Genomic DNA, 461373 nt, shown 5'->3' with positions numbered 1-461373 from the left:
ATCAAGGCGCGTGAGGACCCGGGCCCTGAACCTGAGCCGTTCAAGGACCCCGGCAAGGCCGACGTCAAGGCGGCCGCCGAGAAGCTCGCCGAGGCCCGTAAACAGCGCAACACGGCCGCCTCCGCGGCGCAGGGCAAGGTGAAGGCGGCCCTCGCGCACGCTCCCGCCGAACCACCGCCCCTGGAGCGACTGGGCAAGGACTTCTCGGACGGTTACCAGGCCGCCAACACCGAACTCACGCATGTCGTCGGCGGCGCACTCAAGGGCACGGCCGGACTGCTCAACTTCGTCCGCGGCCTCAACCCCACCGACCCGTACAACATCACCCACCCGGCCGCCTACCTCCAGAACGTCAACATGACGCTGGCCGGCCTCGTCTCCACTGCCTCGCATCCTGAACGGGTTGTCCAGGCAGCCGTCGACGGCTTCAAAAAGGACCCATCCGAGTTCATCGGCCGCCTAATCCCCGAACTCATCGGCACCAAAGGCGCCGGACTCGCCCGCGGCGGACTGCGCATGGCGACCAAGGAGGGCTTGGAATCGGCGGCGCAACGCGGAGTGCGGGAGGGCCTCGAACGTCAAACCGCCAGAGGTTCCGGGGACCCCATGCCCGAACGCGCCGACGTCATGCAGGCGCTGCGCGACTCCAACCCGCAAATCGTGAACAAGAAGTGGCCGGACACTGATGGCCGGTACTATGCGGATCGGGTGCTTTCCGGTGGCCGCCCAGATGGAGAGAAAAGTCTTCGCAGGCCATGGCTACATTGAATCCGGAGCCGGTGAGACCGTGGTTCCGGAGGGCACCTCGATTTCTTTCTACGTGCAACACGGCGACCAGCTTCCCGGCCTCAACGGCCTGACCGTCGAGCGCGGCGTGTACCCAGGAGGATATTCGGAGACATTCCATGCGGGCGACCGAGTTCCAAATTACACATTGGCGCCTCCCGTTTCATCGGGTGGTGGCGGTTTCAGTGTGTTCGAGGATTCGACGACCGTGGGTCAGAGGGCGCAGCTGGGAGAGCTGCTGAAGCCCGGCATGGGAAATGTTCACTGGGCAGCCTGTCGTGAGATCAAGTAGGATGACTTGAACCTTTGAGGAGTTAGGTATGACTGTGATCGAGAAGCGCCACTGGGTGTTGACAGAGGTGTCGCTTGTCATCAAGGGAAGAGATCTCCGCCACGAAGAGATCACGTCGTTCCTTGATATCGAGCCCACAGGTGTGCGCGATCCGGGGCCCGGCAAATGGGACCGCCCGGGCGAGATCGATGGGCAGTGGAGGATCAGTTGCGACGAGCGCACCAGTCGTGGCTTCCACGAACAGTTGGACAATATCCTTACCATCGCGGAACGGAAGCGGGTTGAACTCAGGCAGCTCGCGGAACAGGGATATGAAGTGACCGTCAACCTGTTCGGATTCTCCGGGAACGATTCCACCCTTGCCCTCCGTTCGGAAGACATCAAACGAATCGCCCTTCTGGGCTTCCCGCTCAGGGTCGCAGCCAATATGAACGAACGCTGAGAGGGGGATCACGGAATGGAGTCTGCTGCGATAGTGAAGTCCTGGAATGACCTAAGCGTGTCCTTGGTCGTATCGGGTCAGGAAGCGAACTCTGTCTCCTGGCTTATCGAGTCTCAACTCGTCGACAGCGAAGTAATCTCCTCTTCTGAGGGCGTGGGCATCTACTCAGGTCCCGGTTGGGCCACGCTCACCGTCGACGAGCGGCACTCGGAAGGCGCCGACGGGCAGGCCGCGGAACTTGTGAGAATCCTCAGCCCCCGCAAGCCGGCGCTGGACGCCCTCAGGGAGGCGGGAAAAGCGGTGAAGGTCGACGTAGCAGGCGTTACCGAGTCAGGCTCGGGGCTTTACATCTCGCCAGACGTTCTCGCAGGTCTTGCTGAGCTGGGAGTCCCTGTCACCTTTACGACGGTCCGGGAATCCGGAGAGGACGAGGAAGACCCACTCGCCTGGCTCGGCTGACGAACCTCTGGGAAGGCCGACTAGGTTCTGTCTCTTTGGTCAGCGTAGTGTCCAGATGAGGATGGCGGCTAGGTGGAGTGCGGCCTGGTAGGCGATGGCGAGTTTGTCGCATCGTGTGGCCAGGCCGTGCCACTGTTTGAGGCGGTTGATGCACCGCTCGACGGTGTTGCGCTGCTTGTAGGCGTCCGCGTCGAAGCCGGGCGGGCGCCCGCCTTGGCTGCCCCGTCGCAGACGGTGGCCGGTCTGGTCCGAAGGCTGCGGGATGACCGCGCGGATCTGTCGGCGGCGCAGGTGAGCGCGGATCGCGCGGGATGAGTAGGCGCGGTCGGCCAGGACCATGGTGGGGCGGGTCCGGGGCCGGCCGGGGCCGGTTCTCGGCACCCGGATGCGGGCCATGACCGTCTCGAAGGTGGGCGCGTCGCCGGCCTGGCCGGCTGTGACGGCCAGAGCTAAGGGCGCCGCGCGTGGCTGTCCGCGGCGAGGTGAACCTTGGTGCTCAGCCCGCCGCGGGAGCACCCGAGTGCGTGGTCGGCCGGCTCGTCGCGGCCTTCGGACCCTTTTTGAGTGCTCCGGCGGCGTGCTGGTGGGCCCGGACGGCGGTGGAGTCCACCGACACGGTCCAGCCGATGTCGTCGACGGCGTCCGCTGCCGCGAGGACGGCGGTGAGGATCTTCTCCCAGGTGCCGTCGTCGGCCCACCTGATCAGCCGTTTGTGGGCGGTCTGGAACGAGCCCAGCTCGTCGGGCAGGTCCCGCCAGGGGGAGTTGGTGCGGTACTTCCACGCGATGGCCTCGAGCGTGCGGCGGTGGTCGGCCCACCGCCGTCCGCGAACCGGATCGGCCGGCATCAGCGGCTCGATCCGGTCCCACATCGCATCAGTGATCACTGATCGGACAGGTACATCCGATCAACTGATGAGCCCACCATAGAGACACGCTCTAGGTCGGCGTGAACCCGAAGCTGAACCCGGCGTGCGTGCCGAGGTGTCCGTAACCTAGCGTTCACGCCCGTTCGCCCGTTCGCCCGTTCGCCCGTTCAGCCGGGCAGCCCGTCGGGTCCCGACTGAACGCCGACGGTCCGGCTGAACGAGACGGAAACTGAGACGGACGGTCGTTGCCCGACCAGGCAGTACGCACTGGCCGCAGACATGTCCGGCCGCCGCCGGGCCTTCCGCGGCTCCTCGCTGAGTCCGTGGACCCGCACCTTCTCCAGGAAGCGTCGTTCTCCTACCACCGGATCGCGATGCAGGTCCTTCGCCGGGTCGCTGTACTCCACTGCTGTACGCATGACAGAGGCCCATTCACGATCACGTGAATGGGCCTCTGACCAGCGTCGGGGTGGCGGGATTTGAACCCACGACCTCTTCGTCCCGAACGAAGCGCGCTGCCAAGCTGCGCTACACCCCGATGTCGCTGCTCTCGCGGCGACGACGTTTACTTTAGCCCACCGGTGGCTGTAGGCGAAATCCGGTTCAGCAGCGGTGGCGGACCGGGGTGGGGCGGGTGTGGTCCAGGGCCACGAGGAGGGCGGCCAGGGTGTAGATCGCGAGGCCCAGGAGGAGGGCGTTGGCCAGGGTGCTGCGGTAGCCGTGGGCGGCTGCGTCCAGGAAGGGGTAGAGGTAGCGGGCCGGGTGGGAGGGTGGGAGGGACGCCGCTCGGATGAAGGAGAAGACCAGGTAGGCCAGGGGGTAGAGGAGCCAGGACGCGGTCTGGCGCAGGTGCAGGCGGGCCGCGGGGGTGAGCAGGAGCCAGTCCAGCAGGACTGCCGCCGGGATCACCGTGTGGAGGACCTGTAGTACCGCCCACTGGGCGTGCCAGCGTTCCGGGGCCGTCGTCGCGCCGGTCATGGAGAACGGGGGCGTCGTGTGGGCCAGGAGCAGGTGGTGGACCAGCGCCGCGGTCAGGATGTAGAGGAGCGCGGCGCCTGTTACCGCGGAGGGCAGCGGGGCGGCGGCCCCGCCAGGCTCTGCGCGCCGACAGGAGCATCACCACGGCCAGCAGGACGTTGGCCTGGACGCTGAAGTAGCTCAGGCTGTGGGCCGGGGTGCTCAGCAGGGCTTCCAGCGCGACACCGCCGGCCGCCGCCACGGCGATGACGAGGCGGAACACCGCGACCTGGGGGCGGCGGACCGGGGCCACCACCGCCGTGGCCGGGACCGGGGCGGGCAGTAGCAGGGGCGGGCCCGGGATCGCGGGCAGGTCCGGGATGTCCCTGGGTATCGGGGCGGTCATGCCCTCACGCTAGGAGCGGGGGAGGGGAACGGCGAGGCGGACTGGGCCGGGTGGGTTACGGCCGCTGTCGCCTTCCCCGGCGTTGCCGATTCCCGCCGGACGCGCGAGGCGCGTCCTGCCGTGCGACCGCCTGGAGGGACGCGCGAGGTGCGTACCTCCAGGCGGGCCCATGGCGTCGATGCCTCCGCCCGGTGCCGCAAGGGGCTCGCCCGGTGGGCTACGGCCGCCTCTCCGCCCGGTGCGTCCTACTCCCTGCCCACCAGCGTCAGCAGTGTCGCCTCCGGGGGGCAGGCGAAGCGGACCGGGGTGTAGCGGTTGGTGCCGCAGCCTGCTGAGACGTGGAGGTAGGACGTGCGGCCCTCGGCCGTGTGGGTGGAGAGGCCCTTCACGCGGTCCGTGTCCAGGTCGCAGTTGGTGACCAGGGCGCCGTAGAAGGGGATGCAGAGCTGGCCGCCGTGGGTGTGGCCGGCCAGGACCAGGGGGTAGGCGTCCGCCGTGAACGCGTCCAGGACCCGCAGGTACGGGGCGTGGACCACGCCGAGGGCGAAGTCGTACGTCCCCGACGGGCCGCCCGCCACCCGGGCGTACCGGTCGCGCTTGATGTGGGGGTCGTCCAGGCCGGTCAGCTCGATGGAGACGCCCTCGATCTTCAGGACGCCCCGCGTGTTCGTCAGGTTGAGCCAGCCCGCCTCGTCGAAACCGTCCCGCAGGTCCTCCCAGGGGTTGTGGATGACGCCCACCGCAGGCGCGTTGCCGTTCAGCCCGTGGCGTCCGTTGGTCTTCTCCAGCAGGTAGCGGGCGGGGTTGCGCAGCTTGGGGCCGTAGTAGTCGTTGGACCCGAAGACGTACGCGCCCGGGAACTCCATCAGGGGGCCCAGCGCGTCCAGGACCTCGGGGACGCCCTCGGGATCCGACAGGTTGTCGCCCGTGTTGATCACGAAGTCGGGGCGCAGGCCGGCCAGTGACCGCAGCCAGCGCTGCTTCTTGCGCTGGCCGCCGACCATGTGGATGTCGGAGACCTGGAGGACGCGCAGGGGGCGCATGCCCGGGGGCAGGACCGGGACGGTGACCCGTCGCAGGCGGAAGGACCGGGCCTCGAAGCCCGCCGCATACAGCAGACCGGCGGAGCCGGCCGCCACGATGCCCAGGGGGATTCCGTATCGCGCGCGCATGTCCCCATCGTGTCAGACCGGTTGGCCGGGGCGAGACCGGCCACCGGATAAATGAGCGGGCGTACCGGGCCGGGCACCTGCGACAATCGGGCCCATGACCACCACGCTCAAGTCGAAGCTGCACGACGACCTCAACGCCGCGATCAAGGGGCGCGACGAGCTGCGCTCCTCGACGCTCCGGCTGACGCTCACCGCGATCACCAAGGAGGAGGTCGCGGGCGAGGAGAAGCGCGAGCTTTCGGACGACGAGGTGCTCAAGGTGATCGCCCGTGAGGCGAAGAAGCGCCGTGAGGCCGCGGAGGCCTTCGCGCAGGGCGGCCGTGCCGAGCAGGCCGAGCGGGAGAAGGCGGAGGGCGAGGTGCTCGCCGGGTATCTGCCCAAGCAGCTGTCCGACGACGAGCTGGACACCATCGTCGCCCACGCCGTGGAGGAGGCGAAGGCGGCCGGCGCCGAGGGGCCGCGGGCCATGGGCGCCGTCATGAAGATCGTGAACCCGAAGGTGGCCGGTCTGGCCGAGGGCGGCCGGGTCGCCGCCGCGGTGAAGCGCCGGCTCCAGGGCTGAGCCATGAGCTATGGGGCGCGGCTGCCCCTGGGCTGAGTCGCGGGAAATCGTTGTCGAGGGCGGAGTCGCGGGAAATCGCTGCCCCAGGGTCGAGTCGCAAGGGATGGTTGAGCCGCGAGAGATGGCTGTCCCAGGGCCGAGCCGCTGCCGCGCTGCCCGACCCCCGACCCTTCGACTTCACGACCGCGAGGCCGCACCCGGGGACACCGGTGCGGCCTCGCGGTCGTGAAGCGCTCGTTTCGGGCGCTCGTGTCGCGGTCGTGTCGCGCGCCGCGGCTAGCCCCGGCGGCCGCCGTTTCCGTTGCCGTGGCCGTTGTTGCCGCCGTTCGTCTGGCCCTCGAAGAAGTTGCCGGGGAGGGAGAACGTCGGTGTCGGCAGGGTGCCGCCGATGCCGCCGGTGCTCTGGTCACCCGTCGTGCCCCCGGCGGTCGTGCCCCCGTCCGTCAGACCGCCGATCAGCCCGCCGGTCACCTGCCCCGTCGCGGTCCCGTTGTCCCCGTTGTTGCCGTCGTCCGTCCTCCCGTCCCCTTTTCCCTGATCACCCCCGTTGTGGGTGTCGTCGGGGATGTCGATCAGATGGAAGTCCGGTGCGGGCTTGCCGTCCAGGGCGCCGGACATCATGTCGCGCCAGATCGGGCCGGGCACCTCACCGCCGTAGACCTTGGCGTGCGGGACACCGCCGATGGTGATGTCGACCATCCGGCGCTTGTGCTGCGGGTCGCCGACCCAGACCGCGCCGGCCATGTTCGGGGTGTAGCCGACGAACCAGGCCGCGTAGCGCTCGTCCGTCGTACCCGTCTTGCCCGCGCTCGGGCGGCTGCCGAGACCGGCCTCCTGGCCCGTGCCGTCCTCGACCACGCCCTTGAGGAGCGTGCTCACCGTGTCGGCGGTGTTCTCCGACATCGCCCGCGAGCAGGTCGACCTCGGCACCTCCAGGGACTTCTGCTCGCTGCCCACCTTCTGGGTGATCGAGTCGATGGCGACCGGCGTGCAGTACATCCCGCGCGCGGCGAAGGTGGCGTACGCGTTCGCCATCGTCAGCGGGGACATCTCCTGGGTGCCGAGCGCGATGGAGGGCGCCTGCTGGACCTTGCGGCCGTCCGCGCGCTGCACGCCCATCCTGTGGGCCATATTGATCACCGGGCAGATGCCGATGTCGCTGATCAACTGCACGTAGTAGGTGTTGACCGACTTGGCGGTCGCCTCCTTCATGCCGTACGGGCCGTGCTCCGACTCGTTCTCGTTGGTCAGCTTCGTGGGCCGGCTCGGGTCGTCGTGCCAAGTTTTGCCGTCGCACGCGGACACCGGGCTGGGGTACGCCATCTCGTACGGCGACGAGTACTCCTGCGTCGGGGGCTTCCCGCCCTCGATGGCCGCCGCGGCGACGATCGGCTTGAACGTGGAACCGGGCTGGTAGCCGGCGCCGCCGCCCATGCCCTGGTTCACGGAGAGGTTGATCGTCGTCTCGTGGTTCTTGGTGTTGACGCCGTACGGACGGGACTGGCCCATCGCGAGGATCTTGCCGGTGCCGGGCTCCACGACGGTCGCGGCGGTGGCCACGGAGTCGCTCTCGTAGACGTGGTCCTTGAGGGACGCCTGCACGGAGCGCTGGGCCTGCGGGTCGAGCGTCGTACGGATCGTCAGGCCGCCCCGGTTCCAGAGCTTCGACCGCGCTTCCCTCGTCCTGCCGAAGGACTTGTCGGTGAGGAGGATCTGACGGACGTAGTCACAGAAGAAACCGGCGCCCTTCACGGCGGTGATGCAGCCGTTCTTGGGGTGACTGGGGTCCAGCTCGACCGGCTTCTCCTTGGCCTCGTCGGCCTCCTTCTGGGAGATGTCGCCGACCTCCGCCATCCGCTGGAGCACGGTGTTGCGGCGCTTGGCGGCCTCGGCCTCGTCGTTCACCGGGTCGTAGCGGCTCGGTGACTGCACGATGCCGGCCAGGAGGGCCGACTCCTGGAGGTTCAGGTTCTTGGCGTGCTTGGAGAAGTAGCGCTGGGCGGCGGCCTCGACGCCGTAGGCCTGCTCGCCGAAGAAGGTGATGTTCAGGTAGTTCTCGAGGATCTTCTTCTTGCCGAGCTTGTCCTCGATCTGGATGGCGTACTTCAGCTCGCGGATCTTGCGGCCCAGGGTCTGCTGGGTGGCCTCGGCGACCTTCGTCGGGTCGTCACCGGCCTCCTCGATGAAGTAGTTCTTCACCAGCTGCTGGGTGAGCGTGGAGGCACCCTGGGCGACCCCGCCGCTCTGCGCGTTCTTGTTCATGGCGCGCAGCACACCCTTGAGGTCGACCGCGCCGTGCTGGTAGAAGCGCGAGTCCTCGATCGCGACGATCGCCTTCTGCATGTACGGCGAGATGTCCTTGAGGTCGACCACCGTACGGTCGCGGGAGTAGACGGTCGCGATCTGTTTGCCCCGGTTGTCCAGGATGGTCGTGCGCTGACTTAGCTGGGGACTCTTGAGGTTGGCCGGGATCTCGTCGAAGCTCTGCACCGATCCCTTGGCCGCGAGGCCCAGCGCGCCGGCCGCGGGCAGCGCGATGCCCGCCAGCACGGCTCCGGCGAGCACACTGACACCGAGGAACTTGGCGGCCTGCTGCGTTGGCGACAGACCGCCACCCGAGCGCTTCTTTGGCATGGGGGCAGCCTAATCCGTACTGTTGAGCGTTCCTAAGGAGCGACCGTGTCGGCACGGCGAAGCGGGATGTACGCGTTCCCGTTCGCCGGACACGCATGCAGGCGTTGGCCTAAGCTGCTCTCGACTGTCACAGCGATGCGGTCACGTACGTACTACGTCCGGCGACCCCGAATCGTTCCGGTCGTAGCCCGGAACAACCGGGGCGCGTGCCCGTTTTCCGGGCCTTGCGCGCCCGAATCCGCCTCCTGTGTCACCTGGTGCCCGATGTGGCGCACCGCAGCCGTCCCGGTTTGCCGGGATGGTCGCGCTTGTCGCCAGCTCACTCCCGCGGGTGATCTGCCGCTTACCCATAGTCCGTTCGGGCCATCCAAGATTGGGCCCGAAGGGGGTGTTGCGCTGTGTCGACCTTCCGTAACGTCCTCAACTGGCGGCGGTGAATATGCCGCTGCCGCCGTGGGGGAGCCTCGATTCGGGAGAGGACGGCGCCGGTATGGGCTGGGTAACCGACTGGAGTGCGCAGGCTGCCTGCCGCACTACTGATCCGGATGAACTGTTCGTTCAGGGAGCAGCGCAGAACAGGGCCAAGGCGGTGTGCACCGGGTGCCCGGTGCGCACGGAGTGCTTGGCGGACGCGCTGGACAACCGTGTGGAGTTCGGCGTGTGGGGAGGCATGACGGAGCGGGAGCGCCGCGCACTGCTGCGCCGGCGGCCCACTGTGACATCCTGGCGCAGGCTGCTGGAGACCGCCCGCTCGGAGTACGAGCGAGGCGTCGGGATCGTGTCCCTCGACAGCGACGAGATCTACGAGAACTATGCGGCGGTGAGCTGACGGCATCCCCCGGGCACACCATTCGGAGCGCACCGTTCTGGCAGGCCCCTCCCGGCGAACCATCCGTGCGCCCGCGTGCGCCGCACACCTGTGCGTCGACGCCCGTCGCGCAGGGACTGACGTCCGCCGCGTACGGCGCCTGCGACCGTCGCACTTGCGCCGGTGCCCTCGCATTTGTGCCGGTGCCCCTCGCCGGTGAAAACCGCTGCTCGTGCGCCGGGCCGGCGGGGTGCCGGTGACCGCCGCTCACATGCGCCTGCCATGCCATGCCATGCGTGCCGTGGGCGCGGCGTGCGTGCCTACGGGTGTCCCGGCCGCCCGTTCGCCAGCCGGTCGCCGATGGCCCTCAGGCCCGTGAGGTCGTGGACGTCGCCGGGCAGTGCGGGCACTTCCACCACCGCCACCTCGGGGTGGCGGGCGGCGAAACGGTCCCTCGTGCGCTGCTCGCGCGAGAGTAGCTGGATGCGCTCGGCGTGCAGCCTCAGCAGGGCCGCGGTGAGTTGGTCTACGGAGCATTCCGCGTCGGCGGGGGAGCCTTCCTCGGCGGCAGCGGCCGGGACGGCGGCTGCGGTCTCGGATGCGGGAGATGGTGAACTGCCGTACGGGTCGGGAGAGTTACGAAGTCCAGCTTTCCCGTCCCCCTGATCCACAATGCGGGCGTCCTCAAGATTTTCCGCGGCGGCCAGCGCCCGCTCGGCCGACAGGCCGCCGGCCCCGCTGCCGTGGACCCGGTTGAGCACCAGGCCGACCAGGGGCATGTGCTCCGCGGCCAGCCGCTCCACGAAGTACGCGGCCTCGCGCAGCGCGTCCCGCTCCGGGGCCGCCACCACCAGGAACGCCGTGCCAGGTGCCTGGAGCAGCTTGTAGGTGGCGTCCGCGCGCGTACGGAACCCGCCGAAGGTGGTGTCCATCGCGGCCACGAAGGTCTGGACGTCCTTCAGTAGCTGGCCGCCCAGCAGCTTGCCCAGTGTGCCGGTCATCATCGACATGCCGACGTTCAGGAACTTCATGCCCGCGCGCCCGCCCAGCTTGGCGGGCGCGGTCAGCAGGCGGATGAGACGGCCGTCCAGGAAGGAACCCAGCCGCTTGGGCGCGTCCAGGAAGTCCAGCGCCGAACGGGACGGCGGGGTGTCCACGACGATCAGGTCCCACTCGTCCTTCGCCCGTAGCTGGCCCAGCTTCTCCATCGCCATGTACTCCTGCGTGCCCGCGAAGCCCGCCGAGAGCGACTGGTAGAAGGGATTCGCGAGAATCGCGGCGGCCCGCTCGGAGTCGGCGTGCGCCTCCACGACCTCGTCGAAGGTGCGCTTCATGTCGAGCATCATGGCGTGCAGCTCGCCGTCGCCCTCCGTGCCCTTCACCCGGCGCGGCACGTTGTCGAGCGAGTCGATGCCCATCGACTGGGCCAGCCGTCTGGCCGGGTCGATGGTCAGGACGACCACCTTGCGGCCCCGCTCGGCGGCCCGCAGTCCGAGGGCCGCCGCGGTCGTCGTCTTGCCCACACCGCCCGAGCCGCAGCACACCACGATCCGGGTCTTCGGGTCGTCCAGCAACGGATCGACGTGGAGCACGCGCGCGGGGGAGAGAGGGCGGCCGGTGTCCACCGCCTCGGCGGCCCCCCGTGCCTCGGCCGGATCCGGACTCATGACAACCCCTGCTTCCGCAGCTCGGTGGCGAGTTCGTACAGGCCCGCCAGGTCCATGCCCTCGGCGAGCAGCGGCAGTTCGTCCAGCGGCAGACCCAGCTCGCCGAGGGCCGCGCGCTGCTCCTGCTCCAGCGCGTACCGCTCGGCGTACTCCGCGGCCTGGGCCAGCAGCGGGCCCACCAGCCTCTCGGCGTTCCCGCCCCGCCGGGCCCCGCCCAGACCGGCGGCAGAGAGCGCCCGCGCAACCGATGAACGCTCCACGTCCCGTACGAGTTCCAGGTCGTTCGCGTCCAACACCTGCGGCCGGACCATGTTCACGATGACCCGGCCCACCGGCAACCGTGCCGCGCGCAGTTCGGCGATGCCGTCGGCGGTCTCCTGGACCGGCATCTCCTCCAGCAGCGTCACCAGGTGCACCGCCGTCTCCGGCGACTTCAGCACCCTCATGACCGCCTGTGCCTGATTGTGTATCGGGCCGATCTTGGCGAGACCCGCCACCTCGTCGTTGACGTTCAAGAAGCGGGTGATGCGGCCGGTCGGCGGGGCGTCCATGACGACGTAGTCGTAGACGAACCGTCCGCTCTTGTCCTTGCGGCGCACCGCCTCGCACGCCTTGCCGGTCAGCAGGACGTCCCTGATGCCGGGGGCGATGGTGGTGGCGAAGTCGATGGCGCCGAGCTTCTTCAGGGCTCTGCCGGCCCCGCCCAGCTTGTAGAACATCTGGAGGTAGTCCAGAAGGGCCAGTTCCGGGTCCATGGCGAGGGCGTACACCTCCCCGCCACCCGGAGCGACCGCGATCTTGCGCTCCTCATACGGCAACGCCTCCGTCTCGAAGAGCTGTGCGATGCCCTGCCGGCCCTCGACCTCCACGAGAAGCGTCCGCTTCCCCTCGGTCGCGAGGGCCAGCGCGAGGGCTGCGGCGACCGTCGTCTTTCCGGTCCCGCCCTTGCCGCTGACGACCTGGAGCCTGCTCACGTCCTCGAGCCTAACCAGTCCGGTCGACGAGCACGCGGGAGGCTGTGGATAACGGAGGTCCGGCCCCTCCCGGCACAGCGGCTACAGTCGGCCCCATGACCAAGTGGGAATACGCAACCGTGCCGCTGCTCGTCCATGCCACGAAGCAGATTCTGGACACCTGGGGCGAGGACGGCTGGGAGCTCGTCCAGGTCGTGCCCGGGCCGAACAATCCGGAACAGCTCGTGGCCTACCTGAAGCGGGAGAAGCAGGCGTGAGCGCGGTCGAGGCCAGGCTGGCCGAACTGGGACTGACCCTGCCGGACGTCGTACCGCCGCTGGCCGCGTACCAGCCGGCCGTGCAGTCCGGTGTGTACGTGTACACCTCCGGCCAGCTTCCGATGGTCCAGGGCAAACTGCCGGTCACCGGCAAGGTGGGCGCCGAGGTCACGCCGGAGGAGGCCAAGGAGCTGGCCCGTACGTGTGCGCTGAACGCCCTGGCCGCCGTGAAGTCCGTCGCAGGCGACCTGGACCGCATCGCGCGCGTGGTGAAGGTCGTCGGCTTCGTCGCCTCGGCGTCCGACTTCACCGGGCAGCCCGGTGTCGTCAACGGTGCCAGCGAGCTGCTCGGCGAGGTCCTCGGTGACAAGGGCGTGCACGCCCGCAGCGCCGTCGGGGTCGCGGTGTTGCCGCTGGACGCGCCGGTCGAGGTCGAGATCCAGGTCGAGCTGGCCCAGTGATCCCGCCGAGGCGTCGCTGACCTCGGTACCTCTCGAACATTCGCCCTGCACGGGATAGCCTCCGGCCATGGCGAACGGTCAGTGGTACCCCCCGGAGTGGCCGGACCGCATCCGCGCCCTCGCGGACGGCACTCTCACCCCGGTGTCCCCCCGGCGCGCGGCCACGGTGCTGCTCCTGCGGGACACCGTCGCCGGTCCGGCCGTCCACATGCTGCGCAGACGCGCCTCCATGGCCTTCGCCGGAGGCGCGTACGCGTATCCCGGCGGCGGTGTCGACCCGCGCGACGACGACCGCCGGGTCCGCTGGGCGGGACCCACGCGCGCGTGGTGGGCGGAACGGCTCGGCATCGACGAGGCGGGCGCCCAGGCCGTCGTGTGCGCGGCTGTCCGCGAGACCTACGAGGAGGCCGGCGTGCTCCTCGCCGGGCCCGGCCCGGACTCGGTCGTCGGCGACACCACCGGCGACGACTGGGAGGCCGACCGCGCGGCCCTGGTCGCGCGTGAGCTGTCCTTCGCCGAGTTCCTCGACCGGCGCGGCCTGGTGCTGCGCTCGGACCTGCTGGGTGCCTGGACCCGCTGGATCACCCCGGAGTTCGAGGCCCGCCGCTACGACACGTGGTTCTTCGTGGCCGTCCTCCCCGAGGGGCAGCGCACCCGGAACGCCTCCACGGAGGCCGACCGCACGGTGTGGATCCGCCCGGAGGAGGCCGCCGCCGGGTACGACAGGGGCGAGCTGCTGATGATGCCGCCCACCATCGCCACCCTGCGCCAGCTGCTGCCGTACGCCACCGCCGCCGAGGCGCTCGCCGCCGCTCCCGCGCGCGACATGACCCCGGTCCTGGCCCGGGCCCGCCTGCGAGACGGCGAGATCGTCCTCTCCTGGCCCGGGCACGACGAGTTCACCAAACACGTCCCGACCGCCGCGACGACGGCTGGGACGCCCGCTGAGGCGGCCCTCAGGACGACGAGTGAGACGTTCGCCGAGAAGACCGCCATGACCGCTGCCGAGACGCCGTCCGCAGAGAAGAGCGCTGCGACGGATTCCGAGGCGCCGTCCGCTGAGAAGACCGCTGCGACGGCCACCGAGACGGTGACCGCTGAGAAGACCGGTGGAGGCCCCGCATGACCGACGCAGCCGCCCTGCCGGGCCAGCCCCGCGGCGGGGTCCTCTCCGGCCCCGCCACCGAACGGGCCGTCAACGTCCTCGCGCCCAACGCCTCTGCGATGACCCTGGACGGCACCAACACCTGGATCGTCGCCGAGCCCGACTCCGACCTCGCCGTGGTGATCGACCCGGGCCCGCTGGACGACGGCCATCTGCGCAACGTCTTGGACACCGCCGAGAAGGCCGGCAAGCGCATAGCCCTGACCCTGCTCACCCACGGCCACCCCGACCACGCCGAGGGCGCCGTCCGTTTCGCCGAGCTGACCGGTACGCGCGTGCGTGCCCTGGATCCGGCGCTGCGGCTCGGCGACGAGGGCCTGGCCGCCGGCGACGTGGTCACCACCGGGGGCCTGGAGCTGCGCGTCGTACCGACCCCCGGGCACACCGCGGACTCGCTGTCCTTCCATCTACCGGCCGACCGGGCCGTGCTGACGGGCGACACCGTCCTCGGCCGCGGTACGACGCTCGTGGCACACCCCGACGGACGGCTCGGCGACTACCTGGACTCCCTGCGGCGGCTGCGGGCCCTGACGGTGGACGACGGCGTGCGCACCGTCCTGCCGGGCCACGGGCCGGTCCTGGACGACGCCCAGGGCGCCGTCGAGTTCTACCTGGCCCACCGCGCCCACCGGCTCGCGCAGGTGGAGACAGCGGTCGAGAACGGCCACCGCGCCCCGGCCGAGGTCGTCGCCCACGTGTACGCCGACGTGGACCGCTCGCTGTGGCCGGCGGCGGAGCTGTCGGTGCGGGCCCAGCTGGACTACCTCAGCGAGCACGGGCTGATCTAGTCAGGCCGCGGGGCCCGGCTGCGCGTGCAGCCGGGCCCCGGGCCGTGGTGCAACCGGCGTCAGCGGGACCTCTTGGCCAGCCGCTCGACGTCCAGCAGGATGACGGCCCGCGCCTCCAGGCGCAGCCACCCGCGCTGGGCGAAGTCGGCCAGGGCCTTGTTCACGGTCTCGCGGGAGGCGCCGACCAGCTGGGCCAGCTCCTCCTGGGTCAGGTCGTGGACGACGTGGATGCCCTCCTCGGACTGCACGCCGAAGCGGCGGGAGAGGTCCAGCAGGGCCCGCGCCACGCGGCCGGGCACGTCCGAGAAGACCAGGTCGGACATCGCGTCGTTGGTCTTGCGCAGCCGGCGGGCGACGGCGCGCAGCAGGGCGCCGGCCACCTCCGGGCGGGCGTTCAGCCAGGGCTGGAGGTCACCGTGCCCGAGGCCGAGCAGCTTGACCTCGGTCAGCGCGGTCGCCGTTGCCGTACGGGGGCCGGGGTCGAAGAGCGACAGTTCGCCGATCAGCTCACCGGGTCCGACGACGGCGAGCATGTTCTCGCGGCCGTCGGGGGAGGTGCGGTGCAGCTTCACCTTGCCCTCGGTGACCACGTACAGCCGGTCTCCGGGGTCGCCCTCGTGGAACAGCGAGTCGCCGCGAGCGAGGGTCACCTCACTCATGGAGGCGCGAAGCTCCGCGGCCTGCTCGTCGTCGAGTGCCGCGAAGAGCGGGTTGCGCCGCAGAACGTCGTCCACGAGTTTCTCCTTGTCGACCTGCTCAGGGGATGGTGCTCCCCGCGTGCCAGGGGACCGTGTTCCCCGTTTTGCCGGACGGTCCAAACAGTGTGATCTGTCACAAGGATGCCGCACACGTGTCCCGGGGTAAGCGTCAGGGGTCCAATCGGGGGCCGGTACGCCGGGTCCGGAGCGGATCATGATGCCGGGCTCTAGGCTGGCCGGGTATCCAAATTGCCGGTGAGAGCACAGGCCGAGGGGGCTGGGCGGGTGGTTGTACGTCGGGATTCCGCCGTGGGCGAACAGGTCCCCGAAGAAAGTAATAAAACAGACAAATCGACTAAAAAGGTTGTCGACGTCGTGGAGAAGGCCGCGCCCGCCAAGAAGACCGCGAAGAAGGTCGCCAAGAAGGCCGCCAAGAAGGCGACGAGCGGGAAGAAGCCCGTCGAGAATGCGGTGAGCGGGAAGAAGCCCGCCCAGAAGGCGGCCGTGGAGAGGACCGTCCCCGCCGGAGGGCCACCGGCCGGTGGCGAGTCCCGTACCGCCCTGGTCCGCCGCGCCCGCCGCATCAACCGCGAGCTGGCCGAGGTGTACCCGTACGCCCACCCGGAGCTGGACTTCGAGAGTCCCTTCCAGTTGCTCGTCGCCACCGTGCTGTCGGCCCAGACCACCGACCTGCGGGTCAACCAGACGACCCCGGCGCTCTTCGCGAAGTACCCCACCCCGGAGGACCTCGCCGCCGCCAACCCGGAGGAGGTCGAGGAGATCCTGCGCCCCTGCGGTTTCTTCCGGGCCAAGACCAGGTCGGTGATAGGGCTCTCCAAGGCCCTCGCCGAGGACTTCGGCGGTGAGGTGCCCGGCAGGCTGGAGGACCTGGTCAAGCTGCCGGGAGTGGGCCGCAAGACGGCCTTCGTCGTCCTCGGCAACGCGTTCGGCCGGCCCGGGATCACCGTGGACACGCATTTCCAGCGGCTGGTCCGGCGCTGGCGGTGGACCGACGAGACCGATCCCGACAAGATCGAGGCCGCCATCGGCGCGCTCTTCCCGAAGTCCGACTGGACCGACCTGTCCCACCACGTCATCTGGCACGGCCGCCGCATCTGCCACGCCCGCAAGCCCGCCTGCGGTGCCTGCCCCGTCGCGCCGCTCTGCCCGGGCCTACGGTGAGGGCGAGACCGATCCCGAGAAGGCGACGAAGCTGCTGAAGTACGAGAAGGGCGGCTTCCCCGGCCAGCGGCTCAAGCCCCCGCAGGCCTACCTGGACGCGGGCGGCAGGCCGGCGCCGCCGCTGGGGGCCGCGTGACGGAACGATCCCGGGCCCCTCGGGCGTTGGAGGGGGCAGAGCGACGGGGGGTGGCGATGAAGGCCAGTGACACGCAGGGCGGTGCGGTGGCGCTCAGCGAGGAGGGGCTGCCGGACTGGCTGGATCCCGTGGCGCGTGCCGCCGAGACGGTCCGGCCGCTCCAGCTGAGCCGCTTCCTGCCGCCGGAGAACGGCTCGGGACGGCAGTCGGCCGTGCTGATCCTGTTCGGCGAGGGCGAGCGCGGCCCCGAGCTGCTGCTCATGGAGCGCGCGGGCTCGCTGCGCTCGCACGCCGGCCAGCCGTCCTTCCCGGGCGGCGCGCTGGACCCGCAGGACGGCGACCCGCACGGCGAGGGACCCCTGCGGGCCGCGCTGCGCGAGGCCGAGGAGGAGACCGGGCTCGACCCGTCCGGTGTGCAGCTCTTCGGCGTGCTGCCCCGGCTGTACATCCCGGTCAGCGGCTTCGTCGTCGCCCCGGTGCTCGGCTGGTGGCGCGAGCCCAGCCCGGTCGGCGTGGTCGACCCGAACGAGACCGCGCGGGTCTTCACCGTGCCCGTGGCGGATCTCACGGACCCCGTCAACCGTGCCACCGCGGTGCACCCCAGCGGCCACCGCGGTCCGGCATTCCTGGTCGAATCGGCCCTCGTCTGGGGCTTCACGGCCGGAGTGATCGACCGCCTGCTGCACTACGCGGGCTGGGAGCGCCCCTGGGACCGGGAGAAGCAGGTCCCGCTCGACTGGCGCGCATGACAGGGTGATCCCGTGCTGTGTCTTCCGGGGACGCCGTGTCCCTCAGCCACTGCGCGGCGTGCCGGACCCCCGGCCGGGCCGCGGGGACCGGAGTGAGTAGGCGAGGCCTGAAGCGGTGAACGTGCTGGACATCCTGTTGCTGGTCGCGGCCGTGTGGTTCGCGGTGGTGGGCTACCGTCAGGGCTTCGTCGTCGGCGTCCTGTCGGTGATCGGCTTCCTGGGCGGTGGCCTCGTCGCCGTGTACTCGCTGCCCCTCATCTGGGACGCCGTGACGGAGAAGAGGGACGTCGGCACGACCGCCGCCGTCGTCGCCGTGGTCGTCGTCATCGTCTGCGCCTCCGTCGGCCAGGCGCTGACCACCCACCTCGGCAACAAGCTGCGCCGGCAGATCACCTGGTCACCGGCGCGCGCCCTGGACGCCACCGGTGGAGCGCTGGTCAACGTCGTCGCGATGCTGCTGGTCGCCTGGCTGATCGGCTCCGCGCTCGCCGGGACGACCCTGCCGACGCTCGGCAAGGAGGTCCGAGGCTCCAAGGTGCTCCTCGGCGTGTCCCGGGCGCTGCCGACGCAGGCCGACACCTGGTTCGCGGACTTCTCCTCCGTGCTCGCCCAGAACGGCTTCCCGCAGGTCTTCAGCCCGTTCGCCAACGAGCCGATCAAGGACGTACAGCCGCCGGACCCGGCCCTCGCGCGCAGCCCGGTCGCCTCCGAGGCCCAGCGTTCCATCGTCAAGGTCACCGGCACGGCCCAGAGCTGCGGCAAGGTCCTGGAGGGCACCGGCTTCGTGTTCGCCGACCGCCGGGTGATGACCAACGCGCACGTCGTCGGGGGCGTGGACGCGCCGAGCGTGCAGATAGGCGGTGAGGGCCGCTCCTACGACGCGAAGGTCGTCCTGTACGACTGGAAGCGCGACATCGCCGTCCTCGACGTCCCGAACCTGAGGACGGCCGCGCTGAAGTTCTCCGCGCGGGACGCGTCCGGCGGTGACGGCGCGATCGTCGCGGGCTTCCCGGAGAACGGCGCCTACGACGTGCGCGCCGCGCGCGTGCGCGGGCGCATCACGGCCAACGGCCCGGACATCTACCACCGCGGCACGGTCCGCCGCGACGTCTACTCGCTGTACGCGACCGTCCGCCAGGGCAACTCCGGCGGCCCGCTGCTGACGCCGGACGGCAAGGTGTACGGCGTGGTGTTCGCCAAGTCCCTCGACGACGCGGACACCGGCTACGCGCTCACGGCGGACGAGATCCGGGCCGACATCAGACAGGGGCGTACCGCGAACGAGCAGGTCGGCACGGATAGCTGCGCCCTGTAGGCGGGCGGCGTGCGCTCAGCCGCGCGGATGACGCAGCCGCACCGAGACCCAGCGGGCCCGACGGCGCAGGATGCGCGGAATGCCCACTCGGAGGTCCGCTTCCGCGACCTGCGCGGTGCCTCGCCGGGGCGTGCTCAGGCGGGTGGCCGAGCGGCGGGTGCGGGGTGCGTCACTGTAGTCCTGCGTCCAGCCCATACCCCGACGTGTGCCCCCGCCCCAAGGTCCATAACCGCCTGGGCGCCGCCCAATTGGCCTATGCGGCGGGCATGAGCCGTACGGGTGACAAGTGTTCAGGAAACCGGATACTCAGTGCATCGTTTCTTCACCGCGCGGTCACCGGCCGGACGCCGGCTCCTCAGCGGTCGGGTTCGGGGTCCTTCAGCCAGTTGACCAGCTCGGTGGAGAAGGCCGCCGGGTCCTCCTCGTGCGGGAAGTGGCCGAGCCCGTCGAACAGCCGCCAGCGGTAGGGGGCTTCGACGTACTCACCGGAGCCGGCCGCGCTGCGCGTCCGGGCGACCGGGTCCAGCGAGCCGTGCAGATGCAGGGTCGGCACCCGCACCGGCCGCTTCATCCGGCGGTAGAACTGCACGCCGTCCGGGCGGGCCAGCGAGCGCATCAGCCAGCGGTACGGCTCGATCGCGCAGTGCGCGGTGGACGGGATGCACATGGCCCGCTGGTACGTCTCCACGGCCGCGTCGTCCGGCAGCCGCGGCCCGGACCACTCCCGGATCAGCCGGCCCGTCAGGGCGCCCGCGTCGGCGGTGAGTTGACGTTCGGGGATCCACGGCCGCTGGAACCCCCAGATGTAGGAGCCGGCGGCCGTCTGCCGGGCGTCCCGGAGCATCGCCGCGCGCCAGCGCCGCGGGTGCGGCATCGACACCACGGCGAGGCGCCGGACCAGCTTGGGCCGCATGGCCGCCGCCGTCCACGCCAGATATCCGCCGAGGTCGTGGCCGACCAGCGCGGCGTCCGGCTCGCCCAGCGAGCGGATGACGCCGGTGACGTCGAGGGCCAGGTTGGCGGGGTCGTACCCGCGGGGCGTGCGGTCGCTGCCGCCGACGCCCCGCAGGTCCATCGCCACCGCCCGGTAGCCCGCGTCGGCGAGCGCGGTGAGCTGGTGCCGCCACGTCCACCAGAACTGCGGGAAGCCGTGCAGGAGCAGCACCAGGGGGCCGTCGCCGAGTTCGGCGATGTGGAAGCGCGCGCCGTTCGCGGCGACGTCCCTGTGCGTCCAGGGACCTTCGATCCGTACGGCGGAGGGGGCGGCGGGGTCCGTCATGACGACGAGCGTGCCACAGCCTCGATGGCCGCGGGCGCCCGGTCCTCGGGCAGCTCGGGGCGCGGGTGCGGCTTGGCGTTCTGGAGGACGCCGGCCGTCTCCTTCATCGAGGCGGCCGCCTTCTGCGGGCCCTGGCCCTTCTTGGCCTTCTTCGCGAACACCACGCCGATCAGCGCGAGGAGGCCGGCGACCAGCACGTTGGCCGCGAAGGACAGCACGAAGCAGATCGCCAGGTTCCAGTGGCTCCAGGTGCGGATGCCGTACGCGAGGGCGAAGTTGAGCATCGGCAGGGAGAACAGCAGTACCGCGCCCGCCATCGAGAAGGCGCCGCCGCTCACCGCGCCACGTTTCACGTCCTGCTTCAACTGGGCCTTGGCCAGTGCGATCTCGTCGTGCACCAGCGCGGACAATTCGGTCGTCGCCGAGGCGAATAGCTGGCCGATGCTGCGTTCGGCGCCGACCGGGCTGCCGTCGGGTGCGCTCATCGCGTTCTCCCTTAGAGGTCTCTCGTGCCGCAAGTGTGCTGTGTCGTTTGGCCGTCGTGTTCGTACGGCCGGGTGCGGCCGTACGTGTCCGGGTGGCCGGCCGGCCGCCGTGCTCGGGGCCGTCTTGATTTGTACCGTCTCGTCAGATCATGCCGGACGGTCGCCCTCCTCGCCTGCCCCACCCGGTACTTCCGCAAGCCCGTGGCGCGCCTCGGCCGCCCGCTCGGCGGCCAGGCGTCGGTGCTCGGCGGCCTTGTGCTCGTGGATCCGGGCCATCCGCAGGTGGTACGCCGGGTCGTCCTGCTCGTAGATGTCCGGGATGCCGTCGAGGTCGTCGTCGCGGTCCTCCTCCTCGCACAGCCGGCGGTAGCGGGCGTTGCGTATCTTCAGCAGCACCGTCGCCCACGCCGCCGCGATCAGCGATCCGGTGAGGACGGCCGCCTTCGCCTCGGCCGTCAGCCCCGCGTCGCCGTCGAAGGCCAGCTCGCCGATGAGCAGCGAGACGGTGAAGCCGATGCCGGCGAGGGACGCCACCGCGAAAACGTCGGCCCATCGGAGGTCCTCGCCGAGCCGGGCCCGGGTGAAGCGGACGGTCAGCCAGGTGCCCCCGAAGATGCCGACCGTCTTGCCGACGACCAGACCGAGTACGATCCCGAGCGTCTCCGGTCGGGTGAACACGTCCCGCAGGGCCCCGCCGGACACCGGCACGCCGGCGCTGAACAGCGCGAACAACGGGACGGCGAGTCCGGCCGACAGCGGTCGCACCAGGTGCTCGATGCGCTGGCCCGGCGAGTGCCGCTCACCCTCGCGGGTGGTGCAGCGCAGCATCAGGCCCATCGCCACGCCGGCGACGGTGGCGTGCACGCCGCTGTTGTACATCAGCGCCCAGATGACGAGCGCGAGCGGTACGTACACGTACCAGCCGCGTGCCCCCTTGCGCAGCAGCAGCCAGAAGACCACGAGGCCGGCGGCGGCCCCGCCGAGCGCGGCGAAGTTCAGCCGGTCGGTGAAGAAGACCGCGATGATCAGGATCGCGCACAGGTCGTCGACGACCGCGAGGGTGAGCAGGAAGGCGCGCAGGGCACTGGGCAGCGAGGTGCCGATGACCGCGAGCACGGCGAGCGCGAAGGCGATGTCGGTGGCGGTGGGCACCGCCCAGCCCTGGGTGGTGCCGCCGCCGCTGAGGCTGGTCAGGGTGTAGACGAGCGCGGGTACGGCCATCCCGCACAGCGCGGCCACGACGGGCAGCACGGCCGCCCGGGGATCGCGCAGGTCGCCGGCGACCAGCTCGCGCTTGAGTTCGATGCCGGCGACGAAGAAGAACACCGCGAGCAGGCCGTCGGCGGCCCAATGGGCGACGGAGAGGTGCAGGCCGAGGGCGCCGGGGCCGAAGGGGAAGTCGCTCACGGTGTCGTAGCTGTGGCGCAGGGCGGGGATGTTCGCCCAGGCCAGCGCCGCGACCGCGGCGAGCAGCAGCAGGACACCGCCGGTGGTCTCGGTGCGCAGCGCCTCCGCCACGAAGTTCCGCTCGGGCAGGGACAGGCGTCCGAGCGCCTTGCGGGGTGGGTTCGGGGGGCGGGACGGCGCGGTCACGGCAGACCTCCGAGTCGGTACGACGAAGTTCCGGCCGTCGCGGGGATCGCCGACGGCCCTGCCGACCAGACTTCCCGGCACGCCCGAGCTGCCATTTTACCCGGCTATGACATCGATGGCCCGTGGGACGGACGAGCCGTGGGCCCGTGGGACGGACGAGGAGGGGGCGCCCGGTGACCGCACCGGACGCCCCCTCCCCCTGCTGTGGCGCCGTACGGCCTAGTCCTCGTTCGACGCGGCCGGCAGCTTGGCCTGGATGAAATCCATGACCGTGGAGTCCGTGGACCCTGTGCTCTTGCGTCCCCAAGTTCTCCATTTGCTACACCATCGGTCTGACCACCGGAAGCACCGCTCGGAGCGGCACCCACAGCACCCGTGATCCGCATGGGCGGGAGGGAGAACTGCGGTGCAGCCGGCACCTTGCGGTACGGGGCCAGAACCTTCAGCGCCTGCCGGTACTCGCCGCTCTCATCCCACCGCCGGACCGTCCGCCCCGCGCACGTCCTTCCACTTCTGCTTGTAGGACAGGATCGAGGAGACCTTCTCCCACAGCTCGTCGCTCAGCTCGGCCGGCACCTCCGTGCCGGTGTCCCAGTGCCACTTCAAGATCGGGTCCATGTTGCCCGCGCGGTGCACCTTCGCCGTCCCCTCGACCTGGACCTGGATGTCCAGCATCTCGATGAGGTCGGCCTGCTCCCGCTTGGACAGCTTGCCCACCTTGCTGCGCAGCTTGTCCGCGGCGGCCAGCACCCGCAGGGCCACCTCTTCCTCGCCCTCGCAGTCAGCGATCCAGGACTCGACCCGCTCACGCTCCTGGAGAAGGGTGCCCTCCTCCTCCTCCTTGTAGCGGCCTTTCAGCTCCTCGATCTCCTGACGCATCTCCTCGGCGAAGTCGTCGTCGTCCTCGTCGTCGACATCCATCGCCGCGACGAGCCGGGCGATGGACTTCTTCCTGGTCTTGCGCTTCTTCGCCAGCGTCTCGTCGATCTCTGCCAGCCGGCGCCGGTAGGAGTCGAGCCGGTTCGGGGTGGTGCCGAGGGCTTCCTCGATCAGCTCGTGCAGCCGGTCCGGGTCGCTGATCAGGTCGGTCACCTGGGCCATGACTGCCTGCTCGACGTCGTCTGCGTACAGGGGCTGGCACTCGTGCTGGTACTCGACTCCCTCGCGAACCTTCTGGCACCGGTAGTCCTCGGCCACGTCAACCTCGACGCCTTCGCCCCCAAGGTGAGGGGCGCACGAATCGACCGCGCGGGACTGGAGCGGGCGCACCAGCTCATGACGCGCTTCCTGATCCGGGCCACCTACGGCGACATGACCGACGACCAGCAGCGCCACGTCATGCACACCGAGCGCCGCATCGGCGTCGGCCACCTCGGCGTGCAAGGGTTCCTCGCCAAGCAGGGCATCCGCTACTCCGACGCCCCGTACCGGTACGACGTCCGCAACCTGCTGAACGACCTGTATGACGTCGTGCGCGAGGAGGCCCGCGAGTACGCCTTCCAGCTCCGCGTGCCCGAGCCGGTGAAGGTGACGACCGAGGCGCCGACCGGCTCGATCGCGAAGATGCCGGGCGTGACCGAGGGCATCCACCCGATCTACGCCCGCCACTTCAAGCGGCGCGTGCGGTTCTCGATGCCCGACCCGGCGCAGGCCAAGACCGTCGAGGACGCCGTGCTCGCCGGCTTCGAGGTCGAGAAGTGCATCTACGACCAGTCCGGCAACACGATGGTGGTCACCTACCCCACCAAGGACAAGCTGGTCGCCGAGGCCGCCGCGATCATCCAGTCGTGGCTCCCGGACCTGAAGGGCACGACCCTGATGCCGGACGGCACTCGCGCTCAAGCTCCGTACGAGCGGATCACCGAAGAGGAGTTCGCTCAGTACGCAGTGACTTCGGTCGAGGACGTCACCGACGAGGAGTGCTCGACCGGCGCCTGCCCCGTCCGCTGATCACTTCGCCGAATGCTCCTTCTCCTGCTCCGCGGGAGGGGGAGCATTGTCGTCGTTGAAGTCGAAGGGGCCGATCACCTTCACGGCGACGCCCATGATGCCCAGGAAGCCGGCGGCAAACGCCCCGGCGATCGTAAGTCCGGGGGCCTTGAGCGCGACGACCACGGCCGCGCAGGCACCCCCGATGATGATCGCAATACAAAAAGCAAACCCGTACGAGACGAGCCTCTTCTGGTTGGCGGTCACCGAGCTCCCTTCCGCGAGGGGATGCCGGCGCCGAACCGGGGTCCGGTCATTGTGATGACCTTTCGGTGAGAGGGGGACAGAAGCTACCGCGATGTACTCGCGTGTCCTTCTCCCGCCGATCATGGGGCCCCCGCCCCAGGCGGTATCCAATCTGTAGCACGCGGAGGGGGGCCATCAGCACCTCGGACCGAATGTTTTTTCGAGGCACAAAGGCCCTGCCCCAGCGACTCGGGGGGATGCGCTGGGGCAGGGTGCTTTCAGTACACCGCCGGCAACAGGTCGCCGCCAGCGCAGTCCGGGCACGGCACCTGAGTCTGCATGTGACAGGCGGAGCACCCGTCGAACCCCAGGCAGCACGGACACCAGACCAACCGATGGCCGTAGCACGTGCCGCAGATGTCCGAGATGGAGTGCAACCACTCCATGAAGGACGGCGGCCCGTCGTCGTACCCCCTGCGCCCGGCCCGAGGCTTGTCGGCCGGCGGGGCGGTCACTCGCCGGCCTTCAGCCCCTCGTCGTCCATCTCCTCAGCGTCGTCGTCAGGGGTGGGGTCGACGATCCCGAGGCGGATGCCGCGGGACTCGGCCACTCGAAGCGCGTCGGACAGACCCTCGGCCGGACGGGAGGCGATGAACCTCAGCTCGTGGACGCCGAGCTTGTCGGACGCCTCGAGCAGACCGCGAGCCTGGGCCAGCACCTCGCGGCCGTCGCGCATCTGCTCGGCTTCCATCGCGTCCGCCATGCTGGACAACATGCCGCCCTCGCTGGCGGCTGACAGCCAGCACGTCTTGCCGTCGTGAGTCCAGGGCAGCAGTCTCGGCGATCCCACCTTGCCGCTCGCGTCTTCGTGCACTGTTTCGTTCGCCACGCATCCGACGCTACGGAGCTCGCTGACCTGCGTCGATGGCACTTTGGCGGGGCGTCAGACGGAAGTGCCACACAGTGTCACACCGGCAAGTGCACCAGGTCCGCGAGCTCGCGCATGTCGGGCGTGAGGGTGCGCCGCTTGCTCACGATGCGGCCGAGGACGTCGCGGGCGTAGCGCTGGTTCGGCAGCCACTGCGGGGAGCCGGCCCGGATCTTCTGGAAGGTGTCGACGGCCTCGGCGTACTGCCGTAGCTGTGTCTGTGCGCTCGCGACGTCGAGCAGGTGCCTGTTCCGGTTGTTCGAGGTGGGCTTCAGGCTGTCCGCAGGGATGCGCGAGGCCAGGGTGAGCACCTTGTCGGGCTGACCGGCCACCATCGCGTTCTCTGTGCGCTTCAGGGCCACGGTGACGGGCCCGAAGGTGCGCAGGAAGTCTTCCTCGGGGGTGCACTCCCGCCCCAGGGCCACCGTGGCGGAGTGCGCCAGGCGCAGGGCGTCCTCGGCCTCGCCCGGACGGTTGTCGCGGATGGCGGCGGCCGACATGCGGAGCAGGAGCCAGCCCCAGGTGCTCAGTTCGGCCGGTGTGGCTCGGGACATGCGAGGTTCGACCTCGTCGGCCCACTCGACGGCCAGCTCGCGTGCCTCGGCGAGCCTTCCGCGGCGCAGCAGGAGCCAGCACTGGACGCTGACGGTCGAGGCGCCCTGTACTCGGTCGGTGGCGTCGTCCAGAGCCCGCTCCAGGGCCATTTCGGCGGCGTCGAACTGTCGGGTCTGGGTCATCAGCCACCCGGTGAGTTCCAGCAGGCGTGCGTGGAGGGGTCGGGCGCGGCTGTCGGTCTCGACCAGGAGTTCGGCATCCCGGAGGAGGGGAGGGAGGGCTGTTCCGAGCTCGGCGAAGCGGTCGTGGGAGAACAGGGGCACGGCGGCTGTGAGCGCGTCTCGTACGCCGTCGTAGGTGGGTGGTTCGTCCAGTCCATCGGGCTCGGGAGAGGCCGCGAGAGCGGCGTGTACGGGCGCCCAGCGATCAACGACGGTGGAGTCCGCGGAGGCCTCTGCGTGCTCGGCTACGAGCCGGGTGGTGGGCACCTTCAGTGCGTGGGCCAGTTGCCGGGCCGTCTCCAGGCGTGTCTCGTTGCGCTCGCCCTGCTCCAGCTTCCGGATGAGGGAGAGGGACACGCCGGAAAGGTCGGCGAGCTCGCGTTGGCTCAGTCCCCTGTGCTTCCGGATTCCCCGGAGCCGTTCACCCAGGTTGGCGCTCATGATTCGAGAGTACGGCCCCCGGTAGTAGCGGGTCAGACAAAGCGAAAGGGCCAGGACCGGTGATCCGGTCCTGGCCCTTCAGCGTGGACTCCTACTCGTCTTCCTGGGCTGACGACGTCGGCTTCAAACTGTCAACGATGCGACGCAAGCTATCGGTATCCGTCAGCGTGGTGACATCGCCGAGCTGGCGGTTCTCGGCCACATCGCGCAGCAGTCGGCGCATGATCTTGCCCGAGCGGGTCTTCGGCAGCTCCGCCACCGGCAGGATGCGCTTCGGCTTGGCGATCGGGCCGAGCGTGACGCCGACGTGGTCGCGCAGCGCGCCGACGAGCGCCTCGTCCTCCGACGCCGTACCGCGCAGGATCACGAAGGCGACGATCGCCTGGCCGGTGGTCTCGTCCGCGGCACCGACGACGGCCGCCTCGGCGACCGACGGGTGCGAGACCAGCGCCGACTCCACCTCGGTGGTGGAGATGTTGTGCCCCGACACGAGCATGACGTCGTCCACCCGGCCCAGCAGCCAGATGTCCCCGTCGTCGTCCTTCTTCGCGCCGTCCCCGGCGAAGTACCTGCCCTCGAAGCGGGACCAGTAGGTGTCGATGAACCGCTGGTCGTCACCCCAGATGGTGCGGAGCATCGACGGCCACGGCTCGGTCAGCACCAGGTAGCCACCGCCGCCGTCGGGCACCTCGTTCGCCTCGTCGTCCACGACCGTGGCGCTGATGCCGGGCAGCGCGCGCTGCGCGGAACCGGGCTTGGCCTCGGTGACGCCCGGCAGCGGCGAGATCATCATCGCGCCGGTCTCGGTCTGCCACCAGGTGTCCACCACGGGCGTCCGGTCGGCACCGATGTGCTTGCGGTACCAGATCCAGGCCTCGGGGTTGATGGGCTCGCCGACCGAGCCCAGGACGCGCAGGGAGGACAGGTCGAACTTGGCGGGGATGTCGTCTCCCCACTTCATGAACGTCCGGATCGCGGTCGGTGCCGTGTAGAGGATCGTGACCCCGTACTTCTGCACGATCTCCCAGAACCGGCCCTGGTGCGGGGTGTCCGGCGTGCCCTCGTACATCACCTGCGTCGCGCCGTTGGCCAGCGGGCCGTAGACGATGTACGAGTGCCCGGTGACCCAGCCGACGTCGGCCGTGCACCAGTACACGTCCGTCTCCGGCTTGAGGTCGAACACGGCCCAGTGGGTGTACGCCGCCTGGGTGAGGTAGCCGCCGGAGGTGTGCAGGATGCCCTTCGGCCTCCCCGTCGTACCGGAGGTGTAGAGGATGAACAGCGGGTGCTCCGCCTCGAACCCCTCCGGGGTGTGCTGGTCGGACTGCCGTCCGACCAGCTCGTGCCACCACACGTCCCGCTCGGCGTTCCAGGCCACGTCCTGCCCGGTACGGCGGACCACGAGCACATGCTCGACGTTCCCCGCCTTCTGGACCGCCTCGTCCACGGCCGGCTTGAGCGCGGACGGCTTGCCGCGCCGGTAGCCGCCGTCGGAGGTGATGACGACCTTGGCGTCCGCGTCCTGGATCCGGGTGGCGAGCGCGTCCGCCGAGAAGCCGCCGAAGACGACCGAGTGGGCGGCGCCGATCCGGGCCGAGGCCAGCATCGCGATCGCGGTCTCGGGGATCATCGGCATGTAGATCGCTACCCGGTCGCCCTTGCGGACGCCCAGCTCCAGCAAGGCGTTGGCGGCCCTGGAGACCTCGTCCTTCAGCTCCGCGTAGGTGATCGCCCGGCTGTCGCCGGGCTCGCCCTCGAAGTGGATCGCGACGCGGTCCCCGTGTCCGGCCTCCACATGCCGGTCCACGCAGTTGTACGCGACGTTCAGCTCGCCGTCCTTGAACCACTTGGCGAACGGCGGGTTCGACCAGTCCAGCGTCTCGGTCGGCTCCTTGGCCCAGGTCAGCCGGCGGGCCTGCTCGGCCCAGAAGCCGAGCCTGTCAGCCTTGGCCTGTTCGTACGCCTCCGCGGTGACGTTGGCTCGCGCTGCCAGGTCTGCGGGTGGCGCGAACCTGCGTTCTTCCCTGAGCAGGTTGGCCAGGCTCTCGTTGCTCACGACATCTCCCTTTCGAAGGGTGTCCGTTGTGTCCCAGACCACAGCTCATCAGACGCGAGGGGCGGATGACAAGGGTCGACGGCCAAATTGGTTTAGACCTATCCGGAGCTCGTCGCCCACACCGGCCCGCGCACCGCCCACCTCCCTCGATTCCGTCCGCGACCTCCTCGAACACCGCTCGCCCCTCCGCCTCCGCGAGCAGGTACGCCTGCGCCTCGCCCACGTGGAAGTACATCCCGGGCAGTTCCAGCGCGCCCGTGGCCAGCGCCCGGGCGACCGGCTCGTGCGCCCGCAGGTGCGCCAGCCGCTGGACCACGTTGGCCAGGCACAGCCGCTCCACCGCGTCCGCGGGGACGCGGCCGGCCGGACCCGGCCGGCCGCTGGAGTCCCCGGCCATCCGCGCGAGACTCGGCAGCCCGTGCCGCAGCCACCGGTGCAGCGGGGTGGGCCCGGGCCGGCGCCGGCGGACAGCAGTGCCCGCATCGTCCCGCACCCGGAGTGCCCGCACACCGTGATGGAGCGCACCCCGAGCACATCCATCGCGTACTCGATGGCGGCGGCCACCGAGTCGTCCCCGTGTCCCTCGCCGGGCGGTGGCACCAGATTGCCGACGTTGCGGACCACGAACAGACCACCGGGACCACTGGCGGCGATCATCGACGTGACGAGCCGTGAGTCGGCACAGGTCAGGAACGACTGGGAAGGCCGCTGGCCCTCCCGGGCGAGCCGCGCCAGCTCCTCGCGCACCAGCGGCGCGGTGTTCCGCTGCAACGAGCTGATGCCACGGGCCAGTTCCCCGCCGCCCCGGCCGGCCCCCGGTCCCGCCGGGTTGGCGGGGGCCTCGGTGGAGCAGGACCGGTGGTTGCGCCAGGGCGTCCACGGGTGGCGCCGGCACTCGGCCGCCGGGGCCCGCCCGGCGGTCCGGATCCCGCCGCGCCGGCCCGTCAGCTCGGCCGTACCGCCCCGGGCGGTGTGGGTACTGCGCCAGTCCTGCAGTGACTCGTACGCCGCGTGGTCCATGAACGAACCGTCCAGCTCCACGACGGTGTGGGCGCCCTGGGGGACGAGGTGCAGGGCTCTGCTGAGCCGTGGCACCGCGAGAAAGGTCAACTGGCCCCGAACTCGTACGTGATGGACTCCTTCCTTCTCCTCGTGGGTGATGCGGTTGCGGGCGAGGCGGTGGAGGGCGACGGCGACCGCCACGGCGACCCCGAGGAACACGCCCTCCAGGACGCCGAGGACCACCACGCCGGGTGTGGTCGCGGCGTAGACCGGCACTTCGCGGTGGCGCGTCACCGTGCGGATGTGGTGCAGGGACACCGTCTGGATGCCGACGGCCATCACCAGGGCGGCGAGGGAGGCGAGCGGGATCTCCTCCAGGACCGGGACCATCAGCAGCGCGGCGACCACTACGAGAACGCCCTGCAGCATCGTGGAGTTCCGCCTGACGGCACCCGCTTTCACATTCGCGGTGCTGCGCACCGCCACCCCCGCGACCGGCAGTCCGCCGAGTGCTCCGGAGAGCAGGTTGGCGGCCCCCTGGCCCAGCAGCTCCCGGTCCAGGTCGGAACGGCCGGGCCGGGAGTGCGGGCCGGGGCGGGCGGCGGCCAGCTTGTCCACGGCCACCGCGCCGAGCAGCGACTGCACGCTGCACACCAGGGTGGTGGTGAGCACGGCGGCGGCGATGCCGGACACCGGTCCCTCGGGCAGCCCGGCCAGGGCGTGGCTGTGCCGGGACGGCAGGTCGACCCGGGGCAGGGACAGGCCGGTGAGGGCGGCGGTCGCGCCGGCACCGGCGACGGCTACCAGGGCGGCCGGCACCGTACGCAGCAGACGGCCGATCCGGCCGGGCAGGCGGGGCCAGGTCAGCAGCAGGCCCAGGGTGAGCACGCTCATCGCCACGGCGGCCGGGTGCAGACCGGACAACTGGGCGGGAAGCGTTCGCAGGTTGGCGAGGACGGAGCTGTCCGGGGTTCCGCCGAGCACGATGTGCAGCTAGGTGACGGCGATGGTGATGCCGATGCCGGCGAGCATGCCGTGCACCACGGCCGGGCTGACCGCGAGCCCGCCGCGGGCCACCCGCAGGCAGCCGAGGCCGAGTTGGGTGACTCCGGCGAGGACCGTGATCCCGCAGGTCGCCCGCCATCCGTAACGGTGGATCAGGTCGGCGGTGACCACGGTGAGTCCGGCGGCGGGACCGCTCACCTGGAGCGGGCAGCCGCCGAGCCGTCCGGCGACGACTCCGCCGACCGCGGCGGCGACGAGGCCGGCCTGGAGCGGGGCGCCGGCGGCGAGGGCGATGCCGAGGGAGAGGGGCAGGGCGATCAGGAGACCGCGACGGCCGCGGACAGGTCGGCGCCCTCAACGGGGAACCGGGGGCGCTTCGTTGTGGGGCTGTGCGGTGGGCGAGGGTGCTGGATGTGAGGGGGTGGGCGGGCTGGCATGTTCCCGTCTCCTCCGGGGCGGCGCGGTCGCGGACTGGACGGAGCCCCGCGGTGATGAGCGGGGCGCGGTCGCGGCCGTGGGGCACGGCGTGCGGTGGCGGGATGGATCACTGTCGGTAAAAGAATCGTGATGCCACGTAAAGGCAAGGCATAACTTTCCGGGGCAAATGGCGTAATGCATCGCGCGTCGGAGTGAAGTGAGCATTTCATCGGCTTGTCGTATTAATTCCTTCTCGGCCCCGTGGGACCTTGACGGCGCTGTCGGTACAACCCGGCACATCACCGCAAAAGGACCTCGTCAGTGATTGCCTGAGAGAAGGAAGAAGGTGGGCGGAACATGGCCGCCACCCAGAGGATCGCCGTCGGCGCCATGGCCGCCGCGGCCTGTGCGGCGTCGCTCGCCGGTTGTGCGACCGGCTCCGACGGCACGAAGCAAGGGGCGTCCGGCCCGCAGAAGGGGGCGCCCGCGCCCAACAGTGTGCTCCGGCTGATCGGCGACGGTTCCACCGCGTACACCGGCGCCCAGCCGTATCTGCCCAGCCCCGAACGGCTGAAGCCCGGCCAGAAGCCGCCGCAGTTCGTCGTGTTCTCCTGGGACGGGGCGGGCGAGGACAGTCAAAGGCTGTTCTCGCACTTCCGTAAGGTCGCCAAGGAGAACCACGCGACCATGACGTACTTCCTCAGTGGCGTGTACATGCTGCCGGAGGGGAAGCGTGACCTGTACAAGCCGCCGCAGCACGCGCCCGGCCGCTCCGACATCGGCTTCAACGACGAGCAGGGCATCACCGACACCCTCAGACAGGTACGCCTCGCCTGGCTGGAGGGCAACGAGATCGGGACCCACTTCAACGGTCACTTCTGCGGCCCCGACGGCGGCGTCGGCACCTGGTCGGTGGAGGAGTGGAAGAGCGAGATCGCCCAGGCCAAGGATTTCGTGAAGTCCTGGAAGACCAACACCGGCATGGAGCGGGCGGCCCCGCTCCCCTTCGACTACGACAAGGAGCTGATCGGCGCCCGCACCCCTTGCCTGGAGGGGCAGAAGAACTTCATGACGGCCGCCCGCCAGTTGGGCTTCCGCTACGACTCCAGCGGGGTCGACAACCAGATCTGGCCCAAGAGGAGTCAGGGCCTGTGGGATCTGTCGATGCAGCTCGTGCCCTTCCCGGGCCACACCTACGAGCAGTTGACCATGGACTACAACTTCATGGTCAACCAGTCCGGCACCAAGACCCAGGGCGACCCCGACAAGTTCGACTACTGGGGCGACCAGATGCGCGACGGCCTTCTCAAGGGCTTCTACCGGGCCTATGACGGCAACCGCGCGCCCCTGATCATCGGCAACCACTTCGAGTCCTGGAACGGCGGCACCTATATGCGCGCCGTCGAGGACGTGGTGAAGGAGACCTGCAACAAGCCCGAGGTGCGCTGTGTCTCCTTCCATCAGCTTGCCGACTGGCTGGACGCCCAGGACCCGCAGACCCTCATGCGGCTGCGCTCCCTGAAGGTGGGGGAGACGCCCCGGCAGGGCTGGGCGTCCTTCCTGTCCGGCCGCCCCGCCCCGGCGCCCAAAGGCGTGCCCGGGGCGCCGGCGGGCAGGCCGTAGCCTCAGACGGGCGCCGCCACCCCTTCGCCGAGCACGAACCCGGGGTCGACCTGTGCCGCCAGGTCGGCCCCGGTGCGCTCGTTGCCCCAGGACTCGGCGTTCTTCAGATGGAAGTGCACCATCTGCCGGGTGTAGCGCTCCCAGTCGCGATGCTCGTAGGTGGCGTCCGCGGTGGCCCGCAGGGTGTGCAGGGCACGGGCGTTGGCCTCCTCCAGGAGATCGAAGCGGGGCGGACGGCCCTTCTCCATGGCGCGCACCCAGTCCGAGCGTCCGACGGTCACGAGCAGATCGTCGCCGACCTCCGCGCGCAGGAAGTCGGTGTCGTCCTGTTCCTGGATCTTGTTGCCGACGACCTTCAGGGCCACGCCGAAGTCGCGGGCGTACTCCTTGTACTGGCGGTAGACGGAGACTCCCTTCCGGGTCGGCTCGGCGACGAGGAACGTCATGTCGAAGCGGGTGAACATGCCGGAGGCGAAGGAGTCCGAGCCGGCCGTCATGTCGACCACCACGTACTCGTCGGGGCCGTCGACGAGGTGGTTCAGATACAGCTCCACCGCTCCGGTCTTGGAGTGGTAGCAGGCGACCCCCAGGTCGGCGTCCGTGAAGGGGCCCGTGACCATCAAACGGACGGCACCGCCGTCGAGTTCCACCGGACGCGCACAGGCGTCGTAGACCGGGTTCGGATCCGCGACCCGCACCAGCCGCGAACCCTCGCCGGGCGGTGTCGTCTTGATCATCGTCGCGGCGGAGGCGATGCGCGGGTTGGTGCCGCGCAGGTAGTCCTTGATCAGCGACAGCCGCTCGCCCATGGCGGGCAGCGCCGCCGCCTCCTGCTCCTCCAGCCCGAGTGCGGGGCCGAGGTGCTGGTTGATGTCCGCGTCGATGGCGACCACCGGAGCACCGGCGGCCACGAGGTGGCGGACGAAGAGGGAGGAGAGAGTGGTCTTGCCGCTCCCGCCCTTCCCGACGAAAGCAATTTTCATGTTCACCAAGGGTAGTCGTGCATTAGCTGTCCGTGTCACGCGGACGTGAAGAAGACCACTCCTTCGTGGGGTCCGCCGGTGGGGTGCGTAGTGTCGTACTCATGAGTACGACAGGCGCGACCGCCGATCCGCTCGCGGCCCTGGGCGCACTGCCCGGCGTGGCCGAGTCCGTGGAGTCCGTGCGCAGAGCCGTGGACCGGGTCTACGGGCACCGGGTCATGCGGCGCCGCAGCAACGAGATCACCTCCGAGGCAGCCCTGCGTGGTTCGCGCGGCTCGGCGGCGCTGTCCGGCGCCGACTGGGCCCTGGAGGAGGTGCGGCGGCGTACCGACTTCAGCGGCGACGCCGAGGCCCGTGTCGTGGGAGCGGCCTTGCGGCTCACCGCCGAGGCGGGACAGCTGCTGTCCGTCTGGCGCCAGTCGCCGCTGCGGGTGCTGGCCCGGCTGCACCTGGTGGCCGCCGCGAGTGGTGACGACGAGGTCGGCCGGCCGCGTCAGGCCGGCGAGCCGGTGGAAGAGCCGCTTCTCGAGCTGCCGCTGCCGGACGCCGCCGAGGTGTCGGGCCGGCTGGAGGGGCTGGCGGAACTGATCATCGCCGGCAGCTCCGCGCCCGCCCTGGTGACGGCCGCCGTGGTGCACGGCGAACTGCTCGCGCTGCGTCCCTTCGTGTCCCACAACGGCCTGGTCGCGCGCGCGGCCGAGCGGATCGTGCTGATCGGCAGCGGTCTGGACCCCAAGGCGGTCTGCCCGGCCGAGGTCGGCCACGCCGAACTGGGCCGCGCCTCCTACCTGGCCGCCCTGGACGGGTACGTGTCCGGCACCCCCGAGGGCATGGCGGCCTGGATCGCCCACTGCGGCCGGGCGGTCGGGCTGGGCGTCCGGGAGTCGACGGCGGTGTGCGAGGCGCTGCAGCGCGGCGCGGCCTGAGGAAACTCCCCGGGACAAGGGTTGCGGCGGTACGAGTTCTCGTACCGCCGCTGGCATGTTCACCGGGTTACCAAGCGTCCTCGATATATGCCCATCAGGCCGGGGACTTTGCCCGTCACCTGGTGCGGCTGGCCCGTAATCGACGGGTCGACGTCGCGTGGGTGCGCGGTGTCCATGCGAGGTCCGTGGGGCCACGTGCGTAGTGGTAGGGGATCCTCTCGGATGTCCTCTGGTCTCGCGGGCCGTTGAGTCCTTTGTACTGCAAGCCGGGACAGAGTGAAACCCCTGCCCTCATTTCTTTACATTTGGTATCAAAGGGGGGATTGACGGGCGTCGGTCAGGCCGTGCGACGGCGCTTGCTGGCGTACCAGACGAGGCCCGCGGTCGCCCCTGCCGCCGCTACGGCCGCCGCCGCGACCAGCGCCGGGCGCGGCGGGACGGACAGTGCCGGCAGCCGCTTCTTGAGCGGGACCGGGCGGCGGAACTCCAGGACCGGCCATCCGTGTGCGAGTGCCTCACGGCGCAGCGCGCGGTCCGGGTTCACGGCGTGCGGGTGTCCGACCGTGCGGAGCATCGGCAGGTCGGTCACCGAGTCGCTGTAGGCGTAGCAGCGGTCGAGGTCGTAGCCCTCGGAAGCGGCCAGCTCCTTGATGGCCTCGGCCTTGGTCGGGCCGTAGGCGTAGTACTCCACCTCCCCGGTGAAGCAGCCGTCCTCGCCGACGACCATGCGGGTGGCGACCACACGGTCCGCACCCAGCAGTTCGCCGATCGGCTCGACCACCTCGGCACCCGAGGTGGACACGATCACCACGTCGCGGCCGGCCGTGTGGTGCTCCTCGATGAGGGAGGCGGCCTCGTCATAGATGATCGGGTCGATCAGCTCGTGCAGGGTCTCGGCGACGATCTCGCGTACCTGCTGGACGTTCCAGCCGCGGCACAGTGCGGACAGGTACTCGCGCATCCGCTCCATCTGATCGTGGTCCAGGCCGCCGGCCAGGAAGACGAACTGGGCATATGCGGTACGCAGGGCGGCCCTGCGGCTGATCAGCCCGCCTTGGTAGAAGGACTTGCTGAAGGTGAGCGTGCTCGACTTCGCAATGACCGTCTTGTCCAGGTCAAAGAAGGCTGCTGCGCGAGGCAAGGAGTGGTTTTCCACGCCACTGAGCATAGGCGCCCACCATTCGGCGTAAGAGTGGGGCGCGTGGGTTTGCCTGAGAAGGCTCTCGGGTACACCATGGAAGTCACGGATCGTTCGCGACCGTGCTAACCCGGTCCGACTCCTCCCCCCCCGAGTCGGCCGTGGGGACGACCCCCGCTCTCCCCCCCGGCGGGGGTCGTCGCATGTCCGGACGCATTTTCCCCTCCTTCCCTTTCTCCCCGCGGTCGTACGGCCTGCTGGGCGCCGCCGTGTCCGCGGGTTGTGTATGCCCATGATCGCTCACCCAGGGTAATCGTCGCGCTGCGCTGTGGAAACCGCACGCGGATCAGCGCAGGCGTCGCCGGTATGGGTGACGAAGATATTCACAGGGTCCGCGTTGTCCACAGTTTTGGACCAAGATCCACATCATTTCGCGGATCGCTGCACCGTGATTGCAGCGCGCTCCGGCCGCGGCGAGTTCATGGCCGGTTCCGATTGCCCGAGCGCGTGCGGCCGGTTCCTATCGGCCGTTCATATGGGGACCGCTTGCCGGTTCTTCACACCTTTGGGAATCGCGTGGCCGCGGGGGCCGTGCGGCCCGCGCAGCGAAGGGGGAAACACCGTGACCGGAACCGTCACCCACGACCCGCCGTCCGGCACCGGAGAACGGCCCGGGCGACCGCTCATCATCACCGAGGACGCCGCCCTGCTGGACGATCTGCTGCGCCTGTGCGCGGCGGCAGGGGCCACACCCGAGGTCCACCACGGCGTACCGGAATCCGGTGACGACTGGGGATCGGCACCGCTCGTGCTGGTCGGTGACGACGCCGCCCGCCGGGTGCGCGGGGCCGCCCGACGGCCCGGAGTGGTGCTCGTCGGCCGCGACCAGGACGACTCGGGGGTATGGAAACGAGCCGTACAGATCGGCGCCGACCACGTCCTGATGCTTCCCGACGGCGAGCAGTGGCTGGTCGACCGCATCGCCGACGTCGCCGAGGGCATCGGCCGCCCGGCCCTCACCGTCGGGGTCATCGGCGGCCGGGGCGGCGCCGGAGCCTCCACCCTCGCCTGCGCGCTCGCCGTCACCTCCGCGCGCGAGGGACTGCGCACCCTCCTCGTGGACGCCGATCCGCTCGGCGGCGGACTCGACGTGCTCCTCGGCGGCGAGAGCGCGGAAGGGCTGCGCTGGCCCGCCTTCGCCGCCTCCCGGGGCCGCGTCGGCGGCGGCGCCCTTGAGGAGTCGCTGCCCGAACTGCACTCCCTGCGGGTGCTCAGCTGGGACCGCGGTGACTGCGTCGCGGTGCCGCCCCAGGCGGTGCGCGCGGTGCTGGCCGCCGCCCGTCGGCGCGGCGGCACCGTGGTGGTCGACCTCCCCCGCCGCCTGGACGACGGAGTCGCCGAGGCCCTGGCCCAGCTCGATGTCGGCCTGCTCGTCGTCCCCGCCGAACTGCGCGCGGTCGCAGCCGCCGGCCGGGTCGCCTCTGCCGTCGGGATGGTCGTACGGGACCTGCGGGTGGCCGTCCGCGGGCCGTACGCACCCGGTCTGGACGACCAGGAGGTGGCCCGGCTCCTCGGCCTGCCGCTGGCCGGTGAGGTACCCGTCGAACCGGCGCTGCTGCGCCCGCAGGGCGGCGCGAAACCCCCGGGTGCCACCGGACGCGGCCCGCTCGCCCGGTTCTGTGCGCACTTCTGGGAGCGCGCGCTGGTCGAGGCGGGAGGCACCCGATGAGCCTGCCCGGGCTCGACCGGGCCGACGGCGCGGCCCTCCTCGACGGCGTCCGTCGCCGGCTCGCCGAGACCGGCGCCGAACCCACCCCCGCGCGCGTGGCCCAGGCCCTGCGCGAACAGGGCCGGGTGCTCGGCGACGCGGAAGTCCTCGGCGCGGCCGAGCAGTTGAGGTCCGAACTCGTGGGCACCGGACCCCTGGAGCCACTGCTCGCCGACCCCGACGTCACCGACGTCCTGGTGTCCGCCCCGGACCGGGTGTGGGTGGACCGCGGTGGCGGCCTGGAACTGACCCGGGTGGCCTTCCCCGACGCGGCGGCGGTACGACGCCTCGCGCAGCGGCTGGCAGCCGTGGCCGGACGCCGGCTGGACGACGCCCGGCCGTGGGCGGACGCCCGGCTGCCCGACGGGACCCGGTTGCACGCGGTGCTGCCTCCGGTCGCCGTCGGCTGCACCTGCCTGGCCCTGCGGGTGGTACGCCCGCGGGCCTTCACCGTGGAGGAACTCGTCGCGGCCGGTACGGTGCCGCCCGGCGGCGACCGGATCCTCAGGGCGCTGCTCGCGGCCCGGCTGTCCTTCCTCGTCAGCGGTGGCACCGGAAGCGGCAAGACGACCCTGCTCAGTGCCCTGCTCGGCCTGGTCGGACCGGGCGAGCGGATCGTGCTCGCCGAGGACTCGGCCGAGCTGAGACCGGACCACCCGCACGTCGTCCGGCTGGAGACCCGGCCCGCCAACCAGGAGGGCGCCGGTTAGGGAAAGTGTCTGTAGTTGTCTCAACAGTCCTTATGGGGCAGTCGAGTTCACTGAGAAAGTTGTTAGGTTCGGTGATCTGTACTTGTCTCAGGGGGAGTTGGGATGGATCACTTCTTTGTCTCGCCGAGCAAGGTGCGCCGGTTCTACGAAGCACCTGCAGGTGTCGACCCGGACTTCGACGCAGAGGCGTACGTACGACGGCCGGGAGCGGTGAAGGAGGGCACGCCGTTCTACCTCGATTCGGACATGCGCCCGTTGGAGCCGCTGTGCTCGTTCTTCCTGGAGCTGTCGAAGACGCTAAAGGCGAAGTCCCTTCAGGACTACGGCTACGACGCCATGGACGTGGTGGAGTTCCTGGCCGAGCTTGATCCGCCCGCTGACCTGCTGTCGGCCACCGAAGAGGATCTGGTGGCCTACCGGGAGGACTGCACGGAGTACCGCGAGAAGCCAGATGAACCGGCCACATGGAAGCGGCGCCGGGCCACGATCAACAGGTTCTACGACTGGGCGACGGACCCGAGGACGAAGCTGCTGGAGGAGCGCCCCTACTACCGGCGCCCCAACGGACGGGACGTGCTGTCCTGGGGCGCGGTGAGCGAGCTGGACGTGCGCCACCTGACCTATCGGCAGTGGCGCTTCCTCAAACAGGTGGGCCTACGCGGGTACTTGCCCGATGGCCGGCTCGACCCGGCATTCCGGTGCAGGACACCGCTGCGCAACAGCGTGGCGCCGGAGCTGGCGATCACGACGGGGATGCGGTCGCGGGAGTTCAGCTCGCTGCTCGACATTGAGGTCGGGCCGCCCCGCCGGGACGCATCACCGGCCGAGGTGGCGCTGAGGGCGACCGCGAAGCGCGGATGGCCACGCACAGCGGCGGTTCAGGATCCGACGCTGCGTGAGCTGGACCTCTACCGCCGTACGGAGCGAGCCGCGATGGTGCGGGCGTCAGCGAAGTCCCTCTACAAGGCCCGCGCCGAGCTGTTCGTCGTCGATGACATCGACCTGCGGAAGATGGAGCTGAAGGGGGTGCTGCACGGCCGCCGCCGCACCTTCAAGGTCGCAGGGATGCCGGCGGAGATCCGGCGCATCGCTGTCACAGAAGGCGACCGGGGACTCGAGGCGATGGCCCTGTTCCTAGGCCGGGGCGGCCGGATGCTGTCCAAGCAGCGGTGGGGGCAGATCTTTGACGAGGCCCACCTGCGGGCTCTGCGGCTGAGCGAGGAGTACAAGTCCGAGGTCGTGATGCCCGCCCGGCTTCGGATCCACGACACGCGCCACACGTTCGCGATCTACATGTTGCACGTGCTCACCCACCTCCTCCTGCGCGAGGAGGCCGAGCGCTACCTGGCGGGCGACCACTCGGCTTTCTTCACGGATCACCTGTCGAGGAACCCGTTGCTGATCCTCCAGCGAATCCTGGGACATCAGAGCCCGAAGACCACTTTGCGCTACCTCACCTACATCCGGGACACGAACGCGCTGGTCACCAAGGCCATCGCCGAGTGGAACGACCGGGAGTCGACCTACGCGGACTACGCGAGTGCCCTGGCGGACAGGGAGGTCGCGTAATGCCCAGACGAGGCGAGCGCAAGACGCGCGTCCGCAGCAAGGGCCCGGCCAAGGCCCAGGTGACGCCGGGACGTATCGGAGTGCGGGTGTTCCTGGAACATCGCCGAGGCCGCACCACCCGGCATGCCATCGACCCGTCCGGCTACCAGTGCACGACACTGGCCGCCCAACTGGCGGACGAGTGGCTGAAGATGACACGCCACGCGGCGCTGAGCGGAGGCGGATCCGAGTATTCCAGTGCGGTGCGGAGCTTCGCCAAGTTCACGGACAAGCACCTGTCCGAGGCGGGCGTGGACCCGGCGGAGGCCCGGCTGGACGGTCACGCCGTCGATCTGGTGGAAGTCCTCTATGCGTGGGAGGGAGACCTGCGGCAAAGGTACGGGCCGAAGTCCAAGCAGCCTTACCGCCGGGCGCGGGCGCTGCTGGCCCTGATCGACCAGCGGGCCACCGCCACCCCGGGGATTCCCGAGCGTCTGCGGCAGCGGGCCAAGGCGCCAGCGTCCTATGGCAAGCCGACGCCACAGCCGCTGGATGAGTTCTCCAACGCGGAGCGGATTGCCCTGCGGGACGCGGCCCGCGCGGCAGTGCGGGCTACAGAGGCGAGGCTGGCCCGGGGGCGTGAACTACTGGCCGCGGGCGCCGATCCACGGGGCGGTGGCTGGCGCGATCTTCCCAACCTCGTCTGGGCCACCCGGATGCGGATGGTGAACTCCCAGACGCTGCAGACGCACCTGCCGGCCAAGACGCGGTGGTGGCCGCCGGAGGTCGTTGACCTGCTGCCGGCCCCGGAAGGCGCGTCGAGAGGCCCGGGCGTTCGAGCGCTGGGGCTGGAACTGGGGCGCCTGCTGTTCCCCGATGAGTTCGATCTGCAGGCGTTTCGCGTCCTGCTCCTGCTGGGGATGGCGGACACCACCCCAGAGGAACTGCATGACCTGCGGATGGACGACATCGAGTTCACCGACGGCGGCCTGCGGCTGGTGCAGACGAAGATGCGGGCCTCGCGGATCCGTGCGGATCTCCACCCGGAAGTCGACCTGGAGGGCGGGGATGAGGACGGCGAGGGCGAGGAATTTACGGGCGGTGGAGCTTGGGACGTGCCGGGCCTGATGCGGCGCCTGCTGGCGGCCACGGCCCTGGTCCGGGAGGCATTCGATCCGGAGCCCTACCTGTTCGTGGCAGTGCGGCAAGTGGCTTCCAATGGTGAACACGCCGGTGAGGTCGCACAGTTCAAATCGCGCCGCTATCGCTTCGGTTTCTGGATCGCGTCCCAGCGAGACGCGCAGGGGCATCCTCTGAAGATCTCTGAACCGCACGAAGTGCGCCGACTGCGCAAGACCACCAAGGTCGTGCGCGCGGTCGCCCTGGGCGGCACGGTCTCGGACCTGGCGGGCGATGATCACCACGTCGAGGTCTACAGGGGGCACTACGGCCACGGCACCACCGCCCACATCATGGCCGGTCGGGCCATCAACCGGTCCCAGGAGTGGGTATTCCAGAAAGTCGTACCCAAGCCGGTGCTGGTCGACGAGGCGGCCGAGCAGAGGCTGGAGGAGCCGGAGGTCGCCGAGGAGCTCGGCATGGACATCGAGGTCGCCAAGGCCATGCGGGCCGGGGAGCTGGACATGGGCCTGACGAACTGTCGCAATCCCTACGACTCCCCGCAGCGAAAGGACAACAAGCTCTGCCACGTCGCGCCGGCAATGTGCATGCTCTGCCGTAATGCCGTCATCTTCTACTCGCAGCTGCCGCGGCTGCTTCTCCTGTCCGACCGCATCGAACGGATGCGGACCGCGTTGCCGCCGCCGAGGTGGCACGCCATCTACGGGCAGCAACGTGCTGCCTTGGACGAGGTCTTTGCGGAGTGTGTCGACCGGCTGCCCGCCGCCCGGCAGCAGATCGCCGAGCTGGGCTTACGTCTGGACCTGCCCCTTGGCCAGCGAACGGAGTTCGACCGATGATGGGCCGCCCCTCCCCCGAACCGCTGTCGTCGGCCAGCTTCCGCGACGACGAGCCGGTCTTCGGCGACGGGCATCAGGTCCGTGACGGCTTCACCGTTCCGGTGTTCGGGGATGTGGGCCGCTGGTCCGGGGAGTGCATCGGCCGTCCCGCCAACCGGCAGCCCGCCGGCTGGGAGGTGGCCTTTCCGGAGGAAGATCCGCTGGTCAACCTGCAGTTGCGGGAGGTGGCCTTCGCCTGGCTGAACCCCACTCACTCGGTGCTTCGACGGGCCGGTGTCTTCCTCGCGGCCGAGCCCATGGCGTTCGGCACGGTCAAGGCGCACTGCTTCAAACTCCAGGCCCTCGCCCGCCGCGGCGGTGAACTGGGCCTGGGCCGAGGGCTCGGCGGATGGGACAAGGAGGATTGGAAGCTGATCGTCGCAGACCAGGGCGCCGAACTCGACCCGAGCACCGTCGCGACCTATGTCAGCGGGGTGCGAGCTCTGCGCAGAGTGGCGGCTGTCGTCTCGGGCATCGACCCGTTCGACGATCCGTGGGATGGCCTTGCGGCCACCAAGGTCGCCTTGCAGGAGCATTCGGACGAGAGCGCCGAGACCGATGGCCTGTCCACACCCGACATCCCGCCAAGCGCCTGGTGGCCACTGCTGCGGGCGGCCTGGACCTACATCCATGTCCTGGCCCCGGACATCTTCAGCTGGCGCGGAGACTTCGAGCGCCGCACAGCCGCTCTGCCCGAGCCGAAGCCGCGGGCCGAGCGCGTCGAGTCGCTCAAACCGGCTGACCTGGATGCCCTGTTGAACACGTGGCTGGCCGATCCGGATCACCCCGTCCCGCTGCTGGCCCAGGAATGGAAGGGCTCACCGGCCGGGACACCGATCTGGAAGACGCTCAGCCGGATCGTCACCAACGGGCGGAACCAGGACCTGTTCACCGCCCGCCGGGACCGGCTGACCAAGCGCGTCACGGCACGCCGGGCAGCCGTGCTCCAGGCGGTCGCAGCGGGCCGCTGCGTGACGGTTCACGGACCGACCGCCTGGAGCACGCTCGGAACCCCGGCCTACCAGCCGCAGGGACGCCGTCCGGTTCCCGGGGCCCAGCTGGATGAGGACGTGAAGCGCTGGCTGGCTGATCCGGACAACCACATCCCGGTGCGGGCCGTCGATGATCTCCACGACAAGGCCGGAACCCCGATCTGGGCCACGCTCGCCCGCCAGATCTGGGGACCACGGGACGCGGCCCGGTCCCACCCCTGCCTGAAGACGAACCGGGCCCGCTCCGCGATGATCATGAGGGCGATCGAGACCGGGCAGGTCGTACTGGTGGACAGTGCCGAGCGGTCCCGCGCGGGGTGGCGTTCGCTGCCGATGCCCTGCCCCCAGGCAACCGTGGTCACCCGCAGCGACGGCACTTCGGGCCCCTGGCGCACCCAGATCACCCAAGGAGAACTGGACGACGAACTGCGGATGCTGCGGGCAGCCTGCTACATCTTCATCGCCGCCCTGAGCATGATGCGGGACTCGGAAGTCCAAGAAATCGAGCGGAATCCGCTGGTGACCTACTTCGGGTCGCCGGCGATCACGTCCCGCAAGACGAAGCTCGATCCGGCCCGGCCGGAACTGTTCTGGTGGATCTCCGAGCCGGTGGCGGAGGCCGTCGCGGTGGCCGAGGCCTTGTCCTGGCATCCCACCCACTTGTTCGCCACGCTGGAGCCGCCGCGGCAAAGCACGCGGCCACGGCGGAGCGACGGCAGGCCGCGGAAGGTCGGTCGCAACGGCATCACGCCCGGCGATGAGATCGACTTCTTCATTGAGCGGATCAACACCACCCACGGCCGCCTGGGGGTGGAGGAGATTCCTGCCGCCCATGTCCGCCCGCACATGTTCCGCAAGACGATGTCGGCCATCGCGGCCCGTGAGCCGGACTCCGAGATCGCGGTGGGGCTGCAGCTCAAGCATGCCGCCCGCCGGGCCATGGCCAACCGCACCTCCCAGGCCTACGGGAAGATGGCCCCCGAATGGGCCAAGGAATTTGACCAGGAACTCGAGCAGGCCGCTGCCCTGAAGCTGGTTGGTCTCCTCAGTGCCCGCCGCGACGGCGAGGCCGTGGCGGTCGGCCCCGGCGCCGCCCGCCTGCATGCCGGGCTCGACAAGGTCATCGAGACGATGGACAGCGATCCGCAGCTGCGGGCACAGATCGCCGATGAGCGGGTCGAGGCGGCCCTGCTGGTGTCTGAGTTCCCCGAACTACACCTGGGCACCGTCAACCACTGCATGTTCGATGCGCCGCAGGCGGAGTGCCAGGACCAGCTGCCCGAAGATCAGCGCGGGCAGGCGCCCCTGCTTGGCGCCTGTGAGCCGTCCCGCTGCCGCAACTCGGTGGTCACACGCTCGCATGCACCGATCTGGATCTCCGAGGAGGACGACCTCATGGTGATGGCGAAGGACCGGCGGATGGCGCCGCCGAGGCGGGAGTCCGTGCTGATCCGGCTGGCCGATGTTCGGCGCATCACCGATGCCCTGAAGGATGAGATGGGAGACAACCTCTGATGCCGGTGTCCGCCGTGACCGAGACCAAGCTGCGGGAGGCCATGGCCCGCCTTCTGGCCGGAGAGCCCCTGCACACCGAGGGGGCTCTGACCAAGGAGAACCTTGCCCGGGAAGCCCAGGTCAGCCACGCGACCGTCCACCGGGCCGAGGGCATTCTGGCCGAGTGGGACGCCAAGGTCGCCCGGCCGGTGCTTCGCACCCCCGGCGAAGTGCAGCGGGATGAGACGATCGCCGATCTCCGCAAACAGCTGAGGGAGGCGAAATCCCAGGTCACCGAAGCGAACGGCAAGCTCGACGCGCTCGCGGCGGTCACCGCGAACCTCTACCACGAGAACCTCGCGCTGAAGAAGAAGCTCGGCAGCAGCCGGCGTCTGGCCTCTCTCCCGGCCCCCGCTGCGGAGCCTGGCCACGCTCGAACAGACGGCTGAGTACGGACATCCGTACGTGATGGTGCACGAAGAAGTCGTACGCGACTGGGGACGTTCGCCGGTACTTTCCCCCCTCGAGGAGGGGGGAAAGTCGTCTCAGGCGGCGATTCCGAGCTCGGTGCGGGTGCGGTGGATGAACTCGCGGACGGCCGGCTCGCGCCGCCAGGGGCCGAGGGCGGTGTTGAACTCGCGGACGTAGTCCTTGGCCCGGGAGGACTGGACGCGGGCGAGGATGTCAACGGACCGGTTCCCCAGCTCCAGGCCGTGGTCGAGGTCGCGGGCCTGAAGGTGGGCGGTTCCGACGATCGCCAGCCGCATCCCGACCGAGCGGGTGAACACCCCGGACGGCATCGCGGCGGCCCGCTGGTTCCACGCCAGGGCCGCCTTGGGGTTCTTCAGGTCCCGGAAGACCTCGGCGGCGTCCGCGGAGAGCCGGGCATGGTGATAGAAGTCGATCCAGGCGGGCTCTGAGTCGCTGGCAGCATCAGCCTGACCCAAGAGGTCCTCGGACGCTGCAAGGGCCCGTGAGGCGGCCCTGGCATCCCTCTCACGGGCATGAGCACGGGCTTCGATCAGCTTGGTGAATGCCAGGACACGCGGGGCGGCCTGGCCCTTCGCGCGTTCGAAGGCGCCCTGGGCCATATCGACGGCCTCGGAGCCGAAGCCCCGCAGCAGCGACTGCATCGCCATGGTGGTCAGGACATAGCAGCCGAGCTGGACGTCTCCGCCCGCGCGGGCCAGGCGGAGGGCCTGGATGAAGTGCCGCTGGGCGACGTCGTGCTGCCCGACGTCGAAGGCCGTCCACCCGGCCAGGCGGGACAGCTCGGAGGTCACGGAGAACAGGTCACGGCCGACCGCGTCGGTGAAGGAGCCCCGCAGCAGAGGGGCGGCCCGTTCCTGGAGGCAGACGGTGACGGAGTTCGCCTTCCAGTTCCCGCCGCCGTATTTGGAGTCCCAGCGGCGGGCCTCGTCGGCCGCGTCGCGGAGTTCTTCCAGGTCGGCCCGGCCGACCTGCTTCTTGCCGCCGGCGAGGTCGGCGGCCTCGTCGGCGGGGGTGACCAGCCAGCGGGTCACGGGGGTGGTGAACGCGGACACGGCGAAGCCGGATCCGGTTAAGAAGTCGCGGCGGTTCACGAAACTCCAGAACGACGTGGCCACTCGGACCGCGTCAGCACGGTCCCGCGGGAAATCCAACCCCACATCCGCGTCCGGTGTCTCGGCCTCGCCCATACCGATTTCGCCAAGCGCCACCGGACGGCCGAGCCGTTCGGCGATCGCCTGCGCGAGGAACGTGGGCACCGGCCACTTGGGGATCATGCCCCGCTGGCACCAGTTCGCGATGGAGGTATGCGAGTAGTCCGTCTCCAGCCCGGCCTGCTGGGCGAGCTGGTTGACTCGCAGGGCCAGAGACTTGTGGCTCGCGCCGCAGGTCTCGATGAGCCGGTCCAGGTCCGCGTTGGGCGGACGCTTCCGGCGGCTGGTCGACGCCACCCGAATCCCCTTTTCCACCAGGTCAGCAACATGTGCTGACGAGGAAACGCCACGGGGCCGGCATGCGTCGACATGGCATTTTCAGTCGTACGCATTCCGGCTGGGCACGGGAAGCCGCACGCTCTTCCCGCGTCTTGAGGCACTGAGGGTATTGCCCTGCGGACCCTGGGTGAACCTGCTTTGCGAGTTGTGAGCCCCCCTGCGAGCCCTCCCTGGCATGAGCCGCCGACGGGTGTGATGAGGAGGCAGGCCACCGCCGGGACGCCAGGAAGGGCTCCCGGTGGTGGCCGCCGCCAAGGCACCACGACTTCACGCTCGGGGGTGAACCAGATGTGCGGAATTGCAGGACTGGCCGGAGGCGACGCCGTCCGGCACGAGAAGACCGTCGCCGCGATGGGTGCCTCACAGCACTACCGCGGTCCGGACGGCACCATGCACGCCGCCAGCAGTGACCGCCGGGCGGTGCTGGCCATGAACACGCTGCTGATCGTCGACCCGCAGGCCATGCCCGGCCCCTACCTCGACCGGACCACGGGGGTGCTGCTGGCCTTCAACGGCGAGATCTACAACTGGCGGCAGCAGGCCGCCGCCTGGGGCATCGAGGTCCACGACCGGGAGTCGGACGCCCACTTCCTGCTGCGGGCCTGGGCCAAGATCGGCCCGTCCTGCCTGGACGGCCTGGACGGCATGTTCGCCCTCGCCGTCTATGACCCCAGGGTCGCGAAGCTGTTCCTGGCCCGCGACCGGCTCGGGGAGAAGCCGCTCTACTGGCGCCTGGACGGCGGCCGGCTCGCGTTCGCCTCCGAAGTGACCTCCCTGACCGGCTACGGGGCGGCGCCGGTGGTCTTACGGCCGGAGGTCACCGCGATCGAGACCCCGACCGGGGTCGACACTCCGTTCCAGGGGATCCAGCTGCTGGGGCCGGCCACGCTGCTGTCCTTCGACGTCACCACCGGCTCGATCGACCAGATGACCTGGTGGCACCTGGAGGACCGGTCCCCGTTCACCGGTACCTACGACGAGGCCCTGGCCAGGTTCTCCACGATCCTGGCCGACCAGATCCCGCTCAGGTCCCCGGCCTGCGACTTCGCCCTCCTCCTCTCCGGCGGGCTGGACTCGGCGGTGCTGGCCTACCTGATGCGGCCGCCGGTCTGCGTCACGGTCCGCTACCCGGGCCAGGACCGGCTGGACGAGTCGTCGACGGCGGCCGTGATCGCCCGGGACATCAAGGCCGAGCTGGTGGTGGTCGAGCCGGACCACGTCGACTTCACCACCGCTCTGCCGCACATGATGCGGGCCCTGGACTACCCGATGGGGAACGCGTCCACGTTCTCCGAGCACATGGCCTATCGGAAGATCTCCGACCTGGGCCTGCGGGTCGTGATCGGCGGCCTCGGGCCGGACGAGTTCCTGATGGGCTATGTCCGCCAGGCCCTGGTCCTCTTCGGCCCCGACGCTGTCCTGAACGCCGGCCTGGCGGCTTACCGGCCGCTGGCCGCCAAGCTCATGCACGCCGCCGACGAGCCCCTGGACCCGGCGGAGGCGGTCACCCGGCTGATCCTTCGGGGCCCGGACCCGGACGGCCGTCTTCGCGATCTCGTCGCGGACGCGATGGCCCGCGCGGGCGGGGATCTGGCCCGCGGCCTGACCCTGGCGGATCTGGCGACGGCCTGGAGGCCGCTGGTGATGACCAGCGACAAGCTCGCCTCCGCCTACGCGCTCGAACGCCGGTCCCCCTACCTCGCCCGCGACCTGATCGAGTTCTCCTACCGGCTGCCCGTCGACCACAAGATCGCTGACCCGGCCCAGGGCAAGCGGATCCTGCGGGACGCCGCCAAAGCCCTCGGCCTGCCGAAGGAGGTCTGGGCCAGCCGGGACAAGCTCGGCTTCGCCTCCCCGGTCCCCTCCTGGCTCAACGACCAGCTCGCGGCCTGGGCCGACACCCAGATCCGCATGGCCCTCACCGACGCCCCGCACTCGTTCCGCCCCCTCCTCGAGGGGGGTTTGGAGCCCGGCGGACGGTTCGACCGGACCCGCATGCAGGCCCTCATGGCAGCCGCCTGGTTTTCTGACCAGACGGTGAGGGCTGCCGCATGATCCCCAACACCGTTACTACGGTGAGGGGATGCACTCCGAGACCACCGCCACCGAGGAGCCGACCGCCGCCCGCGGAGCCGTCGCGATCATCACCAACCGCCGCGGCGAACTCCTCCTCCACCTCCGCGACGACCTCCCGGAGATCGCCTGGCCCGCCCACTGGTCCGTCTTGGGCGGCGGCTGCGACCCCGGGGAATCCCCCGCCGACGCCATCGTCCGCGAGCTCGACGAGGAAGCGGGTCTGACCGTCGAGAACCTGACCGAGCTGTTCGAGATCACCGACCACCGCGGCTCCGGTCAGATCATCACCTTCTTCTCCGGCTTCTGGGACGGCGACGAGGCGGACCTGCTTCTCGCGGAGGGCGTCAAGCTCCAGTTCTTCGCCCCCGACTACCTCGACATCCTCACGATCCCACCGTTCATCCGGGAAGGGATCTACCGCTGCCTGGCCGCCAAGCCCTCCTGACGCCCCGCCCTTCCGGGCGGGGCGAGGGTGGGGCCGCCCACGGCAGCCCCACCCGAAGGGACACCCCGCTCATGAAGCTGACCGTCATCGGATGCGGCTACCTTGGCGCCACCCATGCCGCCTGCATGGCCGAACTCGGCCATGAGGTCCTGGGCATGGACTCCGACATCGACAAGGTCCACACCCTCAACTCCGGTCGGGCCCCGTTCTTCGAACGCGACCTGGACGGGCTCCTCGCCAAGCACACCGCGTCAGGCCGGCTCCGCTTCACCGCCTCCTATGGCGAGGCCGCCGACTTCGCCGACCTGCACTTCATCGGCGTCGGCACCCCAAACCAGCCCGGCACCGACGCCTACGACCTCACCCACCTCTTCGACGCCGTCCGCCGCCTGGCCCCCGGCCTGACGACCCCGGCCGTCGTCGCGGTCAAGTCCACCGTCCCCGTCGGCACCGCACCCCGCGTCGCCGACATCCTGCGCGAGTACGCCCCCGCCGGGGACCTCGTGGAGGTCGCCTGGAACCCCGAGTTCCTCCGCGAGTCCTTCGCGGTCGACGACACCCTCCGCCCCGACCGGCTCGTCCTCGGCTTCAACACCACCCACTCCTGGGCCGAGGCCCTCCTGCGGCAGGCGTTCGAGAAGATCATCGAGTCGGGGACTCCCACGATCGTCACCGACTGGGCCACCGCCGAGCTCGCCAAGGGCGCCGCGAACTCCTTCCTCGGCACCAAGATCTCCTTCATCAACGCGATGGCCGAGGTCTGCGAAGCCTCCGGCGCCAACGTCGCCGAGCTCGCCGACATCCTTGGCCATGACCACCGCATCGGCCGCCACGGCATGCGGCCCGGCCTCGGCTTCGGCGGCGGCTGCCTGCCCAAGGACCTCGCCGGCTTCATCACCCGCGCCGACGAACTCGACGCCGGCCAGGCCGTCGGCATCCTCCGCGAAGCCGCCGCCGTCAACGCCCGCCGGCGCCAGCGCGTCGTCGACCTCGCCCACGAAGAACTCGAAGGCGACCTGCGCGGCAAGCGGATCACCGTCTGGGGCGCCGCCTTCAAACCCGAGACCGACGACATCCGCGACTCGCCCGCCCTCGCCGTCGCCCAGGCCCTACACGACCTCGGCGCCACCGTCACCGTCACCGACCCCAAGGCCCTCGACAACGCCCGCAAGCTCCACCCCGAACTCGACTACGTCGAAGACCCCATCGCCGCCGTCGACGACGCGGACCTCCTCCTCCACCTCACCGAGTGGCACCACTTCACCACCATCGACCCCGAGCGACTCGCCACCCGCACCACCACTCCCAAGGTCATCGATGCCCGCGGCACCCTCGACACCGACCAGTGGCGCGAAGCCGGCTGGATGCCCCGAACGCTCGGCCGCCCCTGAGCCCCTCACCACCATGGGGCCGTGACCAGGCATTCGCGCTGGTCACGGCCCAGTGTTCGTCATTCGCCGCAGGCCGACAGGGGCGGAAGGGGCTGAATTCCAGGCAAAGCCGAGAAACCGGCGCGGCAAGGACCGAGAAGGTGCCCGCCTACGGCATCTCAGGCAACTCGCAGACAAGACGTCCCCTACCGACTGGCCGGGTGCCCCAAGCCCTCGGCCACCCCTGAACTTGACCATGCCCTGGTCAGACCCCCTCTGGCTCGCTGCTAACGCATGGACGCGGGGAAGAAGCCCGCTCTGCCGCCGCTTGCCGTTCCAGTGAAGTGGTAGGTGACGGCTTCGGAGAGCACCTTTGTGGGAGGGTCGCCGTTTTCCATGATGATGGCCTGGCCGGGGAAGGACAGCATGTCCTTGTAGAACCGGTCCACGACGGTGGAGGTCAGCTCCACATCGTCGATGTCGTCGGGTTCCGGGTCGCGGAAGGTGACCACAGGTGAGTCCAAGACGACGAAGCCGAGATGGTGCAAGTCCCGGTCCATGCAGAAGCGAGCCAGCGCGGTGGTGAACGCCGAGTGCAGGACCGAGCGCATCCCCTTGCCGCGTTCTATCCGCTTGCGGCCGCCCGCACGGATCTCGGCGTAGTACTGGTCGTATTCGGCGTGGTCAGCCGCCGGTACCTGCCAGGCGTTGAGGGTCTGCTGGAGGATGGAGTCGAAGGCTCCCACGGTCGCGGTCGGGATGTGCTGGGTCGGGCGTGTGGTGACAACGGCCCCCTCACCGACCAGGCGGGATTTCTTGTCGTCGAGCTCCGCGATGCGAGTCTGCAGCTCCAGTTCCCGCTCGACGACGGAGCGCTCCTCGACCAGCTCTTCGACATTGGAGCGCAGCGCGGCGATGCCGCCTTCCAGGTCGGCGATGATCTGGTCCCACACGCCGATGTCGGACTGCGCCTCCACCCGGCGGCTGATCAGAGCTGTCTGCTCGCCGTCAAGGTCGGCGATGGTGGGCAGTAGGTCGGCAAGCAGCGCGGTCGTCTTAGCTGCCTCTGCCTGGACGGCGATGTGAAGCTGGGTGGTTTCCTCCACCCGGTGGTTGGCCTGCTGGTGCTCGCGTTCGGCGCCGCAGAACGGGCAAGCGCCGACCTTGAAGTATCCGAGGATGCTGCCGGCTTCGTTGACCATGGCCAGCCGTTCCAGGTCCGAGCGGTACTGGGCCTCCAACAGCTTGAAGCGGCCCAGCAGGTCACTGACCTCGGTCAGCCGCTCATCTAGGGCAGCCAGTTCCCGGGCGGTTTCCATGCGGGAGTCGACCGCTTCGCGGTGGGATTCGTTGACCTGGCGCAGTGGTGCGGACTGCTCGTCCAGCGCGGTGCGGATCCGGATGAGCCGGTCGCGGAGCTGGCGCTCGTTCTCCTGCGTAACGAGCTTGGCCGACAGGTCGAGGACAAGCTGATCCAACAGTTGTACCTGGCCCTTGTGGACACGGCGTTGCCCGGCATTGAGGCCGGCGTCCACGGCTGGGTCGCCTTCTCCGGTGACCAGGAATCGCATGACGGACAGCTCCGCGGTCCGCGTGCTGGCGGTCCCGGTACGTAGCACCGGCGGGACATCACCGATCATGCGCTTCTCGGTGACTAGCGACAGGTGCAGCAAATCGGACAGCGCGAGGGGGCGGGTACCGCCAGCTTCATTCTTGCGGATCAGGACCTCGTCCAAGCCGAGCGCGCGCAGAAGATGGATGGAGAGGCTGTTGCGGCTGCGAGCGTTGTGGACCGCTGTAACCGACGCATCCGGCGTGGCCATCACAAGATCACGCAGATCCGCGCGGTAGAGGAAAATGCTGTTGCTGTCAGGGGCTCGCAGTAGCGTCAGCGGGCTGCCATCCGGCATGAGCAGACCCAAAAGGATCTGTGTGTAGCCGTCGCCTTCGGGGACCATCGCCAGGTCGGCGCCGCCCAGCATGTATTCGATCGATTTCACGATGAACGACTTGCCGGTGTCGGAGGTGCCATAGATGACGGTCAGCTCCGGGCCGAAGACGATCTGCGCCGGGGGGAGGTTGGGTCCGCAGTAGGTGAGATGGGTCAGCTGCAGTTCACTCACGGCGGCCCTCGAATGTCGCGGATGCGGACAGGGAGCCACTGATGAGTTCCGCAGTGGCCTGTCTTACGTCGGTGTCGGGAGCCCAGTGGTGCACGACCCACTCGGCGCGCTCGCGCAGCCGCCCCACGTAGGGGGCCTCAAGGATGTCGACGAAAGCGGGCCCGCGTTCGGTGGCTCGGTACACCAGTCCCGTCTCGTCGGCCTCGACGCCGGCGAGCCCGGCACGAATGAGGACCAGCAGCGCTTGTTCCAGCACGGTGCGCTTCATGCCCAGCTCACCGGAGTGCCCGGGCAAGGAAGGGTGCAGGGAGGGAGGGCCGTCGAGGTCGCCGCTGTGGAGGACGGCGTGGTCAAGGAGGGCCAGCTGTGCCAGGTCGAGGGGCTCGGGGTGGATCTCTGCCAGGAGCACCAGGGCTCGCACGCTGATCTCCAGCGGGCTATTGAGCGGGTTCATGCGGCTCCTCCTTCCTCACACCAGTTCAGTCGGCCTTCGTTCGCCAGGTGATGGCATACCCCCTTGCGGTCCAGGGGCCTCACGTACCGGGCGAGAACTGTCTCCGTCAGCGCCATGACACCGGCGGCCTCCAGGACCGCCTGCAGGCGGTCCCAGCCGAGTTCGAAGCGCTTGTCGCCCACCTCTACCGCAATCGTGTGGACGTCGTCCATGACCGCATTGAAGTGTCCGTCGGGGTACGCATCCCGGGCGAAGCGGCGCAACGACTCGGCGCTGTAGAACGCCTCGCGCTGTCGACGCATGTGATCGCCGGCCGTGGGGTGCTGTGCGATCAGCTCCAGAGAGTCGGCGTCGGCCTTCCACCGCTCGGCGTAGACCCGCACAAGCTGCTGAACGTAGCGGGCCTCCTCGGGACCATGGTCGTCCGGAGGCAGCATGACGGCGGGGCGCTCGCGCTGTACGTCAGGGAACCGCGTAACCCAATGCGGGGTGGTCTTGTGCTGCTCAAGCATCTGATCCATGTCGACAGGCACGAACATCGCGAAGTCTGTCTGCTCGGCCAGCTGGGCCACTTCACGCTGCTGATCGGCCGTGAGCCGGGTGATGATCTCATCATTCGTGTTGGTCAGTTCCGTAAGGAATTTCGCACGAGTCTGAGCGGGCTTCGCCAGGGCATCGCGCAGACCGCGGGCGAACGCCGGCGCGACGAAGACGTACTGGGTGGGCAGGACGAAATGCCCAAGCACCACACCGGCGAACATCTTGCGGATCTCACCTGCGGCTGTGCTCCAGTTCAAGGCGTTCTTGTAGCGCTTGCACTGGTAGTTGTCCCACGGCCCCTCCAGACCCTGCGTGCTGCGGAACGCGGCCACGTCGATGCCGTGGTCTCCGCTGCCGCCCTGACGCTCCACCCGCACGTACACGGATTGAAGAGCCGGGACCCACTCCTTGACGAACTCCTCGAACTCGTTCGGGTCGTACCCGAAGACGAGCGCCTTGGGGCTGGGCATGTACGGAAACTGCATCCCCGGACCCTTTGAGCATCAGCGGCGGTTCGGCGGGACCGCTTCGTGGCGCCAGGGTTTGATCCGACACGTTCCCCCCTCGTGCAGCCCGGTCGGTCGCCGTTGTAGCGGCTGCGACTAGGGATATCACTGATCGATCGCTCACAAAAGAGCCACCGTCGAGATACCGACGGTGACGATGTAGCGGCCCCACCGCACAGGCAAACCGCCGAGTAGGCCAAGACGTGGCGTTCATCGCCGCCACGACCGACGGGCCGTCCTTAGAGATCACGTCAGAGCGTTGGGTGAGCCCCCTGGGCGCCATCAAATCTCAACACGCTGACTTGACAGGGAAGCCAGGGGCGCCGCGAACTCCTTCCTCGGCACCAAGCTCTCCTTCATCAACGCGATGGCCGAGGTCTGCGAAGCCTCCGGCGCCAACGTCGCCGGGCTCGCCGACGTCCTCGGCCACGACCACCGCATCGGCCGCCACGGCATGCGGCCCGGCCTCGGCTTCGGCGGCGGCTGCCTGCCCAAGGACCTCGCCGGGTTCATCGACCGCGCCGACGAACCCGCCCTCGCCGTCGCCCAAGCCCTCCACGACCTCGGCGCCACCGTCACCGTCACCGACCCCAAGGCCCTCGACAACGCCCGCAAGCTTCACCCCGACCTCGACTACGTCGAAGACCCCATCGCCGCCGTCGACGACGCCGACCTCCTCCTCCACCTCACCGAGTGGCACCACTTCACCACCATCGACCCCAAGCGGCTCGCCACCCGCACCACCACCCCCAAGGTCATCGACGCCCGCAGCACCCTCAACACCGACCAGTGGCGCGAAGCCGGCTGGATGACCCGCGCCCTCGGCCGCCCCTGAGCTCACCTGCGCCTTTGGCTGACTTGCCCCATCACCTCGGCCCCGGTCGATGGCCGGGGCCGAGGAGTGCGGTCGACGCTTTCGTTTCCTGTTACCGCACCAGGCGGATCGATGGCGGGGATACTGAAAAATCCATGATCAAACCCAAGGACTGAGAACTGAAAACGTCCTGACCGATCAGTCGCTGACTTGTTAGCAACACGTCACCGACGTGCTTGATAGTCTGCGTCGCCCCGCTTGATTTGTCCTCGACGTCAAACTCAATCTGGCCACCTCCCAGCAGCAGGAGCTGGCTCGGCGTCGTGGATACGCCCTGAACCCCCACCATGGCGACCAGTTGCATGCCTCTGGCGTTATCCATATCGATGCAGGATCTCGTGGCTCCAGTATCGATCAAGAACTCCAGTGTCGTTGGAGAAAATCCCCCGGATGCCTCCCAATCCACTTGGATACGCATGCGATTATCGGCGCCGAAATAGGGAGATCCGGACACCACTGCCTCCCGGAGGCTTCAGTTAGCGTGAGATTGCCATCAAGTCCATGGCCTTCAGCATGGCACTGCTGGCAGCCTCGGGTGCTGTCGTGGCGACGATATAGACAGGCCGCGCTTCGAGGTTCGCTGAAGTCCATTCGAAGGCTTCATCAAACGTCCCTGCAAAGACGACTGTTTCGTGGCCGATGACCACAGCCTGTCCCGGGTACTTGCTTACGATGTCGTCCTTGTTGTTGTCGAAGTACGAAACCTGCCGCAGGAGCCTCACCACATCGGCCTCCTGAACGGTCTTCCCACCCAGAAGTGCATACAGGTCGCCCACCAGGTGGGGATCCAGGTCGGCGGTGACCGACTCTTTATCGAGCGTCAGAGTTACCCTCATGGCTTCGTCCCATACTTCACCGCAACGTCCAACTCAAGAGTCAGTAGCCCTGACAAGAGCTTGACGACTCCTGTCACATCCATAGATGCAAGTGATGGCGCAGTTTTAACTACCGAGGTGACTGTCACTTCCGATGCGGCAAAGGTCACCTTGTCGGTATCTGTTCCGACCTGAAACGGCCGGCAGATTGCCCCCTCAACGAGGGTGGAGGTTATCCGCCGCTGGAGGCGGGTGATCAAGTGCTCTGTTGTTACACCCAGTCGCTTGGCCGTGGATACGATCTGCTCTGCGATCGCGGCCAGTTTATCCTTAGCTGAGCGAAAGACGTTCTTTCGCCACTCGGTGAACTCCCTATGCAATTCCGCGACTTTGTTCTTGAGTTCGGCTATAACGGCGACCTCTTCCCCAGCCTTAATGCCCGCCCCCAGCGTTGGTGCCAGGCTCGGCTCAGCCCCCACGAAAAGCTCGTCGGTCAGTGTTGCGACTGCCTCCATTGCCCGCGCAGCGGGCTGGAATGGGAGTTGCTGTTCGATGGCGACATCAGAGGCCGCGAACTCAAGCTCAGCGGCTACGTCCTCCAGGCTCACCACAAGATCCAGCACATCAGCCTCCAGGCCCTGCCGAGTTGATCAAGAGTTCAGGACCGGACTCTGATTCCACTCTGGTCCAGGCCACGCGCAGGCGCATCTTCGACCTACATCAGCTCGGCGTCGGCCCCACAGTCACGGTCTGATAACGCTGCTGAGACACCGGTGGGGCTCACACTCTGTCCTCCCAGCCGGACGGGCGACCGGCACCACTGAGACAGACAGCCGAATGAGACAGCCGGACTATTCCTAACAAGGGCCTCGTCACTCTGGAGGACCTCGTGCGGCAGGCGCTGCGGATGCGGCCGGACCGGCTGGTCGTCGGCGAGGTGCGCGGACCCGAGGTCGTGCATCTGCTCGCGGCCCTCAACACGGGACATGACGGTGGCTGCACGGTCCACGCCAACACCGCGGCGGACGTGCCGGCCCGGCTGGAGGCGCTGGCCACGGCCGCCGGCCTGGACCGGGCCGCACTGCACAGCCAGTTGGCGGCGGCCCTCTCCGTGGTGGTGCACCTCGCACGGGACCGGTCCGGGCGGCGCCGTGTCGCCGAGGTCCATGTGCTGGACCGGGACACCACCGGGCTGGTCCGGACGGTGCCCGCCCTGCGGTGGGGCGAGCGGGCCTTCGTGCGGGAGCGGGGGTGGGAGCGGTTGCGGCAACTGCTCGGCGTGGCGGACGACTTCGGGAACGAGCGAGAGAGGTGACCGGGATGACCGAGGTGACCGGTGGGATGACGGCGGGCGCGCTGCTCTGTCTCGGCGCCATGGCCCGGCTGCTGGGCGGACGGCACCACGGGTTGCGGCGGGCACGACTGCTGCTCGCCGGCGGCGGGGTGGTGGCGACCGGGCCGCCCGCCTGGGAGCAGGCCCTCGCGGAACTCCGGCGGGTGCGGGCGCGGTGGGGGCCCGAATGGTGGGTGCTCCTCGCCGGGCTGGTGATCGGCCTGCTGGGGGCCTCGGTCCTGCCGGTCGTCGCGGGGGCGGCCGGGGTACCGGTGCTGCGCCGGCTGCGGCTGGCCCGGCAGGCCCGGCGTACCAGGGAACGGCGGGCGGAGGCGGTGATCGCCCTGTGCGGAGCGCTCGCCGGCGAGGTGCGGGCGGGACGGCAGCCGGGCGAGGCGCTGCTGCGGGCCGCGCGGGACTTCCCCGGACTCGGCGACGCGCGGGCGGCCGTTGTCGCGGCGGCCCGGTTCGGCGGGGACGTGCCCGGCGCGCTCACCGCGGCGGCCCGGCAACCGGGCGCCGAGGGCCTGCTCGGACTCGCGGCGTGCTGGCGGGTGGCCGTGGACCAGGGCGCCGGCCTCGCCGGCGGCCTGGATCGGCTGGACGGCGCCCTGCGCGCCGAGCGCGACCAACAAGCCGATCTGCGAGCCCAGTTGGCAGGCGCCCGGGCCACCGCCGTGTTGCTCGCCGTCCTGCCCGCCCTCGGCCTGCTGCTCGGCGCGGCCATGGGCGCGGACCCGCTCCGGGTCCTGCTGCACAGCGGCGCCGGCCTCGGCTGTCTGGTGGTGGGGTCGGTCTTCGAGGCGGCTGGCATGTGGTGGGCGACGCGGATCGTGCGGGGCGCTGAGGCGCGGTGAGGGGGCTGGGCGCGTGCGGGAGGCCGAGTGGAACCGATGCGGGGGCGGGTCCCGGGAGGGGGCCGATGGCCGGGTGGGCCGATGGGCGGCCTTGGCGGCGGTGGGGGTCGTGGCGGCGGTGGGGGTCGTGGCAGTGGGCCGGGCGACGGGCGGGGCGGTGTGCGAGGTGGTCGTGACGAAGGGCGCCGTGCGAATGACGGGGAAAGGGCGGGCGGTATGAGCGGGGAAGTCGTCCACAGGCTGGGGATGGCCATGGCCGGGGTGCTGGTCCTCGGCTGGGGTGCCCGGAGACTCGAGGCGGCACGGCGGAGGCGCCTGGCACGGCGCCGGGTGGTCGAGTTGCTGGATTTCGAAGCGCCCGCTGCCGGAGCACCGTTCGCGATCCCGCTGGCCGCAAGCCGGTGGCTGCCCCCGGCCGGTGCGGCGTGCGGGGCGTGGGTGCTGGTCGGCGGAGTCACCGGGGTACTGCTGGGGCTCGGTCTGGGCGTGGTCCTGTGGCGGTGGCGGGACCGGCAGGCGGCAACCGGGCGGGACGAGGTGGTCGACACCGCCGGGGCCGCGCGCCGGCTTCCGCTCGCCGCCGACCTGCTGGCCGCCTGTATCGCGGCCGGCGCCGGTCCGGTGATCGCCGCCCAGGCGGTCGGCGAGGCCCTCGGCGGCCCCGTCGGGCAGGCACTGGCGCGGGGCGCGGCGGAGGTCCGGCTCGGTGGTGAGCCGGCGGACGCCTGGCGCAGCCTGGCCGCGCTCCCCGGTGCCGGTGCCCTGGCGCGGTTGCTGGAACGGGCCGACGAGAGCGGGCTCCCGGCGGCCGGCCCGGTCGCCCGCCTCGCCTCGGACGCGCGGGCGGACTGGGGCCGCATCGCGACGGCCCGGGCGCGCCGGGCCGCCGTACTGATCTCCGCGCCGGTCGGCCTGTGTTTCCTGCCCGCGTTCATCGCCGTCGGCGTGCTGCCCGTCGTGATCGGACTGGCGGGCGGGGTGGTGGGAGGGAGGTGAGGCGCACGCGAGCGGACTGAGCACCCACATGTCAGGTAAGTGCCGGGAACGGCGACAGACGGACCAGAACCTTCACGGGGGTCGAGATGAACAGGAAGATCAGGAAAGCAGCGGTCCGGGTGCGCAGGGCGTGCCGGCAGGACACCGGAATGGTGACGTCGGAGTACGCGATGGGCATCATCGCGGCCGTCGGGTTCGCGTTGCTGCTGTACGAGGTCGTCACCAGCGGCCAGGTCCGGGCCGAGCTACAGGGCATCGTGAAGAAGGCCCTCAGTGCGCGGATGTGAGCGGGGCGGGGACCGGGGGTTCGTGACCGCGGAAGCGGCCGTGGTGCTGTCCGTGCTGGTGGCGTTCACGATGGCATTGGTCTGGGGGCTGCTCGTCGTGGCGGCCCAGATCCAGTGCGTGGACGCCGCCCGCACGGGCGCCCGGGCCGCCGCCCGGCAGGATCCGGCCGACGGGGTGGTGACGGTGACCCGGGAGGCGGCGCCGCGGGGAGCACGGGTGACCGTGACACGCGAGGGCGAACGGGTCCGCGTGACGGTGGTGGCGGAGCCACCGGGGCTGCACGGGCTGCCGTTCGAGGTACGGGAGGAGGCCGTGGCACTCGTCGAGGACACGGTGGGAGCGGGGGAGGCGGGGCCGTGAGACGCCGACGCGAGCTGAACGGCAGGCAGGGTTGCGCCGACGGCCGACGGCACACCGGCGGCAAGGGTCGGGAGGAGGCTCGGGGCGGCGCTTGTGAGGAGGCGCGGGGCAGGAGTCGCGAGGAGGCGCGGGGCAGGAGTCGCGAGGAGGCGCGGGGCAGGAGTCGCGAGGAGGCGCGGGGCAGGAGTCGCGAGGAGGCGCGGGGCAGGAGTCGCGAGGAGGCGCGGGGCAGGCGGTGGGACGAGGCGCCGGGCAGGCGACGGGCGGAAGCGCGGGCCAGGGGGCGGGGCGAGGAGGGGGGTCGGCGGCGGGGCGAGGAGCGGCGGAAGGCGCCAGGGCGGAGGCATCTTGAGAAGGCGTGGCGCGGCGGGCTCGGGGGCCCGGACCGGTGCCGGGAGTCCGACCGGGGGTCTGCCACCGTCTGGAGCCTGGGCGCGATCGCCGTGCTGTTGGCGGTGTTCGGTGGGGTGCTCGCTCTCGGGCATGCCGTCGTCGTCCGGCACCGGGCGGCCGGCGGCGCGGACCTGGCGGCGCTCGCGGCGGCGGACCACTGGGCCGAGGGAGGCACGGCGGCCTGCGCCCGGGCCGAACGGGTGACGGCGGCCCAGGGCGTGCGGCTGGTGCGGTGCGTGATCCTGGGCGAGACGTCGGACGTGTCGGTGGCCTCCGGGAGCGGGCCGTTCACAGCGGAGATCAGAGCGAGAGCGGGGCCGGTGGGTCCGGCGGGACCAGAGGGACCGGGGTCTGAGGGGTCTGAGGGGTCTGAGGGGCCTGAGGGGCCTGAGGGGCCAGTGGGACCGGAGCCGTCCGCCGTGCCGATGCCGATGCCGGATGCACCCCAGCTCATGGCACCTGCCGTCCGGGCCGCCGTCCGGGCCGCGCGGCAGGCCTCGCCAGCCGGCGCCCCGGTCGGGCCGCACGTCTCGGCGTCGGGCCGTGCGGAGCGGTCCGGTCACTGAGCCACTGGTGCCCGGCGGCCGTGGGTGGGAACCACATCACCCGTCGGTTCTCCGCCCGGCCGGCCTCGGGTGTGCTGTCGGTGGGAGTGGTCCGCGTGTCTCCCGTCGGTTCTCCGCCCGGCCGGCCCCGGATGCCCTGTCGGTCGGAGCGGTCAGCGTGTCCCCGTCGGCTCTCCGCTCAGGCAACCCGATCCCCCCGACGTCGGCTCAGCCGGACTCTTCGCTCAGGAGGACTGTTCCGGCTGCTCCTCCGGCGCCCCCCGCAGGAGCGCCGTGAGCAGGCGTATCGCGCCCCTCTTGTGCAGGGGGTCGTTGCCGTTGCCGCACTTGGGGGACTGGATGCAGGACGGGCAGCCGGCCTCGCACTCGCAGGAGGCGATGGCCTCACGGGTGGCGGTGAGCCAGGCGCGCGCGGTGTGGAAGGCTCGCTCGGCGAAGCCCGCGCCGCCGGGATGGCCGTCGTAGACGAAGACCGTCGGGAGGAGCGTGTCGGGGTGCAGAGGGACCGAGACGCCGCCGATGTCCCAGCGGTCGCAGGTCGCGAAGAGGGGCAGCATGCCGATCGAGGCGTGTTCGGCGGCGTGCAGGGAGCCGCCGAGGATCTCCGGGATGATCCGGGCCTCGTCCAGTTGGTCCTCGGTGACCGTCCACCACACCGCGCGGGTGCGCAGCGTACGAGGAGGGAGGTCGAGTTTGGTCTCGCCGAGCACCTCACCGGTGATGAGGCGTCTGCGGAGGTAGGAGACGACCTGGTTGGTGACCTCGACGGAACCGAAGCACAGGCGGCCGGTGCCCCACGGGACCTCGGTGTCCGTCTCCAGGATGGAGATCGACGTGGTGTCGCGGGCGACCGTCGAGTACGGCGGGTCGGCCTGCTCGACCAGGGCGACGGAGTCCTCCAGGTCGAGGGAGCGGACCAGATAGGTGCGGCCCTGGTGCAGGTGGGCGGCGCCCTCGTGGACCGTGGAGTGCGCGGCGCTCGCGTCGACCGTGCCCAGCAGACGGCCCGTACCGGCCTCGACGACCTGCACCGGACGGCCGCCGGTGCCGCGGATGTCGGTCAGGTCGGCGGCCCGCTCCCGGCGCGTCCAGTGCCAGGCACTGGTACGCCGGCGGAGCAGCTTCGCGGCCTCCAGCTGCGGGAGCACGTCCGCGCAGGCGGGGCCGAACAGCTCCAGGTCCTCCTCGGTCAACGGCAGTTCCGCGGCGGCGGCGCACAGGTGCGGGGCGAGGACATAGGGGTTGTCGGGGTCGAGGACGGTGGATTCCACCGGTTGGTCGAACAGGGCCTCGGGATGGTGGACGAGGAACGTGTCCAGCGGGTCGTCGCGCGCGACGAGGACCGCGAGGGCGCCCTGACCGGAGCGGCCCGCACGGCCCGCCTGCTGCCACAGGGACGCACGGGTCCCCGGGTAGCCGGCGATCACGACCGCGTCCAGGCCGGAGACGTCCACACCCAGCTCCAGGGCCGTCGTGGCGGCGAGGCCGAGGAGTTCACCGGAGTGCAGGGCGCGCTCCAGTGCACGGCGCTCCTCGGGCAGGTAACCACCGCGGTAGGCCGCGACACGCCGGACCAGGGAACGATCGACCTCGGCCAGTTTCTGTTGGGCGATCACCGCGATCAGCTCGGCGCCGCGCCGGGACCGTACGAAGGCGACCGAGCGCACGCCCTGGACCGTGAGGTCGGTCAGCAGGTCGGCGGTCTCGGCGGTGGCGGTACGCCGTACGGGTGCACCCTTCTCGCCGTGCAGCTCGGTGAGCGGGGGCTCCCAGAGGGCGAAGACCAGCTCGCCGCGCGGGGAGGCGTCGTCGGCGACCTCCACCACCGGCAGGCCGGTCAGCCGGCGGGCGGCGACGGCGGGTTCGGCGGAGGTCGCCGAGGCCAGCAGGAACACGGGGGAGGAGCCGTAGCGGGCGCACAGGCGGCGCAGCCGGCGCAGCACCTGGGCGACGTGCGAGCCGAAGACGCCCCGGTAGGTGTGGCACTCGTCGATGACGACGTATCTGAGCGACTTCAGGAAGGAGGACCAGCGCGAGTGGGACGGGAGTATCCCGCGGTGCAGCATGTCCGGGTTGGTGAGGACGTAGTTGCCGTACTGGCGGATCCACTCGCGTTCCTCGAACGGTGTGTCGCCGTCGTACACGGCCGGGCGTACGGCCGTGCCGAGAGGTTGTGAAAGTTCCTTCACCGAGCGGCACTGGTCGGCCGCGAGCGCCTTGGTGGGGGCCAGGTACAGCGCGGTGGCGCCGCGGCCGTTCGGGGCTTCGGCGCCGTCCAGGAGGGTGGACAGGACCGGGACGAGGTAGGCGAGGGACTTGCCGGAGGCGGTGCCGGTGGCGACGACCACCGAGTCGCCGTCCAGGGCGTGCTCGGCGGCCAGCGCCTGGTGCGCCCAGGGATGCTCGATGCCGCACGCCTGGACGGCCGCGATCACCTCGGAGCGAATCCGGTCAGGCCAGACGGCATGGCGGCCCGCACGCGGGGGCAAGTGCTCCGTATGAGTGATGCGCGCAGATCGGCTCGGCCCGGACGCGAGCCGGTCCAGGACCGTGCCCGGAGACAGGCGGGAAGCCGTGGTCGCCGGGGACTGATCGGATCGGTGATTCTTGGCCATCGGCACCGAGTGTGTCACTGGAGTGACGGACAATGGAGCCAAGGCGTCGTGCACGCCTGCCGGTAAGTGATTGAATGCCATCGCGGCTGGCGAAACGTCCCGGGGGCCGCAAGCCGAGGTGCCCGAGGGGCGAGCGCTCGATAGCAAGGTGCTGGAGGATCCGTGGACCTGTCCCTGTCGACCCGTACCGTCGGCGATCGTACGGTCGTCGAGGTCGGTGGCGAAATCGACGTATATACCGCGCCCAAGCTGCGCGAGCAGCTGGTCGAGCTGGTGAACGACGGGAATTTCCACCTCGTCGTCGACATGGAGGGCGTGGACTTCCTCGACTCCACCGGACTCGGCGTGCTGGTCGGCGGCCTGAAGCGGGTAAGGGCCCATGAGGGCTCGCTGCGCCTGGTCTGCAACCAGGAGCGCATTCTGAAGATCTTCCGTATCACCGGCCTCACCAAGGTGTTCCCGATCCACACCTCGGTCGATGAAGCGGTATCGGCCACCGACTGAAGTCGGACCGGCCGTCGGCGCCGGGCCCCTGCCGGGGTCTGCCGCCGGCCGGTCCCGTCCGGGCCGTGACCTGTCCGAGGCCGGCCGGTGAGCGGTCCCGCTCCGGGCCGTGACCGGTCCCGTCTGTCGGTCATGACCCGGTCCGGGCCGCGTACTGCGAACCGGCCCGGTCCGCGGGTGGTGACCCGTCCGGGTCGGCGTCGTGGCTCCGGTCGGCCCGGGCCGTGACCCGGAGGCTCCGGGCTGTGCCGCGTCCCGTGACACGCCCGGTTCCGGTTCGTGAGCCGTCCGGGTCCGGGCCGGTGAAACGGTCCGGCACACAGAAGTACACCAGGGGGTGCGGGCCCCAGGCGGTCCCGCCCCCGACCGCACGCCCGTAGTCGCGAGGGGGATGTATGGCCACCGTCGAACTCCGCTTCAGCGCGCTGCCCGAGCATGTCCGGACCGCCCGGCTGGTGGCGGCAGCGGTGGCGCGCAGGGCCGGGGTGGACGAGGCCGTCCTGGACGAGGTACGGCTCGCCGTGGGCGAGGCGTGCTCCCGCGCCGTCGGACTGCACCAGAACAGCGGCGTCACGGCACCGGTGAAGGTGGCGCTGATCGAGGACGAGAAACAGTTCTCCATCGAGGTCGGCGACGAAGCCCCGCACGCCGTGCCGGGCGGCGACACGCCCGGCGACACGCCGGACGGCGACACGGAGATCGAAGAGGACGAGATGGGCCTCGCGGTCATCAGCGGTCTCGTCGACGACGTGGAGGTCTCCACCGGCCACAACGGCGGCCTGATCCGGATGACCTGGCCGACCGCACCGCCGGCCACAGTGCTCCTCTGAGCCGTTCCGAGCCGTCGCACACTCCTCGCAAGGGCCCTGCCGAGCAGGGCCCTTGCGCGTTTTTCGGCACCGCACGGGAATTCGTGAAGGAATTCACGATCAATGGCCGGATGGCTTGATCAATAGGCCATAGGGCCGACAATGCTTTCGGGGCATTACCTCTTTCGGACCAGCACGACGTGCCATCGGCCGTCGACTCGATCATTGTGGACGGTACAAGGCGGCCGATTCCGTTTACCGTCCCCTGTCTAGTTCACTCGGGGGTACCTACAATCCGTCCACATCTTGAGCTCAGCCCAAGCGTCAAGGAGGACGAATGGCGGGGCTTTCCACCTCACGACAGTTGGGTCACCCGACATCCCTCGCGGCTGCGGTCCTGACCGACGACAACCGGATCCTCGTGGCCGTCATCGCGGCGGTCGCCCTGGCCGCGCTGGCGGTCGCCGGGGTCCTGGTGCGCCAGGTGCTGGCGGCCGGCGAGGGCACCGAGGGCATGAAACGGATCGCCGAGGCGGTCCAGGAAGGCGCCAAGGCGTATCTCGCCCGGCAGTTGCGCACACTCGGCGCATTCGCCGTCGTCGTCTTCTTCCTGCTCATGCTGCTGCCCGCGGACGACTGGAATCAGCGTGCCGGACGCTCGGTGTTCTTCTTGATCGGAGCGGTTTTCTCGGCGACCACCGGCTATATCGGCATGTGGCTCGCCGTGCGCAGCAATGTGCGGGTCGCCGCGGCGGCCCGGGAAGCCACCCCGGCGGAAGGCGAACCGGAAAAGGATCTCACCACCGTCTCGCACACCGCGATGAAGATCGCGTTTCGCACGGGCGGCGTCGTCGGCATGTTCACGGTGGGACTCGGCCTGCTGGGCGCGTCCTGTGTGGTGCTGGTGTACGCGGCCGACGCGCCGAAGGTGCTGGAGGGCTTCGGCCTCGGCGCCGCCCTGATCGCGATGTTCATGCGGGTGGGCGGCGGCATCTTCACCAAGGCCGCCGACGTCGGCGCCGACCTGGTCGGCAAGGTCGAGCAGGGCATTCCGGAGGACGACCCGCGCAATGCCGCGACGATCGCCGACAACGTGGGCGACAACGTCGGCGACTGCGCGGGCATGGCGGCCGACCTGTTCGAGTCGTACGCCGTCACCCTGGTGGCCGCGCTGATCCTCGGCAAGGCCGCCTTCGGCGACTCCGGGCTGGCCTTCCCGCTGCTGGTGCCCGCCATCGGCGTGCTCACCGCGATGGCCGGCATCTTCGCGGTCGCCCCGCGGCGCGCCGACCGCAGCGGCATGACGGCGATCAACCGCGGCTTCTTCGTCTCCGCGGCGATCTCCCTCGTGCTGGTCGCGGTCGCCGTCTTCGTCTACCTGCCGGGGCGGTACGCCGACCTGGACGGCGTCACCGACGCGGCGATCAGGGGCAAGAGCGGCGATCCGCGGATCCTCGCGCTGGTCGCGGTGGCCATCGGCATCCTGCTCGCCGCCGTCATCCAGCAACTGACCGGCTACTTCACCGAGACCAACCGCCGCCCGGTGCGGGACGTCGGCAAGACCTCCCTCACCGGTCCGGCCACCGTCGTCCTCGCCGGTATCTCGCTGGGCCTGGAATCGGCCGTCTACACCGCGCTGCTCATCGGCCTCGGCGTGTACGGCGCGTTCCTGCTCGGCGGTACGTCGATCATGCTGGCGTTGTTCGCGGTGGCGCTGGCCGGCACCGGACTGCTCACCACGGTCGGCGTGATCGTCGCCATGGACACGTTCGGGCCGGTCTCCGACAACGCGCAGGGCATCGCCGAGATGTCCGGCGACGTCCAGGGTGCGGGCGCCCAGGTGCTCACCAACCTGGACGCGGTCGGCAACACCACCAAGGCCATCACCAAGGGCATCGCCATCGCCACCGCCGTCCTCGCCGCGTCGGCGCTGTTCGGGTCGTACCGCGACGCGATCACCACCAACGTGCGGGACGTCGGCGCGACGCTCAGCGGGCCGGGCTCGCCGCTGACCCTGTCGATGGACATCTCGCAGCCCAACAACCTCGTCGGGCTCATCGCGGGCGCCGCGGTCGTCTTCCTCTTCTCGGGACTGGCCATCAACGCGGTGTCGCGGTCGGCGGGGTCGGTGGTGTTCGAGGTGCGGCGGCAGTTCCGCGAGCACCCCGGGATCATGGACTACACCGAGAAGCCCGAGTACGGACGGGTCGTCGACATCTGTACCAAGGACGCGCTGCGGGAGCTGGCCACCCCCGGTCTGCTCGCCGTCATGGCGCCGATCTTCATCGGGTTCACGCTCGGTGTCGGCGCGCTCGGCGCCTACCTCGCCGGCGCGATCGGCGCGGGCACGCTGATGGCGGTGTTCCTCGCCAACTCCGGCGGCGCCTGGGACAACGCCAAGAAGCTGGTGGAGGACGGTCACCACGGCGGCAAGGGCAGCGACGCCCACGCGGCCACGGTGATCGGCGACACGGTCGGTGACCCCTTCAAGGACACCGCCGGTCCGGCGATCAATCCCCTGCTGAAGGTCATGAACCTGGTGTCGTTGCTCATCGCGCCGGCGGTGATCAGGTTCTCCTACGGCGACGACCGGAACCTCGGTGTGCGGATCGCGGTCGCGGTCCTCGCCCTGCTGGTGATCGTCGTCGCGGTCTACATCTCCAAGCGGCGCGGGATCGCCGTCGGCGACGAGGAGGACACCGGGCGGGCCGCCAACTCACCGGACGCGGCCGTGGTTTCGTAGACCGCCGGGAAAGCCTGGTCAACGGGCGGGCGGGTGACGCGTCCTGACGCGCCGCCCGCCCGCTTCGTGTGCGCCCGCGTACGCGTCGCCGGGCGGCTTCCTCCCGTCCGCCCGCGTACGCCGTGAGCCTTCTCTCCCACGGTGCGAATAGTCACAAAAGCCTGTGCAGGGTCCGTCCGGTTGAGGGAGGGCCGCCGTCCGCCGTGTAGATTCCGGGGGCCGAGAGCCATGGAAGGGACCGATCCGGTGAACAAGAAGCTCGCGGCCGCACTGTCCGGCGGTGCGGTACTGGTAGTGGCACTGTCGGGTTGCAGCAGCAGCGGCGACGACAAGGGGCCCGATCCGAAGCTGGTCGCCTGGGCCAAGAAGGTGTGCGACGCGGTACCCGCGCAGGATGCCAAGATCAGGTCGGCCAACGCGTCGATCGCGTCCATCGCCACGGACAGCAACCTCCCGCCGAAGAGCGCCCAGAAGACTTACGCACAGGCCTTCCAGGACCTGGCCGACGGCTACAAGGCCCTCGCCGACGCTCTCGGTCACGCCGGAGCGCCCCCCGGGATCGACGACGGCGCCAAGCGGCAGCAGGACGCCGCCAAGACCCTGGACGGCCTGTCCTCGTCGTACGTCGACCTGAAGAAGAAGGTCGACGGGCTCGACACCAAGGACCAGGGCAAGTTCGCCAAGGGCCTCAAGGACGTCGCCGCCGCCCAGGCCGAAGACGTCGGCAAGCAGAGCAACAGCGGTACCCAGGCGCTGAAGCGGCTGGAGCAGGGCGATGTCAAGGCGGCGATGGCCGAGCAGCCTAGCTGCAAGGTCCCGGCGGCGTCCGGGAAGGCCGGGGCGACGCCGCGGGGGACGGCCGGCTGACGCCGGCGGCCGGTCCGCGCGGCAACTGGCCGGGCAGCCGCCCCGGGCCACAATGGGGACGTGACTGACTCCGGACTCGCTCCCCTGCCCGCTTCCGACCGGCCCGACATCGCCGCGCGCCTGCGGGACGCCCTGCTGGCCGCCTCCTTCACCGCCGACGGGCTGCTCGACCTGCTCGGCGCCCCCGCCTACGCGGCGCTGGCCCGCAGCGAGACCGTGCCCGCCCTCAGGGCGACCCGCGGCGACACGCCGCTGGAAACGCTCGTACGGCTGTTCCTGCTCCAGCAGCCGGTGCCCCACGCGCGCGTGGCGGCGATCCTGCCGGCCGGGGAGGCGCTGGCAGCCGGGTGGCTCACGCGCGTGGGCGGCGACGAGGTGGCGGCCACCGTGGACGTACGGCCGTACGGCGGCCCCGGCGGCGAGGACTGGTTCATCGTCTCCGACCTGGGGTGCGCGGTCGGCGGCGCGGGTGGCATCGGGCAGCGCGACGAGGGGGTCGTCCTGGGCGTCGGCGGCGCCTCCACGACCCTCGCCGGTATCACCGTCCGCACGCCCGTCGCCTCCGCCCTGGATCTCGGCACCGGCTCCGGTATCCAGGCGCTGCACGCCGCCCAGCACGCCACGCGCGTGACGGCGACCGATCTCAACCCGCGCGCGCTGCACATCACGGCGCTCACGCTGGCGCTCTCCGGGGCGCCCGCCGCCGACCTCCGCGAGGGTTCGCTGTTCGCACCGGTCCGGGACGACGAGACGTTCGACCTGATCGTGTCCAACCCGCCGTTCGTGATCTCCCCCGGCGCCCGGCTGACCTACCGGGACGGCGGCATGGGCGGGGACGATCTGTGCCGCTCGCTCGTTCAGCAGGCGGGGGAACGGCTGACCGAGGGCGGGTTCGCGCAGTTCCTCGCGAACTGGCAGCACGTGGCGGGGGAGGACTGGCAGGACAGGCTCAGGTCGTGGGTGCCGCGCGGGTGCGACGCCTGGATCGTGCAGCGCGAGGTGCAGGACATCACGCAGTACGCCGAGCTGTGGCTGCGGGACGCCGGTGACCACCGCGCGGACCCGGCGGAGTACCAGACGCGGTACGACGCATGGCTCGACGAGTTCGAGGCGCGCAAGGTCAGGGCGGTCGGCTTCGGCTGGATCACTCTGCGCCGCACCGGGGCCGCCGAGCCGTCCGTCACCGTGGAGGAGTGGCCGCACCCGGTCGAGCAGCCCCTCGGTGAGGCGATCCGGGCGCACTTCGAGCGCCTCGACTATCTCCGGGCGCACGATGACGCGGCGCTGTTGGACAGCCACTTCCGGCTCGCCGTCGAGGTGGTCCAGGAGCAGGTCGGGCTGCCCGGTGCCGAGGACCCGGAGCATGTGGTGCTGCGTCAGCACCGCGGGATGCGCCGGGCGACCAAGGTGGACACGGTCGGTGCCGGGTTCGCGGGCGTGTGCGACGGCACGCTGAGCGCCGGCCGCATCCTGGACGCCATCGCGCAGCTCGTCGGCGATGACCCGGTGGTGCTCCGCGACCGGACGCCGGCGCAGATCAGGTTGCTGGTGGAGCAGGGCTTCCTGGAGCCGGTGCGCTGAGCGGGCGCACGCGGGGAGCGAGTCCGACCGGGGCGCGCGCGGGCAGGTGAGCAGGCGCGCGCCAGGCGGGGCGAGCGGGCCCCGGCGAGCCGGCGCCGGGCAGGTGCCGTACGCCCGTGCCCGCGCTGCCGTGGGCACGGGCGGGCCGTGTCCCGAGCGGGCGCGCGCGGCGTCGTATGCCGGTGGCACGGGCCACGTGGAGGTGCCGCCGGGAGGCCGGCCGGACCGTGAGGGAAAAAGGGCCGGAAAAATACGGGTGCCGGATTCCGGGGCGACGTGTCCGAACGCACATCCGGTGGCTCGTCGGTCTTCCGTTCACCCCGGTGTCGCCTGTCCGTCTCCCGCGCGTGCCACCCTCCCGGCGCTGGGCAGGGCCGGGCGGCGCGGAAGAGGTGGGCGGGGCATGGAGAGCGGGCCGGCGATCTTCGCCGCAATGGTGTTCGCCCTGTTCGGAGCCGGTCTGCTGGCCTGGACCGGGACCCGTCTGCGGCGCCGGGAACCGGTGGCCGACGGTGTGAGCCGGGTCGCATCGGCCACCCTCGCGAGCGTGGCCGGGACGGTGGCGCTGGCCCTCGGCGTGTACTGCCTGACCCGCCTCTGACACAGGGCGGCGCCGTGTCCACCGGGTGAGGGGAGCATCACGCTCCGGACAGGGGGCGGGATCTGCCAGGCGGTCCGGGCGGCAGGAATGGCGGTAGTCGGGTTACCGTTCGAGTGGCCGTTGTGAGCTTTTCCCGTTTGACACGGGGGCGGGATGTAGCGTCACACTCCGCAGCGTCACACGACCAGCAGTACGCCGTGCCCCCGGGACGAACGCCTGGGGAGGCCCCAGCGTCGACCGGAGAGAAGAGCGAAGTTGTCCCCGACCAGCGAGACCGCACAGGGCGGCCGCCGACTCGTCATCGTCGAGTCGCCTGCCAAGGCGAAGACGATCAAGGGCTACCTCGGCCCCGGCTACGTCGTCGAAGCGAGCGTCGGGCACATCCGCGACCTCCCCAACGGCGCCGCCGAGGTGCCCGAGAAGTACACCGGTGAGGTCCGCCGCCTCGGTGTGGACGTCGACCATGACTTCCAGCCGATCTATGTGGTCAACGCCGACAAGAAGGCGCAGGTCAAGAAGCTCAAGGACCTGCTGAAGGACTCCGACGAGCTGTTCCTCGCCACCGATGAGGACCGGGAGGGCGAGGCGATCGCCTGGCACCTCCAGGAGGTCCTCAAGCCCAAGATCCCCGTCAAGCGGATGGTCTTCCACGAGATCACCAAGGAAGCGATCCGCGAGGCCGTCGCCAACCCGCGCCAGCTCAACCAGAAGCTGGTCGACGCCCAGGAGACCCGCCGCATCCTCGACCGCCTCTACGGCTACGAGGTCTCGCCGGTCCTGTGGAAGAAGGTCATGCCGCGGCTGTCGGCCGGCCGCGTCCAGTCCGTCGCGACCCGCCTCGTGGTGGAGCGGGAACGCGAGCGCATCGCGTTCCGTTCCGCCGAGTACTGGGACCTGACGGGCACCTTCGGCACCGGCCGCGCGGGCGATCCGTCGGACCCGGCGACGCTGGTCGCCCGCCTCCAGACCGTCGACGGCAGGCGGGTCGCGCAGGGGCGCGACTTCGACTCCCTGGGACAGATCAAGAGCGCGAACACCCTCCACCTCGACGAGGCGAACGCCCGCGCCCTCGCCGTCGCCCTGGAGAACACCCGTTTCTCCGTGCGGTCCGTCGAGTCCAAGCCGTACCGCCGCTCGCCGTACGCCCCGTTCCGTACGACGACGCTCCAGCAGGAGGCGAGCCGCAAGCTCGGTTTCGGCGCGAAGGCGACGATGCAGATCGCGCAGAAGCTGTACGAGAACGGCTACATCACGTACATGCGTACGGACTCCACGACGCTGAGCGACACGGCGGTCAAAGCCGCCCGCGCGCAGGTCACCCAGTTGTACGGCGCCGACTACCTCCCCCCGCAGCCGCGCACCTACGCCGCGAAGGTGAAGAACGCGCAGGAGGCGCACGAGGCGATCCGTCCGTCGGGTGATCGTTTCCGCACGCCCGCGGAGGCCGGCCTCACCGGCGACCAGTTCCGGCTCTACGAGCTGATCTGGAAGCGGACCGTCGCCTCCCAGATGAAGGACGCGACCGGCAACAGCGTGACCGTCAAGATCGGCGGCACCGCCGCCGACGGCCGGGACGTCGAGTTCAACGCCTCCGGCAAGACGATCACCTTCCACGGCTTCCTGAAGGCCTATGTCGAGGGTGCCGACGACCCGAACGCCGAGCTGGACGACCGCGAGCGCCGGCTGCCGCAGGTCACCGAGGGCGACGCGCTGTCCGCCGAGGAGATCACGGTCGACGGGCACGCCACCAAGGCCCCGGCCCGCTACACCGAGGCCTCCCTGGTCAAGGAGCTGGAAGAGCGCGAGATCGGCCGCCCGTCGACGTACGCGTCGATCATCGGCACGATCCTCGACCGCGGCTACGTCTTCAAGAAGGGCACGGCCCTCGTGCCGTCCTTCCTGTCCTTCGCCGTGGTCAACCTCCTGGAGAAGCACTTCGGCCGCCTCGTCGACTACGACTTCACCGCCAGGATGGAGGACGACCTCGACCGCATCGCGCGCGGCGAGGCCCAGGCCGTGCCGTGGCTCAAGCGCTTCTACTTCGGCGAGGGCAACGTCACGGCCGTCGCCGCGGACGCCGGCAACGGCGACGGCGACCACCTCGGCGGCCTCAAGGAACTGGTGACCGACCTGGGCGCGATCGACGCCCGCGAGGTGTCGTCGTTCCCGGTGGGCAACGACATCGTGCTCCGCGTCGGCCGCTACGGCCCCTACATCGAGCGCGGCGAGAAGGACACCGAGCAGCACCAGCGCGCCGACATCCAGGACGACCTGGCGCCGGACGAGCTGACCGTCGAACTGGCCGAGGAACTGCTGGCCAAGCCCAGCGGCGACTTCGAACTGGGCACCGACCCGGCCACCGGCCACACGATCGTCGCCAAGGACGGCCGCTACGGCCCGTACGTCACGGAGGTCCTCCCCGAGGGCACCCCGAAGACCGGCAAGAACGCGGTCAAGCCGCGCACGGCGTCCCTCTTCAAGTCCATGGCGCTCGACACGGTGACGCTCGATGACGCGCTGCGGCTGATGTCCCTGCCGCGGGTCGTCGGCACCGACGCCGACGGCGTGGAGATCACCGCGCAGAACGGACGCTACGGCCCGTACCTGAAGAAGGGCACGGACTCGCGCTCGCTCCAGACCGAGGACCAGTTGTTCACGATCACGCTGGAAGAGGCGCAGGCGATCTACGCCCAGCCCAAGCAGCGCGGCCGGGCCGCGGCCAAGCCGCCGCTGAAGGAGCTGGGCGAGGACCCGGTCTCCGGCAAGCCGGTCGTGGTCAAGGACGGCCGCTTCGGTCCGTACGTCACCGACGGCGAGACCAACGCGACCCTCCGCTCCGACGACAGCGTCGAGGCCATCACCCCTGAGCGTGGTTTCGAGCTGCTCGCCGAGAAGCGCGCGAAGGCCCCCGCCAAGAAGACCGCGAAGAAGGCGACGGCCAAGAAGACGGCCCCGGCGAAGAAGACCGCGGCCAAGAAGACGGCCGCGAAGAAGACGACGGCGGCCACGAAGAAGACGACCGCCAAGAAGACCACCGCCAAGAAGGCGACGGTCTCCGGGGCGGCGGCTCCCGGCACGGACGGCTGACGCCCGGACCCGACCGGAAACGTCCACTTCGGCCTCGCGACATGAACGCCCCGGCATCACTTTGATGTCGGGGCGTGCGCGTGCCGGGACGGGCGAGGTGTGGTGTCGGTGGCTGCGGATAGGCTGAACGCATGACGCGAGCCGAGCAGCCAACGGCCCACCCCACAGCACCGGACGACGCCCTGGTCGCGGACTCCCGCGAACGCGCCGTCCGCTCCCTGCTGCGCCGACCGCAGCTGAGGCGCCTGTGGAGCGCGCAACTGGTGAGCGGGGTCGGCGACACCCTCGCCCTTCTCGTGCTGGTCGTCCTGGTCCTCCAGGCGGCGATCACCGAGGGCGCCTTCGGCGGCGGTTACCGCGGGGTGGCCTTCGCGGTCGCGACGGTCTTCGCGGCGCGCATCCTCGCCACGCTCGTCTTCGGTGCCGTCCTCCTCGGCCCGCTGACCGCGCTCACCGCCCAGGAGGGCCCCCTCGACCGGCGCTGGACCATGGTCGGCGCCGACGGTGTGCGCGCCGCGCTGCTGATCGTCGCGCCCCTGTGGATCGACTGGACCCCGGACGACGCGCTCGCCGTCCTGCTGGTCACCGCCTTCGTCACCGGCGTCTGTGAGCGGCTGTGGACGGTGTGCCGGGAGAGTGCCGCCCCCGCCCTGCTGCCGGCCCCGCCGCCGGAGGGCGCCACGGTACGGCCGCTCCCGGACCACCTGGACGCCCTGCGCCGCCTGGCGCTGCGCACGACCTTCCTGGCGGTCCCGCTGGCCGCCGCCGCACTGGTCGTCGCCGGCCTGCTGAACAACCTGCTGGGCACCGGCGTGGCCTGGTTCGACCAGCACCAGGTGGCCCTCGGGTCGTACGTGGCGGCCGGCCTGTTCGCCGCCTCCCTGTCCGTGCTGACCTCCCTGGAGCTGCCCGGCACCCGCACCCCGCGCGCGCGGTCCCCGCTGGAGGGCCTGCGCCGCCCGCGCACCGGCACCGGCGTCGACAAGGGCCGTACGGGCGCGGTGCCCCTGCTCGTCCCGGCCTGTGCGTCGGTCGCCGGCGCGATCGCGGCGGCCGTCGCGGTGTGCGTGCTGCACGCCAAGGACCTGGGCGGCGGCCCGGTGCTCTACGGCCTGCTGGTGCTGGGCCTGACCGGCGGTGTCGGCGTCGGCATCCGCACCGCCCCCGCGGTGCTGCCCTCGCTGTCCCGCCGTCGCCTGCTGGCCCTCGCCATCGCCGTCACCGGCATCGCCCTGCTGGCCGGCGGCCTGGTCCCGGACGTCACGACGGTGCTGCTGCTCGTCATGCTGGCCGGTGCCGGCGCGGGCGTGGCCGCCAACACCGGGCACACCCTGCTGGACCAGGAGACCGAGGACTACCGCCGGGCGCGCACCACCGAGCACCTGCACGCCGTGGTCCGGGTCTTCATAGCGCTCGGCGCCCTGATCGCACCCCTGGTCGCCGCGCTGATCGGCCCGCACCGGCTGGAGAACGGCAGGTTCGTCTTCGCGCACGGCGGGGCCGCCTTCACCCTGATGCTGGTCGGCGCGCTGCTGCTGCCGGTGGCCGCGCTGGTGCTCGCCAAGGTCGACGACCGGTCCGGTGTACCGCTGCGCCAGGACCTCAAGGACGCGCTGCTGGGCGGCGACGACCCCGTCACCGCGCCGGCGGCGAAGGGCTTCTTCATCGCCCTGGAGGGCGGCGACGGCGCCGGCAAGTCCACCCAGGCCGAGTCTCTCGCCGAGTGGATCCGCGCCAAGGGCCACGAGGTCGTGCTCACCCGTGAGCCCGGCGCCACCCCGGTCGGCAAGCGGCTGCGTTCGATCCTGCTGGACGTGTCCTCGGCGGGCCTGTCCCACCGCGCGGAGGCCCTGCTATACGCCGCCGACCGCGCGGAGCACGTCGACACGGTCGTCCGCCCGGCGCTGGAACGCGGCGCGGTGGTCATCTCCGACCGCTACATCGACTCCTCCGTCGCCTACCAGGGCGCCGGCCGCGACCTGTCCCCGACCGAGATCGCCCGCATCAACCGCTGGGCCACCGACGGGCTCGTCCCGCACCTCACCGTCCTGCTGGACGTCTCCCCGGAGACCGCCCGCGAGCGGTTCACCGAGGCGCCGGACCGGCTGGAGTCGGAACCGGCGGAGTTCCACGCGCGCGTGCGGTCCGGTTTCCTGACGCTGGCCGCCTCCGACCCCGGCCGCTACCTGGTCGTGGACGCCGGGCAGGAGCCCGAGGCCGTCACCACCGTGATCCGGCACCGGCTGGACATCGTGCTGCCCCTTTCCGAGGCCGAGATCAAGGCCCGGGAGGAGGCGCGCAGGAAGGCCGAGGAGGAGGCCCGCCGCAAGGCCGAGGAAGAGGCCGCGCGCAAGGCCGAGGAGGAGCGCCTGGAGCGCGAGCGCCAGGAACAGCTCGCCAGGCTGCGTGCCGAGGAGGAGGAGCGCAAGCGGCGCGAGCTGGAGGAGGCGCAGCGGCGCGAGGCCGAACGGCAGGCGGAGGAGGCCCGGCAGCGGGCCGAGGAAGCCGCCCGGCGAGCGGAGGAGGAGCGTCAGCGGCTCCTCGCCGAGGAGAAGGCGCGCGCCGAGGCGGAGGCCCGCCGCAGGGCCGAGGAGGAGCGGCGGCGCAAGCAGGCCGAGGAGGAGGCCCGGCGGCGCGCCGAGGAGGAGGCCCGTCAGGCCCGGTTGCGCGCCGAGGAGGAGGCCCGCCGTCTGGAGGCGCAGCGCAAGGCCGAGGAGGCGTTGCTGCGGGCCGAGGAGGCCCGTCGGCAGGCCGCCGAGGCCGCGGTGGCGGCCGACGCGGCGGCCCGCAGGCCCAGCGCACCTCTGCCGGCCGCCCCGACGGCGCCGACCGCGCGGGACACGGCGGACGAAGCGGTCACGGCCCCCACGCCGGTGGTCCCGCCGGGCGCGGACGGACGGCGTGGCGACGGGTGGGACTCCGCCGGGGCGCGTACGGACGCGCGGGCCATGGACGACACCACGGTGCTGCGGCCGGTGCGCGAGGAACGGGGCGGCCCCGCCGACGACGCGCGGCGCTCCCACACCGACGCCGAGGTGACCGCCGAGCTGCCGCAGCCGCCGGTGACACCGGGCGCGGCGGACGAGACGGCCGTACTGCCGCCGGTGTCCGTGGAGGACACGGCCAAGCTGCCGCCGGTGGTGGATCACGGTGCGGCCGACGAGACCGCTGTGCTGCCGCCCGTACGGGACGGCGACCCGGCGGGCCGGGTACCGCCCGGCTTCTTCCGGGACGAGCGGCCGGGTGCCCGGCGGCCGGGCACGGGCCCCGACGGCTCCGAGGCACACACGCGCGAGATGCCTCAGATCGACGCCGACGGCACACCGCGCCGCCGCCCGCGCTCCGACTGGGCCGAGGAAACGCCGCTGGACGACCTGCCGAGCCTGGCGGACGAGCTGCTGGGTTCCTACGACGGACAGCCGCACGGTGACCAGGGCGACACCGGTGAGGAGCGCAAGCGCGGGGGTCGCGGCCGGGGCCGCCGCGGCTGAGGACGGCAGCGGCCGGCCGCCGACCCTGGCGCTCCGCTGCCGCACCCCGTGGCCCGTGGCCCGGGCCCTCGCGCCTTCAACGGGTCCTGCCCCGCTCGCCCACCCCGTCCCCGCTCCGCCCGGCACCACCGCCGGCCCCCGATGTCAGACCTCACCCGCACAATGGAGTCCGGACCGTGGAGTCCGGAACGTGGTGTGTGACGGAAGGACGGCGTGACCCATGACCGTGTGGGACGACCTCGTCGGGCAGGAGAAGGTGAGCGCGGTGCTGGACGCCGCCGCACGGGACGCCGATGCCCTCGTCACGGCCGCCGCGGCGGACGAGCCGCCGCCGGAGGCGTCGAAGATGACGCACGCCTGGCTGTTCACCGGCCCGCCCGGCGCGGGACGGAACCAGGCGGCGCGGGCCTTCGCCGCCGCTCTCCAGTGCGTGAGCCCCGACCGCGCTCTCGGCGGGACCCCCGGCTGCGGATTCTGCGACGGCTGCCACACCGCGCTGCTCGGCACGCACGCGGACGTCACGACGGTCGCCGCGGTCGGCTCGGAGATCCTGGTCAGGGACATGCGGGACACGGTCCGCAAGTCGTTCACCGCCCCGGCGACCGGCCGCTGGCAGATCATTCTGGTCGAGGACGCCGAGCGGCTGAACGAGAAGTCGGCCAACGCGGTCCTCAAGGCCGTGGAGGAGCCGGCCCCCCGTACCGTCTGGCTGCTGTGCGCCCCGTCCGTCGAGGACGTCCTGCCCACCATCCGCTCCCGCTGCCGGCACCTGAACCTGCGCACGCCGACGGTCGACGCGGTCGCCGACATGCTCGTACGCCGCGACGGCATCGACCCGGAGGTCGCCCTCGCCGCCGCCCGCGCCACCCAGGGCCACGTCGACCGGGCCCGCCGCCTCGCCACCGACCCGGCGGCCCGTCAGCGCCGCGCGGCCGTGCTGAAGCTGCCGCTGCGCCTCGACGAGGTCGGCGCGTGCCTCAGGGCCGCGCAGGAACTGGTCGATGCGGCGGCCGAGGACTCCAAGCAGCTCGCCGAGGAGATGGACGGCAAGGAGACCGAGGAGATGAAGGCGGCGCTGGGCGCGCCCCAGGGCGGCCGGCTGCCGCGTGGCACGGCGGGCGTGATGAAGGACCTCGAGGACATGCAGAAGCGCCGCAGAACGCGTACGCAGCGCGACAGCCTCGACGTCGCCCTCGGTGACCTCACCGCCTTCTACCGTGACGTCCTCGCCCTCCAGCTCGGCACCCGCGTGGCGATCGCCAACGCGGACGCCGGGGACGCCCTGGAACGGCTGGCCCGCGCCGGCGCACCGGAGTCCACCCTCCGCCGTATCGAGGCGATCGCCGCGTGCAGAGAGGCCCTGGACCGCAACGTGTCGCCGCTGCTGGCCGTGGAGGCGATGACCATGGCCCTGCGGGCGGGGTGACGGTTCGGTCCGGCCGACCGCGGGGACACGGCGGAGGGTGTCCCTCGTACGAGCCACAGTTCGCACAGAACGCACCGGGCCGGTCGCGCACCGTTACGCTCGCCTGATGCACACCAGGCCATCCCCTCACCGGACCCGTGGCATCCGCACCCGGACGACGGCCCGTCTCACGGCCACCTTCGTCACGGCCGCCGCCCTGCTCATGTCCGCCTGCTCGCCGGGGAGTTCCGGTACGGCGCGAGGTGCGACGGTGGACGCGGCGCTGGCCGCGCTGCCGCGTGCGACGCCGTCGGCGCTGACGTCGTACTACGGCCAGCGGCTGCGATGGCGCGACTGCGGAGTGCCCGGCTTCCAGTGCGCCACGATGAAGGCCCCGCTGGACTACGCCGACCCCGGCGCGGGCTCCGTCCGGCTCGCCGTCGCGCGCAAGAAGGCCACCGGGAAGGGCAAGCCGCTCGGTTCGCTGCTGGTCAACCCGGGCGGTCCGGGCGGCTCGGCGGTCGGCTACCTCCAGGAGTACGCGGGCATCGGCTACCCGGCGCAGGTCCGGGCCCGTTACGACATGGTCGCGGTGGACCCCCGGGGCGTCGCCCGCAGCGAGCCCGTCCACTGCCTCGACGGGCGGCGGATGGACGCGTACACGCAGACCGACATGACCCCCGACGACCAGCGGGAGCGGAACACCCTGGTCGCGGCGGACCGGAAGTTCGCCGAGAGCTGCGGGGCCCACTCGGCGAAGCTGCTGCGGCACGTCTCCACCGTCGAGACGGCCCGCGACATGGACATCCTGCGGGCGGTGCTCGGCGACCGGAGGCTGAACTACGTGGGGGCGTCGTACGGCACGTTCCTCGGGGCGACGTACGCCGGACTGTTCCCGGCGCGGGTCGGCCGGATGGTGCTCGACGGCGCGATGGACCCGTCCCTGGACGCCCGCAGGCTGAACCTGGACCAGACGGCGGGCTTCGAGACGGCGTTCCGGGCGTTCGCGAAGGACTGCGTACGGCGCTCGGACTGCCCGCTCGGCGGGAAGGGGACGACGCCCGCACAGGCCGGCGACCACCTGCGGGCGTTCTTCCGCAAGCTGGACACCCACCCCCTGCCCGCGGGCGACGCGGACGGCCGCAGGCTGGGGGAGGCGCTGGCCACCACCGGGGTGATCGCGTCGATGTACGACGAGGGGTCCTGGGAGCGGCTGCGCGAGGCGCTGACCTCGGCGATGCGGCACAACGACGGCGCGGCCCTGCTGGCCCTCTCCGACAGCTACTACGAGCGGGACGCGAGCGGCCATTACAGCAACCTGATGATGGCCAACGCCGCCGTGAACTGCCTGGACCTGCCGCCGGCCTTCACCGGCCCGGAGCAGGCGGAGAAGGCGCTGCCCGCGTTCGAGAAGGCGTCCCCGGTCTTCGGGCCCGGCCTGGCCTGGGCGTCGCTGAACTGCACGTACTGGCCGGTGAGGGCGACGGGTGAGCCGCACCGCATCGAGGCGAGGGGAGCGGCCCCGATCCTGGTGGTCGGCACGGTCCGCGACCCGGCGACACCGTACCGCTGGGCGCAGTCCCTGGCCCGTCAGCTCTCCTCCGGCCGCCTCCTCACCTACGTCGGCGACGGCCACACCGCCTACGGCCGCGGCAGCGCCTGCATCGACTCGGCGATCAACACCTACCTCCTCCGCGGCACCCCGCCGCCCCCCGGCAAACGTTGCACCTAGCCCGCACCGCCCGCCCCGGAGCCACCCGCTCCGCGGCGGGTACGAAGCACCCCGGGAAACTGTGTAGACTTACCGACGTTGCTGATCGCACCATGGTGCGGACAGCGCGCCGCTTTAGCTCAGATGGCCAGAGCAACGCACTCGTAATGCGTAGGTCTCGGGTTCGAATCCCGAAAGCGGCTCCGAGAAACCCCAGGTCAGATAGTCGCTGACCTGGGGTTTTGTGTTGCTCGGGGCGTGACGCGTCACATGGCCGGGGCGCCGTGGGATGGCTTGCGTGAGCGATGCGTGAGCGGAGGGGGCTAGGCCCTACTTCTTGGGCTTCTTCCGCTGGGCCTTCTTCTCGCCCTCGGCCTGGGCCTTCTTGGCGCGCTTGGCCTTCTTCCGGGCCTTCTCCGCCTTGCGTGCGGCTTCCTCCGCCTCCGCCTTCCGCTGGAGCGGGACCAGCTTGGCAGTGGCCTCGGCGGCGCTCTTGCCGACGTGGGGGAGGACGCTTAATGGTGACGTCGGGTATTGGAACCGTCCGAATACCTCTGTGATCAGAGGGGTGCGAGGATCATGAGGACCTCGTCGCGGGTGTCGTGGGGGGCAAGTCGGAGAGCTTCGGGCCAGCGTCCGATCTCGCGCCATCCGAGCCGCCCGTAGAAGTCCTCCAGGCCCTCGCCGCCGCGGGCTGCCAGATGCAGCTGTTCAAGACCGAGCTCGTCGCGGGCGATCTTCCGGAGCTCGTGGACGAGGGCGGACCCGATTCCGCGGCCGCGGAAGGCGGGGTGAGTCTGGAGGTGGTGGACGGTGCCCCAGTGCCCGACGAGTCGGTAGGGATCGCGGTTGAGGATGACCCATCCGGCAAGGACGCCGTCGATCTGGGCGATGAGGAGCCGACTCTGCTGCGGGTCGAGACGGCTGAGGAGATTGTCCGCGACCGGCGTGACATCGTCGCGTCTGACGGGAGGGAACGGGAACCCCGCGGCGCCGCCGGTGTTGGTAACCGCGATCCAGCAGTCGATCAGCTCTTGCCGGAGTTCGGCGGTGACGTCGTGCGGGTTGGTTATCTGGACAAGGTGGTGGGCGGCATCGTTCGGCATGAGGCGGAGGATGCCAGAGGGGTCTGACATCCTCCCCGGAGTCAGGGGCTCGTGGTGCGTCGGCTGACTTCGGCAGCGTAGTTGGCCCAGTCCCCGGCGGAGAGTCGCTGCCAGGCGACAGCGACGTCGGTGTGGATGCCCAGGGTGCGGGCGAGGATCGCGGCGGGAATCTCGGTGGCAAGCTGGAAGAGCGCGGTGCTGCGTGCCTGGTTGGGCCGGATCCCGAGCTGATTCAGGCGCTGGGTCAGCTGTGTGGTGCTGATTGGGCGTCCGGGCTGGCCACCAGGGAAGAGCCATGGCGACGGTGTCAGGGCGCCGATAGTCGCGTGCCCCTTGCGGTTCGCGGCGACAGTGCGGGCCAGCTGGGCGACGGGATCGGGCAGCTGAACGGGTGCATCACCGAGGTGGAGACGTACCTCCTGAGCGTCGACCTCGACGTCCTCGACGGTCAGTCGGTGGATCGCCGAGGGCCCCTGCGCGTAGAGGAGGAGAAGCAGTCCTGCGAGGCGGTCTTCGGGCTTGAGGGTGTCATCGTGCAGGAGCCGGCGTGCGACGTTCCACCGGTGCTCGTCATCGAGTGGCTGGGTGGGACCGTTCCAGCGGACAGCGGGGACGTGGACGGTGGTGAGCTTGTTGGTGCGAGCCCACCGGACGAAGTGCCCGGCTGTGTGGCGGTAAGTCGCGGCGTCGTCGGTGAGCCACCGGTCGAGGTCGGCCTGTCGGCACGTCTCCAAGACGAGGTCATGAGCCTGAAGCCAGGTAAGGAAGGCGACGGCCGCATAGGTGCGTTGACGCGCGGAAGCGAACTGCTGCGGGGTCAGACGGCGGCCGTTGCTGCGTCGGCGTAGTCGACGGACCAGGTGCCATATCGCGTACTGGTGCAGGACTTTGCGCTGTTCGGGGTCTTGCTGAGATGCGAGAAGGCCGGTGAGGAAACGTTCGAGGCGGACCATGTACTCGTCCCGCTCGGGCAGGGCACCGACGCCGACGAGGACTTGGCGGAGGTGGGCGAGGGGCGGGCTGTCGGGCAGCTCGTCGAGGGCCTCGTGAGTCAGAGCTCGTCTGCCGGCCGCGAGGTCGGCCAGGACCGGAGACACGGACGGCTTGTTCAGCCACCGATTGGCGGTGAGTGGATGCTCGGTGTTGGCGATGTTGTTCCGCAGGGCTTCGAGACCGGGGTGGAGGGCATCGGACGGAGGGCCCAGGAGCTCGTTGAGGCGCCGATTGATGAGACAACGACCGCACTGACCGGGGTGCGGGTAATCGGGCTCGCTGCAGGTGAGGCAGGTGTGCCAGACCTCAGGCGCGGTGCAGCCCAGGCAAAGGGGCTGGTCGAGAGTGCCGGAGACGACCGCCGCGACGTCGCCGCAGGCCGAGCACGGCGCGGAGTGACGCTGGCAGTCCAGGCACCATGGACGACCCGTAGCCCGGGAGGTGCCGCAGGGTTTCTCCGCGTCGCAGATACTGCAAGTCGCGGTGGGCAAGGAGGGGCAGCCTTGGCAGAGCGGGCCGTCCGGTGTGCGGGTGTTCACGACCCTTCGTCGGCCGCAGTTGATGCAGGTTTCCAGGTTCGCCGGGTCGCTGACCAGGCAGTTCGGACATACTGGCCGGCCTTGGTCGTCGCGGGTGGCGGGCTCTCGGCGGGCTCCGCATCCCGAGCACTCCTCGATGCGGGAGTGGGAGATGCACATGCGGCAGACCCGCTTTCCGTCCAGAGGCTTGTCGATGCGTACGGCTCTGTGGCAGCCGGGGCAGGACGGCCGGACGATCCCGGCGATGCCGGCCTCGTGCAGCAGGTCGATCAGCTTGAGGATCGCGGGGTGGGGTGCGAGGTGACCGTCGCCGGTCAGCAGAGCTGGGTGGGATTCCAGGGCCCAGGCAAGTTTCCGCTGGTAGGAGGGACGAGGTGCCGATCGACGGACCGCCTCGGAGACCGTCTCCCGTTCGGCCTGCGGATCCAGTTCAGCGATCAGGGCGCCGATCACTGCGATGGGGTCGCGTCCGTCGTCGTCCGGGCACTTGGCGCATCGTGGCTGCCCGGTCCGGTCGCGTGAAGTGACCCGGCGGGTGTTTCCGCAGGCAGCACACGGCTCGGGCTGTGGCCGCCCGCAGTTCCAGCAGTACCAGTCCTGGCCGCGGCGCTGGAGCGTTCGTATCTGCCTGCCGCATGCGGCGCAGCACGGCGGCGAGACCGTCTGTGCCCCGGCCTCACGCAGGGCGATGAGCAGGTCGCCGACGGCCCTGGGTGCCGGCGAGCGACCGTCGTTCAGCACGTGAGGATGCTTAGTGAGGTGTGCCGCGAGGAGACGTGACTTCGAGCGTCCGCCCGCGACGCTGGCGACCACGGCACGGATCCGGTCCGGCTCCAGCTGATGTTCGATGGCCGCGACCAGGTCCGCGATGAGCCCGATCGGGTCGGAGACGGCCCGCTCGGGGTGCCCGGGTGCGGTCACGGCCGCTCGATACCGCTGATGCGGGCTCGCTTAGGTCGCAGGTCACCGACGCCCGCCTCGGCACCGACAGCCTTCTTTGTTCGGGTAGCGGTTTCGGCACCAGCCGCGGCGGTCGGCTCGATGAGTTCGTCCATGGTGCAGTTGAGGATGTCGAGCAGGGCCATGAGGATCTTCAGGCTCAGCCGCTCGGGGCGCTCGACGACGAGCCGGTAGACCTGGCTGGACGACAGGGAGATGCCCCGCTTGTCCAGTAGCGGGATGAGGTCGGTGGTGGAGAACAGCCCTCGGTCGGCCATGACCTTCCGCAAGTGCCAGTGGTAGTCGAGCTTCGCGGCCATCAGCGGTCCTTGTTTGCGGGGAACGGGGCAAGCGCGGGCGCAAGTGCCCTGTGGAGCATGGTGTTCATGAAGTCGTCGCTGACGTGGGTGTAAATAGCGGTGGAGCTGTCATTCTCGTGACCGACTTGCTGCTGCAGAAACCGCCGGTCAACCCCGTCCTCCGTGAGGTGGGTGACGTAAGAATGGCGAGCGGAGTGGACCGTCAGCGCCTTCGGGAGCTTCAGCGCGTCGCGGTAGGCGACGAACCGGGCGTTGATCTCGGCCGGCTTGACCCGGCCGCCCCGCTCGGTCACCCACAAGGCCGGGTGATCCTCGCAGCCGAACCGCGGCCGTACGTTCTCCACGTAGTCGGCGACCGCATCCACCGCCCAGTCCATCACCGACAACACGTTCCGACGACGCGGCGGCTGCCCCTTCTTCGCTTTGCCGTAGCGGACGTTAAGTGTGCCGTACCGGCCGAACTGCGGAGCCTTCGCGTTCCGCCCGAAGTCCACCACATCCAGCTTCGACGCCTCGGTCCGGCGAAGCCCCCATCCGTAGATGACCTTGAAGAGGGTGGCGTCGCGGTAGGCGGCGAGGGCTCCCTTGCGTTTGGCTCGGACTGCCCGTTCGACCTGGTCGTCGGCGTAGTCGAGGAGGCGCTGGATCTCCTCGCGGGTGAACGGCCTCGCCTCGGGACGCCCCTCGTAGTCGTTGAGGTGGGCGATGGTGTTCCACTCGTGGCAGATGGCCACCGGGTGAGTGCCGAAGGCGTCCTCGCAAGCCACCGACCACCCGTAACGGCCGTCGATCAAGAACTCGCTGAACAGCCGCAGGCTGCCCTGATAGCTGCGGATCGTGGACGGCGCAAGGTGCTTCTCGCTGGTCAGCCACAGTGACCACTCGTCCACATGGCCAGGAGTCCAAGACCACGGGTACTCGTTGGTGTACTCCAGAAACCGGCGTACGAGTCGTTCCCGGGCGGTGACGGTGTCCTCGCGGAGCCCGCGAGCGGCTTGTTGGGCCCTCCAGCCCCGCACCATCGCTTCGACCATCGCGTCCTGCGGACGCAGCTGGGCCACCCCGGACACCAGTTCCAGGTGAGCTGCCCCCGCCAGGTCAGGGCGTCGCTGTAGACCCACTTTCACCCTCCCCTTCAGAGGGCAAATCCTGCATCAGATGGGATCTGATCGCCAAATTCCCAGCTCAAGCAGCTAAGTTGCAGGAGGGTGGAGTCCTCGTCAGGCCCCGCCCTGACCTCGCGACCTGCAATTTCTCGCCCGCCTGATGCAATTCCTGAGAGTTCTGGTAGATGTCCCGCGTGATCCGGGTGTCGCTGTGCCCGAGGGTGTCCGACACGATCTTCACGTCGATGCCGGCGGCGAGCATGAGCGTGGCCGCGCCGTGGCGGAGGTCGTGCAGCCGGATCGGCGGGAGGCCGGAGGCCGCGACGAGCCGCTCGAAGAGATCGGTGACCTTCCCCGGGTGCAGCCAGGAGCCGTCTTCCTGGGTGAAGACGAGGCCGGTCTCGACCCAAGCCGTTCCCCATTCCTCGCGGTCCGCCTCCTGCTGCTTGCGGTGCCGTTCAAGGACGCCGACGGTGTCGTCGTCCAAGGCCACGACTCGGAAGCCGCTGTCGGTCTTCGGCTCGGATGCCTCGACTTCCCACCCGTCCTGGACGAGCTGGCCGGTGACGGTGAGGGAGTGCCGGTCGAGGTTGGTCTCGGACCAGGGCTGGCCGCATGCCTCACCGCGACGCAGGCCGCGAAAGGCGATCAGGTGCCACATGGCGTACAGCCGGTCATCGGCCACGAAGTCGAGGAAGGCGCCGGTCTGCTCCGGCGTCCAGACCATGACGGGGGAGGGCTTCTCGTCGGTCTGCTCCCACCGGGCGACTCGCTCGTCCGTCCACACCAGGGCCTTCGGTTTACGGACGGGGTCGATCTCGACGTGGGCCGCCGGGTTGAACGTGATGACCCGCTGGCCGATCGCGTCGTTCAGGGCAGCGCGGAGCGTGGCCTTGATGTGCTGGCGCGTGGAGGGTCCCGTGACGCGGCGGAAGGGCGGCATGGCGTCGATGGCCGCCTTCATGGCCTTGCGGCGGGCCCGGTTCTCCGCGCCCTTCCAGGGCACGGCCGCCAACTCCTCCACTGCCGCATGCCGCTGGGCGTTCTGCTCCAGGATCTCGGCGTTGGCGTCGGTGATGGCGGTGAGCATCTCGCTGAGATGGCTCACGCGCAACCGGTCGAGCCGCCGGTGCCCCAGGTGGGGCTTGAGGTGCACGCGGATGTCGGTCTCGTAGCGGCTGATGCCCGACTTCCGGATGCGCTTGCCCGCGAGCCAACGGTCCAGCCACTCGCCCACGGTGAGGCTGCCGACGAGGTCCTGGCCGGCGTTGAGGCGCCGCCTCGTCTCCTCCACGTCGGGGAGGGGCAGCTTGTCGCGGCTGACCTCGGACAGCATCTCGGCGATCAGCTGGGTGCCTTCGGGGTCGTCCGACTCGGCGAGCCCGAGGAGGGCGCGAACGTGGTCGAGGTCGGCCTGGGCCGCCTTGAGGCTGGCGTACCCGCCGCGGGCGAAGGAGCGTCGGCTGCCGTCCTCGCGGGGCGGCAGTTCCTGGCGTATGGAGTAGGTGCAGTGGTTCCTGCTGTTGCGCTTCGGGCAGGAAGAGCCGAGTTCCTTGCCGGTCTTCGGGTCGCGGCAGGAGCAGCGGCGGTAGGTGGAGCCCTTCAAAGGCTTTCCTCCGGGGTGGTGTCGGTATCAGCTTCGGGCAAGTCAACGTCGCCCAGGGCGGACGGCAGATGGGGCGGGGTGGCCCCGTCCTCGCGGAGGTCGCGGCGCAGGTAGCGGAGCCTGTACTTGGCGGAGATGGCCTGGTCGGCGTACTTGGCCTGCTGGCGTTCGGCCTCTTCCTTCTCGGCGCGGCTGGTGGCCGTCTTGGCCGCGAACCGGGCCTGTTCTTCCTCTTCGAGCGCGGCGAGAGCGGTACGGACGAGGCTGGCGTGAAGTTCGAAGTCGGGGACCAGGCCCGCGTCGTAGCCGGGCACGTCCTCCTCGCCGGTGAAGCGCCGTAGGGCGTCCCAGGTGGGCACGAGGTGCTGGAACGGCAGTTCCTGGGTCTTCTCGACGTAGCCGACCGGGAAGATCAGGCAGACCGGGTACGTCTCCAGGGCGGCGGCCAGGACCATCACGTCCACGAGGGGAAGGTTGGCCCGGCGGCCGGACTCCATGTTGGCGATCACGTTGCGCGGGATGGCAAACCCGAGCTCCTCGCACCGGTCGGCCAGATCCTGCGCGCTCCATCCCATCTCCTTCCTTCTGCGCCGCACTTCGCCGGCGACGTTGGCCTTGATGCGGTCCGCCCACTCAGGGACGTCGTCCTCGTCACTTCCATCATCGAAACCGTGTTGTGTCATGAAGACACATTAGCTTCGTCATCCTGGTTTGTAGACGCCTGGAGCCGGATGCGATGACCGCGTTCGCCGAGGGCTGCATGGGAAGGGGCGCGCTGCATGCGCGACGACACGAAAGCCGAGCACTCGAAGGGCTCGAAGGGGATGAGTCGGGAAGAGCTGCTCGCCCTGCCTGTGGCCGTTGACCTGGATACAGGTAACCGCGCGCTGGGCCTCGGTCGGAGCAAGGGCTATGAGCTGGCGAAGCGGGGCGAGTACCCGTGCAAGGTACTGCGGCTGGGCAACGCCTACCGGGTGGTGACCGCGGATCTGCTGGAGTTGCTGGGTCTGGCGGCGTGAAAGGGCGGCAGCGTAGCAGGCATTTCTGCGCTGAGCTGACACAGAATCGCTGGACTGTTGCCGGAGCCGGACGTACTGTCCGTGTTCCCGCGGGGAACCGAGCGAGTGTCCCGACTCGGGACACAGCGCGTGTTCAGTCTCTGAACGCAGCGAGCCTCCGGCGAGGCAACGCCGGAGGCTCGGGAATCCCCGTCGCCCGCATCCAACGAACGATCCGCGCCGCTGGGCCTGCATGCCCGGCGCCGCAGAAGAGGAGCCACCTGGTGCAACTTGAGCACCCCGCGCCCTATTCCGCCCCCGCACCTGCTGCTTGCCCGTCGGTCGCGGTACCGGGCAAGCCCGACCAGGGCGAACCCGAGCCGACTGCGCCTGTCGAGACTCCGGCACCGGATCCGGAGCCGACCGTCGGCTCGGCGCTGCTGGACGAACTACGTGCGCAGATAGCGAAGTTCGTGATCCTGCCCTCGCCGGAGGCGCTAGATGCGGTGACGCTGTGGGTGGCGGCGACGCATCTGCAGCCGGCCTGGCAGCACGCGCCGCGGCTGGCGGTGGTGGGGCCGGCGAAGCGGTGCGGTAAGTCGCGGCTGCTGGACGTACTGACCGAGACAGTCCACGAGCCGATGCTCACCATCAACACCACACCGGCTGCGGTGTTCCGGTCGATCACCGAGGAGCCGCCCACGCTCCTGGTGGACGAGGCGGACACCATCTTCGGCACGCCGAAGATGGCGGAGAAGAACGAGGAGATGCGCGGCCTGCTCAACGCCGGCCACCAGCGCAACCGCTACGTCACACGGGTGGTCGGCAACGACCACACCCCGCACCGGTTCGCCACCTTCGCCATGGCCGCCCTCGCCGGGATCGGTGACCTGCCCGACACGATCATGGACCGGTCGGTGGTCATCCGTATGCGCCGCCGGGCGGAGGGCGAGCGCGTCAAGCCCTTCCGCTCCCGCCGCGACACTCCGGCCCTGCACGACGTACGCGACCGGATCGCCGCCTGGGCCCGCCCGCTGCTGGACGAAGCGGCGGACCTGGAGCCGGAGATGCCGGTGGAGGACCGGGCCGCCGACACCTGGGAGCCACTGGTCATCGTCGCCGACCTCGCCGCCGGGCCCTGGCCCCGTCGCGCCCGCGAGGCGTGCGCGCGGATGGTCACTTCAGAGGTCGAGGTCGAGGAGGAGCAGCCCGGCGGGGCACGGATCCTCGCCGACATCCGCCGGATCTTCTTCGCCCAACGGGAGGTCGACAGCCTCTCCACGGAGGAGCTGCTGCACCATCTGCTGCAGAACACCGAGAGCCCGTGGGCGGAATGGGGACGCCACGGGCTGACGTCCCGCAACCTGTCGGACATGCTGCGGCCGTTCGACATCAGGCCAGGCAACGTCCGCCTCGCCGACGGAACCCAGCGCAAGGGCTACATGCGCAACAAGTTCCTCGATGCCTGGCGGCGCTACTGCCCCACTGTCCACCCCGTGGACGCCGAGCCTGTCGCCCCCGCCGCAGACTGAGCCCCGCACCCCCGGTGGGCGTCCCTGCCGTCCCTGCCGTGATCCCGCAGGTCAAACGGCATGCAGGCAAGACGGCAACCGGGGACAAGACGGCAACTCGATCATCGTGATCGCTGCTGCCGTGAGGACGCCGCCCGGATCCGTCTTGTGCCGTCCCACGCGTCCTCGCCGTATCACCGCAGGTCAAAGCTCCGCCGGTCAGGACGGCACCACGTAGCAGTGCCGTCCTGACCGGCAGGGGCACGCCGAGAAGCGCTCGGCCGATCGCCCGCCGTCAGGCCGCCTCCGCGCACGCGGGAAGAGCCCGAACGCCGCCGGTACGGCACATCCACGCCCCTGCCGTACCGGCCCTGACCTGCGCTTGCAACGGCCAAGACGGCAAGACGGATCACACCGCCAAACCCCAGGAGCACCCCGCTTGACCCTCCCCACCCCCACCCCCACCCCCACACCCACCCGTCGGGGGCACCACCCCGACGGAGGACGGCTGTCGATGACCAAGCAGGACATCGAGCGGTACACGCTCAGTGCGGCCGGAGTCGTCATCGTCGCCCTCACCATCAGCGGATTCTGGCTGTCGTACGCACACCTCGCCGAGGTCGCCGGACAGCACGGGCTGCGCAGCTCTCCCACCCGCCGCTGGGCCTGGCCGGCGACCCTGGACGCCTTCATCGTCGCGGGCGAACTGCTCATGCTCCGCGCGGGCCTGCGCCGGGTGACCGACAGGTGGGCGATCGCCCTGACAGCCACCGGATCGGTCGGCTCCATCGCGCTCAACGTTGCCGGAGTCAACGGCACCGGCAGCGCGGGCACCGTGCCACTGCTCGACTACGTGGTCGCCGCGGTCCCCCCGACCGCAGCCCTGCTGGCCTTCGGCGTCCTGATGCGGCAGATCCACCAGGTCGTCGACCAGCCCGCGGGCCATCCGGAACCCGCGCAGGTCCAGGCGCCGGAACCACCGGTCACCGCACCCACCACGCTCGCCGAGCCAGCGGCCGAGCCCGCCCAGCCCATGCCGCCGACCGCCGTGCCCGTACAGCCGACGGAACCACCGTCCGGGATTGCGGAGAGCAGGCCGCGCGGTGGCCGTCCGCCCGGCGCCACGCTTGAGGAACTCGTGGAGATCGGCCGGATTGCCCTCGCCGAGCACGGCACGCTCACCCGGTCACTGCTCCGAAAGGCCGTCAAGGCCAAGGGGCTGACGATCAGCAGTGAGCGGCAGACCGACGTGATGACCGCCCTCCGGCCCGAGATCGAAGCCGCCGCCGAGACCGGTCCGGACAGCGGCTGACCGGAATCCCTACGGGGTGACCGGAACTCTTCCGGTCACCCCGGCCAGTCGGCCACCCGTCTCACTCGCCGCCCGCTTATCCACATCTGTGGACGACGCGGTGACCGCCCCCACTCGGCTGCCCCCTCCTGCGGAACTGCCCGCCTTCCCCACCTCTCCTGGAGCACCGCCCGTGACGCACGACCCGCACCGCCCCAAAGACACTCACGACGTGCCGATACCGCTGACGAAGTCCCCTACGCTGATGAACCGTCTGCGGCGTGCGTTCGGACGGGTGGCCCCTGGCGGAGCCAGTAGTACCCCGAGTCCGACTCAGGGCCGGACTCCGGGGGTCTCCGCCCCGGGGGTGGCGGAGACGGTCCAGCGCCAGGGGGCGCCCGGCCAGGAGGTCGGGACCGAGGGCGGCCCCGACCCGGACGAGCTCCACGCCGTCCAGCAGCAGATCCTCCGCCCCGCACCCGCCGCCGAGCCGACGGCCGGCGAGCAAGCGATGCAGAGCGTCCAGCCGACGATCCGCCGTTTCACCGGCACCAAGCGGACCGTACGCGTCGGCCCGCTGCGGTTCACCGGCGACGAGCACGCCGACCTCCAGGAGGCTGCCGCCGAGCACGGCTACAAGGGTGAATCCGGCTTCGCCGCCGACATCGTCCTCGCCTTCGTATCCGGTCGGTTCACTGCCAACCTGCCGCTGTCCGAGGACCGCCGCCGCATCCACATGTTCCGCGCCCAGGTGCTGCGCGAGCTCAACCGCATCGGCGTCAACGTCAACCAGATCGCCCGCGCCCTCAACAGCGACCTCACCCCGCCCGACCTCCGCCGGCGCCTCAACGAGCTGCACGGCCTGCTGGAGCTGATCGCCGAGGTCCTGCGCGAACCGGCAGACTCTCCGAAGGACCAGGCCGCGTGATCGCCGCCATCAAACCGGCTGGGTCCAACACCCGTGGCCTGCTTGCCTACCTCTACGGCCCCGGCAGGCGCGACGAGCACACCGACCCGCACATCGTCGCCGGCTTCGCCATGCTCGGCATGCCCGACCCCGGCCGCGACCAGGACACCACCCTCACCCAACTCGCCCGCCACCTCGACGCGCCCGTTCAGCTTCGGAACAGCGAATTCGGCAGGCAGGTCACCGAGCACGTCTGGCACTGCCCTGTCCGCACGGCTCCCGAGGATCGCTACCTCTCCGACGCCGAGTGGGCCGAGATCGCCGAACGCATCGTCGAAGCCGCCGGCATCGCCCCGCATGAAGACGACCTGGCCTGCCGCTGGATCGCCGTACGCCACGCCGACGACCACATCCACATCCTCGCCACCACCGTCCGTGAAGACGGCCGCCGCCCAAAGCTCCACGACAGCGGCATCCGCGTCGGCGACGCCTGCCGCCAGATCGAGAAGGACTACGGCCTGCGCCAGCTGAAGAAGGGCGACCGCACTGCCGGACGCCGCCCCACCCAGGCCGAGATGCACAAGGCCCAGCGCCTCGGCTGGGAACAGACCAGCCGCGCATGGCTCCAGGACCGCATCCGCGCCGCCATCCCCCACGCCAGCAGCGCCGAGGAACTCCTCGCCTATCTCCAGGCCGACGGCATCGCGGTCAAAGCGCGCCGCGGACCGTCCGGAGACCTCCTCGGCTATGCCGTCGGCCGCCCCGGCGACCTCAACAAGGACGGCGAACAGATCTTCCACCCCGGCGGAAAGATCGCCCCCGACCTCACCCTCCCCAAGCTCAAGGCCCGCCTCGAATCCACCGCGCCGGAGGAACACCCCACCGCCCGCCGCGACCAACCTGCCACCCCCTGGCACCAGGCCACCGACGTCCTCGACACCCTCCACACCGGCATGACCGACGACACCCACGCCCAGGCCCACATCACCGCGCTCGGCGAACTCATCGAAGCCACCGCCCAGAAAGCCCCTGCCGACTTCCACGCCGAACTACGAGCAGCATCACGAGCGTTCGCCCGCGCCCAGCGCTCCCAGATCCGCGCCGAGAACCAGGCCGCCCACACCCTGCGCAAAGCGGCCCGCGACATCGCTCACACCGCCACCGGCCCCGACGGCAGCGCCCTGGCCGCCCTGCTCTCCGCCCTCGTCTGGGCCACGATCGTCGCCGCCCGCTGGCACGAGGCGAAGGGCCACGCACACCAGCTCGAAGCCGCCCGCCAGACCCTTTACCACCTCAGGGCTGCGGCCGACCACGCCCTCGTGCCAGTCCTCGGCAGCCTCGCTGTCCGTCAGCCGAGCGACCAGGCCCGCAGGACCCTCGCCCACGACGTCCGCGCCGCCATTCCCGACCACGCTGACCGCGTCCTCACCGACCCCGCCTGGCCGGCCCTTGCCACCGTCCTGGCCGACGCCGAGGCCGGCGGCCACAAACCCCACCAGCTCCTTAAGGAGGCCGCCGCCCAGCGCGAACTCACCACCGCCCGCCAACCCGCCCGCGTGCTGATCACCCGCATCCAGCACACCAGCCGCAACCCCGCACCCAACCCCCGCGCTGAAGCTGCCCGGCGACGCACCACCACGCGGGCATATGCGATTGGCCTCGGGGCGTACGCGACACAGCCCACCGCGACTCCTGTAACCGCGAATCCGATCAACCGTCCACGGCTGTAAGGAGGCTGGCCCCCCGAGGCCGGTACACAAACTTCTCCCGGCGGTCACGCATGAGCTTCTCCTGCCATCTCGTCTCAGAAACCGCAAGATCGTGGACCAAGACCGTTCTCCTCCACGGCCGCGTGGTACGCCGTTACTACGCTGCCCGTCATGCGCGAAGTCGAATACCGAAGCAGCGGAGTTCCGTTGGAGGAATACGCACTCACCCGCAGGGACCACCGCCGTCAGAAGCAGAGCGAGGAGACCAGCGAGTCGGTTCGGCTTCAGGTCGAGGAGGACAACGCCAAATGCCGGGCAGACCCGGCGAGGGCAGAGCGCCGCCGCCAGGCGTTCGAGGAAGTCGCCAAACTGATGCAGTCCTTTAAAAAGGCCGACCACGAGATCATGCGATGGCGTGTCCGGCTGTATTGCGGCCACATCATCGAGATTGAGGCGCACTACACGTACACCGACCCCGTCTCCGCTGGGGCATACAGCAAGCGATGCCCTGAGTGCGGGGAAGACCAGCAAACGATCGTGGCCTTCGAACCCATTGGACTGCGCGCCGAGCCACCGGAACCAACAGAACCCACGCCTCCGCCGCCCCCAAAGAAGCCGACACGAGCCGAGCTCGAACGACGCGTTAAGGCCCTGGAAGAGGAGAACGAACGTCTTCGCGCGAAGCTCACCGGTTGAAGTGGACCCGTTCCGAGATCAACTGGTTCGTGGCGACCCATGGCGCTCTTCGCCATATCCCAGGACAGCGATACGGGCATGGCCCCTGGTCCCCATGGCCAGTCAGGAGATGAGGGCCGCGTCCAGGTACTCCTGTACCGGCTCGAACAGCCCGTACGGCACGTACTGCGGGATCTCGCCGTGGGCGACCCAAGCCAGTTCGGCCAGCTCCTCGGTGTCCGCGACGTGCGCCGTACCGCCCAACACTTCGCAAGCGGTGTACGACATCAGCCGACCCGTCTTCGGGTGGACGCGCTCGCCGAGCAGCTTCACGGCCGTCACAGTCAGCCCGGTCTCCTCCCGGGTCTCCCGCACGGCGGCGTCCTCGCGGGCCTCGCCGGGCTCGACCTCTCCGGCCGGGAACTGCCAGGAGAGCTGTCCCTCGCTGACCCGGCGGCGCACCATCAGCACACGCCCCTCGTTCACGACGATGGCAGCGGCGATGCCCGGCCGCTCGTCCGTGTTCTGCTGCGTCACGTCTGCTCCTCCAGGACGGCCAGGATGGGTGGAAAGATCGTATCGACGGGGATGAAACGGGGCACCGAGTTTCTGGGGACCCACATGACGTCGATGTTCTCGACTGCGTCGCTGTTGGTGGCCTCGCCGGCCAGGTACTCGCACAGGAAGTACTCGCACAGCACACCGGTCACCGGGTGGAGCCGGTTCCCGAGCTGCTGTCGGACCGCGCAGTGAATACCCGTCTCGTCCAAAGTCTCCCGCACGGTGGTGATCTCCGCCTTGCCACCTGGCTTGATGACCCCCGCCGGGAACTGCCACCTGATTCCGGCAGCGTCGTCATCCCGCCGACACACCAGCAGGACATCGCTGTCGCGGACGACCACCGCGATGGCCACCCGCAGCGCCTGCGCACCCGGCGGGGTCGAGTCCGCCGGGGCCCGTTCCTTCGCCAGCAGGAGCGCGAAGCGCTGTCGCGCAGCCTCAGGGGCCTGCTCATGGGCCGTGTCAAGGAGCTGCTGCATCTCTCTGCGGGGCACGACGGACGCGTCGGAGTGCCAGGCGGCCACGGTCCTCACGGCGATACCCAAGTGCGCGGCGAATTGTTCGTTGCCGAGCCGTAGGGCGGACTGCAGTAGGCAGGCGTAACGGCCGCTCCAGCGCTCGATCACGTCCACAAGACTGCCCCCCTCGTCGCCGCTCCGGTGCAGGAACCCGCGCGCCGAAAGTGCACTCCCACTGCACCGGCACTTCATGGTCGCGCGAGAAGAGCCCCGGAAGAATCGGAGTCACCAGGGGCCAAGGAATCACCCGCCGAGGGCTCAGTCCCTGGGAGGCGCGTAAGGAGCGCGAAAGCGCCAGACGACCACAAGGAGATTCTAGGTGCGTACCCCCAGCGGATAGCAGAGACAGGGAAGTTGGCCGAATCGGGCCTCTCGATCGGCTGGTCTGCGGCACCTTGGTTGGCGTTCGTCCGTCCAGGGCGTTGCCCGCATGCCCGAACCGCCCTGCCAGCGCCGGTAACCTCAGCAGATGACGGCTGATTATCCGTCATGTTCGGTTCCTAGCAAGGCGAAAGGGAGTCAATGGCCGAGGTTCAGGCACACACTGTCGAGCGCACGCTCGTCCTGCTCAAGCCCGATGCGCTGGCGCGTGGCCTGGCAGGAAGGATCATCGCTCGATTCGAGGACGCCGCACTGAAGATCGTCGGCACCAAGATGAGGTGGATGGACGAGGAGTTCACCCGCCGGCACTACTTCGACCTGGAGGAGCGGCTGGGGTCGGAGGTCTACAACCTCACGGCGACGTTCATGCAGCAGGGGCCGGTCATCGCCCTGGTGCTGGAGGGCTTCGACGCCATCGCCACGGTGCGCAAGATCGTCGGCAGCACCTACCCGAACCAGGCCCCGGCCGGCACCGTGCGGGGGGACTTCTCGCACTACAGTGCCGCGGCCAGCATCGCCTCGGGCAAGGCAGTCGCGAACCTCGTGCACGCCTCCGGCAACGCGGAGGAGGCCAAGCAGGAGGTGGAGCTGTGGTTCGACAAGGACGAGCTGCAGGACTACAAGACGCTGGCCGAGATCTACACGTACTAGCAGCGGGTCACGGCGTCACCGCGGGGACGCCGGAGCGTTGATCACCACTGGGGCACGACCGTCTGATCCGAGAGGGCACCATGACCAACCCGACCCGCCTGGCCTCCACCGACGAACTGGAGTCGATCTTCCAGCGCGAGCTGGCGACCGACCGGTGGGCGGCCACCGAGACCGCGTACGCCCTGGCAGTGCGCCACCGCGACCTGGGCGACTGGCGCGCGTCGCGTGAGTGGGCCCAGCAGTGCCTGCGTCTGCTGGAGGGCTTCCCCAGCGAGACGGAGGAGCAGGTCGCCACCGGCCGCACGTCGGTGGGAGGCGTCCAGCTGCCGACCTACCTGCACTCGGGAGTCGTCCAGGAGCGCTTCGGCACCCTCGACTGACACCCACAAATCCACGTGGGTGATGCGGCTGGCACCCGCATCGGCCGCATCACCCCGCGCTCGATCACCAATCCCCATAGCGATCGCCCAACCGGACAGGCCCCCGCACGGCAGGGTCCGGCTGGCTTCGCCATGCCTGAAACGAGGAGGCAGCAGCCCCGTGGCCGTCGAGATCGAAATGCGTGCCCGCTTCGCCAAGGAGGTCCACGACCAGCTCGTCACCCGCCTGAAGGCGGACGGGGAGGATCTGGGCCCCGATGACAAGCACATCTACTTCTACGTGCTCTCCGACCAGCTCCTGAAGGTCACCGACAACACCGCTGCCGGCACTGCCAAGATCACCCTCAAGGGGAGCAAGATCGGGCAGGGCGCCGCCTTCGCGGAGACCGAGTTCGCCATCGCCCCCGCCGACGTTCCTGCCGCGGTGAAGGTGTTCAACGCCCTCGGGTTCGAGACAGCGATGCACGAGGCGTTCAACTTCCGTCACAACTTCCGCTTCGACGGCGTCGAGATCGCGGTCAAGTGGAGTGAGGCGTGGGGCTACCACGCCGAGTTCGAGGTCCTGCTGGAGGACCGCGCCTCGGACGCCGCCCGCGCCGAGGCGGAGGCCAGGATCACGGACATCGCCATGCGGCTGGGCGTGACCCTGATGACGGAGCAGGAGCTGGCCGAGTTCACCGCAGCCTTCGAGGCCGCCGAGAAGGCGCGCAAGGAGCGCGAGCAGCAGGCCGCGCCGATCCGGTAAGGGACATCACCGCGGAGACCACCAAGGGGGTGGGCACGAATGAGCACGACCCCGTTGACCGCAAGTCTGATCGACCTGGCTGCCCGAGGGCAGCTTCCGCTCCACCAGCACATGGACCACGCCACCATCGCGTGGATCAGTGACAACAGGCCCAGCCTCCCACCGACGCCACAGCCGGCCTTGCGCCCGCAGTCGAAGGAGCTGCTCGCGCAGGGCGGGCTGCCCACCCGATGGTGGGCCGACCCCCGCCTGCACACCTCGCTCCACGGCGTCAGGCACGCCATGAGGGCGGCGGCGCTCGCCGCCGTCCTCGCCGAGGCGAACGGCTTGGACGACGGCGACACCGCCACGGCGATCCTCGCCGCCGCCATCCACGACTGCCAGCGGCGCCATGACAAGGATGACCACGGACACGGCGCCCGCGCGGCCCTCTGGCTCGCCGCGAACGCCGACACCGTCTGGGGCCACTTCGGCCTCACCGCCACTCCACGGCGGATCGTGCAGGCGGCCACCGCCGTCCGCCTGCATGACGTCCCGTACGAGGCGTTCACCGCGGACGACAGGATCGACCACGCCCGGGCCGAGCGCATCACCGACGTGGTCAAGGCCGCCGATGCCCTGGACCGCTACCGCCTGCCGAAGCTGAAGTGGTGGCCGGACGCCCGGTACGTCCGCGAGCCCGCCTTCGACCAACTGCGCGGCCTCGCCTTCGACCTGGTCCTGGTCTCAGAGCGTGCCCACCTCGCCGGGGCCAGCGGCACCGAGGCCGTCCGCTACGCGCTCGCCGAAAAGGGCCTGGTCTGACGATGGACTTCCTCGACGCGTACCACCTGTGGGCCGATGCCCACGCCTTCTTCGACTCCACCCTCATCCCCAGCCCCGCCGACCACACCGACCCGCTCGCCACCCAGGCCGCGGGCTGGAACCGACGGCTCGCCGAGGACACCCCGAACGGCCACCTGCTGCGGCGGAACGCCCTCTTCGAGGCACTGAGCGGAAACGGCAAGCTGCACCTGCTGCACGTCACCCATGCCCTGGAGGAGATCAGCCAGCAGGGAGTGCTCTACCCGTCGGGCGGCTGCCTCGTCGGAAGCATCTACTGCGCGCCGCTCACCGCGACCGACCGGGGCTTCCGCATGCACAACCTCGGCGCCTACGTCCTGACCAAGGAAGCGCCGACCTTCCTGGCCAAGCTCGGCGTCACCGACCGAGTCCCCACCCCGCTGATCTTCGAGATCGACACCCCGCCGCAGGCGTATCGCGGTCTCGCCGGCGTGGACTACCTGCGGCTGGGCCTCATCCACCTGCAGATCTACAGCCACCTCGAATACCTGCTGAGCAAGAGCGAACGGCACCAGCTGCGCGAGTCCGTCGTCAGCCGGGTCAAGAACTCGGCCGCGTTCCTCGCCACCGCTGCCGCTGTCGCCTACCAGGGCACCCGGGTCGACGCCGAGCCGTTCCTCAAGCTGCTCGACGAGACGATCCCCCGCCTGCCGATCCTGGGCTACCTGTACTTCGAAGCGGTCGCCGAGTACCTGATGCTCCACTCGGCGTCTCACCACACCCGACGCCTGGCCGAGCTCGGCGAGCTGAACAACTGGCTGTACAAGGAGATGCTGTTCGCCTCCTTCCCCGCCATGGCCGGCAAGTTCGACCTGGCGAGGTTCCGTCCCCGTCCGAAGCAGCTTGCCGCGCTCATCCACCGAGTGGATCCGACCATCGACACCAGCCACGCGAGTGCGTACCTGGTCGAGCGGATCAGCTACCTCGTCGCCGCCCGCCTCTTCGCGCCTGGCGACGCCCCCGAAGCCTGGCACCACACGCGCTGGGAGTTCGACTCCCTGGCCACCCAGCTCGGACCGCTGCTGGGCCACCTGATCCACCGGGAACTGCGCACCTTCGGCCGCTATCCGGACTTCTACTTCTACTTCGACCAGCACAAGGCGCTGCAAGCCTGGAACTACTGGAACCACATGGACATCGTTGCCCCGTTCAACGGCACGATGCCCAAGGGCGAGATCGGCATCAACCCGGCCTACCCCAACCTCGACTACCGCGCCTGGCGCGCCGAGCAAGACGATGCCGGCCACCTCCACCCGGCCGAGGAGCTCTCGCTGACCATCGCCCCGCGGCTGGTGGACATCAAGTACACCCTCATGCGCAACAACCAGTGGACCGCCCCCGCGCCCAGCGCCGCCTGATCACCGCCGCCACCATCCGCGGCCCACCTCACCCCGAGCAACCTCACACGCAGGAGATCCGTGATGAGTCCCTCCGGCATGCCCTCCGTCGACCTCCTCGGCGAGCAGATCGCCTCCGTCCTCGCCGACCCCGCCACCAGCCACGGCCTCGCCCGCGCCCTCCGGGCCGCCGCCAAGGAGATCGAGCTCCACCGCTACCACCACGCCAGCCGCCGCGCCTGGCCCAACGGCCGGATCGACGACAAGCCCGCCAAGGTCCAGATCGGCGGCGGGGCCCACCGCATCGACGGCTTCTTCAACATCGACCTCGTCCCGCCGGCCGACCTCCTCTGGGACATCCGCGAGGGCGTCCCTCTCCAGGACGCCAGCACCGACGAGATCTTCTCCGAGCACTTCCTGGAGCACATCGACTACCCGCGCTCGGCCAAGCACTACGTACGCGAAGCCCACCGCGTCCTCGTGCCGGGCGGCCGGATCATCACCGGCGTCCCCGACGCCGCCTTTGCCCTGAACCAGTACCCTGGCCCCCTGGATGCGTCCGACGAGATGATCGAACGCTGGTACGCCAAGCGCGACTGCCGTGGGCACATCAACACCTGCCTCGACCTCATCAACCTCGTCTTCCGGGACCAGGACGACGACCCCACGTACACCCCGCACTTGTGGGCCTACGACCACGAGAAGCTCATCCAGCTCTTCACTGAGGCTGGCTTCACCACCGTCGAGCCCTGGACCTTCGACCCCGCCATGGCCAACCCGAAGCGCCGCTGGGGCAGCGTCTACGTCGTCGCCACCAAGTAGCACCACCACCCCAGAGCTGCCCGCGAGTCCGGGCGCCCCTCCCCTACCGCCCGGGCTTGCGGGCCCAACTGCGCCACGACACCCCGGACCCGCCCGGCCACACCGCCGAGGGAGCCCCCGCATGAACCAGGTGCCACCGTCCATCAGTGAACTGACCCTCGCCGCCACCCCCAACGCCGTCGCCTGGGCCCGCCGCCACACCGTCGACGTCCTGCAGCGCTGGCGCTTCCCCGCCGAGGGCATCGAAGTCGCCAGACTCCTCGTCTCGGAGCTGGCCACCAACGCGATCCTCCACGCACGCCGGGCCGAGAGCTCTGGCTCCAGCGGCACGGGATCCGCCGGCCCCGGTGTGATCACCCTTAGGCTCTGGCCCACTGAGCATGGCGTAGTGCTCTTGGTCGGTGACGCCGACCCCAGACCACCGGTACTCCGCGCTGGCGGTCTCGGCGCAACCGGCGGCCGTGGGCTTCTCTTGACCCAGACCATGGCCAGCTGCTGGGGCTACTACCACCCTGGACACCATCCGGGGAAGATCGTCTGGGCACACGTGCCTACTCGGCCCAACGCCTCGCTCAATGAGCCAGGCGGCGCCAGCGGCCAGTTGGCGCCCCCGCTGCTGATCGGGCGAATCTTGACGGGGCTGCGGGAGTTATAACTCCACGGTTTCCCTCCAGGGGTTGCGGAGCGAACCAGAACGGCAGCCACCTGCTCAACTGCCACCGTGGGTTACCTCCGCGGGCGCGGAGCGAGCGAGAACCGGTAGGCGTACCGGCCGGGCGGCTACGGGTTACCTCCGCGAGTGCAGAGGGAACACCCTCCAGATCACGCCGGGCGCGGGTGAGGCCGGGTTACCTCCGCGATTGCGAAGCGAACCCGCAGACCACCGTGGAGCCCGCCGGCGGACCGGGGATACCTCGCGGGTGCGGAGCGAACGACGGCAACCATGACGAGCGACCTCGGAAGTACGGGCTACCTCCGCGGGCGCGGAGCGAAGGTGCGCGTACCGCCTGCTAGGTCGACGACGCTCGGGGTACCTCGGTGGTCGCGGAGCGGAGCCGCGGCCCACGTGATGCAGTTTCGCCGACGAGGTCGAGCCCGGAACACCTCCCCACGTACGGAACGAGCGTTCCTGTAACGCCTCCCGCCGCGATCATGTACGGGGCACCTCCGCAGGCGCGGAGCGAACGACCGGCATCTGTGGGACGCAATGCGCCAGGGCGGATGACCTCCGCGGGTGCGGAGCGAACTACGACATGCACGGCGCCGACTGCGTGGACAACGGGTGACCTCCGCGGGTGCGAAGCGAACTCCGAGCTCGAGCAGCTGACCCGCTGGGACGACGGGTGACCTCCGCGGGTGCGGAGCGAACTCCCCCGAGCGCACGAGCAGCAGCCGGGAGGAAGGGTGACCTCCGCGGGCGCGGAGCGAACCGGCCACGCGTCGGCGAGTCCAGCGCTGACCACGGGTGACCTCCGCGGGTGCGGAGCGAACCCGTTCACTGGCTACTGGAAGCCGGGCAAAAACGGGTGACCTCCGCGGGTGCGGAGCGAACAGGATGGAGAACGCGCCGGGCTCGGTGATGTCCGGGCGACCTCCGCGGGTGCGGAGCGCACCTCGGTTCGTACCGGACGCCGGTCTCCCACCCCGGGCGACCTCCGCGGGTGCGGAGCGCACACTTCGTGACCTGCAAGAACACGGCGGCTTTGCCATTCCTTGGTGTAGTGCAGGCGTTGAACGTCAGCGATCGCAGATAGCTGCCCTGCGCCAAGCGGTGGGTTGATTTCGCGCCACTCGGCGGAGGGGGTGGATTGCTGTGATCTCTGCTGACGCAGAGCGGGGTGTTTCGCGGCGATTTCTTCCCATGTGCCCGTGGCCTACCTCCGCTCGTCCGGAGCGTTCCACGGGGACTGTATCGGGTGGCTCTGACAGTTACTTCGAGTCTCCCGGTTCCGGTTGCGGTACTTCCATGGGCCCGCTTAACGTCGCTCTCCGCATGGGGTCAACGACGGAGTGTCAACCTGCGTTTGCCAGGTGTCCATGACGTTCCTAACCGCGTGAGGAGGGGGGGATCTTGCGTGCCTTCAATGTGGCTGAGCAGCCGTGCATCACGGCTGTGTTCCGCCGAGATGCAGATTCCAAAGAGTTAGCGTCCCTGGTCCCCGGGGCTGAGCCTGGTGGCCGCCGCGAGGTTGGTCTACGGAAGGTGCTGGCAGCCGCTCATCTCGTGGCGGATGTTGAGGTGACGAATCCGGCGGTGGAGTCGATGCTGCGGCGTCTGCTGACGGCGCTTGCGGTTCGCGCTGGTGGTCTCGATGTGCCGGACCTCGATGCGTGGGAGGACCGCTTCGACGCCCTACTGGTGGCGGGCCGGTTCGATGCGGATGCGGTGCACGCCTACTTCGACAAGTGGCGGCATCGGTTTGACCTTTACGACGGGCAGTGGCCGTTTCTGCAGGATCCGCGTCTGGCGACGGAGTGTTCGCGTCAGGCGCCGCCCGGGAAGCTGGTGATGCCGAGGCCGTCGGGGTCGAACCAGCCGTGGCTGGACCGGACGCCTCAGCAGGTGCCGGTGCCGTCCGGTGAGGCCCTGGGCTGGCTTCTTGCCTGGCGCGGCTACGGGCCGTCGGGCACTGGTGCCCAGCGCCAGCACGGCGGTGTGAACTCCAAGAACATGAAGGCCGGGCCGCTGCGTTCGCTGGTGTCCTTCCACCCGCTGGGCGAGAGTCTGTTCACCTCTCTGGTTCTGTCGTGCCCGCCACCGGCCGGAGGAGAGGATCCGGCGCAGGATCTCGCGCCGTGGGAGCGTGAGGAGCCGGAAGATCCGCTGCTGCCGTCTCCTGCCCGCGGCCCGGTCTCGCTCCTGATCGGACGGACTGCCCACCATGTGTTGCTGTCCCCGGACGAGACGGGGGCGGAGGCGAGTGGCTGTTGGGTCGCCTGGGGTACGAGGGCGGACCTTCCCCCGGCCCGGGATCCGTTCGTCATCGACCGTGCCAAGGGCGGACCTGTTCGCGCGAGCTGGCGTCGCTCCCTGCTGCGGGACTTCGACGCCTTCATCCACGCGAAGGACCCCGCCGCGGCGGGCACCAAGGGACAGATTCTCCCGGCATGGCTGTCAGTGTTCGCCGACCTTCCCGAGGAGGTGCTCGACGGGCTTGGGTCGGTGCGGGTGCGGGCGCTGGGCTGTCACCAGGAGAAGCAGGAGAAGGACGAGCACTGGTACGCCGTGACGACCCCCGCGAGCATCGCCGCGTTCCTCCCTCTCGGCACCCACAACGGGCCGCTCGCGTGGCCGACACCCGCAAAGCGGCGGAGGGTACGGCGGCCGACCTGGCCAAGGCGTTGCGCACTGCGTGGAAACACATGGCGCCCGGCGAGAAGACATGCCCATGGGCTGATGAGGCCACCGCAGCGTACTGGGACCGGGCCGAGTCGCTGTTCTGGCCGGCGATCAACAGGGATGACTCAGAGACGCCGCGGTTCCGCAGCCTCGCCCTGGAGATCTACGACGCCACCACCCGGTCGGCCGCGACCACCTCGCAAGGGCTGCACCCGGTGGCCCAGGCCCGTACCACGCTCACTCATCCCCGGATTTCTGGAAGGAGGGCAAAGGCCGCGTGACCACCGAGTCCCCGCCCACCCCATCGCTGAGGAAGAACCCGCTGGAGCCGTTCGAACGGTTCATGCGCACCGTTCGCACTGCATGCGCCACACCGGGCGGCCGGGCCGCCTTGCGTAACGGCCTGGCCGAGGAGCTGACCTCTCCGTGGCAGCTGTACATGCACCTGCTGCCTGCGGGAGGGATCCCGGCCTACGCGCCCAATCGCGAGGCCGAATTCCCCTATCTGCTGGTGGCCTGCCTGTATGCGGTCCACGACGCTCCCAACCCCCGCACGGCGAAGACGAACCCGCCATCCGCGGTTAAGCCGGCGGAGATGTGGCAGAACCTGGGCTGGTCCTACGCCCTTGCCGCCCGCGTGGGTGCGATGCGCCGGGAGAACGCCGCCGATGCGCTTTCGCACCTCGCCGAGCTCGGCAGCGACGATCTGCACCGGGAGCTTCCCGGTGCGATCTCGCTGCTGCGCTCGCAGCAGATCCCCGTGAAGTGGCCGGTGCTTCTGCGGGACCTGACCCGCTGGCCGAAGTGGGCGGATGACGTCCGCATCGAATGGGCCCGCGCCTTCCACGTCCCCACTAACCGCACCGCTGAGGAGACCGCACAATGACCAACTTCGGCCCGGGAAGCTTGTACGTCGATGTCCATCTGATCCAGTCGTACCCATACTCCAACCTGAACAGGGACCGGCAGGGGGCCCCGAAAACGGCGAAGTACGGCGGGGCAATGCGCGCGCGTCACTCCTCACAGAACGGCAAGCGGCACAACCGCACGGCCGTGGAGAAGGCCATCGGGGTCCGCGCGGTGCGTACTCGCGGTGTCCCGCACGCTGTTGCGAAGCGACTGACCGCCCGCGGCTGGCAGCCGGAACTCGCCCTGGCTGCTGGGCAGATGCTGATTCTGGCGGCCGGGGTGAAGGGTCTGGGCATCGCCGACTCCGGTGGCACCAACGCCCTGCTGTTCTTGCCGGAGAGCGCTCTGGACGAACTGGCGGAGCTCGCCGACGGCCACCGTGGCGACATCACCCAGGCTGTCTACGACATCGAGGCCGAGCAGGCGAAAGCGGCGAAGAAGAGCACCCGCAAGAAGGCGGACGCCGACCTGGAACCGGCCGCGGACGACGAGGAAGAGCCCGCCGTTGGTGAGGGCAGCGCGCTGGCCAGGTACGCGACCAAGATCCTGCCGAAGGCGGCGGTGCTCACGATCCTTCAGTCGAGGAACGCCTCGGTCGCCGCCTTTGGCCGCATGCTCGCCAACGAGGCCGGCTCCATCGTGGACGGCGCCGTGCAGATGGCGCACGGACTGAGCACCCACGCAGCCAGCACCCAGCTGGACTACTTCACTGCCGTCGACGACATCCTCGATGAGGAGGGTACCGAGCGTGGCGCCGGGCACATGGGGGACCAGCGCTACACCTCCGCCACCTTCTACCGCTACACCTCCATGAACGTCACCGAACTCGTGAGCAACCTCGACGGCGACACGCAGACCGCCCAGGCCGTGCTGGCGGAGTTCGTGCGCGCCTTCGTGACCACGGTGTTGCCCGCTAAAGCCTCCGGCACCGCCCCGTTCACCGTGCCGCACCTGACCTACATCGCACTGCGATCGGACCGCCCGGTCAGCCTGGTCGGCGCATACGAGACCCCGGTGCCCGACAGCATTGAGGGCTACCTGCCCCGCTCCATGCAGCGGCTGAACGACCACGCCAGGGCCCACCACCGGTTCCTGGGCACCGCGGGGCTGATCACTCACGCCCACAGCGGCCTGACCGACGATGCCTTCGACGCGCTGGGCGACCGTCTCGACGGCCTGGACGAGCTGATCGCCCGCGTGAGCGACACCGTCGCCAAGGGGCTGGCGTGAGCGGCGGCCTCCTGCTGCATCTGTCCGGGCCCCTGCAGTCCTGGGGCTCGGACGCGGACTTCGAAGTGCGCACCACCCACCGCTGGCCCACCCGCTCCGGCCTCGCAGGGCTTTTGGCCTGCTGCCTGGGCCGCCCACGCGACACCGACAACACCGACCTCGCCGAACTGTCGTACACGATCCGGGTGGACCGGCCGGGGCAACGGGAGATGGACTTTCACACCGTCGGCGGCGGCTACCCCCGTCACCTCACCCCGCCGACTGCCGACGGCAAGTTCCGCAAGCTGGGGGAGGGCACCATCCTCACCCAGCGCTGGTACCTGACGGACGCCGCCTTCACCATCGCCGTGACCGGCCCCGCACCCACGCTCGCCCGGTGCGCCGAGGCACTCCAGCGTCCCCGCTTTGCCCCGTATCTGGGGCGGCGCTCCTGTGTCCCGGACACCCCGATCCTGATCCTCGACGCTGTCACCGACCCGGTGGCCGAACTCGACCGCGTGCCGTTGCACCGCACCCCCGCGCGCTTCGGCCACCGCGATCCGGTGACCTTCCTCTACGACACCGCGCCCGAACCCGGAGCACCACCGGACACCGAAATCCGCGACCAGCCCGGCCCGCGCCGCCGCTTTGCCGACCGCCCCGTGTGGGAGCGGCAGCGCCAGCTCCCCGATGCGGAGGACGCCGGCCGCGGCACCGATTGGCTCACCGCACTGCTCGCCTACCGAGAGGCAGCCGCCGCATGACCACCTCCACGGCCTCCACCCAGACGGTGCACCTGGCCCGGCTCCACCTGCAGGCCCGAAGCCGCGACGTCCACCGTGACCTCAAGGACGCCTCCCGCCTGCACACCACCATCCAGGCCCTGTTCCCAGACGCCCTCGGGGCTGCGCCTAGGACGGCCACGAACACCCTCTACCGGATCGAGCGCGAGCAGACCGGCGCACAGCTGTTGATCCAGTCCACGCTGCCCATCAACCGCAACGCCCTTCCCTCCGGCTACACCAGCCAGGTCGAGTACCGCGATCTGACCCCGCTGCTGAACTGGGTGGCTGGGGGGCGCGTGGTGCGGTTCCGGATCGATGGCAACCCGATCAAGAGCGTGCCGGTGCCTGGTGGTGGGCGAGGCAGGCGCGTCCCCGTGTCCGGGGAGGAAGCGCTGGCCTGGTGGGAGCGCCAGGCTGCCCGGGCAGGTCTGACAAATGAACTCGTGCTGGACCTCCCGCAGCCCGACGTGCTCGGCTCGCGCAGTGAGGCCAAACGCATCCGGCTGCGGGCGATCCGCTTCGAGGGTGTCGCCACGGTCACCGACCCCGAAGCCCTGCGGGCCGCGATCATCACTGGTATCGGGCAGGGTCGCGCCTACGGCCTGGGCCTTCTGTCCATCGCCCCTTACCGCACCTGACCCTGCTGCTCCTCCCGGCCCCGGCAGCAGCCGGGGCCGCCCGCCTGCCCGTACGAAAGGAACCAGGGCCCGTGTCCGCTCCGTTCGAGCCCCGGCTGTGGGGCAAGGAACGCGGTCTCATCCACCCCTACCCGCTGGGTTGCCATGCCATCGACGCCGCCGTCATGGCCGGGGCCCTGTGGGACCGCTACCTCACCCCGCGCCAGCGCACCGTCATCGCCTGGCGGATGGGGCCTGACTGAGGCCGAGGCCCGCACCTTCATCATCTGCCTTGCCGCCCTCCACGACCTCGGCAAGATCACACCCGGCTTCCAGGGCTGCGTGCCAGGCGCCGACCAGCTCTCCGGACAACCCGGCTACGAACCCGCACCCGCCACCGCCAGAAGCCCAAGCCACCCGCGGGCCACCCATCTCGCCCTACCGGAACTCCTGCACCGCCAGCACGGCCTGCCGCTCACCGGCCGCCCCACCCGCAACACCGCCCACCAGATAGGCCAACTGCTCGGCGGCCACCACGGCACCTACCCGCTCGCCCTCTCCCACCAAGGAGACGAACTCACCTGCCCGCTCGCCGCCGCACCCGGCCTGGGGGAGAAGGCATGGGACGAACAGCGCGAACACCTCATCCCACCTGATCCACGACCTCTTCGGCAGCCCCGTCTGGCCCACCCAACCGGCCACTGGCCCCGCTGCCGTGGTCACCACCGGCCTGGTGATCCTGGCCGACTGGCTCGTCTCCCAACTGCCGTGGATCCGCGACCGCCAGCGCCGCTGGGACCGTGACCCCACCCGCGACTGGCACGCTCACGTCCGCCGGGCTCGCCGCGCCGCCCCGAAGACCTTGCGCGAGGCCCAACTCGTCCCGCCCACCTGGCGGCGCACCCGCAGCTTCCACAACCTCTTCCCCCACCTGCACGGCAAGCCCCTGCACCCCCTCCAGACCAGTCTCGCTCAGTCCTTGCGTCCCCTGGTGGCCAACGGCCCCGGCCTGCTGCTGATCACGGCACCGCCCGGCGAAGGCAAGACCGAATCCGCCCTTTTCGCCGAACGCATCATGGGCCCAGCCGCAGGCACCAAGAGCCTGGCCTTCCTGCTGCCCACGATGGCCACCACGGATGCCATGTGGGCCCGGGTACGCGCCTACGCCCGCGCCAACTGCCGCACCCCACCGCCAGTCACCCTGTTGCACGCCATGGCCTGGCTGGATGCCGAGTACACCCCGGACCAGCTCACCACCGTCACCAGCAGTCCGGACGTCGTGGCCGAATGGCTGCGTGGCCGCCACCGCGGCTTCCTAGCCGGCATCGCTGTCGGGACCTGGGACCAAGCCGCCCTCGCCGTCCTCCCCCACCGCTTCATGGCGCTGCGCTGGCTCGGCCTGTCCGGCAAAACCGTCATCATCGACGAGGTGCACGCCTACGACGCCCACGGCCACGCACTGACTCTGCGCCTGCTCGAATGGCTCGGCGCCCTCGGCGTCCCCGTCGTCCTGCTGTCCGCCACCGTCACCGGCGACACCGCCGCCGCCCTCGTCCACGCCTACCGACGCGGCGCCGGACACCACGACACCCCACCGATCAACCCCAGCTACCCCGGCTGGACCTACACCGACCACGCCACCGGAACCATCACCACTTCACCCACCCTCGGCTCCAACCGAGCCCACACCCTCACCGTCGACACCATCACCTGCACCCACACCCACAACCCCGACCATGCACGAGGCCGCGCCCGCGCCATCCTCGATCTGCTCACCCCCCTCCAACAGATCGGTGCTGGCGCTGCATTGGTCATCTGCAACACCGTCGCCGACGCCCAGGCCACCCGCGACCTCCTCGACACCGCCTGGGCAAGCCACACCGATCGTGCGCTCGTACGGATCCTGCACGCTCGGATGCCCGCCCGACAGCGCGCTGCGATCACACGCCGCCTCCAACGGTGGACCGGCCCGCACGGCAAACGCCCCCACCAGCCGTTCGTCGTGGTCACCACACAGGTCGCAGAACAGTCCCTGGACGTCGACTTCGACCTCGTCATCAGCGACCTCGCCCCCTTCGCCCTGCTCCTCCAACGAGCCGGCCGAGGCCACCGCCACCCCCGCTCAGACCGCCCCGTCTGGGCGAAAACGCCCCGACTGGCCGTCCTCATCCCCGTCGGCCAACTCCCACCCCCCGCCTGGGGAGACGTCTACCCCGCCTCCGTCCTACGCCGTACCCGCGACCTCCTCACCACCCTCAACGACCAACCCATCAACGTCCCCGGAGACGTCCAACGCCTCGTCGACCAGGTCTACGGCCCCGAATTCGCCGGCGCCGATGACACCGCCCGCCTCGCCGACGATGCGCAACGCACAGCCACCGCCCACCTCACCGCCATCGGTGCGCCAGCGACCGTCCGAGACCTGCACCCCCTCACCAACACCGCTGAACACCCGGACCAGATCACCACCCGTCTCGGCGCTGACAGCGTCCGTGTCCTGCCCACCTACCTCACTCCAGACGGCCACCACTGGCTTCACCCCACCCACTACACCCCACGCACCGCCCTGCCCGATCGCATCAACCCCGAAGACCGTGGCACCATTCGGCGACTGATGCAGGCGACCATCCCCATCAACAGCCAATGGCTCACAGGCCGCGACCCCACCACCCACATCCCCGAAACCTGGTCCAACATCCCCGGCCTACGCGACCTCATCCTGCTGCCCCACTACGTCACCCGCACCGCCATCGGCCCCTACCGGGCAGCGGGAAAGGCCATCAGCCTCGACCCCCAAAACGGCCTCGTGCGCCGGTAACGCTCGTTAGTCACCACTTGGTCGTGAGCCTCAGAACATTGACAAAAGAATGGCGAAGCCAATCTGCCGGTGCAGGTCAGCAAGAGTCCGCTCCGTGCTGGCGGAGGTCACCCGAAGGCCCTGAAGATCAAGAGCCCGTCGCAGGTGTCCGCTCCGTGCCTGCGGAGGTCACCCGATGAACGTCCCGACCATCGGGGGGTACTACGTGTCCGCTCCGCGCCTGTGGAGGTCACCCGTCGTCCAGTCACTGGAGGACAAACACACCATCGTCCGCTCCGCGCCTGCTGAGGTTCCTGGAGTCCACCCAGGGCATCTGGGTGGTCCCAGGCCCGCTTCCCGAGCGCGGAGGTCACGGACCTGGGCGAACATGAGGTGCTGGTGGTCAGCTCCGCCCCGCGGAGGTCGCTCGGCGCAGACTACGGGCATCCTCACCAGGACCGGATCTACTCCGCGTCAGCGGAGGTCGCCCGCTGCTGGCGATGACGCGGACGGCCCAGAGCCTGTCTGATCCGCGCCCATGCGGAGGTCACCCGTGGTTCTCTTCGCGGGCGCTCCTGAGCCGCTGGTCCGCTCCGCACATGCGGAGGTAACCCGGCACCCACCGCCAACCTAGGGCGGAACGGTGCGTCCGCTCCGCGTCCCGCGGAGGTCACCCGTATCCGCCGTTCTTTGTCCCTTCATCTGACTTGTCTGCTCCGTTTTCTGTGGAGGTCGCCCTTCCGCGACGCATCAAGGAGTGGCTACGTATGTCTCTGCTCCACAGCCGCGGAGGGCGCTGGCAGCTCGCGAGGCTGGCTTCGCCGCAGACAGCGGAGGTCACCCGGCGCTCGGCATCCACTCGCCCTCACGGGTAATGACTGCTCTGCGAGTGCGGAGGTCACCCGTGTGGGATGTGGATGACATCGCCCCCTGCATTTCACTCCAAGCGTCGGAGGTACCCCGAACCTCGCGCCGAACTCCTCGGCGGCCAGACCATCCGCACCGCGCCCGCGGAGGTCACCCGACGGTAGTGGTGCCGGTGAACCCGGACTCGAACTCTGCTCCGCGCCTCCGGAGGTCGCCTGCAGACTTGCCACTCACGCGCGCAGATCGAAAGGTCTGCTCCGCACTTGCGGAGGTTGCCCGCTCGTGGACGTGGGCTCGAAGAACCCGGGCTCCCTGCTTTGTACCTTCAGAGGTCGACCGAGATCCACCTCCGTCTCCGGCAACTCCAGGAGGTCTGCTCCGCGCCAGTGGAGGTCGCCCGAATCGCGCGCCGAATTCCTCGGCGGCCAGTCCGTCTGCTCCGCCCGCGGAGGCCACGCGACGGAACTCGGGACCGCCCGCGGACTCATGCCTGCTCCGCGCTCGCGGAGGTAACCCGGCTGCTTGGTGCATCTACAGTGCTTGGCCAACGTTGGCTTCGCACCTGCGTAGGTAATCCGCGGCCGGTCAACCCCACGGCCTCCGGCGATTTGTTCGCACTGGTGCAGGTCCCCCTCCGTGCGCGAGAGATGCTCCACTTTGCTGGAGCGTCTGCTCTGCACATCGCGGAGGTCCCCCGGACGCATTCGGCAACCCGCTGATTGTCGGCCCGTCTGCTTCGTACCTGGCGGAGGTCACCCGAAGTGCAGCTTGGGTGTCGGGTCACCACCGGCGTTCGAGTCCGCTCTGCGCTCAGGAGGTAACCCGGCGGCGATCAACTACGTCGACGTTGTGCAGCGGGCTGTTCCGCATCCGCGGAGGTCACCCAATCTGCGCGACGACCGCACGGAAGTTGCATCCGTCTGCACCACACTTGTGGAGGTCACCCGGTGACGTACGCCTGCTCGCTCTGGTGGCCAGAATCGACTCCACGCCTGCGGAGGTCGCCGCTGCTTGACGAAAGAGGCGTACATCTTCACGACCTCTGCTCCGCCCTAGCGGAGGTCACTCGGCGGTCGCCAACGCGGGCACGATCCAAGCGCAGTCTGCTCTGTTCCAGCAGAGGTCGTCCGAATACGGAACTTGGGGTTCAGCCCAGGCGTCGTCTGCTCCGCGCTCGCGGAGGTCACCCGGAGGCACTCCTGGAGATAGAGCTGGAGGTTGTTCCGGAATCGCGAGGTCGCCTGAGGCCGACGACGACCATCTGGCCCGCGGTAGTCTGCTCCGCACTCGCGGAAGCCGGCCATGGATGGGCAGCTGGGTCGTGATGATTCTCCTGTCTGCTCCGCGCCCGTGGAGGTAGCCCGATGACAGTCGGGTCCAGATGGAAAGGGACGGCAGCTGCTCCGCACCCGCAGAGGTTCCCCGAAGCGGCTCAACCTGGTGATCGCCGCGTACACGTCTCCTCCCCGCTCACGGAGGCCGCCCAGGCAGTGAAGTGGATGCTCCCCGACGGGCGGTCGGTTCCGGTGCCTGTGGAGGTCACCTCTTGAGGTCGAGGTCCGCTCCTGTTTCCGCAGGTCTCTTCCGCACCTGCGGAGGTCACCCGACGCCGACCCTCTACCGAGGGGTGTGCTTCAAGTCTGCTCCGCACGTGCGGAGGTTACTCGCAGATCAACTACGACCCGACGCGTGCCGACGAGTCTCCTCCGCACTCGCGGAGGTCGTCCTCAAGCCGTACTGGCGCTGCGACAGGAGCACCGGGATGCTCGGTCTGCGGAGGTCGGCCGTTGGAGGACGCGGACATGGTGCGGAACCAGCCCTATGCTCCGCCCCGGCGGAGGTCGCCCGCCGTCGACCTGGTTGCGGGCCGAACCCCAGACGTCCGCTCCGCACCCGCGGAGGTTACCCGCCGGACCAGGCGATCGTGGCGACTAGCTCGTTGTCTGCTCCGCACCCGCGGAGGTCACGCGGTCGCGGCCACGGTGCTGCCCGGCCCTGGAGAGTCTGCTTTGCGCCTGTGGAGGTCACCCGGTCCGTCCCACACACGTCGCCGCACACGGCCATTCTGCTCCGAATCTGCGGAGGTCACTCTCCGAGAGGCGCGCGGTCGAAATCGAGGACGCTGACTGCTCCGTACCCACGAAGGTCATCCGGGTGAGCGTTCCGGTATCTGGTTCAACGTTGTGTCTGCTCTGCTCCCGCGGAGGTCACCCGACGTAGATGTACTCGCCAGAGAAGCGCATGGCGTTCGCTCCGCGCCTGCGGAGCTCCTCCGGCGCCGGACCGGTTCTTCTGCGAGCTCGCCACGTCTGTTCCGCATCCGCGGAGGTCACCCATCGGCGAGGTCGTCCATGGTCGGGATCCACGGGTCCGCTCCGCGCCTGCGGAGGTCACCCGTCCCAGCCTTCATGCGCCAGGGTGATTTGCTTCTGGCTTGCTCCGCACCCACGGAGGTCGCCCGGTCGCAAGTCAATGAGGGAACACGACATCACCATCCGCTCTGTACCCGCGGAGGCCACCCGCCAGTGCAGATGTTGATGGCCAGCATGGGCTTGTCTGCTCCGCAGTCGCGGAGGTCATCCGTCGTACAGCGTCTCGGACGGCGCGCACCAGCCGTCTGCTCCGCACCCGCGGAGATCATCCGACCTGTAGGTATGCCTGGGCTCCGAAGGCGGCGTTTACTCTGCACTCGCGGAGGTTGTCCGACCATGACCAGCTGGATGAACCCGACCAGCAGGTTCGCTCCGCACACGCGGAGGTCGCCCGTATCCGTCGGGGTAGTGGGTGGCTGGGGTGAAGTCTGCTCTGAGCCCACGGAGGTCCCTGTAGTTCTCTTCGCGGCGCTTCTGAGCCGCTGACCCGCTCCGTGCAATGCGGAGGTAGCCAGACACCCACCGCCAACCTAGCGAGGAACGGTGCGTCCGCTCTGCGTCCCGCGGAGGTCACCCGGTCTTGTCGTACGCGGTCTGTACCGCGTTCGAGTTGGTTCCGCTCCTGCGGAAGTCATCCGCGGGAGCGCATCCGCCAGAACGGCAACTCCGTTTCCGCTCCGCCCCCGGAGGTCACCCGTTTTAGTCGGTGCCATGGCAGGGGTAGTGGTCGTCCGCTCCGCGCCTGCGGAGGTCACCCGCAGAAGCCGGGATCGTAGGTGGTGATCCGTGGGTCCGCTCCGCACTCGCGGAGGTCGACGGCGGCCTCCGCTGGGTGGCACGCTTGATGCGGCCTTGAGGCTGCTCGGAAAGCGGAGCTACGCCCGAGAGAACGAACGCACTAGTCAGCAGCCTCCTTTGCGTGAGCGATGCGTGAGCGATGCGTGAGCGGATGATGCGGCACGAGCCGTCACGAGCCGCACCGCGCATCACGTCGCACGCACTCTGACCAGGTGGTTCCGGACCCCGAAGTACCGCCCGGAACCACACGGCAAGCTTTGGCCAGGACTTTTAATCCACTGGTTGTAAGTTCGAGTCCCACAGGGCCTACTGGAGGTAGGCGAGGGTACGACCCCCGACCTGCTCAACAGCGCCCGAGCGGCTTCGGTCGGCTCGGGCGCTATTTCGTTCGGTCTCCGTGCGCTCCCCGGTCTGGCCGGGGTAGGTGTTTGCCTACCTCAGAAGTGGGTTTCGGCCCATGGTGCTTGCTGGTCCCGCGCAGCAGCATGATCTCCAGGCCACAGCGCGTGGCCCGGATGACGAGACGGGGGGCGGATATGTGGCCGTTTCCGGTGCACGGGGCTGCGCCTTGGCCGGCGGCCGTGCTAGTGACGTTTACCGCGGTCTGCGCTGTGCTGGCCTTCAGGGCTGAGCAGGCGCGTGACCGGCCGGGGCGTATCGTGCGACCGGCCGGGCGGATTGGCTGGCCCGTCGTGGCAGGGCTGGTGGGTACGGCCGCGTACGGCAGTGTGCCGGCTCTGCTGCTCGCCCTGCACAACTCCACCGGAGGGGCCGGCTACGTCGTCACCGTGCCGGAACTGGAACCCGGCGGGCTGCTCCCGGCGGCACTGCTGATGGCCGGCCTGCTGGCCACCGTGCTGCTCCGCTCGGCGCGCGCCCCCAGGCGGTGGGTGCTGCCCGTGGTCGCGGCGGTGACCGGGGAACTGCTGGAGTGGACGTACTGGCTCACGCATTCCTCTGCTGGCTATGGGCCGACATTGCTGAACGTCCTGGTGGGCTGTGTGAGCGTCCCGGTACTCGCCGCCTTCGCTGGTGCGGCTTTGCGCTGGCTGGCGAGCGGCAGGCCCGCGCGTCTGGCCGCAGCCGACGCGTCGAGGTCCGCGCGCTGGGCCCTGCTGCTGCCCGCCGTCGTGGTGATGACCGGTGACCTGCTCGGCCTCGATCTGTGGCAGTCCGCGTCGCCGGGCACCGGGATCGGGCCGTCAGTGCTGGGTTACCTAGTGGGGCTGGCGCTGTTGGCTGCCGTCGTGGGCGGGCTGGTGCGGTGGCCGAGGGCGGCGGCGGATCTGGCGACCCTGGGGCTGGTGGGGATCGGGGTGTACGACGTCGCTCAGAGCGGGTTCGGGCAATCCCTGGTCGTGGTGCAGAAGTTCGGCTCCCCGCGCGGGCCGGCGCCGTTGCTCCCCGTGGAGACGGCCCACCATGCGTCGGTCCTCGGCGGGATCCAGGGGGCAGTGCTGCTGGCCCTCGGGCTCTGGCTGCTGCCGCTGACCGTGTTGCCGGATGCCAGGCGGCTGTTGGGGCGGGGTCCGGATCCGGCGCTGACCCGGCGGGTACGGGAGCTGACGGAGACGCGGGCCGATGCGGTCAGCTCCGCGGCCGCGGAGCTGCGCAGGATCGAGCGGGACCTGCACGACGGCGCGCAGGGGCGGCTGGTCACCATCGGGATGAACCTCAGGGTCGCCGAGGAGATGATCCACAGCGATCCGCACGAAGCCGCCGCACTGGTCGTGGAGGCCCGCGTCGCCTCGGCGGCGGCACTGGAGGAACTGCGCGGCCTGATCAGAGGGATGCACCCGCCGATGCTGGCCGACCGGGGCCTGGGCGAGGCGGTCCGGGCACTCGCACTGGACCTGCCCCTGCCGTGCGATACCGAGATCGATCTGCCCGAACGGCTCGCCGCACCGCTGGAGTCGGCCTGCTACTTCGCCGTCGCCGAGGTGGTCACCAATGCCGTCCGGCACGCCTCGGCGCACGGCCTCCAGATCCGCATGACCCACACGGACGGGCTGCTGCGCATCGAGGTGGTCGACGACGGGGTGGGCGGCGCGGATCCCGCGCGGGGCACCGGGCTGGCCGGGGTGGAGCGACGGCTGGCGGCCTTCGACGGCATCCTGGCGGTCAGCAGTCCGCCCGGGGGGCCGACGATCGTGGTCATGGAGGTGCCGTGCGTGTAGTCGTCGCGGAGGATCTCTTCCTGCTCCGGGAGGGGCTGGTCAGGCTCCTCAAGGCACGTGGGTTCGAGATCGTGGCGGCCACCGACAGCGCGCCGGGCCTGCTCGGCGCGCTGCTGGAGTTCCGGCCGGACCTCGCGATCGTGGACATCAGGCTGCCGCCCACCCACACCGACGACGGACTGCGTGCGGCGCTGACCGCCCGGGAACGGATCCCCGGGCTGCCGATCCTGCTGCTCTCGCAATACGTCGAGCAGATCTACGCCCAGGAGCTGCTCGCCGACCAGGCCGGAGGGGTCGGCTACCTGCTCAAGGACCGGGTCTTCAGCGACGACCAGTTCGTCGACGTGATCCGTACGGTCGCCGCGGGCGGCACGGTCATGGACCCCGAAGTGGTCACCAAACTGCTCGGCCGCCGCAGCCGTGGCGAACGCGAAACCCTCTCCAGGCTTACCGAGCGGGAACGCCAAGTGCTTGAACTCATGGCCGAAGGACGCTCCAACAGCGCCATCGCGAACCGGCTCTTCATCAGTGAGAAAGCCGTGTCCAAGCACAGCACCAGCATCTTCGCCAAGCTGGAGCTCGCCCCCTCCGACGACGACAACCGCCGCGTGCTGGCCGTGCTCGCCTACCTCATGTCCGCGCCGCGTGAAGGCCGCCTTCCGCCAGGTCACTGAGCTGATCCAGACCGAAACATTGCCGGCACGGGCCTCCGTCCCAAGCGCCGGGCGTAGCCCAGTGCTGCCCAGAAACCCCAGGGAGGGACCATGACAATCACGCCGTTCATGACCCAAGAAGGAATGACACGCCGCCGCATGCTCGGAGCCGCGCTGGCAGTCGGGGCCGCCGTGCCGATGGGCGTCGCACGCCCGGTGTGGGCGGCTTCGACCGCCCCGGGCCCAGTGCAGCTCACCCTGCCTGTGCCCACCGGACCGTACCCGGTGGGCACGGTGCCCCTGCACCTCGTCGACGCTTCCCGTCCGGATCCCGTGGCCGGCCCGGGGCATCACCGTGAGTTGATGGCCAGCCTCTGGTACCCCGCGCGCAGGGCGGAGGACCTGCCGCGTGCCCCCTGGATGGCTGAGGGCGCGTTGCGGGCGCTCCTGACGGACGCCGACTTCACCCTCGACCCCGCCCTCGGCCCGCTCACCGCCGGGCGCGTGGGCGCGCCCGTGCACCGTACGGGCCAGCGCCTGCCCGTCATCGTGTACTCGCACGGCTCGGGCAGCCACCGCGGCGACCACACCATCATGGTCCAGGAACTCGCCAGCCACGGCTACGCCGTGGTCACCGTCGACCACACCCACGACACGTTCACCCAGTTCCCCGACGGCCGGGTGGTCACCCCGGGCGACGTCCCGATGTTTCCGAGGGACTTCGCCGCGGACCTCCGGTTCCTGCTCGACTGCGTGGAGAGGCTCGCCGCCGGGCGCAACCCCGACGTCGACGGCAAGCCACTGCCCCAGGGCTTGCTCGGCGCCCTCGACCCGCGGTGCATCGGCGCGTTCGGCTGGTCAAAGGGCGGCACCGCCACCGCGCTCACCATGCTCGCCGACCGGCGCGTCCGCGCCGGGCTCAGCGTCGACGGCCCGATGCAGCCGACCATCACCGCCGACCTGGACCGGCCGTTCATGATGATGACCGCCGTGTTCACCCGGGCCGCCATGCCGGACGTCGCCGAATTCTGGACGCACCTTCGCGGCTGGCGGCTCGACATCCAGGCCGACGGGGCCATCCACAACTCATACGGCGACAACGCGACGCTGATCCCGCAAGCGGGCAAGATCCTAGGGATGACCACCCAGCAGATCCAGGACTGGATCGGTACCCTCGACCCGGCCCGGGCCGTACGGATCCAGCAGGCGTACCCGCTCGCCTTCTTCGACCTGAACCTGCGGCACCGGGGACAGGGACACCTGCTCGACGGCCCGTGCCCGGCCTTCCCGGAGGTGAAGTTCCTCCCATGAAGCGACGGCCGCGTCACTCCCGGTCGGCTCGCCACCATGACAACCACCATCTCCTGTTGTCACGGACTCCGCCTCGGTATTCGTGCGTGGTCGGTTCCTGCTTTGGGGCGGGCATGTGTACTGGTCGAACCCACGGGCTGCGTGAGCGATGCGTGAGCGGATGGTGCGGCACGAGCCGTCACGAGCCGCACCGCGCATCACAGCGCACATACTCTGACCAGGCAAAACCGGATCGATCGTGATCACGGATCACCACCCGTCACGATCTTGCAGGCCCTCGTAATGCGTAGGTCTCGGGTTCGAATCCCGAAAGCGGCTCTATTGGTGAACCCCAGGTCAGAATCTCTGACTTGGGGTTTTCCTCTTTCACGATGGCCGGCCGGCGGGAGCCGGCGCGTACGCCTTGTCGGTTCTGGCGGACAGGTCGGCGGCGGTCAGCTCGTACTCCTGGGTGCCCACCGATTCGAGGATGACCGTCGCCAGCGTGCACCCGAGCCGGGCGGCCCGCTCGGGGGTGTGGCCCCAGGCGACGCCGGCGAGGAAGCCGGAGCGGAAGGCGTCACCGGCTCCGGTCGGGTCCAGCGGGCGGCTGGTCGCGACGGCGGGGACCCGCAGGGTCGGCTCGCCGGCGCGGGCTATGGCCGCGCCGTCCGGACCGAGGGTGGTCACCCAGGTTCCGACCCGGTCCAGGATCTGCGCTGGGCTCCAGCCGGTGCGCTGTTGGAGCAGGGCCGCCTCGTACTCGTTGGTGAACAGCAGCCGGGCGCCGTCCACCAGTCGGCGGGTCTCGCCCGCGTCCAGCCGCGCGAGCTGCTGCGAGGGATCGGCCGCGAAGGGGATGCCCAGGCTCTGGCACTCGTCGGTGTGGCGCAGCATCGCCTCCGGGTCGTCGGGCGCGATCACCACCAGGTCCACCCCCCGCGCGTCGCGGACCACCGCGGCCAGGTCGATGTCTCGCGCCTCGGCCATGGCGCCCGCGTAGAAGGTGGCGATCTGGTTCTGGTCGGCGTCCGTCGTGCACACGAAGCGGGCCGTGTGCGCCGAGGCGCTGACGCGCACCGGGCCGGTGTCCACGCCGGCTCGTTCCAGCCGTTCGCGGTGGTCGGTGAAGTCGGCTCCCGCCGCCCCGACCAGCAGCGGACGCAGGCCGAGCCGGCCGAGGCCGAAGGCGATGTTCGCCGCGACGCCGCCCCGGCGGATCTCCAGGGTGTCGGCCAGGAACGACAGGGAGACCCGGTCGAGTCGCCCGGCGACCAGTTGGTCGGCGAACCGGCCCGGGTAGGACATCAAATGGTCGGTGGCGATGGAACCGGTGACGGTGATACGCACGGCGTGCTCTCCTTCGACCTGTGGTCGGGTCGGGCGGGACGGGTCTGATGCCGGCGGCGTCGCGCAGCGCCCCGGCGCGGTCGGTGCGCTCCCAGGCGAAGTCGGGCAGGACGCGGCCGAAATGCCCGTAGGCGGCGGTCTGCGCGTGGACGGGCCGCAGCAGGTCCAGCGTCGGATCACGCCGTGGGCTGACAGCGAGGGGCGGCGGTGTCGCGGCCGCGCCGCGCGGTTCAGCGCGAGGGTTCGGAGGCTTCCATGCCGGCGTGCGAGGCGGCGGGCACGCCGATCGCGACGGCGACGACCACGCCCTTCTTGTGCGTGACGGACACGCTGATACCGGCGATGCCACGATCGCGGGCATGCCGGGCCGCCGCGCCGGAGAGGCGGACCTGCGGGGCCCCGCCATGGGCCCGCAGGATGGCCACCTGGCGGGGGGTCACGCCCGCCCCCACGCCGGTGCCGATGACCTTCAGCACCGCTTCCTTGCCCGCGAAGCGCCCGGTCAGGAACTCATGGGCTCGCTCCGCGCCGAAGGAGGCGGCGGTCTGGAGTTCCTCCGGGGCGTACGTGTAGTCACGGAACCACGGACGGGCGAGCAGGGCCGCCAGCTCGTTCTCGTGCGTGACGTCGACACCGATCCACACCGTGTGTTCTCCCTGCTCCTCCGCGGTGTCCCGCTAGTTGAGAAACGTCCTCTTGAGCACGCCCTGGAAGACGGCCAGCCGCTGGATGTGACCGGTTCCCTCCATGAATTCGAAGGCCCGCGCGTCCCGGTACAGCTTGTTCAGCAGCGGGTCCTCCAGGAGCGCGCCGGGGCCCATCAGGTCCGCGGCGGCCAGCGTGCAGCGTTCGGCCAGCTCCGCGGCGCGCGTCTTGACCCCGGCGACGCGGTCGGCGCGCACCCGGCCGGCGTCGATGGCCGCGGCGACCTCGTAGTTCTGCCGGCGTACGGCGGTGAGCCGGTCCTCCAGGTCCTCCAGCCGGGCCCGGGCGCCACCCGCCAGGGCGGGGCGCTGCTCGCGTACGTGGTCCAGCACCGCGCGGCACAGCCCCACGATGGTGCCGGCCAGCACCGGACGGAACCGCTGGAGGGTGCGGATGGCGCCGATCAGCCCGCGCCGGCTGGGCTTGAGGCTGTCGTAGCCGAGGATGTGCTCACGCTCCACGCGTACGCCGTCGAGCCTGATGGCGGAGATCCGCGCCCCGCGCATGCCGACGGTGGGGATCGGCTCGGCGTGGAATCCGGGAGCTTGCGTGTCCACCAGGACCGCCTCGATGCCCAGCGGCCCGGGCGCCCGGCGGCAGAACACCACGCCCAGCCGGGCGTACGCGGCGTTGCCCACGTACCGCTTCTCGCCGGTGAGGCGGAAGCCGTCGCCCTCTGGGACGAGCGTGGTCTCCAGCTCGGTGGCGGCCGATCCCTTGGCCGGTTCGGTGAGCCCGAAGAACGTCCAGACGGGTTCCGGTCCGGCCATGCGCTCGTAGTAGTGGTGGCGCTGCTTGTCGTCGCCCAGGGCGCTCACCGCCACCCCCGACATGAGGGGACCGGGGCAGGCGAGCATGGATCCCGTGTCGCCGTAGCTCAGTTCCTCGATGGTCACCGTGTGTTCGAGGCAGGAGCTCATGTCGTAGGTGTACGCGCCGACGCGCAGCGGGGAGTCAAGGTACTCCGCCGGTATGGTGCAGCCGCGCATGATGTCCACGGCGGGCAGTCCCAGCCAGCGGTCGATCGCCTCCGGGTCGCGGTCGATCTCCAGGCCGATCGCGCGCAGTTCCCGGCCGGCCTCCCGTACGTAGGAGCGCAGTGCGGCGATCCGCTCGCCGGTGGGCTCAGTCATCTCCGGCCTCCGGTCCCGGCTGCTCCGGGCGCAGGTAGGTGTTGCCGAGAACCTCGGTCAGGTACAGGACGGTCCCCGGTCCCCCGGCGACGAAGCCGCCGGCGCCGTACAGCTTGAGGGCGGTGCGGCCCGCGTTCACCAGGTCCCGGTGGATCCGCCAGCGCCGCCACGGGGTGCTCATGGGCAGCTCGCGCAGGTCGTCCGCCTCCGACAGGGCAAGGGCCACATCGGCCACCGCGCCCTGGACGAGCTGGCGGTTGAGCAGGTTGGCGCCCTCCGAGACGCGCCTGTCGAGCCGGGCGACCGCGCCGTCCAGCACCTCGCGCAGGGTCTGCCGGTGCAGCCCGATCAGCTCGTCGGCGAACGCCTCCTGCCGGCGGTCGCCGGCCGGTGTCCCGCCGCGCTCCGCCATCAGCGCTCCCGAGCTGCCCGGCACCTGCGCCCCGGCGGTCACCCGCGCCGGCGAGGCGACGGCCCAGCCGCCGCGGGAGACCACCAGGCCGCCCGAGGCCGCCCTGTCGTGGCAGGCGTCCAGCGCGGTGGCGAAGTCCCGCAGGCCCGCCGCGGCCGGGGAGGTCGTCGTGGCGGTGTCCACCGGCGTCACCGTCCCTCACCCCCCGCCGCGCCCGGGAGCGGGCCGTGGCCGTCCGACCGCAGCACGGCCAGATGGCTGTCCCCGGAGCGCGGGTCGGTGTCGCACAGCACCACCGTCGGGTACTCCTGCTGCCAGGAGCGCCAGTGCCGGGCGAGCGCCAGCCACACGCTGGTGCAGTACGTGCCGCGGCCGGCCTGGTAGTGGTGGCGGACGCCGTCGAGCGTGGCCACGTCCAGCCACGGCCCGGCCACCACCAGGGTGCCGTCCGGCTCCTTGTCCGCCACCTCGCCGATCCGGGCGGCCACCGGCTCGGTGGCGGGGACCGCCTCGACTTCGGTCACCCGGGGCCCACCGTCCCGGCCGAACCGGAGCATGACCCCGGAGTCCACCAGGTGGTTGTCGTGGACCAGCGGGAACCGGGTGGGCAGAGTGGTCTGCTCCAGGACGGCGAGCACCGCATCGAGGCTGCGGCCGGCGCGCTGGAAGGCGGAGATGATGCGCAGCGCCGTGAACGGCGCCGCCAGGCCCTGCTGGTGGATGCCGAAGTTGGTGGCACGGCCGCCGAGAAGCCGGTCGAGATAGGGCGAGATCGCGGTGAACGGGGTGACGTCCGGCAACGCCTGCGTCACGATCACCAGATCGGGCGCGCTGTCACCGATGTCACCCGCCGTCACCAGCCGGTCGATGAGGTCCCGGTGGCCGACGTTCGGCCCGGCGCGCAGCAGGTCCTCCTCCACCTCCAGCCCGAACGGCTCGACCAGGTCGCGGTAGTAGGAGAGGAGAGACGGGTCGTCGTCGTAGGGCCTGCGCGGTGGGGACACCACGGCGCAGGCGGCACGCAGAGTGGGCATCGCCGTCGCCTCATCCCTCGCCGGTGGTCTGCGCGGCCTGGGACAGGACGTAGTCGGTGAGCGATCCGACCGACGTGAAGTCGTCCATGTCCAGGTCCTCGGGGTCCACCGATATGTCCACGGCGTCCTCCAGTGCCATCAGCAGTTCCAGGACGGACGTGGAGTCCAGGTGCAGGTCCTCGAAGAGGCGTACCTCCTCGGTGAGACCGGTGACGGGGCGCTCCAGTACCTCGCTGAGGGACTTCTCCACCGCCGAGATCACGCTGTCGCGTTCCATTGCCAGTTCGCTCCTGTGTCAGTCGAAGTCGATGAGGCGCTGCTTGGTGAGCAGTTCCTCCTTGCGGTCCCGTTCCCGCACCAGGTGCGCGGTCCCGTTGTGGACCAGCACCTCGGCCGGGAAGCCGTGGCCGAGGAACAGGCCCGGTGAGGCGGTCGGTCCGTACGCTCCCGAGCGCTCGACCCCCAGCAGGTCACCGGCCTGGACCGGGGGCAGGACGACCTTCTTGCCGATGACGTCGTTGGGGGTGCACAGCGGCCCGGTGACGGTGTAGGTGCCGGTCGGCTCGTCGTCGTACCGGGTCAGCGAGCGGATCGGGAAGTTGCGCTTGACGAAGCTGCCGACTCCGACCGCCGCCATGTGGTGGTTGGTGCCGCCGTCGGCGACGACGAACCGCTCGCCCATCGACTCCTTGACGTACCGCGCCCGCACCACGTACGTGCCGCACGTCGCGGTCAGGTACCGCCCGAGTTCGTTGATCAGCCGGCACCGGGGGTGCGCGGCGGCGAACGGCTCGACCACCTCGTTGATCCCGGCGACCGTGGCCCGGAGGTCGAGGTCCTTCTCGTTGTCGAAGTAGGCGACGCCGAAGCCGCCGCCGAAGTCGACGGTCTCCAGTTCGATCCCGAGGGCCTGCGCGAGTTCGTCGGCCAGGGCGAGGATCTGGCGGGTGTTGTGCGCCAGGTCCTCGGCGCCCAGGAAGCGGGTGCCCATGTAGGCGTGGAAGCCGCGCACCCGCACTCTGCGCAGGCGGTCGAGAAGGCCCCGGGAGCGGCGCAGGATGTCGGCGTCGATGCCGAACTGGCGTGGCTTGCCGCCCATCGTCAGGCCGGAGCCCTTGGTGTGGAAGTCCGGGTTGACGCGGAGCAGCACAGGGACCTCGTCGCGGCCCGTGGCGGCGGCGATCTCCTCGATCTCGGCGACCTCGTCCAGCGACTCGCACACGATGGCGTACACACCGGCGGCGACGCAGGCCTCCAGCTCGGCGCGCGTCTTGCCCGGTCCCAGGAAGATGATGTCGTCCGGTGCGATGCCCGCTCGCGTCACGGTCATCAGCTCGACCATGGAGGAGATCTCCGCGCCGGCGCCGAGCGAGCCCAGCCGGGAGGTGATGCTGATGTTCGGGTTGGCCTTCAGGGAGAAGAAGACGTCCACCGCCGGGTGCAGCCGGTCGCGCAGCGACTGGTAGACGGAGCGCAGCTCCTCGGCGTCGTAGACGAACACAGGGGTGCCGAACTCCTCGGCGATGTGCGAGATCGGCACACCCTGCACATGGAATTCCGTGCCGCTCGTGCCGTTGGTGCTGCTGGCGGCTTCCTTCCGGCTGCTCATGGCTTCCTCTCGGTGGTGCCGAATCGTGTGAGCGAGCGGGCCACCCGCTGGTCGAGGGCGGCGAGTTCCTCGCGTCGCGCGGCGAAGAGCAGGGTGTAGAGCCGGCCGTCGAACGGGACGGAGCCGCCGCTTTGCGCGTTGACGGTGCCGAACGACGTGATGACCGCTCCGGTACCCGCCGACGGCGGTTCGGCCAGGGCGCCGAGGGCCTCGGCCACCTCGTCGAAGGAGACCGGCGTGGTGAGCCGCAGCGGGTAGTGCCTGGCCAGTGCCGTGCCTCCGGGGGCCAGGAACCGTTCGGTGACGCGCCCCTGGTAGCTGGACATGTTCAGCCGGGCGTTGATCTCCAGGACCGGATGGACCAGGTCGTCGGCGCCCACGAGGGCGTCCACGCCCACGATGCCGAAGAACCCGTCCTTGTGCAGTCGTGCGCCCAGCGCCTCGGCGGCCTCGGTGAGCGTCTCGTGCTGGGCCGGGGTGAGGCCGGCCGGCATGACGTGGCCGAGGTGCACCCCGCCGGAGGTGAGCGCCTCCTTGACGAAGTCGAGCCGGACCCCTCCGGCGCGGTCGATGGTGAACTGGTAGTTGAGGTCGAACCGCTTGGGCAGGAACCGCTCCACCACCACATGGATCGCGTCGTCGCCGGTGTTGTGCGCCCGGCGCTCGACCATGCGCAGCAGCCGGTCGGCCTTCTTGCGGCTGTCCAGTACGAGCAGGCCCTTGCCGGAGACGCCGTAGGCGTCCTTGACGATCAGCGGCCCGCCGTCGCTCAGCCCCTGGTCGAGTGCGTGGCGCAGTTGCGGGACCGTCTCGCAGCAGAATCCGGGGATCTCGCGCAGCCCCAACTCCCCGGCGAGGCGGCGGCTGTAGATCTTGCTGTTGACCCGCTCGTAGGTGGCCGCGTTCGGCACCGCGGCGCGCAACCCCGTCTCCTGGGAGATCCGCTGCTCCAGGGGCGAGTTGCCCATGGGCATCAGATACGCGCCCTCCCGCGCGAGTTGCCGCAGCCGGTCCATCAACTCCGGTGAGTCGAGCACGGCCTTGCTGGTGCCGCCGGCGCCGGCCGGTTCCCGCGTGACCAGCTCGATGGGGGCGCCCAGGCCGGTCTTCTCGACGTAGCGGCGGTAGCCGTCGTCCAGCGGCCGGTCCAGCAGCAGGCAGTCGGCGGGTTCGGCCAGCAGGACGCCGAGTTCCTCCATGCGCTGCACGGTCGCGCTGGTGGCCGACACGCGCGCCGCCGGCAGACCGACGTAGTCGCGCGCCCACTGGTTCTCCACCTCGAAGTTGCACAGCCACACGAACCGGGCGTCGCGGTCGCCGGTGAGCGCCTCCTTGAGATCCGCCGTGTAGGCGGTGGCGTTCATCGCGCTCACCGCTTCCGGTGGGTGATCACCATGGCGCCGAAGGTGGCGCCCAGACCGACGGAGCACAGGACGTAGTGGCGGCCGTCGACGAGCCGGTCGCTGTCGCGCAGCGTGGTGTAGTTGACGAAGACATCCGAGGCGTAGCAGTGGCTGTAGCGCTCGATGTTCTCCAGGAAGAACCGGCCCGGGTCGGCGCCCATCTCCTTGATCGTCTGCCGCCAGGAGACCATGTTCACGTTGTGCGGGACAACGAGGTCGATGTCGCCGAAGGTCAGCCCCGCCTTCCGTACGGCCTCCAGGATGACCTCGCCGAGCACCGTGCCGTAGGCCCGGCCGAAGCCCTGCGTCTCCTCCTTGGTCATCTCCAGTCCGGCCGCGTACTCGCCGAGGGTGCGCGTGACGTGGGAGCGCACCTCGTCACCCCGGCCGCCCACGGTCACCAGGCAGGCAGCCGCGGCGTCGGCCATGATGGCGCTGTTGGGGATCAGCTGGACCTTGGGCGAGTAGGCCCGCTCGCCGGTCACCATCAGCGCGTGGGCGCCCTCCGGCGCCTCGGCCCGCAGCAGTTCGCCCACCAGGTCGATGGCCCCGAGGCTGCTGACGCACGCCTGCTGGGTGAGCGCGAACGCCTCGGCGTCGTGCAGCCCCAGATCGTCACGGATCACCTGGGCGGCGTCGATGTGCGGCGGGGTGAGGGTCTGCATGGTGTGGGCGTAGATGACGTACCTGATCCCGTGCCCTTCCGGGAGTGCCTTCAACGCCTGCCGTGCCGCGGGGAGGACCAGGTCGAACAGGCCCGTGTCCGGGTCGAACCTGAGCCGGTCCAAGCCGTAGATCTTCCGGAACACGCCCACCTCGGCCCGCCTGAGGCCAAGGCTGCCGGCGACTTCGTCGATCTTCACGCTGCGCTCGGGGAGGAACGACTCGATCCTCTCCAGGGTCGTCGCGTCGCTCATGTGCTCTCCTCTCAGCGGCCCGCGAACTCCGCGCGGACCAGCCAGCTTCGGGGCGCGCCCCGTCGGTCGCGGGGCTGCACCTCGTACGGCCACCGGCCCTGTCCCGCGCCGGGCTCGCCCGGCTCCTTCAGCTCCCGCACCTTCCACCCGGTGCCGGCCAGGAACTCCTCGGGCTCGTCGGTGCCGAACAGCCAGGGTGTGCCGTCCTCGCGCAGGCCCTCGAGGAAGGCGCGGGAGAACGGGCTGCGCAACAGGGCCTTGCTGACGAAGTCGACGGCCAGCCAACTGCCGGCGGGCGAGGCGGATCCCAGGACGGCGAGAAGCTCGGACGCCTGCTCCTGGGTGAGGAAGAACATCAGCCCTTCCGCGACCCACAGGGTGGGCTGGTCCCGGTCGAACCCGGCGTCGTACAGCGCGGGCAGCCACCGCCCGGCCAGGTCGGCGGCGACCTCGCGGCGTTCGGTCGCCGGCCGCGCGCCCAGCTCGGCGAGGCGCCTGCGCTTCTCCGCGACCAGGGCCTCGTGATCGACCTCGTAGACCGTCACGCCGGGCGGCCAGGCCAGCCGGAAGGCCCGGGTGTCCATGCCGGCGGCGATGAAGACGATCTGCCGGATGCCGCTGTCCCGCAGGATCGCCTGGATGCTGTCGTCCAGGTACTTCGTGCGGATGGCGATGAACGGCAGCAGGCCGCCCCCGCCGTACTTCTCCAGCAGTTCGAAGCCGCGCGGAGCCGCCAGCTCGCGGGCGAACGGGTCCTCGAACATTGCCTCGTCGCCGCGTTCGGACTCGACCGCCCGGGCCGCGGCCGTCCACTGGGCCGTGTACGAGACAGCTTCCATGATGCTTGTCCCCCTCCGGGAGTCAGACCGTGACGAAGAACGCCTTCTCGATCGCCGAGAGCGTCTGGAAGTCCTGGATGTCGATGGCTTCGAAGTCGATTTCCACGCCGCTCGCGCTCTCGATGGCGTAGACCAGCTCAACGAACGAGAGCGAGTCCACGAGCCGGCTCTCGATGAGGTTCTCGTTGGATTCGACGGACTCCCGTTCCGGGTGCCGTTCGAGGATCCACGCGCGTACTTCGTCGATTCCTGCCGATGCCATTTCCCACTCCTCAAACCGTTGTCAGGCGGATGTCAGCCGACTGGTGTCCGCCTCCGGCGCACCGGCGCAGAAGGCGACCGCCACGGCACATGGTTCGTCGTGCGTGATGCTCACTTCGATGTGCTCGAAGCCGGCGTCCCGTGCCAGGTCGGCGGCGCGTCCGCTGAGTCGTACGACGGGCCAGCCGCCGTCGCCTTTCAGGATTTCGATGCCGAGCCACGGCAACGTCTGCCCCGGAACGCGGAAGAGTTTGAACACCGCCTCTTTGGCGGCCAGCCGCCCGGCGATACCCGCGATGTCCGGCCCGCCCGCCGTACGGGACAGTCTCATTTCCTCTTCCGAGAGCATCCGGGCCAGCGCGGCCCCGTGGTCGCGTCCCGCCATCTCGCGGACCCGGCCGAACGGGACCAGGTCGATTCCGACCCGTCCGTAGCTCATGTCAGGCAACCTGCCGGGCGGCGGCCCTGACGGATTCCAGCGCCTGCCGCGCGTCGCCGCCGTGCAGATCGAGCAGAACGGACAGCCACCGTTCCAGTCCGAAGGCCACGCAGCTCGTGTAGGCGTGTCCGTCGCCGGACGCGAGGCGGATGTCACAGCGTTCGCCGAAGAAATTGCGGTGCGTGTTCACCGACGAGATCGCCAGTCCGTCCGCGGCCTGGAACTCGAACTTGACCGGGCTGAGCTTCGCCATGAGGGCGCGGGCGCCGTCGTTCTCGAAGAACGGGTCGGACGCGACCGCCCGCTCCAGTCCGAGATTCAGCCCCTCGGCGAACGCGGTGATGCGCTCCGTGAAGGCGGATGCTCGCCAGTCTCATCCGGACCTTCGCGGTCCGGCCGGAGACACCGCCGTCCGAATCCGCGAGTGAATGGGAAGCGGCGCTGGGGCTGTCGCGTGTCCTATGACGTGACGACGACCGGGGTGTGGGTCGAGAGCGTCGGTACGTCGGTCATGTGGCTCGCTCTGCTGTTACGGGCGCCTTCTGCCATTCGGTCACCGCAGCAGCGCGGCCTGTGGATCGCGGTCGCGGCGGCGGCCGTCACCATGACGCTGAAGCGGGATTTCCTGGCCGAGCTGGTGGGCCGTGACTTTCACGTCTACCAGGCGTATGTGCTGGCAACCCACCTGTGCGGAGTTCTTTCGGCCATCATCGTCATGGACTTCGTCCTGGTCACGACGGACCGGCCGCAGCGGGAATGGCTTCACCTTGGTTCAGGCCTTGCCATCGTCTGCCTGATCATCCTCGGTGCGCGGTGGAACCCGGGCATGAACGTCCGTCAGTCGCTCGGCACCGGAAGCGATGTTTTCTGGCTGATAGTGATCGGCATACATCAGGCCGGAAACATTCTGTGCATCGCGGTGTGCCTGCGACACTGGAACGAAGGCGAGAAATCGCCGCTCAGGACCACCATGGGCCTATTCGGACTGGGTAGCTGCCTGGCAGCTCTTTCCTGGGTGGGATGTCTGATCCAGCTCATCTCAGACGTTTCCTGGGTGGCGCCGATCCTCCCCTTCATCATGGGCGTGTTCTGCTTCTGCAGGGCGGCCGTCATCGCCGCGCCGGCGTTTTCGACCATCCGCCGCGCGCACCGGGACGCGAGGGACTTCTGGCGTCTGTGGAGACTCTGGCGCGACCTCGTGTCCGCGGTGCCCTGGGTGGCCCTCGCGCCGCCCCGGCCGCGCCTGCTGGAGCTGCTGCTGCCGCGCGGGCCCTGGAGCCTGCTGGTGTACCGCCAGGTCATCGAGATCCGTGACGCCATCCTGGTACTGCGCGACTACGCCTCGCCTGATCCGCCGTTCCCCGATCCCGGTCCGATGGCGGCCCCCGACCTCTCCGCCGCGTACGCGGCGGAGATGGCGCGCTGGCTGGCAGCGGCCCGCCGCGCCAAGAACCGGGGTCAGGGGCCGCGTGCGCGGGTCGTGGGCCTGTCCGCGCTGGGCGGTCACGATCTCGTCCACGAGACCGCCTTCCTCATCCGGGTCGCCGACGCCTACTCCCGCCGTGCGCCGGGCGGCGCCGCCGACCGCCCGGCGCACCGGTTCCCCACCGTGATCCGCTGATCGCCGCCCACTCACCCGGGTCACTTCACGGCCGACGCCCCGACGTCACCGGTCGTCGTGTCCGCCGCGGCGCCGGTGGCCCGCTCGTCCGCCTGGCGCTCCGGCCGGGCGGACAGCCAGGTCAGCAGCGCCGCCGCGAGGACGCAGACCACCGCGATGGGCAGCAGCGAGGCGGCGCTTCCGAACGAGTTCAGGCCGATCGCGCCGATCACGCTGGACAGGGAGATCGCCAGGTACATCACGGCCGCGTTGAGCGAGACCCCCAGCGCTTCGGCCCCCGGCTGGGAGAGCGCCATGACGCGGTGCTGCTGGGGGGCGGTCACCGACCACGACCCCACTCCGCTGAGAGCCACCACGACGACCGCGGCGGCGAACGACTTCTGGCTGGGCAGCATGGCGAGGAACACCGCGGCCAGAGCGAGGGTGGCGCAGATGACCACGTTCCGGGGCCCGTGCCGGTCGGCCAGGCGGCCGGCCATCAGGTTCCCCGCCGTACCGGCCAGTCCGAACACCAGGAGCAGCAAAGCCACTCGGCCGCCGTCGTCGCCGGTGGCCTCTGCGAAGACCGAGCTGATGTACGTGTACGGCAGGTAGATCCCGACGAAGGCCAGCAGTGTGACGGTGAGGACGCTGGCCACCCTGCGGTCGGTGAGCGGCGAGAGCCGCTGGCGCAGGCCCACCTTGGAGCCGAGCCTGATGTCCGGCAGCCGCAGCGCGATCACCGGCGCTATCACGACGGCGAGCGCCGTGACGAACCACATGGTCGCCCTCCACCCGAACGCGTTCCCGATGGCGGTGCCCAGCGGCGCGCCGAGGGCGAGCGAGGACGTCAGGCCGACGGTCACGATCGCGATCGCCCGCCCGCGCCGCTCATCGCCGGCGATGGCGGCGGCGGTGGCCCCCGCGTTGGGCGTGAACATCGCGGCTCCCGCCGCGGCCACCACCCGGGAGGCCAGGACCAGCGGGTAGCCGGGGGCGAGTGCGGTGACGACGTTGCCCACCGCGAAGACGGCGAGCGCCGTGACCAGCACCCGGCGCCGGGACCACTTGCCGGTCAGGGCCGCCAGGACGGGCGACAGCAGCGCGTAGGCGATGGCGAAGACGCTGACCAGCTGACCCGCGGCGGCGATGTCGACGTGCAGCGAACGGCTGATGTCGGGGAGCAGGCCGGCGATCACGAAGGCGTCGGTTCCCACGGCAAAGGTGCCCAGGGCCAGAACCATCGCATGAGGGCGCCAGCGCTCGCCGTGATCGGCTTGCGCGGTGTCGGTCATCGGGTGCTCCTGTTCCGATAGATGCCGTCCCTTACGATGGGCATCGTAGTACATGTCGATCTCGATCGTAACTACCGACACACATCGACTCTTCTGCGGGACGGCGGACAGATGCGATGTGTATCGTCAGAGGCGATCACCATGGAGGCCGCGATGCGCGACACGAAGGACACCTGGCTACCGGAGCCCGACCTCGACGAGGTCGACATCGGTACGGTCCTGCAGGCCCTGGCCGACCCGGTACGCCTGCAGATCGTCCGGCTGCTCGACAGCGCCGGCGAGGGTTCCTGCACCACCCTCGACGTCCCCGTCAAGCGTTCGACCGTCTCCCACCACCTGCGCACGTTGCGGGAGAGCGGCGTCGTCGCGACCCGGCTGGTGGGCAACTCCCGGCTCAGCAAGCTGCGCAGGGACGAACTCGAACACCGCTTCCCCGGCCTGCTGACGTCGATCCTGACGGCCTCCACACCGCAGGAGCGGCGACAGCACGCCGGATGACCCGGCGGGGGGACAGGACCACCCCGCGACGAGCGACGCAGAGCGGACAGCCGCCAACGAGCCGAGCCCAGGAGGTCGCATGGGTCGCTACGCCCACCTGGCGTACACCGATTCGGTGCGCCAGGTGCAAAGTGAACAGGGAAGCGCGGCGGCAGCCGGTCGCCGGCTCATGGAGGGAGACGCCCCCGAACCGCTGACGGCGGGCGAGGCCGACTTCATCGAGTCCCGCGACGGCTTCTACCTCGCCAGCGTCAGCGAGACCGGCTGGCCGTACGTCCAGTTCAGGGGAGGCGCGCCCGGCTTCCTCCATGTCCTGGACGAGCGGACGATCGGCTACGCCGACGTGCGCGGCAACCGCCAGTACATCACCACGGGGAACGTCCGAGCGGACGGGCGCGTGGCGCTGTTCCTCATGGACTACCCGCAGCAGCGCCGGCTGAAGATCTTCGGCCGGGCCTCCGTCCAGCCCCTGGAGGAGGACCCGGTCCTCACCGAGCGACTCTCCGCCAGGCGCACCCCCGGCCACCTGGAACGCCTGATGGTCATCCGTGTCGAGGGGTTCAACTGGAACTGCCACCAGCACATCACGCCCCGCTACTCGGAAGCCGAGCTCAGTGCCGCACTCGATCCGGTACGCACCCGGCTCGCCGCCCTGGAGGAGGAGAACCGCCGCCTCAGGGCCCGCCTCGGCGACGACGCCTGACGCGTACGCTCCCCCGCGCCCCGGGTACGCGTGTCGGCGGTCGACGACGGCCTGTCGCAGCGGCCCGTATCTCGGAGCGGCGCGAGCCGACGGGGGTACCGTCAGCCTGTGTCCTTCCCCTCGTGGCCCGGAGACCCTGACGATGCGTGCATCGACGGCGACACGGTCGCCGAGATCATCCGGCGTCGGGTCGACGGCCTGCCCTGACTGCTCGCCGACACCGTCGACAAGAACGGCAGGCCGCTGCCGTTCGACCGCGGCCGCACATTCGCCTGCGCCGGCGTAAGCACCTCGTCGACCGCTCCGGCCGTCCGGCGCCCACTTCGTCCGCGACCGCGACCGCGACCGCGTACGGGGCAGGGTCGGTCGCCGTGCCGTTCGGCGGTTGCGCGGCGAGTCCCGACCCGCTCAACGCCTTCTGAGATGTTGCTCGACCCCGCGATGCACCCGGCGGAGTCGGGGCGGGGCATCGGCGCAGGGTCACACGCCGTATCCCAGGACGCAGGTGGTGAGGGGCCGCGGGGGCCGGCCGGAAGGCGGGACGGGGCCCCGGTCGTTCACCTCCGACGGCCGGGGCCCTGTTCGTCCCCGGACCCGGCCTGCGGCGACACTCCCCCGAGTTACGCGACATACGCGCGCGCCGTCGGGCCGGACCCGATGGAATGATCACATCAGGATTCGCCAACGGATCGCTAACATGTGGCCAACGGTTCGTCGGTGGGTGGCGAGCCGGCTGGCCGGAAGTCGCCCGGCGGCGACGGACGCGGCCCGGTTCCACGGGCGTTCCGGAACCGGGCGGGCGGACGGAAGGTGGCGGGAAACCGCTGTGGACAGGGCGGAAATCCGCCAGGCAACGGCGGGCACAGCCCCGCCGCGGTGCACGGTCGGCCCCGACCGCGCGGAAAGGCAGTGAAGCGGCGTGATGCGGCGGTGCGAGCTGCGCTTCGGACTGCTGGGGCCGCCGGTCCTCTACGACCGACCGCCGTACGGGATGCCGGACGACACCTCCCCGGGGTCCCGGGAATCCGGCCCGGACGCGCACACGCACCCGGTGTCCCACGACGACGCAGCCGACCACGGTCTCCGCGCCATCGGCAGCCCCAAAATCCGAGCCCTGCTCGCCGCGTTGCTGCTGGAGCCCGGGCGGGTCGTCTCGGTCGAGTCGCTGAAGGACGCGCTGTGGGGCGGCGCGCCGCCCGTCTCCGCGAAGGCCTCCCTGCACAACCACGTCACCCGGCTGCGCCGCCTCCTGGACGACCCCGAGCGGCTCAGGGCCGTACCGCCGGGATACCTGCTGCGCGTCGACCACGGCGAGCTGGACGTGCACGTCTTCGACGCCCGGGTCGCCGAGGCGCGGGCCGCGCACGCCCGGCGTGACTGGCCGGGCGTCGTCCGTGCCTGCACCACCGGGCTCGCGCTGTGGCGCGGCACCCCGCTCAGCGGGCTCCCCGCCGACCTCGGCGGCTACGCCCTCGTGCAGCGCCTCGAAGAAGCCCGGCTGTTCCTGCTGGAGTGGCGGTACGACGCCGAACTCACCGTCGGCGGAGCGCGGTTGGCGGCCCTCGTGCCGGAGCTGGCGGCTCTGGTCGCCGAGCATCCGCTGCGCGAGGCGTACCACCGTCAACTGATGCTCGCCCTGCACCGCACCGGCCGGCGGGCCGAGGCCCTCGCCGTCCACCGTGACCTGCGCACCCGCCTGGTGGAGGAACTCGGTGTCGAACCCGGTCAGGCGGTCCGCGAGGCGCATGTCGAGGTGCTGCGGGGGAGTGACGAGGGGCAGCGGCGGGAGGGCGGTGAGCACGGCGGTCCCGGGCCGGCCGGCGGCGACGGGCGGCAGCCTTGTGGCGACGGCCGGGTGAGCGCTGCCGGCCATGACGACGCGGCCCCCTCGGCCCCGGCCGGAGCGTGCGACGGTGACGGGCCGGATCCACGGCAGACCCCGCGTCCGGCCCAGCTCCCGGCGCCTCCGGCGCACTTCACCGGGCGTGCCGAGGTGTGCCGCGCGTTGCGCCACGCGCTGACCGAACCGCCCGCCCCGGCACCCGCCGTGGCCGTGATCAGCGGTATGGCGGGCGTCGGCAAGAGCGCGCTGGCGCTCCATGTCGCCCATGAGTTGAGGGAACGTTTCGCCGACGGTCAGCTCTACGTCAACCTGCACGGCGCCACCCCCGGGGTGACCCCGCTGACCGCCGCGCAGGCGCTCGCCGCGCTGCTGCGGGACCTCGGCGCCGAGCCGCGGAACATCCCCGAACACCCGGACGCCGCGGCTGCCCTGCTCCGCTCGCTGCTCGCACCGGCGCACCTCCTGCTGGTACTGGACGACGCGGCCAACGCGGCCCAGGTACGCCCCCTCCTCCCGGCCGGACCCGGCTGTGCGGTGATCGTCACCAGCCGCTCGCCGCTGACCGCGCTCGACGGCGCCCGGCGCTTCCCGCTCACCCCGCTGACCGGCGAGGACAGTGCGGCCCTGCTGCGCGCGGTGAGCGGACGGGCGGGACTGGACGCCGGGCACGCCCTGGTCGAGCTGACCGGCCGCCTACCGCTGGCGCTGCGCGTGGTCGCGGCCCGGCTCGCCGCCCGGCGTGCCCTCACCCCCGACGTCCTGGCGAGCCAACTGGCCGACACAGGTGGGAGGTTGCGCCATCTGGAGTACGACGACCTGAGCGTCCGGCGCTCCCTGGCCGTCGCCCACGACGCGCTCGCCGCCGCCGAGCGCGAGGCCGACCGGGACGCGGCCCTCGCCCTGCGCCACATCGGTGCCCTCGACCTGCCCACCTACGGCGCCCCGCTCGTCGCCCGTCTCACCGGCACCGACGAGCGCCGCGCCGAGGCCGCCCTGGACCGCCTGGTCGACGTCGCCCTCCTGGAGGAGACGGCGTACGGCCGCTACACCCCCCACGACCTGGTCCGCGACTTCGCCCGCGAACTCGCCGACGCGGCCCCGCCCTCGGGCCGTACTCCGCCCTCGAGCCACACCTCACCCTCAAGCCACACCCCGCCCCCGGCCGCGCCTCCTGCCGAGATTCCGGACGCGGCCGAGAACTCCGCACAGGCCGCAGGCGCCGACGCGCCCGAAGGCCCCGCTCCCGCCGCGGACGCCACGTCGCCCACGGGTACCGACGCTGTCCCCGCCACCGGGCCGCGCGCGAGTACGCGCCCCGCACCCGCCGTGACCGCCTCCCAGGACACCGCCGGCCCCGATCGCACCGCACTGCGGTGGTACGCCGCCGCGGCGGAGCGGGTGCTCACGGCCGTCGTGGAACCGGGGCTCGACCAGGACGACCGGCGGCGGCCGACCAGTGCGCAGCCGGTGGAGCACGCGGCGGACGTGGCGGCGCTGGCGTCCTTCGAGTCGGCCGAGCAGGCCTTCGCCTGGGGCGAGACGGAGCTGGAGAACATCGTCGCGCTGGTGGAGCGGAACGCCGGCACCGAGGACACGGGCACGATCGCCGCGCTCTCGGTGCTCGCACGGCTGCTCTTCCCCTACGTGCAGCGCAGCGGCCGGGTCGCCGAGATGGAGGTGCTGGGACGAGCGGCCCTCGCCGCCGCGCGGCGGCTCGCGGACCCGGCGGCCGAGGCGTACGCGCTCGGCGACCTCGCGGGCCTGCACTTCCTGACCGGCCGGCAGAACGACGCCCTCACCCTCACCGACCAGGCCCTGGAGATCTGGCGGCGGCTCGGCACGGCCTCCCGCATCCGGCGCTGCCTCAACAACCGCGGGCTGCTGCTGGAGGGGCTCGGCCGGTTCGAGGAGTCGGGGGAGGCGCTGCGGCAGAGCCTCGCGTACTCCCGGCTGCTGAACGACTCCTACGGGGAGGCCGTCACCCACAGCCACCTGGGCAACCTCTACGAGCACACCGACCCGCGCGCCGCGATCGAGCAGCACCGTCGCTCGCTGGCCATCGGGGACGCGATCGGCGCGGTCATCGTGCAGCACTCGGCGCACTGCAACATCGGCTACGCCCATCTCACTCTCGGCGAACCGTCCGCCGCCGCCCGGCACTTCGAGGAGAGTCTGCGCCTCCTGGGCGGCCACGGCGACTGGCACGGGGAGTCCCAGACCCGGCTCGGCCTGGTCCGGGCGCTGCGGCAGCTTGGCGAGACCGGGCGGGCGGCCGGTGAGTGCGCCGAGCTGCTGCGCCGCGCCGACGCCCGCGCCGACCGCTACATGGGCGGCCTGGCCCTGCACCAGCACGGACTGCTGCTGTGCGGGGAAGGGCGGCGGCCGGAGGCGTACGACGCCTGGCGCGCGGCACTCGACGCGCTGGACGGCACGGACGAGCATGCGGTCCTGGCCGAGCTGACGGACCTGCTGGACGACGGCCCGCCCGTCCCGCAGTGACACCCTGCCCGCCGCGCGGTCCCGTCTATTCGGCGTCGGCGTAGCACTCCACCACCGCCGTCGTGAACGGGAACCGCACCGGCGTCTCGCCGAACGTCAGCCGGCCGGCGAGGTCGGCGGCGGCGCGGACGGCCTGGACGACGGTGTCGGCCTCCTCGGCGGGGCAGTGCACGATCACCTCGTCGTGCTGGAAGAAGACCAGCTCGGCCCGGAGCGGCGCGCAGGCGCGGCGCAGCGCGGCGAGCAGCAGCAACGCCCAGTCGGCGGCGCTGCCCTGGACGACGAAGTTGCGTGCGAAGCGGCCCCGCGCGCGTGCGCTGCCGGAGGCGTGACCGGGAGCCCAGCCGGTACGGTCGTCCGGCTGCGCCTCGGTGTCGTCCTCGCCGGCCGGGATGCCCGCCTCCTCCGCCGCGTCCTCGCCCGACCCGGCGGCCGGCGGGCAGGTGCGGCCCAGCCAGGTGCGCACCAGCCGGCCCTCCTCGCCCGCGCGGGCGGCCCCGTCGACGTAGGCGACGGCCTTCGGGAAGCGGCGGCGCAACGCGGCCAGGTTCTTCAGTCCGTCGCCGGAGGTCTGGCCGTAGATCGCGCCGAGGACGGCGAGCTTGGCCTGGTTCCGGTCGCCGGAGAAGGCGCGTTCGGAGACGGCCTGATAGAGGTCGCTCGCGCGGCCGGCCACCTCCATCAGGCCGGGGTCGCGGGAGATCGCGGCGAGCACGCGCGGCTCCATCTGGTCGGCGTCGGCCACCACCAGCCGCCAGCCGGGCTCGGCGACCACGGCCCGGCGGATCACCTTGGGGATCTGGAGGGCGCCCCCGCCGTTGGTCACCCAGCGTCCGGTGACCGTGCCGCCGGCGAGGAACCCGGGACGGAAGCGGCCGTCGCGCACCCAGTCCTGGAGCCAGGACCAGCCGTGGGCCACCCAGATGCGATACAGCTTCTTGTACTCCAGCAGTGGTTCGACGGCCGGGTGGTCGATGGACCGGATCTCCCAGCGGCGGGTGGACCTCACTTTGATCCCGGCCTGCGCGAAGGCCTTGACCACGTCGTTGGGCAGGTCCGGCCGCACCCGGCGGCCGAAGGCCGCGGACACCTGGTCGGCCAGTTCGGCGAGGCGGCGCGGTTCGCCGCCGCCCGCGTACCGCTCGCCGAGCAGGGAGTGCAGCAGCTCCCGGTGGACGTCGGCGCTCCAGGGCAGGCCCGCGTGGTTCATCTCGGCGGCCACCAGCATCCCGGCCGACTCGGCGGCGGTCAGCAGGAGCATCCGGTCGGGGTGGGCCGTCCGGCCGTGCCGCCGGAGCTGCTCGGCGTGGACGGCGAGCAGCTCCGGCAGGGGCAGGCGGGTGCCGGCGGCCTCGAACAGGGGGGACTGGGCGCCCGGCGCGGCCGCGCGCTGCGGCGGGTCGGGCGGTACGGGGCCGCCGCGGAGGCGGGCCAGGGCGGCGGCGGCCGAGCGTGGCTCGCCCGACCGGCCCTCGTGGCCCAACAGGAGTGTCTCGGCGTCCTCGATGTCGTAGCACCGCTCCACTCGCACCCCCGTGGCGAGCAGACGCGGGTAGACCTCGGCGGTCGACCGCCACACCCAGCGCGTCACCTCCGGGCGGCTCCGCACCGCCCCGGCGAGATCGCTCTCCCGCCGCACCGGCCCGGCGGGCAGCCCGTCCGGGCCGAGGGGGGCGACGTCCACGCCACCGTCCTCGGCCGGTGCGAGCGCCCACCGGTCGGTCATGACTTCGAGTCTCGCAGGAGGGTCTGACAACGCCCCTGACCTGCGGTTCAACCCCCACAGCCCCGCCGGGCCCCCGCTCTCGGGCCGGCCGTCGCGTCGAAGTGAGCCGAGCGGGACGCCACGCGACACCGCACCGCGCGCGTGGCGGGATCCAGCGGAGTGGGACGCGGGCCCGGTCGCTCTGGCCGCCACCTCGGCCCCGACCTCCCGGGCCGGTTCGCGCGGGCGGTTGTCCACAGGGTGTGGACGGCCGGCCCCGGCCGTCGGTGCCGCATGGCACGATCGACAGTGTGACCAGCACCGCCAGCACCGTCGAACGGGCCTTCCGCGCCGCCCTCTACGACGACACCGACACCGGGCTCGACACGGCCGCCTCCCTGCTCGCCGCCGACCCCGCCGCGGACGCCGAACTCGCGCGCCGGGGCGAGGAGTTCACGGCGGCGGCCTGGCAGCGCGGCTGGCAGCCCGCCGACATCGTACGGCTGGTGCGGCGCGAGCTGGACGACGTACATGTGCGCCTGGCCGCGACGCTGATACGGGACCAGGCCGGGCGGGACCGGCCGCGCGGGCGCCGCTGGGCCGCCCAGCTCGCGGCTCTGCCCGAGGGTCCCGCGCCGGGCGCCGACCGGTTCTCGCAGGCCACCGCCGTCCTGGAGCTGTACCGCCTGCTGCTGCGTCTGCCCTCGCTGGAGCCCTTGGAGGACGAGTCCCGCCGGGCCCCCGGTCCGGGCGCCTCCCGCATGCTGAGCCGCATCCGCGCGCTGCTCGCCAAGGCCGAGGCGACCGGCTATCCGCAGGAGGCGGAGGCGCTCAGCGCCAAGGCGCAGGAGCTGATGGCCCGGCACAGCGTCGACGAGGCGCTGCTGGCCGCCGAGGCGCCCGCCCCGGACGCACCCGGTGCCTGCCGCATCGGCGTCGACCCGCCGTACGAGCAGGCCAAGGCGGTCCTGCTGGACGCGGTGGCCACCGCGAACCACTGCCGCGCGGTGTGGAACGAACCGCTCGGCTTCTCCACGGTCGTCGGCTTCGAGGCGGACCTGGAGGCGGTCGAGCTGCTCTACACCTCGCTGCTGGTGCAGGCCACGCATGCCATGACCGAGGCCGAGGCGGTGCAGCGGGCCGGCGGCCGCAAGCGGACCAAGACGTTCCGGCAGTCGTTCCTCGCGGCCTACGCGCACCGCGTGGGCGACCGGCTCGCGGCCGCGGCCGAGTCCCAGGTGACCCGGGACCTGCTGCCGGTGCTGGCCACGCGCGCGACAGCCGTCACCGGCCGGCTGGAGCGCATGTTCCCGGAGACCACGACCACCCGGCTGCGCGGGGTGAGCGACGCGGCGGGCTGGACCGAGGGCGCCCGCGCGGCGGACCGGGCACAGGTCCGAGCCCGCCGCCGGCTCGGCTGACCCTCAGTCGCCGACCTGCTGGAAGGCGCTGACGGAGGCGTCCGGGCCGCCGCCGTCGCCCCGGCCGGCCACAGGGCCGTACGACCACGGGAAGGACCGGGTGGTGCCGGATCCGGGCAGGCTGATCCGTACCGTCCTGGCCGCCAGGGTGTTCTTGTCGCCGTCCTTGCCGCGCACGTAACCGATCGTGAAGGACGCGGAGTCGCCCTTGGCGAGCTTCAGCTTCTGCGCCTTCGCGCCCTTGAGCGCGGGCACGGTGGCCTGCGCGGTGGCGGTCTTCAGCACGGCACCCGGGAAGTGGTCCAGCGTGCAGGGGGCGCTGTGGTTGGTGATGCTGACGGGGACCTCGCCGCTGTCTCCCGCCGCCGGGGCCACGCTCGCCGACCCGATCTGCACGGAGACCCCGCCGATCGTGCAGGCCGAGCCGGCGCTGCCCCGGCTGTCGCTCCCGCCGCCGTCGCAGGCGGTCAGCAGGAGGGTGGCGGTGAGGGCGGTGACGGTGAGCGGAATGACGCGCATGAGCAGGTCCCTTGTCCACGTGGTGGTGACGGTGCCTCTGCATCATGGCCCCTGTGCGCGGACCCGGTTCGCGCGCCCCTCCGCAACCCCCGGGGATCTGGGCCGGCACCCCGCCCGTCGGACCGTCACCTGAACCCTGGAACAGTAAGGGCTCGCTACGCGTCTCTTCCTAGTGCACGGGGGTTCGATGCGGCCGGTACGGCCCGGAGGACGGCGCGCGCGATCATGGGCGGGCCGGGCCCGGACACGCGGCCTGCCTGGTCCGGGGCAGGTGGCGGACCGGCTTCGGTAAAGCAGGCGTCAAGACCGTAATCGCGGCACCACTCCCCGTGCACGTGCATCTGCTCATGCGTGTGCACGTGAACAGAGTTATGATCCGGGTCAGTTGACCACAGCATCTATGGCCACATCAGCCAGTGCACCACCGGGGAGCGACCTGTGGACCGCGACGTTGACAACGTGTACGGGGGGTACGACGTGTACAACGGCATGGCTGCCACGCAGCTAGACGGAGTGGCCTGGCAGAAGAGCAGGCACAGCAATTCGCAGGGTTCCTGCGTGGAGTTCGCGAGACTGCCGGGCGGCGAGGTCGCCGTCCGCAACTCGCGCTTCCCGGACGGACCGGCGCTCGTCTACACACGGGCGGAGATCGAGGCGATGCTCCTCGGCGTCAAGGACGGCGAGTTCGACCATCTGGTGGGCAGTTGACGCCGGCTGCCGGCGGGACGGCCCGTTGGCAACGATGTCGGAGGCGCAGGCGCGTGCACGCGGCGCGCTGACGCGCGTAGACAGCGGGCGTCCGTCGGCGCCGTACCGGATCAGCCGGCCGCCTTGAGCCGGAACATCGCCCAGACCACTTTGCCGTCGAGGGTGCCCGCGAGCGGGTGCCAGCCCCAACTGTCGGCGAAGGAGTCGACCAGGAACAGCCCGCGGCCCGACTCGGCGGAGAAGTCCTCCGAGTCGCGCGGGGCCGGCGTCTCGTGGCTGGGGTCGCGCACCGCGCACACCAGTCGCTCCGTCCAGCGCAGCAGGTGCAGCCGCACGGACGGACCGCACCCGTCACCGCGGCGCTGGTCGGCCGGCAGTGCGTGGCGCAGGGCGTTGGTGACGAGTTCGGAGACGACGAGGCAGATGTCGTCGAAGCGGTCGCCGACGTCCCACTGGTCGAGGGTGTCGCGGGTGAAGCGCCGGGCCTCGCGCACCGCCTCGTACCGGGCGGGCAGGGAGCAGCAGGCGGCATCGGACACGGCTGCGGGGTCCAACGGCGGAAGGCCCTGCCGTAACGGCTTGAGCATGGTCGATCCATTCGTCCCCATGCGAGGCACTCCCGGTTGTTCGCGGTCGTTGCGATGCAGCGGTGGCGCGGCACCCATGGTTTCGGATGCGTAGAGCAGATGCAAGGGCAGATGCACGTGCACGTGACCGAAATGAGGCTGCCCGTACCACTTCTTGGCCATTTTTTCTGCCATCTACTCGACGGTTCCCCACGGTTTCCGCCAGAGGTCCCGACCTCTCCTGCTCCGGACCCCGCCACGACGGCCGAGGTCTTTCCGTTTCCGTAACCGGACGAGTACTGCTCGAAGTGTTTTAGTGGCAGACTTCGGCCCCTGGAGACGGTTGGGGAGGCTGGCGAACGTGAGCGCGGGAGAGCCCGGATCGGTGGTGCGGCGGATGCTGCTCGGCTCGCAACTCAGGCGACTGCGTGAAGCACGGGGAATCACGCGTGAGGCGGCGGGTTACTCGATCCGTGCCTCCGAGTCGAAGATCAGCCGGATGGAGCTGGGCCGGGTGAGCTTCAAGACCAGGGACGTGGAGGACCTGCTGACGCTCTACGGCATCACGGACGAGTCGGAGCGCGAGTCGCTGCTCTCCCTCGCCCGGGAGGCCAACGTGGCGGGCTGGTGGCACAGTTACACCGACGTCCTGCCGACCTGGTTCCCCACCTACGTGGGCCTGGAGGGCGCCGCCTCGCTGATCCGCGTCTACGAGGTGCAGTTCGTGCACGGCCTGCTCCAGACCGAGGAGTACGCCCGCGCCGTGGTCCGGCGCGGCATGAAGGGCGCGAGCGCCGCCGATGTGGAGCGGCGGGTCGCCCTGCGCCTGGAGCGGCAGAAGTACCTGCTCTCCGACGCCGCCCCCGAGTTCCACATCGTCCTGGACGAGGCCGCCCTGCGCCGCCCCTACGGCGACCGCGAGGTGATGCGCGGCCAGCTCCAGCACCTGATCGACATCTCCGCCCGCCCCAACGTGCGGCTCCAGGTCATGCCGTTCGGCTTCGGCGGCCACTCGGGCGAGAGCGGGGCCTTCACCATCCTCAGCTTCCCCGACGCGGACCTGTCCGACGTGGTGTACCTGGAGCAGTTGACCAGCGCTCTCTATCTGGACAAGCGTGAGGACGTCGCCCAGTACGAGCAGGCCCTGAAGGAACTGCAGCAGGACAGCCCCGGCCCGGACGAGAGCCGGGACCTGCTCCGCGGCCTCCTGCAGCTCTCCTGACGCGCCCCAACTCCCTTGTGTCGCCAGTACGATGACGTCCGATCAGACGTGGCGTAGATCTGGTGCCCGCTAGCGATTGAGGGATCACATGTCGTCCTGCTTCACCGACCTGGCCCAGCAGTACATCGGCGGCGAGTGGCGCCCGGGTACCGGCTCCTGGGACGTCATCGACTTCAACCCCTACGACGACGAGAAGCTGGCCTCGATCACCGTGGCCACGGTGGACGAGGTGGACGAGGCCTACCGGGCCGCCGCCCGCGCCCAGCAGGAGTGGGCCGCGACCAACCCCTACACCCGGCGCTCGGTGTTCGAGCGGGCGCTGAGGCTGATCGAGGACCGCGAGCAGGAGATAGCCGACCTGATCATCGCGGAACTGGGCGGCACCCGCGTGAAGGCCGGTTTCGAGCTGCACCTCGCCAAGGAGTTCCTGCGCGAGTCGGTCCACCTCGCGCTGCGCCCGGAGGGCAGGATCCTGCCCTCGCCGACCGACGGCAAGGAGAACCGCGTCTACCGCGTGCCGGTCGGGGTCGTCGGCGTGATCAGCCCGTTCAACTTCCCCTTCCTGCTGTCGCTGAAGTCGGTCGCCCCGGCCCTCGCGCTCGGCAACGGCGTGGTGCTCAAGCCGCACCAGAACACCCCCATCGCCGGCGGCACGCTGATCGCGAAGATCTTCGAGGAGGCCGGGCTGCCCGGCGGTCTGCTCAACGTGGTCGTCACCGACATCGCCGAGATCGGGGACGCGTTCATCGAGCACCCGGTCCCGAAGGTGATCTCCTTCACCGGCTCGGACAAGGTCGGCCGGCACGTCGCCACCGTCTGTGCCGCGAACTTCAAGCGCTCCGTCCTCGAACTGGGCGGCAACAGCGCGCTGGTGGTGCTGGACGACGCCGACGTCGACTACGCGGTGGACGCGGCGGTCTTCAGCCGCTTCGTGCACCAGGGCCAGGTCTGCATGGCCGCCAACCGGGTCCTGGTGGACCATGCCGTCGCCGACGAGTTCACCGAGAAGTTCGTCGCCAAGGTCAGGACCCTGAAGGTCGGTGACCCCCGCGACCCGCGGACCGTCATCGGCCCGGTGATCAACTCCGCGCAGGCGGGCGCGATCTCGGGCACCGTCGAGCAGGCGCTCGCCGAGGGCGCCACCGCCCTGGTGCACGGCACCACGACCGGCAACCTCGTCGAACCCAGCGTCCTCACCGGCGTCCCCGCCGACTCCGCGCTGCTGCGGCAGGAGGTCTTCGGCCCGGTCGTCTTCCTCATCCCCTTCGACGGCGAGGAGGAGGCGGTGCGGATCGTCAACGACACCCCGTACGGCCTCAGCGGCGCCGTGCACACCGGTGACATCGAACGGGGTGTGGCCTTCGCCAAGCGGATCGACACCGGCATGTTCCACGTGAACGACGGGACCGTCCACGACGAACCGCTCGTGCCCTTCGGTGGTGAGAAGCACTCCGGCATCGGCCGCCTCAACGGCGAGACGACGCTGGAGGCGTTCACCACCGTCAAGTGGATCTCGGTGCAGCACGGGCGCAGCGGCTTCCCGTTCTAGGGCACTCACGTGGGGACGGGCCATTGCGGACAGCGGCTGACCGCATTGGCTCGTAGCGTCGTCGGTGTCAGACGGAAGAACCCGACGAGAGGCGGCCGGTCATGGTCACGCACGTGGCGGCGGAGGCGAAGGGCGACGAGCGCGGGGCACTGCTCGCGTTCCTCGAGGAGCAGCGCGGCGGCATCCGCCGGGCTCTGCTGGGGCTGACCGAGGAGCAGGCACGCTCCCGCCCCAGTGCCAGCGAGCTGTCCCTCGGCGGCCTGCTGAAGCACGTCGCCGAGGTCGAGCAGGGCTGGATCGCCCGGGCCCGGCAGGAACCACCGGCGGTGCGGCGCGACGCGTCGGACTGGCCCGAGACGTTCCGGCTGACCGGGGACGAGACGGTCGCCTCGGAGCTGGCGTACTGGGAGCGGGTCGCCGCCGGGACGGAGGCGTTCATCCGCTCGGCGCCGAGCCTGGACGACACCTTCCCGCTGCCGCCCGATCCCTGGTTCCCGCCCCAGGGCCGCGTCTCGCTGCGCTGGCTGTGCCTGCACCTGATCCGGGAGACGGCCCGGCACGCCGGTCACGCCGACATCATCCGCGAGTCGCTGGACGGGATGACCGCGTTCGAGCTGGTGGCCCTGGAGCGGGCCTGACGGTCGCGGCCCGGGGAGGGGCGGGCGGCCGTACGGCCATAACCTGGACCGCATGTCAGCGATCCGTCTTCTCGTGCTGGGCGCGGTCCGCCAGCACGGGCGGGCCCACGGTTACCAGGTCCGCAACGACCTGGAGTACTGGGGCGCGCACGAGTGGTCCAACGCCAAGCCGGGCTCGATCTACCACGCCCTGAAGCAGATGGCCAAGCAGTCACTGCTGCACGCGCACGAGGTCGCGCCGTCCACGGCGGGGGGTCCGCCGCGTACGGAGTACGAGATCACGGACCGGGGCGAGGACGAGTTCTTCCGGCTGCTGCGCGAGTCCCTGGTCTCCTACGACCAGAAGACGGACATGCAGTCGGCGGCCATCGGCTTCCTGGTCGAGCTGCCCCGGTCCGAGGCGCTGGAGCTGCTCAGGGAGCGGATCCGCCGGATCGGGGCGTGGCGGACGTCGGTCACGGTGGAACCCGCTGTCCCGGACGGCGACGGCGGTACGGCACCTGCTGGGCGGCCAGGGCGGCGACCCGGGACACGTCTGGGCCGCCGTCGCCTGGCCGCTCGCGCTGCTCGCGCTGTTCCTCCCGCTGGCCGTGCGGAAGTTCACCCGATCGGGCCGCTAGGAAGGACCGGGCGATCTAGTGGTGGAACCCGGTGGCCGCCCCCTTGTCCCGGGTGAAGGGGCCCTGCTGCCGGCGCAGTTCCGGCAGCAGGCGGGTCAGGTCGGCCATGAACAGGTCGGCCAGGTCGTGGGAGAAGCCGTTGCGGCACACGATCCGCAGCACGGACAGGTCCTCCCGGTTGGCCGGGAAGGTGTACGCGGGCACCAGCCAGCCGCCCTCGCGCAGCCGCCGGGAGACGTCGAAGACGTCGTACCCCGTGACGCCGTCGGCCGTGGTGAAAGCGAACACCGGCAGCTCGTCCCCGCGCGTGAGCAGCCGGAAGTCGCCCAGTGCCTCGATCCGCCCGGCCAGCGAGCCCGCCACGTCCCGCGTCGACTGCTGCACCGCGCGGTAGCCCTCGCGGCCCAGCCGCAGGAACGTGTAGTACTGCGCGGCCACCTGGGCGCCGGGCCGGGAGAAGTTCAGCGCGAAGGTGGGCATCTCGCCGCCCAGGTAGTTCACCCGGAAGACCAGCTCCTCGGGCAGCGCCTCCTTGTCCCGCCACAGCGCCCAGCCGACGCCGGGGTACACCAGCCCGTACTTGTGACCCGAGGTGTTGATCGAGGCCACGCGCGGGAGGCGGAAGTCCCACACCAGGTCCTCGTCCAGGAAGGGCGCCACCATGGCACCGGAGGCCCCGTCCACATGCACCGGCACGTCAAGCCCGGTGCGCTCCTGGAGGGCGTCCAGGGCCGCGCACAGCTCCGCGATCGGCTCGTAGGAACCGTCGAAGGTCGAGCCGAGGACGCCGACCACGCCGATGGTGTTCTCGTCGCACAGCTCCGCGGCGGCCTGCGGGTCCAGGTGGAACCGGTCGCCCTCCATGGGCACCTGCCGGGCCTCCACCTCCCAGAAGGCGCAGAACTTGTCCCAGCACACCTGGACGTTGACGCCCATCACCAGATTGGGCCGCGCGCCCGGATACCGGTCGGCGTTCCGCTTCAGCCAGCGCCGCTTCAGTGCCATCCCGGCGAGCATGCACGCCTCGCTCGAACCGGTCGTCGAACAGCCCACGACGGCCGCCGGGTCCGGCGCGTGCCACAGGTCGGCGAGCATCGCCACGCAGCGCCGCTCCAGCTCGGCCGTGCGCGGATACTCGTCCTTGTCGATCATGTTCTTGTCCCGGCACTCCGCCATCAGCACCCCGGCCTGCGGCTCCATCCAGGTGGTGACGAAGGTCGCCAGGTTCAGCCGGGAGTTGCCGTCCAGCATCAGCTCGTCGTGCACGAGCTGGTACGCCGTCGTCGGCGACAGCGGGGCGTCCGGGAGCCGGTGCGTGGGCGGGGCCTCGGTCATGCCGCCGACCGGGTTCGCCTCCCCGAAGAACGGGTTGACCGACATCGGCCGTTCCTCGTGCCGCTCGGGACCTTTGTGCAGGGCCATGGGTGTGCCTCCGGAGGATGGGAGAAGGATGGGAGTCAGCGGACCGGGGCGCCGTCCTCGCGTAGCTGCATCTGCGGGCGGCCCGTCACCAGCAGCCAGGCCGGCAGCGAGGCGATGGTCAGCAGGGCGATGATCGTGGGCGAGGCGACCAGGACGGCGGCGGTGAACAGGCTCACCCAGCCCTGCCGGGTGACGGCCAGCAGCATGCCCAGGACACCGGTCGCCACGCCCAGCGAGGGATGCACGGCCGGAACGAGCGCATGGGCGCACAGGCCGAGGGCGGTGCCCACGAACACCGCGGGGAAGATACGGCCGCCCCGGAAGCCGCAGGACGCGGCGACCAGCAGCGCTGCCAGCTTGACCACGGTCATCGTCGCGAACTGCCCGGCCGACCAGCCCTCGGGGTCACGGGCGAGCTGCCCGACCTCCGACAGCCCCTTGAAGAGCGTCAGACGGCCGCCCACGGCCGCCAGCGCCCCGAGCACGGCCCCGCCGGCCGGGAGCATCAGCATCGGGTGCCGCAGCCGCCGGAAACCCGCGTGGACGTACGGGAAGGCGTACACGGCACACATGCCGAGCACCGCGGACACGGGGGCGACGACGAGAGCCGCCAGCAGGTCCCCGGCGTGCGGGTGGCCGATGGGCGGCAGCCCGAGATCAAAGGTCGGATGGGCCACCAGGGTGGTCGTCATGGCCCCGCACGCGCCGGCCGTCAGCGGCGCGAACAGGTTGTCCCACAGCCGTCCCCGCATCGGCCTGCCCGCCAGCGCCTCCGAGATCACCAGCGCCGCCGCCACGGGCGTGCCGAACAGCGCGCCGATCGTCGCCGACTCCGCCAGCACCGGCCACAGGGCGTCCGGCGCCCGGGGCAGCACGCGCCCGCCGAGCCAGGCCGCGAGGCCCACGTTCACGGCGATGATCGGGTTCTCCGGACCGAGGCTGGGGCCACCGGCCAGCATCAGCGCGGTCACCAGCACCAGCCCGGGCAGCACCCCCGGCCGCAGGACCGGGGCGTCGAGACCGAGCGTGGCCGGGTCGGGTCCGGCGTGCCCAGGTACCTTCCAGACCACCAGTCCGACGGCGACACCGGTCGCCACGAGCATGACGAACATCCACAGCACCGAGTAGCGGCCCACGCCGAGCGCGTCCGGCAGGGGACCCCACAGCACGTGCTGGAGCTTCTCCGCCGCCGTGCTCACCCCGACGAAGACCAGACTCGCGGCCACGCCCACGGCGACGGCGGGCAGGATGAACGGCAGCAGGGCCCGTGCCGGGGCCGTGGGGGCGCTCGCGGGCGCCTGCTGCGTCGTCTCCTGGGCCACGCGCTCACCATAAGCGGACGAATCGCACCCAACATCCCGAACGTCGTCCGGCTTGCACCTCACGCGGCGTGAGGCCTCAGCGTGGAGACGTACCGACGACAAGGAGCGGAAAGTGAGCTACTCCGTGGGACAGGTCGCGGGGTTCGCCGGGGTCACGGTGCGCACTCTGCACCACTACGACGAGATCGGTCTGCTCGTACCCGGTGACCGGACGTACGCCGGCCACCGGCGCTACGACGACACCGACCTCGACCGGCTCCAGCAGATCCTGTTCTACCGGGAGCTGGGCTTCCCGCTCGACGAGGTCGCGGCCCTGCTCGACGACCCGGACCCGGACCCGCGCGCGCACCTGCGCCGCCAGCACGAACTGCTGACCGCCCGGATCGAGAAGTTGCAGAAGATGGCCGCGGCCGTGGAGCACGCCATGGAGGCACGCAGTATGGGCATCAACCTGACGCCGGAGGAGAAGTTCGAGGTGTTCGGGAACAACGACCCCGAGCAGTACGCGGAGGAGGTGGAGGCCCGCTGGGGCGACACGGAGGCCTACGCCGAGTCGCAGCGCCGGGCCGCCTCCTACACCAAGGAGGACTGGAAGCGGCTGCAGGCCGAGAGCGACGAGTGGAGCCGGCGGTACGTCGCCCTGTTGGCCGACGCCGAGCCGCCGGCCGGTGAGCGGGCCATGGACCTCGCGGAGGAGCACCGGCGGCACATCAGCACCTGGTTCTACGAGTGCGGGTACGAGATGCACGAGTGCCTGGGCGACATGTACGTCCGCGACGAACGCTTCAGGGCCTTCTACGACGCCATGCGTCCGGGCCTGGCCGAACACCTGCGTGACGCCATCCGGGGGAACACGGCCCGGCACCGGGCGTGACGCACGCGCAGCCGGCGGTCCGGGACCGACGGGTGGGCGCCGAAAACACGCCGAGTAAAGGGTTTTGGGCGTCTTGACGACGGGAATCGTGCAGCACGGCCTTCCTTCCGGTGCGTGCGCATTCGCCGTGACCGTCGGCAAAGCGGGGGGGAGCGCTCATGGCGATTCACGTGAAAGACGCGAGCCCGGGAGCCGGGGCCACGAACGGCGCGGGGTCGGTCGCGAGTGTCGCCGGAAAGCAGGCGATATTCTCACCCGCGCGGTCACCGATACCTCACTCGTGAAGATCGCCCTCTCGCAGCTCATCCGGCGCTTCTCTACGTTTTGGACGAGAACGGCAAGCGCGCGGAGCTGACCGGGAAGACCCCCGCGGCCGGCGCCCCCGTGGCGGCATCCGCCGCGTAGCACGCGCACGGCACGACGGGTGACGTCCAGGGCGTACGAGCGGGTGGGGCGAGCCGGATTCCCCCCGGGTGCCAGCCGGTGGGGCTCCGGCCGCCACCGGGGAGATTCCGGTCACCCCTTGTGCTCGGGCGCCGGGAGCGGACCGTGAGGCCGGACACCTCGCCGATGACCTGCTGGACGGGCCGGGCGGCGGCCGGCGCATCCCGAGGTGGCCCGTGGAACCTGGGCAGGACACCGCGCGTTGATAGCTTTGGACGGGCGCTACCTGCCGCCGCACCTCGCCATCCCCTCAGGAGCCCGGAACCGTGACGACGCTTGCCCTCGGCCCGAGCTGGCTGGATCCGAACCACCTCCTCTCCACGTTCGGCATCTGGGGCCTGCTCCTCGTCATCTTTGCCGAGTCCGGCCTGCTCATCGGCTTCTTCCTGCCGGGTGACTCCCTGCTGTTCACCTGCGGCCTGCTGATCACGTCGCACAAGCTGGACTTCCCGCTGTGGGCCGCGATCGGCCTGATCTGCCTCGCCGCGATCCTCGGCGACCAGGCGGGCTACATGTTCGGCAAGAAGGTCGGTCCGTCCCTGTTCAACCGACCGGACTCCCGCCTGTTCAAGCAGGAGAACGTCGCCAAGGCGCACGATTTCTTCGAGAAGTACGGCCCCAAGTCCCTGGTGCTGGCCCGCTTCGTGCCGATCGTGCGGACGTTCACGCCGATCATCGCGGGCGTCAGCGGCATGCGCTACCGCTCGTTCCTGACCTTCAACGTCATCGGCGGCCTCCTGTGGGGCGCGGGCGTCACCCTGCTCGGTTCCTGGCTCGGCAACATCGGTGTCGTCAAGAACAACATCGAGGCCATCCTCATCCTGATCGTCCTGGTCTCGGTGGTCCCGGTCGCGATCGAGTTCCTCCGCGCGCGCGGCAAGAGCAAGAAGGCGGCCGGCCGGACCGAGCCGGAGGCCCCGCAGCAGCCCGCGTACCAGCAGCAGCCGCAGCCGTACCGGCAGCCGCCGGTCATGGACGACGCGACGACCCGTCTGCGCCGCATCGACCCCGAACCGTCGTACGAGCAGCCGTACCAGCAGCAGCCGTACCACCAGCAGGAACAGCCGTACGAGCAGCCGCAGCAGCCCCAGCAGCACTGGAACCAGGGCGGCTACGACCACCAGCACCACGACCAGCAGCAGTACCCGCAGCAGCAGTACCCGCAGGACCAGTACGACCCGAACCAGTACCCCCACGACTACCGCCGGCAGTAGGCCGGCGGGCGCCGGGCGCTCAGAAGCCCCTGGTCCGTTTCGCGGCCCGGCGCTTGCCGGCGGAGCCGACGCGCAGGAACAGCCGCGAGATCTCCGACCCCAGGTTGACCCCGATGGCGATGGCCATCGCCAGTGACGCGGCCTTGGCCAGCGACACCAGTCCCTTGTCCAGATTGTTCTGGGCCATGGACAGCAGCCCGAAGTAGGTCGCCGAACCGGGCAGCAGCGGTCCGATCGCCGCGGTCGTGTACGGCAGCGCCGAGGCGAACCGGTACCGGGACAGAAGCTGCCCGAACAGCCCGACGAGTCCCGCCGCCACGGCCGTGGAGGCCACCGGCGAGATGCCGCCCGCGTAGTGCATCGCACCGTACACCGACCAGGCGACGCCCCCGTTGAGGGTCACCCAGAGCACGGTGGACCGTTCCTGCTGGAGCAGCACCGCGAAGGTCAGCGACAGCAGCATGGAGGCCACGATCTGGAGCAGCGGGCGCTCGGAGATGCCCAGCGCCGCGTCCGGGTTCAGCTCACCGCCGATCTTGACGCCGAAGTACAGGATCACCAGGACCCCGACGACGATGCCGACGAAGAAGTACATGACCTCCAGCAGGCGCGCCGACGCCGTGATGTAGAAGCCCGTCAGCCCGTCCTGCACGCCGGCCACCAGCGCCCGCCCGGGCAGCAGCGCGAACAGCCCACCGGTGATCACGGCGGACGCCTTCACGTCCACGTGCGCCAGCGTCAGCGCCACGCCTATCGCCGCGGGCGGCATCGCGGCCACCGTGAACTGGTAGAACTCCGGCAGCCCGCGCCCCGCGCACAGCCATGCGAGCCGGTCGCCGAGCATCGCGCCGACGGCCGCCGCGAGGAACACGATCGGGTCACCGCCGACCAGGATGGAGGCCGCACCGGCCAGCAGTCCGCTCGCGAGGGTCAGCGCCCAGCCGGGATACGGGTGCCGGTTGCGGCGGATCTCCGCCAGGCGCCGGTAGGCCTCCTCCAGGGAGACGTGCGTCTCCGGGTCCGTCAGGTCGTCCACGAGCCGGAAGACGGCCGCCAGACGCGTGTAGTCGGTGCCCCGCCGCCGCACCGTCCGGGACGCCGTCACGGGGTCCTCCACCAGGGACGGCTGGTGGGAGATCGACAGCAGCGTGAAGGTGACGTTCGGCTCGCACCGGTCCAGGCCGTAGGACCGGCACACCGCGAACATCGCGGCCTCCACGTCCTCCGCGCCCTCGCCGCCCGCCAGCAGCAGCTCCCCGATACGCAGGGTCAGGTCCAGCACGCGCGGGACGGCCGGACCGCCCTCCTCCACGCGCTGCACCGGCTCCGGCGCCGGCCGCTCGGTCACCGGCATGCGCAGCATCGTGCGCATGCGGTCCTGCCAGGGCGCGTCCTTGACCAGGCTGACCAGCGGCATTCCGGCGGCCGGCGTGAACGAGGCCGGGGGGCTCGTCGCGTCGTAGGTGCTGGGCGTGCTGAACGCGGACCCCTCCGGTTCGGCACTGGGCGGATGCGGTGTCTGGAGGCCGTCGGGCACCGCGAACTCGGACGTCGTCTCCGCCTCACCACCGCCCCTGGGAACGTCGAGACCCCGGGGAATGGCGAACTCGGAGGTGATCTCCGGGTCGTACCGCGCCTCGTCGGACCGCGGCTTCCGGTCCTGCGTCTCCGTCACCTCGAACCGCTCCCTGAACGACACATTCCGTAAGCCTCAGTATGCGCACACGTACCCGGACGGGCCGCACACCTGCCTGCATGCGAAACGGGCCGCACGCATGCGCGTGCGGCCCGTTTCAGCGGAGTGCGGGCTCAGTGGCCGCCCTGCTCCTTGAAGCGCTTGTACGACCGCTCGATCTCGATCTCGGCGTCGGTACGGCCCACCCAGTTGGCACCCTCGACCGACTTGCCGGGCTCCAGGTCCTTGTACACCTCGAAGAAGTGCTGGATCTCCAGGCGGTCGAACTCCGACACGTGGTGGATGTCACGCAGGTGCTCCACACGCGGGTCGGTGGCCGGGACGCACAGCAGCTTGTCGTCGCCGCCCGCCTCGTCCGTCATACGGAACATGCCGATCGCGCGGCACCGGATGAGGCAGCCCGGGAAGGTCGGCTCGTCCAGGATGACCAGCGCGTCCAGCGGGTCGCCGTCCTCGCCGAGGGTGTTCTCGACGAAGCCGTAGTCGGTCGGATAGGCGGTCGAGGTGAAGAGGCGACGGTCCAGGCGGATCCGACCGGTCTCGTGGTCCACCTCGTACTTGTTCCGCGAACCCTTCGGGATCTCGATCGTGACGTCGAACTCCACCGGTGGCTCCTCCATGATCAGCACATAGTTCTGGTGGTTAAGTGTCCCTCACGCAGGTGTGTGATCGCGAAAGGGGCTGGTGGTCGTGCCAGTACTGAGGCCTTGGCGGGCCGCGAGACCGCAGGTGGCGCGGATCGCGAACGCCGTACGACCCCGTCTGGCGCGCGCCGCGACGGCCGCCGGGCCGCGGATCGCGCGGCTGACGAAGGCCGTGCGGGTCGGGCCTGCGCACCTCTCCCGTCCGCGGACCGTCAGAACCTGGCAGTACACCGCGGGCGCCGCCACCGCCGGCCTGGTGCTGGCCGCCGGCGTGGTGACCGTGGCCGGTCCCTGGGACGCCAACGGTCAGCGTACGGCCGAGGAGGACCGCGCCGCCGCCCTGGAGGGATCAGGTGGCGCAGATCACGGTCGCTCCGGTACGGCGGCGGGGGCGGCGCCCCGGCCCGCGCCGAGCGCCGCGCCCGTCCTGACGGGCCTGGGCGGCACCGGGGGCGCCGTCGGCACCCGGAAGGCCCCCTCGGGCGGCAAAGCCCTCCCGGACGTCCTGGAACCGCTCATGGCCGCCCCCGCGCTCGGCGACGACCGCGCGGCGGCCGTCGTCGACGTCGCGACCGGCACCCGCCTGTACGGCACCGGCGTGGGCAAGGCCCTCACCCCCGCCTCCACCACCAAGATCGCCACCGCCGTCGCCGCCCTGTCCGCCCTCGGCCCCGACCACCGCCTCACCACCCGCGCCGCCTTCGAACCGGACACCCGGGAACTCGTCCTCGTCGGCGGCGGCGACCCCACCCTGACCGCACACCCGAAGGCCGGCGGCGAATGGGCCGACCTGCGCACGCTGGCCGCCGACACCGCGAAGGCCCTGGGCCGGCGCGGCATCCACGAGATCACCCTCTCGTACGACACCACCCTCTACACCGGCCCCGCCCTGCACCCCATCGGCGTCAACGACAACCTCGCCCCGGTCAGCGCCCTGGCCGCCGACGAGGGCCGCGCGGACGGCTCCGACAGCGGGCCGGCGCCCCGCGTGAGCGACCCGGCGGCGGACGCGGCGGCGAAGTTCGCGGGCTTCCTCAAGGACGCCGGCATCACCACCACGTCCCCCGGCCCGTCCAAGGCCAGCACGCGCGCGCAGACCCTCGCCACCGTCTCCTCGCCCCCGCTGTCCGCCCTGGTCGAGCGCATGCTCACCAACAGCGACAACGACATCGCCGAGGCCCTGGCCCGCCGGACCGCCCTCGCCGGCGGCGACCCCGCGAGCTTCGCCGGCGGCGCCCGGGCGGTCGCCACCCAGCTCCGCAAGCTCGGCCTGCCCATGTCCGGGGCCGCCTTCCACGACGGCAGCGGCCTCGACCGCGCCGACCGGCTGACGGCGGACCTCCTCACGGCGCTCCTGGTAAAGGCGGGCGACCCGGCCCGGCCCGGCCTCCGCCCCGTCCTCACCGGCCTGCCCGTCGCCGGCTTCACCGGCACCCTGAGCACCCGCTACACCGACGGCGCGGCCGGAGTCGTACGCGCCAAGACCGGCACCCTGACCGGCGTGAACACCCTCGCCGGCACGGTCGTCGACAAGGACGGCCGCCTCCTAGCCTTCGCCTTCCTGGCCTCGCACACGGCCGACCCGCCGCAGGCCCAGTCGGCCCTGGACGCCGCGGCGACGGCACTCGCGGGCTGCGGCTGCGGGTAGGGCCCGTCGTCGGCTGCGGGCAGGGCCCGTCGTCCGGGTCCTGCCGGGGTCGCGGGGCACGCGCGCACCTCCGCGGCGTCGCTCCACCGCGTTGTCGTCACGGCACGCGCGGGCCGGCCGTACGGTTCCGCCGCGGCTCCGCGCCCGCCCGTGGTCCCGCCGGCCGCCACGGCCTGCCCCAACGGGGGCCGCTCACGTACGGTTGACGCATGACTGGCTTCGGTGGCACCGCATCTCCCGGGATGGTCGACTGGAACCTCGCGGTGGCGACCGCGACACGGCTCGTACGACCGGGCCCCGACGTCAGCCGCGACGAGGCCCGGTCGGTCGTCGCGGAGCTGCGCCGGCACGCGAAGGCCTCGGAGGAGCACGTCCGGGGCTTCACCCGGATGGGCACCGGGGAGATCCACGACACCCCCGTCCTCGTGGTGGACCGCCCCGGCTGGGTCCGCGCCAACGTCGCCGGCTTCCGGGAGATCCTCAAACCGCTCCTGGAGAAGATGCAGGAACGGCGTGGCGGCCTCCCGGGCGGCGCGGTCCTCGGCACCGTCGGCGGCAAGGTCACCGGCGTGGAACTCGGCATGCTCCTGTCGTTCCTGTCCTCCCGCGTCCTCGGCCAGTACGAGACCTTCGCCCCCGCCGCCCAGGACCTCCCGGCGGGCGCGAACGGCGGCGGCCGGCTGCTGCTCGTCGCGCCCAACATCGTCCACGTGGAGCGCGAACTCGACGTGGAGCCGCACGACTTCCGGCTGTGGGTGTGCCTGCACGAGGAGACCCACCGCACGCAGTTCACGGCCGTGCCCTGGCTCCGTGACCACCTGGAGGGCGAAATCCAGTCGTTCTTGGCGGAGACCGACGTGGACCCGATGACCTTCCTGGAGCGCATCCGGGAAGCCGCCCAGTCCCTGGTCGGCGGCCGTCCCGAGGCCGAGGAGGAGGACGGCGGACGCTCCTTCGTGGAACTGGTGCAGACTCCCGCCCAGCGGGAGATCCTCGGCCGCCTGACCGCCGTGATGTCCTTGCTGGAGGGCCACGCCGACTACGTCATGGACGGCGTCGGACCCAGCGTCGTACCGACCGTCTCCGAGATCCGCGAGAAGTTCCAGCAGCGCCGCGCGAAGGGCGCCTCGCGGCTGGACCTCGCCCTGCGCAAGCTGCTGGGTCTGGATGCCAAACTCAAGCAGTACCGGGACGGCGAACGGTTCGTCCGGGCCGTGGTCGACCAGGTCGGCGTCGACGGCTTCAACCGCGTGTGGACCTCGCCCAACACCCTGCCCACCAAGGCCGAGATCGCCCGGCCCGCCGACTGGGTCACCCGGGTGCACCGCTAGGCCGAGTCGTGATCCGCGCCCGGGCGTCGTGAGACGAATCCGGCCGACGGCAGGGGATCGCCCCTTCAATCACCCGTCCGAGGGACCGTGGGCCATGCGTAGGCGTGCAATGCTCAGGGAACGACCCGCTTCTGTCACCATCTACACACTCTGTGTGACGGCTCGGGCTCACCCCCGGAAAACTTCATGAAGGGAACCGGACATGGGTCCCCATCCTGCGGTCGCGGCGATACGCCTGGCGGTTCGCCGCGTCCTCCACGACATCCTGAACGACCACCAGACCTCCGGCGCGCACTCCGGCCGGCAGGCCCCCGGCGAGCGCGAGCGGACCGGCCGGACGGCCGAGCGGCCCCCCTCCCCGCTCGTCCTCGTCGCGTGCTCCGGCGGCGCCGACTCCATGGCACTCGCCTCCGCCCTCGCCTTCGAGGCGCCCAGACTCGGCATCCGCGCCGGCGGGGTCACCGTGGACCACGGCCTCCAGCCCGGATCGGGACTGCGCGCCGACGAGGTCGCCCTGCGCCTGCGCGGGCTGGGCCTCGGCCCGGTCGACCGCGTCGCCGTGACCGTCGGCCGTGAGGGCGGGCCCGAAGCCGCCGCCCGCGACGCCCGCTACGCCGCCCTCGACGCCGCCGCCGAACGCCACGGCGCCACCGCGGTCCTGCTCGGCCACACCCGCGACGACCAGGCCGAGACCGTCCTGCTGGGCCTCGCCCGCGGTTCCGGCATCCGCTCCCTGTCCGGGATGGCCGCGGTCTCGGGGGCCGGCGGCCGTTACCGGCGGCCCTTCCTGCACCTCGACCGGCAGACCGCCCGCAAGGCCTGCATGGTCCAGTCCCTCCCCGTCTGGGACGACCCGCACAACGCCGACCCCGCCTACACCCGCTCCCGGCTCCGGCACGAAGGCCTGCCCGCCCTGGAGAAGGCCCTCGGCAAAGGGGTCGTGGAGGCGCTCGCCCGCACCGCCCAACTGTCCCGCGACGACGCCGACGCCCTCGACGCCTGGGCCGGCCAGGCCGAGGCCGCCGTGCGGGACGCGGCGGGACTGCTGGAGTGCGCCAAGCTCTACGCCCTCCCGCCCGCCGTACGCCGCCGGATCCTGCGCCGCGCGGCCATCGAGGCCGGCGCCCCGGCCGGTTCGCTGTTCGCCCGCCACATCGAGGAAGTCGACCGCCTGATCACCGGCTGGCGCGGCCAGGGGGCCATCAATCTCCCGGGCAGAGTCGTCGCCCAGCGCCAGGGTGGCAGACTGGTGATTCGGCAAGGCTGAAACCGGCCTCTCCCGGAGCGATCCTCCGGCGGGCCGGCCAGCCGGTGGCCGTGCATGCGGCCGTAAGTGCGGGACGACCGAAAGTGATGCGGGTGGACGCGAAAGACATGGGTGCCGACCTTCAGCAGGTGCTCATCACCAAAGAAGAGATCGACGCGAAGCTGGGCGAACTGGCCGCGAAGATCGACGCGGAGTACGCGGGCAAAGACCTGCTGATCGTGGGCGTCCTCAAGGGCGCGGTGATGGTCATGGCCGACCTCGCCCGAGCGCTGTCCACCCCCGTCACCATGGACTGGATGGCCGTGTCCTCCTACGGGGCGGGCACCCAGTCCTCCGGTGTCGTCCGCATCCTCAAGGACCTCGACACCGACATCAAGGGCCGGCACGTCCTGATCGTCGAGGACATCATCGACTCCGGCCTGACCCTGTCCTGGCTGATCAACAACCTGGGATCCCGCGAGCCCGCCTCGCTGAAGGTGTGCACGCTGCTGCGCAAGCCGGACGCCGCCAAGGTCGCCATCGACGTGGAGTGGGCCGGCTTCGACATCCCGAACGAGTTCGTCGTCGGCTACGGCCTCGACTACGCCGAGAAGTACCGCAACCTGCCGTTCGTCGGCACGCTCGCGCCCCACGTCTACGGCGGCTGAGCCAGTCGGCCCAAGCCCGGCGGGATGATCGGGAACCCCAGCGGGTCCTGCGCCGTTGAAGCTTGCAGAGACGGGTTTTCCCGGCCGTCGAAGCGGCTCCGTGCGGCTTCGGGCAACAATGCTGGGGTACCGTCAGAAGAACTGTCTTATCAAACTCACTATGGCAGGAGGGACGGGGCGGCACCGCTCCGTATGGATGGACGTGAAGCGATACTTCCGTGGGCCGGTCATGTGGATCGTGCTGGCCGTCCTTGCCGTGGTCGTGTTGATGCAGGTCGTCGGCTCGTCCGGCGGCTACAAGACGGTGGACACCGGCCAGGTCGTGGCGGCGATCAACGCAAACAAGGTCGAGTCGGCCAAGCTCACCACCGGTGACGAGCAGAGCATCAAGGTCACCCTCAAGGACGGCTACAAGGTCCAGGGCAGCTCGAAGATCCAGGCGAGCTACATCGGCGACCAGGGCGTGGCCATCGCCGGCACGCTCCAGACCAAGTACCAGGACAAGCAGATCACGGACGGCTACACCGTCTCGCCGTCCAAGCAGAACCCGTTCGTCGGGATCCTGAGATCTCCTTCATGCTCCCCCTGGTCCTCATCGCGATCATCTTCCTGTTCCTGATGAATCAGATGCAGGGTGGCGGCTCGCGGGTCATGAACTTCGGCAAGTCCAAGGCGAAACTCGTCACCAAGGACACCCCGAAGACGACCTTCTCCGACGTCGCCGGCTGTGACGAGGCCGTCGAGGAGCTCCAGGAGATCAAGGAGTTCCTCCAGGAGCCGGCCAAGTTCCAGGCCGTGGGCGCCAAGATCCCCAAGGGTGTGCTGCTGTACGGCCGCCCCCGGGTACCGGCAAGACCCTGCTCGCGCGCGCCGTCGCCGGCGAGGCGGGCGTCCCCTTCTACTCGATCTCCGGTTCCGACTTCGTCGAGATGTTCGTCGGTGTCGGTGCCTCCCGTGTGCGTGACCTGTTCGAGCAGGCCAAGGCGAACGCTCCGGCGATCGTCTTCGTCGACGAGATCGACGCGGTCGGCCGTCACCGCGGCGCCGGCCTCGGCGGCGGTCACGACGAGCGCGAGCAGACCCTGAACCAGTTGCTGGTCGAGATGGACGGCTTCGACGTCAAGGGCGGCGTCATCCTGATCGCCGCCACCAACCGTCCGGACATCCTCGACCCGGCCCTCCTGCGCCCCGGCCGCTTCGACCGCCAGATCGCGGTCGACCCGCCGGACCTCCAGGGCCGTCTGGAGATCCTCAAGGTCCACCAGAAGGGCAAGCCGGTCGCGCCCGACGTCGACCTGGCCGCGGTCGCCCGCCGTACGCCGGGCATGACCGGTGCCGACCTCGCCAACGTGCTGAACGAGGCCGCGCTGCTCACCGCCCGCGGTGACCAGAAGCTGGTCGACAACGCGGCGCTGGACGAGGCCATCGACCGCGTGGTCGCGGGCCCGCAGAAGCGGACCCGGATCATGTCGGACAAGGAGAAGAAGATCACCGCGTACCACGAGGGCGGTCACGCCCTGGTCGCGGCGGCTTCGCCGAACTCCGACCCGGTCCACAAGATCACGATCTTGTCCCGCGGCCGTGCCCTCGGCTACACGATGGTCCTGCCGGACGAGGACAGGTACTCGACCACCCGCAACGAGATGCTCGACCAGCTCGCCTACATGCTGGGCGGCCGCGCGGCCGAGGAACTGGTCTTCCACGACCCGACCACCGGCGCCGCGAACGACATCGAGAAGGCCACCAACCTGGCCCGCGCGATGGTCACGCAGTACGGCATGACCGAGCGGCTCGGCGCGATCAAGTTCGGCGGCGACAACAGCGAGCCCTTCCTCGGCCGTGAGATGGCGCACCAGCGCGACTACTCGGAAGAGGTCGCCGCGCTCGTCGACGAAGAGGTCAAGAAGCTCATCGAGACCGCGCACAACGAGGCCTGGGAGATCCTGGTCGAGAACCGCGACGTGCTCGACAACCTCGTTCTCCAGCTACTGGAGAAGGAGACCCTGGGCAAGGAGGAGATCGCCGAGATCTTCGCCACCATCGTCAGGCGCCCGCCGCGGCCCGCCTGGACGGGCTCCTCCCGCCGCACCCCGTCCACCCGTCCGCCGGTGCTCTCCCCCAAGGAGCTGGCGCTGACGAACGGTGCGAACGGCGCGACGGCGTCGATCAGCACGGTCAAGTCCACCGCCACGGAGCCCGCCCCGGTCACGGAGCAGGCCCCGGAGGACCGTTCCGAGAGCTGATCGTTCCGGCCGGCAGGCCCGGAATGCATGCCGCGCCCCCCAGGTTCTAGCCTGGGGGGCGCGGCGTTTGCGTATGTCCGCAGAGAGAACGCGTGCCCGACGCGCGTGCAAGGCACAGGAACGAGGAACCCAGATGACCGACCCGGTGACGCTGGACGGCCAGGGGCCCATCGGTGAGTTCGACGAGAAGCGGGCCGAGAACGCCGTACGGGAACTGCTGATCGCGGTCGGTGAGGACCCGGATCGCGAGGGCCTGCGGGAGACGCCGACACGGGTGGCGCGGGCGTACAAGGAGATCTTCGCCGGTCTGTGGCAGCAGCCCGAGGACGTCCTGACGACGACCTTCGACCTGGGACACGACGAGATGGTCCTGGTGAAGGACATCGAGGTGTACTCGACGTGCGAGCACCACCTGGTGCCGTTCCGGGGTGTCGCCCACGTCGGCTACATCCCGTCGGAGACCGGCAAGATCACGGGGCTGTCGAAGCTGGCCCGCCTGGTGGACGTCTACGCCCGCCGGCCGCAGGTGCAGGAACGGCTCACCACGCAGATCGCCGACTCCCTGATGACCATCCTGGAGCCGCGGGGCGTCATCGTGGTCATCCAGTGCGAGCACATGTGCATGTCCATGCGTGGCATCCGCAAGCCGGGCGCGAAGACCATAACGTCCGCCGTGCGCGGCCAGCTACGGGACGCGGCGACCCGGAACGAGGCGATGAGCCTCATCATGGCGCGCTGAACACGCCGGTGGGCGGGGCCCGGCGTCAGGCCGCCGGTTCCGCTCCCGGGGGGTTCTGGTCGTCGTCCTCGGGGAGCTTGCAGACCCGCTCCAGGAACAGGGCCGCCGCTATCACGCCGAGGCCTGCCAGGAGCGAGAACCCGGCGTAGAGCGCCTGGTCGCGGCGGGCCGGGATGTCCAGCAGCTCCAGCAGGAAGACGCCCGTGCCGCTGTACATCCCGGCGATGAGTGCGGCCACCAGGGCGCTGGCCTGGCCGAAGACGACCGCCCGTGCCGCCATCAGCGGGTCGACGCCCTTGGCGCCGGGCCGGCGCTCTCGCTGGGCCCTGAGGCGGGCGCGCAGCGAGAGCGCCGTGGAGAGCAGCGCCACCGCGATCAGCGCGAGCACGATGGGGGCGGCCACGGGGACGCTGGGCAGGGTCCCGACCGAGTTCCAGAGGCGGGCGCCCGCCCAGGACAGGATCGCGGCCACGGCGAACACGCCGACCAGCACCCTGATACGCAGCTCTCTCACGGTGTCCCTTCAGTTCCCCCGGACCGTCCCGGTGTGTGGTCGTGGTGGTCTCGGTCCTGACCCGTCTCGACCTTAACGACTACTCGGGCAGGCGGAGTTCCAGGTCCCCCCGCGGTTCCACACCCTCACGGGTGACGGCGGACAGCAGATCGGCGACCGGGCCGCGGCCGGCGAGCCGTGCCTGTGGGTCCACGTCGTGCCAGGGCGCGAGCACGAAGGCACGCTCGTGGGCGCGTGGGTGGGGCAGGGTGAGCTGGGGGTCGTCGGAGGTCACGTCCGCGTAGGCCACGATGTCGACGTCCAGCGTGCGCGGGCCCCAGCGCTCGTCCCGGACGCGGTGGAAGGCCTCCTCGACGGCGTGCGCCCGCTCCAGCAGGGAGGCCGGCGGCAGGGTCGTCCTCAGGAGCACGACGGCGTTGAAGTACGACGGCTGGCTGCCGGGCGCCACTCCCCACGGCTCCGTCTCGTACACCGGGGAGACGGCCTTCACGCGGACGCCCGGGGTGTCCTCCAGGGCGTCCACGGCCCCCTGGAGGGTCTCCAGGCGGTTGCCGAGATTGGAGCCGATGGAGACGACGGCCCACTGCGGGTTGTGCAGCGTCGTGTCGGCGGCGTCCACCTGCTCGACGACCGAGGCGGGCACCGGCTGGACGGTGGGGTCGCTCTGACCCTGGCGGAAAGGTCGGGTCATACTCGGCTCCGGGTGATGGTGACGGTCACGTCGTCGAAGGGGACGGTGATCGGCGCGTCGGGCTTGTGGACGCAGACCTCGACCTCCAGGACGCCCTCGTGCTCCAGGCAGGTCCGGGCGATCCGCTCGGCGAGCGTCTCGATGAGGTTCACCGGCTCGCCCTCGACCACGGCCACGACCTCCTCGGCGACGATGCCGTAGTGCACGGTCTTCGCCAGGTCGTCGTCGGCCGCCGCCGGCCGGGTGTCCAGGCCGAGGACCAGGTCCACGATGAAGGTCTGGCCCTCCTCGCGCTCCCGGGGGAACACACCGTGGTGCCCGCGGGCCTTCAGGCCGCGCAGCGCGACACGATCCACGCGAATCACTCCTGCAATCGTCGGGAACGGCCGGTCCGTACCGCGTGCGGGCGGTGCACCGGCCTGGGACGAATCTACCCGCGGGCACCGACAGAGCCGGGCCGCGGGGCACGGGTCCGGGCCGCGGCGCGGAGGGTTCACCGGATGTTCCCCCGGGGGAACCCGGCCGTGCCGACGGCTGGTAGCCGCTCCTACCCCCGGCGGACGCTTCCAATCACTCTCCGTCCCCGCTCCGCTCTCCTGCGTGCCGCGGTCGGGGCGCCGCGTGCCCCCGCCGGCTCAGGCGAGCGGCTCGTCGCCCGGGTCCACGCCGTTCACGCTCTCGTCGTCGTCGGTGTCGTCGTCGGTCTCGGCCAGGACGGGGGAGGCGTGGTGGGACCAGAGCTTCCAGCCGGAGGGCGTGCGCCGGAACACGTTCGTGGCGACCACGAGCTGGCCGACCAGCGGCCCGAGTTCCGCGCCCTCCTCCGGGGCGGGGCCGCCGCTGAGGATGTTCTCCGTGCAGGTCACGAGCGCGGTGTCACCGGTGACGGAGACGTGCACGTCGGTGAGGAAGAACTGGATGTAGTCGGTGTTCGCCATGATCAGGGCGTACGACCTGAGGACCTCGCCGCGGCCGGTGAGCACCGGCCAGCCGGGGTGCACGCAGGAGACGACGCCGGTGTCCGCGGGGTCGTGGTACGTCTCGTCCACGCCCAGGTCGACGGGGGCGAGCCAGAGCGAGGAGACCTCTTCGAAGTCGCCGCGTTCCAGCGCCTCGTAGAAGGCGGTGTTGGCGGCCTCGACCTGCTCGACATCGGTATGGGGGGCGCTCACCGGTCTCCTTCCGCCCCGCGCTCGCCTTCGGCGCCCGGCGCGTACGCCGTACCCGGCGGCGCCCCGCGCTCACCCGTGACGCCCGGCGCCGTCCCCGCCGTACGCGCTCCCTCCACGGCCCGTGCCACCCGTACGGCGTCCGCGGTGGCGCGTACCTCGTGCACGCGCACCGCCCACGCGCCCGCCTGGGCGGCGAGGGCGGACACGGCGGCCGTGGCGGCGTCGCGCTCCCGGGCCGGCGGGGGCGCGCCCTCGGGGCCGGCGAGGACCCGGCCGAGGAACCGCTTGCGGGAGGCGGCGACCAGCAGGGGGTGGCCGAGAGCGCGCAGGCGGTCGAGGTGGGCGAGGAGGGCCAGGTCGTGGCCGGCCTCCTTGGAGAAGCCGAGGCCGGGGTCTACGACGACGCGGTCGGGGGCGATGCCGCCCGCCAGCACGGCCTCCACGCGCGCGTGCAGCTCGTCCACGACTTCGGTGACGACGTCCTCGTAGACGCCGTCGGTGTTGCCGCCCCGGAGGAAGCCGCGCCAGTGCATGACGACGAAGGGGGCGCCCGCGTCGGCGACCACCGGGATCATCGCGGGATCGGCCAGGCCGCCGCTGACGTCGTTGACGAGGGCGGCGCCGGCCGCGAGGGACCGTTCGGCGACGGAGGCGCGCATGGTGTCCACCGAGACGGCGACGCCCTCGGAGGCGAGGCCCCGCACCACGGGGATGACCCGCCGCAGTTCCTCCGCCTCGTCCACGCGCGTGGCGCCCGGCCGGGTGGACTCGCCGCCGACGTCGACGAGGTCCGCGCCCTCGGTGACCAGGTCGAGGCCGTGTTTGACGGCGACGGTCGTGTCGAACCAGCGGCCGCCGTCGGAGAAGGAGTCGGGGGTCACGTTCACGACCCCCATGACCGCGCACCGGTCCCATGCCGGAAGGCCGGCCACTCGGCCGCGCCCGCTGAGGTTGTTCATACGTTCAGCGTAGGCCCAGCAGGGGGCCGTGAACGCGCGGCGGCCCGGGCGGAAGCCCTCGTGCCGGAGGGGGTGGGGCTTCCGCCCGGGCCGGTCGTGGTGCCGCACCGTTCGTCCGGTCCGGGCTCAGGCCGCTCGGACGTCCCGTTCGCCCATCGCGTGGGCGCACGGGCGCTGGGCGGCCGTCCTGCGCCGGCGCAGGAAGCGCGGCAGCGGCAGGGCGAGGTCGACGAAGCCCTCCGCCTGCATGGCGGCGAAGCCGATGCGGGGCAGGTCTCCGGAGGCCCGGTAGACCACGAACCGCGGCTCCCAGCGCGGCTGGAACTTGGCGTTGAACTTGTACAGCGACTCGATCTGGAACCAGCGCGAGAGGAACACCAGCAGCCCGCGCCAGGCGCGCAGCACCGGACCGGCGCCGATCTTCTCCCCGCGCGCGAGGGCGGAGCGGAACATCGCGAAGTTCAGCGAGACCCGGGCGATGCCGAGCTTCGGGGCGGCCTGGAGAGCGGCGACGATCAGCAGTTCGTTCATGCCCGGGTCGGCGCTGCGGTCACGGCGCATCAGGTCCAGCGAGACGCCGTCCCGGCCCCAGGGCACGAAGTGCAGGATCGCCTTCAGATCGCCGTACTCGCCCGGCGCGTCGTCGGCCTTGTGCGCGGTGGCGATCAGGCAGTCGCCGTCGGACGGGTCGCCGATGCGGCCGAGCGCCATGGAGAAGCCGCGCTCGTTGTCGGTGCCCCGCCAGTCCTCCGCGGCGCGGCGGAGCCGTTCCAGTTCGGCGTCGCCGACGTCACGGATGCGCCGTACGCGGGTTTCGTAGCCGGCTCGCTCGATGCGCTTGACCATCTGGCGCACGTTGCGCATCGCGCGTCCGGCGAGCGAGAAATCCGCCACGTCCACCACCGCCTCGTCGCCCAGCTCCAGGGCGTCCAGGCCGGTCTCGCGGGTCCACACCTCGCCGCCCGTCTCCGAGCAGCCCATCACGGCGGGGGTCCAGGAGTGGGCCCTGGCCTCGTCCATGAAGCGTTCGATGGCGCCGGGCCAGGCCTCGACGTCACCGATGGGGTCGCCGCTGGCGAGCATCACGCCGGAGACGACCCGGTAGGTGACCGCGGCCTTGCCGCTCGGCGAGAACACGACGGCCTTGTCGCGGCGCAGCGCGAAGTGGCCGAGCGAGTCGCGCCGGCCGTGCTTCTCCAGCAGTGCGCGCAGCCTGCCCTCGTCCTCCTCGGTGAGGCGTGCGGCCGGGTGTTCGGGACGGAAGGCCAGGTAGACGGTGGTGACAGCGGTGATCCAGCCGAGCGCGCCGAGGGAGAAGGCGACGGTCCAGGAGGTGTTGCCCTGGTAGTCGACCGGGCCCTCGAAGCCGAACAGCCCGTAGATGACGTGCGTCAGCCGATCGGCCAGGCTCGGGTCGCCGATCGTCCGATCCGGGTGGACGCTGACGATGACCAGTCCGAGAGCGAGGGAACCGGCGCTCATCAGGACGAAGTTGGCGACCGCTCGCCACCTGCTGCGCGGGTCCGGGAGGGCCGCGAACTGGCTCCGGTGGCGCAGCAGCGGCACCAGCAGCACGACCGCGATGAGCATGCCGACGACCGAGTGCCGGTACGCGAACTGGGCCACCGCTCCCGCCGGCAGCAGCGCGACCGCCGCGCGCCACGCCCGGCGCTTGCGCCGCTTGAGGCCGTGCGCGAGCAGCAGCAACAGCACGCCCGCGCTCAGCGAGAGCGCCGCCGCGAACGGCCCGAACGAGCCTGGCAGCACCTCGGCGAGGGCGTGCATACGGCTGTGACGGAAACGCGGGAACACGCCCCCGGCAATGTCCAGGAGGCCCACCAGCGCGGCGGCCCTGCCGACCAGAGCGGGGACGGCCTCGGGGCGCGGGGCGCGCAGGATTCGCCGCGCCCGGCTTGATCGACTCGGAACCTCGCCCGACATTTCCCCATCTATCCTGACAGACATCGCATCCCGTAGTTCTGCGAGAGACCTTGAACCCGGGCCCGATCGGGCATCCGGCGACATTGCGCCCTCTAGGACGGTGTCTCGGCAAGAGAGGTTCACTCCTCACCGGAAAGTCCGGTCAAAGGCCAAGGAAAGCCCCGGGCAAGCCTTCGCTAAGAAGCGTGGGTACGGTACGGGCGGAAAGCGCAGGCAGGAAACAGCTCATGGGTCTCACGAGCAACAAAGTGCTGGTGCTGGCGATCGTGATCGCCGCCGGGCTGTTCGTCGGCACGGTGTGGCTGTGGCCGCGCCTCGCCCGCCGGAGCTGGCGGGCCGTCGGCGGCCGGGTCGGCCTGATGCTGGCCACCCAGGTGGCGCTCTTCACGTCCGTCGGGCTCGCCGCCAACCAGGCCTTCGGCTTCTACGCCAGTTGGGCGGACCTGTTCGGCAAGGAGACCGAGCAGGGGATCGTCATCGACCACTCGGCCAACGGCAGCACCGGCGGCCCCCTCCAGGTGGTCTCCACCTCCGACGTGCCGGGGGTGCGCGCCGCGCGGCCCGAGACCGGGGGACAGGTCCAGAAGGTCGACATCATCGGCCGTACGACCCACATCGCCACCCCGGCGTACGTGTACCTGCCGCCGGAGTACTTCCAGCCGCAGTACCGCACGCGTACGTTCCCGGCCGCCGTGGTGCTGACCGGTTACCCCGGCACGGCGCGGTCGCTGGTGGACAAGCTGAACTACCCCAGGACTGCGCAGCAGATGGCCAAAGACGGGCGGGTGCAGCCGATGATCCTGATCATGCTGCGGCCCACCGTGGCACCGCCGCGGGACACCGAGTGCGTGGACGTCCCGGGCGGCCCGCAAGCGGAAACGTTTTTTGCGAAGGATCTCCCGGAGGCCGTCCTCACGCACTACCGGGCCGGTAAGCGCCCGGGTAGCTGGGGCGTCATCGGGGACTCCACGGGAGGTTACTGCGCGCTCAAGCTCGCCATGCACCACCCCGACGTGTACGCGGCCGGCGCCGGCCTCTCGCCGTACTACAGGGCGCCGATCGACCCCACGACCGGTGACCTCTTCCACGGCGACGCGCGACTGCGCAACCGGGCCGACCTCTCGTGGCTCCTCCAGCACGAGTCCGCGCCGGACACCTCGCTGCTCGTGACCAGCAGCAGGGTCGGTGAGCACAACTACAACGCCACGATGCGGTTCATCGCGCGCGTGCAGGCCACGAACCTGACCCGGATCTCGTCGATCATCCTCGACAGCGGCGGCCACAACTTCAACACCTGGCGGCGCGAGATCCCGCCGTCGCTCCAGTGGCTCAGCGGGCGGCTCACCGACCGCTGAGCCCGTGACGCCCCTGACACCCCGTTAAGCACGCGGTATGGCTGTGTTTTTACGGGGCGGGGGCCCATGATTCGCCTACGGGCGGTAAGTTTCTGGCCATGCCACGTGGACGCCACCGCCATTCCCCGCCTCTGCACCGGCTGTTGCCTCCCTCGGCGCTCGCCGGTGTGTCCGTCATCTGCGCGCTGGGCCCCTGGGTGTTCGCCGGGGCCGCGGCGGTGCGTGTGCTGGCCGCCGCGGCCGCCGCGACCGCGGTCGCCGGCGCGGTCGTCATGCGCCGCTGGGACACCCAGGCGGGCAAGCAGGTCGCCGAACTCACGCGCGCGCGTGCCGGTGACGAATGGCGGTACGAGGAACGGGTCGCCGAACTGGAGACCGACCTCGAAGAGTCCCGCGAACTGCGCGTGAAGCTGGAGCAGCGGCTCAGGGCCAAGCGCGCCGAACTGGCGGGCCTGCGCAACGAGCACGCGGCCCTGCTGCGCCGGTACGCCACGGCGGAGACCGAGCGCGCGAGCGCCCTGGAGGGGCGCCGCCTGCTGGAGATCGAGGCGGTCGTGCCCGAGCCGGCGCCCTCCTCCTCACCCGCCCTGCCGCCCGGCCGCGGCGCCCGCCCGGAGGCGCCCGGGACGGAGTCGGACGCCGTGGAGGCCAGCGCGGGCGAGGCGACGCCGTACCCGGTGTTCTCGCCCGAGGGCGCCCGGCTGTACCGGCGGGCCCTGACCGCCCTGGCCCGGTTCGACCGGGAGGCATCGGCGAGGCCCGACGCCGAGGCCGGACCGGGTCCAGGAGCCGCGCCGGAGGCGAAGCCCGAGCCCGAGCCCGAGCCGGAGCCGGAGCCGGAGGCCGCGACGACGCCCGCGGCGCGGGTGGCGGGCATGGACGGCGCGGAGGGTGTGGAAGGTGAAGCCGGCACCGTGGGTGACGCGCCGCGGGCTCCCGTGGGCGAGGTCGCTCCCGCGGGGGAGGTGACGTCCGTGGGCGAACCGGCCGAGGCGGTCGCCAAAGGGGCAGACACCAGGGCCGCAGTGACGGATGCCGATCTCAATGCCGACGCCGACGCCGACGCCGCGCCGGTGGCCGAGGCCGTCCGTCCCGCGGCACAGCCGCCCGCCGGGCACTTCACGGTGCCCACCGCCGTGGCCGTCGCCCCGGCCGCGCCCGCGCGGCGCCCGGCGGTCGAGGGCGGCTTCGACTTCTTCGGCACCCTGAAGGACGCGCCGAAGGCCGCGCTGGACTCCGTGCAGAACGAGGACCTGGCCGACGTCGTCGGCCAGGAGGCGCTCGCCGTGCACAAGGCCGAGACCGAGGCCGGGTTCAAGGCCGCTGACGCCCGGTCCCGGGGTGCCGGCCAGGTCATCGACCTGACGGCGCACGACGAGACCGAGCAGATCGACGTCCAGAGGCTGCGCGGCGCGGCGGCCTCCTGAGCGTCCGTCAGCCGTACGAACGCACCGGGCGCACCGGGCCCGAGGCGTCGTCCGGCGAAGCCGGCGACCGACCGCCAGCGGTCAGGCTGCCGTCGGCTGTCAACCCGCGCTCAGCGGTCGGCCGTCAGCCGTCCGCCGACCCGACGTCGGCCGTCAGCCCGCCGTCAGCCGGTGGTCATCCAGCGATCCGGTAGGGCGTCCCGGCGGCCCGTGCGGGACCGCTCCGCCTGCTCCGCCAGGAGCCGCGTGGCCTCCTCGGCGCTCCTCAGCCGGGCCGTGACGGTCTTGTCGGCCCCCGTGTCCACATGGATGTCCGCGAGTCCCCAGCGGCGCTCCCAGGGCCCCTGGGTGAGCCGTACGCTCTGCACCTTGGCGTGCGGGACCAGCGAGAGCCGGCGGCGCAGCAGGCCGCTCCGGGCGGCGAAGACCGTGCCGGTGACCGCGAGCCGGTGTCCGCGCCACCAGAGCGGGAGGCACCACCGGGCCCGGCGCGGCACCCGTGCCGGCTCCCGTGGCACCGTCACGCCGGGCAGCACGCGCGCGATGACGGACTCGGCGACCGCGCGCGGGGCGACGGGTATCAGCACCGAATTGGCGGATCCGGCCACGTCCAGTTCCACCCGCACCCAGCCGGGCCGGCGCCACAGCAGCGGTTCCACGATCCGTACGGTCTGCACACGGCCCGGCGGCACCGTCTCGTGCGCGCGGTCGAGCAGCCCGCGGTCGATGCGCAGCCCGTCCGGCGACTCGCTCACCGTCCAGTCGAACTCGGTGACGAAGCGGCCCGCGCTGCGCGCGCCGGCCGCGCCGAACAGGGGCAGGGCGGTGGCGAGGACCGTCCACACGTTGTGGGTGACGAGCCACAGCACGGCGGGTACGACGAGCGCGGCGCCCAGCGAGGCCCAGGTGGCTCCCGTCAGCACCAGGGAGCGCGCCAGCGCCCACGGGGGCACGTGCAGCAGCGCGTGTGCCGGCGCCTCTCCGACGCCGGCCGCCGTCTCGGGGGCGAAACCCGCCGCGCGCGCGAGCAGCTCCGCACGCAGGGCGCGCGCCTCCCGCTCGCCGAGGAAGGCCAGTTCGTCCTTGTCGTCGGCGCCGACGACGTCGATCCGCAGCTTCGCGACGCCCGCCACGCGCGCGAGGAGCGGACGGGAGACGTCCACGGCCTGGATGCGCTCCAGCCGGATGTGCGCGGTGCGCCGGAACAGCAGGCCCGTACGGATGCGCAGTTCTGTCCCGGTGACCGCGAAGTGCGTGAACCACCAGGACAGGAAGCCGTAGAGCCCGGCCACCGGCACCACGACGACGGCCCCCAGCAGCAGCATGGTGCCGGTCAGCCGCGTGAGCTGCTCCTGCGCGCCGCCCGGATCGTGCGCCGCCCAGCCGGCCAGTACGGCGAGCGGCGCCCACGCCCGGCGGAAGGGCGTCACCGGATGCAGCCGGCGCTCGACGACGGGCGGCTGCTCCGGTATGCCCCCGTCCGCGCCGCCGCCGTCCGGGCCGCTGTACGTGCCGCCGCCGTCCGGGCCGTCGGCGCGGCCCCGGGGTGTCACAGGCCCGCCGATCGTGCCTCGCCCAGCCGGGTGAGCCGGTCGCGCAGGCGTTCCGCCTCGGCCGGGTCCAGGCCGGGGATGGTCGCGTCGGTCGCGGCGGCGGCCGTGTGCAACTGCACGGTGGCCAGCCCGAAGCGCCGTTCCACGGGCCCGGAGGTCACCTCCACGAGCTGCATCCGCCCGTACGGCACGACCGTCTCCTCGCGCCACAGGACACCGCGGCAGATCAGCAGGTCGTCGGCGCGCTCGGCGTACCGCCACGAGCGCCAGTTGCGCTCCAGCAGCCGCCGGCCCCAGGCGGCGATCACCAGGGGCAGCAGCGCCCAGGCCGCCCACGCGGGCCCCACGAGGAGCCCCAGCGGCAGCCCCGTGGCGACCGCCAGCACCCCCGCCCACACCATCAGCAGCATCCGGCGCACGCGCAGCAGGCCGGGCCGCAGCCCCCGCCACACCGGCTCGTCCGCCGTTGTTCCCGCGCCTTCCAGGCTCCCCGTCTCCATGGGGCCAGCGTACGTAGGGGAAACTGGGGCCATGACTCCTACGGCGGAGACCACGGTCGGGATCGGCGGCGCGGCGGAGAGCACCGACATGGTGCTCAACATCGGGCCCCAGCACCCGTCCACGCACGGTGTGCTGCGGCTCAGGCTCGTGCTGGACGGGGAGCGCATCGTGCGCGCGGAGCCGGTGATCGGCTACATGCACCGCGGCGCCGAGAAACTCTTCGAGGCCCGCGACTACCGGCAGATCATCATGCTCGCCAACCGCCACGACTGGCTGTCGGCGTTCTCCAACGAGCTGGGCGTGGTCCTCGCCGTGGAGCGGATGCTCGGCATGGAGGTCCCCGAGCGGGCGGTGTGGGCGCGCACCCTGCTCGCCGAGCTGAACCGGGTGCTGAACCACCTGATGTTCCTCGGCTCCTACCCGCTGGAGCTGGGCGGGATCACCCCGGTGTTCTACGCGTTCCGGGAGCGCGAGGTGCTCCAGAACGTGATGGAGGAGGTCTCCGGCGGGCGCGTGCACTACATGTTCAACCGCGTCGGTGGCCTCAAGGAGGACCTGCCCGCCGGATGGGCCGCACGCGCGCGTGCGGCCGTCGCCGCCGTCCGCTCGCGCATGGACGTCTACGACGACCTGGTGCTCGGCAACGAGATCTTCCGGGGGCGCACGCGCGGGGTCGGGGCGCTGGCGCCCGAGACGGTGCACGCCTACGGCGTGAGCGGGCCGGTCGCGCGCGGCTCGGGCGTCGATTTCGACCTGCGCCGTGACGAGCCGTACCTGGCCTACGGCGACCTCCAGGACGTCCTCAGGGTCGTCACCCGTGGCGAGGGCGACTGTCTCGCCCGCTTCGAGGTCCTGCTGGAGCAGACCCACAACGCGCTCGACCTCGCCGACGCCTGTCTGGACCGGCTCGCGGAGCTGCCGCCGGGACCGGTCAACCAGCGGCTGCCGAAGGTGCTGAAGGCACCCGAGGGACACACCTACGCGTGGACCGAGAACCCGCTCGGCCTCAACGGCTACTACCTCGTCAGCAAGGGCGAGAAGACCCCGTACCGGCTCAAGCTGCGCTCGGCGTCGTACAACAACATCCAGGTGCTGACCGAGCTGCTGCCGGGGACGCTGGTGGCGGACATGGTGGCGATCCTGGGGTCGATGTTCTTCGTGGTCGGCGACATCGACAAGTAGACGGCCGGGGGCCGCCGGTCAGCGGGGCGCGCCCGGCGGCTCGGGCGCTCCCGGGTCCGGTGAGTCCGGGTCGAGCGGACCTGGCGCGAGGGGGTCCGGATCCAGGGGGGCCGGATCCAGGGGGTCCGGGATGCCGACCGGCTGGAGCAGCCATCCGAAGTCGCCGAGGCCGCCGGGGGCGGTCAGCTCGGCGGCCTCGCCGGCGCCCGCGAGGGCGCGCACGTAGGCGGCGGGGTCCGTGGAGGCCAGCGTGAGCGGGGGGCGTGCGCCGGTGATGTCCAGGGCGCGCAGAGCAGCGCGTTGCGTGAGCAGGCGTGCGGCGGCCGGCCCGCGCGCCGTACCTCCGGTCCCCCGCGCCGTGCGGGCGAGCGCCCGCGCCCGCCCGGCGGACCCGGGCGCCGCCGCGCACGCGTCCAGGGCGACGTGCGCCGTGATGTCGCAGGACCCGTCCGGCACGGGCGTCGTCCCGAGCCCCTCCCGGAAACCGGTGAGCGTGCCGAACGGGGGGCGCGTCCGGGCGGTGTGCGCGTAGTCCACGGCCACCGCGAGCCCGCCGGCCACCCGGTCCACGGCCGACGCCCAGGCCCGGTCCCGGGGCAGCCCGATCTCCGCCCGCAGTCCCTCCTCGGCCGGCAGCGGCCACCAGCGTGCGAGCCAGTCGGCGTCCGGGCCCGTCACGGGCTCACCGAGCCGCTCGGAGCCGTCCGCCGCGACCAGCACCAGCCGGGGCACACCGGCGTGGTCCACCTCGGCGACGTCCACGGGTACGTTGTCCAGCCACTCGTTGGCGAACAGCAGCCCGGTGACCGCCTCGGGGAGGTCGTGCCGCCAGGTGACACGGGGGTCCAGGCCGGCCGGGCGGGCGGCGATCTCGACGGCGTACGCACGCGTGCGTGCCGCCACCCCGGGCGGCAGCGCGGCGAACACCCCGGTGACCAGTTCCCCCCGCCCGGCGCCCAGGTCGACGAAGTCCAGCACCGGGGGCCGCCCCAGGGCCTCGTCGACCCGGCACAGCAGCCGGGCCACGGCGCGCGCGAACAGCGGGGAGGCGTGCACGGACGTACGGAAGTGGCCGGCCGGACCCTCCGGTCGCCGGTAGAACCCCGCGGGCCCGTACAGGGCCGCCTCGGCCGCCGCGCGCCAGCCGCGCGGGCCACGATCCCCGCGCGGCTCCTGCGCCGTCGTCTCGTCCGCCACCGGTACAGAGTAGGCACACAGATGATCAGGTTCTCCACCTTGCGGAGTACACGCGCCGGGCCCGGATCGGCCCTCCGGTTGACCCCTGCGCACATCCGGTTTACCTACTCTGGGTTACGTGCAGCGCCTCTATGACTTCCTCCGCCGCCACCCGAGCTGGGTCGACGCCTTCTGGGCCGTCGCCCTGTTCGGGCTGTCCGGCCTGAGCGGCGTCAATCCCGACGGGGTGAACGGTCACCACGGAAGACTCGTCGCGGGGACGGCCGTCTCCGCCGTGTTGTGTGCCGTCGTGGCGCTGCGCCGCCGTTTCCCGGAGCCGATGCTGCTGGTCGCCCTGGTGACCGGGCTGGCCCAGCTTGTGCTGGACGTCGAGACGACCGTCGCCGACTTCGCCATGCTGGTGATCACCTACACGGTGGCGGCGGTCGGCGAGCGCTGGGCCTCCCGGCTCGCGCTCGTCGGCAGCCTCTGCGCGGCGGCCCTCGCCCAGATCCGCTGGCCGGCCGAGCAGACCGGCTTCCTCGGGCAGATCGCCATAGTGGTCTTCCAGACGGTGCCCTTCGCCCTGGCCTGGGTGCTCGGCGACTCCATGCGCACCCGGCGCGCGTACTTCGCCCAGTTGGAGGAGCGCGCTTCGCGGCTGGACAAGGAGCGCGAGGCGCAGTCCAAGGTCGCGGTCGCCGCCGAGCGCGCCCGGATCGCGCGCGAGCTGCACGACGTCGTCGCCCACAACGTCTCGGTGATGGTGGTGCAGGCCGACGGCGCCGCCTACGTCATGGACGCCGCGCCCGACCAGGCCAGGAAGGCACTGGAGACGATCTCGTCCACCGGCCGCCAGGCCTTAGCCGAGATGCGCCGCCTGCTGGGCGTGCTGCGCACCGGGGAGCACCAGGAGGGCGGCGAGTACGTCCCGCAGCCCGACGTCGAGCAGATCGACGACCTGGTCGAGCAGTGCCGCAGCTCCGGCCTGCCCGTCGACTTCCGGGTGGAGGGGACCCCGCGCCCGCTGCCCAGCGGGGTGGAGCTGACCGCGTACCGGATCGTGCAGGAGGCGCTCACCAACACCCGCAAGCACGGCGGGCCCCACGCGGGCGCGAGCGTCCGGCTGGTCTACTTCGACGACGGTCTCGGCCTGCTGGTCGAGGACGACGGCAAGGGCGCTCCGCACGAGCTGTACGAGGAGGGCGGCGCGGACGGGCAGGGCCACGGCCTGATCGGCATGCGCGAGCGGGTCGGCATGGTCGGTGGCACGCTGGACGCCGGCCCGCGCCCGGGCGGAGGATTCCGGATCAGCGCTCTGCTGCCACTGAAACCGGCGCACTGACTCCACCGCGCGCCCCCTGCTGACACCCGCGCTCCTGCTGACACCCGCACCCCTTGCTGACACCCGCACCCCTCTGCCGACGGCAGCCGGAGACGGCACCGGACGGCGGGGACGGCAACCGAAGACACGGAAGAGGACCCGATGACGATCCGCGTGATGCTCGTCGACGACCAGGTGCTGCTGCGCACCGGGTTCCGGATGGTGCTCGCCGCCCAGCCGGACATGGAGGTCGTCGCGGAGGCGGGCGACGGCGTGGAGGCCATCCAGGTGCTGCGGTCCGCCGCCGTCGACGTCGTCCTGATGGACGTCCGCATGCCGAAGCTGGACGGCGTGGAGGCCACCCGGCGGATCTGCGCGGAGCCGGACGCGCCGAAGGTGCTCATCCTGACCACGTTCGACCTGGACGAGTACGCGTTCTCGGGGCTGAAGGCGGGCGCCTCCGGCTTCATGCTCAAGGACGTGCCGCCCGGCGACCTGCTGGCGGCCATCCGCGCCGTGCACAGCGGTGACGCGGTCGTGGCGCCCTCCACCACCCGGCGCCTGCTCGACCGGTTCGCGCCGATGCTGCCCTCCGCCGGCAAGAACTCCCAGCACAAGGAGCTGGAGCGGCTCACCGAGCGGGAACGCGAGGTGATGATGCTGGTCGCGCAGGGCCTGTCCAACGGTGAGATCGCGGCCCGGCTGGTGCTGAGCGAGGCGACGGTGAAGACCCATGTGGGCCGCATCCTGACCAAGCTCGGTCTGCGCGACCGCGTGCAGGTGGTCGTCCTGGCGTACGAGACCGGGCTGGTGCGCGCGGGCGGCCACGGCTGACACCGCCCCGCCCCGCGCCCCTCAGCGCAGGACGCCCTCGATGAAGTCGCTGCCCAGCCGCGCCACCGCGGACAGGTCAAGCTGGTGCTGGACGTACCGGCCGCGGCGGCAGCCGCTGATCAGGCCCGCCTTCTTCAGCACCGTCAGGTGCCGGGATATCTCGGGCGCCGACATGCCGTGCGCGTCGGCCAGCTCGCTCGTGGTGTGCGGGGCCCGCGCGAGATGCCGGCACAGCCGCATCCGCACCGGATGGGCCAGCGCCTCCATGCGGCGGGTGAGCTGCTCCACGGAGGGGGCCTGCGCACGCGTGCCGCTCGCCGGGTAGGTGATCGAGGGCTGCCAGCCGTACCGGTGCAGGACCATCACGTGCGGCCAGCCGAGGCTGGTCGGCACCAGCACCAGGCGCCCCTCGCCCGTGGCGGCATGGCCCACCAGCAGCTTGTCGACGGTGATGATGCCGGCCTCCTCGTCCAGCGAGATCGCCCCGGACAGGGATGTCAGGGCCTCACCGAGTCCCTTGCGGCGCAGCAGGTCCGTCCTGTGCCGGGCGTCCGCGGCGAGCTGGGGATGGACGCGGGCCCACGCCTCGGCGAAGAAGGCCTCGTCGCAGTCGAGCATCAACTGCCGGAACCAGGCCCGGACGGCCGGGGGGTCCGTCAGCAGGCGGCGCGTGAACCGCTCCTGGACGGAACCGCGCGCGGCGGCCAGCTCCAGCGAGCGCCGGCGCAGCTCCGGGTCGTCCAGCGGACCCGGCTCCTTCAGGTCGTAGCGGAGCTGGCAGGTGAACTCCAGGGCGGCGTTGACGAACTGCTCGTCCGTCAGCGTGTCGAGCTGGTCCAGTTCCTCGGCGAGCGTCGCCCCGGGGAGCGCCTGGCCGCCGGGGATGCCGGCGAAGGGCGCGAAGACGTCCGAGAACGTCGTACGCCACAGGAAGTCCGCCTCGCACAGCCGGTCCGCCAGGCACGGGTCCAGCCGGGAGGAGACGGCGGTCGCCCAGCCCCGCAGGTCCGGGTGGTGGCCGGGTTCGCTGAGCGCGTGCAGCGCCATCCCCAGCTCGGCGAGGGGAGAGGGCACGACGGAGACCCTCGCCCACCTCTCGGCCGTGTTCGGGCCGGAGGCGTCGCCGTCGGTGGCCAGCCCGGTGATGTCGATGGTCACGCTCATGCCCCCATCGTGCACCGCGCCACTGACAGTGACCCTCGTGGATTGACGGCAGCCGTCAATCCACGGGACATCGGTCCGCGCCCGGAGCAGTCTGAGGGCACCGGGGCAGCCGCGGAGCCCGATCGGTCACCGAGCAGTCGGTGACCAGCCGGCGATCAGTCAGTGACCAGTCGGTGCCTGCCCGTACCCACGCATCCCGAGAAGGCGGTCCGCCATGAGCATCACCCAGCAGTACCTCCTCGACAGCTACCGCGCCCGACTGCACGGCGAGCCCGAACCGCCCGCGCCGGGCCGCGGCGACCTCGGTCTGATCCGGGAACTGCGCGACCACCGGCGCTTCCGCGCGGTCGTCGCCGAGCGTCCGGCGCACGGACGGCTGCGCAGCGCCCTGGACCGCTGGCTGCGCCCCCGCGCGCTGTGACGCACGCACCGCACGGGCTTCGCCCCGGCACCCGCCACGGCAGCGGGAGAAGGCGCTGACCGGCGCCGGGCGCCAAGGGCTTCCCCCGCGCACCCGTCACGGCAGCCGCGCCACGAACTCCGTGACCGCCGCCCGCACGTCCGTCGCCGTCCACTCCAGCCCGGCCTCGTCGACGGTGACCTCCGTGAACGCGAGCCCGGGGCCGGCCGGATCCCAGCCGTTGGCGAACAGCAGCACCGAGGTCTCCTCGGCCTGACGCACCGCCGCCTCCGCCAGCACGTCCGCGTCGTACGGCAGCCAGACCTGGAACTGGTGGATGTGCGGCTCCCCCGGGTGGACGCGCGACCAGGCGAGCCCGGCGGCCGTGAAGCCCTCGCGCAGCGCGGCGGCGACCACGCGCGCGTGCCGTACGTACTCCGGCAGCCGCGGCAGTTGCCGGTCGAGGCCGGCGAGCGCCGACAGCACGGTCGGGAACTGCTGCACGATCAACCCGCCGTACCGGTGCCGCCAGGCCCTGGCCTCCTCGATCAGCGTCCTGGGGCCGGCGACGGCGGCACCGCCGAACCCGCCGAGGGACTTGTAGAACGACACGTAGACCGTGTCGGCGAGGCCGGCGATCTCCTCCAGCGGGCGGCCGAAGTGGACAGTGGACTCCCACAGGCGGGCGCCGTCGAAGTGCACCACCGCGTCGCGCTCCCGCGCCGCCTCGACGACCTCCGTCAGCTCCTCCCAGGTGGGCAGCACGAAACCGGCATCCCTGAGGGGCAGTTCCAGCATGAGTGTGCCGAAGGGCTCCTCGAAGTCACGCACCTCGTCGGCCGTGGGCAGCCGGGGCTCGGTGGTCACCTGGACCGGACGCAGGCCGCTGACCTCGCGGAAGGCGTTCCGTTCATGCCGTTCCGGATGGGCGAGCGGATGCAGGGCGACCGTGGGCGAACCGGTGCGGGCGGCCCAGCAGCGCAGGGCGACCTGCTGGGCCATCGTGCCGGTCGGGAAGAACGCGGCGGCCTCCGTGCCGAGCAGGGCGGCGACCCGCTCCTCCAGGTGCACGACGATCCGGTCGCCGTACACGTCGGCCGGCTCGTCCAGGTCGTACACCTCGGGAGCCGTCTCCGTCAGGTACGCCAGCCGTTAGCCGATCGTGTCCCGCAGGCCGGAACGCGACAGCACCCGGGCCTGCCGGTGGACGGCCGCCCGCCGCTGCCGCACCGAACGCCCGTCGCCCTGCTCCACCGCATCGTCCATGCGCGCGATGATGCCGTGCCGCCCGCGCGCGGGCACCCCGTTTTCGCCGCCGCCCGGCGGGTGCGGCGGCGCGCGGATACCCACAGCCTGTGGACAACCGGCCGCCGTCCGCCGGATAGCGTTAACATGACGAGAAATCGTCCGGTACCCAGAGCGGACTGGAACGGGAAGGCCGCCGTCGCGTGAGTACAGTCCACCAGCCAGATCTCAGGGACCGCCCCGCGCGGCTCACCGTCGGCGTCGTCGGCGCCGGCCGCGTGGGCCCCGTGCTGGCCGCGTCCCTCCAGCTCGCCGGGCACCGCCCGGTGGCCGTCTCCGGGGTCTCCGACGCGTCCCGCAGGCGCGCCGGGGCCCTGCTCCCCGACGTGCCCCTCGTGCCGCCCGCCGAGGTCCTGCGGCGCGCCGACCTGGTGCTGCTCACGGTCCCCGACGACGCCCTGCCCGGCCTGGTCGCGGGCCTGGCCGAGACCGGCGCGGTACGGCCGGGCCAGCTACTCGTGCACACCTCCGGGCGGTACGGCGCGAGGGTCCTCGACCCGGCCCTGCGCGCGGGCGCCCTGCCGCTGGCCCTGCACCCGGCGATGACCTTCACCGGCACGCCCGTGGACGTCCAGCGCCTCGCGGGCTGCTCCTTCGGGGTCACCGCCCCCGAGGAGCTGCGGCTGGCCGCCGAGGCCCTGGTGATCGAGATGGGCGGCGAGCCGGAGTGGATCAGCGAGGAGAACCGCCCGCTGTACCACGCCGCCCTGGCCCTGGGCGCCAATCACCTGGTGACCCTGGTCGCGCAGTCCATGGAGTTGCTGCGCACGGCCGGCGTGACGGCGCCCGACCGGATGCTCGGCCCGCTGCTCGGCGCCGCCCTGGACAACGCCCTGCGCTCCGGTGACGCGGCCCTGACCGGGCCCGTCGCACGCGGGGACGCCGGCACGGTCGCCGCGCACGTCACCGAGCTGCGCAAACACGCCCCGCAGGCGGTGGCGGGCTACCTGGCGATGGCTCGTGCGACGGCCGACCGGGCCCTCGCACACGGTCTGCTGAAGCCGGAACTGGCCGAGGACCTCCTCGGGGTACTCGCCGACGGAAGCCCAGGAAGCCCAGAAAGCCCCGGACACGGCGGCACCGGCGGCACCGGCGGACCGGACGGCACCGGAGGCATGAACGGCACCGACGGCCCGGACGGCACCGATGGCACCGACGGCTCGACCGGCATCGAGGGGAACGACCGATGACCACCGCCCTGCTGAGCACCGCCGAAGAGCTGCACGCGCGGGTGCGCCACGGCCGTCGCGCCGTCGTGATGACGATGGGCGCCCTGCACGAGGGCCACGCGACCCTGATCCGCACCGCCCGCGAGATCGCCGGCCCGGACGGCGAGGTCGTCGTCACGGTGTTCGTGAACCCGTTGCAGTTCGGCGCGGGCGAGGACCTCGACCGCTATCCGCGCACCCTCGACGCCGACCTCGCGCTGGCCGGGCGGTCCGGCGCCGACGCCGTGTTCGCGCCCTCCGTGGACGAGGTCTACCCGGGCGGCGAACCCCAGGTGCGCGTCTCCGCGGGCCCCATGGGCGAGCGCCTGGAAGGCGGTTCGCGGCCCGGCCACTTCGACGGCATGCTCACCGTCGTCGCCAAGCTGCTGCACCTCACCCGCCCCGACGTCGCCCTGTTCGGGCAGAAGGACGCCCAGCAGCTAGCCCTGATCCGGCGCATGGTGCGGGACCTGAACTTCGGCGTCGACGTCGTCGCCGTACCGACCGTGCGCGAGGAGGACGGGCTCGCCCTGTCCAGCCGTAACCGCTACCTCTCGCCGCCGGAGCGGCGTACCGCGCTCGCGCTGTCCCGCGCGCTGTTCGCCGGCCGGGACCGGCACGCGGCGCAGGAGGCGCTGTGCGCGCGGGCCCGGGAAGTGCCCTCCACGCACGCGCGTGCCGAGGCGCTGAGCGCCTTGGGCGAGTCGCGTGCGGCGGCCGACGCGCACGCGGTGGCCACGGCCGCGCCCGGCGGCCCGGCGGCCGTCCGTGCCGCCGCCCGCCAGGTCCTGGACGACGCCGCCCGCCTCGAACCGCCGCTCCGGCTGGACTACCTCGCGCTGGTCGATCCCGCCGACTTCACGGAGATCGGTGACGACTTCACCGGCGGGGCCGTCCTCGCCGTCGCCGCCCGGGTCGGCACGACCCGGCTGATCGACAACCTCCCCCTCACCTTCGGAGCCGCCTCGTGACCAGCACAGGCATACGACTGCACGCACCCGCGCCCGGCTGGGCCGTCTCCGCGGACGTGGTCGTCGTCGGCTCCGGAGTGGCCGGCCTGACCGCGGCGCTGCGCTGTGAGGCCGCCGGGCTCAGCACGGTCGTCGTCACCAAGGCGCGCCTGGACGACGGCTCCACCCGCTGGGCGCAGGGCGGCATCGCCGCCGCCCTCGGCGAGGGCGACACCCCCGAGCAGCACCTTGAGGACACCCTGGTGGCGGGCGCGGGCCTGTGCGACGAGGAGGCCGTACGGATCCTCGTCACCGAGGGCCCCGACGCGGTGCGGCGGCTCATCGACACCGGCGCCCACTTCGACGAGTCCTCCGCGGGAGAGCTGGAACTCACCCGCGAGGGCGGTCACCACCGCCGCCGCATCGCGCACGCGGGCGGCGACGCGACCGGCGCGGAGATCTCCCGGGCGCTCGTGGAGGCCGTCCGCGCGCGCGGGCTGCGCACCGTGGAGAACGCGCTGGTACTGGACCTGCTCACGGACGCCGAAGGCCGCACGGCCGGTGTCACCCTGCACGTGATGGGCGAGGGCCAGCACGACGGCGTGGGCGCCGTGCACGCCCCCGCGGTGGTCCTCGCGACCGGCGGCATGGGCCAGGTGTTCTCCGCGACCACCAACCCGTCGGTGTCGACCGGTGACGGCGTGGCGCTGGCGCTGCGCGCGGGCGCGGAGGTCAGCGACCTGGAGTTCGTGCAGTTCCACCCGACCGTGCTGTTCCTCGGCACGGACGCCGAGGGCCAGCAGCCGCTGGTCTCCGAGGCGGTGCGCGGCGAGGGCGCCCACCTGGTCGACGGCGACGGAGTGCGCTTCATGGTGGGGCAGCACGAACTGGCCGAACTGGCCCCGCGGGACATCGTCGCCAAGGGCATCATGCGGCGCATGCAGGAGCAGGACGCCGAACACATGTTCCTCGACGCCCGGCACTTCGGCGCCGAGATGTGGGAGCACCGCTTCCCGACCATCCTGGCCGCCTGCCGGGCCAACGGCATCGACCCGGTCACCGAGCCCATCCCGATCGCCCCGGCCGCCCACTACGCCTCCGGTGGCGTCCGCACCGACGCCCACGGCCGGACGACCGTGCCCGGCCTGTACGCGTGCGGCGAGGTCGCGTGCACCGGCGTGCACGGCGCCAACCGGCTCGCCTCCAACTCGCTCCTCGAAGGGCTCGTGTACGCCGAGCGGATCGCCGCCGACATCGCCGCCGCACACGCGGACGACGGCCTGCGCGCGCGCGTGCCCGCACCGGTCCCGCACCCCGGCAGGCCCGCGCACCCGCTGCTCGCCCCGGAGAGCCGGTTCGCGATCCAGCGGATCATGACCGGCGGCGCCGGGCGTGCTGCGCTCGGAGAAGTCCCTGGCCAGGGCCGCGGACCAGCTCCAGGACCTGCACAGCGAGGCCCGGGACGCGCTGGAGGAGAACGGCAAGACCGCCGAACCCGGCGTGGACACCCTGGGAGGCGACGAACCTCCTGTGCGTGGCCCGGGTCCTGGTCGCCGCGGCCCTGCTGCGCGAGGAGACCCGCGGCTGCCACTGGCGCGAGGACCGTGCCGAGCGCGACGACACCACCTGGCGGCGCCACATCGTCGTACGGCTCAATCCTGACCGGTCGCTGGCCGTACGCACCACCGCCACCGCAGACTTCCCCCCGATCCGGCCCGACCAGCGTCCACAGGAGCAGTGACAGACGTGAGCACCGACGACCTTCCCCTCGCCCCGACCGGCGGCTGCGGTGACGGCTGCGCCTGCGGCGCCGAGAACGACGATGAGGCCGCGGAGGCCGCAGAGTACGCGGAGTGCGGGCTCGACCCCGCGCTCGCCGAGCTGCTGGCCGCCGCCGGGCTCGACCCCATCGAGGTCGAGGACATCGCCAACGTCGCCGTCCAGGAGGACCTGGACGGCGGCGTGGACGTGACGACCGTCGCGACCATCCCCGAGGAGGCGGTGGCCACCGCCGACTTCACCGCGCGTGAGGCCGGTGTCGTGGCCGGCCTGCGGGTCGCCGAGGCCGTGCTCTCCGTGGTCTGCACGGACGAGTTCGAGGTCGAGCGGCACGTGGAGGACGGCGACCGGATCGAGGCCGGGCAGAAACTGCTGTCGGTCACCACGCGCACGCGTGACCTCCTCACCGGTGAGCGGAGCGCGCTGAACATCCTGTGCCGGCTGTCCGGCATCGCGACCGCCACGCGCGCGTGGGCGGACGCGCTGGAGGGCACCCGGGCGCGCGTGCGGGACACCCGCAAGACGACCCCGGGCCTGCGCTCGCTGGAGAAGTTCGCCGTCCGCTGCGGCGGGGGCGTCAACCACCGCATGTCGCTCTCGGACGCGGCCCTGGTGAAGGACAACCACGTGGTCGCCGCCGGTGGCGTCGCGCAGGCCTTCGAGGCCGTGCGGGAGACGTTCCCGGAGGTGCCCATCGAGGTCGAGGTCGACACCCTGCACCAGTTGCGCGAGGTCGTCGACGCGGGCGCCGACCTCATCCTGCTGGACAACTTCACGCCCGGCGAGTGCGAGGAGGCCGTCGCCATCGCCGGCGGCCGGGCGCTGCTGGAGGCCTCCGGCCGGCTGACGCTCGCCAACGCGCGCGCGTACGCCGAGACCGGCGTGGACTTCCTGGCCGTCGGCGCGCTCACCCACTCCTCGCCGATCCTGGACATCGGCCTGGACCTGCGCGAGGCGGAGTAACGGCCATGCTGCTCACGATCGACGTCGGCAACACGCACACCGTCCTCGGCCTGTTCGACGGCGAGGACATCGTCGAGCACTGGCGCATCTCCACGGACGCGCGCCGCACGGCGGACGAGCTGGCGGTGCTGCTCCAGGGCCTGATGGGGATGCACCCGCTGCTCGGCGACGAGCTGGGCGACGGCATCGACGGCATCGCGATCTGCGCCACCGTCCCGTCGGTGCTGCACGAGCTGCGTGAGGTGACCCGGCGGTACTACGGCGACGTCCCCGCCGTGCTGGTCGAGCCGGGCGTGAAGACGGGCGTGCCGATCCTCACCGACAACCCCAAGGAGGTCGGCGCGGACCGGATCATCAACGCGGTCGCGGCCGTCGAGCTGTACGGCGGCCCGGCGATCGTCGTCGACTTCGGTACGGCGACCACGTTCGACGCGGTCTCCGCGCGCGGGGAGTACGTCGGCGGCGTCATCGCGCCCGGCATCGAGATCTCCGTGGAGGCGCTCGGCGTCAAGGGCGCGCAGCTACGCAAGATCGAGGTGGCCCGGCCGCGCAGCGTGATCGGCAAGAACACGGTCGAGGCCATGCAGGCGGGCATCGTGTACGGGTTCGCCGGGCAGGTCGACGGAGTGGTCGGCCGGATGGCCCGGGAGCTGGCCGGCGACCCGGACGACGTCACGGTGATCGCCACGGGCGGGCTCGCGCCGATGGTGCTGGGGGAGTCCTCGGTGATCGACGAGCACCAGCCGTGGCTGACGCTGATCGGGCTGCGGCTGGTGTACGAGCGGAACGTCTCGCGGCTGTGAGGTGCGGCCGGCGCCCTCGGTGGTGCCGGCCCCGCCCGTGGCACCGGACGGGGGAAACCGGAAGCGACACGCGCCGGGACAAGCGTTCCGATCCGTCACCTTTGTCCGATTAGCGATAGCGTCGCCGCATGCCCACGCCATACGGATCCCGCGGCGGCATGGCGTTCGGCGTGGAGGAGCTGCGTGTGCTCCGTCGCGCCCTCGCCCTCGCCCTCCACCCCGGCCACGCCTCCGCCGAGGACGTGCAGGACTGCTTCCGCCTCGCCGAGTCCCTCGACGAGGCGATGTGCGAGGGGGCCAGACTCCGCGCCTTCCTGGTGGCCGACCTGGGCCGGTACCGGGCCGCGCTGCCGGGCACCGCCGCCGGCTACCTCGCCCTCCTGGAGGAGGTCCTGGGAGCCGGGTACCGGCCCGCGCCGGACGACCTCGCCGCGCTGCGGGCACTGCGCGGGAACCCGGTGGCGGCGACGCTGCTGGAGCGCTGCCGCACGCTCGCCGAGCAGGACGTACGGGCCCGGTTCGCCCAGGGCGCGCGCAAGGTGCCGGCGCCCGCGGTGCCGTCCGCGCGGACGCGCCTGCTGGCCCTGGCGGGCGGCGCGGGGGAGCCGGGTGCGGCGGAGCGGGCCGAGGAGCCCGCCAAGCCCGAGCCGGAACCCGCGCCGGAACCCGCGCCGACCCCCGGGGAGCGGCCCGCGCCGGACGCGCCGAAGCGGCCCGTCCCCACGCCGGGAGAGGTCTTCCCACGCCGCAAGCCGGCGGAACCCCGGCAGCTCGCCGCGGGCTGACACGACCACGCGGCCCCCGCCCGCCCGGGCCTGCGGCGGCCGGCCGTGGTCTGGCCGCACCACGCGGCCCCTGCCTGTGCCGGGCCTCCGGCGGCCGGCCGTGGACTGAACCACCACGCGGCCCCCGCCCCGTGGCGGGCCTCCGGCGGCCGGCCGTGGTCTGGCGCCACTGCCCGGCCTGCCCGTGGCGGGCCCCCGGCAGCTCCCAGCGGGCCGGCACTGCCCGGCCCCCGCCCGTGCCGAACCCCGGCGGCTCGCCGGGGGGCTGGCACCAGCCCCCCGGCCCTCGGCCCCCGGCCCGTGCCGCGGCGCGGCGAGGGGCCCACCCCGCGCCGGTCCGGACGGGATCCGTGGCTACCCTGGTGGCATGGACTACGTCTCCGCGCTCGTGCCCCCGGTCGTCATGGCCGCGTTCTTCGTCGGTGTGGTCAGGGTGATCGTGAAGACCCAGGGCGGGGCCGCCAAGGCCAAGGAGGACGCGGCCGTCGACGCCGCCCTCGCACGCGTGGAGGGTGCGCGTCAGGCCCCCGCCGCCGGCGACGCCTGAGCAGCACACCCCTCCCCACCAGCGGCGCACCCCCTACCGGCGGCAGCCGCGGCCGTCGCGCGTCCTGCCGTACGCCGCCGAGCGCGCCCGGCACACGCCGGGTACGCGCCCGCCCGGACGTACGGCATCCCGGCACCCCGCGGAGCCTTCCGAGCCATAGGCCCTTTTTGTGCGTGTTTGCAGGCCTAGCGCACGTCCGGCACGCCATTGCCGGGATCTCCCACTATTGTTCTGAGCTGTGCCTCGCCCATTGGGAGAACTCGAAGACGCGGTGATGACGCGGGTGTGGAAGTGGAACCGCCCGGTGACCGTTCGGGAAGTCCTGGAAGACCTGCAGCAGGAACGGTCGATCGCGTACACCACCGTGATGACCGTTCTGGACAATCTCCATCAGAAGGGCTGGGTCCGCCGCGAGGCGGAAGGGCGGGCCTATCGATATGAGGCCGTGTCGACACGAGCCGCCTACGCGGCCGCCCTCATGAACGACGCCTGGTCGCAGAGCGACAACCCGGCCGCCGCTCTCGTCGCCTTCTTCGGGATGATGAGCGACGAACAGCGTCAGGCCCTCAGGGACGCCGTACGCATCGTCCAGGGACCGGAAGAAACCCGGCGGGCCCAGGAAGACCGCCGGGACGAGAACCCCGGCTCGGCAGAGGGGGCGGACGGGCGATAGCGTCCGTTCATGCCAGCAGAGCGTCCCGAAGTCCCCGCAAAAGCCCTGACCGTCCGACGGGCCCGGACCAGCGATGTCCCCGCCCTGCGCCACCTCCTCGACGCCTACGTCCGTGACCGCATCCTGCTCGACAAAGCCATGGTCACCCTTTACGAGGACATCCAGGAGTTCTGGGTCGCCGAACGCGACGACAACGCCGAGGTGGTCGGCTGCGGAGCACTGCACGTCATGTGGGAGGACCTCGCCGAAGTCCGCACTCTGGCGGTGAAGCCCGGACTGAGGGGTTCCGGCGTCGGTCACCGGCTGCTGGAGAAGTTGCTCCAGACAGCACGCTGGCTCGGCGTTCGCCGGGTTTTCTGCCTGACCTTCGAAGTGGACTTCTTCGGGAAGCACGGCTTCGTCGAGATCGGGGAGACGCCGGTCGACACCGATGTCTACGCCGAGCTGTTGCGCTCCTATGACGAGGGCGTCGCGGAGTTCCTCGGTCTCGAACGAGTGAAACCGAACACCCTGGGCAACAGCCGGATGCTTCTGCATCTGTGATCGTCATTGCCCGGGTGGCCTATGTCCGAAACGCGCATGTTTCCGGGCGGTGGTGGCCCGCTGAGTCACTCCCGGGGGTTTGTGTTTTTCCGGCAAAAGCGGTTTGCTTTCCGACGTAACGCAGTACTGCATATAACAGGGGCGGCGAAACGGCGGACGCCGCACACCCCTGGTCCTCAACGTTATCGATGAAAGGAAATGCGGTGGCACAGAAGGTTCAGGTCCTTCTTGTCGACGACCTCGACGGCGGCGAGGCGGACGAGACCGTGACGTTCGCGCTGGACGGCAAGACGTACGAGATCGATCTCACGACTGCCAATGCGGACAAGCTGCGCGGTCTTCTCGACCCCTATGTCAAGGGTGGTCGTCGTACCGGGGGCCGTGCTTCCGGTGGACGTGGAAAGGCGCGCGCCGCTTCCGGCGGCAACCAGGACACCGCGGCGATCCGCGCCTGGGCGAAGGAGAACGGTTACGAGGTCAACGACCGCGGCCGGGTTCCGGCATCCATCCGCGAGGCCTACGAGAAGGCCAACGGCTGATTCCGCCCGGAAACGGCCGGCCCGGCGCACGAGCGCCGCAGCCGGACACGGTGACACTGAGCTGCCACCGTGTCCAGCAGTCGTACGAGATCGGGGGCGCTACCCCCGCGCCCCACGGCCGGCATGGCCGGCAGCAAGGCCTCGACCCCGCGTCCCGGCCCAGGGGGCCGCAGCCACACGGCGGCCCCCTGCACGGCTCCCGCCCGTCCTGACATGACGGCTCCCGCGGGCGGCGGCGGGGCCTCCACCGTGTCGCCCGCGCCCAGCAGCCGCAGATCCAGCGTCACGGCGCCCCACTCCAGCCAGTCCAGCACCCCGGGCACCTCCTCCGCGCTGCCCGCCGCCAGCAGAAGCTCCATCCGGTCGCCGCGAAGGGCCACCGGGGAGCCCGGTGCGAGCCGCCGGAGCGCCTCGGTGCCCGCCTCGGCCGGCACGTCCAGCACGTCGAACCGCACCCCCGTACGCAGCCGCAGCGGCTGTCCGGGCACTGTCGGCCAGTCCAGATCGTTCTCGTACCAGTGCCGGGCCCGGGTGCCCGGTGCGTCCGGATCGAGGGGCCGACGGGGAAGGGGGACCGCGGAGGTGGTGAGGACCGAGCCAGCCATACCCGTGCAACCGCCTGGGGAGCCCCCGGGTTACGCTGGGTGCCCACTCGGCTGCGCCGGGTGCTGGATAACGAGGCGCATGGGGGTCCGGGGAGGCGCGAGGTTGTTCGCCCATAGCGGAGCGAACCGGTGCCCGCGGCATGGACTGTCAGTGCCTGCGGGTAAGACATGCCTAGTGGGAGGGGGCGACTTGCAGGAAGGGCCGTCTCACGTTCGCCATCGGCGTACTGGCGACTGGGGTAACTGCCTGGCCTGCGGGAACATCGTCTCGCACCATCGGGTTGGAGCAGATGTCGGCGTTCGGGGTCAGGAGGCCATCGACGGTGTCGGCAGTTGGAATGAGCGGTCCCCGCTTGCGGGACTAAGCTGCGGAAGGACAGGGAGGGGAAGTTCCCCCCACTGCCTGACCGCTCTGAGGAGCGATTAACGATGTTCGAGAGGTTCACCGACCGCGCGCGGCGGGTTGTCGTCCTGGCTCAGGAAGAAGCCCGGATGCTCAACCACAACTACATCGGCACCGAGCACATCCTCCTGGGTCTCATCCACGAGGGCGAAGGTGTCGCCGCTAAGGCCCTGGAGAGCCTCGGCATTTCGCTTGAGGCGGTCCGCCAGCAGGTGGAGGAGATCATCGGGCAGGGTCAGCAGGCCCCGTCCGGGCACATCCCCTTCACTCCCCGTGCCAAGAAGGTCCTGGAGCTGTCGCTCCGCGAGGCTCTTCAACTGGGTCACAACTACATCGGCACGGAGCACATCCTGCTCGGCCTGATCCGCGAGGGCGAGGGCGTCGCCGCCCAGGTCCTGGTCAAGCTGGGCGCTGACCTCAACCGGGTGCGGCAGCAGGTCATCCAGTTGCTCTCCGGTTACCAGGGCAAGGAGACCGCCACCGCCGGTGGCCCGGCCGAGGGCACCCCCTCGACCTCCCTCGTCCTGGACCAGTTCGGCCGGAACCTCACCCAGGCCGCCCGTGAGTCCAAGCTCGACCCGGTCATCGGGCGCGAGAAGGAGATCGAGCGGGTCATGCAGGTGCTGTCCCGCCGCACCAAGAACAACCCGGTGCTGATCGGTGAGCCCGGCGTCGGCAAGACCGCCGTCGTCGAGGGCCTCGCCCAGGCCATCGTCAAGGGCGAGGTGCCCGAGACCCTCAAGGACAAGCACCTCTACACCCTGGACCTCGGCGCCCTGGTCGCGGGCTCCCGCTACCGCGGTGACTTCGAGGAGCGCCTGAAGAAGGTCCTCAAGGAGATCCGCACCCGCGGCGACATCATCCTGTTCATCGACGAGCTGCACACGCTGGTCGGTGCGGGTGCCGCCGAGGGCGCCATCGACGCCGCCTCCATCCTGAAGCCGATGCTGGCCCGCGGTGAGCTGCAGACCATCGGTGCGACCACCCTGGACGAGTACCGCAAGCACCTGGAGAAGGACGCCGCCCTCGAGCGCCGCTTCCAGCCCATCCAGGTCGCCGAGCCGTCCCTGCCGCACACGATCGAGATCCTCAAGGGCCTGCGCGACCGGTACGAGGCGCATCACCGCGTCTCCATCACGGACGAGGCCCTGGTCCAGGCCGCCACCCTGGCCGACCGGTACATCTCGGACCGCTTCCTGCCCGACAAGGCGATCGACCTGATCGACGAGGCCGGCTCGAGGATGCGCATCCGCCGGATGACCGCGCCGCCGGACCTGCGCGAGTTCGACGAGAAGATCGCCGGCGTCCGCCGGGACAAGGAGTCCGCGATCGACTCGCAGGACTTCGAGAAGGCCGCCTCCCTGCGCGACAAGGAGAAGCAGCTCCTCGCCGCCAAGGCCAAGCGGGAGAAGGAGTGGAAGGCCGGCGACATGGACGTCGTCGCCGAGGTCGACGGCGAGCTGATCGCCGAGGTCCTCGCCACGGCCACCGGCATCCCGGTCTTCAAGCTGACCGAGGAGGAGTCCAGCCGCCTGCTCCGCATGGAGGACGAGCTCCACAAGCGGGTCATCGGCCAGATCGACGCCGTCAAGGCGCTGTCGAAGGCGATCCGCCGTACGCGTGCCGGTCTGAAGGACCCGAAGCGTCCGGGTGGCTCGTTCATCTTCGCCGGTCCGTCCGGTGTCGGTAAGACCGAGCTGTCCAAGGCGCTCGCCGAGTTCCTCTTCGGTGACGAGGATGCGTTGATCTCCCTCGACATGTCGGAGTTCAGCGAGAAGCACACGGTGTCGCGTCTCTTCGGTTCGCCCCCCGGCTACGTGGGCTACGAAGAGGGCGGCCAGCTCACCGAGAAGGTCCGCCGCAAGCCGTTCTCCGTCGTCCTCTTCGACGAGGTCGAGAAGGCCCACCCGGACATCTTCAACTCGCTGCTGCAGATCCTGGAGGACGGTCGCCTGACCGACTCCCAGGGCCGGGTCGTGGACTTCAAGAACACGGTCATCATCATGACGACCAACCTCGGCACCCGGGACATCTCCAAGGGCTTCAACCTCGGCTTCGCGGCCTCGGGTGACACGAAGACCAACTACGAGCGCATGAAGAACAAGGTCTCGGACGAGCTGAAGCAGCACTTCCGGCCCGAGTTCCTCAACCGTGTGGACGACGTCGTCGTCTTCCCGCAGCTCACGCAGGCCGACATCCTGCGGATCGTCGACCTGATGGTCGGCAAGGTCGACGAGCGCCTGAAGGACCGGGACATGGGCATCGAGCTCTCCCAGTCCGCCAAGGAGCTGCTGGCCAAGAAGGGCTACGACCCGGTGCTGGGCGCGCGTCCGCTGCGACGTACGATCCAGCGCGAGATCGAGGACACGCTGTCGGAGAAGATCCTCTTCGGCGAGCTGCGTCCCGGTCACATCGTGGTGGTGGACACCGAGGGCGAGGGCGACACCCACACCTTCACCTTCCGGGGTGAGGAGAAGTCGGCGCTGCCCGACGTCCCGCCGATCGAGCAGGCGGCCGGCGGTGCCGGACCGAACCTGAGCAAGGACGCGTAAGCGTCCGGCGGACAGGCCGAGCGAAGAAGGGGCCGGTGCCTACGGGCACCGGCCCCTTCCGCGTGCTCGGAGCCGCTCCCCCGGGACGTCCGCCCGGGGGAACAGGGCGGGCGACCGGCGCCGCGGCGGCACGTTCACGGGGCCGCGCGGGGGCGACGGCCGGCGTCATGCGGATGACGCCCCCCGCGTCGCGTACGGCTGCGCAGGCGCGGACGGGCGGGTCAGGACAACTGACCGTCGTAGTCGGGGAGCTTGAAGGTCTTCTCGGCGTGGCCGCCGGAGAGGTCGGTGGGGCTGTTGCCGATGTTCGCGATGATCGTGTAGCCGTCGTTCTCGATGCCGGCGCGCTGGGCTGTCTTGTAGGCGGCGACGTCCTTGAAGAGGTCCACGAGGCCGCGGACGTGGAGGCCGGCGACGTGGTAGCCGTCGTGTTCGAGGTTGTACTCGGTGGGCCAGTACAGGATGCCGGGGCGGGCGGTGACGAAGAAGAGGGAGACGCCGTGGTCCTGGGCGTACCGGGCGACGTCCAGGACGGGCGTGTTGGCCGGCTGGGGGTAGCTGAAGCCGAAGTCGGTCTCGAGCGCGGTGTTGTCGATGTCGAGGACGACGGCCTGCTTCTCGCCGGGCCGGGCGGCGGCGATGCGCTGCTTCAGGTACGGCAGGGCCTGGTCCATGACCTGCCGGCAGTCCTTCTGCCAGGTGGCGTGGTCGACCGCCGCGGCAGCGGTGGCGGAGCCGGCCGTGGGCTGTGTGCGGCCGGCCGCCTGGGCCGGGGCGGCCAGCGCCGCCAGGGAGGCCAGGGAGGCGGCGGTCAGGGAGACGGGGCGCGCCCAGGGGCGTCGGGTCATCGGTGGGGGTTCCTCTCACGTCCGTACGCGTGTCCGTACGCGTCCTGAATGTCAGGTGCATGATCTGAGATGAGGATGGCGCGAGGGGAACCGTAGGGTTACCGCACGGTAGGTGCCTAGAGGCCTGCGTCACTTTTCCGTGCCGGCCGGCCGGGGTGCCCGGTGATAAGCCGCACAGGCCATATGGGCCCTACTAAGTGTGCTAGTGCACCCAAATAAGAGGATAAAGCGGACATTTACGCCTAGGGTCGCCGACGGGAAAAGGCGTCGTCAGCGGGGGTGGCCAGGATCGGTGGGGTCTGTCAAGAAGTAGATGATTCTGCGGTCATCTACTACTTGTCGCCGTAGTGGGGCGTTTTGTCGGCTGCCGGGGCGCTCGGTTACCAAGGGATGGCTGCCCGGTCGGACGTCTGTACGCCGGGTGGGTCAATCGCTCCCGACTCCACGAGGTATCGATGTTCCAGCGCGCCACGTCCCGCTCTTCCCGTACGTCCTCGCTCCGCACCCGCGTGGCCGTCCTGGCTGCCGGCATCGGCGCCACGGCCGTGCTGGGTACCGGGGTCGCGTCCGCCGCCACGGCGTCCGCCGCCTCCTGGGTCGACCCGGTGAAGTCGTACACGCTGTCCGCGGGCTTCGACCAGGCCGGCAGCCACTGGGTCGCCAAGCACAGCGGTCAGGACTTCGCCGTGCCGACCGGCACCGGCGTCATGGCCGCGCACGGCGGCACCGTGGTCAAGGCCGGCCCCAACGGCGCCGGTGACGGTCCGGCGTACGGCAACGCCATCGTGATCAAGCACGGCAACGGCACGTACTCGCAGTACGCGCACCTGTCCCGGATCGACGTCAGGATCGGCCAGGTCGTCGCGACCGGCCAGCACATAGCCCTCTCGGGCTCCACCGGCAACTCCACCGGGCCGCACCTGCACTTCGAGATCCGTACGACCCCGAACTACGGCTCCGCCGTCGACCCGGTCTCCTTCCTGCACGCCAAGGGCGTGTCCGTCTGAGCTACTCCGTCCCGTGGGCGCCCCGGTGCGCCTGCGTGACCAGATCCAGGGCGACTTCGAGAACGGCCTCGCGCTTCTTCCCGGGGTCGCCTTCCAGGTCCTGCATCACGAACATCCCCGCGTGCAGCGTGAACATCGCGCTGACGCAGCGGACCTGCTCCACGAGCGGCGCCTCGGGGTCGATGATGATGTCCCTGAGGCCGCGCAGCCGGTCCTTGAAGGTGTCGCCGATGCGCAGTTCGCGCACGGTCGCCTGGTTCTCCTGCATGAAGCGGAAGAGCGGTTCCGCGCCCGCCAGAGCCTCGCTGTAGCGCCGTACGATCTCCTGCTTGGTCTCCAGGGTGTGCGGCTGCTGCCTGCCCCACTCGATGAGGGCCTCGATCGGCTGCGTCAGATCCTCGAAGAGGCTGACGGTGATCTCTTCCTTCGTCTTGAAGTGGTAGTACAGAGCCGCCTTGGTGACGTCGAGGCGCTCGGCGATCTCGCGCAGGGAGGTCTTCTCGTATCCCTGCTCCGCGAAGAGTTCGAGCGCCACGTCCTGGATGCGCTGGCGGGTGTTGCCGCGGCGCTGCTGCTTGGTGCCGTCCATGGTGACGCCCATCCTCGTACTCCTCGCGCTCCCGCGGAAACTTACTTGACGACCGGCTAGTGACAGGTCTACTTTTCCAGTGTACTGAACTAGCCGGGCGGCAAGTAAGTAGCTTGCCGCAGGGGGAGTGGGACGAGGATGGCGGAAGCGGTCGGAACTGTCACAGAGGGCAAACAGCCCAAGAGCGTGCGAGTGGTGCTGCTCGCACTGATGATCGCGATGATGCTCGCGATGCTCGACAACATGATCGTCGGTACGGCGATGCCGACGATCGTGGGTGATCTCGGCGGCCTGGAGCACCTGTCCTGGGTCGTCACCGGATACACCCTGGCCACCGCGGCCTCCACCCCGGTCTGGGGCAAGATCGGCGACATGTACGGCCGCAAGGGCGCGTTCCTCAGCTCGATCGTGATCTTCCTGATCGGCTCGGCGCTGAGCGGCATGGCCCAGGACATGGGCCAGTTGATCGGGTTCCGGGCCGTCCAGGGCCTCGGCGCCGGCGGCCTGATGGTCGGTGTCATGGCGATCATCGGCGACCTCGTGCCGCCGCGGGAGCGCGGCAAGTACCAGGGCATGATGGCCGGCATCATGGCGCTCGCCATGATCGGCGGACCGCTCGTCGGCGGCACCATCACCGACAACTGGGGCTGGCGCTGGGCCTTCTACATCAACCTGCCGCTCGGTGCGGTCGCCCTCGCACTGGTCACCGCCGTGCTGCACCTGCCCAGGAAGCGGTCCAAGGCGGGCATCGACTACCTCGGCGTCGTCCTGCTCACCGTGGGCATCACCTCCATCGTGCTGGTCACCACCTGGGGCGGGAGCGAGTACGCCTGGACCTCCGCGCGGATCATGGAGCTGATCGGCATCGGGGTGGCCACCCTGGTCGGGTTCGTGTTCTGGCAGACCAGGGCCGCCGAACCGGTACTGCCGCTGCACATCTTCCGGAGCCGCAACTTCACCCTGATGTCGCTGATCGGCTTCATCACCGGCTTCGTGATGTTCGGCGCCACCCTGTTCCTGCCGCTGTACCAGCAGGCGGTGCAGGGCGCCTCCGCGACCAACTCGGGCCTGCTGCTCCTGCCCATGCTCGGCGCGATGCTGGTGACCTCGATGGTCGCCGGACGGATCACCACCGGCAGCGGCCGGTACAAGATCTTCCCGATCGCCGGCGGCGCGCTGATGATCGTCGGGCTGTATCTGCTGTCACTGATGGACACGGGCACCACCCGCCTCACCTCCGGCCTCTACATGGCGGTGCTGGGTGCCGGCATGGGCTGCCTGATGCAGATCACCATGCTGGTCGCGCAGAACAGCGTGCAGATGAAGGACATGGGCGTGGCGTCCTCGTCCGCCACCCTGTTCCGCACCCTGGGCTCCTCCTTCGGCGTCGCCATCATGGGCGCGCTGTTCAACCATCGGGTCCAGGACGTCATGTCCGAGCGGGCCGGTGCGGTGGGTTCGAAGCTCACGGAGAAGTCGGCGCAGTTGGACGCGGCGAGCCTGGCCAAGCTGCCCAAGGCGGCCCGGGAGGCCTACCAGCACGCGGTGTCCGAGGGGACGCACTCCGCGTTCCTGCTCGGCGCCGTGATCGCGGTGCTGGTGCTGGTCGCGGCGCTGTTCGTCAAGGAGGTCCCGCTCAAGGGCGGACCGCAGAAGCCCGCCGCCGACGGCGGGGACGCGGTGCCGGCGCCCATGGCCGAGATCGTCTGACATCCGCACGCACACGAAGGCCCCGGGGCGACCGCCTCCGGGGCCTTCGTCGTGTACGCGCACCGCCCGGTGACGGTCCGGTCCGGCGGCCGGCCGGGTGGTCACTTGCCGAGGGGGCGCGGCAGCATCGGATAGCTTCCCGTGCTGGTGGGGGCGTGTTCGGGGAGCCAGAGGACGGCGACCGCGCCCTCCGAGGGAAGGCGGGCGGGCGCGCCCGCGGGCCGTACGTTGCGGAACGTCAGCCGGGCTCCGAGCACCCGCGCCTGGCCGGCCGCGATGGTCAGCCCCAGCCCCGTGCCCCTGCGCGCGGTCCTCGCTGCCGGTGCGGAACCGGCTCGGCCCCTCGGCGAGCAGCTCCTCGGGGAACCCGGGACCGTGGTCGCGGACCCGGATGACCCGGCCCTCCACGGTGACCTCTATGGGCGGGCGGCCGTGCCGGGCGGCGTTGGCGAGCAGGTTGAACAGCACCCGCTCCAGCCGCCGCGGGTCGGTGGTGACCTCCGACTCGTGCACCACCCGTACGGTGATGTCCGGGTCCTTGGCGGCCACCCGGCGGGCGACGAACTCGCCCAGCATGAGGTCCTGCAGCTCCGCCCGCTCCGAGGCCCCGTCCAGGCGGGCCACCTCCAGGACGTCCTCCACCAGCGTGCGCATCGCCTTCGCCCGGTCCAGCACCAGTTCCGTGAGCCGGCCGGGCGGTAGCAGTTCGGCGGCCGTGAGCAGGCCGGTGACGGGGGGTGCGCAGCTCGTGGGCGATGTCGGCGGTGACGCGCCGCTCGGCCTCCAGGCGCTGCTGGAGCGCGTCCGCCATGGCGTCCACCGCGCGGGCGAGGTCGTCGGTCTCGTCCCGTACGACGCCGCCGATGGCCTCCCGGACCCGGACGTCGGTCTCCCCCTTGGCGACCCGGTTCGCGGCGGCGGCCGCCTTGCGCAGCCGGCGGGAGAGCTGGCCGCCGATCAGCACGCCCAGCGCGCTGCCGCCGACCACGACCGCGACCGAGCCGATCACCAGGGCCTGGTCCAGGTCCTTCATGACGTTGCTGCTGCGGTCGGGCAGATGCAGGTGCACGGACAGCACGTGCCCGTTCTTCACCGGTACGGCCGCCCAGATGTCCGGCGCCCCGCCGTGTTCGGAAACGTCGCTGGCCCGGCGGCCCTGCTCGACCTTCTCGCGCAGCGCCACCGGCAGCTCCGGGTCGTCGGTCTTGACGTGGGGGAAGATCGGCCCCCGGTTCAGCTCGTAGTTGCGCTGGGCCAGCAGGAGGCGCTCGTTGGCCAGCTCGCGCGCGTTGTCCAGCATCGAGACGCGGGCCGCGTTGTGCACGACCAGGCTCAGCACGATCGCCACCAGGCCGGCCACCAGCGCGATCGCCGCGCTCAGCTTCCATCTGAGCCCGGTGCGCAGGCCCGCGCGCTCCATGCGCCGGACCGGGTACCGAAGAATCCCCCGCATACCGTCGCTCCGCTCAGGCCTTCAGCTTGTAACCGAAGCCGCGGACCGTCTCGATGCGGTCCTGGCCGATCTTCTGCCGCAGCCGTTGCACATGCACGTCGACGACCCGGGTGTCCCCGCCCCAGCCGTACTCCCACACGCGTTCCAGCAGCTTGTCCCGGGAGAGCACGGAGCCGGGCGCGGAGGAGAACTCCAGCAGCAGCCGCATCTCGGTCGGGGTCAGCGCCACCGGCTGCCCGGCCCGGCGCACCTCCATGCCGTCGGTGTCGATGTACAGGTCCCCGAAGGCCAGCGTGCCGCCGGCGACGGCGGACGCGGCATCCCCGGCCTGCGCGGAGCCGCCGGCGTGCCCGAAGCGGCGCAGTACCGCACGGATCCGGGCGACCAGGACGGCACCGTCGAACGGCTTGGTCACGTAGTCGTCGGCGCCCGCCTCCAGGCCGAGGACGACGTCGATGGAGTCGGCACGCGCCGACAGCATGATGACCGGCACCGTCGACTCGTCGCGGATACGGCGGCACAGGCTGACGCCGTCCAGCCCCGGGACCATGACGTCCAGCAGCGCGATGTCGGGCCGGTCCGCCCGGAACGCGGCCAGGCCCGACAGGCCGTCGGGCATGGCGGTGACCGCGAAGCCGTCCCGCTCCAGGGCGAGTTGTGTGGCCTCGCGGATGACGTCGTCGTCCTCGACGAACAGGACGTGGGTCTGGTCTGCCATCCCGGTGCTCTCAGTCCTCGTGGTGTGCGTGTGGGCGGTCAGTTGTCCGGCACGGGCGTCGGGCCCCCGCCTGCGGACTTGCTGTACTCGTTGCGGGTGGGCTTGCCCTGGACGAACCGTCCCGTCCGCCACGTGTAGGGGGTCACGATCTCACCGGACGGGCTGGAGATCGGGTCGCCCTGCTCGTAGTACTGCCGGGTCACCGACAGGACGCCCTGGTCGATCTCCGCGTAGACCGGGGACTCCTCGCTCTTGAAGACGTTCGTGAACGCGCCGCCGTCCTTCCGGTACACGTACGAGCCGACACCGACCGCGTCGGCGCAGGTCAGCACGTTGACGACGACATCGTCCACCGGGCCGCCGGTCAGGTTGCCGTAGGAGACGTCGACCGGGTACTCGTCGCCGTCGCAGGGTTTCAGCTCCCGCTTGACCGCCCCCGACACCTCGGGATCGTGCATGAGCAGCGCCACGGGATCCACCCGCCGGTACGTCCCGGACGGGCTGGGGGCGGGGGAGGCGACGGCTCCCGCCATTGCCGAGGCGTGCGCCGGGCCCTCGTCCCGCGCACCCGTGCCCCCGCTGCCGCACGCGGCGACGAAAAGGGCGAGGGCGGCGAGCGCGGCCCCCACCGCGATCACCGCCTGTGTACTGCCTAGGACCCGGTCGGGTCCGGCCCCGGTCAGGCCGCGCAACGCTCCCGCTCCTCACGCTCCAGCGCGCGTGCGTCCAGATCGCGGGCCTCCAGCTCCTCACGGAGCCGGGCGAGCGCCCGGTGCAGCGTGCTCTTGACCGTTCCGGCCGACATGCCGAGGGCAGCGGCCGTCTCCTCCGTGGACATCTGCTCCCAGTGTCGCAGCACCACGACACTGCGCTGCTTCGGAGCGAGCACCTTCATGACGTCCATCAGCAGGGCGCGGTCGGCGTGCTGCTCGGTGGAGTCGTCCACACGGGCGTCCGGGAGCTGCTCGGTGGGGACCTCTTCCAGCTTGCGGGCACGCCACCACTCGGTCCGCGTGTTGATCATGACCCGCCGCAGATAGGCGTCGGCGAGCCGCTTGTCGGCGATGCCCTCCCAGCGGCCGTACGTCCGTACCAGCGCGGTCTGGAGCAGGTCCTGGGCGTCGACGGGGTCCGGCACCAGTCGCCGCGCACTGCGCAGCAGTGCGTCCTGCCGGGTACGGACGTACTCCTCGAATTCGAGCACCTCGCCCTGCGCCATGATCAACCGCCTCCGTTCCCCGTTGTCCTCCGGGCCGCTGCCCGAAGTCCTGCCGTTCCCGTGACCGGTGGTCCGCCGGGCACGAAGAAGAAGCTACGGAGCGGTTGTCACGGGGCTGTGCGGACCAGACGGCGGCTGGCAATCGGCTATCCGTCGGTTGTGTAACGAAAGCCGGAACGGGGTAGAGGGGGCAGCCCACTTGACCGAGTTGCCAGTATTTGTCCGGATCAGAGTGTCGTAACCGACACCCGTGGGCTGTGGCATGCCTGTGCGTCAGCCCAGCGGCAGCCGATACAGCCCCCCCGGCAACGGCTCCACCAGACCGTCCGCGACCAGCCCGTCGAGCGCGCGGGCCCGCTGCACCGGCTCGTGCCACACCCGGTCGAGCGCCGCCTGCGGCACCGGCGTGTGCGCCTCCCGCAGCACGGCCAGCAGCTTGCCGCGCACCTGCCGGTCGGTACCGGCGTACGTCTGCCCGCGGCGCGGCGGCCCCGTGTGCTCCGGTTTGCCCGCGAGGCGCCAGGCGCACCGCTCGGCGATCGGACACCGCTGGCACCCCTCATTCTTCGCCGTGCACACCAGCGCGCCCAGCTCCATGGAGGCGGCGGCCCACCGGGCGGCGGTCCGCTCGTCCTCCGGCAGCAGCTCCCGGGCCAGCCGCCGCTCGGCGGCCGTCGTGGCGTTCGGCGGGTACCGCACGCCCGTCACCGCCCGCGCCAGAACCCGGCGCACATTGGTGTCCAGCACCGCGTGCCGCTGCCCGTACGCGAACGACGCCACCGCGGCGGCCGTGTACTCGCCGATGCCGGGCAGCGCGAGCAACTGTGCGTGGTCCGTCGGCACGTCCCCGCCGTGCCGTTCCGTTATGGCGACCGCGGCACCGTGCAGGCGCAGGGCGCGGCGCGGGTAGCCGAGCCGGCCCCAGGCGCGCACCGCCTCGCCCGGCGCCTCCTCGGCGAGGTCGGCGGGGCGCGGCCAGCGGGTCAGCCATGCCTCGTAGACGGGCAGCACCCGGTTCACCGGCGTCTGCTGGAGCATGAACTCGCTGACCATCACGCCCCACGGGCCCGCCTCCGGGCGGCGCCAGGGGAGGTCGCGGGCATGGGCGTCGAACCAGGTGATCACGGGGGCGTGGAGCATCTCAGTCATGGCCTTCCGATCCTGCCACGGCTGGGCGGACATGGTGGGTGACGGCGCGGTGACCGAGCGTGGCACGCCGGGAAGAACCGTGCCGGTGACGGCAGTTACCGGAATGATGATCCGGAAAAGTTCTTGGGCGCGCGGCGGGTGACGCGAGCGAGCGCGGTGATCTCTCGTACAGTTTGCGCCGTGGGATCTCTGCGCAATCCGGTCGGGCCGCTTCCCTCCTCCATCTACTGGCGTCGGAGGGCCGTACTGCTGTCCGTGATCGCCCTGTTGGTGCTGGTGGTCACGTTGATCGTCGCGCTCGGCGGCGGGGGCGGCAAGAAGGACACCGGCGGGTCCGACGGCAAGAATCCCGCGCACACGATCACGCCCGGACCGTCCGACTCCGAGTCCGGGCCCGCGTACAGCCAACACCCGGGCGGGCGCGACGAGTCGGGAGGCGGCGGCTCCGGCGGCACCGGTCCGGGTTCCGGGTCCGGTTCCGGTGACGGTTCCGGCGGGGAGGGCGGCTCGGACGGGTCGGACGGGTCGGGTGACGGCTCCGCCGGGTCCGGCGGCGGCTCGGGTCCCGGCTCGGCCGGCGGTCACGTCGGTACGGGTGACGCCCTCCCGGCGTCCTCCTCGCTGCCCGACTGCACGGCTCAGGCGGTGCGGTTGAGCCTGCGCAGTGTGCGCAACTCCTACTCGCCCGACCAGACACCGACGTTCGAACTCGCCGCCAGGAACAGCTCGTCCGCCGACTGCAAGACCGATCTCGGCCCGAAGAACGCGGTGTTGACGATCACCCCGGCCGACAAGGACGACGCCTACTGGTCGTCGGCCGACTGCCCCGACGGCGCGGGACACCTGACGTTCCGGGTGCCCGCGGGCAAGAGCGTGACGTACACCGTGAAGTGGGACCGCAAGCCGAGCACCCCGCACTGCGCGACGCCCTCCGCGGGCTCCGCCAAGGCGGGCACGTACCTGCTGGAGGCGAAGGCCCCGGGGTTCGCCAAGGCACAGGCCTCGTTCGTGCTGTCCGCCGACTAGGCACCGCGGGCGGGGCTCCGCCGGGGAGGACCGGGGAACGGCCGGAGGCCGGTCACGGCCGCCTCGACCGGACCCGGGGAACCGTGCGGGCGCCGACGGCGGGCCCGCGGGCGGCGCAGGAGCGGAGGGCGGCAGACAGGCCGACGCAGGACCGTGCGGCGGCGGACCGGCTGACGGCGGACCGTGCGGCGGCGGATCTCAGACGTACCGCTCGAGGATCGAGGACTCCGCCAGACGGGACAGACCCTCCCGCACGCTCCGCGCCCGGGCCTCACCGACGCCGTCGACCGTCTGCAGGTCGTCGACGCTCGCGGCCAGCAGCTTCTGGAGACCACCGAAGTGCTCCACCAGGCGGTCGATGATCGCGCCGGGCAGGCGTGGAACCTTTGCCAGGAGCCGGAAGCCGCGCGGCGACACCGCGGAGTCCAGCGTCTCGGGGGAGCCGGTGTAGCCCAAAGCCCGCGCCACGGTGCCCAGTTCGAGCAGTTCCGCGTGGCTGAGGGCGTCCAGCTCGGCCAGTGCCTCCGCGACCGTACGGGACCGCTTCGGCGTCGGCTCGGGCACGTAGTCCCGGACGACCAGCTCACGGTCGGGCTCCACCCCGGCGATCAACTCCTCGAGCTGGAGCGAGAGAAGACGGCCGTCCGTGCCCAGCTCGACCACGTACTCGGCGATCTCGGTGGCGATGCGGCGGACCATCTCCAGGCGCTGCGCGACGGCCGACACGTCCCGGACCGTCACCAGATCCTCGATCTCCAGCGCCGACAGCGTGCCCGCGACCTCGTCCAGCCGGAGCTTGTACCGCTCCAGCGTGGCGAGCGCCTGGTTGGCGCGGGAGAGGATCGCCGCCGAGTCCTCCAGGACGCGCCGCTGACCGTCCACGTACAGGGCGATCAGCCGCATCGACTGGGAGACGGAGACCACGGGGAAACCGACCTGCTTGCTCACCCGGTCCGCCGTACGGTGCCGGGTGCCCGTCTCCTCCGTGGGGATCGTCGGATCCGGCAGTAGCTGGACGCCCGCGCGCAGGATCTTCGACAGGTCCGAGGAGAGCACGATGCCACCGTCGAGCTTGCACAGCTCACGCAGCCGGGTCGCGGTGAACTCGACGTCCAGCACGAACCCGCCCGTGCACATCGCCTCGACCGTCTTGTCGGAACCGAGCAGGATGAGCCCGCCCGTGTTGCCGCGCAGGACGCGCTCGAGGCCGTCCCGCAAGGGGGTGCCGGGTGCCACGGCGCTCAACGAGGCGCGCATCAGGCCGTCGGAACCGGCACTCCCACCGGACTTGCCGGGAGCTGCTGCCCGGTCGTTGGCTGCCACTGCACTCCTCCGGTCGCGGGTTCTGAGGCGCTCCCGTCCCGGCACGCGGTTCGTACGGACGGGCGAGACCTGCGCAAAGTCTACCGGCGCTCCTCCGCCTCCCGTGGGGCCTCTCGGCGACGCGAGCGCGGCAGCACCCGCAGCGCGTCTCCCATGTCGGCCACCTCCACGACCTTCATGCCCTCCGGGACCTTGCCGGGATCGGTCGGTACGAGCGCGTGCGTGAAGCCCAGCCGGTGCGCCTCGGAGAGCCTGCGCTGCACGCCCGTGACCCTTCTGACCTCACCCGCGAGCCCGACCTCGCCGATGGCGACCAGGTTCTTCGGCAGCGGGGTGTCACTGGCGGCGGAGGCGAGGGCGAGCGCGATGGCGAGGTCGGCGGCCGGCTCCGACAGCTTCACGCCGCCGACCGTCGCCGAGTAGATGTCCCGCTTGCCGAGGGCGCTGATCCGGCCGCGCTGTTCCAGGACGGCCAGCATCATCGACACCCGCGAGGTCTCCAGGCCGGACGTCGTCCGGCGCGGGGAGGGGATCTGTGAGTCGACGGTCAGCGCCTGCACCTCGGCCACCAGCGGGCGCCGGCCCTCCAGGGTGACAGTCAGGCAGGTGCCCGGGACCGGCTCGGCCCGGCGGGTCAGGAACAGGCCGCTCGGGTCGGTGAGGCCCGTGATGCCCTCGTCGTGCAGCTCGAAGCAGCCCACCTCGTCCGTCGCTCCGTAGCGGTTCTTCACCCCGCGGACCAGGCGCAGGCGCGCGTGCCGGTCGCCCTCGAAGTGCAGGACGACGTCCACCAGGTGTTCGAGGAGGCGGGGGCCGGCGATGGCGCCGTCCTTGGTGACGTGTCCCACGAGCAGGGTGGACATACCGCGCTCCTTGGAGGCCCGGATCAGGGCACCGGCGACCTCCCGGACCTGGGCCATGCCGCCGGGCGCTCCCTCGATCTCCGGGGAGGCGACCGTCTGCACCGAGTCGAGGACGAGCAGGGACGGCTTCAGCTCGTCCAGATGGCCGAGGACGGCGGACAGGTCGGTCTCCGCGGTCAGATACAGGTGGTCGTCGAGCGCACCGATGCGGTCGGCACGCAGCCGCACCTGGCTCGCCGACTCCTCACCGGTCACATAGAGGGTGCGGTGCTCGGCGCTCGCGGCCTTGGCGGCCACGTCCAGCAGCAGGGTGGACTTGCCGACGCCCGGCTCGCCGGCGAGCAGCACGACCGCGCCGGGGACGAGGCCGCCGCCGAGCACCCGGTCCAGCTCGGGCACACCGCTCGAGCGGGCGGTGGCCTGCCGGCCGTCGACCTGGCCGATGGGCAGCGCGGAGGTGGTGACCCGGCCCGGCGCGGTCGTCCGGACCGCGGGCGCGCCGTACTCCTCGACCGTGCCCCACGTCTGGCACTCGGGGCAGCGGCCGAGCCACTTGGCCGTCTGCCAGCCGCACTCGGTGCAGCGGTAGGACGGGCGGTCCTTGGTGGTCTTGGTACGGGCAGCCATGCGGAAACCGTAGCCCGCGGCACTGACAACGGGGCACGGACCGGGGCACGCACCGGATCACGGAGGGGATCACGGAGGGCGGACGAGCGCGGAAGAGGACCCGGGGACGGCGGTCGGTGGGCCGGTCCCGGCCGGCGCCCAGGGCGGTCGAGCCGCGGAACGAAGGGTCCCTGTCCCCTTTTGAGGGATCGTTTCACCCGTACGAAGTAAAAGTGCTCAAGGTTCCGGAAGGGGCGCTCCGACGGCGCCTACGGTCGCACGGGTGATGAGCAGCAGTCCGGAGACCACCACCCGCACGGCCGGCGCGCACCGGGCGCAGCGAGAGTCGCGTGAGTCACGTGACTCGCATGAGGCGCGGGGAGCGCGACGCGAGGCGCGGGAGGCACGAGAGGCGCGTGACCGCGCCGCGGCGCGCGCCCTCGCGCAGCGCACGCCGGCGTGTCACGAGCCGTATCTGGACGGTCTGTTCACCTACTGCCTGTCCGTCCTGTGCGACCACGACGCGGCCACCGCCGCCCTCGGCGACGTCCTCGCCCTGGCCGAGCGGCGCGCGCACCGGGTCCCCGAGGCCGCCGGCGACCACAGGGCCTGGCTGTACGCGCTGGCCCGCTGGGCGTGCCTGCGCAAGCTGGCCGAGGCCAAGCAGAGACGTCAGGCCACGCACGCGGCGGGCCGCGCCGGGGGCGGGAGGGGAACCGGGAACGGCGGCACCGAACCGGCCGTCGCGCCGGAGGACCAGGAGCGGCGGCGCCGCGAGCTGGCCCTGCTGGCCTGGCCGGAGGCGGCCGGCACCACCCCCGAGCAGCGCGAGGCACTGGAACTCGCCGTCCGTCACCACCTCGCCGCCGCCGAGGTGGCCGCCGTCCTCGGCATGGAACCGGCCGCCGCGCGCGAGCTGCTCGCCTCCGCGGCCTGCGAGGTCGAGCGCACCGGCGCGGCCCTGGCCGTGGTCCAGGCCGGCGGCTGCCCGAGCGTGGCCCACCTCACCGGCGACAGCCAGATGGTGCTCAGCGCGGCCGTACGGCGCGAGCTGGTCCGGCACGTCGACGACTGTCCGCGCTGCCGCCGCACCGCCGAGCGCACCGCCCCCGGCCGCTGGCCCGGCGCCACGGTCACCCCGGCCGAGCTGCCCGTCCTGGAGGCCCCGCGCGCGGATCTCCGCACGGCCCTCGCGCACCACCCACGCGCGCGGGGCGCGGCCGTACCGCGTTTCGACCGGCGCGGCTTCCCCATGGACCCCAAGGACCGCGCGGCCCGCCGCGACCGCCTCCGCGCGCGTGCCGTCACCACGACGGTGGTCGCCACGGTCGTGGCCGCGCCCGTCCTCGCCCTCTGGGCCGCCTACCGGGGCGGGGCCGTCGGGGACGACGACGGCCGCTCCGCGACCGCGCACGAGGCCCAGGGACCCGACGTGCTCGGCAACGACCCGGCCGGCGGCTACCAGAACGCGGGCAACGCCAGCGGTAAGCCGGGCGCCCGGCACGGCAAGGGCGGCAAGGCGGACGTCTCCGTGGAGGTCGTCAGCGTCGGCGGGGCGGACGGCGAGGGCGCCGGCCGGCTCTCGGTCGGCGCCGCCAACGACGGCGACACGACCCTGATCACCCTCACAGCCTCCGGCGCCTCCGAGGTCCGCTGGTCGGTGTCCACGCCGGCCGCCTGGCTCTACTTCAGCCGGTCCTCGGGAACCCTCCGGCCGGGCCAGACGTTCACGATCAAGGTGTACGTCGACCAACTGCGCGAGCCGTCCGGCCACTGGCACGCGCAGGTGGCGGTGGCCCCGGCGGGCGCGGTGGTCTCCATCGACGGCTACGGCTCGGCACCGAGCCGTCCGGCACCCCGGCCGTCCGCCACGCCCCCCTCGGCCCCGCCGAGCACACCTCCCACCGAGCCGCCCACGACCCAGTCCCCACCCCCCCACGGACCCGACCCCCACCCCGACCACCCCACCCCCCACCGACCCCACGCCCCCGACTCCCACCCCGACCGACACGGACCCCCCGAGCCCGACGGACACGTAGACCCCGGGGGACGACGGAGCCGTCCGGGGGACGCGTGGAACCGCGGCCAGGGTGGTCCGAGGCGGAGCGGGGCAGAGCGGTCGGAGAGGGAGCCGGGCAGAGGCGGCCCGGGGCACCCGAGGCGGCCCGGGGCCCGAGGCGGACCGTGGCCCCGGGCCGGGCCATGGCACGTGTGGGCCGCGGTCGCTACCGGGGGTGGGTCGGCCGGGTGGGGAGCCAGGAGGGGAAGTTGCGACGCCAGTCGCTGTTCGCACAGCTCGACCAGGCGGTCGTAGCCGGCCTTGCCCATCAGCTCGGTCAGTTCGGCCCGGTAGGAGACGTACACCGGATCCCCCGCCCCGTGGGCCGAGGTCGCCGAGGTGCACCACCAGTGCAGGTCATGGCCGCCCGGACCCCAGCCCCGGCGGTCGTACTCACCGATGGACACCTGGAGCACGCGCGTGTCGTCCGGCCGGTCGATCCAGTCGTACGTCCGCCGGATCGGTAGCTGCCAGCACACGTCCGGTTTGGTCTCCAGCGGCTCCCGGCCCTCCTTCAGCGCGAGGATGTGCAGCGAGCACCCCATGCCGCCCGCGAACCCGGGCCGGTTCTGGAAGATGCACGAGCCCTGGAAGGGCCGCGTCTGCCGGGACCCCTCCTCGTCCTCGGAGATCCAGCCGCCGCTGAGGCCCTCGGCGTGGTGCTGCCAGATGTCCGGGGTGAGCCGGGCCACATGCTCGGCGACCCGCTTCTCGTCGTCCTCGTCGGAGAAGTGCGCCCCCAGCGAGCAGCAGCCGTCGTCCGCGCGGCCCGCCTGGATGCCCTGGCAGCCGCTGCCGAAGATGCAGTTCCAGCGAGAGGTCAGCCAGGTCAGGTCGCAGCGGAAGACCTGCTCCTCGTCCGCGGGGTCGGGGAACTCCACCCACGCGCGCGCGAAGTCGAGCCCCTTCTCGTCGCTCACCTTCGCCCCCTTGGGAGTCTTGTCGGCCTTGCGAACCTTGTCCGTCTTTTTCGGCTTTGCGGACTTCGCCTTGTTCGTCTTTGGCACCTGTCCAGGGTAAGTGGCCCGGGCCCGCTTGGGGGACCGAGGACCGGCGTTGTGGCAGTAGCGTTTCCGTCCATGAGACTCGGTGTCCTGGACGTGGGTTCGAACACGGTGCATCTGCTGGTGGTGGACGCCCACCCCGGCGCGCGCCCGCTGCCCGCGCATTCGCACAAGGCCGACCTCCGGCTCGCCCAGCTCCTCGACGACAGCGGTGCCGTCGGCGACGAGGGCGTCGACAGGCTGATCGCCGTCGTACGGGACGCGCTCCAGGCCGCCGAGGACAAGGGCGTCGAGGACCTGCTGCCGTTCGCGACCTCCGCCGTCCGTGAGGCCACCAACGCCGACGACGTCCTCACGCGCGTGGCCGACGAGACCGGCGTACGCCTCCAGGTCCTCGCCGGCGCGGAGGAGGCCCGGCTCACCTTCCTCGCCGTACGCCGCTGGTTCGGCTGGTCCGCCGGAAAGCTGCTGGTCCTGGACATCGGCGGCGGTTCCCTGGAGATCGCCTACGGCATGGACGAGGAGCCGGACACGGCCGTCTCCCTGCCGCTGGGCGCCGGTCGTCTCACCGCCGGCTGGCTGCCCGGTGACCCGCCCGCTCCGGAGGAGGTCCGCGCCCTGCGCCGGCACGTCCGCACGGAGATCGCCCGCCACGTCGGTGAGTTCAGGCGCTTCGGCGCCCCCGACCACGTGGTCGCCACGTCCAAGACCTTCAAGCAGTTGGCCCGCATCGCCGGTGCCGCCCGCAGCGCCGAGGGCCTCTACGTCCAGCGTGAACTCAAGCGCGAGTCCCTGGAGGCCTGGGTCCCCCGCCTCGCCGGCATGACGACCGACCAGCGGGCGGAACTCCCCGGTGTCTCGGAGGGCAGGGCGGGCCAGCTCGTCGCGGGCGCCCTGGTGGCCGAGGCCGTGATGGACCTGTTCGGCGTGGAGAGCCTGGAGGTCTGCCCGTGGGCCCTGCGCGAGGGCGTGATCCTGCGGCGTCTGGACCACATGGGATCCGCGTAGCGGCCCGGGCGGCGCGGGCCCCGGGGGTGAGCACCAGGCCGCCGAGTCCGCCCGCATGGCATACCTCACAACGGCGAACCGGCACCCGGCACCCGGGCCGCCCCACGCCGTAAGGTGACGGACGTGGGTGAACCAACGGACGTGCGCATCGCGCTGTCGACCGCCTCCGTCTACCCGGAGTCGACGGCGACGGCCTTCGAGATCGCCGCACGCCTCGGCTACGACGGTGTCGAGGTCATGGTGTGGACCGATCCGGTCAGTCAGGACATCGAGGCGCTGCGCCGCCTGTCGGACTACCACGGCATCCCGGTCCTGGCGGTCCACGCCCCCTGCCTGCTGATCACCCAGCGGGTCTGGTCGACCGACCCATGGACCAAGCTCCAGCGGGCCCAGGCGGCGGCGGAGAAGCTGGGGGCGTCCACCGTCGTCGTGCACCCGCCGTTCCGCTGGCAGCGGCAGTACGCCCGGGACTTCGTCGACGGGATCTGGCGGATGGCGAACGAGACGGACGTACGGTTCGCCGTCGAGAACATGTACCCGTGGCGCTACCGCGACCGCGAGATGCTCGCGTACGCCCCCGACTGGGACGTCACCAACGACGACTACCGGCACTTCACGATCGACCTCAGCCACACGGCGACGGCCCGTACCGACGCCCTGGACATGGTCGGCCGCATGGGAGACCGGCTCGGGCACGTGCACCTCGCCGACGGCCGCGGCTCCGCCAAGGACGAGCACCTGGTGCCCGGCCGCGGCACCCAGCCCTGCGCCGAGCTGCTGGAGCGCCTCGCGCTCACCGGCTTCGACGGGCACGTCGTGATCGAGGTCAACACCCGGCGGGCGATGTCCGGCGCCGAGCGCGAGGCCGACCTCGCCGAGGCCCTGGAGTTCACGCGCAAGCACCTGGCCTCGGCGGCCGTACGGGTGCCCCGGGGATGAACGGGACCACCCCCCGCCGCCGTGGCCGCCCTCCGCGCACCGAGGCCGCCGGCACCCGCGACCGCATCCTGACAGCCGCCCGCGAGGAGTTCTCCGCGCGCGGCTACGAGAAGACGTCCGTCCGCGGCATCGCCAAGGCGGCCGGTGTGGACCCGGCGCTCGTCCACCACTACTTCGGCAGCAAGGAGCAGGTCTTCGAGGCGGCCGTGGAGGTGGCCTTCGCCCCCGCCCTGAACGCGTCGGACGCGGTGGCCGACGGCCCGCCGGACGGCGTCGGGGAACGGCTGACCCGCTTCGTCCTCGGTGTGTGGGAGAACCCCGCGACCCGTACCCCGCTGCTGGCGATCGTGCGCTCGGCCGTCAACAACGACACCGCCGCCGCCGTCTTCCGCCGCCTGATCGCCGCCCAGTTGATGCGCCGCATCGCCGCCCCGCTGGACCTGCCGGACGCCGAGCTGCGCGCCGAGCTGGCGGCGGCGCAGTTGGTGGGGACCGCGATGCTGCGGTACGTGATCAGGCTGGAGCCCCTGGCCTCCGCGGACCTGGAGCAGCTCGTCGCGCGGCTGGCACCGGTCGTACAGCACCACCTGACGGCCGCCTGAACCCCCGTGCGGGCGGTACGGCATCCCGTGCGGGCCGTGCCGCGCCGGAATCCCCATCCCGCATTCCGGACACTTGTGTCCACGGTTCGGAGGGGCGGCGTACGCTCGAAGAGAGTCAGAACTCTCTGGTCTCTTCTCCAGAAGGTCTTCGAAGGAGCGAGCGACGATGCCCGAGCTGAGGTCCCGCACAGTCACCCACGGACGCAACATGGCGGGCGCCCGCGCCCTTATGCGCGCTTCGGGTGTACCCGGTGCGGACATCGGCCGGAAGCCGATCATCGCCGTGGCCAACTCCTTCACCGAGTTCGTGCCGGGCCACACCCACCTCCAGCCGGTCGGCCGGATCGTCAGCGAGGCGATCACAAAGGCCGGCGGCATCCCGCGCGAGTTCAACACGATCGCCGTGGACGACGGCATCGCCATGGGCCACGGCGGCATGCTCTACTCGCTGCCCTCCCGCGACCTGATCGCCGACTCCGTCGAGTACATGGTCGAGGCCCACTGCGCCGACGCCCTGGTCTGCATCTCCAACTGCGACAAGATCACCCCGGGCATGCTCATGGCGGCGCTGCGCCTGAACATCCCGACGGTCTTCGTCTCCGGCGGCCCGATGGAGTCCGGCCGCGCCACCCTCGTGGACGGCACGGTCCGCACGCTCGACCTGGTCGACGCGATCTCCGACGCCGTCAACGACAAGATCTCCGACGAGGACATCCTCCGGATCGAGGAGAACGCCTGCCCGACCTGCGGCAGTTGTTCCGGCATGTTCACCGCCAACTCGATGAACTGCCTCACCGAGGCCATCGGCCTCTCCCTCCCCGGCAACGGCTCGGTCCTGGCCACCCACACCGCGCGCAAGCGGCTCTACGTCGACGCGGCCCGCACGGTCATGGACATCACCCGCCGCTACTACGAGCAGGACGACGACACGGTCCTGCCCCGTAACGTCGCCACCTTCCAGGCCTTCGAGAACGCCATGGCCCTGGATATCGCGATGGGCGGCTCCACCAACACGATCCTGCACCTGCTGGCCGCCGCCCAGGAGGCGGGCGTCCCCTTCGGCCTGGAGGAGATCGACGCCGTCTCGCGCCGCGTCCCCTGCCTGGCGAAGGTCGCCCCGAACGTCGCGAAGAACCGCACGTACTACATGGAGGACGTGCACCGCGCCGGCGGCATCCCCGCCCTGCTCGGCGAACTGCACCGCGCCGGCCAGCTCAACGAGGACGTCCACGCCGTCCACAGCCCGTCCCTCGCCGACTGGCTGAAGACCTGGGACGTCCGCGCCGGCTCCCCGTCCACCGAGGCGGTCGAGCTGTGGCACGCGGCCCCCGGCTGCGTCCGCTCCGCCGAGGCCTTCTCCCAGTCGGAGCGCTGGGAGGCCCTGGACGACGACGCCGAGAACGGCTGCATCCGCTCCGCCGAGCACGCGTACTCCAAGGACGGCGGCCTCGCGGTCCTGCGGGGCAACCTCGCCGTCGACGGCTGCGTGGTCAAGACCGCCGGCGTCGACGAGTCGATCTGGACCTTCGAGGGCCCGGCGGTCGTCTGCGAGTCCCAGGAGGAGGCCGTCCAGCGGATCCTCACCCAGGAGGTCAAGGACGGCGACGTCGTCGTCATCCGCTACGAGGGCCCCAAGGGCGGCCCCGGCATGCAGGAGATGCTCTATCCGACCTCGTACCTGAAGGGCCGCGGCCTCGGTAAGACCTGCGCCCTGATCACCGACGGCCGGTTCTCCGGCGGCACCTCCGGCCTGTCCATCGGCCACGCCTCCCCCGAGGCGGCCTCCGGCGGCACGATCGCCCTCGTCCAGGACGGCGACCGCATCCGCATCGACATCCCGGGCCGCACCATCGAACTGCTGGTGGACGAGGCGGAGCTGGCCCGCCGCGAGCAGGCGCTGAACGGCGTGTACGCCCCGAGGAACCGCGACCGCAAGGTCTCCGCCGCCCTGCGCGCCTACGCCGCGATGGCGACGAGCGCGGACAGGGGCGCGGTGCGGGACGTGTCCCGGCTGGGCTGACCGGACGGGACGGGCATGACAGGGGCCGCACCCCGGCGGGAGCGGCCCTTCGCCTTGCCCACCGGGCTCGTGCCCAGCCGTGTCACCAGGTCATCGGGCCTGTGCCCGGGAGTCACCAGGTCCCGGGGGAGCGGCCGTCCACGGTGAAGACGGTGCCGTCGGGCGCGGTGGCGCAGACCCGCCCGTCCCGGCCGACGCTCACCGGAGCGGGCGGCGTGCTCATGACCTCGGCGGAGTGCGAGCCCAGCCGGGCGGGCGTCTGCCCGGTCAGCGCGCCCGTGCGGGCGTCGACCGCGAGCAGCCGGCCGTCGCTCCCGGTGACGTACACGGTCCCGCCCCGGGCGACGGGCACCGAACCGCGGCTCACCGACGTCTCCAGATGCCACAGGTGCCGGCCCGACCCCATGTCCACGGCGTCGAGGGAACCACCGGTGGCCAGCACATGGACCACGTCCCCCCGGACACTCGCGTGCGCGCCGGCGAGCACGGTGGGGAGCGCCACGCGCCGCGTCGACCGGTTCCCGGGGGTGTAGCAGACGATCGCCCGGGCGCCGTAACCGCTGTCGACATCCAGGAAGAACACGGAGCCGTCGGCCTGGGCCGCGAACGGTTTCAGCCACCCCTTCAGCCGGACGTCCCACCGCACCCGCCCCGTGTCCGGGTCCACGGCGGTCACCTGCGTCCTCGTGCCGTCGGCGGACGTCCGCGTCGCGTACGCCGGCCCGCTTCCCGCACCGGATCCGCCGGGGAAGGTCACGAAGGACGGCACACCCCGGCCGGGAACCGCACCGTGCCAGCGCGTGGCGCCGGTCGCGCCGTCCACGCCGGTGACCGCGCCGTCGGCACCGGTGAGCAGGGCGGTGTCACCGGCGTACCGCACCGTCGTGCCCGCGGGCAGGTGCCGCTGCCAGACGTCCCTGCCCGTGGCCGGATCGAGCCCGGCGAGCCGCGAGCCGCCGTCGGTGTACGGCTGCACCAGGCCACCGGAGACGACCGGCGGCCCGCTCGTGGACCGGGTGTCGACGGAGCGCCGCCACAGCAGCCTGCCGTCGTCCGGGGAGAGCGCGAAGACGACACCCGGCCGCGCGCACAGCAACTTCCCCGCCCCGTACGCGCACTGCGGCATGCCTTCTCCCGCGGGCACCGGCCGGACCGTCCAGGCGCGGGAGCCGGCCGCCCGGGCCGACGCACCGCCGACCCTCGGCGTCCCGTCATCCCCGCTGGATCCCCACGCCGCGGCGAGGCCACCCACCAGCACCAACGCCGCAGCGCCGGCCCCCAGCACCACCCGTCGGCCTGCTCGTCGGCCCGGTCGCCGCAGCGTGCGCCGCAGCGGTCGCCGTGCCGGTCGCCGTTCGGCCGGCTCGGGACGTTCAGGCGCCACCGGAGCGGGCCCGTCCTCGCCCGTGCGCTGCCCCGGTATGAACGCCTGTGTGTCGTACGAGGCCGCCACCGAGCGCAGCTCCCGCATCAGCTCATCCGGCGTGGGCCGGTCCGCGGGCTCCTTGGCGAGGCAACGCAGCACCAACGGCGCCAGACTGTCCGGTACGCCCGTCAGGTCCGGCTCGTCATGGACCACCTGGTAGGCGACGACGTACGGACTGTCCGAGTCGAACGGCCCCTGCCCGGTGGCCGCGTGCACCAGGACCGATCCGAGCGCGAAGACGTCGGCCGCCGGCCCCACCTCCCGCGGACGCCGGAACTGCTCGGGCGCCATGAACGGTGGCGTGCCGATCAACTTCCCCGTCTCGGTGCGCAGTTCGCTGTCGGCCGGCCGGGAGATGCCGAAGTCGATGACCTTCGGCCCGTCCTCCGCGAGCAGCACGTTGCTGGGCTTCAGGTCCCGGTGCACGACCCCCACCCGGTGGATGTCCCGCAGCGCCTCGGCGAGCCCGGCCATCAGCCGGCGCAACTGCGGCGCGGTCATCGGACCCTTCCGCTTCACCTGTTCGGACAGGGTCGGCCCCGGAATGAACAGCGTGGCCATCCACGGCCGCGCGGCCTGTGGATCCGCGTCCACGACGGGCGCGGTGAAGGCACCGCTGACCTTCCGCGCGGCGGCCACCTCCTGCCGGAAACGGCCCCTGAACTCGGGATCCCGTGCTAACTCGGCGTGTACGACCTTCACCGCGAGCTTCATGCCCGAGGTGCTGCGGGCCAGGTGCACCACGCCCATGCCGCCGGAGCCCAGACGGGACTCCAGACGGTAGTGACCGGCGTATTCGGGAAGTTCCGCTTCCGCGCTCGCCCCGATGTTGCGCTGTGGCGCCATGGACCACCCCCGTGCTCTTCGTCCGCGCGCGCGACGCACGGAGCCTAGTCGATGGTTCGTACGAGACAGAGGCGGCTTGCTAGCGTCTGCGTGCGCGTCGCGCAGACGCGTCTCGCGCCGACTTCTCGGCTCGACGACACAGGAACAGCAACGGGGGAGGAGCACGAACATGTCAGTCGACCGTGCGCAGGGGACCGAGGGCATCGACGGAGGACCGGCGGTCGAGCGGGCGGCGGTCGAGGGGGCGGCGGCGATCCGCACCTACGCCGTCGCTCCCGGCGTCCGGCTGAACGTCCGCAGCGGCCCCGGTACCGGTTACAACCTCGTGCGCATCCTGCCCGAGGGTGTCCGGGTCCCGATCTACTGCCAGACACCCGGTACGACCGTGTCGGGCCCTTACGGCACGACGAACGTCTGGGACCTCATCGACAGCGGTGAGTACGTCTCGGACGCGTACGTACACACAGGCAGCGACGGCTACATCGCCGCCCGCTGCGGCTGACCCCCGACCCCGACGGACTCCGCCCCGACAGGACAGCCGACCCTGACGGGCGAGGCCGACCCCAGCGGGAAAGCCGGGGCCGGCGGGTGAGCCGACCTCGGTGGGGGGCGGGGTCCCAGGCCGGCAGCGGGGCTGGATCCGGTAGCCGACCTCGGTGGGGTTGGGGCCCCAGCCCGGGAGCGGGCCCAGGTCCGGTAGCCGGCCTGAGCGGGGAAGCGGGCCGCAGCTCGGTGGATGATCCGGCCGGAAGCCCCACCGACGGAGCCGCCCCCCGCCGCGAGCCCGTCGGGGTACGGAGCCATAATCGTCCCGTGAGTGACGAAACCGGCAGCACGGACACCTCGGCGGGCCCCACCGGCGGCGCACCCCGGGGTGACGGCGTGGCTCCGGACCGCGGGCCCCGCCCCGAGCCCCTGCGCTTCTTCGGCACCTCCTGGGTGCACCACGACAACGGCTACGCGGTCCGCCGCGCCGGTGTCGCCGTCGGCTCCCTCGCCGCTGCCGCCGTCTCCTGCCTGGTGCTGCGCTTCGCGTACGACGGCATCCGCATCGCCGGCACCGGTTCCTTCGTGACCATGCTGGTCATCGCCATGTTCGCGATCTGTACCGCGCTCGCCTTCCGGAACACCCGGGACGGCTTCGGCGTACGGCACGATCCGCAGCGCCAGGCCTCTCTGCGCGGTCTGCTCGCCATCGGCTTCGTCGGCTCCCTCTTCGCCTACTTCGTCCGCTCCCTCACCGAGGCCCCGGGCGAGAAGCTGCACCGGGAGGAGTACGAGAAGGCCCGCGAGGAGCACGCACGCCGCACCACCCGCCGCACCGGCGACCCGTCGAGAAAGAAGCGGCGCGGCTAGAACACCGCCGGCCCCACGGCCCGCACCGCCGCGAGGCCCACACTGGGGTCCGTCCGTGCGCGGCCCGTACCGCCGCCCGACCACGCACCGCCGCACCGCGCCCGACCGGACACCCGCGCCCAGCCACACCCCACTTCTACTCCTAACTCCTCCCGCACCCGCGCCCGCGCCCGCGCCCGCGCGGAGGCTGCCCGGTGTACGGCGCCACCCCGCCGGAAACCGCTGTACCCCCCGCCCCATCCCGCCCACCATGACTCCATGGCAATCCCCGAGTCACCCACCACCCCGCACGCCTCCGCCGTCGCCGCCCGGGCCCACTCCTTCAACTCCGCCGCCGCCCAGTACGCCGCGAACCGCCCTTCCTACCCAGCCGCCCTCCTCGACACCGTCGAGGAACTGGCCGGCCGTTCCCTGTCCGGCGCCAGGACCGTGGACGTCGGCGCCGGCACCGGTATCGCGACCGCTCTGCTGCACGCGCGCGGCGCCGACGTCCTCGCCGTCGAACCCGGTGAGGGCATGGCCGCCGAGTTCCGCCGCGCGCTGCCGCACATCCCGCTCGTCCGGGGTGACGGCAACGCGCTTCCCGTCGCCGACGCCCACGCCGACTTCCTCACCTACGCCCAGGCCTGGCACTGGACCGACCCGGCCCGCTCGGTGCCGGAGGCCCTCCGCGTGCTGCGGCCCGGCGGTGCGCTGGCGCTCTGGTGGAACACGGAGGCGCTGGACGTCGAGTGGATCGCCGAGGCAGCCCGCCGCACGAGCCGTTTCCTCGGCCTGGACTTCACCGCCGCCGAGCAACGCCGGGCCATCGAGCGCACCGAGCGGGCCGACCCGAGCGGACGCCTGGACCTCGCCCGCCGGACGGTCCGCTGGTGCCGACGCGTCCCGGTCGACGTCCACCTCGCCAACCTCGGCAGTCACTCGGCCCTCCTCGTCGAGTCCGAGGAGCGCACGGCCGCGTTCATGGAGGAGGAGCGTGCCCACCTGCTCAAGGCCTTCCCGGACGGCACCGTGGAGGAGACCTACGACGTCCGCATCCTGGTCGCCCTCACACCCTGACCCCGCCCCGGTTCGTCCCTCGGCTCATCCCCCGCTCCTTCCCCATCCGCGGCGGCCGGCCCACCCCGGCCGCCGCTCTCGCGTCCGCGCCCCTCTCACCGGCCGTGAACACGCACACCCGACCTCCCCCGGACGCCCCCGCACCCCCTTGACGCCGCACCCCCGCGGGCGGACTATTCATCACGTGATGAATTATGAGGCGGGCGGCCCTCCGCCCCGCTCCGCCACCCCCGCCGTCCGCGCCGAAGACCTCACCGTCGTCCGCGGCTCCCGCACCGTCCTGCACGACCTCCGCTTCACCGTCCCCCGCGGCAAAATCACCGGTCTGCTGGGCCCCTCCGGCTGCGGCAAGTCCACCCTCATGCGCGCGATCGTCGGCACCCAGGCCGGGATCACCGGCACCCTCGACGTCCTCGGCCACCCCGCCGGCCATCCCACCCTGCGCAGCCGCATCGGCTACGTCACCCAGGCCCCCTCCGTCTACGACGACCTCACCGTCCGCCAGAACCTCGACTACTTCGCCGCGATACTCGACCCTGGCCGTGCCGCCGCCGAACGACGCCGTCACCACGTCACCCGGGCCATCACCGACGTCGACCTCATCCACCACGCCGACGCCCTCGCCGGCAACCTCTCCGGCGGCCAGCGCAACCGCGTCTCCCTGGCCGTCGCCCTCCTGGGCACCCCCGAACTGCTCGTCCTGGACGAACCCACCGTCGGCCTCGACCCCGTCCTCCGCCGCGACCTGTGGAACCTCTTCCACGACCTCGCCGCCACCCGCGGCGCCACCCTCCTCGTCTCCTCCCACGTCATGGACGAGGCCGAACGCTGCCACCGCCTCCTCCTCATGCGCGAGGGCGCGATCCTCGCCGACGAGACCCCGGACGCCCTGCGCACCCGCACCGCCACCGACACCGTGGAGGCCGCCTTCCTCGACCTCGTCGACGCGGCAGCCGCCACCGACCACGCGAAGGAGAGCACCCGATGAGCCGCACCGGCCCCACCCGCCCCACCAGCCTCGCGACTACCACGGGTACGACGGGTACGGCGGCCCCCGCGCCGGCCGCCCGCGCGCTCAACGCCTCCCGCGCCACCGCCACCGCCGCCCGGGTCCTGCGCCAGCTCCGCCACGACCCACGGACCATCGCGCTGATGATCCTCGTCCCGTGCCTGATGCTGGTCCTGCTGCGCTACGTCTTCGACGCCAGCCCCCGCACCTTCGACAACATCGGCGCCTCACTGCTCGGCGTCTTCCCGCTGATCACGATGTTCCTGGTCACCTCCATCGCCACCCTGCGCGAACGCACCTCCGGCACTCTGGAACGCCTCCTCGCCCTGCCCCTCGGCAAGGGCGACCTCATCGCCGGCTATGCCCTGGCCTTCGGCGCCCTCGCCGTCGTCCAGTCCGCCCTCGCCACCGGACTCGCCGTCTGGCTCCTCGGCCTCGACGTCACCGGCTCCCCCTGGCTGCTCCTTCTCGTCGCCCTCCTCGACGCCCTGCTCGGCACCGCCCTCGGCCTGTTCGTCTCGGCCTTCGCCGCCTCGGAGTTCCAGGCGGTCCAGTTCATGCCCGCGGTGATCTTTCCCCAGCTCCTCCTCTGCGGCCTGTTCACACCCCGCTCCGACATGCACCCCGCCCTGGAGGCCGTCTCCGACGCCCTGCCGATGTCGTACGCCGTCGACGCCATGAACGAGGTCGTCCGCCACACCGACACGACGACGGTCTTCGTCCGCGACGCGCTGATCGTGGCCGGCTGTGCCCTGCTGGTCCTCGGCCTGGGAGCGGCGACCCTGCGCCGGCGGACCGTCTGAACCACCTCCGCCGCGGCGGACGTCCGCCCACCGGACACCCCACCCGCACCCCTCCTCACCGGTGCGAAACTGAACCGCATGAGCCAGAAAGTCGCAGTCCTCGGCACCGGCAAGATCGGCGAAGCCCTGCTCAGCGGAATGCTCCGGGCCGGCTGGGCCCCCGCCGACCTGCTGGTCACCGCCCGCCGCCCGGAACGCGCCGAAGAACTCCGCAGCCGCTACGGAGTCAACCCGGTCGGCAACACCGAGGCCGCCAAGACCGCCGACACCCTGATCCTCACGGTCAAGCCGCAGGACATGGGCGCCCTCCTGGACGAACTGGCCCCGCACATCCCCGCCGACCGCCTCGTCATCAGCGGAGCCGCCGGTATCCCCACCTCCTTCTTCGAGGAGCGCCTGGCCGCGGGCACCCCCGTCGTCCGGGTCATGACCAACACCCCCGCCCTCGTCGTCGACGAGGCCATGTCGGTCATCTCCGCCGGCAGCCACGCCACCGAACAGCACCTGGCGCACGCCGAGGAGATCTTCGGCGGTGTCGGCAAGACCCTCCGCGTCCCCGAGAGCCAGCAGGACGCCTGCACCGCCCTGTCCGGGTCCGGCCCGGCGTACTTCTTCTACCTCGTCGAGGCCATGACCGACGCCGGCATCCTGCTCGGCCTGCCCCGCGACAAGGCCCACGACCTCATCGTCCAGTCGGCGATCGGCGCTGCCGTGATGCTCCGCGACAGCGGCGAGCATCCCGTCAAGCTGCGCGAGAACGTCACCTCCCCCGCAGGCACGACGATCAACGCCATCCGCGAACTGGAGAACCACGGCGTACGGGCCGCCCTCATCGCCGCCCTGGAAGCCGCCCGCGACCGCAGTCGCGAACTCGCCTCCGGCAAGAAGGACTGACCACACGCGGGGCCGACCACAGGGCCGACCACACGCGGGGCAGGCCCACCGCCTGTGCGGGCGGCGGCCACGCGCCGCCCGCACGTCGCCGCCCGGTTACCGCGCGGCGTTCAGTGAGGGCTCCGCCACGGGCGGCAGCAGCCCGATCGCCCGGTAGGCCGTATCAACGGTCGGACGAGCCAACGCCCTGGCCTTCTCCGCACCATCTCGCAGCACCCCCTCCACATAGGCCGGATCGGCACACAGCTCCCGGTGCCGGGCCTGCACCGGCCGCAACACCTCCACCACCGCCTCCGCGGTGTCCTTCTTCAAAGAGCCGTACGAGTCATGAACGTCCGCCAGTGACTCAGGGTTCCCGCCCGTGCACGCTGCGAGAATCTCCAGCAGGTTCGCGACTCCCGGCCGCTCCACCGGGTCGTACCCGACCTCCTGGCCGCTGTCGGTCACCGCCCGCATGATCTTCTTGCGCACCGCGTCCGGCTCGTCCAGCAGATACACGACCCCCTGCCCCGAGTCCGACTTCCCCATCTTCGACGTCGGGTCCTGGAGGTTCATCACCCGGGCCGCCACACCCGGAAGCGTCGCCTCAGGCACCACGAACGTGTGCCCGTACCGCTGGTTGAACCGCACCGCGAGATCCCGCGCCAGCTCCACGTGCTGCACCTGGTCGTCCCCGACCGGCACCTCGTCCGTGCCGTAGGCCAGGATGTCCGCCGCCATCAGCACCGGATACGTCAGCAGCGACAGCCGTACGCTCCCGCCGCGCTCCCGCTGCCGCGCGGACTTCTCCTTGTACTGGATCATCCGCCGCATCTCGCCGTCGCTCGCCACGCACTCCAGCAGGTACGACAGCCTGGTGTGCTCGTCGACATGGCTCTGCACGTAGAGGGTGCACAGCTCGGGATCGAGCCCGGCCGCCAGCAGGAGCGTCGCGGCCTGCCGGCTGAGCCTGCGCACCCGCGCCGGATCGTGGTCCACGGTCAGCGCGTGCAGATCCACGATGCAGAACAGCGCGTCCGCCCGGTGCTGATCGACCTCGGCCCAGCGCCGCATGGCTCCCAGGTAGTTCCCCAGGGTCACGTGCCCGGTCGGCTGGATCCCGCTGAAGACCCGCTTCATCTCACTCCGCCTTCGGTCCGGGCCGCCGCTCCCGCGGCCGGCCCCCGGCAGATCCGGAGGGAGATACACGAACGGCCGCCGAAGCGGCGGCCGTTGAGTGCATACGTGCGTTCGGCCGCCGTCAGGCGGCCCACCAGAGCTGGGTACACGTACGCGTGGTCACGTCCTCCACCGTACGCCTCCGGGCGGGCCTGAGAGCCGGAGTTGACACCTCCCGCGTCCGTCCGTAAGGTACTCCGAGTTGTCCGACGTGAGCGCCGACCCCGGTCGGTCCCCGGACAGCCATTCCGTAAGCATCACCCAATCGATCGGCGCCTCGGCGACGACTGTATTGGCGTGCGTATTTGCGAAATGAGGAATCCGCGTTCGAAAGGACGCCGGGCCGCCGATTAGCTCGGGGGCCAGGAATCCGCTAAAGTCTCACTCGTCGGAACGGCCCAACAGCCGGGAAGGCAAGCCCCCTCTGACTGGGAGTCAGACGCCGAAAGGGTCTGGTAGAGTCGGAACCGCCGGAAAGGGAAACGCGGAAGCGGGAACCTGGAAAGCACCGAGGAAATCGGGTCGAGAAAAGATCTGATAGAGTCGGAAACGCAAGACCGAAGGGAAGCGCCCGGAGGAAAGCCCGAGAGGGTGAGTACAAAGGAAGCGACCGTTCCTTGAGAACTCAACAGCGTGCCAAAAGTCAACGCCAGATATGTTGATACCCCGTTCCTCTCGGTTACGAGGGGGCGAGGTTCCTTTGAAATAACACAGCGAGGACGCTGTGTGCGAGAGGATCATTCCTCCTCTCGCACCGCTCTCGTGGTGTCATCCCGATTACGGGAAAACATTCACGGAGAGTTTGATCCTGGCTCAGGACGAACGCTGGCGGCGTGCTTAACACATGCAAGTCGAACGATGAACCACTTCGGTGGGGATTAGTGGCGAACGGGTGAGTAACACGTGGGCAATCTGCCCTTCACTCTGGGACAAGCCCTGGAAACGGGGTCTAATACCGGATATGACCATCTTGGGCATCCTTGATGGTGTAAAGCTCCGGCGGTGAAGGATGAGCCCGCGGCCTATCAGCTTGTTGGTGAGGTAATGGCTCACCAAGGCGACGACGGGTAGCCGGCCTGAGAGGGCGACCGGCCACACTGGGACTGAGACACGGCCCAGACTCCTACGGGAGGCAGCAGTGGGGAATATTGCACAATGGGCGAAAGCCTGATGCAGCGACGCCGCGTGAGGGATGACGGCCTTCGGGTTGTAAACCTCTTTCAGCAGGGAAGAAGCGAAAGTGACGGTACCTGCAGAAGAAGCGCCGGCTAACTACGTGCCAGCAGCCGCGGTAATACGTAGGGCGCAAGCGTTGTCCGGAATTATTGGGCGTAAAGAGCTCGTAGGCGGCTTGTCACGTCGGGTGTGAAAGCCCGGGGCTTAACCCCGGGTCTGCATTCGATACGGGCTAGCTAGAGTGTGGTAGGGGAGATCGGAATTCCTGGTGTAGCGGTGAAATGCGCAGATATCAGGAGGAACACCGGTGGCGAAGGCGGATCTCTGGGCCATTACTGACGCTGAGGAGCGAAAGCGTGGGGAGCGAACAGGATTAGATACCCTGGTAGTCCACGCCGTAAACGGTGGGAACTAGGTGTTGGCGACATTCCACGTCGTCGGTGCCGCAGCTAACGCATTAAGTTCCCCGCCTGGGGAGTACGGCCGCAAGGCTAAAACTCAAAGGAATTGACGGGGGCCCGCACAAGCAGCGGAGCATGTGGCTTAATTCGACGCAACGCGAAGAACCTTACCAAGGCTTGACATACACCGGAAAGCATTAGAGATAGTGCCCCCCTTGTGGTCGGTGTACAGGTGGTGCATGGCTGTCGTCAGCTCGTGTCGTGAGATGTTGGGTTAAGTCCCGCAACGAGCGCAACCCTTGTCCTGTGTTGCCAGCATGCCCTTCGGGGTGATGGGGACTCACAGGAGACCGCCGGGGTCAACTCGGAGGAAGGTGGGGACGACGTCAAGTCATCATGCCCCTTATGTCTTGGGCTGCACACGTGCTACAATGGCCGGTACAATGAGCTGCGATACCGTGAGGTGGAGCGAATCTCAAAAAGCCGGTCTCAGTTCGGATTGGGGTCTGCAACTCGACCCCATGAAGTCGGAGTTGCTAGTAATCGCAGATCAGCATTGCTGCGGTGAATACGTTCCCGGGCCTTGTACACACCGCCCGTCACGTCACGAAAGTTGGTAACACCCGAAGCCGGTGGCCCAACCCCTTGTGGGAGGGAGCTGTCGAAGGTGGGACTAGCGATTGGGACGAAGTCGTAACAAGGTAGCCGTACCGGAAGGTGCGGCTGGATCACCTCCTTTCTAAGGAGCACTTCTCACCAGCTTCGGTTGGTCAGAGGCCAGTACATCGGCGAATGTCTGATGCTGGTTGCTCATGGGTGGAACGTTGACTATTCGGCACACTCGGCCTGCTTCAGGTCACTAGTACTGCTTCGGCGTGGAACGTGAGTTGGGTGGGGTGAGGGTGTCGGGCACGCTGTTGGGTGTCTGAGGGAATGGATTTTTCCTCAGTCGCCGGCCCCAGTGCACTCGGACTTCTGGTTCGGGTGATGGGTGGCTGGTCGTTGTTTGAGAACTGCACAGTGAACGCGAGCATCTGTGGCCAAGTTTTTAAGGGCGCACGGTGGATGCCTTGGCACCAGGAACCGATGAAGGACGTGGGAGGCCACGATAGTCCCCGGGGAGTCGTCAACCAGGCTTTGATCCGGGGGTTTCCGAATGGGGAAACCCGGCAGTCTTCATGGGCTGTCACCCTTGCCTGAACACATAGGGCAAGTGGAGGGAACGCGGGGAAGTGAAACATCTCAGTACCCGCAGGAAGAGAAAACAACCGTGATTCCGGGAGTAGTGGCGAGCGAAACCGGATGAGGCCAAACCGTATGCGTGTGAGACCCGGCAGGGGTTGCGTATACGGGGTTGCGGGATCTTTCTTTTACGGTCTGCCGGCCGTGAGACGAGTCAGAAACCGTTGATGTAGGCGAAGGGCATGCGAAAGGCCCGGCGTAGAGGGTAAGACCCCCGTAGTCGAAACGTCAACGGCTCGTTTGAAAGACACCCAAGTAGCACGGGGCCCGAGAAATCCCGTGTGAATCTGGCGGGACCACCCGCTAAGCCTAAATATTCCCTGGTGACCGATAGCGGATAGTACCGTGAGGGAATGGTGAAAAGTACCGCGGGAGCGGAGTGAAATAGTACCTGAAACCGTGTGCCTACAAGCCGTGGGAGCGTCGGAACGAGGCTTGCCTTGTTCTCGTGACTGCGTGCCTTTTGAAGAATGAGCCTGCGAGTTTGCGGTGTGTTGCGAGGTTAACCCGAGTGGGGAAGCCGTAGCGAAAGCGAGTCCGAATAGGGCGTTTCAGTAGCACGCTCAAGACCCGAAGCGGAGTGATCTAGCCATGGGCAGGTTGAAGCGGAGGTAAGACTTCGTGGAGGACCGAACCCACCAGGGTTGAAAACCTGGGGGATGACCTGTGGTTAGGGGTGAAAGGCCAATCAAACTCCGTGATAGCTGGTTCTCCCCGAAATGCATTTAGGTGCAGCGTCGTGTGTTTCTTGCCGGAGGTAGAGCACTGGATAGGCGATGGGCCCTACCGGGTTACTGACCTTAGCCAAACTCCGAATGCCGGTAAGTGAGAGCGCGGCAGTGAGACTGTGGGGGATAAGCTCCATGGTCGAGAGGGAAACAGCCCAGAGCATCGACTAAGGCCCCCAAGCGTACGCTAAGTGGGAAAGGATGTGGAGTCGCACAGACAACCAGGAGGTTGGCTTAGAAGCAGCCACCCTTGAAAGAGTGCGTATAGCTCACTGGTCTAGTGATTCCGCGCCGACAATGTAGCGGGGCTCAAGCGTACCGCCGAAGTCGTGTCATTCATACAATAGGGCCAACGCCTGTATGGATGGGTAGGGGAGCGTCGTGTGCCGGGTGAAGCAGCCGCGGAAGCGAGTTGTGGACGGTTCACGAGTGAGAATGCAGGCATGAGTAGCGATACAAACGTGAGAAACGTTTGCGCCGATTGACTAAGGGTTCCTGGGTCAAGCTGATCTGCCCAGGGTAAGTCGGGACCTAAGGCGAGGCCGACAGGCGTAGTCGATGGATAACCGGTTGATATTCCGGTACCCGCTGTGAAGCGTCAAACATCGAGCATCGTGATGCTAAGGCCGTGAAGCCGTTCCGGACCCTTCGGGGAAAGGAAAGTGGTGGAGCCGCCGGACCAAGCGGTTAGTAGGTGAGTGATGGGGTGACGCAGGAAGGTAGTCCATCCCGGGCGGTGGTTGTCCCGGGGTAAGGGTGTAGCCCGAGTGGTAGGTAAATCCGTCACTCATGCAGGGTGAGACCTGATGCCGAGCCGATTGTGGTGAAGTGGATGATCCTATGCTGTCGAGAAAAGCCTCTAGCGAGTTTCATGGCGGCCCGTACCCTAAACCGACTCAGGTGGTCAGGTAGAGAATACCGAGGCGTTCGGGTGAACTATGGTTAAGGAACTCGGCAAAATGCCCCCGTAACTTCGGGAGAAGGGGGGCCATGTCCGGTGATGAGCTTTACGCTCTGAGCTGGGGGTGGCCGCAGAGACCAGCGAGAAGCGACTGTTTACTAAAAACACAGGTCCGTGCGAAGCCGTAAGGCGATGTATACGGACTGACGCCTGCCCGGTGCTGGAACGTTAAGGGGACCGGTTAGCTCACTTTCGGGTGGGCGAAGCTGAGAACTTAAGCGCCAGTAAACGGCGGTGGTAACTATAACCATCCTAAGGTAGCGAAATTCCTTGTCGGGTAAGTTCCGACCTGCACGAATGGCGTAACGACTTCTCGACTGTCTCAACCATAGGCCCGGTGAAATTGCACTACGAGTAAAGATGCTCGTTTCGCGCAGCAGGACGGAAAGACCCCGGGACCTTTACTACAGTTTGATATTGGTGTTCGGTTCGGCTTGTGTAGGATAGCTGGGAGACTTTGAAGCAGCCACGCCAGTGGTTGTGGAGTCGTCGTTGAAATACCAGTCTGGTCGTGCTGGATGTCTAACCTGGGTCCGTGATCCGGATCAGGGACAGTGTCTGATGGGTAGTTTAACTGGGGCGGTTGCCTCCTAAAGAGTAACGGAGGCGCCCAAAGGTTCCCTCAGCCTGGTTGGCAATCAGGTGTTGAGTGTAAGTGCACAAGGGAGCTTGACTGTGAGACCGACGGGTCGAGCAGGGACGAAAGTCGGGACTAGTGATCCGGCGGTGGCTTGTGGAAGCGCCGTCGCTCAACGGATAAAAGGTACCCCGGGGATAACAGGCTGATCTTCCCCAAGAGCCATATCGACGGGATGGTTTGGCACCTCGATGTCGGCTCGTCGCATCTGGGGCTGGAGTCGGTCCCAAGGGTTGGGCTGTTCGCCCATTAAAGCGGTACGCGAGCTGGGTTTAGAACGTCGTGAGACAGTTCGGTCCCTATCCGCTGTGCGCGCAGGAGTCTTGAGAAGGGCTGTCCCTAGTACGAGGGACCGGGACGGACGAACCTCTGGTGTGCCAGTTGTCCTGCCAAGGGCATGGCTGGTTGGCTACGTTCGGGAGGGATAACCGCTGAAAGCATCTAAGCGGGAAGCCTGCTTCGAGATGAGGACTCCCACCCACTTGATGGGGTAAGGCTCCCAGTAGACGACTGGGTTGATAGGCCGGATCTGGAAGCACGGTAACGTGTGGAGGTGACCGGTACTAATAGGCCGAGGGCTTGTCCATTGATGCTCGCGTTCACTGTGTTGGTTCTGAAACCACGACCACGTCACCCCGTATGTGTGGGGTGTTTCGGTTGAAGTGTTTCATAGTGTTTCGGTGGTCATAGCGTGAGGGAAACGCCCGGTTACATATCGAACCCGGAAGCTAAGCCTTACAGCGCCGATGGTACTGCAGGGGGGACCCTGTGGGAGAGTAGGACGCCGCCGAACAATCTTTGGGAAAACCCCCGCATCTTCGATGCGGGGGTTTTCTGCGTTGTGGGTCCTTTAGTGTCGGTGGCATGCGCTACGAACTCGTCATCTTCGACAACGACGGTGTCCTCGTCGACAGCGAGCCGATATCCAACCGGCACCTGGCCGCCTATCTGACCGAGCTGGGCCATCCCACCTCGTACGAGGACTCCGTCCAGGACTACCTGGGTTCGGCGATGCACCGGATCCATGAGCTGGTCCTGGAGCGGACGGGACAGCGGCTGCCGGACGACTTCGACGACGTCTTCCACGCCCGCGTCTTCGCCGCGTTCGAGCGGGAGCTCCAGCCCGTGGCCGGGGTGGCCGGCGTGTTGGAGAAGCTGGCCGCGGACGGGGTGCCGTACTGCGTGGCCTCCTCCGGCAGCCATGCGCGGATCCGGGTGGGGCACCGGGCGACCGGGCTCGACCGGTGGTTCGAGGAGGACAGGATCTTCAGCTCGCAGGACGTGGGGCGCGGGAAGCCGGCGCCCGACCTCTTCCTGTACGCGGCCGAGCGGATGGGTGTGGCCCCCGGGCGGTGTGTGGTCGTGGAGGACTCCCCGCTGGGCGTCCAGGCGGCCGTGGCGGCCGGGATGGACGTGTACGGGTTCACCGCGATGACGCCGGCGGAGCGGCTCGTGGGCGCCCAGCGGCTCTTCACCGACATGGGTGAGCTGGTTGACCTGCTGATATGACCTCCGCCATCGACCTGCACCTGACATCTGTCATGCGGACCACCGGACGATCGTTTCTACTGCCGGACCCCTCACGGGGGCGAAGCTGAGGGCATGACGAAGAAGACGGGGACCCAGGCTCAGAACCCGAGCGCGCTGGACAACTTCAAGCCGCTGCTCATCGATGTGGCGGTGCCACTCGGCTCGTACTACGTTTTCAAGGACGCCTTCGGGATGAGCACGTTCGCGGCGCTGGCCTGGAGCAGTGTGGTGCCGGCGGTGCGGACCGGGTGGAGCCTGGCGAGGGACCGCAAGGTCAACGGCCTGGCGGGTCTCATCCTCGTCGTGAACGTCGTCTCGCTGCTGCTGAGCTTCGTCTCGGGTGATCCGCGGCTGATGCTGGCCAAGGACAGCGGGGTCAGCAGCACGGTCGCCATCGGCATCCTGGTCTCGGTCGTGCTCGGGAAGCCCATGATCACCGCCGGTATGAAGCCGTTCCTCGTCAAGGGCGACGCGGCCAAGGAGGCGGCCTGGGAGCGGCTGGCGTCCGGTGCGGCGGCCGGGTCCGCGGCCTTCCGCCGCAAGGAGAACGTGTTCTCGGGCATCTGGGGCGTGGTGCTGCTCGCCGAGTGCGTCGCACGGTTCGTGGGCGCCTACACCATCCCGGTGGACACCATGGTGTGGCTCGGCGGCGTCTTCATGATCGTCGCCATGGTGATCGGCTTCCTGGTCAGCGGTGGTCTGGCGGCGGAGCCGATGGAGCGGATGCTCGCCGCCGAGGTGGAGGCGGCACGCGCCGAGCGCGCCGCGATGGCCGTCGTCGCCTGACCTGACCACCGGCCGCCCGTCCGTCGGCTTCGCCCGTCCACCAGCCGGTGGACGGGCGAAGCTGAGGGAAACTCATCTTCGGCTGGATCTACCCACGGGTAGCCCGGGGCCCTACGCTCGCCGCCATGACTGAAGTGCTGCGGCGCGGCAGGGCCTCGCTGGCGTTCGGGTTCTTCGCCCAGGGCATCGCCTTCGCCCTGCTCGTGACGCGCATCCCGGCCGTCCAGGACCGGTACGGCGTCTCCGACGCGCTGCTGCCGGTGTTCCTGGCCGCCGTGCCGGTGCTCGCCGGGGCAGGCAGCGTGACGACCGAGCGGCTGGTGAAGCGGGTGCCGCCCAGCCGGCTGCTGCGCTGGTCCCAGCCGGTGGTGCTGTTGGGGCTGCTCGGCGTCGGGGCGGGCGGTGCGGGGCAGTTGGCCGCGCTGGCGGTGGCGCTGGGCGTCTTCGGCCTGGCGGTAGGGGTGCTGGACGCCTCCATGAACATGCTCGGAGTCAGCCTCCAGCGGTCGTACGGCCGCAGCATCATGCTCAGCTTCCACGCGGCGTACAGCCTGGGCGGGATCATCGGGGCGTCGCTGGCGTGGGCGGGGGCGCACTGGCATCTCGCCCTGTGGGTGTCGTACCTGCCGGTGGTGGCCGTTCTGCTGCCGGCGGTGCTGGTGGCCGGCCGCTGGTACGTCGACGCGGGCGAGGGTGGCGGACAGCCGAGCGGGAGCGGGACTCTCGTGTTCCGGCTGCTGCTGCCGCTGTGCCTGGTGATGACCTTCGCCTATATCGGTGACTCGACGGTCTCCAACTGGAGCGCGAAGTACCTGAAGGACGTGCTGGGCAGCTCCGAGCAGCTTGCCACGGTCCCGTACAACGTGTACATGGTGACGACGCTGCTGGGGCGGACCATCGGGGACCTCGGGGTACGGCGGTTCGGGGCCGTGGCGGTCGTACGGGTCGGGGCGGTGGTCGCGGCCGGCGGGTTCGCGGTGGTGGCCTCGGCGTCGGGGGCGTGGGCCGGGATGCTCGGGTTCACCCTGCTGGGGCTCGGTCTGTGTGTCCTCGTACCGCAGACGTTCGCGGCGGCCGGGCGGTTGTTCCCGGGGGCTTCGGACGCGGCGGTCGCGCGGCTGAACATCTTCAACTACGTGGGCTTCCTGGTGGGTTCGCCGCTGGTGGGTGCCCTCGGGGACGCGTGGAGCTACCGGGGAGCCATGCTCGTGCCGATGGTGTTGGTGCTGGTGACGCTCGGGTACGCCAGGTCGTTCGCGGCTCAACCGGACCGATACGGTGGCGGGCATGAGCGGCCGCGCACAGCTGATGTGGGACGAGGCAGTAACGGGCTATGACTTCGGCCCCGGCCATCCGATGGATCCGGTCCGGCTGGCGCTGACCCGGAAACTGGTCGGTGCCTTCGGGCTCGACCGGGAGCTGGAGATCGTCGCGGCGAAGCCGGCCGGCGAGTCGACGCTCCGCCTGGTCCACCGGGAGGACTACATCGACGCCGTGAAGGCCGTGTCCGCGGATCCGGCGGGGGCCGACGGGTCGTACGGGCTCGGTACTCCCGACGATCCCGCGTTCGCCGGGATGCACGAGGTGTCCGCGCTGATCGCCGGGCAGTCGGTCGGGGCGGCGGAGGCGGTGTGGCGGGGCGACGCCGACCATGCCGTGAACTTCGCGGGCGGGCTGCACCACGCGATGCCGGGCGGCGCGTCCGGGTTCTGCGTCTACAACGACGCGTCGCTGGCGATCGCGCGGCTGCTGGAACTGGGCGCCGAGCGGGTCGCCTACGTGGACGTCGACGTGCATCACGGGGACGGGGTGCAGGCCGCGTTCTGGGAGGACCCGCGGGTGCTGACCATCTCGCTGCACGAGCATCCCCGGACGCTGTTCCCGCAGACCGGGTGGCCGGAGGAGACCGGCGCGGGCGCGGGGGAGGGGGCCGCGGTGAACGTGGCCCTGCCGGCCGGGACCGGGGACGCGGGGTGGGTGCGCGCGTTCCACGCGGTGGTGCCGGAGCTGGTGGCCGGGTTCCGGCCGCAGGTGATCGTCTCCCAGCACGGGGCCGACACGCACTTCGAGGATCCGCTGGCACACCTCGCCGTCTCGCTGGACGCCCAGCGGGCCGTGCAGATGGCGTGTCACGAGCTGGCGCACGCGCACGCGGACGGCAAGTGGGTGGCGCTCGGCGGGGGCGGGTACGCGGTGGTGGAGGTCGTGCCGCGGTCGTGGACGCATCTGGTGGGGATCGCCGCCGGGAAGCCGGTGGATCCCGAGGCGATGATCCCCGAGGGATGGCGGCAGGACGTGTTCGCGCGGACGCGGCAGCCGGCACCGCGTCGCATGACGGACGGGCTGTGGCCGGTGGGGTACGGCGAGTGGGAGGCGGGCTACGACCCCGCCGACCGGGTCGACCAGGCGGTACTGGCGACCCGGCGATCCGTGTTCCCGCTGCGAGGCCTGCTGCCCTGACCGCTCCGCCTCGCCCACCTTGGCTCCGGGAGGGCACCGCAGGATCGCCTGGTCGCCGCTGAGGGGAGGGCATCGCAGGGTCGCCAGGTCGGCGTCCCGGCCGGAGATGGCGCCGCGGGGGTTCGTTCCGTCGGCGTCCACGGACAAGGCGCCGGAGTCGTCCAAGGGCTTGGGCCGGCCGGGCCGAGTTCGGTGGTTCCCGTCCCCGCCCCGCCCCGGATGCGTCACCATCGCACCCGTGTCGACCTCCGCCCGCCTCCGCGCGCATCTGCTCGCCGTCCGGCTGGCCGGGGTCGTGGCCACCTCGCGGGAGGACAGTCTGCGCAGTTACCGGCTGTTCGCCGCCGGGGACCCGAGGGTGCTGATCGGGCTCGTTCCCGAGGGGACCTGGGGGCAGCGGGACGTGCTCGCGCTGATGGCGCGGAAGTGCGGGGTGTGCGCCGACCCCCGGCACACGTCCGGGCCGGACGTGATCGACCCGGAGCGGACGCTCGCCGCGCTGGACGCCTTCGCGGACCGGATCGGGGAGGCGGCCGGGCGGGGCTCGCCCGTGCTGTTCGGCACCGGGCACCCGCAGCGGCTGCTCGGTTTCTACGCCGCCCTGGCGGACGCTCTCTCGGCGGCGGGGTGTGAGGTGCTCACCCCGGCGCAGGGTCGCTGTGTCGACATATTGACCCGGTTCGGTCTACGCACCCATCGCCTCGACTACGTACGAGGGGTTGCCCTGGTGCGGGAACCGGCGGGCGAGCGCCCCGGTGGTGAGCCGGGCGCCCACAGCCATTCCCCGCTCCCGGTTAGGGTCGCGCTGGAGGCCGCCGCGGAGGCCGGCGGGCCACTGCCCGAGCTGGTCGTCGGGGACCACGGATGGGTCTGCGGTGCTGGTCAGTTGGGGTTCGAGGCCATTGGGCTGGCCGACACCGACGATCCCGCGCTGTTCGTGGGGGAGGCGGAGGGACGGGTGTCCGTCGCCGTTCCGGTTGATGACGCCGTACGGTCTGCTCACTACCGGCCGCTGGCCCGCTACGTACTCAATCGAGCATGTCTGTCACAGTAGCCGCCGATGGGTGCACCTCTTCCCCACTCGCATCACCCGCCCCTAGTCTGGGGAGTGAGCACGCAGCGACGAAGAGTCACCGGAAGGGGAAGCCGGTGGCCGTCGAGTGCGGAAGGTGCAGGTGTGTGTCATGGCCGCAGCCGGCGAGAGGCCTCTGAACGAGGTCCAGTTCCTTACCGTGGCGGAGGTCGCCTCGGTGATGCGAGTGTCGAAGATGACCGTGTACCGTCTGGTGCACAGTGGTCATCTGCCCGCGATCCGGGTGGGGCGGTCCTTCCGCGTCCCGGAACAAGCGGTACACGAGTACCTCCGCGACAGCTACGTGGGGGTGGAGACGGCCTGACGGCGACGCCCGGGTGAGACGCCCGGGAACCCTCGATTACGACCTTGGCGCTCGGTTGGGTAGGCTGGCCCCTCGTAGGTCGTGTGGGCCCATGGCGCCCAAACAACCGAGTCATGAGAAGTGAGCGAGGGTAGTCGTGGGCTCTGTTATCAAGAAGCGGCGTAAGCGGATGGCCAAGAAGAAGCACCGCAAGCTGCTGAAGCGCACGCGCGTGCAGCGTCGTAACAAGAAGTAGGCGACGCGCGAGAGCGTGACTCTGTGGCCCCCCATCAGTACTGGTGGGGGGCCACAGGCGTCTGCGGACGGGGGAAAATCCGCCACCTCACGCATCGGGGGTCGTCACAGCGCGCCGATGACCCGCTAGGTTGGCCGGAGGGGAACGCGGGATACCGGTACGCGGAAGGAAGGCGCTGATCTTGGGGAAGGTCGTGCTCGTCACCGGAGTCGCCCGGCAACTGGGCGGCCGGTTCGTGCGGCGCGTCCAGCGGGACCCGGAGGTCGACCGGGTGATCGCCGTGGACGCGGTGCCGCCGGCGCACCATCTGGGCGGAGCCGACTTCATCCAGGCCGACATCCGGCACCCGACGATCGCCCGCGTGCTCGCCGAGACGGGCGCCGACACGGTCGTCCACATGGACGTGACCGGTACGGCCCTGGGCGGCGGCAACCGGGCCACGGTCAAGGAGACCAACGTCATCGGCACCATGCAGTTGCTCGGCGCCTGCCAGAAGTCGCCGACCGTGCGGCGGCTGGTGGTGAAGTCCAGTACGAACGTGTACGGGTCCGCGCCGCGCGACCCGGCCGTGTTCACCGAGACGACCCCGCCCAAGTCGCTGCCCAGCGGCGGCTTCGCCAAGGACGCCGTCGAGGTCGAGGGGTATGTGCGCGGGTTCGCCCGGCGGCGGCCGGACGTCGCCGTGTGCGTGCTGCGGTTCGCCAACATCCTCGGGCCGGCCGCGGACACCCCGCTCGCCTCGTACTTCGCGCTGCCCGTCCTGCCGACCGTGTTCGGCTACGACCCGCGGCTCCAGTTCGTGCACGAGGACGACGTCATCGAGGTGCTGCGGATCGCCTCCCACGAGCCGCGCCGGGGCACCCTCAACAGCGGCACCTTCAACATCGCCGGGGACGGGGTGCTGCTGCTCTCGCAGTGTTCGCGGCGGCTCGGGCGGCCCACCGTGCCGCTGCTGCTGCCCGCGGTCACCTGGGCCGGCTCCCTCGTCCGTACGCTGGGTATGACGGACTTCTCGCCGGAGCAGATCCGGCTGCTCACCCACGGGCGGGTCGTCGACACCGCCCAGATGCGCGAGACGCTGGGCTACACGCCCCGGTACACGACGGCGGAGACGTTCACGGACTTCGCGCGCGGCCGGGGCCCCGGGCTGCTGCCGCCGGAGGCCCTCGCGGGCACCGTCGACCGGATCGCCGCGCTGACCGCGAGGGCGGGCGGCCACCCCCAGACGCACAGCGCCAACTGAGGAGCGCAGCAACGATGGCGGACGCCAAGGTCATTCCGTTCGACGACGACCGGTCCCGCGGGAGCGCCGCGCAGCGCCCGGCGCGGCGCCGCAGCGGGGCCGGCCGGCGCGGCACGCTCGGCGAGGCGGGCGAGATGGGTGAGGTCCAGTCGCTGCCGGGGCGGACACGGACGCGGGGCGACGGGCCTGTGAGCCCCGCGGAGGAGCCGCCCGAGCCGTCGGTGGCCGGCGGCCCCGATGGCGGGCTGGAGCGGCGTGTGGCGGCCGGACTGGCCTTCCTGCGGCGCCGGCTGACCGGGGACTACGAGGTCGACGACTTCGGTTACGACGAGGAGCTGACCGACCAGGTCCTGATGTCGCTGCTGCGGCCGGTGTACGACAAGTACTTCCGGGTCGAGGTGAAGGGCATCGAGAACATCCCGGCCGAGGGCGGGGCGCTGATCGTCGCCAACCACTCCGGGACGCTGCCGCTCGACGGGCTGATGATGCAGGTCGCCGTGCACGACCACCACCCGGCCGACCGTCATCTGCGGCTCCTCGCCGCCGACCTGGTCTTCGTGCTGCCGGTGGTCAACGAGCTGGCCCGCAAGCTGGGGCACACGCTCGCCTGCGCGGAGGACGCGGAGCGCCTGCTGGCACAGGGCGAGCTGGTCGGGGTGATGCCGGAGGGCTTCAAGGGCATCGGCAAGCCGTTCAGCGAGCGGTACAAGCTCCAGCGGTTCGGCCGTGGTGGCTTCGTCTCCACCGCTCTGCGCCGGGGCGCGCCGATCATTCCCTGCTCGATCGTCGGGGCCGAGGAGATCTACCCGATGATCGGCAACGCCAGGACAATGGCCCGGCTGCTGGGCTTCCCGTACTTCCCGCTGACGCCGACGTTCCCCTGGCTTGGCCCGCTGGGCGCGGTGCCGCTCCCCACCAAGTGGACGATCCAGTTCGGCGAGCCGATCCCGACGGACGGCTATCCGCCGGAGGCCGCCGAGGACCCGATGCTGATGTTCAACCTGACCGACCAGGTCCGCGAACAGATCCAGCACACGCTGTACAAGCTGCTGGTGCAGAGACGGTCGGTCTTCTTCTGATGTGTGGGGGGCCGCGGGGGCGGGGGCGTCCCGCTCGGGAGGGGCGTCTTCGCCCCCGCGGCCGGGGGAGTGGCTAGTCGGCGTCGTCACCGTCGATGCCCAGGTCGGGCAGGAGGCCCGGCAGGAGCGGGGGGATGGTGACGTCGGGGGCGCTGGTCGGTGGGGTCGGGCTGGGCGGGGTGGTGCCGCCGGTCCCGGTCCGCGGCGGGTCGAGCAATCCGCCCGTGCCGCCGCCGATGAGGCCGTCGCCGCTGCTGCTGGCGGAGCCGCTCGGGGTGCCGGTGCGGGCGTGCTTGCCGGTGGACGGGGTGGTGCCGCTGGAGCTGGGCGCCGTCGACCGGTGGCTGCCGGAGGAGCCGGTGGCTGCCGGGCCGGAGCCGTCCCGCCGCTTGCCGGCGCCGGGCTCGGCGGACGGTTGCGGGAGGAGCGACTGGAGCGGGGCGACTTCCTGGTCTATGGCATCGAAGACCGACGAGACCTCCTGTTTGACGTCGCCGAGCTGCACGGGCAGCTTGTCGCTGAGCGCGGTCCAGGCCTCGCGGTGGGACCGGGAGAACGTGGACAGTGCCTGGATGGGGCCCAGGGACCCGGGATCGGCCTCGTACGCCGCGTGGAGCAGACGGTGCCCCTCGGTGACGTCGTGCTGCATCCCGGACAGGGTGCGGCGGATCTCGCCGATGGACTCGTGGTCGAGATGGCCGCCCCGCCCGCGCTCCAGCAGCCGTCTGGCTTCGCTGAGCCGCGTGGAGGCCTGGTCGAGGTAGATCTGGCCGCGCTGGTCGTTGCCGTCGGTCAGATAGTTGAGCTTGAAGTCCTCGATGCCGCGTTTCAGGCCGTACAGCGAGTCGCCGGGCAGGGCGTCGGAGCTGGCGGCGGCGACGCCGCCGAAGGCTCCGGCGGCCACGCCGACGCTCAGTCCGCCCGCCGCGAGGCCCTTGGTCAGTCTCGTACGCGGTCGGAGCTTGCCCAGTGGGCTCGCCCGGTGCGCGCCCTTGGCCCGGTGGGAGTGCTGTTCCGGTACCGACGCAGCCGCCGCCCCGGTTCCTTCTTGGAGCATGGCCTCCATCGCGGCCACCAGCCGGGCCCGTTGGACGACCTTGACCTCGGGGTCGAGCTGTGGCTTGGGCAGCGCGCCGAGACCCGCCGCCAGGGCCAGCAGCCGGCCCTGGTCGGTCTGTTCCTCGGTGGCCGGCGGTGACTCCGCCGGTGCTACGGACTGCTCGGCCGCCGGGTCCCGGTCGGACTGCTCCTCCAGGGCCTGGGCGAAGGCGTTCGTCCGCCGGTGCGCCGATACGTTCGCGATCACTGGCGGCACCTCCTCTCGTCATGACGGTCGACTCCCCAGGGGGTCCTGAGGGTGCACGTCCGCGACCACTCTCACGCGATCGAGCGATCAGGTGGACCAGGACGTGACCACAGGGAGCCTGTATCCCGCACAACGACTGGCGCGGCACTTGGGTTACGGACGGCGGATGATCGGATCAGAAAGGCAACGCTCCTTCACGGAAGGTGAGTTGAGCGTCGCCCGGCGTGGCACGGCTCAGCGGGCGTCGTCCGGCAGCAGCCGGGCGAGGGTGCGGACGGCGCGGTACTGGAGGGTCTTGATGGCGCCCTCGTTCTTGCCCATGACCCGGGCGGTCTCGGCGACCGAGAGGCCCTGGAGGAAACGGAGCGTGACGCACTCCTGCTGCTGGGGGTTGAGCCGTCGTACGGCGTCGAGCAGGGCGGCGTTGGACAGGGACTCCAGGACGGAGTCCTCCGGGGAGCGCTCGACCTCGTTGGCGTCGAGCATCTCGCCGGTGGTGATCTCCAGCCGGAAGCGGCTGGACTTGAAGTGGTCGGCGACGAGGTTCCGCGCGATCGTGACCAGCCAGGCGCCGAAGTCGCGCCCCTGCCAGGTGAACGTGCCGATCCTGCGCAGCGCCCGCAGAAAGGTCTCACTGGTGAGGTCCTCCGCGGTCGCCCGGCTGCCGACGCGGTAGTAGATGTACCGGTAGACGGTGTCGCTGTACTGGTCGTAGAGCCGCCCGAAGGCCTCGGCCTCCCCGGCCTGGGCACGTTCGACCAGGTCCATCATCCGGGCGCTGTCGCTGTCGGCGGCAGGGCGGCGGGCGGTGGCCGCGCCGGTGGCACGCCCTCGTCTGCCGACGGCGGCGCCGCCGTCGGCCAGTGCGTAGCACGGGCCCAGGGGCGCGGCGGCGGCGAAGGCGGGGACGGCGTACGCGGTGGGGACATGGCCGCGCAGCGTTTCTTTGACCGTCGCGATCGTTGCGCGCAGCGTAGCCAGGCCCGAGGCGTCAACCCCGACGTGTGGGTACACGGGACTCCCAGAGGCAGAGCTTCCATCACGTGCAGTGCGGGACCGTTCACCCGTCGTGGCGACGGAAGGGGTACCGGTTTGCGTCTGAGGAGAATAACGCTTCGTACAGGCCCTGCTACACCGAGTTGCTCAAACTATCGATTGCGACGCTTCCGTAACCGATTGAGGCCCTATCGGATGCCACAGAGTGATCGGTTCGTGAACGGTTCGGGGCTGGTTCCGGTGAAGTACCGGACGACTTGAAGTGGCCGCGGCATGATCCGGGGCGCGCGGGACCGACGCCCGGGGGCCTTGGAGGGGGCGGGAAACGGGTGACCGGCCTGGTGGGGGCCGCGGCCGGGGCGGGCCGCGGTGCCGTTGCGGTGCCGCGCGCCCCGCCGGGGCGTGATTATCGGCGCCGTCGGCTCAGAGCGATCGCGGCCGCGGTGCCGCCGGCGACCGCGCCGACCCCGGCCGCCGCCGGGATGCCGACCTTGGCCGCCTTGCGGCCCGTGCGGTAGTCGCGCAGGCGCCAGTCCTGCTCGCGGGCGTGCCTGCGGAGCTTGGCGTCCGGGTTGATGGCGTAGGGGTGACCCACCAGGGACAGCATGGGGATGTCGTTGTGGCTGTCGCTGTAGGCGGCGCAGCGGGTGAGGTCCAGTCGCTCCGCCGAGGCCAGGGCGCGCACCGCCTCCGCCTTGGCCGGGCCGTGCAGCGGCTCGCCGACCAGCCTGCCGGTGTAGACGCCGTCGACCGACTCCGCGACCGTGCCGAGCGCGCCGGTCAGGCCCAGGCGGCGGGCGATGACCTGGGCGATCTCGACGGGGGCCGCCGTGACCAGCCACACCTTCTGGCCGGCGTCCAGGTGGGCCTGGGCGAGGGCGCGGGTGCCGGGCCAGATGCGGTCGGCCATGTACTCGTCGTAGATCTCCTCGCCGATCGTCTCCAGCTCGGCGACCCGGTGGCCCTTGACGATGGACAGGGCCGAGTCGCGGGCCTCCTGCATGTGCTCGGGGTCCTCGACGCCGGCCAGCCGGAACCACGCCTGCTGCCAGGCGAACCTGGCCAGGTCGCGGGTCTCGAAGAACTTCCGCTTGTACAGCCCCCGGCCGAAGTGGAACAGGGCGGCGCCCTGCATCACCGTGTTGTCGAGGTCGAAGAAGGCGGCGGCCTTGTCGTCGCCGATGACCGGGAACACCGGTTCCTCCGGCGCGGCCCGCGGGATTCCCTGGGCTTCCTGCGTGGACTTGCGGGCAGCCTCCGCCGAGGCCTCGCCTGCCAACACGCTCCGCGCCGTGGCGGAGCGCCTACGGGAAGTGAGCCATCCGAGAGCGGCCATGACGTGAGCATAGCCAGTCCGTTCGGCGGTTCCGGAGCGGAGCGGGTGGGGGCGGGTGAACTCTGCGCGTCCGGGTCGTGCGACGAAGCGATCCGGAACGGGCGCGGAGCGCGCGAGAATGGTCGGCATGAGTGCGTTCTTCCGGCGTAATACAGAACCCCGTGAGCGGCGGGTGACCCTCGTCCGCAAGCCCGGCTGTCATCTGTGCGACGACGCGCAGCTCGTGGTGGAGAAGGTGTGCGGCGAGCTGGGCGTGGTGTGGGAGCCCAGGGACATCACCGAGGACCCGGACCTGCACGACCGGTACTGGGAGCAGATCCCGGTCGTCCTGATCGACGGTGAACAGCACACCTTCTGGCGCGTGAACGAGGAGCGGCTGCGCCGGGCACTGACCGGTTAGTACAAACTGGCCGGAAAGTTCGCTTAGGATCGACGGCGGTCTGGTCTCGGGGGCGGGATTCGTGAGGAGAGTGTGCGGTTTTGCCCCCAGTAACGAAGGAACGTCGGTGCGTGTGCGCCGGTTCCCGCAGAGGGCGCGAAGGGCGCGTGACCCCGGTCACTTCTGCCGGGCAAATCGGACACCATCTTTGTGCACGCGTTCACAAAGACATAGCCTGCTGTCGACGGGGCGGTCTGGTGACGTATGACCGCCTACAGCCCCGCTCTACCCGCAGGAGCACCGTGGCAACTGGCCGAACACACCGACCGGCGACCCGTAGCCGAGGGATTCCCGAGGCCACCGTCGCCCGGCTTCCGCTGTACCTCCGAGCGCTGACCGCACTGTCGGAGCGCTCGGTCCCCACGGTCTCCTCCGAGGAGCTGGCCGCGGCGGCGGGGGTCAACTCCGCCAAGCTGCGCAAGGACTTCTCGTACCTGGGCTCCTACGGGACGCGCGGGGTCGGTTACGACGTGGAGTATCTCGTCTACCAGATCTCCCGCGAACTCGGCCTGACCCAGGACTGGCCGGTTGTCATCGTCGGCATCGGCAACCTCGGCGCCGCCCTCGCCAACTACGGCGGCTTCGCCTCCCGCGGCTTCCGGGTGGCCGCGCTCATCGACGCCGACCCGGCGATGGCCGGAAAGCCGGTGGCGGGCATCCCGGTGCAGCACACCGACGAGCTCGAGAAGATCATCGAGGACAACGGGGTCTCCATCGGCGTCATCGCCACCCCGGCCGGTGCCGCCCAGCAGGTCTGCGACCGGCTCGTGGCCGGCGGGGTCACGTCCATCCTGAACTTCGCGCCGACCGTGCTGTCCGTCCCGGACGGCGTCGACGTGCGCAAGGTCGACCTCTCCATCGAACTCCAGATCCTCGCCTTCCACGAGCAGCGCAAGGCCGGCGAGGAGACCGCCGCCGGTGACGGCGCCCGGCCCGCCGCCACCACCCGTGACGCTTCCGCCGACCAGGGGCCCGACGGGGACGTACCCGCCGTGATGCCGGCATGAGTCTGCTCGTCGTCGGGCTGAGCCACCGCAGCGCCCCGGTCAGCGTCCTCGAACGGGCCGCGCTGAGCGCGGACGCCCAGGGGAAGCTCCTGCAGGACACGGTCGCCGCCGAGCCGGCCACCGAGGCCGCGGTGCTCGCCACCTGCAACCGCATCGAGCTGTACGCCGACGTGGACAAGTTCCACGCCGGTGTCGCCGAGCTGTCCACGCTGCTCGCCCAGCACAGCGGCGTCGGCCTGGACGAACTGACCCCCCACCTCTACGTGCACTACGAGGACCGGGCCGTCCACCACCTGTTCTCGGTGGCCTGCGGCCTGGACTCCATGGTCGTCGGCGAGGGACAGATCCTCGGCCAGATCAAGGACTCCCTGGCCCGCGCCCAGGACCTGCACACCGCCGGCAAGCTGCTGAACGACCTGTTCCAGCAGGCCCTGCGGGTCGGCAAGCGCGCCCACTCCGAGACCGGCATCGACCGCGCCGGCCAGTCCCTGGTCACCTTCGGCCTGGAGCAGCTTGCCGCGGGCGGTGCCGTGCAGGACTGGGCGGCGGGCCGCAGGGCGCTGGTCATCGGCGCCGGGTCGATGTCCTCGCTGGCCGCCGCCACGCTCGCGCGCGCCGGAGTCGCCGAGATCGTCGTCGCCAACCGCACCCTCGAACGCGCCGAGCGGCTCGCACTCCTGCTCGCGGAGCATCACGGACAGCGCCCCACCGGCGGCGACGCGTCCGTGACCGTGCGCGCGGTGCCCATGGACGCGGTGCGGGACGAGCTGACACGTGCCGACGTCGTCGTCTCCTGTACCGGGGCGACGGGTCTGGTGCTCACGGCGGAGACGGTCGCGCAGGCGGTCGAGGGACGCACCGGGCAACCGGCCGTCGCCCACACCGCCCACCCGGCCGGCAAGCCCGGCAACGCCAGGGTCTCGCCGTCCACCGGCGCCGACGACAACTGCCCGCTCGACCAGGCCGCCGTACAGCCCGGCTTCTCCGTCATGGGGGAGGCCGCCGTGGCCGGTCTGGACGCGGCCACCCTGGAGCAGCACGCGGCCTGGGTGGACAACGGGGTTTTGGACCGCCGCGAGCGCCGTACGCCCGAGGCGGACGCCGAGCTGATCACCGCGCTCGCCGCGACCGTCGCCACGGGCGCCCGGATCCCCGAGCGGCGCAGGCCCGAGCCGCCCGCCGAGCGGCCGGCCCCCTTCCTCTTCCTCCTCGACCTGGCCATGCCCCGCGACATCGACGCGGCCGTGCACCGGCTGGCCGGGGTGCGGCTGGTGGACATCGAGTCGCTGGCGGAGGCGTCGGTCGACGCGCCGATGGCGGCCGACGTCGACCAGGTCCGGCGTATCGTTTCCGACGAGGTGGCGGCCTTCGGGGCGGCCCAGCGGGCGGCGCACATCACGCCGACCGTGGTGGCGCTGCGCACCATGGCCGCCGACGTCGTCGCCGGGGAGATCGCGCGGCTCGACGGCCGCCTGCCCGACCTGGACGAACGCCAGCGCGGGGAGATCCGGCAGGCCGTGCACCGGGTCGTCGACAAGCTGCTCCACGCGCCGACCGTACGGGTCAAGCAGCTCGCGGCCGAGCCCGGCGGCGCCGGGTACGCGGACGCGCTGCGCACCCTGTTCGACCTCGACCCCGAGACGGTCGCCGCCGTCTCCCGGGCCGGGGACAGCACAGACACGAAGGGCCGACCGGCATGACTGAGAAGGCTTTGAGGCTGGGGACGAGGCGGAGCAAGCTCGCCATGGCCCAGTCCGGGCAGGTGGCTCAGGCCGTCCGCCGGGTGACCGGGCGCCCCGTCGAACTGATCGAGATCACCACGTACGGCGACACCTCCCGCGAGCACCTGGCGCAGATCGGCGGCACCGGCGTCTTCGTGACGGCGCTGCGCGACGCGCTGCTGCGGGGCGAGGTCGACTTCGCGGTGCACTCGCTCAAGGACCTGCCGACCACGCAGCCCGAGGAGCTGGTCCTGGCCGCCGTACCGGTGCGCGAGGACCCCCGGGACGTGATCGTCGCGCGGGACGCCCTGAAGTTCACCGACCTCCCGCGCGGTGCGCGCATCGGCACCGGTGCGCCGCGCCGCATGGCGCAGCTCAACGCGTACGCCCGCGCCCACGGCCTGGACATCGAGACCGTCCCGATCCGCGGCAACGTCGACACGCGGATCGGCTACGTCCACGCCGGTGAGCTGGACGCGGTCGTGCTGGCCGCCGCCGGACTGAACCGGATCGGCCGGATCGACGAGGTGACCGACTTCCTGTCGGTCGACACGGTTTTGCCCGCCCCCGGCCAGGGGGCCCTGGCGATCGAGTGCCGGGCGGGGAACACCGCCCACGACGCCGCACTCGTCGCCGCGCTCGGCGAACTGGACGACCCGTTCACGCGGGCCGCCGTCACCGCCGAACGGTCACTGCTCGCCGCCCTGGAGGCCGGCTGCAGCGCCCCTGTGGGCGCGCTGGCCGACCTTCCCCCACTCTCGGCTCCGCTCGAGCGGGGGGACCCCCAGGCCGACGGGCAGATTGTCAACGAAATGCGCCTGCGCGCTGTGGTCGGCACGACCGACGGCACGCGCATGGTGCAGCTGTCCACCACCGGTCCCGTGCCCCAGACGCACGACCGGGCGACGGCACTCGGTCGCGAACTCGCCACCGAGATGCTCGCCCAGGGCGCGGCCGGTCTGATGGGGGAGCGAGCACGATGAGCCCCACCGCCCTTACCGCCGGCCTGGAACACGGTCACGTCACCTTCCTCGGTGCCGGACCCGGGGATCCGGGACTGCTGACTCTGCGCGCCGTGGAGGCGCTGTCGCACGCGGACGTCCTGGTCGCCGAGCCCGAGGTGCTCGACGTGATCCGGACGCACGCGCGGCAAAGTGTCTCGGTCGTGGAAACGAACGCGGAACCCTCCTCGGTCTCACCGCCGGGCACGGGCACGCCGCAGCTCACGGTCGTTGACGGCACGTCAACAGCGACTGCGGTCCCGTCTCCTGCCCGGGATGCCGTCCATCTTGTCATGGAGGCCGCACGGGGCGGCAGGCGGGTCGTCCGTGCGGTGCCCGGGGACCCGGGACTTGATACGTACGCCGCGGAGGAAATGCTCGCCTGCGCCGCCGCCGGGGTGCCCTTCGAGGTCGTCCCCGGTGTCGCGGCCGTCGTCGGCGTGCCCGCGTACGCCGGCGTGCCGCTGCGGGACGCCCAGGGCGCGGACGTCCGGTTCGTGGACGCCCGGACCGCCTCCGACCGCTGCTGGACGGAGGTGGGCGCCTCGGACGGCACGGTGGTCGTCTCCACGACCCTGGACTCCGTGGCCGTGGCGGCCGGCGAGCTGGTCGCGGCGGGCCGCAAGCCGGACACCCCGCTGACGGTGACGATCGCCGGTACGACGACCCGGCAGCGGACGTGGACGGCGACGCTCGGCACGATCGCGCAGACGCTGAAGCAGGCGAAGGTGCTGCCGTCGCCGGACGGCGGCCGGCCGGTGATAGCCGTGGTCGGTGAGCGTTCCGCCGCCGCCCGGCGCGACCAACTGTCCTGGTTCGAGTCCAAGCCGCTGTTCGGCTGGAAGGTGCTCGTGCCGCGGACGAAGGAGCAGGCGGCGTCGCTCTCCGACCAGCTCCGGTCCTACGGCGCCGTGCCGCACGAGGTGCCGACGATCGCCGTCGAGCCCCCGCGCACGCCTCAGCAGATGGAACGTGCCGTCAAGGGTCTGGTGACCGGACGGTACGAGTGGATCGCCTTCACGAGCGTGAACGCCGTCAAGGCCGTCCGGGAGAAGTTCGAGGAGTACGGGCTCGACGCGCGGGCCTTCGCGGGCATCAAGGTGGCCGCCGTGGGCGAGCAGACCGCCAAGGCGCTGGTCGCCTTCGGCGTGAAGCCGGACCTGGTGCCGAGCGGTGAGCAGTCGGCGGCGGGTCTGCTGGAGGACTGGCCGCCGTACGACCCGGTGTTCGACCCGATCGACCGGGTGTTCCTGCCGCGGGCGGACATCGCCACGGAGACGCTGGTGGCCGGGCTGATCGAGCTGGGCTGGGAGGTCGACGACGTCACGGCCTACCGGACCGTGCGGGCGTCGCCGCCGCCGGCGGAGACCCGCGAGGCGATCAAGGGCGGTGGCTTCGACGCGGTGCTGTTCACGTCGTCGTCCACCGTGCGGAACCTGGTGGGCATCGCCGGCAAGCCGCACAACGTCACCGTGATCGCGTGCATCGGTCCGGCCACGGCCAAGACCGCCGAGGAGCACGGGCTGCGGGTGGACGTGATGGCTCCGGAGCCGTCGGTCCACAAGCTGGCCGAGGCGCTGGCGGAGTTCGGGATGCGCCGTCGCGCGGCGGCCCTGGAGGCCGGCGACCCGGTCACCCGGCCCAGCGAGCGGCGACCGGGAGCGCGCAGGCGTCGTACGACGACGTGACCTTCGGCTGACACGGTCCTCAGGGGTGCCCGGGCTTGTCCCGGGCACCCCTGAGGTGTCGGTGCCCGGCGGCGTACGGGAGGAAGGCCGCGCGTACTCGTCCGTCTGCAACCACCCATGCGGTCGAGAGCGGTGCGGCGGACAGAGGTGCGGCACATGTACCGCTCGGAGCGGCCCGTCGCCTGATTCGGGCGCTGAACGGACAGCGGCCGCTGGCGAGGCGGCGGCCGACTGCCCCGGGACTGCCGCAGGGCTCCGAGCCGTCCCTCGCGGGCCGACAGCACGTCGGCAAAGATGCTCCTGGGGCGGGCGTAGCGTAGAAGTCATGTCGAAGTACGGATCGTTCCCCGGTACCCGTCCCCGGAGGCTGCGGACCTCGCCCGTCATGCGGCGGATGGTCGCCGAGACGCGGCTGCACCCCGCCGACTTCATCCTTCCGGCGTTCGTCCGGGAGGGCGTCAGTGAGCCGGTGCCCATCGCGGCGATGCCAGGGGTCGTGCAGCACACCCGGGACAGCCTGAAGAAGGCCGCGCTGGAGGCCGTGGAGGCCGGGATCTCCGGGATCATGCTGTTCGGCGTGCCGGAGGAGGGCAAGAAGGACGCCCTGGGCACGGTCGGGACCGACCCGGACGGGATCCTCCAGGTGGCGCTGCGCGACGTGCGGGCCGAGGTCGGCGACGACCTGCTCGTGATGGCGGACCTGTGCCTGGACGAGTTCACCGACCACGGGCACTGCGGGGTGCTGGACGCCGAGGGGCGGGTCGACAACGACGCCACCCTGGAACGGTACGCCGAGATGGCACAGGTGCAGGCCGACGCCGGCGCCCATGTCGTGGGCCCCAGCGGGATGATGGATGGCCAGATCGGCGTCATCCGCGACGCGCTCGACCAGATCGGCCGCGAGGACGTCGCCGTCCTCGCCTACACCGCCAAGTACTCCTCGGCGTTCTACGGCCCCTTCCGCGAGGCCGTCGCGTCCTCGCTCCAGGGTGACCGCAAGACCTACCAGCAGGACCCGGCCAACTGGCGCGAGTCCCTGCGGGAGCTGGAACTGGACCTGGCCGAGGGCGCCGACATGGTGATGGTCAAGCCGGCCGGCCCCTACCTCGACATCCTCGCCCGGGTCGCGGACGCCGTCGACGTACCCGTCGTCGCGTATCAGATCTCCGGCGAGTACGCGATGATCGAGGCCGCCGCCGAGAAGGGCTGGATCGACCGCGACCGCGCCGTCTTCGAGACCCTCACCGGAATCAAGCGGGCCGGGGCGCGCAACATCCTCACCTACTGGGCCACCGAGGTGGCCCGGAAGCTGCGCTAGCGCCCGCGCTCACCGGCGGAGGCGGCGGGTCACCGGCGCCGTCGGGTCAGTCCCACCAGAACGACCAGCCGGTGGCGCCGACCAGCTCCCTGGCGTACGCGCCGACGCTCCCCGGTCCGCTCCGGGCCACGATGTCCGGGCACAGCGCGTAGTGCTCGGCGGCCAGGGCCTCGGCGTCCTCCGTCCCGGTGGGCGGCGCCGCGACCGACACGACCAGCGTGTCCCGGCCGAGGGCGACGACCCGGGCGCCGAACCGGTCCTCCCACGACCGCAGCACTGCGCAGACCCGGGCCACGTCCTGGTCGTAGTTGAGCGGGCCGGTCCAGCCGATCGCCGCCGGTATGTCGGCGGACCGGCGCGCCGGGACGAGCGCGAGGTGCGGTTCCTCGATCCACTCGCTCCACGTGCCCCGGTCGCTGTGCAGCGCGTCCGCCACCTGGGCGGCACGGGTCTCCGGGTCGGCTGCGAGGACACCGGCGGACGCGAGCCCCGGCCAGCGGGCCCCGAACGGCTCGGTCTCGTCGCTCACCTGACCGTCCGTCTCCTGCGACCAGTACTCCCCGAGGACCTCCTCGGCGTCGTGGTCCCCCGGGTAGGACGCCTCCGCCGGCAGCAGCGGCCAGTCCTCTGTGCCGGCCCGGCAGCCGGCCAGGTCCACCAGCACCGGCAGCAGCCCCACCCGGGCCGCCGGCGCGCCCAGCGCCTTCCAGGTGCCGGGCGCGGATCCCTTCTCGGCGTGCCACAGCAGCGGTTCGTGCCAGGGGCCGTCGCCTGTCGCGTCCACGAGTCTGCCGGGCGGGAGTTGGAGCCCCAGAGAACGCCCGCTGGGGTCGGTGGCCAGCCTGGGCAGCGGGTTGGGAAGAGTCGCCATGCCGGTGACTGTAGGGGCAGCCACTGACAACGGCCGGTCGGCCGGGTCAGACCAGGGTCGTGATGCAGAACGGGTGCCCGGCGGGGTCGAGCAGCACCCGCCAGCGGTCCGGCTGCGGCTGGGTCTCCGGCTTGGTCGCGCCCAGCGTCAGCAGGTGCGCCTCGGCCGCTTCCAGGTCGTCCACGCCCACCTCGATGTGGGCCTGCTTCTGCTCGGCCGGGTCCGGCCAGGTGGGGCGGCGGTGGTCGGGGACCCGGCTGAAGCCCAGGCCCGGCCCGCCGTCCTTGCCGCCGAGGAAGACGAAGTCGTCGGAGGAGTAGGCGACGGGCAGGCCGAACATCTCGGCGTAGAAGCGCGAGAGTTCGGCGGGGTCGGCGCAGTCGAGGGTGACGGCGGCGTAGCGGAAGGCGGGTGCGGAAGCGGTGTCCGTGGTCATGGTGAGGACGGTAGGACACGACCAGGACAGGTTCGGTCCTGGTCGTGTGAGACTTCCGGACGTGATCAGCGCCTCCGCCCGTCTGCTGCGCCTGCTGTCCCTGCTGTCCTCCCGGCCGTCCTGGACCTGCGCCGAACTGGCCGAGCGCATGGAGGTCACCGACCGCACGGTGCGGCGGGACATCGCCAAGCTGCGGGACCTCGGTTACTCCGTCGACTCCGACGCCGGCCCCTGGGGCGGCTACCGTCTCCGTGCCGGCTCCCGCGTGCCGCCGCTGATCCTCGACGACGAGGAAGCGCTCGCCGTGGCGGTCGGGCTGCGCGAGGCGGCGCTGAGCGGCGCCCTCGGAGGCGATCAGGCCGCACTGTCCGCACTGCTGAAACTCCGTCAGGTGCTGCCGCGGCGGATCGCGGACCGGCTCGGCGAGATGGACGACGCCTTCGTACGCCTCCCCGGACCCGACGCGCCGCGGATCAGACCCGGCATGCTGCTGGACCTGGCCGACGCCTGCCGCCGCGGCGAGCGGGCCCGGCTGTCGTACACCGACGGGCAGGGGAGCGCCACGGTCCGGGACATCGACCCCTACCGTCTCGTGCACACGGGACGGCGCTGGTACTTCGTCGCGCGGGACGTGGCCCAGGGGCAGTGGCGGACGTTCCGGGCCGACCGGGTCGACCGCCTCCAGCCCACCGGGCAGCCGGCGGACCTCACCGACCCGCCCGACCCGGCGCGGCTCGTCTCCCGCAACATCGCCAACGGTCCCTACCCGCTGGCCGCGACCATCCGCCTGCCGCTCCCCCTGGACCAGGCGCTACGGCTCATTCCGGCCACGGTCGGCACCCATCGCCCCGACGGTCCGGACGCCACCCTCGTGGACATCGGCGGCCCCGACGCGGACGGCCTGGCCCGGTACCTCCTCGGGTTGGCGACACCCCTGCGGGTCCTCGCCCCCGAGGCGGTACGGCAGTCCCTGCTGAGGCTCACCCGGGACCTCCTCGAAGCGCACACGTCCCCCGGACCGCCCGCGGAGTGAGAGCGGGCCGCGGGGCGCCGTGGTTCCCGGGGAGGCCCGTGTCACCAGAGGCCGTGCTCCAGTTCCTCGAGCGCCAGGTTCCACTGCGATTCCTCATCGGCGAACGGTGTGGGATCGAAGGCACCGACCACACGCCTGAAGCGTTCGGCGAGTTCCTCAGGATCGACATCGTTCTCGTGATCGGCCTCGATCTTACGGAACTCGACGAGGCTGAATTGCAGCGACTCGATATCGCGATGGAGCAGGATGTACTCTTCTTCGCTCTCCGGAAAGGCGTACACTTTTCCGGAGAGGGGATCCAGGGCGATCAGTGAAGTGAAGAGGTAGCCCAGCAGCCACCAGCTCCGGCTCTCCTCCGGGCAGGACAGTCCGTAATGGTCGAAGCGACTGCCGAGGATCAGCGGATCGAACCCGGACCCGTACGCATCCTCCGGGTTCTCTTTCGATATGAAGGCGTCGGAATGGGGAAGTCCCACGGAACTCAGGAGAGCCGACGCGCGCGACTCGACGGACTCGCCGGTCGAGAACCGTGGGAAATAGACCACGTTCGTGAGTCCGTAGGCTTCGATCATGGCGGCGGGGGTCACTGCGAGATTCACAGGCGCATCCTAGCGTGACGCTACAGGCCGAGGCTCTTCTTCAGGCCGTTCAGGTACTGGGTGTGCTCTTTGTTCGTGGTTTTCATGTTCTGGTCATAATAATCGGCGACGTGTGTCACCTTGAGGTCCGAGCCGAAATGGTAGTCCAACCAGCGGGCGCACACCGGATTCTTCTGACAGGGCTCGCGTTCTGTGAAGATCTCCCGGAGCCTGTCCTTCTGTCCCGAATGCAGGATCGGGAACCCTATCATGCGCTCGGAATGGCCCTTCTTGTTGCTGTAGCCGACGAGGACCGATTCCCTTCCGCCCGCGTCGATGTAGCGACCTGCGGCATAGTTCGTTCCCCCGCCGTCACCGCGCGCGACACGTGCCGCCTGCGTGGCCTGGGCCAGATCGCTGGTGGATGGGTCGATCTTCGCCGACTTCGCCCTGCCGGGATGCTTGCTCTCGGCGTGGAATTCAGCCTTCGCTCTGGGTGTGTCAGGGATATAGAAACGGCCGTCGTCGCCGACGATTCCGTGCAGACGCTTCTTGTCGTGGCCGTCGAGGTCCCCGGTGCCGCCGTCGGCGTGCAGTCGCTGCACGGCACCGTCGGCGTGCAGCAGGTACGTACGCGTTTCACCGTCCTCACCCGCCTTCCCCGTCTTGATCCGCTTGACCCGGTCGCCGATGTCCAGGTCGTTGTCCTTGTGGAGGCGGGACGTGGCCTTCACGCGGTTCGGGACGGTGTCGGTGAGGTGTTCGCCGACCTTGGCGAGCGCCTTCTCGCAGCCCTTCAGACCGCCGTGCAGCATCGATTCGAAGACCTGCGTGAACGGGTCACGGCCCTTCGTGCGGCCGAAGGCGCCCTTGGCCCGGCCGAGCGGGGCGGAGCTGGCCAGGTGGAGTTCACTGCCGTGCGAGAAGAGTTTGCCCGCCCCGAACTCGAACTCGTCATGGTCGATGAAGAGGTCGGCTCCCGACCCCGGCCCCGAGCCGCCGGACGCGGAGGCCAGTTCCAGGCCGCCGGCGCCGCCCGCGGAGGCCAGTTGCATGCCGCCGTGCCCGTGTCCGTGTCCGCCGCCGCCTCCTTCGGGGGACGGCGGGAGGGAGAAGGCGCTGTCGACCAGGTTCAGGACCGCGTCCTCGACCATCGCCTCCAGCTTGGCGTTGACCGGTTCGGTGACCCGGGCGATCAGCTCATCCACGATCCGGTCGGCGGCCTCGTCGATGATGCGTTTCACCAGTTGCCGCATGGCCGCGGTCTCGGCCGCGCCGAGCACGGCGGACAGGCCGCCGGTGACGAACGCCAGCCCGACCGAGAGGCCCACCGAGCCCGCCATGACGGCGAGTTCGGCCTCGGCCTTGGTCTTCATGCCGAAGATGATGTCGGCGACGACGTCGCAGGCCTCCCCGAACAACCGGGCCAGTTCCGGGATCTTGTCCAGGTGGCCGGCCTTGACCTGGGACCAGTGCTTCTCCATCGCATCGACGGCCCACCCCTGGGAGGAGGACAGGACGCGCTCCACGGCCTTGTGCGCGTCCGCGCCGTGCCCCTCGAACTTGTCGGCGAACTCCCGCATGGCGTCGGCCATCTCGCGGTAATCGTCCTCGTCGACGTTCGGGAAGTTGATGCCTATGAAGTCCAGGACCTCGTCCAGCCAGCCGGGCAGCGTGTAGCCCATCCCCCGTGACGCCCCCTCGTTCTCATGATCATCCTAGGAACAGGGAGACCCTAACGGGAGGCGGCCGTGCGGGCGCAAGGGCCGCACGCGTTCCATGGCGTGGCTGTGACAACCCGCACCCGGCAGGCACCGGACGAGTGCGGGGAGTTCAGGATGGGCGCAGGCACACCAAGGTCTCGTCCGTGCCGACCAGGAGAAGACCGGAGGACGTCACGGCGAGCGAACGCACCGGAGGACCGGGGCGAAAGACGCGGACCGCGCCGTCGTCCAGGGAGTGGCACTCGACCAGCCCGTCCGCCCACCCGACGGCGAGCACCGGGCCGGCGTCCGAGGCCGCGGCGGCCAAGGCCGTCACCGGGCATGACCGCGCCCGGACAGGAGAAGCCGGCGGCTCGGCCCCGGGGCTCCAGGCCCGCACCGTCCCGTCGGCACCACCGCTGTAGATCAGGGGGACGCTCGCGTCGTCGGACACGGCGAGGTCCAGCGCGGCCAGAGCGGTGACGTCTCCTTCGTGCAACCGGACCGTATGCGCCGGTGGACCGTCACCGTTCCCGTCCGTCGGGAAGGCGTGTACCCGCCCCGTGTCGTCCGCCACGGCGAGCAGTGCCTCGGCGACCGCCAACGCCTCGGCCGGCCGCCCCAGCCGGGTCGCCGCGGCCTGGACCAGGCGTTCGTGAGGCGTGGGGCCGTCGGCCAGCAGCGCCGAGAGACCCGTGGCTCTCGACGTGGCGGGACCGCGCCGGGTGTGCGGCAGCCCCTGTGCGTCCGTCGAGGAGGAACACCGTCCCGTCGGACCCGGCGGCCACGGTGCGCGCCCGCCGCACGGGCCGCGGCAGTCGGCCGACCGGACCGGCGTCCTTCTCGTCCACCAGGCGGACCGTTCCCTGGTGGTCGGCCACGAGTACGATCCCGGCGAGTTCCCCGCGCCCGGCCGAGAGCGCGTGTGCCGGCCCCGGCCACGGCGGCCGGACGTCCCCGCGCACCCTGCGCCAGACGACCTGCCACGCGGCGCCCCCGGCCAGGTCCGCGAGCCTCCGCGGGAGTCGCGGATCGACGTCGTCACCCGATGCGGCCAGCAGGACCAGGGCCCGTTCCGCGGAGTCCCGTGCACGGGTCAGGGACGCTCCCGCCCGCAACCACGCCGTCCGCAGACCGCCGTGGTCGTGCCCGGAGCGCTCGTACAGGCGCGTCACCTGCCACGGGTCCGCGGCACAGACCGCCGCGGGATCATCCAGGTCGGCAGGGGGAAGCGGTGTTCCGGTTCCCGCGTCGGCCGGCCGGGCGGCGGAGCCGCCGGCCGCGGCCCACAGCGCGTACCGCTCCGGGTCGGTCCACCGTGCCTCGTCGAGGTCCATCACCGCGGCACGCCCGGCCAGGAGGCCATGGACCGGGCAACCGCCGCCGCGCAGTTCCACGATCAGCCGGACGTGCCGCGACTCCAGCAGCCGCAGGACGAGTTCCGCGACCGTCGCCGGGTCGTCGGCCGCGTGCAGCTCCGGCAGCACCAGCACCGTGGGGCGTTTGTCCGCGGCCAACGCGCTCACCAGCTCGCCCGGGGTGCGCGCGGACACGAGTAGCTGCTGAGCCAGTGTCCACGTGGCCGTGAGCACGCTTTCACCGGCCAGCGGGACGAAGCCGTGCACCCGGCGTTCCGCGCGCACTCCCGGCCGCGTGCCGTGTCCCACCAGCCAGGCCAGCAGCGTCGACTTGCCACAGCCCGCGCTCCCGGTCACCAGACACAGCCGGGGCGCGTCCGCGTCGGCCAGCCAGGCCAGCAGGGCCGCGGCGGCAGGCTCGCGTCCCGCCGCCGGGCGCCCCCACTTCTCCTCGGCCACGGGCGGTTGCCCCTCTCCCGACGCCGTCCCTCCCGGCGGTGTCACCCGCGGTCCGCCTGCTCCGCCGCGTACGTGATCAACTCCTTGAGTCCCTCCTCACGGGACCCGGCGGTGGAGCCGTAGTCGAAGCTGTGAGTGAACTCCGCGTGGGGGAAGGTGGTTTGCAGCCATGCGGCGCAGTAGTGGCCCGGCATCATGCAGGGTTCCAGCTCGCAGTAGACGCGCCGCACCTGCTCGGGAGCGACGCCTTCCGCCCGCAGCCGGTGCCAGACCAGCTCCTCGGGGTGCGGGCGTCCCGGGCCCGTCGCGTCGGTGACGATTCGCTTGTCGCCCGCCGCGTCGACGTACTCGAACGCCGACGAGAACGGGAAGTTGAGGGTGTGCCGCACGTCGTCCAGGACCTTCGGCCACCAGCTCTCGCGCTCCGCGAAGGCGTCGGCGTCGATCTGCCGCAGTTCGGCGTTCAGCTCGCGGAACGCCGCCGCGGCCACCGGCAGGCTGGTCGAGGCGGCGATCACCGGGAGCCGTCGGTCCAGCGCCGCCAGCGCGGCGTTGAACTCCGGGACGCCGGAGCTGACGAACATGTCGTCCTCCTCCAGCCCCACGAACACCGCCTGCACCGCGCCGTCCGGCCGCACGCACAGATGCGCCAGCGGGTCCGTGCCGATCCGCAGCCAGTCCTCCCGCCCGGCGGGCGCCCGCACTCCGCGGTGCCCGGCGGTCATGCCCAGGGTGGGCCCGTCGGTGTCACCGGCCGCCGTGAAGTACGGCGTCACGTGCAGGGGAACACCGGTGGCCGCCAGGACCTCACGGGCCGTGTCGGGCAGCCGTATCCCGTACGAGCCGGGCACCGTGAACCGGCGCATGCCGTCCGCGCCGAAGTGGGCCACGGTCGGATCGGGGACGGGCTCGGGCATCGGGTCGCCTTTCGGTCTGTGGAGAGGGTCTCCACAGACTCTAAGGGCTGCGGATCAGAGCTTCTCGGGGGTCCGGATGCCCAGCAGGGCCATGCCCCGGTGCAGGGTGCGGGCCGTCACGTCGCACAGGAAGAGGCGGTTCTGCACCTGCTCCGGCGTCTCGGCCCGCAGGACCGGGCACTTGTCGTAGAACGTCGTGAACAGGGACGCAAGCTGGTAGAGGTACGCCGCCAGCTTGTGCGGGGCGTACTCCCTGGCCGCCTCCGCCACGGCCTCCGCGAAGGAGTCCAGGTGCAGGCCGAGGGCGCGCTCGGCGTCGGCCAGGGCCAGCTCCGGGCGGGCCGCCGGGCGGACCTCGCCGGCCTTGCGCAGGATCGACCGGATACGGGCGTAGGCGTACTGGAGGTAGACGGACGTGTCGCCGTGCAGCGAGACCATCTGGTCCAGGTCGAACTTGTAGTCCCGGTTCGCCGACGTCGACAGGTCGGCGTACTTCACCGCGCCGATGCCCACCTGGGCGCCCCGCTCGGCGATCTCCTCCTCGGAGAGGTCCTGGGCCTTCTCGCGGACCACGGCCGACGCGCGCTCGATCGCCTCGTCGAGCAGGTCGACCAGGCGGACCGTCTCGCCCTCACGCGTCTTGAACGGCTTGCCGTCCTTGCCGAGGACCGTGCCGAAGGCGAGCTGGACCGCGGTGACGTCGTCGTTCAGCCAGCCGGCCCGGCGGGCGGTCTCGAAGACCATCCGGAAGTGCAGCGCCTGGCGGGCGTCGACGACGTAGAGCAGGGTGCTCGCCTTCAGGTTGAAGACGCGGTCACGGATCGCGGACAGGTCGGTGGCCGCGTAGCCGTAGCCGCCGTCCGACTTCTGCACGATCAGCGGGACCGGGTCGCCGTCCGGGCCCTTGATGTCCTCGAAGAAGACGCAGAGGGCGCCCTCGGAGCGGACGGCCACGCCCGACTCCTCCAGCAGGCGGCAGGTCTCGGCCAGCATGTCGTTGTAGCCGGACTCGCCGACGATGTCGGCGTCCCGGACCTCCATGTCCAGCTTCTCGAAGACGGAGAAGAAGTAGATCTTCGACTCGTCCACGAACCGCTGCCACACGGCGAGCGTGTGCGGGTCGCCGGCCTGGAGGTCGACCACCCGGCGGCGGGCCCGCGTCTTGAACGCCTCGTCGGAGTCGAACAGCCTGCGCGCGGCCTTGTAGAGGCGGTCGAGGTTCGACATCGCCTCCTCGCCCGAGATCTGGGCGTCCTTGTGGTCCAGCTCGTGCGGGTGCTCGTCCAGGTACTGGATGAGCATGCCGAACTGGGTGCCCCAGTCGCCGATGTGGTGCCGCCGGACCACGTTCTCGCCGGTGAACTCCAGCAGCTCCACCACCGAGTCGCCGATCACCGCGCTCCGCAGGTGGCCGACGTGCATCTCCTTCGCCACGTTCGGCTGGGCGTAGTCGATCACCGTCGTACCGGGCGTGGCGGCGTACGGCACGCCGAGGCGGCCGGTCTCGTCCGCGTAGCGCTCCGCCAGCGTGGTGGTGATGGCGCTGTCGCCGATGGTGATGTTCAGGAAGCCGGGGCCCGAGACCTCGATGTCCTTGATCAGGTCGCCGGACTCGACGCGGGCGACGACCTGGGCGGCCAGCTCCCGCGGGTTGGCCTTGGTCTTCTTGGCGAGCGCGAGGATGCCGTTGGCCTGGTAGTCCGCCCGGTCGCTTCGTCGCAGCAGCGGGTCGGCGTCGGCGGCCTCCGGCAGGGTGGCCGAGAGGGCGGACGCGAGGCGCTGCTGGACGGAATCGGTGAGGGACGTGACCGAGGCCATAGGAAGGGGTGCCGTTCTCCTCGTCGGATGGATAGACCCGGCCAGTATCCCATGGGGGGCAAAGTGATTTTCCTGGTCGCGAGCGGGTCTGTGACAATGGGGTGTCACCCGTTCAGAAAGAAGGACGTGCCGATCGTGGCTCAGAGCACCGAGACCACCGACTGGGTCTCCCGTTTCGCGGATGAGGTCATCGAGGAGTCGGAGCGCCGTGCCCCCGGCAAAGTGACGCCGGACCCCGAGGCCGCGGCGATCGTCGTCGCGTCCGGCCTTTCCCCCTCCGGCCCGATCCACCTCGGAAACCTGCGGGAGGTCATGACCCCGCACCTGGTCGCCGACGAGATCCGCCGCCGCGGTCACCGGGTGCGGCACCTGATCTCCTGGGACGACTACGACCGCTACCGCAAGGTGCCGGCCGGCGTCGCGGGCGTCGACGAGTCCTGGGCCGAGCACCTCGGCAAGCCGCTGACCTCGGTCCCGGCGCCGAAGGGCTCCCCGCACCCGAACTGGGCCGAGCACTTCAAGGCGGCGATGACCGAGTCGCTGGCCGAGCTGGGCGTCGAGTTCGACGGGATCAGCCAGACCGCGCAGTACACCTCGGGCGCCTACCGCGAGCAGATCCTGCACGCCATGAAGCACCGCGGTGACATCGACGCGATCCTCGACCAGTACCGCACGAAGAAGGCCCCGGCCAAGAAGCAGCAGCAGAAGCCGCTGGACGAGGCCGAGCTGGAGGCCGCGGAGGGCTCCGGCGCCGCGGCCGAGGACGACGGCAGCTCCGGCTCCGCCGGGTACTTCCCGTACAAGCCGTACTGCGGCAACTGCGAGAAGGACCTGACGACGGTCACCTCCTACGACGACGACAGCACCGAGCTGTCGTACACGTGCACCGTGTGCGGTTTCTCGGAGACCGTGCGGCTCAGCGAGTTCGACCGCGGCAAGCTGGTCTGGAAGGTCGACTGGCCGATGCGGTGGGCGTACGAGGGCGTCGTCTTCGAGCCCAGCGGCGTCGACCACTCCTCCCCGGGGTCGTCCTTCCAGGTCGGCGGGCAGATCGTCGGCATCTTCGGCGGCAAGCAGCCGATCGGGCCCATGTACGCCTTCGTCGGCATCAGCGGCATGGCCAAGATGTCGTCCTCGCGCGGCGGGGTGCCGACCCCGGCGGACGCGCTGAAGATCATGGAGCCGCAGCTTCTGCGCTGGCTGTACGCCCGGCGCCGGCCCAACCAGTCCTTCAAGATCGCTTTCGACCAGGAGATCCAGCGGCTGTACGACGAGTGGGACAAGCTGGCGGGCAAGGTCGCCGACGGCTCCGCCCTGCCCGCGGACGTCGCCGCCCACGCGCGGGCCGTCGGCACCGCCGCCGGTGACCTGCCGCGGACGCCGCGTCCGCTGCCGTACCGCACGCTCGCGTCCGTCGCCGACATCACCGCCGGGCACGAGGACCAGGCGCTGCGGATCCTGTCCGAGCTGGACCCGGAGCAGCCGCTGGCCTCGCTGGACGAGGTCCGCCCGCGATTCGACCGGGCCGAGGCGTGGATCAACACCCAGGTGCCCGCCGACCAGCGGACCGTCGTCCGGGCCGAGCCGGACGCCGAGCTGCTGAAGTCCCTCGACGACGCCTCCCGTGAGTCGCTGCGGCTGCTGCTCGACGGGCTCGCCGCGAACTGGTCGCTCGACGGGCTGACCCACCTCGTGTACGGCGTGCCGAAGGTGCAGGCCGGCTTCTCCGCCGACGCCACGCCCAAGGAGCTGCCGGCTGAGATCAAGACGGCCCAGCGGGCGTTCTTCGCCCTGCTGTACCACCTGCTGGTCGGGCGGGACACCGGCCCCCGGCTGCCCACGCTGCTGCTCGCCGTGGGGCAGGAGCGGGTGCGGGAGCTGCTCGGGGAGTGACGGCGCGTCAGTGAGCGCGTGAGTCACGGCGCGTGAGTCACGGCGCATGAGGAAGGGGCCCTCCGCGGAGGGCCCCTTCCTCATGCCGTCATGCCGTCGTCTCTCAGGCGATGTGGTCGTCCTGGAGCTGCGCCGTGTGCCGGTTGGTGAAACGGTTCACCATGCGGGTGGCCTCCTGGAGGGGCAGCGCGATGCCGAAGGTCGCCTCCACGTCGTCCCGGAACTGGGCGGCCGTGGGATAGCTGCCGTCGATCGACTTGCGGAAGACCTGGTAGTAGTCCTCCTCGGTCGGCTCCGGCTCCGGGATGCCGCCGCCCTCGCCCAGTTCACGGGTGCGGTGCGGGCCCACCGGGATGGGGAAGCTGCCGGTCTCCTCCGGGGAGGGCTGCTGGAACTGCTCCGGGGGCTGCTCGTCGTACCAGTCCTCGTACTGTTCCTCGGGTTCGTACTGCGGCTCGGGGGGCGGCTCGTAGGCCGGGTCGTAGCCGCCGTGGTACTCGATCTCCCGCGGCGCCTGGAACCAGGGGCTCTCCTCGTCCACGGGCGGCTCGGGGCGCTGCTCGCCGGACGGCTCCGCCCGCTGCGGGGCGGGCGCCGCCCCGGCTCCGCCCGCGAGGGCGGCCGGACCGGCCGCCCTCGCCGGCTGCGCCGGTCGCGGGGCCGACGGCAGGAGCGCCGGGTCGATGCCCGCCGCCGCCAGGCCCGCCGGGGCCGTCTCCGCCAGGGGAACGCCGTAGCGGGCCAGGCGCAGGGGCATCAGGGACTCCACCGGGGCCTTGCGGCGCCAGGCCCGGCCGAACCGGGAACGCAGGCGGGCCTGGTAGACGAGACGTTCCTGCTCCAGCTTGATGACCTGCTCGTAGGAGCGCAGCTCCCACAGCTTCATGCGGCGCCACAGCAGGAACGTGGGGAGCGGGGAGAGGAGCCAGCGGGTGAGGCGGACTCCCTCCATGTGCTTGTCCGCCGTGATGTCGGCGATGCGGCCGACCGCGTGGCGGGCGGCTTCCACGGACACGACGAACAGGATGGGGATCACCGCGTGCATGCCCACGCCCAGCGGGTCCGGCCAGGCGGCGGCGCCGTTGAAGGCGATCGTCGCCGCCGTCAGGAGCCACGCCGTCTGGCGCAGGAGCGGGAACGGGATGCGGATCCAGGTCAGCAGCAGGTCGAGGGAGAGCAGGACACAGATGCCCGCGTCGATACCCACCGGGAACACATAGGAGAAGTTCCCGAAGCCCTTCTTGACGGCCAGCTCACGGACGGCCGCGTACGAGCCGGCGAAGCCGATCCCGGCGATGATCAAAGCGCCGGTCACGACCACGCCGATGAGTACGCGGTGCATCCGAGTGAGCTGCGGCAGTGGCGCGGCCACTCGTACTCCCCTCCCCTTGCGTGTTGTTGCGCGCAACAGAGTGGCACACGTGTGCGGCGAACGCGCTGTCGGTAGGCCGCCACGGCCCTCCGGTCAGCTCTTCGCGACGGCCGCCTTGGCCGCGGACGCCCTCGCCGAGGGCGACTTCGACGGCGCCTCGGAGGCGGACTTCGACGGCGCCCCGGACGGTGAGTGCGACGCCGTCCTGGACGCCGACGCCGACGCGGACGGCGACGCGGGCGGCGTCGTCGCCGAATTCTGCGCGGAACCCTCACCGTTGGCCGCGGAGACGGACGCGACCGCCTCCTTCAGGGCCTTCTCCGCGGCCTTCGTCAGGTCGTCGGCGGACGGGGTCTTCTCACCCGCGAGACCGGCGCCGTTGTAGTCCACGGTGACGACGACGTTCTCGACCCGGGCGACGGCCGTCTGCTGCCGGAAGAGGCCTTCCTTCTTCTTCAGGTCGTAGCGCACCGCGGTGGCCTCCGCGCCCGTGCCGCTCAGCGGGACGACCTTGACGTTCTTGGCGCCGTCCACGGCCTTCGCGTCCTCGGACTGCCGGCCGAAGTACGTGTGGGCCTGGTCGTCGCCGGAGCCGCGCGTGGCGTCCGAGTCGAAGCGCAGCAGGGAGACGTGCAGCCAGCGGAACTGGGAGCCCTTGACGCCGTTGTTGTCCAGGCTGTCCCAGGAGCAGGAGGAGCGTGCCGACGGGTCGTCCGAGCTGCCGTCCTTGCCCGACTTCGCACCCTTGGGCACCAGTTCGGTCAGGGTCTTCTTCGACAGCGCACCGCAGGGCTCGGGAAGCTTGTGATAGGCGGCGGGCCGCACGGTCGGGGACGCGCTCGCCGAGGGCGTGGTGCTGCCGGCCGTGGACTGCGGTGTGCCCTCGCTGCCGGCCTTGGCCTTGGAGTCCCCGGAGTCGGAGGAGCACGCGGCCGTGATCAGCAGCGCCGGGACGGCGGCCGCGCAGACAAGGGCGCGGCGCAGGCGCCTGGCCCGCCGGTCGCTCCCCGACTGCCTAGACGGCGTGGGAGGTACCTCCGGGGCACGGTCGTCTCGCTGGGCTGCTCGCTGCATGGTTCCTTCACTCATGACGCTCGGTGTTCGTGCGGGTTCCTGCGGGGCCACGGTACGCGGTGAAGGAGCTGTGCGGTTCGCGTCCGACTCCTTTGCGGGCGGGCGGAGGTGAGGCCGTGACGGCCGTCAACCGGTGAACGCGTCGGCCAGTTGAGAGGCCAGCTCACCGGCCCTGTCCTGCATTTCCTTGCTGTCCGGGACCGTTCCGGTGGCCGTCGGCTGCTCCTCGTACTGGAGGGTGACGACGACGTTGGACGTGCGGAACACCACAGTCACCGTCCGCTGTTCGGCCGTCGAGACGGACGTGCTGAGCTGGTCGTCCAGATACGCCTCGTCACCGAGGTCGGTCAGGGCGCGCGGCTGGAGGTCGGCGGGCGGGGCGCCGGCGGGTGACGCCGAGGACGCCGAGGCCGCCGGGGAGGACCGCGTCGCGGACGGGGAGCTGTCCTCGCCCGCGGAGGGGTCCGTGGAGTCCGCCGTGGAGGGGGTGGCCGCCGGCACGGCGGCCGTCGCCGCGGCGCCGCTCGGCTCGGGGAGGTCGGCGGCCGTCTCCTTCTCCTGGAACAGCTTCTGCGCCTGGTCGTCGTCGCTGACCGCGTTGTCGTACGACACGACGCGCTCGAAGTCGACCGACAGGCGGTCCGTGGCGCCGGCCGACTCGACCTTCCAGCGGCAGCCGACCTTGCGGTCGGTGTCGTACGTGAGGGTGGCCTCGCCCTGGTAGGCCTTGTCCCGCTGGTCGGGGTCGGTGATCTGCTGGATGCCGGGCAGCAGCGCGGCCAGGTTGTCGTGGCCGACCGCGCCGCAGGGCTCGGGCAGCGTGCGGTACTTGCCGGGCTGGGCGGCGACCGCGGTCGTGCCGGCGTCGCCCGGATTGGCGTTGTCCGCCGGATCGGCGTCCCCGGAGCCGCTCGTGCAGCCGGCCAGCAGCGCCGCGAGGAGGGCGGCGGTGCCGGGTACGTACGCCTTCCGCTGCACGGTCGGGCTCCTCTCGACGGTCTGTGATCGCTGGTGCTCCAGTGTCCCCGCCGGTTATTCGCTTGCCGCGGCGGGGCGTCCACTGGAGACAATGTGTATCGCACGCACTGCCTCGGACGCCGGTCCCCTGTCCCATTTCATCGACCTCGGCGCCGCTTTTGCGTTCTGCTGCTTATGGCCTTTTAGCCTTTTTTGTCGGTTCCGGGGGAATGAGGAACGTATGTCGTACGTGGAGATACCGGGTGCTAGGACGCCGATCCGGATGTGGACGGACCCGGCGGCGGTCGAGGACGTGGCCCTGCGCCAGCTCCAGAACGTGGCGACCCTGCCGTGGATCAAGGGTCTGGCCGTGATGCCGGACGTGCACTACGGCAAGGGCGCGACGGTCGGGTCGGTCATCGCGATGCAGGACGCGGTGTGCCCGGCGGCGGTCGGCGTGGACATCGGCTGCGGCATGTCCGCGGTGCGGACGTCGCTCACCGCGGGCGACCTCCCCGGGGACCTGTCGCGGCTGCGGTCGAAGATCGAGCAGGCCATCCCGGTCGGACGCGGGATGCACGAGGACCCGGTCGAGCCGGGCGGCTTCCACGGGCTGGCCACGTCCGGGTGGGAGGACTTCTGGGGCCGGTTCGACGGGGTCGCGGACGCGGTGCACTTCCGCAGGAGCCGGGCGGTCGCGCAGATGGGGACGCTCGGTTCGGGCAACCACTTCGTCGAGGTCTGCGTGAGTGACGACGACTCCGTCTGGCTCATGCTCCACTCCGGCTCCCGCAACATCGGCAAGGAACTCGCCGAGCACCACATCGGCGTCGCCCGGCAACTCCCGCACAACCAGGGCCTCGTCGACCGCGACCTCGCCATCTTCGTGGCGGACACCCCGCAGATGGCGGCCTACCGCAACGACCTCTTCTGGGCCCAGGAGTACGCCAAGTACAACCGCACGCTCATGATGGCGCTCCTGAAGGACGTGGTCCGCAAGGAGTTCAAGAAGGCCCGGCCGGTCTTCGAGCCGGAGATCTCCTGCCACCACAACTACGTGTCGGAGGAGCGCTACGACGGCATGGACCTGCTCGTGACCCGTAAGGGCGCGATCCGGGCCGGCTCCGGCGAGTACGGGATCATCCCCGGCTCGATGGGCACGGGGTCGTACATCGTGCGGGGCCTCGGCAACGAGCTGGCCTTCAACTCCGCGTCCCACGGCGCGGGCCGGCGCATGAGCCGCAACGCGGCCAAGCGGCGCTTCTCGGCGCAGGACCTGGAGGAGCAGACCCGGGGCGTGGAGTGCCGCAAGGACTCCGGCGTCGTGGACGAGATCCCGGCCGCCTACAAGCCGATCGAGCAGGTCATCGACCAGCAGCGGGATCTGGTCCAGGTCGTGGCGAAGCTGAAGCAGGTCGTCTGCGTGAAGGGCTGATCACCGCGCGCCGGGGCCGTCGGGTCCGTCCGGCCCCCCGAGGGCGTCCAGCCAGCGCAGCAGCCGGGCGCCCTCGCGGGTCATGACCGTCGGGTCGCGCAGGGCGTTGGCCAGCAGGGACATGCCCTGGTAGGCCGAGACCAGGGTGAGGGCGAGGTCGTCCGGTGCGGGCAGGGCCAGTGCGCGGAACTGCGCGGCGGCCCAGTCCAGCAGGTGCCGGATCACCGCGCCGGCCTCCGCGTCCAGGGTGCCGTCGGCGCGTTTGCCGAGTTCGACGGCCAGGGTGCCGGTGGGGCAGCCGTGGCGGGCGGCGGTCTCGCGCTGGTCGACCCAGGCCTTGACCAGGCCCTTGAGGCGGTCGCGCGGGTCCGCCGACTCCTCCAGCGCGGCGGTGAGTTCGTCCAGGTGGGCGCGGTGCTCCGAGAGTGCGGCCCGGACCAGCTCGTCCTTGGTCTTGAAGTAGTAGTAGACGTTCCCGGCCGGGACGCCGGCCTCGCGCGCGATGTCGGCGAGGGTGGTGCGCTCCACACCCTGCCCGTGCAGGACCCGGGCCGCCGCCGCCGTGAGCCGCCGCCGCTTCTGGGACGCCCGTACCCGCCGGTCCACTGAGTTCGTCACCTGACTGACTATAGAGTGACGTCTCAGTCAGTCAGCCGACTGGCTGACTGTCAGGGGGCATCACAGTTCCCGGTGCACCTTGGTGTTCGACGCCTGGGCGCGCGGGCGCAGGACCAGCAGGTCGACGTTGACGTGACTGGGCCGGGTCACCGCCCAGGCGATCGTCTCGGCCACGTCGTCCGCGGTGAGGGGCTCGGCGACGCCCTCGTACACCTTCGCCGCCTTCTCCGCGTCCCCGCCGAAGCGGGTCAGGGCGAACTCGTCCGTCCGGACCATGCCGGGCGCGATCTCGACGACCCGGACCGGCAGCCCGACGATCTCCAGGCGGAGCGTCTCGGCGAGGACGTGGGCGCCGTGCTTGGCGGCCACGTAGCCACCGCCGCCCTCGTAGGTGCCGTGGCCCGCGGTGGAGGACACGACCACCACCACGCCGTCGCCGCTCGCCACCAGCTTGGGCAGCAGGGCCTGGGTGAGGTTCAGGGTGCCGATGACGTTCGTCTCGTACATCGTGCGCCAGTCGGCGGGGGCGCTGGTGGCCACCGGGTCCGCGCCCAGCGCGCCGCCCGCGTTGTTGACGAGGACGCCGATCGACCGGAACGCCGTGGCGAACTCGTCCACGGCCTCACGGTCCGTGACGTCGAGCTGGTACGCCACCGCCGAGTGGCCCGCCGCCGTCAGTTCCTCGGCCAGCGCCTCGATCCGGTCCTTGCGGCGGGCGGTGAGGACGACGCGGTAACCGGCCGCGGCGAGCTGTCGGGCGGTGGCGGCGCCGATCCCGCTGCTCGCACCGGTGACGACGGCGATGCGGGAGGCGGCGGACGGGGCGGCGGGGGCCATGGCTGCTCCTGGGACTGCGTCGGGGTCGGTCGCGTCCAGCGTAAGTGAGGTCTCAGCCGCCGTTCCGGGGCGCCCACATGATGACCGCGGTCCCGGCGAGGCAGATCAGGGCCCCGGTGATGTCCCAGCGGTCGGGGCGGTAGCCGTCCGCGACGACGCCCCACAGCAGCGAGCCGGCCACGAAGATCCCGCCGTAGGCGGCGAGGACGCGGCCGAAGTGGGCGTCGGGCTGGAAGGCGGCGACGAAGCCGTACGCCCCGAGGGCGAGCACACCGCCGGTGATCCACAGCCGGCCGCGGTGTTCCCGCAGCCCCTGCCAGACCAGCCAGGCGCCGCCGATCTCGAGCAGCGCGGCGACGGCGAACAGGGCGGCGGAGCGGAGGACGGGCATGCGGGCAGCTTGCCACGCCGTGGCCGTGTCACCTGTGGGAGCCGTGTCGGAGCCGTGTCACCTGTTGGAGGGCGCCTGGCCGGCGCGCGTGGCATACATCCGTACGGCGGACCGGGCGCGAGCGGGAAGTGGTGAGGGGCCGTGCGGATGCGGACGTGGGTGCTGTCCGTGCGGGTGCGGACGTGGGTGCTGGCCGGGATGTGTACCGGTGCCGTCCTGGCCCCGGGGACGGCGGTGGCCGCGCCTGGGTCGGTGGTGGCCGCGCCGGGGACGGCGGTGGTCCTCGCCCCGTCGTCGGCCGCTCCCGCGCCGGAGGCCGACCTCGCTCTGCACGGGAGCGCGGTACTGGACGCGGACCGGGTGGATCTGCTGCTGACCCCGCGCAACGAGGGGCCCGGCGCCGTCACGGACGCCACCGTCCGGCTGCGCTGGTCGGTGCCGCTGGCCGGCCGGCAGGAGCCGCCCGCCGGGTGCCTGCGTGCGGACGAGCGGACCGTGCTGTGTGCGACCGGGGCGCTGGCCGCCGAAGCCACGGGGGAGCAACTGCACGTGCCGGTACGGCTCGTGGAGCTGCCGGGGGAGGTGACGCTGGACATCGACACCGTCTGGATCGGGAGCGCGGTGGACGCGAACCCGTCGAACGACCGCTCGACGGTGCTGGTGCTGGCCACGGGGGACTCGTACGCCTTCTGAGCCGCCGGGCCGGGCGGCGCTCTCCTCGCCGTCGGGTCCGTGGGCCGCGCCGGCCTCGTCGGAGCGGGTCCGCGCCCGTCCCTCCGGGCGGGCGTCCCGGGCCGGAATAACCGGGGGTGGGGGACCGTTGGGCGGGTATAGTTGAATAATCAACAAGATGGAGGGTGAGCGACCATGCAGTTCGGGATCTTCACGGTCGGCGACGTCACGCCGGACCCCACCACGGGCCGGACCCCGACCGAGCGCGAGCGGATCAAGGCCATGGTCGCCATCGCGCTGAAGGCCGAGGAGGTCGGGCTCGACGTCTTCGCGACCGGCGAGCACCACAACCCGCCGTTCGTGCCGTCGTCCCCGACGACCATGCTCGGCTACGTAGCCGCGCGGACGGAGCGGCTCGTCCTCTCCACCTCCACCACCCTCATCACGACCAACGACCCGGTGAAGATCGCGGAGGATTTCGCGATGCTCCAGCACCTGGCCGACGGGCGCGTCGACCTGATGACGGGCCGCGGCAACACCGGGCCGGTGTACCCGTGGTTCGGCAAGGACATCCGGGACGGCATCGACCTCGCCATCGAGAACTACGCCCTGCTGCGCCGGCTGTGGCACGAGGACGTCGTCGACTGGGAGGGCAAGTTCCGCACGCCGCTCCAGGGGTTCACCTCGACGCCCCGCCCGCTGGACGGCGTCGCGCCGTTCGTCTGGCACGGCTCCATCCGCTCCCCGGAGATCGCCGAGCAGGCCGCCTACTACGGGGACGGCTTCTTCCACAACAACATCTTCTGGCCCGCCGACCACACCAGGCGGATGGTCGAGTTCTACCGGACCCGCTACGCCCACTACGGGCACGGCACCCCGGAGCAGGCGATCGTCGGCCTCGGCGGCCAGGTGTTCATGCGGCGCAACTCCCAGGACGCGGTGCGGGAGTTCCGGCCGTACTTCGACAACGCGCCCGTGTACGGCCACGGGCCCTCACTGGAGGACTTCACCGAGCAGACCCCGCTGACCGTGGGCTCGCCGCAGCAGGTGATCGAGAAGACCCTGGCGTTCCGCGAGTACGCCGGTGACTACCAGCGCCAGCTTTTCCTCATGGACCACGCCGGGCTGCCCCTGAAGACCGTGCTGGAGCAGCTCGACATGCTCGGCGAGGAGGTCGTACCGGTGCTGCGCGAGGAGTTCGCCAAGGGCCGCCCGTCGGACGTGCCGGAGGCGCCGACCCACCAGTCCCTGCTCGCCACGAAGGAGGCGGCCACCGTATGAAGCTCGTCGTCGTCTCCGCGGGACTGAGCGTGCCGTCGTCCACCCGGCTGCTGGCCGACCGGCTGGCCGCCGCGGTGGACCGGCACACGCCGGCGGACATCGAGGTGGTCGAGCTGCGGGACCTCGCGGTCGAGATCGCGCACGCCTTCACCAACGGGTTCGCCGGGAAGGGGCTCGCCGCCGCCCAGGACGCGGTGGCGGCGGCCGACGGGCTGATCGTCGTGACCCCGGTGTTCAGCGCCTCGTACAGCGGACTGTTCAAGTCGTTCTTCGACGTGCTGGACAAGGACGCGCTGGGCGGCAAGCCCGTGCTGATCGGCGCGACCGGCGGTACGGCCCGGCACTCGCTGGTGCTGGACCACGCGCTGCGGCCGTTGTTCGCCTACCTGCGGGCCGTGGTCGTACCGACCGGCGTGTACGCGGCCTCGGAGGACTGGGGGGCCGAGGGCCTGCCCGAGCGGATCGAGCGGGCCGCGGGGGAACTGGGGGTGCTGATGACGGGCCTGTCCGCGGGGTCCGGGCGGAAGCCGGCGGGGTCCCGGCGGGACGAGGCCGGGGAGACGGACGCGGCCGGCTTCCAGGTCGTCCCCTTCGCCGACCAGCTTGCCCGGCTCAGCGCCTGACGGGGGACGGCCACTGTCACTCCGGGAGCCCGGTGACGGCCGTGATGCCGGGAATCCGGTGACGGCTGTGACGGTGAGAGGCCGGTAAAAAGGGTGATCGTGGGGCCGCCGCCCCCGGCTGAACCGGCGGCGGCCTTGGCAGACTGGGGGCGTGCCCCCGACTGTGCTGCTCGCCGAAGACGACCGCGCCATCCGCCACGCCCTGGAGCGGGCCCTGACCCTGGAGGGGTACGAGGTGACGGCGGTCGCCGACGGCGTGGAAGCGCTGGCCCAGGCCCACCGGAACCCGCCGGACGTCCTCGTCCTCGACGTGATGATGCCCGGGATCGACGGCCTCCAGGTCTGCCGCGTGCTGCGCACCGAGGGCAACCGCACCCCCATCCTCATGCTCACCGCCCTCGTGGAGACCGCCGACCGCATCGCCGGTCTGGACGCCGGCGCCGACGACTACGTGGTCAAGCCGTTCGACGTGGAGGAGGTCTTCGCCCGGCTCCGCGCGCTGCTGCGCCGCACCAGCCCCGTGCCCACCGCCGACGCCACCCCCGACGGCACCGCGCGTGAAGGCATCGCACGCGAAGGGGCCGTACGCGAAAGTGCCGTACGCGAAGGCGTCGTACGGGACGGTGTCGGACGGGAGGCGTCCGGCTCCTCCGGCCGGCTGCTGGAGGCCGCCGGTCTCCGCATGGACCTCCAGGCCCGCCGGGCCTGGCGCGGCCGGCGCGAGCTGGAACTGACCCGCACCGAGTTCGAGCTGCTGGAACTGCTGGTGCGCAACGCGGGCATCGTGCTCGACCACTCCACGATCTACGACCGGATCTGGGGGTACGACTTCGGGCCCGGCTCCAAGAACCTCGCCGTGTACGTCGGCTACCTGCGCCGCAAACTGGACGAGCCCGGCGCACCCCCGCTGATCCACACCGTGCGCGGCGTGGGTTACGTGCTCCGGGAGGACTAGGTGGGACGCCGCTGGCGGCTGCCGACCCGGCCCCGGCCGAAGCTGGTCTCCCTGCGCACCACGTTCGCGGTCTCCTTCGCGGCCGTCACCGCCGCCGTCACGATCCTCGTCGGCATCCTGTCGTACAACTCCGCCGCGCGGCTCGTCCGCGTCGACCAGCAGTCGGTGTTCACGCAGGTCGTCCGGGACGTCCAGGACGAGGTACGGCAGCACGACATGGTTCCCGGCGACTTCTCCTCCCGTCCCGGGCACGACCTGGTCCGCCCCGCCCGCACCGACGTCCAGGTGCTCGGCGCGCGGGGGCAGATCATGGACCACGGCAACCCGGTGCTGCCGGTCACCTCCCGGGACCGGGCCATGGCCCTCGCGCGGACGGCCGGGAGGGTGGTCCAGCACAAGGACGTACGGGTCGACGAGGACCTGTTCCGCATCGCCACCGTCTCGCTCGGTGACGGGCGGGGCGCGGTCCAGGTCGCGCAGGAGTTCAGCGACACCGAGGACCTGCTGCGGGCGTTGCAGCAGCGCACGCTGATCCTGATGGCGGCGGTCGTGGTGGCGGCCGGGCTGTTCGGCTGGTGGCTGGCCCGGCGCATCACCCGGCGCCTGGTGATCCTCACCTCGGCCGCGGAGGACGTGGCCCGCACCCGCCAGCTCGGCATCCAGGTGCCGGTGGCCGGCCTGGACGAGGTGGGACGGCTCGGCCGCGCCTTCGACCGGATGCTGGGGCGGCTCGCCCAGTCCGAGGAGGACCAGCGGCGCCTGGTGCAGGACGCCGGGCACGAGCTGCGCACCCCTCTCACCTCGCTGCGGACGAACATCTCACTGCTGCGGCGGATCGACGAGCTGCCGCCCGACGCCCGGGAGGAGCTGGTCGCCGACCTCGGCCAGGAGGCCCGCGAACTCACCGACCTCGTCAACGAGCTGGTCGACCTCGCCGCCGGGCAGTCCGACGGCGAGCCGCCCCAGCGGGTGGACCTCGCCGACCTGGCCGAGGACGTGGTCGGGCTGGCCCGGCGCCGTACCGGCCGGGACATCGTGCTGCGCACGAGCGGTGACACGACGACCGACGGCCGGCCCGGGATGCTCCAGCGGGCCATCTCCAACCTGGTCGAGAACGCCGCCAAGTTCGACCGGGACGGCAGGGCGCCGATCGAGGTCGCCGTCACCGGGCCGGCACGGCCGGGCGCGGTCCGGGTGGAGGTGCGGGACCGGGGGCCGGGGATCGCCGAGGGCGACCTCGTCCGCATCTTCGACCGCTTCTACCGCGCCGCCGACGCGCGCTCCCTGCCGGGCTCGGGCCTCGGCCTGTCCATCGTGCGCGAGGTCGCGACGGCACACGGCGGAGCGCCGTTCGCCTTCCGTCGGGAGGGCGGCGGCGCCGTCATCGGCTTCACGGCCGGTGGCGGGCTCACGCGGAGCGGGGGTGGCGGGGGCGGCGGGGGTTGACGTGGGGTTGACGGGATCCGACGCGCGGACCGCAGTCAGCCGTCATCGCCGCCGTCGCGCCGGGCCGCCGTCAGCAGCCAGGCCAGGTTGCCCACCGCCGCCCCGGCGGCCACCGTGGCGACGATCACCCCGCCGGTCGCCAGGCCGTCGCTGAACAGGTGCGGGCGCCGGTCCAGGCTGTGCAGGCCGAAGCCGCACAGCTCGTACACGCCGACGGCGGCGATCGCGAGGCTGACGAGGAGGACGGTCAGCGTCGGCGCGAGACTGCGCGCACAGACCTTCCCGGCGGGCTCCGCTTCCGTGATGTCCTGCATGGATCCCCCGTTGAACAGTCGTGTGAACAGCCCGGTGGCCGCTGGCGGTTGGGAAACTACAATACGTAGGGTCGGTTAGGGTCGACGCCGTGCTGATCTACCTGAGCGCGGACATGGAAGGCATCACCGGGCTCGTCGACGCCGACGACGTCCAGCCGGGCGGCCGGGACTACGAGCGGGGCCGCTCCATGATGGCCGAGGACGTGAACGCCGCCGTACGGGGCGCGCTGGCAGCCGGCGCCGCCGGCATCCTCGTCAACGACGCCCACGGACCGATGCGCAACCTGCTCCCCGAGGCCCTGCACCCGGCGGTCCGCCTGGTGCGCGGCAGGCCCAAGCGGCTCGGCATGCTGGAGGGCCTGACCGGGGAGTACGACGCCGCGCTGTGCGTCGGCTACCACTCCCGGGCCGGCGCACCGGGCGTGCTCAGCCACAGCTTCATGGGGCACGAGATCGAGGACATGTGGCTGGACGGCCGCCCGGTCGGCGAGATCGGCCTCGCCCACGCCACGGCGGCGGCCCTCGGGGTGCCCGTGGTGGCCCTCACGGGGGACGACGCGGCGTGCGCGGAGATGACGGAGTGGGACGCGTCGGTCGCCACCGTGCCCGTGAAGTACGCCCGGGACCGGTTCGCGGCCGAGCTGCGGCCGGAGGCGGAGGCACGCAAGGCCATCGAGGAGACGGTCGCGCGGGCCCTGACCGCCGCTCCGCCCCGCCCCGAGCCGTCCACCGCCGAGGTCACGCTCACCGTCCGCTGGCAGTCCGCCTCGGTCGCCGCCACCCTGCTCGGCATCCCCGGCGTGACGGCCGACGACGCGCGGACGGTCCGCGCGACGGACCGGTTGCCCGCGCTGTACCGGCAGTTCGGGGTGTGGATGCGGGTCGCGGCGTCGCTGACGAACCAGCCGCCGTACTGCTGACCGTCCCTCCGGCCGCCGCCGTACTGCTGACCGTCCCCGTACGGCTCGGTGGTCATGCCTGCGTGGTGCGGGCCGTGTGGGTATTGCTGCCGGCGGTGCGGCGGGCGTAGGCGCGGGCCGCGCGGGCGCGGTCGCCGCAGCGGGTGGAGCACCAGTGGCGGCGCCCGTGGCGGAGCAGGTAGCGGTCGCAGGGGGCGGAGCCGCACGCGGTCAGGCGCTCGGCGTCGGGGCCGGTGAGCAGGTCGGCGGCGTCGGCGGCGAGCGCGGCCAGGGCGTGCTCCACGATCTGCGTGGTGGGATGGGCGGCCACCCGGTACAGGCCCCGCTCCGGGGACCAGTGCAGCAGGGACGCGGCCGGGGCGCGGGTGAGCGCTTCGTTGAGGGCGTCCAGGGCGGCCCGGGGGGCGGGAGCGTCGGCGGCATGGGCGGTGAGCAGCGCCCGGATCTGTGCGCGCAGGGCACGCAGCCGGCTCGCGCAGGTCTCGCGCAGGTCGGCGTCGGCGGGGGCGAGGTCGCGGTCCACCAGCCAGCGCCGGGCGGCGGCGGGCGTGGCGAGGAAGTCCACCGACTGTCCGCCGGGCAGGGCGACCTCGGTGTTGGCGAGGTCGAGCGCGGGGTGGTGCGCGGCGCCGGGCGCGGGGGGCAGCGGCGGCCGGCCCCGGTCGCCCTCCGGCCCCGCTGCGGCCTCACCCTCCGAAGTCCCGGGTGCCCCTGGTCCCCTTGGTGCCCCGGCCGTATCGGCGGTCTCGACCGTTTCGGCTGTCTCCGCTGCTTCGTCGCGCTCACTCACGTACCTCATGGTAGAGCTTGCGTCCATCCATGAGAAAGGGCTAGCGTCTCTCACGGATGACATCCTTTCTATCCATGAGGTGAATGGCATGCGGATTCCCGTCCAGGTCCTCGGCGGCCCCACTGTTCTCATCGGGTACGGCGGTCTGCGCTTCCTCACCGACCCGACCTTCGACGACCCCGGCGACTACCCGGCGCCCAGCGGCCGGGTCCTCACCAAGACCGCCCCGCCCCGCACCCCCCTCGCCGAACTGGGCCCCGTCGACATCGTCCTGCTCTCCCACGACCAGCACGCCGACAACCTCGACCACTCCGGCCGGGCCCTGCTCGCCGCCGTGCCCCGCACGTTCACCACCCCCGCCGCGGCCGGCCGGCTGGGCGGCCGTACCGAACCGCTCACCCCCTGGCAGTCCGTCGAGCTGCCCCGCCCCGACGGCGGCGCGCTCACCGTCACCGCGGCGCCCGCCCTGCACGGCCCCGAGGGCTCCGAGCCGATCGTCGGCGAGGTCACCGGCTTCCTGCTCACCGCCGCCGACCTGCCCACCGTCTACGTCAGCGGTGACAACGCCTCCCTCGACCTGGTCAAGGAGATCGCCGTCCGGTACGGCCCCGTCGACACCGCCGTCCTCTTCGCCGGCGCGCCCCGCCTGCCCGTCCTGGACAACGCCCTCCTCGTCCTCGACGGCAAGGGCACCGCGACCGCAGCCCAGCTCCTCCGGGCCCGCCGGGTGGTCGCGGCCCACTGCGATAGCTGGGCGCACTTCACCGAGGGCCGGGAGGACGTGGTGCGGGCGTTCGAGGAGGCGGGGCTGGCGGACGTGCTCCAGCCGGCCTGACCGGGAGGTCACCGCGTCCCGCGCCGCAGGAAGAGCCCGCCGGTGAGCGTGCCGAGGAGGACGACGGCAGCGTTCACCGCGATCGCGGTCCGGAGGCCGCCGAGGACCGCCACCGCGCCCGTACCCGACACCGCGGCGGTGGCCACGGCGCTCATCACCGGGGTGCCCATCGTGATGCCGATCTGCTGGGTCATCGTCGTCAGACCCGTGGCCAGTCCCTGTTCGTGGTCGGCCAGTCCGGACGTGGCGGTGACCATGAAGCCCACGATGACCAGCATGTTGCCCACCCCGCCCGCGAAGGTCGCCGCCAGGAGCAGCCAGAGCGAGGAGCGGCCGGTGCCGAGCCCGAGCAGGGCCGCCGTGAACAGGGCCTGCACGAGACCGCCGGCCAGGATCGCGCGCGGGGCGCCGAACCGGCCGATCAGCCGGGGGGCGACGGACCCGCCGACGACGGTCCCCGCGCCCAGCACGCCGAACGACAGCCCGGCTGCCGACGGGGAGAAGCCCAGCACCTCCTGGAGGTAGAGGGTCAGCAGGAACACCAGCGACGTCTCGGTCAGGAACGCGACCAGCCCGACGACGTTGCCCCACGCCACCGACCGCTTCCCGAGCACGTCCAACGGCACCAGGGGCGCGGGCACCCGGCGTTCGACGGCCAGGAATGCCGGCAGCAGGACGGCCCCGGCCGCCAGCGGGACCAGCGTGGCCGGTGCGCCCCAGCCGTGTTCGCCGGCCTGCGTCAGACCGAGGACGACGGCGAGCAGCCCGAACGTGACCGTCACGGCACCCGGCACGTCCAGCTTCGGGCGCTCCTCGGGCCGTGACTCGGCGATGACCGCGGGCGCGACGAGGAGGACGGCGAGCGCGACCGGCACGTTGACGAAGAAGGACCAGCGCCAGGACAGCAGGTCCGTCAGCAGGCCGCCGAGGATCGCCCCGGTGGTGAAACCGGCCGACATCAGCGCCCCGTTGAGGCCGAGCGCCTTCTCCCGCAGCGGGCCCTGCGGGAACGACGTCGTCAGCAGCGACAGACCCGCCGGAGTCACCGCGGCGGTGGCCAGCCCCTGGCACACCCGGGCCGCGATCAGCATCCCGGGGCTCTGCGCCAGCCCGCCCGCCAGCGAGGCCGCGGCGAGGACGACGAGACCGCCCAGGAAGATCCTGCGGCGGCCGAAGAGGTCGGCGACCCGGCCGAACAACAGGGTGAACCCGGCGGCGCACAGGGCGAACGACGTGCCGATCCACTGGAGGTGGGCCAGGGGGAAGCCCAGGCCGGCGCCGATCACCGGCAGAGCCACGTTCAGGATGGAGAAGTCGACGGCCAGCATGAACTGGGCCGCGAGCAGCAGCACGAGCACCAGGCGGAGCCGTGGGGTGAGGGCCGTGGGCGTACCGGCGGACGGTGTGACTGCGACGGACATGACGAGGAGATCCCCTCTGTGCGGCGGAGTTGCGCGGTACGACGCTCGTCCGCCCCGGCCGGCCCAGCCAGCCCCGCCTCCTGACCACCCGCCGCGAGGCTGGTCATCACAGGACCACCCACGGGCACCCCGTTCCCGTGGCCCGGCGGGCAGGATGGACCACGACCGCCCGACCCCCCCCGGAGGCACGCATGGACGCCCTGTCCGAGCTGGGAGACTTCCTCAAATCCCGCCGTGGCGCGCTGCGGCCGGAGGACGTCGGCATCGCGACCGCGCCGGGCCGCCGCCGGGTCGCCGGACTGCGCCGCGAGGAACTGGCCCTGCTGGCGGGCGTCAGCATCACCCACTACACCCGCCTCGAACAGGGCCGCGCGGCCGGCGTCTCCGACTCCGTGCTGGAGGCGGTCGCCCGCACCCTGCGGCTCACCGACGACGAGACCGCCCACCTGAAGGACCTGGCCCGCCCGGCCACCGGGCGCCGCACCGGCGGGCCCCGCGCCGAGCACGCGACCCCGTCGGCCCGTCAGTTGCTCGCCGCCATGACGGACGTACCCGCGCTCATCCTCGACCGGCGCGGCGACGTCCTCGCCTGGAACCCGCTCGGCCACGCGCTGCTCGCCGCCCACCTGCCCCGCGAGGCCCCGGACGCTCCGGCGGACCGGCCCAACCTGGTACGGATGCTGTTCCTGGACGAGCGGTACCGGAACCTGTACGCCGACCGGAAGGAGGAGGCCCACCTCGCGGTCGCCTCCCTGCGCCTGGTCGCGGGCCGGCACCCCGACGACCGCGCCCTGGCCGAGCTGATCGGCGGGCTCTCCATCCACAAGCGACGAGTTCACCGCCCTGTGGGCCCGGCATCCGGTCCGTACCTGCGCCTCGGGCGGCAAGTCCCTGCACCACCCGGCGGTCGGCGCGCTGCGCCTGAGCTTCGAGAACCTGTGCCTGCCCGGTCCGGCGGGCCAGCGCCTCATCACGTACACGGCCGAACCGGGCACCCCGTCCGACGCGGCCCTGCGCCTGCTGGCGAGCACGACCACGTGCCCGAGGCCCACCCCCACCCACCCCCGCCTGACCGCCACGGTCACGCCGGCCGCCGTACCCCGAGGACATCGAGCATCGCCAGGGCGGCCGGGCTGGGATTGAAGCGGCTCCACGCCAGGTGCTCCACGCGCCGCGGCCCGTCGGCCACCGGGACCAGCGCCAGCCCCGGATCGGCGGCGGCCACCGGCCGGACGAACGCCGACGGCAGCAGCGCGGCCCCGAGCCCCCGCGCGACCAGCCGGGTGATCAGCTCCACGACACCGACCTCGTACGCGACGTCGCGGACCAGCCCGGCCGCGGTGAACGCCTGGTCCGACTGGGCCCGTCCGGGGCGTCCCGGCCACGAAGTCCACGAACGTCTCCCCGGCGATCTCCCGCAGCGTCACCCGTGAAGCGCCGGCCAGCCGGTGCGCGGACGGCACCACCAGCACATGCGCGTCGTGATCGAGGGCGACGTACTCCACACCGGCGGGCAGCTCCCCCTCCGGCAACCCGAGGAAGGCGACGTCCAGTTCACCGTCGCGGACCGCCGCCACCAGCTCGTCGCTGCGCCCGGACCGAAGGGCGACGCGCACCTGAGGATGCCGGCCGCGGTAACGCTGGAGCAGCTCCGGTACGTCGACGGCGGCGGTGGTCACGATCACCCCGACGGCGAGCCGCCCCCGCAGCACCCCGGTCGCCGCGACGGCGTCGGCCACCGCGAGGTCGGCGGCAGCCAGGCACGCGCGCGCCCGGACCACGAACGCCTCCCCGGCACCGGTCGGTTCGACCCGCCGGCTGGACCGCGCGAACAGCGTCACCTCCAACTCCCGCTCCAGGGCAGCGATCCCATGGCTGAGAGACGACTGCACCACACCGCAGCGCTCGGCGGCGCGGGTGAAGTGACGGGTCTCGGCGAGGGCGACGGCATACCGCAGCTGTTGAAGATCCATCGACCTATGGTCGAGGCTCATCCTTGCGATCACAACCATGCGTTGCCTGCATGCGCGACGGAACGGAGACTTCACCCGTGCCTCCCGCCGCGACCACACGACAGGGACGGCAGGACGACTTCTCACGACCCGACAACCAGGGGGACGGACCCGATGAGGACGCACAAGACGATCGCGGTACTCGGCGCCACCGGAATGGTCGGCAGCCGGGTGGTGAACGAGGCCCGGACGCGCGGACACCGGGTGCTCGCCCTGTCCCGCAAGCCGACGGGCGAGGACCCGGCCGTGCCCTCGGTCGCGGTGGACGTGAGCGATCCGGACGCCGTACGCCGGGCCCTGGCGGACTCGGGGGCGGAGGCGGTCGTCCTGGCGGTACGGACGTTCCCCGCCGACCGGGACTTCCTGGTGGACGCCACCCGTACGGTGCTGGACGAGGGCCGCGCGCCTGGGCATCCGCGTCCTGGTCACCGGCGGCGCCGGTGCCCTGCGCAGCCCCGGCGACCCCGGCCTGCTCGTGGCCGACAACCCGGCGTACGTGCCCCCGGAGGTGACGACGACCGCCGCGGCCGGCGTAGCCCAGCTCAGGACCTGCCAGGCCCACGCCACCGCCGACTGGGTCTACCTGAGCCCGCCGGCCCTCCTCGAACCCGGCTCCCGGACCGGCCGCTACCGCCGCGGCACCGACACCCTGCTCACCGACGCGGACGGCCGTTCCTGGATCAGCGCGGAGGACCTGGCGGTGGCCGTGCTCGACGAACTTCAGGCCCCGGGCCCGAACCGCCACATCACGGTCGCCCACGCGACCGGGTGATCCGCCCCGTACTGTCCCCACCCGCCGGGGCCCCGGCCCGCTACCTGCCGGAACCTCGACTCACGGCCAGCCAAGGGCTGTCCCGTGAGTGCCTGTTCGCTGCCTGACATGATCAACGCGTGACCGGTGAACCAGCGCAGGGTCTGGGCAACCTGGGCGGAGCGGTACGGGCTGGATGCGGACGAGGTCTACCGGGTGGCTCGCTGGTGACCTCGAACTACGAGCATCGGGTGCGCGGCCGTTTCCTGCGGACGGGTCTGCCGACACCGGGCGTGATCGTGGACGCGGCCGCTGTCGAGGAGGGTAAGCCCTCCCTCGTCCCGTATCTGAGGGCTGGCCGGTCGGCGGGGGCTCGGTCAGGGCTCGCTGGAACTCACCAATAAGGCTGATGTCCTGCCTCATGCAGCCGGTGGCTGAAGTCCTGCCACTCGTGCAGGGAATGGGAGGGGTGCGGGGCTGAGCTGGGATTTCTTGGTCAAACGCGTGTTGACCTGCGGAACACCTCTCGGTAGTTCTCACGGGTCAACACCGCTTCCCGGGCTCGTGTGCCCTGGATGTGCCCTCGGGCACGTGCCTGGGGAGGCGTTCATGCCAAGCTTTCGCCTCTCGCCGGCGCCCAGGAGTCGGCTAGCTGCTTCCGCGCGGCAGCGGCCTGCAGCCGCCCCGCCCGGAACGCAGGCACCCACGCCGACGGGTCCGACGGGTCCGTGCCGAGCGTCGCCGCCGATGCCTCGTCCGGGAACAGCGACACCACCGTCTCCGCGCCCAGCGCGGCCAACGCTTCCTGCACGGGAGCCTGACGCGCCATCGGCTCCACGACGACCAACGTACGTGCACCGGCCGCGAGGTCCACGTTGGTGCCTGCCCGCAGCGCGCCGTCGATGTAGTGGCGTCCGCCGATCGAGACGGGAGGCGCTGCGCCCGGGAACGAGCTGGAGGCCGCGACAGCAGCCGCCAGTGGAACGCCACTGTCGCGATCCCAGACCACCGGCTCGCCGCTTCCCGCCTCCACGGCAGGGATGAGAAGGCGAGGCTCAGTCGGCCAGGCGTCCGTGCCGACGAGCCGACGTCGCACCGCGACCAGGGCCCGCTCGGCCTCCGGATCGGCCGCGTCGAGGGCGATCCGCCCGACCCGCCGACGGGCTTCCTCCGGTGGCAGGCCGGCACCGAGGACCGCGAAGACCTCACCCATGCGCTGCGGATCGGCCTGCGGCGGCCGGGGACCGTCGCCGCTGCTGCCGACGGGGTCGGCGAAGTGTGCGAGGTCCTGGCCCGTGGCCAGCGCGCCGCCCACGATCGCGCCGGCTGAGGTGCCGACGACCAGATCCGCCGCGCCCAGGTCGACGCCCAGGCCGCGCAGGCCGTGGGCGAGTCCCACCATCCAGGCGGTACCAACGTGCCCGCCCGGGCCGAGCACGAGCGCACTGTCCAGCGAATGCACCGTTCCCCCATCCGTTGCTGTGGCGATCTCGACCCTAACGATCAACCAGCCCCTCAATGGCCGGCTCGAACCTGAATTGAACGACACGGCGGCAAGAGCCCCGCCGGAATCGCCGTCCGGCATCCTCGCGCTGACCGCGGCAATATGACTCGACCAGGGGGCCTTGATGAGGGCAGCGATGCGGGCAAGGATCCCAGATGGGCGGTGGAGATGCGCGAGGTACGGGAAAGCCGGAAGTGGACGGGACAGGTGTCTTCCCACCCACTGACGGCCCCGCGGGCCCAGGCTGTGACGGGCTCGGTGGCGTCTGGCCAGGCTGTGCCGGGCGGGGTGTCACACACGTGGGCACCAGAAGCCCAGGGCACATCGGTGCCCCCGGCAAAACCAATGTGCCCTCACTGTGCCCTGGTCGCCTGAAGGCCCCTCCCGGCACATGACGAGGGCGGGGTACGAAAACCCCGCCCGCCACCCGAGGAACCCCAGCTCAGGGCCACACAAGGCAATAAGGCTGATGCCCCGCCTCATGCAGCCGGTGGCTGAAGTCCTGCCACTCGTGGAGTAGCTGGTACACGTTGAACGCGTCGCGGGGGCCGCCTCGGTCCGGGACCGTCGACCAGATGAACGCCGCCGCGCCGACCGCTTCCTCGCCGATGCCCCGCAGGGGGTCCACGACCGTCATGGGGAGTTTGACGACCGCGTAGTCGGGGTGCAGGACGACCAGTTCGAGGGGTGGCACCTTGTGCAGGGGGACACCTTCGATGCCGGTCAGGACCATCGCGGCCATCGTCTCCGGCTTGATCTTGGTGAACATGCCGTTCATGCCCAGCTCGTCGCCGCCGAGTTCCTCGGGACGCATCGAGATGGGAACGCGGGCCGCGGTCGCACCGTCCGGCGCGCCGAAGTATTTGTACGTCACCCCCACCCGACCACCATTCCTGCTCCCCGCCCGGAGGCGGTCGACCCGGTGGTCGAGCCCGTGGTCGGCCGACCGGTCCGGCCTGCCGTTCCGCCGCTGCTCCGCACCACGGTCCAGATCACGGTCCGCACCGCGGTCCAGATCACGCTCCAGTTCGCGGTCCAGCTCCCGGTCGATCTGCCGGTCGTACCGCTCGGGCTCGCTCGGTACACCCTGTGCCGGCCGTGCCTCGGACTGCCGTGCCTCAGCCTGCCATGCCTCGGACGGCCGCGCCTCGGGCTGTCGTGCGTCGGCCTGCCGTGTTTCCTGCCGTCTTTCGGTCGTTTCCTCCGCGTCGCGCCGGTGCCTTCCCCGCCGGGCACGTCGAGGACCCAGGTCGTCAGTCCCCTCGCCCAGTCCGCCACCGCGATGCATATCTCCACCCGACTGCTTTTCTAGGACGCGTGGCCCCCGCCGCGCAACCCGATCATCGTGTCAGTGACCTCCCCCACGGCCGCCCGCCGAAACGTGCGGTGGAACAACAGTCCACGGGATCCGTCCGGCCCCTGATCACCCGGCTTCTGATGATTACGTGCGCAGGAGCTGTGTGTATCAGGTGCCAGTCTCGCAGATGCCCGCCGGATGGCGGCGCTGCGATCCCGAGGCCGTCCGCGGTCCGGACGGGGCGCGGCCTACCCTGAGGAGGTCACCCCGCAACCGGAGTCCGAGAAGTCGGAGAAGACGCACGTCATGAGTGCCCTGAGCGAAACGCCCTATCCCTACGACGCGCCGGTCTCACAGGCGCTCTTCGACCGCGCCTCCGCCGTCACCCCGGGCGGGGTGAACTCCCCGGTGCGCGCCTTCCGTGCCGTCGGCGGGACCCCCCGCTTCATGGTGTCGGGCAAAGGGGCCTGTCTGACCGACGCCGACGGGCGCGAGTACGTCGACCTCGTGTGCTCCTGGGGGCCGATGATCCTCGGCCACTCCCACCCCGAGGTCATCGCCGCCGTCCAGGAGGCCGTGGCCCGCGGTACGTCCTTCGGTACGCCCGGCGAGGGCGAGGTCGCGCTCGCCGAGGAGATCGTCGCCCGTGTCGAGCCCGTCGAGCAGGTGCGGCTCGTGAGCAGTGGGACCGAGGCCACCATGTCCGCCATCCGGCTGGCCCGCGGGTTCACCCGGCGGTCGAAGGTGATCAAGTTCGCCGGGTGCTACCACGGGCACGTCGACTCGCTGCTCGCCGCCGCCGGGTCGGGGGTCGCCACGTTCGCGCTGCCCGACACCCCCGGTGTCACCGGTGCGCAGGCGGGCGACACGATCGTGCTGCCGTACAACGACCTGGAGGCCGTGCAGGAGGCCTTCCACCGGCATCCGGGTGAGATCGCGTGCCTGATCACGGAGGCGTCGCCGGGCAACATGGGTGTCGTGCCGCCGGACCCCGGGTTCAACCAGGGGCTCAGGGACGCCTGCCGGGAGAACGGCGCGCTGTACATCTCCGACGAGGTCATGACCGGCTTCCGGACCAGCCGGGCCGGTTGGTACGGGATCGACGGGGTCAGGCCGGACCTGATGACCTTCGGGAAGGTCATGGGCGGCGGGTTCCCCGCCGCCGCCTTCGGCGGCCGGGCCGACGTCATGGCCCATCTAGCCCCCGCGGGGCCCGTCTACCAGGCCGGCACGCTCTCCGGTAACCCGGTCGCCACCGCCGCCGGGCTCGCCCAACTGCGGCTGCTGGACGACGCGGCGTACGAGACCGTGGACGCCGTCTCGGCGCAGATCCGGTCCCTCGTCACGGAGGCGCTCACCAAGGAGGGTGTCGCGCACCGGCTCCAGACCGCCTCCAACATGTTCTCGGTGTTCTTCACGGACCGGCAGGTGCGTGACTACGAGGACGCCAAGCGGCAGGAGTCGTTCCGCTTCACCGCGTTCTTCCACTCGCTGCTGGCGAACGGCGTCTACCTGCCGCCGTCGTCCTTCGAGTCCTGGTTCGTGTCCACGGCCCACGACGAGCGGGCCATCCAGAAGATCGCCGACGCCCTTCCGGCGGCGGCCCGGGCGGCTGCGGAGGCCACAGCGGCATGAGCGACCACAAGGACATCACCGTCGTCCACCTCATGCGGCACGGCGAGGTCGAGAACCCGGACGGGATCCTGTACGGGCGGCTGCCCGGGTACCACCTCTCGGAGCTGGGGCGGCAGATGGCCGACCGGGTCGCCGAGCACCTCGCCCCGCGCGACGTGACCCATGTCTGCGCGTCCCCGCTGGAGCGGGCGCAGGAGACGGCCACGCCGATCGCCAAGGCGCACGGGCTGGACCTGGACACCGACGAGCGGCTGATCGAGGCGGAGAACATCTTCCAGGGCAAGACGTTCGGCGTCGGGGACGGCGCGCTGCGCAAGCCGGACAACTGGAAGCACCTCGTCAACCCGTTCCGGCCGTCCTGGGGCGAGCCGTACGTCGACCAGGTCGTGCGGATGATGGGCGCGCTGAACGCGGCCAAGGACCGGGCGCGTGGACACGAGGCGGTGCTGGTGAGCCATCAGCTACCGATCTGGATCGTGCGGTCGTACGTCGAGCGGCGGCGGCTGTGGCACGATCCGCGCAAGCGGCAGTGCACGCTCGCGTCCCTGACGACGTTCACCTACCAGGGCGACAGGATCGTGTCGGTCGGCTACAGCGAGCCCGCCATCGATCTCGTCCCGGTCCATCTGCGCGCCGGTGCCAAGCCCCAGAAGGGCGCGGGCGCGGCCCAGGGCAAGGCCTTCGGGGCCTGACCGCCCCGGGCTCATGGAAACGCAGAGTCCGATTGGTGTGACTTAGGGTATTCCGCAGGGAATATTGCGAAAAACATAAGAATCACAGGAACCTCCCCGATCTTCGCGCCCTCTGACTGGGTGACCACCAGCAGGCGCGACGAATCGGGGATCTCCATGCGCACCTTCTCCCGGACCCTCTCCCGGAGGGGAGCACTCGGCCTCGGCGCGGGCGCGGCGGCCGCCGCCTCGCTGGCCGGGTGCGGCGGTTCCACGTCCTCGGACGGCGCCGGGCACCCGGATGGTTCCGGCCGGCCGAAGAAGGAGCAGGGAAGCAACGGCGGGGCGCGTCCGGCGCGGCCCATCGGCGACGGCTCGACCTCCTTCACCGGCCGGCAGCCGCACAAGCCGGCCAGGCCGGAGCCGCTGGAGCCGGGGCAGACCCCGCCGCAGTTCGTGGTCTTCTCCTGGGACGGCGCCGGCGAGGTCGGCAACGGCCTCTTCCCCCGCTTCCTGGACCTGGCCAAGGAGCACGGCGCGAGCATGACCTTCTTCCTCTCGGGGCTGTATCTGCTGCCCGAGGCGAAGAAGCGGCTGTACGAGCCCCCGAACAACCCGCGCGGCGCCTCCGACATCGGCTACCTCACCGACGCCCACATCAAGGCCACGCTGGCCAACGTGCGCCGGGCCTGGCTGGAGGGCCACGAGATCGGCACGCACTTCAACGGGCACTTCTGCGCCGGTCACGGCACGGTCGGCAACTGGACCCCGCAGCAGTGGGGGAGCGAGATCCGGCAGGCCAAGGCGTTCGTGAAGGAGTGGCGGACCAACACCGGCTGGACCGATCTGCCGTCGCTGCCCTTCGACTACGACAAGGAGCTGACCGGCGGCCGTACGCCCTGTCTGCTCGGCCAGGACAACCTGCTGCCCACCGCCCGCGAGCTGGGCTGGCGCTACGACGCCTCCTCGCCGGGCGGCCGTCAGGTGTGGCCGGCGAAGAAGCTGGGGATCTGGGACCTGCCCCTCCAGCAGATACCTTTCCCCGGTCGTTCGTTCGAGGTCCTGTCCATGGACTACAACATGCTCGCCAACCAGTCCGTGAACTCGACCAAGGCGCCCGCCTACAACTACCCGGCCTGGCGCAAGCAGTCCGCGCAGGCGTACATCCAGGGGTTCCAGCGGGCGTACGAGACGAACCGGGCGCCGTTCTTCGTCGGCAACCACTTCGAGCAGTGGAACGGCGGCATCTACATGGACTCCGTCGAGGAGGCCTTCCGGCACATCGCGCGGGAGAAGGAGAAGGGCGCCGACGTCCGGCTGGTCTCCTTCCGGCAGTTCGTGGACTGGATGGACGTGCAGAAGCCCGAGGTGCTCGCCCGGCTGCGGTCGCTGGAGGTCGGGCAGCGGCCCGCCGGTGGGTGGAAGCAGTTCCTGCGGGGCGGCAAGGCGGCCTCCTCCGACGCCGCCTGAGGGGGCCGGTGCGGGCTGTTGTCTGGAATGTCCCTTGTAAATACGCCCTGAAATGCGGTTTTCCGCCCGACAGGGGGGCGGGCGAGATGCGCGGAACAGGCATGCGAAACTTTTCACATGAGTACCCGTAGCCGCGCCGTCCTGCTCAGCGCTGTGGCCGCCGTCGCGGCCCTGACCGTGTCCGCGTGCGGTAAGGGCGGTATCTCCGGTGGTGGCGGCGACACCAACTTCATCACCGGCAACAACGGCATCGACACCGTCCCGGCCGGAAAGCGCGCCGCCGTCCCCGACCTGTCCGGCAAGACCGTCGACGGCAGGTCCCTCGACGTCGCCGACTACCGGGGCAAGGTCGTCGTCCTCAACGTGTGGGGCTCCTGGTGCGGGCCGTGCCGGGAGGAGGCGAAGTACTTCGCCCAGGTCTCGAAGCGGTACGAGGGCAAGGGTGTCCAGTTCGTCGGGATCAACACCCGCGACGCCAGCACCATCCCCGCACTCGCCTTCGAGAAGGCGCGCGGCATCACCTACCCGAGCCTGTACGACCCCACCGGCCGGCTGATGCTCCGCTTCAAGAAGGGCACCCTCAACCCGCAGCTCGTCCCCTCCACGCTCATCATCGACCGGCACGGCAGGATCGCCGCGCGCGCCCTGGAGCCGCTCGACGACACGACCCTGCTGAAGATGGTCAAGCCGGTCCTCGCGGAGAAGTGACGTGAGCGCACTGCTGACGCTGGCCGCGGAGGCGGGCCCGGGGCGCAACCAGACCGTCCTGCACGGCGCCCTGCCCGTCGCCCTGCCCGTCGCCCTGCTCGCCGGGCTCGTCTCCTTCTTCTCGCCCTGTGTGCTTCCGCTGGTCCCCGGCTACCTCTCCTACGTCACCGGCGTCGCCGGCACCGACCTGGCCGAGGCGCGACGGGGACGGATGGTCGCCGGCGCCGCCCTGTTCGTGCTGGGCTTCAGCGCGGTGTTCGTCTCCAGCGGGGCACTGTTCGGCTACTTCGGCGCCAACCTGATCGAGTACCAGGGCACCCTGTCCAAGGTGCTCGGCGTGCTCATGATCGCCATGGGCGTGTTCTTCATGGGGCTCATGCCCTGGTTCACCATGCGCGAGTTCCGCTTCCACCGGCGGCCGACCGGCGGCCTGCTGGGGGCGCCCTTCCTCGGCGCCCTCTTCGGTGTCGGCTGGACGCCCTGCATGGGACCCACGCTCTCCTCGGTCAACCTCCTCTCCTTCCAGGAGTCGAGCGCCGCGCGCGGTTCGCTGCTGATGCTGGTGTACTGCCTCGGCCTCGGCGTCCCCTTCGTCCTCACCGCGATCGCCTTCCGCAAGGCGCTCGGCGCCTTCGCCTGGGTCAAGCGCCACTATGTGTGGGTGATGCGCATCGGCGGCTCGATGATGATCCTGACCGGTGTGCTGCTGCTGACCGGCGCCTGGAGCGGTCTGATCCAGCAGATGCAGACCTGGTCCGACGGCTTCGATGTAGGGATCTGACCGATGAGCAAGACCGACACCGGCAACAGTGCGGAGCAGGAGGACCTGGGGGCGGCCGGCTCCCAGTTGTCCACCGCGCCACGGGAGGAGCAGGCCGCCCCGGCCGGCTTCGGGGTCGTCGGCTGGGTGCGCTGGTTCTGGCGGCAGCTCACCTCCATGCGGGTCGCGCTGCTGCTGCTCCTGCTGCTCTCGCTCGGCGCCATCCCCGGTTCGCTGATCCCGCAGACCGGCGCCGACGCGAGCAAGGTGGAGGACTTCCGTGCCGCCCACCGGACGCTGGCGCCGGTCTACGACGAACTCGGCCTGTTCCACGTCTACAGCTCGGTGTGGTTCTCCGCGATCTACATCCTGCTGTTCGTCTCCCTCGTCGGCTGCATCATCCCGCGCACCTGGCAGTTCGTCGGCCAGCTCCGCGGCCGTCCGCCGGGCGCGCCCCGGCGGCTGACCCGGCTGCCCGCGTACACCACCTGGCGCACCGAGGCGGACCCCGAGCAGGTCCGCGAGGCCGCGCTCGCCCTGCTGAAGAAGCGCCGCTTCCGCGCCCATGCCGCCGGCGACGCCGTCGCCGCCGAGAAGGGCTATCTGCGTGAGGTGGGGAACCTGGTCTTCCACGTCGCGCTGATCGTGCTGCTGGTCGCCTTCGCCTCGGGCCAGCTCTACAAGTCCGACGGCACCAAGCTGGTGGTGGAGGGCGACGGCTTCTCCAACGCGCTGCCGATCTACGACGACTTCAAGTCCGGCAGCCTGTTCAGCAGCGACGACCTCGTGCCGTTCAGCTTCGACCTGAAGGACTTCCGGGCCACCTACGAGACCAGCGGGCCCAACCGCGGCACCCCGCGCACCTTCGAGGCGCGGCTCCGCTACAGCGAGGGCGCGTACGGCAAGGAGCGGCCGACCACCGTCAAGGTCAACGAGCCGCTGAAGATCGGCGACGCCAAGGTCTACCTGGTCAGCCACGGCTACGCGCCCGTCATCACCGTCCGCGACGGCAAGGGCAAGGTCGTCTACCGCGACGCGGTGCCGCTGCTGCCGCTCGACGGCAACGTCACCTCCAACGGTGTCGTGAAGGTGATGGACGACTACCGCAACGGCAAGGGCGAGAAGGAGCAGCTCGGCTTCCAGACGTTCTTCGTGCCGACGTTCAGCGCCCGCAGCGGCACGATGCTCTCGCAGTACCCGGCCCTGCTGAACCCGCTGCTCGCGGTGAACGCCTACCACGGCGACCTCGGCGTGGACGCCGGCCCGCAGAACGTGTACCAGCTCGACAAGACCCATATGAAGGCGTTCAAGGACGCCAAGGGGCAGCTACTGAAGAAGCTGCTCCAGCCGGGCGACTCGCTGAAGCTGCCGAACGGCGCCGGGTCCATCACCTTCGAGAAGGACGTCAAGGAGTGGGCCGGCTTCGAGATCGTCCAGGAGCCGGGCGGCGGCTGGGCGCTCGGCGGTGCCCTCGCCGCGATCTTCGGTCTGGCCGCCTCCCTGTTCATCCAGCGCCGCCGCGTGTGGGTGCGTGCGGTGCGCGGCGCCGACGGCGTCACGGTGGTGGAGATGGCCGGGCTCGGCCGCAGCGAGTCCGCGAAGGTGCCCGAGGAGCTGGGCGACCTCGCCGGCCTCCTCTACGACCAGGCGCCGGGGGCACCCGACCCCGGCGACGACTCCTCCGAATCCCCAGTCGTACCTGCCGAAGGGGCTGAGAAGTGACTCTCGCCGCCGCAACCAACGAACACCTCGCGAGTATCAGCAACACGCTGATCTACTCGTCGATGGCCGTCTACACCCTGGCCTTCTTCGCGTACATCGCGGAGTGGCTCCTGGGCAGCCGCAGCAAGGTGGCCCGGACGGCCGCGGCGCTGACGGCACCGGCCCAGGCCGCGCAGGCCCCGGCCGTCACCGTGCGGCAGGCCGGCGGGACCGCCGTGCTGGAGCGGCCGAAGGTCGTCGTCCGCTCGGCGTCCGGCGCGCGGGACGTGCCGGACGGGCCGGGCGCGCACGGCGGGGACGTCCAGGGCGACCTGTACGGCCGGATCGCCGTCTCGCTCACCGCGCTGGCCTTCCTCGTGGAGCTGGTCGGTGTCGTCGCCCGCGCGGCCTCCGTGCAGCGGGCGCCGTGGGGCAACATGTACGAGTTCAACATCACCTTCTCCACGGTCGCCGTCGGCGTGTACCTCGCGCTGCTGGCGCTGAAGAAGAACGTGCGCTGGCTCGGCCTGTTCCTCATCACGACGGTCCTGCTCGACCTGGGCCTCGCGGTCACCGTCCTGTACACGGCCAGTGACCAGCTCGTGCCGGCCCTGCACTCGTACTGGCTGTACATCCACGTCTCCACCGCGATCTTCTGCGGCGCGGTGTTCTACGTCGGCGCGGTCGCCACGATCCTGTACCTGTTCAAGGACTCGTACGAGAGCAAGCTCCTCAGCGGCGGCCGGCCCGGCCGGTTCGCGACCTCGGTGCTGGAGCGGCTGCCCGCCTCCGCGTCCCTGGACAAGTTCGCCTACCGGGTCAACGCGGCCGTCTTCCCGCTGTGGACGTTCACGATCATCGCGGGCGCGATCTGGGCGGGCGACGCCTGGGGCCGGTACTGGAACTGGGACCCGAAGGAGACCTGGTCCTTCATCACCTGGATCGCCTACGCCTGCTACCTGCACGCGCGCGCCACGGCCGGGTGGAAGGGCCGCAAGGCCGCCTACCTGGCGATGATCGCCTTCGGCTGCTGGCTGTTCAACTACTACGGCGTGAACATCTTCGTCACCGGCAAGCACTCGTACGCGGGCGTCTGACCGCTCGTCTCCGGGCCCCGTAACCGCGTGCGCATCCCCGGCGCCGGGGGCAGGCTGGTGTCATGAGCGGTTCCATCGCACAGGGCATCAGCCAGACCCACGGGAACACGCACATCCTGCACTTCGTGGTGCGCCTCCCGCGGCGCATGGAGGACGTCTGGGCCGCGCTGGCCACGGCCGAGGGGCTCGGGGCCTGGCTCACCCCCGCCGATGTGCTCGAACCCCGGCTCGGCGGCGCCGTCACCCTGCGCGACCTGGGCAGCGGGGAGATCACCGCGTGGGACGTGGACCGGGTCGCGGAGTACACCGTCGGGGGCGGTGGCCGGATCCGGTTCCACCTGGAGCGGGACGGGGAGGGCGGCACCGCCCTGCGGTTCACGCACGAGTTCCAGGGCGAGGAGGCGTCGGAGCGGGGCTGGCGGGCCCACTTCGAACGGCTGATCGAGAACCTGGAGCCCTCCCACCCTTCGTAACCCCGGACCCGCCGCCCCCGGCCGCCCCAGCCACAGCCGACCCCGCCCCGGCTGTCCCGGCCCCGGCCTCCCGCTGCGGCCTCCCGCTCCGGCCTTCCGGCCTCGGCCGCCCGGCCCGGTCCCGGGAGGCCGGTCCCGCCTACGACGGGGGCAGGCACTCCTTCCCCGGTGGCTTCCCCTCCGGCCAGGCGATCCGGACGAACCGCGAGCTGCCCGAAGGGGTCAGCTCCACGATCGGCACCGCCTTGTCGTACGGATTGCCGTGCACGTCCAGGCAGATCCAGCCGCTCGCCCCGTCCACCCGCAGCGAGCCCTTGACCTGCGGCCACTGCAACCCGACGTCCGTGAGCGCCGGGACGGTCAGGCCGGCCGGCACCGCCTCGCGGATGCCGTGCACGGCGAGCCGCAGGGCGTCGTAGCCGATGATGAGCTGCCCGTCGTCCAGGGCGACCGAGCCGACCGGGCCCATCGGCCCGCGGCCCGCGGCCGTCAGCAGCTTCCGCAGCGCCGCGGAATCAGCCGCCGAGCCGCCCGTCCGCGCCGGGTCCTTCGTCCAGGCGTCCGGGTGGGCGAGGGAGGTGTAGCGGACGGCGAGGTTGCGCCCCAGCGCGCCGCGGTCCAGGTCCTTCTCGTGCGTCAGGTACGACGCCTCGTCGCCGGTCAGCACCGTGAACCGCCGGTCCTGGCAGCCCCGCCCGCCCAGGGCGTTGATGAACTGGCGGAGCTGGGTGTGCCGGCCCGCGAACAGGAGCGTGTCCGTCTCCCGCGGGGTGTCGCACACCAGGTGGGTGATCTGCCGGAACGTGTTCGCGGTCGTGCCCTCCTTGCTGCGGTCGGCGGGCGGCGTGAACGGCTGCGACTCGAAAGGCGAGCCCTTGATCAGCGCCGCGAAGGACTCCTGGAGGGTGCGCGTGTAGGGGTCGCCGGGCCTGTCGTACACCAGCAGCGCCCTGCCCGCGCTGACCTTGGCGAAGGAGGCCAGCGCGCGGGCCTCGTCGGTGTTGGTCGGCGCCACCCGGGCCAGCCCGGGGAAGGGGTCCCCGCCCCGCTGCCCGTTGGCGAGGTCGTCGGCGGTGATGGAGGAGCCGATCACCGGGACGTGGTGCCGGGTCAGCTCCCTGACGGCCTGTTTGTTGGCTTCGGTGCTCTGCCCGATGCCGGCGACCACCCGCAGCCGGTCCGGGCTCGCCGTCATCGCGACCAGCCGGTCGACCGTCTGCCGCCAGTGCGCGCCGGTCGCGCCCGGGTTGGCGAGGACCAGCCGGACGAGCGGGCGTTCACCGTTGGCGTCGTGGTTGGCCTGGTACTGCGCCAGGTAGGCGCCCTGGAGCTGGTGGCGGATGTCGTTCTGGCTGGTCGGCGACGTCGAGGTGTACGGCAGCATCAGCGCCACCGTGACGTAACCGCCGGCGCGGAGGCGGTCGTTCTCCCGGCCGATCGCCCGGACCACGTCCCGCAGCCGGGGCTGCCCGAAGTCGTACGGCCCGGTCGCCACCCCCACGCACTCGTGGCCGCCGGCCGGCCGGGACACCCCGGGCGCGCAGGAGCGGTCCTCGTGCAGCAGGGCCCGCACCGCGAACCCCAGGCCGGCCACCAGGGCCAGCGTCACCAGCAGGGCCGTGTAGCGGCGCAGCGGGATCTCCCACACGCCCTCCCGCAGCCACGTGCCCACGCCCCTGCGCGCCATCACGTCTCCCCGCGTCGGTGGTCCGGGCCGTCGTCCGCGGTGGCCGGGTGGTCCGGGTCCTCCGGGTCGTCCGGGTCGTTCGTGCCGCCGGCGTCCTCCGGGCCGTCCCCGCCGGGCGCGGGCCCGGGGCCGTCCATCGGGCGCCCGGCGAGCGCTGCCGCCGGCCAGTCCCGGGAGGCCTGCCACAGCAGCGCGTTGGCCGCCGGCCGCAGGTTGGAGAGCTGCTCCAGCTCGAAGCGGAGCCGGTCGCACACCTGCGGGTCGGGCAGGACCAGCGGGTCGGCCAGCAGCCACACGGCGTGCAGCAGCCGCCGTATCCGCAGGTGCAGCACGGCGTCCGCGCCCTCCGGGACGGCGTGCCCGGCGTCCGTGCGGCCGAGCGCGACGGCGGCCCGCCGGTCGTCACGGCCGGTGAAGTCGCGGCCCTCGGCGTCGTGCGCGTGGAAGTAGGGCGCGGACGCGATGAAGCGCAGGGTGCGCAGCCAGGCCCGGGGGTCCGCGCCGGCGAAGGTGTCGCACAGGTGGGCGACCGCCGGCCCGGTGTCCCCGAGGGCGAGTTCGTGGTGCAGCCGGTACCGGGCGTGCTCGGGGCCGGGGTAGTGGGCGGCCACCGTCTCGTGGGCGGTACGCCAGGACGCGTGGCCGGTGTCGCGCAGGTGCAGCCGGAGCAGGAGCAGGGTGCGGACGAACGGGTCGCCGACGAAGCGGCCCGGCACGGCGGGCAGCCCCTCTTCGACGAGCAGCCTCTGGAGCGCCCGTACGCTCGCCGGTCCGAAGGTGTCCGGCAGCAGCGCCGCGGCCAGTGCGCAGGCCGAACCGTGGTCATGGGCGGCGGCCAGCACGGTCAGCTCCTCCAGGTGCTCGGCCGGCACGAGCCGGTCCAGCAGCGCCTCGTAGGCGGGCACGGCGGGCCGGTCCTCGGCGGGCCGCAGGCCGGCGGTGAGGAGTCCGCCCAGCGAGGACACGCCGGGCAGCGCCTGCGCGGCGGACTCGGCGAGCAGCGCGATGCCCAGCGGGTTCCCGCCGGTCAGCCGGTGCACGGCGGGCGGTAGCTGCGGCGGGACCGCGAGGTCCGCGCGGACCGCGCCGACGATGTGCAGGGTGTCGTCCTGGCTCAGTGGCGGCAGCGCGAGCAGCAGCGCCCGTGAGGAGGGCGCCGCGTCCGGCGTCCAGTCGCAGCGCCGGGCCGCCTCCGCCAGTTCCCGCCGTGCCGCGCCCGGCAGTTCCTCCCGGCCCTCGCCGCGCCGGGCGGCGACGAACGCCACCCGGTCCCTGATGCCCTCGGTACGGTCCCGCAGCACGGCCGCCACCAGCCCGGGGCCCGGCGCCGACTGCGCGTTGTCCAGCAGCACCAGCGGCCGGCCCAGCCGCTGCATCCGCGGCAGCATCCCCGCGTACGCCTCCGTCAGGTCGGCCAGCAGCGCCCGCACCAGATACCGTTCGGCGTGCTCCCGTGAGCCGCCGCCGTCCCGGAAGTGCCCGGACAGCAGCATCAGGCCGCGCTGGGCGTTGCCGCCCGCGTTCGGATACGTCCGGTACCACACCGATGCCCGCTGCTGCCGGCGGCTGCTGAACCCCTCGGCGACGGACTCCAGGGTCGCCTCGATGGCGCCCGACACCAGTGGCCCGGTGCCGGTGGCCGCGGCGACCACCTTGGCCGCCACTTTCCCGGCCCAGCGCCCGGCCAGCCCGCTGATCCACGTGCCGCCCTCGTTCAGCAGCAGGATCCGCTCGACCTCCCGGCGGATCCGCTCCGAGTCGGCGTCGCCCCAGCCGCCCGCGGCCACCGCGACCAGGCCCGGCATCAGCCGCGGGAACGTGATCCGGCCGGCGCCCGTCACCGGCGCCGCGAGCTGCTCGGCGATCACCAGTAGCGCCTGCGCGAGCGGCGACCAGGAGGCGGCGGGCCGGTCCGCGGGCGGCGCCGCGAACTGGGCCTCCGCGCAGTCGGCCAGCGCGACCGGCGTGTGCCCCCGGTAGGCGTCCCGCAGCTCGGCGAGGACCGCGCTCTTGCCGAGCCCGCGCGCCCCGGTGAGCACCACGAACGGCGGTTCGTCCGGGTGCTCGTACGGATGGCCGCGGTGCTGGTGCGGGCGCAGGCCCACGAGCCGCGGCGCGAGGCCGGCCGGATCCACGTCGAACAGCGCCCCGCGCCCGTGCAACCGTCTGTGCACCGCATCTCCCCCTCAACACCAGTGTAGAAAGGGATAGTTGATCCACACCAGGGCCCGTGATGACCGTTGGGTCACGAAACCGCCGGGAGGCGTCCGTGGGCCACCGAGGCGATCCGGTCCCGCAGCCGCTCGACGTACAGGCGCATGTTCTTGGCCGCGACGTCCGTGTCCGGGTAGCGGCTCGCCAGCCACAGCCCCTCGTGCAGCCGGTTCACCCACACGCACACCTGGTCCCCGTACGACACCCGCAGCAGTGCGTGCGCCCGCTGCTCGGGCCACCGCTCGGCGCCGGTGATGGTGCGCGCGTCGAGGTAGGAGACGATCGAGTACAGGTCCGGGGAGGTCGGCCGGAAGTCCGTGCCGAGCAGGGCCAGCACCCGGGCCAGCGGCATCCGGGCCAGCGGCCGGTTCGCCTGCAGCTCGGCACGCACCGCCCGCACGGTCTCCGGGAAGCGGGTGCGGCTCACGGGCACCTCGATGGGGGCGCCGCCCACGTACCAGCCCACCGAGTCGCTCCACCGCGACTTCACCCGGGTGTGGAACGGCACCACCGTCCGGTACACCGCCTGCCCGCCCAGCTCGTGGACGATGAGCCCGGTCGCGGCCAGCAGCCCGACCATGCTGCCGCCGTAGCGGCGGCAGTACGCCTCGAACGCCGCCGCGTCGTCCGCGTCCGCCAGCGGCTCGCACAGCATCTGCTGCCGCGGCAGCGGGCCGTCCGGGTCCAGGCCGAGGTCGACGGGGAAGCCGGGCAGGGTCCCGTCGCAGCGGCGGATGAAATCGCGCCAGCGCGCGACGATGTCGTGTCCGCCGTCGAGCCGGTCGGCGTCCGCCCGCTCGATCTCGCAGAAGTCGACGTAGCTCGCGACGGGGGCGCGGGTCTCGGGGGTGACGCCCGCGGTGCCGGCCGTGTACAGCTCGTGGATCTCGGCGGCGATCCGGTGCACGGAGTAGGCGTCGACGTTGCTGTGGTCGAAGGCCATGTACACGCTGGCGCCGTCGTCCCGGAGGACCGCCGTGTAGATGAGGTTCGGCCAGCGCAGCGCGTCCGCGACGCGGTCGAAGCGGTCCTGGAGGTGCCGTACGAGCCGGTCGGGGTCGGGGAAGTCGCCGACCACCTCCCGGTGCAGGGTCACGTCGGCCGCGTCGAGCGTGAACCGGCGCAGCTCGTCGCCCGCACCGCCCGCCCAGCGGAAGCCGCTGCGCAGCGTCTCGTGCCGTACGGTCCAGGCGCGCAGCGCCTCCTGGAGCACGTCCAGGTCGACTGGGCCCGGCAGGTCGAAGGCGGTGCCGAGCCAGGTCGGCACGAACAGCCCGTCGTCCCGTACGCACTTGGCCGTTCTGATGTGCGACTCCTGGATGTAGGCGGGCGGCCGGGAGTCGTCCGGGAGCGCCGTCGCCGCCTCGACGGTCGCCGGGCTCAGCGTCCACTCGACGAGCCGTCCCGGCCGGACCTCGCAGCGCTGGATGTCAGTGATTCGCACGCGTCTCCCATCGCAAAGGGACCCCTGGGTGCGGGCCCCCCTCAAGGCATCGCCGCGAAACGCGGCCGGGACATGCCCGTCCGGTTCTTTTCAACGGAACGGGTGGCAGGCCGAACGCGGAAGTGAATAACCGACGGTGACCGGGGCGGCCGTCCCAGCCGTCACGGAGCTGCCCGAGGGCCGGGTCCGGGTGAGGTGACCGGCTGGGACCCCGGGGCGCGGGAGATCGTGCCCCGGTACCGGGTCGCCGTCTTCCGCTAGTCGTGGCGGGGGTCGTCGTCCTTGTCCAGCGTGTCCCGCTCGTCCAGGGACTTCAGGAACTCGGGGTTGTCGTCCGGGGCGACCCAGCGCGCGGCGGTGGCGTCACCGCGTCGTGACGGGGCCGGGCCGTCGGCGTACCCCTGCCGCACCCGGCCGGTGAGCAGCCAGGCGACCGGTCCGACCAGCACCTCGCCGAACAGCAGGATGACGATCAGCCAGGCCGCCTTCGGCAGGTGGCGGACCTCGTCGTCGGGGGTGTTCAGACAGTCCACGAAGGCGTAGATCCACAGCGCGAGGACCAGCAGGAACGGCAGATACCTGAGCATGGCCGCGCGTACTCCCCACGCCGTGAGACGACCCTGGTGACCCGGTCAGAGTAGCGGGTGGCCGATACTGGGACACATGGCTTACGACGATCTTCGCTCCCTGCTGCGGGCACTGGAGCGCGAGGGAGACCTCAGGCGCGTCAAGGCCGAGGTCGATCCGCATCTGGAAGTCGGGGAGATCGTCGACCGGGTGCAGAAGTCCGGCGGCCCGGCGCTGCTCTTCGAGAACGTGCGCGGCTCGGACATGCCTCTCGCCATGAACGTGTACGGCACCGACCGCCGCCTGCTGAAGGCGCTGGGTCTCACGTCGTACGCCGAGATCTCCGAGCGGATCGGCGGCCTGCTGCGGCCGGAGCTGCCGCACGGCTTCGTCGGTGTGCGCGAGGCGTTCGGCAAGCTCGGCGCGATGGCGCACGTACCGCCGAAGAAGGTGAAGGACGCCCCGGTGCAGGAGGTCGTCCTGCACGGCGACGACGTCGACCTCGACCGGCTGCCGGCGCTGTTCACCTGGCCCGAGGACGGCGGTTCCTTCTTCAACCTGGGACTGACCCACACCAAGGACCCGGAGACGGGGATCCGCAACCTCGGCCTCTACCGCCTCCAGCGCCACGACAAGCGCACCATCGGCATGCACTGGCAGATCCACAAGGACAGCCGCAACCACTACCAGGTGGCCGCCCGCCGGGGTGAGCGCCTCCCGGTGGCCATCGCCTTCGGCTGCCCGCCGGCCGTCACGTACGCCTCCACCGCCCCGCTCCCCGGCGACATCGACGAGTACCTGTTCGCGGGGTTCCTCGCCGGCAAGCGGATCGAGATGGTCGACTGCAAGACGGTCCCGCTCCAGGTGCCCGCGCAGGCCGAGGTGGTCCTGGAGGGCTGGCTGGAGCCCGGCGAGGTGCTCCCCGAGGGCCCCTTCGGCGATCACACCGGCTTCTACACCCCGCAGGAGCCCTTCCCGGCGCTGACGATCGACTGCGTGACGATGCGCAGGCGCCCCCTGCTCCAGTCGATCGTGGTCGGCCGCCCCCCGACGGAGGACGGTCCCCTCGGCCGGGCCACGGAACGCTTCTTCCTGCCCCTGCTGAAGATCATCGTCCCGGACATCGTGGACTACCACCTGCCGGAGGCCGGCGGTTTCCACAACTGCGCGATCGTCTCGATCGACAAGAAGTACCCCAAGCACGCGCAGAAGGTGATGCACGCCGTCTGGGGGGCGCACATGATGTCCCTCACCAAGCTGATCGTGGTCGTGGACGCCGACTGCGACGTCCACGATCTGCACGAGGTGGCCTGGCGGGCGCTCGGCAACACGGACTACGGCCGTGACCTCACGGTCGTCGAAGGCCCTGTCGACCATCTCGACCACGCCTCCTACCAGCAGTTCTGGGGCGGCAAGGCGGGCATCGACGCCACGCGGAAGTGGCCGGAGGAGGGCTACACCCGTGACGGCGGGTGGCCGGAGATGGTCCTGTCGGACCCGGGAACGGCGGCCCTGGTGGACCGCCGCTGGAAGGAGTACGGACTGTGACGTCCATGTCCGCCGCCATGCCCCGGCCGGGACGCACCAAGGCGTTCCTGCGCCTGGTGATGATCGAGCACTCGGTCTTCGCACTGCCCTTCGCGTACATCGCCACCCTGACGGCGATGTACGCGTGGGACAGGAACATCCACTGGGTCCGCCTGCTCCTGGTCACGGTGTGCATGGTCGGCCTGCGCACCTTCGCCATGGCCGTCAACCGGATCATCGACCGCGAGATCGACGCCCGTAACCCGCGCACGGCCCACCGCGAGCTGGTGACCGGCGCGATGTCGGTGAAGCACGCCTGGACGGGCGCCCTGGTCGCCCTGGTGGTCTTCCTCGGCGCGGCGGCCCTGTTGAACCCGCTCTGCCTGGCCCTGGCGCCGGTCGCGGTGATCCCGATGGTGGTCTACCCCTACGGGAAGCGGTTCACCGACTTCCCGCAGGCCATCCTGGGCCTCGCCCAGGCCATGGGGCCCATCGGCGGCTGGCTGGCCGTGTCCGGGTCCTGGTCCTGGGACGCGGTCGTCCTCGGGCTCGCGGTGGGCGTGTGGATCGGCGGCTTCGACCTGATCTACGCCTGCCAGGACGTCGAGACCGACCGGGAGGTCGGTGTCCGGTCGGTGCCGGCCCGCTTCGGCGTCCCGGCCGCGATCTGGGGCGCCCGGGCCTGCCACACGGTGACGACGGCCCTGTTCGCCTGGTACGGCGTCGCCACCCACGCCGGTGCGTTCTTCTGGCTGGGTCTGCTGATCGTCGCCGCCGCGTTCGTCTACGAGCACCGCATCGTGCGCCCCCACGACCTGTCCCGGCTGAACCGGGCGTTCTTCTCCGTCAACGGCTTCATCGGCATTGCCCTGTTCGTGTGCGCGCTGCTGGATCTGCTGGTGCGCGGACTCACCGTCTGAGGGGCCTGGGGGCCACCGGTCCTGAGCCCCTTCGCGTCCGCCGGTACGCTCAAGGTGTGAACGCAGGAGAAACGCAGCGCGTGCCTTGGATCGTGGGGGTGTCCGGAGCTTCCGGGACGCCGTACGCGGCGGCCGTGCTGCGCGCGCTGCTGACGGCGGGCGAAGCGGTGGACCTGGTGGTCAGCCGGGCCTCGCGGCTGACGCTGCTGGACGAGACGGGGATCTCGTTCCGGGACGCCCACTGGCGGGACGACCTGCGCACCTGGCTGGCGCGTGGCGCGGACGGCAAGCCGGAGACCTTCGAGGTGGACGCCAGCGGGGTGCGGTACTGGAACGCGGGTGATCTCGCCGCCGGGCCGTCCTCGGGGTCGTATCCGGCGAAGGGGATGCTGATCGTGCCCGCCTCCACCGCCTGTGTGGCGGGTGTGGCGCTCGGCCTGTCCAAGGATCTGCTCCAGCGCGCGGCGAGCGTCACGCTGAAGGAGCGCCGGACGCTGGTCGTGGCCGTGCGGGAGACCCCGCTGAACGGGCAGACGCTGCGGCACCTGGTGGCCCTGGACGACGCCGGAGCCGTGGTCGTCCCGGCCTCGCCCGCCTTCTACGCGGGCGCCACCCACATCCAGGACCTGGTGGACTTCGTCGGCGGCCGGGTGCTGGACGCGGCGGGAGTGCGCCACGGCCTGTACCGGCGCTGGCGGGGCGAGCTGGGCGGCGGCGGCACGGCGGACAAGTAGCAGTACGTACGTACCTCTCATCACTTCAGGAACATTCACCGGAAGGCTTCGATCGCATGGACGCGGTGGACAGGCAGCTCATCCAGGCTCTGCGGGAGAACGGCCGGGCCTCCTACGCGGAGCTGGGACGCCTCGTCGGCCTGTCGGGCCCCAGCGTCACCGACCGCATCAACCGGCTGGAGGCGGCCGGTGTCATCACCGGTTACCGCGCGACGGTGGACTCGGCCTCGCTGGGTCTCGGCGTGACCGCCCTGATCGGCATCTCGCTGTCGGACGCCGCCGACCACGAGGACGTGGCGCAGCGGCTGCGGGACCTGTCGGAGATCGAGGACTGCTGGTTCATCGCCGGTGACGACTCCTTCATGCTCAAGGTGCGTTCGACGGACGTGGACGGCCTGGAGAAGACGATCCGGCGGCTGAGCGGCACCCGGGGGGTGTCCCGGACCCGGACCACCATCGTGCTCTCCACGAAGTGGGAGAACCGGGTCGGCGAGTTGCCGGAAGAGGTCTAGGGATACCGTGGCCGGGTTGTCGGAGAAAGGTGTGGGCATGGACGTCGGGCTCAAGCGCGAGCTGGAGGAGAAGGTCCGTTCCGGGGAGCGGCTGACCCGCGAGGACGGCATCGCGCTGTACGAGTCGGACGACCTGGCCTGGCTGGGCGGGCTCGCCCACGAGGTGCGGACCCGCAAGAACGGTGACGTGGTGCACTTCAACGTCAACCGGCACCTGAACATGACCAACGTGTGCACGGCCTCGTGCGCCTACTGCTCGTTCCAGCGCAAGCCGGGCGAGAAGGACGCGTACACGATGCGCATCGAGGAGGCCGTCCGGCTGGCCAGGTCGATGGAGTCGGAGAACCTCACCGAGCTGCACATCGTCAACGGTCTGCACCCGAACCTGCCGTGGCGGTACTACCCGCGTTCGCTGCGGGAGCTGAAGGCGGCCCTTCCGCACGTCTCGCTGAAGGCGTTCACGGCCACCGAGATCCATCACTTCGAGACGATCTCCGGGCTGTCGGCGTCGGAGATCCTCGACGAGCTGATCGACGCGGGCCTGGAGTCCCTCACCGGCGGCGGCGCCGAGATCTTCGACTGGGAGGTCCGGCAGCACATCGTGGACCACCGCACCCACTGGGAGGACTGGTCCCGCATCCACCGCCTGGCGCACGAGAAGGGTCTGAAGACCCCGTGCACCATGCTGTACGGCCACATCGAGGAGCCCCGCCACCGCGTCGACCACGTGCTGCGGCTGCGTGAGCTGCAGGACGAGACCGGCGGCTTCCAGGTCTTCATCCCGCTGCGCTACCAGCACGACTTCGTGGACGTGAAGGACGGCAAGGTCAGGAACACCCTCCAGGCCCGCACCCAGATGGCGACGGGCGCGGAGGCCCTGAAGACGTTCGCGGTCTCCCGGCTCCTCTTCGACAACGTCCCGCACGTGAAGGTGTTCTGGGTCATGCACGGTGTGCAGACCGCCCAGCTTGCCCTCCAGCACGGCGCCGACGACATGGACGGCTCGGTCGTCGAGTACAAGATCACGCACGACGCGGACAACTACGGCACCCCGAACAAGCTGACCCGCGAGGACCTCCTGGACCTGATCCGGGACGCGGGCTTCCGCCCGGTGGAGCGCAACACCCGCTACGAGATCATCCGCGAGTACGAGGGCCCGGACCCGGCGCGCCGCGATTCCCCCCAGCCGATGCGGGTCTGACGTCTCCGATGCCCCTCACCTTCACGCTGGACCCGCCGGTCACCCCCGCGCTCCGTGACGGCGTCCTCGGTCTGTGGACGGACGTCACGAACGCGGGCGGGGCCGTCGGCTTCGTCGCCCCGGTGACCCCCGAGGAGATACGGCCCGAGCTGGTACGGCACCTCGTGCAGATGGCCGAGGGGCACACCCGGCTGCTCGTCGGCCACGACGAGGCCGGCGAGGTGGCCGCGACCGCCTTCCTCACCCGCAACACGCACCGGCTGATGACCCACTGGGTGTGGTTGTACACGGTGATGGTCCACCCCCGGCACCAGGGCCGGGGCTACGGCCGCGACCTGCTGGCCGCCGCCGCGGACGCGGCCCGGGACATCGAGGGCGTCGAGGCGGTACGGCTGACCTGCCGGGGCGGGCTGGGGCTGGAGCGGTTCTACGCCTCCTGCGGCTACAAGGAGGTCGGCCGCGTCCCGGACGCCATCCGGGTCGCGCCCGGCGACGACCGGGACGACATCGTCATGCTGCTGCCGCTCGGCTGACGACCCCCCTGCGTCGCCACCCGCGGCTCGTGCTTCACTGGACGCTGACCCTTTTGGAATCGGACGAGTGGATTGAGATGCTCCGCTACACGCTGATGCGCCTCGGTATCTTCGCGGGCTGCCTCCTTGTCGTCTGGGGTGCCGTCTACTCGGGCATCTTCCCGCGCGGCTTCGGCGACTCCAACGTCCTGTGGGTCCTGCTGCTCGCCCTCGTCGTCTCCGCACCGGTTAGCTGGGTCGTGCTGCGCAAGGAGCGGGAGCGGGCCTCGGTGCAGATCGTGCACAAGGTCGACCGGATGAAGGCCAACCTGGATGCCAACCGCAGCCAGGAGGATCTGGCCGACGACGCGTCCCGGACGCAGGGCGGGGCCACCGCGCCCAACTAGGCTGGCCCTCATGGGTGGCGTCAAGACCAAACGGATGCCGAGGGCGGTGCGGGAGCAGCAGATGCTCGACGCGGCCGTGCGGATCTTCGGCCAACGCGGCTACATGGCCGCCTCGATGGACGAGATCGCCGAACTCGCGGGCGTGTCCAAGCCGTTGGTCTATCTGTACCTGACGTCGAAGGAATGCCTCTTCACCGCCTGCATCCGCCGTGAGGCCGCCGCGCTCACGGCGGCCGTCCGCGCGGGGGTCCGGCCGGACCTGCCCGCCGACCGGCAGCTCTGGGACGGGCTGCGGGCGTTCTTCGCGCACACCGCCGAGCATCCCGACGGCTGGTCCGTGCTGCACCTGCAGGCCCGGACGCACGGTGAGCCCTTCGCGGCCGAGGTCGCCGCGATGCGCGCGGAGATCGTCGCGTTCGTGACCCGGCTGGTCGTGGTCGCGGCGCGGGAGGCGCACCGGGATCCGGACCTGCCCGAGCGGGAGGTGGCCGGGATCGCGGAAGCGCTGGTCGGTGCGGCGGAGTCGCTCGCCGCGTGGGCGAACGCCACACCCGGGGTGACCGCGCGGCAGTCGGCGGCGACCCTGATGAACTTCGCCTGGGCGGGCCTGTCCAACCTGATGCGGGGCCACCCCTGGGCTCCGCCGCCGGCCGACTCCTAGACGAGTCATTCCGAATGATCAGAGGTCGTAGGCGATCGTGTCACCCCGGCTGGTCGTCCGACCTATGGGTGGTACAGCTTTTGGGCGCGGGCGGAATCGATGGGTCGGTCCTGGGGCAGGTGTAGGAAGTAGTCCAGCTGCCACGCCTGCGCAGCGCCGGCTTGGCGGTTGGTGGTGGTCACCCAGGGCGGGTAGACGCGGAAGGCTCGTTTCCCACCGGAGCCGTCTGCTGATGCGACACCGTGTTGGCAGAGCGCGTCCATGGGAAAGACGAACTGGCCGAAGTGATGATGGTCGCGGGTGCTGACGACGAAGAGGTCGACGGGGTCGGTGGCGTCGAAAGGCTGGATGGGCTTGCCCGGGGACCTCTTCCATACGGTGACGAACTGGCCGACCTTGGTCGGGGTCGTCTTGGCTGCGCGGAATCGGATGGCGAGTCCGTCAAGGATGAAGGCGTGGGCGGCGTATGCGGCACTCTCGGTTTCTGGGGCCGGCTGCGAGCAGGTGAACCCGCAGGGGTCGTAGACGAGCGCTTTCGCCGCGAGGAGATCTCTGTGGGCCGGGGTGGTGTCCGACCACGGTTTGAATCCGGTGGGGTGGAGATCGGGTGAGTGCCCACGGTTCGTCGCCATTCGTTCACCCTGTCACGAATACTCTCGCCGACCGAACTGGGGTGCAGATCTCGTTACGACATTCGAATGCTGACGGTGTGTCCGGGAACGCAGACAGGGCATCCAAGATCGTTGTGTGACGAACAACCTGGACGCCCTGCTGACCGCACTGTACGTGAAGATCGACGACGAGATCGGAAGCACCCGATGGCTGGGCCGACCGCCGCAGCTGACGGACTCCGAGCTCGTCTGCCTCGCCGTCGCGCAGGCGCTGCTAGGCTTCACTTCGGAGTCGCGGTGGCTGAGGTTCGTGGACTCCCGCCTGGGTGAGATGTTCCCGTACGTGCCCAAGCAGCCGGGCTGGAACAAGCGGCTGAGGGCCGCGTTGCCGCTGGTCAAGAAGACCATACGGCTCCTGGCCGCCGACACGGACTTCTGGTTCGACAACCATTGGATCGTCGACTCCACGCCGGTGGAATGCGGTCGCTCGCGTCCGACCGTGAAGCGGTCGGACGTGGCCGGCTGGGCCGGATACGGGTACTGCGCCAGCCACAGCCGGTTCTTCTGGGGCCTGCGCCTGTTCCTGGTATGCACCCCGACCGGGATGCCCATCCTGTGGGCTCTTGCCAACCCGAAGATCGACGAACGCGAGGTACTGACCGCGATGCTCGACCGCGAACCGGAGACGGTCACGGACCGGCCGGGGCTGCTGGTGATCTCCGACAAGGGCTTCGCCTCCAAGGAGTTCGAGGCCGATCTGGCCTTGCGGGGTGCCGAGTTGTTGCGGCCGTCGTTCAAGCGCGAGAACAAACGCAAGGGCGAGAGCCTCCTGAAATCAGTGCGACAGCTGATCGAGTCGGTCAATGACACCCTCAAGGGCCAGCTCGACCTGGAACAGCACGGCGGCTGGACCTTCGAAGGCGTCGCCGTCCGCGTTGCCCAGCGCGTCCTCGCGATGGCCGCCGCGATTTGGCACAACCACAAGACCGGCCAGCCGGTCACACGCTCCCTCATCGCCTACGACCACTGATCACATCGGAATGACTCGTCTAGTGCCGCATCAGGCAACGTTCGCCCGGTGCGGGCCGCCCGACTGCGGCGTACCAGACCAGGGCCGCACATATGAAGGCCGTCGCCGCGGAGACCAGTGACCTTGTGAGGGTGTCGTTCCGTGCGCCGGAAACGAGGGCGACGGCCAGTGCCAGCGTCAGGGTGATGACGGGCAGCGTACGGGGGCTCCGCGTGGCGCCTGGCGCGGCGGCTGGCGGCAGCAGCCAGGTTGCGAGGCCGTAACAGGCACAGGCCAACAGTGTGGCTCCCAGCACTTCGCTGGGCCGGTGGCCGCCCATGGTCGCGCTGGCGGCGGCGATGCAGGCGAGCCACAGCACACCGACCGTGGCGACGTAGGGGCGGATGTGAGGGGAAACCACGAGGACGGCGGCGAGGGTCAGCGCGGCGGGGATGGCCGTGTGGCCGCTGGGGAAACCCTGATCAAGGAGATTCTCCGGCGCGCCCACCAGATCGGGGCGGGGGAGGATGGTCGATTTGAGCACCTCCTTGCCCACGGTCGTGAGAATGACGACCCCGAGCGCCGCGCACCCCTGCCGCCAGCACCGCCGCACCAGGGTGAGGATCACGATGACGGCCAGGCCCACCATCACGGTGGGCTTGGCGCTCAATTCCAACGGCGGCAGGGGCGTCGAGCCGTAGGCCGATCCTGACAGGGGGTAGATCCATGCTTCTTCGCCGCCCTGTTTACCGAGATGAAACAGGGCGTTCTCAGCTCGTTGCCCCCACGGGGTGCAGATGGCGAGCAGGTAGACCGCCAGGAACCCCAGGGTGTACAGCAGAGCCGGCATCCACGGCCGGGTCGTACGCGACGGGCTGGGGTCGGCGGGGGCCTCGGGGGCCTGCCTCGATGCCGCCGGGCGGTGCGCGGGCAGGGACTGGGAATCGTGCTGAGTCATCGCTCTGTTTCTTCCGTTGGGGGAGTTCGGTCACGCACGTCTTCCGGCACGACGTGGGCCGCCGGGCTCGGCCGGCCCACCGGGGATCCGCTCCTATTCGGCGAGTGCCTGCCCCTGTCGGCGCTGGGCGGCGATCGCCAGGGCGGGGAGGGGTGCGATCAGCAGGATGAGGACGACCAGGTCCGGAAAGGACTGCATGAACGCGTCCGGCCGGACGACGATCGCCTGCGTGCGGACGATCGCGACCGCCGCGACGGGGATCAGCCACCGGTGGTCGCCGGTGGCGGCCGTCGCCACCCACGCGGCGATCAGCGCGGCGACTTCGAGGACGAACAAACCGCGCTGGAAAGCCGGACTGACGGAGATGATGTGCAGGCCCCCGGCCACGTACATGGCGAGCACGACGGGGGCCAGCCAGCGGTACGAGCGGCGTCGCAGACGGCTGGGACGGCAGAGCGCCAGCACGGCGCACGCGGCGCACAGTGCCCCCGACAGCACCAGGTCACGGGCCGTTATCGGGGAGCCGAGACCGTAGTAGCCCAGGCCCGCCTTGCCCTCGTCGCCGAAGAGGGTGCGGCCGTGGGACGTGGCGCCGGCCCAGATCATGGCTGCCGCGGCCGGCAGCGCGATCCACGGTCTGCCGCGCAGCAGGGCGATCAGGCAGCCCAGCGGGAGCAGCCCGTAGGGCAGCAGCCGTATCCGCGTAGGACCTTCGGACCACGGGTACCAGCCGGAGAAGCGGAAGGCGATGGCGTGCTGTCCGGGGTCGATGTGCAGTGCCCAGTGCCACACATCCTGCATGTACGGAACCAGCGCCAGCGCGGCGAGGGCCAGGGCGGCCAGATGGATGCCGTCCAGCCACCACGGCCGGGCCGTGTCGTCGACGACGGCACGGGCGCGGGCCTGCACCCCGGCGCGCACCAGGGCGGCAACTTCCCGCGGCGGGGGCCAGGAGCGGCCGGGATACGCCTCGGACAGGCAGGCCAGCACCTCCTCTCCCTGCCGGGAACGGTAGGGCTCGGGATAGGCCGCAAGCAGCAGACGATTCATGCCGGGGCCGCTCCGGCGTCCCGCGAGTGTCCGATGACGACGGCCGCCGCCTGCTGCATCCGCAGCGCCTCCCGGCCGAGCGCCTGGGTGCCGTCCTCGGTGAGCCGGTAGTAGCGCCGCGCCCGCCCGTCCACGATCTCCTCATGGCCGGCGGCCACCAGCCCAGCCCGCTCCATCCGCTCCAACGCGCCGTAGAGAGTGCCGACAGCGATCCGGAGCCTCCCGTCGGTGGCCTGCTCGGCAGCCTTGATGATGCCGTAACCGTGCAACGGACCATCCATGAGTGCAGCAAGGATGAAGTACTGCGGTTCCGTCAAGGGCGGATTCGGTCTGGTCATGCATCGAGCATATATCGAGCTACGAAATATATCCGCCAGCCCTGGGTGATCACCGGCGGCACCTCCACGCCCGGCCGGCGGGCGCGACGGCGATCTCCTCGACGCACCCGCGCGGCGTTGGCGGATGCTCACCGCGACCTGGTCCGGGCCGAGCGGAATGTCATTCCCAGCCAAGCTGGCCGACTTCTTGGCAGCCGAGGGGGCGTTCGACGACATCAGCCACGAGGGCCTTCGGGCCCTGCCCCGCGAGGAAGGCGTCTGATTTCAATGCATAAAGACCTGGAAGACCTCACACGACGCGGCCAAGAAGGCCCAGGTCGAACACCTCTACGCGATCGCCGACGGTGAGGTCATACCCGAGGGAGGCGAGCCCGAAGTCGTCTTCTGCAGGCACGAGTTCGGGCCGCTCAACCTCCAGCCCCACCCCGGGCGGCAGTGGACCGAACGCGGTGGCCGCCACAAGGACCCCGCCCGGGAGCCGAGGCCCCGCCGGCGGGCGACCTACACCCGCCCGCACGGGGTCCGGCACCTGTTCGCCGCCTATGACCTGGCCAAGGGCAAGCTCTACGGGGCCACAACAAGCCGAGGAAGAAGCGGACCAGGTTCCTGGAGTTCTGCCGTTGCCTGCGCAGCCTCTACCCGCCCGAGATCCGCATCGCGATCGTGCTCGACAATTCGAACAGGGTGGCGTGATCAGTCGCTACATCATCTGGTGAATCAAGCACGCCGCCGACGAACGCCTCCGCGCGGTCGTGAACAGGGCGAACGTTGCCTGATGCGGCACTAGAACGGTCCGCTCCCGGCGATGATGGTGTGCCCCCCGCGACTGTCAGGGCAGGGGTTGGACCTCGCCGGTCAGGTGGAGTTCACCGTTCGGGTCCCGCAGGGCGAGCCGTCCGCTGCCGTCGGCGCCGTAGGTCACCGTGCCCGGCAGTGGCACCGGCGCCCGGGCGACGGCCGCGTCGGGCGTCCCGTGGGCCGCCAGAGGTGCTTACTCAGAAGTAAGCTTACCGAGGGTAAGGCAGGGCGGGTCACTCGCACTCCTGGCCGTACGCGCGAAGGTGAATCCCTCTCACATAACCCCCGACGCTGCACATTCCCGGCTCCGGATGCTCTCCGTACCCGCACAACCCCCTCACAGCAGGCCCGTACGATCACCTGCCTAACCAGCGGTAACGCCTTGCTGCCGGGGCCCACCACAGGTGCACGCATGCCAGAGGAGCCGCCCGTGTCCACCCCGTACCCGCACACCCCAGCCTCCTCCGGCACCCCCGTCCACGCCGTCGACTACGACGGCCGCCCGGTCCTCGTCGCACCGGAGGTACGCCGGCTGGACGGCGCCGTACGCGAGGCGTCCGTCCCCCCGTTCGCGCCGCCGGTCACCCACGGCTCCCTCGCCGACCTGCCGTACGACAACGCGGAAGCGGCCCCGGACGCGACCGTCCTCAGCCGCAGACGCTCCGACGGCGGCTGGGCGGACGTGACGGCGGCCCGGTTCGCCGCCGAGGTGCAGGCGGTCGCCAGGGGCCTGATCGCCTCGGGCCTCGTGCCGGGCGACCGGATCGCGGTCATGGCCCGGACCACCTACGACTGGACCCTGCTGGACTTCGCCGCCTGGGCGGCCGGCCTGGTCACGGTCCCGGTGTACCCCACCTCCTCCGTCTTCCAGACCCGCTGGATCCTGCACGACTGCGGCGCGGTCGCCCTGGTCACGGAGACCGCCGCGCAGGCCGCCGCCATCGGCCCCGAACGCCCGCACCTGCCCGACCTGTGCCACGTGTGGGTGATGGAACGGGACGACGTGGCCCGGCTCGCCGGGTCGGGCGAGGCGGTGCCGGACGGGGAGGTGGCCGTGCGCCGGGGCATGCTCGGCCCCGACACCCTCGCCACGCTCATCTACACCTCCGGCACCACCGGCCGCCCCAAGGGCTGCGCCCTCTCGCACGGCAACTTCCTCGCCGAGGTCGACAACGCGATCGAACTCCTCCACCCGGTCTTCAAGTCCCCGGGCGAGGAGCCCTCGGTCCTGCTCTTCCTCCCCATGTCGCACGTCTTCGGCCGGATGGTGGCCGTCGCCTGCGTCCGCGCCCGCGTCCGCCTCGGCCACAGCCCCAGCCTGGACCCGCGGGACCTCCTGCCGGACCTGGCCGCGTTCCGGCCGACGTGCCTGCTGACCATCCCGTACATGCTGGAGAAGGTGTACAACTCCGCGCGGGCCAAGTCGGAGGCCGCCGGCCGGGTGGCGGTCTTCGACCGGGCGGCGACCGTCGCCCAGCGCTACGGCGAGGCGCTGGAGGCCCGCCAGACCGGCACCGGCAGCGGCCCCACCCGAGCCCTGAAGACGCAGCGCACCTTCTACGATCCCCTCGTCTACCGCCGCATCCGCGCCGCGATGGGAGGCCGCGTCCGCTACGCCATCTGCGGCGGCTCCCCGCTCGGCCGGAGGCTCGCCGCGTTCTACGCGGGCGCCGGCATCGAGATCTTCGAGGGGTACGGCCTGACGGAGACCACCGGCGCGTCCACGGTCACCCCGCCCCTCAAGCCCCGCCTGGGCACAGTCGGCTGGCCCCTGCCCGGCACGCGGGTGCGGATCGCGGCCGACGGCGAGATTCTCCTCGCCGGCGACCACGTGCTGCGCGGCTACTGGGACCCGCAGGCCGGCGGAGTGGTCCCCGCGACCCGCGACGGCTGGCTGCCCACCGGCGACATCGGCGAACTGGACGACGAGGGCTACCTCACCATCACCGGCCGCAAGAAGGAACTCCTGATCACCGCGGGCGGCAAGTCGGTGGCCCCGGCCCCGCTGGAGAACTGGCTGCGCCAGCACCCGCTGATCTCCCAGGTGATCCTGGTCGGCGACGCCCGCCCGTACGTGGCCGCCCTGATCACCCTCGACCCGGACGGCATCACGCACTGGCGCCAGATGATCGGCAAGCACCCGGTGCCCCCGGAACTCCTCGTCGGCGACCCGGAGCTGACCGAGGTCCTCCAGCGGGCGGTCGACGAGGCGAACCGCATGGTCTCCCGCCCCGAGTCCATCCGCCGCTTCGCCGTCCTGCCGGTGGACTTCACCGAGGAGGCGGGCCACCTGACCCCGTCGATGAAACTCCGCCGGGATCGCGTCCTGTCCGACTTCGCCGACGAGGTGGAGGGGCTGTACGAGCGCTGAGCGCCAGCTCGGCCCAGACCGTCTTGCCCACCTCCCGCTCCGCGACGCCCCAGAGTGCCGCCAGGACCTGGACGACGACCAGTCCCCGCCCGGACTCGTCCAGCAGGCCTCCGTCCAGGAACCGCAGGGTGCGGTCGCTGCGCGTGTCGCTCACCTCGATACGCAGGGTGCACCTCCCGGGCAGCAGTTTCAGCCGCAGCTCGAAGTCCCGTCCGGGGACGCGGCCGTGGGTGACGGCGTTGGCGGCGAGTTCGGCCACGACGAGCTGGGCGGTGTGGTTCAGGTCGCCGTCGTACGGATATCCCCAGGCGGCGAGCTGACCGCCGGTCAGCCGGCGCGCGAGCCGGGCCCCTCGGGGGGTCGCGCTGAGCCGTTGCGCGAGTTCGGTTGCGGGGGTGGAGATTTCTGCGTTCACATCACCGAGCGTGTCCGGTTCTCTCTACGCTGACCAGGGGAGACTCGGCGACTGTGTGTAGTCGTACGGGTGCGTCTTGTTGGTGTACGGCTCGTCGGAGGTGGCGCGTTGGAAGAACGGGAGCGGAGGCCGGAGACACCCGCGGAGGAGAACGGGTCGACTGCGGTGTTCGTCGTACTGGGCAAGCAGTTACGGCTGATGAGGGAACGGGCGGGGCTCAGCCAACGGGAGTTCGGCAGCCTGGTGAACTTCGGCCCCGACCAGATCTCGGCCATGGAGAGGGGGGTGCGGACGCCGAGACCGGAGTTCTTGCAGCGGGCGGACGAGGTCCTGGGTGCCGGGGGACTGCTCAAAGAGGTCATTCCGCAAGTCGAGGAGGCGATGACCAAGGCGCGTACGCGGCATCCCGAGTGGTACCGGGGGTATGCCGAGTTGGAGGCGCAGGCGGTCTCCCTGCACGACTACAGCACCATGGGTGTGCTGGGCCTCCTCCAGACCGAGGAGTATTCACGAGCGGTCTTCACTCAGCGACACCCGCCTCTGGACGAGGAGACGATCGAGAGGCGGGTAGCGGACCGGCTCTCACGTCAACAGATCTTCGAGCAGTGGCCACCCATGGAGTTCAGCTTCGTCATGGAGCAGGCCGTGCTGGAGCGGCCGATCGGTAGTCCGGACGTACACGCCGAGCAGCTCCGTCAGTTACTGAGGATCAGCCGGATGCGTAACGTGCAACTACAGGTGATGCCGACAGGCCGACACGAACATCCCTGTCTGGACAACTCCTTCACCTTGCTGACGCCGAAGGGGAAGGAGCAAGTGGGCTACATGGAAAGTCACGGTTACCCGCGTTTGATCACCGACAGGGAAGAGGTCCGCGTCCTCGCCGCTCGCTATGGGATCATCCGGGCGCAGGCTCTCAACCCGCACGAGTCCCTGGATCTGATCGAGAAGATGCTGGAAGAGCGATGACCATAGAGCAGTTGAGCTGGTTCAAGTCGAGCTACAGCGACGGCGAGGGCGGGCAGTGCCTCGAAGTCGCTTGTAACTGGCGCAAGTCGAGTCACAGCAGCGGTGAAGGCGGCCAGTGCCTGGAAGTTGCTGCCCACCCCACCGCCATCCACATCCGTGACTCCAAGCGCCCCGCCGCCCCCCACGTCACCGTCACGCCCGCCGCGTGGTCAGCCTTTCTTCTGGGCGAGCAGGAACGCCTGCGGGGCTGACTCGCCGAGTGACTCGTCCCGTTCGCGGACGGTGGTGGAGCGGACGGTGAGGCCCGCGTCGGTGAGCAGCTCGGCCATCCGGTCGGGTCGGCGCCGGAGGAAGTCGAGGACCACGGGCCGGCCCCAGGGGCGGTCGAGGCGGAGCGGTGCCTCGCCGGTCTGGAAGGCGAGGAGGAGCCGGCTGCCGGGGGCGAGGACGCGATGGAACTCGGCGAGGAGCGCGGGGAGTCGGTCGTCCGGGGTGTGGATGCTGGAGTACCAGGAGACGGCCCCGGCCAGCGTGCCGTCCGCCATGGGGAGGTCCAGCATGGAGCCCTGCTCGAACCGCAGCCCGGGGAAATCGCGGCGGGCGATGGCGACCATGGACGCGGACAGGTCCAGGCCGTGGACGGACAGGCCGAGGCCGGCGAGGTGGGCGGTGACCGCGCCGGGTCCGCAGCCGAGGTCGGCGACCGTGCCGCCGGGGCCGACTTGTTCGGCGAACGCGCCGAGCAGCGCCCGTTCCAGCGGCCTGTCGGCGAGCGGGTCGGCGAAGCGCCCGGCGTAGTCCTCGGCGATGGTGTCGTAGAAGGTGCGGGTGGCGGTGAGGAAGTCGGTACCGGTCATGGGGAGGGACCGTAGCGGGCCCCGCTGACATCCCCCTTAGGCTGCTGTCTCTGGCCAAGGCGTCACAGCGGGGGGTACGGGGCCGATGAACCATGCGACGGAGGATTTCCAGCCACTTCAGGCGGACGACCCGCCGGTGGTGGGGGGTTACCGGCTCGCCGCGAGGCTCGGCGCGGGCGGTATGGGCCGGGTCTACCTGTCGCACACCCGGGGCGGCCGACCCGTGGCGATCAAGGTCGTACGGCCGGAGCTGGCCGACGACCCGGGGTTCCGGCGGCGGTTCGGCAGGGAGATCAGTGCGGCCCGGCGGGTGCGGGGCGCGTACACGGCCGAGCTGATCGACGCGGACGCGGACGGCACGCCCCCCTGGCTGGCCACGCTCTATGTGCCGGGGCCGTCCCTGACGGAGGCCGTGGCCCGGCGCGGCCCGCTGCCCGTACCGGCGGTGCTGTGGCTGATGGCGGGGGTGGCGGAGGCGCTCCAGGCGATCCATGGCGCGGGGATCGTGCACCGGGACCTGAAGCCGTCGAACGTGCTGCTGGCCGCCGACGGGCCGCGGGTGATCGACTTCGGTATCGCGTTGGCCGCGGACGGGACGGCGTACACGGCTACGGGAGGCGCGATCGGCACGCCGTCGTTCATGGCCCCGGAGCAGGCGTCCGGGGGAGAGGTCACGGCGGCGACCGATGTCTTCGCGCTCGGGCAGACCGCGGCGTTCGCTGCGTTGGGCAGGCCGCTGTACGGCGACGGCCCGGCGGTCAACATCCTGTATCGGATCGTGCACTCACGACCCGACCTGTCCGTGCTGCCGGAGCCGCTGCGTCCGCTGCTCGCCCGGTGCCTGGACGCCGATCCGGCGCAACGCGCCACGACGGCGGAGATCCTTCAGTGGTGCCGGCGGCGGCTGGGCACGGACGCCGACGCGGGCGGCGGACCCGCCGTGTGGCGGGACGTCACCGGACCAGAGGTCATGATTCCGGCCCCGGTGCCGGAGCCGACCGCGGTAAGCACACTGCCGCTCACCGGGGGCCCGCAGCCGGCGCCCGGGCAGCGGAAGGCGCGCGGACGGCGGACGGCACTGATCACGGCCGCCGCGGTGGTGGCGGGGGCGCTGACGCTGACGGGTCTGGTGTGGGCCGTCAGGGACGCGGTGGCCGACCGGTACGGCTCCGGGACGGTCGCCGCAGACGAGTCCGGGTCCGGGCCCTGGTCGACGGCGGACTCGATCGAGTCGACCAGGCCGTCGTCGTCGGTGTCACCGAAGTCACCCCCAGGGCGCCCGTCGGGCGCGAAGGGCGACGGCGGGGCGGCGGTCTCGGCGCCGGTGGCCCACTCCTACCCCCTGCGGAACCTGACCCGGAAGAACTCGCTGAGCCTCGCCGACCCGGACGCCGGCCCGGACGGCCGCAAGGGCGACCTCCGCTTCGACTGCGAGATGACCGGCTGCGAACTGGAGAGCGGCACCAGTGTGCTCGTCCAGATGTTCGGTGCGCACGGCACCACCCTCGACCAGTGCCGTGTCGTCCTGAAGAACGCCAGGAGCCACCGTCTCCCGCTCGCCGGGGCGTCGGCCGGAAGCGAGATCTGTATCAAGCACCCCTCCGGGGACATCGCCCTGTTCGTGATCCAGACGAAGTCCACCGCGATACCGGAGTCCGGCTTCGTCCAGGGAGACCTGACGGTCTGGCGGGCGTCCTAAGGGGTCCGTGCCGGAAAGCCCGGGAATCCCGACCGCGCATTGCGGGGGGCGCGGGGGAGGCGAACCGGAAATGAACGGGAAAAGGCAGGAGCCCCGTTGCCGGAAGGCGCGGGGCTCCTTGGGTACTGCACTCAGGTTCTGCGATCAGGGAGTGATCAGACGGGGGTTACGTTCTCCGCCTGCGGACCCTTCGGGCCCTGCGTCACGTCGAAGGAGACCGCCTGGTTCTCCTCCAGCGAACGGAAACCCTGCGCGTTGATCGCGGAGTAGTGGACGAAGACGTCGGGGCCGCCGCCCTCCTGGGCGATGAAGCCAAAGCCCTTTTCGGCGTTGAACCACTTCACGGTTCCGGTAGCCATAAGCCCTCCCTGGGCTCAAAAGGGTTGCCCTGCTCCAGAACCTGCACGTGCGAAACGGTGCTGCACAACTGCATTCGTCTGAATACGACGAGAGCCCGCGGTCACATGCTCCGCAGGCTCTGTACTGCAAGGGAAACCAAACTGCAACTTGCGGCGAGCCTAGCACGCGGGCCGCCGAAAGCAATAGAGGTCAAGATCACGTCACCCGGATGTTTGAACGTTCGGTCCGCCCCTCGACGGTGGGGGCGGTCCCGGCACCGTGACGGACGGGGTCTAGTGTCGCGATGTGGACAAATCTCGCACCCGGCCGCGCGTCGGCCACATCCAGTTCCTGAACTGCCTGCCCCTCTACTGGGGGCTCGCGAGAACCGGCACGCTCCTCGACTTCGACCTGACGAAGGACACGCCGGAGAAGCTCAGCGAACGGCTCGTGCGCGGGGAACTCGACATCGGCCCCGTCACCCTGGTCGAGTTCCTCAAGCACGCCGACCAACTGGTCGCCTTCCCCGACATCGCCGTCGGCTGCGACGGCCCGGTGATGTCCTGCGTGATCGTCTCCCAGGTCCCGCTGGACCGGCTGGACGGCGCCCGCGTCGCCCTCGGTTCGACCTCACGCACCTCCGTCCGGCTCGCGCAGCTACTGCTCGCCGAGCGGTACGGCGTCGAGCCCGAGTACTACACCTGCCCGCCCGACCTCAGCCTGATGATGCAGGAGGCCGAGGCCGCCGTCCTCATCGGCGACGCCGCCCTGCGCGCCAACCTCCTCGACGGCCCCCGCTACGGCCTGGAGGTGCACGACCTCGGCGCGCTGTGGAAGGAGTGGACCGGCCTGCCGTTCGTCTTCGCGGTGTGGGCGGCCCGCCGGGACTACCTGGAGCGCGAGCCGTTCATCACCCACCGGGTCCACGAGGCCTTCCTCGAATCCCGCAACCTCTCCCTGGAAGAGGTCGGCAAGGTCGCCGAACAGGCCGCCCGCTGGGAGGCCTTCGACGAGGCGACCCTCGCCCAGTACTTCACCACCCTCGACTTCAGCTTCGGCGCCCCGCAGTTGGCGGCCGTCGCCGAGTTCGCCCGCCGGGTCGGCCCCACGACGGGCTTCCCCGCCGATGTGAAGGTCGAGCTGCTCAAGCCGTAGGGTCCGCCGGGGCCCCGGCCGCGCGAGCGGTGGCGGCGGCCCGAACCGGGTAGGGACCGGGGGCGGGCAGGGCGAGGGGGGTGGGGGATGTGGAGCTGACCACGGGGGCGCTGGCGCTCGTCGCCGGGGTGTGGGGCGCGCTGGCGGGCACGCTGCTGCCCCGCGCCGCCTACCGCTTCGCCGTCCCGCCCGGCGCCCCCTGGCGCACCCACTGCCCCACCGGCCACCCCGTCCGAGGCTGGCTGGGCCCCGCGCGGTGCGCCGCATGCGGGCCGGACGGTGGGGCGTACGCCGGTGCGGACGGGCGCGGTGACGCGGCGAGTGGCGCGGGCGGTGGGCCGTACGCCGATGCCGGGCTCTCGGGGAACGCGGCGGGCGCCTCCCGCCGCGCCCCCTCCGCCCCCCTCCTCGCCGCCGTCACCGCCCTCGTCTGTGCCGCCCTCGCCGCCGCCACCGGCACCCGGCCCGAACTGGCGGTCTGGCTGCTGCTCGCGCCCGTCGGCGTCCTGCTGGCCGCCGTCGACCTGCGGGTGCGACGGCTGCCCGACCCGCTGACCCTGCCGCTCGCCGCCACCGCTCTCGCCCTGCTCGGCCTCGCCGCCCTGCTCCCCGAGCACGCCGGCCGCTGGCCCACCGCCCTCTACGGCGCCCTCGCGCTCGGCGCCGGCTACTTCGTGCTGTACCTGATCAACCCCGCCGGCATGGGCTTCGGCGACGTGAAACTGGCCGTGGGGGCGGGCGCCGTACTCGGCTGGTACGGCTGGCCCACCGTGCTGCTCGGCGCCTTCGCCGGATTCCTCCTCGGCGCCCTCTACGGCGGCGCGCTCGTCCTGGCCCGGCGCGCCGACCGCAGGACCGCCGTACCGTTCGGCCCGTTCCTCCTGGCCGGCGTCCTCACCGGAGTGCTGATCGGCGCGTACGCGGCCTGAGGTCAGCGCCGGAAACCCGCTGGCGTAGGCTGGTTCGGTCCGTCCACAACCCTGACCAAAACCTTGCGAAAGGGACGCCGGTGACCGAGAAGGCCGACCTCCAGTCCGTCCTCGACCGTGCCGCCGCCGGTGGGCGGATCACCCCCGAAGAGGCGCTGGAGCTGTACCGCGACGCGCCCCTGCACGCCCTCGGCGCCGCCGCCGACGCGGTGCGCCGCCGTATGTACGCCGGCACCGAGCACATCGCCACGTACATCATCGAGCGGAACATCAACTACACGAACGTGTGCGTCACGGCGTGCAAGTTCTGCGCCTTCTACGCGGCCCCCAAGGACACCGCCAAGGGCTGGACCCGCGACCTCGACGACATCCTGCGCCGCTGCGCGGAGACCATCGAACTCGGCGGCACCCAGATCATGTTCCAGGGCGGCCACCACCCGGACTACGGCGTGGAGTACTACGAGAAGCACTTCAAGGCCATCAAGGACGCCTTCCCGCAGCTCGTGATCCACTCGCTGGGCGCGTCCGAGGTCGAGCACATGGCCCGGATCTCCGGCGTCTTGGTCGAGGAGGCCATCACCCGGATCCACGAGGCCGGTCTCGACTCCTTCGCGGGCGCCGGCGCGGAACTCCTGCCCGCACGGCCGCGCAAGGCCATCGCCCCGCTCAAGGAGAGCGGCGAGCGCTGGCTGGAGATCATGGAGACCGCGCACCGGCTGGGCGTGGAGTCGACGTCGACGATGCTCATGGGCACCGGCGAGACCAACGCCGAGCGCATCGAGCACCTGCGGATGATCCGTGACGTGCAGGACCGCACCGGCGGCTTCCGCGCGTTCATCCCGTACACCTACCAGCCCGAGAACAACCACCTGAAGGGCCGCACGCAGGCGACGCTCTTCGAGTACCTGCGGATGATCGCGATCGCCCGCCTCTTCCTGGACAACGTCCGGCACATCCAGGGCTCCTGGCTCACCACCGGCAAGGAGGTCGGCCAGCTTTCCCTGCACTACGGCGCGGACGACCTCGGCTCGATCATGCTGGAGGAGAACGTGGTCTCCTCGGCCGGCGCCAGGCACCGCTCCAACCGCCTGGAGATCATCGACCTGATCCGGAAGGCCGGGCGGGTGCCGGCCCAGCGCGCCACCACCTACGAGCACCTCGTCGTCCACGACGACCCGGCGAACGACCCCGCCGACGACCGCGTGGCCTCCCACATCTCCTCCACGGCCATCGAGGGCGGCACCGCCCACCCCGAGCTGAAGCTGCTGGCCTCCAACTGAGCCCGCCGTGCTGACCCTTCACACCGCGGACCTCCTCGTCACCGGCGACCCGCGACGCGCCCCGCTGCCCCGGGGCGCGCTCCTCGCCGACGGCCGGACGATCGCGGCCGTCGGCCCGTACGACGAGCTGGCCGCCGCACACCCGGCCGCGCGCGTACGCCGCTGGCCGGGCCTCCTCACGCCCGGCCTGCTCAACCCGTACGGGCCCGAACTGCTGGAGCGGACCTACCATCCCGACCCGCGCGAGGCCGACGCGCTCGGCGGTGAGCCGCTCACCGGCGAAACGGCCCTGGCCGCCCTCGGCATGACCGACGCGCGGTGGGGTGCGAGCGCCCGGCGCGGGGTGCAGCGGATGCTCGCCCACGGCACCGTGGCCGTGGCGGGGCCGCTGCGGCGCCCGGCCGTGGCGGACGCCGTACGCCGGGCGGGGATGACGAGCCGGGAGCGGGCCGCCGAGCCGCCGGGCCCGCCGTCCCTCGACCCGCTGGCCGGGCGGCGCCCCCTCGCCGAGGCGGTCCTCGCGCCCCTCCTGCCGTACGAGGGCAGGGCCGCCACCTTCGCCGTGTTCGACGTGCCCGACGAGACCGCCCTCGCCGGCCGCGGGGCCGCCGCCTGCGTGGCGACCGTCATCGAGGGCCGGTTGCTGTACCGCCGCCGCTGACCCGCGCCGGACCCCTGCCGCCGGCCCCGGTCCGCGGGCGCGAGCCGGGGCCCCCGCCGTGGGACCGGGCTGCAAGAATGGGCGGGTGACCCGCGCCTCCCTGAACAAGCAGCCGCACGAAGTCGCCTCGATGTTCGACGACGTGGCGGAACGGTACGACCTGACGAACGACGTGCTGTCGCTCGGCCAGGACCGGCGCTGGCGCCGGGAGGTGGCGAAGGCGGTCGACGCGCGCCCCGCGCAGAAGGTCCTGGACCTCGCCGCCGGCACGGCCACCTCCTCGCTGCCCTTCGCGCGGACGGGCGCGTACGTCGTCCCCTGCGACTTCTCGACCGGCATGCTCCAGGTCGGCAAGCGCAGGCACGCCTGGCTGCCGTTCACCGCGGGCGACGCGACGAGACTGCCCTTCAAGGACGACACCTTCGACGCCGTGACGATCTCCTTCGGCCTGCGCAACGTCCAGGACACGGACGCCGCCCTGCGGGAGATGTACCGGGTCACCCGGCCCGGCGGACGCGTCGTGATCTGCGAGTTCTCGCACCCGACCTGGGCGCCCTTCCGGACCGTCTACACCGAGTACCTGATGCGGGCGCTGCCGCCGGCCGCGCGCGCGGTCTCCTCCAACCCCGACGCCTACGTCTACCTCGCCGAGTCGATCCGGGCCTGGCCCGACCAGCCCGCCCTCGCCGGACGACTGCGCGGCGCCGGCTGGTCGAAGGTGGCGTGGCGCAACCTCACCGGCGGTGTCGTCGCGCTGCACCGGGGCTTCAAGGAGGCCTGAGCCGCTCCCGCGCGGCTCAGCGCCCGATCATCTCGAACGTGTGCCCCGGCTCGCCGAGTTCGCGCGGCAGTCCACCCGTCGGGGGTCGCGGAACGCGCGGTTCCCGAACGCCTCCGCCGCCCTCGCCCTCACCGAGGTCGAACCACACGTGCACCATCGAGTCCGGGGCACCTCGGCGCCGGGCTGCGGATACTGGCGTACGACGTAGTCGACGACGGTGCGGTGGAAGTCCGGGCGGTCCGGCGCGTCGAGGAACAGCCCGTGCCTCCGGGCCGCGTCACGCGCGTCCACGGCCATCAGGCCGACCAGACGCGGGACGCGCACGTCGGGTGTTTCGGGTGGTATACGCACAGATGTCACCCCCAGCGGTACGGGAAGGGTAACTCCGGCCCGGTCCACCCGGAAGCCTTCGGTGTCTTTCTGTGACAGACGACTACTGTGCGTCACTGAGATTGAGTCGGAAGCAGAGCGCCGGCTCGTTGAGCGTCGGATGCGTGTAGGTCTCCGCCGGCTCCATGCCCAGCCGCCGAGTCACCGCTATCGACCGCTCGTTGTCCGACCGGACCATCGCCACCACACCCGGCACCCCGGCAGCCCGCACCCGCCTGAGCGTCTCCCGCGCCGCCGCGGTGACGTACCCCCGGCCCCAGTGCGCCCGGCCGAGCCGCCAGCCGATCTCCGTCTCGCCCACGGGACCCCAGCCGGGCCGCCACGGTTGGGCGCCGGTGAACCCGATCACCTCGCCGGTCCCGTCCAGCAGGGTCCACAGGCAGAAGCCCAGCTCCGCGTCGTGCCGCCGCTGGCGCGCGGTGAGTTCCTCGTAGACCGACAGCGCCGCCGGCCTGCCGCCGTAGAACTCCATGACCTCCGGGTCGTCGAAGACCCGGTGCCAGGCGACCGCGTCCTCGTGCGTGGGGACGCGCAGCCGTACCGCGGGAAGAGGTCGGTTCACAGGGCAGCCCTTCATCCGGGTGATCAATTCTGCTGAATAGACTGCCCATGTCCAGTGCCGGTCGGCACGCACATTCCGAACCTTGGGGAGATCCCGCCGTGACCGAGCCCCTCTCCGACCACACCGCCGATGTGATCGTCGTGGGCGCGGGGCCAGCCGGCTCCACGACCGCGTACCACCTCGCCAAGGCCGGCCTCGACGTCCTGCTGTTGGAGAAGACCGCGTTCCCGCGCGAGAAGGTGTGCGGCGACGGTCTCACCCCGCGCGCGGTCAAGCAGCTCGTCACCATGGGGATCGACATCTCCGAGGAGGCCGGCTGGATGCGCAACAAGGGCCTGCGCATCATCGGTGGCGGCGCCCGCCTCCAGCTCGACTGGCCGGATCTCGCCTCCTTCCCGGACTACGGACTCGTACGCAAGCGCGACGACTTCGACGAGCAGCTCGCCCGCAACGCGCAGAAGGCCGGCGCCCGCCTGTACGAGCGCTGCAACGTGAGCGGGCCGGTCCTCGACGACCGCACCGGCCGCATCACCGGCGTCACCGCCAAGCTCGGCGAGGAGAAGCGCGAGGTCACCTTCCACGCGCCGCTCGTCGTCGCCGCCGACGGCAACTCCACCCGCCTGTCCCTCGCGATGGGCCTGCACCGCCGCGAGGACCGCCCCATGGGCGTCGCCGTGCGCACGTACTTCACCTCGCCGCGCCACGACGACGACTACCTGGAGTCCTGGCTGGAACTGTGGGACCGGCGCGGCGCCCAGGACCGCCTGCTGCCCGGCTACGGCTGGATCTTCGGCATGGGCGACGGCACCTCCAACGTCGGCCTCGGCGTCCTCAACACCTCCGCCTCCTTCAAGGAGCTGGACTGGCGCGAGATCCTCAAGGCGTGGTGCGCCTCCATGCCGCAGGACTGGGGCTACACCCCCGAGAACATGACCGGCCCGATCCGCGGCGCCGCCCTGCCCATGGCCTTCAACCGTCAGCCGCACTACACCCGCGGGCTGCTGCTCGTGGGCGACGCCGGCGGCCTGGTGAACCCCTTCAACGGTGAGGGCATCGCCTACGCCATGGAATCCGGCCAGCTCGCCGCAGACGTCATCGTCCAGGCCCACGCGCGGGCCACGCCCGCCCAGCGCGAGATCGCCCTCGGCCGTTACCCGCGCGTCCTCAAGGACACCTACGGCGGCTACTACACCCTCGGCCGCGCCTTCGTGAAGCTCATCGGCAACCCGAAGGTCATGCAGATCGCCGCCCAGCGCGGCCTGACGCACCCGATGCTGATGAAGTTCACCCTGAAGCTCCTCGCGAACCTCACCGACCCGACGGGCGGCGACGCGATGGACCGCATCATCAACGGCCTGAGCAGGGTGGCCCCGAAGGCGTGAGCCGCCCCCGGGCGCCGACCGGACCGGCGCCCGGGGCGACATGAGGGCCGCAGCCCCCGAAGGGGCTGCGGCCCTCACGCGCGTGAGAGGTGCGGGAGGCGCTCAGAGCACCCGCACGGCGCCGGTGGGCGGGTCGTACGACAGCGGGCGCTCCACGACGCCCGTGGAGGGGTTCTGGGCGCCCACGAACATGCCGCCGCCGACGTACACGCCGACGTGGTACGCGCTGCCCGCGCTGCCCCAGTACAGGATGTCGCCCGGCTGGAGGTTGTCCAGCGAGACCTGGGTGCCGGCGGTCGACTGGTCCTGGGAGACGCGCGGCAGGCTGATGCCGACCTGCCGGAAGGCCGTCTGGACCAGGCCGGAGCAGTCGTAGGCGGACGGGCCGGTGGCGCCGGAGACGTAGGCCTTGCCGACCTGGGCCCTGACGAAGTCGATGACGGCCGCGGCCGAACCGGTGCCCGTGGACGTGCCGGTGGACGTCGAGGTGCCGGTGGACGTGGACGTGGAGGTGGTCGTGGTGCTGGTGTCGCTGCTCGCCGTGGCGGACAGCGTCGTCCGCTCCGCGTTGCGCGTGGCGCGTGCGGCGGCCTCCTTGCGGGCCGTCTCCTCGGCCTTCTTCTTGGCCTCCGCCGCCTTCTGCCGGGCATCGGCGAGGTCCGCCTTGGCCTGCTTCGCGGCCTTTGCGGCAGCCGCGTCACGCTCGGCCTGCAACTGGTAGTTCGCGGCGGCCTGCTGGGTGGCGTCCGCGGACTGGGCGGCCTGGGTGGCCAGGTCGGCCGTCAGGGTGGGCAGTTCGAGCGTCTGCGTCACCGGCTCGGCAGCGTTCGCCGAGCCGGACGCCCCGGCGACCGCCAGGGTGCCGAGGACGCCGCCGGCAACTCCGGCCCGCATCGCGAGGGTCGACGCGCTGCGGCGGGGCTTCCGGTGGCTGCGTATGTGAGCGGTGTGGGACATGGGAACAACCGGTACCAGGGGCTCCTTCATATCTTCAAGAAACGTGTGGTGCGCCACAGTTGTTCAATCGAACCCCGTAATCCCGGGCGTGTCGCTCTTTATTGACGCCCTAACGGACATTGCGGACTGTCGTGATCAAGCCCTTGATCACGGTCTTTGATCATTACGTCCGGATTGCTCCGCGCCTACCACCGGTGGGGGTCGTTGGCCAAGCCCGGTTCTCACGGCACTCTCACGGGTGTGGTGGAGGTCACGGAACGGTCACCGGAACCATGGCGTCCCGCCCGTGCGCGACCGGTGAGCACGCGCACGCGCCCCGGCCCCCGTCCACACCTCGCTCCTCCCCTCCCTCTGACGTGTGAATGCGGCCCTTTACCAGCCCCGCACGTCCGACGCCAATTTGCGTGCACCGGAACCCTCTTGATATTGAGACGACCCCTCCGGCCTGCGGTGACGAGCGGAAATGTCACTTCTGGTGATCAACTGAACGCTTCGCGTGTGAAGATCACCCATCATCCGGCTTCATGATCCTTGGTCAGGTGGTGGAGATCACAAAGCTTGTGTAATACCCCGTGTCGCAGATCACAGAGCGGCAGGCATAGGATGCGAGGCAGTTGGGCTTGTGACCTGCTTCACATGTTCTCGATCTTCGCTCGGGACGAGCGGGGCCCGGGGGACCGGTGAGCGGACGCGGGCCCGGCCAACCGCCAGCAGTCAGTGCCGACTGAGAGGAGCGAGGAGCGGTGAACGCGTATGCGCCCATCCTCGTACTGGGAGCCCTCGGGGCAGGCTTTGCGATCTTCTCCGTGGTCATGGCCACGCTGATCGGTCCGAAGCGGTACAACCGCGCCAAGCTCGAAGCCTACGAGTGCGGCATCGAGCCGACCCCCACGCCGGCCGGCGGCGGGCGCTTCCCCATCAAGTACTACCTGACGGCGATGCTCTTCATCGTCTTCGACATCGAGATCGTCTTCCTCTACCCCTGGGCCGTCACCTTCGACGCCCTGGGGATCTTCGGGCTCGTGGAGATGCTGCTCTTCGTGCTCACCGTCTTCGTCGCGTACGCGTACGTATGGCGGCGCGGCGGCCTGGAATGGGACTGAGGGGCCTTTAAAGACATGGGACTCGAAGAAAAGCTGCCGAGCGGATTCCTGCTCACCACCGTCGAGCAGGCCGCGGGCTGGGTGCGCAAGGCATCCGTCTTCCCGGCCACCTTCGGCCTCGCCTGCTGCGCCATCGAGATGATGACCACCGGCGCCGGCCGCTACGACCTGGCCCGCTTCGGCATGGAGGTCTTCCGCGGCTCACCGCGCCAGGCCGACCTGATGATCGTCGCCGGCCGGGTCAGCCAGAAGATGGCGCCGGTCCTGAGGCAGGTCTACGACCAGATGCCCAACCCCAAGTGGGTGATCTCCATGGGCGTCTGCGCCTCCTCGGGCGGCATGTTCAACAACTACGCGATCGTCCAGGGCGTCGACCACATCGTCCCGGTCGACATCTACCTGCCGGGCTGCCCGCCCCGCCCCGAGATGCTGATGGACGCGATCCTCAAGCTCCACCAGAAGATCCGGACCGCCAAGCTCGGCGTGAACGCCGAGGAAGCGGCCCGCGAGGCGGAGGAGGCGGCGCTCAAGGCCCTGCCCACGATCGAGATGAAGGGGCTGCTGCGGTGAGCGACGCGAACGGCACCCACGGCGCCGGAGCGAACGGGGCCGGGAACGGGGTCAACCCCGAGAACGACCTCTCCGCCTCCAACCTCCCCGGCCGGCGCGGCCAGGGAGGCGAGGAGATCCGCGTCCAGCGCGGCATGTTCGGCGCGAACAACGGCGGCGACACCTCCGGCTACGGCGGCCTGGTCCGCTCGGTCCGACTCCCGGGACCGACGGCCCGCCCCTACGGCGGCTGGTTCGACGAAGTCGCCGACGAGCTGGAAGGCGCCCTGGAGGAACAGGGACTCCTCCCGGAGAACGCCATCGAGAGGACGGTCGTCGACCGCGGCGAGCTGACCTTCCACATCGAACGCGAGCACCTGCTCCTCGTCGCACGCACCCTGCGCGACGACCCGGCGCTGCGCTTCGAACTGTGCACCGGCGTCAGCGGCGTCCACTACCCGCAGGACAAGGGCCGCGAACTGCACGCCGTCTACCACCTGCGTTCGATCACCCACAACCGGCTGATCCGCCTCGAAGCCGGCGCCCCCGACAGCGACCCGCGCATCCCGTCCCTGGTCTCCGTCTACCCGACGAACGACTGGCACGAGCGCGAGACGTACGACTTCTTCGGGATCGTCTTCGACGGCCACCCGGCCCTCACCCGGATCATGATGCCGGACGACTGGCAGGGCCACCCCCAGCGCAAGGACTACCCCCTCGGCGGGATCGCCGTCGAGTACAAGGGCGCCCAGATCCCGGCTCCGGACCAGCGGAGGTCGTACTCGTGAGCACGCAGTCAGCATCCGCGGCCTCCGCCGCCTCGGCGCGCGAGACCACCGAGGGCACCGTGTACACGGTCACCGGTGGCGACTGGGACGAGGTCGTCCGGTCCGCGGCGCGCGCCGACGACGAGCGCATCGTCGTCAACATGGGTCCCCAGCACCCGTCCACCCACGGAGTGCTCCGCCTGATCCTCGAGATCGACGGCGAGACGGTCACCGAGGCCCGCTGCGGCATCGGCTACCTGCACACCGGCATCGAGAAGAACCTCGAGTACCGCACGTGGACGCAGGGCACCACCTTCGTCACGCGCATGGACTACCTGACGTCCTTCTTCAATGAAACCGCCTACTGCCTCGCCGTCGAGAAGCTCCTCGGCATCGAGGACCGGATCACCGCGCGCGCCACGATCATCCGGGTGCTCCTGATGGAGCTGAACCGGCTCTCCTCCCACCTGGTGTGCATCGCCACCGGCGGCATGGAACTGGGCGCCACCACGATCATGATCTACGGCTTCCGTGATCGTGAAATGATTCTCGACCTCTACGAGCTGATCACCGGCCTGCGCATGAACCACGCGTACATCCGGCCCGGCGGACTCGCCCAGGACCTCCCGCCCGGCGCGGTGGACCAGATCCGCGAGTTCGTGAAGAAGATGAACAAGAACCTCCCGGAGTACGACAAGCTCGCCACCGGAAACCCCATCTTCAAGGCCCGTATGCAGGACATCGGCTACCTCGACCTGGCCGGCTGCATGGCCCTCGGTGCCACCGGCCCGATCCTGCGCTCCACCGGCCTGCCCCACGACCTGCGCAAGGCACAGCCGTACTGCGGCTACGAGACGTACGACTTCGACGTCCCCACCACCGAAAGCTGCGACGCCTACGGCCGCTTCCTCATCCGCCTGGAGGAGATGCGCCAGTCCCTGAGGATCATCGAGCAGTGCCTGGACCGGCTCCAGCCCGGCCCCGTCATGGTCGCCGACAAGAAGATCGCCTGGCCCGCCCAGCTCGCCCTGGGACCCGACGGACTCGGCAACTCCCTCGACCACATCAAGAAGATCATGGGCACCTCCATGGAGGCCCTGATCCACCACTTCAAGCTGGTCACCGAGGGCTTCCGCGTCCCGCCGGGACAGGTGTACGCGGCCGTGGAGTCCCCGAAGGGCGAACTCGGCGTGCACGCCGTCTCCGACGGCGGCACCCGCCCCTACCGGGTCCACTTCCGCGACCCGTCCTTCACCAACCTTCAGGCCATGGCGGCGATGTGCGAGGGCGGCCAGGTCGCCGACGTCATCGTCGCCGTCGCATCCATCGACCCCGTGATGGGAGGCGTCGACCGGTGACCACCTCTTCCTCGGAGCGGGGCGTCAGCCTGGGCATGCCCGAGCTGCCCGCCCCCGCGTACCCGGACGACGTCCGGACCCGGCTGGAGGCGGACGCGCGCGAGCTGATCGCCCGCTACCCCGACTCCCGGTCCGCCCTGCTGCCGCTGCTCCACCTCGTGCAGTCGGAGGAGGGCCACGTCACGCGCACCGGCATGCGCTTCTGCGCGGACATCCTCGGTCTGACCACCGCCGAGGTCACCGCGGTCGCCACCTTCTACACCATGTACCGGCGCAAGGCCTCCGGCGACTACCAGGTCGGCGTGTGCACCAACACGCTCTGCGCCGTCATGGGCGGCGACACCATCTTCGAGACCCTCCAGGAGCACCTGGGCGTCGGCAACGGCGAGACCACCGACGACGGCAAGGTCACGCTGGAGCACATCGAGTGCAACGCGGCCTGCGACTTCGCGCCGGTCGTGATGGTCAACTGGGAGTTCTTCGACAACCAGACCCCCTCCAGCGCCAGGCGCCTGGTGGACGACCTCCGCGCGGGACGGCCCGTACAGCCCACCCGTGGCGCCCGGCTGTGCACCTTCAAGGAGACCGCCCGGATCCTGGCCGGCTTCCCCGACGAGCGGCCCGGGGCCGTCGAGGAGGGCGGCAGCGCGGGCCCGGCGTCGCTGGTGGGCCTCCGCCTGGCAAAGGGAGAGACCGCACCCGCGCGCGTGGTGCACCCGCGGGACGGCGGCCCGCACGGGACGGGAGCGTCGGGGGAACCGCACGACCGGGCGGCGCACGAGCCGTCGCCGGCCGAGCACCTCAGCTCCCACGACGCGCCGCAGGACACATCGGCCTCCGACCCCGCCCACCCGGCAGGGCCCACCGCAGAGGAGGGGGAGTGATGACCGTGGTACCCGAGGTGAAGGACACCAGCCCGGAGAAGCTGCTCGCACCCGTGCTGTCGGCCTTCTGGGACGAGGACCGGTCCTGGACCCTGGAGGTCTACCGCGGACACGAGGGGTACGAGGGGCTCCGCAAGGCGCTCGCCATGTCCCCGGACGACGTCATCGCGTACGTCAAGGACTCCGGGCTGCGCGGCCGGGGCGGCGCAGGATTCCCGACCGGGATGAAATGGCAGTTCATCCCCCAGGGCGATGGGAAACCGCACTATCTGGTTGTCAACGCCGACGAGTCGGAACCGGGCACCTGCAAGGACATCCCGCTCCTCTTCGCGAACCCGCACAGCCTCATCGAGGGCATCGTGATCGCGTGTTACGCCATCAGGTCGTCGCACGCCTTCATCTATCTGCGGGGAGAGGTCGTCCCCGTTCTGCGGCGGTTGCACGAGGCCGTGCGCGAGGCCCGCGAGGCCGGCTACCTCGGCGAGAACATCCTGGGCAGCGGACTCGACCTCGAACTCACCGTGCACGCCGGCGCCGGCGCGTACATCTGCGGTGAGGAGACCGCGCTGCTCGACTCGCTCGAAGGCCGCCGTGGTCAACCGCGACTCCGCCCCCCCTTCCCCGCGGTGGAAGGCCTCTACGCCTGTCCCACTGTGGTGAACAACGTCGAGTCGATCGCGTCGGTTCCCGCCATCCTGCGACACGGCAAGGAATGGTTCAGGTCGATGGGCAGTGAGAAGTCCCCGGGCTTCACGCTCTACTCGCTCAGCGGCCACGTCGCGAGCCCCGGCCAGTACGAGGCCCCGCTCGGCATCACGCTCCGCCAGCTCCTCGACATGAGCGGCGGCATGCGCCCCGGGCACCGCCTGAAGTTCTGGACGCCGGGCGGCTCCTCGACACCGATGTTCACCGACGAACACCTCGACGTCCCCCTCGACTACGAAGGGGTGGGCGCCGCGGGCTCCATGCTCGGCACGAAGGCCCTGCAGTGCTTCGACGAGACGACCTGCGTGGTGCGGGCGGTGACCCGCTGGACCGAGTTCTACGCCCACGAGTCCTGCGGCAAGTGCACACCCTGCCGAGAAGGGACGTACTGGCTGGTGCAGTTGCTGCGGGACATCGAGGCCGGCAAGGGCAGCATGGCCGACCTCGACAAGCTCGCCGACATCGCCGACAACATCAACGGCAAGTCCTTCTGCGCCCTCGGTGACGGCGCCGCGTCCCCGATCTTCTCCTCGCTCAAGTACTTCCGCGAGGAGTACGAACAGCACATCACGGGCCGGGGCTGCCCCTTGGACCCGGCCAAGTCGACGGCCTGGGCGGACCGCCCGGAGGTGAACGCATGACCGTGACCACCAGCGCCCCCACCGGAGGGGGCCGGCCGGCGGTTCCACCGGAGGACCTCGTCACCCTGACGATCGACGGCGCCGAGATCAGCGTGCCCAAGGGCACCCTGGTCATCCGGGCCGCCGAACAGCTCGGCATCGAGATCCCGCGGTTCTGCGACCACCCCCTGCTGGACCCGGCCGGCGCCTGCCGCCAGTGCATCGTCGAGGTCGAGGGCCAGCGCAAGCCGATGGCGTCCTGCACGATCACGTGCACCGACGGCATGGTCGTCAAGACCCACCTCACCTCACCGGTCGCCGAGAAGGCCCAGCACGGGGTGATGGAGCTGCTGCTCATCAACCACCCGCTGGACTGCCCGGTCTGCGACAAGGGCGGCGAGTGCCCGCTCCAGAACCAGGCCATGTCGCACGGCAACGCCGAGTCCCGCTTCGACGGCAGGAAACGCACCTACGAGAAGCCCGTAGCGATCTCCACCCAGGTCCTGCTGGACCGCGAGCGGTGCGTGCTGTGCGCCCGCTGCACCCGCTTCTCCAACCAGGTCGCGGGCGACCCGATGATCGAACTGGTCGAGCGGGGCGCGCTGCAACAGGTCGGCACCGGCGAGGGCGACCCGTTCGAGTCGTACTTCTCCGGCAACACCATCCAGATCTGCCCGGTCGGCGCCCTCACCTCGGCGGCCTACCGCTTCCGCTCCCGCCCCTTCGACCTGATCTCCTCGCCCTCGGTCTGTGAGCACTGCTCCGGCGGCTGCGCCACCCGCACCGACCACCGGCGCGGCAAGGTCATGCGGCGGCTCGCCGCCGACGACCCCGAGGTCAACGAGGAGTGGATCTGCGACAAGGGACGCTTCGCGTTCCGCTACGCGCAGCAGCGCGACCGGCTTCAGACCCCGCTGGTCCGCAACGCCGACGGCGTCCTGGAACCCGCCTCCTGGCCCGAGGCGCTGGAAGCGGCCGCACAGGGCCTGAGCGCCGCCCGCTCCCGGGCCGGCGTCCTCACCGGCGGCCGGCTCACCGTCGAGGACGCCTACGCGTACAGCAAGTTCGCGCGCGTGGCGCTCGACACGAACGACATCGACTTCCGCGCGCGCGTGCACAGCGGCGAGGAGGCCGACTTCCTGGCGGCCCGGGTGGCCGGCCACGGCCGTGACCTCGACGGTACGGGCGTCACCTACACCTCCCTGGAGAACGCGCCCGCCGTCCTGCTCGTCGGCTTCGAGTCGGAGGAGGAGGCGCCCGGCGTCTTCCTGCGGCTGCGCAAGGCCTGGCGCAAGCGCAAGCAGCGGGTGTTCTCGCTGGCCACACACGCCACCCGGGGCCTGGAGAAGGCGGGCGGCATGCTGCTGCCGGCCGCGCCCGGCACCGAGCCCGAGTGGCTGGACGCCCTCGCGAGCGGCACCGGACTGGAGGGGCCCGGCTCCCACGCCGCCGAGGCGCTGCGCACGCAGGGCGCGGTCATCGTCGTGGGCGAGCGGCTGGCCGGCGTGGCGGGCGGCCTCACCGCCGCGCTGCGCGCCGCCACCGCGACCGGCGCCGACCTGGTGTGGATCCCGCGCCGGGCCGGCGAGCGCGGCGCCGTCGAGGCCGGTGCGCTGCCGTCGCTGCTGCCGGGAGGCCGCCCCGCGACCGACCCGCGGGCCCGGGAGGAGGTCGCCACCGTCTGGGGCCTCGCCGAACTCCCGCCGCGCTACGGCCGCGACACCCACCAGATCGTGGACGCCGCCGCCAGCGGTGAACTCTCCGCGCTCCTGGTCGCCGGGGTGGAGGTCGCCGACCTTCCCGACCCGGCACGCGCGCGTGAGGCCTTCGCGAACGTCGGCTTCCTGGTGTCGCTCGAACTGCGGCCCAGCGAGGTCACCGAGCACGCCGACGTGGTCCTGCCGGTCGCCGCGGTCGCCGAGAAGGCGGGCACCTTCCTCAACTGGGAGGGCAGGGTGCGCTTCTTCGACGCCGCGCTCAAGCCCGACCAGATGACCCGCCGGCTCGCACCGGCCGACACGCGCGTGCTGCACATGCTCGCCGACGCCATGGACGTCCACCTGGGGCTGCCCGACCTGCACACCACGCGCGCGGAGATCGACCGGCTCGGCCCCTGGGACGGCCCCCGGGCCGCCGCGCCCACGGAGTCCGCGGGCGTACTGCCCCGCCCGGCCGCCGGCGAGGCCGTGCTCGCCGGGCACCGGCTGCTGCTCGACCAAGGTGTCCTCCAGGAGGGCGACGAGGCGCTGGCCGGCACCCGGCACGCCGCACGCGCGCGCGTGTCCGCCGCGACGGCCGCCGAGGCAGGCGTCGGCAACGGCGGCCTCCTGGCCGTCACCGGCCCCGCCGGCTCCGTGGAACTCCCCGTCCAGATCACCGACATGCCCGACCGGGTGGTCTGGCTCCCGCTGAACTCCGCCGGCCCCGGCGTGGCCTCCGGCACCGGGGCCCGGCCCGGCTCCCTCGTCCGCATCGGCCCGGCGGCACCCGCCGAAGCGGCCCCCAAGGAGGTGGAGGCATGAGCGGGTACCTCGCCGCTGAAGACCTCTCGATGTTCGGCCGCGACCCCTGGTGGCTGGTCGTCGTCAAGGCGGTGTTCTGCTTCGCGTTCCTGATGGTGACCGTGCTGTTCTCCATCGTCTGGGAACGCAAGGTCGTCGCCTGGATGCAGCTACGCATCGGCCCCAACCGGCACGGCCCCTGGGGCATGCTCCAGTCGCTCGCCGACGGCGTGAAGCTGATGCTCAAGGAAGACCTCATCGTCAAGCGCGCGGACAAGGTCGTCTACGTCCTCGCGCCGGTCGTCGCGGCCATCCCGGCCTTCATGGCGATCGCGGTGATCCCCTTCGGCCCCGCCGGCAACGAGATCTCGATCTTCGGCCACCGCACCACGATGCAGCTCACCGACCTGCCGATCGCGATGCTCTACATCCTCGCGATCGCCTCCGTCGGCATCTACGGCATCGTCCTGGCGGGCTGGAGCTCCGGCTCCACCTACCCGCTGCTGGGCGGCCTGCGCTCCTGCGCCCAGATGATCTCCTACGAGATCGCCATGGGCGCCGCGTTCGCCTCCGTGTTCCTGTACTCGGGCTCGATGTCGACGTCCACGATCGTGGCGCAGCAGCACGACCGCTGGTACATCGCGCTGCTGCCGGTCTCCTTCATCCTCTACATCGTCACGATGGTCGGCGAGACCAACCGCGCCCCCTTCGACATGCCGGAGTCCGAGGGCGACCTGGTCGGCGGCTTCAACACCGAGTACTCGTCCATCAAGTTCGCGATGTTCATGCTCGCCGAGTACGTCAACATGGTGACCGTCTCGGCCGTGTCGACCACCCTGTTCCTCGGCGGCTGGCGCGCCCCCTGGCCGATCAGCGGCTTCTGGGCGGGCGCGAACCACGGCTGGTGGCCACTGCTCTGGTTCGTCATCAAGGTGCAGCTCCTGCTGTTCTTCTTCATCTGGCTGCGCGGCACGCTGCCCCGCGTCCGCTACGACCAGCTCATGAAGCTCGGCTGGAAGGTCCTCATCCCGGTCTCCGTGACCTGGCTGATGCTGGTCGCGACCGTACGGGCGCTGCACAACGAGAACTACGGCTTCGCCGACATCGCCCTCTACGTGGGCGGCGGTCTCCTGGCCCTGCTGCTGATCTCCTTCATCGCCGACATGTTCCGCGACAAGGCGAAGAGCGCCGGACAACCCGCCGAGCAGCAGCCGGCGTTCGACCCGATGGCGGGCGGATTCCCCGTACCGCCGCTGCCCGGACAGGAGCTGCCGCCGGTGCCGAGGCGCCGCCCGCACCGCGAGCGGGAGCTGATTGTCAGTGGTGGGCCGGACACTGTCAGTGACGGATCTACGGATGGAAAGGAGGCGTCCGATGGCTGAGGAGCCTCAGGAGGCCGGGCACACCGAGCCCGGCTTCCAGAACCCCGTCGCCGGCTTCGGCGTGACCTTCAAGGCCATGTTCAAAAAGCGGCTGACCGAGCAGTACCCGGAGCAGAAGAAGACCACGGCTCCGCGGTTCCACGGACGGCACCAGCTCAACCGCCATCCGGACGGCCTGGAGAAGTGCGTCGGCTGCGAGCTGTGCGCCTGGGCCTGCCCCGCCGACGCCATCTATGTGGAGGGCGCCGACAACACCGACGAGGAGCGCTACTCGCCGGGCGAGCGGTACGGCCGCGTCTACCAGATCAACTACGCCCGCTGCATCCTGTGCGGGCTGTGCATCGAGGCGTGCCCCACGCGCGCGCTGACGATGACCAACGAGTTCGAACTGGCCGACTCCAGCCGCGCCAACCTCATCTACACCAAGGAGCAACTGCTCGCCGGCCTCGAGGACGGCATGGTCGACACGCCCCACTCGATCTTCCCGGGCACGGACGAACAGGACTACTACCGCGGCCTGGTGACGCAGGCCGCGCCCGGCACGGTCCGGCAGACCGCCGTCTCCCGGGGCGAGGTCCCGCAGGAGGCCACGTCCGTCTTCGGCGAGGAGGAGCCGGCCTCGGAGAGGGTGATCGGCGGATGAACGCGCAGCACCTCGCCGCCTACACGACCTCCACCGGTGAGGCGTTCCAGTTCTGGGCCCTCGGCACGGTCGCGGTGATCGGCGCCCTGTGCACCGTCCTCATGAAGAAGGCCGTGCACAGCGCGCTCTGTCTCGCCGGCACCATGATCGTCCTGGCGGTCTTCTACCTCGCCAACGGCGCCTACTTCCTCGGGATCGTCCAGATCGTCGTCTACACCGGCGCGATCATGATGCTGTTCCTGTTCGTGGTGATGCTCGTCGGCGTCACGGCCGCGGACTCACTGAAGGAGACCATCAAGGGCCAGCGCTGGCTGGCCCTCGTGTGCGGGGCCGGCTTCGGCGTCCTGCTGTTCGCCGGCATCGGCAACGCCTCCCTGAAGGAGTTCGCCGGCACCGGCCGGGCGAACGCGAACGGGAACGTGGAGGGCCTGGCGACCCTCATCTTCACCAAGTACGTCTTCGCCTTCGAGATCACCGGCGCCCTGCTGATCACGGCCGCCGTCGGCGCCATGGTGCTCACCCACCGCGAGCGCACCGAACCGGCCAGGAGCCAGCGCGAGCTGTCCGAACGGCGCATCCGCGAGGGCGTCCACATCCCGCCGCTGCCGGCTCCCGGTGTCTACGCCCGGCACAACGCCGTGGACGTCGCGGGCCTGCTCCCCGACGGCACCCCGTCCGAGCTGACCGTCAGCAAGACGCTGCGCGAGCGCGGCCAGGTCCGCGACGTGTCCGCCGAGGCGCTGAACGACCTGCGGGCGCTGGAACAGCGGGCCGAGGAGCGCCTGGAGCGCAGGGCGGTCGAACCGGCGACGTTCAAGCGGCCCGAGGAGGCGTCCAAGTGAACCCGGTCAACTACCTCTACCTCGCCGCCCTGCTGTTCACGATCGGCGCGACCGGCGTACTGATCCGGCGCAACGCCATCGTGGTCTTCATGTGCGTCGAACTGATGCTGAACGCCTGCAACCTCGCGTTCGTCGTCTTCTCCCGGATGCACGGCAACCTCGACGGCCAGATCATCGCCTTCTTCACGATGGTCGTCGCCGCCGCGGAGGTCGTGGTGGGTCTCGCGATCATCGTGTCGCTGTTCCGCACCCGCCACTCGGCCTCGGTCGACGACGCCAGCCTGATGAAGCTGTAAGGGGTCGGAAGAATCGTGGAGAACCTGATCGCGCTGCTCATCGCGGCGCCCCTGCTCGGAGCCGCCGTCCTCCTGGTCGGTGGCCGACGGCTCGACCGTGCCGGCCACTGGATCGGCACGCTCCTGTCGACCGCCTCCTTCGTGGTCGGCGTCGTCCTCTTCACCGGCCTGCTCGGCAGGGGCGCGGAACACCGCACGCTGACCCAGCACCTGTGGACGTGGATCTCGGTCGGCAGCTTCCAGGCGGACGTCACCTTCCGCCTGGACCAGCTTTCGATGACGTTCGTGCTGCTCATCACGGGCGTCGGCTCGCTGATCCACCTGTACTCGGTCGGCTACATGGAGCACGACGAGCGCCGCCGCCGCTTCTTCGGCTACCTGAACCTGTTCCTCGCGGCGATGCTGCTGCTCGTCCTCGCCGACAACTACCTGCTGCTCTACGTCGGCTGGGAGGGCGTCGGCCTCGCCTCGTACCTGCTGATCGGCTTCTGGCAGCACAAGCCCAGCGCCGCCACCGCCGCGAAGAAGGCCTTCCTGGTCAACCGCGTCGGCGACATGGGTCTGTCGATCGCGATCATGCTGATGTTCACCACCTTCGGCAGCTTCGCCTTCGGCCCGGTCCTCAGCCACACCGGTGACGCCTCCGAGGGCAAGCTCACCGCGATCGGGCTGATGCTGCTGCTCGCCGCCTGCGGCAAGTCCGCGCAGGTGCCGCTCCAGTCCTGGCTCGGGGACGCCATGGAGGGCCCGACGCCGGTCTCGGCCCTGATCCACGCGGCGACCATGGTGACCGCGGGCGTCTACCTGATCGTCCGCTCCGGCACCCTCTTCGACGCCGCCCCCGACGCCCAACTGGCCGTCACCGTCGTCGGCGCTGTCACGCTGCTGTTCGGTGCGATCGTCGGTTGCGCCAAGGACGACATCAAGAAGGCACTGGCCGGCTCCACCATGTCGCAGATCGGCTACATGGTCCTCGCGGCCGGCCTCGGCCCGATCGGCTACGTCTTCGCGATCATGCACCTGGTGACGCACGGCTTCTTCAAGGCCGGTCTGTTCCTCGGCGCCGGTTCGGTCATGCACGGCATGAACGACGAGGTGGACATGCGCAAGTACGGCGGCCTGCGCAAGTACATGCCGGTCACCTTCGTCACCTTCGGTCTCGGCTACCTCGCCATCATCGGCTTCCCGGGCCTGTCCGGCTTCTTCTCCAAGGACAAGATCATCGAGGCGGCCTTCGCCAAGGGCGGCACCGAGGGGTGGATCCTCGGGGGCGCGGCCCTGCTCGGCGCGGCCATCACCGCCTTCTACATGACGCGCGTGATGCTGATGACCTTCTTCGGAGAGGAGCGTTGGAAGGACCGACCCACCCGCTCCCCCGAGGCGCCGGGCGCCGAGCCCGTCGCCGAGCACCGCGGCGAGCACGCGGAGCCGCACCCGCACGAGTCCCCGAAGGTCATGACGATCCCGATGATCGTGCTGGCCGTCGGCTCGGTCTTCGCCGGTGGCTTCTTCAGCATCGGCGACCGCTTCCTGCACTGGCTGGAGCCGGTCACCGGCCACCAGGAGGGCGACTCGCCGGTCAGCGCCGGCGTGGTCACCGGCGCCACCATGGTGTGCCTGGTCATCGGCGTCGCCATCGCCTGGGCCCTGTACGGCCGGCGGCCCGTTCCGGCCGTGGCCCCGCGCGGCTCCCTGCTCACCCGCGCGGCCCGCCGCGACCTGCTCCAGGACGACTTCAATCACGTGGTCCTGGTACGGGGCGGCGAGCACCTGACGCGCTCCCTGGTCTACGTCGACCACACCCTGGTCGACGGGGTCGTCAACGGCACAGCGGCCGGCTTCGGCGGCCTGTCCGGCCGGCTGCGCCGGCTCCAGAACGGCTTCGCCCGCTCCTACGCGGTGTCGATGTTCGGCGGCGCGGCACTCCTGGTCGCCGCGACCCTGCTGATGAGGGCGGTCTGATACCGATGTCCTTTCCTCTGCTGACAGCGACGGCGGCGCTCCCGGCCCTCGGGGCCGTCGCCACGGCCGCCGTACCGGCCACCCGGCGCACCGCCGCCAAGTGGCTGGCGCTGGTCGTCTCGCTCGCCACGCTCGCCCTGGCCGTCACGGTGCTGATCCGCTTCGACCCGGACGGCGCCCGCTACCAGCTCACCGAGTCCCACGCCTGGATCAGCGACTTCGGGGTCAGGTACGAACTGGGCGTCGACGGCATCGCGGTCGCGCTGCTCGCGCTGACCGCCGTCCTGATGCCGTTCATCATCCTGGCCGGCTGGCACGACGCCGACCCGCTGGAGACCGGCAACCGCCGCTGGCGGCCCACCCAGGGCTTCTTCGCGCTGATCCTGGCGGTCGAGGCGATGGTGATCATCTCCTTCGAGGCCACCGACGTCTTCCTCTTCTACATCTTCTTCGAAGCCATGCTGATCCCGATGTACTTCCTCATCGGCGGCTTCGGGGACCGTGCCCACGAGCACGGCGAGGAGGCGGCGGCCACCCAGCGGTCGTACGCGGCGGTGAAGTTCCTGCTCTACAACCTGGTCGGCGGCCTGATCATGCTGGCCGCGGTGATCGGCCTCTACGTGGTGGCCGGGAACTTCAGCCTCCAGCAGATCGCCGAGGCCCGCGCGAGCGGCTCGCTCCACATGGCGACCAGCACGGAACGCTGGCTGTTCCTCGGCTTCTTCTTCGCCTTCGCGGTGAAGGCGCCGCTGTGGCCGCTGCACACCTGGCTGCCCAACGCCATGCAGGAGTCCACCGCTCCGGTCGCCGTCCTCATCACCGCGGTCGTCGACAAGGTGGGCACCTTCGCGATGCTCCGCTTCTGCCTCCAGTTGTTCCCGCAGGCCAGCAAGTGGGCGACGCCGGTCATCCTCGTACTGGCGCTCATCAGCATCATCTACGGCGCGCTGCTCGCCGTCGGCCAGCGGGACATCAAGCGCCTGGTGGCCTACGCGTCGATCTCGCACTTCGGCTTCATCGTCCTGGGCATCTTCGCGATGACCAGCCAGGGCCAGTCCGGCGCCACCCTCTACATGGTCAACCACGGCATCTCCACGGCCGCCCTGATGCTGGTCGCCGGATTCCTGATCTCCCGGCGCGGCTCGCGGCTCATCGCCGACTACGGAGGAGTGCAGAAGGTCGCCCCGGTGCTCGCCGGCACCTTCCTGATCGGCGGCCTCGCCACCCTCTCGCTGCCCGGCCTCGCGCCGTTCGTGAGCGAGTTCCTGGTCCTGGTCGGCACGTTCACCCGTTACCCGGTGATCGGCGCCATCGCCACCCTCGGCATCGTCCTCGCCGCGCTCTACACCCTCGTCCTGTACCAGCGGACGATGACGGGCCCGGTGAAGCCCGCGGTGTCGGCGATGCCCGACCTCCGCGTGCGCGAGCTGGTGGTCGTCACCCCGCTGATCGTGCTGCTGATCGTGCTGGGCGTCTACCCGAAGCCCGTCACGGACATCGTCAACCCGGCGGTCAAACAGACCATGTCCGACGTCCAGAAGAAGGACCCCAAGCCCGAGGTGGAGGCGGCCAAGTGAGCGCAGCAGCCGTCCACAGCCTGTGGACAACCGCGGCCGACCCGATCTCGAAGATCGACGCGCCGAAGATCGAATACGCACAATTGTCACCGGCCCTGATCGTCATCGGCGCGGCGCTGGTCGGGGTGCTCGTCGAGGCGTTCGTCCCGCGCAGGGCCCGCTACCACGCCCAGTTGATCCTGTCCGCCGCGGCCCTGTGCGCCGCGTTCGCCGCGGTCGTCGCGCTCGCGGCCGGCGGGTACGGCACCACGAAGGCGCACATCGCGGCCATGGGCGCGATCGCGGTCGACGGCCCGGCCCTCTTCCTCCAGGGCACGATTCTGCTGGCCGGGCTGGTCGGCCTGTTCACCTTCGCCGAGCGGCGCCTGGACCCGGCCGCACACGGCAACCGCGTCGACTCCTTCGCCGCGCAGGCCGCCGCCGTACCCGGCAGCGACAGCGAGAAGGCGGCGGTGCGGGCCGGCTTCGCCACCACGGAGGTCTTCCCGCTCCTCCTCTTCGCGGTCGGCGGCATGCTCGTCTTCCCGTCGGCCAACGACCTGCTGACCCTCTTCGTGGCCCTGGAGGTCCTCTCCCTGCCGCTGTACCTGCTGTGCGCACTGGCCCGCCGCAAGCGGCTGCTGTCACAGGAGGCCGCGGTCAAGTACTTCCTGCTCGGCGCGTTCGCCTCCGCGTTCACCCTGTTCGGCATCGCCCTGCTGTACGGCTACGCCGGCTCGGTGTCGTACGCGCGCATCGCCCAGGTCGTCGACGGCACCGCCACCAACGTCGACCCGGCACTCGCCGGCACCATGGGCAACGACGCGCTGCTGCTGATCGGTGCCGCCATGATCGTGATGGGCCTGCTGTTCAAGGTGGGCGCCGTGCCGTTCCACATGTGGACGCCCGACGTCTACCAGGGCGCGCCCACCCCCGTGACCGGCTTCATGGCGGCGGCGACGAAGGTGGCCGCGTTCGGCGCGCTCCTGCGTCTGCTGTACGTCGTCCTGCCCGGGCTGCGCTGGGACTGGCGGCCGGTCATGTGGGCCGTGGCCGTCATCACCATGCTGGGCGGCGCGATCGTCGCCATCACCCAGACCGACATCAAGCGGCTGCTGGCGTACTCGTCCATCGCGCACGCCGGCTTCATCCTCGCGGGCGTCATCGCCACGTCGAAGGAGGGGGTGTCGTCCGTCCTCTTCTACCTGGCCGGCTACTCCTTCGTGACGATCGGCGCGTTCGCCGTGGTCACGCTGGTCCGCGACGCCGGCGGCGAGGCGACCCACCTGTCCAAGTGGGCGGGGCTCGGCCGCCGCTCGCCGCTGGTGGCAGCCGTCTTCGCGGTGTTCCTGCTGGCCTTCGCCGGTATCCCGCTGACCTCGGGCTTCGCCGGAAAGTTCGCCGTGTTCAAGGCGGCGGCGGACGGCGGAGCGGCCCCGCTGGTCGTGGTCGGCGTGATCTCCTCGGCGATCGCCGCGTTCTTCTACATCCGGGTGATCGTCCTGATGTTCTTCAGCGAGCCGCGGCCCGACGGCCCGACCGTCGCCGTGCCGTCACCGCTGACCATGGTCGCGATCGGCATGGGCGTGGCGGTGACCCTGGTCCTCGGTGTGGCACCGCAGTACTTCCTGGACCTGGCCGGCCAGGCCGGAGTCTTCGTCCGCTGACCCCGGCTCCCGTCCCCGCCGCTGCCCGGCCCCCCGCTCCGAGGGCGCCGGGCAGCGGCGCGTGCGGATCACCGCGGATCACCATTCCGGGGCCCAGCCTGTGGATAACTCCGGCGCTGTCGGTCCGGGCCCCTATGGTGGAGGCAGCGGTCGAGAGACGACACACGGGGGAACGACGGGGGCCAGGACGATGCGCGCGACGGGCGGGATCAGCGAGATGCCACAGGTGACCGAGGGGCCGGACACGGCCGACAGCGAGGCGCCGGCCATCGACAGCGAGGCACTGGCCACGCTGCACCGGGTCTTCGGGTTCGGCGCCTTCCGGGGCGAGCAGCAGGCCGTCATCGAGCATGTGGTCGCGGGCGGCGACGCCCTGGTCCTCATGCCGACCGGCGGCGGCAAGTCGCTGTGCTACCAGATCCCGGCCCTGGTCCGGCCCGGCACCGGCGTGGTGGTCTCCCCGCTGATCGCCCTCATGCAGGACCAGGTGGACGCCCTGCGCGCCCTCGGCGTCCGCGCCGGCTTCATGAACTCCACCCAGGGCTTCGACGAGCGGCGCACGGTCGAGGCCGAGTTCCTGGCCGGCGAGCTGGACCTGCTGTACCTGGCACCGGAGCGGCTGCGCCTGGACGCCACGCTGAACCTGCTCTCCCGTGGCAAGATCTCCGTCTTCGCCATCGACGAGGCACACTGCGTGGCCCAGTGGGGCCACGACTTCCGCCCCGACTACCTCTCCCTGTCCCTGCTCGGCGAGCGCTGGCCGGACGTCCCGCGGATCGCCCTCACCGCCACGGCCACCCGCGCCACCCACCAGGAGATCACCGAGCGGCTGAACCTGCCGACGGCCCGCCACTTCGTCGCCAGCTTCGACCGGCCCAACATCCAGTACCGGATCGTGCCCAAGGCCGACCCCAAGAAGCAGCTACTGGCCTTCCTGCGGGAGGAGCACACGGGCGACGCCGGCATCGTGTACTGCCTCTCGCGCAACTCGGTCGAGCGCACGGCGGAGTTCCTGACCGCCAACGGCATCGCGGCGGTGCCGTACCACGCGGGCCTGGACGCGGCCGTCCGCGCCGCCCACCAGTCCCGGTTCCTGCGCGAGGAGGGCCTGGTCGTGGTGGCGACCATCGCCTTCGGCATGGGCATCGACAAGCCGGACGTCCGCTTCGTCGCGCACCTGGACCTGCCCAAGTCCATCGAGGGCTACTACCAGGAGACCGGCCGCGCGGGCCGCGACGGACTGCCGTCCACGGCATGGATGGCGTACGGCCTCAACGACGTCATACAGCAGCGCAAGCTCATCCAGTCCGGTGAGGGCGACGAGGCGTTCCGCCGCCGCGCCGCCGCCCACCTCGACGCCATGCTCGCCCTGTGCGAGACGGCCCAGTGTCGCCGCGGCCAACTGCTCGCCTACTTCGGCCAGGACCCCGAACCGGTGGCCTGCGGCAACTGCGACACCTGCCTGACCCCGCCGGAGACCTGGGACGGCACCGTCGCCGCGCAGAAGGCGCTGTCCACCGTGGTGCGGCTCCAGCGGGAGCGCGGACAGAAGTTCGGCGCGGTCCAGATCATCGACATCCTGCTCGGCAAGCGCACCGCCAAGGTGATCCAGTTCGACCACGACCAGCTATCCGTCTTCGGCATCGGCCAGGACCTCACCGAGGGCGAGTGGCGGGGCGTCATCCGGCAGCTACTCGCGCAAGGGCTGCTCGCGGTCGAGGGGGAGTACGGCACCCTGACGCTCACCGAGGCGAGCGGCTCGGTGCTGCGGCGGGAGCGCGAGGTGCCGCTGCGCAAGGAGCCGAAGAAGCCTGCCGCCGCCCGGTCGCGGTCGGGCAGCGCCTCCGGAGGCGACCGCAGGGCCAGGACCGCCGGGGCCGAGCTGCCCGGGGAACTGCTTCCCGCCTTCGAGGCCCTGCGGGCCTGGCGGGCCGAACAGGCCCGGGAACAGGGCGTCCCGGCGTACGTCATCTTCCACGACGCCACCCTGCGGGAGATCGTCACCCAGCGGCCCGGTTCGGTGCGCGAACTGGGCACGGTGAACGGCGTCGGCGAGAAGAAGCTGGTGACGTACGGGGAAGGCGTGCTGGAGGTCCTGGCCTCCCTGAACGAACCGACCCCGGCCGCGACCACCCCGGACGCGACCACCCCGGACGCGACCACCCCGGACGCCGTCCCCGCCCCGGCGGGCGCGGCGTCCCCGGACGACCACTGGCCCGAGCCGGCGGACGAACCGGAGCCCGACGACTGGATGTGACCGGTACCGGGCCCCGGACCCGGCCCGCACCGGATTCCGGCTCCCACCGGTCGCCGGGCAGGACGGATCCGCTGTCCGGCGGGCCGGTCAGGACAGTGCCGTCAGACCCGGCGCGAAGGTGATCAGCAGCGGCACCAGCGGCACCAGCGCGGCCACCGTCGTCGTCAGGGCCCGGTGCCGGCGCAGCAGCCGTGGTGGCGGCTCCAGCAGGCGGTCCACGCGTTCGCCGAGCAGACGTCGGCTGGAGTCGCAGGACAGGACACCCCGGTGCTGGTTCAGCTCGATCAGCGCGAGGGCCGTGGTGAGGTGCCCGCAGCGCCGGGACGCCGTGTCGTCGGCGGCCAGCTCGACCAGGCGGTGCGTCTGGTCGCAGAAGTGGGTGAAGAGCGGCACGCGCGGGAAGCCCGTGGCCAGCGCGGCGGACAGGTGCAGCAGCCAGTTGTGGTGGGCGCGGGCGTGGCCGCGCTCGTGGGTGAGGACGGCGTCCAACTGGTGGTCGGTGAGGCGGTGCAGCGCCCCCGTGGTGACGACTAGCTGCGCCGGGTGTCCGGGCAGCCACCAGGCGTCCGGGTACTCGTCCTCCAGCACCAGCATCGGCCCGCGCGCCGCCGGCAGGCCGGCCGGCAGGTCGGGGGCGCGTTCCCGAAGCTGCGCCCTGGCCTGGCCACGGCTGCGGCGGGCCTCGAAGAGTTCCCGGCCCAGCATGGCCGTCGTCCAGGCGGCCCCGCAGGCCAGCAGCACGGTGAGTGCGGCGGCCCAGGTCGGCGCGGCGGACAGGTCGTACGCGGCGGTGACGGCGGGCGGCGCGGGTGCGAACACGCGGTCGCGGACGGTGTGGAAGACGGCCGCCGTGCCGAGGACCAGCGCGGTCAGGCAGCACAGCAGGACGGTGGCGACCAGGCACTGCCACACCCACAACGCGACCACGGGGTCCCGCTCGGGCCAGGCGGCGCGGGTCAGCGCGCGCGGTGCCGGCACGGCGGCCGTCAGGGCGACGACGCTCAGCAGGAGCAGGCAGACGGTCATGCCGGGGCTCCGGTTCCTGGTCGGAGAGGCGTGCGGGTCTCGGTGGTGCGGGCACGCGGCGGGCGGCTGCGCGCCGCGTGTGGTGCGTGTCCCTGTCAGTATGACGAAGACGGGCGCTCGGAGTCAGGTGTCGGCGCCGATCCGGCCGGACCGCGGCCCGCGCGCGGGCGACTCGCGGGGCCCGGGGGTGCCCGGAGGGTGCGTTCGTGGGCGCGGGCGCCGCCCCGGCCCGCGCGCGTGGGCGGCTTCCGCGGTGTCACGCGCGCGTCCCCGCGCCGTGCCGGGACGCCGTGGAGGCGGCGCCCGGCAGCAAGGCGGGCCCGGTCGGCGCCCAGGTCGCTGCGGCGGTCAGCCCGCGCGGCCCGGGTTCGCGGGCCGGTGCGTCACGCCGTCACGACACGTCCGGTGACCTCGCCCAGTCCCACCCGGCCTCCGTCCGCGCCGGGAGCCCAGGCCGTGAGCGTCACCACGTCCCCGTCCTCCAGGAACGTCCGCTTGCCGTCGGGCAGCTCCAGCGGGTCGCGGCCGTTCCAGGTCAGCTCCAGCAGCGAGCCGCGCTGATGCTCGGCGGGACCGCTCACCGTGCCGGAGCCGTACAGGTCGCCGGTGCGCAGCGAGGCGCCGTTGACCGTCATGTGGGCGAGCTGCTGGGCGGCGGTCCAGTACATGGTGGAGTACGGGGGCTCCGAGACCACGTGGCCGTTGATCGCGACGGAGATGCGCAGGTCGTACCCGCCCGGTTCCACGCCGGGCGCCGTGTCGTCCAGGTAGGGCAGCAGGGGGTGGGTGCGTTCCGGGGGTGCCACGCGCGCGTGCTCCAGCGCTTCCAGCGGGGTGATCCACGCCGACACCGAGGTGGCGAAGGACTTGGCGAGGAAGGGGCCGAGGGGGACGTACTCCCAGGCCTGGATGTCCCGCGCGGACCAGTCGTTCAGCAGGCACAGCCCGAAGACGTGGCTCCGGAAGTCGCCGAGCCCGACCGGACGGCCCGGCTGGGAGGGAGCGCCCACGACGAAGCCGACCTCGGCCTCGATGTCCAGCCGGACCGACGGGCCGAAGACGGGCGCCGGGTCGCCCGGGCCCTTGCGCTGCCCCGACGGCCGTACGACGTCCGTGCCCGAGACCACCACCGTGCCGGCGCGGCCGTGGTAACCGACCGGGAGGTGCTTCCAGTTCGGCATGAGGGAGTCCGCGGCGTCCGGGCGGAAGATCCGGCCGGCGTTGCGGGCGTGGTGCTCCGAGGCGTAGAAGTCGACGTAGTCGGCCACCTCGAAGGGCAGGTGCAGAATCACCTCGGACAAGGGGCGGAACAGCGGCTCGACCGTCGCGCGGTGCGCGGGGTCCGTGACCCAGGAGACGAGGTCGCGCCGCACGTCCGACCAGGTGCCGGGGCCGGCGGCCAGCAGCGGGTTGAGAGTGGGCCGGTCGAGCAGCGAGCGGTGGGGCGAGCCGAGTGCCGCGGCGGCGGCGCCCGCGTCGAGGACGTGGTCCCCGAGCCGGACTCCGACCGTCCGCTCGGTGCTGCCGGAGGGCGAGAACACGCCGTAGGGAAGGTTGTGCGGGCCGAACGGGTCGCCCTCGGGGACGTCGAAGGGGGGCATGGGGTGCTGCCTCGCTCTCATCCAGGCCATGCATGGCGCTGCGTTCCATGTGGTCGCGCCACACGTTACGGCTGATCCATGTGTCTTGGGCAGTGCCTTCCAAGGCGCTTGGGAGGTTGCCCGCGCAGGGCCTAAAGAGTTCGCAATGTCCGGATAGGCCTTGTCGGAGGCGGTAGTTCCGGCTTAGCGTCCTTTCGGGACGCGGACGGGGCGGATCCGTTCCATCTGGGGGGACGCGTGGGGGGACCCGTGGCCGGAGACGCCGTCGGCGCACCGTGGTCGGCCGACCGCGATGTGCCGGCCCTGATCGTCAAGTTCGGCCACTACCCGCTGCACCACGGAGGCGTCGGCGCGATCCGCAGCCTGGGCCGCCTGGGCGTGCCCGTGTACGCGATCACCGAGGACCCGTACACACCGGCGGCCTCCTCCCGGTACCTGAGGAAGGCGTTCGTGTGGCCGACGACCGGTGCGGAGGATCCGGGCCACCTGGTGGAGGGCCTGTTGCGGATCGGTCGCCGGATCGGCCGGCCGGCGGTCCTCATCCCGACGGACGAGGAGGCCGCCGTCCTGATCGCCGAGCACCAGGAGCACCTGGCCGGCTCCTTCCTCTTCCCGCGCGTCGACCCGGTGCTGCCGCGCCGGCTGGCCAGCAAGCAGGGGCTGCACGAACTGTGCGCGGAACACGGCGTCGCGAGCCCCACGGCCGCGTTCCCGCGGTCGTACGAGGACGTCGTCGCCTTCGCGGACCGGACCCGTTTCCCGGTGGTGGCCAAGAACCGTGAGGCGTTCGTGCGGCGCAGGCGGCCCGCGGTGAACGGCACCACGAGGATCGGCACGCGCGAGGGACTGCTCAGCCTGGCCCGCGACTGGGGCGGGGAACCCGGCGTCGTCCTCCAGGAGTACCTGCCGCGCGAGGACGCCGAGGACTGGATCGTGCACGCCTGCTTCGACCAGGACTCCAGCCCGCTCGCGCTGTTCACCGGGGTCAAGGTGCGCTCCTGGCCGCCGCACGCCGGCATGACGGCGAACGCGTACGTCGTCGACAACCCGGAACTCGCCGGGCTCGCCGCACGTTTCGTCAGACAGATCGGCTTCAGCGGCGTCATCGACCTCGACCTGCGCTTCGACCGGCGCGACGGACGGTACAAACTCCTCGACTTCAACCCGCGCGTGGGCGCCCAGTTCCGGCTCTTCGAGAACGAGTCGGGCGTGGACGTCGTACGCGCCCTGCACCTGCATCTGACCGGCCGCGCCGTCCCGCGGGGCGAACAGCGCGCCGGCCACCGCTACGTCGTGGAGAACATCGACCTCCCCGCCCTCCTCGCCTACCGCCGCAGCGGTTACACGACCCCGCACGCACCGGTGCGGGCGAGCGGGACGGAGCTGGCCTGGTTCGCGGGTGACGACCCGCTGCCGTTCCTCACGATGCTCGCCCGCTTCGTGCGCCCGGGCGCGAAGCACCTCTGCCAGCTATGGCGCACCCACCGCCGCGGCAGCGGTACCAGTACGAAGCGGGCGAGGTACGGCGTAGGCGAGAGACGGCATAGGCGAGGCAGGACCTAGGCAAGGCAGGACCTGGGCAAGGCAGGACCTGGGCAAGGCAGGACCTGGGCAAGGCAGGACCTGGGCAAGGCACGAAGCAGGCAAGGCCACGACGGCGTGGCGCAGCGCGTCCTGGGGAGGTACTTCGTGATTCGACCGGTTGCAGTCATCGGGGCGGGGCCGTTCGGCCTGTCCACCGCCGCGCACCTGCGGGCGCGCGGCATCCCGGTCCGCGTCTTCGGCGAGCCCATGGTCAGTTGGCGTGACCACATGCCCGAGGGCATGCTCCTCAAGTCGACGCCCGCCGCCTCGAACCTCGACTGTCCCCAGCCCGGCCACACCCTCGCCGACTACTGCGACGCGGCCGGCGTCCGCCGCCTGGTGACGGACGAGGACATCATCCCGGTGGAGACGTTCACCGCCTACGGCGAGTGGTTCCAGCAGCGGCTGGTCCCCGGACTGGAGCGGGTGCGGGTCGTCTCGGCCGACCGCGATCCGGGCGGCGGTTTCGCGATCGCGCTGGACTCCGGGGAGCTGTTCACCGCGCGCGCGGTCGTCGTCGCCACCGGCCTGGCCGGGCTCGCCCACCTGCCGCCGGAGCTGACGGGAGCGGCGGCCGACGGACCTTCCCCGTCCGGCCCGGTCTCGCACAGTTCCCAGCACCACGACCTCGGCCGGTTCGCCGGCCGCGAGCTGATCGTCATCGGCGCCGGCCAGTCCGCGCTGGAGACGGCGACGCTCGCCGCCGAGGCGGGTGCACGCGTGCGCGTGGTCGCCCGGGGACGCGGGCGGGTCGCTTTCGGCAGCCCGCCCTGGCGGCAGCCGGCGTTCCGGCCCCGGTCCCCGTTCGGCCGCGCCTGGTCGCTGTGGGCGCTCAGCCATCACCCGCACCCGTACCGCTTCCTGCCCGAGTCCACCCGTCATTACCTGGTCCGCCGGGTCCTCGGCCCGCTCGGCGCCTGGTGGCTGCGCGAGCGCTTCGAGAGCGGTGTGCGGGTGCGGGACGTCGAGCGGGTGGTGGGCGCCGAGGCCCCGGACGGCAGTCCCGTGCTCATCGTCCGCACCCACGCCGGGCGGACCGAGCGGCTCACCGCCGACCACGTCATCGCCGCCACCGGTTACCGCGTCGACCTCGCGGCGATGGACTTCCTCGGCCCCGGACTGCGCACCCGGCTCGCGGTGAGCCGTGGCACGCCGAGACTCGGCCCCGGCTACGTCTCCTCGGTGCCGGGCCTGTACTTCACCGGCCTGCCGGCGGCCTCCTCGTACGGCCCGGTGATGCGTTTCGTCTGCGGGACGGAGTTCGCCTCCCCGCGCCTGGCGAGGCATCTGGCGGCGGCCCACGGGTGAGGCGTTCCGTCCGGGCCCGGCACCGGTTCCGCCTCCACCAGGGGCCCTTTCGCCTCCGTCCGGGGCCGTGCCGCCTGCGTCCGGGGCCGTCCCACCCCCGTCCTGATCCGCTCCTCCTCGTCCGGGCAGCCGGTGCCGGAGCCGGTTGGGGGACCGGCGTCCAGGAGCCCGCGGGGGCCGGCCGGAACCGGCCGGTCGGGGCCGGTCAGCAGGTAAGTGCCGGACGAGACAGGTGAGTCGGCGGGGTGCGGTGTCCGTATTCTCTGATCATGGCACCCACCCCCGCGTACGCCCTGATCGCCACCGACCTGGACGGGACGCTGCTGCGCGGCGACGACACCGTCTCCGACCGGTCGCTCGCCGCGCTCGCGCGGGTGGCGTGGGCCGGTGCCCGCCACCTGGTGGTGACGGGCCGCCCGGCCCCGCGGGTACGGCCGCTCCTGGCGGATCTCGGCCGCACGGGGCTCGCGGTGTGCGGGCAGGGCGCGCAGCTCTACGACGCCGGGACCGACCGCCTGCTGTGGTCGGTCCGGCTGGACCGGGAGCTGGCGGAAACCGCGCTCGGCAAGATCGAGGCGGAGGTGGGGCAGGTCTTCGCGGCGGTCGACCAGGACGGCGTGGACGGGCTCACACTCATCGAGCCCGGCTACCGGATGCCCCATCCGACGCTGCCCGCGCTGCGGGTCGGCCGGCGGGACGACCTGTGGTCCGCGCCCATCAGCAAGGTGCTGCTGCGTCATGCCGCCCTGTCCGACGACGAGCTGGCGGCCGTGGCGCGTGCGGTGGTGGGCTCGCTGGCGACGGTCACGATGTCGGGGCCGGGGACCGTGGAGCTCCAGCCGAGCGGGGTGACCAAGGCGACGGGGCTCGCGCTGGCCGCCGAGCGGCTGGGGATCGGCGCCGAACGGGCCGTCGCCTTCGGTGACATGCCCAACGACATCCCGATGTTCGACTGGGCGGGCCACGGCGTCGCGATGGCCGGCGCCCACGCCGAACTGCGGGCTGTCGCGGACGAGGTCACTCTGTCGAACGAGGACGACGGTGTCGCCGTCGTCCTCGAGAGACTGTTCCCGGCCGACTGACCGGGATGTCAGCAGCGCCCGCCGCCGGTGCCGGTCAGTACGCCCCGAAGACGTTGTCGATCGAGCCGTACCGTGCGGCCGCGTAGTTGCAGGCGGCGGTGATGTTCGCGACCGGGTCGTAGATGTTGAACGACGTTCCGGCCACGTGGTAGGCGTTGAACGTGGGGTCGATGACCTGGAGCAGGCCCTTGGACGGGATGCCCGCTGCCGCGTTGGAGTCCCACAGGTTGATGGCGGACGGGTTGCCCGACGACTCGCGGATGATGTTGCGGTAGATGCCGTTGTAGGTGCCCGGGATGCCCTTCTGCGCCATGATCGCGAGCGACTCGCGGATCCAGCCGTCGAGGGTGTTCGGGTAGCCGGCGGGGGTGGTGGCCTTCGTGGCGGTGGTGGTGGCCGCGGCGGCGCCGGTGGCGCCGATGAGCGGCAGGGCGAGGACGGCGGCGCCGGTGGCCGCGGCGGTGAGGGCGCGGACGAGGCGGCTGTTGCGGGTGCGGGGGTGCTGAGCGACGGCAGACATGGCGATGTTCCTCTCCGGCGCCTGCGAGGTGAGCTGTCGGGTTCGGGCGGGGAGGCGCCCGGCCGTGCCCTGAAGGAGGCACGGCTTCACCCCTAGCCGTTCCGGCGCGGCGTGTGCCGTTCCGGTCCGGCGGCCTACCTGGGTCCCCCGCTCCTGCCGTACGAATGAGTTCGTCGATGGGTGATGCGGGCGGCGGCAGGATTAGGCGTCCGCCCGACGGCCGGGAACGTATGCGAGAGCACATGTCGGGAACAAGTGCCGAGTTCACACAACGCACCATTTGACCTTGATCGACGTCGTATGGGGTACTTGATCCTTTGCGGTCGCCAATCCTCAACTCGCCCACGGGGCAAGGGTTCGGGAGGGCTTGGACGGGCGGGGCGGCCGGGTCGGCGCGTGACCTAATTCACTAAATGGCAAATTGCTGCAAAACAGACAAGAGGGAATCGGCGCATTCCCGCCCCGGAGTCCGGCGACGGAGGAATCCGGGCCGCGGCGCGGTCGAACCCACGGGTGCGGGTGGGTGGCCGAAAGGGGGCGGGCGGAAGGAGGGGAGAGGTCACGACAGAGTACGGAATTGCCGTTAAGTCGATAAATGTCCCTTCCTACTACCTGATCACACTCATGCCCGTTCCGGTCCGATACCGCCCAGGCTGGACCGGTGGGCGCTATCGGTGATCGAAAGAGGACCGGATACGCTGAGTTGAGTGAGGGCAGCGACCTATCGACAAACCGTGTGATCGCCAGCAGACAGCAGCAGACAGGAGACCCCTCGTGACCGTCGTCGGGCCGTTCGGGCTGAGCGTGCGGGACCAGGCTCTGGAAGCCGATGTCCAGGCCGGATTGACGGCTGTCGAGGAAGGCTTGCTCGAGGCCACCAAGAGTGAGGTCCCGTTCATCACGGAGGCCGCGCAGCACCTCGTACGGGCCGGTGGGAAGCGGTTCCGGCCGCTGCTCGTGATGCTCGCGGCACAGTTCGGCGACCCCTACGCGCCCGGTGTCGTACCGTCCGCCGTGGTCGTGGAGCTGACCCATCTGGCCACGCTGTACCACGACGACGTCATGGACGAGGCGGCCGTGCGACGCGGCGTGGCCAGCGCCAACACGCGCTGGGGCAACTCCGTCGCGGTCCTCACCGGCGACTTCCTCTTCGCCCGCGCCTCCCAGATCCTCGCCGACCTCGGCCCCGAGGCGGTCCGGGTGCAGGCCCTCGCGTTCGAACGGCTGGTCACCGGCCAGATCCTGGAGACCGCGGGCCCCTCGGACGGCCGCGACCCGGTCGAGCACTACCTGGACGTGCTCGGCGGCAAGACGGGCTCCCTGGTGGCGGTGTCGTGCCGGTTCGGCGCGATGATGTCCGGTGCCGACGACACGGTCGTCGACGTGCTCACCCAGTACGGCGAACGGCTCGGCGTCGCCTTCCAGCTCGCCGACGACGTCCTGGACATCGCCTCGGACTCCCACGAGTCCGGCAAGACCCCGGGCACCGACCTGCGCGAGGGCATCCCCACCCTCCCCGTGCTCCGGCTGCGCGAGCGGGCCACCCGGCTGGGCCTGACCGAGGACCTCGCCCTCTGCGCGCTGCTGGACTCCGACCTCAGCGACGACGCCCGGCACGCCGAGGCGCTGACCGCGCTGCGCGCGCACCCCGCGCTGGAGCAGGCCCGCCGGGACACCGTGCGGTACGCGGAGGAGGCGCGGGCCGCGCTGGCGCCACTGCGGGAGTGCGACGCCAAGGCGGCGCTCCTCGAACTGTGCGACGCGGTGGTGCACCGCGCCGGCTGAACCGGCCGGACCCGCTTCGGGCGGCGTCTTCCCGCACGACCCCTACGGGTCGGGGGAGATGCCGCCTTCGCATGTCATACCGCAGGCGTACACGGAGTTGGCCCCGAGGGCTGACGCTTCCCCGCGGCCGATTTGGTCAGATGGTCACTACGGAAATCACCACTCCCTCACCGATTCGGGTGAGAATGGCGGCTCAGGTGGACCAGCGTGAGGACAGCCGCCGCCGACGACGGAGGTAAGGCACACATGGCACCGTACGCATCCGACGACGCAGTGGGCGGCGCGCGCGACGAGGACCCGCGTCCCGGCCGGCGCAAGGCCGCCCGGTACGCCGTCCCGGTCGCGGTGGTGGGGGTGGCCGCGGCCACGATCGGGCTCGTCCCGGCGCTCGCCGACTCCGGTGACCCCGACCTGCCGAAGATCAGCGCACAGCAGCTCGTCGAAAAGATCGCCAGGTCGGACGTGCAGCAGTTGTCCGGCACCGTGAAGATCAGCACCGACCTCGGGCTGCCCGAACTCGGCGGCCTGGAGAACAGCCTGCTCTCCGGGGCGGGCAAGGACTCCGGCGACGGCTCGTCCGCCGACCCGCGGGCCAGGCTCACCGAGCTGGCCTCCGGCACGCACACCCTGCGCGTCGCCGCCGACGGCCCCGACCGGCAGAAGCTGTCGCTGCTGGAGAGCGGCGCCGAGTACAGCCTGATCCACGACGGCAAGGACGTCTGGGGCTACGACAGCAAGAGCAACGAGGTTCACCACTCCACCGGAGCCGGTTCCGGCAGGCACCGCGGGACCGCGCCGGCCACGCCGAAGGACTTCGCCGACAAGGCCCTGAAGTCGGTCGACGACACGACGTCCGTCACCGTCGACGGCACCGCCCAGGTCGCCGGGCGCGACGCCTACAAACTGCTGATCAAGCCCAGGCAGCCCGGCACCACCGTCGGCGCGATCAGCATCGCCGTGGACGCGCGGACGGGCCTGCCGCTGAAGTTCACGCTGACCCCGAGCGGCGGCGGCGCCGCCGTCGTCGACGCCGGCTTCACCCGGGTCTCCTTCGCCGAACCGGCCGCCTCCACCTTCGACTTCACCCCGCCCAAGGGGGCGAAGGTCACCGAGGGGAAGGACGAGTCCTCGGGGCGGGAACACACCCCGGGCACCGGCGGAGAGTTCAGGGACGGGGCCCGGACGCGAGGGCACGTCCCGCAGGGCGGCGGAAAGTCCGGCGAGGGGCCGGGCGGCGCCACGGTCCTCGGCAAGGGCTGGACGTCCGTCGCCGCCTTCGACACCGGCGCCAAGGGCGGCCTGCCCACCGGCGCCAAGGGCGGTGACCTCGGCGGCTTCCTCGGCTCGCTCGGCGAGCCGGTCTCCGGTGCCTTCGGCAAGGGCACGGTCTTCTCCACCCGCCTGGTCAACGCCCTGATCACCGACGACGGCAAGGTCTACGCCGGTGCGGTCACCAAGGACGCCCTCGTGAAGGCGGCCGACGCGGCGAAGTAGCCCGTCCGGGCACGACGAAGCGAGGGGGAGCCGATGGACGAGCCGTCCGCCGCCGAGCCCGGCCGGGGTCAGCCGCCGGAGCCCGGGCCGGCGGGGGCCCGGGTGGGCGTCATCGTCACGCGCGGGCTCACCAAGCGCTACCGCGGCGGACAGCTCGCCGTCGACGGTCTCGACCTGACCGTCCCGGCGGGCAGCGTCTTCGGCTTCCTCGGCCCCAACGGCTCCGGCAAGACCACCACCATCCGCATGCTCATGGGCCTGATCGAACCGACTGCGGGCACGGTCCGGGTCCTGGGCCGGCCCATGCCCCGGGCCGCCCGCACGGTCCTCCCGCAGGTCGGCGCGCTCATCGAGGGCCCCGCCCTGTACGGCTTCCTGTCCGGCCGGGACAACCTGCTGCGCTACGACGCCGCCGACCCGGCCGCCGACCCGCGCACCCGGCGCGCCCGCGTCACCGCCGCACTGGACCGGGTCGGGCTCACGGCCGCCGCCGGCAAGAAGGCGAAGGCGTACTCGCTGGGCATGAAACAACGCCTCGGGCTGGCCGCCGCGCTGCTCCGGCCCCGCGGACTGCTGGTCCTGGACGAACCCACCAACGGCCTCGACCCGCAGGGCATGCGGGAGATCCGCACCCTGATCAGGGAGCTGGCCGCCGACGGCACGACCGTCTTCCTCTCCTCCCATCTCCTCGACGAGATCGAGCAGGTGTGCACGCACGCGGCGGTCATGACGCGGGGCCGGCTCGTCACCCAGGGGCCGGTGGCCGACCTGGCGGCCGGGGCACGCGACCGGCTGGTGGTGACCACCCCGGACGCGGCCGAGGCGGCCCGGGTGCTCAAGGAGCAGGGCGTCGGGGACGTGGCCGCCGACGGCGACCGGGTCACCGGCGAACCGCCCGCCCGGGACCTCGCCGAAGTGACCGCGGCCCTGGTCGCCGCGGGCGTCCGCGTCCGGGGCCTCACCGTCGAACGGGCCTCGCTGGAGGACACGTTCGTCGCGCTGACGGGGGAGGGCTTCGATGTCGCCCGCTGACCCGGCTCGGGAGGGCCACGCTGACTCGACCCGGGCGGGCCGCACTGACCCGACCCGGGCGGGCCACGTCGACCCGGTTGGGGAAAGCCGCGCCGATCCGACCCGGGTGGGTGTCGTGCGCCGGCCGAACCCGCTGTGGACGTTCGGACTGCTGCGCAGCGAGCTGGTCACCACCGTCCGCCGCCGGCGCACGCTCGCGCTGCTCGGGGTGCTGGCCGCGGTGCCGGTGCTGATCGCGATCGCGGTGCGGATCGAGACGCGGGACGGTGCCCCGGCGGGCGGGAACGGCACGGGCCCGGCGTTCCTCACCCAGGTCACCAACAACGGGCTGTTCCTGGTCTTCACCGCGCTGGCCGCCACCCTGCCGTTCTTCCTGCCGATGGCGGTCGGCGTCGTCGCGGGCGACGCGATCGCGGGGGAGGCGGGCGGCGGCACCCTGCGCTATCTGCTGGTCGCTCCGGCCGGCCGCACCCGGCTGCTGCTCATCAAGTACGCGACGGTGCTGGCCTTCTGTCTGCTCGCCACCCTGGTCGTCACGGTCTCCGCGCTGGCCGTCGGCGCGCTGCTCTTCCCGCTGGGCGACCTGACCACGATCTCCGGCACCCGGATCGGTCTCGCCGAGGGACTCGGCCGGGCCCTGCTCATCGCCCTGGTGGTGGCGGCCTCGCTGGTCGGGGTGGCGGCCGTCGGCCTGTTCGTGTCGACACTCACCCAGAGCGGCATCGCGGCCATGGCGACCACGGTCGGCCTGCTCGTCACCGTCCAGATCGTCGACCAGATACCCCAGTTGCACACGCTCCAGCCGTATCTGTTCCCGCACTACTGGCTGTCGTTCGCCGACCTGATGCGCGACCCCGTCTACTGGGACGGCCTGACGCGCAACCTCGGCCTCCAGGCGTTGTACGCGGCCGTGTTCGGCTCGGCGGCCTGGGCCCGGTTCACGACGAAGGACATCAGCGCGTGACCCCGGGGCGCGGGACTCACGCGCCGGGCGTCTCGTGCGGGAAGCGCGCGAGCGGGGCGTCCTGCGCGAAGAACGTCTTCGCGCGCGCGAGGGCGTCCGTGTCGCCCAGTACGTCACCGGGCGCGCTGCCGTTGCCGAGCAGGACCCCGCCGAAGCGCATCCGCAGATAGGCGGCGGAGTGGGTGAGCGTGCCGGCGTAGGGGGCGGCGACCGCCGGCTCGTCGTGCGCGAGGGCGGCGACGCCCCAGAGCGTACGGCCGGCCATCGTGCCCCTGAAGTCGACGCCGGGGGTGCGCAGCCAGGCCGACCAGTAGTCGAGGTAGCGCTTGGTGAGGCTGGACACCGAGTACCAGTACAGCGGTGAGGCGATCACGATGTCGGTCGCCGCGAGCGTGGCGTCCAGCAGCAGGCCGGCGGGGGTGTCCGCCGCCGGCCGGACGTGGTCGCTGTCGTGCCGCAGGTCCACGAAGTCGGGCAGGGGGTGCTCGGCGAGCCGGATCCAGCGCTGCTCCACCTCGGCGGGTAGCTGCTCGGCTGCCGCGCGGGCCAGCAGCTCGGTGTTGCCCTCGGCGCGGGCACTGCCCAGGACGAAGAGGAAGCGGCGGGTCATATGGTCCCCCAGGTGGGTGATGTCGTACCGCGAGAAAAGGCATGTGCATTTTATGCATGTGCAAGGAAATTTGACCAGAGTGTGGCTGGTGCGAGGCTGTGACGTCGCGGTGACGCGGGAACCCGGCCTACCCGACACACTGGTTGGCGGGACGCGTACGACCGGATCGCGGCGCCTGGGGAGTGAGGGGCAACCGATGGCTCGAGTCAGCTTCGAGAAGAAGCGGGCGCTGCAGCCCGTGGCGCACCCGGCGGCGGTGTCCGTCCAGGTGTTCGGCACGGGAGACGCGGCGGTGGACGGGGCCCCGGTCATGGCCGCGCCGGGCGAGGAGATCCAGCAGGCCGTCCTGAACCACCTCCAGCGCCTGGCCATCAGCGTCGGCGCCCCCATACGCGCCACGGTCCGCGACGACCGCGCGGGCTGCGTGGTCCCCCTGGAGGTCGCCACGGACGGGTCGAGCCGGATGACGGGGGAGCCGGTCCGGGTACCGGCGCCACAGGCTTCGGGCACGGGCACACCGACGACGACCGCCACCACCGTACGTGCGGAGGCCGCCGCCACCGCCGTACCGCAATCGGCAGCCACCGCCATACCGCCCGAGGTCATTTTCGGCGTGTCGCGGGAAGCCGTCGCCTCCGCCGTCGCCCACACCCCGGCCCGCGGTTTCGACGCCGTCGCCGAGGAGGTGCTCGGGGACGGGCCCCTGACCGAGACCGCAGAGGGGGCCGAGCTGCTCACCGAGCCGATGACCCGCATCAACGAGGCCGTACGGGCGGGCCGTCTCGACGCGGCGGCGGAACTGGCCGACCGTGCGCTCGCCGAGGCCGCCGCCGCGCTCGGCGTCCACCACGCCGAGGTGCTGCACCTGCGGGAACTGTCGGCCTACATCGCCTACCTGGCGGGCGACCCGGTCCGCGCCTTCCAACTGTCCCTGGACCTCGCCCGGCTGCGTCGCCGGGCACGGGACGGGGAGGCCGCCTACGACAACGTGCAGAGCGCGGCGACCGCGTGGCGCGCGGTGCGCGATCCCGAGGAGGGCCTGCGGCTGGGCCGCGACCTGATCGACCTGTGGACGGAACTCGCCGCCGAGCCGGGCCCCGCCGCCGACGATCCGCGCCCCCTGGAGTCCGCCCGCGCCCGCATGGTCCGCCTGTCCGACCGCGCGGCCCGCGCCGCCCGGCCGTGACCCGGCGACCGCGCCCCCGACCGGCCCGCTGCCCCCACCCCTAGTGGACGCAGAACTCGTTCCCCTCCGGATCCGCCAGCACCGCCCACCGGCCGGAGGGCTCCACCACCTCCCGCAGCACCCGCGCGCCCAGCGCCTCCAGCCGTGACACCTCCGCGGCGCGCCGGTCCGGGCCGGGGTGCAGGTCGAGGTGGAGCCGGTTCTTGCCGGTCTTCGGCTCCGGCACGCGCTGGAACAGCAGTCGCCGGCCGAGCCCGGTGCCGGTCTGCGGGTCGCAGGGGTCGTCGGGGTGCCGTACGGCGATCAGGTCCCGGAAGGCGAGCCGTCCGTGGTACTCGACGGTGGCCTCGCCGGACAACGCGCCCAGGGACAGCAGCCGTTCGACGAGGTCGCTGTTGTCCTCGGCCGTGTAGTGCAGCGCGGCGGCCCAGAAGTCGGCCTGGGTGTGCGGGTCGGCCGCGTCGATGACGAGCTTCCAGTGCAGCGGGGCGGGCGCCTGTGTGGTCATGGCTCCCACTTATAACCGGACCCGCAGACGGAAGGACCCGTTCCGCGCCGCTCGGTTCCGCGCCGCTCGGTTCCGTGCCGCTCCGATCCGCGCCGCTCCGATCCGCGCCGCTCCGCGCCGGTCAGGCGTCGGCGGGTGTGGACGCCGGGGGTGACGCGGGAGCCGGGGCGCCGGCCGGTCCGGGGGCCCGGGCGCCGGCCGGTGCCGGCACGGCGAACCGTGCCGTCCGCCGCGCGGTGCGCAGCGCATCGCCCGTGAGCAGGATCAGTGCCAGCCAGACCAGCGCGAATCCCGCCCACCGCTCGGCCGGCATGGCCTCGTGGAAGTAGACGACGCCGAGCAGGAACTGGAAGACGGGGGCGAGGTACTGCAACAGGCCCAGTGTCGACAGGGGCACCCGGATCGCCGCCGCGCCGAAGCAGACCAGGGGGAGTGCGGTGACGACGCCGGTCGAGGCGAGCAGGGCGGCGTGGCCGGTCCCCCCGGTCACGAAGGTGCACTCGCCCCGCGCGGCCAGCCACAGCAGATAGCCGAGCGCCGGCACGAACTGGATCGCGGTCTCGGCGGCCAGCGACTCGACGCCGCCGAGGCCGACCTTCTTCTTCACCAGCCCGTAGGTGGCGAAGGAGAAGGCGAGGCAGAGGGAGATCCACGGCGGGTGGCCGTAGCCGACGGTCAGGACGACGACGGCGGCCAGGCCGACCGCGACCGCCGCCCACTGCGCGGGCCGCAGCCGCTCCTTGAGGACGAGCACGCCTATCGCGATCGTGACCAGCGGGTTGATGAAGTAGCCGAGCGAGGCCTCGACGACGTGGCCGGAGTTCACCGCCCAGATGTAGACGCCCCAGTTCACGGTGATGACGGCGGCCGCCACGGTGATGAGGCCGAGCTGCCGGGGCCGGAGCAGCAGTTCGCCCGCCCATGCCCAGCGGCGGACGAAGACCAGCGCGACGGCCACGAACGCGAGGGACCACACCATGCGGTGGGCCAGGATCTCCGCGGCCCCGGCCGGCTTGAGCAGGGGCCAGAACAGGGGGACCAGCCCCCACATCCCGTAGGCGGCGAAGCCGTTCAGCAGGCCTGTGCGGTGCTCACCCTCGGACGTCCCGGCCACGTCCCCTCCTTCCGCCCGCGCACCCGGCGCACGCGCGCGAGAACGAAGGTAACGCCGGTCACCCCCGGATGTCATGCCCGTATCGCCATACGGTCATGACAGTCGGGGATGCCGGGGTCAGCCCTGGAGGGCGGCGGCGACGGCTGCGGCGAGCGGGGTGGCCGGCCGGCCGATGAGCCGGGACAGGTCCCCGGAGGGGACGACCAGCTCGCCCTTCTCGATCGAGGCATCCACCCCGGCCACGATCCCGGCCACCGGCGCGGGCAGCCCGGCGCCGGTCAGGATGCCGGTGAGGGCCTCGACGGTCACGGGGGTGTAGGCGATCTCCCGGCCGGTCCGGCGGCTCAGCTCGGCCGCGTACTCGGCGAAGCTCCACGCCTCGTCGCCGCCCAGCTCGTACGTCGTGTTCTCGTGCCCCTCGCCGGTCAGCACCGCGACCGCGGCGGCGGCGTAGTCGGCGCGGGCGGCCGAGGAGACGCGGCCGTCACCGGCGGCGGCCACGACCGCCCCGTGCTCCAGGACCGGGGTCAGGTTCTCGGTGTAGTTCTCGTGGTACCAGCCGTTGCGCAGCAGGCTGTAGGGCAGACCGGAGGCGAGCAGCACCTCCTCCGTGGCCCGGTGGTCGTCGGCGAGCGCGGCCGTCAGGGTGCCCGGGGCGCTCGTGTACGCCAGCAGTGCCACCCCGGCGGCCTTCGCGGCGTCGATGACCACGCTGTGCTGGCGCACCCGTCCCTTGTCGAACTCGTTGCCGGAGATCAGCAGGACCTTGTCGCCGGCGCCGAACAGGCCGTCGAAAGTCTCGGGGGCGTTGTAGTCGGCGACGGCCAGGCGCACGCCCCGGGCCGCGAGGCCGGCGCCCTTCGCCCTGTCGCGCACGACGGCGGTGATCTGTTCCGCCGGAACCTTCTCCAGTAGCTGGTCCACGACGTGGCGGCCGAGCTGTCCGGTGGCTCCGGTGACGACGATGCTCATGGTGCGGCACTCCTAGGGGTTCTCGGGGGAAAGGCGCTCTGACACTCACCGTAAGAGTGGCGCTAACAAATAGAAAGTACCCACTTTGAAGTAAGGTACTGGCATGGCAGTAAGTAAACGGACCGTGGCCGCCGAGGCGCTCTGCCCCTACCGGCTCGTCCTGGAACACGTCACCAGCCGCTGGGGCGTCCTCGTCCTCGTCGCACTGCTGGAGCGGTCGTACCGCTTCGGTGAGCTGCGCCGGACGGTCAGCCGGATCGGCGGCCGGGACGTCAGCGAGAAGATGCTCACCCAGACCCTCCAGACCCTGGAACGCGACGGCCTGGTGCACCGCGACGCCAGGCCGGTCATCCCGCCCCGCGTCGACTACTCGCTCACCGGCCTCGGCCGTGAGGCGGCGGAACAGGTGCGCGCCCTCGCCGGGTGGACACGGCACCGCATGGACGAGGTGGAGCAGGCCCGCCGGGCCTACGACGAGCGCCGCCGCGCGAACGAAGAGGCCCGGGGCACCCCGCCCCGGGCCTCGTGAAGCGGCGGACGGGTCAGCCGACGACCGTCCAGGTGTCCCCGCCGGCCAGCAGCGCGCCCAGGTCGCCCTTGCCGTGCTGTTCGACGGCCGTGTCGAGCTGGTCGGCCATCTGGGTGTCGTAGACCGGCCGTTCGACGGAGCGGAACACGCCGATCGGAGTGTGGTGCAGGGTGTCCGGGTCGGCCAGCCGGGACAGGGCGAAGGCGGTGGTGGGCGACGCCGCGTGGGCGTCGTGCACCAGGATGTCCGCCTCGTTCTCCTCGGTCACCGTCACCACCCTCAGATCACCGGTCCGCGCATCCCGTACGACGCCTCGCGCGCCGTCGGCCCCGAAGCGGATCGGCTGCCCGTGCTCCAGCCGGATCAGCGCCTCCTCGGCCTGCTGCTTGTCCTTCAGGGCGTCGAAGGCGCCGTCGTTGAAGATGTTGCAGTTCTGGTAGATCTCGATCAGGGCCGTACCCGGGTGGGCGGCGGCCTGCCGGAGCACCTCCGTGAGGTGCTTGCGGTCGGAGTCGATCGTGCGTGCCACGAACGACGCCTCCGCGCCGATGGCGAGGGAGACGGGGTTGAAGGGGGCGTCGAGCGAGCCCATCGGCGTCGACTTGGTGACCTTGCCGACCTCGGACGTCGGCGAGTACTGCCCCTTGGTCAGGCCGTAGATCCGGTTGTTGAACAGCAGGATCTTCAGGTTGACGTTGCGGCGCAGCGCGTGGATCAGGTGGTTGCCGCCGATGGACAGCGCGTCGCCGTCGCCGGTGACGACCCACACGCTCAGGTCACGGCGGGAGGTGGCCAGGCCGGTCGCGATGGCCGGGGCGCGGCCGTGGATGGAGTGCATCCCGTAGGTGTTCAGGTAGTACGGGAAGCGGGAGGAACAGCCGATGCCGGAGACGAAGACGATGTTCTCGCGCGCCAGGCCCAGCTCCGGCATGAAGCCCTGCACGGCCGCGAGGATCGCGTAGTCACCGCAGCCCGGGCACCAGCGCACCTCCTGGTCCGACTTGAAGTCCTTCATCGACTGCTTGGCCTCGGCCCGCGGGACCAGGTGCAGCAGCCCGTTGGCGGCGTCAGTCATCGATGGCCTCCTTCAGTGCCGCGGCGAGCTGTTCCGCCTTGAACGGCATGCCGTTGACCTGGTTGTAGGAGTGGGCGTCGACCAGGTATCTGGCCCGGACGAGGGTGGCGAGCTGCCCGAGGTTCATCTCGGGGATCACGACCTTGTCGTAGCTCCTCAGGACCGCGCCGAGGTTGCGGGGGAAGGGGTTGAGGTGGCGCAGATGGGCCTGCGCGATCGGCTCGCCGGCCGTCCGCAGCCGCCGTACCGCCGCCGTGATCGGCCCGTAGGTGGATCCCCAGCCGAGGACCAGGGTCCGGGCGCCGTGCGGGTCGTCGACCTCCACGTCGGGGACGTCGATGCCGTCGATCTTGGCCTGCCGGGTGCGGACCATGAAGTCGTGGTTGGCCGGGTCGTAGGAGATGTTGCCCGTGCCGTCCTGCTTCTCGATGCCGCCGATCCGGTGCTCCAGGCCCTCAGTCCCCGGCACCGCCCAGGGCCGGGCCAGGGTCCGCGGGTCCCGCTTGTAGGGCCAGAAGACCTCCGTGCCGTCCTCCAGCGTGTGGTTCGGGCCGGAGGCGAACCGCACCCGCAGGTCGGGCAGCTCGTCGAGCTCGGGGATGCGCCACGGCTCGGAACCGTTGGCCAGGTAGCCGTCCGACAGCAGCATCACCGGTGTGCGGTACGTCAGCGCGATCCGGGCCGCCTCCACGGCGGCGTCGAAACAGTCGGCCGGGGTCCTCGGCGCGACCACCGGCACCGGCGCCTCGCCGTTGCGGCCGTACATCGCCTGCAGCAGGTCGGCCTGCTCGGTCTTGGTCGGCAGACCGGTGGACGGGCCGCCGCGCTGGATGTCGACGACCAGCAGCGGCAGTTCCAGCGACACCGCGAGACCGATCGTCTCCGACTTCAGTGCCACACCAGGCCCGGACGTCGTCGTCACCGCCAGCGAACCGCCGAACGCCGCGCCCAGCGCCGCACCGATCCCCGCGATCTCGTCCTCGGCCTGGAAGGTGCGCACGCCGAAGTTCTTGTGCTTGCTCAGCTCGTGCAGGATGTCCGAGGCCGGCGTGATCGGGTACGACCCCAGGAACAGGGGCAGATCCGCCTGCCGCGACGCGGTGATCAGGCCGTAGGCCAGGGCGAGGTTCCCGGAGATGTTCCGGTAGGTGCCGACCGGGAACGCCCGGGCGGCCGGGGCGACCTCGTAGGAGACCGCGAAGTCCTCCGTCGTCTCGCCGAAGTTCCACCCCGCCCGGAACGCGGCGATGTTGGCCGCGGCGATGTCCGGCTTCTTCGCGAACTTGCTCCGCAGGAACGTCTCGGTGCCCTCGGTGGGCCGGTGGTACATCCAGCTCAGCAGGCCCAGCGCGAACATGTTCTTGCTGCGCTCCGCCTCCTTGCGGGAGAGGTCGAACTCCTTCAGCGCCTCGACCGTGAGCGTGGTCAGCGGCACCGGGTGAAGGCTGTAGCCGTCGAGCGAGCCGTCCTCCAGCGGAGAGCCGGCGTAGCCGACCTTCTGGAGGGCCCGCTTGGTGAACTCGTCGGTGTTGACGATGATCTCGGCTCCGCGCGGGAGGTCGCCGATGTTGGCCTTCAGAGCGGCCGGGTTCATCGCGACCAGGACGTTCGGCGCGTCTCCGGGGGTGAGGATGTCGTGGTCGGCGAAGTGGAGCTGGAAGGACGAGACACCCGGCAGGGTGCCGGCGGGGGCACGGATCTCGGCGGGGAAGTTCGGCAGGGTGGAGAGGTCGTTGCCGAAGGTGGCGGTCTCCGAGGTGAACCGGTCACCGGTGAGCTGCATGCCGTCACCCGAGTCCCCCGCGAACCGGATGATGACCCGGTCGAGGCGCCGCACGTCCTTCGCGCCGGCCGGTTTGCGCTGCTCTCCCACGACCGATTCGTCGTCGGCCTGCTCCGCTGGGCTGCTGACCTGGCTGGTCACTGAACTGGACCTCCTTCGAGGCGGCTGTCCGGGGCACGGTCGTCCCACGGACCATCCCGGATCAACCCTACGTCGGTTAGGGTCGCCTTCCCGAGGTCTTCCGTGGATCGGACGACATTCGAGACGGCTCGTCGCGCTGAGTCACATCATGTCCCGCGTCGCCGGACCGCCGGCCACGGCACTCCCCGCCCGTTCGCGGTTCTCGTGTGGACCTTTCACCCGGCCGCGCGTCCTTGGGCACTGCTCCGGGCCACCGGCCCTCCCTCCGGGTGCCCCGCCCCCAACGGAAGCGGGGCGGACTGACGGCGCGCTGACACGGTGCTGACGCCGGGCGGCACGGTGCTGCCGGCGGGCCGGCCGGTCAGGAGTTCAGGTAGGTGAGAACGGCCAGAACCCGACGGTGGTCCCCGACGCTCGGGGCCAGGCCGAGCTTCAGGAAGATGTTGCTGACGTGCTTCTCCACGGCCCCGTCGCTGACCACCAGTTGCCGGGCGATCGCCGAGTTCGTCCGCCCCTCCGCCATCAGCCCGAGCACCTCGCGCTCCCGCGGGGTCAGCCCCACCAGCACGTCCTGCTTGCGGCTGCGGCCGAGCAGTTGCGTCACGACCTCCGGGTCCAGCGCCGTACCGCCCTGGGCGACCCGCACCACCGCGTCCACGAACTCCCGTACGTCCGCGACCCGGTCCTTCAGCAGATAGCCCACGCCACGGCTGGATCCGGCCAGCAGCTCGGTGGCGTAACGCTCCTCCACGTACTGCGACAGCACCAGCACCCCGAGCCCCGGGTGCAGCCGGCGCAGCAGCACGGCCGCCCTGACCCCCTCGTCGGTGTGCGTCGGCGGCATCCGTACGTCGGCCACGACCACGTCGGGCAGTTGTCCCTGCTCGTCCAGGGCGGAGATGGTCTTCACCAGCGCGTCCGCGTCCCCGACACCGGCCACGACCTCGTGCCCGCGGTCGGTCAGCAACCGGGTCAGGCCCTCTCTGAGCAGCACTGAGTCCTCGGCGATGACCACCCGCACTCTGTCCTCCACGATCCTTCGGCCCCCCACAGCCCACTCCGGCGACCACGCCGGCCGCGGTGATGGGCGGTGACGTGCGTCCGTGACGTCCTACGGAGGTCCAGCATTCCAGCATTCCCGCCGGACCGCCGCCGTCCCGGGCGAATACGGGGTCCGGCGTCCGCCCTCAGGGCCGCCAGGGCAGTTCCGCGATCACCCGGGTGGGACCGCCGGCCGGGGAGTCGATCACCAGTACGCCGTCCACCGCGTCCAGGCGTGCGGCCAGCCCGGCGAGTCCGGAACCGCCGGCGAGACCGGCACCGCCCACCCCGTCGTCGGTCACCTGCACCATCAGCCGGTCGTCCGCGCGCCACACGTCGACGGAGGCGGTCCGGGCCCGGCTGTGCTTGCTGATGTTCTGGAGCAGCTCGGAGACGGTGAAGTAGGCGATGCCCTCGATGGCCTGCGCCGGCCGGGCCGGCAGCTCGACGTCCACCGTCACCGGCACCGTGCAGCGGGAGGCGACCGAGGACAACGCCGCGTCCAGGCCGCGGTCGGTGAGGACGGCCGGGTGGATGCCCCGGGCGAGGTCGCGCAGCTCCTGAAGGGCCGTCTTCACCTCGCCGTGCGCCTCCTCCACCATCCGCGCCGCCGCCTGCGGGTCCTCCCGCAGCTTCTCCTTCGCCAGCCCCAGGTCCATCGCCAGGCCCACCAGCCGGGCCTGGGCGCCGTCGTGCAGGTCCCGCTCGATGCGCCGCAGGTCGGCGGCGGCCGTGTCGACCACCGTGCCGCGGTCCGACTCCAGCTCCACCACCCGTGCCGACAGCGGCGACGGCCCGAGCAGCCCACGCACGAGCAGCCCGTCCACCGTCGTCAGAGCCCGGACGAGCCACGGCGTCACCAGCGTGAACACCAGCCCGACCAGCGCGGTCACCGTGATCTCGAACGGGTTGTCGAGATAGATGCGGTGATGCTCGTCGCCGTACAACTGCAGGCCGCCCTGGCCGGCGTACGCCGGGAACGCCCAGAACCACAACGGGTAGGTCAGCAGGGCCCAGCCGAGCGTCCAGAAGGTGACCGCCACCGAGAAGGTGAACACCGCCCACGGCAACTGCACCAGCGCGTACAGCGCGTTCCGCCAGGAGGTGCCGCTCTTGAGGACCGCCCCCATCCAGGCCGCCGCGCCCGGCTTGCGCAGCCGCAGCGGCTCCGGGCCGGCCACGTCCAGGCCGAGCAGCGCGCGCGCCCGGGCCCGCTCCAGCACGGCGAAGCCCCGGCAGCCCGCGAGCGCCGCCGCCAGCACCGGGATGCCGAGGAAGGTGACCAGCAGGCCCGCGCCGACCACCACCATCGTCACCGTCCAGGTGAACAGCACCAGGGACACCGGCAGACCCAGCAGGACGTAGCCCAGTTCACGCCAGGTGCGCCCCTCGACCGGCGCCCGCAGTGCGGCGGGCATCCGGTGACCGCCCCCGGCGCGGCGCCCCCGCCCGTACTCCTGTCCGTACTCCCGCCCGTACTCCGTGGCCATCGAATGCCGTCCCGTTCTCCTCGTCCGAGCGGCGCTTCAGCCGCACCACCAGGGTCGCCCGCCGCGTGCCCCCGGGCCATGGCGTCCGTCGGCGTCTTGACCGGGGGGTTTCCCCCACCCTTCCGGCGCGGCCGGGGGGTGCGGCGCGGGACGGCCTGCCCGCACGCGTGGACGCGCGGGGCGGCCGTCACAAGTCCGGACGCCCCGCGCGTGTGGTGCCACGATGCGGCCGGCTACTCCTGCCGGTCGCGCCAGGGCAGCTCCGCGGTGACCACCGTCGGGCCGCCGTCGGGCGAGTCGACGACGAACAGGCCGTCCACCGCGCCCAGCCGGTCCGCCAGGCCCCGCATGCCGCTGCCGGCGTCCAGCCGGGCGCCGCCCCTGCCGTCGTCGCGTACCTGGACGAGCAGCCGGTCGTCCGCGCGCCACACGTCGACGGAGGCGGTCCGGGCCCGGCTGTGCTTGCTGATGTTCTGGAGCAGCTCGGAGACGGTGAAGTAGGCGATGCCCTCGATGGCCGGCGCCGGCCGGGCCGGCAGGTCCACGGTCACCGTCACCGGCACCGTGCAGCGGGAGGCGACCGAGGACAGGGCCGCGTCCAGGCCGCGGTCGGTGAGCACGGCCGGGTGGATGCCCCGGGCCAGGTCACGCAGCTCCTGAAGGGCCAGCTTCACCTCGCCGTGCGCCTCCGCCACCATCGAGGCGGCCGTGTCCGGGTCCTCCAGCAGCTTCTCCTTGGCCAGGCCGAGGCCCATGGCCAGATTGACCAGCCGCGCCTGGGCGCCGTCGTGCAGGTCCCGCTCGATCCGGCGCAGGTCCGCCGCCGCCGTGTCGACCACGATCCCGCGGTCGGACTCCAGTTCGGCGATCCGGCGCTCCAGCTCGTCCGACGGCGACAGCAGTCCGCGCACCATCGCCCGGTCGGCGTTGGCGAGGAACCGCGCCAGATACGGCAGCACCGGCCACAGCACGAACAGCGAGGTCAACACGGTGCAGAAGGTGACCACGCCCCAGGGCAGCCGGATCGCGTCGTACAGCAGCGTCCGCCAGCCCACCGGGTCCTTCAGCGCCAGCCACAGCCGCTGCACCGGCCCCCCGCCCCGGGAGAGCGGCAGCGGCGTCGGCTCCTCCACCCGCACCCCGAGCAGCTTCCGGGCCCGGGCCCGCTCCAGTTTCCCGAGCTGCCGGGCACCCAGCAGGCAGAGCGCGAGCAAGGGGAGGCCGATCACGGTGAGGCTGAGAATGCCGCCGGCCACCAGCACCGTGAACGCGTACGCGAACCCGAACACCGCCACCGGCAGGTTCAGCAGGAGATACGCGATCTCCTTCCGGGTGTGCGCGTCGTAGGCCGGCCGGGGCGGAGGCAGCAGGTCGAGGCCGTCGTGCCGGTCACGTACGCCGGTGCCGTCGTGTCCGTCACGTCCGTCGGTGCTGTCGGTCCGGCCGGCGGCGGGGCTGGGAGCGGTCATGGTGGCCAGCCTGCCGTGCGCGGCGCCGCTCACGCCATGCGGTACGCCGCCCTCCGCCACCGGGGGAGAACCCCACCCCCGCCGGCTCCAGCCGTCCCACGGCGTGACTGGCTGCTTACCGGTTCTTTATCAGGGCCTAGACTCCCGTGCGTACAGATCCTCGAATCACGTTGCATCACAGAGTTCGCCAAGGTCACGAGGCAGGGAGCGAGGGACGGACGTGCGGGAGACGTTGGGGGACTCGACGGCCGCCGCGGCGAACGTCGTCGCGGCCGGTTATTTCCGGTCCTACTCGGTGGTCGGACTGCTCGCCCTCGTCGGCGTGCTGTTCGTCGCGGTCGCCTTCGGCGCAGGCCGCCTGCTGCGCCCGGTCGTGCCGACACCGGAGAAACTCCTGACCTACGAGTGCGGCGTCGACCCCGTCGGCGAGGGCTGGGCCCACACCCAGGTCCGCTACTACGTCTACGCCTTCCTCTACGTGATCTTCGCGGTCGACTCGGTCTTCCTGTTCCCCTGGGCGACGGTCTTCGCCGCCCCCGGCTACGGCGCGACAACCCTCGTGGAGATGTTCGTCTTCCTCGGCTTCCTCGCCGTGGGCCTGCTGTACGCATACAAGAAGGGCGTCCTGACATGGACGTGAACCCGACTGTCCCGGAGCCCGTGCCGCTGCCGGAGCCGAAGCGGCTCGGCACGCTCGCCCGGCTCGCCCCCGAGCCGATGAAGGTCGTCCTGAACTGGGGCCGTCGCTACTCGCTCTGGGTCTTCAACTTCGGCCTCGCCTGCTGCGCGATCGAGTTCATCGCCGCGTCGATGGCCCGCCACGACTTCATCCGCCTCGGCGTCATCCCCTTCGCGCCGGGCCCCCGCCAGGCCGACCTCATGGTCGTCTCCGGCACGGTCACGGACAAGATGGCCCCCGCCGTCAAGCGCCTGTACGAGCAGATGCCCGAGCCGAAGTACGTCATCTCCTTCGGCGCCTGCTCCAACTGCGGCGGCCCCTACTGGGACTCCTACTCCGTCACCAAGGGCGTCGACCAGATCATCCCGGTGGACGTCTACGTCCCCGGCTGCCCGCCGCGCCCCGAGGCGCTGCTCCAGGGCATCCTCAAGCTGCAGGAGAAGATCGCCCGCGAGTCGCTGGGGGAGCGGTACGGCACAGGGCCCGTCCGGCCGTCGGCCGCCGCCCTCCAGAGCGACCTGGTCCGGCCCCCGGCGGCCCCGGCCACCGAGGGGGACGCCCCATGAGCACGGCCGGCTGGCTGCCCGCCCCCGCCGGGGAACTCTTCGGCACGGACGCCACGGCCGAGGAGTCGTACGACCTCCTGACCGTGGACGTACCGCCGTCCTCCTGGCTCACCGCCCTGGAGACGGCCCGTACGACCCTGTCGTGCACCTACTTCGACTGGCTCAGCGCGGTCGACGAACCGGGCACGGGCTTCCGCGTCGCCGCGCACGTCGTCGCCCTGAACCCGGTCCGCCGTCTCCTCGTCCGCACGACGGTCCCGCACGACGCCCCGGCCCTTCCCTCCGCGATCGGCGTCTACGCGGGCGCCGCCTGGCACGAGCGCGAGACCCACGAGATGTTCGGGGTCGTCTTCGAGGGCCACCCGGGCCTCGACCACCTGCTGCTCCCCGAGAACTTCGAGGGCCACCCGCTCCGCAAGGACTTCGTCCTCGCCGCCCGCGTCGCCAAGGCCTGGCCCGGCGCGAAGGAACCCGGCGAGTCCGACCACGGCGGGCCCAAGCGGCGCCAGATGCTGCCCCCGGGCGTGCCCGACCCGAACGAGTGGGGCCCTCTCAAGGGCCAGCTCCCCCCTGCCCCGGCCCGCCCGGCCCGCCCGGCCCGCCCGGCCCGAGCGGCGGGACGCGCGGCGACGGAGCGCCCGGCCCGCGCCACGGGCGAACGCCCGCCCCGGCGCACCCGCTCGGCCTCGGAGGGATCGGCAAGCCAGGTCCCGGCGGTCGGTCAGGTCACGGGGACCGACGAGGCGGCGCAGGCCGGGGACGCGGCGACGCGCAAGGAGGCCGCGGCCCAGGGTGACGCCACCCGGGCGGCGGCCAAGAGCGCGGCGGAAGGGCCGGCCGCCGAGGCCTCGGTGGCCTACGAGCCCGGCCCGGCGACACCGTCCGCACGGCCGCGCCGCACACGCAGCGCCTCGCAGGGCTCGGCCACGCAGCGTGCCCAGCCCCAGTCTCCGGAGCCGACGGGCACGGAGCCGGCGCCGACGGAATCGGCCCGCACCGAGCCGACACCGACCGGACCGGACGCCGCCGGCCGGAGCGCGGCCCCGCGCAGCTCGGACGCGCCCTGGCACCACGCCCGCCCGGCGTTCGACGACCCCGAACAGGCCGCTGAGCCCGACCGGACACCCGACCCGCAGCCGCAGGCGGAACCAGAGCCGCAGCCACCTGCGAAGGAGCCCGAGCAGCCCCAGCAGTCTGAGGACCCCAAGGAACCCAAGGGCCCCAAGGACCTGAGCGCCCCGGGCGCCCCGGGCGCCCCCCGCGACCCGGACCCGCACACCCCCGACCACCCCGCAGGAGGCCCGCAGTGAACGGCGCGTCGGACGTCGCGCTGCGACTTCTGGTCGTCTTCGTCGTCTTCCTCACCTTCCCGCTGATCGTCGGCCAGACCGAACACAAGGTGATGGCCCACATGCAGGGCCGCCTCGGCCCGATGTACGCGGGCGGCTTCCACGGCTGGGCCCAGCTGATCGCCGACGGCGTGAAGTTCGCGCAGAAGGAGGACGTGGTCCCGGCGGGCGCCGACCGCCGCGTCTTCCAGCTCGCCCCCGCCGTGGCCCTGCTGCCGTACCTCCTCGTCCTGCTCGCCATCCCGATCGGCCCGAGCGAGGGCGCCGTCGGCCAGGTCCTGGACGCGGGCGTCTTCTTCGTGCTCGCGGTGATGGGCATCGGCGTGCTCGGTTCGCTGATGGCCGGCTGGGCCAGCGCGAACAAGTTCTCCCTGCTCGGTGGCCTGCGCACGGCCGCCCAGCTACTCGCCTACGAACTGCCGATGCTGCTGGCGGCGGCCTCGGTCGCGATGGCGGCCGGCACGGTCTCCCTGCCGGGCATCCTGCACTCGTTCCACTGGTGGTGGGTGCCCTGGCAGATCGTGGGCGCGGTCGTCTTCTTCGTCGCCGGACTCGCCGAACTGCAACGCCCGCCGTTCGACATGCCCGTCGCCGACTCGGAGATCATCTTCGGCGCGTACACCGAGTACACCGGTCTGCGCTTCGCCCTGTTCCTGCTCGCCGAGTACGCCGGCATCGTCGTACTGTGCGGTCTGACCACCGTGCTCTTCCTGGGCGGCTGGCACGGCCCCTGGGGCGCCGGCGGCCTCGGCTGGGTCTGGACCCTGCTGAAGGCGGCGGTCCTGGCCTTCCTGGTCATCTGGCTCCGCGTCACCTACCCGCGGCTGCGTGAGGACCAGCTCCAGAAGCTCTCCTGGACCCTCCTCGTCCCCCTCTCCCTCGCCCAGATCGCCCTCACCGGCATCGTCAAGGTGGTGATCAGCTAACCATGGCCCCCATTCCCGGCTCCGGCCTCGCCAAGGGCCTGGCCGTCACCCTGCGCACGATGACCAGGAAGACGGTCACCGAGCAGTACCCGGACGCCCTGCCCGAGCTGCCGCCCCGCACCCGCGGGGTGATCGGGCTGTTCGAGGAGAACTGCACGGTCTGCATGCTGTGCGCCCGCGAGTGTCCGGACTGGTGCATCTACATCGACTCCCACAAGGAGACGGTCCCGCCGGCCGCTCCCGGGGGCCGCGAGCGCAGCCGCAACGTCCTCGACCGGTTCGCGATCGACTTCGCCCTGTGCATGTACTGCGGTATCTGCATCGAGGTGTGTCCTTTCGACGCGCTGTTCTGGTCCCCGGAGTTCGAGTACGCCGAGACCGACATCCGCGACCTCACCCACGAGCGCGACAAGCTCCGCGAGTGGATGTGGACCGTCCCGGCCCCGCCCGCCCTGGACCCCGGCGCGGAGGAGCCCAAGGAGATCGCCGCGGCCCGCAGGACCGCCGAGAAACTGGCCGCCGAGCAGGCCGCACCGGAGCAGCCGCAGGGAGGCGGGTCGTGAGCCTCACCGCAGTCAAGACCCTCGCGGCGGCCGGACACGGCACGCACCTCGCCGCGGCCGGGCACGGCTTCCTGTCCCCGGCCGGTGTCGAGATCGCCTTCCTGCTCGTCGGCCTGGTCACCCTGGGCGCCGCGTTCGTCACCGTCACCACCCGCCAGTTGGTGCACGCCGCCTTGTGGCTGGTGGTCGCGCTCGGCGGCCTCGCCATGGAGTACCTGCTGCTCACGGCCGAGTTCATCGCCTGGGTGCAGGTCCTGATCTACGTCGGTTCCGTCGTCGTCCTCCTCCTGTTCGGCCTGATGCTCACCAGGGCCCCCATCGGCCGCTCCCCGGACGCCGACTCCGGCAACCGCTGGGCCGCCCTGGCCGTCGCGGTCGCCGCCGCCGTCGCCCTGGTGTGGGTCGTCGTGGACGCCTTCCGCACGACCTGGATCGACCTGGACGGCCCGGCCGCCGGAACCACCCGGGTCACCGGCTCCAGCCTGTTCCGGCACTGGGTGCTGCCCTTCGAGGCCCTGTCCGTGCTGCTCCTCGCGGCCCTGGTCGGCGCGATCGTCCTCTCCCGCAGGACGGACACGGACGAGACCGCCCCACCCGCGGCCCCCGGGGACAGGACGGCGACACCCGCCGCCCCCGCGGACGAGAACGCGACACCTGCCGCTCCCGGGAAGGAAGGCGCCCGCTGATGCACCTCGCCTACCCCGCCGTGCTCTCCGCCCTCCTCTTCTGCACCGGCCTCTACGGCGTCCTCGCCCGCCGCAACGCCATCCTGGTCCTGATGTCGGTCGAGCTGATGCTCAACGCCGTCAACCTCAACCTGGTCGCCTTCGACGTCTGGCTCAGCCGGACCGCGCGGGACACCCTGCACTCCGGCCAGGCGCTGGCCCTGTTCACCATCGCCGTGGCCGCCGCCGAGATCGGCATCGGCCTGGCGATCGTGCTGGCCGTGTACCGCAACCGCGGCACCTCCGACATCGACAAGCTCCGCGACACCGCCGAGGGCCCCGGGACGGAAGGCCCCGGCACCGGGGGCCCCGGCAGCCCGGCGGGCGAGAAGGCTGAGGCCACCGCGTGACCACGACCACCCTCGCCGTCCTCGTCCCCCTCCTGCCGTTCCTCGGTGCCGCGGCCGGCCTGCTGCTCGGCCGGACCGCCCCCGGCTTCGTCCGCCCGCTAGCGGTGCTGCCGACGCTGGCCTCACTCGTGCTGGCCGTGCTGGTGGCCGTGCGCCAGGGCGGCGGAACGGCCGTCGACGCCCACACCGAACTGACGCCCACCGGCTCCGTCCCCATCGAGCTGGCCCTGCACATCGACGGCTTCGCGGCGCTCGTCGCCGTCCTGGTCGCGTTCGTCGCGGCCTGCGTGCAGACGTACTCGACGGGCTACCTGCGCGACGACCCGCGCTACCCCTCGTACGCCGCTCTGGTCTCCCTCTTCACCTCCGCGATGCTCCTGGTCGTGTACTCCGGCGACCTGATCGTGCTGCTTGTCGGCTGGGAGGTCATGGGCATCTGCTCCTACTTCCTGGTGGGCCACTACTGGGAGACCCCCGAGGCCCGCGCCGCCTCCCTGAAGGCCTTCCTGGTCACCAAGCTCGGTGACGTGCCGTTCCTCATCGGCCTGTTCGCGCTGGCCACCGACGCCGGATCGTTCCGCATCACCCGCGTCCTCGCCACCGTCGCGAGCGGGGGCCTCGACCACCCGACCGTGATCGCACTGCTGCTGCTCGCCGGCGTGGCGGGCAAGTCGGCGCAGTTCCCGCTGCACACCTGGCTGCCGGACGCGATGGCGGGTCCGACACCCGTCTCGGCGCTGATCCACGCCGCGACGATGGTCGCCGCCGGTGTCTACTTCGTCGCGCGTCTCCTCCCGGTCTTCGAGGCCTCGCAGGCCGCGATGGTGGTCCTCGCCGTCATGGCCGCCGTCACGATGACCGGCTCCGGTCTCGCCGCGCTCGCCCAGGACGACATCAAGCGCGTCCTCGCCTACTCGACGATCGGCCAGCTCGGCTACATGACCGGCGCCCTCGCCGTCGGCGACCGCGGCGCCGCCGTCTTCCACCTCCTCGCGCACGGCGCCTTCAAGGCGCTGCTGTTCCTCGCGGCCGGCGTGGTCATCCACGCCGCCGGCACCAACTCGCTCGCCGCGATGTCCCGCATGCACGGACTGCGCGACCGCGTCCCGGACGCCTACTGGACGATGACCGTGGCGCTGCTCGCGCTCGCCGCGATCCCGCCCTTCAGCGGCTTCTTCTCCAAGGAGTCCGTCCTCGGTGCCGCCGAGCACGTGACGTCGGGCCGCACCGGTCACGCCCCGGTCGCCGCCGGCTGGATCGTCCTCGTCGCCGGCCTGCTCGCCGCCCTGCTGACCGCGGCCTACGCCACCCGGCTGTGGCTGCTGGCCTTCCGCGGCCGGGGCGCCGAGGCCCCCGACCACGGCCGCCAGCCCCTGACGATGACCGTGGTGCTGTGGGTCCTCGCGATCCCCTCCCTCGCCTTCGGCGGGCTCGCCTACCGGGCGCTGCCCGACTGGTTCGACGGCCGCGACCTGACCCCGACCCTCCTCACCTCCGTCCTCGGCACCGGTCTCGCAGTGGTCGGCGGACTGCTCACCTACGGCGCCTGGCAGCGCACCGCCGCGCTCGCCGCCCGCATCCCGATGGGCGCCGTCGCCGCCCATCCCGCCGGCGACGCCGGGCTGGTCGAGGCCGAGGCCATCGCCACCCACGAACCGGCCTACGGCGACATCGCCCAGGCCTTCGACCCGGCCGACCCCGGGCGGCTGCTGCTCGGCCCGCTGCACCGGCACGCGGCCGACGGCTTCCACCTGGACGCCGTGTACACGGCGCTGTTCGTCCGCCCGGTGCAGGCCGGGGCGCGCCTCGTCCGCTTCCTCGACCGCGAGGTCCTCGACACCTACGTACGCGGCGCCGCCGCCCTGCCCCGGCTGCTCGGGTCCGCCGTACGGCGGACCCAGACGGGCAATGTGCAGACCTACGTGAGCGCGCTGCTCGCCGGCACCGTCGTCCTGGCGGTCGCCGTCCTCCTCGTCGCCTCGGGAGCGTGAGCAGGCGTGCTCGATATCAACGAATCCGTGATGCAGTTCCTTCTGGCATTCGTCGTCGCCGGCCCGCTCCTCGGCGCCGTCGCCGCCCTCCTCCCGGCACCGCCCGGACTGAAGGGGAAGTCACCCGAGCAGGCCGTGCTCCGGCACGGCGTGACCGTCACCGGCGTGATCCTCGTCGCCGCGGTCGTCCTCGCGCTCGGCTTCGACCACGACCACCCGTCGAAGATGCAGGCCACGACCGACATCAGCTGGATCCCCGCCCTCGACGTGCGGATCCACCTCGGCACCGACGGCATCTCCCTCCCCCTTCTGGTCCTGACCGCGCTGCTGACCTTCCTCTGCGCGCTGTACTCCTACTCCAAGCCGCCGTCGGGCCCGTCCCCGAAGGCGTACGTCGCGCTCCTGCTCCTGCTCGAGTCCGGCACCCTCGCGACCTTCGCCGTCCTCGATCTGCTGTTGTTCTTCCTCGCGTTCGAGATGGTGCTCATCCCGATGTACTTCCTCATCGCCCGCTGGGGCGGCGGGGACCGGGCCCGGGCCGCGTGGAAGTTCATCCTGTTCACGCTGCTCGGTTCCGTCGTCATGCTGCTCGGCCTGCTCCTGATCGGGATCAAGGCGGGCACATTCGACATGGTGGCACTCGCCACTGACAACGGCCGGTCGCTGACCGCGTCCGTGCAGGTCATCGCCGTTCTGGCGATCGGGATCGGGCTCGCGGTGAAGACGCCGATGTGGCCGCTGCACAGTTGGCTGCCCGATGCCCACACCGCCGCGCCGACCGTCGGCTCCGTCCTGCTGGCCGGTGTCCTGTTGAAGATGGGTACGTACGGTTTCGTCCGGATTCTCCTGCCGGTGGCCCCGCACGGCTTCCACACCTTCGCGCCGTACCTCGCCGCGTTCGCCGTCGTCGGGATCATCTACGGATCCCTGGCCTGCCTGGCCCTCGCCAGGCGAGGCGCGAAGGGCGACCTCAAACGCCTCATCGCCTACTCCTCCGTCGGCCACATGGGCTTCGTCCTGCTCGGCATCGCCACCATGACCCCGACCGGGGTGAACGGCGCCCTGTTCGCCAACATCGCCCACGGCCTCATCACCGGCCTGCTGTTCTTCCTGGTCGGCGGGTTGAAGGACCGCACCGGCACCACCGACCTCGACACCCTCGCCCAGGGAACCGGTGCCGCGCTGTACGGCAGGGCACCGCGTCTGGGCGGTCTGCTGGCCTTCGGCGCGGTCGCCTCCCTCGGCCTGCCCGGCCTCGCCGGGTTCTGGGGCGAGATGCTCGCGCTCTTCGGGTCGTTCCGGCCCGCCGCAGGCCTCAGCCGGCCGGCCTTCCTCACCTTCATGGCGATCGGCGCGTTCGGCACCCTGCTCACCGCCGCGTACATGCTGATCGTGGTCCGCCGCGTCTGCATGGGCGGCGCCGAGCGGGAGGTCCCGCGGCTCGCCGACGTCCACGGGTACGAGTTCGCCGCCTGGACCCCGCTCGTCACCCTCACCGTCGTCGCCGGACTGTGGCCGAGGGCCCTGCTCGGCCTCACCGACCCGGCCGTGCAGCAGCTCCTCGCAGGAGGCACCCGATGAGCGCCCTGGCCCAGCCGCTCGCCCAGTCGGTGGTCCAGTCCGTCGACTGGCTCGCCGTCGCCCCGCCCGTCGTCACCGCGGTCGTCGCCCTCGGCGTCCTCGTCGCCGACCTGTTCCTGCCCGAGTCCCGCAAGGCCGTCCTCGGCTGGGTGTCCGTCGCGGGGCTCGCCGCGGCGGCCCTGCTGCTCCTGCCCCTCCTGGACGGCGACCGCGGCACCTTCTGCACGGGCGGCCACGCGCGCGCGTGCAGCTACACCGCCGACCGGTTCACCCTCGTCATCCAGTTCCTCGTCCTCGGCGGCGCCCTGCTCGCGGCCCTGCTCTCCGTCACCCACCTGGACGACGAGCGGCGGCGCGTCCCGGCGGGCGAGTTCTGGTTCCTGCTGCTGTCCTCCTCCGCCGGTGCCGCCCTGCTGCCCGCCTCCCGCGACCTGGCCACCCTGATCGTCGCCCTGGAGGTCGCCTCCCTGCCCGCGTTCGCGCTCGTCGGCATCCGGCACGGCGACAAGCGGTCCTCCGAGGCCGCCCTGAAGTTCTTCCTGTCCTCGGTCACCGCCACCGCGGTCAGCCTGATGGGCGTCAGCTTCGTCTACGCCTCCACCGGCACCCTCTACCTCACCCAGATCGCCCAGCGGCTGCCGCTCGTCGACGGGCAGCTGCACACCCTCGCCCGGACCGGCGTGGTCCTCACCCTCGTCGGCTTCGCCTTCAAGACGGCCGCCGTCCCCTTCCACTTCTGGGTGCCCGACACCTACGTGGGCGCCCCGCTGCCCGTCGCCGCCTACCTCTCGGTCGTCGGCAAGGCCGTCGGCTTCTCCGGGCTCATCCTCGTCACCGTCGTCGCGTTCCCGTCGTACGCCGACGTCTGGGGGCCCGCGCTCGCCGTCCTGGCCGCCCTCACCATGACCGTCGGCAACGTCGCCGCCCTGCGCCAGCAGGCCACGCGCGCGTACAGCGCCGTACGGCTGCTCGCCTGGTCCTCCGTCGGCCAGGCCGGCTACCTGCTGGTGCCGATCGCCGCCGCCGGATACACCGAGGACCCCGAGAAGGCGATCGGTTCCACGGTCGCGTACGCCCTGATGTACGCCGCCGTGAACCTCGGTGCCTTCGCGGTGGCCGCCCTGGTGGGCCGCGGCCGCGTCCTGAACCGGATCAGCGACTACCGGGGCCTGTACGCCACCAACCCGCTCACCGCGCTGCTCCTGGCCTTCTTCCTGCTGTGCCTGGCCGGGCTGCCGCCGGGCGTCATCGGCCTGTTCGCCAAGGTCACCGTGTTCTCGGCGGCCGTCGACGCGGGCCTCGGCTGGCTCGCCGTCGTCATGGCCGTCAACGTCGTCATCGCCCTCTTCTACTACCTCCAGTGGACGGCCCTGCTGTTCCGCGCCCCCGAGGGCGAGCCCACGCGGCACCGCGTCCCGGCCCCCCTCACGGCCGCCATCGCCCTCACCGGAATGCTCGGCGTCGCCCTGTCCGGAGCACCGCAGGCGGTCCTCCGTTTCGCGGCCACCGGACTTTTCTGAGGAGTCGCCACGCGCGCGCGGGGCACTCGTGCCGCCTCGCGCGCGCCACGCCGTACCGGCCCGCCACCCGTACGGCCGACGCGTGCCGCCGCAGGCACCGGGGAACTCGCGACAGCCGCCTGGCGTTGTCACCAGCGGGAGGGTCCACTGGATCAGAGTGTTCCCCGCTGTACGACTTGGAGGGCGCACCGTGCACCGCCGGCACAACGGGCTCAGGACCGCCGTACTCCTCGGGGGACTGTCCGCACTCATCATCGTCATCGGCAGCTTCTTCGGACGCGCCGGACTGATCGTCGCGGTCCTCGTCGCCCTGGGTACGAACGCTTACGCGTACTGGAACAGCGACAAGCTGGCGCTCCGCGCGATGCGCGCCCGCCCGGTCAGCGAGTTCGAGGCCCCGGCGCTGTACCGCATGGTGCGCGAGCTGTCCACGCAGGCCCGCCAGCCCATGCCCCGGCTGTACATCTCGCCGACAGAAGCCCCCAACGCCTTCGCGACCGGCCGCAACCCGCGCAACGCGGCCGTGTGCTGCACCGACGGCATCCTGCGCCTGCTGGACGAGCGCGAACTGCGCGGCGTCATCGGCCACGAGCTGAGCCACGTCTACAACCGGGACATCCTCATCTCCTCGGTCGCCGGCGCCCTCGCCTCGGTGATCATGTTCCTGGTCAACTTCGCCTGGCTGATCCCGATCGGCCGGTCGGACGACGACGACGGTCCCGGCCTGCTCGGCATGCTGCTGATCATGATCCTCGGGCCGCTCGCCGCCACCCTGATCCAGTTGGCCGTCAGCCGCTCCCGCGAGTACGAGGCGGATGCCTCGGGCGCCCAGCTAACCGGTGACCCGCTCGCCCTCGCCCGCGCCCTGCGCAAGCTGGAGAGCGGCACCAAGCAGCTTCCGCTGCCCCCCGAGCCCCGGATCGAGACGGCGAGCCACATGATGATCGCCAACCCCTTCCGCCCGGGCCAGGGGCTGTCCAAGATGTTCTCCACGCATCCCCCGATGGCGGAGCGCATCGCCCGGCTCGAGAAGTTGGCAGGCCGTCAGTGAAGACCATCATGAACGTCATCTGGCTCGTCCTGAGCGGCTTCTGGCTGTTCCTCGGCTACGTGCTCGCCGGCGTCCTGCTGTGCGTCACGGTCATCGGCATCCCCTTCGGCGTCGCCGCGTTCCGCATCGGCGTCTACGCCCTCTGGCCGTTCGGGTACACCACGGTCGAGCGCCGCGACGCGGGCGCCCCCCTCCTGCGTCGGCAACGTCCTGTGGCTGCTCCTGGCCGGCTGGTGGCTGGCCCTCGCCCACATCGCCACCGGCATCGCCCTGTGCGTCACGGTCATCGGCATCCCGTTCGGCATCGCCAACTTCAAACTGATCCCGGTCTCCCTGCTGCCGCTGGGCCGCGACATCGTCCGCACCGACGAGCCGTTCGCCGCCCGCTGACCGACACCGTCGCCGCAGCTCCGCCAGGCGGCCCGCCAGGCGCGCTGACGGCGTGTCACGGTCCGCGCCCGCCCGCCCACCGGCGCTGTACGACGTAGGCCGCCGCGCCCGCCAGGAGCACCCCGGCGCCCACGGCCACCGACACCACGGGCAGCGCGCACGCCAGCAGGGCGCAGCCCAGCAGACCCGCCGCCGGCACCACACGCGACAGCGGAGCCCGGCTCAGCGTCCAGGCCGAGGCGTTGGCGACGGCGTAGTAGGCCAGCACGCCGAAGGACGAGAACCCGATCGCGCCGCGCACGTCCACCGTCGCGGCCAGTACGGCCACCACCGCGCCCACGGCCGGCTCCGCCCGGTGCGGCACCCCGAAGCGCGGATGCACGGCCGCCAGCGCGCCCGGCAGGTGCCCGTCCCGGGCCATGGCGAGCGTCGTACGGGACACACCGAGAACCAGCGACAGCAGCGAGCCCAGCGCGGCGAGCGCCGCCCCGGCCCGCACCACCGGGACGAGCCCCGGCACCCCGGCCGCCCGCACCGCGTCGGCCAGCGGCGCGGTGGCCTGCCCGAGCCGGGCCGCACCGAGGACGGCGAGCACCGCGACCGCCACGCACGCGTACACCGCCAGGGCGATCCCGAGGGCCGACGGGACCGCCCGCGGGATCGTGCGCGCCGGATCGCGCACCTCCTCCCCGAGCGTGGCGATCCGCGCGTACCCGGCGAACGCGAAGAACAGCAGCCCGGCCGCCCGGAGCACCCCGCCGGCCCCCGACGGGAGACCGACGGCCAGCCGGCCGGCGTCGGCGCGGCCGGAGGCGAGGCACACGACGACCACGGCCGCCAGCACGGCGAGCACGACCGTCACGATCACCCGCGTCAGCCACGCCGACTTCTGGACACCGCCGTAGTTCACGGCCGTCAGCACCACCACGGCCGCGGCCGCCACCACGTGCGCCTGACCCGGCCAGAGGTACACGCCCACGGTGAGCGCCATGGCCGCGCAGGAGGCCGTCTTGCCGACCACGAACGCCCAGCCGGCGAGATACCCCCAGAAGGCGCCGAGCCGCTCCCTGCCGTACACGTACGTCCCGCCCGACGCCGGATGGCGGGCGGCGAGCCGGGCCGAGGACATGGCGTTGCAGTAGGCCACCGCGGCGGCGACGGCCAGTCCGGGCAGCAGCCCCGGCCCGGCAGCCCGCGCGGCGGGTCCCAGCGCCGAGAAGACACCGGCGCCGACCATGGCGCCCAGGCCCACCACCACGGCGTCCCGCACGCCCAGGGTGCGGCGCAGACCGGGCCCGGTACGTGTCATGCGCCGCACCCTACTGATCGCGGCAACCGCCGGACGGTCCCGTGACGTCCTCTTCACCGACACGGCACGAACACGCGCGCGGCGCACAGCCGTCCTCGGCACGAACCCGGGGGCCGGACCGTGCGGACACAGCGCGGAAGGGCAGGTTCACGGCATGGGCATCATCGGTTGGATCATCCTCGGACTGCTGGCCGGAGCCATCGCCAAGGTCCTCCTGCCGGGCCGCGACCCCGGCGGCTTCATCGGTACGACCCTCATCGGCATCGCGGGCGCCTTCCTCGGCGGCTGGATCTCCTCCCGCTGGCTCGACCACCCGATCAGCAAGCACTTCTATGACGGCGCAACCTGGGCGGCGGCCATCGGCGGCTCCCTGGTACTGCTGATCGTCTACCGCCTGCTGTTCGGCAACTCACGGGACTGAGCACGGCACGACAGCACGGAAGGGCGGGCACCCACGGGTGCCCGCCCTTCCTCTTCGTCGTCCCCGGCCTACCGGTAGTTCACGAACTGGAGCGCGAAGTCGAAGTCCTTGCCCTTCAGCAGGGCGATCACGGTCTGAAGGTCGTCGCGGCTCTTGGAGCTGACCCGCAGCTCCTCCCCCTGGACCTGGGCCTTCACGCCCTTCGGGCCCTCATCGCGGATGATCTTCGCCACCTTCTTCGCGTTGTCCTGGGAGATGCCCTCCTCGATCGACGCGAAGATCTTGTACTCCTTGCCGGAGAGCTGCGGCTCGCCCGCATCCAGCGCCTTCAGGGAGATGCCGCGCTTGACCAGCTTGGACTGGAAGACGTCGAGGACGGCCTTCACCCGGTCCTCGGAGTTCGCCTCCATGAGGATCTTGTCACCCGACCACGCGATCGAGGCGCCCACGCCCTTGAAGTCGTAGCGCTGCGAGATCTCCTTGGCGGCCTGGTTGAGGGCGTTGTCGACCTCCTGCCGCTCGACCTTCGAGACGATGTCGAAACTGGAGTCGGCCATGTCCTGTGGCTCCTTGTATCGGGGTGCGTATCGGATGCGTGCCGGCGTGCGCGGCGGCGACCGCCGGGCCCGGTGGGCACCGGGCCGCATCCGCACCAGCCTAGCCACCCCGTGGCCCGAGACGTGGCGATCAATCGGGTGGCGAACCACCCCCACGCATCGGGTATTGTTTACGTCGTTGCCGGGGAGCACCGCCGAAAGCGGGTGCGAACGGCAGCACAACCCCGGCGGTGTGCCCGAGCGGCCAAAGGGAGCAGACTGTAAATCTGCCGGCTCAGCCTTCCCAGGTTCGAATCCTGGCGCCGCCACACGACCGAAAGGGTCCGTGACCAGCAGCAATGCTGATCACGGACCCTTTCGTCGTTCACCGGGTAAGTGTCGCCGATTTGAGCGCTTTTTCCCAGTGTGTCTCACCCTGATTCGCGTGTTGATCAGTGCGCGTGGGGCAGGCGTGGGGCAGCTTCCAGGCTCTCTAGCTGCCGTTCTTCAGCGCTCGCTCGATCCGGGCGTTCGCCGTGGCCGCGGCACCGTCCAGGCACTTCGCGTAGACCCGGAACGGCACGGCCACACAGTGGCCGGCGCGCGCGGCGACGACCTGCGGCTCCACGCCCGAGCTGAGCCACGTCGACACAGCCGCGTGGCGAAGGTCATACGGACGCTTGGCCAACTGCGACGCGCGCTGAGCAGGGGCGAGAGCACGCGCGTGGGCTTCCGCCCACACCTCGCCGTATCCGGTGTCCTGGATGAGCCCGTCCCGCTGCGTCCGGAACAGCCGGCCGTCGGGGGCGACGCCGTACGCCGTAACGTGCCAGCGCAACAGACTCACGAGATCGGGCGGGATCGGCACGGCGCGGACCGCTTTCCGAGGCCGGTGCTTGAGGCCGCGCCGGTCGTGCGCTTCCCCGCTGTCGGTCCAGGCGGAGCCCGAGCGCGGGCTGGTCTCCCGGAGCCGCAGCATTCCCCACCCGCGGCGGGGCAGCTCGCAATCCTGTAACCGGAGCCCGATGACTTCCGCCGGCCGTGCCGCACCGTGTTCATGCTCCGCGACGGACAGGCAACCGCGGGGACGATCACGCTCACCCCGGATGCCGAAGAAGGTCTCTGGACCGATGACGAACTTGCCGAACCGTCGATGTTCGTCAACAAGCTCACGGTGGCGCGCGAGTATGCCGGCCGGAACCTCGGGGGGGCGACTACTCGATTGGGCCGGTGACCGGGCGTACCGGGCGGGTGCCCAGTGGGTCCGGCTGGACGCTTGGACGACGAATGAGCGGCTTCAGCGGTACTACCTCGCGCAGGGTTTCACGCACGTTCGTACGGTCCGGCAAGGGACTGCGGTGAACGGCGGACCGCGAGTCTCCGGGTGGCTCGCTCAGCGCGCGGCACAGCCGGCGGATCATGGATTCACGGACCGCACCCCGACTCCCGCACGACTCCCGTTCGCTGCTTGAGGCGGCCCCGTTCGGCACCTCTGGTGGCCATCCTGCGGCCAAGAAGAAGCCGGTAAGGCTACGTCGCAGGCATAGGCGCAAGTCACTCTGTCGAATCGAGTTGAAGCGGATGGCCTTGAAAACCGTTGGGCTACCAGCGCGGTACAACTCTCTCCACATCATCGAGACCGTACGCAAGATTGAGGCGACGGACCCGACCGGCCGCCGGTGGCCACGCTACAAATCCGGGGACGATGCGACTGTGGCTTACTGCCGGTGGTGACGTGGCGCATAGCCCTTCGCGGCCATCTTGCGGCCATGAGCGGTACGGGGGAAGCATTCAGGAGAGTGTACGAGCAGGTCAGAGGCCCGCCGCAGCACACAGCTGACAAATGCTCTTGCGTCTCGTAGGATGCACGGCATGCCTGAGCGCCCCATCCAGCAGCACAGCCTCTTCGACACCTCTATCGAGTCCGAGGGGGCTGACGGGCCAATCGTGCCGAGCAGGATCCGCAGCACCTCCCCTTTTCACCAGCCCCGTGATCTGACGGAGGCCCAGCGGGAGAAGTTCCGACGGATGTCGCGGGAGTCTCGAGAGGCCCGGCGTTCAGCGCTGGCCGGCGAAGGTCCAGCTCCTCTCCATGAAATCAACGTTCCGAAATTCCATCCTCTAGACCTCATGCCGAAGCGGGACGGGAAGGGACTGTCCGCTCTTTCCTTGTTCAGTGGTGGCGGAGGGCTCGATCTTGGAGTCGAGCGCGCCGGCTTCAGCCATACGGCATCTTTCGAGATCATGTCTGAAGCCGGTGACACGCTCCGGAAGGCACGAAGTGATTGGGCTGTCTTCAGCGGCGAGACAGACGGCGATGTGCGGCGAGCCAACTTCAAGCAATGGCGCGGTGAGGTGGACTTGCTCCATGGTGGACCGCCCTGCCAGCCGTTTTCCAACGCTGGACGCCAAAAGGGTCACTTGGACGAGCGAGACATGTGGCCGCAGTTCGTCAGAGCCGTGAAGGAGATTCGTCCTGCGGCATTCATCGGGGAGAACGTTCCGGCTCTTGCCAGCCCTAAGTTCTCAGAGTATGTCTCTACGAGCATTATGGCGCCATTGTCGGGTAGCTACCACATTCAGAAAATCATTCTGCAGGCGAGCGACTTCGGAGTTCCGCAGGTTAGGCGAAGAGTATTCTTCATCGGCTTCCGGACGAAGAAGATGGCTAATGGGTGGAAAGCTCCCCAGTCTACCCACTATTGGGGAGACGCATCTATCACAGAAGGCGAGCGCTGCATGGGTCTCCGGGAAGCCCTGGGCCTCCCGGATATCGGCGTTGACGACCTCTCCCCGACCATTCGCAGCAGCCTGACCGGACCGCGTCACACTACCTCGATCCTTAATAGCGTGGCAGCGCAACGCAAGTTCGAAAGCCTGCAGATTTGGCCTAACGGGGTCGCTGCCGACCGTGCTTCCGCACGAGCCTTCGTGGCCAAGAACGGCCACTTCCGCCTATCGGTTCCTGATATTGCGCTGATCCAAGGCTTCCCTGAAGATTGGCCCTTTGTTGGGGCCACGTACATGGCCCTAGGCCAGATCGGCAACGCCGTGCCACCGCCACTTGCTTACGCTGTGGCCTCATCCGTGCTCGAGGTGCTCTCCAAGTAGGCACGCACAAGGTTACGCAAAGTGATCGCTGGCTCTGTCGTGATTTTCGGCAGCTTCTCGATGTAGGACAGTGGGATGTGCGGGTTGTTGAGTGTGGCACCACGAGACATGACGTAGTAGGAGCGCGATCGCATTATCTCTACCATGCGATCCAATGAATAACGCAGCTCCCTATCTACTGACAGATCCGCAGCTTCCACATACTGCGCTGTTGACCACTGATTCTTCATGATCAATTTGGCCTCCTCCTTGGTGTAGAAATCTTTCTCACCGAAGAGGTTGGTCACTGAGTCGACGGAAATTCCACGCATGGCGTGCTCGGCCAGCTCGATGTCCGGACGAACATACCTTTCCTTGCTGGAAATCCAAGGAGTCATGTCATCCGGTGACGCATAGTAGCTGTGCAGGAGGCGAGTGCCCGTTCGGTTGTATACGCCGAAAATCCAGTGGATGTTCTTCCACTTGGCAAAGTGATTCGGCCCGAGATCGCGCACAGTCGACACGCCTTTACTCGTGGCTGACTTAAGCTCAAAAGCCACTGTCTGACCGTCGATGGTCAGATAGGCGTCAATGTCTGACCTCTTCCGGTCCTCCGGCACCTCAAGGTTGAACCGGTCAATCATCTGGTTCTCGCGCTGGTCGTCCTGAACGCTCATGATCGCATCATGGCAGCCTTTGCGGCCTGCTGGGGCCAGACTGAATATAAGCCCTTTATGACCTATTTATTGGCCTTTGGGGCGATGTCTATTCGCCCGTCATGGGCGTCCGCAGTAGACCCCTTGTCCTAGCTCTGTTTCCCTCCAGGTGTCCCCCGCAGCAGGCGGTACACGGAAAGTCGCAGGTCAAAGAGGGTGAATTGGGCCCGCTGTGAATCTGCCTTAGTGCTGCAGCCGCAGTTGCTGTGACGGTTGGTCTGGCTGCTCGTTGAGCTGGGCATGGGTGGGGACGTCACGGTTGATGAGGTGCACCGCTGGGCGACCGGTCTGGACGCACTGCATGCTCGGATCGGTGGGTATTTCCGCAGGTCCGAGCCACGTCGGCGGGCAAGGGAGTATCTGCGCGGACTGCTTGCACCCTTGGAACGCAAGAACGGCTGGACGCTGGCCGAGCAGGCCGGTGAGCTGTGCCCGGACGGCATGCAGCGGCTGCTGAACCAGGCCGACTGGTCCGCCGACGCGGTCCGTGACGAGGTTCGCGGCTTCGTGCTGGAACATCTGGGCGCCGAGGACGGCGTGTTGGCCGTGGACGAGACCGGCTTCATCAAGAAGGGCTCCCGGTCGGCCGGCGTGCAGCGGCAGTACACCGGCACCTCCGGGAAGATCGACAACTGTCAGCTAGGGGTGTTCTTGGCCTACGCCTCCACGAAGGGGCGGGCGTTGATCGACCGAGAGCTGTACCTGCCCACCTCCTGGATCGAGGATCCGGCCCGCCGGGCGGATGCGAGGATCGGCGCCGAGGTCGTCTTCCGCACCAAGCCCGCGCTGGCCCGCGCGATGCTGGAGCGGGCGGTTGCCGCGAGGGTGCCGTTTCGCTGGGTGACCGGCGACGAGGTCTACGGCCAGGACCCCGTCCTGCGCCGCTGGCTGGCCGGGCAGCGCCTGAGCTACGTCCTGGCGATCTCCGGCAAGCACCGGTGCGGGCCGCGCGGGCAGAACGCCCGCACCGTCTCGGCGATCCTGCCGGAACATGCCTGGGAGATCCGTTCCGCCGGTGACGGTGCGCACGGCCTGCGTGAATACGCCTGGGCCCTGGTCCCGCTGCCCGGCGAGGGCGACGACGGCTTCGAAGACGCACTGCTGATCCGACGGTCCCTCGCCGACGACGAACGGGCCTACTACCTGGTGCACGCGCCCGCGAACACTGCGCCGGCCGAGATCGTCCACGCTGCCGGGGCCCGCTGGGCGATCGAGGAGTGCTTCCAGGCCGCGAAGAACGAGGCGGGTCTGGATCACTACCAAGTCCGTCAGTACGCGGCCTGGTACCGGCACATCACCCTGGCCATGGCGGCCGCCGCTCACCTGGCTGCGGTCCGGGCCACCGCTCACGAAAAGGGGGACACGGCAGCGACCTGATCCGACTGAGCGTGAACGAGATCCGCCGCCTGCTGAGCAGATTCACCCACGCCGTCCGGCACGAAGCCGGTCATATCCTGCACTGGTCATACTGGCGACGCCGTCATCAACACCGCGCCCGCCTCAGCCACTACCGCCGACGAGGCCACCGACCCCCGTAACTGCGGCTGCAGTATTAGTTGCAGGAGTCGCAGACGCCAGTTGCCGGGAGCTGGACGAAGCAGCCGCGGCATACAGGCGGCGGCTCAGCAGTCCGGGCGCGCCGCCGCTTGATGGTCGCTTGGTACCTGGGAGCGAGCACGCGCACCCCTACGCCTGGAGGCAGAGTTGCGCCGAATCTTCGGTAGCAGTCGAGCCGAGCCTCAGCGGCATGCCGTTTTCGGTCCAACACGTCGTGCACGGGTGGCTGTCCCGCGACCTCAAGAACTTCCTTGTAGCCCTCGCCCACCATGCCGTCGTCACTGTGCACGACCAGAGCCGTCAGTGGCGGGTCACCTCTTCTGTGGGCTTCGCGGACCACCTTCCCCAGGACCGAGCCAATCCAGTACTGCAATGGGGCCCGGGTGTGGATGCCAGATCGCTCTTGAACCTCCGTTCCTAGTTCCTTGTAGGTGATGACCGCGTGGTAGCTGCGAGCCACACCAACCAGTACCGAATAGGCCTTTTGCGCCCACCTCTCGCAGGTCTCCTGCGTCCCGTTGTGCGCCACCGCCGCCCCCCGTTATCTTCTTCGCGGTCCTGCAAGAGGGCCGCTGGCCTCCGGGCCCGGCATGACTGTTGCCCCCTGTCGATGGGATGACCTGGGGGGTGGTGTCACCGGGCCTGAGGGGTGCCGTCACAGACGCTGATCAGAGGTCCGACCACCACCCGGCCGGGCGCGATGCCCGGCCGCTTGCGGGCGGCAGGTCTGCATATCGTGGATGCGCGCGAACGGCCCCGCCGCCGAGGCCGGCACGGATCGGGACATGTGGGGGCACGGTGATCGACATCGACGAGACGGGCGTCTTCCTCGGTTTGGACGTCGGCAAGAGCAGCCATCACGGCCGCGGACTCACCTCGGCCGGGAAGAAGATCTTCGACAAGCCGCTGCCCAACAGCGAACCGAAACTGCGGGCCGTCTTCGACAAGCTCCGTGACAAGTTCGGCCGGGTGCTGGTGATCGTGGACCAGCCCGCCTCCATCGGCGCCCTGCCGCTGACCGTCGCCCGGGACGAGGGCTGCCAGGTCGCCTACCTGCCGGGACTCGCAATGCGCAGGATCGCCGACCTCTACCCGGGCGAGGCCAAGACCGACGCCAAGGACGCGGCCGTCATCGCGGACGCCGCCCGCACCATGCCCCACACCCTGCGCTCCCTCGACCTCACGGACGAGATCACCGCCGAGCTGACCATGCTGGCCGGCTTCGACCAGGACCTCGCCGGGGAGGCCAACCGCACCTCCAACCGCATCCGCGGCCTGCTCACCCAGTTCCACCCCAGCCTCGAACGCGTCCTCGGCCCGCGCCTGGACCACCCCGCCATCACCTGGCTGCTGGAGCGATACGGCTCCCCGCAAGCCCTGCGCAAGGCCGGCCGCCGCAAACTCGTTGAAGTAGTCCGCCCCAGGGCCCCACGCATGGCCCAGCGGCTGGTCGACGACATCTTCGACGCGCTCGACGAGCAGACCGTCGTGGTCCCGGGAACGGGCACCCTCGACGTGATCGTGCCCTCGCTGGCCAAGTCACTGGCCGCCGTCCACGCACAACGCCGGGCCCTGGAAACCCAGATCGAGGCCCTGCTGGAGGCCCACCCTCTTTCCCAGGTCCTGACCTCGATGCCCGGCATCGGTGTCAGGACCGCCGCAGTCCTGCTGACCACCGTCGGCGACGGCAGCAGCTTCCCCACCGCCGCCCACCTGGCTTCCTGCGCCGGCCTCGCACCCACCACCCGACAGTCAGGGTCCTCGATCCACGGCGAGCACGCCCCCAGAGGCGGGAACCGACAGCTCAAACGCGCGATGTTCCTCTCCGCGTTCGCCGCCCTCCACGATCCCGCCTCCCGCACCTACTACGACCGCTGCCGAGCCAGAGGCAAAACCCACACCCAGGCCCTCCTCCGCCTCGCCCGCCACCGCATCAGCGTCCTCTTCGCCATGCTCCGCGACGGGACCTTCTACGAGCCCAGGACCCCACGCCTCGCTTGACGAAAAACATAGAGGCACCCCCCCGATTCTGATGGCTGCCCGACACGGCCAGCCCTAGCCCAATCCTGCCCGCCGGACAACCGAAGCGTCACTGCGCGGAGTCCGCTGTAAATCTGCCAGTCAGACGGCGCTACTGGGGGCGGCTTCACAGCAACCACTTGGTGACTCGCGTCAGGAACCAGGAGGGCCTTCGTCCTCGATCAGCCCCACCTCTCGCCCGATGCGGTCAAGGTCTGCAGTCCAGGGCCGGCCCGCCATCAAGTCGTTGAACGCCTGCATGCCGAGGTGAAGCAGCAGGCAGGCCATGAGTGGCGAACGCTCGCTTGGGTCGGGAGCCTTCCCATACTCCGGCCGTGCAAGCAGTCGCACCGCCTCGCCGGAGTCATCGCGAAATGCCTGAGCGGCCGTCAGGCCCGAGTGCGACAGCTGTGTTTCACTGAGCCAGACTTCCAGCAGGCCCTTGGTCGCCAGGCTGTTCAGGAGCTTGCTGGTGTTCGCGTACTGGTTGGCGGCGTTAGGCGCGATGACAGCCGTCGCGACTGCGTCAGCCGACGCAGCGACCTCGTCGTCGTACGAGAAGATGCCGCCCTGGTCGATCGCTTTGCGTAGCTTGTCCTGAGTGTGCTGGAACGCCTTATTCAGAGATTCGACGGCGTCCCCTCTGTCCCTCGCCAGCCATTGAATCTGCGCCATGTACTCGATCATCAAACGACGATTGGGGGCCGCCTCGTGGCCGAACCCCTTGCGATGAAGCAGTACCACGGCGGACGCCTGACCGTGGAGGGCTGCCAGCAGGCCCCATCCGACTAGGAACGGACGCTGGTCTTCCGAGGCAGGGGTAAAGGCCGCCACACCCGATTCCAGCAGCTCTGTCAATGCTTCTAGGCCAGCGGCGGCCCGCGTGTTGTCTTGCTCAACCCTCGTCATAGAGGCAAGGGTGCCGGTGCGCAGCGTTGCAGCGCACAGCAATTAGCGCGATAGGCCAGGTGGACAGGATTCCTGTCTCGGGGACCGCCGACCCAGCCCGTTGTCCCTCGCGATGCTCAGTGGGCGCACCCATGCTTCATGGGGTAGGCCTGGGGTTGTGCGCCTCGGGGTGGTGATTTTGCAGGTCAGGCGCCTTCGGTCGCGCAGACTGTAAATCTGCCGGCTCAGCCTTCCCAGGTTCGAATCCTGGCGCCGCCACACGGGAACGAGGGCCCCGTGACCTGCGAGAGCAGGTCACGGGGCCCTCGTCGTTGTGCTGTCCGGGCCGTCCGGTCGAGGCCGATGGCCGAAGGTGGGACGGGTCCCCGCTGTCGCGCTCCGTCTCGGCGTCATTAGAATCGAACATGTGAACGATGACCGTCCGCTGACGCGTCTCGACATGCTGCGCTTCGCCCGCCGTGTCGTCGAACACCAGGCTGCCCGGCAGCTTGCGCTGATGGATCGTTGGATCGCGGACGAGGAACGCCGGGAGGCCGAACGACAGCGTCGGTTCACCGTCCGGCAGGCAGCCGCGGAGTGGGCCGTCGAGCGCGGCCTCAACGGCCGCAGCGCGGTGTTCGTCCACACCGGCGGCTGTACGGCCGCCGGGGGGCGGGCGAAGGGCGTGGACCGCGAGCAGGCGGTACGCGCCCTGACCGAGGAAGGCGTCCCCGCGTGCCCGCTGTGCCGGCCGGACACCACGCTGGGGATTCTCGAATGACCGGCCCGGGTGCGTGCCCGAGCGGTCCGGATGATGCTGGAGCCATGGCAGGGAAACGTCCGATCATCGTGCACCTGCCGTCCCCGACCGGCGGTCGCCGGGTCCGGGTGGACGGCGAGATCCTCGGCCTCGCGCACAACGTGCGGGACCTGGTGGAGTTCCTGCGCCGGGCGGGGCTGGAGATCGAACCGGAAGAGGTGGCCGACTCCCCGCTGATCGACTGGCGGGGAGTGGGGCCCGACAGGTGGGAGGCGGAGACCCGCACGTGACGGGACGCCCCGCCGCCCCGCCTCGCGCGGCAGACGTGGCCCAACGCAGCCGCCCGCCCCACGCGGCGGACGTGCCCCGTACCACCGCCCTGGGGGCCGCCCGCCTCACGCGGCCGAATGCCCCGCGCCGCCGTCACCTCGACCCGGGCAGGCGCACCCCGTGCCCGGCCCCGGCGCGTCGACGGCCCGTCCGGGGCACACTGGCGGGCATGTCCTCCCGACGCAGAACCTGCCCCGTGTGCCACCGCGAGATCGCCGTCGTCGCGGGCCGCTTCGCGCGGCACGACCCGCCCGGGACGCGGGAGAGCGCCGAACTGGTCTCCTGTGCGGGCTCCCGGCAGCCGGCGCGACTCGGGGCGGCCCAACCGTCGTTGGACGGGTACGTCCTGCCGGACTTCCCCGGCCAGCTACCGTTGTTCTGACGCCGAGGTCTGGCGGCGACAGGGCCTCTGACGGGACGTCGTGAAGCGGGGCGGCACAGCGGGACACCGCCGGCGCCCTACGTCCCGCCGCCCGACAGCCCACCGACTCGTCGGCCCGTCAACTCCCCACAGCCCAGCGGGTACGACCGGTCGGCGACCGGCGACCGGCTACCGCGCCGCCCGGCCGGTCCCGCAGGCCCGGCCCTCAGTTCCCGGCCACCGACTTCACCGCGACCGACACCGGCGTCGAACCGCCGACCAGCTCCAGCGTGAGCCCGGTCGTCGCCGGGGTGTCCACCAGCTCCGCGAGAACGGCCGCCACGTCGTCCCGGGGGATCGCGCCGCGACCCGTGTGCGCCTCCAGCCGGACCAGCCCGGTGCCCGCGTCGTCCGTCAGCGAACCCGGGCGCAGGATCGTCCAGTCGAGCGCCTCCTGCCGGGTGACGTACGCGTCGGCCTCGCCCTTGGCGCGCAGGTACGCATCGAAGACCCCGTCGCCCTGGTGCGCGGGATCCGCGCCCATCGAGGACACCACCACGAAGCGCCGTACGCGCGTGCGTACCGCCGCGTCCGCGAACAGCACCGCCGCGCCCCGGTCCACGGTGTCCTTGCGGGTCGTACCGCTGCCCGGACCCGCGCCGGCCGCGAAGACCGCCGCGTCCGCCCCCTGGAGGTGCGCCGCGACCTCCTCCACCGAGGCCGACTCCAGGTCCAGCAGGACCGGTTCGGCACCGGCCGCCCGGAGATCGTCGCCCTGTTCGGACTTGCGAATGATGCCCGCCACCTGCTCTCCGCGCGCGGAGAGCAGGCGCTCCAGCCGCAACGCGATCTGACCATGACCACCAGCAATGACAATGCGCATGATTCCGACCGTACGCCCGAGAAGACGCATCCGCCGCACAAGCGGTCCGGCGAGCACGGAGCGCGCCGGGCGTACGCGCGTGTGGACGCTCAGGACGGCTCGCCGCGCCCCTGCCGCGGCAGCCCCAGCTCCGCCGTCGCCGCCGAGTTGCAGTACTCGCGCACCGCGCTCGTCCGGGCCACCACCCGGCCCCGGTGCACCACGATCCGGCTGTAGGCCAGGGAGAGGGCGCCGGCCAGACGGTCACCGCGTACGGCGAGGAGTTCGGCCGGGAAGCCCGCCTCCACGCGGACCTCGGGCAGGCCCAGTGCCGTACGGGCCGAGGCGCACACGGCGTCGTAGGCGTCCTGCGGGCGCATGCCGTGGGCGGAGGCGAGGAGGTAGGCGGCCTCCAGGGGATCGCCGCGGCCGACGGGGTTGGAGACGTCACGCAGGGCGCCGCTGCCGGCCGCCACCCGCACCCCGGCCGCACGCAGCAGCCGTACCGGGGCCGAGCCCCGCCGGTCGGCGCTGCCGCAGCCGCCCTGGGGCAGGCACACGACCGCCACACCGGCCGCCGCGAGCTGGTCGGCGACCCGGTGGGCGGCCTCGACGGGCAGGCGCGCGAGACCGGCGCAGGGCCCGATCGCCACGCCGGGGCGCAGGCCGCCCGCCATCGCCGCGAGCCGGGACAGCCGGGCCGGGTCGGCGGCATCGGTGTGCAGGTCCACCGGGCAGCCGTGTTCGGAGGCGAGCTCCAGGACGGCCTCCACGTAGCCGGTGGGGTCCGGGTCCAGGTCCGGGCAGCCGCCCACCACGGAGGCGCCCATCTTCACCGCGTCCCGCAGCACCGCCAGCCCGTCCGCCCCGGCCACTCCGGTCAGCAGCCGCGGCATCGCCACCGCCGTCAGCTCCGCGAGTCCTCGCAGCGACCGCCGCGCCCGCAGGACCGCGACCAGCGCGCCGAGCCCCTGGACGTCGCCCACGCGCACGTGCGCGCGTACCGCCGTCGCACCGTGCCCGAGCTGGAGCAGGGCCGCCTCCGTCACCCGGCGCTGGATGTCCTCGGGCGCGTACGACACCGGGCCTGGGCGCTCGGCCGTCAGGGTGGTGTCGCCGTGGGCGTGCGGCTCGGCCGGGGCCGGCAGGAGCAGGTAGCCGTTCAGGTCCACGGTGGCCGTGCGGGCCGGGCTCCGGGCGAGGCTGCCGGTCGTGCCCACCGCCTCGATGCGTCCGCCGCCCAGTCGTACGTCCACGGTCCGCCCGTCGGTGAGCCGGGCGCCGCTGAGCAGGAGGGCGTCCGGACCGGACGGCCCGGAGGAGCCCGGCGAGTTCGACGGCGGGTGCGGCTGCGGCTGGCTGTCAGGCATCGCGCTCCAGGGTCGGGGCCGGGGGCTCGGCCGGACCGGGGTGAGGGATCCCGGGTCGTGCACGCCCCAAGATCACGCAGAGTGGGTCGAGCCTAGGGTGGCGAGCCGCGCGGGGCGCGGAGGAGCGCAATAGTCGTACCGGCGTGGTCCGCCCCGGGTGGCGCAGCGCACGGGACGCCTCCCTCGCGTGGTCCCCGCCACGCACGACGGCGCTCCCACCACGCCCGACGGCGCTCCCACCACGCACGACGGCGCTCCCACCACGCCCGACGGCGCTCCCGCGCCCGGCGGTCCGGCGTGCGACCCGTCCGAGGTCGAGAGGCTGGTGAGAGGCCCGGGAAGCGGGCCGGGGTGTGCGGTGGGATACGGATTTGGGTGAACGGCGGCGGACCGTGTAATGTCTTCATCGCTCGCCCCAATAGCTCAGTCGGCAGAGCGTCTCCATGGTAAGGAGAAGGTCAACGGTTCGATTCCGTTTTGGGGCTCTGGTGTGAGAGGTTCCCGTCGCAAGGCGGGGGCTGATCTCATCAAAGCGGTGTAGCTCAGTCGGTAGAGCAAGCGGCTCATAATCGCTGTGTCACCGGTTCAAGTCCGGTCACCGCTACTGACAGTAGCCGATTGCGGGGTCGGTCCTTCGATCGGCTACTCTTTCTTGCGTTGAACCAGTCCATCCGTTCGTCTTAGGAGCACTCACGTGGCTGCCACCGACGTCCGCCCGAAGATCACGCTGGCCTGCGTGGAGTGCAAGGAGCGGAACTACATCACCAAGAAGAACCGGCGTAACAACCCGGATCGTATGGAGATGAAGAAGCACTGCCCGCGTTGCAATGCGCACACCGCGCATCGCGAAACGCGATAAAACAGGCTCGTCCGTGAGGCCGTCCCCTTCCGTGGGGGCGGCCTCACGGCGTTTTCCCCGGCTCCCACCCAGCCGCCGCCCGCGCCCGGTCCCCTGCGCATTCCCCGGCCGGTTTCCGGCTAATTTGGGGCCAGCACAGCAGACATCAGGAGGTGCGGGCCATGGCGCTCGACCAGTCCTTCGTGGGGCGGACGTACCCGCCCACCGAGCCCTACGAGGTGGGCCGGGAGAAGATCCGCGAGTTCGCCGAGGCGGTGGGCGAGACCAACCCGGTGTACACGGACCCCGAGGCCGCCAAGGCACTGGGTCATCCCGACGTGATCGCCCCGCCGACGTTCGTGTTCTCCATCACGTTCCGGGCTGCCGGGCAGGTCGTCCAGGACCCGCGGCTGGGACTGGACTACAGCCGCGTGGTGCACGGCGACCAGAAGTTCGCCTACGCCCGCCCGGTGCGCGCCGGCGACCGGCTGACGGTCACCTCCACGATCGAGGCGATCAAGTCCCTCGCGGGCAACGACATCCTGGACGTCCGCGGTGAGGTGCACGACGAGACGGGCGAACGCGTCGTGACCGCCTGGACCAAGCTCGTGGCCCGCGCGGCCGAGGAGGCGTGAGGACACGATGACGGCGAAGATCGCGTACGACGACGTCGAGGTCGGCACCGACCTGCCCGCGCAGAGCTTTCCCGTGACCCGCGCCACGCTCGTGCGGTACGCGGGGGCATCCGGGGACTTCAACCCGATCCACTGGAACGAGAAGTTCGCCAAGGAGGTGGGCCTCCCGGACGTCATCGCGCACGGCATGTTCACCATGGCCGAGGCGATCCGCGTGGTCACCGACTGGACCGGGGACCCCGGCGCGGTCATGGAGTACGGCGTCCGCTTCACCAAGCCCGTCGTCGTCCCGAACGATGACCAGGGCGCCCTCATCGAGGTCAGCGCCAAGGTCGCCGCGAAGCTGGACGACAACACCGTGCGCGTCGACCTGATCGCCAGGAGCGGCGGCCAGAAGGTGCTGGGCATGTCCCGGGCGGTCGTACGACTGGCCTGACGGCCGGCGGTGTGCGGTGCGGAGGTCAAGGGGCGTCCTCCCTCGGGGGCGCCCCTTACGCATGCGACGGGCGCCCCTTACGCATACCCCCGCACGCGGAGCGAGGTTGCCAAGTTAGTGATTGAGTACTAACTTCTGCCGCATGCCCAGGATGAGCGCAGCGGAGCGGCGCGAGAGTGTCGTCCGCGCAGCGACCGCCGAGTTCGCGCGCGGTGGTTACCACGGCACCTCCACGGAGGCGATCGCCAGACGGGTCGGTGTCTCGCAGCCGTACCTCTTCCGGCTGTTCCCGGGCAAGAAGGCGATCTTCCTGGCGGCGGCCGAGCGCTGCGTGGAGGACACCATCCGCACCTTCGAGGAGGCCGCGGAGGGGCTGCGGGGCGAGGAAGCCCTGCACGCCATGGCGAACGCGTACACCAAGGTCATCGCGGAACGGCCCGAGCGGCTGATGATGCAGATGCAGATGTACGTCGCCGTGGCGTCCGCGGAGCAGGAGGGTGACCGCGAGTTCGGCGAGGGCGTGCGCGCCGGCTGGATGCGGCTGTGGGACACCGTACGGCTGGCGCTCGGCGCGGACGTCGACGGGACGACCGACTTCCTGGCGTACGGCATGCTCATCAACTGCCTCGTGGCCATGGGTTTCCCGCCCACGCACCGGGTGTGGGAGGGGCTCTACCCCTCCGCCCGCCTCAAGGGCCACCTGTAGGCGTACCGCGACCGGGAGGGCATCACGTCTGTCCTCCCACCGGGCATCGCAGCCCTTGGGGCAACGCATCGCCGCGGAAGTTAGTCACTGATAACTAACCGGAATCACGCTCAGGGGGAGCGATGCCACACAAGACCGCAGCACCCGACACCACCACACCCTCCCGCGCGGGTGCCGTGTGGGCCCTCGTCATCACCAGCGTCGCCGGCTTCATGGCGGCCCTGGACAACCTCGTCGTCACCACGGCGCTGCCCTCCATACGCCAGGACCTCGGCGGCGCGCTGGACGACCTGGAGTGGACCGTGAGCGCCTACACGCTCACCTTCGCCGTCCTGCTCATGACCGGCGCCGCGCTCGGCGACCGCTTCGGGCGCCGCCGGCTGTTCGTCGCCGGACTCGCCGTCTTCACCGGCGCCTCCGCCGCCGCGGCCCTGGCACCCGGCATCGGCTCGCTGATCGCGGCCCGTGCGGTCCAGGGCGTCGGTGCGGCCGTGATGATGCCGCTCACGCTGACCCTGCTGACCGCCGCCGTCCCCGCGGCCAGACGCGGCACCGTGTACGGCATCTGGGGCGCCGTCAACGGACTCGCCGTCGCCTCCGGGCCACTCATCGGCGGCAGCCTCACCGAGCACGTCTCCTGGCAGTGGATCTTCTGGCTGAACGTTCCGCTCGGCCTGATCGCGCTGCCGCTCGCCCGGCTGCGCCTCACCGAGTCGTACGGCGCCGGCACCCGGCTCGACGTCCCCGGCACGCTGCTCGCCAGCGGCGGGCTCTTCGGGATCGTCTACGGCCTGGTCCGCGGGCCCGCCGACGGCTGGACCGACCCGGTCGTCCTGACCGCGCTGACGGCGGGCGGAGCGCTGCTGGTGGGCTTCGTGCTCTACAGCTCGCGCGCCGCGGCCCCCATGCTGCCCATGCGCCTGTTCCGCTCCCGTGCCTTCTCCGGGATCAACGCGGCCAGCCTGCTGATGTTCGTCGGCATGTTCGGCTCGATCTTCCTCCTCAGCCAGTACATGCAGGGCGTGCTCGGCTACTCGCCCACCGAGGCGGGTCTCAGGATGCTGCCGTGGACCGGCATGCCGATGCTCGTCGCGCCCGTCGCCGGGATCCTCTCCGACCGCATCGGCGGCCGGCCGGTCGTCGCCGCGGGCCTGTTCCTCCAGGCGGCCGGCCTCGGCTACATGGCCCGGGTGGCCACCACGGACGCCTCCTACGCCGTCCAGCTACCCGCCCTGATCATCAGCGGCGTCGGCATGGCCCTGTACTTCGCCCCGGCCGCCGACCTGGTCATGTCCAGCGTCCGCCCCCAGGAGCAGGGCGTCGCCTCCGGCGCGAACAACGCCCTGCGCGAGGTGGGCGGCGCGCTCGGCATCGCCGTCATGGCGTCGATCTTCTCCGCCCAGGGTGGCTACGACTCCGCGCAGTCCTTCGTGGACGGGCTGCGGCCTGCCCTGGTCACCGGCTCGGCGGTGGTCGCCCTCGCCGCGGTCGCGGCCCTGCTGATCCCGGGCCGCCGCGGCGCCGGCCGGCTCGCGCCGGGGTCCGGACAGCCGTCGACACCGGTCCTGGAGACCACCTCCCGCTGACCCGGGGCCACGGCCACCTACCGCCGAACCGGGACCGTCTCCCGCTGACCCGGTACCCGGTCGGCCGGTCGGTCGGTCGACCGGCCGGGGGCGGACCCGGTGACTGCCGTGGCCGAACCGCCGAGACCGCCGGACGGCAGAAGCGGGCGTGCACGCGCGCGTGGGCCACGACAGGCCCACGCGCGCGCGACGGTTCACCGCCCCGCCCCCACCCACGGGCGGGGGAGTGGCCCCGGCGCCGTCGCCGGCCCTTCCGTGCCTGTGCGACGAGCGGGGCTGTCGGAGGTGTCGCAGGTGTCTCGTAGTCTTGGGCCCGTGCAGGTACTCCACGACGCCCCCCTTGCCCCGCTGACCACCTTCCGGCTGGGCGGTCCCGCGACGCGGCTGCTGACCGCCACGACCGACGCCGAGGTGATCGCCGCCGTCCGCGAGGCCGACGAGAGCGGTACGCCGCTGCTGGTGATCGGCGGCGGATCGAACCTGGTCATCGGCGACAAGGGTTTCGACGGCACCGCCCTGCGCATCGCCACGCGCGGTGTCGAGCTGCGCGGCACGACCCTGGAACTGGCGGCGGGCGAGGTGTGGACCGACGCCGTGGCCCGCACGGTCGAGGCCGGACTCGCCGGGATCGAGTGCCTGGCCGGCATCCCCGGGTCCGCGGGCGCCACACCGGTCCAGAACGTGGGCGCCTACGGCCAGGAGGTGTCCTCGACGATCACCGAGGTGACCGTCTACGACCGGCGCGCCGGCGAGACCGTCACGCTGGCCGACGAGGAGTGCGCCTTCTCCTACCGCCACAGCCGCTTCAAGGCAGACCCCGAGCGCTACGTCGTGCTCCGGGTCCGCTTCGAGCTGGAGGACGCCGGCGGGATGTCCGCGCCGGTGAAGTACGCCGAGGCGGCCCGCGCGCTCGGTGTCGACCCCGGAGACCGGGTGCCGCTGGCCGACGCCCGCGAGACCGTGCTGAAGCTGCGCGCGGGCAAGGGCATGGTGCTGGACGCCGAGGACCACGACACCTGGTCGGCCGGCTCCTTCTTCACCAACCCGATCCTCACCGACGAGCGGTTCGCCGCGTTCCGCGCGCGCGTGCGCGAGCGGCTGGGCGACGGTGTCGAGCCGCCCGCCTACCCGGCGGGCCAGGGCCGTACGAAGACGTCCGCGGCCTGGCTGATCGACAGGGCGGGCTTCACCAAGGGCTACGGCACCGGGCCCGCCCGCATCTCCACCAAGCACACCCTCGCCCTCACCAACCGGGGCGACGCCACCACCGAGGACCTGCTGGCCCTCGCCCGCGAGGTCGTCGCCGGCGTCCGCGAGGCCTTCGGCGTCACGCTGGTCAACGAGCCGGTGACGGTCGCCGTGAGCCTGTAGCCGCACCGGCCCGTTCACCCGGACCCGAAGCCGCACCGGCCCGTTCGCCTGGACCCGAAGCCGCACCGGCCCGGCGGCCCGCCCGTCCTCGCCTCAGGCCGTCGGGCGGGTCAGCCAGTCGTCCACGCCGGCCAGCAGCTTGGCCTTGACCTCCTCCGGGGCGGCCGAGCCCCGTACGGACTGCCGGGCCAGTTCCGCGATCTCGGCATCCGTGAAGCCGTGCGCGTGGCGGGCGATCTCGTACTGGGCGGCCAGCCGGGAGCCGAACAGCAGCGGGTCGTCGGCGCCGAGCGCCATCGGGACGCCCGCCTCGAAGAGCGTGCGCAGCGGCACGTCCTCCGGCTTCTCGTACACGCCGAGCGCCACGTTCGAAGCCGGGCACACCTCGCAGGTCACGCCGCGGTCGGCCAGCCGCTTCAGCAGCCGCGGGTCCTCGGCGGCCCGCACCCCGTGCCCGAGCCGCGTGGCGTGCAGGTCGTCCAGGCAGTCCCGGACGGAGGCCGGACCGGTCAGTTCGCCGCCGTGCGGCGCCGACAGCAGACCGCCCTCGCGCGCGATGTGGAAGGCCCGGTCGAAGTCCCGGGCCAGGCCGCGCCGCTCGTCGTTGGACAGCCCGAAGCCGACCACACCCCGGTCCGCGTACCGCACCGCGAGGCGGGCCAGCGTGCGGGCGTCCAGCGGATGCTTCATACGGTTCGCGGCGACCAGCACACGCATGCCGAGGCCGGTCTCCCGGGAGGCCGTGTCCACCGCGTCCAGGATGATCTCCAGCGTCGGGATCAGCCCTCCCAGCCGTGGCGCGTACGACGTCGGGTCCACCTGGATCTCCAGCCAGCCCGACCCGTCCTTCAGGTCCTCCTCGGCGGCCTCCCGCACCAGCCGCTGGATGTCCTCCCGCTCGCGCACACAGGAGCGGGCCGCGTCGTACAGCCGCTGGAAACGGAACCAGCCCCGCTCGTCGGTGGCGCACAACTTGGGCGGTTCTCCGGTGGTGAGGGCCTCCGCCAGCGTCTCGGGCAGATGTACTCCGTACTTGTCGGCCAGTTCCAGAACCGTCCCCGGCCGCATCGAGCCGGTGAAGTGCAGATGCAGATGGGCCTTCGGCAGCTCAGACAGATCACGTACACGCTCCATTCCCAGATCCTGCCGTATGTCCCCGCCGTCCCGGTAGCCGTTTCCCGTTCGTGGTCTTGCCCGCACACAGAAGCGGGCCGCCTCCCCGCAGGGAAACGGCCCGCACGCGCGCGTGGAGGGGCGGAACTAGTCCCGCGCCTCCGCCAGCAGCTTCTGCAGCCGGCTCACGCCCTCGACGAGGTCCTCGTCGCCGAGCGCGTACGACAGCCGCAGGTAACCCGGCGTGCCGAAGGCCTCGCCCGGGACGACCGCGACCTCGGCCTCCTCCAGGATCAGCGCGGCCAGCTCGACGGTGTCCTGCGGGCGCTTGCCGCGGATCTCCTTGCCGAGCAGGCCCTTGACCGACGGGTAGGCGTAGAAGGCGCCCTCGGGCTCCGGGCAGACCACGTCGTCGATCTCGTTGAGCATCCGCACGACGGTCCTGCGGCGCCGGTCGAAGGCCTCGCGCATCTGCGCCACGGCCTCCAGGCCACCGGACACGGCGGCCAGCGCGGCCACCTGGGCGACGTTGGAGACGTTGGAGGTGGCGTGCGACTGGAGGTTCGTCGCGGCCTTGACCACGTCCTTCGGCCCGATGACCCAGCCCACGCGCCAGCCGGTCATGGCGTACGTCTTCGCCACACCGTTGACCACGATGCACTTGTCGCGCAGCTCGGGCAGGAGCGCCGGCAGCGACACGGAGACCGCGTCGCCGTAGACCAGGTGCTCGTAGATCTCGTCGGTCAGCACCCACAGTCCGTGCTCGACGGCCCAGCGGCCGATCGCCTCGGTCTCCGCCTCGGAGTACACCGCGCCGGTCGGGTTGGACGGGGAGACGAACAGCACCACCTTCGTCTTCTCCGTGCGCGCCGCCTCCAGTTGCTCGACCGAGACCCGGTAGCCCGTCGTCTCGTCGGCGACGACCTCCACCGGGACACCGCCGGCGAGACGGATCGACTCCGGGTACGTCGTCCAGTACGGCGCCGGGACGATGACCTCGTCGCCCGGATCGAGGATGGCGGCGAACGCCTCGTAGATGGCCTGCTTGCCGCCGTTGGTGACGAGGATCTGCGAGACGTCGGGCTCCCAGCCGGAGTCGCGCAGCGTCTTCGCGGCGATCGCGGCCTTCAGCTCGGGCAGGCCACCGGCCGGCGTGTAGCGGTGGTACTTGGGGTTCTTGCAGGCCTCGACGGCCGCCTCGACGATGTAGTCCGGGGTCGGGAAGTCGGGCTCACCTGCGCCGAAGCCGATCACCGGACGCCCGGCGGCCTTCAGGGCCTTGGCCTTGGCGTCCACGGCGAGGGTGGCGGACTCGGAGATCGCGCCGACGCGGGCGGAGACCCGGCGCTCGGTGGGAGGGGTTGCAGCGCTCATGCGGCCCATCGTTCCAGACCGGAAATGTCCCCGGCACACGGGTTTCACAGACTGAACAGCTACGGGTCGAGTCGTGAACACGGGTCCGAATCCGGCCGCCGGCCAGGACGATCTTCGGTCACGGAGTCCCGGACGGGCGCTTTCTGTTCGACGCCGGGCCGCGGACCACGTACACTCTCCTCTCGTTGGCCTTCAGCCGCTGCCTTCCAGCCGGTGCACACCGAGCACCCGGCCGGATGCGGTACGTTGGTGGGCACACAAAGGGTCGTAGCTCAATTGGTAGAGCACTGGTCTCCAAAACCAGCGGTTGGGGGTTCAAGTCCCTCCGGCCCTGCTACACACACCGCCAGGATGTGTGCGCATGTACGTCCAGCAATGCACCGCCGTGCGGCTCAGGAACCGGGCGCGGCACGGCCACGACCCGGGATCAGGTGAGGACTATGACGGACGCCGTGGGCTCCATCGATACGCCTGATGCCCAGGACGAGGTGCCCGAGTCCAAGAAGGCCCGCAAGGGCGGCAAGCGCGCCAAGAAGGGCCCGCTGAAGCGCCTGGCCACCTTCTACCGCCAGATCGTCGCGGAACTCCGCAAGGTCGTCTGGCCGTCACGCAACCAGTTGACGTCGTACACCACCGTGGTGATCTTCTTCGTCGCCATCATGATCGCGCTGGTGACCGTGATTGACTATGGGCTCAACCACGCGGCCAAGTACGTTTTCGGCTGAGCCAAAAGCGAAGGGCGCCGTGGTACCGGCGCCCGTTTTCGCATGTTCCACCCCTATGTATCCAGGAAGAAGCAGCCATCGTGTCTGACCCGAACCTGAACGACGCCATCGAGCCGGACAAGTCGGTGGATGACGAACTCGACATCGTCGAGGGCGCGGACGAACAGGACGAGTTCGAGGCTGCCGAGGCCGAGTCGGGCGAGCCGGCCGAAGAGGCCGCCCTGCACGTCGAGGACGAAGACGGCGACGTCGAGGCCGACGAGGCCGACGAGGACACTGTCGTCGCCGAAGCCGACGAGGAAGCCCCCGTCGACGAGGCCGGCGAGACCGCCGAGGACACGGAGGCCGCCGACGAGGAGCCGGCCGCGCCGGTCGACCCGATCCAGGCCCTGCGCGAGGAGCTGCGCTCCCTGCCCGGCGAGTGGTACGTCATCCACACCTACGCCGGTTACGAGAACCGCGTGAAGACCAACCTGGAGCAGCGCGCCGTCTCGCTGAACGTCGAGGACTACATCTTCCAGGCCGAGGTGCCGCAGGAAGAGGTCGTCCAGATCAAGAACGGCGACCGCAAGACGATCAAGCAGAACAAGCTGCCGGGCTACGTCCTGGTCCGCATGGACCTCACCAACGAGTCCTGGGGCGCCGTCCGCAACACCCCGGGCGTCACCGGCTTCGTCGGCAACGCCTACGACCCGTACCCGCTGACCCTGGACGAGATCGTCAAGATGCTCGCCCCGGAGGCCGAGGAGAAGGCCGCCCGCGAGGCCGCCGAGGCCGAGGGCAAGCCCGCCCCGCAGCGCAAGGTCGAGGTCCAGGTGCTGGACTTCGAGGTCGGCGACTCGGTCACCGTCACCGACGGCCCGTTCGCCACGCTCCAGGCGACCATCAACGAGATCAACCCCGACTCGAAGAAGGTCAAGGGCCTCGTGGAGATCTTCGGCCGCGAGACGCCGGTCGAGCTGTCCTTCGACCAGATCCAGAAGAACTGAGCATCCGCCCCGAGGGCGCCCCACCGGTGACAACCGGGCCGGGGCGCCCTCGGCGTGTGCGGAGCGGGGGACGGCCGGCCGGCCGTCCCCCGCTCCGCACACGCGCGCGTGAGGCCACGCCGGTGACGGTGACAGCGGCGCGGTGGGGACGACGGTGACGGCGGCACGGTGGGGACGCGCGCGCCGCACCTGGTGAGTCCGCGGCGCGTCGCGCGCCGGTGACACCGGACGCGCCGGGCCCCCGCCGCGCCGCTCGCCGTGCTGCCGGACGGTCCGGCCCTGCCGGTGCTGCCTGCCCTGCCCGTACTTCCCGCCGGAGCCGCACGACCGCTGCTCGGCCGGCGGCCCGGACAGCCCGTGCGAACCGCCTGACCTGGGCGATTTCTTGTCCCGAGGGGACAGCGGCTATCGTTGTGCGGTATGCCATCTGCGGGATCGTGCACGGCATGGATCCGGATGACGCGGATGGCAGTCAACCTCTCAGCAAGGACCCGGAGAGAGCATGCCTCCCAAGAAGAAGAAGATCACGGGGCTTATCAAGCTCCAGATCAACGCCGGTGCGGCGAACCCGGCTCCGCCGGTCGGCCCCGCGCTGGGCCAGCACGGCGTCAACATCATGGAGTTCTGCAAGGCGTACAACGCCGCGACCGAGTCGCAGCGTGGCTGGGTGATCCCGGTGGAGATCACGGTCTACGAGGACCGTTCCTTCACCTTCGTCACCAAGACGCCGCCGGCCGCGAAGATGATCCTCAAGGCCGCTGGTGTCGAGAAGGGCTCCGGCGAGCCGCACAAGACCAAGGTCGCCAAGATCACCCAGGCGCAGGTCCGCGAGATCGCCGAGACCAAGATGCCCGACCTGAACGCCAACGACCTGGACGCCGCGTCGAAGATCATCGCCGGCACCGCCCGCTCCATGGGCATCACGGTCGAGGGCTGAACCCCACCCCCAGCAGTCATGCGGCCGTAGCCGGTCGCACGTGGCAGGGCCTGCTCGGCCCAGGGACCACGACTCCTTTCAGAACACACAGGAGCAAGTTGTGAGCAAGCGCAGCAAGGCTCTCCGCGCTGCGGACGCCAAGATCGACCGGGAGAAGCTGTACGCCCCGCTCGAGGCCGTCCGTCTCGCCAAGGAGACCTCCACGAGCAAGTTCGACGGCACCGTCGAGGTCGCCTTCCGTCTGGGTGTAGACCCGCGTAAGGCCGACCAGATGGTCCGTGGCACCGTGAACCTTCCGCACGGCACCGGTAAGACCGCCCGGGTCCTGGTCTTCGCGACCGGTGACCGTGCCGAGGCCGCGCGTGCCGCGGGCGCCGACATCGTCGGCGCCGACGAGCTGATCGACGAGGTGGCGAAGGGCCGTCTGGACTTCGACGCCGTCGTCGCCACCCCGGACCTCATGGGCAAGGTCGGTCGCCTCGGCCGCGTCCTCGGCCCGCGTGGTCTGATGCCGAACCCGAAGACCGGCACCGTGACCCCGGACACCGCCAAGGCCGTGACCGAGATCAAGGGCGGCAAGATCGAGTTCCGCGTCGACAAGCACTCGAACCTGCACTTCATCATCGGCAAGACGTCGTTCGACGACACCAAGCTGGTGGAGAACTACGGCGCCGCGCTGGAGGAGATCCTCCGTCTGAAGCCGTCCGCCGCCAAGGGCCGCTACATCAGGAAGGCTGCGATCAGCAGCACGATCGGCCCCGGCGTCCCGGTCGACCCGAACCGCACCCGCAACCTCCTCGTCGAGGAGGACCCGGCCGCCGTCTGAGCCCTCCGCTCAGCCCGGTAGCCGCGTCAGGTACGCGTAAGAAAAGGGCGGGCCCTGCAACCTTCCAGGTGCGGGGTCCGTCCTTTCTTTGTGCGACCTTTCGCACGACTGTCAGTGGCCTGGGTTACGGTGCAGGCACAGGACTCCAACAGGGGCGGGACGAGATGAACAGCACGACCGTGCGCCGGATGACCCTTTCCATCGCGGTGGTGGCCGCACTGACCGGGGTGGCCGCCTGCGGCTCCTCCGACTCGGGCAAGGACGGCAGCGACGCGGCCGGCAAGGGCGTGACGCACGTCAGCCCCATAGCCGCCCTGCGCTCTGCCGAGCAGTCCACCGACAAGGCCGATTCGGCCAAGGTGCGCTCCAGCACGTCCGTCGGCAAGGTCATGGCCATGACCGCGAACGGCGCGTTGACCTGGTCCGGCGGCCTCAAGGGCAACCTCACCATCACGTACACCGGCGGCCAGATGGCCGAGATGATGAAGAAGGCCGGCACCTCGTCGATGGAGGCCCGGTACCTGCCGGACGCCTACTACGCGCACATGAGCGACGCGTACGCCCGGCACACGGGCGGCAAGCACTGGCTCAAGTACTCGTACGACGACCTCGCCAAGCTCGGCGGCGCCTCCGGTTCGTACATGAAGGACCAGATCCAGAACGCGACGCCGAACCAGTCCGTGAAGATGCTGCTGGCCTCCGGCGACGTCAAGAAGGTCGGCGAGGAGACGGTCGCCGGCGCCCACACCACGCACTACTCGGGCAAGGTGAACGTCGCCGACCTCGCCGGCAAGACCAGCGACCTCAGCGCCGAGCAGCTCGCGGCCCTGAAGAAGCAGCTCACCCAGGCGGGCGTCACCACCGAGACCGTCGACCTGTGGATCAACGACGACAACCTGCTCGTCAAGAAGACCGAGAAGGCCGACACGGCCAACGGTGCCATGACGAACACCAGCTTCTTCAGCGACTACGGCGTGAAGGTCACCGCCGAAGCGCCCCCGGCGAGCGACACCAAGGACTTCGCCGACCTCCTGAAGTCCGGCACCGCGACGGGCGGCACCGGCACCGGCACCGTCTCCTGACCGACGCCGCGGTGACAGACCCGGCCCCGCGGCCGGGTCTGCACCGGGGCCGCACCGGCACCCGGCCGCGCGCCGCACCGGCCGCGAGCCACAGGCCGCCGCACCGGTAGAAAGCCGCAGGCCACACCGGTACCGGGCCGCGCGGCGCACCGGCAGGTGCCCGCCACGCAGGCCTCCGGGCGGAGGCCCTGCCCGGCCTCGAACGGGCCGATTTGCTCGACGGCGTCCCGGTCCCGTACTCTCTTGAAGAAGCCAAAGACCGCTGGTCGTTGCCGTGCCCTCGAATGAGGATGCGGTGGCCGAAGGATCCGCTGACAAGTGGACGACCCGCGCAGGTGACCGTGGAAGTACTCCTGGACCACACGCCAAGGTGTGTGCGTCCGGTCGAGTCCGCCCCGTGCGCCTGCGCCGGGGCGTTTCGTTTTCCCAGTCCTCCTTCGGGTCCGCGCGGTCAGAATCACCCGGAAGGAGGCCGAGGCTCTATGGCGAGGCCCGACAAGGCTGCCGCAGTGGCCGAGTTGACGGAGCAGTTCCGCAACTCCAGCGCTGCCGTGCTTACCGAGTACCGCGGTCTCACCGTGGCGCAGCTCAAGAACCTGCGCCGGTCGCTCGGTGAGAACGCCCAGTACGCCGTGGTGAAGAACACGCTGACCAAGATTGCGGCCAACGAGGCCGGGATCACCACGCTGGACGACCTGTTCAACGGTCCGACGGCAGTCGCCTTCGTCACCGGTGACCCGGTGGAGTCGGCGAAGGGTCTCCGTGACTTCGCCAAGGACAACCCGAATCTCGTCATCAAGGGCGGTGTCCTTGACGGTAAGGCGCTGTCCCCCGACGAGATCAAGAAGCTTGCGGACCTCGAGTCCCGCGAGGTTCTGCTCAGCAAGCTGGCCGGTGCCTTCAAGGGGAAGCAGTCGCAGGCTGCCTCCGTCTTCCAGGCGCTGCCGTCGAAGCTCGTCCGCACCGTGGACGCGCTGCGCGCCAAGCAGGCCGAGCAGGGCGGTGCCGAGTAATTCGGCTCGCTTTCTGACCCGCACCACCGGCGCGGGTCGCAGCGGGCCGACGTACGCCCGCCTTATCCAGTACATCCGGCACCTGCCGATTTGAGTGGAAGGACCGCCACCATGGCGAAGCTCACCCAGGACGAGCTGCTTGCTCAGTTCGAGGAGATGACCCTCATCGAGCTCTCCGAGTTCGTGAAGGCCTTCGAGGACAAGTTCGACGTCACCGCCGCCGCTGCCGCGCCGGTCGTCGTCGCCGGCGGTGCCGCTGGTGGCGCCGCGGCCGAGGCCGAGGAGGAGAAGGACGAGTTCGACGTCATCCTCACCGGTGCCGGCGAGAAGAAGATCCAGGTCATCAAGGTCGTGCGTGAGCTGACCTCCCTGGGTCTGAAGGAGGCCAAGGACCTCGTGGACGGCGCCCCGAAGCCCGTCCTCGAGAAGGTCGCCAAGGACGCCGCCGAGAAGGCCGCCGAGTCCCTCAAGGGCGCCGGCGCCTCCGTCGAGGTCAAGTAACACCTCTCGGGTCCCCAGGATCCGAACACACGCCGCACGCGGTCTCCCGGGGCGCTGAAGCCAGTGCCCCGGAGCCTGTAACGCGAACGTACCGAAGAGCGATCATCCATCTGGGTGGTCGCTCTTCGGCGTATGCGGGAGACCCGACCACGGTTACCTTGCACCCGCGACGGCGGGGGGTATGGTGATCTTCGTCGTGCCACCGGACGGCCGGCTTCCGGCTGGGGGGCCTTGACGAACCGCACGCGGCGCGCAATTCTCAGGACGCGTCGTCACAAGGATCCGAATCCGAGGCATGGATCGACGACGAAGAGGGCAGTATCAACGTGCGTTGAGGGCAGGATGCCGAGGGCGCTGACGACGACGAGGGTGACGACAACGAGGGTCTTCGAAAACCCGCATTGGACATCAGTGTGCCAAGTGGCTACACTGACCCTTTGCGCTGCCTGTTAGCTGCCCCCTGCCCGTCACCAGGGGTCTGCCCTCTCTTGAGCACAGTCGACCAGAGCCCCCCGACCTGGGGTTTCCCGTCGCTGTGTGCGAAGAGGGACCGGTACGCGCGTAGTGAGTCCGAGCCCTCGGAAGGACCCCCTCTTGGCCGCCTCGCGCACTGCCTCGACCGCGAATACGAACAACGGCGCCAGCACCGCCCCGCTGCGCATTTCCTTTGCAAAGATCAAGGAGCCCCTCGAGGTTCCGAACCTTCTCGCGCTGCAAACCGAGAGCTTCGACTGGCTGCTCGGCAACGACGCCTGGAAGGCTCGCGTCGAGGCGGCTCTGGAGTCCGGTCAGGACGTCCCCACCAAGTCCGGCCTCGAAGAGATCTTCGAGGAGATCTCCCCGATCGAGGACTTCTCCGGGTCGATGTCGCTGACGTTCCGCGACCACCGCTTCGAGCCTCCCAAGAACTCCATCGACGAGTGCAAGGAGCGCGACTTCACGTACGCCGCCCCGCTCTTCGTCACGGCCGAGTTCACCAACAACGAGACCGGCGAGATCAAGTCCCAGACCGTCTTCATGGGTGACTTCCCGCTCATGACGAACAAGGGCACCTTCGTCATCAACGGCACCGAGCGTGTCGTGGTGTCCCAGTTGGTCCGTTCCCCCGGTGTCTACTTCGATTCCAGCATCGACAAGACGTCCGACAAGGACATCTTCTCCGCCAAGATCATCCCTTCCCGGGGTGCCTGGCTGGAGATGGAGATCGACAAGCGCGACATGGTCGGTGTCCGTATCGACCGCAAGCGCAAGCAGTCGGTCACCGTGCTGCTCAAGGCGCTCGGCTGGACGACCGAGCAGATCCTCGAGGAGTTCGGCGAGTACGAGTCGATGCGCGCCACCCTGGAGAAGGACCACACCCAGGGCCAGGACGACGCGCTGCTCGACATCTACCGCAAGCTGCGTCCGGGCGAGCCCCCCACGCGTGAGGCCGCGCAGACGCTGCTGGAGAACCTTTACTTCAACCCCAAGCGCTACGACCTCGCCAAGGTCGGCCGCTACAAGGTCAACAAGAAGCTGGGTGCGGACGCCCCGCTCGACGCGGGCATCCTGACCGTCGAGGACATCATCTCGACGATCAAGTACCTGGTGCAGCTCCACGCCGGCGAGTCCGAGACCACCGGTGACAACGGCGACTCGATCGTCGTCGAGACCGACGACATCGACCACTTCGGCAACCGTCGTCTGCGCAGCGTCGGCGAGCTCATCCAGAACCAGGTCCGTACGGGCCTGGCGCGTATGGAGCGCGTCGTCCGCGAGCGCATGACCACCCAGGACGTCGAGGCGATCACGCCGCAGACCCTGATCAACATCCGGCCGGTCGTCGCCTCCATCAAGGAGTTCTTCGGCACCAGCCAGTTGTCGCAGTTCATGGACCAGAACAACCCGCTGTCGGGTCTCACCCACAAGCGCCGTCTGTCGGCGCTGGGCCCGGGTGGTCTCTCCCGTGAGCGGGCCGGCTTCGAGGTCCGTGACGTGCACCCCTCGCACTACGGCCGCATGTGCCCGATCGAGACGCCGGAAGGCCCGAACATCGGCCTGATCGGCTCGCTCGCCTCCTACGGCCGGGTCAACGCGTTCGGTTTCGTCGAGACCCCGTACCGCAAGGTCCGCGACGGCCAGGTCACCGACGAGGTCGACTACCTGACCGCCGACGAGGAGGACCGCTTCGTCATCGCGCAGGCCAACGCCACGCTCGGTGACGACATGCGGTTCGCCGAGGCCCGCGTGCTGGTCCGCCGCCGTGGCGGCGAGGTCGACTACGTCGGCCCCGAGGACGTGGACTACATGGACGTCTCGCCGCGCCAGATGGTGTCGGTCGCGACCGCCATGATCCCCTTCCTCGAGCACGACGACGCCAACCGTGCCCTCATGGGCGCGAACATGATGCGGCAGGCCGTGCCGCTGATCAAGTCCGAGTCCCCGCTCGTCGGCACCGGCATGGAGTACCGCTCCGCCGTCGACGCCGGCGACGTGGTCAAGGCCGAGAAGGCGGGTGTGGTCCAGGAGGTCTCCGCGGACTACATCACCACCGCCAACGACGACGGCACGTACATCACGTACCGCCTGGCCAAGTTCGCCCGCTCCAACCAGGGCACCTCGGTCAACCAGAAGGTCATCGTCAACGAGGGCGACCGGATCATCGAGGGCCAGGTCCTGGCCGACGGTCCGGCCACCGAGAACGGTGAGATGGCCCTCGGCAAGAACCTGCTCGTGGCGTTCATGCCGTGGGAGGGTCACAACTACGAGGACGCGATCATCCTGTCGCAGCGCCTCGTGCAGGACGACGTCCTCTCCTCGATCCACATCGAGGAGCACGAGGTCGACGCCCGTGACACCAAGCTCGGCCCCGAGGAGATCACCCGGGACATCCCGAACGTCTCCGAGGAGGTCCTCGCCGACCTCGACGAGCGCGGCATCATCCGCATCGGTGCCGAGGTCGTCGCCGGTGACATCCTCGTCGGCAAGGTCACGCCCAAGGGCGAGACCGAGCTGACCCCGGAGGAGCGCCTGCTGCGCGCGATCTTCGGTGAGAAGGCCCGTGAGGTCCGTGACACCTCGCTGAAGGTGCCGCACGGCGAGATCGGCAAGGTCATCGGTGTGCGCCTCTTCGACCGCGAGGAGGGCGACGAGCTGCCGCCGGGCGTGAACCAGTTGGTCCGCGTCTACGTCGCGCAGAAGCGCAAGATCACCGACGGTGACAAGCTCGCCGGCCGGCACGGCAACAAGGGTGTCATCTCCAAGATCCTGCCGATCGAGGACATGCCGTTCCTGGAGGACGGCACCCCGGTCGACATCATCCTGAACCCGCTGGGTGTGCCGTCCCGCATGAACCCGGGACAGGTCCTGGAGATCCACCTCGGCTGGCTCGCCAGCCGAGGCTGGGACGTCTCCGGTCTCGCCGACGAGTGGGCCCAGCGCCTGCAGGTCATCGGCGCCGACCAGGTCGACCCCGGCACCAACGTCGCCACCCCGGTCTTCGACGGTGCCCGCGAGGACGAGCTGGCGGGTCTGCTCCAGCACACCATCCCGAACCGGGACGGCGAGCGCATGGTGCTCCCGACCGGCAAGGCGCGGCTGTTCGACGGCCGTAGCGGTGAGCCGTTCCCGGACCCGATCTCGGTCGGCTACATGTACATCCTGAAGCTCCACCACCTGGTCGACGACAAGCTGCACGCCCGCTCGACCGGTCCGTACTCGATGATCACCCAGCAGCCGCTGGGTGGTAAGGCCCAGTTCGGTGGCCAGCGGTTCGGCGAGATGGAGGTGTGGGCACTCGAGGCCTACGGCGCCGCGTACGCCCTCCAGGAGCTGCTCACCATCAAGTCCGACGACGTCACCGGCCGCGTGAAGGTCTACGAGGCCATCGTCAAGGGCGAGAACATCCCGGAACCCGGCATTCCCGAGTCCTTCAAGGTGCTCATCAAGGAAATGCAGTCCCTGTGCCTCAACGTGGAGGTGCTGTCCTCGGACGGCATGTCCATCGAGATGCGCGACACCGACGAGGACGTCTTCCGCGCTGCGGAGGAGCTCGGTATCGACCTGTCGCGGCGCGAGCCGAGCAGCGTCGAAGAGGTCTGACGGGAGTCCGGCGGGGCCCTTGCCCACAGGGCCCCGCCGACCCCCAGGCCCCCGTTTCAGACCACAGACTTAACAACCCTGAGAGGGATTGACGCATAGTGCTCGACGTCAACTTCTTCGATGAGCTCCGGATCGGTCTGGCCACCGCTGACGACATCCGTCAGTGGAGCCACGGCGAGGTCAAGAAGCCCGAGACCATCAACTACCGCACCCTCAAGCCCGAGAAGGACGGACTCTTCTGCGAGAAGATCTTCGGTCCGACCCGGGACTGGGAGTGCTACTGCGGCAAGTACAAGCGCGTTCGCTTCAAGGGCATCATCTGTGAGCGCTGCGGCGTCGAGGTCACCCGCGCCAAGGTGCGCCGTGAGCGGATGGGCCACATCGAACTGGCCGCGCCCGTCACGCACATCTGGTACTTCAAGGGTGTCCCGAGCCGGCTGGGCTACCTGCTCGACCTGGCTCCCAAGGACCTCGAGAAGGTCATCTACTTCGCGGCGTACATGATCACGTACGTCGACGACGAGCGTCGTACCCGCGACCTGCCCTCCCTGGAGGCGCACGTCTCCGTCGAGCGCCAGCAGATCGAGAACCGCCGGGACGCCGACCTGGAGACCCGCGCCAAGAAGCTCGAGACCGACCTGGCCGAGCTGGAGGCCGAGGGCGCCAAGGCCGACGTGCGCCGCAAGGTGCGCGAGGGTGCCGAGCGCGAGATGAAGCAGCTGCGCGACCGTGCGCAGCGCGAGATCGACCGCCTCGACGAGGTGTGGACCCGGTTCAAGAACCTCAAGGTCCAGGACCTCGAGGGCGACGAGCTGCTCTACCGCGAGCTGCGTGACCGCTTCGGCACGTACTTCGACGGCTCGATGGGTGCCGCGGCGCTCCAGAAGCGCCTGGAGTCCTTCGACCTCGACGAGGAGGCCGAGAAGCTCCGCGAGATCATCCGCACGGGCAAGGGCCAGAAGAAGACCCGCGCCCTGAAGCGGCTGAAGGTCGTCTCCGCGTTCCTCCAGACGTCCAACAGCCCCAAGGGCATGGTCCTGGACTGCGTCCCGGTCATCCCGCCGGACCTGCGTCCGATGGTGCAGCTCGACGGTGGCCGCTTCGCGACCTCCGACCTGAACGACCTGTACCGCCGTGTCATCAACCGCAACAACCGCCTGAAGCGGCTTCTCGACCTCGGCGCGCCCGAGATCATCGTGAACAACGAGAAGCGCATGCTCCAGGAGGCCGTCGACGCGCTGTTCGACAACGGCCGCCGCGGCCGCCCGGTCACGGGCCCCGGCAACCGCCCGCTGAAGTCCCTCAGCGACATGCTGAAGGGCAAGCAGGGCCGTTTCCGTCAGAACCTGCTCGGCAAGCGAGTCGACTACTCGGCGCGTTCCGTCATCGTCGTCGGCCCGCAGCTTAAGCTGCACCAGTGCGGTCTGCCCAAGGCGATGGCGCTGGAGCTGTTCAAGCCGTTCGTGATGAAGCGCCTGGTGGACCTGAACCACGCGCAGAACATCAAGAGCGCCAAGCGCATGGTGGAGCGCGGCCGTACGGTCGTGTACGACGTCCTCGAAGAGGTCATCGCCGAGCACCCGGTGCTGCTGAACCGTGCTCCCACCCTGCACCGCCTCGGCATCCAGGCCTTCGAGCCGCAGTTGGTCGAGGGCAAGGCCATCCAGATCCACCCGCTCGTCTGCACCGCGTTCAACGCGGACTTCGACGGTGACCAGATGGCCGTGCACCTGCCGCTGTCCGCGGAGGCGCAGGCCGAGGCCCGCATCCTGATGCTGTCCTCGAACAACATCCTGAAGCCGGCCGACGGCCGCCCGGTGACGATGCCGACCCAGGACATGGTCCTCGGTCTGTTCTTCCTCACCACCGACGGCGAGCTGCGTGACACCAAGGGCGAGGGCCGCGCGTTCGGTTCCACGGCCGAGGCGATCATGGCGTTCGACGCCGGCGAGCTGGCGCTGCAGTCGCAGGTCGACATCCGCTTCCCGGTGGGCACCATCCCGCCGCGCGGCTGGACCCCGCCGGCCCGCGAGGAGGGCGAGCCCGAGTGGCAGCAGGGTGACTCGTTCCGGCTGCGCACGACCCTGGGCCGCGCGCTCTTCAACGAGCTGCTGCCCGAGGACTACCCGTTCGTCGACTACTCGGTGGGCAAGAAGCAGCTCTCCGAGATCGTCAACGACCTGGCCGAGCGCTACCCCAAGGTCATCGTGGCGGCGACGCTCGACAACCTGAAGGCGGCCGGCTTCTTCTGGGCGACCCGTTCCGGTGTCACCGTGGCCATCTCCGACGTCGTCGTCCCCGAGGCGAAGAAGGAGATCGTCAAGGGTTACGAGGCGCAGGACGAGAAGGTCCAGAAGCAGTACGAGCGCGGTCTGATCACCAAGGAAGAGCGCACGCAGGAGCTCATCGCGATCTGGACCAAGGCGACCAACGAGGTCGCCGAGGCGATGAACGAGAACTTCCCCAAGACCAACCCCATCTTCATGATGGTCGACTCGGGTGCCCGAGGAAACATGATGCAGATGAGGCAGATCGCGGGTATGCGCGGTCTGGTGTCGAACGCGAAGAACGAGACCATCCCGCGTCCGATCAAGGCCTCGTTCCGTGAGGGTCTGTCCGTGCTGGAGTACTTCATCTCCACGCACGGTGCCCGTAAGGGTCTGGCGGACACCGCCCTGCGTACCGCCGACTCGGGTTACCTCACCCGTCGTCTGGTCGACGTCTCGCAGGACGTCATCATCCGCGAGGAGGACTGCGGCACCGAGCGCGGTCTCAAGCTCGTCATCGCGGAGCGGGGCGCGGACGGTGTGCTGCGCAAGGCGGAGGACGTCGAGACGTCCGTGTACGCGCGCTGCCTCGCCGAGGACATCGTCGTCGACGGCAAGGTGCTGGCCCCGGCCGGCACCGACCTGGGCGACGTGCTCATCGACGAGCTGGTCAGGCACGGCGTCGAGGAGGTCAAGACCCGCTCGGTCCTGACCTGCGAGTCCGCCGTCGGCACCTGCGCGATGTGCTACGGCCGTTCGCTGGCCACCGGCAAGCTGGTCGACATCGGTGAGGCGGTCGGCATCATCGCCGCCCAGTCCATCGGTGAGCCCGGCACCCAGCTGACGATGCGTACCTTCCACACCGGTGGTGTGGCCGGTGACGACATCACGCAGGGTCTGCCGCGTGTCGTCGAGCTGTTCGAGGCCCGTACGCCCAAGGGTGTCGCCCCGATCTCCGAGGCCTCCGGCCGCGTCCGGATCGAGGAGACCGAGAAGACGAAGAAGCTCGTCGTCACCCCGGACGACGGCAGCGACGAGACGGCGTTCCCGATCTCCAAGCGCGCCAAGGTCCTGGTCCGCGAGGGCGACCACGTCGAGGTCGGCCAGCAGCTCACCGTGGGTGCCACCAACCCGCACGACGTGCTGCGCATCCTGGGTCAGCGTGCCGTCCAGGTCCACCTGGTCGGCGAGGTCCAGAAGGTGTACAACTCGCAGGGCGTGTCGATCCACGACAAGCACATCGAGATCATCATCCGGCAGATGCTGCGCCGTGTGACGATCATCGAATCCGGCGACGCCGAGCTGCTGCCCGGCGAGCTGGTCGAGCGCTCCCGCTTCGAGCAGGAGAACCGTCGTGTGGTCCAGGAGGGCGGTCACCCGGCCTCCGGTCGTCCGCAACTGATGGGTATCACCAAGGCCTCGCTGGCGACGGAGTCCTGGCTGTCGGCCGCCTCCTTCCAGGAGACGACCCGAGTCCTGACGGATGCGGCGATCAACGCCAAGTCCGACAGCCTCATCGGCCTCAAGGAGAACGTCATCATCGGTAAGCTCATCCCGGCCGGTACGGGTCTGTCCCGCTACCGCAACATCCGGGTCGAGCCGACCGAGGAGGCCAAGGCCGCGATGTACTCGGCCGTCGGCTACGACGACATCGACTACTCGCCGTTCGGTACCGGCTCCGGCCAGGCCGTTCCGCTGGAGGACTACGACTACGGTCCGTACAACCAGTAAGCGAGCATGAGCCGGAGGGCGGCCATCCCGTTGACGGGGTGGCCGCCCTCCGGCGTGCGGGGCGGGACCCTGGGGGCCGGACGGCCGGCGACGGGCGGAGCGGGACCCTGGGCGCCCGGGAGGGCGCTGAGCGGCGTCCTGACGTGCGCGCAGCGGCCGGTCCCGGCGGGATGGTCCGGTCGTCCGACCACCGATCCGCGACCGCGTGGGGCCCCCGCGGGCCTGCTGTCAAGGTCCGGCGTGTCGGCGTGGACCCCATTTGTTTTGACCACAGCCAATGAGGTAGGTACGCTCAGACCTTGTGCCTGGGGTGTGCCCTGGCTCCTGTGCGTGCCTGTGAACCGCATGGCGAGCCGTGAGCGGCCACCGTGATCTGCGCCCTTTCCGCCTCGCGGCGGGAGTCCGGCGGGTTCGACACACCCGACCGCGTGGGTCGGCGACGTTCCAGGTTAGCTTTACCTATCGGCACACAGAAACCGGAGAAGTAGTGCCTACGATCCAGCAGCTGGTCCGTAAGGGCCGGCAGGACAAGGTCGAGAAGAACAAGACGCCCGCACTCGAGGGTTCCCCTCAGCGTCGTGGTGTCTGCACGCGCGTGTTCACGACCACCCCGAAGAAGCCGAACTCGGCCCTGCGTAAGGTCGCGCGTGTGCGTCTGACCAGCGGGATCGAGGTCACCGCCTACATTCCGGGTGAGGGACACAACCTGCAGGAGCACTCCATCGTGCTCGTGCGCGGCGGCCGTGTGAAGGACCTGCCCGGTGTTCGCTACAAGATCATCCGCGGTTCGCTCGACACCCAGGGTGTCAAGAACCGCAAGCAGGCCCGCAGCCGCTACGGCGCCAAGAAGGAGAAGTAAGAATGCCTCGTAAGGGCCCCGCCCCGAAGCGCCCGGTCATCATCGACCCGGTCTACGGTTCTCCTCTTGTCACGTCGCTGATCAACAAGGTGCTGCTGAACGGCAAGCGCTCCACCGCCGAGCGCATCGTGTACGGCGCCATGGAGGGTCTGCGCGAGAAGACCAGCAACGACCCGGTCATCACGCTCAAGCGCGCTCTCGAGAACATCAAGCCGACCATCGAGGTCAAGTCCCGCCGTGTCGGTGGCGCCACCTACCAGGTCCCGGTCGAGGTAAAGCCCGGCCGTGCCAACACCCTGGCGCTGCGCTGGCTCGTCGGTTACTCCCGCGCCCGTCGCGAGAAGACCATGACCGAGCGTCTGCTGAACGAGCTCCTCGACGCGTCCAACGGCCTCGGCGCCGCTGTGAAGAAGCGTGAGGACACCCACAAGATGGCCGAGTCCAACAAGGCCTTCGCGCACTACCGCTGGTAGTCGCTACCCACATCGAGACCGAGAGAAGACTGAAGCCTTATGGCTACCACTTCACTTGACCTGGCCAAGGTCCGCAACATCGGGATCATGGCCCACATCGACGCGGGCAAGACGACCACCACCGAGCGGATCCTGTTCTACACCGGTGTGTCGTACAAGATCGGTGAGGTCCACGACGGCGCTGCGACCATGGACTGGATGGAGCAGGAGCAGGAGCGTGGCATCACGATCACCTCTGCTGCCACCACCTGTCACTGGCCGCTGGAGGACGTCGACCACACCATCAACATCATCGACACCCCGGGTCACGTCGACTTCACCGTCGAGGTGGAGCGCTCGCTGCGCGTCCTCGACGGTGCCGTGACGGTGTTCGACGGTGTCGCCGGCGTGGAGCCGCAGTCCGAGACCGTGTGGCGTCAGGCGGACCGCTACGGCGTCCCGCGCATCTGCTTCGTCAACAAGCTCGACCGCACCGGTGCCGAGTTCCACCGCTGCGTCGACATGATCTCTGACCGCCTCGGCGCTCAGCCGATCGTCATGCAGCTCCCGATCGGTGCCGAGGCCGACTTCAAGGGCGTCGTCGACCTCGTGACGATGAAGGCCCTGGTCTGGTCCGCCGAGGCCACCAAGGGCGAGATGTACGACACCGTCGACATCCCGGCCACGCACACCGAGGCTGCCGAGGAGTGGCGCGGCAAGCTGCTCGAGGCCGTCGCGGAGAACGACGAAGAGATCATGGAGCTGTACCTGGAGGGCGAGGAGCCTTCCGTGGAGCAGCTCTACGCCGCGATCCGTCGTATCACCATCGCCTCCGGCAAGGGCACCGGCACCACGGTGACCCCGGTGTTCTGCGGCACCGCGTTCAAGAACAAGGGCGTCCAGCCCCTGCTCGACGCGGTCGTGCGCTACCTGCCGTCCCCGGTCGACATCGAGGCCATCGAGGGCCACGACGTCAAGGACCCGGAGACGGTCGTCAAGCGCAAGCCGTCCGACGAGGAGCCGCTGTCGGCGCTGGCGTTCAAGATCATGAGCGACCCGCACCTCGGCAAGCTCACCTTCGTCCGCGTGTACTCCGGCCGCCTGGAGTCCGGCACCTCGGTGCTGAACTCCGTCAAGGGCAAGAAGGAGCGCATCGGCAAGATCTACCGCATGCACGCGAACAAGCGTGAGGAGATCGACTCGGTGGGCGCCGGCGACATCGTCGCGGTCATGGGCCTGAAGCAGACCACGACCGGCGAGACGCTGTGCGACGACAAGCAGCCGGTGATCCTGGAGTCCATGGACTTCCCGGCGCCGGTCATCCAGGTCGCCATCGAGCCCAAGTCGAAGGGCGACCAGGAGAAGCTGGGCATCGCGATCCAGCGCCTGGCCGAGGAGGACCCGTCCTTCCAGGTCCACTCGGACGAGGAGACCGGCCAGACCATCATCGGTGGCATGGGCGAGCTGCACCTCGAGGTGCTGGTCGACCGTATGCGCCGTGAGTTCAAGGTCGAGGCCAACGTCGGTAAGCCGCAGGTGGCCTACCGTGAGACGATCCGCAAGGCCGTCGAGCGCGTCGACTACACCCACAAGAAGCAGACCGGTGGTACCGGTCAGTTCGCGAAGGTGCAGATCGGCATCGAGCCGCTCGAGGCCGGCGACACCTCGTACGAGTTCGTGAACAAGGTGACCGGCGGCCGCATCCCGAAGGAGTACATCCCTTCGGTGGACGCCGGTGCGCAGGAGGCCATGCAGTTCGGCATCCTCGCCGGTTACGAGATGACCGGCGTGCGCGTCATCCTCCACGACGGCGCCTACCACGAGGTCGACTCCTCCGAGCTCGCCTTCAAGATCGCCGGTTCGCAGGCCTTCAAGGAGGCCGCGCGCAAGGCCAGCCCCGTGCTGCTCGAGCCGATGATGGCCGTAGAGGTCACCACGCCCGAGGACTACATGGGTGAGGTCATCGGCGACATCAACTCCCGCCGTGGTCAGATCCAGGCCATGGAGGAGCGGGCTGGTGCCCGCGTCGTGAAGGGCCTCGTGCCCCTGTCGGAGATGTTCGGCTACGTGGGCGACCTCCGCAGCAAGACGTCGGGTCGCGCAAGCTACTCGATGCAGTTCGACTCCTACGCCGAGGTTCCGCGGAACGTCGCCGAGGAGATCATCGCGAAGGCCAAGGGCGAGTAACGCACCGCGTTAACACGCCGTAGGCTTGACTCCGGAGCCTCATGGGGCAAACAACCGCAAACACGGATGTTCGCCCCGGGTTCCGGGCCTTTACAGCAAAGATCACCTGGCGCCGATGAAGTAAGGCGTACAGAACCACTCCACAGGAGGACCCCAGTGGCGAAGGCGAAGTTCGAGCGGACTAAGCCGCACGTCAACATCGGCACCATCGGTCACATCGACCACGGTAAGACGACCCTCACGGCCGCCATTACCAAGGTGCTGCACGACGCGTACCCGGACCTGAACGAGGCCACCCCGTTCGACAACATCGACAAGGCGCCCGAGGAGCGTCAGCGCGGTATCACCATCTCCATCGCGCACGTCGAGTACCAGACCGAGGCGCGTCACTACGCCCACGTCGACTGCCCTGGTCACGCGGACTACATCAAGAACATGATCACCGGTGCCGCGCAGATGGATGGCGCGATCCTGGTGGTCGCCGCCACCGACGGCCCGATGCCGCAGACCAAGGAGCACGTGCTCCTGGCCCGTCAGGTCGGCGTCCCCTACATCGTCGTCGCCCTGAACAAGGCCGACATGGTGGACGACGAGGAGATCCTGGAGCTCGTCGAGCTCGAGGTTCGTGAGCTCCTCTCCGAGTACGAGTTCCCCGGCGACGACCTCCCGGTCGTCAAGGTGTCCGCTCTGAAGGCCCTTGAGGGCGAGAAGGAGTGGGTGGACTCGGTCCTCAACCTGATGAGCGCCGTCGACGAGTCGATCCCGCAGCCGGAGCGCGAGGTCGACAAGCCGTTCCTCATGCCGATCGAGGACGTCTTCACGATCACCGGTCGCGGTACGGTCGTCACCGGCCGTATCGAGCGTGGTGTCCTGAAGGTCAACGAGACCGTCGACATCATCGGCATCAAGACCGAGAAGACCACCACCACGGTCACCGGTATCGAGATGTTCCGCAAGCTGCTCGACGAGGGCCAGGCCGGTGAGAACGTCGGTCTGCTCCTCCGTGGCATCAAGCGCGAGGACGTCGAGCGCGGCCAGGTCATCATCAAGCCGGGCTCGGTCACCCCGCACACCGAGTTCGAGGCGCAGGCCTACATCCTGTCCAAGGACGAGGGTGGCCGCCACACGCCGTTCTTCAACAACTACCGTCCGCAGTTCTACTTCCGGACGACGGACGTGACCGGCGTGGTGACCCTCCCCGAGGGCACCGAGATGGTCATGCCGGGTGACAACACCGAGATGACGGTGGCGCTCATCCAGCCCGTCGCCATGGAAGAGGGCCTGAAGTTCGCCATCCGTGAGGGTGGTCGCACGGTGGGCGCCGGCCAGGTCACCAAGATCCTGAAGTAAGCTCCGCTTGCTCCAGGTCACCTGCTGACCTAGGGGAGGCCCGTACGACTCCGGTCGTACGGGCCTCCTCTGCGTGTGCCCCGAAACTATTCGGCGCGTACGACCCGTTCCCCCCGCGGTTCCCGGCACCCACTATTTGTCATGCCACTGACCAAATAGGTGCTGGAGGGGTGACACATGTCGTCTGCGCACGTCAGCCGCAGGACGGTAGTGGGCGGGTCGGTCCTGAGCGCCGGACTGGCCGCGCTGCCGGTGGGAACGCCGGGGACCGTGTCGGCCGCGGGGGAGGGGCCACGGGTGACGGACCCGGGGGCGTACATCTCCTTCACGGACGGCGTGTTCTCCCTCGTCGGCGCGCCCGTGGTGGTCAGCCCCGAGGACCACCCCGGCGTCGTCCGCGTCGCCGGTGACCTCCGGGACGACCTCGCCCGGGTGACGGGCGTGCGCCCGGGCGCCGCCCTCGGCCGCTTCCCGGTCCTGCTCGGCACGATCGGCCGCAGCCCACTGATCGACGGGCTGATCCGCTCCGGGAAGCTGGACGTCACGGGCGTGCGCGGGAAGTGGGAGACCTCGCTCCAGACGGTCGTGGACCGGCCGCTGCCCGGCGTGGAGCGGGCGTTCGTGATCGCGGGCAGCGATCCGCGGGGGACCGTCTTCGGGGCGTACGACGTCTCGTACGGCATCGGCGTCTCGCCCTGGCACTGGTGGGACGACGTGCCGCCGGCCCGGCGCGACGCGGTGTGGGTGAAGGCCGGCCGCTTCACCCAGGGGACCCCGGTGGTGCGGTACCGCGGGATCTTCGTCAACGACGAGAACCCGGCACTCGGCACCTGGGCGCCGGCGTACTTCGGACCCGGGAAGGCGCCCGGTCACCCCAACGGCTTCAACGCCGACTTCTACGCCAAGGTGTTCGAGGTGCTGCTGCGCCTGAAGGGCAACTACCTGTGGCCGGCGGTCTGGGGCCGGGCCTTCGCGGAGGACGACCCGGAGAACCACCGGCGGGCGGCCGAGTACGGCATCGTCATGGGCACCTCGCACGAGGCGCCGATGATGCGGGGCATCGAGGAGTGGAACCGGCACGCCGGCTCCGGGACGGACCCCTACGGGGGCAACGGCGAATGGTCCTACCGCCGCAACGCGGAAGCCGTCCGCCGGTACTGGCGCGCCGGCATCCAGCGCATGGCCGACCAGGGCTTCGAGGGCGTGGTGACCCTCGGGATGCGGGGCAACGGCGACACCGGCCTCCCCGACGGCGACGGCATCGAACTGATGCAGCAGATCATCGCCGACCAGCGCCGCATCATCGAGGAGGTGACCGGACGGCCGGCGTCCGAGACCCCGCAGGTGTGGACGCTGTACAAGGAGGTGCAGCGCTACTGGGACCGGGGCCTGCGCGCACCCGGCGACGTCACCGTGGTCCTCACCGACGACAACTGGGGCAACATCCGCAAGCACCCGGACGGTCCCCGCGCCGGCGGCTACGGCCTCTACTACCACTTCGACTACGTCGGCGCCGGCCGCAACTACAAGTGGGTCGACACGGCGAACCTGCGCAACGTCCTGGACCAGCTCCACCAGGCCCACGCCTACGGCAACCACGGCCTGTGGGTGGCCAACGTCGGCGACCTCAAGGGCAACGAACTGCCCACCGAGTTCTTCCTGACGTACGCCTGGAACCCCGCCGCCCGGCCCCCGGAGCGCCTGGCGGAGTGGGAGGAGCGCTACGCCCGCCAGAACTTCGGCGACGCCCAGGCGCGGCAGATCGCCTCGCTCCTGGCGGATTACGGCCGGCTCCAGGCCCGCCGCAAACCCGAACTCCTCAACCGCCGGATCACCGGATCCGGCGGGACGGTGGTCAATGACGACCGGCAGAGCCCGTACTACTTCGCACACCGGGAGCTGGAGCGGGTCACCGCCGAGTGGCGGGAACTGGGCCGCCGCGCGCAGGACATCGAGCGCCGGCTGCCCGCTCGGCTGCGGGACGCCTGGTTCCAACTGGCCGGTTACGCGGTGACGGCCACCGCGAACCTGTACGCGCTGCGGGAGGCCGAGTTCACCAACCTGCTCCACGCCCGGCAGGGCCGCTCCACCGCCAACGACCGCGCGGCACGGGCGGAAGCGGCGCTGGCCCGCGATCTCGCGCTGGCCGACCGCTTCAACTCCGCGGTGGCGGACGGGAAATGGCGGGGCTTCCAGACCCAGCCGCACATCGACTACGGGGACGTGGACCGGTACGGGCCCGACGCGGGCTGGCAGCAGCCGGAGAAGGACAACGTCGCCCTGCCCGACGTGCTCTTCCCGGCCGTCCGGCGCATCGAGGTGCCACAGGCGGCGGAGCTGGGCGTCTCGGTCGACGGTGCGGAGGACGCGGGGGAGTGGTGGCCGGGAGGCGCCGCGCACGGCGGGGAGGCGGTGCTGCCGTCGTTCAGCCCGTACCAGACCCGCCCCCGGCAGTACGTGGAGATCTTCAACCGGGGCCGGACCCCCTTCACCTACGAGGTGCGGACGTCGGCGCCCTGGCTGCGCGTGGACCGCCCGCACGGCCGGGTCGGACAGCAGGTCCGGCTGGAGGTGGACGTGGACTGGACGCGGGCCCCCACGGGCCGCGCGGAGGCGACGCTGACCGTGACCGGAGCCGGTTCCTCCGTGCCGGTGCGCTGCGTGAGGGACCGGCCGGCGCCGAGCGAGCTGCGGGGATTCGTCGAGGCCGGCGGATACGTGGCGATCGACGCCGAGCACCACGACCGCGCGGTCGGCCCGTGGCGCCGGTTGGACGGCATCGGACGTACGGGCGCGGGCATGACCCCCTGGCCGGTGACCGCGGCCCGCCGCACCCCCGGCGGCTCCTCCCCGCACCTGGAGTACGAGGTCACCCTCCTGGCGGAGCCCGGCACCGAGGTGACGGTCTGGGCCCACCTCTCCCCCCGCAACCCGTCCCTGCCCGGAACGGCGGGCCTGCGCTACGGCATCTCGCTCGACGACGGCCCCGTCCGCACCGTGGACATCACCGAGGGCGCCGACGACGGCACGCTGAACGCGGTCTGGGCCCGGCACACCTCGGACAACATCAACGCGACGGCCACCCGGCACACGCTGACGAGGACCGGAGCCCAGCCGCTGAGGTTCTGGATGGTCGACCCGACGGTGGTGCTCCAACGCCTGCTGATCGACACGGGCGGCCTGCCGGCCCTGTATCTGGGCCCGTTGGAGAGCCGGCGGGTGCGGAACGGCTGACGGACCACCGGCGCGTCCGGACCGGGGGACCGGCCGTTCCGGGTTTGACCTACGTCACTCTCGGGGTAATCTCTTCCGCTCGATTGGCGGAGCCCCGGTCTTGTGTGGCAGACTGTCCGAGTTGCTCGGTCGAGTGTTGATGCTGCGCGCCTCCCGCCGGGAGGACCGGAAGCGAGTCCCACAGTACTCGTCGTCCTAACTGCCACCACGGCAGCGCTGGGACGGACGTACGGGAATCTTTCGGGAAGTGCAGTGCGGCAACGGCCAGGCATCCGGTGGGCCTTCCGCCCCCGGCCTACGGTTCCGGAAGGGCCGTGTGCATTCCCCCGCAGGGATGTTCGAACAAGGGACATCCGTGTCAGCGGGAACGCGACACGCCCGACCGCGTGGGTCGGAAGGAAGGATACGGAACCACCGGGTTCCAGAGCGTGAGAAGAGACAGGACTACTGAGTAGCCATGGCGGGACAGAAGATCCGCATTCGGCTCAAGGCCTACGACCACGAGGTCATCGACTCTTCGGCGAAGAAGATCGTCGAGACGGTGACGCGCACGGGTGCGTCGGTCGCGGGCCCGGTGCCGCTGCCCACTGAGAAGAACGTGTACTGCGTCATCAAGTCGCCGCACAAGTACAAGGACTCGCGCGAGCACTTCGAGATGCGCACGCACAAGCGCCTGATCGACATCCTCGACCCGACGCCCAAGACCGTTGACTCTCTGATGCGACTCGACCTCCCGGCCGGTGTCGACATCGAGATCAAGCTCTGAGGCCGGGTGATCTGAGAGATGACTAAGCAGATCAAGGGCATCCTGGGCGAGAAGCTCGGCATGACGCAGGTGTGGGACGAGAACAACCGTGTTGTTCCGGTCACCGTCGTCAAGGCCGGCCCCAACGTCGTCACCCAGGTTCGTACGAACGATGTCGACGGCTACGAGTCGGTCCAGATCGCCTTCGGCGAGATCGACCCGCGCAAGGTGAACAAGCCCCTCAAGGGCCACTTCGCCAAGGCCGACGTCACTCCCCGCCGCCACCTCGTCGAGATCCGCACCGCGGACGCCTCCGAGTACACGCTGGGCCAGGAGATCACCGCTGAGGTGTTCGAGGCCGGCGTGAAGGTCGACGTGACCGGCAAGAGCAAGGGCAAGGGCTTCGCCGGTGTCATGAAGCGTCACAACTTCAAGGGCCTCGGCGCCGGACACGGCACCCAGCGCAAGCACCGCTCCCCCGGCTCCATCGGTGGCTGTGCCACCCCGGGCCGTGTGTTCAAGGGCCTCCGTATGGCGGGTCGCATGGGCAACGAGCGGGTCACCACCCAGAACCTGACCGTCCACGCCGTTGACGCGGAGAAGGGTCTGCTGCTCATCAAGGGCGCGGTTCCCGGTCCGAACGGCGGCCTCGTCCTGGTCCGCACCGCGGCCAAGGGGGCCTGAGGTAACCGATGAGCACTGTTGACATCCTTTCGCCGGCGGGCGACAAGGCCGGTACCGTCGAGCTCCCCGCGGAGATCTTCGACGTGGAAAAGATCAGCATTCCGCTGATCCACCAGGTCGTCGTCGCGCAGCTGGCCGCTGCCCGCCAGGGCACCCACAAGACCAAGAGGCGTGGCGAGGTCCGCGGCGGTGGCAAGAAGCCGTACCGCCAGAAGGGCACCGGTCGCGCCCGTCAGGGCTCGACCCGCGCGCCGCAGTTCGCCGGTGGTGGCGTCGTGCACGGTCCCGTGCCGCGTGACTACTCGCAGCGCACCCCGAAGAAGATGAAGGCCGCGGCCCTGCGCCACGCCCTCACCGACCGGGCGCGTCACAACCGCATCCACGTCGTCTCCGGCGTGATCGAGGGCGCGAACCCCAGCACGAAGGCCGCCAGGAGCCTGTTCGGCAAGATCTCGGAGCGCAAGAACCTGCTCCTGGTCGTCGAGCGCGCCGACGAGGCCGCGTGGCTGTCCGCCCGCAACCTGCCCCAGGTCCACATCCTGGAGCCGGGCCAGCTGAACACGTACGACGTTCTCGTCTCGGACGACGTGGTCTTCACCCAGGCCGCTTTCGAGTCCTTCGTGTCCGGCCCGAAGGCCACTGACACCGAAGGGAGCGAGGTCTGATGGCCATCCGTCACCCCGCTATCGCCTCGAAGGCCGCCAAGGCAGCCAAGGCCGCGCGCGTCGCCAAGGCGCGCCGTCACGCCGCCGAGGGCAAGAACACGGTCGAGACCCCGCTGAGCAAGTCCTTCACGGACCCCCGTGACGTGCTGCTCAAGCCGGTCGTCTCCGAGAAGAGCTACGCGCTCCTCGACGAGAACAAGTACACGTTCATCGTCGCCCCGGGCGCCAACAAGACCCAGATCAAGCAGGCCGTCCAGGCGGTCTTCGACGTCAAGGTCACCGGGGTCAACACGATCAACCGCCAGGGCAAGCGCAAGCGCACGAAGACCGGTTTCGGTCAGCGTGCCGGCAGCAAGCGCGCGATCGTGACCCTCGCCGAGGGCGACCGTATCGACATCTTCGGCGGTCCGACCGCCTGAGGGCGGTCCGGATCGTCCGATATCGGACGAGGACTGAGAAATGGGAATCCGCAAGTACAAGCCGACTACGCCGGGCCGTCGTGGCGCCAGCGTCGCCGACTTCGTCGAGGTCACGCGGTCCACGCCGGAGAAGTCGCTGGTCCGTCCCCTGCACAGCAAGGGCGGCCGTAACAACGCCGGTCGTGTGACCGTTCGCCACCAGGGTGGCGGACACAAGCGCGCCTACCGTGTGATCGACTTCCGTCGTCACGACAAGGACGGCGTGCCGGCCAAGGTCGCGCACATCGAGTACGACCCCAACCGCACCGCGCGCATCGCGCTGCTGCACTACGCGGACGGCGAGAAGCGCTACATCCTCGCCCCGCGTAACCTCCAGCAGGGCGACACCGTGGAGAACGGTCCCGGGGCCGACATCAAGCCGGGCAACAACCTGGCCCTCCGCAACATCCCGGTCGGTACCACGATCCACGCGATCGAGCTCCGTCCCGGTGGCGGTGCCAAGTTCGCCCGCTCCGCCGGTACCTCCGTGCAGCTCCTCGCGAAGGAGGGCGCCTACGCCCACCTGCGCATGCCGTCCGGTGAGATCCGTCTGGTCGACGTGCGCTGCCGCGCCACCGTCGGCGAGGTCGGCAACGCCGAGCAGAGCAACATCAACTGGGGCAAGGCGGGCCGCAAGCGGTGGCTGGGCGTTCGCCCGACCGTCCGTGGTGTCGTCATGAACCCGGTCGACCACCCGCACGGTGGTGGTGAGGGCCGGACCTCCGGTGGCCGCCACCCCGTGTCCCCGTGGGGCAAGAAGGAAGGCCGTACTCGTTCGCCCAAGAAGGCGTCGAACAAGTACATCGTCCGCCGCCGCAAGACGAACAAGAAGCGCTAAGGACGGGTTGAGATGCCTCGTAGCTTGAAGAAGGGGCCCTTCGTCGACGACCACCTGATCAAGAAGGTGGACTCGCAGAACGAAGCCGGCACCAAGAACGTCATCAAGACCTGGTCCCGTCGCTCGATGATCGTCCCGGCGATGCTCGGCCACACGATCGCGGTGCACAACGGCAAGACCCACATCCCGGTGTTCGTCACCGAGTCGATGGTCGGCCACAAGCTCGGCGAGTTCTCGCCGACGCGCACCTTCCGGGGCCACGTCAAGGATGACCGGAAGTCGAAGCGCCGCTAGCAGCGGATCGCATTCAGACACGTAAGTAACTGAAGGGACAACCATGGAAGCCAGGGCCCAGGCGCGGTACATCCGCGTCACGCCCATGAAGGCCCGCCGCGTGGTGGACCTCATCCGTGGCATGGACGCCACGGAGGCCCAGGCCGTCCTGCGATTCGCTCCGCAGGCCGCCTCCGTGCCGGTCGGCAAGGTGCTCGACAGCGCCATCGCCAACGCCGCGCACAACTACGACCACACCGACGTCGACAGCCTCGTCATTTCCGAGGCCTACGTCGACGAGGGCCCGACCCTGAAGCGGTTCCGTCCGCGTGCCCAGGGCCGTGCCTACCGGATCCGCAAGCGGACCAGCCACATCACCGTGGTCGTCAGCAGCAAGGAAGGAACCCGGTAATGGGCCAGAAGGTAAACCCGCACGGGTTCCGGCTCGGTGTCACGACCGACTTCAAGTCGCGTTGGTACGCCGACAAGCTGTACAAGGACTACGTCAAGGAAGACGTCGCCATCCGTCGGATGATGACGTCCGGCATGGAGCGCGCCGGCATCTCCAAGGTGGAGATCGAGCGCACCCGTGACCGCGTGCGTGTGGACATCCACACCGCTCGTCCGGGCATCGTCATCGGCCGCCGTGGCGCCGAGGCCGACCGCATCCGCGGTGACCTCGAGAAGCTCACGGGCAAGCAGGTCCAGCTGAACATCCTCGAGGTCAAGAACCCCGAGACCGATGCCCAGCTGGTCGCCCAGGCCGTCGCCGAGCAGCTCTCCTCCCGCGTCTCCTTCCGTCGGGCCATGCGCAAGAGCATGCAGTCCGCCATGAAGGCCGGCGCCAAGGGCATCAAGATCCAGTGCGGTGGCCGCCTCGGTGGCGCCGAGATGTCCCGCTCGGAGTTCTACCGCGAGGGCCGCGTGCCCCTGCACACGCTCCGCGCGAACGTGGACTACGGCTTCTTCGAGGCCAAGACGACCTTCGGCCGCATCGGTGTGAAGGTCTGGATCTACAAGGGCGATGTCAAGAACATCGCTGAGGTCCGCGCCGAGAACGCCGCTGCCCGTGCGGGTAACCGCCCGGCCCGCGGTGGCGCCGACCGCCCGGCCCGTGGTGGCCGCGGTGGCGAGCGTGGCGGGCGCGGTCGCAAGCCGCAGCAGGCTGCCGGCGCCGAGGCCCCCAAGGCCGAGGCTCCCGCGTCCGCTCCGGCTGAGAGCACCGGAACGGAGGCCTGACCGACATGCTGATCCCCCGTAGGGTCAAGCACCGCAAGCAGCACCACCCGAAGCGCCGCGGTCAGGCCAAGGGTGGTACGACGGTCGCGTTCGGCGAGTACGGCATTCAGGCCCTCACGCCGGCGTACGTGACCAACCGCCAGATCGAGGCGGCTCGTATCGCGATGACCCGCCACATCAAGCGTGGCGGCAAGGTCTGGATCAACATCTACCCGGACCGCCCGCTGACCAAGAAGCCCGCCGAGACCCGCATGGGTTCCGGTAAGGGTTCCCCCGAGTGGTGGATCGCGAACGTGCACCCGGGCCGGGTGATGTTCGAACTGTCCTACCCGAACGAGAAGATCGCCCGTGAGGCGCTTACTCGCGCAGCCCACAAGCTGCCGATGAAGTGCCGGATCGTCAAGCGCGAGGCAGGTGAAGCGTGATGTCGGCCGGTACCAAGGCGTCCGAGCTGCGCGAACTGGGTGACGAGGAGCTGCTGAACAAGCTCCGCGAAGCCAAGGAAGAGCTGTTCAACCTCCGCTTCCAGGCGGCGACGGGTCAGCTCGAGAACCACGGTCGGCTCAAGGCCGTCCGCAAGGACATCGCGCGGATCTACACCCTGATGCGTGAGCGCGAGCTGGGCATCGAGACGGTGGAGAGCGCCTGATGAGCGAGAGCAACGTGACTGAGCAGAACACCGAAGCGCGCGGTTTCCGCAAGACCCGTGAGGGTCTGGTCGTCAGCGACAAGATGGACAAGACCGTCGTCGTCGCCGTCGAGGACCGTGTCAAGCACGCGCTGTACGGCAAGGTCATCCGCCGTACGAACAAGCTCAAGGCCCACGACGAGCAGAACGCCGCGGGTGTCGGCGACCGCGTCCTCCTCATGGAGACCCGGCCGCTGTCCGCGACGAAGCGCTGGCGCGTCGTCGAGATCCTCGAGAAGGCCAAGTAATTCCTGCGGGCAAACCCGCAGGTCAGTTCCGCCAGGCTCGGCAGGGGTCCTCACCTGAGGCCCCTGCCGGGAACCGGCAGACGATCAGGAGATAGACGTGATCCAGCAGGAGTCGCGACTGCGCGTCGCCGACAACACTGGTGCGAAGGAAATCCTTTGCATCCGTGTGCTCGGTGGCTCCGGTCGCCGCTACGCGGGCATCGGTGACGTCATCGTCGCCACCGTCAAGGACGCGATCCCCGGTGGCAACGTGAAGAAGGGTGACGTCGTCAAGGCGGTCATCGTTCGCACCGTCAAGGAGCGCCGCCGTCCGGACGGCTCGTACATCCGCTTCGACGAGAACGCCGCCGTCATTCTGAAGAACGACGGTGACCCTCGCGGCACCCGCATCTTCGGCCCGGTCGGGCGCGAGCTGCGCGAGAAGAAGTTCATGAAGATCATCTCGCTGGCTCCGGAGGTGCTGTAAGCATGAAGATCAAGAAGGGCGACCTGGTCCAGGTCATCACCGGCAAGGACAAGGGCAAGCAGGGCAAGGTCATTGCCGCTTACCCGCGCGAGGACCGCGTCCTGGTCGAGGGTGTCAACCGGGTCAAGAAGCACACCAAGGCCGGCCCCACCGCCAGCGGTTCCCAGGCCGGCGGCATCGTGACCACCGAGGCCCCGATCCACGTCTCCAACGTTCAGTTGGTCGTGGAGAAGGACGGCGACAAGGTCGTCACGCGCGTCGGTTACCGCTTCGACGACGAGGGCAACAAGATCCGCGTTGCCAAGCGGACGGGTGAGGACATCTGATGGCTACCACCACGACTCCGCGTCTGAAGCAGAAGTACCGCGAGGAGATCGCGGGCAAGCTGCGTGACGAGTTCAAGTACGAGAACGTCATGCAGATCCCCGGCCTCGTCAAGATCGTGGTCAACATGGGTGTGGGCGATGCCGCCCGCGACTCCAAGCTGATCGACGGCGCCATCCGCGACCTCACCACGATCACCGGTCAGAAGCCGGCCGTCACCAAGGCCCGCAAGTCCATCGCGCAGTTCAAGCTGCGTGAGGGTCAGCCGATCGGTGCCCATGTCACGCTTCGTGGCGACCGCATGTGGGAGTTCCTGGACCGCACCCTGTCGCTCGCGCTGCCGCGCATCCGCGACTTCCGTGGTCTGTCCCCCAAGCAGTTCGACGGCCGTGGCAACTACACCTTCGGTCTCACGGAGCAGGTCATGTTCCACGAGATCGACCAGGACAAGATCGACCGTGTCCGGGGTATGGACATCACCGTGGTCACCACGGCGACCAACGACGCTGAGGGCCGCGCGCTCCTTCGTCACCTCGGCTTCCCGTTCAAGGAGGCGTGAGCGAGATGGCGAAGAAGGCTCTGATCGCTAAGGCTGCTCGCAAGCCGAAGTTCGGTGTGCGTGGCTACACCCGCTGCCAGCGTTGTGGCCGCCCGCACTCCGTGTACCGCAAGTTCGGCCTGTGCCGCGTGTGCCTTCGTGAGATGGCTCACCGTGGCGAGCTGCCGGGCGTGACCAAGAGCTCCTGGTAATCCCCTTCCAGGGATTCCGGAAGCTCTCGGTAAGCATCTGGGTAGGCAGAGGCCCGTCCCCGCATGCCGTAGGCTAGCGGGGTTGGGCGTCTGCCGCCCGTACGACTTACTACGCCGTAGGTCCACCGCGCCGCACCCGTCCCGTCTCGGATCGGGGAGAGGGATGGCGCACCAGGAAACCCCGGCGAGAGAGGCCGAAGGCCAATTCATGACCATGACTGATCCGATCGCAGACATGCTTACGCGTCTGCGGAACGCGAACTCGGCATACCACGACTCCGTGACGATGCCGGCATCGAAGATCAAGTCTCACATCGCGGAGATCCTCCAGCAGGAGGGCTTCATCACGGGCTGGAAGGTCGAGGACGCCGAAGTCGGCAAGAACCTCGTCCTGGAGCTGAAGTTCGGCCCCAACCGTGAGCGCTCCATCGCGGGGATCAAGCGCATCTCCAAGCCCGGTCTCCGGGTGTACGCGAAGTCCACCAACCTGCCGAAGGTGCTGGGCGGCCTGGGCGTGGCGATCATCTCCACGTCGCACGGTCTCCTCACCGACAAGCAGGCCGGCAAGAAGGGCGTGGGTGGGGAAGTCCTCGCCTACGTCTGGTAGCGGAAGGGAACGGAGGAAACAGCTATGTCGCGCATCGGCAAGCTCCCCATCGCGGTTCCCGCCGGCGTGGACGTCACCATCGACGGCCGTACGGTCAAGGTCAAGGGCCCCAAGGGCGAGCTGACCCACACCGTCGTGGCACCGATCGAGATCGTCAAGGGTGAGGACGGCGTTCTGAACGTCACCCGCCCGAACGACGAGCGTCAGAACAAGGCCCTGCACGGCCTGTCCCGCACGCTGGTGGCGAACATGATCACCGGCGTGACCACGGGTTACGTGAAGAAGCTCGAGATCAGTGGTGTCGGTTACCGAGTGACCGCCAAGGGTGCGAACCTCGAATTCGCGCTCGGCTACAGCCACCCGATCGTGGTCGAGGCCCCCGAAGGCATCACCTTCAAGGTCGAGGCGCCCACGCGTTTCTCGGTCGAGGGCATCGACAAGCAGAAGGTCGGCGAGGTTGCGGCCAACATCCGCAAGCTGCGCAAGCCCGACCCGTACAAGGCCAAGGGCGTCAAGTACGAGGGCGAAGTCATCCGCCGCAAGGTCGGAAAGGCGGGTAAGTAAGCCATGGCATACGGACAGAAGATCCTCAAGGGCGACGCCTACAAGCGCGCCGCGATCAAGCGCCGTCACATCCGGATCCGCAAGCGGATCGCCGGTACGGCGGAGCGTCCTCGCCTGGTGGTGACCCGCTCCAACCGCCACATCGTGGCCCAGGTGATCGACGACCTCAAGGGTCACACCCTTGCGTCGGCGTCCACCCTGGACACCTCGATCCGCGGTGGCGAGGGCGACAAGTCGGCGCAGGCCAAGCAGGTCGGCGCCCTGGTCGCCGAGCGTGCCAAGGCCGCCGGCGTCGAGGCCGTCGTATTCGACCGTGGTGGCAACCAGTACGCCGGGCGCATCGCCGCTCTGGCGGATGCCGCCCGTGAAGCGGGACTCAAGTTCTGAGTCGCCCGTCGCGGCAGCGACTTATGTTGCTGCGTAGCTAGCGGAGACAGAGAGAGGTAATTCCAATGGCTGGACCCCAGCGCCGCGGTGGCGGTGCCGGTGGCGGCGAGCGGCGGGACCGGAAGGGCCGTGACGGCGGCGCAGCTGCCGCCGAGAAGACCGCGTACGTTGAGCGCGTCGTCGCGATCAACCGCGTCGCCAAGGTTGTGAAGGGTGGTCGTCGCTTCAGCTTCACCGCGCTGGTCGTGGTGGGCGACGGTGACGGCACCGTGGGTGTCGGATACGGCAAGGCCAAGGAGGTGCCGGCCGCCATCGCCAAGGGTGTTGAGGAGGCCAAGAAGCACTTCTTCAAGGTCCCCCGCATCCAGGGCACCATCCCTCACCCGATCACGGGTGAGAAGGCTGCGGGCGTCGTCCTGCTCAAGCCCGCCTCCCCCGGTACCGGCGTCATCGCCGGTGGCCCGGTGCGAGCCGTGCTCGAGTGCGCCGGCGTGCACGACATCCTGTCGAAGTCGCTCGGCTCGTCCAACGCGATCAACATCGTGCACGCGACCGTAGCGGCCCTGAAGGGCCTTCAGCGTCCCGAGGAGATCGCGGCTCGCCGTGGTCTGCCGCTCGAGGACGTCGCTCCCGCGGCTCTGCTGCGTGCGCGTGCCGGGGCTGGTGCTGCGTAATGGCTCAGCTCAAGATCACGCAGGTCAAGTCCTACATCGGCAGCAAGCAGAACCACCGTGACACTCTGCGGTCGCTTGGTCTCAAGGGGATCAACACCGTGGTCGTCAAGGAGGACCGCCCCGAGTTCCGCGGCATGGTGCATACCGTCCGCCACCTCGTGACGGTCGAGGAGGTCGACTGATCATGGCGGAGAACAACCCGCTGAAGATCCACAACCTCCGTCCCGCCCCGGGCGCCAAGACCGCGAAGACCCGTGTGGGTCGCGGTGAGGCGTCGAAGGGTAAGACGGCCGGTCGTGGTACCAAGGGCACGAAGGCCCGCTACCAGGTTCCGGAGCGCTTCGAGGGTGGCCAGATGCCCCTCCACATGCGTCTCCCGAAGCTCAAGGGCTTCAAGAACCCGTTCAAGACCGAGTACCAGGTCGTGAACCTCGACAAGCTGGCCTCTCTCTACCCCGAGGGTGGTGAGGTCACCGTCGAGTCGCTGATCGCGAAGGGTGCCGTTCGCAAGAACAGCCTCGTCAAGGTCCTCGGCCAGGGCGAGATCTCCGTGGCGCTCCAGGTGACGGTCGACGCCGTCTCCGGTTCCGCCAAGGAGAAGATCACCGCCGCCGGCGGCACGGTCACCGAGCTCGTCTGAGTCGCTCAGGCGACGCCTCGATGACGTAGAACGAACCCGACCGGGGATACCTCACAATGAGGTATCCCCGGTTGGTCGTTCCTAGGGAGGCAGTGTCGCCGGTATGGTGGCCTGCACTGTTCTTTTTCGTATTCGTCGAACCTCAGACCGTCACCCTTGACGCAGTTGCGCGGGGGTCGCAGGAGGCACCGTGCTCACCGCGTTCGCCCGGGCGTTCAGGACGCCCGACCTGCGCAAGAAGCTGCTCTTCACGCTGGGCATCATCGTGGTCTACCGGGTCGGTACCCACATTCCCATCCCCGGCGTCAACTACCAGGCCGTCCAGAAGTGTGTGAACGAGGCGTCGGGCAACCAGGGCCTGTTCGGTCTCGTGAACATGTTCAGCGGTGGCGCGCTGCTCCAGATCACGGTCTTCGCGCTCGGCATCATGCCGTACATCACCGCCAGCATCATCCTTCAGCTACTGACGGTGGTCATCCCGCGTCTGGAGGCCCTGAAGAAGGAGGGCCAGGCCGGCACGGCGAAGATCACGCAGTACACCCGCTACCTCACCGTGGCGCTGGCCATCCTCCAGGGCACCGGCCTGGTCGCCACCGCCCGCAGCGGCGCGCTCTTCAGCGGCTGCTCGGTCGCGTCGAGCATCGTTCCCGACCAGGCCATCTTCACGACGATCACCATGGTCATCTGCATGACCGCGGGTACGGCCGTCGTGATGTGGCTCGGTGAACTGGTCACCGACCGCGGCATCGGCAACGGCATGTCGATCCTGATGTTCATCTCGATCGCCGCGACGTTCCCGTCCGCGCTGTGGGCCATCAAGAAGCAGGGCACGCTGGCCGGCGGCTGGATCGAGTTCGGCACCGTCATCGCGGTGGGCCTGGTCATGGTCGGGCTCGTCGTCTTCGTCGAGCAGGCCCAGCGCCGCGTCCCGGTGCAGTACGCGAAGCGGATGATCGGCCGTCGGTCCTACGGCGGTACGTCCACCTACATCCCGCTCAAGGTGAACCAGGCGGGTGTGATCCCCGTCATCTTCGCCTCGTCGCTGCTCTACATCCCGGCGCTGGTCGCCCAGTTCGCGGGGAACGACAAGTCGGGCTGGAAGACCTGGGTCGAGCAGAACCTGACCAAGGGCGACCACCCGATCTACATCACCACGTACTTCCTGCTGATCGTTTTCTTCGCGTTCTTCTACGTGGCGATCTCCTTCAACCCCGAGGAAGTCGCCGACAACATGAAGAAGTATGGTGGCTTCATCCCGGGCATCCGGGCTGGCCGACCGACCGCTGAGTACCTCAGTTACGTGCTCAACCGGATCACCTGGCCGGGTTCGCTGTATCTGGGCCTGATCGCTCTCGTACCGACAATGGCGTTGGTGGGCTTTGGGGCAAGCCAGAACTTCCCCTTCGGCGGCACCAGCATCCTCATCATCGTGGGTGTCGGCCTCGAGACGGTGAAGCAGATCGAGAGCCAGCTCCAGCAGCGCAATTACGAAGGGTTCCTCCGCTGATGCGTATCGTCCTCGTCGGGCCGCCGGGTGCCGGTAAGGGAACGCAAGCCGTCCGGCTCGCAGAGCAGCTGACCATCCCGCACATCTCCACGGGCGACCTGTTCCGGGCCAACATCAGCCAGCAGACCGAGCTGGGCAAGCTCGCGAAGTCCTACATGGACGCCGGCAACCTCGTACCCGACGAGGTGACCATCGCGATGGCCAAGGACCGCATGGAGCAGCCGGACGCCGAGGGCGGTTTCCTGCTGGACGGCTTCCCGCGCAATGTCTCGCAGGCCCAGGCGCTGGACGAGCTGCTGGAGACCGAGGAGATCACGCTGGACGCGGTCCTGGACCTGGAGGTCCCCGAGGAAGAGGTCGTCAAGCGGATCGCCGGCCGGCGCATCTGCCGCAACGACTCCTCGCACGTCTTCCACGTGACGTACAGCCCGGCGAAGCAGGAGGGCGTCTGCGACGTCTGCGGCGGTGAGCTGTACCAGCGCGACGACGACTCCGAGGACACCGTCCGTAAGCGGCTCGAGGTCTACCACACGCAGACCGAGCCGATCATCGACTACTACAAGGCGCAGGGCCTGGTCGTGACGATCTCCTCCCTGGGCCCGGTGGACGAGATCACGCAGCGGGCGCTGGAGGCCCTCAAGCGCGAGAAGGCCGAGCAGTAGATCCCGGCCCTTCCGGCCGCGGTGCCCTCCTCCTCCCGGACTCCGTCCGGGGAGACCCCCTGGGCGCCGCGGCCGTACTGTTGTACAGGTAACCCAGCCGACGTGAGTGACGGAGAGCGCAGGCCCCCCATGGTGCAGATCAAGACCCCCGAGCAGATCGCCAGGATGCGGGCGGCGGGCCTGGTCGTCGCCGCCATCCACGCGGCCACGCGCGAGGCCGCCGTGCCGGGTGCCAGCACCAGGGATCTGGACGAGGTGGCCCGCAAGGTGCTCGCCGAGCACGGCGCCCGGTCGAACTTCCTCGGTTACGGCGGCTTCCCGGCCACCATCTGCACCTCCGTGAACGATGTCGTCGTGCACGGCATCCCCTCCGGTGACGTCGTCCTGAAGGACGGCGACATCATCTCCATCGACTGCGGCGCGATCGTCGACGGCTGGCACGGCGACGCGGCCTACACGGCGTTCGTCGGCTCCGGGCACGCGCCCGAGCTGATCGAGCTGTCGCGGGTGACGGAGGAGTCGATGTGGGCCGGCATCGCGGCCATGAAGCAGGGCAACCGCCTGGTCGACATCTCCCGGGCGATCGAGACGTACATCCGCCGCCAGCCCAAGCCCGGCGGCGGCAGGTACGGGATCATCGAGGACTACGGCGGCCACGGCATCGGCACCGAGATGCACATGGACCCGCACCTGCTGAACTACGTCGACCGCCGGCGCGGCAAGGGCCCGAAGCTGGTCCCCGGTTTCTGCCTGGCGATCGAGCCGATGGTCTCCCTCGGCACCCCGCGCACCGAGGTCCTCGAGGACGACTGGACCGTCATCACCACGGACGGCACCTGGTCCTCCCACTGGGAGCACTCGGTCGCCCTCACCGAGCAGGGGCCGCTGGTCCTGACGGCCCCGGACGGCGGCCGGGCGAAGCTGGCGGAGTACGGCATCACGACCGCTCCGGACCCGCTCGCATAAGGATCACCCGCGTGGGGCAGACTTCCTCGATTCGCCTTTCCGGGTGTGCCGACGTAGACTGACTCGTCGGCTCTCGTGCACCCGCATGTCCGCATGCTCCCGCAAGGGAATCCCAGGGAATGCCCGAGGGTCGATCAAGGTAGTCGATTCGAAGGGCGAAGCGTGGCCAAGAAGCAAGGTGCCATCGAGATCGAGGGCACTGTCGTCGAGTCTCTTCCGAACGCCATGTTCAAGGTCGAGCTCCAGAACGGCCACCAGGTCCTGGCACACATCAGCGGCAAGATGCGTATGCACTACATCCGTATCCTCCCTGATGACCGGGTCGTGGTGGAGCTTTCTCCGTACGACCTCACGCGTGGCCGGATCGTCTACCGGTACAAGTAGATCTTGCCCGAGCCCCGGGCCCGCCCGGAGCGATGGCACTGACCCGGAGAACCTCACCCCATGAAGGTCAAGCCGAGCGTCAAGAAGATCTGCGACAAGTGCAGGGTGATCCGCCGTCACGGCCGGGTCATGGTCATCTGCGAGAACCCGCGCCACAAGCAGCGCCAGGGCTGACGCAGGAACACCACCCTCTGCACCGCTATCGCAGAGATTCGCGCGACGCGAGCTGAATATGTTCATACGCAGGGCCCAAGTCGTCGCGAGCGGCTTGACACCCCCGGTCGGAGGCCGGGGACCCGGTTCGTACCTGGTACGGCGGCCGGGAACCGGTCCTGTGGAAGACCTCCGAAGATTCACCAGGAGCCATTGAATGGCACGCGTTTCCGGTGTCGACATCCCGCGCGACAAGCGCGTGGAGATCGCGCTCACCTACGTGTTCGGCATCGGCCGGACCCTCTCGAAGGAGACGCTGGCTGCGACCGGCGTCGACCCGAACGCCCGCGTCCGTGACCTGTCCGAAGAGCAGTTGGTCGCGATCCGCGAGTACGTCGACAACAACATCAAGACCGAGGGTGACCTCCGTCGCGAGATCCAGGCCGACATCCGCCGCAAGGTCGAGATCGGTACCTACCAGGGTCTCCGTCACCGTCGCGGTCTGCCTGTCCGCGGTCAGCGCACCAGCACCAACGCTCGTACCCGCAAGGGTCCGCGTCGCGCCATCGCCGGCAAGAAGAAGCCGGGCAAGAAGTAGTCCGCAGCGGACATCTGTCCACGGTCTTCGCTGTAGGACCGACCACCTCCCTAGGAGTAAGTAGATGCCCCCCAAGGGACGTCAGGGCGCCGTCAAGAAGGTGCGCCGCAAGGAAAAGAAGAACGTCGCTCATGGCAATGCCTACATCAAGAGCACGTTCAACAACACGATCGTCTCCATCACGGACCCGTCCGGCAACGTGATCTCCTGGGCCTCCGCCGGCCACGTCGGCTTCAAGGGCTCCCGGAAGTCCACGCCGTTCGCCGCGCAGATGGCCGCCGAGTCGGCTGCACGCCGCGCGCAGGAGCACGGCATGCGCCGCGTCGACGTGTTCGTCAAGGGCCCGGGTGCCGGTCGTGAGACCGCGATCCGTTCCCTGCAGGCCACGGGTCTCGAGGTCGGCTCCATCCAGGACGTCACCCCGACCCCGCACAACGGCTGCCGCCCGCCGAAGCGTCGTCGCGTCTGACGCGTCGGCCGCGTGTCGGTCTGGGGTTTCCGGGCGGTACGGCTCCGTGAAAGGGCCGTATCGCCCGTACCCTTGCCATACCCGTGCGGTGCGAACGCACGGTTTTGTCGGACGTCAAATAGCGGGCGTCCACGAATGAAGGATCTGATCCACTCATGCTGATCGCTCAGCGTCCCTCGTTGACCGAAGAGGTCGTCGACGAGTTCCGCTCCCGGTTCGTCATCGAGCCGCTGGAGCCGGGCTTCGGCTACACCCTCGGCAACTCCCTGCGCCGTACCCTCCTGTCCTCCATCCCGGGTGCCGCCGTCACCTCCATCCGGATCGACGGCGTGCTGCACGAGTTCACCACCGTGCCGGGCGTCAAGGAGGACGTCACCGACCTGATCCTCAACATCAAGCAGCTTGTCGTCTCCTCGGAGCACGACGAGCCGGTCGTGATGTACCTGCGCAAGCAGGGCCCGGGTCTGGTCACCGCCGCCGACATCGCGCCCCCGGCCGGTGTCGAGGTGCACAACCCCGACCTGGTCCTCGCCACGCTCAACGGCAAGGGCAAGCTGGAGATGGAGCTGACCGTCGAGCGCGGTCGCGGTTACGTCTCCGCCGTGCAGAACAAGCAGGTGGGCCAGGAGATCGGCCGTATCCCGGTCGACTCCATCTACTCGCCGGTGCTGAAGGTCACGTACAAGGTCGAGGCCACGCGTGTCGAGCAGCGCACCGACTTCGACAAGCTGATCGTCGACGTCGAGACCAAGCAGGCGATGCGTCCGCGTGACGCCATGGCCTCCGCGGGCAAGACGCTGGTCGAGCTGTTCGGTCTCGCCCGCGAGCTGAACATCGACGCCGAGGGCATCGACATGGGTCCGTCCCCGACGGACGCCGCCCTGGCCGCCGACCTCGCGCTGCCGATCGAGGAGCTGGAGCTGACGGTCCGCTCCTACAACTGCCTCAAGCGTGAGGGCATCCACTCCGTGGGTGAGCTGGTCGCGCGCTCCGAGGCCGACCTGCTGGACATCCGCAACTTCGGTGCGAAGTCCATCGACGAGGTCAAGGCGAAGCTGGCCGGCATGGGCCTGGCCCTGAAGGACAGCCCGCCCGGATTCGACCCGACCGCCGCCGCCGACGCCTTCGGCGCCGACGACGACGCGGACGCCGGGTTCGTCGAGACCGAGCAGTACTGAGCGCTCCGCGAGGAGGCCGGTTCTGCGGCTGCCGGCCCGCTGTGGCGGGTCGTGCGGTTCCCCGCGCCCCTGACGGGGCGCGGACCCTCCGGGTGTCTTGAAGAAGGCGCCCGGATCTCCGACGGGTGATCGCCCGCTCGGACACTGACCCCGGTACCTGATACGGCCGGGGCAGACACCTAGGAGAGACACCATGCCGAAGCCCACCAAGGGTGCCCGTCTGGGCGGCAGCGCCGCGCACGAGAAGCTGCTCCTCGCGAACCTCGCGAAGGCGCTCTTCGAGCACGGCCGTATCACCACCACCGAGGCGAAGGCGCGCAAGCTGCGTCCGTACGCCGAGCGTCTGGTCACCAAGGCGAAGAAGGGCGACCTTCACAACCGCCGCCAGGTGCTCCAGGTCATCACGGACAAGAGCATCGTGCACGCGCTCTTCACCGAGATCGGCCCGCGGTACGAGAACCGTCCGGGTGGCTACACCCGCATCACCAAGATCGGTAACCGCCGTGGCGACAACGCGCCCATGGCCGTCATCGAGCTGGTCGAGGCGCTGACGGTGCAGCAGAACGCCGTGGGTGAGGCCGAGGCCGCCACCAAGCGCGCGGTCAAGGAGTCCGACGAGGCCAAGGCCGAGGACACCAAGGCCGAGCAGACCGAGGGCACCGAGGCTCCGGCCGAAGAGTCCAAGGACGCCTGAGGCTCCGCCTGACGCTGTGAGCGGGTCCGCCCTTCTTGGGCGGGCCCGCTCTCGCGTTCTCCCCACGGCTTCGCCCTGAGAGGATCCCTACGTGAGTGACGAAGTACAGCCCGGACTCGTGCGCATCCGCCTCGACCTGTCCTACGACGGCAGTGGTTTCCACGGCTGGGCCAAGCAGGCCGGCGGCAGGCGGACCGTGCAGGGGGAGATCGAGGACGCCCTGCGGACGGTGACGCGGTCGACACGGACGTACGACCTGACCGTGGCCGGGCGGACCGACGCGGGGGTGCACGCGCGCGGGCAGGTGGCGCACGTCGACCTGCCGGCCGAGCTGTGGGCCGAGCACGGGGAGAAGCTGCTCAAGCGGCTCGCGGGGCGGCTGCCGAAGGACGTCCGGGTGTGGCGGCTGTCCGAGGTTCCGGCCGGGTTCGACGCCCGGTTCTCGGCGGTCTGGCGGCGGTACGCGTACCGGGTCACCGACCATCCGGGCGGGGTGGATCCGCTGCTGCGCCACCACGTGCTGTGGCACGACTGGCCGCTCGACGTGGACGCCATGAACGAGGCGGCCCGGGCGTTGCTGGGGGAGCACGACTTCGCCGCCTACTGCAAGCGGCGGGAGGGGGCGACGACCATCCGGACGCTCCAGGAGCTGAGCCTGGTGCGGGGGGCCGACGGGATCATCACCGCCACCGTGCGCGCGGACGCGTTCTGCCACAACATGGTGCGGTCCCTGATCGGGGCGCTGCTGTTCGTGGGCGACGGGCACCGGGGACCGGAGTGGCCGGGGAAGGTGCTGGCCGCCGGCGTGCGGGACTCCGCCGTCCATGTCGTACGGCCGCACGGGCTGACCCTGGAGGAGGTCGGCTACCCCGCCGACGAGCTGTTGGCGGCCCGTAACAAGGAGGCGCGGAACAAGCGCTCGCTTCCCGGGACCAGGGGTTGCGAAGCCTGTTAGTTTCGCCTCCCGGCCAGGAGATCGATGGGGCTGACCGGGGTTGGCTGGGGGGCCGACGGGTCTTCACGGCCCGGGGTTGGACAACGCAATGACTTCTTCAGTGGGTCCGGCTTCTCCGGCTCGCCGCAGCTCCAACCGGTGCTCGCCGCCGTCGTGGACGGCCGCTTCGGGCCGACCGGGACGCGCCTGCTCAGCCTGGCCTTCATGCTGGGCACCTCCGCCCTGCTGTGCTCGTTCACCCGGCGAGATCCCGATCCGCTTCACCGAGCGGACGGGGGGTGTCTCGAAGATGACGCTGCGTACCCAGTTGGAGTCGGCGGTGGTCCCGCTGCGTCCGAAGCGGCGCTGGGCGCCCGGCGTCCGAATGCCGCCGCCCGGTCGCTACCGTTCGGCGGCGGCCGACGCCTGGGCCTGGCCGCGGCGGTGGATCTGGTTGACGGTGAACTGGGCCAGGTCGTTGCCGGTGCGGAAGACCGTGGTGTCCTTGGTGGTGACGTCCTTGCCGCTGGTGAAGCCGGAGATCGTGAAGTAGGCGTAGCGGCCGTAGGCGTTGCGGGTCGAGCGGCAGAACGCCCCGTCGCAGAACGGCTTGACCCCCTTGCCGAACAGCGAGCGCACGATGCTCCTGTCGTCGGTCTGGGAGCGGGCCTTCGTGGCCTGGGCCGCGGTGTCGAAGACGGCGACGCCGACGGTGACCCCGATGCCGCCGTCGGTGTAGGTCACCCGCATCAGACGGGTGCAGCCGTTGGCGGTGAGGATCTTGGGCAGGGTGGCGCCGGCGGCCGTGGCACAGCTCGTGGTGTCCGCCGTCAGGCCCTTCTTGTACACCGTGCCGCCGATGGTCACCCGCGTGCCCGGGAACAGCGTGTCGGGGCCGAGCGGGGCGGTGTCCTTCCTGGCGCTGGAGATGAACTCCTTGGGGTCCAGCGGCGGCGGGGCGCTGGTGGGCGCGAACGACGGCGTCGCGGTGCCGGTGCCGGGCAGCGGGGCGCTGGCGGGCAGGCTGCCGGGGCCCGCCCGGTCGTCACCGCCGTTCGCGGAGACGACGGCCATGGCGACCGCGGTGCCTATCGCGACGGTGGCGAGCGCGCCGCCGGCTGTGAACAGCAGCTTGCGGCGCTTGTTCCGCGTCTCCGAGGCCTCGGCGAGCGCGGCCCAGTCCGGCGACCCGTCGTCGGCTGCGCTGTTCCACGGCTGCTGGGAATGCGGTTTCCAGGGATCCCACTGAGACTGGGGTCCCCCCTGCCCGTAACTCATGGGGCGCATCTTAGACGGGGCGCGGGGGGTGCCGGAGGGCGTCGGGCGGCATGCCGCCTTTGTCCGCCGCCCGGTTCCGGGGCGTTTCGTACGGGGTGTCGGGCGGACTCGTTTTGACCCGTCCGGGGGCCGACCGGTAACCTACTTCTTCGTTGTGTATTGGCTTGCTCATTCTCACGGGACGGGCCCTTACACCGGTCCACCGGGCCGATGACCAGCGACCAGCACGCGGTTTGCGTCACCGCTGTGCGGTCAGGGCTGTCGTGATCGTTTCGGTGACCTTGTTTAGGACCATTCACTCGAAGCGAAGGCTACGAACCGTGCGTACGTACAGCCCCAAGCCCGGCGATGTGACGCGCCAGTGGCACGTCATCGACGCTCAGGACGTAGTCCTGGGCCGTCTCGCCACGACCGCAGCCACCCTCCTCCGGGGCAAGCACAAGCCGATCTACGCGCCGCACGTCGACGCTGGTGACTTCGTCATCATCATCAACGCCGACAAGGTGCACCTGTCCGGCAACAAGCGGACCCAGAAGATGGCGTACCGCCACTCCGGCTACCCGGGTGGTCTGCGCTCCGTCCGTTACGACGAGCTGCTCGACAAGAACCCCGAGAAGGCCATCGAGAAGGCCGTCAAGGGCATGCTCCCCAAGAACACTCTGGGCCGTCAGATGCTCTCGAAGCTGAAGGTCTACAAGGGTGACCAGCACCCGCACGCTGCCCAGCAGCCGGTGCCGTTCGAGATCACCCAGGTCGCGCAGTAAGTCCGGCCACCCCCTAAGACCGAAGAGAATCTGAGGAGAATCGTGGCCGAGACCACTGCCGAGCAGCCGCTCGAAGAGCTTGACATCGACAGCTACACCACCGAGTCCGAGGTCCCCGTCGAGGGTGAGTACACCTCGGAGTCCATGGCCTCCCGCTTCGGCGAGCCCCAGCCGGCCGCCGGCCTGGGCCGCCGCAAGAACGCCATCGCCCGTGTCCGGATCGTTCCGGGCACCGGCAAGTGGAAGATCAACGGCCGCACCCTTGAGGACTACTTCCCGAACAAGGTGCACCAGCAGGAGGTCAACGAGCCCTTCAAGGTGCTCGAGCTGGAAGGTCGTTACGACGTCGTCGCCCGCATCGCGGGTGGCGGTGTCTCCGGTCAGGCCGGTGCGCTCCGTCTCGGTGTCGCCCGTGCGCTGAACGAGGCCGACGTCGACAACAACCGCGGCCCGCTCAAGAAGGCCGGCTTCCTCACGCGTGACGACCGTGCGGTCGAGCGCAAGAAGGCCGGTCTGAAGAAGGCCCGTAAGGCTCCGCAGTACAGCAAGCGCTAAGCTTCGCTGCCTGCTCGTACGTGGTACGGGCTTCGGCCCCGCGTACTCCGAACGCCCCGGCGGCACGCCACATGTGCCGCCGGGGCGTTCGTTTATCCCAGCCAAGGGCGTATAACGACACAAGACGCTCAAAGGCTTGTGTGATCGGATGCCGAGGCGTCTGCCACCCGACGCGGCACCCCCGCTTCCGACAATGACGCTTCCTCAGGAGGACAAGTGGGACGACTCTTCGGCACGGACGGCGTGCGCGGTGTCGCCAACGCGGATCTGACGGCCGAGATGGCGCTCGCCCTCTCCGTCGCCGCGGCGCACGTACTGGCCGAGGCGGGCACCTTCGAGGGCCACAAGCCGACCGCGGTGGTCGGACGGGACCCGCGCGCGTCCGGGGAGTTCCTGGAGGCGGCGGTCGTGGCCGGCCTGGCCAGCGCCGGCGTGGACGTCCTGCGCGTCGGGGTGCTGCCGACCCCCGCGGTGGCGCATCTCACCGGCGCGCTCGGCGCCGACCTCGGCGTGATGCTCTCCGCCAGCCACAACGCCATGCCCGACAACGGCATCAAGTTCTTCGCCCGCGGCGGCCACAAACTCGCCGACGAGCTGGAGGACCGGATCGAGTCGATCTACGAGTCCCACCGGCACGGCGAGCCCTGGCAGCGGCCGACGGGCGCCGGGGTGGGCCGCGTGCGGTCCGACGACGAGGGCTCCGAGCAGTACATCGCCCACCTGCTGTCGGTCCTGCCCAACCGGCTCGACGGACTGAAGATCGTCCTGGACGAAGCGCACGGCGCGGCCTCGGGGGTCTCGCCGGAGGCGTTCGCCAGGGCGGGTGCCGAGGTCGTCACCCTCGGCGCCGAGCCGGACGGCCTCAACATCAACGACGGCTGCGGCTCGACCCACCTGGACCCGCTGAAGGCCGCGGTCGTCGCGCACGGCGCGGACCTCGGTATCGCGCACGACGGCGACGCCGACCGCTGCCTGGCCGTGGACCACACCGGCGCGGAGGTCGACGGCGACCAGATCCTCGCCGTCCTCGCGCTGGCGATGCAGGAGCGCTCAGCGCTGCGCGCCGACACCGTGGTCGCCACGGTGATGTCCAACCTCGGCTTCAAGCTGGCCATGGAGCGGGCGGGCATCCGGCTCGTGCAGACGGCCGTGGGCGACCGGTACGTGCTCGAGGAGCTGAAGGAGCACGGCTACGCCCTCGGCGGCGAGCAGTCCGGGCACGTGATCATCCTCGACCACGCCACCACCGGCGACGGCACGCTGACCGGCCTGCTGCTGGCGGCGCGGGTCGCGGAGACCGGCCGCACGCTGCGGGAGCTGGCGTCCGTCATGGAGCGGCTGCCACAGGTACTGATCAACGTGCCGGACGTGGACAGGTCGCGGGTGGGGACGTCCGCCGATCTCGCCGCCGCCGTCGCCGAGGCGGAGCGGGAGCTGGGGGAGACCGGGCGGGTCCTGCTGCGGCCCTCCGGCACCGAACCGCTGGTCCGGGTGATGGTCGAGGCCGCGGACATCGACCAGGCCCGGGCGGTCGCCGGGCGGCTCGCCGACGCGGTGAAGTCGGCGCTTGGCTGACGCCGGGCAGGGGAGCCGGGGAACCGCCGCCGGCGGGCCGCGCGCTGTTCGCGGCCGGTCGCGCGGTTCCCCGCGCTCCTCAGGCCTTTCGCCGCTCCCGCCGCCAGAAGAACTTCTGGGCGAGCAGCGTGAGCGTCCCGGCGAGGATGATGCCGATCAGGTTCAGCAGTAGCTGCTCCGAGGAACGCACCGTCTGGTGGGTGTCGCTGTAGACGAGCGCCACGGCCGCGTTCGCGGCGGCGGGCACGGTCGTCACCGAGATGGCCACGCCGACCAGGGCCCCCGACTTGGCGGACGTCAGCGACAGCGTGCCGGCGACCCCGGCGAGCACCGCCACGACGAACGAGAACCAGTCCGGGGCGTAGATGAAGCCGGTGTTGGGCCGGTCGGCCTCCAGCTCAGACCTGTGGAACAGGCCGACCGCATCCATGAACAGGCTGAACGCGGACGTCAGCGTCATGGCCACCGCGAAGCCCACCACCAGCGCGATCACCGACCGCCACGCCAGACGCGGACGGCGCCGGACCAGGGCTGTGGAGATGCCGGCCAGTGGCCCGAACTCCGGTCCCACCGCCATCGCGCCCACGATCAGGATGGCGTTGTCCAGCACGACACCGCAGGCCGCGATCATCGTGGCCAGTGTGATGAACGCGACATAGGTGACCGACAGCGTCGACTCCTCGTGGGTCGCCTCGGTCAGCCCCTCCCACAGCACCGCGTCCGCGCCCTCGCCCGGCGCGGCCTCCTCCGCCTCCTCGGCCCGGCGGGACAGGGAGAGGCCGATGTCGTCGACGGCGATCGAGCCGGTCTCGTCCAGGCCCAGGCGCCGCAGCCCGGCGATCAGCCCGTCGCCCGCCTCGCGGGCCACGTCGCACAGGACGACGTCCCCGGCCGGGTCACGGGCGGCGCCCGGCAGCACGACGAGGTGAGCGGTACCGACCGTCTCCTCGATCAGACGGATCACCTCCTCGGTCCGCTCCTTCGGGGTGATCAGACGCAGATGCAGCATGCGCCCATCCAACAGGACGGCTCACAGCTTGCGCAGGCGCAGGCGCTGCACCTTGTGGTCCTGGCCCTTGCGCAGGATGAGGCCGGCCCGGCCGCGGGTCGGGGCGATGTTCTCCACCAGGTTCGGCTTGTTGATGGACCGCCACAGCATGCGGGCGTAGTCCACGGCCTCCTCCTCGGTGACCTGGGTGTACTTGCGGAAGTACGACGACGGGTCCTGGAAGGCCGTGCGGCGCAACTTCTTGAAACGGTTGAGGTACCAGCGCTCGATGTCCTCGGCGCTCGCGTCGACGTACACGCTGAAGTCGAAGTAGTCGGCGAGGCCGACCCGGGTACGGCCGTCCTTGCCGGGCAGCGCGGGCTGGAGGACGTTCAGACCCTCCACGATCAGGATGTCGGGCCGGCGGACGGTGAGCTTCTCGCCCGGCACGATGTCGTAGATGAGGTGGGAGTAGACCGGCGCGGACACCTCGGCCTTGCCGGCCTTGATGTCGGCGACGAAGCGGGTCAGGGCCCGGCGGTCGTAGGACTCGGGGAATCCCTTGCGCGACATCAGGCCGCGCGCTTCCAGCTCCCGGGTGGGCAGCAGGAAGCCGTCGGTCGTCACCAGTTCCACGCGCGGGTGCTCGGGCCAGCGGGAGAGCAGGGCCTGGAGCAGCCGGGCGACGGTGGACTTGCCCACGGCCACCGAGCCGGCGACGCCTATGACGAACGGGGTGCCGGACTGGGAGCCCTTCTCACCGAGGAAGGTGTTCAGCGCCCCTCTCAGGCCGTCCGTCGCGCCGACGTAGAGGTTGAGGAGCCGGGAGAGCGGGAGGTAGATGTCCCGCACCTCGTCCAGGTCGATGACGTCGCCGAGGCCGCGCAGCTTCTCCACCTCCTCGGCGGTGAGCGGCAGGGGCGTCTTGTTCCGCAGCGCGCTCCACTCGGCGCGGGTGAGGTCGACGTAGGGAGTCGCCTCCGGCCTGTGCCGGTGGGCGCTCCGGGGCATCGGGGAGACCGGTGAGATCACAGTCCATTGTTAACGGAGTCTGAACGGGGTGGCGGGTGGGGTGCGTCACGTGGGTCCCGGGCCCGGGACATGCCACAGGGGCGGGTGGACTGTCCGCCCACCCGCCCCTGTGTCCTTAACGTCAGTCGATCCGGTCGTTGAGCCCCTCGGGTACGACCCATTCCGGGTAGCCGAACCGTTCGCCGAGGGCGACGAGGGCCGGTCTGTCGGCCGGTACGTGGTACGCCTTCATGGCACGCAGGAACAGCCGGTAGCCGAGGTCCGCGCAGGCCTCGGTGACCACCCGTTCCAGCGCGGGGACGAGCCCGGTCACGGGAATACCGAACGGAGGATTCCCGACCGCGAGGCTCAGTTGTTCCGCGACCGGGCGGATCACGTCCAGGACGGCCCGCCGCAACTCCTCGTCCACCACCGGCTGTGGTGGCGGGGGAGTGTACGCCGGGTTGTCCCGGCGAACCCGGGCCAGCCATGTCTCTTCGGCCTTCCGCAGCCAGGCGCCGGCGCTCATGCCGTACTCGCTCGGGTCGAAGACGCCGTGCGTGGCGGCGAGCCACGCCGTGCGGAGGGTCTCGTCCGTCAGCGCGGAGTCCAGCAGTCGCTGGACGTCCTGGCCCAGTTGGGCCGCCTTCGAGCGGTCGAACTCCTCGACCGACGTCTCCGCGACGCCGAGCCACACCATGACGGGGCCGGCGTCTGGATGAGACTGGACGTACAGGGAGTTCCTCGGTGCGCAGGAGTGCTGGCCGGAATTCGTCCGTCTCCCGGCCTGCCGACTCGACCTCGTCGGGCCCCTCATTTGTGGGGTTCCTATGTGTGTTCTGTGTGTGGAACGTCGCCTTCGCGCGCCTCGACCGCGAAGAGATGGCTGATTTCCGCCTGTGGGTGTCACTCACCCCGGGCGCCCGGCGGCTCCGCGTGGCCCCGCGCATTTCCGATTTCGGGCACGCGATGACGGTTTCATGCCGCCATCCGCCCGTAGGCTGCCGCCCATGTGCGGAATCGTGGGATACGTAGGGTCGCAGTCGGCGCTCGATGTCGTGATGGCCGGGCTGAAGAGACTGGAGTACCGGGGGTACGACTCGGCGGGGGTCGCCGTGCCGGCCGACGGCGGGCTGGCCGCCGCGAAGAGAGCCGGAAAACTGGTCAACCTGGAGAAGGAACTGGTCGAACGGCCCCTGCCGGCGGGTTCGACCGGCATCGGGCACACCCGCTGGGCCACGCACGGCGGCCCCACGGACGCCAACGCCCACCCGCACCTGGACAACGCGGGCCGGGTCGCCGTGGTCCACAACGGCATCATCGAGAACTTCGCCGCGCTGCGGGCCGAACTGACCGAGCGGGGGCACCGGCTGACCTCCGAGACGGACACCGAGGTGGTCGCCCACCTCCTCGCCGAGGAGTTCTCGGCCACCGCCGACCTGGCCGAGGCGATGCGGCTGGTGTGCCGGCGGCTGGAGGGCGCGTTCACGCTGGTCGCCGTGCACGCCGACGAGCCGGACGTGGTCGTCGGCGCGCGCCGCAACTCCCCGCTCGTGGTGGGCGTGGGAGAGGGCGAGGCGTTCCTGGCCTCCGACGTCGCCGCGTTCATCGCCCACACGCGCTCCGCGATCGAGCTGGGCCAGGACCAGGTGGTGGAGCTGCGCCGCGACGGTGTCACGGTGACCGGCTTCGACGGCCGCCCGGCCGACGTCCGCTCCTACCACGTGGACTGGGACGCCTCCGCGGCCGAGAAGGGCGGCTACGACTACTTCATGCTCAAGGAGATCGCCGAGCAGCCCAAGGCGGTCGCCGACACCCTCCTCGGGCGCATCGACCCCGCCGGCTCGCTGACCCTGGACGAGGTGCGGATCAGCCCCTCCGAGCTGCGCGAGATCGACAAGGTCGTGATCGTCGCCTGCGGCACGGCCTTCCACGCCGGCCTGATCGCCAAGTACGCCATCGAGCACTGGACGCGCATCCCGTGCGAGGTGGAGCTGGCCAGCGAGTTCCGCTACCGGGACCCCATCCTCGACGTGCAGTCGCTGGTGATCGCCATTTCCCAGTCCGGCGAGACCATGGACACCCTCATGGCGCTCCGGCACGCGCGCGAGCAGGGCTCCAAGGTGCTGGCGATCTGCAACACCAACGGCTCGACGATCCCCCGTGAGTCGGACGCGGTGCTGTACACGCACGCCGGCCCCGAGGTCGCCGTCGCCTCCACGAAGGCGTTCCTGACCCAGCTTGTCGCCTGCTACCTGGTCGCCCTGTACCTCGGCCAGGTCCGCGGCACCAAGTGGGGCGACGAGATCCGCGACGTGGTCAGGGAGCTGTCCCGGATCTCGGTGGAGGTCGAGCGGGTCCTTCGGACCATGGAGCCGGTACGCGCGCTGGCACGCACGCTGGCCGCCAAGAACACGGTGCTCTTCCTCGGCCGGCACGTGGGCTACCCGGTGGCGCTGGAGGGCGCGCTCAAGCTGAAGGAACTCGCCTACATGCACGCCGAGGGCTTCGCGGCGGGCGAGCTGAAGCACGGCCCGATCGCGCTGATCGAGGAGGACCTGCCGGTCGTGGTGGTCGTGCCGTCGCCGCGCGGCCGGTCGGTCCTGCACGACAAGATCGTGTCCAACATCCAGGAGATCCGGGCACGGGGCGCGCGGACCATCGTGATCGCGGAGGAGGGGGACGAGGCGGTGGTGCCGTACGCCGACCACCTGATCCGGATCCCGGCCACGCCGACGCTGCTCCAGCCGCTGGTGGCCACGGTGCCGCTCCAGGTCTTCGCGTGCGAGCTGGCGACGGCCCGGGGCAACGAGGTGGACCAGCCCCGGAACCTGGCGAAGTCGGTGACGGTGGAGTGAGCGCGAAGGGGCGAACGGCCCGCAGCCGTCCGCCCCTCGTCCCACCGGTCAGCCGGTCACCGGCCGACGCGGGTCACCGGCTGACGCAGGTCACCAGTTGATGCAGGTCACCAGTTGATGCAGGTCTTCGGGACCCAGCCGTTCTTCTTGTCGCCGCCGTAGTACCACAGGTTGCTCTTCTTGCCGCAGGCCGTGTACGAACCGCCCTTGTAGGCCTTGCCGTCGTTGCAGACCGCGCCCTTCTTGCCCTTGCCCCAGATGCCGACGGCCGTGGCCGTCGTCTTCGGCGACGTACGGACGTTGACGGTCTCCTTGGCCTTGACGTTGACGATCGCCTTGCTGCAGTCCCTCGGCAGCGTTGCCGCGGAGGCGGTGCCGGCGGTGGCGACGGCGCCGGTCAGGGCCGTACCGATGAGGGCGACGGTGGTGAGCGCGGTGCCCAGAGACTTCAACTTCAAGGCGGAGTCCTCCCGTTGTGAGCGATGGCGTCCGCGTGGAGACGGATCGCCGGTCACCAGCAAGACTAATGGCCGCGGACGCTCGTCATGATCGCGGGGTTTCAGTGCACCGAGAAGCCGCCGTCCACGTGGATCGACTGGCCCGTGACGTAGCCGGAGGCGCGGCTCGCGAGGAAGACGGCGGCGCCCTCGAAGTCCTCGGCCAGACCGTTGCGGCCGGCCATGGTGCGCGCGGCCAGCGCCGACACCCTCCCGCGGTCGGACGACAGCCGGGCGTTGAGCGGGGTCATCACGAAGCCCGGCACGAGGGTGTTGCAGGTGACGCCGTACGGCGACCAGGCCTCCGCCTGCGAGCGGGCCAGCGACTCCAGCGCGCCCTTGGAGACGCCGTACGCGCCGCTGTGCACGAACGCCCGGTGCGCCTGCTGGGAGCTGATGTGGATGATCCGGCCGAAGCCCCGCCCGGCCATACCCGGCCCGAACCGCTGCCCCAGCAGGAACGGGGCCTCCAGGTTCACCGCGAGCGTGGCGTCCCACACCTCCTCGTCCAGCTCGCCCATCGGCGGACGCAGGTTGATCCCGGCGCAGTTGACGAGGATGTCGGGCTCACCGAAGACACCCGCCGCCTCCTCGGCGACCGCGCGCACACCCTCCCGGGACCCCAGGTCACCGCTGACCCAGGCCGCCCGGCAGCCGTCGGCGGCCAGTTCGGCGACGGTCGCGGTGAGCTGTTCCTCCCCGCGCGCCACGACCACCACCCGCGCCCCGGCCCGCGCCAGCGCACCGGCCACGGCCCGGCCGATGCCGGAACTGCCGCCGGTCACCAGGGCGGTGCGGCCGTCGAGGGAGAACAGGTCGGAGAGGTACGAGGGGGAGGAAGCCATGGCGGAAGCGTAGGCGGAGCGGCGGGCGAGCGGCGGGGAGTCGCGGGGGAGTGGCGCGGTGGCCGGCCCGGACCCCCGGTGGCCGGGCACGCCGTGCCGTCACGGTGGGAGGACCGGCGGGGCCGTGGTCGTAGGGTGCACGGCATGAGCATCATCGGGGTGGGCATCGACGTCGCCGAGATCGACCGGTTCCGGGCGTCCCTGGAGCGGACCCCCGGGCTGGCCGACCGGTTGTTCGTCGAGCGTGAGCTGCTGCTGCCCAGCGGGGAACGGCGGGGGATCGCCTCGCTCGCGGTGCGGTTCGCCGCCAAGGAGGCGCTGGCCAAGGCGTTGGGGGCGCCGCCCGGGCTGCACTGGACCGATGCCGAGGTGTACGTGGAGGACAGCGGGCAGCCCCGGCTGCGGGTGAAGGGGACCGTGGCCGCGCGGGCCGCGGAACTGGGCGTGCGGGCGTGGCATGTGTCGCTGAGTCACGACGCGGGCGTCGCCTCGGCGGTGGTGGTCGCCGAGGGCTGACCGGTCGCGCGGCCCGGGTGTGGGCGGCGGGGGTTCCGGGGCAGACTCGGTGCCATGCGTACTGCGTACAGCGTGGAGACGGTAAGGGCGGCCGAACGGGCGCTGCTGGCGAGGATGCCGGAGGGGGCGCTGATGCAGCGGGCCGCCGCCGGGCTGGCCGCCGCCTGCGCCGGACTGCTCGGGCGGGTGTACGGCAGCCGGGTGGTGCTGCTGGTCGGCAGCGGGGACAACGGCGGGGACGCCCTGTACGCGGGGGCGCGGCTGGCCCGGCGCGGGGCGGGCGTCACGGCCGTACCGCTGTCACCCGGACGGGTCCACCACGAGGGGCTGGCCGCCCTGCGGCGGGCGGGCGGCGCGGTCGCCGACGCCGACGCCGCCGAGGAGCTGATCGCGCGGGCCGGCCTGGTCGTGGACGGGATCGTCGGCATCGGCGGCAAGGGCGGCCTGCGGCCCGGCGCCGAGCGGCTCGCCGGGGTGGTGGCGCGGTCCCGGGCCGCCGTCGTGGCCGTGGACCTGCCCAGCGGGGTCGACGCGGACACCGGGGAGGTGCGGGGGGCCGCGCTCCGGGCCGACCTGACCGTCACCTTCGGCACGTACAAGCCGGGGCTGCTGGTGGACCCCGCGCGGGAGTACGCCGGCGTCGTGCGGCTCGTCGACATCGGGCTGGAGCCGCCCGCCGTACCCGAACTGGAGGCCCTGCAACACGCCGACGTGGCCCGGCTGTTGCCGGAGCCGGCGGCGGAGAGCGACAAGTACCGGCGCGGGGTCGTCGGGATCGCCGCCGGGTCGGCACGCTACCCGGGGGCCGCCGTGCTGGCCGTGTCCGGGGCGCTGCGGGGCGGGGCGGGGGCCGTACGGTACGTCGGCCCGGCCGGGGACGCGGTCCTCGCGCGCTTCCCGGAGACCCTCGTCTCCGACGCCGGTCCCGCCGGGGCCGGGCGGGTGCAGGCCTGGGTGGTCGGGCCGGGCGCCGGCGACGACGCGGCGACCGTGGCCCAGGTGCTCGCGACGGACGTACCGGTGCTGCTGGACGCGGACGGGCTGCGGCTGGCCGGGCGGGAGGCGGTACGGGGGCGTACGGCGCCGACGCTGATGACCCCGCACGCGGGCGAGGCCGCCGCGTTGCTGGGGGTACGGCGGGAAGAGGTCGAGGGCGCCCGGCTGGCCGCGGTGCGCGAGCTGGCGGCGGAGTACCGGGCGACGGTGCTGCTGAAGGGGTCGACGACGCTGGTCGCCGGTCCCGGGGGCGGGACGGTGCGGGTGAACCCCACGGGGACGCCGTGGCTGGCCACGGCGGGCAGCGGGGACGTGCTGTCCGGGCTGGCGGGGTCACTGCTGGCGGCGGGGCTGGCAGCGGTGGACGCGGCGAGCGCGGGCGCGTACCTCCACGGCCTGGCGGGCCGCCTGGCGGCCGGCGGCCCCCAGCCGCAGGGCGCCCCGGCCGCCGCCCACGACATCGCGTCCCACATCCCCCAGGCCTGGCGAAACGTAGGAACCTGAACCCTGACTCCCAGGGGCGCGGCGAACGCGGCACCCCCGTCTCACCCCGGGCCCACCCCCCCAAGGGCGCGGGGAGCGCCGCGCCCCCTGTCCCCCCGGGCCCACCCCAACCCCCAGGGGCGCGGGGAAACTGCGCGACCGGCCACGACGAACCCGCACCCGGGCACGGACGGCCGGTCCCGCACGCCCGCCCGCCGGCAGCCGTACGCGTCTCCCTCCGCCCCCCGGGTGACCCGCTCCGCGCGGCACCCCCGTTCCCGCCGGTCCCCGCGTTTGGCTGATTGCATGATCAGCGGACGAACTGTGTACCGGGGTGTCGCGGTGCTGCTCGCCGCCGGGGCGGCGTTCCCGGTGGCCGGCAGCACCGGCACCGCCGTGGCCGCCGTACGCGCCGTACCCACCCCCGGCAGCCCCGGCCTCTCCCCGAAGCCGCCCGCTCCCGCCCCCGCCGCCACTCCCGCCTCCGTGCCCCTCTCCGACCTCGTCCCCGGCGTGCCGCCCGGCCCCGCCCAGCCCTGGCAGATCGACACGCCCGACCAGGCCCTGCCGCCGAGGGTGTACCCACCCAGCGCGGCGGAGGACGCGGTGGAGCCCGGGGACGCGGCACCGGGAACGTACGACCTCATCGAGTACGTGCCGTTGGGGGACGCCGTGGCCAAGGTGGAGTGCACCGAGCAGACCGGCCCCTACCAGCGGCAGGTCGAACGGTGGCTGAAACTGAGGGCGGACGGCAAGCAGTCCGCCGCCGACTGCAGAACGGTCCGGGCGTTCCAGATCGCGTACCGCATCAAGCCGGCCGGCGGGTTCGCCGGGCCCGTCACCTGGTCGACGATGATGCTGATCTCGGCCGGGAAGAAGCCGAACGCCGCCGGGAAGTGCCCGGTGCGGTCCTACCGGGTCGCCTGTGTCGATCTGGACCGCCAGCTCACCTGGGTGCAGAAGGGCTCCCGCGTGGTGTTCGGGCCGGTGCCGATGCGCAGCGGAGGCAAGGGGCACGTCACCCGCAAGGGATGGCACACCGTGTACTGGCGGCACAAGAACCACGTGTCGACCCTGTACGGCCAGGCCATGCCGTACGCCCAGTTCTTCGACGGCGGCGAGGCCTTCCACGCCGTCTACGGCAGCATCCACACCACCGCCGGCTCCATGGGCTGTGTGAACCTGCGGCTCGCCGACGCCCGCGCGCTGTGGGGCGTGCTGAAGAAGGGTGACCGCGTCTTCGTGTGGGGGCGCAGGCCGGGTAGCTGACACGGCGCCCGGAGGCCGTACGGCGCCCTCTGAGACACTGGGGGCGCCATGAGTGAGACTTCAGCTGTGCCGACCGCCTCCCTGCGGGCCCGCGCCGAGATCGATCTGGGCGCCCTGCGCGCCAACGTGCGGGCCCTGCGCGCCCGCGCGGAGGGCGCCGGCGTGATGGCCGTCGTCAAGTCCGACGGGTACGGCCACGGGGCGGTGCCCTGCGCCCGCGCCGCCCTCGCGGCGGGCGCGGCCTGGCTCGGCACGGCCACCGCCGAGGAGGCCCTCGCGCTGCGCGCGGCCGGGCTGCCGGGCCGGATCCTGTGCTGGCTGTGGGTGCCGGGCGGCCCATGGCGGCAGGCGATCGAGGCGGACATCGACGTGTCGCTGAGCGGCACGTGGGCCCTGCGGGAGGTCACCGCCGCCGCCCGGGAGGCCGGGCGGGTCGCACGGGTGCAGCTCAAGGCCGACACCGGACTCGGCCGCAACGGCTGTCAGCCCGGCGAGAACTGGGCCGCCCTGGTCACCGCGGCCCTGCGCGCCGAGGCCGAGGGCCTGGTCCGCGTCACCGGTCTGTGGTCGCACTTCGCGTGTGCCGACGAACCCGGTCACCCGTCCGTCGCCGCGCAGCTCGGCCGGTTCCGGGAGATGGTGGCGTACGCCGAGGACCAGGGCGTACGGCCCGAGGTGCGGCACATCGCCAACTCGCCGGCCACCCTCACGCTGTCCGACTCCCACTTCGACCTGGTCCGCACGGGCATCGCCCTGTACGGCATCTCGCCCAGCCCCGAGCTGGGCACCCCGGCCGACCTCGGGCTGCGCCCGGTGATGACGCTCAGCGCGTCGCTGGCCCTGGTCAAGCACGTTCCCGGCGGGCACGGCGTGAGCTACGGCCACCACTACGTCACCCCGGGCCCTACGACGCTCGGCCTGGTGCCGGTCGGCTACGCGGACGGCATTCCGCGGCACGCCTCCGGCACCGGCCCGGTCCTGGTCGACGGCAAGTGGCGCACGGTCGCCGGGCGGGTCGCCATGGACCAGTTCGTGGTGGACCTCGGCGGTGACGAGCCGCCGGCGGGGGCGCAGGCGGTGCTGTTCGGGCCGGGCGACCGGGGTGAGCCGACCGCCGAGGACTGGGCGAAGGCCTCCGGCACGATCGCGTACGAGATCGTCACGCGCATCGGAACGCGCGTTCCCCGCGTCTATGTGAACGGGCAGGAACCCGGGTAACCCGTTCGGGAGCGGCACCCGGACCGTCCGGCACGGCGGTCCCGCAGGTCACGCACGGGCACGGGGGCACCAGCGCACCATCCGTTTCACCCCAACCAGCGAACTGTTGTACGGCGAAGAGGAGCGGTACGTGAGCGAGAGCAGCGCGGAGGCCGTGGCGGAGGTCGTGGCCGACGTCGTCGCCTCGGCGGCCGCCGTCTCCGCCGCGGGGGCGGCCGGGAGCTGGCGCAGGGCGACCGGCGTCGCCGGCACCGCGCTGGGCGTCCTCGCCGCGGGCGCGGCGGCCGGCGTGGCCATCGAGCGGATGACGGTCGGGCGCGGGATGCGCCGCCGGGCCCGGCTGGCGCTGGACTCCACCGGGCCGTACGGCACCCTGCGCGGCACCCCCGGCAAGGCGTACGCCGACGACGGCACCGAGCTGTACTACGAGGTCGACGAGACCGAACCGGACGTCGGCCCGGAGGTCTCCCCGCGCCGGCGCCGGCTCTTCGGCCGCAAGGCGCCCGCCCCGGTCACCGTCGTCTTCTGCCACGGCTACTGCCTCAGCCAGGACTCCTGGCACTTCCAGCGGGCCGCCCTGCGCGGGGTGGTGCGCACCGTGCACTGGGACCAGCGCAGCCACGGGCGGTCCGCGCGGGGCGTGGGCCAGACCCGGGACCGGGTGCCCCTGACCATCGACCAGCTCGGCCGCGACCTGAAGGCCGTGCTCGACGCCGCCGTACCCGAGGGACCGGTGGTGCTGGTCGGCCACTCCATGGGCGGCATGACCGTCATGGCCCTCGCCGCCCAGTACCCGGAGCTGATCCGGGACCGGGTCGTCGCCGCCGTCTTCGTGGGGACGTCGTCCGGGCGGCTCGGCGAGGTCAACTTCGGGCTCCCGGTGGCCGGCGTCAACGCGGTGCGCCGGATCCTGCCCGGGGTGCTCAGGGCGCTGGGGCAGCAGGCGGAGCTGGTGGAGAAGGGGCGCCGGGCCACCGCCGACCTGTTCGCCGGGATCATCAAGCGGTACTCGTTCGCGGGACGGGACGTCGACCCGGCGGTGGAACGGTTCGCCGAGCGGATGATCGAGTCGACGCCGATCGACGTGGTCGCCGAGTTCTACCCGGCCTTCACCGACCACGACAAGACCGAGGCCCTCACCTGCTTCCGGGAGATGCCCGTGCTGGTGCTGGCCGGGGTGCGGGACCTGGTCACGCCGAGCGAGCACAGCGAGGCCATCGCCGACCTGCTCCCGGAGGCCGAGCTGGTGCTCGTGCCGGACGCCGGGCACCTGGTGATGCTGGAGCACCCGGAAGTGGTCACCGACCGCCTCGCCGACCTGCTCACCCGCGCGGGCGCGGTGCCCGCAGGGGCTACCGTAAGTGGCTATGGAACGACCAGCAGCACCCGCAGCACCGCACCACCGCGCTGAGACCCGGCTGACGGTCACCTCGCCCGAGCAGATGCGGGAGCTGGGCCGCCGGCTCGCCGCGCTGCTGCGCGCGGGCGACCTGGTGATGCTCACCGGTGAACTGGGCGCGGGCAAGACCACCCTGACCCGCGGGCTCGGCGAGGGCCTGGGCGTGCGCGGCGCGGTCACCTCGCCGACGTTCGTCATCGCCCGGGTGCATCCTTCCCTCGGTGACGGCCCGCCCCTGGTCCACGTGGACGCCTACCGCCTCTCCGGCGGTCTGGACGAGATGGAGGACCTGGACCTCGACGTCTCCCTGTCCGACTCGGTGATCGTCGTGGAGTGGGGCGAGGGCAAGGTCGAGGAGCTGACCGAGGACCGGCTCCACGTCGTCATCCACCGCGCGGTCGGGGACACCACCGACGAGGTGCGGCACGTGACCCTGGCGGGGCTGGGGGAGCGGTGGTCCGGCGCCGCCCTCGACGCGCTGTCCGGCTGAGGACCGGCTGGCTTCCCGACAAGCTGTCGGCACGGTGTTGCGCGGGGCGTCCCGGGCGTGGTCACATGGTCCCCAGCCCGTAGTTAGGTGTGCCTAACTACACCCGCCCCCGCACATCAGGAGGCGTTCATGACCGCAGCCCGGCCCATGCCCCGGCCCGCCACGCCCGCCGGGGTGTCCATGCGCGATCTCCTGGCCTCGTGCGCCGCCGCGGACGCCGTCTCCCAGCCCCCGCGGGCCCCGGAACCACGCCGCGGGCCGGAGCCCGTGACCGCGCGCGCCGAGGACCGTCCCCGGGCCGCTTGAGTGCGCCGGAGGACCGTCACGGGCGGGTGCTGAAGGGCCGCTCCGGGCGGGTCGGAACCACCGCGCCGGGCGACACCGTCTCCCTCGCCCGGTACCGGCCGAGGGACGGCATCCCCGGCGCACGGGGCCGGCTAGCGGATCACGACCACGCGTACGCCGATCGTCGCGAACCGCCACATCGCGTCCCCGTCCTCCCGGTTCTCCCGGATCCCGCCCGTCCGCACGCCCGGGTCGGGCGTCGGGCCGGTGCCGTCGCCCACCGCCGCGCTGAACCCGATCGCCACGCCCCGCACGCTGGTGAAGCGCACCACGTGCTCGACGGGCCGGCCGTCGGTCCCGGTGACCGCGTGGGAGCGGGAGGTCACCCAGTAGGTGCCCGGGGGCGGATCCACGTTCCCGGGGCGCACCGGGAACGTGCGCTGCATCCGGCCGCGCTCGCCGACCAGCCAGACCCGGTCGTCGTCCACCGAGTACACCACCCGTTCACCCGTACCGGAGGCGCTCGGCAGGGCGGTCGGGTTGTGCCGGTCCCGGGGCGCCTTGGACGCGGACGCCGAGGGGGAGGCGTGCGCGGCGGGAGTGCCCCCCAGGGACGCGGGGACGGTCGCCTGGGCCCGGTAGGCGAGGAATCCGACCGCTCCGACGGCCGCAGCGGTGAGGACGGCCACGACTCCCGAGCTGGTCCCTGCCACGTGCGCCCACCTCTGTTTCATCTGATATGTCGTACTTCGTACAGACCGTAGCAGTCGGTGACCGTACGACCCGGACGGCCATGCGGGCGGCGCGGGCGCCGTAGGCTGTTCGCGTGCTCTTGCTCGCTCTGGATACCGCAACACCCGCCGTCACCGTCGCGCTGCACGACGGCACCGACGTCATCGCCTCGTCGAGCCAGGTGGACGCGCGCCGGCACGGAGAGCTGCTGCTGCCGGCCGTCGACCGCGTACTCACCCGCGCCGGGCTGAAACCGGAGGCGGTCACCGGGATCGTCGTCGGCACCGGCCCCGGCCCCTACACCGGTCTGCGTGTCGGCCTGATGACCGCCGACACCTTCGGTCTCGCGCTCGGCGTCCCGGTGTACGGCGTGTGCACCCTCGACGGCCTCGCCCACGCCGCCGGCATCGAGACGGGCCCCTTCGTCGTGGCGACCGACGCCCGGCGCAAGGAGGTCTACTGGGCCACGTACGCCGACCCCCGCACCCGCCTGACCGGCCCGGCCGTCGACCGCCCGGCCGACATCGCCGGGCAGGTCGCCGGGCTCCCGGCGGTCGGCGCCGGCGCGCTGCTCTACCCGGACACGTTCCCGGACGCCCGCGAGCCGGAGCACGTGTCCGCCGCCTCCCTCGCCTCGCTGGCCGCAGGAAAGCTGGCCGCGGGCGAGGAACTCCCCGCGCCCCGGCCGCTGTACCTGCGCCGGCCCGACGCCCAGGTCCCCAAGAACTACAAGGTGGTCACCCCCAAGTGACACAGCCGGCAGCCCCCGTCCTGCGCGAGATGCGCTGGTGGGACATCGACCCGGTCCTGGTGCTGGAGAAGGACCTCTTCCCCGAGGACGCCTGGTCCCGGGGCATGTTCTGGTCCGAGCTGGCCCACTCCCGGGGCCCGGACGCCACCCGGCGCTACCTCGTGGCCGAGTCCGACGGCCGCGTCGTCGGATACGCAGGTCTCGTCGCCGCCGGCGAGCAGGCCGACGTCCAGACCATCGCCGTCGCCCGCGACCACCAGCGCACCGGCCTCGGCGCCCGCCTGCTCACCGAGCTGCTGCGCGCGGCGACCGCGTTCGAGTGCCACGAGGTGATGCTCGAATGCCGGGTCGACAACATCCGCGCCCAGCAGCTCTACGAGCGTTTCGGCTTCGCCCCCATCGGCTTCCGGCGCGGCTACTACCAGCCGGGCAACGTCGACGCCCTGGTGATGCGCCTGACCACGGAACCCGGCAGCGGCCCCGCCGCGGGCTCCGCCCCCGTACAAGGAACCGATATCAATGACTGACGAACCACTCGTCCTCGGCATCGAGACCTCCTGCGACGAGACCGGCGTCGGCATCGTCCGCGGCACCACCCTGCTGGCGGACGCCGTCGCCTCCAGCGTCGACGAGCACGCCCGCTTCGGGGGCGTCGTGCCCGAGGTGGCGTCCCGGGCACACCTGGAGGCGATGGTCCCCACCATCGACCGCGCGCTGAAGGAGGCGGGGGTCCGCGCCCGCGACCTCGACGGCATCGCGGTCACCGCCGGACCCGGGCTCGCGGGCGCGCTGCTCGTCGGCGTGTCGGCGGCCAAGGCGTACGCCTACGCCCTCGGCAAGCCCCTGTACGGCGTCAACCACCTCGCCTCGCACATCTGCGTGGACCAGCTAGAGCACGGCCCGCTGCCCGAGCCGACGATGGCCCTGCTGGTCTCCGGCGGCCACTCCTCGCTGCTGCTGTCCTCGGACATCACCTCCGACGTCCGCCCGATGGGCGCGACCATCGACGACGCGGCCGGCGAGGCCTTCGACAAGATCGCCCGCGTGCTGAACCTGGGCTTCCCCGGCGGCCCGGTCATCGACCGGTACGCGAAGGAGGGCGACCCGCGGGCCATCGCCTTCCCGCGCGGCCTGACCGGCCCGCGCGACCCGGCGTACGACTTCTCCTTCTCGGGCCTGAAGACCGCCGTGGCCCGCTGGATCGAGGCCCGGCGCGCGGCCGGTGAGGACGTCCCGGTGCGTGATGTGGCCGCGTCCTTCCAGGAGGCCGTCGTCGACGTCCTCACCCGCAAGGCCGTCCGCGCCTGCAAGGACGAGGGGGTCGACCACCTGATGATCGGCGGCGGCGTGGCCGCCAACTCCCGGCTGCGCGCCCTCGCCCTGGAACGCTGCGAGGCGGCCGGCATCCGGCTGCGCGTGCCCCGCCCCAAGCTGTGCACGGACAACGGCGCGATGGTGGCCGCGCTCGGCGCCGAGATGGTCGCCCGCAACCGGGTCCCCTCCGCCTGGGACCTGTCGGCCGACTCCTCCCTGCCGGTGACCGAGCCGCACGTCCCGGGCCACGACCACGTGCACGAGGTCAGCAAGGAGAACCTGTACTCGTGACCGTCGCGCTGATGTGGGAGGCGCGGGCCGCCGCGGGCCGCGGGGAGGACCTGCTGGCCTGGGCCCGCGGACAGGCCCTCACCCCCGGGCCGGCGCGGCGCGAGACCTTCCGCGCACCGCAGGACCGGGTGCTGGTCATCACGTGGTGGGACGCGCCGTACGACGCGCCGCTGCCCGAACTGCCCGAGCCGGACGCGGAGCTGGTGACCCGCGTCGTGCACCGCTGGCGGTTCGAGGCGGTGACGGACGGCTGAGCGGCCGGGTTGATCCTTCCGGCCGGGCTGCGCTATGATCATCACACAGCGAACGGCCGGAACACCGGCCCGGACGCAGTGCGTTGGTGGTCCAAGGAAAGACGTCCCGCTTCCTGCGGGGAGATGCAGGTGCAAGGCCTGCCCGGCGCTCCACTCGATACCCCGCCCCCGGGTCCCCGGAGGCGGGGTATCGGCGTTACGGCACCTCCCCGGCCGACGGAATCCACGTCCTGCACCCATTGTCATGCACAGGGGAACCCGCAGGGGTCCGTCGGCTGGACGTGATGCAGGATCGCCCTGTGAACAAGAGCAGCAGACGCACCGTCCTCGCCGCCGTCGCCGCCGTGGCCGCGGGCCTGCCCACCTTCGATGCCGTGGTGGGCGGCGGCGCCACACCGGCCGCGGCGGCCGACCAGTACGGGTCGAACACCGAGCTGTACACCCGGACCGCGGCCAAGGAGGGCACCGACTGGTCGCGCCGGTTCCGCATAGGGGCGCCGGTGCAGGTCACGGACAATGTCCGCGGCACGAGCAGCCCCGTCAACAGCACGGCGGTCATCGCGCCGCACGGCGGCGGGATCGAGGCGGGCACGAGCGAGCTGTGCATGGCCGTCGCCGGCTGCACGCCCTTCGACGCGGGTACCGACCCGGCGGGCGCGGCGGTGCCGGGAGAGCCGCAGCGCGACTACTGGATGTTCGAGGCCCTGGCCGACTCCGCCGCGCAGCACGTCACCGCCACCCACTGCGACGACCCGGCCGCCCTCGCCGTCTGCGCCGGGAACCTGTACGCCGTCTCCCTGCACGGCTTCGACGACACGGCCACGAAGAAGATCATCATCGGCGGCCGGGACGAGCGGCTCAAGCGCAACCTGCTCGCGGCCTTCACGAAGTACGGCCTGCCCCCCCGGCGACCGACGCCGACCGGAACGTCACCGTGGTCTTCGCGGGCGCCACGGACCCCGTCAACGGCGACGACCCGGCCAACATCGTCAACCGCACCCGGACCGGCGCCGGCGCCCAGATGGAGCTGTCCACGGCGCTGCGCAGGGCGATGTTCGGTGACTTCTCCGGCGCCGCCGAGCGCAGGACGACGGCCGGTGTGCCGAGCGCCGACAGCCCCTACGCCGACCACTTCTGGAACGGTTTCGTGGGCGCCGTGCGCGAGGCGATCAGGAACCACGAGCTGGGCCTCGACTCCCTCTAGGCCACCGCACCGCGTCCGTCACCGTCCGCGACCCCGGCGGGTGGAGGCGGTCCGTTCCGTACCCTGGCGGCATGCGCATGCGCCCCACTCTGAGCTGGACGCCCGCCGAGGACCTGCCCGCGGGCACCACGGACCTGGAGCCGGTCGCCGACGCGCTGAGCGCGGGCCGTGTGCTGGTGCTCAGCGGGGCCGGCATCTCCACGGAGTCGGGCATCCCCGACTACCGGGGCGAGGGCGGGAGCCTCAGCCGGCACACCCCGATGACCTACCAGGACTTCACCGCCGATGCCGGGGCCCGGCGCCGGTACTGGGCGCGCAGCCACCTCGGCTGGCGCACGTTCGGCAGCGCCGGGCCCAACGCCGGGCACCGGGCCGTGGCGGCCTTCGGGCGGCACGGCCTGCTCTCGGGCGTGATCACCCAGAACGTCGACGGCCTGCACCAGGCCGCCGGCAGCGAGAGCGTCGTGGAACTCCACGGCAGCCTGGACCGGGTCGTCTGCCTCTCCTGCGGCACCCTCAGCCCGCGCCGCGAACTCGCCCGGCGGCTGGAGGAGGCCAACCCGGGCTTCGAGCCCGTGGCCGCCGGGATCAACCCGGACGGTGACGCCGACCTCACCGACGAACAGGTCGGCGACTTCCGGGTGCTGCCCTGCACGGTCTGCGGGGGCGTCCTCAAACCGGACGTGGTGTTCTTCGGCGAGGCGGTTCCACCGCGGCGGGTGGAGCACTGCCGTGAGCTGGTCCGGGCGGCGGCCTCGCTGCTGGTCCTGGGATCCTCGCTCACGGTGATGTCGGGGCTCCGGTTCGTCCGCCAGGCGGCCGGGGCCGGGAAGCCGGTGCTGATCGTCAACCGGGACGCGACCCGTGGGGACCGGCACGCCCTCACCCGGGTCGCACTGCCCCTGGGAACCGCCCTCACCACCGTGGCCGGCCGGCTGGGCCTGCCCGTCGACGGCCGGACGACGGCCTGAACCGTAGCGGCCGAGGCCGGCGGTGCGGCCCGTCGGACGCCCCGGAGTGTCGAATATTTCTGATCAGACAGCGAATGTTGCGGAGATCGCTAGCGGCCTCGGGCCTTCGTCGCGACGGGCCCGGGGGTTACGATCGCGGGCATGAAGCCTTCGAAGCCCGCAGAGACGCAGTCGGCGACCCTCGCCGAGATCGCCCGTGAGGCCGGGGTGTCCGCTCCGACTGTTTCGAAGGTTCTCAACGGCCGGGCCGACGTCGCCCCCGCCACTCGCGCCCGCGTCGAGGACCTGCTGCGCGCCTACGGCTACCGGCGCCGGCGCGCCGAGGCCTCCCGGTCGCCGCTGATCGACCTCGTCTTCCACGAGCTGGAGAGCGCCTGGGCGATGGAGGTCATCCGGGGCGTGGAGAACGTGGCCCGGGACACGGGCCTGAGCGTCGTGCTGTCCGAGTCGGCCGGGCGGCTCACCCCGGGCCGGACCTGGGCCGACCAGGTGGCCGCCCGCCGCCCGCACGGCGTGGTGCTGGTGCTGTCCGGGCTCGACGAGTCCCAGCGGGCGCTGCTGACGAGCCGGTCCATCCCGTTCGTGGTGATGGACCCGGCCGGCGACCCGGGCCCGGACGTGCCCTCGATCGGCGCCACCAACTGGCAGGGCGGTCTGGCCGCCACCCGGCACCTGGTGGAACTGGGCCACACCCGGATCGGCGCCATCAGCGGTCCGTCCCGGATGATGTGCAGCCGGGCCCGGGTCGACGGCTACCGGGCGGCCCTGGAGACGGCCGGCGTGTCCGTGGACCCCTCGCTCGTCGTGACCGGCGACTTCCACCACGACGCCGGCTACCGCCTGGGCCTTGAGCTGCTGCGCCGCCCGGACCGGCCGACCGCCGTCTTCGCGGGCAACGACCTCCAGGCGCTCGGCCTGTACGAGGCCGCCCGCGAACTCGGGCTGCGCGTCCCGGAGGACCTGAGCGTCGTCGGCTTCGACGACCTGCCGGTGGCCCGCTGGGTGGGCCCGCCGCTGACGACCGTACGGCAGCCGCTGACCGAGATGGCCGAGGCCGCGGCCCGGCTGGTGCTGGAGCTGGGGCGCGCCGAGGGGGAGCGGGCGGCGACCCGGGTGGAGCTGGCGACGAGTCTGGTGGTGCGTTCGAGCACGGCGGCGCCCGCCGCGCTCTGAGGGCTCGGATGTATTGACGGGTGCCGGGGGCCACCCCACACTGCTCCGAGTCAATCGGTTGTTCGACCGAAACTTTCGGAGGCACCCGCCATGAGATCTCTGAGAACCGGTTTACCCCTCGCATCCCTCGCATCCCTGCTGACCGGCGCCGCGCTGCTGCTCACGGCGCCCGCGGCGCACGCCGCCGACACCCCGCTGCGCGACCTCGCGGCGGCGAAGGGCAAGGTCGTCGGCACCGCCGTCACCGGCTCCCGGCTCACCGGGACCTACGGCGACATCGCCGGAAGCCAGTTCGGTTCGCTCACCCCCGGCAACGCCATGAAGTGGGAGACCGTCGAGCCCACCCAGGGCAGCTTCAACTGGACCGAGGCCGACCAGATCGTGGCCTTCGCCCAGGCCCACGACCAGCAGGTGCGCGGCCACACCCTGGTCTGGCACAGCCAGAATCCGGGCTGGCTCACCAACGGCAACTGGACCTCCGCCCAGCTCGGCAGCCTGCTCCAGAACCACATCAGTACCGAGGTCGGCCGCTACAAGGGCGAGGTCGCCGCCTGGGACGTCGTCAACGAACCCTTCAACGAGGACGGCACCTACCGCTCCGGCATCTGGTACAACGGCCTGGGCTCCGGCTACATCGCCAACGCCCTGACCTGGGCGCACGCGGCCGACCCGGACGCCAAGCTGTACATCAACGACTACAACGTCGAGGGCGTCAACGCGAAGTCCACCGCCCTGTACAACCTGGTCAGGTCCCTCAAGGAGCAGGGTGTGCCGATCGGCGGCGTCGGCCTCCAGGCGCATCTGATCCTCGGCCAGGTGCCCTCGACGCTCCAGCAGAACATCCAGCGCTTCGCCGACCTCGGCGTCGACGTGGCGATCACCGAGCTGGACGTCCGCATGCAGCTCCCGGCCGACAGCACGGAACCCGCCCAGCAGGCGGCCGACTTCAAGTCCGTCGTGGCCGCGTGCGCGACGGTGACCCGCTGCGTCAACGTCACCGTCTGGGGCTTCACCGACGCCGACTCATGGGTGCCGAGCACCTTCCCGGGCTACGGGGCGGCGACACCGTACGACGAGAACTACCAGCCCAAACCGGCGTACCACGGCATCGCGCAGGCGCTCGGCGGCTCCACCACCACCCCGCCGCCGGGCCCCGGTGCCTGCACCGCCGCCTACAGCGTCACCAGCCAGTGGAACAACGGCTTCACCGGCCAGGTGAAGATCTCCTGCTCCGGCGCCTCGCTGTCCTCGTGGAAGGTGAACTGGAACTACGGCGCGGGCCAGCGCATCACCCAGGCCTGGAACGCCACGTGCACCCAGTCGGGGACGGCCGTGTCGTGCGCCAACGCCTCCTACAACGGTGGCGTTCCGGACGGCGGTTCGGTGACGTTCGGCTTCAACGCCTCCTGGAGCGGCGGCAATCCCGTGCCGACGGTGACCCTGGGATGAGAATCTCCCGAGAAAACCGGTGGGTGCGGACTTCGCTGACATCCCGTTCATAATTCGGACGTACGTTCCTGTCGTGACGCGACACGAGGCGCGGGGCGACACGGCCGGAGCGGCGGGCCGGCGGTCGGTAGTGCTGAAGACCGCCGGCCTCGCCCTGGCGGGCGCCCTGGTGCTGGGCGCCGCGGCGGCAGGGTGGGCCTACTGGCATCTGAACGGCAACATCCGCGGCGTCGACATCGACAGCGCGCTCGGCGACGACCGGCCCGCCCGCCCGGTGACCACCCCGGCCGCCGCCGCCTCGGCCACGCGGTCGGGCCCGCGCGGGTGCCGGACGAACGCGAGGGGCCGGTCACCCACCCGGGGGACCGGCCCGTCAGGGCGATATACCTAGGTCGTGTCTTCAAAAGATCTTGAGTGGTGGATCATGGTGGGGTGATACGTCGCCATGAACTGTCGGACGCCGAGTGGGAGTTCGTCCGGCCGCTGCTGCCGGAGCCCTTGCGGGGGCGGAAGCGGTTGGACGACCGCACCGTGCTCAACGGGATCGTGTGGAAGTTCCGGACCGGCACCGCCTGGAGGGATGTGCCCGAGCGGTACGGTCCGTGGGCCACGCTGCACACCCGCTTCCGCCGCTGGGCGCTGGACGGCACCTTCGAGCGGATGCTCCGTGCCGCCCAGGCACAGGCAGATGCGGCCGGGGACATCGACTGGCTGGTGTCGGTCGACTCCACCGTTGTCCGCGCCCACCAGCACGCCGCCGGAGCCCGAAAAAGGGGCTCCGCAGCCCCGGCCTCGGACGCTCCAGGGGCGGCCTGACCAGCAAGATTCACCTGGCCTGTGACGCATTGGGCCGCCCGCTCGCCTTCACGATCACGGGCGGGAACACCAACGACTGCACCCAGTTCACCGCCGTGATGGAGGCGATACGGGTGCCCCGCCTAGGCTCGGGACGGCCACGCGTGCGGCCCTCCCATGTCCTGGGCGACAAGGGCTACAGCTCGCGGGCCATCCGGACTTGGCTGCGACGCCGGGGTATCAGCCACACCATCCCCGAGCGGGCCGACCAGGTCCGCAACCGGCACCGCCGCGGCAGCCGGGGCGGGCGCCCGCCGGTCTTCGACAAGCAGCTCTACAAGCGGCGCAACGTGGTGGAACGGTGCTTCAACCGCCTGAAACAGTGGCGCGGTATCGCGACCCGCTACGACAAGACCGCCGAGTCCTACCAAGCAGCCGTCACCCTCGCATCGCTGTTGATGTGGGCGTGACATTTGAAGACAACTCCTAGACCGGTCCGCCGATCAGCATCGTCGGGGCGCCGGCGACGCGGGTGAGGAACACCGTCGCCGCGTTCGGCCCCTGCGGTCTCACCTTCCGGCGCAGTTCCTCCGGCTCGACGGCCGAGCCGCGCTTCTTCACGGTCAGCGTGCCGACGCCGCGCTCGCGCAGCAGCGCCCTCAGCTTCTTGACGTTGAACGGGAGCCGGTCGGTGATCTCGTAGGCGGAGGCGTACGGCGTGGGCCGCAGCTCGTCGGCGGTGACGTAGGCGATGGTCGGGTCCACGAGGCCGCCGCCGATCTCCTCGGCCACCTCCGCGACCAGGTGGGCGCGGATCACGGCACCGTCCGGCTCGTACAGGTACCGCCCCACCGGCCGCACCCCGGGATCGGGCAGACCCCGGCCGGCCAGCGTGCGCGGGCCCGGCAGCAGCGTGGCCCGCACGGCACCCGGCGTCCCGGTCCCGAACCACAGCACCGCCTCCTTCACGTCACCCCCGTCGGAGACCCACTCGGCCTCGGCGGCGTCGGGCACCGCCTCGTGCGGGATGCCCGGGGCGATCTTCAGCGCGGCGCGCGGTGCGCCGGCGGCGGTACGTACCGCCCAGGACAGCGGCGGCGAGTACGCCTCCGGGTCGAAGATCCGGCCGCGTCCGCCCCGCCGGGCCGGGTCCACGAACACCGCGTCGTAACCGGTGACGTCGACCTCCGTGACGTCCGCCTCCCGTACCTCGATCAGCCCGGCGAGCCCCAGCGCCTCGGCGTTCGCGCGGGCCGCCGCCGCGGTCAGCGGATCCCGGTCCACGGCCAGTACCCGGATCCCGGCCCGCGCGAGCGCGATCGCGTCACCGCCGATCCCGCAGCACAGGTCGGCGACGGACGTGACGCCGAGGTCCCGGAACCGCTGCGCCCGGTACGCCGCCACGGCGGTCCGCGTCGACTGCTCGACCCCGTTCGCCGTGAAGAACATCCGCCCGGCGTCCTCGGTCCCGAACTTGGCCGCCGCCCGCTGCCGCAGCCGGGCCTGGCCGAGCGCGGCCGACACCAGCTCGGCGGGGTG

409 protein-coding genes, 7 tRNA genes, 3 rRNA genes, 29 pseudogenes and 1 riboswitch (2 of these 449 only partly in view) are annotated in these 461373 nt (G+C 70.9%); of the genes and pseudogenes, 299 read left to right on the top strand and 149 right to left on the bottom strand.

What is annotated here, in order from left to right:
- The 4 genes in view from D9753_RS16365 to D9753_RS16355 are tightly spaced (at most 57 nt apart) and all read left to right on the top strand, a layout consistent with a single transcriptional unit that may run on beyond the window.
- On the top strand, positions 1–768 hold the 3' portion of the coding sequence (locus D9753_RS16365; RefSeq protein ID WP_240468183.1) for a putative T7SS-secreted protein. 588 nt of this gene lie to the left of the window's left edge; the window shows 768 of its 1356 coding nt (coding positions 589–1356); its start codon lies beyond the left edge, outside the window; its stop codon occupies positions 766–768.
- Positions 719–1078 carry a putative adhesin gene (locus D9753_RS36570; RefSeq protein WP_163010718.1) on the top strand — a complete coding sequence of 120 codons (360 nt, stop codon included), beginning with the start codon at positions 719–721 and terminating at the stop codon, positions 1076–1078. The genes D9753_RS16365 and D9753_RS36570 overlap by 50 nt, the downstream gene beginning before the upstream one ends.
- Positions 1079–1106: 28 nt before the next feature.
- Entirely contained in the window at positions 1107–1520 is a 414-nt protein-coding gene (locus D9753_RS16360) for a DUF4279 domain-containing protein (RefSeq protein WP_121787682.1), read from the top strand.
- 57 nt (positions 1521–1577) lie between these two features.
- Positions 1578–1979, top strand: a complete 402-nt coding sequence (locus D9753_RS16355; RefSeq protein ID WP_121787681.1) for a hypothetical protein — start codon at positions 1578–1580, stop codon at positions 1977–1979.
- Between the two features lie 39 nt (positions 1980–2018).
- Here the strand turns inward: D9753_RS16355 and D9753_RS16350 are convergent.
- From D9753_RS16350 to D9753_RS16330, 4 genes and pseudogenes are all read right to left on the bottom strand, one after another.
- A pseudogene (locus D9753_RS16350) lies at positions 2019–2850 on the bottom strand (IS5 family transposase).
- 461 nt (positions 2851–3311) lie between these two features.
- Positions 3312–3385, bottom strand: a tRNA-Pro gene (locus D9753_RS16340).
- A gap of 65 nt (positions 3386–3450) precedes the next feature.
- Positions 3451–4210 (bottom strand): annotated as a pseudogene (locus D9753_RS16335) (Pr6Pr family membrane protein).
- A gap of 245 nt (positions 4211–4455) precedes the next feature.
- The gene (locus D9753_RS16330) at positions 4456–5382 is read right to left on the bottom strand and encodes a metallophosphoesterase (protein WP_121787679.1); all 927 of its coding nucleotides are present in this window, start codon (positions 5380–5382) and stop codon (positions 4456–4458) included.
- 94 nt (positions 5383–5476) lie between these two features.
- Here D9753_RS16330 and D9753_RS16325 point away from each other — a divergent pair, with 94 nt between their 5' ends.
- Positions 5477–5944 carry a GatB/YqeY domain-containing protein gene (locus D9753_RS16325; RefSeq protein WP_121787678.1) on the top strand — a complete coding sequence of 156 codons (468 nt, stop codon included), beginning with the start codon at positions 5477–5479 and terminating at the stop codon, positions 5942–5944.
- A gap of 276 nt (positions 5945–6220) precedes the next feature.
- Here D9753_RS16325 and D9753_RS16320 read toward each other — a convergent pair whose 3' ends face one another.
- Positions 6221–8578: a transglycosylase domain-containing protein gene (locus D9753_RS16320; RefSeq protein ID WP_121787677.1), complete on the bottom strand. Its 2358-nt coding sequence runs from the start codon at positions 8576–8578 to the stop codon at positions 6221–6223.
- Between the two features lie 490 nt (positions 8579–9068).
- On the opposite strand from D9753_RS16320, the gene wblA reads away from it, so the two are divergent.
- Positions 9069–9407, top strand: coding sequence for a transcriptional regulator WblA (gene wblA / locus D9753_RS16310; RefSeq protein ID WP_205614396.1), 339 nt, complete (start codon positions 9069–9071; stop codon positions 9405–9407).
- A 299-nt stretch (positions 9408–9706) separates the two neighbouring features.
- On the opposite strand, the gene D9753_RS16305 is transcribed toward wblA, so the two are convergent.
- Both D9753_RS16305 and D9753_RS16300 read right to left on the bottom strand, forming a co-directional pair.
- Positions 9707–11053 carry an ArsA family ATPase gene (locus D9753_RS16305; RefSeq protein ID WP_121787675.1) on the bottom strand — a complete coding sequence of 449 codons (1347 nt, stop codon included), beginning with the start codon at positions 11051–11053 and terminating at the stop codon, positions 9707–9709.
- Positions 11050–12027, bottom strand: coding sequence for an ArsA family ATPase (locus tag D9753_RS16300; RefSeq protein ID WP_121787674.1), 978 nt, complete (start codon positions 12025–12027; stop codon positions 11050–11052). Before D9753_RS16300 ends, D9753_RS16305 begins: the two co-directional genes overlap by 4 nt.
- A 95-nt stretch (positions 12028–12122) precedes the next feature.
- On the opposite strand from D9753_RS16300, the gene D9753_RS16295 reads away from it, so the two are divergent.
- The 4 genes and pseudogenes from D9753_RS16295 (at position 12123) to D9753_RS16280 (ending at position 14698) form a co-directional block, all read left to right on the top strand.
- Complete coding sequence (locus D9753_RS16295) at positions 12123–12284, top strand: DUF4177 domain-containing protein (protein ID WP_003975360.1); 162 nt, start codon at positions 12123–12125, stop codon at positions 12282–12284.
- A complete protein-coding gene (locus D9753_RS16290; RefSeq protein ID WP_121787673.1) occupies positions 12281–12745 on the top strand; it encodes a RidA family protein in 465 nt (154 codons plus the stop codon). The genes D9753_RS16295 and D9753_RS16290 overlap by 4 nt, the downstream gene beginning before the upstream one ends.
- A 67-nt stretch (positions 12746–12812) precedes the next feature.
- Positions 12813–13679: pseudogene (locus D9753_RS16285) on the top strand (NUDIX hydrolase); the annotation flags it as partial.
- A gap of 188 nt (positions 13680–13867) precedes the next feature.
- Complete coding sequence (locus D9753_RS16280) at positions 13868–14698, top strand: MBL fold metallo-hydrolase (protein ID WP_121787672.1); 831 nt, start codon at positions 13868–13870, stop codon at positions 14696–14698.
- Positions 14699–14757: 59 nt separating this feature from the next.
- Here the strand turns inward: D9753_RS16280 and D9753_RS16275 are convergent, their stop codons facing one another.
- Positions 14758–15432 carry a Crp/Fnr family transcriptional regulator gene (locus D9753_RS16275; RefSeq protein WP_014674022.1) on the bottom strand — a complete coding sequence of 225 codons (675 nt, stop codon included), beginning with the start codon at positions 15430–15432 and terminating at the stop codon, positions 14758–14760.
- A gap of 339 nt (positions 15433–15771) precedes the next feature.
- Here D9753_RS16275 and nth point away from each other — a divergent pair.
- From nth to D9753_RS16260, 3 genes and pseudogenes are all read left to right on the top strand, one after another.
- Positions 15772–16714 (top strand): annotated as a pseudogene (gene nth / locus D9753_RS16270) (endonuclease III).
- Positions 16715–16770: 56 nt separating this feature from the next.
- A complete protein-coding gene (locus D9753_RS16265; protein WP_121787671.1) occupies positions 16771–17463 on the top strand; it encodes an NUDIX hydrolase in 693 nt (230 codons plus the stop codon).
- Between the two features lie 115 nt (positions 17464–17578).
- Positions 17579–18778: a MarP family serine protease gene (locus tag D9753_RS16260; protein WP_121787670.1), complete on the top strand. Its 1200-nt coding sequence runs from the start codon at positions 17579–17581 to the stop codon at positions 18776–18778.
- A 15-nt stretch (positions 18779–18793) separates the two neighbouring features.
- Here the strand turns inward: D9753_RS16260 and D9753_RS37960 are convergent, their stop codons facing one another.
- The 5 genes from D9753_RS37960 to D9753_RS37955 form a co-directional block, all read right to left on the bottom strand.
- Positions 18794–18973 (bottom strand): hypothetical protein, encoded by a 180-nt coding sequence (locus tag D9753_RS37960; protein WP_121787669.1) that lies wholly within the window; start codon positions 18971–18973, stop codon positions 18794–18796.
- A gap of 160 nt (positions 18974–19133) precedes the next feature.
- On the bottom strand, positions 19134–20057 hold the full coding sequence (locus tag D9753_RS16250; RefSeq protein ID WP_121787668.1) for an alpha/beta fold hydrolase: 924 nt from the start codon (positions 20055–20057) through the stop codon (positions 19134–19136).
- Positions 20054–20542, bottom strand: coding sequence for a phage holin family protein (locus D9753_RS16245; protein ID WP_121787667.1), 489 nt, complete (start codon positions 20540–20542; stop codon positions 20054–20056). Before D9753_RS16245 ends, D9753_RS16250 begins: the two co-directional genes overlap by 4 nt.
- 147 nt (positions 20543–20689) lie before the next feature.
- Positions 20690–22135: a Na+/H+ antiporter NhaA gene (nhaA, locus tag D9753_RS16240; RefSeq protein ID WP_121787666.1), complete on the bottom strand. Its 1446-nt coding sequence runs from the start codon at positions 22133–22135 to the stop codon at positions 20690–20692.
- Between the two features lie 468 nt (positions 22136–22603).
- Positions 22604–23236, bottom strand: a complete 633-nt coding sequence (locus D9753_RS37955; RefSeq protein ID WP_121787665.1) for a hypothetical protein — start codon at positions 23234–23236, stop codon at positions 22604–22606.
- A 42-nt stretch (positions 23237–23278) separates the two neighbouring features.
- On the opposite strand from D9753_RS37955, the gene D9753_RS16230 reads away from it, so the two are divergent.
- The gene (locus tag D9753_RS16230) at positions 23279–24085 is read left to right on the top strand and encodes a hypothetical protein (RefSeq protein WP_240468182.1); all 807 of its coding nucleotides are present in this window, start codon (positions 23279–23281) and stop codon (positions 24083–24085) included.
- Here the strand turns inward: D9753_RS16230 and D9753_RS16225 are convergent, their stop codons facing one another.
- The 5 genes and pseudogenes from D9753_RS16225 to D9753_RS16200 all read right to left on the bottom strand — a co-directional run.
- The gene (locus tag D9753_RS16225) at positions 24086–24331 is read right to left on the bottom strand and encodes a hypothetical protein (protein ID WP_121787664.1); all 246 of its coding nucleotides are present in this window, start codon (positions 24329–24331) and stop codon (positions 24086–24088) included.
- A 490-nt stretch (positions 24332–24821) separates the two neighbouring features.
- Positions 24822–25199 carry a hypothetical protein gene (locus D9753_RS16215; protein WP_338057978.1) on the bottom strand — a complete coding sequence of 126 codons (378 nt, stop codon included), beginning with the start codon at positions 25197–25199 and terminating at the stop codon, positions 24822–24824.
- Positions 25200–25276: 77 nt separating this feature from the next.
- Positions 25277–26455: a helix-turn-helix domain-containing protein gene (locus D9753_RS16210; protein ID WP_121787661.1), complete on the bottom strand. Its 1179-nt coding sequence runs from the start codon at positions 26453–26455 to the stop codon at positions 25277–25279.
- 91 nt (positions 26456–26546) lie between these two features.
- Positions 26547–28511: an acetate--CoA ligase gene (acs, locus tag D9753_RS16205; protein WP_240468181.1), complete on the bottom strand. Its 1965-nt coding sequence runs from the start codon at positions 28509–28511 to the stop codon at positions 26547–26549.
- Between the two features lie 154 nt (positions 28512–28665).
- Positions 28666–30955: pseudogene (locus tag D9753_RS16200) on the bottom strand (SulP family inorganic anion transporter); the annotation flags it as partial.
- A 337-nt stretch (positions 30956–31292) separates the two neighbouring features.
- On the opposite strand from D9753_RS16200, the gene D9753_RS16195 reads away from it, so the two are divergent.
- On the top strand, positions 31293–32558 hold the full coding sequence (locus tag D9753_RS16195; RefSeq protein ID WP_121787659.1) for a polysaccharide deacetylase family protein: 1266 nt from the start codon (positions 31293–31295) through the stop codon (positions 32556–32558).
- A 2-nt stretch (positions 32559–32560) separates the two neighbouring features.
- Here the strand turns inward: D9753_RS16195 and D9753_RS16190 are convergent, their stop codons facing one another.
- Positions 32561–33541, bottom strand: a complete 981-nt coding sequence (locus D9753_RS16190; RefSeq protein WP_205614170.1) for an ATP-binding protein — start codon at positions 33539–33541, stop codon at positions 32561–32563.
- Positions 33542–33642: 101 nt separating this feature from the next.
- On the opposite strand from D9753_RS16190, the gene D9753_RS16185 reads away from it, so the two are divergent.
- A complete protein-coding gene (locus D9753_RS16185; RefSeq protein ID WP_121787657.1) occupies positions 33643–34467 on the top strand; it encodes a Fic family protein in 825 nt (274 codons plus the stop codon).
- A 337-nt stretch (positions 34468–34804) separates the two neighbouring features.
- Here the strand turns inward: D9753_RS16185 and D9753_RS16180 are convergent, their stop codons facing one another.
- Positions 34805–35635, bottom strand: coding sequence for an HAD family hydrolase (locus D9753_RS16180; protein ID WP_121787656.1), 831 nt, complete (start codon positions 35633–35635; stop codon positions 34805–34807).
- Positions 35636–36227: 592 nt separating this feature from the next.
- On the opposite strand from D9753_RS16180, the gene ssd reads away from it, so the two are divergent.
- The 6 genes and pseudogenes from ssd (at position 36228) to D9753_RS16150 (ending at position 44584) form a co-directional block, all read left to right on the top strand.
- Complete coding sequence (ssd, locus tag D9753_RS16175; RefSeq protein WP_121787655.1) at positions 36228–37334, top strand: septum site-determining protein Ssd; 1107 nt, start codon at positions 36228–36230, stop codon at positions 37332–37334.
- Positions 37331–38080 (top strand): annotated as a pseudogene (locus tag D9753_RS16170) (CpaF family protein); the annotation flags it as partial. The gene ssd and the pseudogene D9753_RS16170, both read left to right, overlap by 4 nt.
- Positions 38081–38185: 105 nt before the next feature.
- Positions 38186–39652 carry a site-specific integrase gene (locus D9753_RS16165; protein ID WP_121787654.1) on the top strand — a complete coding sequence of 489 codons (1467 nt, stop codon included), beginning with the start codon at positions 38186–38188 and terminating at the stop codon, positions 39650–39652.
- Positions 39652–41610: a hypothetical protein gene (locus tag D9753_RS16160; RefSeq protein WP_163010717.1), complete on the top strand. Its 1959-nt coding sequence runs from the start codon at positions 39652–39654 to the stop codon at positions 41608–41610. The genes D9753_RS16165 and D9753_RS16160 overlap by 1 nt, the downstream gene beginning before the upstream one ends.
- The gene (locus D9753_RS16155) at positions 41607–44156 is read left to right on the top strand and encodes a hypothetical protein (protein WP_163010716.1); all 2550 of its coding nucleotides are present in this window, start codon (positions 41607–41609) and stop codon (positions 44154–44156) included. Before D9753_RS16160 ends, D9753_RS16155 begins: the two co-directional genes overlap by 4 nt.
- Positions 44157–44170: 14 nt before the next feature.
- On the top strand, positions 44171–44584 hold the full coding sequence (locus D9753_RS16150; protein ID WP_240468180.1) for a hypothetical protein: 414 nt from the start codon (positions 44171–44173) through the stop codon (positions 44582–44584).
- 96 nt (positions 44585–44680) lie between these two features.
- Here D9753_RS16150 and D9753_RS16145 read toward each other — a convergent pair whose 3' ends face one another.
- On the bottom strand, positions 44681–46075 hold the full coding sequence (locus D9753_RS16145; protein ID WP_121787650.1) for a sporulation protein: 1395 nt from the start codon (positions 46073–46075) through the stop codon (positions 44681–44683).
- Positions 46076–46405: 330 nt separating this feature from the next.
- Here D9753_RS16145 and D9753_RS16140 point away from each other — a divergent pair, with 330 nt between their 5' ends.
- The 3 genes from D9753_RS16140 to D9753_RS16130 all read left to right on the top strand — a co-directional run bounded on the left by D9753_RS16140 (position 46406) and on the right by D9753_RS16130 (position 50029).
- Positions 46406–48172: an asparagine synthetase B family protein gene (locus D9753_RS16140; protein ID WP_163010715.1), complete on the top strand. Its 1767-nt coding sequence runs from the start codon at positions 46406–46408 to the stop codon at positions 48170–48172.
- Between the two features lie 28 nt (positions 48173–48200).
- Positions 48201–48638, top strand: coding sequence for an NUDIX domain-containing protein (locus tag D9753_RS16135; RefSeq protein ID WP_121787648.1), 438 nt, complete (start codon positions 48201–48203; stop codon positions 48636–48638).
- Between the two features lie 71 nt (positions 48639–48709).
- Entirely contained in the window at positions 48710–50029 is a 1320-nt protein-coding gene (locus D9753_RS16130) for a UDP-glucose dehydrogenase family protein (RefSeq protein ID WP_121787647.1), read from the top strand.
- Between the two features lie 266 nt (positions 50030–50295).
- On the opposite strand, the gene D9753_RS16125 is transcribed toward D9753_RS16130, so the two are convergent.
- Genes D9753_RS16125 through D9753_RS16115 form a run of 3 tightly spaced genes read right to left on the bottom strand, consistent with a single transcriptional unit; the run spans position 50296 to position 53595 of the window.
- On the bottom strand, positions 50296–52131 hold the full coding sequence (locus D9753_RS16125) for a hypothetical protein (protein WP_121787646.1): 1836 nt from the start codon (positions 52129–52131) through the stop codon (positions 50296–50298).
- Positions 52124–52585, bottom strand: coding sequence for an ABC-three component system middle component 2 (locus D9753_RS16120; RefSeq protein ID WP_030298377.1), 462 nt, complete (start codon positions 52583–52585; stop codon positions 52124–52126). Before D9753_RS16120 ends, D9753_RS16125 begins: the two co-directional genes overlap by 8 nt.
- A complete protein-coding gene (locus D9753_RS16115; RefSeq protein WP_240468179.1) occupies positions 52582–53595 on the bottom strand; it encodes an ABC-three component system protein in 1014 nt (337 codons plus the stop codon). Before D9753_RS16115 ends, D9753_RS16120 begins: the two co-directional genes overlap by 4 nt.
- A gap of 367 nt (positions 53596–53962) precedes the next feature.
- Here D9753_RS16115 and D9753_RS38705 point away from each other — a divergent pair.
- Both D9753_RS38705 and D9753_RS16110 read left to right on the top strand, forming a co-directional pair.
- Positions 53963–54157, top strand: a pseudogene (locus tag D9753_RS38705) (UDP-glucose 6-dehydrogenase); the annotation flags it as partial.
- A complete protein-coding gene (locus tag D9753_RS16110) occupies positions 54143–54466 on the top strand; it encodes a UDP binding domain-containing protein (RefSeq protein ID WP_276209462.1) in 324 nt (107 codons plus the stop codon). The pseudogene D9753_RS38705 and the gene D9753_RS16110, both read left to right, overlap by 15 nt.
- Before the next feature lie 91 nt (positions 54467–54557).
- On the opposite strand, the gene D9753_RS36565 is transcribed toward D9753_RS16110, so the two are convergent.
- The 3 genes from D9753_RS36565 to D9753_RS36560 are packed head-to-tail and all read right to left on the bottom strand — an operon-like array spanning position 54558 to position 55943.
- Positions 54558–54959 (bottom strand): hypothetical protein, encoded by a 402-nt coding sequence (locus D9753_RS36565; protein WP_163010714.1) that lies wholly within the window; start codon positions 54957–54959, stop codon positions 54558–54560.
- Between the two features lie 22 nt (positions 54960–54981).
- A complete protein-coding gene (locus D9753_RS16100; protein WP_121787643.1) occupies positions 54982–55341 on the bottom strand; it encodes a hypothetical protein in 360 nt (119 codons plus the stop codon).
- Positions 55338–55943, bottom strand: a complete 606-nt coding sequence (locus tag D9753_RS36560) for a hypothetical protein (protein ID WP_163010713.1) — start codon at positions 55941–55943, stop codon at positions 55338–55340. The genes D9753_RS16100 and D9753_RS36560 overlap by 4 nt, the downstream gene beginning before the upstream one ends.
- 242 nt (positions 55944–56185) lie before the next feature.
- On the opposite strand from D9753_RS36560, the pseudogene D9753_RS16090 reads away from it, so the two are divergent.
- From D9753_RS16090 to D9753_RS37950, 6 genes and pseudogenes are all read left to right on the top strand, one after another.
- Positions 56186–56635: pseudogene (locus D9753_RS16090) on the top strand (ATPase, T2SS/T4P/T4SS family); the annotation flags it as partial.
- Positions 56636–56640: 5 nt separating this feature from the next.
- Complete coding sequence (locus D9753_RS16085; RefSeq protein ID WP_205614169.1) at positions 56641–57510, top strand: type II secretion system F family protein; 870 nt, start codon at positions 56641–56643, stop codon at positions 57508–57510.
- A 216-nt stretch (positions 57511–57726) separates the two neighbouring features.
- Positions 57727–58506 (top strand): type II secretion system F family protein, encoded by a 780-nt coding sequence (locus D9753_RS16075; protein ID WP_205614168.1) that lies wholly within the window; start codon positions 57727–57729, stop codon positions 58504–58506.
- Positions 58507–58592: 86 nt separating this feature from the next.
- The gene (locus D9753_RS16070; protein WP_121787640.1) at positions 58593–58793 is read left to right on the top strand and encodes a DUF4244 domain-containing protein; all 201 of its coding nucleotides are present in this window, start codon (positions 58593–58595) and stop codon (positions 58791–58793) included.
- Positions 58794–58815: 22 nt separating this feature from the next.
- Complete coding sequence (locus D9753_RS16065) at positions 58816–59154, top strand: TadE family type IV pilus minor pilin (RefSeq protein ID WP_121787639.1); 339 nt, start codon at positions 58816–58818, stop codon at positions 59152–59154.
- 395 nt (positions 59155–59549) lie between these two features.
- A pseudogene (locus tag D9753_RS37950) lies at positions 59550–59885 on the top strand (Rv3654c family TadE-like protein); the annotation flags it as partial.
- A 452-nt stretch (positions 59886–60337) separates the two neighbouring features.
- Here D9753_RS37950 and D9753_RS16055 read toward each other — a convergent pair.
- Positions 60338–62809: a DEAD/DEAH box helicase gene (locus D9753_RS16055; protein WP_163010712.1), complete on the bottom strand. Its 2472-nt coding sequence runs from the start codon at positions 62807–62809 to the stop codon at positions 60338–60340.
- 81 nt (positions 62810–62890) lie between these two features.
- Between D9753_RS16055 and bldG the strand changes: the two genes are divergently transcribed.
- The 11 genes from bldG (at position 62891) to D9753_RS15995 (ending at position 79730) form a co-directional block, all read left to right on the top strand.
- Entirely contained in the window at positions 62891–63232 is a 342-nt protein-coding gene (gene bldG / locus D9753_RS16050; protein ID WP_121787637.1) for an anti-sigma factor antagonist BldG, read from the top strand.
- A gap of 395 nt (positions 63233–63627) precedes the next feature.
- The gene (locus D9753_RS16040; protein WP_121787635.1) at positions 63628–64062 is read left to right on the top strand and encodes an ATP-binding protein; all 435 of its coding nucleotides are present in this window, start codon (positions 63628–63630) and stop codon (positions 64060–64062) included.
- A 316-nt stretch (positions 64063–64378) separates the two neighbouring features.
- The gene (locus D9753_RS16035) at positions 64379–66784 is read left to right on the top strand and encodes a sodium-translocating pyrophosphatase (protein WP_121787634.1); all 2406 of its coding nucleotides are present in this window, start codon (positions 64379–64381) and stop codon (positions 66782–66784) included.
- A 246-nt stretch (positions 66785–67030) separates the two neighbouring features.
- Entirely contained in the window at positions 67031–67651 is a 621-nt protein-coding gene (locus D9753_RS16030) for a small secreted protein (RefSeq protein ID WP_121787633.1), read from the top strand.
- A gap of 60 nt (positions 67652–67711) precedes the next feature.
- Positions 67712–69232 (top strand): N5-glutamine methyltransferase family protein, encoded by a 1521-nt coding sequence (locus D9753_RS16025; RefSeq protein ID WP_121787632.1) that lies wholly within the window; start codon positions 67712–67714, stop codon positions 69230–69232.
- A gap of 403 nt (positions 69233–69635) precedes the next feature.
- Positions 69636–69833: a hypothetical protein gene (locus D9753_RS16020; RefSeq protein WP_121787631.1), complete on the top strand. Its 198-nt coding sequence runs from the start codon at positions 69636–69638 to the stop codon at positions 69831–69833.
- 255 nt (positions 69834–70088) lie between these two features.
- Positions 70089–72920, top strand: coding sequence for a type I DNA topoisomerase (topA, locus tag D9753_RS16015; protein ID WP_121787630.1), 2832 nt, complete (start codon positions 70089–70091; stop codon positions 72918–72920).
- A 131-nt stretch (positions 72921–73051) separates the two neighbouring features.
- On the top strand, positions 73052–76411 hold the full coding sequence (gene tmk, locus D9753_RS16010; RefSeq protein ID WP_121787629.1) for a dTMP kinase: 3360 nt from the start codon (positions 73052–73054) through the stop codon (positions 76409–76411).
- Positions 76412–76631: 220 nt separating this feature from the next.
- A complete protein-coding gene (locus tag D9753_RS16005) occupies positions 76632–77837 on the top strand; it encodes a DNA polymerase III subunit delta' (protein WP_121787628.1) in 1206 nt (401 codons plus the stop codon).
- A 106-nt stretch (positions 77838–77943) separates the two neighbouring features.
- Positions 77944–79548: an alpha/beta hydrolase gene (locus D9753_RS16000; protein WP_121787627.1), complete on the top strand. Its 1605-nt coding sequence runs from the start codon at positions 77944–77946 to the stop codon at positions 79546–79548.
- Between the two features lie 108 nt (positions 79549–79656).
- A tRNA-Thr gene (locus D9753_RS15995) sits at positions 79657–79730 on the top strand.
- Positions 79731–80087: 357 nt separating this feature from the next.
- Here the strand turns inward: D9753_RS15995 and D9753_RS15985 are convergent.
- The 6 genes from D9753_RS15985 to D9753_RS15960 all read right to left on the bottom strand — a co-directional run bounded on the left by D9753_RS15985 (position 80088) and on the right by D9753_RS15960 (position 86819).
- The gene (locus D9753_RS15985; RefSeq protein WP_121787626.1) at positions 80088–80633 is read right to left on the bottom strand and encodes a GNAT family N-acetyltransferase; all 546 of its coding nucleotides are present in this window, start codon (positions 80631–80633) and stop codon (positions 80088–80090) included.
- A gap of 41 nt (positions 80634–80674) precedes the next feature.
- Positions 80675–82618 (bottom strand): site-specific integrase, encoded by a 1944-nt coding sequence (locus tag D9753_RS15980; RefSeq protein WP_205614166.1) that lies wholly within the window; start codon positions 82616–82618, stop codon positions 80675–80677.
- A 464-nt stretch (positions 82619–83082) separates the two neighbouring features.
- Positions 83083–83424 carry a helix-turn-helix domain-containing protein gene (locus tag D9753_RS15975; RefSeq protein WP_205614165.1) on the bottom strand — a complete coding sequence of 114 codons (342 nt, stop codon included), beginning with the start codon at positions 83422–83424 and terminating at the stop codon, positions 83083–83085.
- Positions 83424–84458, bottom strand: coding sequence for a tyrosine-type recombinase/integrase (locus D9753_RS15970; protein ID WP_163010711.1), 1035 nt, complete (start codon positions 84456–84458; stop codon positions 83424–83426). Before D9753_RS15970 ends, D9753_RS15975 begins: the two co-directional genes overlap by 1 nt.
- Before the next feature lie 151 nt (positions 84459–84609).
- Complete coding sequence (locus tag D9753_RS15965; protein ID WP_121787622.1) at positions 84610–86136, bottom strand: tyrosine-type recombinase/integrase; 1527 nt, start codon at positions 86134–86136, stop codon at positions 84610–84612.
- On the bottom strand, positions 86133–86819 hold the full coding sequence (locus D9753_RS15960; protein ID WP_121787621.1) for a helix-turn-helix domain-containing protein: 687 nt from the start codon (positions 86817–86819) through the stop codon (positions 86133–86135). Before D9753_RS15960 ends, D9753_RS15965 begins: the two co-directional genes overlap by 4 nt.
- Positions 86820–86960: 141 nt before the next feature.
- Here D9753_RS15960 and D9753_RS15955 point away from each other — a divergent pair, with 141 nt between their 5' ends.
- The 6 genes from D9753_RS15955 to D9753_RS15930 all read left to right on the top strand — a co-directional run bounded on the left by D9753_RS15955 (position 86961) and on the right by D9753_RS15930 (position 93248).
- Positions 86961–87155 carry a hypothetical protein gene (locus D9753_RS15955; RefSeq protein WP_109376431.1) on the top strand — a complete coding sequence of 65 codons (195 nt, stop codon included), beginning with the start codon at positions 86961–86963 and terminating at the stop codon, positions 87153–87155.
- Between the two features lie 263 nt (positions 87156–87418).
- A complete protein-coding gene (locus tag D9753_RS15950) occupies positions 87419–88666 on the top strand; it encodes a DUF3631 domain-containing protein (RefSeq protein ID WP_121787619.1) in 1248 nt (415 codons plus the stop codon).
- 493 nt (positions 88667–89159) lie between these two features.
- On the top strand, positions 89160–89957 hold the full coding sequence (locus tag D9753_RS15945; protein WP_121787618.1) for a DUF2637 domain-containing protein: 798 nt from the start codon (positions 89160–89162) through the stop codon (positions 89955–89957).
- Between the two features lie 346 nt (positions 89958–90303).
- A complete protein-coding gene (locus D9753_RS15940; protein WP_121787617.1) occupies positions 90304–90864 on the top strand; it encodes a MobC family plasmid mobilization relaxosome protein in 561 nt (186 codons plus the stop codon).
- The gene (locus D9753_RS15935; protein ID WP_121787616.1) at positions 90861–92573 is read left to right on the top strand and encodes a relaxase/mobilization nuclease domain-containing protein; all 1713 of its coding nucleotides are present in this window, start codon (positions 90861–90863) and stop codon (positions 92571–92573) included. The genes D9753_RS15940 and D9753_RS15935 overlap by 4 nt, the downstream gene beginning before the upstream one ends.
- Before the next feature lie 150 nt (positions 92574–92723).
- Positions 92724–93248, top strand: a complete 525-nt coding sequence (locus D9753_RS15930) for a hypothetical protein (RefSeq protein WP_163010710.1) — start codon at positions 92724–92726, stop codon at positions 93246–93248.
- Positions 93249–93350: 102 nt separating this feature from the next.
- Here D9753_RS15930 and D9753_RS15925 read toward each other — a convergent pair whose 3' ends face one another.
- Together D9753_RS15925 and D9753_RS15920 are read right to left on the bottom strand one after the other, a co-directional pair.
- Positions 93351–93764 (bottom strand): NUDIX hydrolase, encoded by a 414-nt coding sequence (locus D9753_RS15925; protein ID WP_121787614.1) that lies wholly within the window; start codon positions 93762–93764, stop codon positions 93351–93353.
- Positions 93761–94420 (bottom strand): NUDIX hydrolase, encoded by a 660-nt coding sequence (locus D9753_RS15920; protein ID WP_121787613.1) that lies wholly within the window; start codon positions 94418–94420, stop codon positions 93761–93763. Before D9753_RS15920 ends, D9753_RS15925 begins: the two co-directional genes overlap by 4 nt.
- A 408-nt stretch (positions 94421–94828) precedes the next feature.
- Between D9753_RS15920 and D9753_RS15915 the strand changes: the two genes are divergently transcribed.
- The 19 genes and pseudogenes from D9753_RS15915 (at position 94829) to D9753_RS15835 (ending at position 117300) form a co-directional block, all read left to right on the top strand.
- Positions 94829–95338, top strand: coding sequence for a nucleoside-diphosphate kinase (locus tag D9753_RS15915; protein WP_121787612.1), 510 nt, complete (start codon positions 94829–94831; stop codon positions 95336–95338).
- A gap of 80 nt (positions 95339–95418) precedes the next feature.
- Positions 95419–95718, top strand: a complete 300-nt coding sequence (locus tag D9753_RS15910; RefSeq protein WP_121787611.1) for a hypothetical protein — start codon at positions 95419–95421, stop codon at positions 95716–95718.
- 160 nt (positions 95719–95878) lie between these two features.
- Entirely contained in the window at positions 95879–96463 is a 585-nt protein-coding gene (locus D9753_RS15905; protein ID WP_121787610.1) for a hypothetical protein, read from the top strand.
- A 39-nt stretch (positions 96464–96502) separates the two neighbouring features.
- The gene (locus D9753_RS15900) at positions 96503–97267 is read left to right on the top strand and encodes a hypothetical protein (RefSeq protein ID WP_121787609.1); all 765 of its coding nucleotides are present in this window, start codon (positions 96503–96505) and stop codon (positions 97265–97267) included.
- Positions 97268–97269: 2 nt separating this feature from the next.
- Positions 97270–98664, top strand: coding sequence for a hypothetical protein (locus D9753_RS15895; RefSeq protein ID WP_121787608.1), 1395 nt, complete (start codon positions 97270–97272; stop codon positions 98662–98664).
- A 63-nt stretch (positions 98665–98727) separates the two neighbouring features.
- Positions 98728–99465, top strand: a complete 738-nt coding sequence (locus tag D9753_RS15890; protein ID WP_121787607.1) for a class I SAM-dependent methyltransferase — start codon at positions 98728–98730, stop codon at positions 99463–99465.
- A 121-nt stretch (positions 99466–99586) separates the two neighbouring features.
- The gene (locus tag D9753_RS15885) at positions 99587–100120 is read left to right on the top strand and encodes an ATP-binding protein (RefSeq protein ID WP_121787606.1); all 534 of its coding nucleotides are present in this window, start codon (positions 99587–99589) and stop codon (positions 100118–100120) included.
- 1431 nt (positions 100121–101551) lie between these two features.
- Positions 101552–102700: pseudogene (casA, locus tag D9753_RS39350) on the top strand (type I-E CRISPR-associated protein Cse1/CasA); the annotation flags it as partial.
- A 53-nt stretch (positions 102701–102753) separates the two neighbouring features.
- Positions 102754–103086, top strand: a complete 333-nt coding sequence (locus tag D9753_RS37940; protein WP_240468176.1) for a hypothetical protein — start codon at positions 102754–102756, stop codon at positions 103084–103086.
- Positions 103083–103691: a type I-E CRISPR-associated protein Cse2/CasB gene (gene casB / locus D9753_RS15875; RefSeq protein ID WP_240468175.1), complete on the top strand. Its 609-nt coding sequence runs from the start codon at positions 103083–103085 to the stop codon at positions 103689–103691. Before D9753_RS37940 ends, casB begins: the two co-directional genes overlap by 4 nt.
- A complete protein-coding gene (gene cas7e, locus D9753_RS15870) occupies positions 103688–104944 on the top strand; it encodes a type I-E CRISPR-associated protein Cas7/Cse4/CasC (RefSeq protein WP_121787603.1) in 1257 nt (418 codons plus the stop codon). Before casB ends, cas7e begins: the two co-directional genes overlap by 4 nt.
- The gene (gene cas5e / locus D9753_RS15865) at positions 104941–105687 is read left to right on the top strand and encodes a type I-E CRISPR-associated protein Cas5/CasD (protein WP_121787602.1); all 747 of its coding nucleotides are present in this window, start codon (positions 104941–104943) and stop codon (positions 105685–105687) included. Before cas7e ends, cas5e begins: the two co-directional genes overlap by 4 nt.
- Positions 105684–106346, top strand: coding sequence for a type I-E CRISPR-associated protein Cas6/Cse3/CasE (cas6e, locus tag D9753_RS15860; protein WP_121787601.1), 663 nt, complete (start codon positions 105684–105686; stop codon positions 106344–106346). Before cas5e ends, cas6e begins: the two co-directional genes overlap by 4 nt.
- A 71-nt stretch (positions 106347–106417) precedes the next feature.
- Positions 106418–106588 (top strand): HD domain-containing protein, encoded by a 171-nt coding sequence (locus tag D9753_RS37935; RefSeq protein WP_240468174.1) that lies wholly within the window; start codon positions 106418–106420, stop codon positions 106586–106588.
- The gene (locus D9753_RS39345) at positions 106581–107129 is read left to right on the top strand and encodes an HD domain-containing protein (protein WP_394346809.1); all 549 of its coding nucleotides are present in this window, start codon (positions 106581–106583) and stop codon (positions 107127–107129) included. The genes D9753_RS37935 and D9753_RS39345 overlap by 8 nt, the downstream gene beginning before the upstream one ends.
- The gene (gene cas3 / locus D9753_RS15850; RefSeq protein ID WP_163010707.1) at positions 107041–109143 is read left to right on the top strand and encodes a CRISPR-associated helicase Cas3'; all 2103 of its coding nucleotides are present in this window, start codon (positions 107041–107043) and stop codon (positions 109141–109143) included. Before D9753_RS39345 ends, cas3 begins: the two co-directional genes overlap by 89 nt.
- 4708 nt (positions 109144–113851) lie before the next feature.
- A complete protein-coding gene (locus D9753_RS15845) occupies positions 113852–115336 on the top strand; it encodes a sensor histidine kinase (RefSeq protein ID WP_163010547.1) in 1485 nt (494 codons plus the stop codon).
- Positions 115327–116010: a LuxR C-terminal-related transcriptional regulator gene (locus tag D9753_RS15840; RefSeq protein ID WP_121787597.1), complete on the top strand. Its 684-nt coding sequence runs from the start codon at positions 115327–115329 to the stop codon at positions 116008–116010. The genes D9753_RS15845 and D9753_RS15840 overlap by 10 nt, the downstream gene beginning before the upstream one ends.
- A gap of 90 nt (positions 116011–116100) precedes the next feature.
- The gene (locus tag D9753_RS15835) at positions 116101–117300 is read left to right on the top strand and encodes an alpha/beta hydrolase family protein (protein WP_121787596.1); all 1200 of its coding nucleotides are present in this window, start codon (positions 116101–116103) and stop codon (positions 117298–117300) included.
- Between the two features lie 366 nt (positions 117301–117666).
- On the opposite strand, the gene D9753_RS15830 is transcribed toward D9753_RS15835, so the two are convergent.
- From D9753_RS15830 to D9753_RS15770, 14 genes and pseudogenes are all read right to left on the bottom strand, one after another.
- On the bottom strand, positions 117667–118629 hold the full coding sequence (locus D9753_RS15830; protein WP_121787595.1) for a carbohydrate kinase family protein: 963 nt from the start codon (positions 118627–118629) through the stop codon (positions 117667–117669).
- Positions 118630–118675: 46 nt separating this feature from the next.
- Positions 118676–118798: pseudogene (locus D9753_RS37125) on the bottom strand (methionine adenosyltransferase); the annotation flags it as partial.
- Between the two features lie 61 nt (positions 118799–118859).
- Entirely contained in the window at positions 118860–119273 is a 414-nt protein-coding gene (locus D9753_RS15825) for a holo-ACP synthase (RefSeq protein ID WP_121787594.1), read from the bottom strand.
- Between the two features lie 33 nt (positions 119274–119306).
- Positions 119307–120467 carry an acyl-CoA dehydrogenase family protein gene (locus D9753_RS15820; protein ID WP_121787593.1) on the bottom strand — a complete coding sequence of 387 codons (1161 nt, stop codon included), beginning with the start codon at positions 120465–120467 and terminating at the stop codon, positions 119307–119309.
- Entirely contained in the window at positions 120460–121062 is a 603-nt protein-coding gene (locus D9753_RS15815; protein ID WP_121791096.1) for a hypothetical protein, read from the bottom strand. The genes D9753_RS15820 and D9753_RS15815 overlap by 8 nt, the downstream gene beginning before the upstream one ends.
- 5 nt (positions 121063–121067) lie before the next feature.
- Entirely contained in the window at positions 121068–121913 is an 846-nt protein-coding gene (locus tag D9753_RS15810; RefSeq protein WP_121787592.1) for a hypothetical protein, read from the bottom strand.
- A gap of 10 nt (positions 121914–121923) precedes the next feature.
- Positions 121924–122190: an acyl carrier protein gene (locus D9753_RS15805; protein ID WP_121787591.1), complete on the bottom strand. Its 267-nt coding sequence runs from the start codon at positions 122188–122190 to the stop codon at positions 121924–121926.
- Positions 122191–122208: 18 nt separating this feature from the next.
- Positions 122209–123522, bottom strand: coding sequence for a type III PLP-dependent enzyme domain-containing protein (locus tag D9753_RS15800; protein WP_121787590.1), 1314 nt, complete (start codon positions 123520–123522; stop codon positions 122209–122211).
- Positions 123519–124886: a preATP grasp domain-containing protein gene (locus D9753_RS15795; RefSeq protein ID WP_205614164.1), complete on the bottom strand. Its 1368-nt coding sequence runs from the start codon at positions 124884–124886 to the stop codon at positions 123519–123521. The genes D9753_RS15800 and D9753_RS15795 overlap by 4 nt, the downstream gene beginning before the upstream one ends.
- Positions 124887–124891: 5 nt before the next feature.
- A complete protein-coding gene (locus tag D9753_RS15790) occupies positions 124892–125842 on the bottom strand; it encodes a 3-oxoacyl-[acyl-carrier-protein] synthase III C-terminal domain-containing protein (RefSeq protein WP_121787588.1) in 951 nt (316 codons plus the stop codon).
- An 11-nt stretch (positions 125843–125853) separates the two neighbouring features.
- The gene (locus D9753_RS15785; RefSeq protein WP_121787587.1) at positions 125854–126681 is read right to left on the bottom strand and encodes a class I SAM-dependent methyltransferase; all 828 of its coding nucleotides are present in this window, start codon (positions 126679–126681) and stop codon (positions 125854–125856) included.
- Between the two features lie 22 nt (positions 126682–126703).
- Entirely contained in the window at positions 126704–126943 is a 240-nt protein-coding gene (locus D9753_RS15780) for a phosphopantetheine-binding protein (protein ID WP_121787586.1), read from the bottom strand.
- Positions 126944–126964: 21 nt separating this feature from the next.
- Positions 126965–127381, bottom strand: a complete 417-nt coding sequence (locus D9753_RS15775; protein ID WP_121787585.1) for a holo-ACP synthase — start codon at positions 127379–127381, stop codon at positions 126965–126967.
- A 1-nt stretch (position 127382) separates the two neighbouring features.
- Positions 127383–127634, bottom strand: a complete 252-nt coding sequence (locus tag D9753_RS15770; protein ID WP_240468173.1) for a class-II aminoacyl-tRNA synthetase family protein — start codon at positions 127632–127634, stop codon at positions 127383–127385.
- A gap of 201 nt (positions 127635–127835) precedes the next feature.
- Here D9753_RS15770 and D9753_RS15765 point away from each other — a divergent pair, with 201 nt between their 5' ends.
- Complete coding sequence (locus D9753_RS15765; RefSeq protein WP_121787584.1) at positions 127836–129002, top strand: MAB_1171c family putative transporter; 1167 nt, start codon at positions 127836–127838, stop codon at positions 129000–129002.
- 20 nt (positions 129003–129022) lie between these two features.
- On the opposite strand, the gene D9753_RS15760 is transcribed toward D9753_RS15765, so the two are convergent.
- Positions 129023–130276: an MFS transporter gene (locus tag D9753_RS15760; RefSeq protein ID WP_121787583.1), complete on the bottom strand. Its 1254-nt coding sequence runs from the start codon at positions 130274–130276 to the stop codon at positions 129023–129025.
- A 153-nt stretch (positions 130277–130429) separates the two neighbouring features.
- On the opposite strand from D9753_RS15760, the gene D9753_RS15755 reads away from it, so the two are divergent.
- From D9753_RS15755 to D9753_RS15745, 3 genes are all read left to right on the top strand, one after another.
- The gene (locus tag D9753_RS15755) at positions 130430–130774 is read left to right on the top strand and encodes an ArsR/SmtB family transcription factor (RefSeq protein ID WP_121791095.1); all 345 of its coding nucleotides are present in this window, start codon (positions 130430–130432) and stop codon (positions 130772–130774) included.
- 79 nt (positions 130775–130853) lie between these two features.
- Positions 130854–131477 (top strand): pyridoxamine 5'-phosphate oxidase family protein, encoded by a 624-nt coding sequence (locus D9753_RS15750; protein ID WP_121787582.1) that lies wholly within the window; start codon positions 130854–130856, stop codon positions 131475–131477.
- 922 nt (positions 131478–132399) lie between these two features.
- Positions 132400–135819: an AfsR/SARP family transcriptional regulator gene (locus tag D9753_RS15745; RefSeq protein ID WP_121787581.1), complete on the top strand. Its 3420-nt coding sequence runs from the start codon at positions 132400–132402 to the stop codon at positions 135817–135819.
- A 25-nt stretch (positions 135820–135844) separates the two neighbouring features.
- Here D9753_RS15745 and D9753_RS15740 read toward each other — a convergent pair whose 3' ends face one another.
- Entirely contained in the window at positions 135845–137545 is a 1701-nt protein-coding gene (locus D9753_RS15740; protein ID WP_121787580.1) for a bifunctional 3'-5' exonuclease/DNA polymerase, read from the bottom strand.
- A gap of 290 nt (positions 137546–137835) precedes the next feature.
- Between D9753_RS15740 and D9753_RS15735 the strand changes: the two genes are divergently transcribed.
- Positions 137836–138945, top strand: a complete 1110-nt coding sequence (locus D9753_RS15735; RefSeq protein WP_205614163.1) for a DUF2786 domain-containing protein — start codon at positions 137836–137838, stop codon at positions 138943–138945.
- 3 nt (positions 138946–138948) lie between these two features.
- Here the strand turns inward: D9753_RS15735 and D9753_RS15730 are convergent, their stop codons facing one another.
- The gene (locus D9753_RS15730) at positions 138949–139464 is read right to left on the bottom strand and encodes a DUF4232 domain-containing protein (RefSeq protein ID WP_121787579.1); all 516 of its coding nucleotides are present in this window, start codon (positions 139462–139464) and stop codon (positions 138949–138951) included.
- A 438-nt stretch (positions 139465–139902) separates the two neighbouring features.
- Between D9753_RS15730 and D9753_RS15725 the strand changes: the two genes are divergently transcribed.
- On the top strand, positions 139903–140172 hold the full coding sequence (locus D9753_RS15725; protein ID WP_205614162.1) for a DUF397 domain-containing protein: 270 nt from the start codon (positions 139903–139905) through the stop codon (positions 140170–140172).
- Between the two features lie 110 nt (positions 140173–140282).
- On the opposite strand, the gene D9753_RS15720 is transcribed toward D9753_RS15725, so the two are convergent.
- The gene (locus tag D9753_RS15720) at positions 140283–140759 is read right to left on the bottom strand and encodes an ATP-binding protein (RefSeq protein WP_121787578.1); all 477 of its coding nucleotides are present in this window, start codon (positions 140757–140759) and stop codon (positions 140283–140285) included.
- A 376-nt stretch (positions 140760–141135) separates the two neighbouring features.
- On the opposite strand from D9753_RS15720, the gene D9753_RS15710 reads away from it, so the two are divergent.
- The 4 genes from D9753_RS15710 (at position 141136) to D9753_RS15695 (ending at position 144823) form a co-directional block, all read left to right on the top strand.
- Positions 141136–141960 (top strand): helix-turn-helix domain-containing protein, encoded by an 825-nt coding sequence (locus tag D9753_RS15710; RefSeq protein WP_121791092.1) that lies wholly within the window; start codon positions 141136–141138, stop codon positions 141958–141960.
- Between the two features lie 88 nt (positions 141961–142048).
- Positions 142049–143509 (top strand): aldehyde dehydrogenase family protein, encoded by a 1461-nt coding sequence (locus D9753_RS15705; protein ID WP_121787576.1) that lies wholly within the window; start codon positions 142049–142051, stop codon positions 143507–143509.
- Positions 143510–143610: 101 nt separating this feature from the next.
- A complete protein-coding gene (locus D9753_RS15700) occupies positions 143611–144147 on the top strand; it encodes a DinB family protein (RefSeq protein WP_121787575.1) in 537 nt (178 codons plus the stop codon).
- Positions 144148–144199: 52 nt separating this feature from the next.
- Positions 144200–144823 (top strand): PadR family transcriptional regulator, encoded by a 624-nt coding sequence (locus tag D9753_RS15695; protein WP_240468172.1) that lies wholly within the window; start codon positions 144200–144202, stop codon positions 144821–144823.
- Here the strand turns inward: D9753_RS15695 and D9753_RS15685 are convergent.
- Complete coding sequence (locus D9753_RS15685; protein ID WP_121787574.1) at positions 144783–146189, bottom strand: glutamate decarboxylase; 1407 nt, start codon at positions 146187–146189, stop codon at positions 144783–144785. The genes D9753_RS15695 and D9753_RS15685 overlap by 41 nt on opposite strands.
- 35 nt (positions 146190–146224) lie before the next feature.
- On the bottom strand, positions 146225–147511 hold the full coding sequence (locus D9753_RS15680) for an ion channel protein (protein WP_121787573.1): 1287 nt from the start codon (positions 147509–147511) through the stop codon (positions 146225–146227).
- Positions 147512–147623: 112 nt separating this feature from the next.
- Between D9753_RS15680 and D9753_RS15675 the strand changes: the two genes are divergently transcribed.
- A complete protein-coding gene (locus D9753_RS15675; RefSeq protein WP_121787572.1) occupies positions 147624–148385 on the top strand; it encodes a MerR family transcriptional regulator in 762 nt (253 codons plus the stop codon).
- Between the two features lie 710 nt (positions 148386–149095).
- Positions 149096–150043 carry a DedA family protein gene (locus D9753_RS15665; protein WP_121787570.1) on the top strand — a complete coding sequence of 316 codons (948 nt, stop codon included), beginning with the start codon at positions 149096–149098 and terminating at the stop codon, positions 150041–150043.
- Between the two features lie 19 nt (positions 150044–150062).
- Here D9753_RS15665 and D9753_RS15660 read toward each other — a convergent pair whose 3' ends face one another.
- A complete protein-coding gene (locus D9753_RS15660) occupies positions 150063–151718 on the bottom strand; it encodes a threonine/serine exporter family protein (protein WP_121791091.1) in 1656 nt (551 codons plus the stop codon).
- A gap of 134 nt (positions 151719–151852) precedes the next feature.
- Complete coding sequence (locus tag D9753_RS15655) at positions 151853–152344, bottom strand: inorganic diphosphatase (RefSeq protein ID WP_121791090.1); 492 nt, start codon at positions 152342–152344, stop codon at positions 151853–151855.
- Between the two features lie 79 nt (positions 152345–152423).
- Here D9753_RS15655 and dacB point away from each other — a divergent pair, with 79 nt between their 5' ends.
- The 6 genes and pseudogenes from dacB to folE all read left to right on the top strand — a co-directional run bounded on the left by dacB (position 152424) and on the right by folE (position 160258).
- The gene (gene dacB / locus D9753_RS15650) at positions 152424–154031 is read left to right on the top strand and encodes a D-alanyl-D-alanine carboxypeptidase/D-alanyl-D-alanine endopeptidase (RefSeq protein ID WP_240468171.1); all 1608 of its coding nucleotides are present in this window, start codon (positions 152424–152426) and stop codon (positions 154029–154031) included.
- 209 nt (positions 154032–154240) lie between these two features.
- Positions 154241–155362 (top strand): zinc-dependent metalloprotease, encoded by a 1122-nt coding sequence (locus D9753_RS15645; protein WP_121787568.1) that lies wholly within the window; start codon positions 154241–154243, stop codon positions 155360–155362.
- Between the two features lie 202 nt (positions 155363–155564).
- On the top strand, positions 155565–156629 hold the full coding sequence (tilS, locus tag D9753_RS15640; protein ID WP_121787567.1) for a tRNA lysidine(34) synthetase TilS: 1065 nt from the start codon (positions 155565–155567) through the stop codon (positions 156627–156629).
- Positions 156630–156715: 86 nt separating this feature from the next.
- Complete coding sequence (hpt, locus tag D9753_RS15635; RefSeq protein ID WP_121787566.1) at positions 156716–157276, top strand: hypoxanthine phosphoribosyltransferase; 561 nt, start codon at positions 156716–156718, stop codon at positions 157274–157276.
- A 196-nt stretch (positions 157277–157472) separates the two neighbouring features.
- Positions 157473–159519, top strand: a pseudogene (gene ftsH, locus D9753_RS15630) (ATP-dependent zinc metalloprotease FtsH).
- Positions 159520–159652: 133 nt separating this feature from the next.
- Positions 159653–160258: a GTP cyclohydrolase I FolE gene (gene folE / locus D9753_RS15625; RefSeq protein WP_121787565.1), complete on the top strand. Its 606-nt coding sequence runs from the start codon at positions 159653–159655 to the stop codon at positions 160256–160258.
- Positions 160259–160283: 25 nt separating this feature from the next.
- On the opposite strand, the gene D9753_RS15620 is transcribed toward folE, so the two are convergent.
- From D9753_RS15620 to D9753_RS15595, 6 genes are all read right to left on the bottom strand, one after another.
- Positions 160284–160772: a DUF3180 domain-containing protein gene (locus tag D9753_RS15620; RefSeq protein WP_121787564.1), complete on the bottom strand. Its 489-nt coding sequence runs from the start codon at positions 160770–160772 to the stop codon at positions 160284–160286.
- 79 nt (positions 160773–160851) lie between these two features.
- Positions 160852–161463 carry a 2-amino-4-hydroxy-6-hydroxymethyldihydropteridine diphosphokinase gene (gene folK / locus D9753_RS15615; protein WP_121787563.1) on the bottom strand — a complete coding sequence of 204 codons (612 nt, stop codon included), beginning with the start codon at positions 161461–161463 and terminating at the stop codon, positions 160852–160854.
- The gene (folB, locus tag D9753_RS15610) at positions 161460–161819 is read right to left on the bottom strand and encodes a dihydroneopterin aldolase (protein ID WP_121787562.1); all 360 of its coding nucleotides are present in this window, start codon (positions 161817–161819) and stop codon (positions 161460–161462) included. The genes folK and folB overlap by 4 nt, the downstream gene beginning before the upstream one ends.
- Before the next feature lie 279 nt (positions 161820–162098).
- Complete coding sequence (locus D9753_RS15605) at positions 162099–162635, bottom strand: nuclear transport factor 2 family protein (RefSeq protein WP_121787561.1); 537 nt, start codon at positions 162633–162635, stop codon at positions 162099–162101.
- Complete coding sequence (gene folP / locus D9753_RS15600) at positions 162632–163594, bottom strand: dihydropteroate synthase (RefSeq protein WP_205614160.1); 963 nt, start codon at positions 163592–163594, stop codon at positions 162632–162634. Before folP ends, D9753_RS15605 begins: the two co-directional genes overlap by 4 nt.
- A gap of 126 nt (positions 163595–163720) precedes the next feature.
- Complete coding sequence (locus D9753_RS15595; protein WP_121787560.1) at positions 163721–165535, bottom strand: phosphatidylglycerol lysyltransferase domain-containing protein; 1815 nt, start codon at positions 165533–165535, stop codon at positions 163721–163723.
- A gap of 227 nt (positions 165536–165762) precedes the next feature.
- Between D9753_RS15595 and D9753_RS15590 the strand changes: the two genes are divergently transcribed.
- Both D9753_RS15590 and D9753_RS15585 read left to right on the top strand, forming a co-directional pair.
- Positions 165763–166890, top strand: a complete 1128-nt coding sequence (locus tag D9753_RS15590; protein WP_121787559.1) for an alpha/beta hydrolase — start codon at positions 165763–165765, stop codon at positions 166888–166890.
- Between the two features lie 98 nt (positions 166891–166988).
- A complete protein-coding gene (locus D9753_RS15585; RefSeq protein ID WP_205614159.1) occupies positions 166989–168317 on the top strand; it encodes a coiled-coil domain-containing protein in 1329 nt (442 codons plus the stop codon).
- A gap of 164 nt (positions 168318–168481) precedes the next feature.
- Here the strand turns inward: D9753_RS15585 and D9753_RS15580 are convergent, their stop codons facing one another.
- Both D9753_RS15580 and D9753_RS15575 read right to left on the bottom strand, forming a co-directional pair.
- A complete protein-coding gene (locus tag D9753_RS15580; RefSeq protein ID WP_121787558.1) occupies positions 168482–169870 on the bottom strand; it encodes a PH domain-containing protein in 1389 nt (462 codons plus the stop codon).
- The gene (locus tag D9753_RS15575) at positions 169867–170370 is read right to left on the bottom strand and encodes a PH domain-containing protein (protein ID WP_121787557.1); all 504 of its coding nucleotides are present in this window, start codon (positions 170368–170370) and stop codon (positions 169867–169869) included. Before D9753_RS15575 ends, D9753_RS15580 begins: the two co-directional genes overlap by 4 nt.
- A gap of 31 nt (positions 170371–170401) precedes the next feature.
- Between D9753_RS15575 and D9753_RS15570 the strand changes: the two genes are divergently transcribed.
- Positions 170402–171553 carry an NADH-quinone oxidoreductase subunit D gene (locus D9753_RS15570; protein WP_121787556.1) on the top strand — a complete coding sequence of 384 codons (1152 nt, stop codon included), beginning with the start codon at positions 170402–170404 and terminating at the stop codon, positions 171551–171553.
- A gap of 18 nt (positions 171554–171571) precedes the next feature.
- Here the strand turns inward: D9753_RS15570 and D9753_RS15565 are convergent, their stop codons facing one another.
- Positions 171572–172750: an SAM-dependent methyltransferase gene (locus D9753_RS15565; protein ID WP_205614158.1), complete on the bottom strand. Its 1179-nt coding sequence runs from the start codon at positions 172748–172750 to the stop codon at positions 171572–171574.
- A gap of 118 nt (positions 172751–172868) precedes the next feature.
- Here D9753_RS15565 and D9753_RS15560 point away from each other — a divergent pair, with 118 nt between their 5' ends.
- Together D9753_RS15560 and D9753_RS15555 are read left to right on the top strand one after the other, a co-directional pair.
- A complete protein-coding gene (locus D9753_RS15560) occupies positions 172869–174074 on the top strand; it encodes a sensor histidine kinase (protein WP_121787555.1) in 1206 nt (401 codons plus the stop codon).
- Positions 174075–174215: 141 nt separating this feature from the next.
- Entirely contained in the window at positions 174216–174887 is a 672-nt protein-coding gene (locus D9753_RS15555) for a response regulator (RefSeq protein WP_121787554.1), read from the top strand.
- Between the two features lie 21 nt (positions 174888–174908).
- Here D9753_RS15555 and D9753_RS15550 read toward each other — a convergent pair whose 3' ends face one another.
- Entirely contained in the window at positions 174909–176051 is a 1143-nt protein-coding gene (locus D9753_RS15550; RefSeq protein ID WP_240468170.1) for a DUF5937 family protein, read from the bottom strand.
- A 214-nt stretch (positions 176052–176265) separates the two neighbouring features.
- Between D9753_RS15550 and D9753_RS15545 the strand changes: the two genes are divergently transcribed.
- Positions 176266–176472 (top strand): hypothetical protein, encoded by a 207-nt coding sequence (locus tag D9753_RS15545; RefSeq protein WP_121787553.1) that lies wholly within the window; start codon positions 176266–176268, stop codon positions 176470–176472.
- Between the two features lie 96 nt (positions 176473–176568).
- On the opposite strand, the pseudogene D9753_RS15540 reads toward D9753_RS15545, so the two are convergent.
- Positions 176569–177717: pseudogene (locus tag D9753_RS15540) on the bottom strand (threonine aldolase family protein).
- Positions 177718–177899: 182 nt separating this feature from the next.
- On the opposite strand from D9753_RS15540, the gene D9753_RS15535 reads away from it, so the two are divergent.
- The 10 genes and pseudogenes from D9753_RS15535 to D9753_RS15490 all read left to right on the top strand — a co-directional run bounded on the left by D9753_RS15535 (position 177900) and on the right by D9753_RS15490 (position 186546).
- A complete protein-coding gene (locus D9753_RS15535) occupies positions 177900–178946 on the top strand; it encodes a Rossmann-like and DUF2520 domain-containing protein (RefSeq protein WP_121787552.1) in 1047 nt (348 codons plus the stop codon).
- Positions 178943–179935: a pantoate--beta-alanine ligase gene (panC, locus tag D9753_RS15530; RefSeq protein WP_121787551.1), complete on the top strand. Its 993-nt coding sequence runs from the start codon at positions 178943–178945 to the stop codon at positions 179933–179935. Before D9753_RS15535 ends, panC begins: the two co-directional genes overlap by 4 nt.
- A pseudogene (locus D9753_RS15525) lies at positions 179932–181655 on the top strand (L-aspartate oxidase). The gene panC and the pseudogene D9753_RS15525 overlap by 4 nt, the downstream one beginning before the upstream one ends.
- A gap of 5 nt (positions 181656–181660) precedes the next feature.
- Positions 181661–182656 (top strand): carboxylating nicotinate-nucleotide diphosphorylase, encoded by a 996-nt coding sequence (gene nadC / locus D9753_RS15520; RefSeq protein ID WP_121787550.1) that lies wholly within the window; start codon positions 181661–181663, stop codon positions 182654–182656.
- Between the two features lie 5 nt (positions 182657–182661).
- Positions 182662–183459, top strand: a complete 798-nt coding sequence (locus tag D9753_RS15515) for a type III pantothenate kinase (RefSeq protein WP_121787549.1) — start codon at positions 182662–182664, stop codon at positions 183457–183459.
- 158 nt (positions 183460–183617) lie between these two features.
- Positions 183618–184244 (top strand): hypothetical protein, encoded by a 627-nt coding sequence (locus D9753_RS15510; RefSeq protein ID WP_121787548.1) that lies wholly within the window; start codon positions 183618–183620, stop codon positions 184242–184244.
- Positions 184245–184611: 367 nt separating this feature from the next.
- The gene (locus D9753_RS15505) at positions 184612–184791 is read left to right on the top strand and encodes a hypothetical protein (RefSeq protein ID WP_121787547.1); all 180 of its coding nucleotides are present in this window, start codon (positions 184612–184614) and stop codon (positions 184789–184791) included.
- A gap of 274 nt (positions 184792–185065) precedes the next feature.
- A complete protein-coding gene (locus D9753_RS15500; protein ID WP_240468462.1) occupies positions 185066–185464 on the top strand; it encodes a BlaI/MecI/CopY family transcriptional regulator in 399 nt (132 codons plus the stop codon).
- A 9-nt stretch (positions 185465–185473) separates the two neighbouring features.
- Positions 185474–186007, top strand: a complete 534-nt coding sequence (locus D9753_RS15495; RefSeq protein ID WP_121787545.1) for an amino-acid N-acetyltransferase — start codon at positions 185474–185476, stop codon at positions 186005–186007.
- Between the two features lie 203 nt (positions 186008–186210).
- On the top strand, positions 186211–186546 hold the full coding sequence (locus D9753_RS15490) for a histone-like nucleoid-structuring protein Lsr2 (protein WP_030751806.1): 336 nt from the start codon (positions 186211–186213) through the stop codon (positions 186544–186546).
- Here the strand turns inward: D9753_RS15490 and D9753_RS15485 are convergent.
- Positions 186525–187151: an SCO3374 family protein gene (locus tag D9753_RS15485; protein WP_205614157.1), complete on the bottom strand. Its 627-nt coding sequence runs from the start codon at positions 187149–187151 to the stop codon at positions 186525–186527. The two genes, D9753_RS15490 and D9753_RS15485, sit on opposite strands and share 22 nt — an antisense overlap.
- A 429-nt stretch (positions 187152–187580) precedes the next feature.
- On the opposite strand from D9753_RS15485, the gene D9753_RS15475 reads away from it, so the two are divergent.
- Positions 187581–190106, top strand: a complete 2526-nt coding sequence (locus D9753_RS15475; protein WP_121787544.1) for an ATP-dependent Clp protease ATP-binding subunit — start codon at positions 187581–187583, stop codon at positions 190104–190106.
- A gap of 221 nt (positions 190107–190327) precedes the next feature.
- On the opposite strand, the gene D9753_RS15470 is transcribed toward D9753_RS15475, so the two are convergent.
- The gene (locus D9753_RS15470) at positions 190328–190954 is read right to left on the bottom strand and encodes an HAD family acid phosphatase (protein ID WP_121787543.1); all 627 of its coding nucleotides are present in this window, start codon (positions 190952–190954) and stop codon (positions 190328–190330) included.
- A 455-nt stretch (positions 190955–191409) separates the two neighbouring features.
- On the opposite strand from D9753_RS15470, the gene D9753_RS15465 reads away from it, so the two are divergent.
- Positions 191410–191961: a M23 family metallopeptidase gene (locus D9753_RS15465; RefSeq protein ID WP_121787542.1), complete on the top strand. Its 552-nt coding sequence runs from the start codon at positions 191410–191412 to the stop codon at positions 191959–191961.
- A gap of 1 nt (position 191962) precedes the next feature.
- On the opposite strand, the gene D9753_RS15460 is transcribed toward D9753_RS15465, so the two are convergent.
- Positions 191963–192562 (bottom strand): TetR/AcrR family transcriptional regulator, encoded by a 600-nt coding sequence (locus tag D9753_RS15460; RefSeq protein ID WP_121787541.1) that lies wholly within the window; start codon positions 192560–192562, stop codon positions 191963–191965.
- A gap of 126 nt (positions 192563–192688) precedes the next feature.
- On the opposite strand from D9753_RS15460, the gene D9753_RS15455 reads away from it, so the two are divergent.
- Entirely contained in the window at positions 192689–194260 is a 1572-nt protein-coding gene (locus tag D9753_RS15455; protein WP_205614156.1) for an MDR family MFS transporter, read from the top strand.
- A gap of 101 nt (positions 194261–194361) precedes the next feature.
- On the opposite strand, the pseudogene cseC reads toward D9753_RS15455, so the two are convergent.
- From cseC to D9753_RS15430, 5 genes and pseudogenes are all read right to left on the bottom strand, one after another.
- Positions 194362–195713 (bottom strand): annotated as a pseudogene (gene cseC / locus D9753_RS15450) (two-component system sensor histidine kinase CseC).
- 13 nt (positions 195714–195726) lie between these two features.
- A complete protein-coding gene (gene cseB, locus D9753_RS15445; RefSeq protein WP_121787539.1) occupies positions 195727–196431 on the bottom strand; it encodes a two-component system response regulator CseB in 705 nt (234 codons plus the stop codon).
- A gap of 38 nt (positions 196432–196469) precedes the next feature.
- A complete protein-coding gene (locus D9753_RS15440) occupies positions 196470–197123 on the bottom strand; it encodes a hypothetical protein (protein ID WP_394346712.1) in 654 nt (217 codons plus the stop codon).
- On the bottom strand, positions 197111–197650 hold the full coding sequence (locus D9753_RS15435) for a SigE family RNA polymerase sigma factor (RefSeq protein WP_121787538.1): 540 nt from the start codon (positions 197648–197650) through the stop codon (positions 197111–197113). The genes D9753_RS15440 and D9753_RS15435 overlap by 13 nt, the downstream gene beginning before the upstream one ends.
- Positions 197651–197923: 273 nt before the next feature.
- Positions 197924–198799: an HhH-GPD family protein gene (locus D9753_RS15430; protein ID WP_121787537.1), complete on the bottom strand. Its 876-nt coding sequence runs from the start codon at positions 198797–198799 to the stop codon at positions 197924–197926.
- Between the two features lie 180 nt (positions 198800–198979).
- Between D9753_RS15430 and D9753_RS15425 the strand changes: the two genes are divergently transcribed.
- Complete coding sequence (locus D9753_RS15425; protein ID WP_205614155.1) at positions 198980–199825, top strand: hypothetical protein; 846 nt, start codon at positions 198980–198982, stop codon at positions 199823–199825.
- 198 nt (positions 199826–200023) lie between these two features.
- Here D9753_RS15425 and disA read toward each other — a convergent pair whose 3' ends face one another.
- Together disA and radA are read right to left on the bottom strand one after the other, a co-directional pair.
- The gene (gene disA, locus D9753_RS15420; protein ID WP_121787535.1) at positions 200024–201148 is read right to left on the bottom strand and encodes a DNA integrity scanning diadenylate cyclase DisA; all 1125 of its coding nucleotides are present in this window, start codon (positions 201146–201148) and stop codon (positions 200024–200026) included.
- Positions 201149–201228: 80 nt separating this feature from the next.
- Complete coding sequence (gene radA, locus D9753_RS15415) at positions 201229–202638, bottom strand: DNA repair protein RadA (RefSeq protein ID WP_121787534.1); 1410 nt, start codon at positions 202636–202638, stop codon at positions 201229–201231.
- Between the two features lie 265 nt (positions 202639–202903).
- Between radA and D9753_RS15410 the strand changes: the two genes are divergently transcribed.
- Complete coding sequence (locus D9753_RS15410) at positions 202904–204931, top strand: BACON domain-containing protein (protein WP_240468169.1); 2028 nt, start codon at positions 202904–202906, stop codon at positions 204929–204931.
- On the opposite strand, the pseudogene D9753_RS15405 reads toward D9753_RS15410, so the two are convergent.
- Positions 204853–205683 (bottom strand): annotated as a pseudogene (locus D9753_RS15405) (hypothetical protein); the annotation flags it as partial. The gene D9753_RS15410 and the pseudogene D9753_RS15405 overlap by 79 nt on opposite strands.
- A 72-nt stretch (positions 205684–205755) precedes the next feature.
- Here D9753_RS15405 and D9753_RS15400 point away from each other — a divergent pair.
- The 4 genes from D9753_RS15400 to ilvD all read left to right on the top strand — a co-directional run bounded on the left by D9753_RS15400 (position 205756) and on the right by ilvD (position 210249).
- A complete protein-coding gene (locus tag D9753_RS15400; RefSeq protein ID WP_121787533.1) occupies positions 205756–206688 on the top strand; it encodes a Ppx/GppA phosphatase family protein in 933 nt (310 codons plus the stop codon).
- A gap of 114 nt (positions 206689–206802) precedes the next feature.
- A complete protein-coding gene (locus D9753_RS15395) occupies positions 206803–207627 on the top strand; it encodes a sugar phosphate isomerase/epimerase family protein (RefSeq protein WP_394346711.1) in 825 nt (274 codons plus the stop codon).
- Entirely contained in the window at positions 207624–208229 is a 606-nt protein-coding gene (locus D9753_RS15390) for a TetR/AcrR family transcriptional regulator (RefSeq protein WP_121787531.1), read from the top strand. The genes D9753_RS15395 and D9753_RS15390 overlap by 4 nt, the downstream gene beginning before the upstream one ends.
- A 166-nt stretch (positions 208230–208395) precedes the next feature.
- Entirely contained in the window at positions 208396–210249 is a 1854-nt protein-coding gene (gene ilvD, locus D9753_RS15385) for a dihydroxy-acid dehydratase (RefSeq protein ID WP_121787530.1), read from the top strand.
- Positions 210250–210361: 112 nt separating this feature from the next.
- Here the strand turns inward: ilvD and D9753_RS15380 are convergent, their stop codons facing one another.
- A complete protein-coding gene (locus D9753_RS15380) occupies positions 210362–212521 on the bottom strand; it encodes a serine/threonine-protein kinase (protein ID WP_121787529.1) in 2160 nt (719 codons plus the stop codon).
- 169 nt (positions 212522–212690) lie between these two features.
- On the opposite strand from D9753_RS15380, the gene D9753_RS15375 reads away from it, so the two are divergent.
- The 6 genes from D9753_RS15375 to proC all read left to right on the top strand — a co-directional run bounded on the left by D9753_RS15375 (position 212691) and on the right by proC (position 217642).
- The gene (locus D9753_RS15375; protein ID WP_121787528.1) at positions 212691–213023 is read left to right on the top strand and encodes an SH3 domain-containing protein; all 333 of its coding nucleotides are present in this window, start codon (positions 212691–212693) and stop codon (positions 213021–213023) included.
- A gap of 311 nt (positions 213024–213334) precedes the next feature.
- On the top strand, positions 213335–213877 hold the full coding sequence (locus D9753_RS15370; protein WP_121787527.1) for an EamA/RhaT family transporter: 543 nt from the start codon (positions 213335–213337) through the stop codon (positions 213875–213877).
- Positions 213878–214135: 258 nt separating this feature from the next.
- Positions 214136–214936, top strand: a complete 801-nt coding sequence (locus D9753_RS15365; RefSeq protein ID WP_121787526.1) for a class I SAM-dependent methyltransferase — start codon at positions 214136–214138, stop codon at positions 214934–214936.
- A gap of 184 nt (positions 214937–215120) precedes the next feature.
- The gene (locus D9753_RS15360; RefSeq protein WP_121787525.1) at positions 215121–215924 is read left to right on the top strand and encodes an ABC transporter ATP-binding protein; all 804 of its coding nucleotides are present in this window, start codon (positions 215121–215123) and stop codon (positions 215922–215924) included.
- A complete protein-coding gene (locus D9753_RS15355) occupies positions 215921–216748 on the top strand; it encodes an ABC transporter permease (RefSeq protein WP_121787524.1) in 828 nt (275 codons plus the stop codon). Before D9753_RS15360 ends, D9753_RS15355 begins: the two co-directional genes overlap by 4 nt.
- 78 nt (positions 216749–216826) lie before the next feature.
- Positions 216827–217642: a pyrroline-5-carboxylate reductase gene (gene proC / locus D9753_RS15350; RefSeq protein ID WP_121787523.1), complete on the top strand. Its 816-nt coding sequence runs from the start codon at positions 216827–216829 to the stop codon at positions 217640–217642.
- Between the two features lie 96 nt (positions 217643–217738).
- Here the strand turns inward: proC and trpS are convergent, their stop codons facing one another.
- Entirely contained in the window at positions 217739–218761 is a 1023-nt protein-coding gene (gene trpS, locus D9753_RS15345; protein WP_121787522.1) for a tryptophan--tRNA ligase, read from the bottom strand.
- Positions 218762–219590: 829 nt separating this feature from the next.
- Here trpS and D9753_RS15335 point away from each other — a divergent pair.
- The 12 genes from D9753_RS15335 (at position 219591) to D9753_RS15280 (ending at position 232675) form a co-directional block, all read left to right on the top strand.
- Positions 219591–221116: ribosomal RNA gene (locus tag D9753_RS15335) — 16S ribosomal RNA — on the top strand.
- Between the two features lie 299 nt (positions 221117–221415).
- Positions 221416–224532 (top strand): 23S ribosomal RNA (locus D9753_RS15330).
- An 89-nt stretch (positions 224533–224621) separates the two neighbouring features.
- A 5S ribosomal RNA gene (rrf, locus tag D9753_RS15325) occupies positions 224622–224738 on the top strand.
- Together the 16S, 23S and 5S rRNA genes form the textbook arrangement of a ribosomal RNA operon.
- A 71-nt stretch (positions 224739–224809) precedes the next feature.
- Positions 224810–225454, top strand: a complete 645-nt coding sequence (locus D9753_RS15320) for an HAD family hydrolase (protein ID WP_121787521.1) — start codon at positions 224810–224812, stop codon at positions 225452–225454.
- Positions 225455–225547: 93 nt separating this feature from the next.
- Entirely contained in the window at positions 225548–226261 is a 714-nt protein-coding gene (locus tag D9753_RS15315) for a VC0807 family protein (protein ID WP_121787520.1), read from the top strand.
- Positions 226262–226386: 125 nt separating this feature from the next.
- Positions 226387–227598, top strand: a complete 1212-nt coding sequence (locus D9753_RS15310) for an MFS transporter (RefSeq protein ID WP_121787519.1) — start codon at positions 226387–226389, stop codon at positions 227596–227598.
- Complete coding sequence (locus D9753_RS15305; RefSeq protein ID WP_121791082.1) at positions 227549–228721, top strand: acetoin utilization protein AcuC; 1173 nt, start codon at positions 227549–227551, stop codon at positions 228719–228721. The genes D9753_RS15310 and D9753_RS15305 overlap by 50 nt, the downstream gene beginning before the upstream one ends.
- Before the next feature lie 229 nt (positions 228722–228950).
- Positions 228951–229775, top strand: coding sequence for a phosphatase (locus tag D9753_RS15300; RefSeq protein ID WP_394346808.1), 825 nt, complete (start codon positions 228951–228953; stop codon positions 229773–229775).
- A 130-nt stretch (positions 229776–229905) separates the two neighbouring features.
- Positions 229906–230118, top strand: a complete 213-nt coding sequence (locus tag D9753_RS15295; RefSeq protein ID WP_121791081.1) for a helix-turn-helix domain-containing protein — start codon at positions 229906–229908, stop codon at positions 230116–230118.
- Positions 230119–230254: 136 nt separating this feature from the next.
- On the top strand, positions 230255–230353 hold the full coding sequence (locus tag D9753_RS15290) for a 30S ribosomal protein bS22 (RefSeq protein WP_003948845.1): 99 nt from the start codon (positions 230255–230257) through the stop codon (positions 230351–230353).
- Between the two features lie 181 nt (positions 230354–230534).
- Complete coding sequence (locus tag D9753_RS15285) at positions 230535–231596, top strand: NAD-dependent epimerase/dehydratase family protein (protein WP_121787517.1); 1062 nt, start codon at positions 230535–230537, stop codon at positions 231594–231596.
- Positions 231597–231610: 14 nt separating this feature from the next.
- On the top strand, positions 231611–232675 hold the full coding sequence (locus tag D9753_RS15280) for a lysophospholipid acyltransferase family protein (RefSeq protein WP_121787516.1): 1065 nt from the start codon (positions 231611–231613) through the stop codon (positions 232673–232675).
- A gap of 73 nt (positions 232676–232748) precedes the next feature.
- Here D9753_RS15280 and D9753_RS15275 read toward each other — a convergent pair whose 3' ends face one another.
- The 3 genes from D9753_RS15275 to D9753_RS15265 form a co-directional block, all read right to left on the bottom strand.
- Positions 232749–233981 (bottom strand): DUF5667 domain-containing protein, encoded by a 1233-nt coding sequence (locus D9753_RS15275; protein WP_121787515.1) that lies wholly within the window; start codon positions 233979–233981, stop codon positions 232749–232751.
- Positions 233982–234215: 234 nt separating this feature from the next.
- Complete coding sequence (locus D9753_RS15270; protein WP_121787514.1) at positions 234216–234995, bottom strand: ECF subfamily RNA polymerase sigma factor, BldN family; 780 nt, start codon at positions 234993–234995, stop codon at positions 234216–234218.
- A gap of 388 nt (positions 234996–235383) precedes the next feature.
- On the bottom strand, positions 235384–236313 hold the full coding sequence (locus tag D9753_RS15265) for an HAD family hydrolase (protein ID WP_121787513.1): 930 nt from the start codon (positions 236311–236313) through the stop codon (positions 235384–235386).
- Between the two features lie 127 nt (positions 236314–236440).
- On the opposite strand from D9753_RS15265, the gene D9753_RS15260 reads away from it, so the two are divergent.
- The 6 genes from D9753_RS15260 to hemB all read left to right on the top strand — a co-directional run bounded on the left by D9753_RS15260 (position 236441) and on the right by hemB (position 243487).
- Positions 236441–236713, top strand: coding sequence for a glutaredoxin family protein (locus D9753_RS15260; RefSeq protein ID WP_163010706.1), 273 nt, complete (start codon positions 236441–236443; stop codon positions 236711–236713).
- Between the two features lie 281 nt (positions 236714–236994).
- Positions 236995–237759 (top strand): redox-sensing transcriptional repressor Rex, encoded by a 765-nt coding sequence (locus D9753_RS15255; RefSeq protein ID WP_121787511.1) that lies wholly within the window; start codon positions 236995–236997, stop codon positions 237757–237759.
- Entirely contained in the window at positions 237756–239459 is a 1704-nt protein-coding gene (locus tag D9753_RS15250; RefSeq protein ID WP_121787510.1) for a glutamyl-tRNA reductase, read from the top strand. The genes D9753_RS15255 and D9753_RS15250 overlap by 4 nt, the downstream gene beginning before the upstream one ends.
- The gene (gene hemC / locus D9753_RS15245; protein WP_121787509.1) at positions 239456–240463 is read left to right on the top strand and encodes a hydroxymethylbilane synthase; all 1008 of its coding nucleotides are present in this window, start codon (positions 239456–239458) and stop codon (positions 240461–240463) included. Before D9753_RS15250 ends, hemC begins: the two co-directional genes overlap by 4 nt.
- The gene (locus D9753_RS15240; protein ID WP_121787508.1) at positions 240460–242169 is read left to right on the top strand and encodes a bifunctional uroporphyrinogen-III C-methyltransferase/uroporphyrinogen-III synthase; all 1710 of its coding nucleotides are present in this window, start codon (positions 240460–240462) and stop codon (positions 242167–242169) included. The genes hemC and D9753_RS15240 overlap by 4 nt, the downstream gene beginning before the upstream one ends.
- 325 nt (positions 242170–242494) lie before the next feature.
- Positions 242495–243487 carry a porphobilinogen synthase gene (gene hemB, locus D9753_RS15235; RefSeq protein ID WP_121787507.1) on the top strand — a complete coding sequence of 331 codons (993 nt, stop codon included), beginning with the start codon at positions 242495–242497 and terminating at the stop codon, positions 243485–243487.
- Between the two features lie 46 nt (positions 243488–243533).
- On the opposite strand, the gene D9753_RS15230 is transcribed toward hemB, so the two are convergent.
- A complete protein-coding gene (locus tag D9753_RS15230; protein WP_121787506.1) occupies positions 243534–244358 on the bottom strand; it encodes a DUF4253 domain-containing protein in 825 nt (274 codons plus the stop codon).
- 46 nt (positions 244359–244404) lie between these two features.
- A complete protein-coding gene (locus tag D9753_RS15225) occupies positions 244405–244794 on the bottom strand; it encodes a VOC family protein (protein ID WP_121787505.1) in 390 nt (129 codons plus the stop codon).
- A 61-nt stretch (positions 244795–244855) separates the two neighbouring features.
- Between D9753_RS15225 and D9753_RS15220 the strand changes: the two genes are divergently transcribed.
- On the top strand, positions 244856–245827 hold the full coding sequence (locus tag D9753_RS15220; RefSeq protein WP_240468166.1) for a helix-turn-helix transcriptional regulator: 972 nt from the start codon (positions 244856–244858) through the stop codon (positions 245825–245827).
- 41 nt (positions 245828–245868) lie between these two features.
- Here the strand turns inward: D9753_RS15220 and D9753_RS15215 are convergent, their stop codons facing one another.
- The 7 genes and pseudogenes from D9753_RS15215 to argS form a co-directional block, all read right to left on the bottom strand.
- Positions 245869–246426, bottom strand: coding sequence for an SUKH-4 family immunity protein (locus D9753_RS15215; protein WP_240468165.1), 558 nt, complete (start codon positions 246424–246426; stop codon positions 245869–245871).
- A gap of 20 nt (positions 246427–246446) precedes the next feature.
- Positions 246447–247010, bottom strand: a complete 564-nt coding sequence (locus D9753_RS39700) for a nucleic acid/nucleotide deaminase domain-containing protein (protein ID WP_240468461.1) — start codon at positions 247008–247010, stop codon at positions 246447–246449.
- A 45-nt stretch (positions 247011–247055) separates the two neighbouring features.
- Positions 247056–248090 (bottom strand): annotated as a pseudogene (locus D9753_RS39695) (WXG100-like domain-containing protein); the annotation flags it as partial.
- 148 nt (positions 248091–248238) lie between these two features.
- On the bottom strand, positions 248239–248607 hold the full coding sequence (locus D9753_RS37920; protein WP_240468164.1) for a hypothetical protein: 369 nt from the start codon (positions 248605–248607) through the stop codon (positions 248239–248241).
- Positions 248608–248632: 25 nt separating this feature from the next.
- Positions 248633–249925, bottom strand: a complete 1293-nt coding sequence (locus D9753_RS15205) for an ATP-binding protein (protein ID WP_240468163.1) — start codon at positions 249923–249925, stop codon at positions 248633–248635.
- Between the two features lie 41 nt (positions 249926–249966).
- A complete protein-coding gene (locus D9753_RS15200; protein ID WP_121787504.1) occupies positions 249967–250842 on the bottom strand; it encodes a nucleic acid/nucleotide deaminase domain-containing protein in 876 nt (291 codons plus the stop codon).
- A gap of 54 nt (positions 250843–250896) precedes the next feature.
- Positions 250897–252660: an arginine--tRNA ligase gene (gene argS, locus D9753_RS15195; protein WP_121787503.1), complete on the bottom strand. Its 1764-nt coding sequence runs from the start codon at positions 252658–252660 to the stop codon at positions 250897–250899.
- Positions 252661–252786: 126 nt separating this feature from the next.
- Between argS and lysS the strand changes: the two genes are divergently transcribed.
- Positions 252787–254553 (top strand): lysine--tRNA ligase, encoded by a 1767-nt coding sequence (lysS, locus tag D9753_RS15190; protein WP_121787502.1) that lies wholly within the window; start codon positions 252787–252789, stop codon positions 254551–254553.
- A 103-nt stretch (positions 254554–254656) separates the two neighbouring features.
- Here the strand turns inward: lysS and D9753_RS15185 are convergent, their stop codons facing one another.
- The 3 genes from D9753_RS15185 to D9753_RS15175 form a co-directional block, all read right to left on the bottom strand.
- Positions 254657–255895, bottom strand: coding sequence for a DUF2637 domain-containing protein (locus D9753_RS15185; RefSeq protein WP_163010704.1), 1239 nt, complete (start codon positions 255893–255895; stop codon positions 254657–254659).
- Between the two features lie 123 nt (positions 255896–256018).
- Positions 256019–256999 carry a DUF3558 family protein gene (locus D9753_RS15180; protein ID WP_240468162.1) on the bottom strand — a complete coding sequence of 327 codons (981 nt, stop codon included), beginning with the start codon at positions 256997–256999 and terminating at the stop codon, positions 256019–256021.
- Positions 257000–257125: 126 nt separating this feature from the next.
- The gene (locus D9753_RS15175) at positions 257126–257977 is read right to left on the bottom strand and encodes a DUF3558 domain-containing protein (RefSeq protein WP_121787500.1); all 852 of its coding nucleotides are present in this window, start codon (positions 257975–257977) and stop codon (positions 257126–257128) included.
- Positions 257978–258197: 220 nt separating this feature from the next.
- Between D9753_RS15175 and D9753_RS15170 the strand changes: the two genes are divergently transcribed.
- Positions 258198–259391, top strand: a complete 1194-nt coding sequence (locus D9753_RS15170) for an RtcB family protein (RefSeq protein WP_121787499.1) — start codon at positions 258198–258200, stop codon at positions 259389–259391.
- Here D9753_RS15170 and D9753_RS15165 read toward each other — a convergent pair whose 3' ends face one another.
- The 3 genes from D9753_RS15165 to D9753_RS15155 are packed head-to-tail and all read right to left on the bottom strand — an operon-like array spanning position 259392 to position 261237.
- Positions 259392–260009, bottom strand: a complete 618-nt coding sequence (locus D9753_RS15165; RefSeq protein WP_240468161.1) for a TetR/AcrR family transcriptional regulator — start codon at positions 260007–260009, stop codon at positions 259392–259394. It abuts the gene before it with no gap.
- Positions 260010–260069: 60 nt separating this feature from the next.
- Entirely contained in the window at positions 260070–260846 is a 777-nt protein-coding gene (locus D9753_RS15160) for an SDR family NAD(P)-dependent oxidoreductase (protein ID WP_121787497.1), read from the bottom strand.
- 52 nt (positions 260847–260898) lie between these two features.
- Positions 260899–261237, bottom strand: a complete 339-nt coding sequence (locus D9753_RS15155) for a YnfA family protein (protein ID WP_121787496.1) — start codon at positions 261235–261237, stop codon at positions 260899–260901.
- 147 nt (positions 261238–261384) lie between these two features.
- On the opposite strand from D9753_RS15155, the gene D9753_RS15150 reads away from it, so the two are divergent.
- From D9753_RS15150 to D9753_RS15125, 5 genes are all read left to right on the top strand, one after another.
- A complete protein-coding gene (locus D9753_RS15150; protein ID WP_240468160.1) occupies positions 261385–261930 on the top strand; it encodes a hypothetical protein in 546 nt (181 codons plus the stop codon).
- Positions 261931–262104: 174 nt separating this feature from the next.
- Complete coding sequence (locus D9753_RS15145) at positions 262105–263190, top strand: LLM class flavin-dependent oxidoreductase (RefSeq protein ID WP_121787495.1); 1086 nt, start codon at positions 262105–262107, stop codon at positions 263188–263190.
- Positions 263187–263813: an FMN reductase gene (locus tag D9753_RS15140; protein WP_121787494.1), complete on the top strand. Its 627-nt coding sequence runs from the start codon at positions 263187–263189 to the stop codon at positions 263811–263813. Before D9753_RS15145 ends, D9753_RS15140 begins: the two co-directional genes overlap by 4 nt.
- Before the next feature lie 163 nt (positions 263814–263976).
- Positions 263977–264768 carry a response regulator transcription factor gene (locus D9753_RS15130; protein WP_121787492.1) on the top strand — a complete coding sequence of 264 codons (792 nt, stop codon included), beginning with the start codon at positions 263977–263979 and terminating at the stop codon, positions 264766–264768.
- A complete protein-coding gene (locus D9753_RS15125) occupies positions 264769–266214 on the top strand; it encodes a sensor histidine kinase (protein WP_121787491.1) in 1446 nt (481 codons plus the stop codon).
- 35 nt (positions 266215–266249) lie between these two features.
- Here D9753_RS15125 and D9753_RS15120 read toward each other — a convergent pair whose 3' ends face one another.
- On the bottom strand, positions 266250–266528 hold the full coding sequence (locus D9753_RS15120) for a hypothetical protein (protein WP_121787490.1): 279 nt from the start codon (positions 266526–266528) through the stop codon (positions 266250–266252).
- Between the two features lie 89 nt (positions 266529–266617).
- Between D9753_RS15120 and D9753_RS15115 the strand changes: the two genes are divergently transcribed.
- Complete coding sequence (locus tag D9753_RS15115; protein ID WP_121787489.1) at positions 266618–267448, top strand: M55 family metallopeptidase; 831 nt, start codon at positions 266618–266620, stop codon at positions 267446–267448.
- Between the two features lie 52 nt (positions 267449–267500).
- Here D9753_RS15115 and D9753_RS15110 read toward each other — a convergent pair whose 3' ends face one another.
- Positions 267501–268094, bottom strand: coding sequence for an ABATE domain-containing protein (locus D9753_RS15110; RefSeq protein ID WP_240468460.1), 594 nt, complete (start codon positions 268092–268094; stop codon positions 267501–267503).
- A 232-nt stretch (positions 268095–268326) separates the two neighbouring features.
- On the opposite strand from D9753_RS15110, the gene D9753_RS15105 reads away from it, so the two are divergent.
- Positions 268327–269073: an MBL fold metallo-hydrolase gene (locus D9753_RS15105; RefSeq protein ID WP_121787487.1), complete on the top strand. Its 747-nt coding sequence runs from the start codon at positions 268327–268329 to the stop codon at positions 269071–269073.
- A gap of 8 nt (positions 269074–269081) precedes the next feature.
- On the opposite strand, the gene D9753_RS15100 is transcribed toward D9753_RS15105, so the two are convergent.
- Positions 269082–270494, bottom strand: a complete 1413-nt coding sequence (locus tag D9753_RS15100) for an MFS transporter (protein ID WP_121787486.1) — start codon at positions 270492–270494, stop codon at positions 269082–269084.
- Between the two features lie 191 nt (positions 270495–270685).
- On the opposite strand from D9753_RS15100, the pseudogene D9753_RS39690 reads away from it, so the two are divergent.
- Positions 270686–271273, top strand: a pseudogene (locus D9753_RS39690) (helix-turn-helix transcriptional regulator); the annotation flags it as partial.
- Between the two features lie 302 nt (positions 271274–271575).
- Here the strand turns inward: D9753_RS39690 and D9753_RS15090 are convergent.
- Positions 271576–272467 (bottom strand): annotated as a pseudogene (locus D9753_RS15090) (LysR family transcriptional regulator).
- 153 nt (positions 272468–272620) lie between these two features.
- On the opposite strand from D9753_RS15090, the pseudogene D9753_RS15085 reads away from it, so the two are divergent.
- Positions 272621–273278 (top strand): annotated as a pseudogene (locus tag D9753_RS15085) (NAD(P)-dependent oxidoreductase).
- 126 nt (positions 273279–273404) lie between these two features.
- Positions 273405–273634 (top strand): annotated as a pseudogene (locus D9753_RS37915) (hypothetical protein); the annotation flags it as partial.
- Positions 273635–273864: 230 nt separating this feature from the next.
- Here D9753_RS37915 and D9753_RS15075 read toward each other — a convergent pair.
- Both D9753_RS15075 and D9753_RS15070 read right to left on the bottom strand, forming a co-directional pair.
- A complete protein-coding gene (locus tag D9753_RS15075; protein WP_205614152.1) occupies positions 273865–274719 on the bottom strand; it encodes a patatin-like phospholipase family protein in 855 nt (284 codons plus the stop codon).
- A gap of 484 nt (positions 274720–275203) precedes the next feature.
- Positions 275204–275641 (bottom strand): hypothetical protein, encoded by a 438-nt coding sequence (locus D9753_RS15070; protein ID WP_003974483.1) that lies wholly within the window; start codon positions 275639–275641, stop codon positions 275204–275206.
- A gap of 732 nt (positions 275642–276373) precedes the next feature.
- On the opposite strand from D9753_RS15070, the gene hemL reads away from it, so the two are divergent.
- From hemL to D9753_RS15025, 8 genes are all read left to right on the top strand, one after another.
- Complete coding sequence (hemL, locus tag D9753_RS15060) at positions 276374–277693, top strand: glutamate-1-semialdehyde 2,1-aminomutase (RefSeq protein WP_121791076.1); 1320 nt, start codon at positions 276374–276376, stop codon at positions 277691–277693.
- Positions 277690–278385: a histidine phosphatase family protein gene (locus tag D9753_RS15055; protein WP_121787483.1), complete on the top strand. Its 696-nt coding sequence runs from the start codon at positions 277690–277692 to the stop codon at positions 278383–278385. Before hemL ends, D9753_RS15055 begins: the two co-directional genes overlap by 4 nt.
- 156 nt (positions 278386–278541) lie before the next feature.
- Entirely contained in the window at positions 278542–279834 is a 1293-nt protein-coding gene (locus D9753_RS15050) for a polysaccharide deacetylase family protein (protein WP_121791075.1), read from the top strand.
- A gap of 117 nt (positions 279835–279951) precedes the next feature.
- Entirely contained in the window at positions 279952–280542 is a 591-nt protein-coding gene (locus D9753_RS15045; protein ID WP_163010703.1) for a TlpA family protein disulfide reductase, read from the top strand.
- A gap of 1 nt (position 280543) precedes the next feature.
- The gene (locus D9753_RS15040) at positions 280544–281323 is read left to right on the top strand and encodes a cytochrome c biogenesis CcdA family protein (RefSeq protein WP_121787481.1); all 780 of its coding nucleotides are present in this window, start codon (positions 280544–280546) and stop codon (positions 281321–281323) included.
- A 3-nt stretch (positions 281324–281326) separates the two neighbouring features.
- Complete coding sequence (resB, locus tag D9753_RS15035; protein WP_121787480.1) at positions 281327–283024, top strand: cytochrome c biogenesis protein ResB; 1698 nt, start codon at positions 281327–281329, stop codon at positions 283022–283024.
- The gene (gene ccsB, locus D9753_RS15030; protein WP_121787479.1) at positions 283021–284100 is read left to right on the top strand and encodes a c-type cytochrome biogenesis protein CcsB; all 1080 of its coding nucleotides are present in this window, start codon (positions 283021–283023) and stop codon (positions 284098–284100) included. The genes resB and ccsB overlap by 4 nt, the downstream gene beginning before the upstream one ends.
- Positions 284101–284162: 62 nt before the next feature.
- On the top strand, positions 284163–284573 hold the full coding sequence (locus tag D9753_RS15025; RefSeq protein WP_121787478.1) for an SRPBCC domain-containing protein: 411 nt from the start codon (positions 284163–284165) through the stop codon (positions 284571–284573).
- 139 nt (positions 284574–284712) lie between these two features.
- On the opposite strand, the gene D9753_RS15020 is transcribed toward D9753_RS15025, so the two are convergent.
- From D9753_RS15020 to D9753_RS15005, 4 genes are all read right to left on the bottom strand, one after another.
- Entirely contained in the window at positions 284713–286260 is a 1548-nt protein-coding gene (locus D9753_RS15020; RefSeq protein WP_121787477.1) for an ABC transporter substrate-binding protein, read from the bottom strand.
- Positions 286260–288434, bottom strand: coding sequence for a hypothetical protein (locus D9753_RS15015; RefSeq protein WP_240468159.1), 2175 nt, complete (start codon positions 288432–288434; stop codon positions 286260–286262). The genes D9753_RS15020 and D9753_RS15015 overlap by 1 nt, the downstream gene beginning before the upstream one ends.
- Positions 288435–288505: 71 nt before the next feature.
- Complete coding sequence (locus D9753_RS15010) at positions 288506–289918, bottom strand: condensation domain-containing protein (protein ID WP_121787476.1); 1413 nt, start codon at positions 289916–289918, stop codon at positions 288506–288508.
- Positions 289919–290175: 257 nt separating this feature from the next.
- Positions 290176–290505, bottom strand: a complete 330-nt coding sequence (locus tag D9753_RS15005; RefSeq protein WP_121787475.1) for a PLD nuclease N-terminal domain-containing protein — start codon at positions 290503–290505, stop codon at positions 290176–290178.
- Positions 290506–290581: 76 nt separating this feature from the next.
- On the opposite strand from D9753_RS15005, the gene D9753_RS15000 reads away from it, so the two are divergent.
- The 8 genes from D9753_RS15000 to D9753_RS14965 all read left to right on the top strand — a co-directional run bounded on the left by D9753_RS15000 (position 290582) and on the right by D9753_RS14965 (position 296959).
- Entirely contained in the window at positions 290582–292033 is a 1452-nt protein-coding gene (locus D9753_RS15000) for a menaquinone biosynthesis decarboxylase (RefSeq protein WP_121787474.1), read from the top strand.
- A complete protein-coding gene (gene mqnP, locus D9753_RS14995; RefSeq protein ID WP_121787473.1) occupies positions 292030–292932 on the top strand; it encodes a menaquinone biosynthesis prenyltransferase MqnP in 903 nt (300 codons plus the stop codon). The genes D9753_RS15000 and mqnP overlap by 4 nt, the downstream gene beginning before the upstream one ends.
- 80 nt (positions 292933–293012) lie before the next feature.
- Positions 293013–293666 (top strand): UbiX family flavin prenyltransferase, encoded by a 654-nt coding sequence (locus D9753_RS14990; RefSeq protein WP_121787472.1) that lies wholly within the window; start codon positions 293013–293015, stop codon positions 293664–293666.
- A gap of 56 nt (positions 293667–293722) precedes the next feature.
- Positions 293723–294178, top strand: a complete 456-nt coding sequence (locus D9753_RS14985; protein ID WP_121787471.1) for an Lrp/AsnC family transcriptional regulator — start codon at positions 293723–293725, stop codon at positions 294176–294178.
- A gap of 37 nt (positions 294179–294215) precedes the next feature.
- Complete coding sequence (gene mqnE / locus D9753_RS14980) at positions 294216–295379, top strand: aminofutalosine synthase MqnE (RefSeq protein ID WP_121787470.1); 1164 nt, start codon at positions 294216–294218, stop codon at positions 295377–295379.
- Between the two features lie 8 nt (positions 295380–295387).
- A complete protein-coding gene (locus D9753_RS14975; RefSeq protein ID WP_121787469.1) occupies positions 295388–295912 on the top strand; it encodes a GNAT family N-acetyltransferase in 525 nt (174 codons plus the stop codon).
- Between the two features lie 77 nt (positions 295913–295989).
- Positions 295990–296298 carry a DUF4229 domain-containing protein gene (locus tag D9753_RS14970; RefSeq protein WP_121787468.1) on the top strand — a complete coding sequence of 103 codons (309 nt, stop codon included), beginning with the start codon at positions 295990–295992 and terminating at the stop codon, positions 296296–296298.
- A 10-nt stretch (positions 296299–296308) separates the two neighbouring features.
- A complete protein-coding gene (locus D9753_RS14965) occupies positions 296309–296959 on the top strand; it encodes a TetR/AcrR family transcriptional regulator (RefSeq protein ID WP_205614151.1) in 651 nt (216 codons plus the stop codon).
- A gap of 62 nt (positions 296960–297021) precedes the next feature.
- Here D9753_RS14965 and D9753_RS14960 read toward each other — a convergent pair whose 3' ends face one another.
- A complete protein-coding gene (locus D9753_RS14960) occupies positions 297022–297591 on the bottom strand; it encodes a MepB family protein (RefSeq protein WP_121787466.1) in 570 nt (189 codons plus the stop codon).
- A 115-nt stretch (positions 297592–297706) separates the two neighbouring features.
- Between D9753_RS14960 and D9753_RS14955 the strand changes: the two genes are divergently transcribed.
- Positions 297707–298600, top strand: a complete 894-nt coding sequence (locus tag D9753_RS14955; RefSeq protein WP_121787465.1) for an IS982 family transposase — start codon at positions 297707–297709, stop codon at positions 298598–298600.
- Between the two features lie 19 nt (positions 298601–298619).
- On the opposite strand, the gene D9753_RS14950 is transcribed toward D9753_RS14955, so the two are convergent.
- From D9753_RS14950 to D9753_RS14940, 3 genes are all read right to left on the bottom strand, one after another.
- Positions 298620–299429 carry a phosphatase PAP2 family protein gene (locus tag D9753_RS14950; protein ID WP_240468158.1) on the bottom strand — a complete coding sequence of 270 codons (810 nt, stop codon included), beginning with the start codon at positions 299427–299429 and terminating at the stop codon, positions 298620–298622.
- Positions 299430–299630: 201 nt separating this feature from the next.
- Positions 299631–300587: a hypothetical protein gene (locus tag D9753_RS14945; protein WP_121787463.1), complete on the bottom strand. Its 957-nt coding sequence runs from the start codon at positions 300585–300587 to the stop codon at positions 299631–299633.
- On the bottom strand, positions 300584–300925 hold the full coding sequence (locus tag D9753_RS14940; RefSeq protein WP_121787462.1) for a PadR family transcriptional regulator: 342 nt from the start codon (positions 300923–300925) through the stop codon (positions 300584–300586). The genes D9753_RS14945 and D9753_RS14940 overlap by 4 nt, the downstream gene beginning before the upstream one ends.
- A gap of 172 nt (positions 300926–301097) precedes the next feature.
- Here D9753_RS14940 and D9753_RS39010 point away from each other — a divergent pair.
- Both D9753_RS39010 and D9753_RS14930 read left to right on the top strand, forming a co-directional pair.
- A pseudogene (locus tag D9753_RS39010) lies at positions 301098–301641 on the top strand (IS630 family transposase); the annotation flags it as partial.
- Positions 301642–302153: 512 nt separating this feature from the next.
- Positions 302154–304094: an AMP-dependent synthetase/ligase gene (locus tag D9753_RS14930; RefSeq protein ID WP_240468157.1), complete on the top strand. Its 1941-nt coding sequence runs from the start codon at positions 302154–302156 to the stop codon at positions 304092–304094.
- Here the strand turns inward: D9753_RS14930 and D9753_RS14925 are convergent.
- Entirely contained in the window at positions 303994–304509 is a 516-nt protein-coding gene (locus tag D9753_RS14925) for an ATP-binding protein (protein ID WP_121787460.1), read from the bottom strand. The two genes, D9753_RS14930 and D9753_RS14925, sit on opposite strands and share 101 nt — an antisense overlap.
- A gap of 108 nt (positions 304510–304617) precedes the next feature.
- Here D9753_RS14925 and D9753_RS14920 point away from each other — a divergent pair, with 108 nt between their 5' ends.
- The gene (locus tag D9753_RS14920; RefSeq protein ID WP_240468156.1) at positions 304618–305478 is read left to right on the top strand and encodes a helix-turn-helix domain-containing protein; all 861 of its coding nucleotides are present in this window, start codon (positions 304618–304620) and stop codon (positions 305476–305478) included.
- Positions 305475–305729: a DUF397 domain-containing protein gene (locus tag D9753_RS14915; RefSeq protein ID WP_121787458.1), complete on the top strand. Its 255-nt coding sequence runs from the start codon at positions 305475–305477 to the stop codon at positions 305727–305729. Before D9753_RS14920 ends, D9753_RS14915 begins: the two co-directional genes overlap by 4 nt.
- On the opposite strand, the gene D9753_RS14910 is transcribed toward D9753_RS14915, so the two are convergent.
- Entirely contained in the window at positions 305688–306335 is a 648-nt protein-coding gene (locus D9753_RS14910; protein ID WP_121787457.1) for a class I SAM-dependent methyltransferase, read from the bottom strand. The genes D9753_RS14915 and D9753_RS14910 overlap by 42 nt on opposite strands.
- A gap of 85 nt (positions 306336–306420) precedes the next feature.
- Here D9753_RS14910 and D9753_RS14905 point away from each other — a divergent pair, with 85 nt between their 5' ends.
- Positions 306421–308034, top strand: a complete 1614-nt coding sequence (locus D9753_RS14905; RefSeq protein WP_121787456.1) for a serine/threonine-protein kinase — start codon at positions 306421–306423, stop codon at positions 308032–308034.
- Between the two features lie 155 nt (positions 308035–308189).
- On the opposite strand, the gene D9753_RS14900 is transcribed toward D9753_RS14905, so the two are convergent.
- Complete coding sequence (locus tag D9753_RS14900; RefSeq protein WP_073499902.1) at positions 308190–308393, bottom strand: cold-shock protein; 204 nt, start codon at positions 308391–308393, stop codon at positions 308190–308192.
- A 286-nt stretch (positions 308394–308679) separates the two neighbouring features.
- Between D9753_RS14900 and D9753_RS14895 the strand changes: the two genes are divergently transcribed.
- From D9753_RS14895 to D9753_RS14875, 5 genes are all read left to right on the top strand, one after another.
- A complete protein-coding gene (locus tag D9753_RS14895) occupies positions 308680–309528 on the top strand; it encodes a menaquinone biosynthetic enzyme MqnA/MqnD family protein (RefSeq protein WP_121787455.1) in 849 nt (282 codons plus the stop codon).
- A gap of 95 nt (positions 309529–309623) precedes the next feature.
- The gene (locus D9753_RS14890; protein ID WP_121791074.1) at positions 309624–310457 is read left to right on the top strand and encodes a prepilin peptidase; all 834 of its coding nucleotides are present in this window, start codon (positions 309624–309626) and stop codon (positions 310455–310457) included.
- 80 nt (positions 310458–310537) lie between these two features.
- Positions 310538–311737 (top strand): cyclic dehypoxanthinyl futalosine synthase, encoded by a 1200-nt coding sequence (gene mqnC, locus D9753_RS14885; protein ID WP_121787454.1) that lies wholly within the window; start codon positions 310538–310540, stop codon positions 311735–311737.
- Positions 311738–311744: 7 nt separating this feature from the next.
- Positions 311745–312398, top strand: a complete 654-nt coding sequence (locus tag D9753_RS14880; RefSeq protein ID WP_121787453.1) for an amidohydrolase family protein — start codon at positions 311745–311747, stop codon at positions 312396–312398.
- Between the two features lie 85 nt (positions 312399–312483).
- Positions 312484–313179: a demethylmenaquinone methyltransferase gene (locus D9753_RS14875; RefSeq protein ID WP_121787452.1), complete on the top strand. Its 696-nt coding sequence runs from the start codon at positions 312484–312486 to the stop codon at positions 313177–313179.
- 16 nt (positions 313180–313195) lie between these two features.
- On the opposite strand, the pseudogene D9753_RS14870 reads toward D9753_RS14875, so the two are convergent.
- Positions 313196–313476: pseudogene (locus D9753_RS14870) on the bottom strand (PASTA domain protein).
- Between the two features lie 136 nt (positions 313477–313612).
- Positions 313613–314131, bottom strand: a complete 519-nt coding sequence (locus D9753_RS14865) for a GNAT family N-acetyltransferase (protein ID WP_121787451.1) — start codon at positions 314129–314131, stop codon at positions 313613–313615.
- A gap of 47 nt (positions 314132–314178) precedes the next feature.
- Here D9753_RS14865 and D9753_RS14860 point away from each other — a divergent pair, with 47 nt between their 5' ends.
- Positions 314179–315513, top strand: coding sequence for a geranylgeranyl reductase family protein (locus D9753_RS14860; RefSeq protein ID WP_121787450.1), 1335 nt, complete (start codon positions 314179–314181; stop codon positions 315511–315513).
- A 102-nt stretch (positions 315514–315615) separates the two neighbouring features.
- Here D9753_RS14860 and D9753_RS14855 read toward each other — a convergent pair whose 3' ends face one another.
- Complete coding sequence (locus tag D9753_RS14855; RefSeq protein WP_121787449.1) at positions 315616–316470, bottom strand: C40 family peptidase; 855 nt, start codon at positions 316468–316470, stop codon at positions 315616–315618.
- Between the two features lie 743 nt (positions 316471–317213).
- Between D9753_RS14855 and D9753_RS14850 the strand changes: the two genes are divergently transcribed.
- The 15 genes from D9753_RS14850 (at position 317214) to recQ (ending at position 335562) form a co-directional block, all read left to right on the top strand.
- Positions 317214–317573, top strand: coding sequence for an NADH-quinone oxidoreductase subunit A (locus tag D9753_RS14850; RefSeq protein WP_003992243.1), 360 nt, complete (start codon positions 317214–317216; stop codon positions 317571–317573).
- A 15-nt stretch (positions 317574–317588) separates the two neighbouring features.
- The gene (locus D9753_RS14845) at positions 317589–318143 is read left to right on the top strand and encodes a NuoB/complex I 20 kDa subunit family protein (RefSeq protein ID WP_121787448.1); all 555 of its coding nucleotides are present in this window, start codon (positions 317589–317591) and stop codon (positions 318141–318143) included.
- A complete protein-coding gene (locus tag D9753_RS14840; RefSeq protein WP_121787447.1) occupies positions 318140–318910 on the top strand; it encodes an NADH-quinone oxidoreductase subunit C in 771 nt (256 codons plus the stop codon). The genes D9753_RS14845 and D9753_RS14840 overlap by 4 nt, the downstream gene beginning before the upstream one ends.
- Positions 318907–320247: an NADH-quinone oxidoreductase subunit D gene (locus tag D9753_RS14835; RefSeq protein ID WP_121787446.1), complete on the top strand. Its 1341-nt coding sequence runs from the start codon at positions 318907–318909 to the stop codon at positions 320245–320247. The genes D9753_RS14840 and D9753_RS14835 overlap by 4 nt, the downstream gene beginning before the upstream one ends.
- Entirely contained in the window at positions 320244–321131 is an 888-nt protein-coding gene (gene nuoE / locus D9753_RS14830; protein WP_121787445.1) for an NADH-quinone oxidoreductase subunit NuoE, read from the top strand. Before D9753_RS14835 ends, nuoE begins: the two co-directional genes overlap by 4 nt.
- A complete protein-coding gene (gene nuoF / locus D9753_RS14825) occupies positions 321131–322477 on the top strand; it encodes an NADH-quinone oxidoreductase subunit NuoF (RefSeq protein ID WP_121787444.1) in 1347 nt (448 codons plus the stop codon). Before nuoE ends, nuoF begins: the two co-directional genes overlap by 1 nt.
- The gene (locus D9753_RS14820; protein WP_121787443.1) at positions 322474–324978 is read left to right on the top strand and encodes an NADH-quinone oxidoreductase subunit G; all 2505 of its coding nucleotides are present in this window, start codon (positions 322474–322476) and stop codon (positions 324976–324978) included. The genes nuoF and D9753_RS14820 overlap by 4 nt, the downstream gene beginning before the upstream one ends.
- A complete protein-coding gene (gene nuoH / locus D9753_RS14815) occupies positions 324975–326339 on the top strand; it encodes an NADH-quinone oxidoreductase subunit NuoH (protein WP_121787442.1) in 1365 nt (454 codons plus the stop codon). The genes D9753_RS14820 and nuoH overlap by 4 nt, the downstream gene beginning before the upstream one ends.
- Positions 326332–326982 carry an NADH-quinone oxidoreductase subunit NuoI gene (nuoI, locus tag D9753_RS14810; RefSeq protein WP_121787441.1) on the top strand — a complete coding sequence of 217 codons (651 nt, stop codon included), beginning with the start codon at positions 326332–326334 and terminating at the stop codon, positions 326980–326982. The genes nuoH and nuoI overlap by 8 nt, the downstream gene beginning before the upstream one ends.
- Positions 326979–327824: an NADH-quinone oxidoreductase subunit J gene (locus D9753_RS14805; protein WP_121787440.1), complete on the top strand. Its 846-nt coding sequence runs from the start codon at positions 326979–326981 to the stop codon at positions 327822–327824. The genes nuoI and D9753_RS14805 overlap by 4 nt, the downstream gene beginning before the upstream one ends.
- Positions 327821–328120 (top strand): NADH-quinone oxidoreductase subunit NuoK, encoded by a 300-nt coding sequence (nuoK, locus tag D9753_RS14800; RefSeq protein WP_121787439.1) that lies wholly within the window; start codon positions 327821–327823, stop codon positions 328118–328120. Before D9753_RS14805 ends, nuoK (D9753_RS14800) begins: the two co-directional genes overlap by 4 nt.
- Positions 328121–328135: 15 nt before the next feature.
- On the top strand, positions 328136–330082 hold the full coding sequence (gene nuoL / locus D9753_RS14795; protein ID WP_121787438.1) for an NADH-quinone oxidoreductase subunit L: 1947 nt from the start codon (positions 328136–328138) through the stop codon (positions 330080–330082).
- A gap of 5 nt (positions 330083–330087) precedes the next feature.
- Positions 330088–331659, top strand: a complete 1572-nt coding sequence (locus D9753_RS14790; protein WP_121787437.1) for an NADH-quinone oxidoreductase subunit M — start codon at positions 330088–330090, stop codon at positions 331657–331659.
- Positions 331656–333305: an NADH-quinone oxidoreductase subunit NuoN gene (nuoN, locus tag D9753_RS14785; protein ID WP_121787436.1), complete on the top strand. Its 1650-nt coding sequence runs from the start codon at positions 331656–331658 to the stop codon at positions 333303–333305. The genes D9753_RS14790 and nuoN overlap by 4 nt, the downstream gene beginning before the upstream one ends.
- A gap of 217 nt (positions 333306–333522) precedes the next feature.
- The gene (gene recQ / locus D9753_RS14780; protein WP_240468155.1) at positions 333523–335562 is read left to right on the top strand and encodes a DNA helicase RecQ; all 2040 of its coding nucleotides are present in this window, start codon (positions 333523–333525) and stop codon (positions 335560–335562) included.
- An 87-nt stretch (positions 335563–335649) separates the two neighbouring features.
- Here recQ and D9753_RS14775 read toward each other — a convergent pair whose 3' ends face one another.
- Both D9753_RS14775 and fahA read right to left on the bottom strand, forming a co-directional pair.
- Positions 335650–336588, bottom strand: a complete 939-nt coding sequence (locus tag D9753_RS14775; RefSeq protein WP_121787434.1) for a M56 family metallopeptidase — start codon at positions 336586–336588, stop codon at positions 335650–335652.
- 383 nt (positions 336589–336971) lie between these two features.
- The gene (gene fahA / locus D9753_RS14770) at positions 336972–338189 is read right to left on the bottom strand and encodes a fumarylacetoacetase (RefSeq protein WP_121787433.1); all 1218 of its coding nucleotides are present in this window, start codon (positions 338187–338189) and stop codon (positions 336972–336974) included.
- Between the two features lie 249 nt (positions 338190–338438).
- On the opposite strand from fahA, the gene D9753_RS14765 reads away from it, so the two are divergent.
- From D9753_RS14765 to D9753_RS14755, 3 genes are all read left to right on the top strand, one after another.
- Positions 338439–339752 carry a carboxylate--amine ligase gene (locus tag D9753_RS14765; protein WP_240468154.1) on the top strand — a complete coding sequence of 438 codons (1314 nt, stop codon included), beginning with the start codon at positions 338439–338441 and terminating at the stop codon, positions 339750–339752.
- 126 nt (positions 339753–339878) lie between these two features.
- Positions 339879–341081 (top strand): FAD-dependent oxidoreductase, encoded by a 1203-nt coding sequence (locus D9753_RS14760; RefSeq protein ID WP_121791073.1) that lies wholly within the window; start codon positions 339879–339881, stop codon positions 341079–341081.
- A gap of 269 nt (positions 341082–341350) precedes the next feature.
- Positions 341351–342163: an HAD family hydrolase gene (locus D9753_RS14755; protein ID WP_121787431.1), complete on the top strand. Its 813-nt coding sequence runs from the start codon at positions 341351–341353 to the stop codon at positions 342161–342163.
- A gap of 34 nt (positions 342164–342197) precedes the next feature.
- Here D9753_RS14755 and D9753_RS14750 read toward each other — a convergent pair whose 3' ends face one another.
- Positions 342198–342683, bottom strand: coding sequence for a transglycosylase SLT domain-containing protein (locus tag D9753_RS14750; protein ID WP_121787430.1), 486 nt, complete (start codon positions 342681–342683; stop codon positions 342198–342200).
- A 3-nt stretch (positions 342684–342686) separates the two neighbouring features.
- Positions 342687–342869, bottom strand: a riboswitch (cyclic di-AMP (ydaO/yuaA leader).
- A 588-nt stretch (positions 342870–343457) separates the two neighbouring features.
- Between D9753_RS14750 and D9753_RS14745 the strand changes: the two genes are divergently transcribed.
- The 4 genes from D9753_RS14745 to D9753_RS14730 all read left to right on the top strand — a co-directional run bounded on the left by D9753_RS14745 (position 343458) and on the right by D9753_RS14730 (position 347958).
- Positions 343458–344468 carry a polyprenyl synthetase family protein gene (locus tag D9753_RS14745; protein WP_121787429.1) on the top strand — a complete coding sequence of 337 codons (1011 nt, stop codon included), beginning with the start codon at positions 343458–343460 and terminating at the stop codon, positions 344466–344468.
- A gap of 246 nt (positions 344469–344714) precedes the next feature.
- Positions 344715–345962, top strand: coding sequence for a LolA family protein (locus D9753_RS14740; RefSeq protein WP_121787428.1), 1248 nt, complete (start codon positions 344715–344717; stop codon positions 345960–345962).
- A gap of 33 nt (positions 345963–345995) precedes the next feature.
- Positions 345996–346994 carry an ABC transporter ATP-binding protein gene (locus tag D9753_RS14735; RefSeq protein ID WP_121787427.1) on the top strand — a complete coding sequence of 333 codons (999 nt, stop codon included), beginning with the start codon at positions 345996–345998 and terminating at the stop codon, positions 346992–346994.
- Entirely contained in the window at positions 346981–347958 is a 978-nt protein-coding gene (locus D9753_RS14730; RefSeq protein WP_121787426.1) for an ABC transporter permease, read from the top strand. Before D9753_RS14735 ends, D9753_RS14730 begins: the two co-directional genes overlap by 14 nt.
- Positions 347959–347974: 16 nt before the next feature.
- Here the strand turns inward: D9753_RS14730 and D9753_RS14725 are convergent, their stop codons facing one another.
- Entirely contained in the window at positions 347975–348568 is a 594-nt protein-coding gene (locus tag D9753_RS14725; RefSeq protein ID WP_121787425.1) for a flavodoxin family protein, read from the bottom strand.
- A gap of 196 nt (positions 348569–348764) precedes the next feature.
- Here D9753_RS14725 and D9753_RS14720 point away from each other — a divergent pair, with 196 nt between their 5' ends.
- A complete protein-coding gene (locus tag D9753_RS14720; RefSeq protein WP_240468152.1) occupies positions 348765–349754 on the top strand; it encodes a hypothetical protein in 990 nt (329 codons plus the stop codon).
- A 40-nt stretch (positions 349755–349794) separates the two neighbouring features.
- Here D9753_RS14720 and D9753_RS14715 read toward each other — a convergent pair whose 3' ends face one another.
- From D9753_RS14715 to D9753_RS14705, 3 genes are all read right to left on the bottom strand, one after another.
- Complete coding sequence (locus D9753_RS14715) at positions 349795–350262, bottom strand: VOC family protein (RefSeq protein WP_121787424.1); 468 nt, start codon at positions 350260–350262, stop codon at positions 349795–349797.
- Between the two features lie 121 nt (positions 350263–350383).
- Positions 350384–351376, bottom strand: a complete 993-nt coding sequence (gene rarD / locus D9753_RS14710) for an EamA family transporter RarD (RefSeq protein ID WP_121787423.1) — start codon at positions 351374–351376, stop codon at positions 350384–350386.
- 117 nt (positions 351377–351493) lie between these two features.
- Positions 351494–352348 carry an SDR family oxidoreductase gene (locus D9753_RS14705; protein WP_121787422.1) on the bottom strand — a complete coding sequence of 285 codons (855 nt, stop codon included), beginning with the start codon at positions 352346–352348 and terminating at the stop codon, positions 351494–351496.
- A gap of 103 nt (positions 352349–352451) precedes the next feature.
- Here D9753_RS14705 and D9753_RS14700 point away from each other — a divergent pair, with 103 nt between their 5' ends.
- The gene (locus tag D9753_RS14700) at positions 352452–352877 is read left to right on the top strand and encodes a winged helix-turn-helix transcriptional regulator (RefSeq protein WP_121787421.1); all 426 of its coding nucleotides are present in this window, start codon (positions 352452–352454) and stop codon (positions 352875–352877) included.
- Positions 352878–352890: 13 nt separating this feature from the next.
- Here the strand turns inward: D9753_RS14700 and D9753_RS14695 are convergent, their stop codons facing one another.
- From D9753_RS14695 to D9753_RS14675, 5 genes are all read right to left on the bottom strand, one after another.
- Positions 352891–353952, bottom strand: coding sequence for a 2-oxoacid:ferredoxin oxidoreductase subunit beta (locus D9753_RS14695; RefSeq protein WP_121787420.1), 1062 nt, complete (start codon positions 353950–353952; stop codon positions 352891–352893).
- Positions 353945–355876, bottom strand: coding sequence for a 2-oxoacid:acceptor oxidoreductase subunit alpha (locus tag D9753_RS14690; RefSeq protein ID WP_121787419.1), 1932 nt, complete (start codon positions 355874–355876; stop codon positions 353945–353947). Before D9753_RS14690 ends, D9753_RS14695 begins: the two co-directional genes overlap by 8 nt.
- Positions 355877–356237: 361 nt before the next feature.
- Positions 356238–356909 (bottom strand): response regulator transcription factor, encoded by a 672-nt coding sequence (locus D9753_RS14685; protein ID WP_121787418.1) that lies wholly within the window; start codon positions 356907–356909, stop codon positions 356238–356240.
- A 154-nt stretch (positions 356910–357063) separates the two neighbouring features.
- Complete coding sequence (locus tag D9753_RS14680; RefSeq protein WP_121787417.1) at positions 357064–358407, bottom strand: sensor histidine kinase; 1344 nt, start codon at positions 358405–358407, stop codon at positions 357064–357066.
- A 233-nt stretch (positions 358408–358640) separates the two neighbouring features.
- Positions 358641–359876 carry a sensor histidine kinase gene (locus tag D9753_RS14675; protein ID WP_205614148.1) on the bottom strand — a complete coding sequence of 412 codons (1236 nt, stop codon included), beginning with the start codon at positions 359874–359876 and terminating at the stop codon, positions 358641–358643.
- 220 nt (positions 359877–360096) lie between these two features.
- Between D9753_RS14675 and D9753_RS14670 the strand changes: the two genes are divergently transcribed.
- From D9753_RS14670 to D9753_RS14615, 12 genes and pseudogenes are all read left to right on the top strand, one after another.
- Positions 360097–360516, top strand: a complete 420-nt coding sequence (locus tag D9753_RS14670; RefSeq protein WP_121787416.1) for an NADH-quinone oxidoreductase subunit A — start codon at positions 360097–360099, stop codon at positions 360514–360516.
- Positions 360507–361121, top strand: a complete 615-nt coding sequence (locus tag D9753_RS14665; protein ID WP_121787415.1) for an NADH-quinone oxidoreductase subunit B — start codon at positions 360507–360509, stop codon at positions 361119–361121. The genes D9753_RS14670 and D9753_RS14665 overlap by 10 nt, the downstream gene beginning before the upstream one ends.
- Positions 361118–362431 carry an NADH-quinone oxidoreductase subunit C gene (locus tag D9753_RS14660; RefSeq protein ID WP_121787414.1) on the top strand — a complete coding sequence of 438 codons (1314 nt, stop codon included), beginning with the start codon at positions 361118–361120 and terminating at the stop codon, positions 362429–362431. Before D9753_RS14665 ends, D9753_RS14660 begins: the two co-directional genes overlap by 4 nt.
- On the top strand, positions 362428–363396 hold the full coding sequence (locus D9753_RS14655) for a complex I subunit 1/NuoH family protein (RefSeq protein ID WP_121787413.1): 969 nt from the start codon (positions 362428–362430) through the stop codon (positions 363394–363396). The genes D9753_RS14660 and D9753_RS14655 overlap by 4 nt, the downstream gene beginning before the upstream one ends.
- Positions 363397–363398: 2 nt before the next feature.
- On the top strand, positions 363399–363959 hold the full coding sequence (locus D9753_RS14650; protein ID WP_121787412.1) for a NuoI/complex I 23 kDa subunit family protein: 561 nt from the start codon (positions 363399–363401) through the stop codon (positions 363957–363959).
- Complete coding sequence (locus D9753_RS14645) at positions 363956–364645, top strand: NADH-quinone oxidoreductase subunit J family protein (RefSeq protein WP_240468151.1); 690 nt, start codon at positions 363956–363958, stop codon at positions 364643–364645. The genes D9753_RS14650 and D9753_RS14645 overlap by 4 nt, the downstream gene beginning before the upstream one ends.
- Positions 364645–365034, top strand: coding sequence for an NADH-quinone oxidoreductase subunit NuoK (gene nuoK, locus D9753_RS14640; RefSeq protein ID WP_121787411.1), 390 nt, complete (start codon positions 364645–364647; stop codon positions 365032–365034). Before D9753_RS14645 ends, nuoK (D9753_RS14640) begins: the two co-directional genes overlap by 1 nt.
- On the top strand, positions 365031–367025 hold the full coding sequence (locus D9753_RS14635) for an NADH-quinone oxidoreductase subunit 5 family protein (RefSeq protein WP_121787410.1): 1995 nt from the start codon (positions 365031–365033) through the stop codon (positions 367023–367025). The genes nuoK (D9753_RS14640) and D9753_RS14635 overlap by 4 nt, the downstream gene beginning before the upstream one ends.
- A gap of 6 nt (positions 367026–367031) precedes the next feature.
- Positions 367032–368606, top strand: coding sequence for an NADH-quinone oxidoreductase subunit M (locus tag D9753_RS14630; protein ID WP_121787409.1), 1575 nt, complete (start codon positions 367032–367034; stop codon positions 368604–368606).
- Positions 368603–370126, top strand: a complete 1524-nt coding sequence (locus tag D9753_RS14625; RefSeq protein ID WP_121787408.1) for an NADH-quinone oxidoreductase subunit N — start codon at positions 368603–368605, stop codon at positions 370124–370126. The genes D9753_RS14630 and D9753_RS14625 overlap by 4 nt, the downstream gene beginning before the upstream one ends.
- A gap of 190 nt (positions 370127–370316) precedes the next feature.
- Positions 370317–371177, top strand: coding sequence for a zinc metalloprotease HtpX (htpX, locus tag D9753_RS14620; protein ID WP_121787407.1), 861 nt, complete (start codon positions 370317–370319; stop codon positions 371175–371177).
- A pseudogene (locus tag D9753_RS14615) lies at positions 371174–371567 on the top strand (YccF domain-containing protein). Before htpX ends, D9753_RS14615 begins: the two are co-directional and overlap by 4 nt.
- Before the next feature lie 55 nt (positions 371568–371622).
- Here D9753_RS14615 and D9753_RS14610 read toward each other — a convergent pair.
- Positions 371623–372876: an APC family permease gene (locus tag D9753_RS14610; protein WP_121791070.1), complete on the bottom strand. Its 1254-nt coding sequence runs from the start codon at positions 372874–372876 to the stop codon at positions 371623–371625.
- A gap of 154 nt (positions 372877–373030) precedes the next feature.
- Here D9753_RS14610 and D9753_RS14605 point away from each other — a divergent pair, with 154 nt between their 5' ends.
- Positions 373031–373297, top strand: a complete 267-nt coding sequence (locus D9753_RS14605) for a GlsB/YeaQ/YmgE family stress response membrane protein (protein WP_121791069.1) — start codon at positions 373031–373033, stop codon at positions 373295–373297.
- Between the two features lie 68 nt (positions 373298–373365).
- Here the strand turns inward: D9753_RS14605 and D9753_RS14600 are convergent, their stop codons facing one another.
- Positions 373366–373854 (bottom strand): YajQ family cyclic di-GMP-binding protein, encoded by a 489-nt coding sequence (locus D9753_RS14600; protein ID WP_163010702.1) that lies wholly within the window; start codon positions 373852–373854, stop codon positions 373366–373368.
- 226 nt (positions 373855–374080) lie between these two features.
- On the opposite strand from D9753_RS14600, the gene D9753_RS14595 reads away from it, so the two are divergent.
- Positions 374081–374162, top strand: a tRNA-Tyr gene (locus tag D9753_RS14595).
- A gap of 164 nt (positions 374163–374326) precedes the next feature.
- Here the strand turns inward: D9753_RS14595 and D9753_RS14590 are convergent.
- Positions 374327–374887: pseudogene (locus D9753_RS14590) on the bottom strand (site-specific integrase); the annotation flags it as partial.
- Between the two features lie 3 nt (positions 374888–374890).
- Between D9753_RS14590 and D9753_RS14585 the strand changes: the two are divergent.
- Both D9753_RS14585 and D9753_RS14580 read left to right on the top strand, forming a co-directional pair.
- A pseudogene (locus D9753_RS14585) lies at positions 374891–375305 on the top strand (GNAT family N-acetyltransferase).
- Between the two features lie 400 nt (positions 375306–375705).
- A complete protein-coding gene (locus tag D9753_RS14580) occupies positions 375706–376944 on the top strand; it encodes a DNA cytosine methyltransferase (RefSeq protein ID WP_121787405.1) in 1239 nt (412 codons plus the stop codon).
- Here D9753_RS14580 and D9753_RS14575 read toward each other — a convergent pair.
- On the bottom strand, positions 376902–377600 hold the full coding sequence (locus D9753_RS14575) for a PDDEXK family nuclease (RefSeq protein WP_121787404.1): 699 nt from the start codon (positions 377598–377600) through the stop codon (positions 376902–376904). The genes D9753_RS14580 and D9753_RS14575 overlap by 43 nt on opposite strands.
- 279 nt (positions 377601–377879) lie before the next feature.
- Between D9753_RS14575 and D9753_RS14570 the strand changes: the two genes are divergently transcribed.
- Positions 377880–379016, top strand: coding sequence for an IS701 family transposase (locus D9753_RS14570; protein WP_121787403.1), 1137 nt, complete (start codon positions 377880–377882; stop codon positions 379014–379016).
- Positions 379017–379994: 978 nt separating this feature from the next.
- Positions 379995–381197 carry an IS110 family RNA-guided transposase gene (locus tag D9753_RS14560; protein WP_121787401.1) on the top strand — a complete coding sequence of 401 codons (1203 nt, stop codon included), beginning with the start codon at positions 379995–379997 and terminating at the stop codon, positions 381195–381197.
- Positions 381198–381368: 171 nt separating this feature from the next.
- On the opposite strand, the gene D9753_RS14555 is transcribed toward D9753_RS14560, so the two are convergent.
- Entirely contained in the window at positions 381369–382124 is a 756-nt protein-coding gene (locus D9753_RS14555; RefSeq protein WP_121791068.1) for a hypothetical protein, read from the bottom strand.
- A 168-nt stretch (positions 382125–382292) separates the two neighbouring features.
- Between D9753_RS14555 and D9753_RS36545 the strand changes: the two genes are divergently transcribed.
- From D9753_RS36545 to D9753_RS14540, 4 genes are all read left to right on the top strand, one after another.
- A tRNA-OTHER gene (locus tag D9753_RS36545) sits at positions 382293–382382 on the top strand.
- A gap of 148 nt (positions 382383–382530) precedes the next feature.
- Positions 382531–382884: a DUF6233 domain-containing protein gene (locus D9753_RS14550; RefSeq protein WP_121787400.1), complete on the top strand. Its 354-nt coding sequence runs from the start codon at positions 382531–382533 to the stop codon at positions 382882–382884.
- A 44-nt stretch (positions 382885–382928) separates the two neighbouring features.
- A complete protein-coding gene (locus D9753_RS14545; protein WP_030641125.1) occupies positions 382929–383153 on the top strand; it encodes a hypothetical protein in 225 nt (74 codons plus the stop codon).
- A 209-nt stretch (positions 383154–383362) separates the two neighbouring features.
- Entirely contained in the window at positions 383363–383575 is a 213-nt protein-coding gene (locus tag D9753_RS14540; RefSeq protein WP_121787399.1) for a hypothetical protein, read from the top strand.
- 205 nt (positions 383576–383780) lie between these two features.
- Here D9753_RS14540 and D9753_RS14535 read toward each other — a convergent pair whose 3' ends face one another.
- Positions 383781–384437, bottom strand: a complete 657-nt coding sequence (locus tag D9753_RS14535) for an NAD(P)H-binding protein (RefSeq protein WP_121787398.1) — start codon at positions 384435–384437, stop codon at positions 383781–383783.
- A gap of 89 nt (positions 384438–384526) precedes the next feature.
- Positions 384527–385786: an amidohydrolase family protein gene (locus D9753_RS14530; RefSeq protein WP_121787397.1), complete on the bottom strand. Its 1260-nt coding sequence runs from the start codon at positions 385784–385786 to the stop codon at positions 384527–384529.
- 412 nt (positions 385787–386198) lie between these two features.
- On the opposite strand from D9753_RS14530, the gene D9753_RS14525 reads away from it, so the two are divergent.
- From D9753_RS14525 to D9753_RS14490, 8 genes are all read left to right on the top strand, one after another.
- A tRNA-Thr gene (locus tag D9753_RS14525) sits at positions 386199–386271 on the top strand.
- Positions 386272–386317: 46 nt separating this feature from the next.
- Positions 386318–386390: transfer RNA gene (locus tag D9753_RS14520), tRNA-Met, on the top strand.
- Between the two features lie 90 nt (positions 386391–386480).
- Positions 386481–386645, top strand: coding sequence for a 50S ribosomal protein L33 (gene rpmG, locus D9753_RS14515; RefSeq protein WP_018834916.1), 165 nt, complete (start codon positions 386481–386483; stop codon positions 386643–386645).
- Positions 386646–386806: 161 nt separating this feature from the next.
- Entirely contained in the window at positions 386807–387259 is a 453-nt protein-coding gene (locus D9753_RS14510; RefSeq protein ID WP_121787396.1) for a MaoC family dehydratase N-terminal domain-containing protein, read from the top strand.
- Between the two features lie 7 nt (positions 387260–387266).
- Positions 387267–387695 (top strand): MaoC family dehydratase, encoded by a 429-nt coding sequence (locus D9753_RS14505; RefSeq protein ID WP_121787395.1) that lies wholly within the window; start codon positions 387267–387269, stop codon positions 387693–387695.
- 142 nt (positions 387696–387837) lie between these two features.
- Entirely contained in the window at positions 387838–388401 is a 564-nt protein-coding gene (locus tag D9753_RS14500; protein ID WP_205614147.1) for a TetR/AcrR family transcriptional regulator, read from the top strand.
- A 122-nt stretch (positions 388402–388523) separates the two neighbouring features.
- Positions 388524–389987: an MFS transporter gene (locus D9753_RS14495; RefSeq protein WP_121787393.1), complete on the top strand. Its 1464-nt coding sequence runs from the start codon at positions 388524–388526 to the stop codon at positions 389985–389987.
- A gap of 285 nt (positions 389988–390272) precedes the next feature.
- On the top strand, positions 390273–391358 hold the full coding sequence (locus D9753_RS14490; RefSeq protein WP_394346708.1) for a UDP-N-acetylmuramate dehydrogenase: 1086 nt from the start codon (positions 390273–390275) through the stop codon (positions 391356–391358).
- Positions 391359–391451: 93 nt separating this feature from the next.
- Here D9753_RS14490 and D9753_RS14485 read toward each other — a convergent pair whose 3' ends face one another.
- The gene (locus tag D9753_RS14485; RefSeq protein WP_121787392.1) at positions 391452–392492 is read right to left on the bottom strand and encodes an adenosine deaminase; all 1041 of its coding nucleotides are present in this window, start codon (positions 392490–392492) and stop codon (positions 391452–391454) included.
- A gap of 126 nt (positions 392493–392618) precedes the next feature.
- Positions 392619–393845, bottom strand: a complete 1227-nt coding sequence (locus tag D9753_RS14480; protein WP_121787391.1) for a pyridoxal phosphate-dependent aminotransferase — start codon at positions 393843–393845, stop codon at positions 392619–392621.
- A gap of 261 nt (positions 393846–394106) precedes the next feature.
- On the opposite strand from D9753_RS14480, the gene D9753_RS14475 reads away from it, so the two are divergent.
- The 46 genes from D9753_RS14475 to truA all read left to right on the top strand — a co-directional run bounded on the left by D9753_RS14475 (position 394107) and on the right by truA (position 433894).
- Positions 394107–394179 (top strand) — tRNA-Trp (locus tag D9753_RS14475).
- A gap of 106 nt (positions 394180–394285) precedes the next feature.
- On the top strand, positions 394286–394570 hold the full coding sequence (gene secE / locus D9753_RS14470; protein ID WP_121787390.1) for a preprotein translocase subunit SecE: 285 nt from the start codon (positions 394286–394288) through the stop codon (positions 394568–394570).
- Between the two features lie 80 nt (positions 394571–394650).
- The gene (gene nusG, locus D9753_RS14465; RefSeq protein WP_121787389.1) at positions 394651–395559 is read left to right on the top strand and encodes a transcription termination/antitermination protein NusG; all 909 of its coding nucleotides are present in this window, start codon (positions 394651–394653) and stop codon (positions 395557–395559) included.
- 502 nt (positions 395560–396061) lie between these two features.
- Positions 396062–396496: a 50S ribosomal protein L11 gene (gene rplK / locus D9753_RS14460; RefSeq protein ID WP_121787388.1), complete on the top strand. Its 435-nt coding sequence runs from the start codon at positions 396062–396064 to the stop codon at positions 396494–396496.
- 100 nt (positions 396497–396596) lie between these two features.
- The gene (gene rplA, locus D9753_RS14455; protein ID WP_121787387.1) at positions 396597–397322 is read left to right on the top strand and encodes a 50S ribosomal protein L1; all 726 of its coding nucleotides are present in this window, start codon (positions 396597–396599) and stop codon (positions 397320–397322) included.
- A gap of 164 nt (positions 397323–397486) precedes the next feature.
- Entirely contained in the window at positions 397487–398404 is a 918-nt protein-coding gene (locus tag D9753_RS14450; RefSeq protein WP_121787386.1) for a LolA-like protein, read from the top strand.
- Positions 398405–398886: 482 nt separating this feature from the next.
- Entirely contained in the window at positions 398887–399417 is a 531-nt protein-coding gene (gene rplJ / locus D9753_RS14445) for a 50S ribosomal protein L10 (RefSeq protein ID WP_121787385.1), read from the top strand.
- Positions 399418–399528: 111 nt separating this feature from the next.
- Positions 399529–399918, top strand: a complete 390-nt coding sequence (rplL, locus tag D9753_RS14440) for a 50S ribosomal protein L7/L12 (protein ID WP_121787384.1) — start codon at positions 399529–399531, stop codon at positions 399916–399918.
- A 594-nt stretch (positions 399919–400512) separates the two neighbouring features.
- A complete protein-coding gene (gene rpoB, locus D9753_RS14430) occupies positions 400513–403998 on the top strand; it encodes a DNA-directed RNA polymerase subunit beta (protein WP_121787383.1) in 3486 nt (1161 codons plus the stop codon).
- Positions 403999–404096: 98 nt separating this feature from the next.
- Positions 404097–407996, top strand: a complete 3900-nt coding sequence (locus tag D9753_RS14425) for a DNA-directed RNA polymerase subunit beta' (protein ID WP_121787382.1) — start codon at positions 404097–404099, stop codon at positions 407994–407996.
- A gap of 487 nt (positions 407997–408483) precedes the next feature.
- A complete protein-coding gene (rpsL, locus tag D9753_RS14420) occupies positions 408484–408855 on the top strand; it encodes a 30S ribosomal protein S12 (protein WP_003948652.1) in 372 nt (123 codons plus the stop codon).
- A 2-nt stretch (positions 408856–408857) separates the two neighbouring features.
- Positions 408858–409328 (top strand): 30S ribosomal protein S7, encoded by a 471-nt coding sequence (gene rpsG, locus D9753_RS14415; RefSeq protein WP_121787381.1) that lies wholly within the window; start codon positions 408858–408860, stop codon positions 409326–409328.
- 39 nt (positions 409329–409367) lie between these two features.
- On the top strand, positions 409368–411494 hold the full coding sequence (fusA, locus tag D9753_RS14410; protein ID WP_121787380.1) for an elongation factor G: 2127 nt from the start codon (positions 409368–409370) through the stop codon (positions 411492–411494).
- Between the two features lie 156 nt (positions 411495–411650).
- Entirely contained in the window at positions 411651–412844 is a 1194-nt protein-coding gene (gene tuf / locus D9753_RS14405; RefSeq protein WP_121787379.1) for an elongation factor Tu, read from the top strand.
- 177 nt (positions 412845–413021) lie between these two features.
- Positions 413022–416078: a glycosyl hydrolase 115 family protein gene (locus tag D9753_RS14400; RefSeq protein ID WP_121787378.1), complete on the top strand. Its 3057-nt coding sequence runs from the start codon at positions 413022–413024 to the stop codon at positions 416076–416078.
- 457 nt (positions 416079–416535) lie between these two features.
- Complete coding sequence (gene rpsJ, locus D9753_RS14395; RefSeq protein WP_003948644.1) at positions 416536–416844, top strand: 30S ribosomal protein S10; 309 nt, start codon at positions 416536–416538, stop codon at positions 416842–416844.
- Positions 416845–416862: 18 nt separating this feature from the next.
- Complete coding sequence (gene rplC / locus D9753_RS14390) at positions 416863–417507, top strand: 50S ribosomal protein L3 (protein ID WP_046583594.1); 645 nt, start codon at positions 416863–416865, stop codon at positions 417505–417507.
- Positions 417508–417515: 8 nt separating this feature from the next.
- Positions 417516–418172 carry a 50S ribosomal protein L4 gene (gene rplD / locus D9753_RS14385; RefSeq protein ID WP_121787377.1) on the top strand — a complete coding sequence of 219 codons (657 nt, stop codon included), beginning with the start codon at positions 417516–417518 and terminating at the stop codon, positions 418170–418172.
- A complete protein-coding gene (gene rplW, locus D9753_RS14380) occupies positions 418172–418591 on the top strand; it encodes a 50S ribosomal protein L23 (RefSeq protein ID WP_121787376.1) in 420 nt (139 codons plus the stop codon). The genes rplD and rplW overlap by 1 nt, the downstream gene beginning before the upstream one ends.
- Before the next feature lie 40 nt (positions 418592–418631).
- Positions 418632–419468, top strand: a complete 837-nt coding sequence (gene rplB, locus D9753_RS14375) for a 50S ribosomal protein L2 (RefSeq protein ID WP_121787375.1) — start codon at positions 418632–418634, stop codon at positions 419466–419468.
- A 12-nt stretch (positions 419469–419480) separates the two neighbouring features.
- A complete protein-coding gene (gene rpsS / locus D9753_RS14370; protein ID WP_031076666.1) occupies positions 419481–419762 on the top strand; it encodes a 30S ribosomal protein S19 in 282 nt (93 codons plus the stop codon).
- A gap of 43 nt (positions 419763–419805) precedes the next feature.
- A complete protein-coding gene (gene rplV / locus D9753_RS14365) occupies positions 419806–420153 on the top strand; it encodes a 50S ribosomal protein L22 (protein WP_026252021.1) in 348 nt (115 codons plus the stop codon).
- Positions 420153–420980: a 30S ribosomal protein S3 gene (gene rpsC / locus D9753_RS14360; RefSeq protein WP_116148545.1), complete on the top strand. Its 828-nt coding sequence runs from the start codon at positions 420153–420155 to the stop codon at positions 420978–420980. The genes rplV and rpsC overlap by 1 nt, the downstream gene beginning before the upstream one ends.
- Positions 420981–420985: 5 nt before the next feature.
- Positions 420986–421405 (top strand): 50S ribosomal protein L16, encoded by a 420-nt coding sequence (gene rplP / locus D9753_RS14355; protein ID WP_004927269.1) that lies wholly within the window; start codon positions 420986–420988, stop codon positions 421403–421405.
- On the top strand, positions 421405–421629 hold the full coding sequence (gene rpmC, locus D9753_RS14350) for a 50S ribosomal protein L29 (RefSeq protein ID WP_005481220.1): 225 nt from the start codon (positions 421405–421407) through the stop codon (positions 421627–421629). Before rplP ends, rpmC begins: the two co-directional genes overlap by 1 nt.
- Positions 421629–421916, top strand: coding sequence for a 30S ribosomal protein S17 (gene rpsQ, locus D9753_RS14345; protein ID WP_030641193.1), 288 nt, complete (start codon positions 421629–421631; stop codon positions 421914–421916). The genes rpmC and rpsQ overlap by 1 nt, the downstream gene beginning before the upstream one ends.
- A gap of 97 nt (positions 421917–422013) precedes the next feature.
- A complete protein-coding gene (gene rplN, locus D9753_RS14340; RefSeq protein WP_003998823.1) occupies positions 422014–422382 on the top strand; it encodes a 50S ribosomal protein L14 in 369 nt (122 codons plus the stop codon).
- Positions 422383–422384: 2 nt separating this feature from the next.
- Complete coding sequence (rplX, locus tag D9753_RS14335) at positions 422385–422708, top strand: 50S ribosomal protein L24 (protein WP_121787374.1); 324 nt, start codon at positions 422385–422387, stop codon at positions 422706–422708.
- The gene (rplE, locus tag D9753_RS14330) at positions 422708–423265 is read left to right on the top strand and encodes a 50S ribosomal protein L5 (RefSeq protein ID WP_121787373.1); all 558 of its coding nucleotides are present in this window, start codon (positions 422708–422710) and stop codon (positions 423263–423265) included. Before rplX ends, rplE begins: the two co-directional genes overlap by 1 nt.
- A 5-nt stretch (positions 423266–423270) precedes the next feature.
- Positions 423271–423456: a type Z 30S ribosomal protein S14 gene (locus D9753_RS14325; RefSeq protein ID WP_003948630.1), complete on the top strand. Its 186-nt coding sequence runs from the start codon at positions 423271–423273 to the stop codon at positions 423454–423456.
- A gap of 208 nt (positions 423457–423664) precedes the next feature.
- The gene (rpsH, locus tag D9753_RS14315; protein ID WP_007384075.1) at positions 423665–424063 is read left to right on the top strand and encodes a 30S ribosomal protein S8; all 399 of its coding nucleotides are present in this window, start codon (positions 423665–423667) and stop codon (positions 424061–424063) included.
- 24 nt (positions 424064–424087) lie between these two features.
- Entirely contained in the window at positions 424088–424627 is a 540-nt protein-coding gene (gene rplF / locus D9753_RS14310) for a 50S ribosomal protein L6 (protein ID WP_121787372.1), read from the top strand.
- Between the two features lie 3 nt (positions 424628–424630).
- Positions 424631–425014, top strand: coding sequence for a 50S ribosomal protein L18 (gene rplR, locus D9753_RS14305; protein ID WP_030174556.1), 384 nt, complete (start codon positions 424631–424633; stop codon positions 425012–425014).
- A 65-nt stretch (positions 425015–425079) separates the two neighbouring features.
- Positions 425080–425688, top strand: coding sequence for a 30S ribosomal protein S5 (gene rpsE, locus D9753_RS14300; protein WP_007384078.1), 609 nt, complete (start codon positions 425080–425082; stop codon positions 425686–425688).
- Entirely contained in the window at positions 425688–425870 is a 183-nt protein-coding gene (gene rpmD / locus D9753_RS14295; protein WP_003998814.1) for a 50S ribosomal protein L30, read from the top strand. Before rpsE ends, rpmD begins: the two co-directional genes overlap by 1 nt.
- 2 nt (positions 425871–425872) lie before the next feature.
- The gene (gene rplO, locus D9753_RS14290; RefSeq protein ID WP_121787371.1) at positions 425873–426328 is read left to right on the top strand and encodes a 50S ribosomal protein L15; all 456 of its coding nucleotides are present in this window, start codon (positions 425873–425875) and stop codon (positions 426326–426328) included.
- 190 nt (positions 426329–426518) lie between these two features.
- Positions 426519–427835: a preprotein translocase subunit SecY gene (secY, locus tag D9753_RS14285; RefSeq protein ID WP_121787370.1), complete on the top strand. Its 1317-nt coding sequence runs from the start codon at positions 426519–426521 to the stop codon at positions 427833–427835.
- Positions 427835–428497: an adenylate kinase gene (locus tag D9753_RS14280; protein WP_121787369.1), complete on the top strand. Its 663-nt coding sequence runs from the start codon at positions 427835–427837 to the stop codon at positions 428495–428497. The genes secY and D9753_RS14280 overlap by 1 nt, the downstream gene beginning before the upstream one ends.
- A gap of 129 nt (positions 428498–428626) precedes the next feature.
- Positions 428627–429463, top strand: coding sequence for a type I methionyl aminopeptidase (map, locus tag D9753_RS14275; protein WP_121787368.1), 837 nt, complete (start codon positions 428627–428629; stop codon positions 429461–429463).
- A gap of 162 nt (positions 429464–429625) precedes the next feature.
- Positions 429626–429847, top strand: a complete 222-nt coding sequence (infA, locus tag D9753_RS14270; protein WP_003948620.1) for a translation initiation factor IF-1 — start codon at positions 429626–429628, stop codon at positions 429845–429847.
- Positions 429848–429907: 60 nt separating this feature from the next.
- Positions 429908–430021, top strand: a complete 114-nt coding sequence (gene rpmJ, locus D9753_RS14265) for a 50S ribosomal protein L36 (RefSeq protein WP_003998809.1) — start codon at positions 429908–429910, stop codon at positions 430019–430021.
- Positions 430022–430217: 196 nt separating this feature from the next.
- On the top strand, positions 430218–430598 hold the full coding sequence (gene rpsM, locus D9753_RS14260) for a 30S ribosomal protein S13 (RefSeq protein ID WP_121787367.1): 381 nt from the start codon (positions 430218–430220) through the stop codon (positions 430596–430598).
- Positions 430599–430662: 64 nt separating this feature from the next.
- The gene (gene rpsK, locus D9753_RS14255) at positions 430663–431067 is read left to right on the top strand and encodes a 30S ribosomal protein S11 (RefSeq protein WP_121787366.1); all 405 of its coding nucleotides are present in this window, start codon (positions 430663–430665) and stop codon (positions 431065–431067) included.
- Between the two features lie 155 nt (positions 431068–431222).
- A complete protein-coding gene (locus D9753_RS14250; RefSeq protein WP_003966937.1) occupies positions 431223–432245 on the top strand; it encodes a DNA-directed RNA polymerase subunit alpha in 1023 nt (340 codons plus the stop codon).
- Between the two features lie 193 nt (positions 432246–432438).
- Positions 432439–432939 carry a 50S ribosomal protein L17 gene (gene rplQ, locus D9753_RS14245; protein ID WP_121787365.1) on the top strand — a complete coding sequence of 167 codons (501 nt, stop codon included), beginning with the start codon at positions 432439–432441 and terminating at the stop codon, positions 432937–432939.
- A gap of 91 nt (positions 432940–433030) precedes the next feature.
- Positions 433031–433894, top strand: coding sequence for a tRNA pseudouridine(38-40) synthase TruA (truA, locus tag D9753_RS14240; RefSeq protein WP_121787364.1), 864 nt, complete (start codon positions 433031–433033; stop codon positions 433892–433894).
- A 381-nt stretch (positions 433895–434275) separates the two neighbouring features.
- On the opposite strand, the gene D9753_RS14230 is transcribed toward truA, so the two are convergent.
- Entirely contained in the window at positions 434276–435151 is an 876-nt protein-coding gene (locus tag D9753_RS14230) for a hypothetical protein (RefSeq protein ID WP_121787363.1), read from the bottom strand.
- A 320-nt stretch (positions 435152–435471) separates the two neighbouring features.
- Between D9753_RS14230 and rplM the strand changes: the two genes are divergently transcribed.
- From rplM to glmM, 3 genes are all read left to right on the top strand, one after another.
- The gene (gene rplM, locus D9753_RS14225) at positions 435472–435915 is read left to right on the top strand and encodes a 50S ribosomal protein L13 (protein WP_030345455.1); all 444 of its coding nucleotides are present in this window, start codon (positions 435472–435474) and stop codon (positions 435913–435915) included.
- Positions 435916–435957: 42 nt separating this feature from the next.
- Positions 435958–436470, top strand: a complete 513-nt coding sequence (rpsI, locus tag D9753_RS14220) for a 30S ribosomal protein S9 (RefSeq protein ID WP_121787362.1) — start codon at positions 435958–435960, stop codon at positions 436468–436470.
- Positions 436471–436686: 216 nt separating this feature from the next.
- On the top strand, positions 436687–438045 hold the full coding sequence (glmM, locus tag D9753_RS14215) for a phosphoglucosamine mutase (RefSeq protein WP_121787361.1): 1359 nt from the start codon (positions 436687–436689) through the stop codon (positions 438043–438045).
- A gap of 79 nt (positions 438046–438124) precedes the next feature.
- On the opposite strand, the gene D9753_RS14210 is transcribed toward glmM, so the two are convergent.
- The 3 genes from D9753_RS14210 to D9753_RS14200 form a co-directional block, all read right to left on the bottom strand.
- Positions 438125–439054, bottom strand: coding sequence for a DUF389 domain-containing protein (locus D9753_RS14210; RefSeq protein WP_121787360.1), 930 nt, complete (start codon positions 439052–439054; stop codon positions 438125–438127).
- Positions 439055–439075: 21 nt separating this feature from the next.
- A complete protein-coding gene (gene coaA / locus D9753_RS14205) occupies positions 439076–440044 on the bottom strand; it encodes a type I pantothenate kinase (protein ID WP_163010938.1) in 969 nt (322 codons plus the stop codon).
- 142 nt (positions 440045–440186) lie between these two features.
- Positions 440187–440744, bottom strand: coding sequence for a hypothetical protein (locus D9753_RS14200; protein WP_121787358.1), 558 nt, complete (start codon positions 440742–440744; stop codon positions 440187–440189).
- A 310-nt stretch (positions 440745–441054) separates the two neighbouring features.
- On the opposite strand from D9753_RS14200, the gene glmS reads away from it, so the two are divergent.
- Positions 441055–442902 carry a glutamine--fructose-6-phosphate transaminase (isomerizing) gene (glmS, locus tag D9753_RS14195; protein WP_121787357.1) on the top strand — a complete coding sequence of 616 codons (1848 nt, stop codon included), beginning with the start codon at positions 441055–441057 and terminating at the stop codon, positions 442900–442902.
- Between the two features lie 107 nt (positions 442903–443009).
- Here the strand turns inward: glmS and D9753_RS14190 are convergent, their stop codons facing one another.
- Both D9753_RS14190 and D9753_RS14185 read right to left on the bottom strand, forming a co-directional pair.
- Positions 443010–443360 (bottom strand): hypothetical protein, encoded by a 351-nt coding sequence (locus tag D9753_RS14190; RefSeq protein WP_121787356.1) that lies wholly within the window; start codon positions 443358–443360, stop codon positions 443010–443012.
- Between the two features lie 101 nt (positions 443361–443461).
- Positions 443462–444244, bottom strand: coding sequence for an SDR family NAD(P)-dependent oxidoreductase (locus D9753_RS14185; RefSeq protein ID WP_121791065.1), 783 nt, complete (start codon positions 444242–444244; stop codon positions 443462–443464).
- A gap of 144 nt (positions 444245–444388) precedes the next feature.
- Between D9753_RS14185 and D9753_RS14180 the strand changes: the two genes are divergently transcribed.
- The 7 genes from D9753_RS14180 (at position 444389) to D9753_RS36540 (ending at position 450921) form a co-directional block, all read left to right on the top strand.
- Entirely contained in the window at positions 444389–444760 is a 372-nt protein-coding gene (locus tag D9753_RS14180; protein ID WP_121787355.1) for a holo-ACP synthase, read from the top strand.
- 54 nt (positions 444761–444814) lie between these two features.
- A complete protein-coding gene (locus D9753_RS14175; protein WP_205614146.1) occupies positions 444815–446260 on the top strand; it encodes an NAD(P)H-hydrate dehydratase in 1446 nt (481 codons plus the stop codon).
- A 285-nt stretch (positions 446261–446545) separates the two neighbouring features.
- Positions 446546–447508: a L,D-transpeptidase gene (locus tag D9753_RS14170; RefSeq protein ID WP_121787354.1), complete on the top strand. Its 963-nt coding sequence runs from the start codon at positions 446546–446548 to the stop codon at positions 447506–447508.
- A gap of 48 nt (positions 447509–447556) precedes the next feature.
- On the top strand, positions 447557–448726 hold the full coding sequence (gene alr / locus D9753_RS14165) for an alanine racemase (protein WP_121787353.1): 1170 nt from the start codon (positions 447557–447559) through the stop codon (positions 448724–448726).
- A 130-nt stretch (positions 448727–448856) separates the two neighbouring features.
- The gene (locus D9753_RS14160; RefSeq protein WP_121787352.1) at positions 448857–450137 is read left to right on the top strand and encodes an alpha/beta fold hydrolase; all 1281 of its coding nucleotides are present in this window, start codon (positions 448857–448859) and stop codon (positions 450135–450137) included.
- On the top strand, positions 450094–450615 hold the full coding sequence (gene tsaE / locus D9753_RS14155; protein WP_121787351.1) for a tRNA (adenosine(37)-N6)-threonylcarbamoyltransferase complex ATPase subunit type 1 TsaE: 522 nt from the start codon (positions 450094–450096) through the stop codon (positions 450613–450615). Before D9753_RS14160 ends, tsaE begins: the two co-directional genes overlap by 44 nt.
- 129 nt (positions 450616–450744) lie before the next feature.
- Positions 450745–450921, top strand: a complete 177-nt coding sequence (locus D9753_RS36540) for a hypothetical protein (RefSeq protein WP_163010701.1) — start codon at positions 450745–450747, stop codon at positions 450919–450921.
- Positions 450922–451052: 131 nt separating this feature from the next.
- Here D9753_RS36540 and D9753_RS14150 read toward each other — a convergent pair whose 3' ends face one another.
- Positions 451053–451613: a hypothetical protein gene (locus tag D9753_RS14150; protein ID WP_121787350.1), complete on the bottom strand. Its 561-nt coding sequence runs from the start codon at positions 451611–451613 to the stop codon at positions 451053–451055.
- A 113-nt stretch (positions 451614–451726) separates the two neighbouring features.
- On the opposite strand from D9753_RS14150, the gene tsaB reads away from it, so the two are divergent.
- The 11 genes and pseudogenes from tsaB to D9753_RS14095 all read left to right on the top strand — a co-directional run bounded on the left by tsaB (position 451727) and on the right by D9753_RS14095 (position 460304).
- Complete coding sequence (gene tsaB / locus D9753_RS14145; protein ID WP_121787349.1) at positions 451727–452383, top strand: tRNA (adenosine(37)-N6)-threonylcarbamoyltransferase complex dimerization subunit type 1 TsaB; 657 nt, start codon at positions 451727–451729, stop codon at positions 452381–452383.
- 29 nt (positions 452384–452412) lie between these two features.
- Positions 452413–452910: a ribosomal protein S18-alanine N-acetyltransferase gene (gene rimI / locus D9753_RS14140; protein ID WP_163010937.1), complete on the top strand. Its 498-nt coding sequence runs from the start codon at positions 452413–452415 to the stop codon at positions 452908–452910.
- On the top strand, positions 452903–453988 hold the full coding sequence (tsaD, locus tag D9753_RS14135; protein WP_121787347.1) for a tRNA (adenosine(37)-N6)-threonylcarbamoyltransferase complex transferase subunit TsaD: 1086 nt from the start codon (positions 452903–452905) through the stop codon (positions 453986–453988). Before rimI ends, tsaD begins: the two co-directional genes overlap by 8 nt.
- On the top strand, positions 453985–454242 hold the full coding sequence (locus tag D9753_RS14130) for a hypothetical protein (RefSeq protein WP_121787346.1): 258 nt from the start codon (positions 453985–453987) through the stop codon (positions 454240–454242). Before tsaD ends, D9753_RS14130 begins: the two co-directional genes overlap by 4 nt.
- A 284-nt stretch (positions 454243–454526) precedes the next feature.
- Positions 454527–455084: pseudogene (locus D9753_RS38695) on the top strand (poly-gamma-glutamate hydrolase family protein); the annotation flags it as partial.
- Between the two features lie 92 nt (positions 455085–455176).
- Positions 455177–455446 carry a poly-gamma-glutamate hydrolase family protein gene (locus D9753_RS38690; protein WP_276209434.1) on the top strand — a complete coding sequence of 90 codons (270 nt, stop codon included), beginning with the start codon at positions 455177–455179 and terminating at the stop codon, positions 455444–455446.
- Between the two features lie 71 nt (positions 455447–455517).
- Positions 455518–456417, top strand: a complete 900-nt coding sequence (locus D9753_RS14115) for an NAD-dependent protein deacetylase (RefSeq protein ID WP_121787345.1) — start codon at positions 455518–455520, stop codon at positions 456415–456417.
- A 141-nt stretch (positions 456418–456558) separates the two neighbouring features.
- Positions 456559–457590: a LacI family DNA-binding transcriptional regulator gene (locus D9753_RS14110; protein WP_121787344.1), complete on the top strand. Its 1032-nt coding sequence runs from the start codon at positions 456559–456561 to the stop codon at positions 457588–457590.
- 90 nt (positions 457591–457680) lie between these two features.
- Entirely contained in the window at positions 457681–459039 is a 1359-nt protein-coding gene (locus D9753_RS14105; RefSeq protein WP_121787343.1) for an endo-1,4-beta-xylanase, read from the top strand.
- 73 nt (positions 459040–459112) lie between these two features.
- Positions 459113–459346 (top strand): annotated as a pseudogene (locus D9753_RS14100) (LCP family protein); the annotation flags it as partial.
- Between the two features lie 128 nt (positions 459347–459474).
- Positions 459475–460304: pseudogene (locus D9753_RS14095) on the top strand (IS5 family transposase).
- Between the two features lie 16 nt (positions 460305–460320).
- Here D9753_RS14095 and D9753_RS14090 read toward each other — a convergent pair.
- Positions 460321–461373 carry the 3' portion of a class I SAM-dependent methyltransferase gene (locus tag D9753_RS14090; protein WP_163010700.1) on the bottom strand. It continues 111 nt past the right edge of the window, so the window shows 1053 of its 1164 coding nt (coding positions 112–1164); its start codon lies off the right edge, out of view; the stop codon is at positions 460321–460323.

The sequence above is a fragment of the Streptomyces dangxiongensis genome, assembly GCF_003675325.1.
Taxonomy (GTDB): Bacteria; Actinomycetota; Actinomycetes; order Streptomycetales; family Streptomycetaceae; genus Streptomyces; species Streptomyces dangxiongensis.
Note: the sequence above shows the minus strand (reverse complement) of the source record. Positions and strands in the feature narration are given on the sequence as shown.

Excerpts from the sequence above, each read along its gene's own strand:
- D9753_RS16360 (WP_121787682.1), top strand. The coding sequence starts at position 1,107 with ATGACTGTGATCGAGAAGCGCCACTGGGTGTTGACAGAGGTGTCGCTT.
- D9753_RS16330 (WP_121787679.1), bottom strand. The coding sequence starts at position 5,382 with ATGCGCGCGCGATACGGAATCCCCCTGGGCATCGTGGCGGCCGGCTCC.
- D9753_RS16325 (WP_121787678.1), top strand. The coding sequence starts at position 5,477 with ATGACCACCACGCTCAAGTCGAAGCTGCACGACGACCTCAACGCCGCG.
- D9753_RS16320 (WP_121787677.1), bottom strand. The coding sequence starts at position 8,578 with ATGCCAAAGAAGCGCTCGGGTGGCGGTCTGTCGCCAACGCAGCAGGCC.
- wblA (WP_205614396.1), top strand. The coding sequence starts at position 9,069 with ATGGGCTGGGTAACCGACTGGAGTGCGCAGGCTGCCTGCCGCACTACT.
- D9753_RS16305 (WP_121787675.1), bottom strand. The coding sequence starts at position 11,053 with ATGAGTCCGGATCCGGCCGAGGCACGGGGGGCCGCCGAGGCGGTGGAC.
- D9753_RS16295 (WP_003975360.1), top strand. The coding sequence starts at position 12,123 with ATGACCAAGTGGGAATACGCAACCGTGCCGCTGCTCGTCCATGCCACG.
- D9753_RS16280 (WP_121787672.1), top strand. The coding sequence starts at position 13,868 with ATGACCGACGCAGCCGCCCTGCCGGGCCAGCCCCGCGGCGGGGTCCTC.
- D9753_RS16265 (WP_121787671.1), top strand. The coding sequence starts at position 16,771 with ATGAAGGCCAGTGACACGCAGGGCGGTGCGGTGGCGCTCAGCGAGGAG.
- D9753_RS37960 (WP_121787669.1), bottom strand. The coding sequence starts at position 18,973 with ATGGGCTGGACGCAGGACTACAGTGACGCACCCCGCACCCGCCGCTCG.
- D9753_RS16250 (WP_121787668.1), bottom strand. The coding sequence starts at position 20,057 with ATGACGGACCCCGCCGCCCCCTCCGCCGTACGGATCGAAGGTCCCTGG.
- D9753_RS16245 (WP_121787667.1), bottom strand. The coding sequence starts at position 20,542 with ATGAGCGCACCCGACGGCAGCCCGGTCGGCGCCGAACGCAGCATCGGC.
- D9753_RS37955 (WP_121787665.1), bottom strand. The coding sequence starts at position 23,236 with ATGGCCCAGGTGACCGACCTGATCAGCGACCCGGACCGGCTGCACGAG.
- D9753_RS16210 (WP_121787661.1), bottom strand. The coding sequence starts at position 26,455 with ATGAGCGCCAACCTGGGTGAACGGCTCCGGGGAATCCGGAAGCACAGG.
- D9753_RS16195 (WP_121787659.1), top strand. The coding sequence starts at position 31,293 with ATGGCCGCCACCCAGAGGATCGCCGTCGGCGCCATGGCCGCCGCGGCC.
- D9753_RS16190 (WP_205614170.1), bottom strand. The coding sequence starts at position 33,541 with ATGAAAATTGCTTTCGTCGGGAAGGGCGGGAGCGGCAAGACCACTCTC.
- D9753_RS16185 (WP_121787657.1), top strand. The coding sequence starts at position 33,643 with ATGAGTACGACAGGCGCGACCGCCGATCCGCTCGCGGCCCTGGGCGCA.
- D9753_RS16180 (WP_121787656.1), bottom strand. The coding sequence starts at position 35,635 with ATGCTCAGTGGCGTGGAAAACCACTCCTTGCCTCGCGCAGCAGCCTTC.
- D9753_RS16165 (WP_121787654.1), top strand. The coding sequence starts at position 38,186 with ATGGATCACTTCTTTGTCTCGCCGAGCAAGGTGCGCCGGTTCTACGAA.
- D9753_RS16160 (WP_163010717.1), top strand. The coding sequence starts at position 39,652 with ATGCCCAGACGAGGCGAGCGCAAGACGCGCGTCCGCAGCAAGGGCCCG.
- D9753_RS16155 (WP_163010716.1), top strand. The coding sequence starts at position 41,607 with ATGATGGGCCGCCCCTCCCCCGAACCGCTGTCGTCGGCCAGCTTCCGC.
- D9753_RS16140 (WP_163010715.1), top strand. The coding sequence starts at position 46,406 with ATGTGCGGAATTGCAGGACTGGCCGGAGGCGACGCCGTCCGGCACGAG.
- D9753_RS16135 (WP_121787648.1), top strand. The coding sequence starts at position 48,201 with ATGCACTCCGAGACCACCGCCACCGAGGAGCCGACCGCCGCCCGCGGA.
- D9753_RS16130 (WP_121787647.1), top strand. The coding sequence starts at position 48,710 with ATGAAGCTGACCGTCATCGGATGCGGCTACCTTGGCGCCACCCATGCC.
- D9753_RS16120 (WP_030298377.1), bottom strand. The coding sequence starts at position 52,585 with ATGAACCCGCTCAATAGCCCGCTGGAGATCAGCGTGCGAGCCCTGGTG.
- D9753_RS16115 (WP_240468179.1), bottom strand. The coding sequence starts at position 53,595 with ATGCCCAGCCCCAAGGCGCTCGTCTTCGGGTACGACCCGAACGAGTTC.
- D9753_RS16100 (WP_121787643.1), bottom strand. The coding sequence starts at position 55,341 with ATGAGGGTAACTCTGACGCTCGATAAAGAGTCGGTCACCGCCGACCTG.
- D9753_RS16085 (WP_205614169.1), top strand. The coding sequence starts at position 56,641 with ATGACCGAGGTGACCGGTGGGATGACGGCGGGCGCGCTGCTCTGTCTC.
- D9753_RS16075 (WP_205614168.1), top strand. The coding sequence starts at position 57,727 with ATGAGCGGGGAAGTCGTCCACAGGCTGGGGATGGCCATGGCCGGGGTG.
- D9753_RS16070 (WP_121787640.1), top strand. The coding sequence starts at position 58,593 with ATGAACAGGAAGATCAGGAAAGCAGCGGTCCGGGTGCGCAGGGCGTGC.
- D9753_RS16055 (WP_163010712.1), bottom strand. The coding sequence starts at position 62,809 with ATGGCATTCAATCACTTACCGGCAGGCGTGCACGACGCCTTGGCTCCA.
- D9753_RS16040 (WP_121787635.1), top strand. The coding sequence starts at position 63,628 with ATGGCCACCGTCGAACTCCGCTTCAGCGCGCTGCCCGAGCATGTCCGG.
- D9753_RS16035 (WP_121787634.1), top strand. The coding sequence starts at position 64,379 with ATGGCGGGGCTTTCCACCTCACGACAGTTGGGTCACCCGACATCCCTC.
- D9753_RS16020 (WP_121787631.1), top strand. The coding sequence starts at position 69,636 with ATGGAGAGCGGGCCGGCGATCTTCGCCGCAATGGTGTTCGCCCTGTTC.
- tmk (WP_121787629.1), top strand. The coding sequence starts at position 73,052 with ATGACGCGAGCCGAGCAGCCAACGGCCCACCCCACAGCACCGGACGAC.
- D9753_RS16005 (WP_121787628.1), top strand. The coding sequence starts at position 76,632 with ATGACCGTGTGGGACGACCTCGTCGGGCAGGAGAAGGTGAGCGCGGTG.
- D9753_RS16000 (WP_121787627.1), top strand. The coding sequence starts at position 77,944 with ATGCACACCAGGCCATCCCCTCACCGGACCCGTGGCATCCGCACCCGG.
- D9753_RS15985 (WP_121787626.1), bottom strand. The coding sequence starts at position 80,633 with ATGCCGAACGATGCCGCCCACCACCTTGTCCAGATAACCAACCCGCAC.
- D9753_RS15975 (WP_205614165.1), bottom strand. The coding sequence starts at position 83,424 with ATGGCCGCGAAGCTCGACTACCACTGGCACTTGCGGAAGGTCATGGCC.
- D9753_RS15970 (WP_163010711.1), bottom strand. The coding sequence starts at position 84,458 with ATGGTCGAAGCGATGGTGCGGGGCTGGAGGGCCCAACAAGCCGCTCGC.
- D9753_RS15960 (WP_121787621.1), bottom strand. The coding sequence starts at position 86,819 with ATGACACAACACGGTTTCGATGATGGAAGTGACGAGGACGACGTCCCT.
- D9753_RS15955 (WP_109376431.1), top strand. The coding sequence starts at position 86,961 with ATGAGTCGGGAAGAGCTGCTCGCCCTGCCTGTGGCCGTTGACCTGGAT.
- D9753_RS15945 (WP_121787618.1), top strand. The coding sequence starts at position 89,160 with ATGACCAAGCAGGACATCGAGCGGTACACGCTCAGTGCGGCCGGAGTC.
- D9753_RS15930 (WP_163010710.1), top strand. The coding sequence starts at position 92,724 with ATGCGCGAAGTCGAATACCGAAGCAGCGGAGTTCCGTTGGAGGAATAC.
- D9753_RS15915 (WP_121787612.1), top strand. The coding sequence starts at position 94,829 with ATGGCCGAGGTTCAGGCACACACTGTCGAGCGCACGCTCGTCCTGCTC.
- D9753_RS15910 (WP_121787611.1), top strand. The coding sequence starts at position 95,419 with ATGACCAACCCGACCCGCCTGGCCTCCACCGACGAACTGGAGTCGATC.
- D9753_RS15900 (WP_121787609.1), top strand. The coding sequence starts at position 96,503 with ATGAGCACGACCCCGTTGACCGCAAGTCTGATCGACCTGGCTGCCCGA.
- D9753_RS15895 (WP_121787608.1), top strand. The coding sequence starts at position 97,270 with ATGGACTTCCTCGACGCGTACCACCTGTGGGCCGATGCCCACGCCTTC.
- D9753_RS15890 (WP_121787607.1), top strand. The coding sequence starts at position 98,728 with ATGAGTCCCTCCGGCATGCCCTCCGTCGACCTCCTCGGCGAGCAGATC.
- D9753_RS15885 (WP_121787606.1), top strand. The coding sequence starts at position 99,587 with ATGAACCAGGTGCCACCGTCCATCAGTGAACTGACCCTCGCCGCCACC.
- cas7e (WP_121787603.1), top strand. The coding sequence starts at position 103,688 with ATGACCAACTTCGGCCCGGGAAGCTTGTACGTCGATGTCCATCTGATC.
- cas6e (WP_121787601.1), top strand. The coding sequence starts at position 105,684 with ATGACCACCTCCACGGCCTCCACCCAGACGGTGCACCTGGCCCGGCTC.
- D9753_RS15835 (WP_121787596.1), top strand. The coding sequence starts at position 116,101 with ATGACAATCACGCCGTTCATGACCCAAGAAGGAATGACACGCCGCCGC.
- D9753_RS15820 (WP_121787593.1), bottom strand. The coding sequence starts at position 120,467 with ATGACTGAGCCCACCGGCGAGCGGATCGCCGCACTGCGCTCCTACGTA.
- D9753_RS15810 (WP_121787592.1), bottom strand. The coding sequence starts at position 121,913 with ATGCCCACTCTGCGTGCCGCCTGCGCCGTGGTGTCCCCACCGCGCAGG.
- D9753_RS15805 (WP_121787591.1), bottom strand. The coding sequence starts at position 122,190 with ATGGAACGCGACAGCGTGATCTCGGCGGTGGAGAAGTCCCTCAGCGAG.
- D9753_RS15800 (WP_121787590.1), bottom strand. The coding sequence starts at position 123,522 with ATGAGCAGCCGGAAGGAAGCCGCCAGCAGCACCAACGGCACGAGCGGC.
- D9753_RS15795 (WP_205614164.1), bottom strand. The coding sequence starts at position 124,886 with ATGAACGCCACCGCCTACACGGCGGATCTCAAGGAGGCGCTCACCGGC.
- D9753_RS15790 (WP_121787588.1), bottom strand. The coding sequence starts at position 125,842 with ATGAGCGACGCGACGACCCTGGAGAGGATCGAGTCGTTCCTCCCCGAG.
- D9753_RS15785 (WP_121787587.1), bottom strand. The coding sequence starts at position 126,681 with ATGGAAGCTGTCTCGTACACGGCCCAGTGGACGGCCGCGGCCCGGGCG.
- D9753_RS15780 (WP_121787586.1), bottom strand. The coding sequence starts at position 126,943 with ATGGCATCGGCAGGAATCGACGAAGTACGCGCGTGGATCCTCGAACGG.
- D9753_RS15775 (WP_121787585.1), bottom strand. The coding sequence starts at position 127,381 with ATGAGCTACGGACGGGTCGGAATCGACCTGGTCCCGTTCGGCCGGGTC.
- D9753_RS15770 (WP_240468173.1), bottom strand. The coding sequence starts at position 127,634 with ATGGCGAAGCTCAGCCCGGTCAAGTTCGAGTTCCAGGCCGCGGACGGA.
- D9753_RS15760 (WP_121787583.1), bottom strand. The coding sequence starts at position 130,276 with ATGACCGACACCGCGCAAGCCGATCACGGCGAGCGCTGGCGCCCTCAT.
- D9753_RS15755 (WP_121791095.1), top strand. The coding sequence starts at position 130,430 with ATGCGCGACACGAAGGACACCTGGCTACCGGAGCCCGACCTCGACGAG.
- D9753_RS15750 (WP_121787582.1), top strand. The coding sequence starts at position 130,854 with ATGGGTCGCTACGCCCACCTGGCGTACACCGATTCGGTGCGCCAGGTG.
- D9753_RS15745 (WP_121787581.1), top strand. The coding sequence starts at position 132,400 with ATGCGGCGGTGCGAGCTGCGCTTCGGACTGCTGGGGCCGCCGGTCCTC.
- D9753_RS15740 (WP_121787580.1), bottom strand. The coding sequence starts at position 137,545 with ATGACCGACCGGTGGGCGCTCGCACCGGCCGAGGACGGTGGCGTGGAC.
- D9753_RS15730 (WP_121787579.1), bottom strand. The coding sequence starts at position 139,464 with ATGCGCGTCATTCCGCTCACCGTCACCGCCCTCACCGCCACCCTCCTG.
- D9753_RS15720 (WP_121787578.1), bottom strand. The coding sequence starts at position 140,759 with ATGCTCAAGCCGTTACGGCAGGGCCTTCCGCCGTTGGACCCCGCAGCC.
- D9753_RS15710 (WP_121791092.1), top strand. The coding sequence starts at position 141,136 with ATGCTGCTCGGCTCGCAACTCAGGCGACTGCGTGAAGCACGGGGAATC.
- D9753_RS15705 (WP_121787576.1), top strand. The coding sequence starts at position 142,049 with ATGTCGTCCTGCTTCACCGACCTGGCCCAGCAGTACATCGGCGGCGAG.
- D9753_RS15700 (WP_121787575.1), top strand. The coding sequence starts at position 143,611 with ATGGTCACGCACGTGGCGGCGGAGGCGAAGGGCGACGAGCGCGGGGCA.
- D9753_RS15695 (WP_240468172.1), top strand. The coding sequence starts at position 144,200 with ATGTCAGCGATCCGTCTTCTCGTGCTGGGCGCGGTCCGCCAGCACGGG.
- D9753_RS15685 (WP_121787574.1), bottom strand. The coding sequence starts at position 146,189 with ATGGCCCTGCACAAAGGTCCCGAGCGGCACGAGGAACGGCCGATGTCG.
- D9753_RS15645 (WP_121787568.1), top strand. The coding sequence starts at position 154,241 with ATGACTGGCTTCGGTGGCACCGCATCTCCCGGGATGGTCGACTGGAAC.
- tilS (WP_121787567.1), top strand. The coding sequence starts at position 155,565 with ATGGGTCCCCATCCTGCGGTCGCGGCGATACGCCTGGCGGTTCGCCGC.
- hpt (WP_121787566.1), top strand. The coding sequence starts at position 156,716 with ATGCGGGTGGACGCGAAAGACATGGGTGCCGACCTTCAGCAGGTGCTC.
- folE (WP_121787565.1), top strand. The coding sequence starts at position 159,653 with ATGACCGACCCGGTGACGCTGGACGGCCAGGGGCCCATCGGTGAGTTC.
- folK (WP_121787563.1), bottom strand. The coding sequence starts at position 161,463 with ATGACCCGACCTTTCCGCCAGGGTCAGAGCGACCCCACCGTCCAGCCG.
- folP (WP_205614160.1), bottom strand. The coding sequence starts at position 163,594 with ATGAACAACCTCAGCGGGCGCGGCCGAGTGGCCGGCCTTCCGGCATGG.
- D9753_RS15595 (WP_121787560.1), bottom strand. The coding sequence starts at position 165,535 with ATGTCGGGCGAGGTTCCGAGTCGATCAAGCCGGGCGCGGCGAATCCTG.
- D9753_RS15590 (WP_121787559.1), top strand. The coding sequence starts at position 165,763 with ATGGGTCTCACGAGCAACAAAGTGCTGGTGCTGGCGATCGTGATCGCC.
- D9753_RS15585 (WP_205614159.1), top strand. The coding sequence starts at position 166,989 with ATGCCACGTGGACGCCACCGCCATTCCCCGCCTCTGCACCGGCTGTTG.
- D9753_RS15575 (WP_121787557.1), bottom strand. The coding sequence starts at position 170,370 with ATGGAGACGGGGAGCCTGGAAGGCGCGGGAACAACGGCGGACGAGCCG.
- D9753_RS15570 (WP_121787556.1), top strand. The coding sequence starts at position 170,402 with ATGACTCCTACGGCGGAGACCACGGTCGGGATCGGCGGCGCGGCGGAG.
- D9753_RS15555 (WP_121787554.1), top strand. The coding sequence starts at position 174,216 with ATGACGATCCGCGTGATGCTCGTCGACGACCAGGTGCTGCTGCGCACC.
- D9753_RS15550 (WP_240468170.1), bottom strand. The coding sequence starts at position 176,051 with ATGAGCGTGACCATCGACATCACCGGGCTGGCCACCGACGGCGACGCC.
- D9753_RS15545 (WP_121787553.1), top strand. The coding sequence starts at position 176,266 with ATGAGCATCACCCAGCAGTACCTCCTCGACAGCTACCGCGCCCGACTG.
- panC (WP_121787551.1), top strand. The coding sequence starts at position 178,943 with ATGACCACCGCCCTGCTGAGCACCGCCGAAGAGCTGCACGCGCGGGTG.
- D9753_RS15515 (WP_121787549.1), top strand. The coding sequence starts at position 182,662 with ATGCTGCTCACGATCGACGTCGGCAACACGCACACCGTCCTCGGCCTG.
- D9753_RS15510 (WP_121787548.1), top strand. The coding sequence starts at position 183,618 with ATGGCGTTCGGCGTGGAGGAGCTGCGTGTGCTCCGTCGCGCCCTCGCC.
- D9753_RS15505 (WP_121787547.1), top strand. The coding sequence starts at position 184,612 with ATGGACTACGTCTCCGCGCTCGTGCCCCCGGTCGTCATGGCCGCGTTC.
- D9753_RS15500 (WP_240468462.1), top strand. The coding sequence starts at position 185,066 with ATGACGCGGGTGTGGAAGTGGAACCGCCCGGTGACCGTTCGGGAAGTC.
- D9753_RS15495 (WP_121787545.1), top strand. The coding sequence starts at position 185,474 with ATGCCAGCAGAGCGTCCCGAAGTCCCCGCAAAAGCCCTGACCGTCCGA.
- D9753_RS15485 (WP_205614157.1), bottom strand. The coding sequence starts at position 187,151 with ATGGCTGGCTCGGTCCTCACCACCTCCGCGGTCCCCCTTCCCCGTCGG.
- D9753_RS15475 (WP_121787544.1), top strand. The coding sequence starts at position 187,581 with ATGTTCGAGAGGTTCACCGACCGCGCGCGGCGGGTTGTCGTCCTGGCT.
- D9753_RS15470 (WP_121787543.1), bottom strand. The coding sequence starts at position 190,954 with ATGACCCGACGCCCCTGGGCGCGCCCCGTCTCCCTGACCGCCGCCTCC.
- D9753_RS15465 (WP_121787542.1), top strand. The coding sequence starts at position 191,410 with ATGTTCCAGCGCGCCACGTCCCGCTCTTCCCGTACGTCCTCGCTCCGC.
- D9753_RS15460 (WP_121787541.1), bottom strand. The coding sequence starts at position 192,562 with ATGGGCGTCACCATGGACGGCACCAAGCAGCAGCGCCGCGGCAACACC.
- D9753_RS15455 (WP_205614156.1), top strand. The coding sequence starts at position 192,689 with ATGGCGGAAGCGGTCGGAACTGTCACAGAGGGCAAACAGCCCAAGAGC.
- cseB (WP_121787539.1), bottom strand. The coding sequence starts at position 196,431 with ATGGCAGACCAGACCCACGTCCTGTTCGTCGAGGACGACGACGTCATC.
- D9753_RS15435 (WP_121787538.1), bottom strand. The coding sequence starts at position 197,650 with ATGGCGCAGGGCGAGGTGCTCGAATTCGAGGAGTACGTCCGTACCCGG.
- D9753_RS15430 (WP_121787537.1), bottom strand. The coding sequence starts at position 198,799 with ATGACTGAGATGCTCCACGCCCCCGTGATCACCTGGTTCGACGCCCAT.
- radA (WP_121787534.1), bottom strand. The coding sequence starts at position 202,638 with ATGGCTGCCCGTACCAAGACCACCAAGGACCGCCCGTCCTACCGCTGC.
- D9753_RS15410 (WP_240468169.1), top strand. The coding sequence starts at position 202,904 with ATGAGCAGCAGTCCGGAGACCACCACCCGCACGGCCGGCGCGCACCGG.
- D9753_RS15400 (WP_121787533.1), top strand. The coding sequence starts at position 205,756 with ATGAGACTCGGTGTCCTGGACGTGGGTTCGAACACGGTGCATCTGCTG.
- D9753_RS15390 (WP_121787531.1), top strand. The coding sequence starts at position 207,624 with ATGAACGGGACCACCCCCCGCCGCCGTGGCCGCCCTCCGCGCACCGAG.
- ilvD (WP_121787530.1), top strand. The coding sequence starts at position 208,396 with ATGCCCGAGCTGAGGTCCCGCACAGTCACCCACGGACGCAACATGGCG.
- D9753_RS15380 (WP_121787529.1), bottom strand. The coding sequence starts at position 212,521 with ATGGCGCCACAGCGCAACATCGGGGCGAGCGCGGAAGCGGAACTTCCC.
- D9753_RS15375 (WP_121787528.1), top strand. The coding sequence starts at position 212,691 with ATGTCAGTCGACCGTGCGCAGGGGACCGAGGGCATCGACGGAGGACCG.
- D9753_RS15365 (WP_121787526.1), top strand. The coding sequence starts at position 214,136 with ATGGCAATCCCCGAGTCACCCACCACCCCGCACGCCTCCGCCGTCGCC.
- D9753_RS15355 (WP_121787524.1), top strand. The coding sequence starts at position 215,921 with ATGAGCCGCACCGGCCCCACCCGCCCCACCAGCCTCGCGACTACCACG.
- proC (WP_121787523.1), top strand. The coding sequence starts at position 216,827 with ATGAGCCAGAAAGTCGCAGTCCTCGGCACCGGCAAGATCGGCGAAGCC.
- trpS (WP_121787522.1), bottom strand. The coding sequence starts at position 218,761 with ATGAAGCGGGTCTTCAGCGGGATCCAGCCGACCGGGCACGTGACCCTG.
- D9753_RS15320 (WP_121787521.1), top strand. The coding sequence starts at position 224,810 with ATGCGCTACGAACTCGTCATCTTCGACAACGACGGTGTCCTCGTCGAC.
- D9753_RS15315 (WP_121787520.1), top strand. The coding sequence starts at position 225,548 with ATGACGAAGAAGACGGGGACCCAGGCTCAGAACCCGAGCGCGCTGGAC.
- D9753_RS15310 (WP_121787519.1), top strand. The coding sequence starts at position 226,387 with ATGACTGAAGTGCTGCGGCGCGGCAGGGCCTCGCTGGCGTTCGGGTTC.
- D9753_RS15305 (WP_121791082.1), top strand. The coding sequence starts at position 227,549 with ATGAGCGGCCGCGCACAGCTGATGTGGGACGAGGCAGTAACGGGCTAT.
- D9753_RS15295 (WP_121791081.1), top strand. The coding sequence starts at position 229,906 with ATGGCCGCAGCCGGCGAGAGGCCTCTGAACGAGGTCCAGTTCCTTACC.
- D9753_RS15280 (WP_121787516.1), top strand. The coding sequence starts at position 231,611 with ATGGCGGACGCCAAGGTCATTCCGTTCGACGACGACCGGTCCCGCGGG.
- D9753_RS15265 (WP_121787513.1), bottom strand. The coding sequence starts at position 236,313 with ATGGCCGCTCTCGGATGGCTCACTTCCCGTAGGCGCTCCGCCACGGCG.
- D9753_RS15260 (WP_163010706.1), top strand. The coding sequence starts at position 236,441 with ATGAGTGCGTTCTTCCGGCGTAATACAGAACCCCGTGAGCGGCGGGTG.
- D9753_RS15250 (WP_121787510.1), top strand. The coding sequence starts at position 237,756 with ATGAGTCTGCTCGTCGTCGGGCTGAGCCACCGCAGCGCCCCGGTCAGC.
- hemC (WP_121787509.1), top strand. The coding sequence starts at position 239,456 with ATGACTGAGAAGGCTTTGAGGCTGGGGACGAGGCGGAGCAAGCTCGCC.
- D9753_RS15240 (WP_121787508.1), top strand. The coding sequence starts at position 240,460 with ATGAGCCCCACCGCCCTTACCGCCGGCCTGGAACACGGTCACGTCACC.
- hemB (WP_121787507.1), top strand. The coding sequence starts at position 242,495 with ATGTCGAAGTACGGATCGTTCCCCGGTACCCGTCCCCGGAGGCTGCGG.
- D9753_RS15230 (WP_121787506.1), bottom strand. The coding sequence starts at position 244,358 with ATGGCGACTCTTCCCAACCCGCTGCCCAGGCTGGCCACCGACCCCAGC.
- D9753_RS15225 (WP_121787505.1), bottom strand. The coding sequence starts at position 244,794 with ATGACCACGGACACCGCTTCCGCACCCGCCTTCCGCTACGCCGCCGTC.
- D9753_RS15200 (WP_121787504.1), bottom strand. The coding sequence starts at position 250,842 with ATGCCCGAGCCCGTCCCCGATCCGACCGTGGCCCACTTCGGCGCGGAC.
- argS (WP_121787503.1), bottom strand. The coding sequence starts at position 252,660 with ATGGCCTCGGTCACGTCCCTCACCGATTCCGTCCAGCAGCGCCTCGCG.
- D9753_RS15185 (WP_163010704.1), bottom strand. The coding sequence starts at position 255,895 with ATGCACCGCGTACTCATCGGCGTGGTCGTGACCGGCGCTTTGATCATC.
- D9753_RS15180 (WP_240468162.1), bottom strand. The coding sequence starts at position 256,999 with ATGCAGCGAGCAGCCCAGCGAGACGACCGTGCCCCGGAGGTACCTCCC.
- D9753_RS15170 (WP_121787499.1), top strand. The coding sequence starts at position 258,198 with ATGTCGTACGTGGAGATACCGGGTGCTAGGACGCCGATCCGGATGTGG.
- D9753_RS15160 (WP_121787497.1), bottom strand. The coding sequence starts at position 260,846 with ATGGCCCCCGCCGCCCCGTCCGCCGCCTCCCGCATCGCCGTCGTCACC.
- D9753_RS15155 (WP_121787496.1), bottom strand. The coding sequence starts at position 261,237 with ATGCCCGTCCTCCGCTCCGCCGCCCTGTTCGCCGTCGCCGCGCTGCTC.
- D9753_RS15150 (WP_240468160.1), top strand. The coding sequence starts at position 261,385 with ATGCGGACGTGGGTGCTGTCCGTGCGGGTGCGGACGTGGGTGCTGGCC.
- D9753_RS15145 (WP_121787495.1), top strand. The coding sequence starts at position 262,105 with ATGCAGTTCGGGATCTTCACGGTCGGCGACGTCACGCCGGACCCCACC.
- D9753_RS15140 (WP_121787494.1), top strand. The coding sequence starts at position 263,187 with ATGAAGCTCGTCGTCGTCTCCGCGGGACTGAGCGTGCCGTCGTCCACC.
- D9753_RS15120 (WP_121787490.1), bottom strand. The coding sequence starts at position 266,528 with ATGCAGGACATCACGGAAGCGGAGCCCGCCGGGAAGGTCTGTGCGCGC.
- D9753_RS15105 (WP_121787487.1), top strand. The coding sequence starts at position 268,327 with ATGCGGATTCCCGTCCAGGTCCTCGGCGGCCCCACTGTTCTCATCGGG.
- D9753_RS15100 (WP_121787486.1), bottom strand. The coding sequence starts at position 270,494 with ATGTCCGTCGCAGTCACACCGTCCGCCGGTACGCCCACGGCCCTCACC.
- D9753_RS15055 (WP_121787483.1), top strand. The coding sequence starts at position 277,690 with ATGAGCGACCACAAGGACATCACCGTCGTCCACCTCATGCGGCACGGC.
- D9753_RS15050 (WP_121791075.1), top strand. The coding sequence starts at position 278,542 with ATGCGCACCTTCTCCCGGACCCTCTCCCGGAGGGGAGCACTCGGCCTC.
- D9753_RS15045 (WP_163010703.1), top strand. The coding sequence starts at position 279,952 with ATGAGTACCCGTAGCCGCGCCGTCCTGCTCAGCGCTGTGGCCGCCGTC.
- resB (WP_121787480.1), top strand. The coding sequence starts at position 281,327 with ATGAGCAAGACCGACACCGGCAACAGTGCGGAGCAGGAGGACCTGGGG.
- D9753_RS15025 (WP_121787478.1), top strand. The coding sequence starts at position 284,163 with ATGAGCGGTTCCATCGCACAGGGCATCAGCCAGACCCACGGGAACACG.
- D9753_RS15020 (WP_121787477.1), bottom strand. The coding sequence starts at position 286,260 with ATGGCGCGCAGGGGCGTGGGCACGTGGCTGCGGGAGGGCGTGTGGGAG.
- D9753_RS15005 (WP_121787475.1), bottom strand. The coding sequence starts at position 290,505 with ATGCTCAGGTATCTGCCGTTCCTGCTGGTCCTCGCGCTGTGGATCTAC.
- D9753_RS15000 (WP_121787474.1), top strand. The coding sequence starts at position 290,582 with ATGGCTTACGACGATCTTCGCTCCCTGCTGCGGGCACTGGAGCGCGAG.
- D9753_RS14985 (WP_121787471.1), top strand. The coding sequence starts at position 293,723 with ATGGACGCGGTGGACAGGCAGCTCATCCAGGCTCTGCGGGAGAACGGC.
- mqnE (WP_121787470.1), top strand. The coding sequence starts at position 294,216 with ATGGACGTCGGGCTCAAGCGCGAGCTGGAGGAGAAGGTCCGTTCCGGG.
- D9753_RS14975 (WP_121787469.1), top strand. The coding sequence starts at position 295,388 with ATGCCCCTCACCTTCACGCTGGACCCGCCGGTCACCCCCGCGCTCCGT.
- D9753_RS14970 (WP_121787468.1), top strand. The coding sequence starts at position 295,990 with ATGCTCCGCTACACGCTGATGCGCCTCGGTATCTTCGCGGGCTGCCTC.
- D9753_RS14965 (WP_205614151.1), top strand. The coding sequence starts at position 296,309 with ATGGGTGGCGTCAAGACCAAACGGATGCCGAGGGCGGTGCGGGAGCAG.
- D9753_RS14960 (WP_121787466.1), bottom strand. The coding sequence starts at position 297,591 with ATGGCGACGAACCGTGGGCACTCACCCGATCTCCACCCCACCGGATTC.
- D9753_RS14950 (WP_240468158.1), bottom strand. The coding sequence starts at position 299,429 with ATGCCGGCTCTGCTGTACACCCTGGGGTTCCTGGCGGTCTACCTGCTC.
- D9753_RS14945 (WP_121787463.1), bottom strand. The coding sequence starts at position 300,587 with ATGAATCGTCTGCTGCTTGCGGCCTATCCCGAGCCCTACCGTTCCCGG.
- D9753_RS14940 (WP_121787462.1), bottom strand. The coding sequence starts at position 300,925 with ATGACCAGACCGAATCCGCCCTTGACGGAACCGCAGTACTTCATCCTT.
- D9753_RS14915 (WP_121787458.1), top strand. The coding sequence starts at position 305,475 with ATGACCATAGAGCAGTTGAGCTGGTTCAAGTCGAGCTACAGCGACGGC.
- D9753_RS14910 (WP_121787457.1), bottom strand. The coding sequence starts at position 306,335 with ATGACCGGTACCGACTTCCTCACCGCCACCCGCACCTTCTACGACACC.
- D9753_RS14905 (WP_121787456.1), top strand. The coding sequence starts at position 306,421 with ATGAACCATGCGACGGAGGATTTCCAGCCACTTCAGGCGGACGACCCG.
- D9753_RS14900 (WP_073499902.1), bottom strand. The coding sequence starts at position 308,393 with ATGGCTACCGGAACCGTGAAGTGGTTCAACGCCGAAAAGGGCTTTGGC.
- D9753_RS14860 (WP_121787450.1), top strand. The coding sequence starts at position 314,179 with ATGTCCAGTGCCGGTCGGCACGCACATTCCGAACCTTGGGGAGATCCC.
- D9753_RS14855 (WP_121787449.1), bottom strand. The coding sequence starts at position 316,470 with ATGTCCCACACCGCTCACATACGCAGCCACCGGAAGCCCCGCCGCAGC.
- D9753_RS14845 (WP_121787448.1), top strand. The coding sequence starts at position 317,589 with ATGGGACTCGAAGAAAAGCTGCCGAGCGGATTCCTGCTCACCACCGTC.
- nuoF (WP_121787444.1), top strand. The coding sequence starts at position 321,131 with ATGACCGTGGTACCCGAGGTGAAGGACACCAGCCCGGAGAAGCTGCTC.
- D9753_RS14820 (WP_121787443.1), top strand. The coding sequence starts at position 322,474 with ATGACCGTGACCACCAGCGCCCCCACCGGAGGGGGCCGGCCGGCGGTT.
- nuoH (WP_121787442.1), top strand. The coding sequence starts at position 324,975 with ATGAGCGGGTACCTCGCCGCTGAAGACCTCTCGATGTTCGGCCGCGAC.
- nuoI (WP_121787441.1), top strand. The coding sequence starts at position 326,332 with ATGGCTGAGGAGCCTCAGGAGGCCGGGCACACCGAGCCCGGCTTCCAG.
- D9753_RS14805 (WP_121787440.1), top strand. The coding sequence starts at position 326,979 with ATGAACGCGCAGCACCTCGCCGCCTACACGACCTCCACCGGTGAGGCG.
- D9753_RS14790 (WP_121787437.1), top strand. The coding sequence starts at position 330,088 with ATGTCCTTTCCTCTGCTGACAGCGACGGCGGCGCTCCCGGCCCTCGGG.
- recQ (WP_240468155.1), top strand. The coding sequence starts at position 333,523 with ATGCCACAGGTGACCGAGGGGCCGGACACGGCCGACAGCGAGGCGCCG.
- D9753_RS14775 (WP_121787434.1), bottom strand. The coding sequence starts at position 336,588 with ATGACCGTCTGCCTGCTCCTGCTGAGCGTCGTCGCCCTGACGGCCGCC.
- fahA (WP_121787433.1), bottom strand. The coding sequence starts at position 338,189 with ATGCCCCCCTTCGACGTCCCCGAGGGCGACCCGTTCGGCCCGCACAAC.
- D9753_RS14755 (WP_121787431.1), top strand. The coding sequence starts at position 341,351 with ATGGCACCCACCCCCGCGTACGCCCTGATCGCCACCGACCTGGACGGG.
- D9753_RS14750 (WP_121787430.1), bottom strand. The coding sequence starts at position 342,683 with ATGTCTGCCGTCGCTCAGCACCCCCGCACCCGCAACAGCCGCCTCGTC.
- D9753_RS14740 (WP_121787428.1), top strand. The coding sequence starts at position 344,715 with ATGGCACCGTACGCATCCGACGACGCAGTGGGCGGCGCGCGCGACGAG.
- D9753_RS14735 (WP_121787427.1), top strand. The coding sequence starts at position 345,996 with ATGGACGAGCCGTCCGCCGCCGAGCCCGGCCGGGGTCAGCCGCCGGAG.
- D9753_RS14730 (WP_121787426.1), top strand. The coding sequence starts at position 346,981 with ATGTCGCCCGCTGACCCGGCTCGGGAGGGCCACGCTGACTCGACCCGG.
- D9753_RS14725 (WP_121787425.1), bottom strand. The coding sequence starts at position 348,568 with ATGACCCGCCGCTTCCTCTTCGTCCTGGGCAGTGCCCGCGCCGAGGGC.
- D9753_RS14720 (WP_240468152.1), top strand. The coding sequence starts at position 348,765 with ATGGCTCGAGTCAGCTTCGAGAAGAAGCGGGCGCTGCAGCCCGTGGCG.
- D9753_RS14715 (WP_121787424.1), bottom strand. The coding sequence starts at position 350,262 with ATGACCACACAGGCGCCCGCCCCGCTGCACTGGAAGCTCGTCATCGAC.
- D9753_RS14705 (WP_121787422.1), bottom strand. The coding sequence starts at position 352,348 with ATGAGCATCGTCGTCACCGGAGCCACCGGACAGCTCGGCCGCCACGTC.
- D9753_RS14700 (WP_121787421.1), top strand. The coding sequence starts at position 352,452 with ATGGCAGTAAGTAAACGGACCGTGGCCGCCGAGGCGCTCTGCCCCTAC.
- D9753_RS14695 (WP_121787420.1), bottom strand. The coding sequence starts at position 353,952 with ATGACTGACGCCGCCAACGGGCTGCTGCACCTGGTCCCGCGGGCCGAG.
- D9753_RS14680 (WP_121787417.1), bottom strand. The coding sequence starts at position 358,407 with ATGGCCACGGAGTACGGGCGGGAGTACGGACAGGAGTACGGGCGGGGG.
- D9753_RS14675 (WP_205614148.1), bottom strand. The coding sequence starts at position 359,876 with ATGACCGCTCCCAGCCCCGCCGCCGGCCGGACCGACAGCACCGACGGA.
- D9753_RS14665 (WP_121787415.1), top strand. The coding sequence starts at position 360,507 with ATGGACGTGAACCCGACTGTCCCGGAGCCCGTGCCGCTGCCGGAGCCG.
- D9753_RS14660 (WP_121787414.1), top strand. The coding sequence starts at position 361,118 with ATGAGCACGGCCGGCTGGCTGCCCGCCCCCGCCGGGGAACTCTTCGGC.
- D9753_RS14650 (WP_121787412.1), top strand. The coding sequence starts at position 363,399 with ATGGCCCCCATTCCCGGCTCCGGCCTCGCCAAGGGCCTGGCCGTCACC.
- nuoK (WP_121787411.1), top strand. The coding sequence starts at position 364,645 with ATGCACCTCGCCTACCCCGCCGTGCTCTCCGCCCTCCTCTTCTGCACC.
- D9753_RS14625 (WP_121787408.1), top strand. The coding sequence starts at position 368,603 with ATGAGCGCCCTGGCCCAGCCGCTCGCCCAGTCGGTGGTCCAGTCCGTC.
- D9753_RS14610 (WP_121791070.1), bottom strand. The coding sequence starts at position 372,876 with ATGACACGTACCGGGCCCGGTCTGCGCCGCACCCTGGGCGTGCGGGAC.
- D9753_RS14605 (WP_121791069.1), top strand. The coding sequence starts at position 373,031 with ATGGGCATCATCGGTTGGATCATCCTCGGACTGCTGGCCGGAGCCATC.
- D9753_RS14600 (WP_163010702.1), bottom strand. The coding sequence starts at position 373,854 with ATGGCCGACTCCAGTTTCGACATCGTCTCGAAGGTCGAGCGGCAGGAG.
- D9753_RS14580 (WP_121787405.1), top strand. The coding sequence starts at position 375,706 with ATGCCTGAGCGCCCCATCCAGCAGCACAGCCTCTTCGACACCTCTATC.
- D9753_RS14575 (WP_121787404.1), bottom strand. The coding sequence starts at position 377,600 with ATGAGCGTTCAGGACGACCAGCGCGAGAACCAGATGATTGACCGGTTC.
- D9753_RS14570 (WP_121787403.1), top strand. The coding sequence starts at position 377,880 with ATGGGTGGGGACGTCACGGTTGATGAGGTGCACCGCTGGGCGACCGGT.
- D9753_RS14555 (WP_121791068.1), bottom strand. The coding sequence starts at position 382,124 with ATGACGAGGGTTGAGCAAGACAACACGCGGGCCGCCGCTGGCCTAGAA.
- D9753_RS14545 (WP_030641125.1), top strand. The coding sequence starts at position 382,929 with ATGGCAGGGAAACGTCCGATCATCGTGCACCTGCCGTCCCCGACCGGC.
- D9753_RS14540 (WP_121787399.1), top strand. The coding sequence starts at position 383,363 with ATGTCCTCCCGACGCAGAACCTGCCCCGTGTGCCACCGCGAGATCGCC.
- D9753_RS14535 (WP_121787398.1), bottom strand. The coding sequence starts at position 384,437 with ATGCGCATTGTCATTGCTGGTGGTCATGGTCAGATCGCGTTGCGGCTG.
- D9753_RS14530 (WP_121787397.1), bottom strand. The coding sequence starts at position 385,786 with ATGCCTGACAGCCAGCCGCAGCCGCACCCGCCGTCGAACTCGCCGGGC.
- D9753_RS14510 (WP_121787396.1), top strand. The coding sequence starts at position 386,807 with ATGGCGCTCGACCAGTCCTTCGTGGGGCGGACGTACCCGCCCACCGAG.
- D9753_RS14505 (WP_121787395.1), top strand. The coding sequence starts at position 387,267 with ATGACGGCGAAGATCGCGTACGACGACGTCGAGGTCGGCACCGACCTG.
- D9753_RS14500 (WP_205614147.1), top strand. The coding sequence starts at position 387,838 with ATGCCCAGGATGAGCGCAGCGGAGCGGCGCGAGAGTGTCGTCCGCGCA.
- D9753_RS14495 (WP_121787393.1), top strand. The coding sequence starts at position 388,524 with ATGCCACACAAGACCGCAGCACCCGACACCACCACACCCTCCCGCGCG.
- D9753_RS14485 (WP_121787392.1), bottom strand. The coding sequence starts at position 392,492 with ATGGAGCGTGTACGTGATCTGTCTGAGCTGCCGAAGGCCCATCTGCAT.
- D9753_RS14480 (WP_121787391.1), bottom strand. The coding sequence starts at position 393,845 with ATGAGCGCTGCAACCCCTCCCACCGAGCGCCGGGTCTCCGCCCGCGTC.
- secE (WP_121787390.1), top strand. The coding sequence starts at position 394,286 with ATGACGGACGCCGTGGGCTCCATCGATACGCCTGATGCCCAGGACGAG.
- rplK (WP_121787388.1), top strand. The coding sequence starts at position 396,062 with ATGCCTCCCAAGAAGAAGAAGATCACGGGGCTTATCAAGCTCCAGATC.
- D9753_RS14450 (WP_121787386.1), top strand. The coding sequence starts at position 397,487 with ATGAACAGCACGACCGTGCGCCGGATGACCCTTTCCATCGCGGTGGTG.
- rplJ (WP_121787385.1), top strand. The coding sequence starts at position 398,887 with ATGGCGAGGCCCGACAAGGCTGCCGCAGTGGCCGAGTTGACGGAGCAG.
- rplL (WP_121787384.1), top strand. The coding sequence starts at position 399,529 with ATGGCGAAGCTCACCCAGGACGAGCTGCTTGCTCAGTTCGAGGAGATG.
- rpsG (WP_121787381.1), top strand. The coding sequence starts at position 408,858 with ATGCCTCGTAAGGGCCCCGCCCCGAAGCGCCCGGTCATCATCGACCCG.
- fusA (WP_121787380.1), top strand. The coding sequence starts at position 409,368 with ATGGCTACCACTTCACTTGACCTGGCCAAGGTCCGCAACATCGGGATC.
- D9753_RS14400 (WP_121787378.1), top strand. The coding sequence starts at position 413,022 with ATGTCGTCTGCGCACGTCAGCCGCAGGACGGTAGTGGGCGGGTCGGTC.
- rpsJ (WP_003948644.1), top strand. The coding sequence starts at position 416,536 with ATGGCGGGACAGAAGATCCGCATTCGGCTCAAGGCCTACGACCACGAG.
- rplC (WP_046583594.1), top strand. The coding sequence starts at position 416,863 with ATGACTAAGCAGATCAAGGGCATCCTGGGCGAGAAGCTCGGCATGACG.
- rplD (WP_121787377.1), top strand. The coding sequence starts at position 417,516 with ATGAGCACTGTTGACATCCTTTCGCCGGCGGGCGACAAGGCCGGTACC.
- rplW (WP_121787376.1), top strand. The coding sequence starts at position 418,172 with ATGGCCATCCGTCACCCCGCTATCGCCTCGAAGGCCGCCAAGGCAGCC.
- rplB (WP_121787375.1), top strand. The coding sequence starts at position 418,632 with ATGGGAATCCGCAAGTACAAGCCGACTACGCCGGGCCGTCGTGGCGCC.
- rpsS (WP_031076666.1), top strand. The coding sequence starts at position 419,481 with ATGCCTCGTAGCTTGAAGAAGGGGCCCTTCGTCGACGACCACCTGATC.
- rplV (WP_026252021.1), top strand. The coding sequence starts at position 419,806 with ATGGAAGCCAGGGCCCAGGCGCGGTACATCCGCGTCACGCCCATGAAG.
- rpsC (WP_116148545.1), top strand. The coding sequence starts at position 420,153 with ATGGGCCAGAAGGTAAACCCGCACGGGTTCCGGCTCGGTGTCACGACC.
- rplP (WP_004927269.1), top strand. The coding sequence starts at position 420,986 with ATGCTGATCCCCCGTAGGGTCAAGCACCGCAAGCAGCACCACCCGAAG.
- rpmC (WP_005481220.1), top strand. The coding sequence starts at position 421,405 with ATGTCGGCCGGTACCAAGGCGTCCGAGCTGCGCGAACTGGGTGACGAG.
- rpsQ (WP_030641193.1), top strand. The coding sequence starts at position 421,629 with ATGAGCGAGAGCAACGTGACTGAGCAGAACACCGAAGCGCGCGGTTTC.
- rplX (WP_121787374.1), top strand. The coding sequence starts at position 422,385 with ATGAAGATCAAGAAGGGCGACCTGGTCCAGGTCATCACCGGCAAGGAC.
- rplE (WP_121787373.1), top strand. The coding sequence starts at position 422,708 with ATGGCTACCACCACGACTCCGCGTCTGAAGCAGAAGTACCGCGAGGAG.
- D9753_RS14325 (WP_003948630.1), top strand. The coding sequence starts at position 423,271 with ATGGCGAAGAAGGCTCTGATCGCTAAGGCTGCTCGCAAGCCGAAGTTC.
- rpsH (WP_007384075.1), top strand. The coding sequence starts at position 423,665 with ATGACCATGACTGATCCGATCGCAGACATGCTTACGCGTCTGCGGAAC.
- rplF (WP_121787372.1), top strand. The coding sequence starts at position 424,088 with ATGTCGCGCATCGGCAAGCTCCCCATCGCGGTTCCCGCCGGCGTGGAC.
- rplR (WP_030174556.1), top strand. The coding sequence starts at position 424,631 with ATGGCATACGGACAGAAGATCCTCAAGGGCGACGCCTACAAGCGCGCC.
- rpsE (WP_007384078.1), top strand. The coding sequence starts at position 425,080 with ATGGCTGGACCCCAGCGCCGCGGTGGCGGTGCCGGTGGCGGCGAGCGG.
- rpmD (WP_003998814.1), top strand. The coding sequence starts at position 425,688 with ATGGCTCAGCTCAAGATCACGCAGGTCAAGTCCTACATCGGCAGCAAG.
- rplO (WP_121787371.1), top strand. The coding sequence starts at position 425,873 with ATGGCGGAGAACAACCCGCTGAAGATCCACAACCTCCGTCCCGCCCCG.
- D9753_RS14280 (WP_121787369.1), top strand. The coding sequence starts at position 427,835 with ATGCGTATCGTCCTCGTCGGGCCGCCGGGTGCCGGTAAGGGAACGCAA.
- map (WP_121787368.1), top strand. The coding sequence starts at position 428,627 with ATGGTGCAGATCAAGACCCCCGAGCAGATCGCCAGGATGCGGGCGGCG.
- rpmJ (WP_003998809.1), top strand. The coding sequence starts at position 429,908 with ATGAAGGTCAAGCCGAGCGTCAAGAAGATCTGCGACAAGTGCAGGGTG.
- rpsM (WP_121787367.1), top strand. The coding sequence starts at position 430,218 with ATGGCACGCGTTTCCGGTGTCGACATCCCGCGCGACAAGCGCGTGGAG.
- rpsK (WP_121787366.1), top strand. The coding sequence starts at position 430,663 with ATGCCCCCCAAGGGACGTCAGGGCGCCGTCAAGAAGGTGCGCCGCAAG.
- D9753_RS14250 (WP_003966937.1), top strand. The coding sequence starts at position 431,223 with ATGCTGATCGCTCAGCGTCCCTCGTTGACCGAAGAGGTCGTCGACGAG.
- rplQ (WP_121787365.1), top strand. The coding sequence starts at position 432,439 with ATGCCGAAGCCCACCAAGGGTGCCCGTCTGGGCGGCAGCGCCGCGCAC.
- D9753_RS14230 (WP_121787363.1), bottom strand. The coding sequence starts at position 435,151 with ATGAGTTACGGGCAGGGGGGACCCCAGTCTCAGTGGGATCCCTGGAAA.
- D9753_RS14210 (WP_121787360.1), bottom strand. The coding sequence starts at position 439,054 with ATGCTGCATCTGCGTCTGATCACCCCGAAGGAGCGGACCGAGGAGGTG.
- coaA (WP_163010938.1), bottom strand. The coding sequence starts at position 440,044 with ATGCCCCGGAGCGCCCACCGGCACAGGCCGGAGGCGACTCCCTACGTC.
- D9753_RS14200 (WP_121787358.1), bottom strand. The coding sequence starts at position 440,744 with ATGGTGTGGCTCGGCGTCGCGGAGACGTCGGTCGAGGAGTTCGACCGC.
- glmS (WP_121787357.1), top strand. The coding sequence starts at position 441,055 with ATGTGCGGAATCGTGGGATACGTAGGGTCGCAGTCGGCGCTCGATGTC.
- D9753_RS14185 (WP_121791065.1), bottom strand. The coding sequence starts at position 444,244 with ATGGCTTCCTCCCCCTCGTACCTCTCCGACCTGTTCTCCCTCGACGGC.
- D9753_RS14180 (WP_121787355.1), top strand. The coding sequence starts at position 444,389 with ATGAGCATCATCGGGGTGGGCATCGACGTCGCCGAGATCGACCGGTTC.
- D9753_RS14175 (WP_205614146.1), top strand. The coding sequence starts at position 444,815 with ATGCGTACTGCGTACAGCGTGGAGACGGTAAGGGCGGCCGAACGGGCG.
- D9753_RS14170 (WP_121787354.1), top strand. The coding sequence starts at position 446,546 with ATGATCAGCGGACGAACTGTGTACCGGGGTGTCGCGGTGCTGCTCGCC.
- alr (WP_121787353.1), top strand. The coding sequence starts at position 447,557 with ATGAGTGAGACTTCAGCTGTGCCGACCGCCTCCCTGCGGGCCCGCGCC.
- tsaE (WP_121787351.1), top strand. The coding sequence starts at position 450,094 with ATGGAACGACCAGCAGCACCCGCAGCACCGCACCACCGCGCTGAGACC.
- D9753_RS36540 (WP_163010701.1), top strand. The coding sequence starts at position 450,745 with ATGACCGCAGCCCGGCCCATGCCCCGGCCCGCCACGCCCGCCGGGGTG.
- rimI (WP_163010937.1), top strand. The coding sequence starts at position 452,413 with ATGCGCTGGTGGGACATCGACCCGGTCCTGGTGCTGGAGAAGGACCTC.
- tsaD (WP_121787347.1), top strand. The coding sequence starts at position 452,903 with ATGACTGACGAACCACTCGTCCTCGGCATCGAGACCTCCTGCGACGAG.
- D9753_RS14115 (WP_121787345.1), top strand. The coding sequence starts at position 455,518 with ATGCGCATGCGCCCCACTCTGAGCTGGACGCCCGCCGAGGACCTGCCC.
- D9753_RS14110 (WP_121787344.1), top strand. The coding sequence starts at position 456,559 with ATGAAGCCTTCGAAGCCCGCAGAGACGCAGTCGGCGACCCTCGCCGAG.
- D9753_RS14105 (WP_121787343.1), top strand. The coding sequence starts at position 457,681 with ATGAGATCTCTGAGAACCGGTTTACCCCTCGCATCCCTCGCATCCCTG.